The following is a 456,821-nucleotide window of genomic DNA, read 5'->3' as shown; positions in this document are numbered from 1 at the left end:
CACGCGCACGGACACACCCTCGTCCGAGAGCAGTTCGGCGGCTTCGAGCGCCTGAGCGACCGTGGTGCCGTGTGTGAACAGCGTCACATCGGATCCCTCGCGCGCGACGATGCCCTTCCCGATGCGCACATCGTGCTCGCCGGGTGCGTAGAGCACCTTGTCCTTCTTGCCGACCGCGAGCCGGATGTAGATCGGCCCGTCCATCTCCATCGACTGGCGGATGACCTCGCCGACCATGCCGGGGTCGCCGATGGAGGTGACCGTCATGTTCGTCAGCGAGCACATGAGGCTGAGATCCTCGACGGCGTAGTGCGTGGATCCGCCGTTGCCGACGAGTCCGCCGTGCGTGCCGATGATCTTGACAGGAAGATTCGGATAGCAGATGTCGGAGCGGACCTGCTCGAGCGCGCGCATCGACAGGAACGGCAGCATGCCGGATACGACGGGGATGTTGCCGTCGTAGGCGAGGCCCGCCGCGACGCCCACGCACGCCTGCTCCGCGAGCCCGACGTCGACGAAGCGGTCGGGGAAGGTGTCGCGGAACTCGACGAGCGTCGCGCCGATGTCGGGCGTCAGCACCCACAGATTGTCGTGTGTCTGACCGAGCTCGGCGAGCGTGGATCCGATGACGGAGCGCGCCGAGAGCATCTCTCCGAATGTGAACGTCTGAGGCATCAGACCGTCTCCTTCTCTCGCGATGCCTCGAGCGACGCGAGCGCGCGCTCGAGGTCCTCTTTGCCGAGCGATCCCGCGTGCCATGCGAGATTGCGCTCCATGAAGTCGACGCCCTTGCCCTTGACCGTCTCGCAGATGATGACCGTCGGGGTGTCGCTGTCGGGCGCGGGGAGGGCGTCGATCGCGCCCACGAGCTGCGACATGTCGTGGCCGTCGATCTCGATGACGTTCCAGCCGAAGGCTCGCCACTTGTCCGGGTAGGGCTCGAACGCGACGCGCTCCTCCGCGAAGCTCGTCATGAGCTGTCGATTGCGGTCGACGAAGGCCACCAGATTGCCGAGCTTGTTGCTGCGCCCGGCCATCACGGCCTCCCACACGGATCCTTCGCCGGTTTCGCCGTCGCCGAGAAGCGTGACCACGCGGTGGTCCTCGCGGCGATGCCGGGCGCCGAGCGCCATGCCGACGGCGAGAGGGAGTCCGTGGCCGAGGGAACCGGTCGACGCCTCGACGCCCGGCAGCTGCACCTTGCAGGGGTGCATGCCATAGGCGCTGTCGAGCTGCCCGTAGGTGGCGACGATGTCGTCGTAGTCGAAGAATCCGCGCATGGCCATCGCGATGTACATGCAGACCGCGGCGTGTCCCTTGCTGAGGACGAAGCGGTCGCGAGCGGGATTCCGGATGTCGTCGGGATCGATCCTCAGGCCGTGGTGGAACAGGGCCGTGAGGATGTCGGCCACTGACATGTCACCGCCGATGTGCACGGCACCCTCGTAGGTGCCGCAGAGCTCGAGCAGCTTCCTGCGCAGCTCGTACGCGAGATCCTCGAGCTCGGCGACGTCGTGTCGCGGCCCGGAATCGAGGGACGTCTGGGTCATCTTCGTGCCTCCTCATCTTTGAGGTCGACGTGACATGCGCGGATGTCGTCGTCGACGGTCGCACTGGGTCGGTCGCCTCCGTCGGCGGCCGATGTTCAGGACCGTAGCAGGATCTGGTTTAGGTGTAAACAAGAATGTGATTAAACAGGTTCAACGGTGATGCAGACGTGGGGAAGCGGCCCGTGCCTGACACAATGAGCGCACGGCGACCGTCGTCGCCGTCGAGGGGAGAGTGAGATGACCGACGCAGCGGACGAGGCGATCGGGGCGCGCCGCAAGGTGCCAGCGGGGGCCCGGACGGAGCCTCTCGACGACGCCCTCGCGACCGACGAGTTCACGCCGCGCCTGCTGGCGCTCCTCTCGAACGCGCTCGTCTGGCGAGAGTCGCAGGAGCTACGTCGTGAGGTGGGGCTTGGCACGAATGACTGGCGCATCGTCTCGGCGCTCGCCATTCGGCCGGGTGCATCCGCGAGCGAGGTGTCGGAGTTCCTCGGCGTGAACAAGGCGGTCATCTCGAAGAGCGTGAGCACGCTCGCCGATCGCCGTCTGATCCTGCTCGGGGAGGGGCCACGTGGATCCCGACCGATGTTCCTGACCGAGGCCGGGGTCGAGATGCATCACGTGATGAAGCCGATCTCACAACGCGGCGAAGATCTCATCCTCGAGGGGATGGCGCCGGACGAAACCCGCGAGCTCAATGCTCTGCTGCGGCGGATGCTGGAGAGAGTCCGCGCCGACGACGTGCGGTGACCAAGGAGCGGGAGTCAGGCTGATTCAGCTCGGCTCGCGCCAGCGCAGCAGTCGGTCTTCGACGTAGCCGTATCCGGTACTGAGCAGGTATCCGAGGAGGCCGAGGAGGATCACGCCAGACCACATGTCCGCTGTGCGGAACATCAGCTGCGACTGCAGTACGTACGCGCCGATGCCATTGATTGCACCATAGAACTCACTGCCGATCATGAGGACGAGCGCGATCGAGAGGCTCAGGCGGATGCCGAGCGAGATCTGAGGGAAGCTGCCCGGGAGGAGGACTCGGAAGTAGGTGTTCGCGCGCGTGAACCGATACGACCGGGTTGCCTGGCGCACACCGGGATGGATGGATGTGATTCCGTCGGTCGTGTTGAGAAGAATCGGCCAGATTGCGCCGTAGGCGATGAGCGCAACCCTCGCCTCCATGCCGGTTCCGAAGAGGACGAGTGCGACGGGGAGGAGCGCGATGCTCGGCATCGCGCGGAGGAACTGGAGGAAGGGGTTCGCGAGGAGGGCCGCGGTCGGCATCAGAGCGAGAAGGCTCCCGGCAGCGATCCCGATGACCAGGGCGATCGCGAAGCCGATCGCGAGGTTCAGCAAGCTGGGGAGGACATGCTCGACGAAGCCCTCGCCCAGCCAGACGGTCCAGAATCGCTCCAGGATGATCCGCAAGGGTGGGAAGAACGGTGACGGGGCGGCGGTGCTGCCGACCGCCCAGACGGCCACCAACGACAGCGGAAGCCACGCCTTGATGAGGGCAGCCGTGATTCTGTTTGTGGTCTTGGTCTCGCTCATTGCGTCTTCACCTCGTGACGGTGCCATGCGAGCGCGCGGTGCTCGATGAGATTCAGGATTCCGTTGATCGCGACCCCGATGAGTCCGACGATGGCGATGGTGACGTACATCTCGCCGACGAGAGTCGCCTGCTGGTACCAGCCGACGAGAAACCCGAGACCTGAGCCAGTCGCAAGGAGCTCGGTTCCGACCGCGAGCAGCAGGCACATGGTTGCGGAGAGTCGCACTGCAGTCGCGAATGAGGGTGCGATCGCTGGAGCGACGATGAATAGGATGCGGCGGATCGGCGAGATGTTGTACGAGCGTGCGGTTTCGAGCAGTCTCGGATCGATGTTCCGCACGCCGAAGTAGACCTGGATGATGACGGGCCACACCGCCGACGCGACGATCAGCGTGACTTCCATGCGAACGGTCGGGCCGAGCAGGAGCAGACCGACGGGGATGAAGGCGAGCGGGGGCACCGTCCGCATGAAATCCAGCACGAACTGAGCCGACCGATAGGCGTTTCTATGCAGCGAGAGGACGACGCCGATCACGCTGCCGGCGATCAATGAGATCAGCAACCCGAGGCCTGCTGCCTGCAACGTCACACCTGCCGCGGACCAGAAACTCGTGCTCGTCATGACGTGTGCGGCCGCGACCGCCAGGTCGGTGACGGTGGGGAAGCTTCGCTGAAGTGAGGGTGCCGCAGTGGTGATTCCTGCGTAGACCGCAACGATGATCGCGAGCACGCCGAGCTGCGCCGAAGCGCGCAGCGGCAGGCTGCGTTCGAGTGCGGCGGCCGCACCCTGGCTGCTGATCCTGCCCGCCCGTGCCGGCGCCCGGAATCGGAGATTCGCACTCATCATTGGGCACCTGCGTCGAGGCGTGCGCTGCGGATGCAGGCGAGGATCTCTGATCGGTACCGGGTGAACTCGGGCAGCGCCTTCGTAGCGAGATGGTCGCGCGAATCTCCGAGCTCGATGTCGAGTTCCGTATGAACAGTTGCAGGGGACCCTCCGAGGACGACGACTCGGTCGGCCAAGTAGACCGACTCATCGATGTCGTGCGTGACGAGGAGGACAGTCATCCCATTCTCGGACTGAAGGGTGCGCATCAGATCCTCGAGTTCCGCTCGGGTCTGAGCGTCCACCGAAGCGAACGGCTCGTCCAACACCATGACTTCTGGTCCATACGCGAGTGCGCGGGCGATCGCTGCACGCTGCTGCATCCCGCCCGAGAGTTGCCAGGGATACGCCCTGGCAGCGTTCGTGAGGTTGACGGCACTGAGCGCCGAGGCCACTCTCCTGTCGATCTCGTGCCTCTTGATGCCTTTCCCCCGCAGCGGCAACGCGACATTGTCATCGATTCGAAGCCAGGGCATGAGGGAGCGGCTGTAATCCTGAGAGACCAGCGCGAGGTTCACCGGCGGGCCGGAGACCGTCTGCTCGTCGAGTTCGACGGAGCCGGCGGTCGTCGACATCAGGCCGGCGATGCAGCGGATCAGCGTCGTCTTGCCGGTCCCCGATGGGCCGACGATGCAGACGAACTCCCCCTGTCTCACGTCGAGGTTGATGGCGCTGAGGACTTCCTTGGAGCCGGCTGGGGTTCGATAGGTGACGCCCACATCGCGCATGCGCAGCGTGACCGACGCATGCTTCTCAGGTGCCGTGATCTGATCCATCTGGGGCCTCCTCATCGAGTGCGAACGACAGGTGGCGGGGATCCGAAGCATCTTCGCGGAGGGCCCGCCAACCTCTCTCAGTATCCGGTAGATGACAAAAAAGTCAAAGCTCGAATCATCTGACATGTAACAATTAGTGGAGAGAGGAGGACGAAGTTAGGGGTGAGATGATTCGAATCTTGACAATCATCCTCGTCGGTGGGAGCATCTGCCGACGGACGACAGTCTGATCTGCGAGATCTCAATGAGGAGAAGCACATGAAGCGAATCAAGACACGAGCACTGACCGCGTCAGCTGCCGGGGCGGCGATGCTGTTGACGGGGTGTGCGGGCGGTGCCCCTGCGCCCGAGAGCGCACCTGGTGCGCCCACGAGCATCTCGATCCCGGTCTTCCCGATCGCTGACTTCGCTCCGGTGTGGGTTGCGATCGAGCAGGGCTACTTCGAAGAGAACCTGCTCGACGTCGCCCTGGAACCAGCCCCGCCGACGTCCGCGCAATCCGCGGCGTTGATTGCTAGCGGCGAGTTCCAGTTCGGTGTGTCGAGCGTGATCAACGTGGCCCAGGGGCAAAGCCAGGGCATCGAACTGGTCGTCGTCGCTGGGAGCACCGATACCGATGGTCCCGACGACCAGTACCTCGGAACCATCGTCAGGGAGGACGGGCCTGAGAACCTGGCGGAGCTGGCTCGCTCCGGGAACGTGATCGGTGTGAACGGCGTCGGCAACGTCACCGACATTCTCACCAGGAACGCCATGGCGGAATCCGGGGGCGACGTGGACGCCCCCGACTACCAGAACGTTCCCTACCCGCAGGGTGCAGAGCTCGTCCTCAACGGAAGCGTGACGAGCTCTACCCTGATCGAGCCGTTTCTGACCACCGCGCTCCAGGCGGGAGGTGTGAGGGCGATTGGCTTTCCCGGCGCCTCGGTGACCGAGGGGAGCCCCAATCTTTCGTTCGTCACCTCACGGGACTACGCGGAGACGAATGCGCAGACGGTGGAGGCGTTCCGCACGTCGATCGCCTCCGCAATCGAGTGGATCAACGACCCCGCGAATGAGGAGGCCCTGCTCGAGACGCTGGTGGAGAACACTGGCGTGCCGGAGAGCGCGTTGGCGGCAGGCGCGCTGCCTTCCTACTCGATGGACATGGTCGCTGCGGTCGTCGAGGAATACCTCCAGATCTTCGAGACGTACGGTGGGCTCGACGCTATGCCTGAGAGTGTCTCGGACCTTTTCGCGGATGGGGCGCTGGGCTGAGATGTCGAGCACGACCTCGGCAACGAATACAGGCGCGCGAGAGCAAGTACCGCTGGCAGCAGGTCCTCAGCCCGTCGAGGACTGGCTGGGTGCAACGGTCGAATCCCAGACCCGGGGCGAGGCGATACTTGTTGCGAAAGCCGAACGACGCCATCTGAACGCCGCCGGATTCGTGCACGGGGGTGTTCTCTTCGCGATCGCAGATTGTGCGCTCGCGCGAGCGGCGATACTGCCGCAGGCCGGGGCGACGACGTGGGCGCACATCTCCTTCATATCCCCGGCGCGGCTGGGTGAGGAGCTCGTGGCGGTGGCCCGCGCGACCACCGAATGGGGCGCGAATGCTCTGGTCGACGTCACAGTCCGAGTCGGAGAATCAGTGGTTGCTGAGTTTCGCGGCCAGGCACGCCAGCTCACGCAGTGATCGCACTCGATGACGGCTGAACTCTGCCCCGGCAAGTGAGCGGGGGCGGAACGAAGCCCGTTCTTCCGCCTGGTACAGGAACGTCCCGGGTCGGCCCTCGTGGCCGACCCGGGACGTTCCTGTGGATCACGATGACGGCCTCATCACCGTCCGCTCCCTGACTCCCGCAGGAGATGCCGCGGTGCTGTGGCGTCCACTACTGCTGCGTCGCGTCCCGCTTCGCCGCCCCGAACACCTCGCGGGCGATGATGAGCTTCTGAATCTGCGGGGTGCCGTCGCCGATCTCCAGCCCCTCGAGATCCAGGAGCATCTGCTGCAGCGGAAGCAGGTCGGAGTAGCCGCGGTGGCCGTGCAGGATCACTGCCTCCCGAACCGCGTCGAACGCGGTTCGAGGGCCGAGCCACTTCACCATCGCTGCTTCTTTCGTGTGAGGGAGCCCGGCGTCTCGGAGCGCGAGCGCGCGATAGGCGAGCCAGCGCACCGCTTCAAGGCGCGCGAGCTCCTCGGCGACCACGAAAGAGACGCCCTGGTGATGGTAGAGCGGCTGTCCGAAGGTCTTTCGCTCGACTGCGAAGTCAGTGGCCATCCGCAGCGCGGTTGTCGCGACGCCGTAGCCGAGAAGTCCCAGCAGTGATCGCGTGTAGTCGAATGTCTTTGCGATCATCGAGAAGCCGGTGCCGATCTCACCCAGGAGATGATCCTCCGGGACCACCACATCCTCCATCTCCACGGTTCCACGACCGATCGGCTTCCCGCCGCGGCTCGGAATGCGGCCGGGAGTGACTCCCCGAGCGTCGAACGGGACGAGGAACACGGAGATATCGTTCGGACCATCGCCTGTGCGGGCGAACACGATGCTGGCATCGCCGATCGCAGCGAGACCGGATGAGGTCTTGCTTCCGTTCAGCCTCCAGCCATCCGCGGTGCGCTCGGCTCGTGTTTGGATCCCGCGAGCGTCCGAACCTGCGCCCGGTTCGGTGAGGGCGAATCCTACGAGGCGTTCACCCGACAGGACGGCCGGCAGCCATTCGTCGCGCACGCGCTCCGTCGCGAACTGCCCCAGGAGCCCGGAATTGCAGATCCCCGCGAAGATCGAGAGGCCGACGTTGAAGTCGGCGCTGCCGATGTTCTCCATCAGCAGACCGGCGGTGACAGCCGGCTCACCCATCCCGCCGAGTTCTCGCGGAAGCGTGACGCCGAGCCAGCCACGTGACGCGATCTCGCGGTGAATCTCCCAGAAGAACTCCTCGGATACGGCTCGTTCGGCGTATCCGGGGGCGATCGAATCTGCGAATGCGCGAACATCCGTGGCGAATCGCTGTTGGTGCTCGGTGAAGGTGAACGGCGCCGTCGTCAGGTCGTCCTGCGCGGTGTCGGGGTGAGTCATGGTCTTCTCCTGTTGTTGGTGCATTGATGTTGGGCTGTTACTGCCACACGTACACGGGTTGGCGCTTCTCGGACATGGCGGCGAGTCCCTCGCCGCCGTCCGTGGTGCGGAGATGGCGGTCGTTCTCGGCGAGGGCAGCCGACATGTGTTCCTCTCGTGTGGCATCGAGTGCGCCATTGGCCAATCGCTTCATCGCCGCAAGGGCGAGCGGTGAGCGGGAACTGAGCATGTCGACGAGGCCGACCGTTCGAGTCTCAAGCTGATCGGCGGGTGTGACCTCGTTCACGAAGCCTGCGACGTACATGTCTTCTGAGGAGTAGATGTCTCCCGAATACATCATCTGCTTGGCCCAGGCGAGCCCGACTCGGCGCACCAGGCGCCATACCCCGCCCGCACCGGGGATGAGTCCGACCGTCGAGTGGATGTCGGCGAACGCCGCGCGGTCGGAGGCGACGATGAGGTCGCACGCCAAGAGCAGCTCGACGCCGCCGGCGCAGGCGAGCCCCTGAACCATCGCCACCACGGGCTGGGGGAAGTCCTCGATGCGGTTCATCAAGGCGGTCGAGCGCTCGAGCAGCGCGGAGTCCGGGAGGGCCTCGGCGTCGCCGAGGTCGGCTCCCGCACAGAAGACCGATCCGGATGCGGCGAACACGAGAACTCGTACGGATCGGTCCTGCTCGGCCGCCCGTACGGCCTGATCGATCTCATCGAGCATCACCGGTGAGATCGCATTCCTCCGTTCGGGTCTATCGAGAGTGATCCACCGCGCATCGCCGCGTTGTTCGACGCTGATCTCGGTCATGCTGTCCGCTCGCATCGCTGCTCCTTGCCCTTGTGTGTGTCCATAGTAGATGATCTAAGCTATGATCATTCGATCTGGAACAACATACCTCAGCTCGCGATCTCAGGCGAGGTTGAGGCTCTCGTTTTATCGGCAAAGAGGCCGTCAGGCCGGGAAGGCAAGGACATGACCGACATCGTGGATCTCAAGGGGAGGACGGCGTTCATCACCGGAGCGGGCCGGGGAGTGGGGCGGCAAGTCGCACTTCATTTCGCCGAGCACGGGGCGGGCGCCATCGTCGTCAACGACTTCAACCTGGAGCGCGCTGAAGCCGTGGCCGCGGAGGTGGAAGCACTCGGCGTCACGGCGCTGGCACTGCAAGGAGACGTGAGTGACTATGACGGCGTTGCCGGCCTCTTCGCTCAGGCCTCGGACGCACTCGGCGGCATCGACATCCTGGTGAACAACGCGGGCAACGCGGGGCCGAGCGGTGGCCCCGGCTTCGATCCGCCCTTCTGGACGCAGGACCGGAGTGACTGGGACAAGTACCTTCAGGTGAACCTGTACGGCGTGCTCAACTGCACGCGCCACGCTCTTCCCGGGATGGTTGAGCGAGGATACGGCCGGATCGTCACTGTCATCTCCGACGCCGGCCGTGTCGGCGAGCCCGCCCTCGAGATCTATTCCGGGGCAAAAGCAGGCGCTGCCGGATTCATGCGCGGCATCGCCCGGAGCGTCGGCCGCTACAACATCACGGCGAACAATATCGCGATTGCCGCGACCCGAACCCCGTTCGTTGCTGAGGCATTGGCCGACGAAGAAGCAGCCAAGCAGCAGCTCAAGAGGTACGTCATTCGTCGATTCGGCGAGCCGGAGGACGCGGCCAACATGATCCTGTTCCTCTCGTCGGACGCCGCGTCGTGGGTCACCGGGCAGACCTACCCGGTGAACGGCGGCTATTCCCTGAACCAGTAGGAGTCTGAGGTGACTGAACACGAAGAGAGCCCCGCGGCTCTCCTGACCGTCTCGTCCGCTGACGGGAACCTCGACCTCAGGACCGGACTGTGCGGACAGGATGGCCGCCGCTCGTTCCCGCGGGAGGAGTTCGGGTGCCAGTCCTGCGGCGCGCACGGCGACGATGTTCTTCCGGTTCTGACACCCGCCGAGGGGACAGTCATCGACACTGTTGTCGTGGCCAGACATCGAGGTCCGGGGATCAGCGCCCCGTTCTGCATCGGATCCATCGACCTCGGCGGCGGCCTTACTATACGGGCGCTCGTCGACGAGGATGTCCGACACGGGGTTGCGGTGCGGGGACGACTCACGACCACCGCCGAAGGCGGCGAATGGGTGGTCTTCGGACCGCGGAAGGTAAGCGAATGAACACCATGAACGTGAGCGGAGTCCGCGTCGTCGGCGTCGGGATTCATCCCTACCAGAGTCCGACCAGCACCCCCTACACCAGCTTGGGCCTCGCGGCGGTGCGGCAGGCGCTCGGCGACGCGGGTATCACCTGGGCCGACGTCGACTCCGCATACGTGGGGACCGCTTTGATCGGAGCCGCCGTCGGCCGCCCCATGCTGAGGCATCTCGGCGCGACCGGCATCCCGATCGCTCAGGTGGAGAACGCGTCGGCGTCCGGTTCTCAGGCGGTGCGTCAGGCGTATCTGGATGTCCTGTCCGGGAACGCGGAGATCAGCATCGCGATCGGGGTGGACAAGCCTGCGATGCGATCCGACGGATTCCGGGAATCGGGGCACGTCGATCTCGTTGATGGGCTGGTGGCCCCGATCTCGCACTTCGCCCTTCTTGCGGCGCGCTATCTCCGGGAGAACGGAGTCGGTTCCGAAGCGCTCGCCCGGGTGTCTGCGAAGAATCACGCGAACGGACTTCGCAACGCGGCTGCTCAGCGGCACGATTCCATCACCGCTGAGGAGATCCTCGCGGAAGCGCCGATATCGGGACCCCTCACCAAGCACCAGTGCTGCCCGGTCGGGGAAGGCGCTGCGGCGGTCATCGTGGCTTCTGAAGCGGCGATCGAAAGGCTGAACCTGGACCGCTCTCGGGCGATCAGGATCGCCGCCTCGGTTTCGCGAAGCGAGAGGGTCTATCCCGACGGTTCCTTCCCTGACGCGGAACTGACGCGTGAGACCACGGAACTCGCTCTCGACGCGGCGGGCATATCCGTGGCGGACCTCGACGTGGTCGAGGTTCACGACGCATTCTCGATCGAGGAGCTCGTGTATATCGAAGCCATCGGGCTTTCCGCACCCGGGCGAGCAGCCGCCGATGTCATCGATGGACAGTACGACATCGGTGGCCGATGTGCCGTCAGCGCCTCCGGTGGCCTGCAGTCTATGGGGCACCCGGTCGGGCCGACCGGAGTCGGCCAGATCGTCGAGATCACTCGACAGCTCCGGGGAGAGGCCGACGGCAGGCAGCAGCCGGGCGCGCGAGTGGGGCTTGCACACATGCTCGGCGTCGGGTCGGTGTGCATCGAGCATGTCTTGGTCGACGATCATGCGTGAGTCCGGAGAGCGCGAAGAGTCGGCCATGGAGCGTCTGCTCCGCGGCGCATACCGCGTGAACGCCGATCGACCTGCTCTGACCGATGCGCGGAGGACCGTCACCTTCGCCCAGGTGGAGACGGAGGTCGATGAGGTGATCCGCGGTCTCGCCGCGCTCGGGGCGAGCCCCGGCGATTGCGTCGCCATCATCTGTTCGGGTCGAATCGAAGCGGCGGTCCTCGACCAGGCTGCGTATCTTGGGGGCTTCATCCGCCTTGCCGTCAATCGGCGGCTGCATCCCAGAGAGGCAGTCGAGATCCTCCGACGTGCTCGCGCCAAGGTTGTCGTCGTCGACAAGGAGTGGGCGACGCGAATCGAATCGGAGCTGGATAAGACCCGGGTTGAGCACCTGATTCTGCTGGATGGTGGAGCAGAGCCGGGCGGCCGCGCCGTTGCCTACGAGCAGGTCCGCGTCGGTGGACGCCGATGGATCGGAGCGGTCCCACAGCCCGTCTCAGAGCTCGCACCTGCCCAACTGGGATTCACGTCTGGGACCACGGGTTCTCCGAAAGGTGCGGTGCACAGCCTGCGTGCGATCGCCGCTTCCCTTCGGAACACGATCATGGAATGCGACGCCCGTCATACCGACGTCGTGCACACGGCGATGCCGCTGAGCCATGTCGGTGGCATCCTCACGATGGCGTACTTCGTCCGCGGCGCCCACCAGTTCCTCGCGGAGAAGTTCGATACAGGCTCCACCGTCGATGCTGTGCGGACGCACGGGGCGACAGTGCTCTTCGTCGTGCCGGCCATGCTGACCGAACTGAACCCGCTGATGGTGGGCGTCGAGTCGAAGCTGCGCCGGATCATCTACGGCGGGTCTCCCATGCCTGTTTCAGAGATCGTTCGGACACGCGCGGTCTTTGGATCGGTGCTTCTGCAGATGTACGGCCAGACCGAATCGGGGCTTCCGATCTCGACGCTCGGACCGGAAGACCACGATTGGGATGGTGAGCCGCCGCCCCACCTGGCCTCGGTCGGCCGCCCGACGCCCTACGCCGATGTGAGAGTTGTCCGAACCGACGGAACAGCGGCCGATATCGGTGAACTGGGCGAGGTGACAGTGCGAAGCGACTCGGTCATGACCGAGTACTTCGAGGATCCCGAGGCAACGGCCGCCGCGTTGTCCGGCGGGTGGCTGCGTACGGGGGATATCGGCCGCTTCGACCTGGATGGTCGGCTCTACCTCGTCGGGCGCTCCAAGGAAGTGATCATCAGCGGCGGGTTCAACGTGTATCCCGCCGAAGTGGAGGACGTCATCATGTCGATCGAGGACGTCCGAGAGGTCGCCGTGCTGGGAACCCCTCATCCCAAATGGGGCGAAACGGTCGCAGCCGTGGTGGTTTCGCGCAGCGGGAAACCGCTCGATCCGGTGGGAATCGAACGGCTCTGTCGTGAGCATCTCGCGGGATTCAAGATCCCTCGCGTGATCACGCAGGTGACCGAGCTGCCACGCAACAGCGGAGGAAAAGTCATGAAGAAGGAACTTGCACGGCTGCTGACTGCAGAAGAGGAGGTGGCCGAGCGATGACATCCTCGATGCCACTGGAAGGCATGCTCGTCGCAGACCACACCATCTTCGGCCCGGGCCCCTACGCGACCGAACTCCTGTCGCGGCTCGGCGCACGGGTCGTGAAGTTCGAGCCGCCTGGCGGGGATCCGGCTCGCCGAATCCCGGGGCTCTGGCGTGCCTTCAACGGGGTCAAGGAGAGCGTGGAATGCGATCTGAGGACCGACGAGGGGCTGAGCCTGGCCACAGTCGTCGCGAGCAGAGCGGACGTCTTCGTCAACTCGTGGCGCCCAGGAGTGGCCGAACGCCTCGGTCTCGGTGCCGATGCACTCTTCGAACTGAACCCGCGGCTCGTGCATTGCACCCTCACCGGGTTCGGATCCACAGGACCCTTGAGAGATCGACCGGGGCACGAAATCAACTATCTGGCGGCCTCCGGGGCCCTCCGCGGCATCATGCAGGATCTGCCGGGCCATCCGGGAATGCCGATCGGGGACACTGCCGCGGGAATGTATGCGGCGTTCCGCATCGTCTCCGCGGTATGGGACGCGAAAGCGCGGGGAAAGGGGAGCGAGATCGAGGTCGCCGTGGCGGGCGTGCTCGCCGAGTTCGCCCATATCGGGGCGGGCGCCGACGGCAGCGTGCTCGCTGCGAGCAATCAGGCTGCGGCCTATGGGGTGTTCAGCACAGCGGACGGACATCGCATCGTGCTCGGCATCGTCGATGAGGAGCCGTTCTGGCGGGCGCTTTGCGAAGCACTTGAACTTCCGCACCTGGCCGATCTGTCTGCCGCTGAACTGTTCGAGCGAGGCGCGGAGCTCAGGGCGATCCTCGAGCAGGAGATCGGCGCGCGCGCGTTGGGTGAGATCGAGCTCACATTCGGCCCTCGGCGAGACATCCCGTGGAACGTGGTGGAGGAAGCCGATGCACTAGAGTTCAGGAACGGTGTTCCCCCTGCCCGTGGGCTTCCCTCAGCGCTCGATGAGCACGGTGAACTGATCCGGCGTGAGTTCGGATCCGTGGTCGACCGAGGAGCCGGCGTGGATCGTGCATCGTGCACATGACACGAAGGCGCTCCGGGGAATCCTTGAGACATGAGACCGCAGAGTCCGAGAATCATCGAAAGCACGCGTGGGAGATCATGGCGAAGTCATCTGGAGGGGAGACGTCGTTCATCGACGTCGTTCGAAGGCGCATCAACGATGAATCGCCCGAGTTGGACGCCGAGGCAACGGGTGTCCTTTTCAACCTCGCCCGCGCTTCGAATATCGCGATCGCCGACCTCGACTCCACGGTCTGGCGGAGTTTCGGGGTCAGCTACGCCGGTTATCGTGTGCTCTTCGTCGTGTGGGCGGCCGGCCCGCTCGAACCTCGCACGATCGCACGGTTGTCGAGCGTCAGCCGAGCCAGTATCTCGAGTGTGATCAACACCCTGGAACGGGATGGGTACGTCGAACGCCGACGAGAATCCGAGGACCGCCGACTTGTCACAGTCGACCTCACAGATAAGGGTCGTCAGCTCTGGCACGATTCCTTCGCGCTGCACAATGCGCGGGAACGCGAATGGCTCTCAAGCCTGACCGGAGACGAGCGTGAGCAGCTGACGACCTTGCTGGAGAAGCTCATCCAGGGCCGCCCTCGCGATCACGAGCAGTAATACGTCGCACGTCAGACCAGACGGCATCGCTCGAGCATGCCTGACGGTCGATGATGCTCTCCTGCACCGGCATCCCTTCAACATTCCCAACCGCCGCCACCCATCGTCGTCGAGCACGCCGTAGCGTCGGGAGTACGAACATTCGGCGTGCGCGGGAGTGCGCCGGGGAAGGAAGAAGCGATGCAGACAACAGCCGCTGTCGTCCGGGAGAAGGGCGGGTCGTTCGCGATCGAGCCTGTTGAGCTCGACGATCTGCGCCCCTCCGAGGTGCGCGTGCGACTCGTCGCGACGGGCGTGTGTCACACCGATGCCGTCGTGCGCGACCAGATCTATCCGACGCCGCTTCCGGCCGTCCTCGGGCACGAGGGCGCGGGCGTGGTCGAGGAGATCGGATCCGCCGTGACGACCGTCGCCCCCGGCGATCACGTCGTGCTCTCCGTCAGTTCGTGTGGCACGTGCCGACACTGCCTGACGGGCGGATCCACGTACTGCGAGAATCTCTACGATCGCAACTTCGGAGGCTCGCGCGCCGACGGTTCCCGGGCCTTCACCGATGCATCGGGCGAGTCACTCTCGTCGCACTTCTTCGGGCAGTCGTCGTTCGCCGCGCACACGAACGCCGACGAGCGCTCGGTCGTCAAGGTTGATGACGATGTGCCGCTCGACGTGCTCGGCCCGCTCGGCTGTGGGATCCAGACGGGCGCGGGCGCGGTCATCACGGCGCTGCGTCCCGAGGCGGGATCCACGCTCGCGGTGTTCGGCGCTGGTGCTGTCGGGCTTGCGGGCGTGCTCGGCGCCGTCGCCGTCGGCGTCGGGCAGATCATCGCGGTCGATGTGAATCCCGACCGGCTCGCCCTGGCAGCCGAGCTCGGAGCGACGCACACCGTGAACGCGAAGGAAGAGGACGTCCCCGCACGCATCAAAGAGATCACGGGCGTTGGCGTCGACTACGCGCTCGAGACCTCCGGAGTCTCGCCCGTTCTGCGGCAGGCGGTCGACTCGTTGGGCGTGCGTGGCACGGTCGGCGTCGTCGGCGCGCAGGCCCCCGGAACCGAGACGGCTTTCGAGACGGGCCTGTCGATGACGCGCGGCTGGTCGCTGAAGATGATCATCGAGGGCGATTCGGTGCCGCAGGTGTTCATTCCGCGCCTCATCGAGCTCTGGCGCCAGGGGCGGTTCCCCTTCGACAAGCTCGTGAAGTACTACGACATTGCTGACATCGACGACGCCTTCGCCGACTCGGCGAGCGGAGAGGTCATCAAGCCCATCGTGCGGTTCTGAGACCCGCGAGCAAGCATTCCTCTGGCGAGAGGGCACCGAAGAGGTGCTCTCTCGCCAGAGTCATGAGGGATCAGCCGAACGATTCGGCGGTGTCGTATCCCGCCCCGTTGTACTTCTGAACGACGAGGCTCGAGACGGCGGGCTGGCCGTCCTGCGTCGTGTCGACGGACGTGCCGTCGAGCATGAGCGGGGCCTCGAGGTTCGAGATGCCGCGGAGCGATTCCATGAACGCGTCGCGGGTCGGCTCCTCCATGTCGGCGAACGCCTCCTCGAGCGTCGCGCCGATCATGTAGCTCCACATGCAGTGGGGGAAGTCGGGCGTCGTCGTGTACTCGCCCGCGTACTCCTCAAGCGAGGACAGGAACGTCTGCACGTCCTCGTCCTCCGCATACGCCGGCGACTGCGGTGCCTTCGCGAACGACACGGAATAGAACCCGTCATCGGGGTTCGCCTCCGCCGGGCCGAGAATGGCGGCGGGGCTGGACGTGTTCGAGGGCAGGAACCAGCTGGGAGCCCAGCCGAGCTCCTTCGTCTTCTCGATCGACGAGATGACGAGCGGCGTGATCGACATGGCGTTGAAGAAGACATCGGCATCAGTGCCGGCGAGCTCCGTCAGCTGGGCGTCGACGGACGTGTCGGTGGCCTCGTAGGTGAGCTCCTCGACGATCTCGACGTTCGTGCCCTCGACGGCCTCCTGGAAGCCCTCGAAATAGCCTTCGCCGTAGTCGTCGTTCTGATAAAGCGCGGCGACAGTGATGTCCTCGCCGGAGGCGGCGAGAAGTTCGCCGAAGGCGGCGCCCTCATTGAGATAGGTCGGGACGAAGCCGATCTGCCAGGGGCTCTCGGACTGATCCGAGAAGAGCGGGTCGCCGGTCTGGATGAGAACCTGCGGCACCTCCTCATCGATGGCCGCCTCGCGATAGGCACGGTTGGTCGGCGTGCCGAGACCGGAGGTGAAGGCGAACACATCGGTGCTGTTCTGCTGGAAGTTCTGCAGCGCCTTCTGGGGGTCGTATGCGTCGTCCCACGCCTCGATCTCGACCGTGCGGGTGTTCCCGTCGCCAAACTCGATGCCGCCTTCGTCGTTGCGCTCGCCCATGTAGGCGACCAGGCCCGCGACGGTGCACGTTCCGGGGCCTGCGGTGGCGCCCGAGAGGGGGGTGGTGATGCCGAGCGTGATCGAGTCGTCGGTGATGCCGGGGCTCGAGGCGTCTCCGCCGTCTTCGCCCCCGCCGCCCGCGTCATCGCGGCCGCAGCCGGACAGCGCGAGGGCGAGCGCGGATCCCAGCGCGACGGCGCCGAGCGCTCGCGTGGATCGGGTGTGAAGGATCATGAGGAACCTCTCTGTTCGACACTCTTGTTGGGGGAATCGGATCCGTCGTCGCGGGACGCGCGGCGGCGGACGAATCGGCGGACGCGGTGCGGGAGGCTCGCGAGCCCCCCGGGAAGGACGATGAGAACGGCGAGGAGGATTGCGCCTTGGATGAGAGCCGTGAGCGTTGGCGCGATCTCGTTCGTGACGCTCGGCACGAACACGTAGTAAGCACCACCGAGGAGCGATCCGACGATGCTGCCCGCGCCGCCGACGACCATCGAGGCGAGCAGATTGATCGAGTGATGGAAAGCGAGCGTCTCGGGGCTCGTGTACTGCACCACGACCATGTAAAGGAATCCCGCGATGCCGCCGATCATGGCGGCGATCGTGAACGCCATCACCTTGTGGCGGTACGGCGAGATGCCCATCGACTTCGCGACGTTCTCGTTCTCCTTGACGATCGCGAGCGCACGGCCGAACTTCCCGCGCGTGAGATTCGCGACGAGCACGAAGCACGCGGCGGTGATGACGAGGACGACGTAGTACTGCCACTGGTCGTCGGCGAGCCCTGTCCACGCGGGCGCATCCGAGAATCGCGCCGATGTGCCCTGGGATCCGCCGGTGAGCTCCGTGAGCCTCTTGGCGAGCGGGACCCCGATAATCGGCAGCGCGATGGTCACCATCGCGATCGCGAGGCCTCCGAGGCGCGCTGCCGCGAAGGCGACGATGAGGCCCGCGATACCGGGGAGGATCACCGCGGCGAGGAACGTGACGACGACGGGCCAGTCGTGGTTCACACCGTAGGCGGTGGCGTAGGCGCCGAATCCGACGAAGAAGATCTGCCCGAGCGATACCTGCCCCGTATATCCCATGATCACGTTGAGGCCGAGGACGGCGACGGCGAAGACGCCGACGCGGGCGAGCATCTGATTCGTCGAGATCGACATCACGAGGGGCGCGACGACGAGGAGGATCGCGAGCGCGACACCGATCGCGATCGTCCACCACCGCTGCCTCCGAGGCGCGTGAGGTGTCGTGATGGGCGCCGTGAGGTCGCCTGCGGGGGAAGAGATCGGCATGGGGCTCACACTCGCACGACGGTCTTGCGCCCGAACAGGCCCTGCGGCCTGACGAGCAGCACGATGAACAGGAAGACGAAGGGCACCGCGATCTTGAGATCGTGTCCGACGAACGGGACGTACACGGCGGCCAGATTCTCGATGACGCCGATCGCCCAGGCCGCGACGACCACGCCGATCGGGCTCGACAGGCCCCCGAGGATGACGGCGGCGAGAGCGTAGACGAGGACCGTGTCGAGCATGCCCGGCGTCAGCGACAGGCGCGGCGCGATGAGGGCGCCGGCGACGGCGCCGAGGGCCGCCGCGAGGCCCCATCCGACCATGAGCAGACGGCCGACGGGAACGCCCGCGAGCGCGGCGGCAGCCGGATTGTCGGCGACGGCGCGCAGGGCGAGACCCAGCTTCGTGCCGCGGAAGAGCACCTGGATCAGGATCATGCACGCGAGGATCACGAGGAACGTCCCGAGGGAGCGCCAGCTGACCGACGCGCCGAGGACGGAGAACGACTCCGGCGGGAAGAGCCACGGCAGGTGCAGATTGTTGTACGACCAGATCGCGCCGCACACGCCCGTGATGAGCGTGAGAAGACCGACTGTGACGACGATCGCCGTATCGGGATCCCCGCCCTCGAAGCGGCGGATCAGCACGCGCTCGAGGAAGGCGCCGAGCAGGAACGCCGCGACGATCGCGAGGAGGATCGCGACGATGAGGGGAAGGCCGACGCCGACGAGGGCGAAGACGAAGTAGGCCGAGAGCACGGCCATCCCGCCCTGGGCGAAGTTGATCATTCCCGTCGACTGGTTGACGATCACGATCGCGAGTCCGAGGGCCGCGTACACGGATCCCATGCCGAGGCCGTCGACGACGAGCTGGATGAAGGTTCCCATATCAGCCTCCGAGGTACGCCTTCCGGATCTCGTCGCGACCGCGGAGCTCCTCCGTCGTGCCGCTGATCGTGCTGCGCCCCGTCTCGAGGATCGTGGCCGCCTCGACGACGCGGAACGCGAGATTGGCGTTCTGTTCGACGACGAGCATCGCGATCCCCGATTCCTTCCGCAGTCGCTCGATGGCCTCGTAGACGTCCTGCGCCGTGGACGGCGCGAGCCCGAGCGACGGTTCGTCGAGGACGAGCAGGCGCGGCTTCGCCATGAAGGCACGCCCCACGGCGAGCATCTGCTGCTCGCCGCCGGAGAGGGCGGAGGCGTTCTGCGAGATGCGCCGGGCGAGGTGCGGGAAGAGATCGAGCAGGAAGTCGATATCGGCGCGGATCTCGGCGCGATCGCGCCGGAGATACGCGCCGACGAGGAGGTTCTCGCGAACCGAGAGATTGGGAAGGGTCCCGCGGCCCTCGGGCACGTGGGCGATGCCGAGGGCCGCCGTCTTCTCGGGCCCGACGGACGTGATGTCCTGCCCGTCGAACGTGATCCGCCCGCCGACGTTCACCGTGCCGCTGATCGCGCGCAGCGTGGTCGTCTTCCCCGCTCCGTTGGATCCGAGGATCCCCACGGCGCCGCCGTCGGGGACCGACAGCGAGACGCCCTCGAGGACGCGCACCCGTCCGTACGCAGCCGTGACGTCTTCGAGCTCAAGCAGCGCCATCGGTCGCCTCCTTCCCGAGGTACGCCTCGATGACCCGGGGATCGGCCTGCGCCTCGGCGGCCGTGCCCTCCATGAGCTTGCTGCCGTGGTCGAGCACCACGACGCGGTCGGTGAGCTGCGAGATCAGCGTCATGTTGTGCTCGACGACGATGATCGTCATGTCGTCGGTCTCCTGCAGGCGACGCACGGTCGTGATCAGCTGCTCGACCTCGCCCTGAGACAGACCAGCCGCCGGCTCGTCGAGGAGGAGCAGCGACGGGTGCGAGAGGCGGGCGCGGCAGAGCTCGATGCTCTTGTGCAGACCGTGGGAAAGCTCGTCGGCACGGGACGTCGCCGCCCAGCCGAGATCCTGCTCCTCAAGGAGGTGCATCGCCTCGTCTCGGATCTGTCGCTCGCGACGTCCGGTCGGCGGTAGCCGGAGGGCCCAGGCGAGAGGCCCGCCCGGGAGGCGGGTGTGCCCGCCGAGCATGACGTTCTCGAGGACGGTGTGGTTGAGCTGGAGGGCGGGGTGCTGGAACGTCCGCGCGAGCCCACGACGGTTCAGCGTCGACGGCTGCGAGCCGGCGATCTCCTGGCCGTCGAGCCGGATGGATCCGGAGCTCGGACGGTAGTGCCCGCTGATGCAGTTGAACAGCGACGTCTTCCCGGCACCGTTCGGGCCCACCAGCCCGAGGATCTGCCCGGGATCGACGTCGAATGCGACGTCGGTCAGGACGGTCACGCCTCCGAAACGGAGGTTGACGTCTGTCAGCGTCAGTTGTGCGGCCATGCAGCTTCCTCGGTTCACGCCGGCGTGATTCGGGTTGGACGGCGAGGCGTCCACTTTCGGACAGTACACGCCGTGGCGCCGGAAATGTCACCAATTATGTTGCGAATCGCAAACGTCTCGGTCGACGTTCGAAGCGCGGTCGTCGATGACCGCGATTCGAAGGTAGATCGGGCGTGTACTCTCGTGGAGATCGGTTCCATTGATGTGAATGATCGGCGCGTGTCGATCTGGAGCGGAGGGCGGCGATGGCGCACAAATCCGCGGGCACCTCAGCGCTCGCGCGGCACCTTCGGGTGCTCGACGCGTTCGATCCGCTGCATCCGTTCCTCACCCTCACCGAGATCTGCCGTGCCGCCGGCCTCGCGCCGTCGACGGCGCACCGGCTGGTGGGCGAGCTCGTGCGCGAAGGACTTCTCGAGCGTCAGGACGACCGCACCTACCGGCTCGGAGTGCGGCTGTGGGAGTACGCCTCGCGCACGCCCGGCGCGATCGGACTGCGCGAGGCGGCGCGCCCCTGGATCGACGCGGTGCATCGTCGTGTGCGGCAGCACACGCAGCTCGGGATCCTGCAGGGGACGGACGTACTCTTCCTCGAGCGCGTGTCGTGGCCCGATGCGGTCGTGAACGCGACGATCATCGGCGGACGCGTTCCCGCCCACGTCTCCTCGGCGGGGCTCGCGCTGCTCGCGCACGCGCCCGAGGGCGTCGTCGACGCCGTCGTCGCAAAGCCGATGCGGAAGATCACACCGCGGACCATCTCATCACCGGACGCCCTGCGGCGGATTCTCGAGGAGATTCGGCGAGACGGTTTCGTCGTCGCGGACGGTTTCATCCACGAGCAGACCCGCGGCATCGCCGTCCCGCTGCGCGGCGCCGCAGGGGAGGTGGTTGCGGCGCTCGGGGTGGTCGTCCCGAACGACGACAGCCCCTCGCGGCCGCTCGCCGACCTGCTGACGGCGGCCGCCGTGGGCGCGGCCCGCGACGTCTCCCGCGTCACGGGTCACGCGCACGACGTCGCGCCGGAGGCGCTCGGCGTCTCGCCGCGATCGCTCGCGTACATCGCCGAGCTCGAACGCGAGGCGCGTGCCGACGGGCGGTGACCCTTCCCCCTGCGCGAGGGCATCCCTCGCGCGCGTGAGCGTCCCCGCGGATGCCCATTCGCGCGAGGGATGCTCGCTCGCGGAAGGGGTCAGAGCTGACCGGTCGAGCGCCAGCCTCCCTGGTAGGTCTCGCGGGCGACCGTGGCGTAGGGGACGGGGCTCACGACGGCTCGGACCTTCATCTGGCGGTGCGGCTCGACCGTCGTCTTCTTCGATCCGCCGTCGGGCTCGCCCCAGACGACCGTGACCTCGGCACCCTCCGGCACGTCGCGGTCGACCGTCGCGAGAGACAGTCCGCGCTTCTCATTCGCCGTGACGCCCGTGAACAGCGACAGGCCGATGTTCTTCCCGTCGGCGTCGAGCACGGCGTCGAAGTTGCTTGATCCGTAGTTGGCGTTCGGCAGATCGAAGAACTGGTATCCGTCGCCGTCGCGGTCGAGCACCGAGGTGAGGATCCGGCCCAGGTCCTCGTCGTTCCACGCGAGCGTGACCTTGCGGCGCTGGCGCTCGGGGTCGATCTTCTCGAGCGCGTCGCGGCCGATGAAGTCGTGGTCGAACTTCACGAACGAGCCGTAGCCGAGCTCCCACGGGTTGAGGTAGTAGTCCTCGATGTTGTCCGACACGAACGATCCGGCGACGGCGTTGATCGCCTCGTAGCTGTTCGCCGGCAGCCACTCGCGGTAGGCGCGCTCGGCCTCGCTCGAGTAGATCGCGGGCAGCGGGGAGGGGATCCAGCCCGATTCGAGGGTGTTCGACGAGTACGCGCGGGATCCGCACGGCTCGATGCCGAACTCGGCGCCCGCGGTGAGGATCGCGTCGCGGATCCGCCCGTGATCCTCGTACGGGCCCCACAGCTCGAGGCCGGGCGCGCCCGCCATGCCGTGGCGGAGGGTCTTCACGACCGTGCCGTCGATCTCGAGCTCTCCCAAGCGGAAGAACTTCACCTTCTCGAGGGTGCCGCCGTTGAGCTTCTCGATGATGTCCCACGCGCGCGGGCCCTGGATCTGGAAGCGCCAGTATTCGCGGGTGACGGCGTGGCCGTAGGGACGGGAGGGGGAGCGATCGTCGTAGCGCCATTCGACGTCGTAGCCGCCCGTCTCGGCGTGGAACTGCAGCCAGTTGGCGCCCGGCGCGCGCCCGACGTAGACGTAGTGTCCCTCCGTCTCGTGGAAGAGGATCCCGTCGCCGATGACGCCGCCGTTCGACGCCGTCGGCACGAACTGCTTCGCCATACCGACGGGGAAGTTCGCGAAGCTGTTGATGCCGGTGTCGCTGAGCAGCTTCAGCGCGTCGGGGCCGGAGACGAAGAAGTTCACCATGTGATGGGTCTGGTCGTAGAGGACGGCCGTGTCGCGCCAGGCCTTCTGCTCTCGGCGCCAATTGGTGAACTCCGTCGGGACGACGGGGTAGATGTAGGTGCCGAGCTGCGAGTTGCGCAGCAGATCCACCGTGTTACCGCCGCGATCGAGCAGTTGCTGCAGGTTTTCGGCCATGAAGGGCTCCTTGCGTGTCGACGTCGTTGTCCGATGACGAGCGGAGCGCTCGATCACCTACGGGGAGAGGTATTCAGTTCGTCACCAGAATTGTAGACAATATCTTGACCAATGCAAGAGGGGGCTGATTTACTCGAAGCATGTCCGATCCCTCCCTCCTGGTCATCAGCGCCCACGCCGGCGACTTCGTGTGGCGCGCCGGCGGCGCGATCGCCTCCGCGACGATGCGCGGCGAGAAGGCCACGATCGTCTGTCTGTCGTACGGCGAACGCGGCGAGTCCGCGAGTCAGTGGCTCGTCGGAAAGTCGCTCGACGAGATCAAGGCGGTACGCCGCGAGGAAGCCTCCGCGGCGGCCGACGCCCTCGGCGCGGACATCGAGTTCTTCGATGCCGGTGACTATCCGCTCGTCGAGTCGCACGAGACCGTGCAGAAGCTCGTCGACGTCATGCGTCGCACGCAGCCGAGCGTCGTCCTCACCCACCCCCTCGCGGATCCCTACAACGGCGATCACCCGGCCGCCGCCCGCATGGCGCTGCAGGCCCGCGTGCTCGCGCAGGCGATCGGCGTCGCGAACTCCGACGGCACCACTCCCGGCAAGGAAGACATCATCGGCGCCCCGCCCGTGTTCTTCTTCGAGCCGCACCAGCCTGAGCAGTGCGACTTCACGCCGAACGTGCTGCTCGACATCACCGACGCCTTTCCCCAGAAGCGCCAGGCGATGGAGTGCCTGCCCGCACAGACCCACATGTGGGAGTACTACACGCAGCTCGCGATCCGCCGCGGCGTGCAGCTGCGGCGCAACGCTGGGCCGAATCTCGGCCTGCCCCACGACACGATGGGCGAAGCGTACGAGCGGTACTACCCGCAGGTGACGACGGAGCTGGTCTGATGCTCGGCGCGCGCGGCGTCGTCGTCACCGATATCCGGCGCCCCGATCCCGCTTCGATCGACCGCCTCGCCGCGTTCGGCGTCGCGACGGCGCACGAGGCGATGGGGCGGCGCGGCCTCGCGGATCCTGGGATCCGCCCCGTGCAGCAGGGTGCGCGCGTCGCCGGATCCGCCGTCACGGTTCTCGCCTGGCCCGGCGACAACCTCATGATCCATGCCGCGATCGAGCAGTGCCGCGCGGGCGACCTTCTCGTCGTGGCCACGACATCCCCCTCGACCGACGGCGCTTTCGGCGACCTCTTCGCGACGGCCCTGAAACAGCGCGGCGTCCGCGGTGTGGTGACGACGACGGGCGTGCGCGACACTGCCGATCTTCGCGAGATGGGGTTTCCCGCGTGGTCATCCGCCGTGCACGCGCAGGGCACGGTGAAGGCGACGGCGGGATCCGTGAACGTGCCCGTCGTCGCTGGCGGCATGCTCGTGCGTCCGGGTGATGTCGTGATCGCCGACGACGACGGCGTCTGCTGCGTGCCGATCGACGAGGTCGACGCCGTGATTGCCGCCTCCGACGCGCGCGAGCGGAAGGAAGCGGCCGATCGCGAGGCGTACGGGTCCGGCGCCGAGCTGAGCCTCGACCGCAAGGGCCTCCGCCCGCTGCTCGACGAGCTCGGCGTGCGATACATGACGCAGTCAGAATTCGAGGCGCACCGTGCGTGAGGGCCGAATCCCGGGTGCGGTCGAGCAGATCGACTGCATTGTGTTGGGGGAGGTGTCGTGAACGGCATCCCGTGCATGCTCATGCGCGGCGGCACCTCGAAGGGCGCATACTTCCTCGCCTCCGATCTGCCCGCCGACGCCTCCGAACGCGATGAGCTGCTGCTGCGCGTGATGGGCACGCCGGATCCGCGCCAGATCGACGGGCTCGGCGGCGCGCACCCACTGACCTCGAAGGTCGCGATCATCGCGCCATCGGAGGAAGACGACACCGACGTTGACTACCTGTTCCTGCAGATCGGCGTCGACGAGCCGCTCGTCACCGACCGGCAAAACTGCGGGAACATCCTCGCGGGCGTCGCCCCCTTCGCGATCGAACGCGGCCTTGTCCCCGCGACCGGAGGCGAGACGCGGGTACGGATCCGGATGCGCAACACGGGATCCGTGTGCACCGCGACCGTCGCGACTCCGGGCGGCGTGGTCGCCTACGACGGCCACCTCGCGATCGACGGCGTCCCGGGCACCTCAGGGGTGATCCCGCTGGACTTCGACGACCTCGCCGGATCGACGACGGGTGCGCTCTTTCCCACCGGCGCGACCATCGACGAGATCGACGGCCTCGCGGCGACCTGCGTCGACAACGGAATGCCCAGCGTGCTGATGCGCGCTGCCGACCTCGGCGTCGCGGGGGACGAAGAACCTTCCGATCTCGAGGGGCGCGCCGATCTCGTCGAACGAATCGAGCGGATCCGTCTCGCCGCGGGCGAGCGCATGGGGCTCGGGGATGTGTCGGACGCCACCGTCCCGAAGATGGTTCTCGTGTCCGAGCCCACCGCGGGTGGGGCGCTGTCGACCCGCAGCTTCATCCCGCACCGGGTGCACACCTCGATCGGCGTGCTCGGCGCGCTGACCGTCGCCGCCGGCGCGCTCCCCGAGGGATCCGCCGTGCACGATCTCGCCCGCCTTCCCGCCGCCGGTGAGCCGTTCGCGATCGAGCATCCCACGGGGCGCTTCGTCGTCGACGTCGCCGTCTCGAGCGACGGCGGAGTCTGGCGCACCACGCGGTCCGCCGCACTGCGCACGGCCCGAAAGGTCTTCGACGGGACAGTGTTCCCGCGCCCCCGAATCTGAGTCAGAGAGGACTACGACATGACCGACTACACCTCCTTCGACGTCGCCCATCTCGGAAACGTCGAGCTGTTCACCCCGAAGTTCGAGGAGAGCCTGTTCTTCTTCCGCGATCTGCTCGCCATGCGGGTCGTCGCGGAGCACGGCGACAGCGTCTTCCTGCGCACGTGGGACGAATACGAGCTCTATACGATCAAGCTCACCGCGCGCGACGCGGCGGGCGTAGGGCGCACCCATCTGCGCGCCTCAAGCCAGGACGCGCTCGAGCGGCGCGTCGCCGCGATCGAGAAGACCGGGCTCGGCATCGGGTGGACCGACGGTGAGGTCGGAACGGGCCCCACCTACCTCTTCCGCGACCCCGACGGGCACGAGCTCGGCATCTACTACGAGACCGAGCGCTACGTCGCGGGGGAGGCGGATCGGCCCGCGCTGAAGAACCAGGCGTCCGCCTTCCCGGGCCGCGGTGTCAACGCGCGGCGCCTCGACCACATCAACTACCTCGGCAAAGACGTCGAAGCGAATGGCGAGTTCCTCCGCGACGCCCTCGGTATGCGCGAGAGCGAGCGGATCCGCCTCGACAACGGCAAGTTCGCCGCCTGGTGGTTCCACTTCGGCCTAAAGTCGTACGACATCGTCTACAGCGACGACTGGAAGAAGCACGGCAACCGCCTGCACCACATCGCCTTCGCGCCCGACACCCGCGAGGACATCCTCAAGGCCGCCGACATCTTCCTCGAGAACGGCATCCACATTGAGTCGGGCCCGCACAAGCACGCCATCAACCAGACGTTCTTCCTGTACGTCTGGGAGCCGGGCGGCAACCGCATCGAGTTCGCCAACGCCGGCGCGCGCCTGCTGCTCGACCCCGACCAGCCCGTCGTGGAGTGGTCCGAGGAAGAGCGCAAGAAGGGCCAGGCGTGGGGCATGAAGACGATCGAGACGTTCCACACCCACGGCACGCCGGTCGTCTGACGTCCCCCAACACAACGCAGTCAATTCGGGCGAGATCGGCGCAGGGGCTGCTCTGGCCGGCAGGTCGGCCGAGGATTGACTGTGTTGTGTTGGCGTGCGGATGCGGCGTGCGGTCTCAGCGCAGCTCGGAGATGAGGACGGCGCTCGTGCCGTCCTCGTGCGCGTCGAAGACGTGCGGCACGTCGCCGGGATAGGAGAGGTAGTCGCCGGGGCTCAGATCGACGGGAGAGTCGACGGGGCCGACGGATGCGCGTCCCGTCATGAGGATCATGTGCTCGGTCGTGCCCGGGTGGTGGGGGTCCGAACGGCGTGGCTGGCCGGGGTCCGCCTGGATGATGTAGATGTCGCGGCGGGCACCGGGCGGGCTCGCCGACAGCAGTGTCGCCGCGTAGTCCGCCGCGGAGGAGGGGACGCCGCCCCGTTCGGACGCGCGTACGAGGGTCGGCGCGCTGGCCGGTTCGTCGACGAGGACGGCGAACGGCACCCCGAGGGCGACGCCGAGTGCCCAGAGCGTCTCGACGCTGGGATTGCCCGCGCCGGTCTCGAGCTGCGACACGGTCGCCTTCGATACGTTCGCGCGGCGCGCGAGCTCGGAAACGGAGATCCCCGCCGATTCGCGTTCGCGTCGGAGTGTGCGCGCGATTCGTGTTCCGAGGTCCTCCATACGTTCAGTATGGCAAACGCTCGTTCATGTTGACGGACACCGTGCCAGTGGTCAGAATGTTGGACGTGTGTTCAGCAGAGCGAACGGCCGGCGAGGCGCGGTCGATGTCCCCGGCAGACCGCCGCGCGTGGCAGGACGGGACCGCCGTGGCGCTCGCGACGAGCGCGTACGGCGTCTCCTTCGGTGCGCTCGCCGTCGCGGCGGGCCTGGACGTGTGGCAGGCGTGCGCGCTCAGCCTGCTGATGTTCACGGGCGGATCCCAGTTCGCCTTCATCGGCGTGATCGCGTCGGGAGGTCTCGCCGCGGCGCCCTCGGCGATCGCGTCGGCCGCGCTGCTCGGCGTGCGCAACGTCGCCTACGCCGTGCGCATGAACCCGATCATCGGTCGAACCTGGCGCCACAGGATCGCGGGAGCGCACGTCACGGTCGACGAATCGACGGCCGTCGCGCTCGCGCAGAAGGATCCGCGCGCGCAGCGAATCGGGTTCTGGGTGACGGGGCTCGGGATCTTCCTGGGCTGGAACGCGGCGACGCTCGCCGGCGCCCTCCTGGGGGACGTGCTGGGCGATGTACGAGCGTACGGACTCGACGCCGCCGCGGCCGCCGCGTTCCTCGCGCTGCTGTGGCCGCGCCTTCGGTCGCGGCAGGCGATCGCAACCGGCGTGGCGTCCGCGGTCGTGGCGGCCGCCGCGACTCCGTGGCTGATGCCGGGGATCCCCGTGCTCCTGGCCGCAGCCGTCGCGATCCTCGTCGGCTGGTTCAACTGGTTCGCCGGAGCGAAAACGGAGGCGACACGATGACGATGTGGCTCGCGGTCCTCGTCGCCGCGCTCGCCTGCACCTCCCTCAAGCAGATCGGCTATCTCGTGCCCGCGAGGTGGCTCGAGGGCGTGCGCACGGCGCGCACCACCGACCTGCTCACGGTCGCGATGCTCGGTGCGCTCGTCGCGGTGCAGACCGTCGGATCCGGCATGTCGATCGTCGTCGACGCGCGGCTCGCAGGTCTCGCCGCCGCGGGCGTGCTGCTGAGCGTGCGCGCGCCGTTCCTCGTGGTGGTGATAGCCGCGGCCGTCGTCGCAGGCGTCCTTCGCGCTCTCGGTTTCGCGGCATAGCGGGCGGCGCCGATCACCTTCCGCAGATCGACCCGCATCGTGATGCTCTGATCGATCAGGGATGCCCCGCCCGCATGCCGCCGATCGCGGACGACGTCGACGGGCCGCGTGGCAGCACGCGGAAACCCGCTACACGAGCAGCTGGTGCTGCGCGAGCTCGCGGTAGAGGGGAGTGCTCTCGACGAGTTCCGTGTGCGTCCCCTGGCCGATGACGTTTCCGTGGTCGAGGACGATGATCCGGTCGCTGTCGACGACCGTCGACAGGCGGTGGGCGATGACGATGAGCGTGCGGCCCGCGGCGACGGCGTCGATCGCCTCGCGCATACGCCGCTCGTTCACACCGTCGAGCGACGACGTCGACTCATCGAGGAGGAGGATCGGCGGCGCCGAGAGCAGAGCACGCGCGATCGCGAGTCGCTGGCGCTCGCCGCCGGACAGCATGACGCCGTCCTCGCCGACGGGGGTATCGATCCCCGCCGGGGAGCGGTCGACGACGTGGCCGAGGTTCACGGCGCGCAGCGCCCGGTCGCAGTCCTCGTCGGAGGCGTCGGGAGAGGCGAGGCGCAGATTGTCGGCGAGGGAACCCGCGAGGGTCGGCGCATCCTGCTCGACGTAGCCGAACTGCGCGCGCAGAGCGTCGCGGGGGAGGTCGCGGATATCCCGGCCGTGCAGGCGGATCGCGCCGTCCGTCGCGTCGTAGAAGCGCTCGATGAGGGAGAGGATCGTCGACTTTCCCGCGCCCGACGGGCCGACGAGGGCGACGCGGGAGCCGACAGGAACCTCGAAGTTCACCCCCTTCAGAACGTCTTCGGAACTCGACGCATCGTCGATCTCGGCGTCCAGGTGGGCATCGCCCGCCGACTCACGCACCTCCCGGCTGGCCTTCTGGCGGGCCTCGACGACGTTCTCGGGGTACCGGAATCGCACGTTCTCGAACGCGATGGCGGGGGTACCCGAACACAACGCAGTCGATTTCGGGTCGGGCGAGTCCGACACGCTGCCTTCGGGCGCGTCCGGCACGCGGATCGACTGCGTTGTGTTGCCGCGGGCCGTGTCTTCCGCGTCTTCCTCGGGCAGGTCGAGGATCTCCTGGATCCGTCCGAGTGCGCCGAGCGCCTGCCCGACGCTTGTGAGGGCCCCGAATGCGGAGGCGAGCGGCATGATCATGAGGAACAGGAACATCGCAAACGTCACGAGCGATGCGACCGACACGGCGTCCGTCGCGACGCGCATGCCGCCGACGCCGAGCACGACGAGCAGCGACACCTGCACCGCGACCCCCGCGACCGGCACGACGAGCGCCGATGCCCGGGCGACGTCGAGACCCGCGCGGAAGGCGTCGCCGGCTTTGCCTGCGACCTCCCGCTCTTCCCGATCCGTCGCTCCGGCGGCGCGCACGGTGCGGATGGATCCGATCACGCGTTCGACGCCGCTCGCGAGCTCACCGACGCGCGTCTGCTGGCGGGCAGTCGCGGAGCGGATCCGTCCCGAGAGCGCGAGGACGGCGACGACGGCGAGTGCGAGGACGCCGATGATCGTCAGGAGCAGGATCGGATCGATGACGAGCATCGCGATGAGGGCGCCGAGGAAGATCAGGACGTTGCCGACGCTGTCCGCGAGGCCCTGGGTGAGAACGGCGTACAGCATCGTCGTGTCGGTGCCGACGCGGCTGACGAGGTCGCCCGTGCGGCGCGCATCGAACTCGCTGATCGGCAGATGCAGGATCCGGCGGATCAGCTGCCGCCGGCTGGAATAGACGACGGCCGTGCCCGTGCGCTGGAGCAGGTAGTGCTGGTAGGCGCTCACGATCGACGAGATGACGACGAACGCGACGAGCCCCCAGACGAGCCAGCCGAGCGGATCCTGCGCCTGCACGCGTTCGATCACCTGGCCGATCACGAGCGGCTGGACGAGCGTGAATAGGGCGCCGACGACCGACAGGATCGCGACGAGCACGATCACGCCGCGATTCTCGAAGATGTACGGCAGCAGCTGGCGGAACGAGGCGCGTGGGCCATCGTCGTTCCGGGGGCGCGCGAAGGGGGAGCGGCGGCGTGAATCGGACATCGTCTCTATTCTTCCCCCGTTCCCCGAGAACGCGCGCAGACAACTCGGCGCCCGACCTCGCATGAGGTCGGGCGCCGAGTATCGCGCGTCACTCGGCGTCGATGTCGGTGTCCTTCGTCTCCGAGCTGAGGGCCAGCGCGACGAGCGTGAGCACCCCCGCGCCTGCGAGATAGAGGCCGACGAGCCACGGGCTGCCGTTGCCGAGGTCCCACAGCCACACGGCGATGATCGGTGCGAGAGCTGCGCCGAGGATCGACGAGACGTTGTACGACACCGCCGATCCGGTGTAGCGCACATTGGTCGGGAACAGCTCGGGCAGCAGGGCCCCCATCGGCCCGAACGACAGGCCCATGAGCAGGAAGCCGAACACGAGGAACGCCTGCACGAGCGCACCCGTGAACATCTCGCTGTCGCGCGGCGTGAGGAACACGGTGTAGATCACGCCGAAGACGATGATCGCGCTCGTGACCCAGATGAGCAGCCGGCGACGCCCGATCGCGTCGGCAAGGGGCCCCGAGATGAGCGTGAAGATGCCGAAGAACACGACGCCGATGATCTGCATGAGCACGAAGTCGGTGCGGCCGAAGCCCAGGCCGGGCGTGTCGGCGTCGGCAGGCGTCGTGCTGAATGACAGGGCGAAGCTCGTCATCAGGTAGAACAGCACGTACGTCGCGAGCATGATGAACGTGCCGAGGATCAGCCGGCGCCAGTGCTTCTGGAAAACGAAGCCGATCGGAGCCTTCTTGATGTCGCCGCGGCGTTCCGCCTTCTGGAAGGCGTCGGACTCAACGAGCTTGAGGCGCACCCACAGGCCGATGATCACCATGACGGCAGAGAACAGGAACGGGATCCGCCACCCCCACGAGAGGAACGCCTCGCTGGCCGCGCCGTCCTCGCCGGGCAGGCCGAAGTTGATGACGAGGAAGAGCGCGTTCGCGATGATGAACCCGATGGGGGCGCCCAGCTGCGGGAAGGTGCCGTACAGCGCACGCTTGCCTTCCGGCGCGTTCTCGGTGGCGACGAGCGCCGCGCCCGACCATTCCCCACCCAGGGCGAAGCCCTGAGCCAGTCGGCAGATGAGCAGCAGCAGGGCCGCCCAGGCGCCGATCTCGTTGTGCGTCGGCAGGAGTCCGATGACGAATGTCGCGATGCCCATCGTGAGCAGCGATGCGACGAGGGTTCCCTTGCGGCCGAACTTGTCGCCGAAGTGGCCGAAGACGACGGCCCCGATGGGGCGGGCGACCATAGCGGCGCCGAAGACGCCGAACGAGGCGAGGAGCGAGGTCGTGTCGTTGCCGGTCGGGAAGAACAGCACCGGGAAGACGAGCGCCGCCGCGGTCGCATACGCGTAGAAGTCGTAGAACTCGATCGTCGTGCCGACGAGGCTCGCGGTGATGACGCGGGAGCGTGAGTTGAGGGGGGCCTGGCGCGCCTGTGGCGCAGCCGGAGTCGTCGTGGTCGTCATGCCATACCTGTGTCGTGTCGCGGGGAGATCGGCCTGTCAGGGCCGAGGAAGGGGCGATGCGGTCGAGAGGCCGCAGAATCGCCGAACGCGCCGACGAGAGCATCGGCGCGCGAACGACAACGATACCGCACAGATTGCGCAGAACGCCCACGGCGCCCCACCTCGCACGCGATCGTGCGTTGAGGAAGGGCGCCGTGGGATGCTGCAGCTGAGCAGTCTGATCAGCGCATGGCTTCTTCAGTCATCGTCACCACAGGACGGCGATGCTCGCGTTGAGCAGTGTGAGGACCCCGATGGGCCAGAAGATCGCGCCCGGCGCGGAACCCTTGCGCTTCTGGCGACCCGCGCCGATGCCGAGCAGTGCGCCGACCGCGATGACCACGATGAGCTTCACGCTGATCTTCGCGTAGTTCAGCTCGCCGTCGATGCCCCACGGTGCCGCGAGCGCGACCCCCGCCACGAGGGCGATCGCAAGGCCCCAGTTCATCAGCTTGGTGATCTCTCGGCGACCGCTCGTCGCCTCGACGAGCCAGGCACCGAACAGGGTGGCGAATCCGATGAGGTGGATGACGAGGACGATGCTGCGCAGGATCTCCATAACTTCTACTCTACGTAGAAAGATCGCGGAGCGCGAGTACCGCTCGCACTGCGGCGTCGGCCGCCTCGAAGCCCTTGTCTTCCTTCGATCCTTCGAGTCCTGCGCGGTCGAGGCCCTGCTGCTCGTCATCGATCGTGAGCACGCCGAACCCGACCGGCTTGCCGGCGTCGAGGGCGACGCGCGTGAGCCCATCCGTCGTCGCGGACGCGATGTACTCGAAGTGCGGCGTGCCGCCGCGGATGATGACGCCCAGCGTCACGACCGCATCGGCCCCCTCGGCGAGGGCGCGCTGCGCCACGACCGCGAGCTCGAAGGCGCCCGCCACGCGCACGACGCGGTAGTCGGCGTTCGCCTCCTCGAGCATGCGCTCGGATCCCGCGAGCAGCGCATCGGAGATGCGCGCGTGCCACGTTCCCGCCACAACGACGACGCGGATCCCCGTCGCATCGATTCCGCCCTGCTGGGGCTGTCCCGTACCGGCCACGTTCTACGCTCCCTCGTGCATACGCGCGACGGCATCCTGCAGCTCGGTCTCGCCGATGATGTGCCCCATGCGGTCGCGCTTGGTCTCCAGATACTGGTGGTTGTTCGGGCCGACGCCCACGATCAGCGGCACCTGCTCGGCGACGTCGATCCCGAATCCGCGCAGCTGCGCGACCTTGTCGGTGTTGTTCGTCAGCAGGCGCAGCTGATCGACGCCGAGATCCGCGAGGATCGAAGCCGCCGCCGCGTAGTCGCGGGCATCCGCGGGAAGGCCGAGCTCGGTGTTCGCGTCGAGCGTGTCGAAACCGCGTTCCTGCAGCGCGTAGGCGCGCAGCTTGTTGATGAGGCCGATTCCACGGCCCTCGTGACCGCGCATGTAGATCACGATGCCTCCGCGCTGCGCGATCGTCTCGAGCGCCGCATCGAGCTGCGGGCCGCACTCGCACTTCAGAGATCCGAGGGCTTCGCCCGTCAGGCATTCCGAGTGCACGCGCACGAGCGGTGCGTCATCGGAGAGATCCCCCGAGACGATCGCCAGGTGGTCGGTTCCCGTGACGCGGTCGCGGTAGGCGAGGAAACGCATATCGCCGTGCCGCGTCGGAACGGTGGTGTCGGCGCGCAGACTCACCGCGCGCGTCGCCGGCGCCTGCGGGGAAGGCGCCTGCGGATCTGCCGCATCCAGGTGCGCGGCGAGCTGCTCGATCGTCACGACGGGCACGTTCTCGTCGCGGCCCATCTCGAGAAGACCGGGAAGCCGCATCATGTCGCCGTCGGCGGCGATGACCTCGCCGATGACGCCGACCGGCGCGAGCCCGGCGAGGCGCATGAGATCGACGGCGGCCTCGGTGTGGCCGGCGCGCTCGCGCACGCCGCCCGGCATCGCCCGCAGCGGGAGGATGTGACCGGGTCGGATCACGCTCGCGGCCGTGGCATCAGGATCCGCGAGCACGTTGAGGGTGCGCGCTCGATCGTGCGCGCTGATCCCGGTCGTCACGCCGTCGGCCGCGTCGACCGAGACCGTGTACGCGGTGCCTCGCGCGTCCTCGTTCCGCGCCACCATGGGCGGCAGATCGAGGCGATCGGCCCACTCGTGGGGCATCGGCGCGCACAGGTAGCCGGAGGTGTATCGCACCATCCAAGCGATCTGTTCGGGCGTCGCGAGCTGAGCCGAGAGGATCACGTCGCCCTCGTTCTCGCGGTTCTCGTCGTCCGCGACGAGCACGGGGCGTCCGGCGCGCAGCGCGGCGATCGCCTCGTCGATCGTCGACAGGGGGGAGAGGGCGGGGTCGGTCATCGCGTGGATCCTTCGGAAGCGGGGACAGCGGCGAACGCCGTCAGGCGCTCGACGTGGCGGGCGAGGATGTCGGTCTCGACGTTGAGGCGGTCGCCGACGCGGCGGTCGCCGAACGTCGTCGCCCGCAGGGTCTCGGGGATGAGGGAGACCTCGAGCCAGGAGGTCTCGGCGGCAGGCGCGCTCACCGCGCTCACCGTGAGGGAGGTTCCGTCGAGTGTGACGGATCCCTTGTCGACGACGAGCCGGGCGAGATGCGCGGGGATCTCCACGCGTACGACCTGCCATTCGTCGCCCGGGCGCACGTCGATCACGGTGCCCGTGCCGTCGATGTGTCCCTGCACAATGTGGCCGCCGAGGCGCCCGCCCGATGCGAGCGCGCGCTCGACGTTCACCCGTGTCCCCGGTTCGGCGCCGGACAGCGTCGACATGTCGAGCGTCTGCTTCATCACATCCGCGGTGAAGCCGTCGTCCGTCCAATCGACGACGGTGAGGCACACGCCGCCGATCGAGATCGAGTCACCGTGTCCCACTCCCTCGACGGCCGTCGGCGCGTGGATGGTGAGGCGCACGCCGTCGCCCGACGGCTCGACGGCCGTGATCAGGCCGATCTCCTCGATGATTCCCGTGAACATCAGCTGCTTGCTCCTTCTGCGGACGTGTGGTGCGCGGCGCGCATACGGGCGATTCCGTCGTGCGCCGCGGAGGGCTGGCCGGGGGTGTGGGCGCCGCCGCGCTCGCTTGGTTGCTGGGGTGGATGGTGGGCGGCGTGTTCTTCGCGGGGTGGCTGGGCACGAGTGCGCGCCGCGTGTTCGTCGTTCGGTGCCTGGGCCGTGTCGTGGGTGGTGTGTCCGTTGCTCGGTGCCTGGGTCGAGTCGAGGGCGGCGTGTTCGTCGTTCGGTGCCTGGGCCGAGTCGTGGGTCGTGTGCGCGCCGCGGGGTGCCTGGGTCGAGTCGTGGGTGTGCAGTCCCGTGGCTTCGGCGGACGCCGAGGGAAGGGACGAACCGGCTGTCCGCGGCACCGCGATCAGGAGGAGATCGTCGCCGAGACGCTCGACAGCCTCGAGGGAAAGGAGTCGTTGGTCTGCGATCGTGTCGACGCCGATCTCGGTCAGCGCCGTGCGGGGGCCACCGAGCAGCGTGGGCGCGACGTAGGCGAGCACGCGATCGGCGAGCCCGCGCGCGATGAACGCGCTCGCGAGAGTCGGACCGCCCTCGACGAACACTCGATGCAGGCCGCGCTCGGTGAGATCGTCGAGCACGGCGTCGAGATCGCGGGTCGGATACGCGAGCGGAGCGTGCGGGTGGCGGCGGATCCGGGCGTCGTCGGGAACCTCCCGCGCGCCGATGACGACGGGGACGGGCTGGTTCGGGAACAGCGCGTCGCCGTCGCGCGCAGTAAGAGCCGGATCGTCGGCGTGGAGCGTGCCGGTGCCGACGACGATCGCGTCAGCCTCGGAACGGCGACGATGCACGTCGGCGCGCGCAGCGGATCCTGTGATCCACTGGCTCGTTCCGTCAGCCGCGGCGGCGCGGCCGTCGAGGCTCTGCGCCCACTTGACCGTGACGTGCGGGCGCCCCAGCCGTCGGGTCGTGAGCCAGGTGTCCAGGAACGCGCGGGCGTCGTCCTGGAGGACGCCGCCTTCGACGTCGATCCCGGCCGCGCGCAGGCGCGATGCCCCGCCACCCTCGTGCTCGCCGGGGTCGTCCATCGCGTAGACGACGCGCGCGACTCCCGCCGAGATGAGCGCCTCGGCGCACGGTCCGGTGCGACCGCGGTGATTGCACGGCTCGAGCGTTACGACGGCCGTCGCGCCGCGCGCCCCGTCGGCGCCGAGGTGGGAGAGTGCGTCGACCTCGGCGTGGGCGGTACCGGCTCCGTGGTGCCAGCCCTCGGCGATGACGCGACCCGTCGGGGCGAGGATGACGGCCCCGACCTGCGGATTGCGGCTGCGGCGGCCTCGCGCGGCGAGCTCCAGAGCGTGGCGCATCGCGGCGATCTCGGCGTCCGTGGCCATCCGGATCCCTTCGGTCAGGGCGCCGGGGATCACGGAACAGGCCCATCGGGCCTGCCGTGCTGCCTTCCATCCGGACTCGCAGGCAGAACCTGCATCACCGTCGGTTCCGGAATCTCACCGGATCAACCCCTCATCGGAGGGGGTCGCGGACTCTACCGCCGGTTCGGATTCTCACCGACCCCGGAGCACGTGTGGCACACAGTCTAACGCCGAGACCGCGGGCTTATTCCCGGCAATCCGAGGCTGCGCCGCCGAGGCCTGACTTCTGCCCGCCACCGCGCGGGGCGAAATGCACAACGACGCCAATTCTGTGCGGAAGTGCGCAGAATCCGGTTTCTGCAGGGGTGCAGGTCGAGAATTGGCGTCGTTGTGCATTCGGGGACGCCGTGACTTGGGCTGGCGGGGCCGACCCGGCGGAGGCCGATGGGCGTAGGGCGGTCGATCAGCGTGCTCACAATCGCCGATCGGCCGAGTTTTTCCACAGCAGCCCCGGGATTCCGCGGGCGCGTGGCGGCGCCGGATCCACGGATTCGGCAGGGTCACCTCATGGCGACAACCAGTGACGATTTTCGAGTCGCGTCCTACAGGGAACTGCGCGCGGAAGGCATGACGCGAGATGCCATTCGGCGCGCCGTGACAGACGGACACCTCTTCCACGCAAGGCGGGACAACTATGTGCTGGGATCGGCGAGCGACGCCGTCAAGTCTGCCGTGCGCGTTGGCGGACGCGTCGACTGTGTTTCGTGCATGCGCGAGCTCAGCGTCTTCGTCCTACGAGACGACGGGCGAACGCATGTGCAGATCGAACGGGGACGTCACTGGCTGCGCTCGCCGCGGTCCCGGTCGGTCCGTCTCTCTGTCGACGGCCGTCGCGTCGTCACGCACTGGCGGTTCGACGGCGCAGAGGCCGACTCGGCGATCGCGAGCATCCCGGCTGCGGTCGCGCAGGCCGTGCTCTGCCAGGATCCTCGTGCAGCGATCGCGACGCTCGACAGCGCGCTGAACAAGCGGGTGCTCGCTCCCGAGGAGATCGGTGAGGTGTTCGAGCTCCTGCCGCGCCGGCTGCAGCGGCTGCGACGGTTCATCGATCCGCGCGCAGAGGCCGGTGCCGAGACCTTCGCGCGGCTGGCGGCGCGCACCCTGGGCGTGACGGTCGAGCTGCAGGTCGAGATCGAAGGGGTCGGACGAGTGGATCTGCTGCTCGACGGCTGGATCATCGTCGAGTGCGATAGCCGAGAGTTCCACGGCGGGTGGGAGATGCAGCAGCGTGATCGGGAGCGGGATCTCGCGGCCGCCGCGCGCGGGTACGCCACGCTTCGTCCGACCGCGAAGATGATGTTCGACCGACCCTCGGTGTTCGTGGAGGCCGCGCGCGGGCTGCTCCGCCGGTGAACTGAACCTGCACAACGACGCCAATTCTGTGCGAGCTTGGCCGACACGCCGGTGCGAGCGGGTGGCCTGCGCAGAATTGGCGTCGTTATGCATCCGGCCCGCACCCATACGCTGGACGCATGACGCTCGACCGCCGGACCCCGCTCGACACCGCTCGCCTGCGATTCCGCGAGATGGGGGAGGGCGACCTCGACGACATGGCGGCGCTGCTGGGTGATGCCGACGTGATGCGGTTCTATCCGGCGCCGAAGTCTCGGGACGAGGCTGCCGAGTGGATCCGCCGTATGCAGGAGCGCTACGAGACGCACGGCTTTGGTCTCTGGATCATCGAGACCCATGACGGCGAGTTCGTCGGCGACTGCGGCCTGACGTGGCAGAGGTCGAACGGCCGGGCCGTGCTCGAGGTCGGCTACCACGTGCGCGCGGATCTGCAGGGGCGCGGATACGCCACGGAGGCGGCTCGGGCGTGCGTCGAGGAGGCGCGACGCCGTTTCGCCCCGACCGAGCTGACGGCGATCATCCACCCTGAGAACATCGCTTCCCGACGCGTCGCCGAGAAGCTGGGCATGACCCACACCGAGGATGACCACGGCCACGACTGGATCGTCCGCACCGTCATGTCGATGCAGCTGATCTGACGCTCCGACACAACGACGCCAATTCTGCGCCGAGCAGGCGCCGGTACCGGCGCGTCGGGCAGGTCTGCACAGAATTGGCGTCGTTGTGCAGGGGGGGATCCGCGGAACCCGCCCTACAGCCCCCAGCTGACCTCGGTGCGAGGGTCGGTTGACAGCAGGCCGGCGATCCAGCCGTCGGCGCGCTGGCCGCCGTCGTCGAGCCCCTTCCGACGCACGCCCTCCAGCTGGAAGCCGAGCTTCTGCGCGACGCGGGCCGATGCGTGGTTGCCCACGACGGCGTGCCACTCCAGGCGTTCGAGCCGCATGGGGCCGAACGCGAAGTTCACGGCCGCGCGGGCCGCTTCCGTCGTATAGCCCTGTCCGCGCCCGGACGGCGCGGTCCAGTAGCCGAGCTCGGCCGCACCGTCTTTGATGCGGTGCAGCCCGACGACGCCGACGAGGTCGTCGCCGGCCCGCATGGCCCAGACGTGCTCCGTCCCCGACTCCCACCACTCCGCGACGAGCCCGACGAACGACTCGGCGTCCTCCCGCGTGTACGGGGAAGGGACGGTCGTGTATCGCTGGATCAGCGGATCCTGGCAGGCGTCGAAGATCGCGTCGACATCGTCGGAACCCGGAAGAGAAAGGAACAGGCGGGGCGTCGTGAGGGACGCCGGTTCACCCACGGCGCAGAAGTCCGACCCGCTCGTACACGGCCGACAGCGTCTCCTCGGCGGCCTCCGACGCGCGATCCGCGTTCGCGGACAGCACCCGGTCGAGCTCGGCCGTGTCTTCGAGCAGCTCGAGTGCACGCGCACGCACGGGCTCGAACTCGGCGACGATCACGTCGCGCAGGCCCTTCTTGAAGTCGCCGTAGCCACGGCCCGCGTACTCGTCCTCGATCGACGAGATCTCGCGGCCGGAGAGGGCCGCGTAGATCGTCAGCAGGTTCGAGACGCCGGGCTTCTCGGCGCGGTCGTAGCGGACGACGCCCTCGCTGTCGGTCACGGCGCGCATGACCTTCTTCGCCGTCACGTTGATGTCGTCGAGCAGATACAGCACGCCAGCCTGCGAGTCGGCGGACTTCGACATCTTCGCCGTCGGCTCCTGCAGATCGTAGATCCGCGCCGTCTCGCCCTGGATCACGGGCTTGGGCACCGTGAACGTCTCGCCGAAGCGCGAGTTGAAGCGCTCGGCGAGGTTTCGGGTGAGTTCCACGTGCTGCTTCTGGTCGTCGCCGACCGGGACGGCCTCGGCCTGGAAGAGCAGGATGTCGGCCGCCATCAGCACCGGATAGGTGAACAGCCCGACGCTCGTCTGGTCAGAGCCGTAGCGCTGCGACTTGTCCTTGAACTGCGTCATGCGGCTGGCTTCGCCGAAGCCGGTGATCGTGGAGAGGATCCACGCCAGCTCGGCGTGTGCCGGGACCTGCGACTGCACGTACAGCGTCGAACGCGACGGTTCGACACCGGCCGCAATGTATTGCGCGGCCGTGCGCCGGGTCTTCTCGCGCAGCCGCGCGGGATCCTGCGGCACGGTGATGGCGTGCAGATCGACGACCGTGAAGAACGCGTCGTAGTCATCCTGCATGCCGCGCCACTGCATGAGGGCCCCGATGTAGTTGCCGATCTGAAGAGAGTCGGCCGAGGGCTGCATACCGGAGAAGAGGCGTGGCTTTGTCACCGAACCATCCTACGGTGCGCCGGCCGCGTCACTTCGCCGGGGCGCGCTCGTCGAGCGGTGAATGGGTTTCGATCGCGACGACGCCCTCGTCGTTCCGTCCGCGACGGACGTGCACGATGGTGAAGGATCCGGTGCGCAGCGACGACGCATTGCGCAGCTCGCGCGATGATGGCGTTCCGGTCGCCTGCGCGACCGCCTCCATGATGGCCGGGAGCACGGGAGAGTGGGAGCAGATCACGGCTCCCTTCTCCTTGCGGATCCGCTTGTCGACGACGGGCGCCACGTCATCGTCGCCGGTCTCCCACGTCGCCTGACTGAGCGCGTCGACCGCGTATGCGCGCCTTCCCAGCTTCTGCGAGAGCGGCAGCACGGTCTCCTGGCAGCGCACGGCCGTCGACGTGACGACCTTCTGGATGCCGAAGGCGCGCAGCGGGCTGACCGCGGCGCGGGCCTGCTCTGTGCCGCGCGGTGTGAGCGGGCGCGCGCTGTCGGGTCCGTCGATCGACGAGCCAGGCACGGCTTGGCCGTGGCGCATGAGCGCGATCGCGAAGGTTCCGAGGCCGTCGACGGCGACGAGCTGCTCGAAGGCGCGGAGCACGTCGTGGTCGACGGGGTAGCTGAGCTCCTGACGTGCCGCGTCGATCGTCAGCCATTCGAGCGCCGCGATCTCCTTGTTCGGGCGGAAGGTCGATGCGCTCACGGCCTCGGGCGTCGCCTCGACGGCCCAGTAACGCACGAGCTTCTCCCGTCCCGACGGCAGGTGGTATTGCACGTCGCCCAGGGAAGGTCCGAGGATCCCGCGGATCCCCGTTTCCTCTTCGAGCTCGCGCACGGCCGTCTCGGGGAGCGTTTCTCCCGGGTCGACCTTCCCCTTCGGGAACGACCAGTCGCGGAACTTCTCGCGGTGCACGAGGAGAACTTGCAGCTCGCCTTCGACGTACCGCCACATCACCCCGCCGGCGGCGAGGACGACCGGCTTCGAACGGGGGCGGTTGCGGGCGCGGGCGAACGACGCCCCGGTCTTCGCCGCCACCCTCAGCGCCTCGTCTGCCGCGACCGGCGTCGACGCTGGATCAACGACATGGTCTTGTCCTGCACGTCGACGAGGGGCTTGCCCTCGGCGTCGACGTGATGCCTGGTCCAGGTGCCGTTCTCGCCGAGGTGCCACGTCGCCGAGGCGTCGTCCATCGCGAGGTCGAAGAACTCCACGAGTTCGGTGACGTGCTGCGGCTTCGTGATCTCGACGAGGGCCTCGACGCGTCGGTCGAGGTTGCGGTGCATCATGTCGGCGCTGCCGATGAACACCTCGGGGGATCCGCCGTTCTCGAACGCGAAGATCCGGGAGTGCTCGAGATAGCGGCCGAGCACGCTTCGCACGCGGATGTTGTCGCTGACGCCCGGGAGATCGACGCGCAGACTGCAGATGCCGCGCACCCAGACATCGACCTGGGCGCCCGCCATCGAGGCGCGGTAGAGGGCGTCGATGATCTCTTCGTCGACCATCGAATTGACCTTGATGCGCACGTGCGCGGGGCGCCCCGCTGCGGCGTGTTCCCGCTCCCGGTCGATCATGCGCAGCAGTCCCTTGCGCAGGTGCAGGGGCGCCGTGAGAAGACGCGAGAACTTCTTCTCGATCGCGTAGCCGCTGAGCTCGTTGAACAGGCGCGTCACGTCGCGCCCGATGACGGGATCGCACGTGAAAAGGCCCATGTCCTCGTACAGCCGGCTCGTCTTCGGGTTGTAGTTGCCGGTGCCGACGTGCGTGTAGTGGCGCAGCTGGCCCTGCTCCTCGCGCACGACCGATGCGATCTTGCAGTGCGTCTTCAGACCGACGAGTCCGTACACGACGTGCACGCCCGACTTCTCGAGGATCCGCGCCCATTCGATGTTGTTCGCCTCGTCGAAGCGGGCCTTCACCTCGACGAGTGCGAGCACCTGCTTGCCGTTCTCGGCCGCGTCGATGAGCGCTTGAACAACGGGGCTGTCGCCCGAGGTGCGATAGAGCGTCTGCTTGATCGCGAGCACCTGGGGATCGCGTGCCGCCTGTTCGAGGAACGCCTGGACGCTCGTCGCAAACGACTCGTACGGGTGATGCACGAGCACGTCGCCCTGGCGGATCGCTGCGAACACGTCGGCCTTCGCGTGCTTCGAGTCGGTGTCGGTCGGCTGGAAGGCGAGCGCGGTGACGGGCACATGCTTCTTGTAGCGCAGGTCCGGCCGGTCGATCTTGCCGAGCTGGAACAGTGCCCGCAGATCGAGCGGAGCGGGGAGGCGGTAGACCTCCTGCTCCGAGATGTCGAGCTCGTCGAGCAGCAGGCCGAGCGTCACCTCGTCCATGTCCTCGGTGATCTCGAGGCGGATCGGCGGCCCGAATCGGCGCCGGAGAAGCTCCTGTTCGAGCGCCTGGATGAGGTTCTCCGACTCATCCTCTTCGATCACCATGTCCTCGTTCCGGGTGAGGCGGAACGCGTGGTGTTCGATGATCTCCATCCCGGGGAAGAGCTCGCCCAGGTTCTCCGAAAGGAGGCGCTCGAGCGTGAGGTAGCGAACACGGTCGCTCTCGGGATCCTTCTCGGGCACCCGGACGGCGCGCGGGAGCATGGGAGGCACCTTGATGCGCGCGAACTCCTCGCGGCCCGTCCGAGAGTGGCGGATGCGCACGGCGAGGTTGAGCGAGAGCCCCGAGATATAGGGGAACGGGTGGGCCGGATCCACGGCAAGAGGCATGAGCACGGGGAAGACGTGCTGCTGGAAGTACTCGTACAGGCCCGCGCGCTCGAGGTCGGTGAGGTCGTCCCAGCTGACGAACTCGATCCCTTCTTCGGCAAGGGCCGGACGCAGCTTCTCCTGCCAGGCGGACGCGTGGCGTGTCTGCAGCTCATGCGCTTCGCGGCTGATGCCCTCGAGTACGCGGTGGGGCGTCGTGCCGATGTTCGTCGGCACCGCCAGACCGGTGAGGATGCGTCGTTTGAGGCCCGCGACGCGCACCATGAAGAACTCGTCGAGGTTGCTCGCGAAGATCGCCAGGAAGTTCGCTCGCTCGAGCAGCGGCACGTTCGGATCCTCGGCGAGTTCGAGCACGCGCTGGTTGAACGCGAGCCAGCTGAGCTCGCGGTCGGAGAACCGGTGGTCGGGGAGGTCGGATTCGTCGACCTCGATGAGGTCGTCGAAGTCGTCGTCCTCCGCGTCGCCCAGGCCAGTGTCGACGATCGTGGAGTCGGTCATGGTCTCCATCCTGACAGCGTCATGCGACGCGGAGGTGAACGGTCAGCAGAGGCTCAGGACGTCTGCCGCGTGCCCGGGGTGGGCGAGGAGGTCTCCGCGCGGGTCGATGCCTTGCTCTCGTCGGCGACGTTGAACCGGTAGCCGACGTTGCGCACCGTGCCGATGAGGTGGTCCAGGTCTCCGAGCTTCGCGCGCAGGCGCCGCACGTGCACGTCGACCGTGCGGGTGCCGCCGAAGTAGTCGTAGCCCCAGACCTCGCTGAGCAGCTGCTCGCGCGTGAACACGCGCGAGGGGTGGGTCGCGAAGAAGTGCAGGAGCTGGAACTCTTTGTAGGTGAGGTCGAGCGGTTTGCCGCGCACCTTCGCCGAGTAAGATGCCTCGTCGATCGAGATGCCCGAGGTCTGCACGCGCGTCGTCTCGGGCTCTTCGTCCTTTCGCCCGAGGGCGAGACGAAGACGGGCGTCGACCTCTGCAGGGCCAGCGCCCGTGAGGACGACGTCGTCGATGCCCCATTCGGGGGACACAGCCGTCAGGCCGCCCTCCGTCGTCACGAGGATCAGGGGGGCGTCGAGACCCGTCGTCGTGAGGATCCGACACAGAGACTTCGCGTTGGCGAGATCGCCGCGGGCGTCGACGAGGATCACATCGGCGCTCGGAGCGTTCACGAGCTGCGCTGGCGCGGCGGGGATCTGCTTCACGCGGTGGCTGAGAAGCTCCAAGGCGGGCAGGACGGGCCCGGAATCGGGGGATGAACTGAGTACGAGCAGCTGGGCCACGGGGCACTTCCTCTCGGGCCGATATGGGGGCGCCGACCCTTGTGGTGTGACCCAATGATAGAGGAAGCTGAGAGCGTGCTGTGCGGTGCCGTGATCACGCCGCGGGCTGCGAGGGATCCGCGAGCATCGGGCAGAATGGACGCGTCGGCCCGGAATGCCGGGCTCATCGCAGAGAGGGAGCCGCATGTCGCAACCGGGGCAGACGGCGCCGAGATCCGGGATCATCGGCCGGATCGCAGGCAGCCAGGGACTCCTCCTGCCGTGGAGCCTGGCCTTCGTGTTCGCTGTCGTCGTGATGATGTTCACGCCGATCGACCAGCGTTGGGGATGGGTCTCGTCGACGGCTGGGGTGTGCGTCATCCTCACCTTCGTGGCGCAGATCATCATCGGCCGTGTCGATGGCTTCATCCTGCGCACCGCGACGGCCGCACTCGGGTCTGTGCTGATCGTCGGAATCGTCTCACTCCTCGGTGCCCTGTTCACGGCGGTCGCCGCGGGCATGTCCGTCTTCCCGGCGGACGGGTTCCCGGCGACGTGACGTCGCGGCCCTGCGCCGCTGCGCGGTAGAGTGGGGTCATGCTCGAATTCCTCGCCGACGTCGACGTTTTCGCCCTCGAGATGTTCTTCGTGGGTCTTCTGGGCCTCGCGAGCCTGGCGATCGCGTTCGTCTCGGGCGCCGTCCTGGTGAATCTGTTCCGCGGCCAGAAGTGACGCGCGACGCCGAGGGCGGCTCCTGAAGAGCGCCCGACGCGTCCACCCTGTCCGCGAGCCGGATACGCTGTGGGGACCATGATCGAGATCCCCACAGACATCCCCGCCGACCTGGTCCCTCTCTCGTGGCTCGTCGGCGTCTGGGAAGGCACCGGCGTGATCGACTACCGCGTGGGCGAGACCCACTTCGCGGGCGAGTTCACGCATCGAGTGAGCTTCAGTCATGACGGCGGGCCCTTCCTGAACTACTCGGCGACGGCGACGCTGCTCGCGACCGACGAACGCCCCGCACAGAAGCTCGTGTCCGAGACCGGCTTCTGGCGGCTGGCGCGCCCTTCGTCCGAAGCTCTGCCCGGTCCCGGCCTGCTTCCCGCCCTCGGCACAGAGCCTGCGCGCACCGCGGAGGACGTCGAGAATCTGCGCACGAAGGACGACGGCGGCTTCCCGGTCGAGGTCGTGCTGTCGCACTCCGACGGCGTGCAGGAGCTGTATGTCGGCGAGGTGAATGGCCCGCGCATCGACCTCGGAACCGACGCGGTCGTCCGCTCGGCGGGCGCGAAGCCATACGCCGCCGCGACGCGCATGTACGGACTCGTCGACGGTCACCTCCTGTGGGCCTGGGACATCGCGGCGCTCGGGCGGGAGCTCGCCTCGCACGCGTCGGCGCGACTTGCGAAGGTGCAGTGATGACGGATCCTCTTGCCGCCCGCCCGGGGATCGTCGTCGACGACGACGGCGTGATCCTGCACGCCGGCGCCCCCGCCATCGAGCAGCGCCGCCTCGCCGAGGGCGCGGCCATCGCGCCGCGCGGCGATCGCGCCGTCCTGGCTCTCTCGGGCGAGGAGCGTCGCTCCTGGCTCGACTCGATCACGTCGCAGGCGATCGGATCCCTGCAGCCGGGCGAGAGCTCCGAGCTTCTCGTCCTCGACCCGCAGGGGCATGTCGAGCACGTCGCCGCCGTCGTTGAGGACGGGAGTACGCTGTGGCTCCTCGTCGATCAGGGCGACGCTGAGCCCCTCGCGAAGTGGCTCACGATGATGCGCTTCCGGGCGAAGGTCGAGATCTCGGTGCGCAACGATCTGCGGGTCGTCGGAGCGATGCGCGGTGCCGATGCGGCGGAGCGTCTCGTGTCGGCGGCGATCGCGCCCGAGGGGGCGCCGGTCGTGTGGACTGACCCCTGGCCGGACGTCACGGCGGGCGGATGGCAGTACGCCGTCGCCCCCGAGCACCCGGGCGCCGAGTATCACTGGGTCGAGGCGGTCGTCGATGCCGCGGGCGCGGAGAAGCTTGCAGACGCGGACATCGCGGGATCCCTCGCCGTCGAGGCGCTGCGCATCGCCGCCTGGCGCCCGCGCTGGTCGGCTGAAGTCGATGGCCGGCTGATTCCGCACGAGGCCGATTGGCTGCGGACGGCTGTGCACCTCAACAAGGGCTGCTACCGCGGGCAGGAGACCGTCGCGAAGGTGCACAATCTCGGGCACCCGCCGCGCCGCCTCGTGATGCTGCACCTCGACGGATCCGATTCGGTGCTTCCCGAGCGGGGTGACGTCGTCCTCGCCGACGACGCCGAGGCGGGCGTCGTGACCTCCGCGGCGCGACACCACGAGCTCGGGCCGATCGCGCTCGCGATCGTCGCGCGCCGCACGCCCGGCGACCAGGATCTCGTCGTCGCGCACGGCGAGTCGCGCATCGCGGCGGCGCAGGAGATCATCGTCCCGGCCGACGCGGGGCGCACGGCCGAGGTGCCGCGTTTGACGCGCCTGTCGCGCCGGAAGCAGGCGCAGCCGCCGGCCTGATCCGGCTAGCCTCGAAGCGTGCCCGACACCGATCCGCTCACCTCCGTCGTCCCGACGCGCTGGCACGCCGGATACCGCCCGCGCGCGGGCCTGCTGCGCCTGCGCGATTCGTGGGTTGCGCTCGTGCAGATCGTGCTGGCGGCGTCGGCCTCTTTCGGGATCGCCCACATCCTGATCGGGCATGCGATGCCGCTGCTCGCCGTCACCGTGACGATCTCGAGCCTCGGCCTCTCGCGCGATGCGCGCCCCTCGCATGTCGCGCAGACCGTCGGGGGCATGCTCACGGGGATCGCGATCTCCGAACTCGCTCTGCTGTTCCTCGTGCCCGGGTGGTGGGAGCTCGCGGTCGTACTCGCCCTCACCCTCGCCATCGCGCGCTTCCTCTCGCCGTCGCCGCAGTTCCCGATCGCGGCGGCGATCCAGACGGCGATCGCGTTCATGCTGCCGCTCGGGCAGTTCACAGGCATGCGGATCCTCGATGGAGCGATCGGCGGTGTGATGGCGATCCTCGTGACGGCCCTCCTTCCGCGCAACCCGATGGGGGCGATCCTGCGCGACGCGCGCGCCGTCTTCGGCGACGTCGACCGCGCGATGGCGCGCCTCGTGCGCGGCCTGCGCCGCGGCGATCGGCTGCGCTCGGAGCGTGCCCTGCAGAAGGCGCGTGAGCTGCAGGGGCCGCTGTCGGCCTGGGCGACCTCGCTCGATTCGGGGCAGGCGATCTCGAGCGTGTCGCCGTTCCTGCGTTCGCGGCGACTCGAGCTGGCGCGTCTGCGCCGGATCCACGATGCGATGGATCTCGCGACTCGGAACCTTCGCGTCGTCGCGCGACGCGCGCACTATGCGGTCGAGGACGGCGAGCCGCGCGAGGAGGTCGCGGCTGTCGTCGAGGAGATCCGACGGGCGACGGAGATCCTTGCGGTTGCCGTCGACGACGTGTCTCAGGAACAGGCGGCGCAGGCGGCGCTGCGGGGGATCGCGACGAGGCTGGATCCGGCGGCCCTCGCCCCGAACGGCCGGATCGGCGACCAGAGCGTTCTCGCCTCGCTGCGCCCGCTCGTCGTCGACCTCCTCGTCGCCGCGGGAGAGCCGCGGGCAGACGCGTCTCACGAGGTACCGCGAGTGTGAGGCCGGGTGCGCGCCCAGTAGGCTGGGAGCCATGACGCACACCCTGATCCTGCTCCGCCACGGGCAGAGCGACTGGAACGAAAAGAACCTGTTCACCGGCTGGGTCGATGTGCGGCTCACCGAGAAGGGGCGCGGCGAGGCGCAGCGCGGCGGAGAGCTGCTGCGCGAGCAGGGCGTGCTGCCCGACGTGCTCCACACGTCGCTGCTGAGCCGTGCGATCCAGACGGCCAACATCGCCCTCGAGGCAGCCGACCGCCTGTGGACCCCGACGAAGCGCTCCTGGCGCCTCAACGAGCGCCACTACGGCGCGCTGCAGGGCAAGGACAAGGCGCAGACCCTCGAGGAGTTCGGCGAGGAGAAGTTCATGGAGTGGCGCCGCTCGTTCGACGTGCCGCCGCCCGAGATTGCCGACGACGACGAGTTCGCGCAGACGGACGACCCCCGCTACATCGGGATGGACGGCGAGATGCCGCGCACCGAGTCGCTCAAGCTCGTCATCGATCGCATGCTGCCGTACTGGGAAGGCGAGATCGTCCCCGACCTGAAGGCCGGCAAGACGGTCCTCGTCGCGGCGCACGGAAACTCGCTGCGCGCGCTCGTGAAGCACCTCGACGGCATCAGCGATGACGACATCTCCGGTCTCAACATCCCGACCGGCATCCCGCTCGTCTACGAGCTCGATGACGAGATGCGCCCGACGGGGCCCGGTCGCTACCTCGACCCCGAGGCTGCGGCTGCGGGCGCGGCAGCGGTCGCTTCGCAGGGCAAGAAGTAGCCAGAAACACCGAAGGGGCTCGAAGGATCCGCGGATCCTCCGAGCCCCTTCGGCGTTCGTCGTTCAGTCGACCGGGCGTCGGTCCACGATCTCGACCGACGGGTCTTCCTCCTCGCCCGACCAGTCGCCGGTGGCGAGGTAGACGACCTTCTTCGCGACCGACACTGCGTGGTCGGCGAACCGCTCGTGGTAGCGGCTCGCGAGCGTCGCGTCGATGACGGCGGGGATCTCGCCGGAGAACGACTCGCCGAGCACCCGCTCGTACACGGACGCGTGGAGCTCGTCGATGTCGTCGTCGGTGTCGCGGATCTTCGTCGCATACGCGAGGTCCTGCGTGCGCAGGAGGTTCGTGAGAGTGCGCGCGACTTCGACGTCGAGCTCGCCCATCCGGGTGAAGGTGCTGCGCAGGCCCTTCGGAATCGCACGCTCGGGGTAGCGGGCGCGGACGAGCTGCGCGATGTGCTCGGCGAGGTCGCCCATGCGCTCAAGCGACGCGCTCGCGCGCAGAGCGGTGACGATGACGCGCAGATCGTGTGCGACGGGCTGCTGCATCGCGAGCGTCTCGATCGCGATCTCGTCGGTCGTGAGGACGAGCTCGTCGATCCTCTCGTCGTTCGCGATCACCTCTTCGGCGAGCGCGACGTCGCCCGTCGCGAAGGCCTTCGTCGCCTTCTCGATCGCCTCGGCGACGAGCTCGGAGATCTCGGCGAGGCGGTTCTGGATGTCTTCGAGGGTGTCGTGGAACACTTCCCGCATGATGGGAGGCCTTTCCGGTCGTGGTGAGTCCTGCGGAGCTGAGCGAGGTCGGGCCCAGCGTCGCGCACGGCGGCGGCGATTGTGTCGAGCGAAGGTTAACGGCTGGTGGAACCCTCGTGAACACTCGCGCTCCGGCCCCGCCGTGCTGTGGGGCCGTTCACACGCGAGTGTGGGATGACTTTACCCTGTAGTCATGCCCGAAGCACTGCTCGCCCTCCTTGTCGGGGTGCTCATCGGAGCCGGTGCGACCGTCGTGATCTTCGCCGCGATGCGTTCTCGCGCCCGCGCCGAGGAAGCGGCGCACCCCCGCGTCCCCGACGCCGTGACGGCGATCCTCGACGTCCTCGAGGATGCTGCGATCATCACCGATCCGTCCGGGACGGTCGTCGCCACGTCGCCGTCGTCGACGTGGGTGGGCTCGGTCGTGGGCGAGCGCCTCGATCAAGACGAGCTCCGCGAGCTCATGAAGGAGGCCCGACACGCCGGGATCTCCGAGTCTCAGACGATGCGGATCCGCGCCGGTCGGCTCTCTCGCGAGGCGCGCCTTGTCGTCGCCCGTGCCGCGCAGATCGGCGGGGGATTCATCCTCGTGTTCGTGCGCGATATCTCCGAGCAGGAACGCCTGCAGCAGATGCGGCAGGACTTCATCCAGAACACGAGCCACGAGCTGAAGACCCCCGTCGGGGCGATCGCCCTGCTTGCCGAGGCGCTCGAGATGGCGGCCGACGATCCGGTGCAGGTGCGGCGCTTCACTGAGCGGATGTCGGCGGAGGCCGACCGGCTCGGGCAGCTCACGGGGCGCATCATGAATCTCTCGCGGCTGCAGGCCGCTGACGAACTCATCGACGTCGGGGACGTCGCGATCGACGAGGTCGTTCAGGCCGCCGTCGAGGCGCAGCAGGTGACGGCGACGGCGGCCGAGGTGGATCTCGTCGCTGGCGGAGACCGCGGCTGTTACGTGCACGGAGATGGGCGCGTGCTCATCGAGGCCGTCAGCAACCTCGTGTCGAACGCGATCGCATACTCCTCGAAGGGATCCCGGGTCGGCATCGGCGTGCGCGAGGGCGACGGTGCCGTGGAGATCGCCGTGACCGATCAGGGCATCGGCATCGCCGAGAACGATCAGAATCGCATCTTCGAGCGTTTCTTCCGCGCCGATCAGGCGCGGTCGCGCCACACGGGCGGAACGGGCCTCGGCCTGTCGATCGTGAAGCACGCGATCCAGCGCCACGGCGGGGAGGTGCGCCTGTGGTCGCGAGAAGGCCAAGGGTCTACGTTCACGATCCGGTTGCCCCTCGCGGAGCCCCCGGCGGACGCCGCCCGGGATAAGAAGCAGAGCAAACGCGCGGCGAAACGAGCCGCGCAGAGGAAGGAAGAGAACGCATGACGCGTGTGCTGCTCGTGGAAGACGAACCCGATCTCGCGGATCCGCTCGCGTACCTGCTGCAGCGAGAGGGCTACGAGGTCGAGATCGCCGACGACGGCGAGAAGGCGCTGCGCGTGTACCGCGAGCACGGCGCCGACGTCATCCTTCTCGACCTGATGCTCCCGGGGATCCCGGGAACAGAGGTCTGTCGTCAGGTGCGAACGACATCGCAGGTGCCGATCGTGATGCTGACGGCGAAGGACAGCGAGGTCGACATCGTCGTGGGGCTCGAGCTGGGCGCCGACGACTACGTCACGAAGCCCTACTCGTCGCGCGAGCTGCTCGCGCGGATGCGCGCTGTGCTGCGGCGCTCGGCCACGGCTGACGAGGATCTCGATGAGCACGTTCTCGAGGGCGGCCGCGTCACGCTCGACATCGACCGCCACACGGTCGCCGTCGATGGCGAGCAGATCAACATGCCTCTGAAGGAATTCGAGCTGCTCGAGCTGCTCATGCGGAACACGGGCCGCGTGCTCACGCGCGGCCAGCTGATCGACCGCGTGTGGGGATCCGACTACTTCGGAGACACGAAGACGCTCGATGTCCACATCAAGCGGATCCGCTCGCGCATCGAGGAGACGCCGTCGAAGCCGCGCATGCTCGTGACCGTGCGCGGGCTCGGCTATCGATTCGAGGGGTGATCTCGGCGCTCTACGCAGAAGTCCCCCGGTCGCCGAGAGGCGCCGGGGGACTTCTCCGTGTCGGGCGGGATCAGTGGCCGCCGGACTCGTCGCTCGTCGAGAAGTCGTAGTGCGAGCAGTGCTCGGTGTCGGCAGCCGTGTCGTTCGGCGCGAGGTCGGCATACTCGGTGAGGCAGTTGTTGAGGATGGGAACCTCGATCTCGACGCCCTGAGCGTCGCCAGCCTGCAGGTACATGCCGAGTGTCGATCCGGGGATCGTGTCGAGGTCGGCGATCAGCTCGGGGTCGGCGTCGATGCCGAGACTCACGGTCTCGCCGGCGGGGACGTCGATCGAGGTGTCGCCCGTGCCCCAGTCGAGCGCGAGGCTCTGCGCGCTGTCGGTGTCGTTGATGAGCACCGCGACGAAGTTGCCTTCGGCGCCGTCGTGATCGGCCACGACGAAGGCGTTGCGAACATCAAGGCTCGGGCCGTCGACCGCGGGGAGGTTGACCCCGTCAGAAGCCGTGTACTCGAACGTCGTGGCCTGCGTCGTCATCGCACCACAACCGGTGGCGGTGAGAAGCACGATGCCGGTGGCGGCGAGGGACGCGATGGTGCGCGATTTCACGGATCCTCCAGGTGGTGCGGACGCCGCGCATGCTGCGGGCTGCGATCCATCCTAGACGGTGCGTCCGAGTGCTCACGCGCGCGGGGGTGAGAGGGGCGGACGAATGCGAGGCGCGGATCCTAGCGCATATGTCGCTGTGGTAAACTCTCCGAGGCTGGGAAGGACGTAATCCATATGCTTTTTGAGGTTGGCGAGACTGTCGTTTACCCCCATCACGGGGCCGCAACCATCACCGAAGTCAAGACACGAGTCATCAAGGGTGAGGAGAAGACCTACCTCAAGCTCAACGTCACGCAGGGAGACCTGGTGATCGAGGTTCCTGCCGACAACGTCGATCTCGTCGGCGTCCGCGACGTCATCGACGAGGGGGGCCTCAACGAGGTTCTCGACGTCCTGAAGGCCGCGTTCACCGAGGAGCCCACGAACTGGTCCCGCCGGTACAAGGCCAACCTCGAGAAGCTCGCCTCGGGCGACGTCATCAAGGTCAGCGAGGTCGTTCGCGATCTGTGGCGTCGTGACCAGGACCGCGGGCTGTCCGCGGGCGAGAAGCGCATGCTCGCGAAGGCGCGCCAGGTTCTCGAATCCGAGCTGGCGCTCGCCAAGAAGGTCAGCGAAGAAGAAGCGGCGAAGATCCTCGACGAGGCGCTCTCGAGCACCTGAGCGACGAGAGAGCTCGCACCGCCCCGCACCCGCAACAGGGTGCGGGGCGGTTAGTTTTGTAGACGTGACCACTACGCGCATCGACACTGCGATCATCGTCGTCGCGGCCGGCAGCGGCACGCGTCTCGGCGCGGGGAGCCCCAAGGCCTTCGTCGGCATCGACGAGCACACGATTCTGCGCCACTGCCTGCGCGGAGTCTTCGACGCGGCCCCGGCCCAGGTGGTGGTCGTGGTGCCCGCGGACCGCGTGGGAGAGGCGCTCGCCGAGGCGCACGAACAGGCGGGGGAGCGGCGCGATCTTGTCACCGTCGTCGCGGGCGGCGAGACGCGACAGGGATCCGTCTCGGCCGGACTCAGCCGTGTCTGGGCCGATGTCGACATCGTCCTCGTGCACGACGCGGCGCGTGCGCTTACGCCGTCCGGCGTCATCGACCGCGTGATCGGGGCGGTCCGCGAGACGGGGCACGGCGTGGTTCCCGCACTCGACGTCATCGACACGATCAAGCGCGTCGAGGGGGAGGCGATCACGGGCGCGGTCGACCGGTCTGAGCTCGCGGCTGCGCAGACCCCGCAGGGCTTCCGCCGCGACATCCTCGTCGCCGCATACGAGCGCGCGGCGCAGGAGTTCACGGACGATGCGGCTCTCGTCGCCGACGCCGGACACCACATCATGCGGATCGAGGGGTCGTCACTCTCTTTCAAGATCACGACGCCCGCCGACCTCGCGCAGGCGCGGCGGATCGTCGCCGACGCGCCGATCGCTCCCGTGCGTCCGGCGCTCGCCCACCGCGTTCCGCGCGTCGGCGTCGGCACCGATGTGCACGCATTCGGCGGGGAGGGTGCACTGTGGCTCGCGGGCCTCGAGTGGCCCGGCGAGCCGGCCCTTTCCGGGCACTCAGATGGTGACGCCGTCGCGCACGCGATCGTCGACGCCCTGCTGAACGCGGCCGGCCTCGGCGATATCGGGACGCACTTCGGCACGGCCCGCCCGGAATTCGCGGGGGCACACGCTGAAGCCTTCCTCGCCGAGACCGAGCGCATCCTCGCCGCGGCGGGGTGGCGGATCGGCAACGTCTCGGTGCAGGTCCAGGCGCAGCGACCGAAGTTCTCGCCGCGACGCGACGAGGCCGAGGCTGTCCTCGCTGCCGCGCTCGGCGGCGCGGCCGTGTCGGTGTCGGCGACGACGACCGACGGCCTGGGCTTCCCCGGCCGCGCTGAAGGCGTGCAGGCATTCGCGGTAGCCCTGGTGATCCCGGCCTGAGGCGCGCCACGATTCGCGAGCGTCCGCGCGGGCGACGCGGATAGGCTGGGATCCGTGACTCTGAGGCTGTACGACACACGCGCGCAGGCGCTTCGCGACTTCGTCCCGATCGACGAGCGGAACGTCACGATGTACGTGTGCGGACCGACCGTGCAGTCGGGGCCGCACATCGGCCACCTGCAGAGCGCGCTCGCGTTCGACCTGCTGCGCCGGTGGCTCGAGCACCGCTTCGGGCGTGTGACCTTCGTGCGGAACGTGACCGACATCGACGACAAGGTGCTCGCGAACGCAACACCAGACGAGCCGTGGTGGGCGCTCGCCTACCGGATGGAGCGTGAGTTCACGTCCGCGTATGAGGCGATCGGGATCCTCGCTCCGAGCTACGAGCCGCGGGCGACGGCGTCGATCGCGCAGATGCAGGAGCATATCCAGCGTCTCATCGACGCGGGCCACGCGTACGAGTCGGGCGGCGATGTCTACTTCGATGTGCGGTCTTGGCCCGGTTATGGGGAGCTTACGCGGCAGTCGCTCGACGCCATGGAGCCTGCAGGTGATGCGGATCCGCGTGGAAAGCGCGACCCGCACGACTTCGCGCTCTGGAAGGCGCACAAGGACGGCGAGCCCGACAGCGCGACGTGGGCTTCGCCCTGGGGCACTGGGCGCCCGGGCTGGCACATCGAGTGCTCGGCCATGAGCCGGCGGTATCTCGGGGCCGAGTTCGACATCCACGGCGGCGGGCGCGATCTGCGCTTCCCTCACCACGAGAACGAGCTCGCCCAGTCGACCGCCGCGGGCGACGGCTATGCCCGCTACTGGGTGCACAACGGCCTCGTGACGGTCGATGGCCAGAAGATGGCGAAGTCGCTCGGAAACTTCACCCTCGCGCACGACCTGCTCGCCGAGCGCCCCGCGCGCGTCGTGCGGTACGCGCTCGCGGCGGCGCACTACCGCTCGAATCTCGATGTGTCGGAGCGCGGCTTCGATGAGGCCGCCGCGGCGCTCGACCGCATCGACGGCTTCCTCGAACGGGCGGAGCGCGTCGCAGGCGATGCCCCCAGCGAGATTCCCGAGGCATTCGCCACGGCGATGGACGACGACCTCGGCGTCCCGCAGGCGCTTGCCGTCGTGCACGAGACGGTCCGCGCGGGCAACACAGCGCTCGGATCGGGTGACGAGGAGGGGGCACGCGCCGCGTTCTCAGCGGTTTCGGGCATGATGGACCTTCTCGGCTTCGCTCGCGAAGGAGACGGTTCCCGGGGCGCGGCGGAGGAACGGGCGCTCGATACCCTCGTGCGCAGCCTCATCGCACAGCGCGCCGACGCGCGAGCCGAGAAAGACTGGGCGACGGCCGACCGGATCCGCGATCTCTTCGCGGACGCCGGCGTCGCCCTCGAAGACACACCCGATGGAACGGTTTGGAGCATCGATGGCTAAGCCAGGACGGCCCGGCGCAGGCAAGGGCAAGAAGGGCGCGACCAAGGGGTCGGGCGGCAAGGGGAAGAAGTCCCTCGCAGGGCGCGGACCGACGCCGAAGGCGGAGGATCGCGTCTACCACAAGGCCCACAAGCGCAAGCAGCTCGCCGACCGCTCGGCGGCGAAGCGGCCGCAGCAGAAGTCCGCGCCGCGCCGTCGTCCGAACGACGACAACGAGTACGTCACCGGCCGCAACAGCGTTCTCGAGGCGCTGCGCACGCGGATCCCGGCGGCGACGCTCTACATCGCGCAGCGCGTCGAGATGGACGATCGCGTCAAGGAGATGCTCGCGATCGCACACAAGCGCGAGCTGCCGATCCTCGAGGTCACGCGCCCCGAGCTCGACCGGATGGCGGGATTCGACGGGGTGCACCAGGGCGTCGCCCTGAAGGTGCCGCCGTACGAGTACGCGCACCCGCAGGATCTCCTCGAGGAGATCATCGGTCGGGGTGAGACGCCGCTGCTCGTCGCGCTCGACGGTGTGACGGATCCTCGCAATCTGGGAGCGATCATCCGTTCGACGGCGGCGTTCGGCGGACAGGGCCTCATCATTCCGCAGCGTCGCTCCGCCGGCGTGAACTCCGCGGCGTGGAAGACGAGCGCGGGCGCCGCGGCGAGGATCCCCGTCGCGATGGCGCCGAATCTCACGAACGTGCTGAAGGACCTGAAGAAGCAGGGCGTGTTCGTGCTCGGTCTCGACGGCGGCGGCGAGGTGTCGATGCCGAAGGTCGAGCTCGCCGATCGTCCGCTCGTGATCGTCGTCGGCAGCGAGGGTGACGGGCTCTCCCGCCTCGTCACCGAGACGTGCGACCAGATCGTCTCGATCCCGATCTCGCAGCAGGCCGAGTCGCTCAACGCGGGCATCGCGGCGAGCGTCGCGCTGTATCAGGTGTCGACGATCCGCGGCCAGCTCGCGGAGTAGTCCGCTCACGCACGAAGAAGGCGCCCCGTCCGAGGACGGGGCGCCTTGTTCGTACAGCTCGGGCGTCAGGCGCCGGAGACGATCGCCTTCTCGATGAGACGCTCACCCGTCTCGACGTCGAACACGTGCACGTGGTCGGCAGTCGGCGCGAGGGTGACGACGTCGCCGGCCACCGGGTGGTCGCGGCCGTCGACGCGCGTGACGAACTCGACGCTCTCGCCGTCGATCTCGGTGCTGCCGTAGAGGTAGCCGTCGGCGCCGAGCTCCTCGACGAGGTCGACCTTCACCTGGATGCCGCCGTCCGCGTCGGGGACGACCGTGAAGTCCTCGGGGCGCACACCGATCGTGACGCGGCCGCCGTGCGCGCGGTCGATGGCCTGGCGCTCGATCGGGACGACCCGCGTGCCCACCTGCACGCCGCCCTCGACGATCTCTGCGGGGAAGAGGTTCATGGCCGGCGAGCCGATGAAGCCTGCGACGAAGTGGTTCTGCGGGCGCTCGTAGAGGTCGCGCGGCGTACCGACCTGCTGCAGGAGGCCGTCCTTGAGCACCGCGATGCGGTCACCCATGGTGAGGGCCTCGGTCTGGTCGTGCGTCACGTAGACCGTCGTGACGCCGAGGCGGCGCTGCAGCGACGCGATCTGCGTACGCGTCTGCACGCGGAGCTTCGCGTCGAGGTTCGACAGGGGCTCGTCCATGAGGAACACCTGCGGCTCGCGGACGATCGCGCGGCCCATGGCGACGCGCTGACGCTGACCACCCGAGAGGGCCTTCGGCTTGCGGTCGAGGTAGGGCATGAGGTCGAGCAGCTTGGCTGCCTCCTCGACGCGCTTGCGACGCTCTTCCTTGTTGATGCCCGCGATCTTGAGCGCGAAGCCCATGTTGTCGGCGACCGTCATGTGCGGGTACAGCGCGTAGTTCTGGAACACCATCGCGATGTCGCGATCCTTCGGCGGAACGTCGGTGACGTCGCGGTCGCCGATGCGGATGGCGCCGTCGTTGACCTCTTCGAGGCCGGCGAGCATGCGCAGCGAGGTGGACTTTCCGCAACCCGAGGGGCCGACGAGGACGAGGAATTCACCGTCGCCGATCTCGAGGTTGAGCTTGTCGACCGCGGGGCGCGTGCCGCCCGGGTAGACGCGGGTGGCGTTGTCGAACGTCACAGTTGCCATGACTTTTCTCCTTCACCGGCAGGTACGTGCCGGACGATCCGTTGTGAATGAGCGATGCGCTCCCGCGCTCCGCACGCCCACCATTGGGCGCAGAGACAGTATTGCATGAGTCCGCGATTCGTGTCGGCGGCCCTCGTGCGGCACCGCACGGAAATCGGTCGATGCCTGGCCGTTTCTCAGCGCTTCTCACTATGATCGGCGGGTTGCAGTCCGCACCTGACGGACTCGAGGAGGCGCAGCCGATGACGAACGACGACCCGTCGACGACGGAAGCCGACCAGGCACGCCGCGAGGCCGTGCGCGAGAAGGCCAAGAGCGTCAAGGCGCGGATCCGGCGACGCAAGCACGCGCGTCGCGCCGTGATCACGATCGCCATCGTCGCCGCGGTCGTCGCAGCCGGGTGGTGGGTGTGGCGTTCGGTCGGGCCCGAGCTCGAGCGCACGGTCGTCACGCCGAACAACCTCACGGGTGACGCGATCGACGTGGTGTCGCTGCTTCCCGAAGACGAACGGCCTGAGCGGGTGGCGGATCCGATTGCGATCGATGTGTACGTCGACTACATGTCGCCCGAGGCGGGCACGATCGAGGCGTCGCTGGCCCCGCAGATGTACGAGCTCGTGGCCGACGGTGTCGTCACGCTCGCCTACCACCCCGTCTCGCTGCTGTCCGGCGAGTCGAACGGTACCCAGTACTCGACGCGGGCCGCCGGCGCCGTGGTGTGCGTCGCCTCCGAGTCGCCCGCCGCGTTCCGTGACGTCAACACCGAGCTGCTCACGAACCAGCCAGAGGAATCGAGCGACGGGTTCACCGACCTCGAACTCGCGGAGAAGGTCGAAGCGGCGGGGGCCGAGGGCGTCTCCGACTGCATCGAGAATCGCACCTTCGCACCGTGGGTGAGCGCGGCGACCGCGAGGACCCTCGACGGGGATCTCGTCGGAGCCGAGGGCGTCCAGCTGACGTCCGACGCGATGATCGTCGTGGATGGCCAACCCTATGAGGGCGCCTACGACGACCCCGCCGAGTTCAGCCAGTTCCTGCTCACGGTGCAGAGCGAGCAGTACTACGGCGATACGGATTCGGGCAGTTCGGACGAGTCCGAGTAGGCTGGATCCCGGCCCGAGAGGGCCACGCCGGCTTAGCTCAGTTGGTAGAGCACCTGTCTTGTAAACAGGGGGTCGTGGGTTCGAGCCCCGCAGCCGGCACCATCATCCCCTCGCCGGTCATTCCGGTTGGGCGGCGGGTCGCAGCTTGCGCAGCCAGACTTCGGTCTGCGTCACGTGCGCGGCCGCTGCCGCCGCCGCGGCGACAGGATCCTGAGCCTCGATTCCGCGGAGGATCGCGCGGTGCCCCGCGTCGGACAGGCGCTTGATCTCGTCTGCGGAATCGGATGTGAACAGCTTGTAGGCGCGGGAGCGCGAGCGCAGCACGGACACGAGCGCTCCGAGGGCGTCGTTTCCGCCGACGCGCGCGATGCGCATGTGAAACTCGTGGTCGAGCTGTGGTTGGCGTTCGTCGTTTCCGGCCCGTTCGCGGACCTCGTCACCGTCCGCGGCGCTCCCGCGGTGCTCAGATCCGACAACGGCCCGGAGTTCGTCAGCGATGCGATGGCCGACTGGGCCGGCACCCGCACCGGCCTGTTCTTCATTCCGCCCGGTTCGCCCTGGCACAACGGGTACGTCGAGTCGTTCAACAGCAGGCTCCGCGACGAATGCCTAAACATGAGCAGCTTCCACTCGCTGCTGCACGCCCAGGTCGTGATCGCCGACTGGAAGACTGAGTACAACCACGACCGCCGGCACTCATCGCTCGGGTACCTCGCACCGATCGACTACGCTCGGCAATGCACCCATCAACTAGAAACCGACGACTCGCACAGCGACCGGACCTAATGAAGGGGGCGGCCCAAGGGCTCTTACCGGAGACACCATCACCGTGAATCTGGGGATGGTCGCCAACGGCAGTTCGGGGCTGTCGAGGTGACGGCGAGATGCAAGCCCGGAGGTGTCGAGGCCAGTGACAAGACGGGCTACTCGCAGGATGTTTCGAAGCCGACTCTCACAGTCGTGCAGGGCGGCGCATCCGAGAAGCACGATCTGTCCTGGATCAAGGTCTCGAGCCTGTCGACGACGTTCCAGGTGACGTTCACCGCTGCTCACGACACGGGCGTCACCTCAGTCTCTTCCACGAAGGCCCTGAAGCAGACCGTGACGCACCCGCGAGGTTCGACCTATGGCAATGCGGTCACCTATCGAGTGGAGGCTACGGCCGGCGACGGGAGCGCCTCCAGCGGCACGAAGAAGACCACCACGAAGTGGCCGCATCCTCCGAAGGCGCGGAACATCACCTACACCGCCGACAAGCAGACTTCGGTGGCGGGGACGATCACCTGGAACATCACGACGACCGCGGGACGGTGCACGGATGGCACCTTCCGTCAGTCGCGCGTGATTGAGAATCGCGCCGGCCAGTCGAACGGATCGATGAAGACGGGTGTCACGCACCGAGGTTCGTGGGGGAAGGGGTCGACGAGCTACCGCTGGAACCCGTCCGGTGCGAAGCACGGATATGCCTACGGAGTGAGTGTGGAGACGCGCTGCGTATCGACGACCACAGGTCTCGTGAGCTCCGTCGATGCCGTTCAGAGCGTCGACTTTGTCACGCCGTTGCCGAAGCCGAAGGCGCCGGTCTGGACGACCTACAATCTCAAGGACAAAATCGTCGGCAAGAACCGGACGTGGAGCACGTGCTTCTACGGGACGGAGCTCCCTGACTTCGGCAACGAGTCGACGTTCTGCCAGTGCCCGACGATGAAGGTCGACTACCGGACGTTCTGCACCTCGGGGGCGAAGGTGAGCTGGTCGAGCTTCGAGTCGCAGATGCACGATCCGGGCACCCCGCAGACCTACAGCCATTCGTTCGGGTGGCGTGACTACTGGATGCTCGGGGGCTACGAGCGCGCGCGTCACCTACGGCAACGCTCACTACCGGTGCGCAACACCGTGGTGTGAAGTCCAGAGCGCGACGGCCGGAACGACAGACATCTGGGTCTACTCGAAGAAGTAGTGGTGATCTCGTGAAGGTCAAGTCCGTGGTCATCGGTGTCTCGGGTCTCGCCGTCGCGGGGCTTGTCGTCGGGGCAGCATTACTGTTGACCTCAGGAAGACAGCCGTTGCCTGAGCAGATCAAGCACGGCACGACACCAGATCACTCCGGCCCGAAGATCGCGTTGGAGCATCCGGCTGTCCCGGCCCCGGAGGGGGATCACCCCCTTCCGGGCGCAGCTGACGTACCCACGGGCGAGGAGTCGTCTGGTGGCGCGGCTGTGGGGTCATTTGGTGGCGCAGCTGAACAGGTCGCAGGTGAAGACGGGAGCGGCATCTTCGTCCCGGGGGCGGACCCCGACGCTCCGTTCGCGGCTTGGAACGGCACCATCGCATCTGATGGGTCTGCGATCGACCCTGCGCGCGGCGAGGTGACCGCCCAGTACGTTCAGCCATTCGCCGGGAATCTCGCTGACATTCGCCAGAGCAACGGAGGAAGCGGGGAGGCGGAGGGGAGTGGCGAGATGCAGGCACAGCGCGTCCCGCAGTCTTCACTGACCGCTGTCTCGCCGGATGGGCGGTCGAAGAGTTCGCCGAGCTCACCGCGCGAGGTGTCTACGAGCTCGCGGACGTCTGCGGCCGCGAGGCGCTGATCCTCGCCGGGCCCGCCGGCGTCGATGCGAATGTGCTCACCTATGCGAGCCTCGAAGAGTTTGCGCCCGAGGGTGCAGCCGAGCTGCTTCGAACCGACACCGACACCTTCGCGTTGGTCGCGTTGCGTTCGGCAGACGGTGAGGCGCAGCTGCTGGCGGCCATGCCCCTCGACAAGCGCGATGTCGCCACGACCCTGACTGGCGAGCTCAACACCGTCGAGCACGATGTGGAGCCGGCAGGAGAGGAGACCGCGGAGCCGTGAGCCAGCGACAGTCGTCGCGCTACTCTGCATGAGACCTTTCTGCGCACGATCCGGGCGAGCTCGTGCTTGAAACCTTCCATTGGATCTACTTGTTCTGCTAACTTCTAGAACATGTTGATCCGGGTCGACGACGCGAGCTCGGTCCCCTTGGGGATCCAGATCGCGGTGCAGATCCGCCGGAGCATCGCCACGGGCGAACTGGATGCCGGTGAGCGACTTCCGCCTGCGCGCGAGGTTGCGTCTGATCTGGACGTCAATCTCCACACCGTCCTGCGTGCCTACGGCATGTTGCGCGATGAAGGGTTGATTGAGATGCGGCGGGGCCGGGGGACGCGTGTATGTGCGGAGCCGTCGCCGGCCTTCGTCGAGTTGTCTGCGCTGATCGATCAGACGGTGCAGAAGGCGGCGACGCTGGGTCTCAGTCGTCAACAGATCATGGACATTATGGCTTCGCACCATTCGCAGCTGGGTGGAGTTGTCCAACACACATGACGCGATAGCGGCCGGAGGCCGGTCATCGCGGGGGTAAAAATGGGGGGAAATAGGGACGATGATCGATGCTGGTCACCGACGTGCAGTGAGACGCTTCGTCGTCGCAGGGATCGCTGTACCGCTCGGTATTGGAGCGATTGCGGTTGCTGCGCAACTCTTCATACTCCCGGACGTGCCAACGCAGGTGGCAGTGAACTGGGGAGCGGACGGGCCAGACGGCTTCGGGCCCGCGTGGATCCTCCCGGCCCTGACCGGCGGACTCGTGGCCGGATTCACCGCGTTGATCAGCGTACCCATCACCGTGTCGTTCGCCCGCTCAGCAGAGGGTGTCCCTCCCACGAATCTGCGATTTATCGTAGCGATTCTGTGGGCGACCATCGGCTTCTTCGCCACGTGCCTGACCGCGGCGCTGTACCTGCAGCGCGGCCTGGAGCCCGGCGACCCGATCGTGGGGATGGGGGCGTGGGCCGGCGTTGGCGCCGGCGTCGCGGCACTGCTGGCCGTCGCCGGGGTCGTCGTCGCGCCTCGGCCTGATGCGAACTCCGTCTCTGCATCACCGACAGAGGATGCGACCGCGCGCCTCGAGGTTGCGTCTGGTGAACGTCTTGTCTGGTCCCGCACTGTGCCGCTGAAGACGGAAGCCCGCCTCGTTCTCTGGTTCATCGCGACCGCATCGCTCGCCTGTGGCGCATACCTGGTCGCGACAAGGCCTTCGAGCTGGTGGACCTGGATCCTCGCGACCGTTGCGGTGCTGGCTGTCTTGACGGCTTTCACGCTCCGACGCATCCGCGTGACCGCGAGTGCTCGCGGTGTCCGGGTCCGCACTGGATTGGGGACGACGTTGTGTCGGATCGATGCCGACCGGATCACCGCGATCAGCACCGGCACACCGCCGACCGGAGCCGGCCGAGGGTTCCGGTTGCTCAATGATGGCAGTCGCGCGATCCTCATGAACTCCGGCCCAGTGCTGCGTGTGCAAACGCAGAAGCCGGACGCCGATCTCATTGTGTCGCTACCTAACGCTGACGATGCCGCGGCTGTGCTTCGCGCATCCGTTCCTAAGCTCCCTACGACCTGACGAAGACTGCCTTCCACGAGCCTCTCCTAGGTGGAGGGCGCGAGTCGGCGTGCCTAATCGAGCTTGATAGAGCTTCTTCCCTGAGATACAGCGGAGGAGATTGGAGAAGAACGAATGAAGGTTCGAAACAAACTGGCGACAATAGCGGCTGCTGCAGTGGTGCTCGTCGGGGGCGGCGGCATCACTGCGGCAACCGCCAACACCACAGAGCCCACTGACCGGGAAGTTGTCCAGGGACTTCTCTTCGGCAACGGCGAGTTTGCGAGCGAGGTGAACAACGAGGTCGTCATCGAAGACTCGGCGGTACGCGCTGAATACGAACAGGGGATCGAAGAAGCGCTCGATGAGTTCCTCGACGCAGAGAGCGACGCCGTCGCCGGATACGCGAACGACATCCGCAGCGGCGACATCAATCGCGTGGACGCTGGTCTCGATGGTCTCGCTGAGACCTATATGGCGCATGCGGAAGAGACTGTCGGCGAGGAGGCGCTGGCCGCTGTAGCTGAGGAACAGGGCGTGACCCCCCAGGCGTGCGGTGTTGCAGTCGTCTGCGTCGCCTATGCAGCGGTTGCAGTCCACAACACGGTCGCCCTCACGGCACTCGCGGGCGCCGTCGTAGGCGCCGCGGTCGCCTGTGGTGCCTGGTGGGTCGATTGCACTGCGAACTCCGCGGCTGTGACAACCCAGAACTCGCGTGCTGCACAGGAGCAGTTCGTGGCCGAGGTCACAGTCGCGGCACGCGACTGACATCTGCGTGCGCACCATGGGCGGGGAGAACGACGAATTGAGCAACGCCACCAATGACGAGACCGTCGACAACTCGGCGCCTCAGCAAGCTGCCGAGGGTTCGGCAATGATCAGGAACACCGTACTGGTGGCAACACTTCTCATCGTTGCAGTCATCGCGGTGACGTCGCTGCCCGCCCAAGTGCATACGCCTCGCTCGTGGAACGGCGGGCTGGCAGTAGTTCAGTCCGTCGTTCCGCAAGGGTGGGGGTTCTTTACGCGAGACCCGCGCGAACCTTCGGTGACGCCCTACACAGAGGGGGTCAACAATGAATGGGTGAACGCGAAACGCGGCCCAAATGTGCAGCCGCAGTATGCGTTCGGGGCGAACCGCGAAGGCCGCCTCACCGAGTTCGATGTCGAAGGGGTTGTATCTGGAGCGGAGGGGACACCGGAGTGGGTCTCGTGCGGCACAGTCTCCGAGCTCGATTGTATTGCTCAGACACTTGAGTCTGGCCCGATCCTTGCTTCGAACGTGGCCGGGTATGACCTTCGACTTTGCGAGCGTATCGCGCTTATCAGGGAAGATCCTGTGCCGCTTTCCTACGCCAGGTTTGGAGGGAAACCCGAATTGTCCGGTATGATTCTTGACGTTGATTGCGAGCTACTGTCGTGACTTCTCTGACGCAGAAACTCGATCGCTACATCGCGAGAACGTCTCCGTTCACCCCAGTCGTCGGCACTGCGCGAACGATCCTGGCTTTATCCACGGCCATCACCTTGACATTCACCCCGAGCAGCCAGCTGTTCTTTCGAAGCGAGAACTATCCGGACGGGGTGACGTGTAGCACTGAAGCGACCAGCCTGTCCTTCTTCTGCCTCACTGCGGACCAAGGTGTACCCACTTGGTCTGTGATCGTTGCCATCGGCGTGTTGTTCATCGCCGCCATCGGGGTGCTGCCGCGGTGGACCTGCATTCCTCATTGGTATCTCACCTGGAGTCTCGCAGCGGGTAGCCCGCTGCCCGATGGCGGTGATCACCTTGCATCCAACCTCACCCTGATCCTCATCCCATTCTGCTTGTTTGATGGTCGGTTGACCCACTGGCGACGAGACGACCAATATCGGTCAACGAGCCTCGTGGCTAAGTACATTGCCTACGCATGCCTCGGATTGTGGATAGTTCAGCTGATGGGCGTCTACCTGCAGGCATCGATCGCGAAGATGGCTGTCACTGAATGGGCCGACGGTTCCGCCCTTTGGTATTGGTTGCAGAATCCCACCTTCGGGCCTGCTGAACCGATACGCTCACTCACGCTACTAGTGTTCCAGTTTCCTGTCATATCAATCATCGCCAGCTATGGAACGCTTGTTCTTCAACTGGCGTTGGTCGCCGGACCATTCATGCGTCGACGAGCTCGACAGGTACTGCTGATTCTAGGCATTGCGTTTCATGGAGCGATTGCGATCGTCATGGGACTGTGGTCGTTCTCGGCCGTGATGATCGCCGCCGATATCCTACTGCTTCTTCGACCGGATGAGCAGCGGGGCCTGTCGTTCGGGAAAAGAATCTCGCACCCCATACGACCGTCGGCGGCTGACAGCGCTTTGCGTCAGACTTCGCCATCGCCCACCTCACCATCATGATCTCGAGTTGCTACGAACCCTACTGCGCCCCTACTGACGATCGGGTTGCGGACACGATCTAGACCATCGCCACGAAACGAAGAACCCCGCAGCACCGTGTGGTGCTGCGGGGTTCTCCCCTGATTGACGGATCGTCAGCGCCTTGGGTCACCTCGGGGTTTCGCTATGCGGGATCCCATCAGGATCGCTGAAGGACCAGCGAGTCGTACGGGTCGGCGCCGCCGAACATCGGGAGAAAGCTCCAGTCCTCTCGCACAGCACCGGCGAGGTACGAACGCACCTCCGAAAGAGTCTCGTAGCCGATCCCGAGCGGGCGAGTGGACCCATCGGGCATCTCGACCTCGATGGGGCGTGAGGAACGGATCGGTGACGATTGATCGTTAGTGCTGGGAGGCGTTGGCGGGGAGGATGTCATCATGCCTGGTCCATACCCCAAGGAGTTCCGCGAGGACGTTGTCGCGGTTGCTCGTAGCCGTGAGAGCGGCGTCACTATCAAACAGATCGCGACCGACTTCGGGATCAGCGAAGCGACGTTGCAGAACTGGCTCCGCCAAGCTGATGTCGAGAACGGTAACCGTCCAGGCCAGACCGCGGCCGACGCCGCGGAGGCCCGAGAACTCAAGAAGCGGATTCGGTTGCTCGATCAGGATCACGAGGTGCTCAGGAGGGCTGCGGCGTATCTGTCGCAAGCGAACCTCAAGCTCGGTGGCTCCCCAAAATGACATACCCGCTCGTTGCTGAGCTCGCCGTCGCGGGGATCACCGTGACGGTGTCGTGCCGGGTGCTCAAGCTCGCAAGGCAGCCCTACTACCGGTGGCGGAATGACCCGATCCGCGAGGCGGACCTGGTCCGCGCGTATCGGATCAACGCGCTCCACGATGCTCATGCGGACGACCCGACGTTCGGCTACCGATACCTGACCGACGAGGCGCGGCGGGCAGGGTGGCGGATGAGTCGGCGGACGGCGTGGAAGCTGTGTTCGCAGTCCGGGATTCTCTCGTCCGCGCAGCGCCGTCGGCGTGGCAAGGGCAAGAAGGTGGGCCCGCCCGTGTTCGACGATCACGTCCAACGTGTGTTCCGTGCCGATGCTCCGAACCGTCTCTGGCTCACGGACATCACGGAGCATTGGACGGGCGAAGGCAAGCTCTACTGCTGCGCGATCAAAGACGTGTTCTCCAACCGCATCGTCGGCTACTCGATCTCGGACCGGATGACCGCGAAGCTCGCCGTCGACGCCGTCCGAAACGCCGTCGTTCGCCGCGGTGATATCGCCGGATGCACCCTGCATGCCGATCGCGGCAGTCAATTTCGAAGTCGAGCGGTTGCCCGCGAGCTTCGCCGCCACGACATGGTCGGATCGATGGGCCGCGTCGGCGCTGCAGGAGACAACGCGGCCATGGAGTCGTTCTGGTCGTTGCTGCAGACAAACGTGCTCAACCAGCAACGGTGGTCGACGCGGCATGAGCTGCGGCTTGCCATCGTCGTCTGGATCGAGCGGAAGTACCACCGCCAACGATCTCAGGACACCCTCGGCGGGTTGACGCCCTTCGAGTTCGAAGCCAAGCTAGCCGAGCCGCTCACACTCGCGGCCTAGACCGAACCTGTCACCAGTTCGTTTCTCACGCCCTTCGTCCTAGCGCTCGTCGGGGTTGTCCCGCTTGAGAGGTGCCGGTGGCCTTTTCGATTCGAACGACGTCTGGTGGGTTGGCTTCGGTTTGTTGCTCGTTGGCTTCGTGCGGATGAGATTCTTCATCCTGTCCGCGGCTGACTCGTCGCTCATTGCCTTCTCCTCTAGCTGTCCAGAACCAGTCCAACGTTGACGAGCGCGACGAGACCAATGAGGGACGTCCCTGCGATGAACCACCGAAGTGAGTCGTGGACATGCTTCGCCATCTTGTCGAGCTCATTCTCATGATCCCAGTATTCTCGGTTGAGTTGGCCGAGGATCTCGATTCGTGCGTCTCGTTCGCTGGCGTGCGCTGCCCTGGACACAATGAACTCAGGGTCGGTCGTCTCGACAGGAACGACTAACATCGACTTCACGGCATAGATCACTGCACATATGAACGCAGGGATCGGTACGAAGTAGCCGGGATTAATGCTGACCGTGCCCGCAATGGTGGCTGCGATGCCTGCAGCGGCGACGATGCTCGATGCACGCGCCCTATGACTGGATATGCGCGCTGCCTGTTGCTCTCGGAGGCGGACGACCTCGGCATGTCCGAGAGCCAATCCGTCATCTGACGCGCCGGAAGCGACTGGTGGTCTCGCTAGCCCACGGAGTGCGTGTGGGCGAGTAGGTGATAGGCGAGATGGCATGATCCGATTCTGGCAGTGATGTGGCGACGTCGATGGACTCGGCCAGAGCGCTACACCTCGCGCGCTGACGGCCTGCCATCCTCGAGCACGCACGTGTCGAGCTCGAGCGAGGCGAGGTCAGCTGACGAAGGTATACGTCTCCTCAGACGCGTAGCGTGCGCGCTTGGGGTGGGGCGTCCATCGGCTGAGCAGCTTCTCGAGCTTGAACGGGACGCCGTCTCGAACCTGCTCCGGCGGGAAGGTCCCGTTGATTATGTCGACGCGACCGCTGCCGATGAGGTGTCCACCCTGGAAGAACTCGGCATATCCGAGGTCGTCTGAGCACGGGGAGCACTCAGGTGTGAGGTCGGGGATTTCGTCGAGGGCGGGGAGGTCGTGCGGACTGGTTTCGCCGCAGGAGACGCAGTGCAGGTCGGGCATGTTGGTTCCTTTCGATAGCACACGGGGAGAACATCTCCCTATAACATTTTAACAGAGGTATGTCAAGTGCCTTTAACTGGGAAAATCCTGATCAAACATCCAAAGGCTCGTTCGGTAGCGACGGATCCGCCCGGTATGTCTCGAGCGCCCCGATCAACTCGTCGACGCTGTCGCATGCGGCGAGGTCGAGGAGGTCACGCACCTCAGACCAGACCAGACGACGAGGCTGCGCGGGATTGAGATCATCCATGGGGAGACGGTGGACCCGTCTCATATTCGTCTCACATGTCGATGTTCGCGGGCGATATTCGATGTGTGCCGATGTGGCTTCGCGTTGTGGTTAATTGCCTGATCAGCGGGTGCAACTGCAGTCAGATGTGGTTCCTTGTCGGCGCGTGTGCTTCAGCCCGAAGTCGTCAGGGGGTCGTGGGTTCGAGCCCCGCAGCCGGCACCATCATCCCCTCGCCGGTCATTCCGGTTGGGCGGCGGGCCGCAGCTTGCGCAGCCAGACTTCGGTCTGCGTCACGTGCGCGGCCGCTGCCGCCGCCGCGGCGACAGGATCCTGAGCCTCGATTCCGCGGAGGATCGCGCGGTGCCCCGCGTCGGACAGGCGCTTGATCTCGTCTGCGGAATCGGATGTGAACAGCTTGTAGGCGCGGGAGCGCGAGCGCAGCACGGACACGAGCGCTCCGAGGGCGTCGTTTCCGCCGACGCGCGCGATGCGCATGTGAAACTCGTGGTCGAGCTGTGATTGGCGTTCGTCGTTTCCGGCCCGTTCAAGGTCGTCGAGGGTCTGTGCGAGCGCGGCGAGATCTTCCGGGGCGGCGCGTGCTGCCGCGAGAGATGCGGCGTGGGATTCGAGCACGCGCCGCAGCTCGTACAGCTCGAGCACCGACTCGAGCGGCAGCAGGCCGACGGTGAGGGACAGGCTTTCGATCACGTCGGCGGCCCGGAGCTCCGCGACGAAACTGCCGGATCCGTGGCGTGTGTCGACGACGCCGAGTGCGGCGAGCATACGGATCGCCTCGCGGATCGAACCACGCGAGACGCCGAGCTGCTCGCTGAGCACGCCCTCGCTCGGGAGCCGGTCTCCGGTGCGCAGCGTTCCGTCGGCGATCAGTGCGCGCACGCGTTGCAGTGCCACGTCGACTGCGGTTGTGCCGTCCATGCAGAAAGTCTCCCATCGTCGGCCGTGTTCGCGTGTCGATCGTGTTTCAGTTGTCCGACGAATTTGCCAAGTTTGCCAGAAAAGGGTGGTGATTTCGCGTCGCTGCTGGCACTCTTGTCCGACAAGAAGCCGAGAGGAACCTGAATGTCTCACGATGTCGCCACTCCGTTCGCACCCGTGACGCTCGCCGACGGGCGGCACGCGCGCGACGCCTGGCCGCTGGATCCCGACATCGTCCATCTGAATCACGGTTCGTTCGGGGCGGTCCCATCGGAGGTCGTCCGCGCCCAGGAAGAGCTGCGCGCTCTCGCGGATCTCAGCCCCGTCTCGTGGTTTCCGCGTGTCGCGGAGCGTGTGGCGCAGGCGCGTGAGGAGGTTGCTCCGTTCGTCGGGGCGTCGGCGGACGACCTCGTGTTCGTTCCGAACGCCTCGGCCGCCGCGACCGTCGTCTACAACGCGCTGCGGCTCCGCCCCGGTGACGAGGTCGTCGTCACCGATCACGGCTACGGTGCCGTGTCCATGGGGGCGCGCCGCCTTGCCCGACGTTTCGGTGCGGATCTGCGCACCGTGCGGATCCCCCTTTCCGCCACCGACGACGAGGTCGTCGACTGCTTCCGGGAACAGCTCACGGATCGTGCCCGCCTCGTCGTCGTCGATCAGATCACTTCGCCGACCGCGCGCTTGCTCCCCACAGAGCGGATCGCGCACGTCGCTCGCGAGCGTGGGGCCCGCGTGCTCGTCGACGGCGCCCACGGTCCTGGCCTCGTTCCCGATGCGGCACGCGGGACCGGCGGTGACTGGTGGTTCGGGAACCTGCACAAGTGGCCCTGCGCGCCACGCGGGTCTGCCGTGCTCGTCACCTCCGCTTCCGATCGCGACGATCTGTGGCCGCTCATCGACTCATGGGCTGCGGATGACCCGTACCCGACCCGCTTCGATACGCAGGGGACTCTGGACGCCACGAGCTACATCGCCGCGCCACGCGCGATCGAGTTCGTCGAGCGGGAGTACGGCTGGAGCCGCGCTCGGGAGGCGATGCGCGCGGCGGCAGACGAAGGCGCCCGTGCCATCGCGGCGGCGATGCAGCCCTACGTCTCGGACGAAGCGCTCCACGCGTCTCCCTCACCGGTGCCGTCCATGCGCCTTGTGCGTCTTCCTGACGGTCTCGGCCGTGCACGTGAAGACGCCGACGAGCTGCGAATGCGCCTGCTCGATCTGACGGGTATCGAAGCGGCGTTCACGAGCTTCGCCGGCGTCGGCTACCTGCGCCTGTCGGTGCACCTCTACACCGAAGCGCGCGACTTCGAGGCGTTCATCGATCACGCCATCCCTCAGATCGTCCGACTCGCCGGCGAGCGCAGGCCCGCGCACTGACCGTCCCCACTCCACCAAGATCGCGAAACAGAAAGGCGTGACATGACCCCCACGCGAAAGACTCTCGGCACCGTCGCCGTCGGAACCGCCGCCATCCTCACGCTGTCCGGATGCTCGGGCGGCACGGGAGCCTCCGGTTCAGCCGACGGCGAGGTGACGCTGCAGATGGTCGAGAGCCTCACGAATCCGGCGCGGACGGATCTCATCCGCGGGCTCCTCGACGACTTCGAGGCGGAGAATCCCGGTGTGCAGGTCGATCTGGTCTCGCCGCCGACGGACCAGGCGGATCAGAAGCTCCAGCAGATGCTGCAATCGGGCACCGGGATCGACGTGCTCGAGGTGCGCGATCTCACGGTTGGGCCATTCACGAACAACGGTTGGTTGTACGACATGTCGGATGATCTTTCCGGCTGGGACGGCTGGGACGCGCTGACCGACAACGCGCGAGCAGCGGCCGAACAGGCTGACGGCACCTACTTCGTGCCCTACGGCTTCTACGGGCTGTCGCTCTTCTACCGCACTGACCTCGTCGAGCAGGCCGGATTCGACGGTCCTCCCGAGACGTGGGAGGAACTGCTCGAACAGGCGTCCGCGATCCAGGACCCGTCGAACAACACATACGGATATGCGTTCCGTGGAGGCGTGAACGGGTACTCGAACGTCGTTGTGGCGATCGAAGCGTACGTGATGGACGATCTCGACGTCTCGAACGCGTTTCTTCTCGAAGACGGATCGACGATCTTCTCGGCGCCCGAGGCGCAGGAAGCGCTCGATACATACTTCGCGTTGTTCGAGGAAGCGGCCCCGCCCTCGGCGGTCTCGTGGGGATACCCCGAGATGGTTGAAGGCTTCACCAACGGGACGACGGCGTTCCTGCTGCAGGACCCCGAGGTGATCGCGACGGTGCAGCAGTCGACGACGATCGCTGACGATCAGTGGGCGACGGCCCCGCTGCTGCAGGGGCCGTCCGGCCAGGCCGCGCAGCCGCTCGCGACAGCGGGATGGGGCGTCGCGGAGTCGAGCGAGCACACCGATGAGGCCGTGGCCCTCGTGGAGTTCCTCTCGAGCGCCGGACCGGCGACGGAATTCGCACAGACGAACAGCCTCGTGCCGATCATCGCCGAGGCGAGCGACGACGACTTCTACTCTGAGGGTCCGTGGCAGAGCTACGTGGCGATGACCGAGGATCCCGAGACCTATGTGAACGTCGAACAGCCGCGCGGCGAGAGCTGGTGGACCGAATGGGGACAGAAGGCCGACCAGGACGTGCAGAACGTGCTGCTCGGGAACATGACGACGTCCGAGCTCCTCACGGACTGGGATGCGTACTGGACCGAGAAGTACGCGGGGGAGTGATCGGGTGACCGTCACAGCTCTTCGCACCGCGGCTGAGCCGCGAGGAACGGCAGGGGAATCGCCCCCTCGGCGCGCGACGGGACCCAGACGGCGCGCCTTCGGCGCACGGCAGGCGTTCACGATCCTCGCGTTCCTCTCACCCGCGATCGTGTTCGTCGGCTGGTTCACTTACTGGCCGATGCTGCAGGGCTCCCGGATGGCATTCCACGACTGGAACCTCTGGGATCTCACCGCGACTCCGTGGGTTGGTCTGCAGAACTTCGCGACGATCGTGTCGGATCCCGTGTTCTCGACCGTCGCGGGGAACACCGTCCTCTGGGTCGTGGGATCCCTCGTGCCTCAATTCACGATCGGCTTCCTCATCGCGCTCGCACTGCGCCGGCGGTTCCGATTCCGTGGCGTCTACCAGGCGCTTGTGTTCTTCCCCTGGGCGGTCTCGGGCTTTCTCATCGGCATGCTGTTCCGCTGGATGTTCAATGCCGAGTTCGGCGTCGTCAACGACCTGTTGATGAAGGCAGGTCTCGTCGAGGCGCCGCTCCCGTGGCTCGCGGACCCGAAGCTCGCGATGATCGCGGTTCTCGTCGCGAACATCTGGTACGGGGTGACGTTCTTCGCGATCATGATCCTCGCGGCGCTGCAGTCGGTTCCCGAGGAGGTGCTCGAAGCGGCCAGCCTCGACGGTGCGGGGCGGTTCCGGCAGCTGTTCTCGATCATCATTCCGTACATTGCGACGACCCTGTTCCTCACGGTCCTGCTTCGGGTGATCTGGATCTTCAACTTCCCGGACATCATCTACGCGATGACGGGCGGCGGACCCGCGAACCAGACGCACATCATCACGACGTGGATGATCAACTACACCCAGCAGGGGTCGTACGGCCTCGCGAGCGCGATCGGGCTCATCGTCATGGCCATGCTGCTGATCTTCTGCGCGTTCTATCTCATGGCGATGAAGAGGGCGACGAGATCATGACTGCTACCCAGGTGCTCACGACCGGATCCGCCGCGCCGTCGCGCCCGCAGGGATCCCCCTCCCGGAAGGTCTCCATCGGAGGCGCCGTCAAGATCGCTTTCCTTGCGCTGTGGCTCGTCTTGACGCTGTTCCCGCTGTACTGGATCGCGATCACATCGTTCAAATCCCCGGGATCGATCAATCGATTTCCGCTCGAGTACTGGCCGACCGAACCATCCCTCGAGAACTACACGGGACTGTTCGAGACATCGGACTTCGGTGTGTTCCTCGCCAACTCGGCGGGCATCGCGCTGACTGCCGGGGCGCTGGCGACCCTGATCGCGCTCCTGAGCGCGTACGTTCTCGCGCGATTCGAGTTCCGCAGCAAGGGCGCGGTCCTCGTGGCGTTCCTGGTCACGCAGATGATCCCGACATTCATCGCGCTCGGGCCGTTGTACTCGATGATGGCGGACCTCGGGATCGTGGATTCGAAGTTCGGACTCGTGCTCGTGTACATCGCGATCTGCATCCCCTTCTCGACGGTGATGCTGCGGGGGTTCTTCGAGAACGTCCCGGATGCGCTCGAGGAGGCCGCCATGATCGACGGCTGTTCGCGCCTCGGGGCGCTGTTCCGTGTGCTCGTTCCCGTCATGACGCCTGGCATCGTCGCGGCGTTCATCTTCAACTTCGTCAACTGCTGGAACGAGCTGTTCCTCTCGGTGATCCTCATCAACTCCGACGAGAACCGCACGGTGCCGTCGGCGCTCAACGGGTTTATCTCGACGTTCAATATCGCGTGGGGCCCGATGGCGGCCGCGGCCGTTCTCACGATCCTGCCGACGATGGTGCTGTTCGCCCTCGCGAGCCGCTGGATCGTGGAGGGCCTCACCGCAGGATCCGTCAAGGAGTAGGCGGGCCCCGCCCCAACTGTTACGCGCCATGACTGTCTCAGGGCGTCACATTGGGGCGGCCCCGTCGTCGCGTCCTTAGGCTCGTACTCACATCCGAGCAGGGAGTGGGGTGGCCATGAGCGTCGACAACAGCCAGACGGCGAACCGCGGAGCGCGCACGCGCGCCGCACGTGGGGCGAAGAAGCCGCACGGGCAGTGGAAGATCGACGGCACCGAGCCGCTCAACGCCAACGAGGAGTTCAAGCTCGCCGACGGCGGTCTCAATGTGCGCGAGCGCATCGAGAACGTCTACGCGAAGGGTGGCTTCGCGTCGATCGATCCGACCGATCTGCACGGCCGATTCCGCTGGTGGGGGCTGTACACGCAGCGCAAGCCCGGGATCGACGGCGGCAAGACGGCGACCCTCGAGCCGCATGAGCTCGAGGACGAGTACTTCATGCTCCGCGTGCGCATCGACGGCGGCCAGCTCACGACCGAGCAGCTGCGCGTGATTGGCGAGATCTCGACCGAATTCGCCCGGGGTACCGCCGATCTCACCGACCGGCAGAACATCCAGCTGCACTGGATCGAGGTCGAGTCGATGCCCGAGATCTGGCGTCGGCTCGAGGCCGTCGGGCTGGGGACGACGGAGGCGTGCGGCGACGTGCCGCGCGTCGTGCTCGGCTCGCCCGTCGCCGGGATCTCGGTCGATGAGCTTATCGACCCGACCCCGCAGATCGACGAGATCACCGATCGCTTCATCGGGGATCCCGAGCTGGCCAACCTCCCGCGCAAGTTCAAGACGGCGATCACGGGCCACCCGAGCCAGGACGTCGTGCACGAGATCAACGACGTCTCGTTCGTCGCGATCGATCACCCGGAGCACGGCATCGGCTACGACGTGTGGGTCGGCGGCGCGCTCTCGACTGTCCCCCGGCTGGGCGAGCGCCTCGGCGCATGGGCGGCTCCTGATCAGGTGGCCGAGGTCTGGCACGGCGTCGTGCGAATCTTCCGCGACTACGGATACCGACGCCTGCGCAACAAGGCGCGCCTCAAGTTCCTCCTCGCCGATTGGGGCCCCGAGAAGTTCCGCGAGGTGCTCGAGACGGAGTACCTCGGCTACGCGCTCGCGGACGGCCCGGCCCCGACGCGTCCGACAGGTCCCGGTGACCACGTCGGCGTGCACAAGCAGAAGGATGGCCGTAACTACGTCGGCGCGACGCCGATCGTGGGCCGGATCTCGGGCGAGCAGCTGACGCGCCTCGCCGACCTCATCGAGGAGAACGGGTCCACCCGCCTGCGGACGACGCCCCATCAGAAGCTCGTCATCCTCGACGTTCCGGAAGACCGCACCGAGTCGCTCATTGCGGGGCTCGACGAGGTGGGCCTCAACGCTCGCCCGAGCCTCATCCGCCGCGGCACGATCGCCTGCACGGGGATCGAGTTCTGCAAGCTCGCGATCGTCGAGACGAAGGAGACGGCGAAGAACGCGGTTCTCGACCTCGAGAAGCGCTTCGAGGAGACGGATCTGCCGGCGCCGCTGAGCCTGAACATCAACGGCTGCCCCAACTCGTGCGCCCGCATCCAGACCGCCGACGTCGGCCTCAAGGGGCAGATGATCACGGACGACGAGGGGAACAAGGTTCCTGGTTTCCAGGTGCACCTCGGCGGCGGGCTCGCCTCACACGACCGCGAGGAGGCCGGCCTCGGCCGGACGGTGCGCGGTCTCAAGGTCACGGCCGACGGCATCGCCGACTACGTCGAGCGCGTCGCTCGCCGCTACGCCGATCAGCACGACGGTGACGAGACGTTCGCTCAGTGGGCGCACCGCGTCGACGAGGAGGCTCTCCTGTGACCGTCAGCCTGGCGCCCCGCGCCGGGGCGCGCCGCACGGCGGAAGAGCTCGAGGAGGTCGCCCGGCAGGGCATCGCCGAGCTCGGCAGCGGCACCGACCGGGAGGTAGACGCGCGCGCGGCGATCGAGTGGGTCGCGCGCACCTTCGATCCCGGGGCGGTCTCTGTCGCCTCGTCGATGGCCAACACCGTGCTCCCGCATTTCGTGTCGCAGAGCATCCCCGGCGTCGATGTGCTGTTCCTCGACACCGGATACCATTTCGTCGAGACGCTCGCGACACGTGACGAGGCCCAACGGCAGCTCGACATCCGCGTCGTCGACGTGACGCCCGAGCTGAGCGTCGCCGAGCAGGACGCCGCCTATGGCAAAGAGCTCTTCTCGCGCAATGCCGAGTACTGCTGCGCGATGCGCAAGGTCGAGCCGCTGCGCGACTCACTGCGAGGCTACGAGGTGTGGATCTCTGGTGTGCGCCGCGACGAATCGCCGACGCGGGCGTTCGCTCCGCTCGTGACCTTCGACGCGAAGAACGGCCTCGTGAAGGTGAACCCGTTCGTGCAGTGGACGAGTGACGAGCTGTACGGCTATGCCGCGGACCACGGCGTGCCGATGAACCTGCTGCTCAGCGCCGGGTACCCGTCGATCGGCTGTGAGCCCTGCACGCAGCCCGTCGAAGAGGGGGCCGATCCGCGATCGGGCCGCTGGGCCGGAAGCACGAAGGTCGAGTGCGGGATCCACGTGATCTGATCGCGCAGAACGTCGCCGACGAATTCGCGGGTCCCGTCAGTCTTCCTGGGGCGTGAAGTTCAGCGAGAGCGAGTTCATGCAGTAGCGGTCGCCCGTGGGGGTGCCGAAGCCGTCGGGGAACACGTGGCCGAGGTGCCCGCCACACCGTGCGCATCGCACCTCTGTCCGCTGCATCCCGTGGCTGCTGTCGTCGAGCAGCTCGACCGCGTCGGGGCGAACCGACTCGTAGAAGCTCGGCCATCCGCAGTGCGAGTCGAACTTCGTGCCGCTGACGAACAGCTCGGCTCCGCACGCCGCGCATGTGTACAGTCCCGACCGCTCCTCGTCGAGCAGCTCGCCCGTCCAGGCGCGCTCGGTGCCCGCTTCGCGCAGGACTGCGAACTGCTCGGGAGTCAGCTCTGCGCGCCACTCATCATCGGTCTTCTCGACGTCGTAACCCATGCCTCCAGGGTACGTCGCGTGGCGCGGCGCGGCTCCGGCATCCGTGTGTCGGCCCGGGCGCGAAGAAGCGGGCGATCCGTGCGGAGGGAGCTGCGTCTGCGCCGCCCGGGTGCGCGAGACTGGGACGATGGATCTCGACGACGTCCGTGCGCGATACGAACGATTTGCGCGGGAGGAAGCGCCCGGCCGCAGCGAGCTGTACGCGGAGTGGGCGGCCGGCGTCGCGGACGACGATTCGATCGCGCGGATCCTCGCTCCGTTGCCGTCTCCTCATCGTCAGCCTCCCGTCGTCTTCGCGGTCACGCGCATGCTCGGCGCACCCCTCGCGGGCTACGCGGAATGGGCGCGCTTCGTGCGCGAGAACGCGGATCGGGTTGTCGCCGAATGTGCGGCCCGGACAACCCAGACGAACGAGCCGCTGCGCTGTGCCCCGCTCGTCCTCGCGCTTGAGCGCGTGCGCGGCCCCATCGCGCTGATCGAGATCGGCGCATCGGCAGGTCTCTGCCTATACCCCGATCGCTACGCGTACCGATTCCGCGGCGAGGACGGCGAAGCGGCGCGGGGGAGCGGGCCCGTACGTCTCGACTGCGAGATGCGGGGAGGGATCCGCGCGCCGGAGCGGCTTCCGGACATCGCCTGGCGGGCGGGAATCGACGTGCAGCCGCGGGACGCGCGGGATCCCGACGACCGCGCGTGGATCGCGGGACTGGTGTGGCCAGGCGAGACCCAGCGCGAGCAGCGGATCGGCGCGGCGCTCGACGTCGTGGCAGCGGATCCGCCGCTGCTCGTCGCCGGCGATGCGGCTGAGCCCGGCGTTCTCGCGGACCTCGTTGCGCGGGCACCGGAGGACGCGACGGTCGTGATCACGACGCCGGGCGTCCTTCCCCACGTTCCGCGGGCGGCGCGCACGTGGCTGATCGACGAGATCCGCCGCCTTCCCGCCCGGTGGATCACGATCGACAGCCCTGCCCTGCATGACGCGTGGGATCCGCCGATCGCGGCGGACAGGTGGGACGGCTTCGTCCTCGCCCTCGACAGCCGCCCGCTCGCCGCCGTCGACCCGCTCGGCGGCTGGGCCCATGCCGTGCCGGAGGGCCGCCCCAACGCGTAGTCGAGTCGCCATCCTGTCTGCGACGATTTCGTGTCTTGACGGGAAAGTGCACTTCGGTCATACTTCTGCCAAGACGTTTTGCCAAAACGTATTGGCAACGTAACCGGATCGACGGAGATTGGGGACGAAGTAATGATGCTTCACAGGACGACGCGAGGGTCGCGCCGGAGGTTCGTGTTCGCCGCGGGCGCGGCTGCCGCTGGGCTCGCGCTCACCGGATGCGGAGTGGGAGGCGACCCCGCAGGCGGCGGCGACGCCGAGGGGATCACGGTCGTGGTCGAGGGTGGCGGCAAGGCCGAGCTCGAGCCGATTGCGACGCAGTACGAGGAAGAGACCGGCACGAGTGTGACGTTCGTTGAGCTGCCGTACGACGGCCTCTATGACCGGGTCTCCTCGGAGCTCCAGGCAGGGACACCGTCGTTCGACGTGGCGGCGCTCGATGCGATCTGGCTTCCCGCCTTCGCCGACGCGCTCGCCCCGCTCGATGACCTCTTCACGCCCGAGCTGCAGGCCGACCTATTCGACGGCCTGCTGGCCGAGGCCCAGGTCGAGGGACGATTCGTGGGCATGCCCGTGTGGACGAACGCCGAGGTGCTGTTCTATCGCACCGACCTCTTCGAGGATCCGCAGAACCAGGAAGACTTCGCGGCCGAGTACGGCTATGCCCTCGCCCCGCCGACGACGTGGGAGGAGTACCGCGACGCGGCGGAGTTCTTCACGCGCGACACCGATGGTGACGGATCCGTCGACCTCTACGGCACTGACGTCAAGGGTGCGGTCGAGACGGAGTGGTTGGCGACCGTGTCGCAGGCCGGCGCGGACCAGATGGTGCTCGACGCGGAATCCGGCGAGGCGACCATCGCCAGCGAGGAGCACCGCGACGCTCTCGACTTCTACGTGAGCCTGCTCGACTTCGCGCCAGCCGGGGCATCCCAGCTGGACTGGGCCGGCGCACAGAATCTGTTCTACCAGGGCGAGCTTGCAATGATGCGGTTCTGGGGACATGCCTACCGACAGACTCCAGCCGACTCCCCGGTCGCGGACTCGATCGGCGTCGCACCGATGATCTCCGGGGCCGGTGGGGTCGGGGCGGTCCCGGGTGCGTGGTATCTCGCGGCGCCGTCCGCAGGCGACCAGCAGGAGGCCGCGTCCGACTTCATCGCGTACGCCATCGAGCACAACGCGCTCTCGGCCGACACCTCGCTCGGCCTCGTTGCCCGCAAGAGCGCGTTCGAAGCGCGCGCTGGTGAGGAGGGATTCGAGAACTACGGTGCGCTGCTCGAGACGCTCGAGGCGCCGCAGTCGCTGCCACGCCCGCAGTCGGAGAGCTGGCAGGAGATTACAGACAGCGTCCTCATCCCGCTCGTGCAGAAAGCTGTCGAGCCCGGAGCGGACACGGCCGCGCTGCTGTCCGACGCCGAGACGCAGATCGAAGACATCGTCCGATAGGGCGCGAGGAGATGGAGACGACGACGATACGCAGCGTCGCGCGAACCGCGCCCCCGCTGAGGCCGTACGCCCGCGCGCCGCGCCGGCGCCATACGCTGACCGACGCTCGGTTCGCCCTGCTGCTGATGGTTCCCGCTGCGGTATTCCTGCTGGTGTTCGTCCTGGTTCCGCTGGGGAAGTTCATCGCCGACAGTTTCTTCGAGATCTCCCCGTTCGCGGGAGGAGAACGCACGTTCGTCGGATTCGACAACTATGTGCGCGCGTTCGCGTCGGAGTCCTTCCAGAACGCCTCGATCCGCACGATCGCATACACGGCCATCGTCGTATTCTGCGAGTTCTCCTTCGGCCTCGCGGTCGCGCTGCTCTTCGCGGCGCTGGGGCAGCGGTCGTCGGTGTTCCGGACGCTGTTCATGTACCCGCTGATGATCGCCCCCGTCGTCGCCGGGCTGCTGTGGCGCTTCCTGCTGATCGACAACTTCGGCATCGTCAACGAGCTGCTCGTGCGGCTCGGCGTGCTGTCGTCCAGCGGGCAGATCCCGTGGCTCAGCGACCCCGACATCGCCCTTTTCGCGGTGGCGATTCCGGACATCTGGCTCACGACCTCATTCATCACGCTCGTGCTGTTCGCGGGGCTGCAGAACATCCCGGGCGACGTCATCGAGGCCGCGCGACTCGACGGTGCGCGATACCCGCGGATGCTCGTCAGCGTGATCCTGCCGCTGCTGCGCCCCGTCATCGCGGTTGCCCTCATCGTCCGCGGCATTGATGCGGCGCGGGCCTTCGACATCATCCTCATCCAGACGGATGGCGGGCCTCAGGAGTCGACAACGACGCTCAGCCTGCTCGTCTACCGCACCATGACCCGGTTCGGCGACCCAGGGCTCGCCAGCGCCATGGGCACCGTCTACCTGATCGCGATGCTCGCCGTGGCGATCGTCGCGATCCTCACGATCTGGCGACCAGGGAGCACAGCACGATGAATCCTCTCGAAACCCGGGGTCGGAGCCGGATCCTCCTCTGGCTGATCCTCGCCGCTGTCGTCGTCCTGTACGGCTTCCCGTTCGTTTACTTGTTGATGACGTCGTTCAAGACGCCGCTCGACACCATCGCCGTGCCGCCCACGATCCTCCCGGACCCGTGGACACTGGAGAACTACGTCGCGGCCCTGAGCCGCGACGGGGTGATCGCGTCTCTCGTGAACAGCGTCGTCACGGCGGTGGTCTCCACGGGTCTCTCCCTCGTGCTCGCTGTGCCGGCCGCCTACGCGATCACGCGATTTCGCACTCCGAGTGGACGAGTGTTCGTCATCGCCGCCCTCGTCACTCGCATGGTGCCGCTCATCGCGGTGGGTGCGCCGCTCATCGAAGTGATGCGCGCGTTGGGGCTCACAGACACGTCGTTCGGGCTCGCGATCGCACACACCACGGTGTCACTGCCCCTGTCGATCTGGCTCATGACGAGCTTTTTCGAGGCGGTCCCCGACGAGCTCGACGAGGCCGCGAAGATCGACGGGGCCGGGCGACTGCGCGCGTTGTGGAGCGTCGTCCTTCCGGTCGTGAGCGGCGGGCTGTCCGTGACGGCGATCTTCGCCTTCCTCGCAAGCTGGAACGAGTTCCTCTTCGCCCTTTTGTTGACGTCCGTACGAGCGCAGACGACTCCCGTGGTCATCGCGAATTTCCAGAGTCAGTTCGGGCTTGACTGGGGCGGGATGACCGCGTTGGCGGCCCTCTACTCGATCCCCGTCATTCTCCTCACGCTCTTCCTGCAGAGGCACATCGTCGCCGGCCTCACCCTCGGCGCTGTGAAGGGCTGAGCACGTGCCACGCGAACGGAGAACCATGACCCGCAGCAGCAATCGATACGACGTGACGACGTGGCCGCACGGCGACCCGCATGACGACATCGGTGAGGTCATCAACAGCATCATCGCCGACGTCAAGGCACGCCAGAACCAGGCCGATGTCAACGACGGTGGGAAGCCGGGCGCCGTCATCGAGATCCCGCCCGGGGACTACCGGCTGCGCACGCAGGTCCTCGTCGATATCAGCTTCCTCAGAATCCAGGGGGCAGGCCACGGGTTCAGCTCGTCGAGCATCCGCTTCAACGTGCCGGAGGATGAGCTTCCCGGACTACACGAGCTGTGGCCCGGGGGAAGTCGCGTCCTCGTTGACCTCCCGCCCGGTGATGACCCGGCCGACGGGGCGGCATTCCGCGTGGCACGGGAGGGCAGCCCGCGGATCAGCTCGGTCGAGTTCGTCGACTTCTGCATCGACGGGATGCGATTCACCGGTGAGGGGGGTGGCGCGCCCGAGAACTCGTACGTCAACGGGAAGACCGGCGTCTGCGTCGAGGACGCGAACGACTCGTTCCGGATCACGGGGATGGGGTTTGTCTATCTCGAGCACGCGCTCACGATCCACCGAGCCGATGCCCTGTCGGTCCATGACAACTTCATCGCCGAATGCGGCAGCTGCATCGAGCTGCTCGGCTGGGGGCAGGCGTCGAAGGTCACCGACAACCTGATCGGAGCCGGCCCGTTCGGGTCGTCCATCTACGCCGAGAACCACGGCGGGCTGCTGATCGCCTCGAACAACGTGTTTCCGCGAGGGGCGAGCTGCGTCCACCTCGACGGCGTCGTGCGCTCGAACGTGACGGGCAATCGCCTGCACTCGTTCTATCCGGGGACCGTCGTCTTGTCGGGGAACAGCTCGGAGAACCTCGTCGCGTCGAACCACCTCCTGCGCGACCATGAGCCGTGGACTCCGTTCCTCGGCGTCGACAACGGTCGCGATGACACGTACGGCCTGCTCCGAATCATCGGCAGCGGCAACTCCGTGGTCGGCAATCACTTCTCCGAGATCGTCGACGCGCGGCGCGTCCGGCCCGCCGGTGAGCCTCCCGTCATCATCCGGCTTGTCGACGGCAGTGACAATCATCTGTCGGCCAATCACATTGTGGCGCGGGATGTCAGCGCGTCGGCCGGAGATTCGTGCTTCGAGGCGCAGGTGGGGGCACTTCTAGCGGCGCGCGACGCGCGCGACCTTCACGTCGTCGCCGTGAAGGTCGATGCGGCGGCGACGCGAAACACGGTCCTCGACTCCGGCACCGATGCGCAGGTTGTCGGCGACCGCGCGGCGAATGCGGTCCGCCCGACGCCGGCCGTCGCGCTCTGATAACAATGACGAGGGAAGACAGAGATGGGGAATCAAGTGGCTCGGAGCAAAGCCGGGATCCGCGACGTGGCGAAGCACGCAGGGGTGTCCGTTACGACGGTCTCGCACGTCCTCAACGAGACCCCCCATACGCGGGTCAAGGAGGAGACGGTTGACCGTGTGCGAGCGGCTGCCGAGGAGCTCGGCTATCGACCGAACCGACTCGCACGCGGTCTCCGCACGCACGCCTCCGAGATGATCGGCCTCGTCGCCGAGGAGATCGCCGCCACCCCGCACGCAGGGCGGATCATCCTCGGTGCGCAGAAGCGCGCTGACGCGGACGGTCTCGCTCTCGCCATCATCAACTCGGATCTCCAGCGTGAGCCGACCGTCCCGCCTCGCTCAGTTCACGCGTTCCTCGATCGTCAGGTCGACGGCATCGTCTACGCCACGGTCTATCACGACGAGGTCGTCGTGCCGCCGGCGCTGCAGGGCATCCCCGCGGTGCTGATCGGCGCGCGTGATCGGGACGAGCGACTCCCGTCAGTCCTGCCAGACGAGCGGACGGGGGCCGCGGACGTCGTGGGCATGCTTGTCGAGTACGGACATCGCAGCATCGCCTTCATCGACAGTGCCGAGGACATCCCCGCGACGCGCGGTCGCGTGCGCGGCTATCGCGACGGCATGGAGGCCGTGGGGTTCTCACCGGACGCGCGCATCGTCGCGGGGACGCCGGACGCCGCCGGTGGATATCGGGCTGCCGCACAGCTACTCGATCAGCACGACCCGCCGACGGCGCTGTTCTGCTTCGATGACCGCATGGCGATGGGTGCGTACCGGGCGGCGGCCGAGCGTGGTCTGAGGATTCCCGAGGACGTATCGGTCGTCGGATTCGACGATCAGGATCCATTGCCCACGAGCATGCACCCGACCCTGACCACGGTCGCGCTGCCGCACTACGAGATGGGCGAGTGGGCGGTAGCGACGCTGACGGCGCGCATCCGCGCAGGTTCGCCGGGCGACGAACCGGCGATGTCGTGCCTGCTGCCGTGTCCGGTCGTCGTGCGCGAATCCGTGGCAGCGCCCGCCCGTCGATAGCGCTGGTGCCGGACTGCGTCAACGTGGCACGACAACGGCATGTCTCGGCCGCCGTCCAGCGCGCGAGGCTTACTCTCGTGGCATGTCGAACGTGCACGTCGAGGGCTCCCGAGCCGACTCCGAGACGGTCGTCCTCGACGATCTGTCGCGCGCGATCCTGTCCTTCGAATCCGAGTGGCCGAAGCACACGGGCGAGAAGGAGGAAGCGATGCGGGCGCGTCTCGTGCTGGAGCCCGCGCGTTACTACCAGCTTCTCGCTCGTCTCGTCGATGAACCGGCCGCGCAGGCGCATGCGCCCCTGCTGATCGGGCGGCTGCGGAGACTCCGCGAGGCCCGCAGCGCGCGCCGCGCGCGGCTGCTCGGATAACCGCGCCCACTACGATGAGCCGAATGCCGCAGCACACCTTCCCGCGCGACCGTTTCGACGAGATCCCGAACGACTCTGCGCGCGTAGGCGCCCACAGGGCGCCGCGGCCGCGACTGCGTTGGCTCGTTGTCTTGCTGTGGTGGCTCCTGTCCGTCGCGGTTCTGACGGGGGCGGGGATCCTTGCATTCCTCGCCCTGTCGAACACGAACGCGCTGGACCTGCCGACTCCCGCGAGCTCGTCGCAGCAGTCGGTCGAGGAGGAAGCGGTCGTCGACACCGACTACGTCGTGCTCGTTCTCAACGGCACCCCCGACGGGGCGGCGGCCGAGGCCGTGAGCGAAGCCGTGACGGGGGCGGGGTGGCCGGAGGAGTCGGTCGCCGTGCTGGACGCCGATCGCGCCGACGTCGAGGAGTCGACCGTGGTCTACATCGACGAGGGTGACGCGGCGGCTGCGCGAGGGCTCGCGGCCGAGCTGGGGATCGAACGGGTCGAGCAGAACGCCGAGTTCGCGGAGGTGAGCGGCGGCGGTCTGACGGTCGTGGTCGGGCTCGATCGCGTCGACGCCTCCTAACGGCACTCCGCACGCAAGGGGTTTGCACTCGCCGGGGGCGAGTGCCAGAATGCTGTTAGCACTCAGCATGATTGAGTGCTAATGACCACACGCCTACGTCCGGGAGGGACGACAACACATGGCAAAGATGATCGCTTTCGACGAGGAGGCCCGCCGCGGCCTCGAGCGCGGCCTCAACCAGCTGGCCGACGCCGTCAAGGTGACGCTCGGCCCGCGTGGCCGCAACGTCGTGCTTGAGAAGAAGTGGGGCGCTCCCACCATCACGAACGACGGTGTGTCGATCGCCAAGGAGATCGAACTCGACGACCCGTACGAGAAGATCGGCGCGGAGCTCGTCAAGGAGGTCGCCAAGAAGACCGACGACGTCGCCGGTGACGGCACGACGACCGCCACGGTCCTCGCCCAGGCGCTGGTCCGCGAGGGCCTCCGCAACGTCGCGGCGGGTGCCGACCCGGTCGGCCTGAAGCGCGGCATCGAGAAGGCCGTTGCGGCCGTCACGGCCGAGCTCCTCGTGAACTCCAAGGAGATCGAGACGAAGGACCAGATCGCCGCCACGGCGTCGATCTCGGCCGCCGACACTGAGATCGGCGAGCTCATCGCCGAGGCCATCGACAAGGTCGGCAAGGAGGGCGTCGTCACGGTCGAGGAGGCTCAGGCCTTCGGCACCGAGCTCGAGCTCACCGAGGGTATGCGCTTCGACAAGGGCTACCTCAACCCGTACTTCGTCACGGACGCCGACCGCCAGGAGGCGGTCTTCGAAGACCCGTACATCCTCCTCGCGAACCAGAAGATCTCGAACATCAAGGATCTGCTCCCGGTCGTCGAGAAGGTCATGCAGGCGGGCAAGGAGCTCGTCATCATCGCCGAGGACGTCGAGGGCGAGGCTCTCGCGACGCTCGTGCTCAACAAGATCCGTGGCATCTTCAAGGCCGTCGCCATCAAGGCGCCCGGCTTCGGTGACCGCCGCAAGGCCCAGCTGCAGGACATCGCGATCCTCACGGGTGGCCAGGTCATCACGGAAGAGGTCGGCCTCAAGCTCGAGAACACCGATCTCGACCTGCTCGGCCGTGCGCGCAAGGTCATCGTCACGAAGGACGAGACGACGATCGTCGAGGGTGCCGGTGAGGCCGAGCAGATCGAGGGTCGCGTGACCCAGATCCGCCGCGAGATCGACGCAACCGACAGCGACTACGACCGCGAGAAGCTCCAGGAGCGCCTCGCGAAGCTCGCCGGCGGCGTGGCGGTCATCAAGGCCGGTGCGGCGACGGAGGTCGAGCTCAAGGAGCGCAAGCACCGCATCGAGGACGCCGTGCGCAACGCGAAGGCGGCCGTCGAGGAGGGCATTGTCCCCGGTGGTGGCGTGGCCCTCATCCAGGCTGGCGCGACCGCGTTCGAGAAGCTCGAGCTGACGGGCGACGAGGCGACCGGTGCGCGTATCGTGCGCGTCGGCATCGAGGCACCGCTCAAGCAGATCGCGCTCAACGCTGGCCTCGAGCCCGGCGTCGTCTCGGCCAAGGTCGCCGAGCTCCCCGCGGGCCAGGGCCTCAACGCCGCCACGGGTGAGTACGTCGACATGCTGGCCGCCGGCATCATCGACCCGGCCAAGGTGACGCGTTCGGCTCTGCAGAACGCTGCGTCGATCGCCGGTCTGTTCCTCACGACCGAGGCCGTCGTTGCCGAGAAGCCCGAGCCGGCCGGTGCGGCCCCCGCGGGTCCCGAGGCCGGCGGAATGGACTTCTGATCCACTCCGGCTGACGCCTGAACGAAGCGGCCCCTTCTCCCGTGCGGAGGAGGGGCCGCTTCGTGCATCAGCGGAACATGTTCGCAACGTCCGCTTCGACCTGCTGATAGCCGGCGCCCGCTATCTCGAGGCGATGTGCGAGATTCTGCAGAGACTCCTCGACCTGCAGGTGAAGCATCTGCCACTCGGCCGCGATGCCCTGAAACGCCTGCGAGGCGCTGCCCTGCCAAGCGGCTTCGAGCTGCTGCACGCGGCCCATGATGAAGGTGACCTCGCTGCGCAGGCGCTCGGAGCCCGCCTGCACCTCGGCCTTCGTGCTGATGAGTGATTCGCTGTCGACGGTGAACTGTGCCATCTGGATTCCTTTCGCGTAGGTGAGGCCACGCTAGGGAACGGGGAAGGCCCTCGCCGGTCCTGGCAACCGGGATCGTCAGATAACTCCGTGAGATCGGTGCCTGTGGACACGCTGACCCGGTCGCGGCGCGGTCAGCCTGTCGACTTCGCGAGAGGGAAGGCCACCTGGAAGGTCGATCCACCGCCGGGCGTCTCGAACACCGCCACTGATCCGTCGAGCCGTTCGACGATCGACGCGACGATCGCGAGGCCGAGACCGCTCCCGCCCGTCTCGCGGGTGCGCGACGTGTCGGCCCGCCAGAACCTCTCGAAGATCTTTTCGCGGATCTCCGCGGGGATCCCCTCCCCGTGGTCAACGACCGAGATCCATCCCATATCGGTGTCGACGTCGACGCCGACCTCGATCTCGATGGGGGAGTCGGGGGAACTGTAGCGGCGAGCGTTGCCGAGAAGATTGGCGACGACCTGCTGGATCTTCTCCTCCGCACCGCGAACGATGGGAGGCACGTCGACGGGCTTGCCTTCCTCGGGCTCCGAGAAGTCGAGGGGGGCGATCGCGTCGCCACCGTCGTCGTTCGACGCCGTGTCCTGCGCGGAACGGCGTCGCCAGAATCCGCGCGTGGACTGCTGGGCGCGTGTGAAAGCGGCCGACCCAGCGGTGAGGGCGCCGAGGATCCCCGTCGGCGGCGCGGGGTCCTCACGTGGCGCGGGCGGCTCCTCAGTGGGAGCCCTGTCGGAGCCGGACGGTTCGATCTGGTCGCGCGCTCCCTCGGACAGGATCGTGATCGGGCCCGTGAGGGCTTCGAACGTCGTGTCATTGACGGCAACCTGACGCGTCGGGTCCGCGGCGCGGACGTCGAGCGCGGCATCGTGGGCGATCCGACGCAGATCGACGTCGACGATCTCGAGCTCGCGCCGTTCGTCGAGCCGGGCCAGCGAGAGAAGGTCCTCGACGAGGGAGGTCATGCGCTGCGCTTCCTTCTCGATGCGCTCCATCGCCCGAGCAGTATCCTCGGGCGTCTGCATGGCGCCCATCCGGTACAGCTCGGCGTATCCGCGGACGCTCACGAGGGGCGTGCGCAGCTCGTGGCTCGCGTCGCCGATGAAGCGTCGCATCTTCTCGACAGTCGCGTCGCGCTCCGCGAACGATTCGTCGAGGCGGTCGAGCATCGTGTTGATCGCGATCTTGAGGCGTCCGACCTCGGTCGTCGGCTCGATATCGGTCATGCGCTGCGCAAAGTCGCCGTCGGCGATGCTCATAGCGGTGGACTCGACCTGTCCGAGCCGGCGGAACGCGAGCGTGACGAGCCAGCGAGTGCCGAGGGCGCCGACGATGAGCGTGAGTACGGTCATCGTGGTGAACACGCCGATGTACGTCGTGACGAATGAGTCGACGTCGTTCAGCGGCATCGCGACGAGCTGGGCGTAAAGAGTGCTCGACTCGGATCCGCTCACCTGGATGGGCATGACGGCCGCGCGGTACTCCGAGCCCGTGAGAGCCTCGAGCGTGAACGGCCTGTCCTGATTCAGGAAGGCATCCTGCACCGTGAGCTCGGTGGGAAAGAGCGGATCGCGCCCGGCGCCCTCTGCGCCGCCTGCGACATCGGTGAGCTCGCCCGACGCGTCGTAGACGGCGACGACGTACTCTGTGCGCGGCTCAGGCGACTTTGGCGAGAGAGAGATCTCGCCGGTCTCGGGATGCTCGATGACATCGAAGACGGTCTCGTAGACGTCGGTGCCCACGAGCTGCAGCACAGAGGTGTCGACATAGCCGCGCAGCATCGACTGCAGGACGGGCATCGCGCCGAGTCCTGCCGAAATGAGCCCGGCCGCGAGGACGCCGACCGTGACACCCGTGATCTTGGCGCGCAGGCTCGTGCGGCGCCACCAGCGGGTGAAGGCGTCGGAGCGGGCGGCCAGGGCGGTGCGTCCCTTCGGGAGCGGGTGGATCAGATCTTGTCGACCTTGAGCATGTAGCCGAAGCCGCGCTTGGTCTGGATGAGCGACTCAGCCGCGTGCGGATCGATCTTGCGGCGCAGGTACGAGATGTAGCTCTCGACGATGCCCGCGTCGCCGTTGAAGTCGTATTCCCAGACGTGATCGAGGATCTGGGCCTTCGAGAGCACACGGTTCGGGTTCAGCATGAGGTACCGAAGCAGCTTGAACTCGGTCGGGCTGAGATCGATCGCGGTGTCGCCGACGTAGACGTCGTGCGTGTCCTGATCCATCGTGAGCTCGCCCGTGCGGATCACCGACTCCTCGTCTTCGGACTGCATCGTGCGACGCAGCACCGCCTGGATGCGGGCGACGATCTCGTCGAGGCTGAACGGCTTCGTGACGTAGTCGTCTCCGCCGACGTTGAGGCCCTTGATCTTGTCGTCGGTCTCGTCTTTCGCGGTGAGGAAGATGATCGGTGCGGTGTATCCCGCGTCACGCAGGCGCTTGGTGACGCTGAAGCCGTTCATGTCGGGGAGCATGACGTCGAGCACGATCAGATCGGGCTCCTCTTCGAGCACGGCCGAGATCGTCTGTGCGCCGTTGATGACGGTCCTCACCTGGAAACCGGCGAATCGCAGGCTCTGCGAGAGCAGGTCGCGGATATTGGGCTCGTCGTCGACTACGAGGATGCGCGGTGCGGTCATGCCCCCATTATGTCGATGATACGGCCGTTTCGGGCGAGGGACGCTCGAATCGGGGTCAGGACGGTGGGGCGGAGGTGCCTCCGGGGACGAACTCGACGGGCAGCAGGACGTGCCCTGGGTCGCGGCCGGAGAGCAGATCACCGACGAGCCGGCCCGCCTCGCGACCTCGCTCGCGGAGGGGCTGTCGGACGGTCGTGAGCGGCAGATCGAGCCACGGGATGTCGATGCCGTCGAAGCCCGTGACGGTGAGCTCTTCGGGAACGCGGATCCCCAGATCCCTGGCCGCGGAGATGGCGCCGGCCGCGAGGATGTCGTTCTGCGCGAGGATCGCCGTGGGCCGGTCGGGGCGGGAGAGGAGGACGTGCGCCGCCTGGGCGCCCGCCGCGGCGTCGCGTCCGCCGGCCTCGACGCGGACGGCCTGCGGAAAGACCTGCGCGACAGCGGCGAGCCGTCTGCGGATCGTGCGATTCGCGATGTCGTCGAGGCCGGAGCCGATCTCCTCGATCGGTCCCGGGGGGCGCGCGGATCCGAGGTCGGTCGTGCGCATGAGGACGCCGACGCGAGAGTGGCCGAGATCGGCAACGTGCTTCGCGACACGCGTCATCCCGCTGTGATCGTCGATCTCGACGAGGGCGACATCGTCTGCGAACGGCCCCTCGATCCCGATCATCGGAACGCCTCGTGCGCGCACTGTCGCGAGAAGGGAGTCGAACTGCTCTCCGCGCGTGGCGAAGACGACCGCATCGACGGGGAGGGAGGCGAGGGCCTCGGGGCGCTCGCGCGTCGGCGCCCTGCCGGGGACGAGCAGCTGTCCGTACCCGAGTTCATCCAGGCGATCGGAGAGGCCGTCCATCGTCGCGAGCGCCACAGGGTTCTGGAAGGCGAGGCCGACGCGCTCCGCGATGACGATCCCGACGATGCCGCTGCGCCCTTGGCGCAGGGACCGCGCGACGGGGTGGGGGCCGTCGTAGCCCAGCGCGGTCGCCGCGGCGAAGATGCGCTCCCGCGTCCCGTCGCGCACGCGATCCGATCCGCGGAACGCCAGGGAGGCGGTCGATGTCGAGACGCCGGCGCGCTCCGCGACATCGGCGATCGTCGGGCGTCCCGCGCGTCCGCGCCCCGTGAAGGGATCCGCTGGTGCGTTGTTGCTCACGGTGACACCGTATCGGGTGATCACAACGTTTCGATACGTTCTCCTTGCGACCGATATTCCTTCGCTGTGCGTTCATCGTTCGGCTACCCGTCGTGCGGATCATCGAAACGGTGCGATGGTCGTCGCACCGCTCCCCGACAGAAGGAAACGTGCACAGTGAATACCAAACGCGCACTCTCGACCGCGGCGATCGGTCTCTGCGCCGTCGGCGCTCTGGCCGCGTGCGGCCCCGTCTCCGCCACAGGCACGTCCGGTGACTCCTCGACGGAGGACGGCACGAACCTCACGGTCTTCATCTCCGGCGACACGAATATCGAGACGCTGTGGGAGAAGGGCATCATCCCCGCGTACGAGGAAGAGAACCCCGGCACGTCGGTCAGCACCACGATCGACCTCCACGGCGAACACGATCAGCAGACGGTGGCGAAGCTGACGACCGCGACCGAGGCCGGCGAATCACCGGGATACGATCTCGTCGATGCCGGTTTCGTCGTGTCGAGCGCCGCGGAAGCGGGCACTCTGCTCGACGTCGACGCTGCCTCGGTCAGCGGGCTCGAGACGGTTCCCCAGGGAACGATCGAAGCGGGCAAGGGCGTCGGGATCCCCTATCGGGCGTCGTCCGTCCTTCTCGCCTATGACACCGCGAAGATCGCCGATCCCCCGAAGACCCTCGACGACCTTCTCGCGTGGATCGAGGAGAATCCGGGCGAGTTCGCGTACAACTCGCCGTCGACCGGCGGATCGGGCGGCGCGTTCGTGACGACGGTGCTCGACAGCTATCTCTCGACCGAGGACCAGCAGGCGATGCGCAGCGGATACGCGAAGGAGCTCGAGGCGGGGTGGGAGCCGGGCTTCGAGAAGCTCGTGGAGCTCGGGGAGTTCGTCTACCAGGGCGGGGTGTACCCGAACGGGAACAATCAGGTGCTCGAGCTGCTCGCCAGCGGCGAGATCTCGATGGCTCCGGTCTGGAGCGACCAGTTCATCACGGGGCAGGCCACCGGCATGATCCCCGACACGGTCGCGTACACCCAGATCAGCGACCCGAGCTTCAACGGGAGCGCCTCGTATCTCGGGATCCCGAAGACGAGCGCGAACACGGAGGCCGCGATCGATCTGGCAAACTTCGTGCTGAGCGACGAGGGGCAGCAGATCATCGCCGAGCAGATCTCGGGCTACCCCGTCGTGTCGCTCGACACGCTGCCGAGCGAGGTCGCCGATCGGTTCGTCGACGCCGATCCGTCCGCGCTGCGCCCCGGGTACTTCAGCGAGATCTCCGCCGATATGGCCAACGAGTGGGATCAGCGCGTCCCGTGAGTGGCGCAGTTCTGACCGCGGCGGCGGGCGAGGCGCGAGGGGAGACCAGCACGCGTCACGCCCGCTCCGCCGCCCGCCGAGCGGAGCACCGTCGACGGGCCGTGGGTTTCTCGATGGCATTGCCGCCCACTCTCCTCATCGCGCTCTTCGTGGGACTGCCCGTCATCCTGTCGATCGGCTTCAGCTTCGGAATGACGGGCGGGCTCAACAGCACGGCAGCGGCTATCGGACAGAACGTCTACGAGGCCGATGGGCTCGTCACGTTCGACGCCTACGCACAGCTGTTCGCGGACGTCCGATTCGGCCGCGACCTCGTGGCGACCGTTTTCGTCACTCTCGTCACGACCACGCTGACGCTCGCACTCGCCATCGGGATCGCCGTGCTTCTGCGGTTGCGGGGCGGGTGGTCTGCGAGTCTCCTGGCCGGTCTCGGGGTCGTGCCCCTGTTCATCCCGGTCGTGATCGCCTCCTGGGCGATCCTGACCTTCTACTCGGGAGATGGATTCGTGCGCAGCGTCTTCGCGCAGTTCGGGGGAGAGGGGCCCGTTCTCGGGTTCACGCTCACTGGTGTGATCATCGCCTCCGTCTGGGTGAACCTCCCGTTCGCTCTTCTCATGGCGGCCTCCGGCATGCAGGCGGTGCCTGACGCGCTGATCGATGCGGCGCGCGATGCGGGTGCATCGACCGCGGCCGTCATCCGGGATGTGCTCGTGCCGATCGCCGGGATCCCGCTCGTGATCGCGGCGACGTTCACGGCGATCGGCGTGCTCGGCCAGTTCACCGTGCCCTACTTCACGGGGCCGAACGCGCCGCAGCAGCTCGGAGTCGACATCAGCAAGTACTTCCAGTCGTTCAACCAGCCGCAGCAGGCGGCCGCGATCGCGGTCATCGTGTTCCTCATCGCGTCCGGCGTCGCGGCGCTCTACGTCTGGGCGAACTTCCGCAGTGCCGCGAAGGAGGGGCGAGTCTGATGCCGCTGCTCATGCGCCGCATCGGCGGCCGCGTCCTCGTCGCCGCGCTCGTGATCGTCGTGGCCGGGTTCATCCTCGGCCCCCTCCTCTGGCTCGCGGCGCACGCGTTCGCGACGGAATGGACGTATCCGTCGCTGCTGCCGGACGGGCTCACGTTCGACTGGTGGCGAGTCGTGCTCTCGGACCCGGGGCTTTTCAGCGCGATCCAGAACTCCCTGTTCTTCGCACCCGTCACGGTCTTGGTGTCGGCCGTCGTCTGCCTTCCCGCCGCCTACGCGTTCTCCCGCTTCGAGTTTCCCGGACGACGGATCTTTCTCATCGGGCTCTTCGCGACGAACGCCTTCCCCAAGATGGGCCTCTTCGTCTCGATGGCGACGGTGTTCTACGGTCTGCGCCTCATGGAGACCGCGCTCGGCATCATCATCGTGCACGTCATCGGCACGGTCGTGTTCATGACGTGGATCCCCGCGGCCGCGTTCTCCGCCGTTCCTCGATCGCTCGAGGAGGCGGCGCGAGACGCGGGCGCCGGACGGCTGCGTGTCTTCCTCACTGTGACGCTTCCGATGGCGCTGCCGGGGATCCTCGTCGCCGCCGTGATGTCCTACCTCGCCTCGTTCGACGAGTCGCAGGGGACGTACCTCGTCGGTGCGCCGTCGTTCATGACCATGCCGACCGAGATGTACTCGCTCGTCCTGAACTATCCCAAGCAGGTCGCCGCCGTCTTCGCGCTCCTGCTGTCCATCCCCTCCGTCGTCCTCCTGCTGCTGACCCGCCGATACATCATGGGCGGGCAGCTCGCCGACGGCTTCCAGATCCGCTAGGAGAACCGTGCCCGACATGACAGACTCGACCGCCCCCGGCTTGCGACTCGCCGGATTGACGAAGGTCCTCGGCGGACGGACGATCGTCGACGACCTCTCGCTCTCGATCGCGCCGGGAGAGCTCGTCTCTCTCCTCGGCCCATCGGGGTGCGGCAAGACGACGACGCTGCGCATGATCGCCGGGTTCCTCGCCCCCGAGAGCGGAAGCGTCGAGGTCGCGGGACGCGACGTCACGCCGCTCGGCCCGGAGCGGCGGCCGAGCGCCATGGTGTTCCAGAACTATGCGCTGTGGCCGCATATGACGGTCGCCAAGAACGTCGCGTACCCGCTGCGGGTCGCGCGGAGACCGCGCCGTGAGATCGCCGAACGCGTCGCCGAGGTGCTCGAACTCGTCGGCCTCTCGCATCATGCCGAGAGCCGCCCGGCTCGGATCTCGGGCGGAGAGCAGCAGCGGGCGTCGCTCGCGCGTGCGCTCGTGCAGCGACCGCAGCTGCTTCTCCTCGACGAGCCCCTGTCGAACCTCGATGCGAAGCTGCGCGTGCGCGTGCGAGAGGAGATCCGCGATATCCAGCAGCGGCTCGGCATCACGACCGTGCTCGTCACGCACGACCAGGACGAGGCGATGGCGGTGTCGGATCGTGTCGCGGTCATGAACCACGGGAGGATCGAGCAGGTCTCGACTCCCGGTGAGCTGTATCGCGCCCCGGCGACCGGTTTCGTTGCGGGATTCGTCGGCGCGAGCAACCGGATCGCGACGCTCGACCTCGGAGACGGGGCGGACGGCGTGGAGTATGTCGTTCGGCCGGAGGACATCGCCTTCGCGGCGGACGGAATTCCGGCTCGGGTGACGCGAGTGCTGCCGCACGGCCACTTCGCCGAGGTCGCCGTGTCGGTGCGCGGACACGAGCTGCGTGCCTACCTCAGCGGATCAGCCCCCGCGGTGGGAGACGAGGTGCGGATCCGCATCGAACGCGCCCTCCGATATGTGGACGGACGGCTCGACGGCGTCCACGGCGCCGCCGTCGAGGAGGTCGCCGCGTGACGGGGCCGCGTCTCGTCGCGCATCGCGGTCGCCACGGCGTCGGCATGGCGAGGGAGAACACGCTGGCCTCGATCCGAGACGCGATCGAGTGGGGCGCGGATGCGGTCGAGATCGACGTCCGGCTCACGTCGGACGCGGCCGTCGTCCTGCTCCACGATCCGACTCTCGAGAGGCTGTGGGGGGATCCGCGGGCGATCGCGGAGGTGAGCCTCGATGAGGTCGGCGAGATCGGAGGCGGCGAACGGCGGATCCCCACCCTCGAAGCCGCGCTGGATGTCGTCCGCGGAACGGGCGCACGCCTCCTCATCGACATGGAGGACGCGGAGTTCGCGCGGCCGGCGGCGCGCATCGTGCGCGCGTGTGCTGCGGAGGAGTTCACGGAGTGGTGCGGGGCGGGGAACGCCATGCACGCGATCCGTGAGACGCTCCCGGACGCCGTGATCCACCAGCCGTGGCATTCGTCCACTCCTCCCACCGCCGAGGATCTGACCGGACTGCGTCCTGCGTTCGTGAACCTGCCTCATCTGCTCGCAGGCCCGGCTCTCGTCGACGCCGTACATGAGCTTGGTGCTCGAGTGTCGTGCTGGACGGTCGACGACGGTGCGCAGGTCGCTCATCTCGGGGAGATCGGCGTCGACTCGATCACGTCGAACGATCTCGATGGCGCGCGAGAGGCGGCGCCGGATGAGACCGGCAGGCGTCTTGCGATCGTCGGCGAGCTCGCCGGTCACGCCGCCGACGCCGTCCGGCGTGCGAGACGTGACGGGGTCGGGGTCGTCGACACGAAGCGCGATCCCGCCGATCACGTGACGGAGGTGGACCGCGCGGTCGAACGCTGGGTGCGGAGCGTCCTCGGCGCGCAGTTTCCCGAGCACGACGTCGTCGGCGAGGAATACGGTGGCGTGGCCGACGGGGCAACGCCCTGCTGGTACCTCGATCCTGTCGACGGGACCGCCAACCTGGCGAACGGGATGCCGTGGACGAGCTTCTCGCTCGCGCTCGTCGAGGAGGGAGAGCCCGTCGTCGGCGCGATCATCGACCCGGTGGAGGGAGAACCCATCGTCGCCGCCCGCGGGCGCGGGGTGTGGCGCGCGGGGGAGCCGGTCGTTGCGCCGACTCATCAGGGCGACCCCCTCACGGGGCGCATGGTCGCGACGGAACTCGCTGGCGCCGTGCCGTGGGAGGGATTCGTCCCGCTGCTCGAGCGGCTCGCAGAGAAGCACTGCACGCTCCGGGTGATGGGCTCGGGCACGGCGACGCTCGCGGGCCCCGCCCTCGGGCGAGGAATCGCGGCGCTCGTCCATCGATACAGTGCCATCGACCATGCCGCGAGCTTCGTCATCGCGCGCGAATCGGGGGGTGTCGCTCGCGTGCTGCCCTCGGGGATCGCGCTGACGGGCGCAAACGAGGAGGTGGCGTCTCGTCTCGAGGCCCTGCTGGAGTGACGACGGACGTGCCGATCAGGCGGCGATGTCCTGCGTGTCGAGGATCGTGTAGCTGTAGCCCTGCTCGGCGAGGAAGCGCTGCCGGTTCTGGGCGAACTCCTGGTCGACCGTGTCGCGGGCGATGAGCGTGTAGAAGCTGGCCGTGTGGTCGCTCTCCTTGGGGCGCAGGAGGCGGCCGAGGCGCTGCGCCTCCTCCTGGCGCGAGCCGAAGGATCCCGAGACCTGGATCGCGACCGATGCCTCCGGCAGATCGACGGAGAAGTTCGCGACCTTCGAGACGACGAGGAGATTCAGGGATCCGTCGCGGAATGCCTGGAAGAGTCTCTCGCGCTCGTCGACGGGCGTGGACCCCGTGATCTGCGGAGCATCGAGCGCGTCCGAGAGCTCTTCGAGCTGATCAAGATACTGGCCGATCACGAGGATCTGCTCGCCGGGGTGCCGCGCGACGATGTCTCGCACGGCGTCGATCTTCGCAGGGGCCGTCGCCGCGAGACGGTAGCGCTGATCGTCGGCTGCGGCCGCGTACTCGAGGCGCTCGGACGCGGGCAGGTCGACGCGCACCTCGTAGCACGCGGCGGGAGAGATGTACCCCTGCTGCTCGATCTCCTTCCACGGAGCGTCGAACCTCTTGGGGCCGATGAGGCTGAACACATCGCCCTCGCGGCCGTCCTCGCGCACGAGTGTGGCCGTGAGGCCGAGGCGTCGCCTGGCCTGCAGATCGGCCGTCAGCTTGAACACGGGTGCCGGAAGCAGATGCACCTCGTCGTACACGATGAGGCCCCAGTCGAGCGCGTCGAGCACGTCGAGGTGCGCATACTGGCCCTTCCTCTTGGACGTGAGGATCTGATATGTCGCGATCGTGACGGGCTTGATCTCCTTGACCTGACCCGAGTACTCGCCGATCTCGTCTTCCGTGAGTGAGGTGCGCTTCAGCAGTTCATCGCGCCACTGCCGGGCCGACACGGTGTTGGTGACGAGGATGAGTGTCGTCGTCTTCGTCTGCGCCATCGCGCCCGCCCCCACGAGCGTCTTGCCCGCGCCGCACGGCAGCACGACGACGCCGGATCCGTCGTGCGAAAAGGTCTCGACGGCCTGCTGCTGGTACGGACGCAGGTGCCAATCGCTCTCGTCGAGCGCGATCTCGTGCGGGGTGCCGGGCGTGTAGCCGGCGAGGTCCTCGGCGGGCCACCCGATCTTCAGCAGCTCCTGCTTGATCTGACCGCGCGCCCACGCGTCGATGACGAACGTGTCGGGATCCGGGTGCCCGATCAGAAGATTCTGGATCCGCTTGTTGCGGGCCACCTCAGCGATGACCGCGCGGTCGGTCGTCCGCAGGAGAAGCTCTCCGTCGTCTCCGCGCTCGATCGTGAGTCGGCCATATCGATCGACCGTTTCACGCAGATCGGTCGAGACCGAGGGCGGGACGGGAAACCGCGTGTACTTCTCGAGCGTGCCGAGCATGTCGTCGGCCGTATGCCCGGCGGCGCGCGCGTTCCACAGCCCGAGCCGCGTGATGCGGTAGGTGTGGATGTGTTCGGGCGCACGTTCGAGTTCGGCGAACACAGCGAGATCGTGACGTGCGGTCTCGGCATCGGGGTGGGCGACCTCGAGCAGAACCGTGCGGTCACTTTGGACGATCAGCGGGCCATCAGCCATAGCGGTCCAGTTTACGCCGGATCTGCGTCATACGCGCCGCACGCCCGAGATGAGCGAGACGGGGAGGGTGCGCTCGACGTCCGCAGCGGCGTCGCGGCCGCGCAGTCGTCCCCCGCCGAGGCCCGTCGGTTCGAGCGTGAGCTCGCGGACGCCGCCGTCGGGCATGTCCACCGAGACGATGAGCGTCGTGCGCTCCTTGATGGCGCTCTCCAGCTCGCGCTCGAGCCACGCGGCGTCGGCGTCGGATCCCTGCGCGGCACGCAGCCTCTCGAGGAGCTCTGCGTAATCCTGCTGCGGCGAGGGGTCGTCGGCCACGCGATGCCGGTCGGGCGATACGATCGCGCCGTCATCGTCGAGCACAACGGCGGGGTAGCGCGCGTCGGCGAGCGCCCAGTATGCGGTGTCGCGCGGCGCCCGCGTGCGCAGGAGGGCTCCATCGAGGACGAGCCCGAGCGGTCGGAGCGCCTGGTCGACCGACAGCGTGCGGAGCAGGTCGTGGTCCGGGCTCGAGACGATCGTGTGCCCCGTCGAGAGGTCGCGGGAGACGCGGACGAGGCCGTGGCGGTCTGCTGTGCGCTCGATCAGGTAGGCGAGAGGCTGGGGGAGGCCCGTCAGGGACAGTTCGGCGAGGAACGCGTGCAGGCTCTGCGCCGTCTCTCCTGCGCTCAGAGCCTGAGAGAGCGTCGCCTCCGTGAACCGGTAGGTCGACGCCTGCGCGTGGGACTCGCGTGAGGCCATCCGGCGCAGCCGCACATCGAGCGTCGGCACGAGCGGGCCGGGGCTGATCGCCGTGAGGTCGTTCTGCAGATAGACCCGGTCGACCTCGTGCGGCAGCAACGCGACGAGGGGCTCGGGATCGGGAGCCGAACCCTCGCGGGCGGGACGAGCCCATGCCGGCTCAGTAGGAGGATCGCCGTCGGCGACGAGGCCGGCGAGACGGGCGAACTCCAGCCAACCTCGCGCCTTGTCGGGCCAGGCGGTGTCGCGGGGATAGGCGCCGTCCCAGAGTGCCGGGTCGATCCATCCGCCGTCCGCCGACCGCAGCCCAGGCGGGAGAGCGGAGCGGAGAAGATCGGCGAGGGTCGCCCATCGCTCGGGCGTCGACATTCGCACCCATTCGGCGCCCGTGCGGGTGGTGCTGATCCGCCGATCCCGTCCGCGCATCAATCCGGTTGCCGCCGCGAGCCGCACGAGCGCGTCGGCCTCTTCGGCACTCTCGACGACCTGCTGCTCGACGAGCCGGCGACGGTCGGTCTTGCCGAGCGCCCCCGTCCCGATGCGCGCGAGCGGCGTCTGCAGGGCCGCGATCATGATGTCGGCGAGCGAGGTGATGGTCGTGAACGCGCGTTCTGCCGCGTGCCCTGCCGCGACAGGGTCTGCGGGGGCCGGCGTTGAGGTCGGCGTCGGCTGGATCGTGGCCTCTCCGAGCGCCCTCCGCACAGACGGCAGGGCAAGGCCGTCGTCGTCGGTGAGGGCGAGCGTGCGGCGGGGGACGCCGGACGTGAGCGCTGCGAGATCGTCGCGGGGGAGACCGGAGAGAGCAGACGTGACGGCATCTGGATGCAACAGTGTCTCGGCAACGTCGAAGAAGTCGTGCCAGCCGGCGGCGGGATTCGCCGAGGGAGACAGTCGGCGTTCGGCGAACAGCTCCGTCAGCGCGTGATCGTCGGCGGCCGCGAGCCGTTCGGCGATCATCCGTGCGACGGTGCTGTCCGCGGATGTCACTGCCGGTTCGCCCTGCTCCGTCGGACGAAGCTCATGATGAGGAGCGCGAGCAGGAGCAGGAACGAGATGATCGGCCCGATCGTCTGGACGAGGAAGACGGCCGGCCAGACGCCGTCGTACTCTTCGACGCCGTTGACGCCAGCGATGATCACCGCGGCGAAGCAGCCGATCGAGAGGACGAGGATCCCGAGCGACATCGCCGCGAGGATCTTGTCGATGCGCCGCACTGCGGGGGCGTCGTCGGACTTGCTGCTCACACCTCCACACTACGGCACGTCTCGCGAGCCGAGCCCGCGCTAATCTGGAGGTGGGGGAAGCGCGAGCTCCCCTTTTCTCGATCCACGGCAGTTTTCAGCGAGGTCACGATGCCCACCGGCAAGGTCAGGTTCTACGACGAGGAGAAGGGCTTCGGCTTCATCACGTCCGATGACGGTCAGGATGTCTTCCTGCACGCAAGTGCGGTGCCCGCCGACACGGCCGTGCGCAGCGGCATGCGACTCGAGTTCGGTGTCGCGGACGGCCGTCGCGGTCCTTCCGCCCTGTCGGTGCGCGTCCTCGACGCGCCCCGCAAGGCCACGAAGACGCAGCGGAAGAAGCCCGACGACATGGCCGTGATCGTCGAGGACCTCGTGCGGCTTCTCGACGACATCGGCGCGGATCTGCGCCGGGGTCACTATCCCCCGAACTCCCACGCGCGGAAGGTCGCGGCCGTGCTGAGAAAGGTCGCTGATGACATCGACAGCTGACACCGACGAGCGACTGCTCGCCTCGCGAGACCTCGCGCTCGCGGCATTGCGTGAGATCACGCCCGAGGAGACGATCGGCGGGCCCGCGGGTCACACGGTCGTCGACGGGGTCGTCTCGCTGCGTTTCCGCACGACCTTGCTCGGGTATCCGGGCTGGTTCTGGACGGTGTCACTCGCGGCGGTCGAGGGTGAGGATCCGACGGTCCTTGAAGCGGAGCTGCTTCCCGGCGATGACGCGCTTCTCGCACCCGATTGGATCCCGTGGTCCCAGCGGCTCGAGGAGTACAAGGCGCAGCAGGCCGCGGCGAAAGCCGAGGAGGCCGCGCGCGATGAGGACGACGACGAGCTCGACGATGACGTGCACGAAGACGGATCCGCTTTCCTGCACGCGGGAGACGTCGACGGGGTCGACATCGACGAGTTGGACGATGAGTCCGACGACGAGGACGACGAGGACTGAGACGCGCGCGGCGGGGCCATAGGATGGCACCATGACGCTCCAGATCCCCGCCGACCTGCTGCCCGCCGACGGACGATTCGGGTGCGGCCCGTCGAAGGTGCGCGCCGAGCAGATCTCGGCGCTCGCGTCGGCCGGATCCGCGATCCTGGGCACCTCGCACCGCCAGGCCGCGGTCAAGGGGCTCGTCGGCAGCGTGCGCGAGCGCCTCGCGCAACTGTTCCGCGTGCCCGAGGGCTACGAGATCATCCTGGGCAACGGTGGCTCGACCGCCTTCTGGGACGCCGCTGCGTTCGGGCTGGTCGAGAAGCGCAGCCAGAACCTCACGTTCGGTGAGTTCGGCGGGAAGTTCGCGAAGGCAGCCGGTGCGCCGTGGCTCGAGGCGCCCGACGTGCGCCAGGCCGAGCCGGGGACGATCGCGCTCCCGGAGCCGGTCGCGGGCGTCGACGTCTACGCGTGGCCGCACAACGAGACGTCGACGGGCGCTGCCGCACCCGTGACGCGCGTCTCGGGCGATGAGGGGGCGCTGACCGTCATCGACGCGACGAGCGCTGCTGGCGGCATCGACTTCGACGCCTCGCAGGCCGACGTCTACTACTTCGCACCGCAGAAGAACCTCGGCTCGGACGGCGGGCTGTGGCTCGCCGCTGTCTCGCCGGCCGCGATCGAGCGGATCGAGAAGATCGCGGCGTCCGGCCGCTACATCCCCGCGTCGCTCGACCTCAAGACGGCGCTCGACAACTCGCGCAAGAATCAGACCTACAACACGCCGGCGGTTGCGACGCTTCACCTGCTCGACAGCCAGCTCGCATGGATTCTCGAGAACGGCGGGCTCGCGTGGGCCGATGCCCGGACGCGAGAGTCGTCGAGCGTGCTCTACGACTGGGCCGAGGCATCCGCCGTTGCGACGCCTTTCGTGCAGGATCCGGCGCACCGTTCGCCCGTCGTCGCAACCATCGACTTCTCGGACGATGTGGACGCCGCCGCGATCGCGGCGACGCTGCGTGCCAACGGCATCGTCGACACCGAGCCGTACCGCAAGCTCGGCCGCAACCAGCTGCGTATGTCGACGTTCGTGTCGATCGAGCCCGACGACGTGCGCCGCCTCGTGCAGAGCATCGAGTACGTCCTCGAGAACAGCTGACACCTCCCATCCGTCGCTCGGCTCCGTGGGGCGCCGAGGGGATTAGGATTGCCTTACCCCGTTCTGGTGACGAAAGCGCAGCGATGACCGATCTGATCGACACGACCGAGATGTATCTCCGTACCGTCCTCGAGCTCGAAGAAGAGGGGATCGTGCCTCTGCGCGCTCGCATCTCCGAGAGGCTCGGACACTCGGGTCCGACCGTGTCGCAGACGGTCGGGCGCATGGATCGCGATGGACTCATCCGCGTGGGCGACGATCGGCGGCTCGAACTCACGGCCGAGGGGCGTCGCAAGGCGATCGAGGTGATGCGCAAGCACCGTCTCGCGGAGCGCCTGCTCAGTGACGTGATCGGGCTCGACTGGGCCTACGTCCACGAAGAGGCCTGCCGGTGGGAGCATGTGATGAGCGAGCTCGTCGAGCGTCGTCTCGTCGAACTGCTCGGACATCCGGACGAGTCTCCGTACGGAAACCCGATTCCTGGTCTGGGCGAGATCGGCGAGTCGGGGGAGGCCCGCCGGTTCGACGAGGGCGTCGTGTGCGTTGTCAAGAAGCTCGAGGCCGAGGGGGTGCCCGTGACGGGAACCGTGCGCCGTCTCGCCGAGCCGGTTCAGGTCGATCCGGAGCTGCTGCGGCAGCTGCGCGATGCGGGCGTCGTGCCCGGTGCGCGGGGCAACTTCCGCTTCAACGAGGGCTATGTCCTCGCGCAGATGGAGGGCGTCGACGAGGCGCTCGAACTACCCGTGGAGCTGGCTTCCCACGTGTTCCTCGTCGCGGAAGAACCCGCGCCGGCAGAGACGTGAGGAAGATTTTCTCGTCGCCAACGTGACAAAGTCGTTATCTTTCGTTACCGTATGGTGACACCCGGCAACCGAGTCGGGTGCTCCCTGTGGGAATCGCCTCGAGTGGTTCGCTCTTCTCGCAGGGTCACACTGTGCCCCCCAACCCAGTGCTGCGAACCTGCACGGCCCGACGTGCGAGGCGACGGAGGAACCTGATCTTGACAGAGAACGATTCGGCTCGGAACGAGCTCACTCCCACGGATGCCCCGAACCCTGCCGAGCGTCCCCTGAGCAGTCGTCAGGTGGTGGCGGCCGCGCGGAAGGACATGCGCCGCGCAGAGCGCGCCGCACGGCGAACCGCGACCGCACCCGCGCCCCGTCGTCTCCGACCCGCCAGGGCCGCCGGCACTTTGGCGGCTGTGTGTGCCCTGATCGCCGGTGTGGCGATTCCCGCCTACGCGGCGACTCAGCAGGACGAGACCACGAACGCGAGCGTGCGCGACGAGGCTGCGGCCGACGCGCAGCTCTTCGAGGCCGACTCCGATGTGGCGACGGCCGATCTCGCCTCCACGAGCTACGCGGCTCGCACGGCCGAGGAGATCGAGCAGATCGAGGCCGAGCGCGAAGCCCTTGAGCGCGCTCGCGAGGCGAAGCGCCAGGCGGAGGAGGAAGCACGCCTTCAGGCGGAGCAGCAGGCTGCAGCGGGCGCTCCGGCGGCAGTTGCAGAGTCTCCTGCGACTTCCGATGCTCCCGCCGCGCCGGCTGCGCCGGCGACGTCCGGCGGTGCGACGGCACCCCTCCCCGGTGGGTACACGATCGGCCAGAGCCTCGGTTCCGGCCGCGGTCACGAGGGCCTCGACCTGCTGGTCGCGACCGGAACTCCCATCTACGCCGTGCATGGGTGCGTGGTCACCTACGCCGGCTACTCCGGCGCCTACGGCAACCTCGTCACGCTGAACTGCACCGTCAACGGGAACAGCGTCGAGGTGCGCAATGCGCACATGAGTGCGATCAACGTCAGCACGGGCCAGACGGTCTCCGCGGGGCAGCAGATCGGCGCTGTCGGATCCACGGGTCGCTCGACGGCACCGCACCTTCACATCGAGATCCGCGTCAACGGCGGGCTTGTCGACCCCCTGTACTACCTCCCGGTGTGACCCTTCGCTCAGCGCCATCGCCCGCCTCGCTTCCGCGAGGCGGGCGATTCGCGTTTCGGGTGGGGGCGTGCGGAAAGAATTCACCGTCGCGTCGCCGTTCGGGCGTGTCGCATGCGTTACTCTGTTCGCGTCGCCCGCAGACAAAAGTGCGAGAGGAATGGCCATGGACATCTGCCCGAGCATTCGAACCACGGATGCGCTCGGTCGCTATGTCCTCAGGCATCGTGTGCATGCGGGCCACGAGACGATCGTGGCTCACTCACAGGCGCTGTCCGTGCGACAGCGCCTTTTTTCGTCTTCACGTGGCTCCGCGGCGTCATTCGACTGGACCCGGAAGCCATCCGGGAAGTGAAGAAAGGTAGCCGCCCGTGCGTACCCTCGTTCTGAATGCGGGATATGAACCCCTCGCCGTGGTCTCGTTCAAACGAGCCCTCGTGCTCGTCATGAATGACAAGGCGAATGTCATCGAACACGATGAGAATTCGCCTGTCTGGGCCGCGACGGATGCGTACGACAGACCGGCCGTCATCGTTCTGACGAGATATGTGCGCGTGCCGCATGTGCGACGGGTGCCCGTCACTCGTCGCGGAGTGCTGCGACGCGACGCGCACCGCTGTGCGTACTGTGGGCGCAACGCGACGACGATCGATCACGTGCAGCCGCGCTCCCGGGGAGGCGCGGATTCGTGGGAGAACCTTGTCGCCGCCTGCGTGCGATGCAATAACGTCAAAAGCGATCGCACTCCTCAGGAAATGGGGTGGACGCTGAGAATTCGTCCTGAACCGCCTCGAGGGGCGACGTGGGTGGTGCGAGGTTCCGAGCGAGCAGAGCCCTCGTGGGGCCCCTACTTGGAAATGGCGGCGTGACGAAGAACTGCAAAAGAACGTCGATTGATCGAACTCGTCCCGCGAATGCTTTACTGTGGGGGACATGGCACGGAAGATCATTCACCAGCTCGTCGACGATATCGACGGTACAGTTCTCGAGATCGGTCAGGGAGAGAGTGTTCATTTCTCGCTCGACGGCAAGAGCTATGAGATCGACCTCACGGATGAGCACGCGAACGAGATCCGCGAGGCCCTCGCTCCCTTCATCAAGGCGGGACGCCGGGCGACCGGTGGCACGCGAGGAACGCGCGGGCGCAGCACGAGCGGTGCGGCCTCCGCGAAGTACGATCTGGCCGCGGTGCGCGCATGGGCTCGTGAGAACGGGCACGAGGTGAGCGACCGCGGGCGCATCCCCGCCGCCATCCTCGAAGCGTACGACGCCGCACACTGACGCGACACGCCGATAGCGCCCGCCCCAGTAATATGGGGCGGGCGCTTCGTGCACGCCCCCGTAGCTCAGTGGATAGAGCGTCGGTTTCCTAAACCGTGCGTCGCAGGTTCGAGTCCTGTCGGGGGCACCAGAGCGTCGTCGGGATGACTGTCTCAGTTCGTCCAGACGCCGCTCGTGCCGCGGCGATGGCTTCCGATCAGGTGTGTGTCGATGATCCCGATGGCCTCCATCAACGCGAACATCGTCGTGGGGCCGACCCAGCGGAAGCCACGACGCTTGAGCTCCTTCGAGAGAGCGACGGACTCGTCGCTCGTCGACGGAACCTCCGCGGCCGTGACCGGCGCAGGAGTCTCGTCCGGTTGGTAGCTCCACACCAGCTCTGCGAGGTCGGTGCCCTGCTCACGGAGGGCGACGGTCGCCCGCGCGTTATCGATCGTGGCGAGGATCTTCGCGCGATTGCGGATGATCCCTGCGTCGCCGATAAGCCGGTCCACGTCGTCATCCCCGAACTCCGCCACGGCATCGGGGTCGAATCCCGCGAACGCATGTCGGAAGGCGGGACGTTTCGCGAGCACGGTGGCCCAGCTGAGCCCGGATTGGAAAGCCTCGAGGCTGAGCCGTTCGAAGACGCCCTGTTCGTCGCGGACGGGCATGCCCCACTCGGTGTCGTAGTACTCGCGCAGGAGGTCGCTCAGCTCGGCCCAGGTCGGTCGGGTCAGCCCGTCGGCGCCCGTGATGACCCCAGTCGTGGATGTCTCGTCATCGCTCATGCTCCCCATCCTCGCCGCTCTCGTCGTCGAGCGCGGGGCCCGCGGGGAGGGCGTTGTGGAGAGAGCGGCGAGATCCGTCGATGTGTGCACGCTGACCCCGGATGCGCGGGGACCTGAATTCGGGCGCTCAATCGCGGGAACCGCGGCGATCCGACGCAAGAATCGGCGAGGCCGCGCGTAGCCTTGCGCGTGTGTGGCGTATCAAGGGCTCTGCGGCGCTGTCCGGATCGGAGGACGGCGTGAATCCGAGCGATCTCCAGGTGGCCGAGCCCGGCGTGCCGATCGCGCACGTCGCGGATGAAGAGCGCGAGCGGTTGCGCGAGTGCGCCGGGGGACTGGGTGGCGAGTCCGCGCTCCTGCGATACCGGGAGGAGCCGGGATCCTTCGTCGAGATCACGACCGCGCACCCCGGCAGCCTGCCGCAGTTCATCACGGGGCGCTCGACGCTGCTGTCGAACCTGTTCCGCGACGAGGTCGCGCTGCGCGGAGCGCGCCTGGCTGCCGAGCGGATCGCCGCAAAGAACGTCGAGCTGCGCACAGCCCGCGGAATCGACGCCGTACGCCTCGCTGTCGGACTCGCATCCTGGCGCGTCGGGACCGAGCGCTTCACAGCGCCCGTCCTGCTTCGTCCGCTCGGCCTTCGCCGCCACCATGCCGACTTCGAGCTCAAGCTGCGCGGGGGCTTCGTCGTCAATCCCGAACTGCTGCGTGCCGCACGCGACCACTTCGGCATCGAACTCGACGGTGAGGCGCTCGCCTCGCTCGCCTACCAGGATGGCCTGTTCCAGCCGCAGCCCGTCATCGACCGTCTGCGCGCGCTGACGTCGCACGTCGAGACGTTCTCGGTCAAGGCGCGCCTCGTCGTGTCGACGTTCGCCGACGTCGCAGGGCCGATGTCTCGAGATCTCGCCCGCGTCGACCACGTGCTCCTCAACGCGCTCGGCGGACATGAGGACGATCTGCGGGCAGTGCGGGAACCTCGTCCGGTTGCCATGCCCACGGCGCCCGACGACCGCGCACCAGCCTCCGACACTCTGCTTCTCGACGCGGACGCCGAGCAGGAGACAGTCCTCGCCCGGATCATGGCCGGTCAGTCGCTCGCCGTGCACACCCTCCCGGGGACGGGGGGCACGCAGACCGTCATCAACGCCGTCGGAGAGCTCGTCCGCGCGGGCAAGCGCGTGCTCGTCGTGAGCGCTCGCCGCTCGACCCTCGACGGTGTCGCGCACCGGCTCCGAGGGATCCATCTCGACGGACTCGCCGTTTCGCCGACGTCTCTGCGGTCCGATCTCATCCGGGCGATCGGGCGCAACGAGAAGGCTGCCCAGCCCAGCGTTTCGGACGTCGACGATGCGCTCGTGCGGCTGCGTTCGGTGCTCCGCGACTACAGGGACGCGCTCGTGCGCACGCGCGAAGATCTCGGAGTGTCCGTCCTCGACATCACGCGCGAGCTGACGCGGCTCGCGAGCCTCCCGGTTCCGCCGTCATCCACCGCTCGGCTCAGCGCCTCCGCCCTGACGAAGCTCGCGGGAGATCGGAGCGATGCCGCTCGTACACTGGCGCTCGCCGCCCGCCTGGGCGAGTTCCGCGTCGGTCCCGACGACTCGCCCTGGTACGGAGTGAGCTTCGAGACGACGGAAGCTGCGCGCGACGCCCACGCGCTCGCCGGGCGCCTGCACCGCACCGGCGTTCCCGAACTGCTCGAACGCGGCTACGAGCTCATCTCCCAGACGCGCATGCGGCCTTTCGCGACGCTCGACGAGCTCGGCGAGTATCTGCGTCTCCTGCACGGGATTCGCGATTCGCTCGACAGATTCCAGCCGGTGGCGTTCGAGCGCCCCCTGTCCGACATGATCAAGGCGCACGGATCCCGTCGCGATGCCGTCGGTATGTCCGGCGCCCAGCGTCGCCGGCTCAAGCGCCTCTCGCGCGAGCTCGTGCGACCGGGCGTGCACGTCGCTGACATGCATGCCGCGCTCACGCGGATCCAGCATCAGCGCTCCCAGTGGCAGCATCTCGTCGAGAGCGTCAGCGCTCCGGAGATCCCCCTCGGGCTCGCCGATGTGCAGGTCGAATGGCAGCGGATCGAGGACGATCTGGGGAAGCTCGACGAGGCGCTCGGGCGCGGCACGCGGCTCGCGGCCCTCCCCGTCACACGTCTCATCCGCACGCTCGCGGGCCTCGCGGCCGAATCCGATGTGTTCGAGAACATCGTGGAACGCGCCGAACTCCGCGCGACGCTTGACGAGCTCGGCCTGTCGCCCCTTCTCACGGAGCTCTCGGTGCGCCACGTCGACGAGGCGCGTGTCGGGGAGGAGCTCGAGTTCGCGTGGTGGCAGTCGGCCCTCGAACACCTGCTCCGGACCGACACCTCGCTCCTCGGCGCGTCGACGAGCGTCGTCGACCGGCTGGAGAAGGACTTCCGGCTCGTCGACGAGGCCCACGCCGCAGCATCGGGACGTCTGCTTGCGTGGCAGCTCGCGGCGCAGTGGAAGATCGGCATCGTGGACGAGCCCGACGAATCGGATCGGCTGCGACGCGCGCTCATGCGCGGCGATGTGACACCCGCGCAGGTTCATGCGGACGCGCCGCGCCTGTTGCGCACACTCGCCCCGGTGTGGCTCGCGTCGCCGTACGATGTGCCTCAGCTGCCCGACGATGAGCGTTTCGACACCGTCATGCTCGTCGATTCGGCGGCGATCGGACTCGCCGAGGCGGCACCCGCGATCCGTCGGGCATCGCAGATCGTCGCATTCGGCGACCCCGTGACGCAGAAGCCGACGTGCTTCGAGGTCTCGACGGCATCGACGCGAGCGTCCGATGCAGCCGCGGTGCCGGCGGACGCCCGCAGCGCATTCGAGCGCGTTGCGGAGATCCTCCCGGTTGAGACGCTCACGCGCAGCTATCGCGCGGGGGGCGAAGACCTTGCGCATCTCGTCAATGACGCCTTCTATGGCGGTGAGATCCAGTCGCTGCCGTGGGCGGGCTCGTATCTCGGGCGGGGCAGCCTGTCCGTCGACTACGTCGAGGGTGGGAGCGGGGCGCCCGACCCCGTGACGGGCGCGGTCGAGAGCCCCGATGCCGAGGTTGCGCGCGTCGTCACGCTCGTCGTCGAGCATGCGATCAACCGCCCTCGCGAATCGCTCATGGTCGTCACCGCGAGCCGTCGCCACGCCGATCGGGTGCGCGCGGCCGTCACGGCGGCTTTCGCAGGGCGCGGAGACGTCGCCGACTTCGTCTCGCGCGAGACCGCCGAACCGCTCGCTGTGCTCACGCTCGAGGAGTCTGTCGCGGAGAGCCGTGATCGTGTCGTGTTCTCACTCGGATACGGCACGACACGTCACGGCCGCGTGCTGAGTGAGTTGGGCGACCTGTCCGGCGAAGACGGCGAGCGGCTGCTCACCGTCGGAATGACGCGCGCCCGGCGCTCGATGGTCATCGTCACCTGCGTGCGTCCTCCGGACATCGACGACGGACGCTTCTCGCACGGCGCCGCGATGCTCATGGACCTTCTGCGCAGCTACGAGGAGCGCGCGAAGGAGCTCCGTCAGGAGGTCGACGCCGATCCGCTCACCCGCGCTCTGGCGCGCGAGCTGCGTGCGATGGGAGCGGCCGTCGAAGTCGACTATCGCGGCCTCCTGCCCCTTGTCGCGCAGGCGAACGGCAAAGCCGTCGTGGTCGAGTCCGATCCCGAATCGCGTGAAGAGTCGCTGCGTGAGTCGCTTCGGCTGCGCCCGCAGGTGCTGCGCCGCCTCGGCTGGCACTACATCCGGGTGCACGCATTCGACATTTACAGCGAACCGCGAGCCGTCGCGGAGCGCGTCGCCGCCGTCCTCGGAATCCGCGCGGACATCTCCCGTGTCGGCGAAGAGACCGCGCCGCTGGACTGATCCGGTGGGCGACGACAAGCGTCAGCGGGTCGAGCGGGTGCGCGGATCCCGTCGCGCGCGGCTCACACCTGTCGAGGGCACGCTCGGTGACTCCGACGCCGAGGCGACGCTGCGAGACGACGAGCCGGAGCCGCAGGCGACGGGGGAGAAGGGCGCGAACGACGAGCGGCTGAGGCAGGACAAGCCGCCGCACTATTGAGTCGTGCGCGGGGCGCCGAATGCACAACGACGCCAGAATTCGCCGGAGCGGGCCGCGGAAGCGATTTCTGCGGCGTCGACCGTGAGTTCTGGCGTCGTTGTGTCCGGGCGTCCGGGGCTACTTCTTGGCGAGGAGGTCGCGGATCTCCGTCAGCAGCTCTTCCTGCGTCGGGGGGATCTCCTCGGCGGGTGCGCCGGCGGCACGGCGCGCGGCGAGCTTGTTCATCGGCATGACGAGCGCGAGGTAGACGACGAGCGCGATCGCGAGGAAGTTGATGATGGCCTGGATGATGCCGCCGATGCCGAGTTGGGCGGTCGCGAAGATCCCGGGGATCTCGATCACCCACTCGGACAGGTTCCCGGTCGGGACGAAGGCGCCGAGCAACGGGTTCACGATGAACTCGACGAAGGCGGTGACGATCGCGGTGAACGCCGTGCCGATGACGACCGCAACCGCCAGTTCGACGACGCTGCCTCGCATGATGAACTCTTTGAATCCCTGGAACATTTCTGCCTTCCCTCTGGGCGTGGGCCCTCGGACCGAGTTCGCCGTGCGACGGATCAGTCGCTCGACGCCGCGGCGCTCGCCGTCGCGGGTGACGACGTCGCCGAGGTCGATGATGCACTGCCGGAGGAGGAATCCGCGGTGGACGCGCTGGAGGAGGTGTTGTTCGTCGCGCGCGAGTCGGTGCGGTAGAAGCCCGAGCCGTTGAACGTGACGCCGATGGATCCGTACTGCTTGCGCAGGCGACCCTCGCAGGAGGGGCATGTTGTCAGCGAAGCCTCGCTGAACGACTGGACGGCGTCGAAGGCGTGACCGCAGTCGGTGCAGGCGTATGCATATGTGGGCATGAAGGTATGGGCCTCTCCGGTGGGCCGCCTGGCACGCCCGTGGGGCGCGCTTCAGCGTTCGAACGTGAGCGTGCGGGTCGGCGTCACGATTCCCCTCACCGACACGTCGTGCGTCTCGTGGGGAACGCGAGCGACCACCTCGGAATCATAGATCACCGCGTACACGGATCCCCGTGAGGGCAGCTTCGCGAGCGCACGGTCGTAGAACCCTCCGCCCCAGCCCAGGCGCATCCCCGATTCATCGGCCGCAGCCGCGGGAACGAGCACCAGATCGGCGTCGGCGAGAGCCTCGACGCCGAGCGGCCTTCCCGTCGTCTCGGGAACCCCCAGTGCGGCGATGCGTTCGCCGCCGGTGTGCTCGGCCCAGTCGAGCTCGCCGTGTGGGCGGATGATCGGCAGAATCACGCGGATCCCCTCGGCGGCGGCGTGAGCGAGCAATTGCCGGGTCGGAGGCTCAGTCGGAGACGACAGATAGCACGCGAGCGTGCGTGCGCCCGTGCGCGCGAGAAGCGCCGAAGCCTCGCGTGCGATCCCCTTTTCGGCGAGGCCCCGCTGCTCATCCGTCATCGCACGTCGTGATGCGCGGATCCGTTGACGCATCGCCGCTTTCGCGGCGCCGGTCGAAGTCGCCATACGCACCACGTTAGGGGGGCGCTCGGGCCCTCGAGTGCCGTGCCGTTCGCGGGCCTTGCGGGCGCGTCGCCTATGGTGAGTGTCATGGAACCTGCGCAGATCAAAGCTGTTATGCCGGTTGCGGGTCTCGGCACCCGTTTCCTCCCGGCGACGAAGGCGACGCCGAAGGAGATGCTCCCGGTCGTCGACAAGCCCGCGATCCAGTACGTCGTCGAAGAAGCGGTGGCCGCAGGCATCCGCGATGTGCTCATGATCATCGGCCGCAACAAGAACGCGATCGCCAACCACTTCGACTCGGTTCCCGAGCTGGAGGAGAAGCTCACGGCGAAGGGCGACGACAGCAAGCTCGGAAATGTGCGCAAGTCGAGCGATCTCGCCGATGTGCACCTGCTGCGCCAGGGTGAGCCGAAGGGGCTCGGACATGCGGTCGCTCGTGCGAAGCAGCATGTCGGGAACTCGCCGTTCGCGGTCATGCTCGGCGACGATCTCATCGACGAGCGAGACCCGCTGCTCCCGAAGATGATCGAGGTGAACGAGCAGCGCGGGGCGATGGTCGTCGCGCTCATGGAGGTCGACCCCGAGCACATCAGCATGTACGGATGCGCGTCAGTCGAGGCGACGGACGACCCCGACGTTGTCAAGGTGCTCGACCTCGTCGAGAAGCCGGCGAAGGAAGACGCGCCGAGCAACCTCGCGATCATCGGCCGTTACCTGCTGACCCCCGAGATCTTCCCGGTCCTCGAACGCACCGAGCCGGGCAAGGGCAACGAGATCCAGCTCACCGATGCGCTCAAGGACGTCGCGGCGGATGACGCGAACGTCGACGTGTATGGAGTCATCTTCCGCGGACGCCGGTACGACACGGGCGACAAGCTCGACTACATCAAGGCGATCATGCAGCTCGCGTCCGATCGAGAGGACCTCGGCCCCGAGCTGCGCCCCTGGATCAAGGAATTCGCGGCTACGCTTTAGCGAGAGGCGTACTCAGGCGGCGCCTCGGCGTCGTGACAGGAGAGCCGGATGGATGCGCTCGAGAGCTCGCACGGGGCGGTGTCCATTCGGCTCATCCGTCCCAAGGATGCGCGCGTCCTTCAGCATGAGCTCCTCACGAATCGGTCGTGGCTCCTTCCGTGGGAGGCGACGAATCCGGATGGTGCTGTCTCGTTCGATATGCGCGGCTCGATCCGGCGTCTTCTGCAGCAGTATCGCGACGGTGCGGGCGTGCCGTTCGTTATGGAGCACGCCGGAGAGGTCGCGGGCCAACTCAACGTGTGGGGAATTGCGCGCGGATCCTTGTCGTCCGCGACGGTCGGATACTGGGTATCCGAGCGCTTCGCAGGGCGGGGGATCACGCCCACGGCGGTCGCGCTCGCGACCGATCTGTGCTTCACACAGTTGCGTCTGCACCGGATGGAGATCTGCATCCGTCCCGAGAACGGGCCGAGTCTGCGCGTCGTCGAGAAGCTCGGGTTCCGATATGAGGGCTATCGTCCGCGCTACATTCACATCAATGGCGCCTGGCGGGATCACTACGCGTTCGCTCTCACCCGCGAGGAGGTCCCGCGGGGCGTCCTTCATCGATGGGTGACGGGCGGAGTTCCCGTCGGTGCGTCCCGCGTGCCAGATTCGGCCTAAGCGGGCTGTTCGGCTACTCGGGAGGCACGAACACGCCGCCGACACGCGAGGGCCTCCGTCGTTCGCGGGCGTGCGTCGCCTACGGTTTATCACATGGGTGGGCAGATTCTCGGAGGCGGTGCGATCGCGCTGGTGATCGCCGTGCTCTGGCTCGCCTATCTGCTGCCGTCGTGGCACGCCAGGATGCGTGACAACGCGGCCGAGCGCAACGCTGTTCGGCTCAACCAGGCGCTGCGCGTGCTTGCCGAGTCGAGCGAGACGCCGGACGAGGTGCGCGTCGAGCTGTCGCGTCGTGAGGCGGCGAAGCAGCATCGGCTCGTCAGGCGTCTTGAAGCCGAGGATGACCGATTGCGCCGATCGTACGAACGCGCTGAGGTCGAACGTAAGCGCCGCGAGGTCGAGGCGCGTGTCGAGCGGACGCGACGCGACGCGGAGGCCGAGAGGCTCGAACGCGCGATCACAGCAGAAGAGCAGCGTGCGCGAGTGGCGGCACTTCGGGCGGATCCTCGGGCACGGCAGGCGCGTGCCCGCCGCCGCCTGCGCCTCGCGGCGACGTCCCTCGCTATCGTCGGCCTCGCGGCACTCGGTCTCGGGGCGTGGCAGTTTGTCGTGGCGGGGCGATGGGCCTGGGTCGCGGTCGGCGCGGTTGCGATTCTTGCCGGATTCGCTTTGCTTCGGCGCATGGCCGATGTCGCGTCTCGCGCGCCGCAGGTGGCCGTGTCCGCAGCCCCCCGCCAGGCCGAAAGGGCACGTTCCCAGTCCCAGATCATCGATCCGGCCGACCGTGGGTGGACGCCGCGTCGCCTGCCCACGCCGCTGACGGCGACCTCCGGGTCGCGGGCGTCGAGCGAGGTAGAAGCGGCGAACGCGCGCAACAATCTGCAGAGGGCGGCGCGCGAGGAGGCGGCACGAGCCCGGCTCGTTGCCCGTCAACAGCCAGTCGCGCTACCGCCTCGGAGCGAGGACGACGCCGAAATCGAACAGCAGGTGCGCGAGCTGCTCGCGCGACGCGCCGCGGTCTGAGGATCGATTTCCCGCCTCTCGCGGGCTCTGGTAAAGTTGATCGGGTTGCAAGGGGCTATGGCGCAGTTGGTAGCGCGTCTCGTTCGCAATGAGAAGGTCAGGGGTTCGAATCCCCTTAGCTCCACAATGTGATGGTGTCGGGACGTAGTTCCTGACTCACCGAGAGAGATCTCACGAACCCCCAGGCCAGCGGCCTGGGGGTTTCTCATTTCGCGCTCGTGCGTGTGTCGCGGTGGCGGCATGAGGACCGTCGCTACGGCGTGCGATCTTCTCGCCGGCCTGCTGCTCCTCGGCGCGTGCGGTTCGTCCACGCTCGCGCCATCAACGGCACACCCTCATGCACTGCAGGCGACGGGCGCTCTTCGTCGCTCATCTAGGATCGCGGCATGCGCAAAGTAACCGGGACGGTAGCCCGAATCATCAGTTCGGCCGGGTTGGCTGGTGTGTCCGCACTCCACGTGGTGTGGGCGTCCGGTTCAGCGTGGCCGGCAAGGGATAAGAAGCGCCTTGCTGAGGCTGTGATCGGGTCGCACGGGCCGATGCCTGGCGTTGCTCCGACGTTGGTGGTCGCTGGCGGGACGGCCGGCGCAGCGTTTCTCGCGGCGGGAGGCGGGCGAGACGGTCGTGTACAACGGTTCGGCCTTCGGGCTCTAGGGACAGTTATGCTGATGCGCGCGCTGTTGGGCGGTGGCCCAGCTCTCGCCGCGATGGGTCTTCCTCCCGCGGGTGGCACGTTCCGGCGGCTTGACAGTCGCTTCTATCGCCCGCTCACTGCGCTCCTGGGTTTTGCGCTGTGGTTATCCTCGCGTGCCCCCAAGCGCTAGGACGCATTCGAAAGCCCTTGAGTCCAGGCGATGGCGGCGCGGATGAGGACGGCGGCGCGGTAGGCGATCGCGTGTTTTACGTAGCGGGTGGCGGGGCCGCGTCAATGCTCGGTGCGGCAGCATCGACTCAGTCAACGACCACTGGGCATCAGAGAGCAACTGGATACGCAGAGCGGCGACCAGGGGTCTGCTCGGTGGAGCAATCGGCGCGATGGCCGGTCTCTTGGTGATTATCGGAGTTTCACTCGCAAGGGGGTGGACGCCGGTATTCGGCCTCTGGATGTTCCTCCTCGCACCGCTCTTCGGGATGCTGCTGGGGGGGCATCGCGGGCCTGTACCCCGCCCTACGGGCTGCGCGAATCGAGCCTGTCGAGGCGTTCCGCCAGTAGTGCTCGTCGGTGTGGCGCGCCTTCGCGTTCCGGAAGCTGGGAGTGGCGGGCTCGTCACGGTGTGGATGACTCTCGAAACGGGACTGGCGTCTCTGCTCGCGGATCACATCGTGTTGTCTGGTTCGCCGCGGGTGAATGTGTCAGTGGGGTGCTACATTGTGTGTCACTTGATTGATACAAATTTGGAGGAGTCATGACGATTCTCTGGGCGATGATGCTCGGCCCCATCCTGGGCGGGGTCGTCCTCGCCGCCGGATGGTGGTCGATCCGTGGCAGCCGCGCCGGCCTCCACGGACGTGCGCCGCGCGCTGCCGCGATCCTCGTCGGAACGCTGCTCATCGTCGCAACTGCCGCGCAGCGCGTCGGCGAGACCGGCGGCATCCTGCTCCCCGTTCTGTCGACGGAGGCGTGGGAATTCGTGTCGGACGTGCGCTTCACCGCACCTCTGGTGCTCGGGATCGGTGCGCTCCTCGCTCTTGCCTTCCCCATTGAGCCCCGCCGGCGCGGCCGGACCGCGGACCTGGCGCCGCGCACGCCGATGAGCTTCGCGCGGGGAAGCTGGTTGGTCGTCCCGACGCTCGTGCTCGCCGTCATCGCATCGCTCACGGTCGTGGCCGGTCGTGCGTCCCGGCCCGATCCGCAGACTGGGCGGCACACGTTCTATTTCGTCGAGCCGGGTGGCGAGAATCTGCTCGGGACGACGATCTACGGCTGGTATCACTCCCTTCCGAGCCTCGTCCTCATCGCCGTGATGATCGTCGTCGTCGCGCTCGATCTCGTTCTTATCGCCCGTCCTGCGCTCGATGCGGATCGCGAACAGGACGCTCGGCAGCGCCGGATCCGGACGCGGAACGTGGTCTCCGTCGCGACCGGTGCGTTGCTTGTCCACCTCGGGAGTGTTCTGAGCTCGCTCGGCGACACGGCGTCGCTCAGAGGATCGTTCGCGACCTCCGAGGGCGGCGTGAGCGTCTGGACGCCGTTCGCGGCGCTCGAGCATGTCCTTCGCTGGGGCGCCATCGCCGCAGTCGCCCTGGGGATCGCATTCTGGGCGTCCGTCGCGCTCTCGGCGCTTCCCGCACGGCGGCGCACGCGCACGCGAGCGGTGTCATGATCATCACGCTCTCGGGGGCCGCCGCGCCGACCGATCAGATCCGGGATCAGATCCGTGGCCTCGTGTCGTCGGGACGACTCGCGGCGGACCAACGTCTGCCCTCGGTGCGGCAGCTCGCGAAGGACCTCGGCGTCGCGCCTGGAACGGTCGCGAAGGCGTATAAGGCGCTCGAGGCCGAGGAGATCGTCATCACCCGTACGGGAGGAGGCACGCGCGTCTCGCCCCGCGCGGCGACGACGCCTCGCGAGGTAATCGAAGCCGCGAGGTCGCTGACCGAGACGTGCGTCCAGACTGGCACCGATCTGGACGAGGCGATCCGCATCCTCCGCGCCGTCTGGCCCGCATGACTGCGAACGCCTCCCCGCGCGCAGTAGCAGTGGTGATGCACTGTGCAGCGGATCATGGATGTTGAGGGAAGACCTACGGCACTGTTCCGCACACGCCCGGCGATCGTGACGGGGCCAGCATCGATTCCGGAGGGTGGACCCTTGCCCTCCGGAGGAGGATTGCGTTCCGGAGGGTGAGGTCCTCGTATCCCTCCTCCTGTGTGTAGATCTCCTCCGGGGCGAGGGGCCTTCCCTTCCGGAGGAGGATTGCGTTCCGGAGGGTGAGGTCCTCGTATCTCTCCTCCTGTGTGCAGGTCTCCTCCGGGAGGAGGATCCTTGCCCTCCGGAAGGGCCTCACGGGGGGAGCGGTCAGCTCGCCCCCACCCGCCGCTTCACCGGCAGGCGACGGTCTCGGCCGGCACCTGCAGATCGAAGCCGACCATGATCTTCTCGGATTGGGTTGCGCCGTCGACCAAGGTGGACGAGCCGAGAACATTGTCGCCTTCTCCCGCCCATGTGATGCTCGCGATGTCGGAGCTCCCGAAGACTCCTTCGGGGCCTGACCAGGACACTTCGTTGCCGGCGGACCCAGCGACCATCTGCTTGTAGACATCGATCTGTATCGGCGTGCCTTCATGCTCGCCAAAGCCCTGAAGCTCCAGTTCGCGCTCGATGGTGCCGTCGTTCAGTGGCTCGCAGTTGCGAAGCTCCGTGATGGCGTAGGTGGTGAAGTCGTTGATCTTGACGACGCCGAGGACCTCGCCGAAATCGGCGTCTTCGGGGGAGTCGTCACCGGTCTCACCGGTCTCCGTCGAGTCTTCATCGGCGGCGACAGGCGGATCCTGATCGTTCTCAGAAGCGGCGGGGATCTCCGCGGCCGGCGCGCAGCCTGCGAGGAACAGGGCTGTCGCGGCGATGACGGCGAGCCCGTGGGGAATCTTCTTCATGCGTTCTCCTGGGGGTGTAGCGAGGAATCACTCAGTCTGGTCATGGGCAGGTCGCGGCGGCGATGAACTCGGCCTCCGCAGGGTCGGGTGCGAAAGGAACTCCGTCCAGGACGCCCATCGCGGTCGCCTCGTTGCCCACGACGCGGATCAAGGGGTGCGTGCCCGAACCGCGCACCCACTCCGGGGAGGTGCCCTGTTCGCGCTCGTGCTGCGCCATCGAATTGCTCATCCGGTCCTCGCCGCCCTCCGTGACCAACAGAGCCAATTGGACGTACTCATCTTCGAAGTGAAAGCCGATGTCTGTGCCGATCTCACGGCTGAGGTACATCGAGTGCCCGCTGCCAGTGGTCTCGCCGTTCGCAGCCGCGATGAACTGCCCGATATCGGGTTCATCAGCGAGCGTGCAGGTGAGGCTCTCGAACTCGAAGCGTTCGCCGGCGACCTCGATGTATGCGGTTCCCGGAGCTGCAGGTGCAACGCCCTCATGCAGGCTCTCGGAAGAGAGCTCGTCCAGATAGTCGGCGGATCCCTCGGGCGCGGCGCTTGGGGCGCTCTCGGATGAGGGTGCAGTGCCCGCCGATTGCGACGGTTCGCTCTCGTCGGCGGCGCCGGGGGCGCATCCGGAGAGAAGGATGATCCCGGCAATTGCTCCCATTGTGGCTGTTCGTCTTTTCATCGCGTGGTCTCCATTCCACGGCGTGTGCGGCGATTGGCGATGAGCAGCGACGATCCGAGGAGGAGCGACACTGCTCCGACGGCTCCTGCCCATGGGGTGAACTCCGCGCCCGTCGCGGCGAGAGCCTGACGTTCTGCGTTCTCAGAAGCGGCCGGTTCTGTGTCCTCGAGTGCCGCAGGCGTTGTGTCCTCGAGGACGGACGGTTCTTCTTCCTCGGGAGCGGACGGTTCATCCTCCTCGGAAGTAGCCGGTTCTTCCTCCGGGACGGTCGGCTCTGTGTCCTCGGGAACGGTCGGCTCTTCGTCTTCCGGAGTGGCGGGATCGTCCGGAGTGGCGGGATCGTCCGGAGTGGCGGGATCCTCCGGGGTCGCCGGATCCTCCGGGGTCGCCGGCTCCTCCTCGTCGGGGATGGTCGGGGGAGCAGGCCGTACCTCGATCTCGAGGGACACTCGGCGTTCAGTCCCCGTGTGCTCACCCGAGATCGTGAAGACGCCGACCTCGGCGAACGTGACCTGGTCGCCGTCGAATGTGATTGTGCTGTCGGCAGGATCGTCGAAGACGATCTCGTCGGTGATATCGCCCAGCGAGTCGCCGTGGGCGTTGAACGCCTCAGCGGTCAGAGTGACGGGCTCGCCCACGATCGCCTCGTCCGGTGCGGCAGTGAGAACGATGTTCTGCACCTGGGCCAGGTCGATCCAGCTGGCGTTCAAAGTGAGGTCGGCCGTGATCGGGTCGCCGGGAGCCCAGGGGACGCCGTATTCGTGCCAGAGGGCGAACTCGTGTCCAGGGCGCGTGGGCTCATCCGGCATGTCGCTGGCAGCGAGGGTGCCCCAGGGGCCTTCGGCCCCGTGCTGATCGAGCGGCGCAAATCGGGTAGTGGAAACATCGGATTCGCCCCCGGGGATGAATGTCACTTCCGCCAACGGCACGCTGTCGTATCCGTACCACTGGGGTGTGGTGAAGCCTCCGGAGCTTGCCTGAGCTTCGCCGTGGCGCCACAGGAATTCGATGCGGGGGTTGGACCATGTACCGGAGGCGATCGGATTCGTCTGCTCCGGCGGCTGACTCGTGTCGGGATTGACGAAGGCTGGTTCTGGCCCCAGGAAGCGCACGGTTTCCAGCGTCCGAATGCCGGTGAACACGCCGGGGCCCATCTCGATGAGCTCTTCAGGGAGCGTCACCTGCGTGAGGGGATTCTCCGCGAAAACGCTCTGTCGGATCTTCGTGACGTGCGCGGGAATATCGATCTGCGTCAGGGAGTTTCGCCGAAAGACTCCCGTCGCCAAGGTGTCCACCTGAGGCGGAATGATGATGTCGGTCAGTTTGTTCGACAAGAACGCCTGAGGGTGGATCACAGACAGCGAATCGGGGAGGGTGACCTCCGTCAGCGCGCCGTAGCTGAAAGCCTCCGTGCCGATGAGCTCGAGCCCCTCGGAGAGGTGGACGGACTCCAGGCCCGGGTTGCGCGAGAATGCGTGCCTTCTCAGCGTGACGACGGAATCCGGGACGGTCGCCGAAGCGATTCCGGCCTCTCGGAATGCCCCCTCTCCCACCTCGACCACGGGCGCCGTCTGCCCGTCGATCTCCACCACGGACGGGATCACCACCTCCGGGTGCCCCGGGTTGGCGGCGGGGTCATAAGCGTCGGCGGAGACTCCCTGCGACGGATCCTCCGGGTCGAAGAGCCCGTAGCTCACGCCGTCGACGACCAGTTCATCGGCCGCGTACGAGGGTGCGGAGGCACCGAGGGTGAGAAGGCCGAGCAGGGTGATCCCTGTCGCGAGCGCGGGGAAAGGGGATCCGGCATATCGATGTGTGGGCATGTGGAGCTTTCGTGGATGCTATGGACAGGACGAGCGATGCCAACGCTAAGATCTGCCTCAGACCGAAGCCATAGTGAGAAATTGGCTATACAGACGAGGGCCACAGAGCGTGACGTGACTTCTCGGGGCGGAGAGGACGTGTCGCGCGTGAATGGACGATCATCACGCCGTGCCACGGTGGATCACCTGGTGGAAGAGACAGCCGCTCGCGGTCGATCCACCGTGCTCACGGGCCCGGGCGGCATCGGCAAATCCCACACTCTGCGGCAGACGCACGCGGCGCTGATCTCTGTCGGCGAAGAGACGCATCTCGTGGTCGGAACCGCGACGGGATCGTCGGTGCCTCTGGGGGCGTTCGCGGGGATCGAGGATGCACCCACCGCGGCGTCGGAGTCTCCGGCAGCCGTCGTCGACGCCTTCGCGCGCTGCCCCCGACGGAGCGTGCTCTTGGTCGACAACGTGGATCTTCTGGACGACGCCTCGCTGTACGTCGTCACGCAGCTGATCGCGACGGCTCGGTACCCAGCGATCCTGACAGTCCGAGACCTGACCGCGGCACCACAGGGTGTCCACGAACTCTACGACGGAGGCCATCTCACCGAGACGGCGCTCACGGCGCTGTCGGACGACGAAGCTGCCAGGCTGGTTTCTGAGCTCGTCGGCGGAGAGGTCACGCCTCGGGCGCAGGCCGAGATCCTCGCGGCGGCGCGCGGGAACCCGCTGTATCTGCGTGAGATCGTTCGAGGTTCGCGAGATGACGGCCGCCTTGCGTACACGCCGCACGGGTGGGAGCTTCATGGGCAGCCTGCGACGACGCCGCGACTGGCGGGTCTCGTCGCGGAGCGTTTCGACCGACTGTCCGCCCGCACGATGGAAGTCGCCACCCTCATCGCGATGACCGGAGAATGTCCGTCCGAGGCGATCGACGTCGATGATCGGAACGCCCTGGCGGGTGCGGACGTCGTCGAGGCCACAGATTGCGGGTGGGTGAGACTGGCGCACCCGCTCGATGCGCCGTATCTCCTCGCGCGTGCCTCCTCCGCCTTTCAGCACGAGATCGCGCACCGTGCGATCGATGTCCTGCGGGGTCCCATCGCTGCCGCCCGCCCCCATGCGGTGCGTCAGGCGGACGTTCTGGCTTTGGATCACGGATGCGATTTCGAGACGGCCTCTCTGACGGCGCTCGCCGAGTACGCCCTCGGATCCTTCGATGCACGGCTCGCGCTTCGCGCGGCAACCGCTGTTCTGGAGATCGAACCGGAGCGCTCGGCGGCCCAACGGGTGGCCGGTCTTGCAGCCTCCCTGCTCGACCAGGTCGAGGTCGCGGACCGGCATCTCAGTGAGGCGCAGAGGCACGCGCGTACCGATGTTGAAATGACGTCTGCCGCACTCGCCCGCGCACAGCATCTCGGCATCCGGCGCCGTGACGCAGCATCGGCACTCCAGACGATTCGCGATGCGCTCGAAGTGGTGCACGACGACGCGTGCGTCTCGCACCTTCAGGGCGCGAGCGTACGTTGGGCCGCGGATGCCGGGCAAGCGCAGGGTCCGATTGCCGCACCGCAGGAGTCCCACAGCCCTGAGGGCGTGATGAGCCTGATCACGGCCGGGGTCTCGGGAGTGATCTCCGGTCCCCTGCACGAGACCACAGCACTGCTGCCCCGAATGCGGCAGCTTCCCCCGGAGGTCCTCGCGCTCGTTCCCGGTGGCGATTCACTGATCGAGCTCACCGAGATCATGGCCTTGTCTTACAGCGGAGACGCGTTCGCCACGCGCCGCCGATTGACGCAGGCCATTGCGCTTTCTCGAGAGAGCAGGCCGGAATCGCTCGGCATCTGGGAGTACGCCCTCGGGTTCCTCGAGTTCCTGTCTGCAGATGCCGAGGAAGCTTACTCGCTCGGCAGAGCCGCCGTCGTGCACCTCGGATGGCGAGACAGCACAGGCCTGCTTCCCGCCGCTCACGCCCTCACGGCCGCTGCCGCAATCGCGACGGGTCGAAGCATCGAGGCACACCGAGAACTCGACAGCATCCCCGCATCGGCGGCAGAGGATCCCAAGGTCGTCATGCTGCGTGCCTGGGCGGAGGCGTGGCAGGCGAATGCGGAACGGCGCGCTGATCAGAGCGCCGGTCTGCTGCTCGACGCGGCGCACCGTCTCCTGGCGGCCCAGCACACGTACTTCGCTGGAATGATCGCGCACTGCGTCGCGCGCACGGGGCGGAGGGCGGACGAAGTCGCCTCACTTCTGCGATCCGCGTCCGATCGGGCGGGCGGTGGGCTTCTGCAGCTCTTCGCGAACCATGCCGACGCGGTGGCGCGTGGCGATCTCTCGAAACTGGAGCAGGTCGCCGCGGACGCGGCTGATTGGGGCCTTGCGAGCACTGCGGCCGACTCTCGGCTGTGGCTGGCGGGCATCAAGGATCGACGGAGGGTGCCCGCGCTGGCGGCTCGGCGGTTCCTCCTCGCGGCGGATGAGATGCGTGTCCACCTGCCGACGATGGCGTTGTGGAACGCGGCGCCGGAACGTTCGAACCTGCTGACCGAGCGGGAGCATTGCGTCGTTCGGCTCGCCGCGGACAGATACTCCACGAAGGAGATCGCCGAGATGAACGAGGTCTCGGTCAATACGGTTGCGAACCAGCTTGCCTCCGCCTTTCGGAAGCTGGGAGTCGCGAGCCGATCCGAGCTCCGCGACCTCCTTCACCCGTCGGGCGAACGGCTATCCGGTGCGCAGCTCGCGGCGCCGGAATCCCAGCAGCGCGAGGGCGAAGAGACCGGCCGCCACCGCAGCGACGATGACAGGCGGCAGGACGCTCGCATCGTTGCGGAACGCATCGGCGATGCCGTGGAACGGTGAGATCCGGAGGAACCACTCGGGAAGGTCGAAGACCGCACCGAACATCCCGATGACGAAGACGGCGGCGAAGGCCGCCCACGAGACGCCCATCGCGCGGGGGAGCCACGCATACAGCGCCGCCGTCACCGCGAGGAACACGAGCACGCCGGGGGCGGAGAACGCGAGCACGCGCCCGAAGTCGGCGGGACCGGGATCCTCAATGCCGACCAGGAAGCCGCCCAGCCAGAGGGCGCCGACTGACACGGCGAGCACGAGGAGGGATCCGAGGGCGGCGACGAGCATCTGCGCGGTGAACCAGCCCCCTCGCGACACGGGTGCCGCCGCGACGATCTCGAGCCGTCCGGACGACTCCTCCTCACGCGCTCGCTGGCCGGCGACGATCGCGTACGCCGCCGCGCACAGCCCGACGAACAGCATGAGCATGCCGAGGAAGCTCACCGTGAACTCGGTGGGATCCGTGCCGAAGAGTGCCCCGAGCGCCGGGGTGGTCGCGACGAGGTCTCGCATCATGTCGTCGAGCGTCGACATCATCGTGCCGCTGGCGAACCACAGCAGCCCGAGCCCGAGCGCGGTCCATGCGAGGGCGGCCCGCTGCTGGCGCCAGGCGAGCGCGAACGGTGAGGCCAGGGCACGGCTCGCCCGGGCGCGGCCGCCGCGCGAACGCACCAGACCGGCGCCGAGGTCGCGCCGCGCCGCGATTGCGGCGGCGAGGGCGAGGAGTACCACCGTTGCCGCGAGAGACAGGGCGAGCGGCCACCAGCGCAGCTCGACGAAGGGCCGCATCTGCTGCGCCCACGCGATGGGGGAGAACCAAGAGAGCGCGGATCCGCCGAGCTCCTGCAGATCGCCCGCCGCGCGGATGGCGAAGAAGACGCCGAAGACCGCAAGCGCGAGCCCGCTCGCCGCGCGGGCAGACTCGGTGACCTGCGCCGTCACGAGCGCGACGGCGCCGAACACGAGAGCGGCGCCGGAGGATCCCAGCATGAGGGCGAACGCGTCGACGACGGCGACGTCCTCGCCGAGGGCGACGAGGGAGGCGGCTCCCAGCGCGGCGATGACGACGAGGTGCCCGGCGAGCGTCGCGAGGGCCGCGATCGCGGCGGCGTGGCGGCCGATGGGGGCCGCTCGGACAAGTTCGGCTCGCGCGCTCTCCTCCTCGGCCCGCGTGTGGCGGACGACGTGGACGATGCTCATGATCGCGAGGGCCAGCACGATCCACGTGATGCCCTCGTTGGCGATCGCGACGGGCGTGGTGTAGTCGTCGAGTCCGTAGCCGGGGCCGCCCATCACGATGCCGGTCGGCGTGCGCATCACGGCGGCGCGAGCCGCGAGGGCGGCGGCGTCGAAGACGGTCGAGAGCGCCAGCGTGAAGTAGGCGACGAACGCGGCGATCGACAGCGCCCACACCGTCAGGCGTACGCGGTCGCGCCGGACGATGTGCCGGATGACCCGTCCGGATCCTCTGAGTGCGCCGGGCCGTGCCACGGGGCCGCGCAGGGGAAGCGCGTTTGCCATGAGGCTCATGACGCGAACTCTCGCTCTGCGTCGAGCTCATCGCCGTAGTGGCGGAGGAACAGGTCCTCCAGCGACGGCGGCGTCGCAGTGAGCGAGACGATATCGTGCGCGGTGAGAGAGGTCACCACATCGCCCATCCGGTCGTCGTCGACCGTGAACGTCAGGCGGGTGCCATCCGCGGCGTCCGCCCGCACGAGACCGTGCACGCCGATGGCGTCGTCGAACCGGGGCGCGCGACGGGTCACGACGTCGACGCGAGTGCGCGTCAGGTGACGCAACTCGGCGAGGGTGCCCTGCTCTACCGTCGAACCCTGGCGGATGATCGTGACGGCGTCGCACAGCTTCTCGACCTCGCTGAGGATGTGGCTCGAGAGCAGAACCGATCCGCCGCGCTCCTTGAGGCGGCGCACCTCGTCGGCGAACACCGCCTCCATGAGGGGATCGAGGCCGCTCGTGGGCTCATCGAGGATGAACAGCTCAGCGTCGCTCGCGAGGGCCGCGACGAGCGCGACCTTCTGCCGATTGCCCTTCGAATAGGTGCGAGACTTCTTCGTAGGGTCGAGCTCGAATCGATCGAGCAGCTCGCGCCGCCGGGCCGGATCCACGCCGCCGCGCAGACGCGAGAGGTAGTCGATCACCTCACCGCCCGTGAGGTTCGGCCACAGCGAGACGTCTCCGGGGACGTAGGCGAGGCGCCGATGCAGGCTGACGGCGTCGCGCCACGGATCCCGGCCGAAGAGCCTCGTCGTGCCGCCGTCGGCGCGCAGCATTCCGAGAAGGATGCGGATCGTCGTCGACTTGCCCGCGCCGTTCGGCCCGAGGAATCCGCGGACCTCGCCGGGGGCGAGAGCGAGGTCGAGGCCCGACAGTGCACGGAAGGATCCGAAGCTCTTGTCGAGCCCCTGGATGTCGATCGGGTTCATGCTGTTTCCTCCGAAGCGTCGGTGTCTGCGCCGGAGCTGTGCCGCAGGTAGTCGTCGAGCACGGTCCGGCTCGTGAGCATGCCCTCCGTGTACAGCTCGAGCATGGGAAGCGTCGTCTCCTCCTGCAGACGCCGGGTCACAGCCGCGAGATCGCTCGTGTCGTCGACGGGCCGCAGCAGGAGCGAGAGGAGGAAGGTGCCGAGGCCGCTCATGACCAGATAGCGCACGCGCGCCTTCTCATCGCGGCTCGGGCGAACGATGCCGCGTGCGACGGCGTCGGCCGTATACTGCTCGGCGTCGTCGATCATGTGCTCGACGAACGCACGTCCGAGGTCGCCGCCGTCCATGACGGAGTGCAGAACGTAGACGAGCAGCGGCGCGTGTTCGTCGCTCGACGCGAGGGAAGCGAGCAGATGGCCGTCGGCGGCGGCCGCCATGTTCTCGGCCTTGACGCGACGGATCCACGCGAGCACGTACTCATCGCACGCGGTGCGTAGCCCCTCCTTGGACTCGAAGCGCTTCATGATGAGCGCGGCGCTGACGCCCGCGTCTGCGGCCACCTGACGCAGCGGCGCCGAGAAGCCGTCGCGGGCGAAGCGGTGCACCGCCGCGAGGACGATCGGATCCGGGGCTGTGGCCCCGCCGTCGGAAGAATCTGAACGCGTGTTCACATGTGAATGTAAACACGTGTTCACGGTTGGCGCAAGGGCCGCGATTCGACGACGCGCCGGCGCTCAGTCCAGCCCGAGCTCCTTGCGGATGCGCGCGACGTGGCCCGTCGCCTTGACGTTGTACTTCGCGAGGGCGATGTCGCCCTGCTCGTCGAGCACAAACGTCGAGCGGATGACGCCTTCGATGACCTTGCCGTAGTTCATCTTCTCGCCCCACACGCCCCAGGCCCGGTGCACGGCCGCGTCGGGGTCGCTCAGCAGGGGGTAGGTGAGCGCGTCGCGCTCGGCGAACTGCTTCAGCTTCGCCGGCTCGTCGCGCGAGATCCCGATGACCTCATATCCGGCACCCTGCAGCGACGCGAGCGAGTCACGGAAATCGCAGGCCTCGGTCGTGCAACCGGGCGTCATCGCGGCCGGGTAGAAGAAGACGACGAGCTTCTTTCCGCGGAAGTCGGCGAGCGAGACCGAGCCGCCGTCCTGGTCGAGGAGCGTGAAATCGGGGGCGGGGGATCCTGCTTCGAGGCGCGTGTCAGTCATGTCTCCAGGGTATCCGGGGGACAAGCGGCGCGACCCGGCGTGACTGCTCAAAGATCCTCCGGAAGGCGGAGGTCGCGCCTCCGGAGCGGCCGTAGAGTGAGGGGAATGACCGAGCTGTCGCATCAGGAAAACGGCGCCGAGATCGCCCCGCCCGTGCTCTCCCTGCGGGGTCTGCGCAAGAGATTCGGCGATTTCGTGGCCGTTGACGATCTGTCGCTCGACGTGCCCGCCGGGGCGATGCTCGGCCTGCTGGGTCCAAACGGTGCGGGGAAGACGACAACCCTGTCGATGGCGACCGGCGTCCTCCGTCCCGATGCCGGAACGGCCACTGTGCTCGGCCACGATGTGTGGAGCGATCCGGCGTCCGCGAAGGGGCGCATGGGAGTGCTGCCGGACGGCGCGCGCATGTTCGACCGGCTCACGGGTGCTGAGCTGCTGCGGTACACGGGGCTGCTGCACGGTATGTCCGACGCCGACGTCACGCAGCGTGCGGGTGAGCTGCTCGAGGCGCTGGGTCTCGCCGACGCGGGGCACACGCTCGTTGTCGACTACTCGGCGGGCATGCGGAAGAAGATCGGCCTCGCCTGCGCCCTCATCCACGGCCCCCGCCTGCTCATGCTCGACGAGCCTCTCGAGGCGGTCGATCCGGTCTCGGGCGAGACGATCCGCCAGATCCTGCGTGCATTCGCCGCGGGTGGCGGCACGGTCGTGATGTCCAGCCACGTCATGGAACTCGTCGAATCGCTGTGCGATCGTGTCGCGATCGTCGCGGCCGGGCGGATCCTCGCCGACGGCACCCTCGACGAGGTGCGGGCGGGCGCGTCGCTGCAGGACCGCTTCCTCGACCTCGTCGGCCGTTACGAGCTCGGGGAGGAGACGCTGGCATGGCTGCGCTCCTCGTAGGTCTGCGGCTGCGTCAACTGGGGCACCAGCTGGCGAGGAACCCGTGGATGATCGTGTCTCTCGTCATCGGTGGCCTGGCGGCGCTCGGCGTCCTCGCCGGACTCGCAGCGGGCCTCGTCGCGATGCGGATGTTCGCGCCCGAGGCCGCGCTCGCCGCGGTCGTGATCGCCGGATCGGTTCTCACGGCCGGATGGTGGCTCGGCGCGCTGATCGTCGGGGCCGATGACCTCATGGCGCCCGAGCGATTCTCGCTGCTTCCGGTGCGCGCGGGAAGCCTGATGCCGGGACTTGTCGTGGCGAGCGCCGTCGGCATCGGGGGCATCGCGACGGCGGTCGCCCTGCTCGTGATGCTCATCGGTTGGTCGGTGGATCCGCTCGCGCTCGTCGCGGCGGCGCTTCTGACACCGGCCGCTCTCGCGACGTGCATCCTCGGATCCCGCGTCGTCGGAGGTCTCACCGCGCGCTGGCTCGCCGGTCGGCGCTCCCGCGACCTCCTCGTCGTCGCCGGCACCCTCTTGCTGATCTGCTCGGGCCTTCTCATCAACCTCGGGCTGATGGCCGCGCTGTCGTTCGGAGGTTTCGGCGGTGCGGCAATGGTGGCCGAAGCCCTGGCGTGGACGCCGATCGGTGCCGTGTACGGCGTGCCCGCTGCGATCGCGGCGGGAGCCTGGGGAGCGGCAGCCCTGCGATTCGCGATCGCGGTCGCGACCCTCGCCGCGCTCTGGGCCGCGGCTCACGCGATGCTCGCCGCGCGCCTCGTCGCGCCGATCGCGCACCGTGGCGGCGGGCAGATCCGCGGCGGCGGAATGCTCGACCGCCTGCTTCCGTCGACGCCCGTCGGGGCGATCGCCGCACGCTCGCTGCGGTACCGGCGGCGGGATCCACGGCACATCACCAACGTCGTCGGCCTGATCCTCGTGCCCGTGATGCTGAGCCTGCTGCAGGTCATGCAGATCATGACTGGCGACATCGACGGCTTTGCTCCCGCGACGATCTTCCTCCCGGCGACGGCGGCGGCTATCGTCGCGACCATCGTGCAGATGGACGTCGCCTACGATCACGATGCCGTCACCCTGCACCTGACGGTAGGCGTGCGGGGCGTCGACGATCGCGCCGGCCGCGTGCTGGGGGTCGGGATCACCGCGGTGCCGGTCGTCGTCGCGCTCTGCGTCCTCGCCTGCTGGATGGTGGGAGACTGGTCGCTGCTTCCCGCGAGTCTCGGAGCGTCCCTCGGGCTCGTGCTCGCCGCACTGGGCGCGGGTGCGGTCGTGGGCGCGTGGCTCCCCGGACGGGCGCCCGCCCCCGAGGCGAATCCGCTTGGGCGCGGCTCGTCGGGCGGTATTCAGTCGCTCGTCGCCCTCGTGATCATGGTGCCGGCGGTTCTCGCCATCGGCGCCCCCGCGCTCGGATTCGGGATCGCGGGACTGTGGTTCCCGTGGGCCGGTTGGGTCAGTCTCGCCTGCGGCCTCGCGCTCGGCGGCGCGGCGGTCTGGGGAGGGATCGCCTGGGGCGGTCGCGTGCTCGATCGCCGCTGGCCCGAGGTGCTCGTCGCGGTCTCCAGCGAGACGTAGGACTCAGCTCGGCCGGACGGCGGAATCCTCTTGCCCCTTTGGCAAGAAGATTCAGTAATCCTCCCGCGCGGCGGCCGTGTCGAGCAGGCCCCGCAGCGAGGCGAGGCGCGCGGGGGAGATCCGCTCCTCCCGCGCCGCGTCATCGAGCGCGCAGTCGGGGGCGTCTTCGAGGTGCGTGCAGCCGCGCGGGCACGCGGCGGCCGCCTCGTCGAGGTCGGGGAACGCCGTGAGGATGTTCGCCGGATCGACGTGCCCGAGGCCGAACGAGCGCACACCCGGGGTGTCGATGACCCAGCCGGTGCCCTCGGGTCCGCGGTAGCGCAGCGAGATCGTCGACGACGATGTGTGGCGCCCGCGGCCCGTGACCTCGTTGACGTGGCCCGTCGCGCGATCGGCGTCGGGAACGAGCGCGTTGACGAGGGTCGACTTGCCGACGCCGGAGTGCCCGACGAACACGGTCGAGTGTCCTGCGAGAGCGGCCCCGATCTCGGCGAGCGGCGGGGCGTCCTGCGCCGAGCGGAACACGCGCAGATCGTCGAGCCCTTCGAAGTGTGAGAGAAACTCGGTCGGATCCGCGAGATCGGTCTTCGTCACCACCATGAGGGGGCGGATCCCCGCGTCGAGCGCCGCGACGAGATAGCGGTCGACGAGGCGCGGGCGGGGCGGGGGGTCCGCTGCCGCGACGACGACGAGCATCTGGTCGGCGTTCGCCACGATCACGCGCTCCACCTGATCCGTGTCGTCCGCGGAGCGGCGCAGCAGGCTCGTGCGCTCCTCGAAGCCGATGATGCGCCCGAGCGTTCCCTCGCGCCCGGAGGTGTCGCCGACGACGCGCGCGCGGTCGCCCGTGACGATCGACTTCCGCCGCAGCTCGCGGGCGCGCACGGCCGTGATCTCGTGCTCGCTCGAGGTGCCTTCGCCGATCAGGACGTGATAGCGCCCGCGGTCGACCCCGAGCACGCGACCCGTGACGGCGTCGTCGTGCGTCGGGCGACGCTTCGTGCGCGGACGATTCGCCTTCGGGTTCGGCCGCACGCGCACATCGGCCTCGTCGAAGAGGTCGTCCTCATCGTCGTCGACGTCGTCGTTCCACCAGCTCACACCAGGATCCGCATTCTCACGCGTCGAGCATGTGCTGCCAGAGCCAGGCGAACTGGGGCATCGTCTTGCCGGTCGTGCCGATGTCATCGATGACGACATCGGGTACGCGCAGGCCGACGAGCGCTCCCGTCGTGGCGATGCGGTGGTCGTGGAATGCCTTCCATGTGCCGCCGTGCATCCGGGCCGACGGGATCACGCGGATCCCGTCGGGCAGTTCCTCGGCGCCGCAGCCGAGCGCGCGAAGGTTCTCGACGAGAGCGGCGATGCGGTCGGTCTCGTGTTGGCGAATGTGCCCGATGCCCGTGAACGATGACGGCGAGTCGGCGAACGCCGCCAGCCCGACGAGCGTCGGAGTGAGCTCGCTCACGGCTGACAGGTCGAGGTCGACACCGTGGATCGTCTTTCCCGCCGTCACGGTCACGGCGCCGCCCCGACGCGTCACACGGCCGCCGAGCAGCGACAGGATCTCGGTGAGGTGGCCGCCCGGCTGCGTCGAGTGCGCGGGCCACGACGGGATCGTCACGGAGCCGCCCGCCACCATGGCGGCCGCGAGGAAGGGGGCCGCGTTCGACAGATCGGGCTCGATCGCGATCGTCTTCCCGCGCGGCAGCGTCGCCGGCACGATCCACTCGTTCGGGGACGGGCGCTCGACGTGGACGCCGCGATGCGAGAGGGCCTCGAGCGTCATCTCGATGTGCGGCATGCTCGGCAGGCGCTCGCCGACGTGCTTGAGGTGCAGCCCCACATCGAAGCGGGGGGCCGCGAGCAGGAGGCCCGAGACGAACTGGCTCGATCCGGACGCGTCGATCTCGAGCTCTCCGCCGCGGATGTGGCCGTGGCCGTGGACCGTGAACGGCAGGCTCCACGAACCGCCGTCGTCGATGTCGACGCCCAGATCGCGGAGTGCCTTGATCATCGTGCCCATCGGGCGGTGCAGCGCGTTCTCATCGGCCGTCATCCGCACATCGCCATCGGCGAGTCCGAGAAGCGGGGCGACGAAACGCATGACCGTGCCGGCCTGGCCGCTGTCGACCTCGCAGCCACCGCGCAGATCCCGCGACGGCGTGATCTCGACGTCATCGCCGAACGGACTCTCGCCGGATACGCGCTCGATCTTCACACCGAGCGCGCGCAGCGCGTCGCCCATGCGATGCGAATCGGCGGAATGCAACGGCGCCTCGATGCGGCCCGGCCCGTCGGCCAACGCCGCGAGGATGAGCTCTCGGTTGGTCAGCGACTTGCTGCCGGGCACCGTGACGGTCGCGCTCAGCGGATCCGTCGCCGTCGGCGCGTCGAACGGACCCCGGGGCGCATCGGTCGGGGCTGCGGACGTGGGGGAATACCCTCGCGTGGTCATCGCGTTCCACCCTAGTGAAGGATCGAGACGAGGTGACGGATGATTTCCACGGCGTGTGTTGCGGAAGCCCCGCGCGTGCACGATGCGCGCACCCGCGTAGGCTGGCCGGTGATGGACGAAGCCGACGAGACCTCCCCGCCCGCTGACCCTCGGACACAGTTCGAGGAGCAGGCGCTGCCGTACATGGACCAGCTGTACGGCGCGGCGATGCGCATGGCGCGCAATCCGCAGGATGCGTCGGACCTCGTGCAGGACACATTCGTCAAGGCGTACTCGTCGTGGCACACGTTCACGCAGGGCACGAACCTGAAGGCGTGGCTGTACCGGATCCTGACGAACACGTACATCAACGGGTATCGCAAGCGGCAGCGCGAGCCCTACCAGGGCGCGATCGACGACCTGGAGGACTGGCAGCTCGGCGGGGCGGAGTCGACGACCGCGTCGAGCCACCGCTCAGCCGAAGCCGAGGCGATCGATCACATGCCGGCATCGGCCGTGAAAGACGCGCTGCAGGACCTGCCCGAGGATTTCCGGATGGCGGTGTACCTCGCCGACGTCGAGGGATTCGCCTACCAGGAGATCGCCGACATCATGAAGACCCCGATCGGCACCGTCATGAGCCGTCTGCACCGCGGCCGGCGGCTGCTGCGCGAGCGCTTGCGGGGATACGCGGCAGAACGAGGAATCGCCGCGGCGAGAACAGGAGTGGAAAAGTGAGCGACTGCGGCTGTGAGAAGACGCGCGCCGACCTCGAGGCATTCGTGCGTGGCGAGATCGGCTGCTGCCAGACGGCGCATACCGAGATCCGGGAGCACATCGCGAACTGCCCCGGGTGCCAGGACGAGGCGACCGTCGCCCGTACCCTGACGGTCGCGGTGCACCGCGCCTGCAGCGAAGAGGCAGCCCCCGCTGATCTGCGCACCCAGGTCATCGCGAAGCTACGGGACGTGCAGGCGGAGCCTCACTGAATCTTCCCGCCAAAAGGGCGAGAAGATTCCGTCGCCTGATGGCGGATCCGGCTTCGCCGTCCGCGGGATCTTCCGGATTCCGTAGGCTGGTCGAGTGAGCCACATCGATGCCCGGACTGTTCCTGTTGACGAGACCTCCCGCGCCCGCCTCGCCGAAGGCGGCCTCGACTACCGCATCGTCTCGGGCGACGCGCTCGACGACTTCCTGCGTTCGTCGGCGCGCGGATTCCTCGGCGAGGAGCCGACGGACGCCGAGATCGCCGCCGAGCGTGAGCTCTTCGAGCAGACGCGCCGCGCCATCGCCGTCTACGACCCCACAGCCGCGCAGCCCTACCCCGTCGCGACCGAGGCATCCTGGGTCATGTCGCTCGCGATTCCCGGCGGCCGGATGCCGATGTGGGCGATCAGCGATGTGACGGTGTCGGCGACTCACCGCCGTCGCGGCATTGCCCGGGCGATGCTCGAGGGCGAGCTGCGGGCGGCGAGGGACGCGGGCCTCGCGATCGCGGGTCTGACCGTGAGCGAGGCGACGATCTACGGCAGGTACGGCTTCGCGCCTGCCGCTCCCGCCAGCGAGATCACGGTCGACACGCGCCGCGCGGGATGGGGCGCCACGGACCCCGCGGTCCGCGTGCTGTTCGTCGAGCGCGAGCAGGTCGCCGCCGATCTCGAGGAGTTGCACGAACGCACATTCGCAGAGCGGCCCGGCGATGTCAGGGCATGGACGAACCGCTGGCGCCAGCGGGCCGGCCTTGTCGAAGGCGTCGACAAGCCCCGTCAGATCCGCGGCGTTCGCGCCATCGACGAGTCCGGAGCCCTCGTCGGTGCGATGGCCTTCCGTGTCAATGACGGCGAGAGCTTCTCCTCCCACGTGCTCGAGATCAGCCATCTCGTCGCCGCAACCCCCGACGCGCACGCGGCACTCTGGCGCTTCGCGATCACCTACGACCTCGTCAGCACGGTCCGAGCCGATCTGCAGGCGACCGATGATCCCCTGCCGTGGCTGGTCGCCGACCCCCGCGGCGTCACGCTGCGGCCGCACGATCACGGCTGGCTGAGAATCCTCGACGTGCCCGCCGCACTGCGTGCGCGCTCGCTTTCGGGGGCCTTCGGCGTGCGGTTGCGCGTGACGGATCCGATCGGCCTCGCGGACGGCGCCTGGACCGTCGCGCAGATGGGCGCCGATGGTGTCCGTGTCGAGCCGCTCGCGGACGGCGAGCGCGCCGAAGTGACCCTCGATATCGGAGCCCTCTCGGCCGCCTACCTCGGATCCGTGCGCCTCGAGACTCTCCAGGCCGCAGGCCGGGTGGCGGGTGATCCGGAGAAGATCGCCGCGCTCTCGGACGCCCTCCGCGTCCGTACGGCGCCGCGGCTCTCGATCTGGTACTGACACCCATGGCCACCCTCCTCGCGGTCTGCGCGGTGCACCGGCTTCACGCGGATCCCGGATCCGTCGGCACGACCGCGATCGACAAGCGCCCCGTGCCGGGGCGCATGCGCGTCGGCCCGCTTGGTGTCTACGGCGATGTGCAGGCCGACCGGAAGCACCACGGCGGCGAAGACAAAGCGGTCTACGTATACGCGCAGGAGGACGCCGACTGGTGGGCGGCCGAGCTGGGTCGCGAGATCCCGCACGGCACGCTCTTCGGCGAGAACCTCCGCACGAAGGGCATCGACGTCTCGGGCGCGCGCGTGGGGGAGCGGTGGCGCATCGGCGACGTTGAGATCGAGGCGACGATGCCGCGCAGCCCGTGCATGACGTTCGCGCGCCGCATGGGGCTGGAGAACGAGGGCTGGGTCAGGCGCTTCGCCGAGGCGCGACGACTCGGCACCTACTTCCGCGTGGTCCGGAAGGGCACGCTCGCTGCGGGCGACGCGATCGAACGCGTGCACGTCCCGGACGACGCACCGACGGCGCGCGAGATCTTCCGCGCCGCCGGCTGACCCGCCGCCGCACTCGCTCGCGGGTGCGAGACGGTCGATTCGACGCGTGCGAACGGCCCCTTCGCACCCGCGACCCGGTCGGGCCCGCGTCAGCGCCGGCGGGACCGTTCCGTCGCGTCGTGGACTTCGCCGACGAGCTCCTCGATGATGTCCTCGAGGAACAGGACGGAGACCGTGCGTCCGTCATCGGCCCGCACACGCGCGAGGTGGCGGCCCTGCTGACGCATCAGGGCGAGCGCGTCCTCGAGTTCGGTCGCATGGCCGACGGGCACCATGTGATGAATCCGTTTCGACGGGATCGGCTCGCTCGCGTGCCGATCGCCGCTGTCGCCGGAGTTCCAGAGCACGTCCTTGAGGTGCACGTAGCCGATCGGCTCACTGGCCTCATCGACGATGACGTAGCGCGAGTAGCCGTGCGTGGCGACGGCACGCTCGAGGTCGGCGGGTGTCGCCGTCTCGGGGAGCGTGACGAGCTTCTCAAGCGGCACCGCGACATCGCCCGCGACCTTGTCGGTGAACTCGAGCGCCGCCGCCACCGTTCCGGAAGCATCATCGAGCACGCCTTCGCGCTGGGACTGGCTGACGATCGTGGCCACCTCGTCGAGCGTGAAGGTCGACGATGCCTCGTTCTTCGGCTCGACGCCGAACAGGCGCAGGGCCGCGTTCGCGACGCCGTTGAGCAGCCAGATGACCGGCGCGAAGACCTTCGACACCCACACGAGCGGCGGCGCGAGCAGCAGCACGGCCCGGTCGGGGATGCTGAAAGCGAGGTTCTTCGCGACCATTTCGCCGAAGACGACGTGCAGATATGACACGAAGATCAGGGCGATGAGGAACGCGACTGTATCGATCGCGGCCTCCGCCATTCCCGTGAGCTGGAGGGGCGCCAGCAGCAGATGGTGCAGCGCCGGCTCCGAGACGTTGAGGATCAGCAGCGAGCAGATCGTGATGCCGAGCTGGCTCGTCGCGAGCATCGCCGTCGCGTGCTCCATCGCATACAGGGCTGTCTTGGCGGCGCGCGAGCCCTTCTCGGCGCGCGGTTCGATCTGCGAGCGCTTGGCCGAGATGACGGCGAACTCGGCGCCGACGAAGAAGGCGTTGCCGAGCAGAAGCACGACGAGCCACGCGAGTCCTGCCCAGTCGCTCATCGGGCACCTCCATCGGTGTCGGCGGTCTCGGCGATCTCCGCGGGGAGCGGATCCGCGACGAATCGCACCCGGTCGACGCGGTGGCCGTCCATGCGGACGACCTCCAAGGATCCGTCGTCGAGGCGCACCGTGTCGCCCACAGAGGGGACGCGTTCGAGAACGCTCATGATGTATCCGCCGACCGTGTCGTAGTCGTCGGATTCGGGCACGTCGATGGCGGCGCGATCGCGCACCTCGTCGGGGCGGAGTCTTCCGGGGAAGGTGACGGAGTCGCGGTGCCGTACGACGTCGACGCGGCGGCGATCGTGCTCATCGGACACCTCTCCAACGATCTCCTCGACGAGATCCTCGAGCGTGACGACGCCCGCGGTCCCGCCGTACTCATCGACGACGACGGCCATCTGATAGCCGCGGCTGCGCAGCTCAGACAGCATCTGGTCGAGGTGCACCGTCTCCGGTACTCGCAACGGCTCGGTTCGCAGGGCCCCGACGGGCACCTCGCGTCGCTTCTCGCGCGGCACGCTAACCGCGGCCTTGAGATGCACGACACCGACGATGTCGTCGAGGTCGTCGTCGTACACGGGGAAGCGGCTGTGGCCGGTCTGACGGGCGAGGCGGAGGACCTCGTCGGCCGGTTCGCCGACCGCAATCGCGTGCATGCGCGGACGCGGTGTCATCACGTCGCCGGCCGTCAGGCGGGCGAAGGTGAGCGAGCGGTCCAGCAGCGTCGCGGTGTCCTCCTCGAGGACGCCAGCCAGGGCGCTGCGGCGCACGAGGCTCGACAGCTCCTCGGCCGTGCGCGCGCCCGAGAGCTCCTCCTTCGGCTCGACGCCCATCGCCCGAAGGATGGCGTTCGCGCTGCCGTTGAGCCCGGCGATCGCCGGGCGGAAGATCGTCGTGAACGCGATCTGAGCGGGCGCGACGAGGCGCGCGGTCGCCAGGGGGAGCGACAGCGCGAAGTTCTTCGGGATGAGCTCGCCAAGGATCATCGACAGGATCGTCGCGATCGTCATGCCGAGGACCGTCGAGATCGCCGCTGCACCCGCGTCAGGGATCCCCCACGACGAGAGCACGGGGTCGAGGAGCCGCGACATCGCGGGCTCCATCGTGTACCCAGTGAGGAGCGTCGTGAGAGTGATGCCGAGCTGCGCGGACGACAGATGAGTCGAGGTGTGGCGCAACGCGTTGATCGTGAGCGACAGGCGCGGTTCACCGCGGGCCTGCCGGGCCTCGAGGTCTGCGCGGTCGAGATTGACGAGTGCGAACTCGCTGGCGACGAATATGCCAGTGCCGACGATGAGGATGAGCCCCACGCCCAGCATGATCCAGTCCATCACGACCGCGTCACACCGTCCTCTCGGGCGGGGCGCGCGTGACGACGCGGATCCGGGGGCGTGGGTCTGCTACTTGGAGGGTCGTCCATGATCCCTCGATCATAGAGCACTGGAACGTCGCGTCGCCGGGAGAAACCTGCCTCGCGCTGGGATACGCTGGAGCGTGGAGTGCGCGGATCGTTCCGCCGCACGCGACGAGCATCATTCTTCGATGAAAGTGGGCGATCTGACCGTGTCGAGTCAGGTGACGGGTGTCGGTACGTCGAGCGAAGGAGAGTTCGGGGCCAATCAATGGCTCGTCGACGAGCTCTACCAGCAGTACAAGGTCGATAAGAACGCCGTCGACAAGGAATGGTGGCCTGTGATGGAGCAGTACGCCGCTCGGAACGGCGGGGCTGCAGCCGAGACTCCGGCCAAGCCCGCCGTCACGAAGCCTGCTCCGAGCGCCCCGCCGGTCGCGAAGACGACGGCCAAGCCCGCGGCGGCTGCGCCGATCCCGGCCGAGCCTGAGGCGAAGAGGGACGAGGCGCCCGAACAGGAGCCGGCCGAAGACAAGGTCACCGCCCTCAAGGGCATGCCCAAGACTCTCGCCAAGAACATGGACCAGTCGATCTCGGTCCCGACGGCGACATCGGTGCGAACGATCCCGGCGAAGCTGATGATCGACAACCGCATCGTCATCAACAACCACATGTCGCGCACGCGCGGCGGCAAGGTCTCCTTCACGCACATCATCGGCTGGGCGCTGATCCAGGCGCTCAAGGCGTTCCCGAGCCAGAACGTCTACTACGCCGAGATCGACGGCAAGCCGAGCGTCGTGGCGCCCGCGCACATCAACCTCGGCATCGCGATCGACCTGCCGAAGCCCGACGGCACGCGCGCCCTCATGGTCCCGAGCATCAAGAACGCCGAATCGCTGACGTTCCGCGAGTACCTGCAGTCGTATGAGGACCTCGTCGGCCGCGCCCGCGCGAACAAGCTCACGGCGGCCGACTTCGCTGACACGACCGTCTCGCTGACGAACCCCGGCGGCATCGGCACCGTGCACTCCGTGCCGCGCCTCATGAAGGGGCAGGGGTGCATCATCGGCGCCGGTGCGCTCGACTACCCGGCCGAGTTCGCCGGCGCGAGCCCGAAGACGCTCAACGAGATGGCGATCGGCAAGACGATCACCCTCACGAGCACCTACGATCACCGCGTCATCCAGGGTGCCGGATCGGGCGAGTTCCTCAAGATCGTCCACGAACTGCTCATCGGCAAGAACACCTTCTACGAGGACATCTTCGCCGCTCTGCGCATCCCGTACGCGCCGATCCACTGGAATTCCGACGTGTCGGTCGACCTCGCCGAGCGAGTCGACAAGACGGCGCGCGTGCAGGAGCTCATCAACGCCTACCGCGTGCGCGGCCACCTCATGGCCGACATCGATCCCCTCGCCTACACGCAGCGCGAGCATCACGATCTCGAGATCGAGTCGCACGGACTGACGTTCTGGGACCTTGAGCGCGAGTTCGTCACGGGGGGCTTCGGTGGCAAGCGCCAGGCGAAGCTGCGCGACATTCTCGGCGTTCTGCGCGACACGTACTGCCGCACGATCGGCATCGAGTACATGCACATCCCGGACCACGAGCAGCGCGAGTGGTTCCAGCAGCGACTCGAGCGTCCCTACGAGAAGCCCGATCACGACGAGCAGCTGCGCATCCTCGGCAAGCTCAACCAAGCCGAGGCGTTCGAGACGTTCCTGCAGACGAAGTACGTCGGCCAGAAGCGCTTCTCGCTCGAGGGCGGCGAATCGCTCATCCCGATGCTCGACCGCATCATCGACGGCGCGGCGGGCGAGGGCATGCAGGGCGCCGCGATCGGCATGGCGCACCGCGGTCGCCTCAACGTGCTGACGAACATCGCGGGCAAGACCTACGGCGACGTGTTCAGCGAGTTCGAGGGGGCGCTGCCGGGCAACAAGCGCGGATCCGGTGATGTGAAGTACCACATCGGCACCGAGGGCACGTTCCGGGGCACCGACGGCAACGAGATCGACGTTTATCTCGCCGCCAATCCGTCGCATCTCGAGACGGTCGACAGCGTGCTCGAGGGCATCGTGCGCGCGAAGCAGGATCGCTACGAGAAGGGCACCTTCCCGTGGCTGCCGATCCTCGTGCACGGTGACGCGGCCTTCGCTGGCCAGGGCGTCGTCGTCGAGACCCTCCAGATGTCGCAGCTGCGCGCCTACCGCACGGGCGGCACGGTGCACATCGTCGTCAACAACCAGGTCGGCTTCACGACCCTCCCGCAGGACGCGCGTTCGTCGCGGTACGCGACCGATGTCGCCAAGACGATCGCGGCGCCGATCCTGCACGTGAACGGCGACGATCCCGAGTCAGTCGTCCGGGCCGCCGAGCTCGCGTTCGACTTCCGGCAGAAGTTCCATCGCGACGTCGTCATCGATCTCGTCTGCTACCGCCGGCGTGGGCACAACGAGGGCGACGATCCGTCGATGACGCAGCCGCTGATGTACGGCCTCATCGAGGCGAAGCGATCGGTGCGACGCCTGTACACCGAGTCTCTCGTCGGTCGCGGTGACATCACCGAAGAGGAGTACGAGGCGGCCAAGGCCGACTTCCAGAACCGTCTCGAAGTGGCGTTCGCTGAGACGCATGCGGCCGAGACCGGCTCGATCCCCGTCGTGAGCCCCGAGCAGATGAAGCCCGAGATCGAGGGTGAGCCCGATGCCACGGGCGTCGGCGTCGATGTCGTGGCTCAGATCGGCGACGCGCACGCCAACAAGCCGAGCGGTTTCACGGTGCACAGCAAGCTGCAGCAGCTGCTCGACAAGCGCCTGCAGATGAGCCGCGAAGGCAAGGTCGACTGGGCTTTCGGCGAGTTGCTCGCATTCGGATCTCTGCTGCTCGAGGGAACGCCGGTGCGCCTCGTCGGTCAGGACTCGCGTCGCGGCACGTTCGTGCAGCGCCACGCTGTGTTCCACGACCGCGCCAACGGCCAGGAGTGGCTGCCGCTGTCGAACCTCTCCGAAAGCCAGGCACGCTTCAGCGTGTACGACTCGCTGCTCAGCGAGTACGCGGCGCTCGGCTTCGAATACGGATACTCCGTCGAGAAGAAGAACGCCCTCGTGCTCTGGGAGGCGCAGTTCGGCGACTTCGTCAACGGCGCGCAGTCGATCATCGACGAGTTCATCTCCGCGGCCGATCAGAAGTGGGGCCAGGAGTCGGCTGTCGTCATGCTGCTGCCGCACGGCTACGAGGGCCAGGGCCCCGACCACTCCTCGGCGCGCATCGAACGCTTCCTGCAGCTGTGCGCCCAGGACAACATGACGGTCGCGCGCCCCTCGACGCCCGCGTCGTACTTCCATCTGCTGCGCCGCCACGCCTACTCGCGGCCGCGTCGCCCGCTCGTCGTGTTCACGCCGAAGGCGATGCTGCGCCTGCGGGGCGCGACAAGCGAGGTTGCCGACTTCGCCGAGGGCGTGTTCGAGCCCGTGCTCGATGACGACCGCGGTCTCGACAAGACACAGGTGACTCGCGTGCTGCTGCACTCCGGAAAGATCCACTGGGATCTCGCCTCGGAGCTGCAGAAGAGCCCCGACGAGAAGACGGCCCTCGTGCGTCTCGAGCAGTTCTACCCGGCGCCGGCCGAGCAGCTGAAGCGCGTGCTCGTGCAGTACCCGAACGCGGAGATCGTGTGGGTGCAGGACGAGCCCGAGAACCAGGGTGCCTGGCCGTTCATTCAGCAGTGGCTCGGCAGCGCGATCGACCGCGACCTCACGGTCGTCTCGCGGCCGGCGGCGGCGGCGCCGTCGACGGGATCCTCGAAGGTCCACGCGATCGAGCACACCGAGCTGATGAAGCGCGCGCTCGGACGCTGACCCTCTGACGACGACGCGGCCGGACCGATTGGTCCGGCCGCGTCGTCGTGTGTCTCAGGAGCGGGCGAGCGCGGGGGCGCGGTAGCCGCGGATGTACTGCGGCGGCCAGATCGACTCCGGATCCTCGCCGAGCTCGCCTGCGGCACGGAGAGCGAAGTGCGGGTCGCGCAGCCACTCGCGGCCGGCGAAGACGACGTCCGACTGTCCGGCGGCGAGGATCTCCTCGGCCTGCGCTCCGCTCGTGATGATGCCGACGGATCCCGTCAGCGCGCCGGTCGCCTCGCGCACGCGGGCCGCGAACGGCACCTGGTAGCCGGGGCCGACCTCGATCTTCTGGTGGGCGACGAGCCCGCTGGACGAGATGTCGAAGAGATCGGCGCCGGCGTCGCGCGCCCACGCGGCGACCTGCGCGACGTCGTCGACCTCGAGGCCGCCGGGCGCGGAGTCCGTGGCCGAGAACCGCACGAAGACGGGGATGTCCTCGCCGACTTCGGCGCGCACGGCGCGGACGACGTCGAGAGTGAACCGCGCGCGGTTCGCGAGGGATCCGCCGTACTCGTCGGCTCGCCGATTCGTCAGCGGCGAGAGGAACTCGTGCAGCAGGTAGCCGTGCGCGGCGTGGACCTCGATCACCTCGAAGCCGGCGTCGACCGAGCGGCGCGCGGCGGCGCGGAAGGCGTCCACGACCTCGGCGATGCGCGGGGCGGTCATCTCCTCGGGCTCGGCGAAGCCCTCATAGGCGAGAGCGGACGGTGCCTCGGTCGTCCAGCCGCCCTCCTCGGCGGGGACGGATCCCTGTGCGTCGGCGAAGGGCGAGTGCGTCGATGCCTTGCGTCCGGCGTGGGCGAGCTGGATTCCGGCGACGGATCCGCGGTCGCGGATCGCGCGGACGATCCCGCGCCACGCATCGGCGTGGGCGTCGCTCCAGATTCCGGCGTCCTCGGGGGAGATGCGCCCCTCGGGGACGACCGCGGTGGCCTCCGCGACGACGAGCCCGGCGCCGCCCGTCGCGAACTGCGCCAGGTGCACGTGGTGCCAGTCGTTCACGAAGCCGTCCGTCGCGCTGTACATGCACATGGGCGACACCCAGAGTCGGTTGCGGAACGTGACCTCGCGGATGGCGAGAGGCGAGAAGAGCTGGCTCATGGTGACCTTTCCTCAGGACGACGGGCCGGGCGCACGGGATAGTCTTGCCGCATGCCCGGCGGACACGGATGGCACGACGACGAGTGGACTGCCCACGACGCCTCCTCCGTACTTCGCGTCCCAACGCGTGACGATCACAAGTATTCCCGCGGTTCCGTCGTGTTGCTGACGGGCAGCGCACGTTATCCGGGCGCAGCCGTGCTGTCCGCGGAGGGCGCGTGGCGTGCAGGCGCCGGGATGGTGCGGTGGATCGGCGATCCGGAGGTGGGTCGTCTCGTGCTGCAGCGGCGCCCCGAGACCGTTGTCGGCGGGGGCCGCATCGACGCGGGCGTCGTCGGAAGCGGCATCGACGGACGCACGCGCGGCGAGGACGTGACCGACATGATTCTGTCGATGCTCGCCTCGCCCGCCCCGCTCGTGATCGATGCCGGGGCTCTCGACCTTGCGGCGCGAGCGCACGGCCCGTTCATCGTCACGCCGCACGCGGGTGAGCTGCGGGAGGTGCGGATCCCCCTCGGTCTGGGCGTCGATGATATCGATGTGGATCCGCTTCAGGAGCGGCTGGCCGGCGGATTCCGGGAGCGTGTGCTGGTCGTGCGCGAGACGGCCGTCGCCCTGGGCGGCGTCGTGCTGTTGAAGGGAGCCGACACGATTGTCGCGACGCCGGGCGGCTGGTGGACCGTCGTGCGCGCCGGAACCCCGTGGCTTGCGGCGGGTGGCACGGGCGATGTGCTCGCCGGCGCGATGGGTGCCCTGCTCGCGGCTGCCGTCGCGTCGCGTCCGGCAGACGAGATCGACGTCGAAGAACTGGGTCCCGTCGCCGCGACGGCCGCCTGGCTGCACGGCACGGCGGGCCGGATCGCGTCCGGCCCCGGGCACCCCCTCACGGCGCTCGATGTCGCGACCGCCCTCCCGCAGGCCTTCGCGGAGGCCGCCGCGTGACGACGGTGCGTGCGGATCGACGGACGATCGTGCCCGTCGTCGCGGTGTGGGCCGCCTTTCTCCTCGCCCACGCCGCGTCGACGGCGCTCGGCTGGCTGTGGCCCAATCAGCCGATGGGTGACACCTACCTCGTCTACGAGCCGTGGAGCGAGCTCGCCCTGAGCGGCCAGGGCATCATGGGCGTCACCGAGGCGTGGGTGTATCCGCCTCTTGCGCTCGCCCCGATGGTCCTCGCGCAGACCCTCGTCTGGTTCTCGTCCTATTCGCTCGGGTGGGCCGTTCTCGTCACGATGCTCGACATCGTCGCCTTCGCACTGCTCGTCCGGAGGGGGACATCGCGTGGGCGGCTCGTCGCGGGGTGGTTCTGGGCCTCATTCGTGCTCCTGCTCGGTCCGATCGCCCTGTTCCGGCTCGACGCCGTCACGGTGCCGCTCGCGGTGGTCGGACTGCTGCTCGCGGGCGCACACCCGCGCGTCGCGGGGGCGCTCCTCGGCGCCGCGACGTGGATCAAGGTGTGGCCCGCGGCGCTCGTCGCGGCGCTCGTCGTGGCGCTCCGCAGCCGCGGGCACGTCGTCGTGGGCGGAGCCGTCGTCTCGGCCGTCATCGTCGGCGTCGTCGCCCTCGCCGGCGGGGCGGAGCACCTGCTCGGCTTTGTGACGACGCAGGGCGAGCGCGGATTGCAGATCGAGGCCGTCGCCGCGACGCCGTTCCTCTTCGGCCTGGGCGGGGCGGAGATCTACTACGACCAGCAGATGCTCACGTTCCAGGTGACGGGCGCGGGCGTCGAGCAGACGGCCGCGGTTCTCGGTCCTCTCATGGCGGCGAGCGTCATCGCCATCTGCGCGCTCGGCGTCTGGCGGGTGCACCGCGGATCCCCGCGGGCGCGGATCCTCCCGCCGCTCTCTCTCGCGCTCGTCGTCGCGCTGATCGTGTGCAACAAGGTCGGATCCCCGCAGTTCCAGACGTGGCTCATCGCGCCGCTGGTCGCGTGGTTCGTGTGGGATCGCGCCCGCGCCTCGGGACCGGCGCTGCTCGCGCTCGCGACCGCGCTCGTCACGCATCTCGTGTATCCGGTGCTCTATGACCTGATCCTCGTGACCGATACCGTGGCGATCACGGTCCTCGCGCTGCGCAACGCGCTCGTCGTGATGCTCGGGATCTGGGCCGTCGTGCGTCTCGCGCGCACGCCCACCACGCTGTCAGGAGGAATCTGATGCTCGTCGCCTTCTCCGTCGCCCCGTCCGGAACGGGGCGCGAGGACGGATCCGTGCACGATGCCGTCGCCGCCGCCGTGAAGGTCGTGCGCGAGTCGGGTCTGCCGAACCGTACCTCGTCGATGTTCACCGAGATCGAAGGCCCCGACTGGGACACCGTCATGGACGTCGTGAAGCGGGCGACCGAGGCCGTCGAGCCGTACGGATCCCGCATCTCGCTCGTGCTGAAGGCCGATATCCGCCCGGGATACGAAGGCGAGATCGACGGCAAGCTCGACCGCCTGGAACAGGCGATCGGGGAGTAGGGCCCGCTCGCCGGTGCCGGATGGTCATTCTGACGTGCCGAAACGACCGCCGCGCACCTCTGAACGATCGCGGATCCGCGAGCCCGTAGACTCTCGGGGTGACTTCCTCGACTTCTGAGTCGAGGGGTGCGGCGAAGATGGCGCTCCTCTCCATGGCCATCGGCGCATTCGGCATCGGCATGACCGAGTTCGTCTCGATGGGGCTGCTGCCCGCCATCGCGGGCGATCTGCTGCCCGCAGTGCACGAGGCGAGCCCCGAAGACGCGGTCGCGCGCGCCGGGATCCTCATCAGCGTCTACGCGCTGGGCGTCGTCGTCGGCGCTCCGACGATCGCGGCGATCGTCTCGCGTTTCCCTCGGAACCGCGTCATGATCGCACTCGTCGCGGCGCTGCTCGTCGGTGGGATCCTCACGGTCGCCGCGCCCACGTTCGAGTTCGTCGTTCTCGCGCGCTTCCTCGCGGGGTTGCCGCACGGCGCCTTCTTCGGCATGGCGGCGATCGTCGCGGGCGAGCTGCTGGGCCCGAGCCGGCGCGGCTGGGGCGTCGCGATGGTCATGACGGGGCTCACGGTCGCGAATCTCGTCGGCGTGCCGGGCGGCACCTTCCTCGGGCAGCACCTCGGCTGGCGCGCGGCCTACGTCGTCGTCGCCCTCGTGTTCACGCTCGCGCTCGTCATGTGCGCCGTGTTCATCCCCGCGCGGCCCGGGGATCCGAGCCGATCGTTCGCGCGCGAGCTCGGGGTGTTCCGGATCCCGCAGGTCTGGACGACGATCGCGATCGGCGCGATCGGTTTCGGGGCGTTCTTCGCCGTCTACAGCTACGTCTCGACACTCGTGACGGAGGCCGCCGGCGCCCCGGAGTGGGCCGTGCCCGTCGCCCTCGTCGCGCTCGGCCTCGGCATGGTCGTCGGCAACATCCTCGGCGGTCGGCTGGCCGACATCAGCGTGCCTCGGACGCTCGTGGCCGGCCTGGGCGCGATGGCCGCGGCCTCTCTTGTCGTCGGTGTCATGTCCAGCTGGTCGCTCGCTCTCATGCCCTCGCTGTTCGTCTTCGGCGTCGCCGGGCAGGCCGTCACGCCCGCGATCCAGCTGCGCCTGCTCGACGTCGCCGGCGACCACCAGGCGATAGGCGCCGCCCTCAACCACTCGGCGCTCAACATCGGCAACAGCGTTGGCGCCGCGCTGGGCGGCGTCGTGATCGCGGCGGGACTCGGGTACGTCGCCCCCGCGTGGCTCGCCGCGGTCCTCGCGACGGCGGGGCTCGTCATCGCGGGCATCGCTTTCGCGGCCGAACGGCGCCGCGTGGCGCTCGCCGCATAGCGCGCGATCCCGTCCCGCTATTCCGACAGCAGTGTGCGCAGGTGGTAGCCGAGCACGTCGGCCTCGATGAGGAAGCCATCGTGGCCGAAGTCGCTCGTGATGACGATGGCCTCGTCGCCGTGGATCGTCGAGCCGATGCCCTTCGCGATCCGGTGCTGGCCCTCGACGGGGAACAGCCGGTCGGTGTCGATGCCCACCACGAGGCTGCGGGCGGTCACGCGGCGAAGCGCGTCCTCGATGCCGCCGCGGTCGCGCCCCACATCGTGTGAGTCCATCGCCTCGACGAGCCGAATGTAGGTGTTCGCGTCGAAGCGCCGGGTGAACTTGTTGCCGTGGAAGTCGAGGTAAGACTCGACGGCGAAGCGCCCGCCGTGACCGAGCGGGCTCACATCCGACTGCCACGAGCGCTGGAAGCGCTTGTTGAGCTCGATGATGCCGCGGTAGTTGAGCATCGCCATGCGACGCGCGAGCGCGAGCCCGCGGTGCGGTCCCTCACCGGGGCCGGCCTCGTAGTATTCGCCGCCCGCGAAGCCCGGATCGATCTCGATCGCCTCGATCTGCGTCGAGTTGAGCGCGATCTGGTCGGCGGTGTTCGCCGGGGGCGCGGCGATGACGGCGAGCCGCGAGACGCGGCCCGGATGCGTGACGCCCCATTCGAGCGCGTGCATGCCCCCCATGGATCCGCCGATCACGGCGTGCCAGCGGTCGATGCCAAGGTGGTCGGCGAGCAGGCGCTGTGCGTCGACCTGGTCGCGCACCGTGAGGTACGGGAAGCGCGACGCCCACTGGTCGCCGTCGGGGTGGATGCTCGCGGGCCCCGTGGATCCCTGACAGCCGCCCAGCATGTTCGGCGCGACAACGAACAGCTCGTCGGTGTCGACGGGGCACCCCGGGCCGACGATGCCCTCCCACCAACCCGCGGTCGGGTGGCCCGGACCCGCCTCGCCGCGCACGTGGCTGTCGCCCGTGAAGGCGTGCAGCACGAGCACCGCGTTCGACCCGTCGGCGTTCAGCTCGCCCCACGTCTCGTACGCGAGGCGCATGTGGGGGAGGGTGGCGCCGCGCTCGGTCGTGAAGGGGCCCAGCCAGGCGAACAGGCGGTGTCCGGCGGGGTCGCCGTCCTGCCACGCGCCGGACGCCGGCGGCCGCCCCGCCATCGAGCGCGCGTCGGCCTCCGTCACAGGGGCCGACGGCACCGTGTCCTCGGAGATCTGCCAGTCCATAGACTCCCTATTCTGCCCGCTTACGCACCAACCCTTCATTTCTGGCACATCCCGCACGGTCTGCCGTGCAGGGATGTGCCAGAAATGAAGGGTTGGCGGGAGGGGCGAGCCTCAGCCGAGTGCGGCGGCGAAGGCCTGGTCGAGATCCGCCGTGAGGTCGTCGACGTTCTCGAGCCCAACCGACAGGCGCACGAGACCGGGCGTGACGCCCGCCGCGAGCTGCTCTTCGGGGGTGAGCTGCGAGTGGGTCGTCGAAGCGGGGTGGATCACGAGCGAGCGCACATCGCCGATGTTCGCCAGGTGGCTGAACAGCTCGAGCGAGTTCACGAAGGTCCGGCCCGCGTCGACGCCGCCCTTGAGCTCGAACGACAGCACGGCGCCGACGCCCTTCGGCGCGTACTGGGTCGCCCGCTCGTGCCACGGCGACGACGGGAGGCCCGAGTAGTTGACAGACGCCACATCGGAGTGCTGCTCGAGCCACTCGGCGATCGCCTGCGCGTTCTGGACGTGGCGCTCGATGCGAAGCGACAGCGTCTCGATGCCCTGGATGAGCTGCCACGCGTTGTTCGGGGCGACGGCAGATCCGAGGTCGCGCAGCAGCTGCACACGCGCCTTCGTGATGAACGCGACGGCGTCGCCCAGGACGCCCGTGTAGCTGACGCCGTGATACGAGGGATCGGGCTCGGTCAGACCGGGGAAGCGATCGGCGTGCTCGGACCACGGGAAGGAGCCGCCGTCGACGATGACGCCTGCCACGACGGTGCCGTGGCCGGAGAGGAACTTCGTCGCCGAGTGCACGACGATGTCGGCGCCGTGCTCGAACGGGCGGATGAGGTACGGCGTCGCGATCGTGTTGTCGGCGATCAGCGGCAGGCCGTTCTCGTGCGCGATGTCGGCGATGGTCCGAATGTCGAGGACGTTCGCCTGCGGGTTGCCGACGGTCTCGGCGAAGAACAGCTTCGTGTTCGGGCGGATCGCGCGGCGCCACTCGTCGGGGTCGTCCTGGTTCTCGACGAACGTCGTCTCGATGCCGAGCTTCGCGAGCGTGTACTTGAAGAGGTTGAACGTGCCGCCGTAGATCGAGCTCGACGAGACGATGTGATCGCCCGCCTCGGCGATGTTGAGCACGGCGAAGGTCTCGGCCGCCTGCCCGCTCGCGACGAGCAGCGCACCGGTGCCGCCCTCGAGCGCCGCGATGCGCTGCTCGGCGACGTCCTGCGTCGGGTTCATGATGCGGGTGTAGATGTTGCCGGGCTCGGCGAGCGAGAAGAGGTTCGCCGCGTGCTCGGCGTCTCGGAACACGTAGGCCGTGGTCTGGTAGAGCGGCGTCGCCCGCGCACCCGTCGTCGGGTCGGGCTGCGCGCCCGCGTGGATCTGCTGGGTCTCGAAGCGCCAATCGGACGTCTCGGTCATGATTCCCCCTGATGGGTCGTGGGCAGCGCGTCGGCTGGGAATAACTCGACAGTACGATGCCCGGACCGGCGCGCCAAGCATCGGGAAACCCTGCGTCACATCGGCGCAGTACTCTGGACGCATGACGAGACGCGCTGTGGTCACGGGGGCGAGTTCGGGCATCGGGCGGGCCAGCGTCGTCGCGCTGCGCGAGCGCGGCTGGGAAGTCGTCGGCGTTGCGCGGCGGGCCGATCGGCTCGAGGAGCTCGCGTTCGAGACCGGATGCGAGGTCTTCGCGGCGGATCTCACGGTTGCGGCCGACGTCGACGCGCTCGCCGCCTTCACGGGATCCGCGCCTCTCCACGCTCTCGTGCACGTCGCGGGTGGCGCGCGGGGAGTGGACCGGGTCGAAGACGGCGACAGCGACGACTGGCTGCGCATGTACGAGATGAACGCCCTGTCGGCGCAGCGGCTCGTGAAGGCGCTCCTGCCACAGCTGCGGCGCACCTCCCGCGCCGAGAGCACGCACGTCGACACCCTCTTCCTCACCTCGACGGCTGCGCAGACCGCCTATCCGGGCGGTGCCGGCTACAACGCCGCGAAGGCGGCGGAGTCGATGGTGCCGCAGGCTCTGCGCCACGAACTTGTCGGCGAGCCCATCCGCGTCATCGAGATCGCGCCCGGCATGGTGCGCACCGAGGAGTTCTCCCTCGTGCGCCTCGGCGACGCCGCCGCGGCCGATGCCGTCTACGAAGGGGTCGATGCTCCGCTCACGGCGGACGACGTCGCCGACGTCATCGTATACAGCCTCAGCGCACCCGGACATGTGAACCTGGATCTCGTGACGATGCGACCTGTCGCCCAGGCGGCGCAGCATCTCGTGCACCGCGGCCCGCTCGCGCCGCGCAGCTGATCCCCCTCCCACAGAAGGACCCCGATGTCAGACGAACACATCGAGCGCGAGACGCTCACCTGGGACGGCTTCGGCCGTGCGACCCGCGACCTCGCGCGAGAGATCGTCGCGGCCGGATTCGAGCCCGAGGTCGTCGTCGCGATCGCCCGCGGCGGGCTGCTGCCGGCCGGCGCGATCGCCTACGGGCTCGGCGCGAAGAACTGCGGCGCGATCAACATGGAGTTCTACACGGGGATCGGCACCGTGCTCGACGCCCCCGAGGTGCTGCCGCCCGAGCTCGACATGAACTACCTCGACGGGCGGCGGGTGCTGCTCGTCGACGATGTCGCCGACTCGGGTCGCACACTGAAGATGGCGGTCGAGATGCTGAGCGAGAAGGGCGCCGACGTGCGATCTGTCACGATCTACACGAAGCCCTCCACCATCATCCAGCCCGACTTCGCCTGGAAGGACACGGGGCTCTGGATCGACTTCCCGTGGTCGGCGGCCGGCTCCGTCGTCGAGGAAGACGCCGGCCTCGCCCCCAGCGCGTGATGCCGGGCCGTTCCCTTCCTGAGCTCGCAGAGGCGGGCCTCATCGACGCCGGGTGGGCGCGCGCGCTCGCGCCCGTCTCCGACGACATCGCGCGGCTCGGCGAACGCCTGCGCGCCGAGGGTCTTCCCTATCTGCCGGAGGGGCCGCGGGTTCTGCGCGCCTTCGAGCGTCCGCTCGACGAGGTGAAGGTCCTCATCGTCGGACAGGATCCGTACCCCACGCCGGGCCATCCGATCGGGCTGTCGTTCGCCACGAGCCGCGATGTGCGCCCGTTGCCGCGCAGCCTGGGCAACATCTACCGGGAGCTGCAGGCCGATCTCGGAATCGATCCGGCGCCGCACGGCGATCTGTCGAGCTGGGCGGATCAGGGCGTCATGCTCCTCAACCGCGTGCTCACCGTGTCGCCGGGCCAGCCGGCCTCGCATCATGGCTGGGGGTGGGAGGGCGTCACGGAGCACGCCATCCGGGCTCTCGTCGCGCGCGGAGGCCCGCTCGTCGCGATCCTTTGGGGCGCGCAGGCGCGCAGCCTCGTGCCCCTGCTCGGCGACACCCCGCGCATCGAGTCGCCGCACCCGTCGCCGCTCTCGGCGAGCCGGGGCTTCTTCGGATCCCGCCCGTTCTCGCGCGCGAACGATCTGCTCGCGCAGCAGGGAGCGGATCCCGTCGACTGGCAGGTGGTGTGAGCGCATGCTTCCCGAGGAATACCAGAAGCGCCGCCGCCTTCCGCGGCACCTGCGCAGGCGCCCCGCGCCTGAGCAGCCGTTCGCGTACGAGATCCGCGCCGCCGAGGAGCGCGACATCCCCGACATCCGGGAGATCTACAACTACTACGTGACCAACTCGGTCGTGACTTTCGACGAGAAGCGCTGGACGCACCGGCAGTGGGTCGAGAAGTTCGAGCATCTCCGCAAGCTCGGACTGCCGTTCCTCGTCGCCGAGTCGCCGTCGGGGCAGGTTCTCGGCTATGCGCTCGTCTCGCCCTGGTCGGGCAAGTCGTCGTATCGCTACACGGCCGAGAACTCGATCTATCTCGGCCCCGGCGCGACGGGCAAGGGACTCGGCGACGCGCTGCTCGGCGCCCTCGTCGAGGCGAGCGAGGAGTTCGGTCTGCGGCAGATCGTCGCGGTCATCAGCGACAAGGGCGCCGAAGGATCCGTCGCCCTGCATCGCAAGCACGGCTTCGAAGAGGTCGGGCGCATGGGCCGCGTCGGGTTCAAGTTCGGTCGGTGGCTCGGCGTCATCCACATGCAGAAGCAGCTGAAGCGCCGGCGCAAGGGCCTGTTCGGGCGGCGCTGAGACGGAAACGCCCGTCGCATGCCTGCGACGGGCGCTTCCGCTCCTGGCCTCAGTCGATGCGGACGGGATCCGACTCCGCAGCGACGCCAGCGCCCGTGACCTCGACCGTGATGTCGGCGCCCTTGTACGCGCCCGTGAGGTGGAAGCGCGGGCCGGTCGCGCCATCGATCGCGCGGCCGTCGGCGAGCCATCGGTAGGAGAACGTGGTGCCCTCCGGCCATGCGCCCTCGTCGACGGCGAGCCAGGCCCCCGGCTTGATGCCGAGGCGGTGCTCCGAGACGATCTCGGGCGTGCCGGCGATGACCTCGTCGGTCTCGCTCTCGACGAGCGGGTTCGGGATCGTCACCTGCCGCAGCTGCTCATCGCTCGCGAAGTCGTGCGCCGTGACGACGAGGCGATCGCCGTAAGCGTCGACCGTGAGTCCCTGATTGATGTCGCGCGTGACGACCTCGGTGATGTTCGAGGTGCTTTCGCCGCGGGCGTCCCACTCGACGTGCATTGCGAGCGTGTTGACGGCCCAGAAGCCGTCGGGGTGGCCGCCTGCCGTGCGACGCTGGACGGCCCAGTCGCCGAGCTCAGCCGGGTAGTGGGTGTGGCCCGACATCACGACCGCGTTCGGGTAGTTGCCGAGGATGCTCGTGAGCCGGTCGTTCATCTGGTGGTGGTTTGCGTAGTGGGGGATCCACGAGGCCGACACCGTGTCACCGAGCGGAAAGTGCGTGAGAACGAGAACCTGCGATCCCTGCTCCGTCCAGTGCGCGAGGCGCTCCTCCAGGAATCGCACCTGCTCCTCCGACATCGCCACGTCGGAGGGCCCGGCGAATTCCTGCCCGAGCGCGATCACGGGCAGATCCCCGGCGGGGCCTTCGACGACGTACTCGTCCCAGACGCTGTCTCGCTCGGCGAACGCGAGGAAGCGGTCGCGATTCGCGTCGAAGCCGCCGGGCGCGTAGCGCTCGTGATTGCCGATCGTCGCGATCGTCTGACGCGGGCGGATCTCTTCCGTCGCGTCCATGACGTCGAAGATCTCGTCCCACTCGGCCGCAGCGCCCGAGTTGACGACGTCTCCGACGATCGCCATCGCGTCGGCATCGGGCGCGATCTCGCTGTAGTCGCCGAGAGCGTGCTGCCAGTCGTGCGGGTGGCCCTGGATGTCGCTCATCACCCAGGCCTGCGTCGGCTCGCCCTCGGCGTCCGCGAGAACCTCGTGCACGGCGACCGAGTCGATGGCCCAGTAGCGCGACGATGCGTCGCCCGCGAGGTTCCACGTGAACACGGCCTCGGAGGCGCCCTCGGGCACGTCGACCGTGACGTCCTGCGCGCCGTTCATCTGCCGCGCGTCGTAGCCGTCGGTCACGCTCTCGCTGTCGAGGCGCAGGATCTCCGTCGTGTCGCCGTCGTCGAAGCGGACCGACACGGTCCCGGCCTGCTCCGCGGATCCGCGGTAATGACTGTCGAAGCTCAGGCGCACGGATCCGAGGCCCGCCACGTCGACGGGCGCGCTTTCGAGCGTCGCGTCGAAGGATCCGCCGAACTGCTGCGGGTCGGCGACGGCGATCGTGTCGTCCGCGCGGCCGAAGCGGGTGCGCATCTCGTCGACGTCGGCGGTCCACTCCTCCCGAGTGAGGAACTGCCAGCCGGAAGCCGACCAGCCCTCGGCGCCGTCCGCCGAGAACGCCTCGCGCGTGACGACCTCATCGGTGTTGCGCGTCGTGGTGACGGGGGAGATCTCGACCGGCGCCCCCGGGTCGCCGGGCTGCGGGGTGGACGCGACGGCGGGGAGCGCAGGGACGGCGAGCGTCGCGATGAGGAGAGCGCTGAGGGCGCAGGTGCGCGTGATCTTCATGGGTGTCTTCCTGTTGGGGGACGGGGACGTCCCGACTCCATCGGATCCACCTGTCGTGCGGGTGACGCCGCAGTGAACGCCGCGCGAGCTGTCTAGAGAAGCCCCGGCAGATCCGACACCCGGTCGAGGACGTGCGTCGCGCCGGCTGCCGTGAACTCCTCGTCCCCGTGCGTCCCCGTGCGCACGCCCGCGACGATCGAGGCGCCGGCGCGCAGCCCCGCCAGGATGTCCGACGCGGTGTCGCCCGCGACGGCGACCTCGCGCACATCGTCGATGCCGAGGCGCAGTACGGCGTGGAGATTCATATTCGGGAAAGGGCGGCCCCGACCAGCGTCGGCGGGCGAGAACGCGGCATCGGGAAGGCCCGTCCAACCGAGCGCGTCGAGCAGGGCGTCGCGGGTCTCGGGGGAGAAGCCCGTCGTGAGCGCGACGCGGATCCCCTGTTCCTGCAGTGCGCGGATCGTCTCCTCTGCGCCGGGCAGGGGACGGGCGGCGCCGCCGCGGATCAGATCGAGGTACGCGGCCTCGAACGCGCGATTCGCGACCTGCGCCCGCTCATCGGATCCGGTGATAGTGCGGAACACGTCGATCTTCGACTGCCCCATCGTGTCGATCGTGTGCTGCGTCGCCCGTTCGCGTTCGGGGGTGCCGTCGGCGATCTCGACCGCGTCCATCGCGCGCGCAAACGCATCCATGACCGCGCCGTCGTCCTGCACGGTCGTTCCCGCCATATCGAGGCATACCAGAGAGATGTTCATGTTCCTTCGTTTCCGTAGATCCCGTCGATGACCGATTCGCCGAAGCCCAGCCCCGTCGTCATGCCGATTCCGGTCGTGACGGCCGATGCCCAGACGCCGTCGGCGACCCGTTCGTGCAGGAAGTCCTCGGGCCCCTTCGCATAGACGCCCTGCCAACGCTGTCGCACATCGATGTGCGAGAGTCCGAAAAGGCGTCGCGCCTCGCGCAGGAGGAGGGAGAAGACCTGCTCGTCCTGGAAGGGCATAGCCGCCAGTTCCGTGCGGTGGCTGTCGCCGAGGATCAAGCCCGTGCCGGGGGCCTCGGCGTACATCTGATTGATGTCGAAGTCGATCATGTCGGGGCGGTCCCGCTGGAACCGGGCGAGGAGGTCCGCGTGCGTCGGCGTCTGCCGGAAGGCGGAGTAGCGCAGCATGGAGGAACCCGTGAGGACGGGGAACTCGAGGCCGATTCCCGTCGCGAGAACCATGTCGAGAGCGCACCTCTCGATGGAGTGGCGTTCAGCGAGCTCCGGGAAGACGTGGTCGACGTCGTGATTGACGCAGAACACGATATTCTCGGCGCGGATCGCCCCTCGGGACGTGTGCAGGACGCCCGTCTCGGCCCCGAGGGCGTTCGTGCGCCACCGGAACGCGACGCCCTCGTTCGCGAGCCACACGGCAAACGCGTTCGCGGCATCGCGTGGATCCACCTGCATATCGTCCTTGAGGAGGGCACCGCCGACCGCGCCGGAGACAGGAGCGAGATCGGTCACCTCCCGTTCATCCAGCAGGCGACCCTCCCCGACCTCGCGCAGCATCTGCATCTCGTCCTCGGCTGTCGCGACCATCAGCGTTCCCCGGCGCGCGAGCCAGAAGCCGGCGCGGGGCGCGTACGCGAGGAAGAGCTCGCGGGACCTCTCAGCGAGCTCGCGGGCCCGACCGGCCTGCATCGTCGTGCCGATGTGCCCGAAGTTGCGCACCGTGGACCCGCTGATCCGGTCGGCGCGATCGACGACGATGGTGCGGAGTCCCCGGGCGTGTGCCGCGGCGGCGTGGGCGAGACCGACGATGCCGGACCCCACGACAGCGACGTCGTAAATTTCCTTCACTCGATCACCGTATGCGGGCCGTGATGGCCACCCCCGGCCACTTCACCTCGCCGTCACCGAGCGTCCGATATCTGTTCATGATGCGTTTCTATCGTCCGAGATGTGGACCCTGTGCAGGAGATCGCCACCCATCTCCAGGAGGAGATCGCCGGACTGGCGCCGGGCGACCGCCTGCCGAGCGAACACGAGCTCATGCGAAGATTCGGCGCGACGCGCACGAGCGTCCGGCGCGCGATCGAGCGGCTCGAGGCCCGATTCCTCCTGCGTCGATCGCAGGGCGCCGGAACCTTCGTGAACCGCCGCATCGACTACCTCGTCTCCCAAGATGGGGCACCTTCTCTGCATCGCGCGGTCGAGCGCGCGGGCGCGACACCGCGCACCTTCCTCATCGACACTTCAGAGCGAGAGGCTCCCGAGGACATCCGCGACCTCCTCGGCCTTTCCGCGGGTGAACCGTGCACGCGCCTCGTTCGGCTTGCCTACATCGACGATCAGATCGCGACGTGCGCGGAGGAATGGATCGCGCCGGGCGTGCTCGAGAACGTCGCCGTCAGCCTGCGGGCCATCGAATCGCTCTCCGAGGTGCTGCGGGGCTCGGGGAGAGACCCCGTGCGTGCATGGTCGCGGGCCGCGACTGACTTCGCGCCAGCCGAGATGTCAGCGCGGCTCGAGCTGGACGAGACGACCCCGAGTTGGTGCCTCGAGACGTTCACGCGCGACAGCGAGAACGGGGCGGCGCTCATGTTCAGTCGATCCTGGCTGCGGCAGGACCGGGTGCGCGTCGTGATCCGATTCGGCGGCGGGTGACCGCGGGCGAGCTGAACTTGTCGCGCAAGTCGCACACCTGTTCACCTCGAGGATCCCGTCTGTTGGCCCGTGGGTGGGGAATCCGCCAGGAGACGGTCGCACGGTGTATTCGTCCCCGCGCCGGGTTTCCGGCGTGCACGCACGATCACATCAGGATGGAAGACACATGATCTCCACGCGCACGAAGCGTGCCTCCTTCGCCGCCGTCGCGGCGGCGGGCCTCATCGCCCTCGCGGGCTGCTCCAGCGCCTCGGGCGACGACAACGGCGACGGCGAGGCCGGCGCCGACTGGCCCGAGTCGCTCTCGTTCGCCGTCATCCCCGCCGAGTCGTCGTCGACGATCGCCCAGCAGCAGGGCGCGATCATCGACGCGCTCGAGCAGGAGCTCGGGCTCGAGATCGAGATGCAGGAGGCCACGAGCTACGCGGGCGTCATCGAGGCGCTCCGCGCCGGACAGGCCGACATCGCCGGCCTCGGTCCGTTCTCGTACGCGGTCGCCGTCGACAGCGGTGTCGAGATCACGCCGCTCGGCGCGGTCGTCGACGCGCCCGACCAGGAGCCCGGCTACCAGTCGTACGGCATCGTCAACCCCGACAGCGGTATCACCGACATCGCGGGCTTCGAGGGCAAGACGGTGTGCTTCGTCGACCCGACCTCGACCTCGGGCTACCTCTTCCCGTCGGCCGGTCTGCTCGACGCGGGCATCGACCCCGAGGAGGACGTCGAGGCGGTCGTCGCGGGAAGCCACGACGGCTCGGCCCTCTCGGTCGCCGACGGCACCTGCGACGCGGGCTTCGCCTACGACGCGATGGTTGAAGAGACGCTCATCGAGTCGGGTCAGATGGAGGACGGGGCCGTCGAGACCGTCTGGAAGTCCGAGGTCATCCCCGGAAGCCCCTACGTCTCGAACAACGCGCTTCCCGACGACCTCGAGGCCGAGCTGAAGCGCCTCTTCACGGAGGAGCTCAACATCCCGGCCCTCATCGAGGCGGGCGTCTGCTCGAGCGAGGACGACTGCCCGATGCCCGAGGAGTCGGAGTACGGCTTCGTCGAGGTCGAGGACTCGCTCTACGACGGCATCCGCGCGGTCTGCGAGATCACGCAGTCGGAGTCTTGCGTCTCCTGACGCATCCAGCCTGCGGCGGACGGGGCATCCACTCGGATCCCCCGTCCGCTTCGCACGTGAACAGAACCCCAAGGAGCAGAAGATGGCGAACGTTGCGGACATTCGACAGGCGATGACGACAGGGATCCCCGAGCTGACCCCGGATCAGGTGAAGGACGCCGTGCGCATGACCGGCGTCACGAAGCAGTTCGGTCAGGTGACGGCGCTCGACGACGTCACGGTCGACTTCTCTCCGGGGGAGATCAACGTCCTGCTCGGCCTGTCGGGTTCCGGTAAGTCGACGCTGCTCCGCCACATCAACGGCCTGCAGTCGCCGAGCTCCGGCGAGATCCACACGCTCGGGGTGCCCGTGCATCGCGCGAGTCCGCGTGAGCTGCGGATCCTGCGCTCGCGGGTCGGCATGATCTTCCAGCACTTCCACCTGGTCGGATCGATGTCGGTGATCGAGAACGTGTGCACGGGGCGCCTCGGCGCGCTGCGCGGTCCGCGGCTCGGACTGTTCAGCTATCCCCGCAAGGTCAAAGAGCAGGCGATGGCGCATCTCGCCCGTGTCGGCCTCGCCGACAAGGCCTTCCAACGCGCCGACACGCTCTCGGGTGGTCAGCAGCAGCGCGTCGCGATCGCACGTGCCCTGATCCAGGAGCCGGTCGTCCTTCTCGCCGACGAGCCGGTCGCGTCGCTCGACCCCGTGTCGTCGGCCGGTGTCATGGAGCTGCTGCGCGAGATCTCCACGGATCTCGGGCTCACGGTCATCTGCAGCCTGCATCAGGTCGAGCTCGCGATGGAGTTCGGCAGCCGCATCACGGGGCTGCAGGCCGGTCGCGTCGTGCTGGATCGGGCCGCGGATCGCCTCAGCAACGAAGACGTCTTCGAGATCTACCACGCCGTCTCGGCCCCGGAAGCGGTCGAGACTGGCGAGACGGTCGGGGTCTGACCCGTGACGACGATGGTCTCCGTCGACGCGGAGAGGAAAGCCGGGGAGGGTCTCCCCGTTCCGAAGCGCCCCGCGCCCGGAGCCCAGACGATCGCGGTGTGGGCCGTCATGCTCGGCCTTCTCGCGGCTTCGATCTGGTCGTTCATCGATCTCGACATCTCCTTCGCGACGATCGCCGCAGGCATTGACAACGCCGCCGACTTCGTCTCGCGAATGCTCCCGCTCGACTTCCCGTCGATCGGCGAGCTCGTCTCGCTCACGCTCCAGACCCTCGCGATCGTCACGGTCGCGACGGCCCTCTCGGTCGTGCTGAGCCTTCCGATCGCGATCTTCGCGGCGTCGGCGACGACGCCGAACCGGTGGCTCGGGGGAGCGAGCCGCACGCTCATCGTCGTGCTGCGCGCGATCCCGGATCTCGTTCTTGCGATCATCTTCTTTCGCATGTTCGGCCTCGGGGCGGTCCCCGGGATCCTCGCCATGGGCCTGCACTCGATCGGCATGGTCGGCAAGCTCTACGCCGACGCGATCGAGGAGCTCGACCGCGGCCCCGTCGAGGCGCTGCGCGCCGCGGGGGCCTCGCGGTGGCAGCAGATCCTCTCAGGGGTCATCCCGCCGCTCCTGCCGCAGATCATCGCGACGGCGCTGCACCGCTTCGACATCAATCTGCGCACCTCGGTGCTGCTCGGCTACGTGGGCGTCGGGGGAATCGGACTGGCCCTCGCCGATGCGCTGAACACCATGAACTACCAGCGCGGGATGGCGCTCGCCTTCGTCGTCCTCATCCTGTGCATCGCCGTCGAGCTCATCTCGGGGAGCATCCGCACGGCGCTCCTGGGCCGCGCGAACAGTCGGCGACGCGGCCTCCTCGGCGTGTTCGACCGCCTCTCGGACGGCTGGGTCACGAGGGGGAACGCGACGCACGAGCCGCAGCGCACGAAGAGCGGATCCATTCGCGTCGCCCCTCCGTGGGACGGCGACCGGATCCGTCGATTCCTCGGGCTCTCGGCCGTCGTCATCATCGTCGCCGCGGCGATCGTCGGCGCCGAGATCGACCCCGTCGCCTTCTTCCTCGGCATCGCCGACTTCCCGGCGACGATCGCGCACTTCTTCCCGCCGAGCGACGGCGATCTGGGGGACCTCCTGTTCGAGTCGATGCTCGTGACGGTGCAGATCGGCCTCGCGTCGACCCTCATCGGCGTCGTCATCGCGATCCCGATCGGCTCGCTTGCGGCGCGCAACGTCGCACCGAACGCGACCGTGGCGATGGCATTCCGGGTGCTCATCGTCTGCGTGCGCGCGTTCCCGGAGCTGATCCTCGCCATCATCTTCATCGTGATGATGGGCCTCGGTCCCGTTCCGGGCGCGCTGGCGCTCGGGATCGGATCCATCGGCCTGCTCGGCAAGCTCGTCGCCGACTCGCTCGAAGAGACCGATGTGCGCGTGCAGGACGCCGTGCGCGCGAACGGCGCGACGCGCCTGCAGATCTACGGCGCCGCGACACTGCGCCAGGTGCTGCCCGCGTTCGTCGCGCACGTCATGTACCAGCTCGACGTCAACATCCGCGCGGCGACGCTCCTCGGCATCGTCGGCGCCGGCGGCATCGGCTTCTACCTGCTGCAGGCGAATCGCGTGCTGCAGTTCGACGTCGTCACCTTCATCCTCCTGATGATCCTCGCCGTCGTCCTGACGCTCGAGGCGATCAGCGCGTGGGTGCGACGCGTCGTCATCTGAGCTACCCACTCATCCACAAGTCTTCGCCAAGTCCGGTGCAATTCGCTGCGGACTTGGCGAAGACTTGTGGACTTGCCGGCCCGCGCTCGACGCACACGCACGCGACAACTCGCGCGCGGTTTCCCGCGCGGTTCACCCGGCGTTCACGATCGCGGTGAGGGCGGGCCATATCGGGCGACGACGCTCGAGGCCATGGACACGAAGGATCGGACGCCCGCGGATCGCCAGCGCACGGCGCGCGTGCTCGCGGGAGCCACCCAGGCCGAGCTGGCCGATCTGTGGCGCGCGTGGGGAGACGGGCGCCCCGAGATCGAGTACCTGCGCGGGCCGGAGGCCGGCCTCGTCATGCTGCAGGCGCGCACGGGCGGAACGGGGGACAGGTTCCACCTCGGCGAGGCGACCGTCACCCGGGCGACCGTCGCCGTGCGCGGCGCCGGAGACGACGCGGTCGGGACGGCCTACGTCCTCGGAAGCCACCCCGAGCACGCGGCGCTCGCCGCCATCTTCGACGGGCTCCTCGGATCCGCGGACCGCGAGCGCGCGCTCGCCGAGGTGATCGAGCCGCTCGAGCACGCGCAGGCGGAGAGGGACCGGCGCCGCCGCGCCGATGCCCGAAGCACCGTCGTGGACTTCTTCACGGTCGCCCGCGAGAACGACGGCGCTGACGACGAGGACGACGAATGAGCATCGCGACGACGGCCATCCGAAACCCGGGTTTCGTCTCGCCGGCGCACGACGCCCAGCGGGTGTTCCGCGCGACGCTCGAGGCTCTCGCCCGCCCGACGACCGGGCAGCCCCTCCTCGCGCGCGTGACGCCGCCCGCTCCGCTCGGGCCCGAGGCCGGCGCCGTCGTGCTCGCGCTGTGCGATGAGCAGACGCCCGTCTGGCTCGATGCCGCGCTCCGCAAGAGCGGCGAGGTCGCGTCGTGGATCCGCTTCCACACGGGATCCCGCATCGTCGACGCGCCGGGAGACGCGCTGTTCTGCGTGGCCTCGTGCCCGTCGGCCATGCCCGCTCTCGACGCGCTGAAGACCGGATCCGACGAGGAGCCTCACCTCTCGGCGACCGTCCTCGTCGACGCGACCGCAGCGAAGCCCGTCGGCGCGTTTCTCGCGACGGGGCCCGGGATCCGCGGATCTGCGGAGTGGGACGGCGCGGGGTGCACGCGCGCGTTCCTCGACGCGTGGGCCGCGAACAACGCGATGTTCCCGCGCGGCGTCGACCTCCTCCTCGCGGGGGAGGGCGTCGTGCGGGGGATTCCCCGCACGACGGTGCTGACCGAGAAGACGGTGCTGACCGAGAAGGAGGGTGCCTGATGTACGTGGCCGTCAAGGGCGGGGAGAAGGCCATCGCGAACGCCCACGCGCTCCTCGCGAAGCGCGGCGCAGGCGAAGACGCCGCCCGCATCGACTTCGCTCAGCTGCGCGATCAGATGGGGGTCCTCGTCGCGCGCGTCATGAACGAGGGATCCCTCTACGACCCGGATCTCGCCGCAAAGGCGCTCCTGCAGGCGCAGGGCGACGTGCTCGAGGCGATCACCCTCCTGCGCTCGTACCGGACGACGCTCCCGCGTTTCGGAGTGGCGAGCCCGCTCGACACGGAGGGGCTTCCGAGCGAGCGTCGCGTGTCGGCGACGTTCAAGGACGTCCCCGGCGGGCAGCAGCTCGGCGCGACCTTCGACTACACGCACCGCCTGCTCGCAGACGAGCTCGAGACGCCCGAGGTGCCGGAACCCGATGTCGAGGGCGAGGAGCCGATGCCGCGCGTGACCGATCTGCTCGGCGAGAGCGCGCTCATCGAGCCCGATCGTCCCGAACAGTGGACGGATCCGGATCCCGGCGACCTCACGCGCGAGCCGACGACCTTCCCGATGACCCGCGCCGAGCGGCTGCAGGCCCTCGCCCGCGGCGATGAGGGCTTCCTCCTCTCGCTCGGCTACTCGACCCAGCGCGGATTCGGGAACACGCACCCTTTCGTGGGCGAGGTGCGCGTCGGCGAGGTCGAGGTCGTCTTCGAGCCCGGCGAGATCGGGCACGAGGTGCCGATCGGCCGCATCGAGGTCACCGAGTGCCAGATGGTGAACCAGTTCGCAGGAGGAGAGGATCGTCCCCCGCAGTTCACGCGCGGCTACGGCCTCGTGTTCGGACGCGCCGAACGCAAGGCGATGTCGATGTCGCTCGTCGATCGCGCACTGCGGAAGGACGAGTTCGGCGAGCGCGAGGTGAGCCCCGCCCAGGACGAGGAGTTCGTCATCGCGCACAGCGACAACGTGCAGGCGACGGGGTTCGTCGAGCACCTGAAGCTGCCGCACTACGTCGATTTTCAGGCCGAGCTCGGGCTCATCCGGCGGCTGAGGGAGGATCACGATGGCCGACCCTGATCTTTCCCCACACGTCGCATCCGCGACGCGCGGGCACCCGGCATCCATGGGCCCACCGCGCATCGTCTACAACGACGGGTACCTCGACGAGCAGACCAAGCGCGTCGTGCGACGCGCGCTCCTCAAAGCCGTCGCGATCCCCGGGTTCCAGGTGCCGTTTGCCTCGCGCGAGGTGCCGATGCCGCGCGGCTGGGGCACGGGCGGCGTGCAGGTGACGGCGTCGATCATCGGATCCGCTGACAGACTCAAGGTCATCGATCAGGGAGCCGACGACACGACGAACGCCGTCTCGATCCGCCGATTCTTCGAGCGGGTCGCGGGCGCGGCTTCGACGACGCGCACCGATCAGGCGACGATCATCCAGACCCGTCACCGCATCCCCGAGACGCCGCTCGCAGACGGCCAGACGATCGTGTATCAGGTGCCGATCCCCGAGCCGCTTCGCTTCCTCGAACCACGCGAGACCGAGACGCGGCGCCTGCACGCCCTCGAGGAGTACGGCCTCATGTACGTGAAGCTCTATGAGGACATCGCGCGCTACGGGCACATCGCCAAGACGTACGACTACCCCGTGATGGTGAACGGTCGCTATGTCATGGCCCCGTCGCCGACGCCGAGCTTCGACAATCCGAAGATGCACCAGAGCCCGGCGCTGCAGCTGTTCGGCGCCGGGCGCGAGAAGCGGATCTACGCGGTCCCGCCGTACACGGATGTCGAGTCCCTCGGGTTCGACGACTTCCCGTTCGAGCCGCAGCGATTCGACAGGCCCTGCGAGATCTGCGGATCCGAGGGTGTGTACCTCGACGAGGTCATCACCGACGACTCCGGCGGCGCGATGTTTGTCTGCAGCGACACGGATCATTGCGAACGCGTCGCCGAGCGGCGGGAGAGGGCGAGCGCATGACCCCCGATCTTCCCCTCCTGAGCGTGACCGGGGCCGGCCACGCATACGGCGAGCGGTTCGGCTGCCGCGATGTGTCGTTCGATCTCTGGCCCGGCGAAGTGCTCGCGGTCGTCGGCGAATCGGGATCCGGAAAGTCGACGCTTCTCGGCATGCTGTCGCAGCGGCTCCGGATCGACGAGGGCGACATCCGCTACCGCCTGCAGACGGGCGAGCTCGCCGACCTCTCGGCGCTGTCGGAGCGCGAAGTGCGCACGCTGTGGCGCACCGAGTGGGGCTTCGTGCACCAGAACGCCGCCGACGGCCTGCGTATGCACGTCTCGGCCGGCGGCAACGTCGGCGAGCCGCTGATGGCGAACGGCGCGCGGCACTACGGATCCATCCGGCGGCAGGCGGCCGAGTGGCTCGAACGCGTCGAGATCCCGGCGGACCGCATGGACGAGACGCCCGCGACGTTCTCGGGCGGCATGCGCCAGCGCGTGCAGATCGCCCGCAACCTCGTCTTCGGCCCGCGTCTCGTGTTCATGGACGAGCCGACGAGCGGCCTCGATGTCTCGGTGCAGGCGCGCCTGCTGGACCTCATCCGCTCGCTCGTCGCGGATCTCGGGCTCGCTGTCGTCATCGTCACGCATGACCTCGCCGTCGCGCGCCTCATCTCGCATCGCACGCTCGTGATGAAGGACGGCGGAGTCATCGAGCAGGGTCTCACCGATCGCGTGCTCGACGATCCGCAGGCCGCCTACACGCAGCTTCTCGTCTCCTCGATCCTCCAGGGCTGATCCATGACGCTTCACATGCCTCCGGGTACCGCGCTCTCTCTCGACGGCGTCGGGAAGACTTTCACGCTGCACATGCAGGGATCCCAGGTGCTGCCCGTGCTGCGGGACGTCACCTTCGACGTCCCGCAGGGGAGGTGCGTCGTCCTCGGCGGGGAATCCGGTGCGGGCAAGAGCACGATCATGAAGATGGTGTTCGGCAGCTACGGATCGAGTAGCGGTCGCATGCTGCTGCGGCACGACGGGGCGGTCCTCGACCTTTCGACCGCGTCGCCGCGCGAGGTGCTGGCCGTTCGCCGCGACACGATGGGCTACGTCAGCCAGTTCCTGCGCGCCGTGCCGCGCGTCGCGGCCCTCGATGTCGTCGCGGAACCTCTCGTGGAGCGCGGAGTCTCGCGCACGGCGGCGCGTGAGCGCGCGGGGGAGCTGTTGGATCGGCTGAACATCCCCGAGCGGCTCTGGAGCCTGCCGCCGGCGACCTTCTCGGGAGGCGAGCAGCAGCGCGTCAACATCGCGCGCGGCTTCGCGAGCGAGCGTCCGCTCATGCTTCTCGACGAGCCGACCGCTTCGCTCGACGCGCGCAATCGCGCCGTTGTCATCGAGATGATCCGGGAGCGACTCGCCGCCGGCACGGGCGTGCTCGCGATCTTCCACGATGCCGATGTGCGCGAATCGGTCGGCGACGAGATCGTCGACGTCCGGCGATTCGCCCCCGCGCGAGAGGAGGCGGCGGCATGACGGCGCACGCGGTCTGCGGGTCGGTGGAGCCGCTTCCGACACTCTTCTCGACACGAGAGGAGCCCACGCGATGACGCACGAGACGATCCTCACGAATGCCCGCCTCGTCCTCCCGGACGAGGTGATCCGCGGATCCGTCCGCGTCGCGGGCGGGCGTGTCACCGACATCGCGGAAGGCGCGATGCGGGTGGGTGAGGACATGCAGGGCGACTACCTTCTACCGGGCCTTGTCGAACTGCACACCGACCAGGTCGAGTCGCATTTCCAGCCCCGCCCGAAGCGGTACTGGGATCCGATTCCCGCCGTCATCGCCCACGACGCGCAGATGGCCGCCTCGGGCGTGACGACGGTGCTCGACGCGCTGCGCATCGGATCCGGCCCCGGAGAGAACCGCGTCTCGAGCCGCACGCCGACACTCATCGACGCCCTCGTGCACGCGGCGGGCAGCGGGATCCTGCGCGCCGAGCACTACGTGCACCTGCGCTGCGAGGTCGCGACCCCCGATGTCGTCGAGGTGTTCGACGAGGTCGGCGGGCACGAGCGGGTGCGCATGATCTCGCTCATGGATCACACACCGGGGCAGCGGCAGTACGCCGATGTCGAGGCGTTCCGCACGTACATGGTCGGCAAGCACAGCATGTCGAGCGTGCAGTTCGACGATCACGTCTCGCAGCTGCACGAGCTGGCCGCGCGGTTCTCCGACGTGCACCGCCGCGCCCTCGCGGAGCGGGCGGCGGCGCGCGGGATCCGGATGGCGGCGCACGACGACGCGACACAGGAGCACGTCGACGAGTCGGCGGCGCTTGGCGTGCACATCTCAGAGTTCCCGACGACCTCCGCGGCCGCCCACGCGGCGAATCGCGCCGGCCAGCTCGTCGTCATGGGGGCGCCGAACATCGTGCGCGGCGGTTCCCACTCCGGAAATGTCGCCGCAGCGGATCTCCTCGCGGAGGGGGTGCTCGACATCCTCTCGAGCGACTACGTTCCGGCGAGCCCCATGCAGGCCGTGTTCCGTCTCTTCGGAGAGGGCGCGATCACGCTTCCCGAGGCCGCGGCGCTCGTGAGCGCCCACCCCGCGGCGGCGGCGGGCCTCGACGACCGCGGCGCCATCGAGCCGGGGCGGCGCGCCGATCTCGTGCGCGTGCACGCCTACGAGGGCGCCCCGTCTGCCCATCACCCGCCGGGATCGCCCGTGCCGATCGTGCGCGGTGTGTGGCGCGAGGGGCAGCGGGTCGCTTAGCCGATCACTCCAGCACGAAGACCGCGATCTTCCGGTCGGTCTTCTTCCGGTACTCGTTGTAGTCGGGCCACACGGCGGCGGCGCGCTCCCACCACTCCGCGTACTCGGATCCGTCGACCTCGCGGGCCGTGTATTCGCGGGTGACCTCGCCGTCCTGGAGCTCGACGCGCGGGTTCTTCCGGATGTTCCAGTACCAGGCGGGCGGCGCAGGCGCTCCGCCCTTCGACGCGACGACGGCATAGCGGCCCTCGTGCTCGACACGCATGAGCGCCGTCTTGCGCAGCCCGCCGGTCTTCGCGCCGACCGTCGTCAGCACGATGATCGGTGCGCCGCGGAGCTCGGCCGCCTCGGCTCCCTGCGACTGCTCGTATGCCTCGGCCTGGGTGCGTGCCCATTCGGAGGTGCTCGGAAGGTATTCGCCCTGGAGTGCCATGTCAGCGACGATACCGGCGCCCCGCCCTCACAGGGTCGGGATGGCGGCGAGCAGGCGCTTGGTGTAGGCGTGATGGGGGTGCTGCAGCACGTCGCGCGTGGATCCCCGCTCCACGATGCGCCCCTCGGTCATCACGAGCGCCTCGTCGCAGAGGTTCTGCACCACTCCGAGGTCGTGGCTCACGAGGAGCAGCGTCATCCCGTCGTCGCGGACGAGCCCGCGCAGCACCTCGAGGATCTGGGCGCGCACCGTGACGTCGAGCGCCGACAGCGGCTCGTCTCCCACGAGAAGCGCGGGGCGATGCACGATCGCGCGCGCGAGCGCGATCCGCTGCCGCTGGCCGCCCGAGAACTCGTGCGGGAACCGATCCGCGGCCTCGGCTGAGAGACCGACCTGCACCAGCACCTCGCGCACGCGCGCTCGGCGATCGCCCGTGACGCCCAGCGCCCAGAGCGGTTCGCCGACGATGCGGCCCACGCTCATGCGCGGATCCAGAGATCCGTAGGGATCCTGCAGAACGATCCCGGTCATCCGGCGGAGCCAGTGCAGCCGCCGGGCGCGCGCGCTCGCGTCGACGTCGCGCCCCGCGACTTCGACGCTTCCCGTCGTCGGGGTGTCGAGACCCAGCAGCAGGCGCGCGAGCGTGGACTTGCCGGACCCGGACTCGCCGATGATCCCGACGGCGGATCCTCGTCGCACCTCGAGATCGGTCGGGTGGAGGGCCGTCGTGGTGCGTCGCCGCTCGAACAGGGCGCGTCGTGGCAGGCGGAACGCGCGGGAGAGGCCGCGTGCCTGGAGGATGTCGTCAGTCATCGGATCCCTCCGGTCGCCAGAGTGTCGCGGTCGCGTCGCGCAGAAGGCCACGCGTGACGGGATGCGAGGGCTTCGACAGCAGCTGCGGAACGGGCGCCTGCTCGACGACCCGTCCCCGCTCGAGCACGACGCCGCGCGTCGCGACCTGCGCGAGCACGGCGAGATCGTGCGTGATGAACACAAGCGACATGCCGCGCTCATCGGCGAGTCGGCCGAGCAGGTCGAGCACCTCGGCCTGGATCGTCACGTCGAGGGCCGTCGTCGGCTCGTCGGCGACGAGCAGATCCGGATCGCACGCGAGCGCCATCGCGATCGCGACCCGCTGGCGCTGCCCGCCCGACAGCTGATGCGGGTATCGGGAGACGATCTCCTCGGGATCCGGCAGCGCCACCTGGCGGGCGAGCTCGACCGCCAGGCGCGCCGCGTCGCGCCGGCCGAGCCGTCGGTGGATCCGCGCAGACTCGGCAATCTGTCGTCCGACGGGGCGGATCGGGTTGAGCGCCGTCCGCGGCTCCTGGAACACCATCCCGATCTCGTCGCCGCGCACGCGCGCGAGCTCCCGATCGGCGCGGCCGACGAGTTCGCGCCCCTTCCAGCGGATGGATCCCGTCACCTCGGCGCCGTCCGGCAGCAGGCCGAGAAGCGCGAGCGCCGTCAGGGATTTCCCGGATCCCGACTCGCCGATCAGTCCCAGCCGCTCGCCGTCGTCGACGGCGAAGGAAACGCCGTCGACGACGCGCGCGCCGCGGAACGAGATCGCGAGATCCGCCACCTCGAGGCTCATGCGACCACCTCCGGCGTGTGCGTCTGCGGGCGGCGTCCGCGGCGCGAGAGCACGGGATCCGTCGCCTCGCGCAGGGCGTCGCCCAGCAGATTGAGCGCGAACACGGTCGCAGTGATCGCGATCCCGGGCCAGAGCACGCTCCACGGATGGATCGAGACGTAGTCCTGCAGCTGGCTGAGGAGCAGCCCCCAGCTCGGCTCGGTCACGGGTGCACCGAAACCGAGGTACGACAGGCCCGCTTCCGCGAGGACGGCGGCCGCCATCGACCAGGACAGCTGCACGATGAACACGGGGGCGACGTTCGGCAGCAGGTGGCGCGTGAGGATCTGCCCGCGCGTGAGCCCCGCCGCGCGGGCGGCGAGCACGAAGTCGGCGCGGTTCACGCGGCGCAGCTCTCCGCGCGCCACGCGGGCGATGTTGACCCCGTATCCGATGCCGACGCTCCAGACCACGACCCAGAGGGATCCGCCCCAGACGGCCGAGATCATCATCGCGATCAGCAGGACGGGGAAGGCGATGAGGATGTCGACGAGAACGGCGATCGACTCGCGGATGGGCCGTGCCGTGAGCGCGCCGAGCGCCGCGAGCAGAATCCCGACGAGCGTCGCGACGAGCCCTGCGCCGACCGCGACGAGGACCGTCACGCGGGATCCCGCCATGAGCAGCGAGAGGATGTCCCGCCCCGCGTCGTCGGTGCCGAGGAGGTGCGGCCAGCCGGGCGGCAGCCAGCTCGCGTACGCGTCGGCGTGCCGCGGGTCGAAGGGCGTCCACACGAGGGCGACCGCCGCGACGGCGACGACGCCGGCGACGATGAGCGCGGCGGCCCGCCCGGTGGGGATCCGCCACAGGCGCGCGAGCCAGCCCGGCGACCTCATGTGCGCTCCCGCAGACGTGGATCGATCGCGTGGTGCGCGAGGTCGACGAGGAAGCCGATGACGAGCACGAAGCCCGTGAGGACGAGCAGCTCGCCCTGCACCTTGACGAGGTCGCGAGCGCCCACATCGGTGACGAGCATGCGCCCGATGCCGGGGAGGGTGAACACCTGCTCGATCACGACGGCGCCGACGAGGATCCCTGCGATCTGCAGGCCGAGAACCGTGACGACCGAGAGCCCGACGGTGGGGAGCCCGTGCCGCACGAGAGCGCGCGTGCGCGTGAGACCCTTGGCGGCCGCCGTGCGCACGAAGTCCTCGCCCGTCGCCTGCAGCGTCGCGCTGCGGACGAAGCGCATGAGCATCGCGCCCTCGACGACGCCGATCGTCACGGCGGGGAGGAGGAGGGCCCGCATGGCCGCCGCCGGATCCTGCCACCCGGCGCGCGGGAATCCCTGCGCAGGCAGCAGTCCGAGCCCGATCGCGAAGACGACGACGAGCATGAGGCCGGCCCAGACGACGGGGACGGCGGCGAGCAGCTGCGCGCCCACGCTGAGGGCCGTGCCCGAGGGGCGACCGCGGCGGACGGCGGCGAGCACGCCGAGCGGCACGGCGAGGACGAGGGCGATTGCGAGCGACATCGCCCCGAGCGGAATCGTGACCTGCGCCTTCGCGGCGATCTCGTCGATGACGGGCGCACCCGTCACGAGCGAGTGCCCGAAGTCGCCCGTCGCGACGGATCCGATCCAGTCGAAGTACTGCGCCGCGAGGGGGCGGTCGAGCCCGAGGTCCTGCCGGATCGCAGCCACCTGGGCGGGCGTTCCCTCCGTGCCGGCGATCATCTGCGCGACGTCGCCGGGAAGGATCCGGAGCGTCGAGAAGATCAGCGCGCTCGCGACGGCGAGACCCAGCGCGAGGAGCAGGATCCTCGTGACGGCGTAGCGGATCACGGGTGGCTTCGGATCAGGGAGCGGTCGCGGTCACGTCGGCCAGCGGCAGACGCGTGCTCGTGGAGGCGGTGGGGAAGCTCTCGATGCCGGGCGCGATCGCGACGATGTCGCTGCGCGTGAACAGCCAGTCGACGGGGTGCTGGTCCGCGACGACGCGGGCGGCCTCGGCGAGCAGCGCGGCGGATGCGTCGGCATCGGTCTCGCGCATCGCCTCCCCGTACAGGTCCTGCACCTGGGCGAGGGCATCCGCGTCGTTCAGCGCGTAGTAGTAGTCCGGGTCGGTCCACGTCGCGAAGTCGCGCGGCTCGACGTGGTTGACGTAGCTGAGCTCATAGTCGCGGTTCGTGTACACGTCCTGCAGCCAGGTCGAGAACTCGACGGGCTCCACCTCGAGCGTCACGCCGACGTCGTCGAACATCGACACCAGCAGCGTCGAGACGCGCGTGGCGTAGGCGGTCGGGATCGTCAGCTCGAGCGACAGATCGCTCGCCCCGGCCTCGTCGAGCAGCTCGCTCGCCCTTTCGGGATCGTACGAGAGGGTGTCCGAGTGATCCTCGTATCCGGGATCGAGGCGGGGGATCGGCCCGAACTGCGCCTGGCCGGCGCCGACGGCCTCGATGATCGCGTCGTGGTCGATCGCGCGGCGCAGTGCCTCGCGCACGCGGATGTCGTCGAGGGGTTCGGCGCGAGAGTTGAAGGCGAGGATGAACTTGTCGGTCGTCGCGCCCTCCGTGAGATCGAATGCGTCCTCGAGCTGCGGGGCGAGATCGGCCTCGACCGCCGTGAGCACGTCGAGGGATCCGTCGAGCCCGGCGTTCACGAGCGCGGTCGCCTCGGGGATGTAGGTGAGCACCACCTCTGCGAGCTGTGCGGGGTCTCCCCAGTAGCCGTCGAAGCGGGTGAGCTCGATGCTGTCGCCCTGGTTCCAGCGCGCGAGGGTGAACGGACCGGTGCCGTTCGCCGCCGTCTGCATATCGGTGTCGTCGTCTGCATCGAACACGAGACCGGCCGGACCCGTGAGCGTGAAGAGGAGGTTCTGGTTCGGCTCGGCGAGCGCGACCTCGACGGTGCGCTCGTCGACCGCTGTGACGGTGTCGACGACCTGCAGATCGTCGTATCCGGCCATCGCCTCGTCGGATCGGGTGCCGTCGAGAGAGGCGACGACATCGTCGGCCGAGAACTCGGATCCGTCGTGGAAGGTCACGTTCTCTTCGAGGGTGAAGGTGTAGAGGAGCCCGTCGTCAGAGACGCTCCAGGAACTCGCGAGGGCCGGGGCGATCTCCTCGCCCTCGCCGCGCGTCACGAGTCCCTCGTAGACGTTGTCGATGAGGGCTTGCTCGAGCGCCGCGCCCGTCGTGCGCCGGATGTCGAGATTCGTCGGCTCGAGGACGAGGCCGACGCGCAGCGTGGCCTCGAGGTTCGGCTCGCCTGCGGGACCGGGGGCGGCGTCGGGCGCGCACGCGGTGAGCGCGAGGGCGGCGGCGACGCTCGCGGCGGCCGCGGCCCACGGGCGGAACGACGAGGGGCGTGTCATCGACGGGGTCCTTCCGGGAGGTCAGGAGATCGGGGCGTGCGCGCGCACGAGGCGCGCGAGGCCGTCGTGGGCCGTCTCCTGCACATTGTGCGGAGCGTCGAGGATCGTGACGGGATCCCCGGGGCGCGCGTCGCGGAACGCGCGCAGATCGTCCTCCGTGAGGAATCCGCGGGAGCCGGCGACGAGTGCGACGTCGACGGTGAGGCCCGCGAGGGCGGCCCATCCGGCGTCGTGATCGATGTCGACGGGCGGCGCGTCAGGCGCCGATGGCGAGAGCAGGCGGGCCATGTGGTGCTTCCACTCGACGACGCCGTCCGCGCGCGTCCGCGTGTTGAGGAGGACCCCGCGCCGTGCCTGTTCGCGGGCACCGCCCAGGCCGAAGGCCGCCGCGTGATCGAGCACGTCGTCGACGGATCCGAATTCGAGGCGCTCGTAGAAGGGGCCGAGGCTCGCGACGCCGCCGCGGCCACCGCCCGGCACGATGTCGACGAGCGTGAGATGGCTCACGAGATCGGGGCGCTGAGCCGCGAGCTCGATGCCCGCGAATCCGCCGAGCGAGTGGCCGACGAGCGCGATCGGCGCGCTGATCCACTCTCCGAGGCCTTCGGCGAGGTCGGGTGCGAGCGTCGCGGGAACGTATGCCGCGTCCTCGCGCCAGGACGAGTCGCCGTGACCCGGGAGATCGATCGCGAGGGCGGGGAGGCCGAGGGCGATCGCGGTGCGGTCCCATGTGTGCGCGTTGAGTCCCGCGCCGTGCAGGAAGACGACGCGTGGCGCTTCGTTGCCGTATCGCACAGCCGACAGGGTGCGGCCATCGGGCAGGGTGAGCCGCTCGCGCCGCGCGCTCGGCGCCTCGACGCCCTGATATCGGGCCTCATCGGCGAGGAACGCGAACTCGTCGAGCTCGGCGTGCGGGGCAGTCACGATTCGGATCCTTGTGGGAGGGGCGCTCGGCGGTCGTCGAGATGTCTCCATTCTGGTGCGCTTCGCGAGGGTGGGAGAAATCGCGCGAATATATGATCAGTTAGATGTCTTTGTGTGGTGCAAGATGCTCAGAATATGAGGTAATTAGGTTGTCAGTCTGATCCCACTCCCTGAAACGCGCAGCGATCGATAGTGTGCAGACATGAGTGAGACGCGTGTGCACCTGTCCCGGTCGGCGATGAGCGCCTATCGCTCGCTCGAGGCCTTCTCGAAGGAAGTCGGCCGCATCGCGAGCGAGTATGGCGTCGACGATCGCCTCCGGGAGCTCGTGCAGCTGCACTGCTCGCAGCTGAACGGCTGCGCCTACTGCATGAGGGTGCATGTCGAGCGCGCGCAGCGCACAGGGGTGACGATGGACGAGCTCGGGCAGATCCCCGTCTGGCGTGATTCCGGCGTCTTCAGCGACCGCGAGCGCGCCGCGCTCGAGCTCGCCGAGGCGTACACGTTCATCCATCGCGACGGGGTCTCCGACGAGGTGTACGACCGTGTCGGCGGGATTCTCTCGGAGAAGGAGTACGTCGGAGTCAGCTGGATCGCGATCTCCATCAACTCCTTCAACCGCCTGGCGATCGCCGGTCGCTATCCGGTCCCGCCCCTCAAGGGTTAGGTAAGCCTTCCCTCTTGGCGTATGATGGGGGAATCATGACGGCCCGATCCCTCACCCCCGCCCACGACGACAGCGCCTGCCGCGCGCGGCGCCACGCCCGCGTGCAGCACCTCGTCGTCGCAGACGAGCACGCGCTCGCCGAGGCCGAGGCGATGCTCGCGACCCTCCCGCTGTGCGCGTCGGGCCGCGTGTTCCTCGAGGTTCCTGACGCGAGCTGGATTGGGCGGATTGCGGCCCCTGCTCGCATGACCGTCACCTGGCTCGACCGTTCGGTGCGCCGAGGCGCTCCCGGGACGGGCGAGCTCTGCAAGCCCGGCACGGCGATGACGCGCGCCGCGATCGCCTACGCCGACGAGGTTCTCTGCGACGAGAACGCGAACGACACGCACGTGACGCTGCTCGGCGGGTTCCTCGCCACGGCCGATGTCGTCGAGCACCTCACGTCAGCGAATGGCATCGACCGTGCGTCGATCACGGTGCGCGAGTCGCTTTCGGCCTACGTCTGATCAGTCCTTCGCAAGCGCCCCGACGAGGCGCAGGATCGCGCCCATGTCGTCGACCGCGGAGGCGGGGGATCGCGGGGCGAAACCCGTGATCGACGCGCCCGCGAGCGGGAGAAGCTCGCGGATCGTCGCGATCGCCGAGACGAGGGCGGACGGCTCGATGCCGAACGGCTGAGCATCCGCGACGCCCGACATGTGCGCCGGATCGAGCACGTCGAGGTCGATGTGCACGTAGACGCGACGGGCGCCGGTCGCGGTGATGGCTTCTGCGAGTCGTTCGGCGATGTCCGTCGCGGGGAGGTGGTGTGTGCCCGCGGTACGCATGTAGTCGGACTCCGCCGGATCGAGGTCCCGCGCGCCGGCGAGCACGACGCGTTCGGGGGAGATTCTGCCCGGTGCCAGGCCGAGCCCGTCGGGCGCACCTCCCAGGACGGCGCGCAGCGCCATGCCGGCGAACGCACCGGAGGGCGAGGTGTCGGGGGAGTGGAGGTCACCGTGCGCATCGAACCACACGACGGCGAGATCGTCGCCTGCGACGTGTCCGATCGCGGGCACGGCGACGCCACAATCTCCTCCGATCACGACCGTGCGCTCGTCGCGGAGGCCGTCCAACGTCTCGCGGACGTGCTCCGACACGCGCCGGAGGGTGCTCGCCCGAAGCACGGAGGTGTTGAGGCTCTCGCCGGCCTCGTACGGAACCTCGACCCGCACTGATGCGGAGCGGGGAAGATCTCCTGCGATCGCTTCCGCTCCGTCGATGAGCGCCATGGCGCGAGTGGACGGGGAGCCCTGCCACTGGGGGACGACGACGAACCGTGCCATATCCCGATCATCCTCCTTTTCGAGCGGGAACGGGAGGGCGCCGCCCCGATCGCCGGGAGGCGCCCTCCGCGCGTCAGCCCGCCGTGATCGAGCCGGAGGCGCCGCCCGACTTGAGAGCCGCGAGGCGCGCCTCGACCTCGGTGAGCTCGCCCACGTCCTCGAGCTCCTCGAACTGCGCATCGAGGCTCGACGCCGACAGCTCGGCCTTGCCCGTCGCGAGGGCCTCCTGGCGGCGCACCTTCTCTTCGAAGCGGCCGAGCTCGCTCGTCGGATCCATGACGTCGACCGACTTGACCGCGTCGTGCACCTTGTTCTGCGCCTCGGCGATCTTGGCGCGCGAGACGAGCTCGTTGCGCTTGCCCTTGAGCTGCTCCAGCTTCTGCTTCATGCCGTTCAGCCCATCCTTGAGCTTGTCGACAATGAGCTGCTGCTGCTGGATCTGCGGCTCGACGGCCTTGACCTCGTTCTCGGTCGACACCTGGCGCTGCAGGGCGATCTTCGCGAGGTTGTCGAACTTGTCGGCGCCCGCGGTGTCGCCGGCGGCGCGGAGCTCGTCGCCCTTGCGGCTCGCGGCGATCGCCTTGTTGCCCCACTCCTGCGCCGCCTTCTTGTCTTCGGCGTTGTCTCGCTCGAGGAGGCGGAGCTGCCCGATCGTCTCGGCGATCGCCGACTCGGCGTCGGCGATGTTGTTCGTGTAGTCGCGGACGAGCTGGTCGAGCATCTTCTGCGGGTCTTCGGCCTCGTCGATCAGCGAGTTGATGTTCGCTCGGATGAGCGTCGAGATGCGACCGAAGATGGACTGCTTGCTCATGTGATGTGCCTTTCGGTGGGTGTCGTGAGGGAGTGGTCTGAAGTCTTCCGGGCCTTCTTATGTGCCGGCTCTGGGGTGCGGCGCATCAGAATCGGCGCCCGCCGCTCCTGCGGCCCCCGCTCGAGCGGCCGAGTCCGCCCGCGCGCCCGCCGCCGAATCCGAGCCCGCCGAGGCCGCCGCGCGAGCTGCGTCCCCAGCCAGTTCCGTGGCGAGATCCCCCGGAGACGGCGGCGCCCACGAGCCCGCCGATGACCCCGCCGATGATGTCGCCGCTGAGGCCGCCCGACGAGCGGCGTCCGCGGGCACCGTATCCGGACGGCTGGTAGCCGCGCATATCAGCCTGGGCTGTCGACAGGGCCTGCTGCGCGGCGTCTCGCGCGCGGCGGGCCTGGGCGAGTGCTTCGACGGGATCCGCGTCGCGCGCGGCGAGCGCGTGATCGAGCGCTGCTCGGGCCTGGGCGAGCTGGGATCGCGCCGGCCCGCCGACGCCGCCGCGGCGCGTGTTCACGTAGCGCTCGGCCTGCGCGATCGAGCTCTGCGCCTGGGAAACGGTCTGGTCGATCTGCCGGAGGCGCTTCGTCTTCGCCTCTTCGGCGCGTCTCGCGGATTCCACGACGGCATCGATCTCGTCGTTCGCCGCGTCGAGCGCCTCGGCAGCGCGCAGGGGAGTGCGCTCGGACCCCGTGAGGGCGTCACGTGCGGCCGCGATGTGCGCGGTGGTCGAGGCGATCGCCTGAGCGACGCGGCCATCGGGATCGTCGATCGATCGCGCGCGGCGGATGTCGGTCTCGAGCTCGGCGATCGTCTCGCGCGCCTGCTCCTCGGCCTCGTCGAACTGCGCGGACAGGGCCAGCACGGCGTCGACGAGCTCGTCGAGCTGCCCGAGCCCCTGCTCGGCGTCGTGAAGATCGAGGGCGGCCTCGCCCGACTCGCCCGCGTCGAGGTGCGCGCGGGCTTCGGCGAGCTCGGCGTCGACGAAGCGCAGACGGGCTCGCGCCTCGTCGGCATTGTCCTCGATGTCGTCGATGGCAACCGACGCGTAGGTTTCGCGGAGGCGCGCGATCTCGGCATCGATCCGCTCGGGCGCACTGGCGCCGGCCGTGAGCCGGGCGGCGAGCCGCTCGAGCACGTCCGGCGCGTTCTGTTCCAGGGCGCGCAGGCGGACGAAGCTCTCGGCCTTCTCGTCGAGATCGGCGTCGGCCTGCGTGAGAAGCCGGATGATCTCGTCGTACTTCTCTCGCTCGTCCTGCGGCGATTCGGAGGGTGCGTCGTCGAGCGCGCGCTGGATGCCGAAGCACCGATCGAGAGACGCCCGGGCGCTCTTCAGCGCCGTCTCGTACTCGGCGACGGCCTCCGTGCCGAACTGCGCGACCGCGAAGCCGAGCTCCTGCTCAGCCGTGCGGATCGCGTCGTCCATCTCGACGAGGAGACCCGCTGCGCGGGTGCGGAGCTCGTCGAGCTCTGCCGCGAGCCGTTCCTCGGCCGCTCGTTCGGCGCGACGTTTCCGCGCTCGCCCGATGAGTGTGAGCGTCGCGATGATCAGGCCCGCGATCGCGAGGATCCCGCCGAGGACCCACCAGATTGTGTGGTTCGGCGCGGACTGGGCCGCGAGCTCGTCCGCCGCGGCGTCGACCGCGCCTGCCCAGTCGTCGTCGCGCAGAGCGTCCGCCGCATGCTCCTCCACGGTGATGGCGCCGGAGTCGTCGATGCCGCCGCTGACGGGCGTCGAGAGGAACAGTTGACGCGACTCGGTGGCGATCGCCAGCAGGTACTGATCGGTGCCGAGCCCGTTCATCTCGGCGGTCGCGTTCGCCCACTCGGCCGAGTCGCTCGGGGAGGTGAACTCGTCGACGTAGACGACCCACATCTCGACGTCGCTCTCGGCTTTGAGGCCTGCGAGCCGTTCGTTCGCGGTGGCCTCTTCCGATGCGCTGAGCGCGTCGACCTCGTCGTGGACGTACTCAGCGCCGAGCCCGGGCGGTTCGGCAGCGGACGCGGCGAACGGGGCGAAGGCCAGCGCAACACCCACACCCAAGGCCGCGATCGCGGTCGTACGTCGTGAGCCCATCCCGGATTCCCCCTTTGCGAGCGGAGATCGATCCGCCCTCCTCGATCCTAGGGATCACCACCGACAACGGAAGAGTGAATCCCGGGGCAGCGCGTCCAGACGTCGTACGCTCGTGGGGATGTTCGAAGACAGGTACGGATCCGATGTCCTCGCGTCAGGGTGGCGCGACAAGGGCAAGAAAGTGTCGAAGCCGGTCCCGGCCGAGCTCGATCTTGTGGTCGAGGTCGCTGGCGACGGCTGGTGCGGCGCGATCACGCGCGTCGAGGCGGGCAACGTCGAGCTCGAAGACTGGAAGGGCCGGAAACGATCCTTCCCGCTCGGGGGCGGGTTCCTCATCGAGGGCGAGCCCGTGATCCTCGAGAAGGCGCGCGCGAAGCCGCAGGGCCGCACACGAACAGCCTCCGGATCCTTCGTCGCCGCGGACGATCGCGCCCGCGTCGCGTTGCCGAGCCGGATCCTCGTCGAGGGCAAGCACGACGCCGAACTCGTCGAGAAGGTCTGGGGTGCCGATCTTCGGGCCGAGGGCGTCGCGGTCGAGTTCCTCGCGGGCCTCGATCTGCTGGACGAGCTGCTGCGCGACGAGCCGCCCACGGCGACGCGGCGATACGGCGTGCTCGTCGACCACCTCGTCGAGGGATCCAAGGAGCAGCGCATTGCGCGGCAGATCCTCCGCGGTCCGCACGGCAAGCACATGAAGATCGTCGGCCACCCGTTCGTCGACGTGTGGCAGTGCGTGAAGCCCGCCGCGCTCGGCATCGAGAAGTGGCCCGTCGTGCCGCGTGGCCAGGACTGGAAGACGGGGATCTGCCGCGGTCTCGGCTGGCCCGCCGAAACGAAGGAGGACCTCGGTCTCGCGTGGCAGCGGATCCTCTCGCGAGTCACGACGTTCCGCGATCTCGAGCCCGCCCTCCTCGGCCGCGTCGAGGAGCTCATCGACTTCGTGACCGTCGGGGAGCAGTGAGCCGGGCCCCGTAATCTGGTGGGCATGGCTGAACCCGGCACGCACCGCACGTCTCCCGTCTCGTTCGTCCGCCGCGGCGGACGGATGTCCGACGCGCAGGAGCGCGCGTGGGAGGAGCTGTCGCCCTTCTATCGATTCGACGTGCCGCGTGACGCTGCGTCGACTTCCGTGCACCCGGATGCGCGCTTCATTCCCGAAGAGGAATATGGGCGGAAAGCGCCGTTCATCGTCGAGATCGGATCGGGGCAGGGCCACGCGATCGTGAGCGCAGCGAGCTCGCGCCCCGACACCGACTTCCTCGCCGTCGAGGTGTACGTCGGCGGTCTCGCGCGCACGATGCTCGACGCGGAGCGGGAGGGCGCGAAGAACCTGCGTGTCGTCGAGGCGAACGCGCCCGAGGTGCTCGAGACGCTGCTGCCCGAGGGGTCCGCCGATGAGCTCTGGATCTTCTTCTCGGATCCCTGGCACAAGAAGCGCCACCACAAGCGCCGCATGATCAAGGACGGTTTCGGCGCGCTGGCCGGCCGCGCGCTGCGCGACGGCGGGGTGCTGCGCCTCGCGACCGATTGGGAGGACTACGCCCTGCAGATGCGTGATGTCATGGACGCCGCGCCCGAGTTCGAGCGGGACTTCGCGGGGGAGTGGGCCGAGCGCTTCGAGGGCCGGGTCATGACGGCGTTCGAGCGCAAGGGCATCGAGAAGGGCCGCGACATCCGCGACCTCGCTTACCGCCGCACGGCGCGCTGACGTGACCCGCCGCCAGAGGCTCGCGGCGCGCGGGGCGAGTGCCTCCGCGGTCGCGACGCTGCTGGCGGCGGTCTCGCACACGCTGGGCGGGGGCGCCGCGCCCGCCCCGACGATCGTCCTCGGGATGCTCGTCCTCCTCATCGGGCCCGCGGCCCTGCTCATGGGATCCCACCCGCGCCTGCCGCGCATCGCCGCCACGACCGCGGCCGCGCAGGCCGCGTTCCACGGCGTCTTCGCAATGCTCGGAGCGCCGCACGCGGGGTCGGTCGTCGACGGGGGACATCGCCATGGGGTGCCGATCTCCGTCGCCCCGACCACGGCCGGATCCGACGACGCGCCCATGCTCGCCGCTCACGTTGTCGCCGCGCTCGTCACAATCGCGATCCTCGGGTACGGCGAACGCGCGATCCGTCACGGTACCTCGTGGGTGCGGGCGGCTGCGCGAGCCCTCGTCCCCGACGGATCCTTCCCCACCGTTCCTCGGGTCCTCGCACTCCCGGCGCCGCGGATTCGTCGACTCACACGCGTGGTTGCGGCGAACGGTGTGCGCGGGCCGCCCCTCTTCTCCTGAGAATCACCCCCACGCCCGGCCGTCGCAGACGGCCGGTGCGTTCCGCATGCATTCGAAGGACGAGAACATGACCATCACTCACACGACTCGGAAGGGCGCCCTCGGGGCGCTCGGCGTCGCGCTCGCGGCGGGCCTCGTGCTCGCGCCGGCGGCAGCCCAGGCTCACGTCGGCATCTCGGCAGACGGCGACGCCGTCGCCGGAGGCGAGGCGACACTGACGTTCGGCTTCAACCACGGCTGCGACGATTCGCCGACGACGTCGCTCGCAATCATGGTGCCCGATGGGCTGTCGGGCGTGCACCCGGTCGCCGAGGCCGGCTGGACGATCGACGTCGAACGCGGCGGCGACGCCGGCCGGGTGTCGACCGTCACCTATACGGCCGTCGATCCCATCCCGGCGCAGCTGCGCGGTGAGGTCCAGATGCTCGTCGGCCTTGCCGACGATGCGGAAGGAACCCTGACATTCCCCGTCGAGCAGAACTGCGAGGACGGATCCACGTCGTGGACCGAAGTCGCGGCCGAGGGCGAGGACTCCCACGAGCTCGAGGCGCCCGCGCCGACGCTTGAGCTCGCAGTGGGCGGTTCCGGGGAAGGCCACAACGAGCATGCGGCTGATGCGGCTGATGCGGCTGATGCGGCTGATGCGGCTGATGCGGCTGACTCCGCTGGTGCGGCCGACTCGGCTGACTCCGCTGATGCGGCCAACTCGGCCGACTCGGCTAATGCGGCTGGTGCGGCTGGTGCGGGGGATGCGGATGGCTCGGCCGATGCGGCGCCGTCGCAGGCGTTGCCGATCACGCTCGGTGCCGCGGGTCTCATCGCGGGCCTCGGGGGCCTTGGCCTGGGGGCCGCCGCCTACCGGCGCCGGTCGTGACACGCGCGGGGCGTTGCGTGCGCCGCGCGGCGTGCGGAACGCCCCGCGTCCCCTGATAAGCTCATTCGGTCCGCCTCCGTAGCTCAGGGGATAGAGCGCCGGTTTCCGGTACCGAAGGTCGGGGGTTCGATTCCCTCCGGGGGCACCCAAGTATAGGTGGGGTCGACTGGCTAGAAATGGCCGGTTGGCCCCGCCTTTTTCGTTCCCCGGCGCTGCGGCATCGGGTTACCGGCCAGAAAGAGTGGTTGGGGTCTGGCGTGTCATCCGCGTCCCGCCCATCCCGCTCGGGACCAGAGCGCTTCGCCCGCGCCGAGGGCAGTCGTCGACGTGCTGAAGGTCACATGGAGCGAATATGGGGCATCCGGAGCTCACTGGCGACCAAACGCGATGACGTTCGAGGGGAGCCCTGCGGGCTCCTAGCGCGGCTATGGCGGCGCCGTGTGCGGATCCCGGACGTTCGTCGCGGCTGACTTTCGTGCGGAGGGCCGCGTACCGGTGTCGGAGGCCCGGCCCCGCCCCCGACCCGCCCCAACGGAGGGTCGCTTGCGTCCTGACGGAGGGCAATTGCACTTCGGAGGGTGCATGTAGCGGGGAGCTCCTCCCGAACGTGGTTCTCCTCCGAAACGCAATGTTCCGCGGGTCAGGGAACCTGTCTTTGGTGCGCTGTTCCATGGGTGAGGATCACTCCCGTCGTGCGGGTCCTGCCGGGCCCTCAGCGGAGGACCACCTGCGTCCTGACGGAGGGTGATTGCACTTTGGAGGGTGCGTGCTGCGGGAGGCTCCTCCCGAACGTGGTTCTCCTCCGAAGTGCAATGTGCTGCGGGCCGGAGCCTCTCTCTGGTGTGCTGTTCCACGGGCGAGGAGTACGTCGTCGCGTGAGTCCCGCAGCGGAGGACCACCTGCGTCCTTACGGAGGGCGATTGCACCTCGGAGGGCGCATTCCGCGGGAGGCTCCTCCGTAACGCGGATCCCCTCCGAAACGCAGTGCTTTGCGGAGCCGGATCCGCTCTTTGGTGTGGTGTTGCACGGGTGAGGAGTGCGTCGTCGCGTGGGTCCCGCAGCGGAGGACCACCTGCATCCTGACGGAGGGCAATTGCACTTCGGAGGGCGCATTCCGCAGGAGGCTCCTCCGTAACGCGGATCCCCTCCGAGACGCAGTGCTTTGCGGAGCCGGATCCGCTCTTTGGTGTGGTGTTGCACGGGTGAGGAGTACGTCGTCGCGAGGGGCCCTCAGCGGAGGACCACCTGCGTCCTGACGGACGGCAATTGCACTTTGGAGGGTGCGTGCTGCGGGAGGCTCCTCCCGAACGCGGATCCCCTCCGTTGTGTGGGGCTCCGGGGGGCCTCCCAAACGCAATGGCCTGCGAGGCGGACGCCCGCCTTCGTGGGATGTTCCGCGGGTGGGATCACCTCGGCGCGAGGACCCGCGGGGCCCTCACTTCACGAGGAAGATCGCGTCGAGCATGCCCGGGTTGTGGGCGTGGACGAGCACGGCGAACACCACGGCGTCGAACAGCAGGTGCACGGTCACGACGTAGGCGAGCGAGCGCGTGCGCAGGAAGATCACGCCCTGCAGCAGCGCGAAGGGGATGGTGAGGGCGGGGCCCCACGCGCGGTATCCGAGTTCCCAGAGGAAGGAGACGAACACGATCGTCTGCAGGAGGTTCGCGGCCCAGGCGGGGAAGTGGCGGCGCAGCAGCGCGAAGACGGTGCAGATGAAGAACAGCTCGTCCCAGATTCCGACCGCGCCGACGCCGACGAACAGGCGGGCGATGAGGTCGGGGGAGTCGACGACGGGCCAGTTTCGGTAGACACCGCTCGTGATGAAGTAGAACGGCAGGATCAGCCAGCCCAGCACGAGCACGGCCACGAGCCACGTCCACTGCGCGGGGTGCCAGCGTCCGCCCGCGCGCCACGGGAAGCGGATCGCGCGGTCGCGGAAGACGAACCGCGAGACGAGGTAGGGGGCCGCGACGGCCCCGCCAAGCGCAAGGGTGAACCGCGCCATCGCCGCGTTGTCCAGTTCGGCGGCGAGGGGGATGATGCTGACGATCATCAGGCCCAGCACGATGAGCGCCAGATCTCGCGTGAGGCCTGGGGCGCCGCCGGAATCCGCGTTCACGCCCGCGCGGTTCGCCCTCGATTCGAGGATCCATGCGAGCGCGAGGCCGACGGCCGAGAGGATCCAGCCGAGCCACGCGATTTCGAGCACGAAGAACGCGGGCGCCGCAAGGCACACGGTCAGTGCGGGTGCGAGCGCGGCGCGCGGAGAGACGGCTCCGCGCGGCACGGCACGTGCGTGTGCGGTCACGGACGGTCCCCTTCGTCGACGGCTCGCACACCATCATCGCGGGGAATCGGCCGCGACGCATCTTTCGCGGGGCTTCCTTCCGCCGGAAGCATCACGGATCGGGCGGCGTTCCGTCGCCGCGCCGACGCCTGACGGCGACGGGACCGTCCCGACGCCGGCAATGCCGCCGTCTCTTCGAGCGCGACCAGTGTGCGAGTTTCCGGTGTGGTCGGGGTACGTGGGGTCTGGTTCGGCGGACGATGCGAGGGGTATCGCTGCATGACCCGTTGAATCCGCGTTGGCCCCGCTCGGCGGGAGCCGCCGGCTCCTCGAACGCGGTCGATGCGCGAGTATCCGGCGGGGTCGAGTACGAGGGATTCGGGTCGACGGACGACGAGAGCGAGTACCGCTGCGTGACCGGCTGAATCCGTGTCAGCCCCGTTCCACGGGAGTCTCCGTCTCCTCGAGCGCGACGAGCGGCTCCTCGTGGATCGTGAGCTCGCCGAGCGCGTCGACGAGCCGCTCGGCGAGGTAGGCGTGGCCCGCATCCGACGGGTGGGCGTTTCCCTCGGGCGATGTGTCGATGACGGCGTCGTAGTTCGCGGTCGTGATCCACTCGTCGGCGAGAGGCGAGATATAGGGCAGGTGGTGATCGGCGGCCGCGGCGCGCAGCATCTCCTCGACCCGCAGGATCCCCGGCTCGACCGGCAGCGCGTGCGGCGCCGGTCCGAGTACCACGATGTCTGCGTCCGGGTAGTGCCGGGTGAAGGTGTTCCATGCTTCGTCGACCGCGGCGCGAAAGCGCGATAGGTCCTGCCGTCGGTCGTTGATGGATCCCTGCACGACCACGATGTCCGGATCCAGGACGGGATCGAGCTGGGCCGCGCGCGGGCCATATGTGCCGCCGTGCTGGCCGGTGCGCAGATACCCGCTGCCGTTCTCGCCGTCGACGGTCGTGTCCCAGCCGAGAAGCTCACCCGTGAGATACGCGTAGCCGCCACCCGGTCGTGAGGCGGCCAGGCCGTACGTCCACGAGTCGCCGAAGATGAGCAGGGACGGCTCGGCCTCGCGCACGTCCGACGCCTGCGGCAGCGAGAGGTCGCGGCCGTCGTCGGAGCGATCGGCGTCACCCGACGCGCTCGCGCAGGCCCCGAGCATCCCGGATCCGAGCGCGACGACGCCGACAGCGGCGAGGAAGCGACGTATGCGGGGCATGGACACAGAATATGTCCTCGTAAGATTGAAGGCCTATGAATCCCGACGCCCTCTCCTCCGTTCTGCTCGCCGCCCTCGACGCCGTCGCGGACAGGCGACGCCCGGGAGATCCTCTCGGTGCGACGGCCAGCGAGATCACGGTCGAGAGGCCCAAGAACCGCGACCACGGCGACTGGGCGACGAACACGGCGATGAAGTTCGCGAAGCGGATCGGGACGAACCCGCGCGAGCTCGCGCAGGAGATCGCCGACGAGCTCACGGGCGTCGACGGCATCGCTTCGGTCGAGATCGCGGGACCCGGGTTCATCAACATCCGACTCGACGCCGCCGCTGCCGGTCAGCTCGCCCGGACGATCGTCGAGGCGGGGGATGCGTACGGGCGCAACGACTCGCAGGCCGGCAACAGCATCAACCTCGAGTTCGTCAGCGGCAACCCCACCGGTCCCCTCCACATCGGGCACACGCGGTGGGCTGCGCTGGGTGACGCGACGGGGCGACTCCTCGAGGCGAGCGGTGCGCATGTCGCACGCGAGTACTACATCAACGATGCAGGCGCCCAGATGGACCGCTTCGGTGCGAGCGTTGCCGCGGCGCTGACGGGGGCGGAGGCGCCGGAGGACGGCTACAAGGGTGCCTACATCGACGCGCTCGCCGAGCGCGTGCGTGAGGAGCACCCCGAAGTTCTCGAGCTTCCCGAGTCCGAACGACAGGACGCGGTGCGCGACGCGGCGTACGCCCTGCAGCTCGCCGAGATCCAGGAGTCGCTGCGGAAGTTCAATGTCCACTTCGATGTGTGGTTCTCGGAGCGCGATCTGCACGCCGGATCCCCGAGCCTCATCGACCAGGCAGTCGACCGCCTGCGCGAGCAGGGGCACGTCTACGACGCCGACGACGCGGTCTGGGTGAAGACGACCGACTTCGGCGACGACAAGGATCGTGTGATCCGCCGGGGGAACGGCGTCTACACGTACTTCGCCGCGGACGCCGCCTACTACCTGAACAAGGGTGACCGCGGCTTCCAACACAAGATCTATCTGCTCGGTGCCGACCACCACGGCTACGTGCACCGGCTCAAGGCGCTCGCGGGCGCCGCGGGCGACGACCCCGAGAAGGACATCGAGATCCTCATCGGCCAGCTGGTGTCCGTCAACGGCGCGCGCCTGTCGAAGCGCGCGGGCAACATCATCGAGCTCGACGATCTGCGCGAGTGGATCGGCACCGACGCGCTGCGGTACTCGCTCGAGCGCTATCCGGCCGACTCGCCGCTGTCGCTCGATCCCGAGCTGCTCAAGAAGCGTACGAACGACAACCCCGTGTTCTACGTGCAGTACGCGCATGCCCGGACGGTCAACGTCGCCAAGAACGCCGTGGACGCGGGGGTCACGCGCGACGGGTTCCGGCCAGAGCTGCTCGCCCACGAGACCGAATCGGCGCTCCTCGGTGCCCTGCAGGAGTTCCCCCGCGTCGTCGGCTTCGCCGCCGAGGTGCGCGAGCCCCACCGGGTCGCCCGCTACCTCGAGGAGCTCGCGGGCCTCTACCACCGGTGGTACGACAACTGCCGCGTCACCCCCAAGGGCGACGAGCCGATCGCGAACGTCCATGGCACGCGGCTCTGGCTCAACGACGCGACGGGGCAGGTGCTGCGCAACGGGCTGGGGCTGCTCGGCGTCGGCGCGCCCGAGCGCATGTGACGCGACGTCTCGCGCGGATTCGGCGCCGCACCCCATCCCCGTAGACTGAGGTGATCCGCCGCGCCCGGCTCGAGCGGGCGCGCCTCCTGTCACCTCCGAATTCGTAAGGTCGATCCACTTCGATGGTCACTGCGCACGATCCCGCTCAGGCGCTCGCCCCCGACTGGCTCGCGGTGCCCGACGACGCGAACGACCTCGCGGATCTCGTCTGGCCCGCGTCCGCGCGCCGCGACGACGACGGCGTCCTCGTCGTGGGTGGCATGCGCGCGACCGACCTCGTCGAGCGATTCGGCACCCCGGTGCTTCTCCTCGACGAGCAGGACGTTCGCGACCGCGCCGAGCGCACCGAGCGGGCCTTCCGCGCGGCGACCGCACGTCACGGCGGCGAGGCACGCGTGTACTACGCCGGGAAGGCCTTCCTCACGTCCGACGTGGTTCGGTGGATGCTCGCAGCCGGCCTGAACGTCGACGTGTGCTCGCGAGGCGAGCTCGAGACCGCGCTCGCCGCAGGCGCACCCGCCGACCGCATCGGGTTCCACGGCAACAACAAGAGCGCCACCGAGCTCGAGCGTGCCATCGCCGCGGGCGTCGGCACGATCATCGTCGACTCCGAGATCGAGATCGAACGGATCGGCGCGATCGCCGAGCGGCTCGGCGCGCGGCAGCGGGTGCTCGTCCGCGTTCGCAGCGGCGTGCACGCCGACACGCACGAGTTCCTCGCGACCGCCCACGAGGATCAGAAGTTCGGATTCTCGCTCGACGAGGCCGAGCGTGCCGTCGCGCGGATCCGCCAGCTCGCGTCGATCGAGTTCGTCGGTCTGCACTGCCACATCGGTTCGCAGATCTTCGGGGTCGACGGCTTCCGCGAGTCGGCGTCGCGCGTCCTCGCCCTGCACGAGCGCCTGCTCGCGGGTGGCGACATCCCCCTGCTTAACCTCGGCGGCGGATTCGGCATCGCCTACACGCGCGCCGATGATCCGGCGCCGATCGAGGAGCTCGCAGACGGCATCGTCGACGCCGTCGCCGAGCAGTGCGCCGCGCGCGGCATCGCCGTGCCGACGCTCGCGTTCGAGCCCGGGCGCTCGATCGTCGGCCCCGCCGGCGTCACGCTGTACGAGGTCGGCACGACCAAGCCCGTCGCGGTAGAGACACCGACCGGATCCGCGGAGCGCCTCTACGTGTCCGTCGACGGCGGCATGAGCGACAACGTCCGTCCCGCGCTCTACGGCGCGCAGTATTCGGCGCGGCTCGCCTCGCGTCGGGGCGACGGAGCTCCCGCTCTCGTTCGGGTCGTCGGGATGCACTGCGAGTCGGGCGACGTCGTCGTGGATCACGAGTTCCTGCCGGGCGACGTCGCGCCGGGAGACCTCGTCGCGGTCGCGTCGACGGGGGCCTACTCGGCGGCCATGTCGAGCAACTACAACCACGTCCCGCGCCCGCCCGTCGTGGCGGTGCGCGATGGAGAGGCCCGCGTGATCCTGCGCGGCGAGACGATCGACGATCTCCTCGCCCGCGACACGGGCCTCGGGCGGGACGCATGAGTCCTGCCCTGCACCCTGTACACACCGAGGGAGAGAGATGATCGATCACCGAACTCTGCGCGTCGCGCTTCTGGGGGCCGGCTCCGTCGGCTCGCAGGTCGCGCGCTTGCTGCTCGACCACGCCGACGAGCTCGAGGAGCGTGCGGGAGCACGCCTGGAGCTCGCGGGGATCGCGGTGCGCGACGTCGACGCCGAGCGCGACGTCCCGTTGCCGCGCGAGCTGCTGACGTCGGACGCGCACGAGCTCATCGTCGGCAGCGACATCGTGATCGAGCTGATGGGCGGCATCGAGCCCGCGCGCACCCACATCCTCGACGCTCTCGGATCGGGCGCCGATGTCGTGACGGGAAACAAGGCCCTCCTCGCGACGCACGGCGCGGAGATCTTCGACACGGCGGATCAGGTCGGCGCATCGGTGTCGTACGAGGCGGCCGTCGCTGCCGCGATCCCGATCATCCGCCCGCTGAAGGACTCCCTCGCGGGAGACCGCGTCACGCGCATCTTCGGCATCGTCAACGGCACGACGAACTACATCCTCGACCGCATGGACAAAGAGGGCGCCGCCTTCGACGCCGTCCTCGCCGATGCGCAGGCGCTCGGCTACGCCGAGGCGGATCCGACGGCCGACGTCGGCGGGCACGACGCGGCGCAGAAGGCAGCGATTCTCGCGAGCCTCGCGTTCCACACGCACGTCCCGCTCGACCAGGTGCACCTCGAGGGCATCACCGAGATCGACGCCGCCGCGATCGACAACGCACGCAAGGCCGGGTTCGTCATCAAGCTGCTCGCGACGTGCGAGCGTCTCCCCGCCGAGGGCGACGATGGCGAAGCGATCTCGGTGCGCGTCTACCCGGCCCTCGTCGACCGGGAGCACCCTCTCGCGAGCGTGCACGGCGGGAACAACGCGGTCTATGTTGAGGCCGAGGCCGCGGGCCCGCTCATGTTCTACGGCGCCGGAGCAGGCGGCATCGAGACCGCCTCGGCGGTTCTCGGCGACGTCGTCTCCGCCGCGCGGCGTCACATCGCCGGTGGTGTCGGGGTCGGCGAATCCGCGCGAGGAGAGGCTCCCATCGCGCCGATCGGACGCATCACGACCCGCTACCAGATCACCCTCGACGTCACGGACGAGCAGGGCGTGCTCGCGACGGTCGCGAACATCCTCAGCGACGGGGGCGTCTCGCTCGCGACCGTCGAGCAGTCGGTGTCGGAGGACGAGAACGGCGTGAGCCGCGCGCGTCTGGTCATCGGTACGCACAAGGCGCGCGAGCAGGCGCTGAGCGACACCGTCGACCGTCTCGCCGCGAGCGACGTCGTCGAGCGCGTCGTGACGGTGCTGCGCGTGGAGGGCGACTGACCATGCAGGCGAGCGACGGCGCGCGCACCGTCGAGGTGCGAGTGCCCGCGACGAGTGCGAACCTCGGGCCCGGCTTCGACACCCTCGGGCTCGCGCTGAGCGTCTACGACGAGCTGACCGTCACGGCGCTTGAGGCGGGCGAACTCGAGATCTCCGTCGAAGGAACGGGGGCCGACGAGATCCCCACCGACGCATCGAATCTCATCGCCCGGACGATCCGATATGCGTACGAGTCGGTCGGGATCCCCGCGCCGGGCCTGCGCATCGCGGCGAACAACGGCATTCCGCATGGACGGGGCCTCGGATCCTCGGGCGCTGCCGTCGTCGCGGGGCTGCTCGCGGCGAAGGGGCTTCTCGCCGGTCGCGCCGAGCTGTCGGACACCGATCTGCTGCGTCTCGCGACCGAACTCGAGGGGCATCCCGACAACGTGGCGCCGGCCCTGTTCGGTGGGCTCACGATCGCGTGGACCGACGAGGAGAGCCCGCAGCACAAGAAGCTCCTCGTGCATCGCGGCGTCGCCCCCGTCGTCTTCGTGCCCCAGAGCACGATGTCGACGTCGACGGCGCGCAGCGTGCTGGATCCCGCGGTGTCGCGTGAGGACGCCGTCTTCAATGTCTCCCGTTCGGCGCTGCTCATCGCGGCGCTCACGCAGAGCCCGGATCTGCTGCTCGCGGCGACGGAGGACCGGCTGCATCAGGACCGTCGCGCCGAGGCGATGCCGGAGACCGACGCGCTCGTGCGCGCCCTGCGCGCCCGCGGCTTCGCGGCCGTCGTCTCGGGGGCAGGCCCCAGTGTTCTGGTCCTCGCGGACGGGCCCGGACGGCGTCTCGAAGCGGCCGCCGTCGCCGAGGAGCACACCCGCGGATCGTGGCAGGCGCTCATGCTCGCCGTCGACTTCATGGGTGGTACAGTGAGGGAACCAGCGGAGGGTGCCTGACGGGCACGAACTCTGAACCTCCGTCGCAATTCTGCGAAGCCCCGCACGGATCCTCGACTCCTCCTGCGCGAACCTCCCGTTCTCGCGGAGCAACGTAGGTGTCAGCGCGTAGGCGCGACTCTTCTCCGCGTGCGGATCGGCTCTGATACATCCCGAAGCAAGGAGCACTCGTGGCACCCTCCACCGAGAACACCGGCGGCGAAAGCGCCGCCGCAGACCAGACCCAGATCGACGAGGCCATCGCGGCCGCGGAGCAGGCGACGTCGGCGAAGAAGTCGACGACGACCCGCAAGCGCGCGCCCCGCCGGGCCAGCTCGTCCGGCGCAGCCGCGGCAACTGTTGAGGCCCCGGCGTCCGCGGAGGCTTCCTCCGCGGAGGCGCCGGCCGCCTCGGAGACCGCTGCGGAGGAGGCGCCGAAGGCACCCCGCAAGCGCGCGCCGCGGCGTACCAAGGCGCAGATCGAAGCCGACAAGGCGGCCGCGGAGGCCGCGGCCTCCGGCGATGGCGCCGAGACGGCCGAGGCACCGGCCGAGAAGCCCGCCCGCGCCACGCGCTCGCGTGCCAAGAAGGCCGCTCCGGCTGCCGATGAGGCCGCGTCGACGAGCGAGGCCGCCGAGAAGCCCGATGAGGGCGAGAAGGCTGCCGAAGCCGAGAAGAAGCCGGCGCGCGCCACGCGTTCGCGGGCGAAGAAGGCCGCTCCGGCGGACGAGACGGCAGGCGAGGCTCCGGCTTCCGAGCCGGCAGCGTCCGACTCGGCCGATGCCGCCGCGGCCGAGAAGCCCGCGCGCAAGGCTCCGCGACGCAGTACGGCCAAGGCCTCCACGGAAGCGCCCGCCGAGTCCGACGCCGTGGCGCCGGCCGTCGTGCCCGCTGAGGCCGAGGAGGCCCCGGCAGACGACGCCGCCGCGAAGAAGCCCGCGCGCGCCAGCCGCTCGCGCAAGAAGCCTGCCTCCGACGAAGCGGCTGCCGAGAAGGACGTCGCCGCGTCGGCTTCCGACGCGAAGCCCGAGGCCTCCGAGCCGGAGAAGAAGGCCGACGCGAAGGAGACCGAGAAGGGATCCGCGCAGGACAAGCGTGCCGACGACACGTCGGACGCGAGCGACGGCGACACCTCGTCCGACGGCTCCGAGAGCGGCGATCGCGCCGACGGAGGCGACGAGCAGGAGAGCTCGGGGCGTGGGCGCCGCGGGCGCGGCCGCAACCGCCGCAAGAAGAGCGGGTCCGAGCAGGACGGCGAGCAGGGCGACGACCGCCAGAAGCAGGGCGACGACCGCCAGAACGGCCAGAAGAACGGCGGCTCGCCGAAGGCTCAGGAGCAGCAGAAGCAGAACGGATCCGCACAGGGCCGCGGTCGCGGCAAGCGCGCTCGCGGTCGCGGGCAGGACGAGTTCGAGCCCGAGATCAACGACGACGATGTCCTCATCCCGATCGCGGGCATCCTCGACGTGCTCGACAACTACGCGTTCGTGCGCACGACGGGCTACCTCCCCGGACAGCAGGACGTCTACGTCTCGCTCGGCCAGGTGAAGAAGTACAACCTGCGCAAGGGCGACGCCGTGGTCGGCGCGATCAAGCAGCCGCGCGAGGGCGAACAGAACGGGCGCCAGAAGTACAACGCGCTCGTCAAGGTCGACTCCGTCAACGGCCTGTCGGTGGAGGACGCGGCCGGACGCGTCGAGTTCTCGAGCCTCACGCCGCTCTACCCGCAGGAGCGTCTGCGCCTCGAGACGGCGCCCGAGAAGCTCACGCAGCGGATCATCGATCTCGTCGCGCCGATCGGCAAGGGGCAGCGCGGCCTCATCGTTGCGCCCCCGAAGGCAGGAAAGACGATCGTCCTGCAGCAGATCGCGAACGCGATCGCGCAGAACAACCCCGAGTCGCACCTCATGGTCGTGCTGGTGGACGAGCGGCCCGAAGAGGTCACCGACATGCAGCGCTCGGTCAACGGCGAGGTCGTCGCCTCGACCTTCGACCGACCGGCCGAAGATCACACGACGGTCGCCGAGCTGGCGATCGAGCGCGCCAAGCGGCTCGTCGAGCTGGGCCGCGACGTCGTCGTTCTGCTCGATTCGATCACGCGCCTCGGCCGCGCCTACAACGTCTCGGCACCGGCCTCGGGTCGCGTGCTGTCGGGCGGTGTCGACGCATCGGCGCTCTACCCGCCGAAGAAGTTCTTCGGCGCGGCCCGCAACATCGAAAACGGCGGATCCCTCACGATCCTCGCGACCGCGCTGGTCGAGACCGGATCCAAGATGGACGATGTCATCTTCGAGGAGTTCAAGGGCACCGGCAACATGGAGCTGCGCCTCAGCCGCCAGCTCGCCGACAAGCGCATCTTCCCGGCGGTCGACGTCAACGCGTCGTCCACGCGCCGCGAGGAAATGCTGCTCAGCTCCGATGAGGTGAAGATCACGTGGAAGCTGCGCCGCGCCCTCGCGGGGCTCGACCAGCAGCACGCACTCGGCGTCATCCTCGACAAGCTCAGGGAGACCGACTCGAACGTCGAGTTCCTCGTGCAGATGCAGAAGAGCGCGCCGACGGGCGGGGGTCGCGGCCAGAGCCACGACACCGACATCCGCTGATCCGCTGAGCGACGTGTTCGAGTCCGTTCAGTCGTTGATCGACGAGCACCGCCGGGTGCAGGAGGAACTCTCCGACCCGGCGGTGCACGCCGACGCCTCGCGTGCCCGGCGAGTGAACCGGCGCTTCGCCGAACTGTCAAGGATCGTGCGCGCCCACGAGGAGTGGACGCGGGTCGCCGACGACCTCTCGGCGGCGCGCGAGCTCGCCGACGAGGACGCGGCCTTCGCCGAGGAGATCCCGGCCCTCGAGGAGCAGCTCGTCGAGGCGCAGGAACAGCTGCGGCGGCTTCTCATCCCACGCGATCCCGACGACGCTCGTGACGTGATCATGGAGATCAAGGCGGGCGAGGGGGGTGCCGAGAGCGCTCTGTTCGCGGCCGATCTGCTGCGGATGTACTCGCACTATGCGAGTGCGCAGGGATGGAAGACCGAGATCATCGACTCGGATCCGTCGGATCTCGGCGGCTACAAGAACGTGCAGATCGCGTTCAAGAGCTCGTCGAATGACCCCGCGCAGGGCGTGTGGGCGCACTTGAAGTATGAGGGCGGCGTGCACCGCGTGCAGCGCGTGCCGGCGACGGAGTCGCAGGGGCGCATCCATACCTCGACGACGGGCGTGCTCGTGTTCCCCGAGGTCGACGAGCCGGAAGAGCTCGCGATCGACCAGAACGACCTCAAGATCGACGTGTACCGCTCGTCCGGCCCGGGCGGGCAGTCGGTCAACACGACCGATTCCGCCGTGCGCATCACCCACGTGCCGACGGGCATCGTCGTGTCGATGCAGAACGAGAAGTCGCAGCTGCAGAACCGCGAGGCGGCGATGCGCGTGCTGCGCGCCCGCCTGCTCGCGAAGCAGCAGGAGGAGCTGGCGGCGCAGGCGGCTGATGCGCGCAAGAGCCAGATCCGCGGCATGGACCGCTCGGAGCGGATCCGCACGTACAACTTCCCCGAGAACCGCATCGCCGACCACCGCACGGGCTTCAAGGCGTACAACCTCGACGCGGTCATGGACGGAGCGCTCGATCCCGTGATCTCGAGCTGCGTCGCGGCCGACGAGGCCGAACGCCTCGAAAACCTGGGGGAGTGACCTCTGGCGGGGTGGCTCCGCTACGCGGGTATGCCCCCGCCGCCGCAGTCCCGGCTCGCAGAGCGAGCCCCGCCAAGCCCGATGCCAGCGGCGTCGGGGGCATACCCGCTTCGCTGATCATTCCGAGGCTCTGCCCGCGGAGGTGCGGAGGCGAGTGAAGGAACGGACCTGCGATAATGGAAACCCCGTGCCGTCCTGAGACTCTGGAGACCTGCGTGCGCTACATCTCGACCCGAGGCGGCGCGGAGCCGCTGTCGTACTGCGAGACCCTGCTCGAGGGGCTCGCCCCCGATGGGGGCCTGGCTGTCCCCGAGGTGATGCCGCAGGTCGACGGCGAGACGCTCGAGCGCTGGCGCGGGCTCAGCTACCCGGATCTCGCGACCGAGGTGCTGGGGCTGTTCGCGACGGACATCCCCCGCGACGACCTCGCGCGGATGACGGCCGCCGCGTACGCCGACTTCCCGGGAGACGTCGTTCCGCTGCGCTCGGTCGGCGATGTCACGCTGGTCGGCCTGTCGGAGGGCCCGACGCTCGCCTTCAAGGACATGGCGATGCAGTTCCTCGGCCAGGTCGTCGAGTACGCCCTCGAGCGCACGGGCGACGTCCTCAACGTGCTCGGTGCGACGTCGGGAGACACCGGATCCGCCGCGGAGCACGCCCTGCGCGGCAAGGAGCGCATCTCCGTCTTCATGCTGTCTCCGCAGGGGCGGATGAGCGCGTTCCAGCGGGCGCAGATGTTCTCACTCGACGACGAGAACGTGCACAACATCGCCGTCGACGGCGTGTTCGACGACTGCCAGAACCTCGTCAAACAGCTGGCCGGCGACCTCGACTTCAAGCGGGCGCAGCGCCTCGGCGCGGTCAACTCGATCAACCTCGCCCGCATCACGGCGCAGGTCGTCTACTACTTCTGGGCGTGGCTGCGCGCGACCGATGCCGGCGGCTGGGCCGAGGTGTCGTTCACGGTTCCGTCGGGCAACTTCGGCAACATCCTGTCGGGCTTCTACGCGCGGCAGATGGGTCTGCCCGTGCACCGGCTCGTGCTCGCGACGAACGAGAACAACGTGCTCGACGAGTTCTTCCGCACGGGCGTGTACCGGCCCCGGGCTGCCGCCGAGACGCTCGCGACATCGAGCCCGTCGATGGACATCTCGAAGGCGTCGAACCTCGAGCGCTTCATCTTCGAGCTGCTCGACCGCGATGCTCCGCGCGTCGCCGCCGCCTGGCGCGAGCTCGATGAGCAGGGCTTCTTCGACGTCGCGTCCGAGCGCCCCCGTTTCACTGAGGAGTTCGGCATCGTCAGCGGATCCTCGACCCACGCCGACCGCCTCGCGACGATCCGCGACGTGCACGAGTCCACGGGTGAGCTCATCGATCCGCACACGGCCGACGGCGTCAAGGTGGCGCGCGAGCACGTCGAGTCGGGCGTGCCGATGCTCGTTCTCGAGACGGCGAAGCCGCAGAAGTTCGCCGAGACGATCCGCGAGGCCATCGGCGTCGAGGTGGAGTACTCGCCCGAACTGCAGGCGATGCTCGACGCCCCGCAGCAGGTCACGGAGCTCCCCGACGACGCCGAGACCCTCCGCCGCTACATCGAGACGCACGCGCTGCGCTGAGCGCGTCGTGTGCTCCGCCCGACGGGAATGGAGCACATGACGCGATGAGCTTCAGGCCTGCGCTTCAGGGTGCATGTCGGCCGTGAGCGTGCGTCGTCGTTCGAGCTGGTGTCGGACCGTGCCATCCGCGATGACGACGAGCAGCCCGAGGGCGACGACAGCGGCGGCGTGCTGCGTAACCGCGGAGGACACAGCGAACGCCACGAACGTGATCCAAGCGACGACGATCGCGTCCGTGAGAACCGCGCGCACCACGCGATTCGACCACGGAATGAACGGCCTCCTGCGCCGGTGACTGACGAGAGAAGTGCCGATCAGTGCCGCTGTCAGAGCGACGAGCAGAGCGATCGTGCTGTCGCTCGCGCTGATTCCGATGTCATCCATGACGTCCCCCTCACTGATCGAACCACGTCACACGCAGCGTGCACGGGTCAAGACCTCGATCTCCTGGCCACAGCCCATGCTTGCACGGCCTGGTCGAAGGCGTAGGCGAACACAGCAGCGACGATGGCATAGTCGGAGGAGTCCACACGGTCGGACGTGTCCAGGGAAGTCGCCCGATCGTGTGTGCTTCTCCGACCCTGCGGGCACGGCAGGATGGGGGAGTGGAGTTCTTCGAGCAGAGTCTGGTCGGCCTCGCCACGGCGTTGCGCGGCGGGGAGGTATCTCCCGTCGACGTCGCCCGTCACTTCCTCGAACGGATAGACGCGGCGGGGGAACTCGGTGCATTCGTCGAGGTGATCTCCGAAAGAGCGCTCGCGCAGGCGGCTGATCTCGGGGATCCGCCCGTCGACGCGCCGCCCCTGTGGGGCGTCCCCCTTGCCGACAAGGATCTCGTCGCCCGCGCGGGCGTGCCGACGCGCTACGGTTCTCGTGCGTTCGCCGAGAACCTGTCCGCAGATTCGGATCCGCTCGCGCTCGCGCTCGACCGGCTCGGATCCGTCAGCCTCGGCAAGACGAACACTCCTGAGTTCGGGCTCACGGGTTACACGGAGAGCGCGATCGCCCCTCCTGCTCGCAATCCGTGGAATACCGATACGGGGGCGGGCGGATCGAGCGGCGGAGCGGCTACAGCAGTCGCCGCGGGGCTTCTCCCGGCAGCGCCCGCGTCAGACGGCGGCGGATCCATTCGGATCCCCGCCGCGACCGTCGGCGTCGTGGGGCTGAAGCCGTCGCGCGGTCGGCTGCCGTTCGCGAACGGGCTCGAGTCGCCCGGTGGTCTGTCGACGGCCGGCCCCATCGCGCGCTCGGTCGCGGACGTCGGGTACCTCCTCGACGCGCTCGCGGGATCCGCGCCACACAGCTACGCAACGCGGGCACCGGATCCCGAGGGAGGGGGCGCGAGTGCCGCGCTGCGCCGCGATCCGGGCCGACTCCGGATCGGCGCCACGCTCGTCACTCCCTGGGACGGGTGGACCGACACGAGTCTCGACCCGCGGGCGCGCGCCGCCTATGACGGTGCCGCCGCGATCCTCGTGTCTGCCGGGCACGCTGTCGACGAGGCGGACTGGCGCCCCGAGGGCTATCCCGAGATGTTTGCGACCCTCTGGCGTGCGTCGGCCGCACGGATTCCAGTCCCGGACGCGGACCTCGACGCGCTCACCGAGCCGCTGACCGCGTGGCTCGTGCGGGAGGGTCGCGCGATGAGCGCCGAGCGCGTGATCGGTGGGTACCAGGCCGCGGCTGCGTTCGAAAGGCGCACGATCGAGGCGTTCGCGCCCTTCGACGCCGTGCTCACGCCCGCGCTCGCGATGGAACCGCAGAAGGTTGGCTGGTTCTCGTCCGTGGACCCCGAGGAGAACTTCGCCCGGCAGTGCAGCTACGCGCCTCACACGAGCTTCGTGAACGTCTCGGGGCTGCCCGCGATCACGGTTCCCGTCACATCCGAGGAGGGCGAGCGTCCGTGGAGCGTGCAGCTCGTCGGCCGGCCCGGGGGAGAGGCCGCGATCCTGCAGCTCGCCGCCCAACTGGAGGCGGCGAGGGGCCCGCTGCCCTGGCCCACGCTGACGTACTGAGAGCGGCGCGAGGTGCTGACGGATCGGGCGATCTGGTCAGCATCTCGGCGTGGAGTCAGTATCTGAGCGCGTGCGGGACGCCATTCCGTGGCCGGCGCGACCCCGAGATCGGTGGGACGAGCTGGCGCGTGCCGTCAGATCAGGTACTCGGGCGCAGTGAGGATGTCGCGGACGCGGTCGTTGGATCGACGGGCGCGCGCCTTGGCGGGGACGCCGACCACGATGCTGTCGGACGGGGCGTCGCGCGTGACGACGGCGTTGGCGCCCACCGCGCTGTGCGCGCCGATCGTCACAGGACCGAGCACCTTGGCACCGGATCCGACGACAACGCCGTCGCCGAGAGTCGGGTGGCGCTTGCCCTTGTCGAGCGACGTGCCCCCGAGAGTCACGCCGTGGTACAGCATGACGTCGTCGCCGACCTCGGCGGTCTCGCCGATGACGACGCCCATGCCGTGGTCGATGAAGAATCGCCGCCCGATGGTGGCGCCGGGGTGGATCTCGATACCCGTGATCCACCTCATAAGCTGCGACAGCGCCCGCGCGGGGAAGCGGAGGCCGCGCCGCCACAGCGCGTGGCTGAGCCGGTGCCCCCAGATCGCGTGCAGGCCGGGGTAGAGGAGCGCGATCTCGAGCGCGCCGCGCGCGGCGGGATCCCTCCGACGCGCTGCGGAGATGTCCTCGCGGATGCCGATTCCCATGAAGTGCGAGCCAATCGATTCGGAGACGACGCGAGCGGCGCGGGATCCCGGACGGGACGCGGAGGATCCGCGCCGCCCGCCGAGAACCGCGCCGCTCGAGAGCGGTGCCGGGTCAGTCGTCGCGGAGGTGCTCCCAGAGGAACGTCGACACGTAGCGCTCGCCCGTGTCGGGCACGACGACGACGATCTTCTTGCCGGCGTTCTCCGGGCGCTTCGCGACCTCGACGGCAGCCCAGACGGCGGCGCCCGACGAGATACCGGCGAGGATGCCCTCCTTCGTCGCGAGATCGCGGGCCGTGTCGACCGCCTTGTCGAGCGGCGCGGGAAGGATCTCGTCGATCACCGAGCGGTCGAGGATGTCGGGAACGAAGTTCGCGCCGAGACCCTGGATCTTGTGGGGCGCTGCCGTGCCCTCGCTGAGAAGGGGCGAGTCTGCGGGCTCGACGGCGACGATCTGCACGCCGGGCTTCTTCTCCTTGAGCACCTGACCGACGCCCGAGATCGTGCCGCCCGTGCCGATGCCGGCGACGAAGATGTCGACGTCGCCGTCGGTGTCGGCGAGGATCTCCTCGGCCGTCGTCTCGCGGTGGATCTTGACGTTGGCCTCGTTCTCGAACTGACGGGCGAGGACCGCGCCGGGCGTCTCGGAGACGATGCGCTTGGCCTCCTCGACGGCGCCGTTCATGCCCTTCGCCGGGTCGGTGAGGACGAGCTCTGCGCCGAACGCCCGCAGGAGCACTCGGCGCTCCTTCGACATCGATGACGGCATCGTGAGGATCACCTTGTAGCCGCGAGCCGCTCCCACGAGGGCGAGGGCGATGCCCGTGTTGCCGGAGGTGCCCTCGACGATCGTGCCGCCGGCCGGCAGCTCGCCCGAGGCCTCCGCCGCGTCGACGATCGCGACGCCGAGGCGGTCCTTCACGCTCGAACCGGGGTTGAAGAACTCGAGCTTGCCGTAGACCTCGGCGCCGGCGCCGTCGGTCACGCGGTTGAGCTTGACGAGCGGCGTCTTGCCGAACGCGCTGGAGATGTCATTGTGGATCGCGGACATCGATATGCCTTTCAGATCGGGTCGACAGGCCGCCCCGGGAACCCCGGCGGCCCTGCCGATCAGCCTACGGGGCCGCGACGACACCGGGACAGGTCTGTGACGGAGGATTTCATCGGCGCGGCGCAATAGGGTCGTCTCGTGCCCGACGACTCCCCCCGGATCCCCTTCCGTGACGCCCTGCGCGGCGCGTCCGATGTGCTCGCCCAGGCGGGCGTGCCCGACCCCGCCGTCGACGCGGAGCTGCTGCTCGCCTGGATCCTCGGACCGGCGGCGAGCAGGGGAGAGGTGCAGGCAGCGCTCGTCCGCGGCGACGCGCTCGATCCCGCCGATCACGAGGCGTACCGCGGTCTCGTCGCCCGCCGCGCCGCGCGTGAGCCCCTGCAGCACATCACGGGCGTCGCCCCCTTCCGCCGGCTGGCGCTCCGCGTCGGCCCCGGCGTGTTCGTGCCCCGTCCCGAGACCGAGATGGTCGCCCAACTTGCGATCGACGCGCTCACCGCAGCCGCGGATCCCGCGCCCATCGCGGTCGACCTCGGCACCGGCAGCGGGGCCATCGCCCTCGCGATGGCGACCGAGGTGCCTCATGCGCGCGTGCACGCCGTCGAGCGGTCCGACGAGGCGATCGCCTGGACCCGGCGCAACGTCGAGGCGCTTGCGCCCGACATCGACCTGCGCCACGGCGATCTCTCTGATGCGTTCGACGATCTCGACGGGCGCGTCGCCGTCGTCGCCTCGAACCCGCCGTATGTCCCCGACGATGCGGTGCCGCGCGACGAAGAGGTGCGCAGGCACGATCCGGCGGTCGCGCTCTACGGCGGGGCCGACGGCCTCGACGTCGTGCGCGTCATCAGCCGCGTCGGGATGCGGCTCGCTCGTTCGGGTGGCACTCTCGTCCTCGAACACGGCGAATGGCAGGGCGAGTCGATCCGCGCGCTCCTGGCGGCCGACGGCTGGCTCGGGGCGTCGACGCACCCCGACCTCACGACGCGCGAGAGGGCGACGACCGCAATCCGGCCGTGATCGGCGCGCGCCGACAGGGGTCCCGGAGAACGGATCCCTACAATCGATGTCGTGATGCCACCCGTCTTCGACTGCCGCGAACGCGAGCAGATGCTCTCCGGAATGCGCCAAGCGCGCCAGGCGATCTCGCGCGGTGACGTCATCGTCACGCCCACCGACACGGTGTACGGCGTTGCGGCCGACGCGTTCAGCCCGGCCGCCGTGCAGAAGCTTCTCGACGCGAAGGGTCGCTCGCGCCAGCAGCCGCCGCCCGTGCTCGTCGGCTCGACCGACGCGCTGCACGCCCTCGTCGAGTCCGTCCCCGACGAAGTGACCCGGCTTGTCGAGGCATTCTGGCCGGGCGGCCTGACGATCGTGCTTCCCGCGCAGCCGTCGCTCACGTGGGACCTCGGCGAGACGCAGGGGACCGTTGCCGTGCGCCAGCCCGATCACCCGATCGCGCTGGAGCTGCTCGCCGAGACAGGGCCTCTCGCGGTGTCGAGCGCGAACCGCACGGGCGAAGCGGCGGCGATCGACGTCACATCCGCGCAGGCCATGCTCGGCGAGACGGTCGCCCTCTACCTGGACGATGGTCCGGTCCCGACGGGAGTCGCCTCGACGATCGTCGACGCGACCTCGCTCGCCGGCGGCCGAGGCGAGCCCGCCGTACGCGTGCTTCGCGAGGGCGCTATCAGCCGGGATCGGCTGCGCGAGGTTCTCGGGGACCTGCTCGAAGAGCCGCACGAAGAGGATCCGTCGGGGTGAGGCTCTACCTCCTCACGATCCTCATCACGGCGGCGATCACCTTCGTCCTGTCGTGGGCCATCTGGCGGATCGCACTGCGCTACCGCCTGCACCCGGCCGTGCGCGAACGGGACGTGCACACGCGGCCGACGCCCCGCCTCGGCGGGGTCGCGATGTTCCTCGGGATCGTCGTCGCCTTCCTCATCTCGCGCACTTTCGACTACTTCGACATCTTCTGGGTCGAACCGCGCGTCGTCTGGTCGATCCTCGGCGCGACTCTGCTGATCGCGCTCATCGGCATCGCAGACGATCTGTGGGATCTGGACTGGATGATCAAGCTCGGGGCGCAATTCCTCGCTGCGGGGATCATCGCCATCGGCGGCGGGGTGCAGATCTATGCGCTGCCGATCGGGGGGATCACGGTCTGGTCGGGCTGGGTGAGCATCATCCTGACGATGTTCTCGATCGTCATCGTGATGAACGCCGTGAACTTCATCGACGGCCTCGACGGCCTCGTCGCGGGTGTGTGCCTCATCGCGAACGGCGTGTTCTTCGTCTACTCGTACATCCTCGTCCGCGATATCGGCGCCACGAGCTATGCGAACCTCGGCACATTCATCGCCGCGGTCATCGTCGGCGCGTGCGCGGGCTTCCTTCCCATCAACTGGAATCCCGCGAAGATGTTCATGGGGGACACCGGGGCGCTCGTGCTCGGTCTTCTCATGGCGACGAGCGGCATCGCGATCACGGGGCAGCTCCCGCCCGCCGCGCTCGAACCCGATGTGACGGGTCGCTCGCAGATCCTGGGAACGTTGATCCCGGTTCTCCTGCCGATCATCGTCGTGATGCTGCCGCTGCTCGACTTCGGGCTCGCGGTGATCCGCCGGATGAGTCGCGGAAAGTCGCCCTTCTCACCCGACCGCGAGCACCTCCACCACCGCATGCTCGACATGGGGCACTCGGATCGCGACGCGACGCTCATCTTCTACGCATGGACGGCGATCGCGTCGCTCACGGTCCTCCTCATGTACCTCTTCACCCGAGCGAACTGGTTCGGCGGTCACTGGTTCGGTGAGTACTGGTTCGCCGTCGCCTACGGCGTCGTCGGCATCGCGGCGTGCCTTGTGCTGGCGCTCGTGCCGTCGAAGGCGCGTCGCGCTCGCGATCCAGAAGCCGAGAGATCCGAATCCTGAGGACCCTGCCGTGAGCCGACCGATGCCTCTTCTCGTCCCCACACTGGTGGGGGTCGCGCTCTGCGTCGTGGCGGCCGCCGTCGCAGCGCTCATCTCGGGAGGTGTCGTCGGGCCCGAGGGTGCCCGAACGGGCGCCGTCGCCGGCGCCGTGGGGCTCGTCTTTCCCGCGCTGACGGCCTGCCTCATCATGCTGCTGCGCCGGCGCGAGGGCATGGCCGCATACGCGGCGCTCGCCTTCGCGGGATTCCTCGCGCTCTTCCTCGTCAAGATCGCCGCATTCGCCACCGGCCTGTCGGTGGTGCTCGCGGCAGGGTGGACACACGCCGCGACCGCATACGGAACGCTCGCCGCGCTCGGGATCGCGTCGCTCGCCATCGACCTCATCGTCGTCAACGGGATCCGCGTCGACCCAGACAGCAGATGAGGATCCCCAGCCGGGGAGGATACGCTCGTCGGGTCCGCACGGGCCGCGGTGACCGCGCCCCCGCCCCGCGCCGAAACGGCGCGCGACCACAGGAGCCCCAGATGTCTCGCCCCGCCCTCTCGAGCACCCCGGTCCTGCGTACGGCCCTCGTCTGGGGGGCGATCGCGACGGCCGCGATCGCCGTCATCGGAGGGCTGATCGGGTACGCGGTCGCCGGATCCGACGGAGCGCTGAGCGCGCTCGCCGGGGCGGGCATCACCGCCGTGCTCATGCTGCTGACGGCGGCGAGCATCCTGATCGCCAATCGCTGGTTCGGTGACGATCTCTATGTGCCGATCTTCTTCGGGATCGTTCTCGGTGGTTGGATCGTCAAACTGATCCTCTTCATCGTCGCGATGCTCGTGCTGCGCGGTCAGCCGTGGATCGTGCCGATGGTCTTCTTCCTCGCGGTCGTCGCGAGCGTCGTCGCCTCGCTCGCGATCGATGCGATCGCGATGCTCCGCGCCCGTGTTCCCTACACGGACGTGACGCTGCCGGGGGAGGACGGCGCCGCAGACGACGGCGACGCGACCCCCGACGCGGAGCCGGGTGCGCGCAAGTTCGACGCGTAGTAGAAGCCGCCGATCTTTTGATAGGCTGAGTGTCGTTCCTGCCGATCCCCCCATTCGGATGCCGATGTTGACATCGGGCGTGGCAGGTGCGACTTCCTTCCACAGCCGGCCGACGTGCCGGAGCGACGAAGCCGGAGCCACACGTTGACACACGCCGTGACGCTGATCGCCTCTGCCGATAACAGCGAGGGTGCATTCCACCCTCCCTCGATCATCGACTTCTTCCCTCCCGCGATCTTCCAGTTCGGTCCGATCGAGTTCACGCGTATCAACCTCGCGCAGTTCATCGCGACGGCGATCCTTGTGATCCTCCTCCTCATCGGCACGCGCCGTATGCGGGTTATCCCCGGGCGGTTCCAGAGCATCGTCGAGATGGGCATGGACTTCGTGCGCGTCAGCATCGCGCACGACATTCTCGGCCGTAAGGACGGCGACCGCTTCGTGCCGCTGCTCATGACGATGTTCTTCATGATCCTGTTCATGAACATGACGGGCATCATCCCCGGCATCAACATCGCCGGTACGAGCGTCATCGCTGTCCCGCTGCTTCTCGCCGCGATCTCGTACGTGACGTTCATCTACGCGGGTATCAAGAAGAGCCCCTCCGGTTTCTTCAAGAACGCGCTGTTCCCGTCGGGCGTCCCGCCGGTTCTGTACCTCATCGTGACGCCGCTCGAGTTCCTCTCGACGTTCATCATCCGGCCCGTCACGCTCACGCTGCGACTGCTGATGAACATGATCGTCGGGCACCTCATGCTCGTGCTGTTCTTCTCGGCGACGCACTTCTTCTTCTTCGGCATCGGCGGGGGATGGATCCCCCTGGGTGCGGGCACGCTCGCATTCGGATTCGCCTTCACTCTGTTCGAGGTCCTGGTGGCCTTCCTCCAGGCCTACGTCTTCACGATCCTCACCGCGGTCTACATCCAGCTCGCGGTCGCGGAAGAGCACTGACGGCGCGTTCCTCGCGCGCCGCCCTACGAAAGGAAAAATCCAGTGGACGCTTCTATGGTTCTCGCTGAGGTCAACGGCTCGATCGCCACGGTCGGCTACGGTCTCGCCGCCATCGGCCCGGCCATCGGTGTGGGCATCGTCGTCGGCAAGACGATCGAGTCGGTCGCCCGCCAGCCCGAGCTCGCCGGCCGCCTCCAGGTGCTGATGTGGATCGGTATCGCCTTCACCGAGGCGCTCGCCTTCATCGGCATCGCCACGGGCTTCATCTTCGGATACTGATTCATTCGCAGCTGACACGTAAGGAGACAGGATGCTGAACGCTCTTGTCACGGTCGCCGCGGAAGAGGATCCGAATCCGCTGATCCCGGCCATCTACGACATCATCTGGTCGGCGGTGTGCTTCATCGTCATCCTCGTGGTGGTCTGGAAGGTCGCGCTGCCTCGTCTGACGACGATGCTCGACGCCCGTTCGGCGGCCATCGAAGGAAACATCGAGAAGGCCGACGAGGCGCAGCGCAAGGCCGAGGCCGCGCTCGCCGAGTACACGCAGCAGCTCGCTGATGCGCGCCGCGAGGCGGGCGAGATCCGCGAGGGCGCGCGCGCCGACGGCAAGAAGATCGTCGACGAGGCGAAGGCCGGCGCGCAGGTGGAGGCCGACCGCATCACGGCGGCCGCGCACGCGCAGATCGAGGCCGAGCGCCAGTCGGCGATGGTCTCGCTGCGCAGCGACGTGGGCACGCTCGCGCTCGATCTCGCAGGCAACGTCATCGGCGAGTCGGTGAACGACGACCAGAAGGCTCAGGGCGTCGTCGACCGTTTCCTCGCTGATCTCGAGGCATCCGAGAAGGCGGCGAAGTAATGGGCAGCGCGACGACTCAGGCGCTGAAGGCGAGCGCCGCGGCGCTCGCCTCGGCCCCGGTCGATCTCGACACCGCACGCGAGCTCTTCGAAGCGGCGCGTGTGGCGGGCGACTCGCCGGCGCTGAGCGGCGCGCTCGCGGATCATGCCGCCGAGGAATCTGCGCGGTCGGCGCTCGTGCACCGGGTCTTCGGGACTCTGTCCAGTGCGGCACAGCAGATCCTCGCAACGATCGCCGAGCAGCGCTGGTCGGAGGCCGCCGAGCTCGTCTCCGGGATCGAGGAAGTCGCGATCCGCGCGACGGCGAAGGCCGAGTCTGCCGATGTCGAGGGTGAGCTGTTCCAGGTCACCCGCATCGTCGCGACGAATCCCGAACTCGAACTGGCTCTGGGAGCTCGACTCGGCGACGCGTCGAAGAAGGGCGAGCTCATCGAGCGGATCCTCGGCACGTCGGTGAGCGCGGGCACCGTGCTCATCGTGAGCTCGCTCGTCCAGCAGCCGAACGGCCGTCGTGTGCGCTCGGCGCTGCATCACGCGATCGCCGTGGTGGCCGCAGAGCGCGGGCGCATCGTCGCGACAGTGCATGTCGCGAAGTCGCTCGCAGATGCGCAGCGGCAGCGCCTTGCCGACTCGCTCTCGCGCACGTACGGAGCCCCCGTCTCGATCAACGAGGTCGTCGACCCCGAGGTCGTGGGCGGTATCCGCGTGCAGATCGCCGACGACGTGATCGACGGCAGCATCTCGTCCCGCCTCGCCGATCTCCGGTCGAGGCTCGCAGGCTGAACGCTTCCCTGCGGAAGCAATTGGGGCCGTTGGGCCCGCACAACGAAGGAAGACAATGGCAGACATCACCATCAGCCCCGACGTCATCCGTGACGCGCTGAAGGACTTCGTCTCGGCCTACGAGCCCACCGGTTCTGGCGCGAACGAGGTCGGCACCGTCACGGATGCGGCCGACGGCATCGCCCACGTCGAGGGTCTCCCCGGCGTCATGGCGAACGAGCTCATCCGCTTCGAGGACGGCACGCTCGGCCTCGCTCAGAACCTCGACGAGCACGAGATCGGCACGGTCATCCTCGGCGAGTTCTCCGGCATCGAGGAGGGCCAGCCGGTCACGCGGACTGGCAAGGTCCTCTCCGTCCCGGTGGGCGAGGGCTACCTCGGACGCGTGGTCGACCCGCTCGGCCAGCCGATCGACGGCCTCGGCGAGATCGCCGACATCGAGGGCGACCGCGAGCTCGAGCTTCAGGCGGCGGGCGTCATGGACCGCAAGTCGGTTCACGAGCCGATGCAGACCGGCATCAAGGCCATCGACTCGATGATCCCCGTCGGCCGCGGACAGCGCCAGCTGATCATCGGCGACCGCCAGACGGGTAAGACGGCGATCGCGATCGACACGATCATCAACCAGAAGGACAACTGGGAGTCGGGCGACACCAACAAGCAGGTTCGCTGCATCTACGTCGCCGTCGGCCAGAAGGGCTCGACGATCGCGTCGGTCAAGGGCGCGCTCGAGGATGCGGGCGCGATGGAGTACACGACGATCGTCGCGGCTCCCGCCTCCGACCCCGCGGGCTTCAAGTACCTCGCGCCCTACACGGGATCGGCGATCGGTCAGCACTGGATGTACCAGGGCAAGCACGTGCTCATCGTCTTCGACGACCTCACGAAGCAGGCCGAGGCCTACCGTGCGGTGTCGCTTCTCCTGCGTCGTCCGCCGGGGCGCGAGGCGTACCCCGGTGACGTCTTCTACCTGCACTCGCGCCTGCTCGAGCGCTGCGCGAAGCTCTCGGACGCACTGGGCGCCGGTTCGATGACGGGTCTGCCCATCATCGAGACGAAGGCGAACGACGTCTCGGCCTACGTGCCGACGAACGTGATCTCGATCACCGACGGCCAGATCTTCCTGCAGTCCGACCTGTTCAACTCGAACCAGCGTCCGGCCGTCGATGTGGGTATCTCGGTGTCCCGCGTCGGTGGTGACGCGCAGCAGAAGCACGTCAAGAAGGTCTCGGGAACGCTCAAGCTCGAGCTCGCGCAGTACCGCTCGCTGCAGGCCTTCGCGATGTTCGCCTCCGACCTCGACCCGACCTCGCGTCGTCAGCTTGCGCGAGGCGCACGCCTGACCGAGCTGCTCAAGCAGCCGCAGTACTCGCCGTACTCGGCTGAGGAGCAGGTCGTCTCGATCTGGGCCGGTACGAACGGCAAGCTCGACGAGATCGAGGTCGAGGACGTCCTCCGCTTCGAGCGCGAGATGCTCGACTACATGCGTCGCAACACGCAGGTGCTCGACAAGCTCCGCGAGTCGGGCAAGCTCGAGGACGAGGTCCTCGCCGAGATGGAGCAGGGCATCGACAAGTTCGTCCTCGAGTTCCAGAAGGGCGAGGGACGCCACCTCACCGATCCGGGCCACGAGGAGCACGCGGCCGCGGACCACGACGAGATCGGCCAGGAGCGGATCGTCAAGGGCCGCAAGGCGTAACGCCCGCAAGGGAGTCGCATCATGGGCGCACAACTCAGGGAGTACAAGCAGAAGATCTCTTCTGCTCAGACCACGAAGAAGATCACGAAGGCGATGGAGCTCATCGCGGCTTCGCGGATCCAGAAGGCGATGGCGCGCGTGCGCGCGTCGTCGCCCTTCTCCCGCGCGGTCACGCGAGCTGTCTCGGCCGTCGCGACGCACACGACGATCGACCACCCGCTCACGCGTGAGCCCGAGACGGTCACACGATCGGCCGTCCTGCTGCTCACGAGCGATCGCGGTCTGGCCGGCGCGTTCAATTCGCAGGTCATCAAGGAAGCGCTGGAACTTGCGGAACTGCTCCGCGGGGAGGGCAAGGAGGTCGTCTTCTACCTCTTCGGGCGCAAGGCCGTCGGCTATTTCCAGTTCCGCCAGATGGTGGCCGCCGACGAGTGGACGGGCGAGGCTGACACGCCTTCGTTCGACACAGCGAAGGAGATCGCCGACGCGCTGATCGCGGCGTACGAGCTCGACGCATCGGAGGACGGGGTCGACGAGATCCACGTCGTCTACAACCGGTTCGTCAGCATGATGATCCAGGAGGCGGAGTCGGTGCGCCTGCTCCCGCTCGAGGTCGTCGACGCCGATGAGACGGCAGACGACAGCCAGAGCACCGAGGCGTACCCGCTCTACGAGTTCGAGCCCGAGGCTTCCGAGGTGCTCGACGCGCTTCTGCCGGTGTACATCCAGAGCCGCATCTTCAACGCTCTTCTGCAGTCGGCCGCCGCGAAGCAGGCCGCGACGCAGAAGGCGATGAAGGCGGCCAGCGACAACGCCGACAAGCTCATCACCGATTACACCCGCCTGCGCAACAACGCGCGCCAGGCCGAGATCACGCAGCAGATCGCCGAGATCGTCGGCGGCGCAGACGCTCTCGCGTCTTGAGAACCTCGCAGAAAGAGACGAAACACATGACCACCACGGTTGACACACCCACCGCGGTCGTCGGGCGCGTTGCCCGCGTCACGGGCCCCGTCGTCGACATCGAGTTCCCGCACGACTCGTTGCCCGGCATCTACAACGCGCTGAAGACGACGATCACGATGGGCGAGCAGTCCACCGAGATCACCCTCGAGGTCGCACAGCACCTCGGCGACGACATGGTTCGCGCCATCTCGCTGAAGCCCACTGATGGCATGGTCCGCGGCCAGGAGGTGCGCGACACCGGCGAGGCCATCTCGGTCCCCGTCGGCGACGAGACCAAGGGCAAGGTCTTCAACGTCACGGGCGACGTTCTCAACCTCGGCGAGGGCGAGACGTTCGAGGCCACCGAGCGCTGGCCGATCCACCGCAAGGCGCCGAACTTCGATCAGCTCGAGTCGAAGACGTCGATGTTCGAGACAGGCATCAAGTCGATCGACCTCCTGACGCCGTACGTGCAGGGTGGAAAGATCGGCCTCTTCGGCGGCGCGGGTGTGGGCAAGACGGTCCTCATCCAGGAGATGATCCAGCGCGTCGCACAGGACCACGGCGGCGTGTCGGTGTTCGCCGGCGTCGGTGAGCGCACCCGTGAGGGCAACGACCTCATCGACGAGATGGACGAGGCGGGTGTCTTCGACAAGACGGCCCTCGTCTTCGGTCAGATGGACGAGCCGCCGGGGACGCGTCTCCGCGTCGCCCTGTCGGCGCTGACGATGGCGGAGTACTTCCGCGACGTCAAGAAGCAGGACGTCCTCCTGTTCATCGACAACATCTTCCGCTTCACGCAGGCCGGTTCCGAGGTCTCGACCCTGCTGGGTCGCATGCCGTCGGCCGTGGGCTACCAGCCCAACCTCGCGGATGAGATGGGTGTTCTCCAGGAGCGCATCACGTCGACGCGCGGTCACTCGATCACCTCGATGCAGGCGATCTACGTGCCGGCTGACGACTACACCGACCCGGCACCCGCGACGACGTTCGCGCACCTCGACGCGACGACCGAGCTGTCGCGTGAGATCGCGTCGCGCGGTCTGTACCCCGCGATCGACCCGCTCACCTCGACGAGCCGCATCATGGATCCCCGCTACCTCGGTGAGGACCACTACCGCGTCGCGACGAGCGTGAAGCAGATCCTGCAGAAGAACAAGGAGCTGCAGGAGATCATCGCGATCCTCGGTATCGACGAGCTGTCGGAGGAAGACAAGATCGTCGTGTCGCGTGCGCGCCGTATCGAGCAGTTCCTCTCGCAGAACACCTACATGGCGAAGAAGTTCACGGGTGTCGAGGGATCGACGGTTCCGCTCAAGGAGACGATCGAGTCGTTCGACGCGATCGTCAAGGGCGACTTCGACCACGTCGCCGAGCAGGCGTTCTACAACGTCGGCGGCATCAGCGACGTCGAGGCGAACTGGGCGCGGATCCAGAAGGAGAACGGCTGATCATGGCGCTCCAGGTCAACCTCGTGTCTGCCGAGGCAGAGGTCTGGTCGGGCGAGGCGACGCTCGTCGTCGCCAAGACCGTCGAGGGTGAGATCGGTTTCATGGCCGGTCACGAGCCCACGCTCGCGGTCCTTGCCGACGGCCAGGTGCGCATCACCCAGGCCGATGGCACGAAGGTGATCGCCGATGCGAGCGACGGCTTCGTCTCGATGGAGGTCGGCGACGCGATCAACATCGTGGCGGGACAGGCGCAGCTCGCGGACTGACACGACCGAAGAGACGGGGCGGGGATCATCGTGATCCCCGCCCCTTCTCCTGTCTCACGAAGGATTCTCGATGCTCCTGCTCCTCCCGCCGTCTGAGACGAAGCGCCCCGGTGGCGAGGGCTCGCCCCTCGCGCTCTCCTCACTCGCTTTCGGTGACCTCACGACGCAGCGTGAGGCCGCGTTGGACGCGCTGACGGTGCTGGCCGCCGATGGGGATGCGATGGCCCGGGCATTGAAGCTCTCCGACCGCCAGCGCGGCGAGATCGGAGTCAACGCGGCCGTTCGTTCCGCGCCGACGATGCCGTCGATTGATCGCTTCACGGGGGTTCTCTACGACGCGCTGGACGCGGGCACGCTGACAGCAGAAGCGCGGGCATGGCTCGGGCGGCACGCCGCCATCCAGACGGCTCTGCTGGGGCCTGTCGGAGCGCTCGACGCGATCCCGGCATTCCGGCTCTCGGCGGGACAGCGTCTGCCGGGGATCCCGCCGCTGAAGAAGCACTGGTCGGTCCCGACGCGCGAGGCGCTCGCGACAGCGTCGGGCCCGATCGTGGACCTCCGTTCGGAGGCGTATCGCGCGCTGGGGCCCGTGCCGCTGGAGCTGCCGCAGGCGTATGTGCGGGTGGTGGAGGCGGGCGCCGACGGCACGGTGCGTGCGCTGAACCACTTCAATAAGAAGACCAAGGGGATCTTCACACGGGAGATTGCGAGCGCCGCGCCTTCGATCACCTCGCTCGACGAGCTCGTCGTCTGGAGCCGTTCCGCCGGTCTCGACATGCGCGCCGGCGAGACCGCGGGGGAGCTTCTGCTCGTCTCGCACGGGTGAGGGGAAGAACTGCCCGCGCGATCTGCCACGGCGAGGGGACGAGAGTCGCTACGCTGTGAGTCGGGCGGCCGACGCCGCACGACAACGGGTGGAGGGAAACACTTCTCATGTACGACGACTATTCCAGTTACGGCGACGTCGGCGGCTACGGCGCGTTCCTCGCGTTCATGGCCGTTTTCGGTGTCGTCATGTTCCTCTTGGCGATCGCCGGCTATGTCCTCTCGGCGTGGTTCATGATGAAGGTCTTCGACAAGGCCGGCGTCGAGGGCAAGTGGCGGGCATGGGTGCCGTTCTACAACACGATGGTGTTCATGAAGCTCGGCGATGTGAACCCGTGGCTGCTGTTCTTCGCCTTTGCCAGTGTGATCCCGTACGTGAACTTCATCGGTTGGCTCGGCGGGCTCTTCGCCAGCGTGATGGTCATCATCGCCGCGTACCGTGTGGGTCTCAAGCTGCAGAAGGAGGGCGCGTGGGTCGTCCTCTTCATCTTCCTTCCGATCGTCTGGCTCGGCATCTGCGCCTTCGACAGCTCGCGCTGGAACCGTCAGGTGCCTGCGCCGAGTTGGGCCGCGAACGGCTTCCTCGGTGACAAGCAGGTGTGGTCGGGGATTCCGGCGGGTGCGCCTGCCGGCTACGCGCAGCCCGGCTACGGCCAGGCGCCGTATGGTCAGCCTGGGTACCCGCAGCAGCCGGGTGCCGCCCCGCAGCCCCCGCAGCAGCCGGGTGCCGCTCCGCAGTCTCCGCAGCAGCCGGGAGCGGCTCCGCAGCCGCCTGCCGATCCGAACCAGCCCCCGCAGCCGCCGGCCGACCCGGATCAGCCGCGTCCGCCGCAGCCGCCGCAGGTCTGACGCCCGCGCCGATCAGACGCGATACCGGGCCTCGGACGAGTTCTTCGTCCGGGGCCCGGAGCGTTTCCCATAGACTGGTCGCCACGCGCGCCACCCAGTCTGCGGCGCAGAACGCCCGAAAGGCAGGTCGGCCTCGTGCCCGACGACACCACCCCCGCGACGACGCCGCGGCCCGAGACGCACAGTCGTGACGTCCCGCTGGCCGACGGCTCGACGCTCTCCCTGCGTTGGGCCGGCAGCACCGACCCCGGACGCAAGCGCGAGAACAACCAGGATTCCTTCCTCGCCGCTTACCCGCTGTTCGTCGTCGCCGACGGCATGGGCGGGCACATCGGCGGCGAGATCGCCAGCCAGAGCGTTGTGAATCGCCTCTCTGCGCTGGCCGACCGAGAGACGGTCACCCCGCACGATATCGATGACGCGCTGGCTCTCGCCGTCCGGGATATCTCCGACCATCCCGATACGACCGACGAGGGCACGGGTACGACGCTCACGGGCGTTTACTTCGACATGACCGACGACGGTCCTTCGATCGTCGCCATGAACATCGGTGATTCGCGGGTGTACCTTCAGCGGGGCGATCAGCTCATGCAGGTCACGACCGATCATTCGCTCGTGCAAGAGCTCGTCGCGGCCGGCCGCCTCAGCGAGGAGGAGGCCGAGACGCACCCGTACAGCAATGTGATCACCCGGGCCGTGGGGCCGACCGAGGCGGTGGCGCCCGACTACGTGCGCATCGAGGTGCAGTCGGGCGATCGCTACGTGATCTGCTCCGATGGGCTCACGAAGGAGCTCACCGACTACGGGATCCTTCACTTCCTGCATGCGAACGAGGATCCTGCCGATGCCACGGTGGCGATGATGGCTGCCGCGCTCGAGAACGGCGGGCGCGACAATGTGTCGATCGTCGTCGTCGACATCGTGGGCGACGAACCCGCAGCCGACGAGAAGTCCGCGGCGGCTGTCGACTGACGCGAGCCGCGCGGTGGATCAGCGTGTCCACAGCACCTGGATCCGCCGGATCTCTCCACATTCGGGCCCTTTCGACCGGCGCCGTGCGCGTCGATCGGCTTGCATGGCGGTATGACGTTCGCCCCTGCCGAGACCACCGCGGCTCCCGCCACCCGGCGGCTTGCTGAGCCCATCGACCTCCCCGAGCTTCCGGGAGCCCCCGCGCGGCGTCCCTTCCCGATTCTCGCCTCGATCGTGCCCGTCGTCGGCGCGGTCGTGATGTGGCAGCTGACAGGCTCCGCATTCATGCTCTGGTTCGCTGTGCTCGGGCCGCTCATGGCGGTCGCATCGATCCTCGACCGGGCTCGTGGCGCCCGGCGCGAGCGCAGGCGTGCGGAGCAGGAGCTGCGCGCGGCATGCGCCCGGCTGCGCGACGAGGTCGAGCGGCGACACGACGAGGAACGGGCCCTGCGCTGTGCGGCGGCGCCTGATGTTGTGGGGGTCCTCGCCCACGACGGATGGACCTGGCGGCGGCGCGGCGCGCTCGTCGTCGGCTCGGGGGAGACGGCGAGCGTCGTAAAGGTCGTCGGAGGCGAGGGCAACGAGGCAGATCGGCTCCGAACCGACGCCGAGGTGCTCGCGGACGCGCCCGTCACGGTCGACTGGGAGCGCGGGATCTGCGTGCGCGGTGATGACGTGACTGCGCGAGCTGTGGTCCGGGCTCTTGTGGCGCAGCTCGTGCTGCGGCATCCGCCGAGCGATGTGCGGCTGGTGGGAGCGCCGCTCGGTGAGGACTGGGCGGCGCGGATCCCGCACGCCGACACGAGCGTCGCTCCTGATGCGACGCTCGTGGCTGTCGTGCGCGCTTCCGACCCGATTCCGGAGCGGGCGCACGCCGTGATCGCGCTCGCGTTCGCAGGAGAGCCGATCCCGCATGAGTGTCAGACCCTCGTCGAGGTGGACGACGGTCTGCGCGGGCGTCTCGTCTCAGACGGAGGCGACGTCGAGCTCGTTCTCGAGGCCGTCTCCCTCCCACAGGCGTGCGCGATCGCGGACGGCATGGCGGTGCACGATCGGCAGCCGGGCGTCGTCCTTCCGGGCGGCCCTGTGCCGACCGGTCACGTGCTGCGCCGAGCGTCGTCCGAATGTGACGACGACCGCGTGCCGTCGGGCCTGCGGGCCGTCATCGGCGTCGGTCGGCACGGCCCGGACGATCCGGCGCCGCTCGTATTCCTGGATCTCGTGTCGGACGGCCCGCATGCTGTCGTCGTCGGCACGACCGGGGCGGGCAAGAGCGAGTTCCTCACGACCTGGATCGTGGCGCTCGCGGAGATGCACTCGCCGGCGGACGTCGTCTTCCTCCTCGGCGACTTCAAAGGCGGCACCGCCTTCGACCATCTGCGGGATCTGCCGCACGTGACGGGCGTGCTGACCGACCTCGACGGCGGTGGCGCGCGCCGTGCCGTCGAGGGCCTTCGCGCCGAGATCCATCGCCGCGAGCGGGCGATCGCAGGCGCGGGAGCGCGGGACGTCGGCGATCCGCGCGTCGGACTCGCGCGGCTCGTCATCGTGATCGACGAGTTTGCGGCCCTGCTGCAGGACCACCCCGATCTGCATGCTGTCTTCACGGACGTCGCGGCGCGCGGGCGCGCCCTCGGCATGCATCTCGTCCTCGGTACACAGCGGGCATCCGGGATCCTTCGGGATGCGCTGCTCGCCAACAGTCCGCTGCGCATCGCTCTTCGCGTTGCCGAGGAGCGTGAGAGCGCACAGCTGCTCGGCACCGACGCCGCTGCACGGATCCCGGGAGATGCGGCTCATCGCGGCGTCGGGTACGTGCGCCGCGCAAGCGATATGGATGCCGCGGAAGTGCGTTTCGCCCTCACGAGCGCGGCGGACACCTCCCACGCCGCGCTCGTTCACGCCGGTGTCCCGCCGGCACCTGGGCCGCTCCTGGAGCCACTTCCGACTGCGTGGGTCCCAGACGCGCCGGTCACGGACAGCGGAGACATCGTCCTCGGTCTTCGAGACCGCCCCGCCGAGCAGCGGCAGGATCCCGCCCTGTTGCGCCCCGGGGTCGACCGAGGCCTGCTCGTGATCGGCGGCGCCGGATCGGGAAAGACGACGCTCGCCCGGTGGGTGATCCGCGCGGCTCGGGCGGACGGACGCCGCGTCATCGAGGTGCCGCGCGAGAGCGAGGGGGCCTGGGATGCGCTCGCCGCCGCGGAGGCAGAGCCTCCGGAGGTCTTCGTCGTCGACGATGCCGATGCGTTGCTGGCCCGATTCCCCTCGGAGTATGCGCGAGAGGCGGGCGAGCGGCTCGAGGGGATCGTCCGTGATGCGGGCAGGACCGGCACGACCGTGGTGCTCACGTCCGCACGCCTCTCCGGTGCCCTCACGAAGATCGCCGATGTCCTGCCGCGGCGAGTGGTGCTCGCGGTCGCGACCGTGCACGATCACACAGCGGCTGGGGCCGAGCGTGCGCTCTTCGACGCGCGCCGTCCGCCGGGGCGAGCCGTGCTCGACGGGTTCGAGACCCAGCTCGCTCTCCCACCCGCGACCGCCGACGATATCCCCATGCCCCAGGCCGACGCGCTGTGGGCACCGCGCGGTGCGGTCACGGGATTCATCCTGCGCGCGGCCGCGCGCCGTGCGCAGTCCTTGAGCGAGTCGTGGGGAGACAGCGTGCGCGTCGTACTCGTCGACGACATCGCTCCGGGCACGTCCTTCGAAGCGCTCGCGGCCGGTGCTCGGTGCCTTGCGATCGTCGGCGAGGCCGACGCCTGGCAGCGCCAGTACGCGCTTCTCCAACGCACGCGCGCCGCGGGCGAGATGGTCGTCGGTGCCGATTGCGCGAGCGAGCTCCGCACGCTCCTCGGCGAACGGGAGCTGCCGCCCTATGCGCGGCCGCGCGCTGCGCGCGCCTGGGTCGTCTCGCCAGGCACGACACCCGAGCGCGTCGTTCTGCCGTGAGGCGTCACACCACCGAGCGGATGATCCCGACCGGCTCTCCGCCGCCCAGCACGCGCAGGCCAGGGCGCTCGGCGGCCGCCTCAGCGACCTCCTGCACCGATACCGCGCCCGCACGCGCGAGAAGCGCGAGGGCCACGAGGGATCCGGCACGGTTCGAGCCGTCGAGCATCTTGACGGCAACCGTTGTGCCGTCGGGTGCGACGATCACCTGCACGCCCTCCGCGCCCTTCTTCGAGAACACGCCGAAGCGTTCGATCGTCGCGGTGTCGTCGCCGCCCGGTCCCTCGACGACCCACGGATTCTCGCGCACGGCCCGCAGGAGCGAAGCGGCGACGCGGTGCAGAGCGAACGGCGACTGCTCGGACGAAGTGCCGGCGCGGTGCAGACCGCGAGCCAGCGACTCGAGCGACATGGCGTGGACCGGGGCCCCGCAGCCGTCCGTCACGGTTCCGGCGATCTTCGTCCCCGTCAGGCGCTCGACCACCTCGCGGATGTGCAGCTGCAGGGGATGCGACGGGTCGAGGTAGCTCGCCGTGTCCCACCCGTTCACGCGGCACGCCGTGAGCATGGCGGCGTGCTTGCCGGAACAGTTGTGCCGGATCCGAGCCTTCTCGGCCCTGTCCCGGACGAGTTCGTGCCGTGTCTCGGAGTTCCCGGGCCATGACGGCGGGCATAGCAGATCGTCTTCGCTCAGATCGATCTCGGTGAGCATGTCGCGCACGAGGTCGGCGTGGCGATCCGTGCCATCGTGGCTCGCCGTGGCGATCGCAAGCCGTTCGTGATCGAGGGTCGCGCCGGCGGTCACACAGGCGATCGCCTGGAGGGGCTTGAGCGACGATCTCGGCAGGATGAGCGCCGACGGGTCGCCGTGCGACTGCACGATCTCGCCGTCGGGCGAGATCGCGATCGCCGATCCGATATGACGGGACTCGATGAATCCGCCGCGCTCGACGACGGCGAGCTCGGCGGCCTGGGATGCGGGGAACGTCGCTGCGGTGGGCACCAGACAACCCTAAACTCATCCCCATGGCGAGCCACCGATACGCGCTGACGACGACCTGGACGGGCGATCGCGGCACCGGCACGAGCGGGTATCGCGACTACGCGCGCGATGTGACGATCCGCGTTGAGGGGAAGCCCGATCTCCTTGCCTCGGCCGACCGCCCCTTCCGCGGTGACCCGGCACGCTGGAATCCCGAGGACATGCTGCTCGCCGCATTGAGCGAGTGCCACCTGCTGTCGTATCTGCACGCCTGCACCTCGCGCGACGTGGTCGTGACGCAGTACGTCGACGCCGCGGAGGGGACGCTGCGGCTCGAGGGCAATGCGGGGCGGTTCGAGCGCGTGGTGCTGCACCCCCGGGTGACCGTCGCGGATGAGAGCATGATCGATCAGGCGATCGACGCGCATCACGATGCGCACGAGTGGTGCTTCATTGCGAACAGCGTGAACTTCCCGGTCGACGTCGATCCGATCGTCGAGGTCGGGTGACGCAGGCCTACTTGCGCTCGTGCGGGAGCGCGCGCTTGATCTTCTCGACGGCGCCCTGCGCAGGAAGCTCGTTGTAGGTTCCCGCGAGCTCCTGGCCCGACAACGCGTGGATCGCCGACATGATCTCGTCGGTCGCAGTACGGCGGGCGCGCCCGGACGTCGCCGGTCCGTGGTGGGAGAGATCGAGGGGTTCGCCGAACTTCACGACGACCCGCTCACGAAACGATGGCATCTTCGCGCCGACAGGCATGACCTTGTCGGTCCCGATGAGGCCGATCGGGACGACGGGGGCGCCCGTCTCTAGCGCGAGGTATGCGATGCCCGTGCGCCCCTTGTAGAGGCGGCCGTCGCGGGAGCGGGTTCCTTCAGGGTGCAGGGCGACGGCGGCACCGGAGGCGAGGATCTCCTTCTGCCGTTCGAGCGCGTCCATGGCCGCCTGGCCGGCCCCGCGACGGACGGGAACGGCACCGATGGCGGTGAAGAACGTCTTCGACAACCAGCCGCCGAATCCGGGGCCCTCGAAGTACTCCGACTTCGCCAGAAAGTGGACGGGCCGCGGAGCGGCCGCGATGGGGATCGCGAACGAGTCGATGACCGAGAGATGGTTGCTCGCGAAGATCACGGCACCGTCGCGCGGGATGTTGTTCTTGCCCTCCACGCGCGGACGGTAGACGGCACGGGCGAGGGGGGCGAGCGCCATGCGTCCGAAGGTGTACGCCCAGCTCGGGGAGTGCGGGCGCTCCGAGGCGGAATCGGTCATCGCTCCAGGATACGGGCCGTGCATGCCGTGACGGGAATCTCCGCTGAGCGGATCCCGTCACGCCCCGGGCGGATGAATCAGCCCATCCATAGCGGAGATGCGGCAGGATGGGCGGGTTCGGTCATCGAAGAGAGGTCCCCTCGTGCGTCAGCGCTCACTCGCGATCCTGTCCACCGCCGCCGTCGCGGCTCTCGCCCTCGCGGGATGCTCGTCGGAGGGATCTCCGGAGGACGCCGACGAGTCGACGAACGAAGCGGCGGTCGACCTCTGCGACGCGGCCGCTCCCTCGGGAGACGCGATCGACAGCGTCGAGGTGTCCGGTGACTTCGGATCTGAGGCCGAGGCGACGTTCGACGCTCCGCTCGAGGTGAGCGAGGTCGAGCGCAAGGTCGTCATCGAGGGCTCGGGCGACGCGATCGAATCCGGCGAGTACATCCGGTATGCAGCGACGGTGTTCGACGCCGAGTCGGGCGACAAGCTCGGCACAGAGGGATACGAGGAGGGGTCGACGCTTCCCGCCGCCGTCGAGGCCGAGAACCTCTTCGGCCAGTTCCTCGGCTGCGCGACGCCCGGCACACGCGTGGCCTTCACATACCCCGGGCAGACGCAGGAAGGCGCCGAGACGGCCTCGCAGATCTACGTGCTCGACTTCTTCGACACGACGCCGACGGCCGCATGGGGAGACGAACAGGACGCCCCCGAGGGCCTGCCGATCGTCGACGTTGCGGACGACGGTGCGCCGAGCGTCACGCTGCCCGACGATTTCTCTGCCCCTGAGGAGACCGAGGTCGCGACACTCAAGGAGGGCGACGGTGAAGTCGTCGAGGACGGCGACACCGTCTTCGTCCAGTACCTCGGCGTGAAGGGCTCGGACGGATCCGAATTCGACTCGAGCTGGTCCCGCGGCGCGCCGACGTCGTTCGCCACCGACGCCGTCATCCCCGGATTCACGAAGGCGCTCGTCGGGCAGAAGGTCGGCTCCCAGTCGATCGCGGTGATTCCGGCTGAAGAGGGCTACGGATCCTCCGAGGGGCACGAGCTGCAGGACGAGACGCTCGTCTTCGTGGTCGACATCCTCGCGACGATGCACGCCGCGAGCTGACGCCATGCGCAGGGTCATCGTCCTCGGATCGAGCGGGTCGATCGGGACCCAGGCGCTCGACGTGATTCGCCGGAACCGCGAGCGATTCGAACTCGTCGGCCTCGCCACAGGATCGAACGCCGCAGTCCTCGCGGAGCAGGCGGCCGAGTTCGGCGTTGCCGACACGGCGCTCGGGGCCGACGAAGCGGCGCAGCTCGTGCGCGATGTCGAGGCCGATGTGGTGCTCAACGGCATCACGGGATCCGTCGGGCTCGGTCCCACTCTCGCCGCGCTTGAGGCGGGGCGCACGCTCGCGCTCGCGAACAAGGAATCGCTCATCGTCGGCGGCGCGCTCGTGACGCGGCTGGCGCGACCGGGGCAGATCGTGCCGGTCGATTCCGAGCACTCCGCGATCGCCCAGGCGCTGCGATCCGGGCGGAGCGAAGAGGTCCGCCGTCTTGTTGTGACGGCGTCGGGGGGACCCTTCCGCGGGCGCTCGCGGGCCGAGCTCGCGCACGTGACGCCGGCCGATGCCCTGCGGCACCCCAACTTCTCGATGGGGCGGGTGATCACGACGAACTCCGCGACGCTCGTCAACAAGGGTCTCGAGGTCATCGAAGCGCACCTTCTGTTCGATGTCCCGTTCGATGCGATCGACGTCGTGGTGCACCCGCAGCAGATGATCCATTCGATGGTCGAGTTCCGCGACGGTTCGACGATCGCCCAGGCTGGTCCGCCGCGCATGCTGGTGCCGATCGCTCTCGGCCTCTCGTGGCCGGATCGGCTCGACGAGGTCGATGTGCCGATCGATTGGACCGCAGCGCAGTCGTGGGAGTTCGCGCCCCTCGACGACGACGCGTTCCCGGCCGTGCGCCTCGCGCGCCAGGTCGGCGAGGCGGGCGGCACCTTCCCTGCGGTGTACAACGCGGCGAACGAGCAGGCGGTCGACGCCTTCCACGACGGCGCGATCGGGTTCACGGGCATCGTCGACACGGTCGAGCGGGTCGTCGACCGCCACAGCGCGCCCGACGAGCTGAGCCTCGAGACCCTCGCAGACGCGGAGCGCTGGGCGCGCCAGACGGCGGATCAGCTGATCTCCGAACTCGGCTGAGAGAATCGACGACGTGACCGACGAGATCGACCTCACCCAGCTTCCGCGCGTGCGCCGGACGGCGCCCACGATGCTCCGCCCCCGCCGGCCCGAGTCGCGGCGTCTCGCCGACCTCGCGACGCATCTCGGCGGCGAGCTGCGAGGCGTCGACGTGGCGGTGAACGGCGTCACGCTGTCGTCGACGGACCTCGTGCCGGGCGAGGTCTTCGTGGGGATCCGCGGTGCCCACCGTCACGGCGCCGAGTTCGCGCCCGGGGCCGCGGCGAATGGCGCGGTTGCCGTCCTCACCGACGCGGAGGGCGCCGAGATCGCGGCCGACAGCGGCCTGCCGATCATCGTCGTCGCGGATCCGCGCCTCGCATTGCCCGCTGCAGCGGCGTGGGTCAACCGCACGCGGGCCGAGGACGACATTCCGCTTCTGCTCGGGACGACGGGGACGAACGGCAAGACGAGTGCCACCCATCTGCTGGAGGGGCTTCTCACACAGATCGGCGTGACCGCGGGTGCGTCGACCTCTGCCGAGCGGGTCGTCGCGGGCGAGAGGGTCGTCGCAGGGCTCACGAGCCCCGAGGCGACCGAGTTCCACGCCCAGCTCGCCCGCATGCGCGAGGCCGGTGTCGAGGCGGTCGGGATCGAGGTGAGCGCGCAGGCGGTGACCCGGCATCGTGTCGATGGCGTGGTCTTCGACGTCATGGCGTTCACGAACCTCAGCCACGACCACCTCGATGACTACGCCGACATGGAGGAGTACTACGCCGCGAAGGCGCCGCTGTTCTCCGCAGCGCACGCGAAGCGCGCTGTCGTCTCGCTCGATTCGCTCGCCGGATCCCGCGTCGTCGCCGACGCCGAGGTCCCCGTCACGACGATCGCGACGCCCGCCATCGCCGCCGATCGCGCCACCGCGGAGGCGGCCGACTGGATCGTCGAGATCACGGGGGAGGAGCAGCGCGGAACGTCCTTCCGACTCACCGGTCCGGAAGGGCGGGTGCTTGAGACGACCGTTCCCGTCATCGGTGCGCACATGGCCTCCAACGCGGGCCTCTGCGTCGTGATGCTTCTCGAGGCGGGGTACGCATGGGGGCGGATCCGCGACGCGCTCGCGCGTGACGGGGGTCTCGTGGCGTGGGTGCCTGGCCGCACGCAGCTCGTCTCAGGTCCCGAAGGTCCGGCCGTGTACGTCGACTTCGGACACACGCCCGACGCTTTCGAGAAGACTCTTGCCGCCGTGCGACGCGTCACGCCCGGCCGCGTGATCATGCTGTTCGGCGCCGACGGCGACCGCGATGCGACCAAGCGGCGGGACATGGCGCGCGCGGCCGTGGAAGGCAGTGACGTCGTCGTCATCACGGATCACCACCCGCGGCATGAGGACGCCGCGTCGATTCGCCGCACGCTCGTCGACGGCGCCGCGGACGCGGATCCCGATCACGAGGTGCACGAGGTGTCGCCGCCGGAGCGGGCGATCGTCCGCGCGGTCGGCCTCGCCGGTCCCGGTGACGCGATCCTCTGGGCAGGTCCGGGGCACCAGAACTACCGCGATATCGAGGGCGTCCAGTGGGGGTACTCGGCGCGTGAGCTGTCGCGCCGCGCCCTCATCGCTGCGGGATGGCCCGCTCCCGACCGGGTGTGGCCGAACCCCTACGCCGACGAGTGATCCGCGCATGACCGCCCTCGCGTTCCTCATCGGCGTGCTCGTCATGCTCGTCGGTCTCGCCGTGTCGATCGCCCTGCACGAGCTCGGGCACATCCTGCCCGCGAAGGCATTCGGTGTGCGCGTCGGCCAGTACATGATCGGCTTCGGCCCGACGCTGTGGTCGAAGCAGATCGGCGAGACCGAGTACGGGGTGAAGGCGCTGCCGCTCGGCGGGTTCATCTCGATCGCAGGTATGTATCCGCCCAGCCCCGAGACGGAAGGGCGGAAGAAGCGGATCTGGTCGACGCTCGTGCAGGACGCGCGCCTTGCGAACGACGAGACGATCACCGAGGCCGGCGATCGCACGCTCTACCGGCAGGCGACGTGGAAGCGTGTCGTCGTGATGCTCGGCGGGCCGTTCATGAACCTCGTGCTCGCGGTCCTCACCTTCTCGGTGCTGTTCAGCGGCATCGGCGTGCAGCAGCTGACCACGACGGTTGCGACGGTCTCGGAGTGCGTGCTGCCGGCGGGATCCACGCAGACGGAGTGCGAGCCCGGCGATCCGGCTTCGCCCGCCGCGGCGGCGGGGCTCGCCCCCGGCGACACGATCGTCGCCGTCGACGGCACGACGGTGTCGACGTTCGACGAGGCGTCGTCGATCATCCGTGCACACCCTGGCGACACGATCGACGTCGTCGTCGAGCGCGACGGCGGCGAGCAGACGCTGCGCGTCACGCCCGTGCTCGCGACGAACACGTACACCGACGACACGGGAGAGCAGGCCACCGACGAGGTGGGCTTCGTCGGTTTCGGTCCCACCTCCGAGCGCGTGCGCCAGCCGCTCTGGACCGGCACGGAGCAGGCACTCGACAACACGGCTGCGGTCGCGGGGATCATCGTCGAGCTTCCCGTGCGCCTGTACGACACGGCGGTCGATCTGTTCACGGGGGGTGAGCGCGACGCCGATGGTCCGATCAGCGTGATCGGCGTCGGCCGGATCGCGGGCGAGGTGGCGGCGATCGAGGCGCCCGTGATCGATCGCGTCGCCGTGATGCTGAGCCTCATCGGATCCCTCAACATCGCCCTCATGGTGTTCAACCTGATCCCGCTGCTGCCGCTCGACGGCGGGCATGTCGCCGTCGCACTGTGGGACGGGATCAAGCGCGCGTTCGCGAAGCTCACAGGGCGCGCGGCCCCGAAGCCGGCGGACGCCACCCGACTCGTGCCGCTCACCCTCGTCGTCGTCGTGCTCATGATCGGCATGGGCGCGCTGCTGTTCGCGGCCGACATCTTCAACCCCGTCGACCTCTTCGGGGGGTAGCGCGAGCGTCGGATCCGCCGGCTGGTCACCGCGCGGCCGTCGGAGCGATCCGCCGACCGGAGGAGACACGCCGGGGGAACACGTCGTGCGCAGTCGAGGATCCGACGTCCGCGCAGTGCCGCCGGCTTCGCTCCGACGCCCGCGTCAGCCGAGTCGGCGCAGCGCCGCCTGGGCGGCGAGACGCCCGGGCATGCCGTGCACGCCGGGTCCGGGAACGGTCGACGCCGAGCACAGGAAGATTCGGGGATCCGGCGTCGCCTGCGGCGTGAGGCTCAGCCGCGGGCGGGCGATGAGCTGCCGCAGATCGGGGACGCCGCCGTCGATTGCGCCGCCGATGAGGTTCGCGTTGTGGGCCTCGAGCTCCGCCGGTCCGCTGGCGTGGCGCGCGAGGATCCGCTCGCGGAATCCGGGAGCGAACGCCTCGATGCGCCGCTCGATCGTGTCGGTGAGATCGCCGTCGTAGCCGAACGGCACATGCGCGTATCCGCTGAACGCATACTTGCCCGCGGGAGCGCGCGAGGGATCCACGGTCGACGCCTGCGAAAGAAGCAGGAAGGGTTCGTCCGGCATCTGCCCGGCGGTCACGTCGCGCTCGGCCCGGATCACCTGCTCGGCCGTGCCGCCGAGGTGGATGAAACCGGCCTCGGTGAGCGCGGGATCCGCCCAGGGCACCGGAGCGTCGAGGGCCCAGTCGACCTTGTAGACGGCCGCGCCGTAGCGCATGCGGTGCAGGGCGTTCGCGTATGACGGTGTGAAGCGGTGGCCGGCGATTCGCAGCGCGTCGCGCGGCGACGTGTCGAGCAGCACGGCGCGTGCGCTCGGGAGGTCGTCGATGCTCGTCACCCGCGTGCCGGTGACGAGCTCGCCCCCGAGGGACGCGAGCCGAGCGAGGAGTGCGTCGGCGATCGACTGTGTGCCGCCAACTGCGGCCGGCCATCCGACGCCGTGCGCGAGCGCGCCGAGCGCAACGCCCACGAGGGCGGCGGCGGGGCGGCGCAGATCGACGATCGAGTGCGCCGCGAGGCCCGCCAGGACGCCGCGTGAGCGCTCGTCGCGGAGGGCTCGCAGGATCCAGGGGAGGGGCCAGACGCTCGTCGCACCGAGCGCGATGAGATCGGGCGTCGGCCGCAACGGGTCGCCGATCGCGCGGCCCAGCTGGCGCCACCGCGCGCCGAACGTTCCCATGACGGATCGCCAGAGGCGTTCGTCGTCGCCGAAGCCGGAGGCGGTCTCGTCGACGTCCCTGCGCAGGATCCCGGACTCTCCCGGCCGGATCGCGTGGCCGAGCGGGACGTCTGACTGCGCGAATGTGAGGCCCTCGTCTTCGAGGCGGAGCGCCCGGAACGCCGGGCTCGCCATCGCCATCGGGTGGTTCGAGGCGCAGAGGTCGTGCCGGAACCCGGGCAGAGTCGTCTCGGCAGAGCGCAGTCCGCCGCCCGCTGTCTCCTGCGCTTCGACGACGACGACGCGCCACCCTGCCTCCGCAAGGGTGACGGCGGCCACGAGGCCGTTGGGGCCGGATCCGACGATCACGGCGTCGACGTCGAAGGAGCTCACGGGTTCACGCTACCGCCGTTCCCCCAACACAATGCAGTCGATCCGGCGTCGCCTGGGCCCCGGGAGCCAGATTCCGGCAGTTGCCGTCCGGATTGACTGCGTTGTGTTGGGGAGGCGAGGGCATAGGTGGAGTGCAGCCCGCGGGGCGGTTCCCGTCGCGCGGCAACACAACGCAGTCGATCTGGCGTGGAATGGGGCGGTTGGGGCCGAAACCGGCAGTTGCCGCTCGGATTGACTGCGTTGTGTTGCGGCGGTCAGTCGAGGGCGTGCGTCACGAGCCGCTCGAGCGTGCGGATGCCGTCGCGCGACAGGATCGACTCGAGGTGGCCCTGCACGCTCGCGAATCCGGCGCCGCGCAGCGCGTACACGTCGCCCGTCTCCGATGCGGCGATCTCGACGTCGCCGACGGCGCCGCAACGGTTCTCGCTCGGCGTAAGCCGCCCGACGCCGGGCTGCACGCGCGCCGTGAACGTGTTGTAGAACCCGATCGCGGCAGGCTCTCCGTACACGTCGACCGTGAGCTGCAGCCCCTGGTGGGGGCTGTCGAGCGGCGAGATGGCGATGCCGAGGCGCGTCGCGAGCACCTGGTGGCTGAGGCAGACGGCGAGCAGCGGCGCGCGGACGTCGAGGCGTCGCGCGACGATCTCGCGGAGACGCCGCACGCGCGGGTTCGCGTCGTCGAGGGGATCCCCGGGGCCGGGGCCGGCCACGACGATCTCCGCCGCATCCACGTCGGAGTCGGAGGCCTCGTTCCAGAGTGCGATCTCGACGTCGAGGCCGAGCCGGCGCAGCTGGTGCGCGAGCATCGTCGTGAAGCGATCCTCCGCGTCGATCACGAGCGCACGGCGTCCGGCGAGCGACGCGGCGGGCGCGTGGTGCGACTGGTCGTCGAGCCAGAATCGCGCAAGCCGTGCATTCCGGGAGGCGAGCAGCTCGGCGATCTCGGGGTCGTCGGCGAGGCGCGCGGGGGCGGATCCGGGAGCGTCCTCGTCGACGCCCGCGACGCTCGTGACGGCCCGCGGGATCGCCCCGATGGCGCCGAGTACGCCCGCGGCCTTCCCGTGCGTCTCGCTGACTTCGCCGTACGGGTCGCTGTGCCGGACGAGAGTCGCGCCCGCGGGGACCCGGAGCCGTCCGTCCTCGATGTAGGCCGTGCGGATGAGGATCGGCGCGTCGAGGTCGTGCCCGCCGTCGCGAGGCGTGAACAGGGCGGCGACGCCCGAGTAGTAGCCGCGCGGCTTCTCCTCGTGTCGGCGGATGACAGCGCACGCGTTCTGCATGGGCGATCCGGTCACGGTCGGTGCGAACATCGTCTCGCGCAGGATGTCCCGTGGATCCAGGTGAGAGCGGCCGCGCAGCACGTACTCGGTATGGGTGAGTCGCGACATCTCCTTGAGATGGGGGCCCGTGATGCGGCCGCCGTCGCTGCAGACGGCGCTCATCATCTTGAGCTCCTCGTCGACGACCATGAACAGCTCCTCGGTCTCCTTCGTGTCGCGGAGGAAGGCGCTCAGAGTTTCGGGTGTCGCGCCGCCCGCGGGGTGCCGGAAGGTTCCCGAGATGGGGTTCATCTCGACCACGCGGCCGTCGGCGGATCCGTCGCTCGTCGCGGTGACGTGCGCCTCGGGACTCGCGCCGACGGCGACATGGTCGGGCGTGACGACCGCGAAGGTCCAGTACGCGCCGCGCTCGTGCTCGAGCAGGGCTCGGAACCACGTCAGCGCGGCGACGCGCGGATCCGCTTCGACGTCGGCGGTGTAGTCGCGTCGGATGACGAAGTTGGCGCCCTCGCCGCGGCCGATCTCGTCGCGGATCACGGTGCGCACGATCTCGGCGTAGCGGTCATCATCGATGTCGAATCCCGCGTCGCGGAGGGGGATCTCGTCGTGGGGGAGCGCGCGGAGGACATCCTCGGCGGGGAGCGTGCGGCGCTCGTCGACGATGAGGCAGCGCAAGGGCGCGTCGTCGTCGTGCGCCTCGAATCCGCGCTCAGCGACCTGACGGAACGGCACCATCGCGAGGACCTCGTGCGGGGTGCCGTCGGCGCCATTCAACGGGATATCGGCCAGTCGCTCGACGTCGGTGATGGGACCCGTCAGAACCTCGACCGTCGCCGCGCCGTCGCGGGCGATGAGCGCGAAAGACTGCCGCGGGTCGGCCGCGAGGGCCGCGAGAAAGTTGGCGGGATTGTCAGGCATGGGACTCACTTCGTAGGGCCGGGCGGCGGCCCCGCATACACGAAACGACCGCCGGAGGAGACGGTCGTTTGTCGATGGGTCGCGAAACGGTCCGCCTAGGAAGCGGGCCACCAGGAGACGTTCGCGAACACGCCTCTGACGCTACACAGTCCCTGAGGATCCCTGCAACTGCGCCTCCCGCGCGTGGTCGGGCGGCGTAGGCTGGGCGATGTGCCAGCAGTGAACCTCGGTATGCCCTCCGCGCCCCAGACGCTCGCCCCGCGCCGCAAGTCGCGCCAGATCGACGTGGGCAAGGTCAAGGTCGGCGGTGACGCGCCCGTCAGCGTGCAGTCGATGACCACGACGAAGACGCACGACATCAACGCGACGCTGCAGCAGATCGCCGAGCTGACGGCGTCAGGCTGCGAGATCGTCCGCGTCGCGTGTCCGACGGACAAAGACGCCGAGGCGCTGAAGATCATCGCGATGAAGAGCCAGATCCCCGTCATCGCCGACATCCACTTCCAGCCGAAGTACGTGTTCGAGGCGATCGACGCGGGCTGCGGCGCCGTGCGTGTGAACCCCGGCAACATCCGCAAGTTCGACGACCGCGTCGGCGAGATCGCGAAGGCGGCGAAAGACGCGGGCGTGAGCCTGCGCATCGGCGTGAACGCGGGATCCCTCGACCGCCGCCTGCTCGAGAAGTACGGCAAGGCGACGCCCGAGGCGCTCGCCGAGTCGGCCGTGTGGGAGGCGTCACTCTTCGAAGAGCACGACTTCCACGACTTCAAGATCTCGGTCAAGCACAATGACCCCGTCGTCATGGTGCAGGCATACCGCCTTCTCGCGGAGCGCGGTGACTGGCCGCTGCACCTCGGCGTGACCGAGGCGGGCCCCGCGTTCCAGGGAACGATCAAGTCGGCCACGGCGTTCGGCATCCTGCTCGCGGAGGGGATCGGCGACACGATCCGCGTCTCGCTTTCGGCCCCTCCTGCCGAGGAGGTCAAGGTCGGCCACCAGATCCTGCAGTCGCTGAACCTGCGCGAGCGCACGCTCGAGATCGTGTCGTGCCCGTCGTGCGGTCGTGCTCAGGTCGATGTCTACTCTCTCGCTGATCGCGTGACGGAGGGGCTGAAGGACATGACGGTTCCGCTGCGCGTGGCCGTCATGGGATGCGTTGTGAACGGGCCGGGCGAGGCGCGCGATGCCGATCTCGGTGTGGCGAGCGGAAACGGCAAGGGGCAGATCTTCGTCAAGGGCGAGGTCATCAAGACGGTTCCCGAGGAGGCGATCGTCGAGACGCTCATCGAGGAGGCGAACCGCCTCGCGGACGAGATGGGGGCGGACGCCGCCCCCGGGACCGCGCAGGTCATCACGGCCTGAGCGGCTCGAGGTGGCTCTCGAGCCAGGATGTCGACTGCTCGAGGCCGACCTCGCCGCTTGCGACGCCGATGACGTACTCGAACGCCTCGTCGGCCGTCATCGTATGCCGCACGCCGTTCCTCGAGAGAAACGCGAGCGTGAGCATCCACGCCGTTCGCTTGTTCCCGTCGTACAGGGGGGGGTTCCGCGCAAGCGACTCGAGCAGTGCGGCCGCCTTGGCGTGGAGCGTGGGGTAAACGTCTTCGCCGGCGAAGCCTGCCCGAGGGCGGGCGATCGCGGAGCTCAGCAGGCCCGCGTCGCGCACATGGAAGCCCAACCACTCGACGACGGCGAATGCGTCCTCATCGGTCAGGTGTTCGATCATGCGTCTTCGAGCCTTCGAAGCACCTCAGCTTCCTCATCGCGCAGGCGCTCGAAGTCGGCGCGGAGACGCGCCCGCTGTAGCCGTTGCCGCACGAGCTCCTCGATGCCGCTGAGCACGAGGGCGTGCTTCGACATGTGCTCGGCCGCGGCGATCGCGTCGAGGGCGGAGTCGAGCTCGGGCGGGAGGCGGAGTGTCATGGCCATGACGCGACGGTATCAAAGTGGTATCACGCTCACCAGGGGCTCCTCGCGCTTCCGTGTCAGGGGATCGCCGTAGGCTGAGAGCATGACCCTCACGACGACCGCTCCCGCCGTTCCGTGGGGCGACGCGCTGGGCCAGGATGACGCCGTCGCTGCGCTGCGGCGAGCCGCGACGGATCCGCAGCAGCTCGCGCACGGATGGCTGCTCACGGGGCCACCGGGATCCGGCCGATCGACGCTCGCGCTGGCCTTCGCTGCGGCCCTCATCGCGGAGGGCGAACACGATGTCGCGACGATGAAGCAGGTGCTCGCGGGAACCCACCCCGACCTCACCCAGCTGCGCACCGAGGGCGTGATCATCACGATCCGCCAGGCGCGCGACATCGTCGAGCGCTCGTACTATGCACCGAGTGTCGGCCGGTATCGCGTGATCGTCGTCGAAGATGCCGACCGCATGACGGAGCGCACGTCGAACGTGCTCCTCAAGGCACTCGAGGAGCCGCCCGAGCAGACCGTGTGGGTGCTGTGCGCCCCGAGCGAGGCCGACCTGCTGCCGACGATTCGCTCGCGGGTGCGCACACTGAGGTTGCGTGAGCTTGAGGTCGACGACGTCGCGCGGCTGCTTGTCGAACGCACAGGGGTCGACGCGGCCGTGGCGGAACAGTCGGCGCGTCATGCGCAGCGGCACATCGGCATGGCGCAGCGCCTCGCGACCGACGAGGCGTCGCGGGCGCGCCGAGAGGAGACCCTGCGGGACGTCCTGCGGGTGCGGGGAATCGGAGATGTCGTCGCGGTCGCCGGGCGCATTGTGCAGGCGGCGAACGACGACGCGAAGGCGCTGACGGCTGAGCGCGACGAGGCCGAGCGTGCGGAGCTGCTGCGCACGGTGGGCGTGGCCGACGGCGCCAAGGTCCCTCCGGCGGTCAGATCGCAGCTCAACGCACTGAAAGACGATCAGGAGAAACGGGCCAAGCGAAGCGTCCGCGACGGCCTCGATCGCGTGCTCACCGACATGCAATCGCTGTTCCGCGACATCGCGTTGCTGCAGCTCGGGCGCACGGAGGGGATCATCAACGCCGAGTACATCGACGAGATGCGCGAGACTGCCGAGCGGTGGGCCCCGGGGCGCGCCCTCACCGTGCTCGATCACCTTTCGGAGACGCGCGACGCTCTCGGGCACAACGTGCAGCCGACGCTGGCTCTCGAGAGCCTGCTCATCACGATCGTCAGCGGGAGGAAACCGTGAACGTCCGCACCCGAATCCGTCGTCTCATTGCGGCTTCCGCGGCCCTCGTTGCCGCGAGCCTCGCGGTGTCCTGCGCGAATCCGTTCTCCGTCGAGATTGCGGGAGAGGAATCCGGGCCCGTCCTTGACGGGGTGGCCGACGAACTGCTCCCGTTCTACGAGCAGACCCTCGCGTGGGAGGCCTGTGAGCGTCCGACGACGAGTGAGCCGGTCGAATGCGCGACGGTCACGGCGCCCCTCGACTGGCACGCCCCCGAAGCGGGCGAGATCGACCTGCGCATCGCGCGCGCGGCCGAGCGGCCGTTCGATCCGCAGGGCTCGCTTCTCCTCAACCCCGGCGGCCCGGGGGCTTCGGGCATCGATCTCCTGTTCTCTTCCCTCGAATACGGCGGCCTCGGCGAGCGACTCGCCGAGAACTTCGACCTCGTTGGTTTCGACCCCCGCGGCGTGGCGCGTTCGACGCCGGTGGAATGCCTCGACACGCGGGGGATGGACGCATTTCTCTACGACATCCCGGAGGGCGAACGCGGATCGTCGACGTGGGAGAAGAGTCAGGAGGCGGCAGCCGAAACTTTCGCCGACGCGTGCGCCGAGAATTCGGGAGATCTGCTCGAGTTCATCACGACCGAGCAGGCAGCGCGCGATATGGACCTGCTGCGCGCCGTGCTCGGAGACCGTGAGCTCACCTATCTCGGGTACTCGTATGGCACGTTCCTTGGAGCGACGTACGCGCAGCTGTTCCCCGAGAATGTCGGTCGCCTCGTGCTCGACGGCGCCCTGGATCCCTCGGTGCCCGGAAGCGAGGTCGGAGCGACGCAGGTCGAGGCATTCGAGCAGGCTCTGCGCACCTATCTCGCGAGCTGTCTCGAGGGAACGACGTGTCCTTTCCGTGGCACGGTCGAGCAGGCGCTTGACGAGATCTCGGCACTGCTCGCCTCCCTCGATCGTCAGCCGCTCGTATCGGCTGATGGCCGAGAGCTTGGTGGAGATGCGCTCATGACCGCCGTTGTCGCTGCCCTGTACAGCGAGGAGAACTGGCCGTACCTCACGGACGCCCTGGCAGGGGCATTGGACGGTGACCCGACCGGCGCGATGTTCCTCGCTGACTTCTACAACGGCCGCGAGGGCGGCGTGTACACCTCGAACTCGACGGAGGCGTTCCAGGCATACAACTGCATGGACTACCCGACCGAGGGCGAGATGACCGAAGCTCAGGAGCGCGAGCTGGAAGAGAAGGCGCCGGTCACCTGGCAGTACATGATGGGGGCCGATGTCTGCGAGTTCTGGGCCTTCCCGCCTACGGGCGAGCGCGAGGAGATTCACGCCGAGGGGGCCGCCCCCATCGTCGTCATCGGCACGACGGGAGACCCGGCGACGCCGTTCGCCTGGGCGGAGGCGCTCGCCGCACAGCTCTCGAGCGGCACGCTCGTCACCTACGAGGGCGAGGGACACACGGCCTATCAGGCGGGCAGTGACTGCGTCGACGACGCGGTCGAAGAGTACCTCGTCGAAGGCACGGTGCCGGAGGAAGGGCTTGTCTGTCAGCCGGGCTGAGCTGCGGCACGCCCGGGTCGTGCATTCGATTCGCGCCAGCACGAGGGGTCGAGTAATATAGACGATCGTGCCGCTCACGCGGCGCGAGACGCCGCCTTAGCTCAGTCGGCAGAGCGATTCACTCGTAATGAATAGGTCGTCGGTTCGATTCCGACAGGCGGCTCGGCGTCAGGCCCTCACCCTTCGGGGTGGGGGCCTTTGTCGTGTTTCGGCGCGGAAGGCGCGCTGCCGGAACGCTCCGCGCGCCGGTAGCGCTCGTAGACGATGCGCGAAGCGAACGTTCGTGTCTCGACGAGTTCGAGCGGGATCGGATCCGCGACATGTGGGAGGAGGGGCGTGCCGCCGCCCACGATGATCGGGCTGCGGAAGATCCGGAACTCATCGACGAGGCCGGTGACGATCGCCTGCGATGCCACGTCCGGTCCGCCGATCTCGACATCTCCGCCCACCTCGGCCATGAACGCCGCGATCTCTTCCTCGTAGTCGCCCGTCGCGATCCGCGCGAGCCCCTCGACGGCTCTCAGCGTGCGGCTGAAGACAAGCTTCGGGAGGGCCGTCCATGCCTCTGCGAAGGCGGATTCGTCCGGCGTGCTCGGGAAGGTGGGATCCGTCTCCCAGATCCGCATCGTCTCGTAGAGGCGGCGCCCGAGGATCAGTCCGCGCAACGCGCTGACCTCCCGGAGATGGAAGGCGAACTGCTCCGCGTCCGGGGTGCCCCAGTGGAAATCACCCGTGCGGTCGGAGATGTAGCCATCGACGGAGACGCCCATCGACAACAGCAGCATGTGTGTCAGCTCCCTCTCTCGGCGTCGACGGTCGCCGCGACTCTAACGCAGGCGGCCGGCTCAGGGTAGAGCCTCGCGCGTACGAGGCGCGGCACCTCGCGGCGACCTCAGCACGCCCCCTTGTGGGGCCGGCGCACGCGTGGTGTCCTGGCCATACGAGGGGGTGGTGGAGATGACCGGTGACGGTCTCTGGGCATCGACGCACGATGAGCGGAGCTCCCAGCTTTTCCTGGCACGGGTTCGCATGGACGTCGCGGACGAGCGTGCCCGCGCGCATCGTCGTCACGACCTGTGGAACGGCCTCTGGCGGCACCTCCGGCGGGCCCGCCTCTGACGGGCGGCGCCTCGCCGGACTCCGCGAACGCGGAGAGGTGCCGCGGTCGCGGGGACGACGAGTCGCTTTCCCTCGTCACGGGTCGTCAGCAGGATCCTTCACAGCTTCGACGTGACGCGCCGAGGCGACGCGGCGCCACGAGAATCTGACAGGCGCGAGGGCGCGGTCGTCACGTCGACGCTCCGAGATGAGCGAGGGCGCGAGCCCGCGCACGATGTCCCCAGATCTCGTCGGACAGGATCTGCACGATGGGCGCGAGCGCGATGATCACGAGGCTCACCACGAGAGGTGCGCCCAGACCGCCGAGGACGACGGCGCTCACGATGAGCGCGACCGACACGAGCATGGCGCCGATCTCGGCGCGCGCGTGCGCCCAGCCGATGAGGATGGCGCGCATGACCTCGAAGCCGACGAGGGCGATCATCAGCGGAACGGCGACGGCGAGGAGCGCGCCGACGGTGTCGACGTGCTCGGGATCCTCGATCGCGTAGGCGCCGACGTGGAGCCCGGCACCGATCGCCGCGATCGCCGCGAAGATCGCGATGTGTCCGTAGCCCCACGGGAAGGCGAGGGACGGTCGCGCGTGGAGCGCCTCCCCGGCGGGGAGCAGGAACCACAGCCACCAGAGCGAGAAAGCGATGCTGAGCCCCGCGAGGGCGAGGACCCCCAGATCGAGCGTCCACCCGGCGGTCTCGAGAACGGTGCTGACAGCGACCTCGGTGCCGACGACGCTCTCGCCGAGGGCGATGATGATGAGCAGGCCGTAACGCTCGGAGATGTGGTGCGCATGCCAGGGCGTCCGGCCTCGACGCTCCGCGATGACGGGACCGGACAGCTCGACGATGTAGAGCACGATGGATCCGACGAGCATGGCCAGGGGTGTCGTGTCGATGAACGCGAGCGTGACCCATCCGATCTGTGCCAGGGCGAGCGCCGTCGCGTATCGCAGGGCGGTCGGCCGATGCTCGGTGCTCTGCACGGCGACGCGCAGCCATTGGATGAGCATCGCGACGCGCATGATGACGTATCCGAGCACGATTCCCGTGTTGTCGAGTGTCGCGCCCGTCGGATCCTCCTCGAGCGAAGCGAAGAGGGCCGGGATCGAGATGGCGAGCACGACGACGCCGACCATCTGCAGCACGGTCGTCGAGCGGAACAGCCAATCGTCCGTATCGAAGGCGGACGAGAACCAGGTGTAGTTGATCCACGCCCAGATCGCGGCGAACATCGCGAAACCGAAACCGATCAGTCCACCGGCGGTGTTGTCGTGGTGGATCTGCGCGGCGAGGCCGTTCGCCGCCTGGGCGAACGAGATCACGAACACGAGGTCGAACAGGAGCTCGAGAGTGTTCGCGACGCGCCCGCGCTCGTGCGGATCGCGGCCGGTCATCCTGCGGAGGTGGTGGTGGAGCGGGTCGGCAGTCACGCTCCGCAGAGTACTTCGTGCGACGGCGAACGCGCAGAGGCGCCGCCGTCACGCGGATGCATCGACGTGGCCCGTGCCCGTATCAAGACTCGTGAGGAGCTCGTCAGCGAGATCCTTCACGACTCCGGTGCCGGCGGCCGCGCCGGTGGCGATCGCGCTCCAGACAGCCGACATCGGCGCTGGCGTGCCGCGGTTGTGCGCGATGTCGCCGGCCGCGTAAACGCCGGCGACGCTCGTGCGTCCGAGGGGATCCACGAGGACTCCGCCCGTTTCGGAGACCTCGACGCCGAGCTGTTCCGCGTGCGGGGCGGCCGGCGTCGAGTCGATCTTCACGAGGGCGCCGCCGAAGCGGAGGCGCGCGTTCTCGTGCGCCGCGGACCCGTCGTCGACGATGATGTCGATGCCGTCCGCGACATCTTCGAGACCGCGCACTGGATCCTCGACGATGTCGACGCGGAGCCGGTCGAGTCGGTGCGCGATGTCGGTATCGAGCTGGGCACCGTTCGGGAACGCCGTGAGCGACGATGCGATGGGCGACATCAGCGCGGACATGTGTTCGAGGAACGGGCCCGGGCCGATGAGCGCGAGCGGGCGGCCGGCGTATTCGTGACCGTGGCAGAAAGGGCAGTGGGCAGCGGCCGAGCCGAACACGGATCCGATCTGCGGGATGTCGGGGAGCGTGTCGCGCATGCTCGTCGCGAGGATCACGCGCCCCGCAAGGAATCTGCCGATCTCGGTCTCGATCTCGAAACGGCCGCGCTCGCCGCGGATCCGTTGCACGGTCGCATCGAGGAGGCGGACGGTGTCGTATCGGCCGACGTCGGCGCGTGCCGCGGTTCGGAGCTCGGCGGGCGAGTGACCGTCGTGTGCGATGAGGTTGTGCATCGCGTCTGCGGGGTCGTTGCGGTAAGAGCCGGAGTCGAACACGATCGCGGTGCGGTGCATTCGGCCCAGCGTGAGAGCGGCCTGCAAACCCGCGGGGCCGCCCCCGATGATGGCGACGTCTGTGATCTCGTTCATGGTTCGAGAGTGCGTCGGGATCGCGCAGATCGCCAGGGAAAGTTGCCAGAATGGCAAACATGACTGACGACGACGGCGTGACGGCCGCGCTGGGACGCCGGTTGCGGGCGATCCGCACGCAGCGGGGGCTGACCCTTGCGGAGCTCGAGCGGGATACGGGCATCTCCTCGAGCACGCTCTCACGCCTCGAGAGTGGGCAGCGGCGCGCGACGGTCGATCTGCTGCTTCCGCTCGCCCGCGCCTACGCCGTCACGCTCGACGAACTCGTCGGTGCCCCGGAGACGGGCGATCCGCGGGTGCACATCAAGCCGGTGGTGCGGCGAGGGATCACCTACATCCCGTTGACGCGACGCACCGGGGCGCTGCAGGCGTTCAAGGTGATCTATCCCGGTGTGCGCACGGATCACGGCGCGCCGGACGCGCCTCTCGTGCGCCACGACGGGTATGAGTGGCTCTATGTGCTGAGCGGGAATCTGCGCCTGCGACTCGGCGAGCAGACCATCGTCATGGGGCCGGGCGAGGCGGCCGAGTTCGACACGCACGTGCCGCATTCGATCGGATCGGCCGACGGTCGTCCCGTCGAGGTGCTGTCGCTGTTCGGGAAGCAGGGCGAGCGCGCACACCTTCGCGCATCGTCCGGATGATCAGTCCCAGATGCTCGGGGCGTGGCTGCGTGTGCTCGGGAGCGCCGATGCGGCGGCCCAGTCGTGGATCCACGGATCGACATTCGGCAGGTCAATGTCGATGCCGAGGGCAGCGAAGACTTCCTCATGGGAGACGGATCCGCCCGAGCGGCGCAGGACGCGGACGCGGACGATCGCGCGGGCGTACACCTCGCCGTCCACGGTCGCGCGGTGCTCGAGGTAGAGGGCCTTCTCGTCGTGGCCGACCCACCGGGTCTCGACGTCGAATCGCTGCCAGAGCTGAAGAGACTTCCGAAACGTGATCGTCTCGCTCGACACGACCGCGTACCAGCGGTTGCGGCGGAACGCCTCGGCGAGGCCCGTGCGCGTCGTCATGTCCCAGCGTCCGAGATCGAACAGCGACAGGTATCGGCCGTTGTTCATGTGCCGAAGCAGGTCGATGTCTGTGGGCAGCGTCGTGAGCGTCACGGAGGAGACTGCGTCGAGGGGGAGGAGGCCATCGCGGCGGCGGATCCGCTTCGCGCGCAGCAGGACGAGGAGTGTGCGCCAGAGAACATTCACGAGGCTCGATGCTATCGATGGACCGCGGGGCACAGGGAAGGTGTTGTCGGGAGTGGACAAGGCCGGCCCGCGGCCGAAGCGAAGAAGCTTCGACCGCGGGCCGTCGGTGCGGTTCTTCGCACGCGGTCCGGCGCGGGGAGGCGCCGGAGACGCAGAAGGCCGGTCAGCGGGTCGCGAGCACGTCGCGGACGAAGCGCTCGACGTTCGACCGGCAAGCTGCGATCCGGGACTGGCGGGCTGCCTCGACATCGAAGCCGACATATGCCGTCCGGGGCTTCCGACGTGCGTTGCGATTGCACTCGAACTGCGCGCACACGTAGGTGCCGATGGTGTCTCCGCGACGGCCCGCGGCCCCGGCGCGTTTGGTGCTGAACATGACGACGTCGTTCGGCAGGTGCACGTCGGCGCACCAGACGCACAGGGTGCGTCCACGCGGTGTCTGTTCCGCTTGCCGCATGAGGAGGCCGACCGGTTCGTCGTCGATCATCGTCACGATATAGCCGACGAGCGGTTGTTTCGGGTCTCGCCAGCCGAGGAAGTCGATGGACTCCCACTCGACGGCGTCGAGGTCGGGAAGGGGAAGTGCCTTGCGCTCGCGGACGGAGACGTTCGCGAAGGACGCCCGGATTCGGGCAGCGTCGATGACGCGCATGATGAGGTGAGCTTTCTGTTCAGAGAGGATGCGTGAGGGCCGCGGCGCGAAGAGCGCACGCGAAAGGGAAGAACCGGATCAGGTTCTCGATGCCGCCGACGCAGAGCGCGTCGACGACCTCCTCACTCCCCGAAGGGTCACTCGCTGGAACACGTGCCCGATGTTACACCTCGGATTTCGATTCGAGCTCAGCGCTTCCGACGTCGGCTCTCGAGGGCCTCTTGCCGCGGCCGGAGCGCGAACGCCGCTGCGCCGCCGCCGATCGCGCCGAACAGGTGCGCCTGCCACGAGACCCCGCTCGCGGCGCCGAAGATCCCGGTGAACACCGTGCCGCCGTACGCGATCGCGACGGCGACGGCAACGATCGCGTACAGGATCCCGTGTCCGAGCGACGGGGCGACGAACGCACGCATGAGGAGATAGCCGAGATAGCCGAACACGAGGCCGGATGCCCCGACCGTGACGGTGCCGGGGGAGTTGACGAGCCACGTGCCGAGACCGGCGACGACGGCGGCGATCGCGGTCACGGCCCAGAATCGCCGCACGCCGTCGAAGGAGACGAGGATCCCGAGGACCGCGAAGGGCACCGAATTGGCGATGAGGTGCGGCCATCCCGAATGCAACAGCGGCGAGGCGATCACGCCGAAGAGCCCGTCGAACTGCCAGGAGACGATGCCGAGCGCGCGGTTCCAGCTGCCCGGAAGGATCGTGTCGGCCACCCGGACCGCCCACATGATGGCGAGGAGGATCACTGGCTGCGCGGCGCGCTCGAGGAAACGTTCGCGAGGACTGGCCTGGGGCGACGAGCTCATGGCTCCAGTCTTGCACTCGCGGCGCACCAGCGGCGGCGGGGCGCGTGGCGGTTATAGGGGCGTCCCGCCCCGCGCGACTCAGGAGTTGTGCCGGGTGTGGGGTGTGGGGTGTGGGGTGCCTGTCCCGCGTGGTGCCGGCAAGTGGTGTTGTGTGCCGGTTGCGGAGGATCCGGCCCCGCACGGCGGAGGAGATCCCCGTTCGGGAGGATCGCATCTGTGTGATGCGACCTCCCGAACGGGGATCTCCTCCGGATGGGGCCGTGCGTCAGGGGCGCTCGACGAGGTGGTCTGCGTACGCCTTCATCGTGAGGAACGGCGCGAACGTGCTCGACAGCGCGACGTCTCGGAACACCGCGGCGGCGTCGTCGAAGCGGTCGCCGTCCGCGCGGTCGACCGTCTGCAGGACGTCGTCGACGAGGCCCGCCACGAACTCGTGGGTGATCGGCGTGCCCTCTTCGGTTGTGCGGTCCTGGCGGATCCACTGCCAGATCTGCGAGCGGGCGATCTCGGCCGTCGCCGCGTCCTCCATCAGGCCGCCGATCGCGACGGCGCCCTGCCCGCGCAGCCACGCCTCGATGTAGCGGATGGCGACGTCAACGTTGCCGCGCACGCCGGCGTCGGTGATGCCGCGGCCGATCGTGAGATCGAGCAGGTGCCGCTCGCGCACGTCGACGTCGTCGCGACGTCGGTCGAGCTGGTGCGGTCGATCGCCGAGCACCGCGTCGAACTCGGCCCGGGCGACGGGGATCAGGTCGGGGTGCGCCACCCAGGTGCCGTCGAAGCCGTCACCTGCCTCGCGCTTCTTGTCGGATGCGACCTTCGCGAGGGCGTTCGCGTTCGCCTCCGCGTCGCGCCTCGACGGGATGAACGCACTCATGCCGCCGATGGCATATGCGCCGCGCCGGTGGCACGTCTGCACGAGCAGCTCGGTGTAGGCCCGCATGAACCCGACCGTCATCGTCACCTCGTTGCGGTCGGGCAGCACGAACCGCGATCCGCGCCCGCGGTACGTCTTGATGATCGAGAAGATGTAGTCCCAGCGACCCGCGTTCAGCCCGGCGCAGTGGTCGCGCAGCTCGTACAGGATCTCCTCCATCTGGAACGCGGCCGGCAGCGTCTCGATGAGCACGGTCGCGCGGATCGTTCCGTGTGGCAGCGCGAGGTACTGCTCCGTGAAGGTGAACACCTGATCCCAGAGCCGCGCCTCCTCCGCCTGCTCGATCTTCGGCAGGTAGAAGTAGGGTCCGCGGCCGCGCGCGATGAGCTCGCGCGCGTTGTGGAAGGCGTAGAGACCGAAGTCGACGAGCGAGCCCGAGGCGGCCATCGTGCGTCCGCGGGCGTCGGTGAAGTGCAGGTGATGCTCTTCGAGGTGCCAGCCGCGCGGTCGCATGACGATCGTCGGCGTCTCCGCGCTCGTCACCGCGTAGTGCTTTCCGTTCGGCGCCGTGTATTCGAGCTCGCCGCGGATCGCGTCGAACAGCGACAGCTGCCCGCCGATGACGTTGCCCCATGTGGGGCTCGTCGCGTCTTCCTGATCGGCCAGCCACACCTTCGCGCCCGAGTTGAGCGCGTTGATCGTCATCCGCGGATCCGTGGGACCCGTGATCTCGACGCGGCGGTCCTCGAGGCCGGGGCCGGCGCCCGCGACGCGCCAGTCGCCGCGCTCGCGGATCCGCCGGGTGTCCTCGCGGAACCGCGGATCGCGTCCGTTGCCGATCTCGTATCCGTGGCGCAGGCGCGCCGCGAGCCGGTCGTAGCGCGGTCCCGCGAACAGCTCGTGCAGCTGCGCGAGGAAGGCGAGCGCGTCGGGCGTGAGGATCTGCTCGTATCGCTCCCGCATCGGCCCCGTGACGTCGATGGCGGGGAACGTGCGCTCGTTCACGCGGTCGGTGGGGCGGGTCGTGGTCGTGTCGATGAGAGTCATGATGTGTCTCCTGATTCCGTCAGAACTGCTCGGCTTCGGTGGACCCGGCGAGGGCGAGGGTCGACGCGTCGGGGTTGAGTGCCTGCGACACGTGGTCGAAGTAGCCGGTCCCGACTTCGCGCTGGTGCCTCGTGGCGGTGTATCCGGTGGCCTCGGCGGCGAACTCGGCGTTCTGCAGCTCGACGTACGCGGTCATCGCGTTCTCGGCGTAGCCGCGGGCGAGCTGGAACATCGAGTGGTTGAGGGCGTGGAAGCCGGCGAGGGTGATGAACTGGAATCGGTAGCCGAGATCGGCGAGCTCCTCCTGAAAGCTCGCGATCTGCCGATCGTCGAGCGCGGCCGACCAGTTGAAGCTCGGCGAGCAGTTGTAGGCGAGCATCTTGCCGGGATGCTCGGCGTGGACCGCGTTCGCGAACTCGCGGGCGAGCTCGATGTCGGGGGTGCCGGTCTCGACCCAGAGCAGATCGGCGTACGGGGCGTAGGCGAGCCCGCGCGAGACGACGGGCTCGATCCCGTTCCGCACGCGGTAGAAGCCCTCGCTCGAACGCTCGCCCGTGAGGAACGGCCGGTCTCTCTCATCGACGTCGCTCGTGAGCAGGTCTGCCGCGAGGGCATCGGTGCGCGCGATCTGGATCGTCGGAACCCCCGCGACGTCGGCGGCGAGCCGGGCGGCGTTGAGTGTACGGATGTGCTGACTCGTCGGCACGAGGACCTTCCCGCCGAGGTGCCCGCACTTCTTCTCGCTCGCGAGCTGGTCCTCCCAGTGGATCCCCGCGGCTCCCGCCTGGATCATCCCGTGCGCGAGCTCGTAGGCGTTGAGGGGGCCGCCGAAGCCGGCCTCCGCATCGGCGACGATCGGGGCGAGCCAGTCTCGCGAGAGGGATCCCTCGGCCGATTCGAGCTGGTCCTGGCGGAGGAGGGCGTTGTTGATGCGGCGCACGACGGCGGGCACGGAGTTCGCGGGATAGAGCGACTGGTCGGGGTAGGTCTGTCCCGAGAGGTTCGCGTCGGCGGCGACCTGCCAACCCGACAGGTAGATCGCATCGAGGCCCGCGCGCACCTGCTGCACGGCCTGGTTCCCCGTGAGGGCGCCGAGCGCACGGACGTATTCGCCCGTCGTGAGGCGGTCCCAGAGCCGCTCGGCGCCGCGGCGGGCGAGGGTGGCCTCCTCGCGGACGCTCCCGCGGATCCGGATGACGTCCTCGGCGGAGTAGTCGCGGGTGACCCCCGTCCAGCGGGGATCCGCGTCCCACTCGAGCTGGAGCTCCTCGGCGGTCTGCGTCTGCGAGCCGGGGCGGTGCGGTGTGGTGCTCATCGGTGAACTCCTGACGGATCGGCGGCGGTGCCGCGGTGGCTGATGACACCACGATGTGTGAAAAGCACGCCGAAGTGAGCGAGTTCGTAAGCAGAAATATGAAGAAAGTTCCGTCTAGCGGATGGGTGTGGGAGAATCTGCGGCATGACGACTCTCGACGACGAGATCGAAGACGGCTCGGACGCGATCGCCGTCGGACGACGGATCCGTGCCCTGCGCACGAGCCGGGGCATGCGCCTCGCGCAGCTCGCCGAAGCGGTCGGCCGTGCGCCGAGCCAGCTGTCCATGATCGAGAACGGGCATCGCGAACCGCGGCTGTCGATGCTGCGAGGGATCGCGCGTGCACTCGGCGTGACGCCCGACGAGCTGCTCGCCGCCGAGGAACTGGATCCGCGCAGCGAGCTCGAGGTCTCACTCGAGCGGAAGATGCGCTCGCCGCGGTTCCGTGAGCTGGGAATCGAGCCGTTCCGGATCCCGAAAGGGATGCCGGACGAGGCCCTGGCGGCCATGCTGCGGCTCTCGGGCGAGATCGACAGGCTGCGTGACGAGCGTCAGGCGACACCGGAGGAGGCGCGGCGCGCGAACCTCGAGCTGCGCCACCTCATGCGTGCGCAGGACAACTACTTTCCCGAGCTGGAGAAGACTGCGCAGGAGGTGCTCGGCGCGATCGACCACCCGGGCGGTCCCCTCACGCAGCGCGCGGCGGGCGATATCGCGGCGCACGTGGGCGTGAGCCTGCACTATGTGCCCGACCTTCCCGCGTCTACTCGGAGCGTTCTCGACCTGCGCCACGGGCGCCTTTACCTGCCGAATCGGGCTTCGACGGATCCGCGCGCCCCGATGCTGCAGGCCCTCGCGAGTCGCCTCCTGCACCACCAAGAGCCCAGCTCCTATGCCGAGTTCCTGCGGCAGCGCGTCGAGCAGAACTACCTCGCGGGGTCCCTTCTCATCCCGGAGAATCGGGCCGCCGCGGCGCTTCGGGAGGCGAAGCAGCGTCGTGCGATCTCGATCGAAGATCTGCGCGACGCGTACTCCGTGTCGTACGAGACGGCCGCGCATCGCTTCACGAATCTGGCGACTCGACATCTCGGGATTCGCGTGCACTTCCTGAAGGTGCACGAATCGGGCACGATCACGAAGGCGTACGAGAACGACGACGTGAACTTCCCGACCGACCGGCTCGGATCCATCGAAGGCCAGCTGTGCTGTCGCCGCTGGACGAGCCGCGCGGTCTTCGACGTCGACGACCGGTTCAATCCGTACTTCCAGTACACGGACACAGGCGGCGGCACCTTCTGGTGCACGGCCCGTGTCGAGCATTCGAGCCAGGGCGCGCATTCCGTGAGCGTGGGCGTGCGCTTCGACGACACGAAGTGGTTCGTGGGCCGAGACACTCCGAACCGCGGAGTCTCGCGCCACGCCGATGAGGTGTGCTGCAGGCGCCCTCCCGCCGAACTCGCGGAGCGGTGGCGGGACGGCGCCTGGCCGAACGTCGCGACGCCGCGCACCCTGCTCGCGACGCTGCCGACGGGATCCTTCCCCGGTGTCGACGCGACCGACGTCTACGAGTTCCTCGATCAGCACGCCCCGGCATGACCGGTTTCGACGAGGCGGATCCTCGCACTCCGCGAGCCGATAGCGTGGAGGAGGACCTCGAATCCCGACGCGAAAGGTGACGTCATGTCGCGCGTACTCATCATCGGTGGCCACGGCAAGGTGGCTCTTCGGCTTGCCCCTCTCCTCGTCGAGCGCGGCGACGACGTCACGAGCGTGATCCGCAACGCCGAGCACGAGGCTGACGTTGCGGCGACCGGCGCGGCCCCGAAGGTCGCCGATGTCGAGAAGCTCGACCGGTCGCAGCTCGCCGAGCTGATCGCGGGCCACGACGCCGTCGTGTGGACCGCGGGAGCCGGCGGCGGCAACCCCGAGCGCACGTACGCGGTCGACCGGGATGCCGCGATCCGTTCGATGGATGCCGCGTCCGATGCCGGCGCCTCGCGCTACGTGATGGTGTCGTACCTCCGCTCGGGCCCGGACCACGGTCTCACCGAGGCCGACGCGCTCTTCCACTACGCGGAGGCGAAGGCCGCGGCAGACGAGCACCTGCGCGGGACTGGTCTCGACTGGACCGTCCTCGGCCCCGGACCGCTGACCCTCGACGACCCGACGGGCCTCATCGAGACGCGCGAGCCGGGTCGCGGAGAGGTCACGCGCGCCGACGTCGCGGCGGTGATCGCGCAGACGCTGAGCGACTCGTCGACGATCCGCCGCACGATCCCGTTCGGGAACGGCACGGTGCCGATCGCGGAGGCCCTCGCCGACTGAAGCGGCGACACACATCGCCGCGGGGCATTCTGTCGCGGCGATCGAGCGCGTAGGCTCGGGCCATGGGACGTGCATTGCTGATCGTCGACGTTCAGAACGACTTCACCGAAGAAGGGGCGCTCGCCGTCACGGGCGGAGACGCCGTGGCGATCGGGGTGACTCGGTTGCTCGGCGCGCAGGCGCGCGACTACGCGTGCATCATCGCGTCGCGCGACTGGCATGACGCCGACAGCGACAACGGCGGTCACTTCTCCGAGGATCCTGACTTCGTCGACACGTGGCCCCGGCACTGTGTCGCGGGGACGCCGGGCGCCGAATACGACCCCTGGTTCGATCCCGCGGCCGTCACGCACCACGTGAAGAAGGGGCAGGGCGTTCCCGCGTACTCGCTCTTCGAGGGGAAGACCGACGACGGCGAGACGGCCGCCGAGATCCTCTCCGCGCACGACGTCGACGGCGTCGATGTCGTCGGGCTCGCGACCGATCACTGCGTGTTCGCCTCGTCGCGCGACGCTCTCGCGGAGGGGCTGCGCGTGCGGATCTTCACGGATCTCGTCGCGGGCGTCGCGACGGAGTCGAGCCACGCGGCGCTGGAGAAGCTCGTCGCCGGAGGCGCGGAGCTCGGATCCTCCGGCGTGCACTGAGCCCCCGCGCACCCGACTACCCTGGGGAGGTCTACAGGGGAGGCGCGCGATGGCGGAACTGCTCGGGATCACGTGGCTCGAGGCGGGCGCGGTCGCGCTTGCGACCCTCGGAATGTACGTCGCGCTGGTCGTGCTCGTGCGCGTGCTCGGGCAGCGCATGCTCTCCGGGATGTCGAGCTACGACCTCGCGGCGGTGATCGCGTTCGGCGGCATCATCGCGCGCGCCGCGCTCGGTGAGGCGCCGCGCCTGGGAGGCGGTGTCGTGGCTCTGCTCACGCTCGTCTCTCTGCAGGCGCTGTCGGGAGTCGTCCGGCGCACGAAGTTTGGGTCTCGGCTAGTCGTCAACCGTCCCGTGCTCATCATGGCGGGGTCGGACATCATCGAACGCCACATGAGCCGATGTCACGTGTCGTATCCCGAGCTGCACTCGCGCCTGCGCCAGGCCGGGATCGCTCATCTCGACCAGGTCGGAGCGGTCGTCTTCGAGCCCTCGGGCGTGCTCAGCGTGATCCGCGCGGGCCAGCCGATCGAGCCGAGCCTGTTCGAGGACGTGATCGGCGGCGAACTCCTGACGGCTGGTTCAGGTGCGGTCAAGTAGGCTTGATCCGCGCCTATAGCTCAGCTGGCAGAGCATCGGACTTTTAATCCGCGGGTCCCGGGTTCGAGCCCCGGTGGGCGCACGATGATCGCGGGAGGACCGGCGATGACCAGCACCGGCGCGGAGCCGCTCGACCCGCTCGGCGAGGGCTGGGCGAAGCTTCGTCCCGCAGTTTTCGGCGCGGCCTATCGGATCCTCGGCAGCGTCGCCGACGCCGAGGACGTCACACAGGACGTGTGGATCCGTGCTGCCGCGGCCGACCTCGCCGAGATCGATAATCTGCGCGCTTGGCTCGTCACGGTCGCGGCCCGACGGTCGTATGACATCCTCAGGAGCGCGCGCGTGCGTCGCGAGTCGTACGTGGGACCGTGGCTGCCGGAGCCTCTTATGACGGGCCCGGATGCATCCGAACAGGTCTTGGTCGATGAAACCGTTACGATGGCGATGCTGCTCGTCATGGAGGAGCTGACGCCGCCGGAACGCGTCGCGTTCGTGCTGCATGACGTGTTCGACATCGAATTCTCCCGGATCGCCGGGACGCTCGACGTATCGGCGGCGAGCGCTCGACAGCATGCTTCTCGCGCCCGACGTCGGCTTGCCCAGGCACGGCAACGGGAGCCGCAGATAACTCGCGAGGAACGGACGAGGATCCTCGCGGCCTTCCGCGCCGCATACGAAGCGGGCGATCTCGTAGCTCTCGTCGCGATGCTCCACCCCGACGCCGCGTACGTGACCGACGGCGGACGCGACGTCGCGGCGGCTCGTGTCCCCATCATCGGCGGCCGGCGCGTCGCCGAGGTGATGGTGCGGGTCGGACGTCGCTGGAAGCCCGAGCGGATCGACGTCGTCGAGGTCGGCGGCGAGCTCGCGCTTCGGTTCGTGCGCGATGGTCGGGTGTTCTCGGTCGACATCGTGCGAATCGTCGACGGGTTGATCGTCGGCTACCAGCGGGTCCTCAACCCGGACAAACTTCGTCGGGCGTAGGCGTCACACACGGAGCTGCTGTCTCGTCTCCCTTGCGAGCTCCCCGCCGGCGGGAGACGAATGACGGCGAATCCGAACGGAGACCTCTGAATGAACGCACGACGCATCGCCATCGGCGATCAGCACCCGGGCACGTACCGCGCGCTCCTGAGTCTGTCCAGCGAGGCCGAGAAGGGCGCGGCAGCCGCCGGGCTGGACCCGATCCTCGTCGAGCTGATCCGGATCCGGGCATCACAGATAAACGGCTGCGCGTTCTGCCTCCGCGCTCACACTCAAGACGCGATCGCGAAAGGTGCGGACCCGGATCGCATCGCCGTCCTGCCCGCATGGGGCGAGGTCGACTTCTTCTCCGAGATCGAGAGGGCGGCGCTCGGCTTGACGGAAGCGATCACCCTCGTGTCGCACGGTCACGTCGACGATGACGCCTACCGCGCGGCCGCCGCGATCCTGACCCCTCTCCAGCTCTCGGCCGTTGCGTGGCTGGCGACCGCGATGAATGCCCTCAATCGCGTCGCCATCACCAGTCGCTACCGGGTGGGGGAGTGAAGATGGTGCGGCGTCTGACGTCGCGTCACCGGGTTCGCTGGCTCACCGCGCGCAGGTGCTCGGGGCGGACGTCGACGACATGGTCGGCGTACTCTGGGTGTTTCGGCAGCCAGGCCTTCACGTACGGGCAGACCGGGACGATCGTCATTCCGCGCGCGATGATGTCGTCGACGACCGCCGAGACGAGGCGCGACGCGAGCCCCTGGCCGGCATATTCTTCCGAGACGAGCGTGTGGTACAGGACACGCTCCTCGTCGACGTCGACGTAGGCCTCCTCGCCGATGTCTGCCCCGTCGGACTCGCGATCCACGAGCACGTAGCGCCTTTCCGCGTCGCGGTGCTCGATGTCGAAGCGCTCGTCGGTCATGGCGGTTCTCCTCACTCGCGCGGACGCAGCCGCGCGTTCGGCAGGGTGGGGGCGGGAAGGGGAGCCGGCTGGCCGGCGGGAAAGGCACCGAAGAGGGCGTCTTCGTTGTCGCCGACAGGCTCGAAGCCGAGTTCGTTCTGGTACCGACGCCGGAACTCGACGATCTCGTCGTGCGAGCGTCCGACGAAGTTCCACCACATCACGATCTGCTCGCCGAGGGGAACGCCGCCGAGCAGGATGATGCGTGCGGGCGCGTCGCCCGCGTCGATGACGAGGGAATCGGATCCGACCGGCACATAGGCGAGCGCGCGATGCGGGACGCTCGTGCCGTTCACGCGCGTATCGCCGGACTCGGCGAGGACCGCGTGTTCGAAATCCGCTCGGACGTCGAGCACGACCGAGGCACCGGCCTCGAGGCTCAGCTCGGCGCCGAGCAGATCGGGGGTGCGCGTGTCGACGGGGGAGGCGGATCCGGCGAGGTCGCCGATGAACACGCTCGCCGAGACCCCGGGAGCGGGTGAGACCGGGGCGGGAACGTAGTGGCGGAAGGCGTTCTCGCTGAATCTCGTCTCGTCGGGCAGCGCATACCAGAGCTGCACGCCGTGCAGCGTGGTCGTCTCGGCCGTCGAGATCTCCTGATGCGTGATGCCGCGTCCCGCGATCATGAGGTTCAGCTCGCCGGGCACGACCCGGGCAGCGTTGCCGCCGGAGTCGAGGTGGTCGATCTCGCCCGAGAACAGCCACGACACCGTCGCCAGACCGGTGTGCGGATGGCGGGGCACGCGCATGCCGCCGGTCTCAGAGACGTCGTCGGGGCCGTAGTGATCGAGGAAGCACCAGGCGCCGACGAGCGAGCGCTTCCTCTGCGGCAGCGTGCGCGAGACGGGCATCGCGCGCGGTCCTCCGAGCGGCACCGCGCGCGGCAGCAGCACCTCGACATCGCGGCAGGGCTCGCCCGGGTCGAGCGTCTGGACCTGCGGGTCGCGCTCTTCGTTGCTCATCGCGGCGTCCCGATGTCGCTGTCCGATCCGGAGGTCATGACATCATCGTACGGCCGCAGCCCGGTTTCAGGGGCGGGGCACGGGAGGCCCGAGCCAGAGCAGGACCGTGAAGACGATCGCGACCCCCGCCACGGCGAGGATCGCCGCGGTGAGCGGGCGCCGAAGAACCCACGCCTGCACGTGCTCGACGAACCCCGCCGGCTCGTCCCGGCCCGGGGCGAGGCGCCAGTCTCCTGCAAGGAGGCCGCGCCGGTCGACGACGCGCTCGAACGGCAGCGTCGCGAACGGCACGACCGCGAGAACGAGCCCGACGACCCCTGTCGCGGGGCGCCACTTCCGATCGACCCACGTGAACACCGTCACGACACAGTAGGCAAGGAACACGAAGCCGTGGATCCCGCCGGCCGGCCCCACGGCTGCGTCGGTCACACCCGTCCCCCGAAGCACGAGGGCGGTGATGAGCCCGGCCCAGGTGACGAGCTCTGCGAAGGCGACGGTGCGGAAGAGGGTGCGGGGAGTCACGGCAATACGCTATCCGGGGAGATGAGGCGTCGGCTGGGAGCCCTGATCCTCGAGCCCCGCGACTGCTACCGTGAGCGGCATGACGAGGCAGCGGAGCTTCTCAGCGGAGTATGTCGAGGCGGCGCGCACGTGGTTCGAGGAGGTGCTGCAGGCTGCTCGGGACGTGCACGTGATGGGGGAGAGGCGAGCCGCCGAAGGGATCCTCCTCTCGCTCGATCGCTGGTTCATCGACCGGGACGTGGTGAGGCGCGGGCAGAGCCCTCTCACCGAGCTCGGGATGGTCGTCGGCGCGATCCTCGGCGACGGTGCCCTGCCTCGGCCAGACGGGGGTGAGTACGCCCCCGATATGTCGGTGCTCGGAAGCCCGGTCGGCGCGCACATCACCCTCACCTTCGACGACGCCGACCTGCTCGGGCACGCCGTTCTGGACGCGATTTCGGTCAGACGCTGATCCGCGGGCGGATCCGGCCCCCGCGTACGGGAGTGCGCGTAGCCTGGATCGCGATGACGAGCGACTTCTCCAAGCCCGTGTTCCGGCCGTCCGGGACTTTCGACCGCCTGTTCTCCTCCGAGGACCCGGCGGAGGTCTCGCGCGCCGCGCACTCGACCGCGACGACGCTGCTCGCGCGGGTGCGGCGCGAGGAGGATCCCGAGGTCGTCGAGCGGCTCATCTCGTTCACGGCCTCGCACGGGATCGACGACATCGCGCAGCTGTGGTCGCGCTCGCCGGCGAAGTCGCTGCCGGGCGCCCTCTGGCGTCTCTATCTCGTGCAGCTGAGCATCCACGACGATCCGCAGACCGCCTCGCTGCTCTACGAGCGGGGGAGGGGAGAGCTGCGCACGGGCGATCAGGTCGTCGCGGGCGCGCCCGCTCCGGCGACGCCAGCCGAGCTCGTCGCGCTGATCGACACGATCCTTCGCGGCGCGTTCACGGGAGACTTCGCCGTGGCTCTCGACCGCACGGCGGCGTTCTGCCGCGTGCAGGCGTCGGGCGCGACTCACCTCGCCGATGACTACGAGGCCACCGAACCCGAGCGCTCCTCGCAGCTCACCCGGCGCGCCCTGCGCCTGTCGAGCATCGCCGAGGATCTTGCGGTTGCCTCGCGCATGTGGCGCCGCGACGATCTCGGCTGACCGCGTTCCGGAGTGCGAGGACGCCCTTTTCCGCAGGCTTGAGGGCGCGACGGCACTCGATGGCGGGGAGCGGGTTCCGGGCACGGAAAAGCCGGGCCGCAGAAAACGCCTCTCGGCGGAAGGCCGCTCGAAGCGGCAAGTGTTGGAGCCCGGGGTTATGCTGCGGCCCGGCACATCAAGTCTAACGACTCGGATCCGGTACGCATTCCCCGGATCCTCAGATTTCAGCCGAATCGACCGGAGACGTAGTCCTCCGTCGCCTTCTCGGTCGGGGCCGTGAAGATCTTCGTCGTGTCGTCGTACTCGATGAGCTTGCCCGGCTTGCCCGTGCCGGCGATGTTGAAGAACGCCGTCTTGTCGCTCACGCGCGAAGCCTGCTGCATGTTGTGGGTGACGATGACGACCGTGTAGTCGTTCTTGATCTCGGCGATGAGCTCCTCGATCGCGAAGGTCGAGATCGGGTCGAGAGCCGAGCACGGCTCATCCATGAGGATCACATCGGGCGAGACGGCGATCGCGCGCGCGATGCACAGACGCTGCTGCTGACCACCGGAGAGGCCGGATCCCGGCTTCTCGAGACGGTCTTTGACCTCGTTCCAGAGGTTTGCGCCGCGCAGCGACCGCTCGACGAGGTCGTCCTGGTCGCTCTTCGACATGCGCGAGTTGTTGAGCTTGACGCCCGCGAGCACGTTGTCGCGGATCGACATCGTGGGGAACGGGTTGGGGCGCTGGAAGACCATGCCCACCTGGCGCCGGACGAGAACCGGATCGACGTCCGAACCGTAGAGGTTCTTTCCGTCGACAAGGACCTCTCCCTCGACGCGGGCGCCGGGGATGACCTCGTGCATGCGGTTGAGGGTGCGGAGGAAGGTGGACTTGCCGCAGCCGGACGGGCCGATGAAGGCGGTCACCGATCGCGGCTGGATGTCGATGTTGACGCCCTCCACGGCGAGGAAGTCGCCGTAGTAGACGTTGAGGTCGTTGACTTCGATGCTCTTGGACACCTGAGGGATCCTTCTGTTGGGTCTCGGAAGTTCGTATCGGCGGGACGCGTCAGCGACCGGTCATCTTGGGCGCGAAGATCTTCGCGATGAGGCGCGCGAGGATGTTCAGCACCATCACGATCAGGATCAGCGTGAGAGCGCCGGCCCAGGCACGGGCAACCGACGAATCGGGGTCGGCGGCGTTCGGGAACATGAACTGGTTGTACACGTACACGGGAAGCGTCATCATCTGCCCGTTGCTCTGCTCGAACGCGTTCAGCTGCAGGTTGTTCGTGAAGCCGGCTGTGAGCAGGAGCGGTGCCGTCTCGCCGATGACGCGAGCGATCGACAGCATGACCGAGGTCGTGATGCCGGCGATCGACGTCGGGAGGACGACCTTGACGATCGTGAGCCACTTCGGAACACCGAGCGCGTAGGAGGCCTCGCGCAGCTCGTTCGGGACGATGCGGAGCATCTCCTCGGATCCGCGGACGACGACGGGGATCATCAGGACGCACAGGGCGAGGGCACCCATGATTCCCATGCGCACCCCGGGACCGACGAGGAGTGCGAACACCGCATAGATGAACAGACCCGCGACGATCGAGGGGATGCCGGTCATGACGTCGACGAAGAACGTGATCGCCTTCGCGAGCTTCTTGCCCTCGCCGTACTCGACGAGGTAGATCGACGTCATCAGGCCGATTGGGACCGAGATGACGGTCGCGAGCGCCGTGATGATGAGCGTGCCCCAGATGGCGTGGACGGCGCCGCCGCCCTCGCCGACGATGTTGCGCATCGAGTAGGTGAAGAACGTGATGTCGAAGCGCTCGGCGCCCTCGACGACGACGGTCCAGAGGAGTGACGCGAGCGGGAGGCAGGCGAGGACGAACGCCGTCGAGATGAGGCCCGTCATGATGCGGTCCATCGCGTGGCGACGGCTCTCGGCGATGCTCGAGATCACGGCGATCGCGAGCAGGTAGAGGAGCATGCCGACGAACAGGGTTCCGGCGATGTTGAACCGCGCGAGATCGCCGCTCGTGTTCGCGAAGGCGAACACAACGGCCGAGACGAGGAACGCCCCGGCGAGGACGAACCAGGCGGTGCCGCGGGGAAGGTGTCCCGCGGTGATGGCCCTGCTCTGGGCGGCCTGCTGCTCGGAGCTGGCCATGGTCGTGGTTCCGGACATGTCAGTTCGCTCCCGAGAACTCGGCGCGGCGGTTCACGATCCAGCGCGCGACGGCGTTCACCGCGAAGGTGACGATGAAGAGGACGAGGCCCGTGGCGATGAGCGTGTTCACGCCCGTGCCGTGCGCCTCGGGGAAGTCGAGGGCGATGTTCGCCGCGATCGTCAGCGGGTTGCCCGACTGCAGCAGCTGCAGGATGACGATCGGCGACCCCGAGAGCACCATCGTCACGGCCATCGTCTCTCCGAGAGCGCGGCCGAGGCCGAGCATCGCGCCTGAGACCATGCCTCCGCGGGCGAAGGGGAGGACCGACATCGTGATCATCTCCCAGCGGGTGGCGCCCAGCGCGAGAGCCGCCTCCTCGTGGAGCTTCGGCGTCTGCAGGAAGACCTCACGGCAGATGGCCGTCATGATCGGCAGGATCATGACGGCGAGCACGAGGGCGGCGGTGAGGATGGTGCGGCCCGTGGGTGAGATGGGGCCCGAGAAGAGAACGTCGAGAACCGGCACCTGACCGACGGTGGCTCCGAGCCACTCGTAGAAGGGCTGCAGGAACTGAGAGAAGACGAGGGCGCCCCAGAGGCCGTAGACGACGGAGGGAACGGCGGCCAGCAGATCGATGATGTAGCCGAGCAGGGCCGCCAGCTTGCGGGGCGCGTAGTGCGAGATGAATAGGGCGATGCCGATCGCGATAGGCGTCGCGATCACGAGCGCCAGGATCGACGCCCAGAGCGTTCCGAAGAGGAACGGTCCGACGTAGCTCCAGAACGACTGGCCTGCGAGGAGGTGATTCTCCTCCGGATCTGTCGCGATCGCCGGAATCGACTGCACGATGAGGAAAACCGCTGTCGCGGCGAGAACCAGCAGGATGATGATCCCCGCGGCCAGCGCGGTGCCGGAGAAGGCGATGTCTCCCGGTCGCTTCTTCGCGCGGATCGATCCGTCGGAGGAGGGTGGCGGCGAGGCGGGGGCTGTCGCCTGCTCAGAGGTGCTCATGGGCTCCCAGTCTTCCAGGGTGTCGGGGATTCATGCAGGTGCCCCCGGGTGCCGCGTCGAGACGATCCTCGAAGCAGAACTCGCGGGGGCACCGACGCCGTGATCAGCCTAGAGGCTGATCATGGCGACGAGATCACTCGGTGACGATCGCGTCGATCGCGGTCATGACCTGATCGCGCAGGCCGTCCGAGATCGGGGCGCTGCCCGCGGCCTCGGCCGCGACCTCCTGGCCCTCGGCCGACGCCATGTACGTGAAGTACTCCTTCACGAGCGAGGCGACGCCTGCGTCCTCGTACTCGACGCAGCTGATCAGGTACGACACGAGCGCGATCGGGTACGCGCCGCCGGTCGCCGACGCGGGGTCGACGTCGAAGACGAGGTCCTGATCCTCACGGCCGTCCTCGAGCGGGGAGTTCTCGATGAGCGCCGACGCGGCCTCGGCCGAGTACGGAACGAACTCTCCGTCGACGCCCACGGCCACCTGGCCGGCACCGGCGGGGATCTGTGAGGCGTCGAGGTAGCCGATCGTGCCATCACCCGAGTCGATGGCGTTCGCCACACCCTGGGTGCCCTGGCCGCGCTCGGTGCCGTCGATCGGCCAGTTGCCGTCGGGCTCGTACGTCCAGACATCGGGAGCCGTGGCCGACATGTACGTCGTGAACGTCTCGGTCGTACCCGAGTCGTCGGAGCGGTTGACGGGCGTGATCCGGGTGTCGGGGAGCTCGACGCCGTCGTTCGTCGCCGCGATCGCGTCGTCATCCCACGAGGTGATCTCGCCGGCGAAGATGCCCGCGATCGTCTCGGCGTCGAGGTTCAGGGTGTCGATGCCCTCGAGGTTGAAGGCGAGTGCCACGGGCGAGATGTAGAGGGGGACCTCGACGATGCTCTCGGACGTGCAGCCCGCGAAGCCGTCGGCGAACTCGTCGATCTCGTAGGCGCGGTCGGAGCCGATGAAGTTCGACGCGCCCGACGTGAAGTTCTCGCGGCCCGTTCCCGATCCCGTGGGCTCGTAGTTGATGGTGGCCTCGGGGTTGGCCGTCTGGAAACCAGCGACCCAGGCTTCCTGGGCCGCGGTCTGCGACGACGCGCCCGTCGCGCCGATCGTGCCCGAGATGCCCGAGCCCTCGGCCGTGTCGCCGTTGTCGGCGTCTCCGGCGGAGGAGCCGCCTTCGTTCGCGGCGCAGCCGGCGAGAGTGAGTGCGGCGACGGCGCCGAGTGCGGCGACGCCGGAAAGTCGAGTGAGCTTCACTTCAGTATCCGATCCGTTGTGGAGGACAGAGTTGGTGCTGGGTGGGACGCCCAACGCTCAGTGACGCTAGGGGCGCTCTCTGTCCGGATCGCAGACTGAAGGTGAACGGAGAGTGAACGAGTCTTGGAGTTCGCTCACAGGGCGTAGTCGACCACGACCGGGGCGTGGTCGCTCCAGCGCGCGTCGTACGACGGATAGCGATCGACGCGGTACGACTCGACCCGCCCCGCGAGAGCGGGGCTCGCGAGGTGGTAGTCGATGCGCCAGCCCGTGTCGTTGTCGAATGCCTGACCACGATTGGACCACCACGTGTAGGGGCCGGCGACCTCGCCGGAGAAGGTGCGGCCCACGTCGGTCCAGCCGAGGCCCACCCGGCCCGCGCTGAAGGAGCGCGTGTCGCTCAGCTCGCCGACCTTGCCGCGCCCCACGCCCGGTTGCCCGGCCACGGGCTCGCCTGCGGCCCCGAGGAAGCGGTCGAAGTACGCGCGTTCGCGGGGGAGGTATCCGGACCGCGCGACGTTCCCCTTCCAGTTCTTGATGTCGAACTCGCGGTGGCCGACGTTCAGATCTCCGGTGATGAGGGCGAGGCCGCCCGAGAGCTGCGGCATCCGTCGCTCCATCGCGTCGAGGAACGCCCACTTCTGCTCTTGGCGGGGTGTGTCGACCTCGCCCGAGTGCACGTATGCGGAGACGACGGTGATCTCGCTGTCGCCGACACGGAAATCGGCCTCGAGCCAGCGCCCGTCCATGTCGTTGGGGTCGATGCCGAGGGCGTCGGTGCGGTGAGCGATGGCCTCCTCGCGGGAGGCGATGGCGACCCCGGCGCGCCCCTTCTGCGGGGATTCATGCAGGAGGATGTGCCAGCCGGGCAGCACCTGCTCGAGGTGCTCGCGCTGCCCGCGCACCTCCTGGATCGTGAGGATGTCGACGCCGGATGCGTCGATCCAGTCGGCCATTCCCTTGCGCGCGGCGGCGCGGATCCCGTTGACGTTCACGGAGGCGATGCGTGTCATGCACACAAGGGTATCGGCGACCCCTGACACGACAGCGCCGGACCCCGCAGAGGGGATCCGGCGCTGGAATGAGGGATCGGGTCAGCGACCGCCCGTGAGCACGGCCTGCTTCACCTCGGCGATCGCCTTGGTGATCTCGATGCCGCGCGGGCACGCCTCGGTGCAGTTGAAGGTCGTGCGGCAGCGCCACACGCCCTCGGCGTCGTTGAGGATGTCCAGACGCACCTGGGCCTCGTCGTCGCGCGAGTCGAAGATGAAGCGGTGCGCGTTGACGATGGCCGCGGGGCCGAAGTACTGACCGTCGGTCCAGAACACGGGGCACGACGAGGTGCACGCGGCGCAGAGGATGCACTTGGTCGTGTCATCGAAGCGCTCGCGGTCGTCGATCGACTGGTAGCGCTCCTTGCCCTTCTCGGGCTCGCTGCGCGACTGCAGGAACGGCTGCACCTCGCGGAACGCGGCGAAGAACGGTTCCATGTCGACGATGAGGTCCTTCTCGAGGGGAAGACCCTTGATCGCCTCGACGTAGACGGGCTTCGAGATGTCGAGGTCCTTGATGAGCGTCTTGCACGCGAGTCGGTTGCGGCCGTTGATGCGCATCGCATCGGATCCGCAGATGCCGTGCGCGCAGGAGCGGCGGAACGACAGCGAGCCGTCCACGTCCCACTTGATCTTGTGCAGGCCGTCGAGGACGCGATCGGTCGGGTACATCTCGACGTCGTAGTCGACCCACTTGGGCTCGCTGTCGACCTCGGGGTCGTACCGGCGCACCATGAACGTCACGAGGTACGACTGGATCACCTCGTCGGGAGCATCTGCCGTGGCGGTGTCGGCCATCAGTACTTCCTCTCCATAGGCGGGTACCGGAATTCGCCCGCATCATCCTTTGTGAACGTGACGGGTTTCCACTCGAGCGTGATGTGGTCGTCCGGATCGGGCGAGTGCGGGTCGCCCGTCAGATACGCCATCGTGTGCTGCATGTAGTTCTCGTCATCGCGATCCGGGTAGTCCTCGCGCATGTGCCCGCCGCGGCTCTCCTTGCGGTTGCGCGCGGCGTACGCGACGATCTCGGCGAGGTCGAGCAGGAAGCCGAGCTCGATGGCCTCCAGGAGGTCGGTGTTGAACCGCTTGCCCTTGTCGTCGATGCCGACGTTCATGTAGCGCTCGCGCAGCTCGTGGATCGTGCCCATGACGTTCGTCAGGGTCTCCTCGGTGCGGAACACCTGCGCGTTCTTGTCCATCTCGGCCTGGAGCGTGCGCCGCAGATCGGCGATGCGCTCGGTGCCGTTCGAGCTGCGGAGGCGTTCGACCATCTCGCGCACCTCCTTCGCCGGATCCTCGGGCAGGGGCACGAAATCGGCCTGCTGCGCGTACTTCACGGCGTTGATGCCCGAACGCTTGCCGAACACATTGATGTCGAGAAGCGAGTTCGTACCGAGGCGGTTGGAGCCGTGCACCGACACGCAGGCGCACTCGCCGGCCGCGAACAGGCCGGGCACGACCGTCTCGTTGTCGGCCAGCACCTCGCCGTCGGTGTTCGTCGGGATGCCGCCCATCGCGTAGTGCGCGGTCGGCATCACGGGAACCGGCTCGACGACGGGATCCACGCCGAGATAGGTGCGCGCGAACTCGGTGATGTCGGGCAGCTTCGTCTCGAGCACCTCGGCGCCCAGGTGGGTGCAGTCGAGGTAGACGTAGTCCTTGTCTGGTCCGGCGCCGCGGCCCTCGAGGACCTCCTTCACCATCGAACGCGCCACGATGTCGCGGGGTGCGAGGTCCTTGATGGTGGGGGCGTAGCGCTCCATGAAGCGCTCTCCGGAGGCGTTTCGCAGGATTGCTCCCTCGCCGCGCGCGCCCTCGGTGAGGAGGATGCCGAGGCCCGCGAGCCCCGTCGGGTGGAACTGGAAGAACTCGATGTCTTCGAGGGGGAGGCCCTTGCGCCAGACGATGCCGACGCCATCGCCCGTGAGGGTGTGGGCGTTCGACGTGGTCTTGAACATCTTGCCGAAGCCGCCCGAGGCGAAGACGACCGACTTCGCCTGGAACACGTGAAGATCGCCCGTCGCGAGCTCGAGCGCGACGATGCCCGCGATCTGCGTCTTGCCGTCGTCATCCTTCACCGTGATGAGGTCGAGGGCATAGAACTCGTTGAAGAAGTTGATGCCGAGCTTGACGCAGTTCTGGTAGAGCGTCTGCAGGATCATGTGGCCCGTGCGGTCGGCCGCGTAGCAGGCGCGGCGCACGGGGGACTTGCCGTGCTCGCGCGTGTGCCCGCCGAAGCGCCGCTGGTCGATCTTGCCGTCGGGCGTGCGGTTGAAGGGAAGGCCCATGTTCTCGAGGTCGATGACCGCGTCGATGGCTTCCTTCGCGAGGATCTCAGCCGCGTCCTGGTCGACGAGGTAGTCGCCGCCCTTGATCGTGTCGAAGGTGTGCCACTCCGGCGAGTCTTCTTCGACGTTCGCGAGCGCCGCGGCCATGCCGCCCTGCGCCGCGCCCGTGTGCGAGCGGGTGGGGTAGATCTTCGTGACGACGGCGGTCTTCGCGCCGGGCCCCGCCTCGATCGCGGCGCGCATCCCGGCGCCGCCGGCGCCGACGATCACGACGTCGAACTGGTGGTGGTAGACGCCGTCTCTGAGCTCTGCGTCGGGGTATGCGTTCGAAGTCATTCCTCTGTCAATCTCTTCCGTCAGCCTCAGGCGGCCTGGCAGGCGTCCCAGAGCGTGCTGCTCTCGGTGACGCCCAGGCACGCGTCGAACGTGAACACGACGAGCGTGCCGAGCAGGATCATGAGGGCGGCGGCGATGCCGATCACCCAGACGAGCACGGCGCGGGCCGTCTTGTTCAGCACGTAGTCGTTCACGATCGTGCGCATGCCGTTCGCGCCGTGGATGAAGGCGAGCCACAGCATCAGCACGTCCCACCACTGCCAGAACGGGCTCGCCAGCTTTCCGGCGACGAACGCGAAGTCGATCGCACTGATGCCGTCGCCGACCATGAGGTTGACGAAGAGGTGGCCGAAGATCAGCACGATGAGCAGGACGCCCGATGCGCGCATGTACAGCCAGCCCCACTTCTCGAGGTTCGATCCCCGACGGCGCTGCTGCGGGGTGCGCGGCGCGGCGATGGTCTGGGCGCTCATCAGTGGCCACCTCCGATGTGCGAGAGGACGTTCGGGATGTGACGCGCGCTGAAGCCGATCATCGTCACGGCCCAGATGCCGATGACGCCCCAGAACAGCTGGCGCTGGTACTTCGCGCCCTTCGACCAGAAGTCGATGAGGATCACGCGCAGGCCGTTGAACGCGTGATAGGCGATCCCTCCGACGAGCACGACCTCACCGAAGCCCATGATCGGGTGCTTGTAGGTGCCGATGACCGCGTCGTACGCCTCGGGCGACACGCGGATCAGCGCGGTGTCGAGCACGTGGACGAGGAGGAAGAAGAAGATGGCGACGCCGGTGATGCGGTGCAGCACCCACGACCACATGCCCTCGCGGCCGCGGTACAGGGTGCCACGCGGAACCTTCGACGTGGTCTGGGACACATCGGGTGTCAGTCGCGCGGATGCGGACACGATCGTCCTCTCTGATCGATGTTGATGCGCCGACGAGTGCGCGCCCATCGGACGCGCATCGGCCTGCTCGCCAGGATACTCCCCGGGCGCTCGTCGATCGATGTAGGTGAACCTAAGTATCTCGACATCGAGACAAACTCCCGAGACGCGCCGTCGCGTCCGGGGCGGCGGCATCCTCGACGTCGGATACCGTGGACGCCATGTCCGAGCCGATCGACGACTTCTTCGCTGTGATCCCCGCGGGCGGCATCGGCTCGCGATTGTGGCCCCTGTCGCGCGCCGAGTCGCCGAAGTTCCTGCACGATCTCACGGGATCCGGCGCCTCGCTGCTGCGGGCGACATGGGATCGCCTGCTGCCGCTCGCCGGTCGCGAGAACATCGGCGTCGTCACGGGGCGCGCGCACGGCGACAAGGTCGAGGAGTCGCTGCCCGACATCCTCGCGGAGAACGTCTTCATCGAGCAGGATCAGCGCGATTCGGCGGCAGCGATCTGCCTCGCCGCGGCGGTCCTGCGGCGCCGCGATCCCGACGCGATCATCGGATCGTTCGCCGCCGACCACGTGATCGGTCGCCAGCGCGTCTTCGAGTTCACGGTGCGTCAGGCGGTCGCGGCTGCGCGCGAGGGATACATCGCGACGATCGGCATCCAGCCGAGCGAACCCGCAGTGGGCTTCGGATACATCAAGACGGGCGACGAACTCGTCATCGACGACGCCCCGCTCGCGGCCCTCGTCGAGCGTTTCGTCGAGAAGCCCGATCTTCCGACGGCGCGCGCATACTTCGCAGACCGCTCCTATCTCTGGAACGCGGGCATGTTCATCGCGCGCGCCGATGTCCTCCTCGCAGAGCTGGCGGCGAATGAGCCCGAGCTCCACGACGGTCTCATCGAGATCGCCGATGCGTGGGACACCGAGGCGCGCGACGAGGTCCTCGGACGCGTCTGGCCGAACCTGAAGAAGATCGCGATCGACTACGCGGTGGCGGAGCCCGCGGCCGACAAGGGGCTCCTCGCGGTGATCCCCGGCCAGTTCGACTGGGACGACGTGGGCGACTTCGCCAGCCTGTGGAACCTCATCGCACCCGGTCACCACGACGAGGTGACCGTGATCGGCGACAACAACAATGTGCTCGACGACGCCGCCACGGGGCTTGTGGTCTCGCAGACGGATCGCGTCGTCGCGATGATCGGCGTCGAGAACGTGATCGTCGTCGACACGCCGGATGCGCTGCTCGTGACAACCCCCGAGCACGCGCAGCGCGTGAAGAGCGCGGTCAGCTCGCTGCACGATCGCGGCCGCGACAGCGTTCTCTGACGGAGGGCGGATCACCGCCCGCGGCGTCGCCTCTTCTGCTGCGTGCGGATCGTCGCGGTCGGGATCTTGCCCTCCCTGATGTGCGAGAGGATCTCGCTGCGCATCGTCGCGAACGCCGGCAGTGCGCGCGTGGCGATCTGATCGCGCGGAGACGGCAGGTCGACGTCGAGCACCTCTGTCACGACCGCGGGGCGGCTGCCGAGCACGACCACGCGATCGGAGAGATAGACGGCCTCGTCGATGTCGTGCGTGACGACGACGATCGTCATGCTGAACCGATCGCGGATGCGCAGGCACAGGTCCTCGAGCTCGAATCGCGTCTGCGCGTCGACCGAGGCGAAGGGCTCGTCCATGACGAGCACCTCTGGGCGATAGGCGAGCGAGCGGGCGATGGCCACGCGCTGCTGCATCCCGCCGGAGAGCTCCCACGGAAAGCTGTCGACGGCGTGCTCGAGCCCGACGGCCGTGATCGCCTCGTCGACGCGCTCATCGCGTTCGCGCGCGGACAGCCGCAGATGCTTCAGCGGCAGGGCGACGTTCTTGCGCACCGTCAGCCAGGGCATGAGCGAGCGCGTGTACTCCTGGAAGACGAGCGCCATCTCCTCGGGCGGCCCCTGGATGGGGACGCCGTCGATGTACGCGGCGCCGGAGGAGACCGGCTGCAGACCGGTGAGGCACTTCAGCAGCGTCGTCTTGCCGACGCCGGACGGGCCGACGATGCAGACGATCTCGCCCGCGGCCACGTCGAAGGTCAGATCCTCGATGATCCTGGTCGTGCTGGGGCCGGATCCGTAGGACTTGCCGAGCCCGCGAACGCTGAGCCGGGGCTGAACCCCGGCGTCCGAGGCGGGGGTGTTCTGGGAGGTCATCACATGGCCTTTCCGAGCTGCTGCGAACGCACGTACCAGCGGAGCACGCGGTCGCGGATGAGGGTGAAGACGAGATTGGTGGCGTAGCCGACGATGCCGAGCAGGACGATGCCCGCCCACATATCGGCGGTCGCGAACGATTGCTGGGCGAGGAGCGTCATCGCTCCGATCCCGTTCGACGAGCCGAGCATCTCGCTCGCGATCATGACGATGAAGGAGACCTGGAGGCTCACCTGCAGTCCGGAGGCGATGCGGGGGCTGGCGGCGGGCAGCCGCACGTCGAAGAGGCGCTCCCGCGCACCGAGCCGGTAGATCTGCGAGACATCGCGGAGCTGAGGGTCGACCGAGCGCATTCCGTCGATCGTCGAGATCAGCGTCGGGAACAGTGCGGCGATCGCGATCGTCAGGATCCGCGTCTCGTTTCCGAAACCCAGAAGCGAGACGACGATCGGCACGAGCGCGACCGGTGGGATCGCTCGCCAGAAGTCGATGACGGGAGCGAACAGCCAGCGCGCCAGGCGAAAGGTTCCGAGCACGGCGCCGAGTGCGATGCCGCAGGCGCCTCCGATGACGAAACCGGCGAGGAGGTTGCCGAGGCTCGGCAGGACGTCGCTGACGAGATGGTCGAAAAGCCACAGTTCTTGGAAGCGCTGGGCGATGGCCGACAGCGGAGGGAAGAACGGGTCTGCCGATTCCGCAGACGCGAACCACCACAGGGCGATGAGCGCGACGGGCACGGCGATCTCGATGCCGATGAGGGCGGGTTTCGTGATCGTCGGGATCCGACGGATCCGTTGGGTCGTGGATGCTGCGCTCATTACACGGCCTCCTTCCGGAAGGATGGGTGCCAGTGCAGAACGCGGCGCTCCGTCTCTTCGCTCACGGCCTGGAAGAGCAGGCCGAGCACGCCGAGGGCGATGACGTAGGCGAAAAGCTGGGTCTGGGACCCGCTGAGCTGCGCGCGCAGCAGGCTGTTTCCGAGCCCGGGTCCGCCCCCGAGCAGACCTGCGACGACTGCGATGATGAGCGATGCGGGAACGGTGATGCGCACGGCGGTGCCGATGTACGACATCGCGCTCGGCAGCACGATCCGCCAGAGCACCTCGAAGCGTCCCATGCTGAACGAGCGAGCCGTCGCGATCGTGACGGGGTCGACATCGAAGACACCCGATGCCGTCTGCATGATGATCGGAAGCGCGCACCCATAGAACACGAGGAACAGACCCATGTCCGTGGTCGGCCCGAGAACGAGGACGACGAGGGGGAGGAGCACGATCGGCGGGATCGGCTTGAGGAACTCGAGGATCGCCCGCGTCGCGTGCATGGTGAGGGGTGATGTCGCGACGGCGATGCCGATGACGACACCCGTGACCAGAGCGGCCGCGAAGCCGCCCAGCGCGACGAGAACGGTGGATCCCACGTCTGCCCAGAACTCGGGCGTCGGCAGAAGGGAGAACAGTTCGGCGAAGGTCGCCGTCGCGGTCGGCAACGCGGATCCCGCCATCGGCCCGGCTGCGATCAGCTGCCAGGCCAGGATCGCGAACGCGAAGCCTGCCATGCCGGAGACGAGTCTCAGGGGGCGCATGGGAGGGGCTCTGCGGATGCGGCCTCGGCCGTGCGACGGGGGAGGACGAAGTTCATGATGTGCTCCGTGAGGTTTCGGCGGCTCATGCACCGGGGAGGATGACGTCGGTCATGTCGACCGGAGCGTCAAGGAAGTCGAGCTCAACGAGGTTGTCGCCGATGACCTCGACGTCCTGCTGGGTGACTTCGAGCGGCCAGTAGATCTTCCCCGCGTCCTCGACGGCGACGTCGAGCCCTGCGATCTCGACGCCGGCGGCGATCGACTCGTCGAGATGCTCGTTCGCATAGGCGTTGGCCTTGTGGATCGCGGCCTGGAAGCTCGTCACGACCTCGGATTTCTCCTCGGCGATCTGCGAGCTCGTCAGCCAGAAGCTGCTCGCGCCGTCGCCGAAGAACTCCGGTGCCGGCGACGCGATGCGCTCCATACCGGCCTCTTCGGCCTGCAGGGTGAACGGATTCACCGGCACGGCGGCGTCGACCTGGCCCGACGTGAGCGATTCGATCATCGACGTGAAATCGAGGGCCACCCATTCGATCGTCGACAGGTCGACGCCGGCGTTTCGCAGCGCCTGGCTGGCAGTCGCCTCGAGATTGGCCTTGCGGGCGTTCACCGCGATCGTGGCCCCCTCGAGATCGGCCAGCGAGGTGAATCCGGACGACGGGTCGACGTAGACACCGGTGTCGTCGTAGAGGTCCAGCTCGGGTCCCGGGGGCACATCGGCGGGGAATCCGCTGGCTCCCGCGACGATGACGACGGGGATGTCCTGAGCGCGTGCGTTCGCGAAGACGACGCCCGGGGAGAAGGCGATGTCGACCTGGCCGCCCTGCAGCGCGGCGAGGCCCGCCGGTGGTGCGGCGACCTGGGAGATCTCGATCTCGATGCCCTCCTCGGCGAAGAAGCCCTGCTCTGTCGCGATGTCGAGGGTGACATCGGACATGATGCCGACGGCGGCGACCGTGACGGTGGTGGTTCCGTCCTCATCGGCACTGTCTGGGCCGCCTGCGGAACAGGCTGCGAGGGCGAGCGCCGCCAGCGCGGTGGACGTGACGGTGAGTGTGCGTGGGGTGTTCATGGTGATCGTGTCCTTTCGGATCAGTCGGCGAGTTCGGCGACGGCGGCGCCGATCTCGCGCAGAATCGTGGGGTCGTGCTCGGAGCGGCTTCCGGGTATGACGTGCGCCGAGCGCAGAGTCGCTCCGGTGAGGGGGAAGGATCGGTGGACCTCGTACATGTCCCAGTCCACGGGGCTCCCGAAGTCGTAGCCGACGCTGATTCCCGTGAAAGGCGCCATGCCGAGGATCATCGGCACGTTGTCGAGTCGACAGGCGAGCGCGCCATCGCTCACGACCGAGACGTCCCACCGGAGGCCGTCTCGTTCGTCGAACCGCCACGCCACCTCGTGCGCGCCCGGCGGCAGGGGAGAGGAGGACGCGCGGAGCATCGTGCCGTAGGCGTTGTAGGCGATGCGCCACGCGCCCTCTTCGATGCGGAGTGAGTATCCGCCGCCCTGGTCGCCGTGCGCCAGGAGGACGCCAGCAGATTCCGTGGTCGTGTCGATCTGGAAAACGACCCGGAACGATCTGAGCACCGTGAGGCGGGCGGATCGGAACCGCTCGAGCGGAGCGGAGAACGCCGGGATCCGGACGGCGCGCGAGAGCTCGTCGTCGGTCGAGGGGCGCACTCGGTGGAGCGTGCCGTCGTCGTCGAGGGGGAAGACGGTGTTGTGCCACGCGCCCTCGCGCCAGGCGGATGCGAGTGCGTCGGTGAGGTCGGGCCGGGCGTCCGCGAGATCGGCGGATTCCGTCGGGTCGGACCGCAGATCGTAGAGCTCCCATTCGCCTCCGGCTGCCCCCTGCTCGCGGGTGGGCGGCGACGGAGACACGGCCTTCCAGCCATCGCGGTACATTCCGCGGAGCCCGAAGCACTCGTAGAGCTGCTCCTTCCGGGCGGGGGCAGCGCGGTCGGTGAGCATCGCGGCGAAGCTGCGGCCGTCGATGTCCGCGGCGGGCGTACCGGCACGGTGATCCAGCGGAGGCACGCCCGTGAGGTCGAGGACCGTCGGGGCGACGTCGGCGACATACACGTACTGGTCTCGCATCCCGCCATGCGTTTTCTCGCGGGCGGGCCAGGAGACCACAAGGGGAGCGTGGACTCCGCCCTCGTAGACGCTGCCCTTGAACGAGCGGAAGGGCGTGTTCGACGCGCGCGCCCAACCAGCGGGGTAGTGGCTGTAGACACGCGGTCCGCCGATCAGGTCGAGGTCGCGCGGAACGTCGGGAACCCAGTCTTCGGGAAGCGCATGGCCGATGCCAAACTGGGCGAAGTAGCTTCGCGTCCCCGTCGATCGTCCCTCGGCCGTCCCGCCGTTGTCGCTCGCGAGGACGACGATCGTGTTCTCCCGCTCGCCGAGGGAGTCCAGGTGATCCAGCAGGCGGCCGACGCTCTGATCGACCTCGTCCACCGCCGCGGCGTACACCTCCATGTGGCGGGCGAACAGTTCGCGCTCGTCGTCGGTGAGATCGTCCCATGCGGGGATCGGCTCACCGTCGGTCGGAGCGTGCGGCGGGAGGGCGGCGTCGCCCGGCACGATCCCGAGTGCGCGCTGTCGTTCGAAACGCTGTCGCCGGATCTCATCCCATCCGCCGTCGTATGCGCCGCGGTACTTCGCGATGTCGTCGGGCTTCGCCTGGAGCGGACCGTGCACGGCCGTATGCGCGAAATACAGGAAGAACGGCTTGTCGGCATCGTTGACGCGCAGCTCATCGATCATCCGGATCGCACGATCCGTGAGCTCGTCCGTGAGGAAGAAGCCATCGGGGTACTCCCGCAGATCGACGGGTGAGTTGTCTTCGACGAGACGGTGGGGGTGGTGGAGCGCGGTGAAGCCGTCCATGCTCCCGAAGTAGCGGTCGAATCCGCGCTGCAGCGGCCAGGTTGATCTGTCGGCTCCGTCGTGCAGCTTGGACTCGAGAGTCAGATGCCACTTTCCGACCATGAAGGTCGCGTAGCCGCCGGCGCGCAGAGACTCGGCGAGCGTCGGAGCGTCAGAGGGGAGCTCGCAGCTGTATCCGGGGAAGCCGGGATCGACGTGCGCGACCGTCCCGAAACCCGCGCGATGGGGGTTCAGCCCCGTCATGAGCGAGGCGCGTGAGGGTGAGCACACGGGATTCGTGTGGTAATTCGTGAAGGTCCATCCCGCGCCGGCGAGCCGATCAATGTGCGGCGTGTCGATCTCGCCGCCGAACGGGCCCAGATCGCTGAAGCCGAGGTCGTCGACGAGCACGACGATCACGTTCGGGGCACCGGGTGACGCTCGGCGGGGCTGCGGCCACGCCGGATCGGAGTCCGACGTGAACTCGCCTGCCGTTCCTGGGAAGTCTGCGTAGCCTCGTGCGCCCGCCGCGGGAATCACCATGTCGACTCCTTCGTCGATCGTGAGCCGGGACCTTTTCGTCACCGGATGGTGATGAAAAGGCTAGCGCTTCTTCATCACGTTGTGGTCACTATTGCGTAACATTCATCACCATATGGAGATCTTCCATTCGAGGCTCGTGGAAGGATCGAGCGGACAAGAGGTGGTGAATTCGAATGCCGAAGATCGTCGACCACGATGAACGCCGAGAGCTGATCGTGGATGCCACATGGCGCCTGATTCAGCGCGGAGGCTTCGACCGTGCGACGATGCGCGAGATCGCCGAGGAGGCGGGATTCGCGCATGGCGCCCTCGCCCGATACTTCCCGGACAAGCAGAGCCTGATCTCGGCGGCTTTCGTGCGGGCGTACTCCGCGACGAACGCGAGACTCGACGAGGCGCTCGCCGGAGTGACGGGCCTCGCCGGACTGCGCGAGATGTGCCGGCAGATTCTCCCTTTCGGAGCATCGAGCCGGCCGTACGCGCGGGTCGTCGTCGCGTTCTGGGAACAGGCGATGCAGAACGATGATCTGAGCCAGCTCCATCGCAGCAACAACATGCGATGGAGAGGCCTCATGTGGACGTTCCTCGAGCAGGCGCGTTCGGAGGGCGAACTCGACGACGGCGTCGAGATCGGCGCCGTCGTGGACGAGGTCGCCGCGATGAACGCCGGGTGGCAGGTCATGTCGCTTCTGATGCCGGAGACCGCGATCGATGAGCGGATCACGGCCGCGCTCGATCAGTTCCTCGACCGGATCCGCGCGTAGCGGGGGCGGCGAGTCTCCGATCGCGGTGACGATCAGTGCACCCGTCGCCCCGCGAACCACGTCTCCTCGACACGAGCGTCGATGATCCGGTCCGGCTCGCCGCCGATCGCGTCGCGATCGAGCACGACGAAGTCCGCCGACTTCCCGGCCTCGAGCGAACCCGTCACGTCGTCGATCCCCATCGCGCGCGCCGCGTTGATCGTGAAGACCTCGAGCGACTCCTCGGCGGTCAGGGCCTGCTCGATCCACAGAGTGCCTGATGCCCGACCCAGCGGGTCGGCGCGCGTGACGAGGCCCTGAATCCCTTCGAGCGGGTTCGGCGACTCGCTGACAGGCCAATCGGATCCGCCCGCGACGAGACCGCCCGCGTCGATGAGCGAACGGTTCGGCTGAGACCTCTTTGCGCGCTCCTCGCCGAGGACCGCCGCGAGCGCATCGGGGATGACGCCCGGGTACCAGATGAAGGGGGAGATATCGGCGGTCACGCGCAGTCGCGCCATCCGCTCCACGTCTTCGGGGGCGAGGAACTGTCCGTGGGCGATGTGGAATCGGATGTCTGCGAAGCCCTCGCCGCGCAGCCGTTCGACGACGTCGAGGAACAGGCGTGCGGATCCGTCCCCCGTGCAATGGACCTTCGCGCCGAGTCCGCGTTCGCTCGTCGACCTCAGCGCGGTGGAGAGCTCTTCGGCATCCATCGTCGTCTCGCCGTGATGGTGCGCGCCGTGCACGTCATCGGGAAGGTACGGATCGAGGAACAGAGCGGTGCGTGCGGGAGGCACACCGTCGAGGAAGATCTTGACGAAGTCGGGGCGGTGGTGCTCGGTGCGGTACTGCTCGCCGAGTTCGATGAGCGGCTCGCCCACGGGGTCGTATCCGAAGATCTGGTCGTTGACAGTGAGGCTCGTCACGACCCATGCGTGCAGCTCACCCGCCTCGTCGAGCCCCGCGAGGGAGGCGAGGATCTCGGCCGAGGCCGCCGCGTCCTGGAAGGAGGTGACGCCGTACGCGTTCAGCATCTCGATGCCGCGCTGCGAGCTCCGGCGATGCTGCTCGGCCGTGAGACCTCCGCCGCGTTCGAGCGCCTCTTGGACCGGGATTCCCGCACCCTCCAGCAGCACGCCCGTCGGTTCGCCGTCGTCGGGGTCGAGAAGGGTCGTGCCCTCCGCGGGGATGCTCTCGCGCGTGATCCCGGCGAGTCGCAGGGCGGCGCTGTTCACCCAGCGATTGTGTCGGCTGTCCTCCATGAGCATCACGGGGCGCCCGCCCGCCGCATCGTCGAGGCGGCGGCGCACCGCCGAGCTGTTCAGCTCGTCCTCCATCGTGCTCGGGAAGGCGCCGCCGGAGATCCACGCATCCGCGGGAAGCGTTTCGGCGTGGGAACGCACGGCGTCGAGGATCCCCTCGAGGTTGAGCGCGGGGCTGAACGACAGCTCGAAGAGATCCGTTCGCCCGGCGAGGGCGTGGTGATTGTGCACATCGACGAAGCCTGGGTACACGGCGCGGCCCGCGAGCTCGCGCACCTCGGTCTCGCTCGTCGCGAGGGCGAGAACATCGTCGTCCGAGCCGATCCGGAGGATCCTGCCGCCGCCGATTGCGAGCGCCGACGCCGTCGGGTTCGCGCGATCGGCGGTACGGACGACGGCGCCCGTGAGGATGAGGTCGGGGGTCATCTCAGCGCTCCAGCGGACGGGCCGGGTCGTAGGCGTCGGGGTGCACGGTCGTCGAGATCAGCCTGCCGTGCGCGCCGAAGGTGAAGTGGGTGGCGCCCGCGCCCGCCTCGTCCGCGCCGAACAGGACGCCGTGCGACCGGATCGCGGTCGCATCGCGATGATCGGCGATCGTGACCGAGCCGCAGGGGATGACCTTCTCGCGCCACGCGAAGACGCAGATGCCGGGGCGGATCCGCCAGACGGAGTTCTCGTCCGTGTCGGCAAGCCCCCGCTCGGGGCCGGCGAGGCACTGCCAGGTGTACCAGTGGGGCGAGAGATACACGTGCTCGTAGGCGTGCTCGGACGAATACACCCACAGCACGCGACGCCCGATGAGTTCGGTCGTCGGCGCGGGCGCGGGGCCCGACTGCTCGATCCCCTCGATGCGTCCGGGAACGAAGACCTGCTGTACGGCGGTGCGGCCGGGGGAGGCCTCGCCGAGGACGCTGACGATCGAAAGCGCATGGCCGCCGCGCAGATCGAGCACGAGCGACACCGCTTCTGTCGGGTGATGCTGGTGGTGGAACTGCGCGTAGAAGAGCTCATCGTCGACCTCGAACACCTCGCACGGGTCTGTTCGCGCGTCGGCCGCGGTGGAATCGCCCGCACCCGGCGCATACTCCCAGGCGACCTTTCCGTCGTCGAAGGTGTGGGTCACTCGCGTTCCGCGCTCGTCGACGACGGTGATCGTGCGGCCGTCGAGCGCGTGGCTGGGTTCGGCCTTGCTGGCGTCGAATCCCGGGGCGAGCCCGTCGAGCGGAAGCCATGTGCGGGTGTCGGAGAGGGTGATCTGCTCGGTCATCTGTGCTCCTTGTCGAGGTGTTCTCTGGTCAGTCGCGGACGGTGAAGCGCTCGAGGTCTTCCGACAGGCCGCGGTAGACGTCGGGCCGGTTCCTGCGCAGGTGGGAACCGAACAGGATGCCTCCGATGATCGCGACGACGAGCAGCAGGGGCATGAGCTGGATCAGAAGGGCATCGGATCCTGCGACGATGTCGAAGTTCGCCACGGCGAGCACCACGATCGAGGCGATCCCGAGGAAGCCGATGCCCGGTGCGATCAGCGTGCTCCAGAGGCGCCCGTCCTTCTGGCGGCGGAAGTGCACGACGATCGACAGTGCGGCGAGCCCCTGCAGAACCAGAACGCTCAGGGTGCCGAAGCCGAGCATCGAGGGCACGAGCGAGACGATCGGATCCGCGCCTGCGACCGCGAACAGTGCGGCGACGATCGCCGCGAAGCCGGCCTGCACCATGCCCGCGAACTGCGGTGCCCCGTTGCTCCGGGTGCGGGCGAGGACGCTCGGCAGCACCTTCGCTCGGCCGAGCGAGAACAGATACCTGCTGGCCGAGTTGTGGAAGGCGAGCATGGCGGCGAAGAGGCTGACGAGCAGCAGGATCATCATCACGATCGTCAGCCCGCCGCCGAGGTACTTCTCGGACAGCGAGAAGATCAGGTCTCCGGCATCGAGATGATCGATTGCCGTCTGCTGAGCCTGCTCCACGCCGGTCGCGCTCACGACCGCCCAGGTCGTGACGCCGAGGATGATGCCGATCGCGACGATCGACGTATAGGTGGCCCGGGGAACGGTCTTCAGCGGGTTCTTCGACTCCTCGCTGAACAGCGAGGTCGCCTCGAAGCCGAGGAAGCCGGTGGCGGCCAGCAGCAATCCGATCGGCAGGGAGCCGGAGAGCACCGACTGCGGGCTGAACGCGCTGACGTCGTAGCCGGTCTGCACGAGAACTGAGACGTCGAAGATGACCAGCATCAGCACCTCGAGGACGAGGGCGACGCCGAGCACCTTCGAGCTGAAGTCGACGCCGGAGCGCGCCATGAAGAAGCTCACGACGATCGACAGCAGGCCCCACACATACCAGTGCAGGTTGAAGCCGGTGAGGTCGGCGATGATCGTCTGCATGAAGAAGCCACTCGTGCCGATCGTGCCGACGACGAAGAAGTTGTAGCCGAGCGTCGCGATGAAGCCGGCGATCAGGCCGCCCGTTCGGCCGAGTCCCTTGACGACGAACGCATAGAAGCCTCCGGCGTTGACCATCTGCTTCGACATCTGTGCGTATCCGATGGCGAACAGAAGGAGGACGACGGCCACGAGGAAGAACGACATCGGGGTTCCGCCGCCGTTGCCGAGGGCGATCGCGAGAGACGCGACGACGATGATGCCGGTCAGCGGCGCGACGGCCGCCAGCACCAGGAAGACGATGCCGGCGACGCCGAGGGCTCCTTGTCTGAGTTCGGTCGAGGGTGCTGTGCTCACGAAGGCTCCTTTGCCAGGCGTTCTGCGGCACTCGAGGACGTACGAGTGCGTGCCACCGATTCTGTGTCGCCGGGATGCGCTCGCGCTTGCGGGAGAGCGCACGCTTGTGTTGCGTCAGCGCAGAGGGCCGGTCGGACGGGCCAGGCACGTGCACGATCAGTGGGAGGACGCGCGCCGGATGTGCGTGTCATCGGACACAGGCACGAGGCGAGGAGGCTTCGGATGGATCTGGGGATCGCAGGCGCCGTCGCCCTCGTCACGGGCGCGTCGGGAGGGATCGGCCGCGCCGTCGCGGATGCGCTTGCTCGCGAGGGGTGTCGCCTCGTCCTCATTGACCGTGCGGCGCCCGAGCCGCCTGCATCCGCCGAGCCCGGTGCTGTGCTCGCCCTCGCGGCCGACGTGACTCGCGACGATGAGATGCGCGCGGCTGTGGCCGCCGCGGCCGAACGATTCGACGGTGTCGACCTCGCGGTGGCGTGCGCCGGGATCTCCGGCCCCGTGGGAACGACGGTCGACGAGGTGACGGTCGACGAGTGGCGGAGGGTGATGGACGTCAACGCGACCGGATCCTTCCTCCTGCTGCGCCACGTGTCCCCGCTGCTACGCCGGTCTCGGCTTGCCGCCGCGGTGCTCGTCGCGAGCGACTCGGCCCTCGTCGCCGCGCCAGGGATGGTTCCCTATTGCGCGTCGAAGGCCGCTGTCCTGCAGCTCGCGCGGGCCGCGTCTGTGGATCTCGCGCCCGAAGGGGTGCGGGTCGCGGCTCTCTGCCCGTCGGTCGTCGACACGGCGATGAGTCGGGGGGATCTGCACCTGCCCGACGGATTCTCGGGGCAGAGCTTCCCGGTCCTCACGCCGGACGAGATCGCAGGAACGGTCGCGTTCCTCTGTTCGCCATGGGCGCGCGCGATCAACGGCACCGCGCTCGTCAGCGACTTCGGGTACAGCGCCCGTTCTGCCTTCCCCGCGTAGCCGATCGGCCGCGGGATCGCACGCCCCGTCGAACAGAGAGGATCGAGATGGGATTCGCAGGAGAAGAAGTAGAAGGAAGGGTCGTCGCCGTCACGGGCGGAGGCACGGGGATCGGCGCGGCCGTCGCGGAGCGATTCGCGGCCGAGGGCGCGCACGTCGTCGTGATCGGTCGCCGGAAGGAACCGCTGGACCGGGTGGCTGAAGCCGTCGGCGGGACGGCGGTGGTCGCAGACGCGGCGGACGGTGCGTCCGCGGCGGAGGCGGTCCGCACCGTGCTCGACCGGTTCGGGCGCCTCGACGTTCTCGTGGCGAACGCGGGCGGGCACGGGTTCTCCGCGGTGGCCGACACCGACGACGACGCATGGCAGGCCGCGCTGAACGCCAATCTCACGACGGCGTTCACGATGGCGCGCGAGAGCCTCGCCGCGCTGATCGAGACGAAGGGCCAGATCGTCGTCGTCTCATCGCTCGCGGGGCTCTTCGCGGGGCCGAGCGTGGCGGGGTACACGGTCGGCAAGCACGCTCTGATCGGGCTGACTCGCTCGCTGGCGCGCGACTACGGTCGTCGGGGCGTTCGCGTGAACGCCGTGTGCCCCGGGTGGGTGCAGACGCCGATGGCCGACGCCGAGATGGATGAGTTCGCGTCGCACGCTCAGCTGTCTTCGCGCGGAGAGGCCTACGCCGCTGTCACCGGCGACGTTCCCCTCGGACGCCCTGCGCTGCCCGCCGAGATCGCGTCGATCGTGCGCTTCCTCGGATCGGGGGAGTCGTCGTATATGACCGGTTCCGTTCTCGTCGCCGACGGCGGTGCCCACATCGTCGACGTGCCGACGCTCGCCTTCGAGCACGCGGGGATGTAGCCGCTCGGATGGGCGCGCCATGCGCGCGCCCATCCGTCACCCTCCGAGATACGCGCGCTGCAGCAGCTCCGGTTCGTCCCGCAGCGGCGCGGATGGGCCCTGATAGGTGACCGAACCGCTCGCCACGACGATGGCGTTCTCTGCCAGCCCGAGGGCGAGCTGGGTGAACTGCTCGACGAGCAGCACTCCGACGCCGGAGCTCGCGATATCGGACACGATCGGCAGCAGCCGGTGGAAGACGACCGGGGCGAGGCCGAGCGACATCTCATCGATGAGCAGGAATCGGGGCTTCGCGGCGAATGAACGGGCGAGCACGACCATCTGCTGTTCGCCGCCCGAGAGCAGGCCCGCGGGCGAATCGAGGCGTCTGCTGAGCTCCGGGAAGCTCTCCAGCACTTCGTCGATGCCGCCGGGGCCGCGCGCCGTGATCGAGAGGTTCTCGCGGACCGTGAGCGAGCCGAACACGGCCCGTCCCTGCTCGATGTGCACGATCCCGCGACGCGCTCGCCCGACGCGGGAGACCTTGTCGATCGGCTCATCGTCGAGCAGGATCCGCCCCGCTGAATGCGGTGTCACCCCCGAGATCGCCTCGATCAGGCTCGTCTTGCCCGCGCCGTTGGGGCCGACGAGCGCGAGCACCTCGCCCGGGACGAGTGTTGTCGTGATCCCCGAGATCACTTCGCCCGCGCCCCTGCTGACCGCGACGTCTTCGAGCGTGAGCTCGCCATTCGCGTGTGCCATCACAGCATCTCCGTCTCTCCCATGTATGCCTTCACGACCGCCGGGTCCTCCAGCACCTCGGTCTGGGGGCCGCTCGCGATCACCCGACCGAAGTCGAGCACCGTCAGCCGGGGGCACACCGATCGCACGAGGTCGAGGTCGTGCTCGATGATCACGAGCGATACCCCGTAGCGATCCGGAACCTCGCGCAGCCGGGCGGCGAGCGCCAGATGCTCGTCGTGCGAGAGGCCCGCTGCGGGCTCGTCGAGAACGAGCACCCGCGGCGCGGCAAGCAGGTGGGCCGCGACCTCGACCAGACGACGCGTGCCGACATCGACGGTCGAGAGCCGGTCGGAGGCGGGCGGGCAGCCGAAGAAGTCGAGAGTGCGGTCGATCTCCGCACGGTCGAGGCGTCGCCGCGCCACGAAGCGAACGTACGCCTCGACGGTGAGCTGGGGCGGGACGCGATCCTGCTGGTAGGTGCGGCGGAGGCCGCGCCGAGCGCGTGCTGTCGGGCTGAGGGATCCGAGATCCTCTCCGTCCAGGAGGACGCGCCCGCCGTGGCCCGGGAGGAAGCCGCTGACGGCGTCGACGAAGGTCGACTTTCCGGCGCCGTTCGGGCCGATGAGGCCCATGATGGTTCCCGCGGGAACCTCGAACGAGACGCCGTCGAGAGCCTTCAGTGCACCGAACTCGACGGTGAGGCCCTCCACGGTCAGCACGGGAGCGTTGCTGTCAGCGGCGGGATCGATCGTCGCGACCGTCGTCGTCGTGACTGCGTCCTCCGCCGTTTCGTCGCGATCGAGAGACGCGTCGTCCTCGGGCGGCCGACGACGGCGATACAGCAAGTCGCGGATCGCCTGCCCCAGATTCGTGCCGCTCGTCAGAGCCTGCACGCCGAGCACTCCGAAGATGACGAAGGCCCAGTCCTGGGGGATGTCCCAGCGCTTGAGCAGCTCCGGGATGAGCACCCACAGGAGCCCCCCGAAGATCGCCATATCGATGAGGTGGGCGCCCGAGATGATCGCGAGCACATACAGTGCGAGCGAGAGGAGCGGGGTGAAGCTGGTGGCGAAGGGCAGCTGCACCTGACCGGCGATCAGCCCGCCGGAGACGCCTCCGAGCGCCGCGCTCACGGCGAAGGCTGTGAGCTTCGCGGTGCGCACGCTGTGCCCGGCCGACGCCGTGCCGCGCTCCGAGAAGGCGACGGACTTCCAGCTCGCCCCCCATCGGCCGCGTTGGAGGAAGAACACCGCGAGGGCGCAGACCGCGAGCACGATGACGCTGAAGAAGAAGTATGAGCGATCGTCGGAGAACAGCCCCGGCCGCTGCACCGCGATGCCGTCCGTCGAACCCGGAAACTGGATCTGCCCGAGCGTCACGGCCGCTGCGGCGGCGAAACCGAAGGTGACGACCGCGAGATTGACACCACGCAGGCGCAGAGCGGGAAGGCCGATGAGGATGCCGACGATACCGGCGCCGAGGGCGCCGAGCACGAGCCAGACGGCGAATCCGCCCGGGGCATCCGAGACGTTGAGCCACGCGACGATCCACGCACCGACGGCGGCGAACGTGAGCTGGCACAGCGCGATCATTCCGGCGGATCCCGTGACGATGCCGAGGCCCATGATCGCGATCGAGCTCGTGACGACGCTGATCGCGAGATAGACCGCGTATCCGGAGAGCCCGATGCTGAGCGCGTAGCCGGTGGCGACCGCGATGACTGCCACGGCGAACGGCCAGCCGTCGCGGAACCACTTTCTGTCAGCGAGCAGCATCCCAGACCTCCTTGCGCTGGGTCCAGAGCAGCAGGACCACGATGAACACGAATGGAAGGAAATTGCGCACCGCAGCCACCTCGTCGATCTGCGCGACGACACCCCCGAGGACGCCGAGGGCGAGCCCGCCGACAACGGCGAGATCGAGCCGTCGAAAGCCGCCCAGCAGCGCGGACGCCGCGGCGGGAACGACGAGCATCGACAGGCTCGTCGCGTCGTTGGACTGCGACGGAGCAACGATGATGATCGCGGTCGCGCTGATCACACCCGTGACGAACCAGACCGCGATCGACAGGGGGCGGGATCGGATCCCGAGCAGTTCAGCGGTCGTCGGTCGCTCCGACAGCGCGCGCAGCAGGATCCCCGTGCGGGTCCGCGTCAGGACGACATTCGCCGAGGCCGCGACGATGACCGCGAGCGACACCGTCGCCACGGCGACCCAGCTCACCACGACGCCGCCGATCGAGAACGCCGGACCGGCGATGATCGGTTCGAACGGCTGAGGCTTGTTGCCGAACAGGATGAACGACAGCGAGATGAGAAGCAGCAGCGGGCCGACGGTCATCGCCGAGCGCGTCGAGGTGTCGGCCTCTGACAGCCACGTCGCGGCGATTGCGCCGATCATCGCCGCGAGCAGCCCGCCGACGACGATGCCGATGAGCGTGCCGATCCAGATCGGCACGCCGATCTGCGTCACGAGCCAGACGGCGCAGAAGCCACCGAACATCCCGGTCCCCGCCTGCGCGAAGTTCACCACTCGCACGAGCCGCGACATCAGCGTCAGGCAGACGGCCAGCGCGGCGTACAGCCCGCCGGCGGCGAGGCCTGCGATCGCTCCCTGAATCATGTGAGGGCTGCCCGGATCACTCGGGGATGCGCAGCCAGTCGTCGGCCGCGCGCTCCCAGGTGTTCGTTCCGCTCTCCAGCACGATCGGCCAGCCCGATGTCGGCACCTCGCCGAACACGTACGGGTCACCGACCATCGGGTTCTCGATCGGCTCCATCCCACGCAGTGCCTCGGCGACGGAGTCGCGCGTGATGTCCCCCTCGATGCCCTCGAGCACCTCGACGAAGTACGTCGCGGCGAGGTACCCGCCCTGGCTGAAGGCGGTGAGCGGAATCTCGTTCTCCGACATGAGCTCGTGCCAGTCGGCGTTGATGTCGCTCTCCTCTGTGAAGGGATAGAACTCGGCCGGCACGTAGATCCCCGCGCCGGCGTCGTCGACGGCATCGGCGAAGTTCTCGCTGTAGACGCTCGTCAGGTAGAGCCACGTCACGTCATCCCACCCCTGTGCGTTCGCTGCCTTGACCTGCGCAATCGCATCCGGTTCGACGGGGTTGACCGCGACGGCCTCGCACCCTGCGTCACGGGCCTTGACGATGTACGGCGTGAAGTCGGACGCCCCGTACGGAACGGTGTCGTCGATGTAGGCCGGTTCCTGCCCTGTGATCTCGGTCCATCTGTCGATCGCAGCCTGATAGGTGGGCCGCGTGGAGCCGGCGATCTCGAGCAGAACGCAGATCTCGTCGAAGCCGAGGACTTCGGATCCGTACAGGAGCGTGAGCGTCATGTCGTTGAACGGGCCGACATTGGCGGGGGAGATGTTGTCGCTCTCGAAGCACCCCGTGTCGACGCCGATTCCCGGGACCGACAGGATGCCCTCCTGCGCGTAGTAGTCGGCGTTCAGCTCGCACTCGATGAGGCTTGCAGAGCCCACCATCGCGACGGCGCCGTCGCTGCCGACGAGCTCGCGCGCGGCCGACGTGGCGCTCGCCGGGTCGCCCTTGTCGTCGAGCGCTCGGTAGTCGACCATCCGCCCGTCGATGCCGCCCGCTTCGTTGACGGCGTCGAAGACGGCCTCGGCCGCTTCGGACGCCTCGGGGAAGGTCGCGGCGCCGCTGATCGTGTTGACAGAGCCGACGACGATCGGGTCGTCCCCGCCCTCCCCGGCGGCGCAGCCCGCGAGCGCGAGCCCTGTCGCGGCGATGGCCGCCGTGGCCGTGAGAATCCTGCTTCTGATCATGTGATCCACCTCTCGTATGCGCCGTCCGGCGCGGAAGAAATGCGATGACGGAGGGACTACGCGGATCCGCGCAGCGCCTTCTGCACCATCGCTGTGTCGGTGAACTGCTCGAATGCGGTGACGACGCCGTCCTTCAGGCGCCAGACATGCGCGACGCGCGCTTCGAAGAAGCGCCCGGTCAGGCGGTACGTGCCGGAGTACGTGCCGATCCCGACGACGGTGTCGCCGCCATCAATTACTTCGTCGACCGTGAGCCGGTACCCGTCCCAGTCCTCGGCGAGCCGCGCAAAGACGTTCCGTACGACCTCGTCGGGCCCGGAGTAGGTTCCCGCGTAGGGGAAGCCTGCGGCTTCGGTCCACGTCACCTGCGGTGACAGCGGCGCGACCATGCCGTCGATGTCGCCCGCGTCGGAAGCGGCGTAGTGCGCCCTGATCACGTCTGCGTTTGTCATGGCGTCTCACACCGGCTGGACGTCGGGGTATTCGACCGAGCCCAGCGGATAGATGTGTCCGCCGGCGGTCGAATGTTCGGCCTCGCCTTCGCCGTTGAGGCCGAGGAAGATGCCGGTTGTCATCAGCTGGTAGCCGAGGTCGTGAAGCCACACGCTCGCGACCGCGATGCGGAACTCCCGGAAGCAGAACAGGTAGAGGCCGTCGGCGAACTTCCACACGGTCGACATATCCATGTCTCCGTGGCCACGCTGCACGCCCTCGACACACTGCCACGCGTAGCGCTGGCTCGAGATGTACACATGCTCGTAGAGATGGTGCGGGCTGTAGCGGTAGACGTTGCGCTTGCCGATCAGATCGCGGCTCGGGGCGGGTACGTCGCCTGTTGGCTCACCTCCGTCGGTCACCCCGGCCCAGAAGTCCTGGTGCACGCGAGGCGTGCCGGGGATGTCCTGCTCTGCGATGCGTGACCGTGTCACCAGGGCACGATGAGTCGTGGAGGAGAACACGACGGTGATCGATTCTCGTTCCCTGCTCTCCAGCGGCAGATTCACGAACGTGACGTCGCGGCGGATGGGGACCGCGTCGTACGGATCGCTCGCGGGCTCGGACTGTGAGATCGCGCCCGTGGCCGTCCAGGTGACGGAGTCGGCGCCGAAGTCGAGATCGAGGCGAGTGCCATCCTCGAGCGACAGGATCAGGCGTGTGCCCTGGAGTGAGGCGTTCGGGAGCCGGTAGGCATCGATGCCGGCGGCGAACTCGTCGTAGGTTCGCCAGTCATCAGGATCGGGTGCGGAGATGTCGGACATGCGGAATCCTCCCTGGAGCCCGCGCCGGTGCGGGCTGCTCGGCCATCGTGTGGCCGCGGCCGGGAGGCCGACAAGGGCGGAAGGGGGATCGCGCGCGGTCAGTCAATCGGCGTGCCGGATGGGGCAATGCCGACGCGTATGGTCGCCTACGCGGACGCGCGCACTCTGCTCGGCGAGTCTCCGTACGCGGCCTTGAACGCACGGCTGAAGTGCGCCGCGTCTACGAAACCCCAGCGCGCCGCGATGGCCGCGACAGAGCGGTCGGCAAGGACAGGATCGATCAGATCGCGCCGGCAGCGATCGAGGCGCCGCTTCCGGATCCAGGTCGACACCGTCGTGCCGTCGGCCTGGAAGAGGCCGTGCAGGTGACGCGTCGAGATGAAGTGCGCGTTGGCGATGTGCGCCGGCGTGAGCTCGGTGGAGCCGAGGTTCCGGTCGATGTATCCGCGGATGCGCTGGAGGAGCCGGGTGTGCGGATCCGCCGTGTTGTCGAGACCGAGCTCCCGCGTGAAGACTGTGCCGACGAGATCGAGCGCGCTCTGCATCAGCTGGGACCCCGTCGGCCCGGACAGCTCTTCGAGGTGCGCGTCGATCTGCGTGAGGAAGGGGGCGACGACGGCACCCAGTCCCTCGGATCCGGAGATGCGCACGGCCGTGAGCTCGCCGATCGACTCGGAGGAGAGCGTCAGCATCTGACGGGGAAACATCACCACCATGGTGCGGAACTCCTGGCCGAACTCGAGCGAGTAGGGCCGGCTGGTGTCGTAGACCGCGAGGTCGCCCGGGCGCAGGATCGCTTCGCGACCGTCCTGGATCAGCAGCCCGGATCCGCTCAGCATGAGGCTCAGCTTGAAGAAGGCGCGATCGTCGCGGGCGATGAGATCCGGTGTGCGAACGACCTCATGGTCGGTCGCGTGCACGTGGGTGATGTGAACGTCGTCGATGTTGGCGGCGCGAATCACGCCGCGGAAGCGCTCGGGGTGAGCGCTTCCCACCTGGAGCGGGACGAACGAATCGGAGACGGCGGCGCGGAACTCGCTGATGTTGCGGGCAACGACAGTCGAGACCGCTTGGGTCTCCGTGGACTGATCTGGCACGGGAATCACCTCGGGTGTGATCGCGACGGCATTGTATACGATCTGCGGGTGAGCCTAGCAGGCTCCGGGCTGCTGGGCTCACCCGCCCTCGATCAGTGCGTGCAGGAGCAGGAATCGCCGGTGCAGCATCCTTCCTCGGTCCGATGCGCCTGCGATGATTCCGGCAGGTCGAGGGCCGGGTTCCGGTCGAGGAAGCCGTGCGGCTTGAACCAGAAGCCGGTGTAGTCAACCGGCATGATGGGCCAGTCCTCGGGGCGAGGTACGTGCGTGAAGCCGAAGGTGTGCCAGAGCACCATGTCCTCGCCGTCGATCGACGCGTCCTCCGCGCTGTAGGCGGGGACGCCCGATCCGCCCTGGTGTGCATTCGGGTAGCGACCCGACGGCCACGTCTCGCCGTCGCGGTGTCGGGTCGCCCACAGATGCTTCGTCGCGAAGGTGGCACGCGCGGCGACCGACGACTCGGGATCCGCCATGAGCAGAGCCGTCGGTTCCGGAATCAGGCGGTACGCGGTCTCGCGCCCGACGTGATTGCGGCGCGTCGTGCTGCGCACCTCCCACGTGCGGGCGACCGAGGTGTCGGCCACACGCTGCGCCTCTCGCTCGGTCGTGAGCGGCGTCTCGGTCCAGGTGAAGGCGTTGCCGAACGGGTTGTCCGCCCCCATCGGAATGCGCTTCGCGTCGATCTCGTGCAGAGTGCCCTCCTGGCCGTCGATCGCGACATCGAGCCGGGCGCAGAACAGGTGCTGGTGGACGGGAGCGAAGACGGAGGGCGCGACCTCGCTCATGTGGGGGTGCGAGGTGCCCGGCTCATCCGCGCCCGCGAACACGATGCCGGTCGCCTTCGCCTCGACCTGGATCGAGCCGTCCAGGTAGAAGTACCAGAAGAAGCCGTAGTCGTAGTTGCCGATCGTCGAGAAGTACGAGATCACCAATCGCCGCGATCGGCGCACCTCGGAACGCCCGTGAAGATCGGTGTGCTTCCACAGCACGCCGTAGTCTTCCTCGTGCATGCACACGGCGTTCGGGATCTTCACCCCATTGCCGCGATCGTCGGCGACGTGGCCGTCGAAGTAGTGGATCACTCCGAGACAGTCGCATCCGAGCTCGAGCGGATTCGCGTTCTTGCCGAGCAGGTACTCGCCGGCGTCGAAGTAGCTGATCCAGAATCGCGTGGGCGAGGTGTCGCCGTATGGCACGACCATCTCGGGCACGCTGGCGCGGTGGAGAACCGGGCGGTCGTCGAAGCGCACATCGTGCAGCACGAGGCCCTCGCGGGCGTTGAAGTCGACGCGCAGCGACCAGTTCTCCCAGTCGACTCGTGATCCCGCGACCCGGAAGCTCGGACCCTCGGGCTGCGTGATCTCGATCGGCTTGAGCGATGTGCGCGCGGGGCCGACCGCATCTGCCGAGTAGTTTCCGTTGCCGGACGGCACCGGGACATCGCCCTCGTCTTCGACGCGGATGACGCTTCCCTCGGTGAGGTCGATGTGCACGATGAGGCCCTCGACCGGGTGTGCCCAGGGGGAGTCGTCTTCGTGGTCGCGGAGGAAGGTGAGCGAGCGGATGACGCGGCGGCCGATCTCGTCGGAGCGGCCCGTGAAGCCGGGGGCCAGGGGAGCGCAGAAGGCGAGTTCCATCCGGTCCTCGAGTCCGCGGCGACGCATGGCGGCCTGCCATGCCTCCGACGCCTTGGCGATCTCGGCCGCGCGCTCGTACTCCTCGAACAGATACTGCGGCTGGCCGTACGGCTCGCGGTCGTTCTCGAGCACGCGGTGCTCGACGACCTCGCCGCGCGTGATCGACACGATCGCTTCGCTCGCGGATCCGGTTCGGGTATCGAGCAGCGTGACCTCGACGGATCTGTCGATCGGGTCGCCCTCCCGCCAAGCCGCGAGGGCGCCCTTCGCGGGCTCGTGGGGAAGGAGCATCGGCACGCGGACGCCCTCCTCCATCAGGCCGGCGCCCGCGAGAATGGCGCGCGCGGCATCGATCTCCTCGGCCGTCAGCGGGTCGAGCGGGTGCGGCTCCGCCACGGCAGGCGAGCAGGCGTGTGCGTGTGTGTCGGGCATCGTTGACCTCACTTTATTTCGAGCAATTGCTCAATAAACTTCAGGGGGAGCTTACGTGGCTTCTGCGTCGGTGCGCAATGGGAAAGTCCTCCGATGCCTCATTTCGCGACTCGCAATCCTCGACGTGGCGACGGCTGCGTCGGCGATCGCCATCGAGATGCCTGTCCGCTCCGGTGTCACGTGTGGAGGACGCGCCTCAGCCAGCTCTCCCGAGCGTCGTGCGCGGCGCACGAGACGGTGGCGTCCGGGGCGAGCCCCCCGAAGCCGTGGAAGCCGCCCGCCCAGACGTGGAGCTCAGCCCGTCCACCGGCCGCCCAGATGCCCGACGCGTACCGCACGGCCTCGTCACGGAACGTCTCGGCCGCCCCCACCTCGATGAACGCGGGCGGGAGGTCCGACAAATCGGTCGCGCGAGCGGGAGCCGTGTAAGGGGAGACGCGGTCGGTGAATCTGTCTGCCCCGGCGATCGCGTTCCAGGCTGTGTCGTTGCTGTGGCGGTCCCACGCTCCGATCCCGTCGTACTGACGGGCTGACACGGTGTCGTTGCGATCATCGAGCATCGGGTACCCGAGCAGCTGTCCGGCCAGCGCGGGACCGTCGCGGTCGCGGGCCATGAGTGCAACTGCCGCCGACAACCCGCCTCCGGCGCTCGCGCCGGAGGCGATGATCCGGTCGGGATCGATGCCGATCTCGGTAGCGTGCGCCGCCATCCATTCGAGGGCTGCGTAGCAGTCCTCGGCCTGGGCCGGCCCCGGATGCTCGGGCGCCAGGCGGTACTCGACGGCGACGCCCACGGTGCCGTGTCGCTCAGCGAGATCAATGATCTCGGCCGTACCGAAGAACCGCGTGCCGAGCACCATCCCGCCGCCATGGATGCTAAGCACGGCCGGCGCGCCGGGGCCCGCGGAACGAGGCCGGACGATCGTGATGTCGATTTCGGGCGCGCCCGCCGGCCCAGGGATCGTCCGGTCCTCCCAGTCAACGTCGCGACCGGCGACCTGCTGCTCGATCGGCGGGATGATCGTGGCGAAGTGCGTGCGGTTGACGGAGATCGTATCCGCGCGCAGCGGGATGATCTCTACGAGACCAACGAACTCCTCGAGGGCAGCGAGGAGCTCGGAATCGTACGGCACCGGCGCGGGACGCGTCATGCGACAACTCCCAGCGTCCGTCGCAGCCACGAGATCCGGCTGCGCACGGCGGCGCGCGAGATCTCGGCATCGGGCATGTACATGTCGAACCCGTGTGCACCTCCGGACCAGACGTGTAGCTCCGCCTGTCCGCCGGTCGCCCAGATGCGCGTGGCATACGCGACATCCTCGTCGCGGAACAGCTCGGCGGAACCGACCTCGACGAAGGCTGGGGGCAGGTCTGCGAGGCTCTCGGCTCGCGCCGGCGCCGCGTATGCGGGGGCGTCCTCGCTGACGGCCCGATCAGCGCCGAGCAGGCATGACCATCCGAGCAGGTTCGCCGCGCGCGTCCACGTACCGATCCCGTCGTACTGTCGGCTTGACACCGATGTGTGAGTGTTGTCGATCATGGGGCACAGCAGCATCTGGCCGGCCATGCGCGGGCCGCCGCGGTCGCGCGCCATGAGCGCGACCGCAGCGGCGAGGCCGCCTCCTGCGCTGCCGCCCATCACCACGATGCGCGCTGGGTCGACGCCGAGAGTAACGGCGTTTTCGACGAGCCAGCGGAATCCCGCATAGCAGTCGTCGACGCCCGCGGGATAGGGATTCTCCGGGGCCAGCCGGTATTCGACCGTGATTCCCACGACTCCGAGTTCGTGGACGAGCTCGACCACGCGTGCGTGCTCCCAGGAGCGGTGGCCGACGATCATACCGCCGCCGTGGATGTTGTACACGGCCGGTAGCGCCTCGCCCTCGTCTCTGCGCGGGCGGAAGACGGTGAGCGCAACTTCGCCGCCGGGGCCGTCGGCGACGTGCTCGCTCCACGCGATCGCGCGGCCGGCGATCACCTCGTCGTTGGAGGGGAACATCTTGTCGACACCCTCGCGCGGCAGGGTGTCGCGCGTGAGCGGGGGCTGGGGCGGCATGGCGTCGAGCGCCGCCCGGATCTCGGGGTCGAACGGAACCGGCTCGACGGTCGGACGTCCTGCGGCGGTGGTCATGGACTGATCCTTCCTCGTGGGCATCTCACGGGCCTTCCGGGTCGACTGCCTCGCGGTCGGCCCAGAACGGCTCGACGGCGGCGCGAAGCTCGTTGGTGCCGACGCGCTCGACGACATCGAGCGCGGCGACGTTGGCGCGCAGCTGCGCGAGGCTGGTCGCGCCGAACAGCGTCGTGGCGAGGGCCGGATGTGTGAGAGTGAAGGCGATCGCGAGCTGCGCGGGCGTCGTGCCGAGCTCGTCCGCGAGTGCGACGTAGGAGGGGGCGTCGGCGACGATGCGGTTGCGCACCCCGCCGGGATCGCGCCCGATCTGCCGGGACGGCGACGTGTTGCCCGCGAGGATCCCGCCCTCGAGCGCGTCGGACGCCTCGAGGCTCACGCCCCGGCGCCAGACGGACTCGAACGGCGCCCCGTCGGGGATCGACCGCCGTGCGACGGAGTACTTCAGCTGGGCCAGCTGCGGACCGGGCACCCGCTCGCGTTCCGCGATGTCGATCAGCCGCCCGACGGCGCTCGCCGACCAGTTGTTCACGCCCCAGGCGCGGATGAGCCCGCCGCGGCGCTGCGCGTCGAGATCGAGCACGAGGTCACGCAGCTCGACGTTGCTGTCCCGGAGATCGCCGAGGACGACGAGGTCGGCGTGGTCGGCGCCGACGCGAAACAGCGCGTTCTCGAGCTGCGGCCGGAATCCGTCATCACCGAAGCCCTCGACCCAGAGCTTGCTCGACAGCAGCCACTCGTCGCGGCGCAGTCCGCTCGCGCGCACGATGGCCGAGAAGAGGACGTCCGTGAACACCGGGGGCGCGCCCGGCGCCGCATACACGCCGACGTCGAAGAGGGTGATCCCGGTGTCGACAGCCTCGCGCACCATCCGGACGGCATCGACGAAGTCCATGCGGTCGTAGGTGTGCCAGGAACCGAGCGCGAAGAGTCCGGTGGTCAAATCGCTCGTGCCGATCCGGCGCTGGGGAAGCCGCGTCATGTTGTCACCTCCTCGACATCGAGGCGCGGATCGATGACCGCCTTCACCTCGTCGAGCCGCTCCATCGACGCGATGCGGTCGGAGGCCTTTCCGAGGCCGACGGGAGCGCTGAAGAGGGCTCCCCAGTCGAAGCGGCCGGCGAACGCGGCGAAGAAGTCGATCGCGCGCGCATAGTCGGCGATGTCGCCGTTGAGCGATCCCGTCACGGTGAGTTCCTTGCTCATCACGGCGCTGAGCGCGACGGGGTCGCCCGCCGGGCCCGTGGATCCGACGATGGTGACGGTGCCGCGCGTGGCCGCCATGCCGATCGCCTCGGGCCCGACTGAAGGCGCACCGGCGAAATCGAAGACGTGGTCGGCACCGGTACCGTCCGTGAGCTCCATGACGCGGGGAACGACGTCGCCGTCCGCGATGTCGACGACTTCGTCGGCGCCGAATCGCCGGGCGAGGTCCAACCTCGCACGTGGCGCTCCGATGGTGATGACCCGCCCCGCTCCAGAGGCGCGCGCGACGGCGGTCGCGAGGATGCCGAGGGCTCCGGATCCCTGGATCGCGACTGTCGCGCCAGGGCGCACGTGTCCCATCCTCTCGAACGCGCGCAGTACCGTCTTGCCTGCGCAGCCGGCCATCGCGGCCCAGGTGTCTTCGACGTCGTCGGACAGGAGCAGCTTCGCCGCCCCGGGCGTGACATAGGCGTAGTCGGCGAGACCCGCCGTGGCGTGCGGGGGTGCGTCGCTGCGCTGCAGGAATCCGTACCCGCGGTGCGCGCAGTGCACGGGCTCGCGCAGCACGACGCATCCGTGGCACCGGCCACAGGTCGACTCCGACCATCCGATGCGGTCTCCGGTCGTGAGACTGCGGCCGAGCGCGTCGCGGGCATCGGTGCCGGTGGCGACGATGTCGCCGACCATCTCGTGGCCGAGAACCATCGGCAGCATGCCGGGGAAGGACATCTTCCCCGACCAGATCTCGATGTCGGTGCCGCACAGAGAGGCGCACCGGAGCCGTACGAGCACCGCGCCCGGCTCGATCTCGGCGGGCAATGGGAGGGTCTGGATCTCGAGGGGTGCGCGATGCTCGGTGAGGACCGCCGCGCGTGTGTGCGTGGGGAATGTCATGGAACCTGCCTGGGTCGAGTGCGGGTGAATCAGACGAGAAGCTGGCCGCCGTCGGCGCTGAGGCTCACGCCCGTGAGATGGCCGGCTTCGTCGGACGCGAGGAACATCACGAGGGGTGCGATGTCGTCGACCTCCGCGATGCGGCCGAGGGGGATTCGAGATTCCCACGCACGACGAGCGTCAGGATCGGCGGTGAAGCCGGCAGTCAGAGGCGTCATCACGGGGCCCGGTGCGACGGCGTTGACGCGCACTCGGTTCTCGGCGAGTTCGAGTGCTGCCGTACGGGTGAGTGCATCGACGGCGGCCTTCGTTGCCTCGTAGTGGCCGAGGCCAGCGGTGGGCTGGCGAGCTCCGATCGACGAGATGTTGACGATCGCGCCGCCGGGGGCGATTCGATAGCCGAACTCGCGCAGCATGAGGAAGGTGCCGAGGACGTTCACGCGCCAGGCGGCGTCGAACACATCAATCGACACGTCCGCGAGGCTTCCGCCGCCGCCGACCACGCCTGCATTGTTCACGAGGATGTCGATGCCCGCGTCGTCGTCGGCCGCGGAGCGCACGGCGTCGGGGTTCGAGATGTCGAGTTGCAGCGCGGTGCCCGCGAGCTCGTCGGCGACATCGCGGACGTCGTCACTGATGTCGGCAGCGACGACGTGGTCTCCGCGAGCGGCGAAAGCGGCGGCGATGCCGCGTCCGAGTCCGCTCGCGGCCCCCGTGACGAGGACTCGTCGTGGTGTGGTGGTGATCATGTGGTTTATATTAAACGAGCGTAGACAAAAAACAAGGGTTGATCTCGAGGAGGAGAGCATGACCATGAACAGTGGGCGAGGGGTGCTGGTCTCAGGCGTGCGGCTGCCCGCGCTGGGGCTCGGGTCCTGGAACACGTGGGACCGCATGGCATCGGATGATGCCGTGGCGCTGATCCGTCGGGCCGTCGACTCGGGAGCTGGTCTCTTCGACGTCGCGCACTACGACATGGGGCCCCATGCAGAGGGGTCTCAGACCGATCGGATCTTCGGGCGGGCGTTCCGTGCGAGTGGTGTGAGGCGCGACGAGGTCTTCGTCTGCGGAAAGCTCTGGCTGTGGGACTGGCCGGAGACTGACGCGCGGGCCCAGGTTCTCGACAGTCTCAGGCGCGCGGGACTCGATCACTTCGACGCGATCGTCGTCGGTGACTACCGCGAGCATGTAGACCCCGCGGCTGTCTGCGATGCCGTGAATGACCTCGTTGACGAGGGACTGGTTGGCCGGTGGGGTGTCAACAACTGGGTTGTCGGTGACACGCTGGCGGCGATCGAACGCGCGCGCCGGGCGGGCCGCGTACCGCCGACGTTCGCCCAGCTCAAGTACAGCATTGCGCGCCGATCGATGGCGGAGGGTGAGCCGTACGGTGAGCTGTTCCGCTCGGGGGTGCTCGCGCTGCAGGCATCGGACGTGCTGGAGGGCGGGGTGCTCGCCGGACGCCTGTCGCCGGAGCGGAAGATCGGTGCGGATGTGGGTGGGATCCGGTCGGAGATCGCGGCGGCGCACGGCGCCATCGCCCGGATTGCCGATGGCTTCGGTGTGACGGCCGCGCAGCTTGCGATCGCGTTCTGTGTGACGCATCCGGCAACCGCGAACGTGCTGCTCGGTGTCTCGCGGATGACCCAGCTGGAGGAGGCGCTCGCCGCGGTTCAGCTCGGGAATGAGCGCGGCCGCGAGATTCGCGATGCAGTTGCCCAGTTCTGGCTCGATCGGGGGGTCGCGGCGGATGGATCTTGGTAGGCGGCTTGCAAGGGAGGCCTCAACGATCGTAGAAAAATAAGACTTCACCCTTGTTTTTCTTTTCCACGAGCGTAGACTAACGATTCGACGACACGATGACGTGGCGTTTCGTGCGGCAGATGCACTGGAGCCTGCCTCACCCGACCACCGAGAGAAGGACGTATGAACGGCACACGCATCGCGACGGCAGTCGCGTCGACGGCGATGATCGCCGTCACTCTCACGGCCTGCACTGGCACGCAGGGCGACGACAGCACGCCAGCAAGCGGGGAGGATGCTCTTGACATTGGTAACTTCCTCGACGTCACGAGCTGGGACCCGGCTCTCGCCGACATCGGATTCGACGGGCCGTACCTGTCCGCCGTGTACGACGCGCTGATCGCCCTCGACGAGAACGGGGACCCGATCCCGTCTCTCGCGACCGGCTGGACCGTCGCCGATGACGACCTCAGCATCGACCTCGACATCCGTACGGGCGTCGAGTTCAGCGACGGCGTACCGCTCGACGCGGACGCCGTGGTCGCGAACCTCGAGCATCTGAAGAATGGTGCGAGGTCGGGTGAGGGGTACCTCAGTGTTGATTCCTTCGAGGCGATCGATGACGACACGGTGCGCATCATCCTGACCGAGCGCGACGACACCATCCTCTACTTCATGGGACTCGGGCGCAGCTACATGGCCTCGCCCGAGGCGATAGAGGCCGGCATGCTGAGTCAACAACCCGTTGGTTCCGGCCCGTACACGCTCGACGACGTGGCGTCGGTGCCGGGCGCCGAGTACCACTTCGAGAAGGTGGCGGACCACTGGGATGCCGAGACCTATCCCTTCGCCGACCTTGCGATCTATCCGATCCAAGACCAGACGGCGCGCCACAACGCGATGCTGTCAGGGCAGATCAACGTCAACTACGCAGATGCGACCCAGATCGACCAGGCAGAGGAACAGGGATGGAACGTCAGTTCCGGTGTCTCGGGGTGGGTCGGCCTGCAGTTCACCGAGCATACGGGCGAGAAGAACCCCGCGCTCGGAGAGGTCGAGGTGCGGCAGGCGATCGCGCACGCCATCGATGGCGCGGCGATACTCGACTCGGTCGGGTCGGGTGCAGGCGTGGTCTCGAATCAGGTGTTTCCTGACGGCGGCGCGGCGAATGTCCCCGCTGTCGACGAGGAGTACGCATACAGCGTCGAAGAAGCGAAACGGCTCCTCGACGAGGCGGGATATCCGGACGGGTTCGAGGTGACCATGCCGATGTCGCCGATCTTCCAGCAATGGCAGCCGGCCGCACAGCAGGCGTTCGACGATATCGGGATCTCGGTGACGTGGGACGACATGCAGCAGCCCGACTATCAGCTGAACGCCGCGTCGTACCCGATGTTCATCGCGTTCCTCGCGATGGACGGCAATCCTGTCGCCACGCTCGCGCGCCAGGTCACCAGCCCGCAGTGGTTCAACCCTGAACCCGACTACGTCGAGTTCCCCGAGATCGGCGAACTCGTCGACGAGGCGCAGACGCTGCGCGGCGAGGCGCAGATCGCCGCGATCGCTGAGGTGAACGAGAAGCTCACCGAGATGGCCTGGTGGAACGTCTGGTACCAGGCCGAGAACATCTACTTCAGTGCCGACAGCATCGAGGTGCAGCCCGTCGTCGGGATGATGTTCCCGACCCTGCGCTACATCCAGCAGGGCTGACCCGGAGCATCGGAACGAGAAGATCCCATGCTCCTGTTCACGATGAAACGGATGCTCAGCGGCATCGTCCTCCTTGTAGTCGTCTCGATCGCGACGTTTTTCCTCGCGCACGCCGCGATCGCCGACCCCACTGCGTCGCTGCTCGGTTCGACCGCCAGCCCCGCGCAACAGGCGGCTCTGGCCGAGAAGATCGGGCTCGATCGCCCGCTCGTCGTGCAGTTCGGGGAGTGGTTCGCCGGGCTGATCACCCTCGACTTCGGGGAGTCCTGGCGCAACTTCCGTTCCGTTGGCGACCAGCTCGCGGTCAAGGTACCGGTGACGTTGTCGGTGATCAGTCTCGCGACGCTCATCACGGCGATCGTTGGCGTTGCCTTCGGGCTTGCGGCGGGCCTGCGACCGGGATCCTGGATCGATCGCGTCACCAAGGCCGCTTCCGTGGTGTTCTTCGCGCTTCCCGGGTTCTGGGTGAGCCTTGTGCTCGTGTTGTGGTTCGCGGTGCAGCTGTCGTGGTTCCCAGCCGTCGGGTACGTGCCGGCTGACCAGTCCGTCGGCGGGTGGCTCCGCTCCATCACGCTGCCCGCTGTTTCCCTCGCCCTCGCAGGCGTCGTCGCGGTCGCAGAGCAGCTGCGCAATGCTGTTCTCGAGACCCGGCGACAAGACTGGGTGCGCACACTGCGAAGCCGCGGTCTGTCGACCGCTCGTGTGACAGCGCACGTGCTGCGCAACTCTGCTCCGGCCGCGCTCACAGTCATCGCGCTGATGTTCGTCGGCCTGCTGTCCGGCGCCATCGTGGTCGAGGCGATCTTCTCCCTGCCGGGCATCGGACAGCTCACATACGCGTCGTCACAGAACGGAGACATCCCCATGCTCCTCGGCATCACGGTCGTATCGATCGTGTTCGTCGTCCTCGTCAATTTTCTGCTCGATCTCGCGCTCGGGTGGATCAATCCGAAGGTGCGCGTCTCATGACCACGACCGATGTCCGGATGTTCCGCGAACGCGACGAGCGCGCGCGACGCAGCAGGCTGCTGCGTCGCTTCCTCCGGCACCCGGGCGGTTTCATTCCCGCGTCCGTCTTCCTCTTCGTCGTGCTCGTCGCCGTCTTTGCTCCGTGGCTCTCCCCGCACGATCCGAACTTCGTCGACCTCGCCGCGACCAAGGCGCCGCCGAGCCCCGAGCACCTCCTCGGCGGCGATTCGACCGGGCGCGACATCTTGAGCCGACTCATCTTCGGTGCGCGCACCACGCTCTGGGGTGCGCTCGTGACGATCGCGACGGCTGTCGTCCTCGGAGTACCTGCGGGCGTCGTTGCGGGGTACAGGGGAGGGGTTTTCGATCGCGTCGCGTCGTGGGTCAGCGATGCGCTGCAATCGGTCCCGGGAATGATCATCCTGCTCGTGGTCGCTGCCGGAACCGGATCGAACTTCGTCATTCTCATGGCCACCGTCGGAGTGTTCATGGTGCCGGGGTATTTTCGCATCTCCCGCTCGACCGCGCTGTCTGTCGCTGGGGAACCGTTCGTCGCCGCCGCCGTCGTCGCAGGCCTTTCGGACACTCGGATCGTTTTCCGGCATATCGTCGCGACGGTGTATCCGCCCGTCATCATCCAAACGGCGCTGACTGCGGGCATGTCCATGGGCATTCAGGCGGGACTCCAGTTCCTCGGCATCGGCGATGCGAATACGCCGAGCTGGGGCGCGATGATGAACGAGGGGTTCCGGCTGATGCTCTCGGAGCCGCTGATCCTGCTGTGGCCGTCGCTCGCGCTTGGCGTCACGATCGCGGTGTTGGCGGTGATGGGGTCCACGCTCGCGGAGCTCGTGCGAGTGAAAGCGCCCGTCGCCGGCGGAGTCGATCGCCCGGACGACGAGGCGCACGCGGCGAGCGGAGAGCTCGCTCATGCCGACGGCGCGCAGGCCGTGGCCGTGCACGGCCTACGCGTGAGCTACGCGACCGCAGCGGGAGAGACCGAGGTGGTGCACGGCGTTTCTCTCGACGTCGCGCCAGGCGAGGTCGTCGGCATCGTCGGCGAGTCGGGGTCAGGCAAATCACAGACCGTGTTTTCGTTGCTCGACCTGCTGCCCGAGGGGGGAACGGCCCGCGCCGACCGGATGGTGATCGGTGGTCGGGACGTCTTGAGCATGCCGACGAAGCGGCGCCAGGAGCTGCTGGGACGAGAGATCGGGTACATCCCGCAGGAGCCGATGAGCAACCTCGATCCGTGCAGCTCTGTCGGACATCAGCTTGTCGAACCGCTGCGACGCGTGCACGGCCTGGGTCGTGCTGAGGCGATCGGTCGGGCGCTGCACATGCTGGCTCGCGTGGGGATCCCGGATCCGGAGCGAGTCATGCACAGCTACCCGCACGAGATCTCCGGCGGGATGGCGCAGCGCGTGCTCATCGCAGGTGCGCTCGCAGGCGATCCGTCGGTGCTCGTCGCGGATGAGCCGACGACCGCCCTCGACGTGACGGTGCAGGCGGAGGTCCTCGAGCTGCTGCGGGAGCTGCAGCGGGAGGCCGGTTCCGCCCTCCTCATCGTCACCCACGACTTCGGCGTCGTCGCGGATATCTGCGACCGCGTCGTCGTGATGCGCGGCGGGTCGGTGGTTGAGACGGGACCGGTCGCGGAGCTGTTCTCGAGGCCTTCCGAGGCGTACACGCGTGACCTCATCGCCGCGTCCCTGGACGATGCAGCGTCGCGGGCGGAACTTGACCGCGCGTGGAGGGAAAGCGGACGGGAGGTGGCGCGATGACCGCGGGACAGGCGCCCGATCCGCTGCTCCGCGTAAGCGACCTCATCGTCGAGTATGGCCACGGGCGGCGCGCCCATCGTGCGCTGCATGGTGTGGACCTCGACATTGCCGCTGGCGAGTGTGTCGGGCTCGTCGGCGAGTCGGGGTCGGGAAAGTCCACGCTCGGCAAAGCGGTTCTGGGTCTCGCGCCGGCATCGGCGGGCACGATCGCGTTCGACGGCGAAGACATCACCCGCGCCTCGAGGCGCCGTCGTCGAGCGCTCGCACAGGACATCCAGGTTGTGTTCCAGGATCCTTACGGCTCTCTGAACCCCCACCTGAGTGTTGGGGAGATCCTCGCGGAGCCGCTGACGGCCGGCGGGATCGCGGTGGCCGAAGCGCGGACGCGGGTCGCGGACATGCTCGACCGAGTGCGCCTCGACCCCTCGACCGCCGACCGCTATCCGAGCGAGTTCTCGGGAGGACAACGTCAGCGCATCGCCATCGCCCGCGCTCTCGTGCGTCGACCACGCCTGATCGTCTGTGACGAGCCCGTAAGCGCCCTCGACCTCACCACGCAGGACGTCGTGCTCGACCTGCTGCTGGATCTTCAGCGCGAGACGGGCGTGGCGTACCTCTTCGTCTCGCACGACCTCGGTGTCGTGCGTCGGATCTGTCACCGAGTCGCCGTCATGCGTCGCGGGGAGATCATCGAGATCGGCGACGGGGACCAGATCACGCGCGATCCGGTACACCCCTACTCACAGCGGTTGCGTCTGGCATCGCCTGTCGCCGACCCGGTCGAACAGCGCAGGCGCCGCGAGGCGTGGCTCGCCCTTCGGGAGGTGCCCGATGTGTATTCGGCGGGGTGATCGGTGGGGCGCAGGTCGAACCGGTACCGTCGACATGTCGCAGGAAACGGGGGAGCATCGTGCCCAAGGTGATCGATCACGACGAACGACGACGCGAGATCGTCGCGGTTGCGAAGAGGCTCATCCTGCGCGGCGGGTTCGAGGCCGCGACGATGCGGTCCATCGCAGCCGAGGCAGGATTCGCAAACGGGGCGCTGAAGCACTACTTCCCTGGGAAGGACAGTATCGTCGCCGCGACGTTCGAGAGCGTGCTCGACGAGATCACGACGGTCGTCGGGCAGGCGACGAAGGCGGAGGACCCGGGGGAGCGGCTGCGCGAGTTCGTCTTCGCCCTGCTTCCGCGCGACGCAGACAACATCGCGGCGGGACGAGTGCTGCTGGCGCTGTGGGAGTACGCAATGTCGAACGAGGACCTCGCCGATCTCTATCGTCGGCACCTCACGCAGTGGGAGGAGAGCTTCGTCGATCTTCTTCAGGCCGCGTACGACGCGGGAGAGATCGAGACTCCGCCGCCTTACGAGCGGCTGGCTGCCGAGCACATCGCCGTCACGATCGGCGCGACCGTCGTGAACCTGATGTTCCCCGGGGGCGAGCGCATTCCCGACTACGACGCCTATGTGAAGGGTTTCATCGCGCGCCTCGGGTGACTCCGTCGCGCGCAGCGCGAGAGGAGATCGTCCGATGACGCACCCCCTGCTTTCGATCGATCGTCACGTAGGCCGGGACGTCGCCGAGCGAGATCCCGTCGTGTTGCTCCACGGCTTCGGGTCGTCAGGGCGGGCAGACTGGCCGCACGACGAGTGGGTTGATCCATTCGTCGCCGCGGGGCGTGACGTGTTCGCCGTCGACTTGCCGGGACATGGGAGCGCGCCTCCGACGGGCGGACCGGTCGCGTTGTCGGCCGTGCTCGATGAGCTCGCTGATCTCGTGCGGTCAGCAGGGAGGCACGCCGTCATCGTCGGCTACTCGCTGGGTGCGCGCCTCGCGTGGGGGCTCGCCGCGCGAGCCGACGTACCCGTGTCACGACTCGCGCTCGGGGGGCTCAGCCCGGTCGAGCCTTTCGCTGCAGTGGACGTTCCCGCCGCCCGGGCAGCGCTTGCGGGGGGACCGGAACCGGCCGACGAGCTCTCCAGGATGATCCTGCGGATGGCGCGTTCGTCGGACGGCGACCCGGCGTCCCTCATCGACCTCGTCGACGGCTTCGCCGCTGATCCGTTCGATTCTTCGAGTTCCGCTCCGACTGTGCCCGTGCTCCTTATCGCGGGGGAGGAGGATCCGATGGCGACTGGGGGCGAGGCGCTTGTTCAGCGTCTCGAAGGCGGCGTGTTCCGGACGCTGCCGGGGGATCATCGGGGAGTGCTTCGATCAGCGGCGTTCCGTCACGCCGTGATGGAGTTCCTCGGCTGATCTGCCCTCTGGCAGGAGTGAACCATGCATTTTATTTTCAACATCAGGAGAAAGAAGGGTGAAACATGACCACGGTAGATGCCTCGCGGATCCTTGACGTCGCGACGGGCTACATGGCCTCGCAGCAGCTGTTCGAATCGAGCCGTATCGGCCTCTTCCGCGCGCTCGCGGATGGTCCGCGACCGGCGCAGGAGATTGCGGAACACCTGGGAGTGAGCGAACGGATCGTGCGTATCCTCGCGGATGCCATGTCGGCGAAGGGACTGTTGCGTCGCATGGGCGGCAAATATCAGCTTGAGCGGGACGCGGCGGCATTCCTGGCGGGGGGCGGGGGAGAAGTCGACCTCGCTCCGTTCCTCACGTTTCTCAGCGAGATCAGCTATTCGCACTGGATTCAGTTCCCTCACACGGTCGACACGGGGGAGCCCGGGGACCTTGGCATGGACGATGCGCGCTGGGCTACGTTCATGTCTGGGGTGATGACTTACAACGCTCTGCACGCGCGCGAGTTCGGTCGACTTGTCGACGTATCTTCCGCTCGGCGGGCGCTCGATTTCGGTGGTCTTGCGGCAGGATTCGCCATCGAGGCGATGCGCCGGAACCCGGATCTGACGACGACGTTCTTGTACGCCTCCGATTTCGAGGACGGCGTCCGCCGGGCTGTGGACGATGCCGGTCTGACAGATCGATCGGAGGTTCGGTCGGGGGACACGGCGACGACACGACCGGCGGGGACGTACGACCTCATCTTTGCCAATCATGTGATCCATCGCTTCTCGGAAGCCGAGAACAGGGGGATCTTTCGAAATCTCCGAGGTGCGGCCACCGCGGGGGCGAAGCTCACGCTGCTCGACTTCTTCTTGGATGAGGATGAGACCCCACGTGCCCTCGACGCGCAGCATGCCGGCGAGTATCTCGTGATCGACGGCACGGTCGTCTATCCGGAGTCGCAGGTTCGGGATTGGCTTGCTGCAACGGGGTGGCACGTGACCGATCGCATCACGCTCCCCGGGAGCCCGCGCGTGCTTGTCGCGGAGGCTGTCTGACGGTCCGTGCCCGCGTCGTGTTCGACGATCACGTGCGCGACGCGGGCACGGACCGACGAGTCGCGCGATCGAATACGACGCGGCCGTCCGTGATCGTCATCTCCACCGTGAGGTCAGTGAATGCCTTCCTTGACGCGACCGGATCGTCGTCGAGAACGCACACGTCGAGCACCTTGCCGACTTCCAGGGATCCTTTCCAATCGGCGGCTCCGTCCTGGATTGCGGGGGCACGCGTGACGCAGTCGAGGAGGCGGGATCGGGCGTCCGGTATCTCGTCGCCGATCATCTCCGCTCCTGCATCGAGTGCGATCCGCCAGTCTGGGGTCGTGATGGGCGCATCGGATGTGATTGTCGTGACGGTTCCTGCCTCGAGGAGTCGTGCCAGGGGCCAGGCGTCTTTGGCGCGGCCGGCACCGAGGGTCGTCGCAGCCCAGGTGCGGGTTTCACGGGCGATCACCGGTTGGATCGCCGCCGCGATGCCCGCATCGCGCATGCGAGCAGGGAGGTCGCCGAGCGCGAGGTCGGCGTGCACGGCGCAGTGTGGCCGGTTCTCGGGGGCCCCGCCGGCGCGCTCGATCGCGGTTGTGAGTGCGTCGATCGTGCGATCGCCGGTCGCATGGACGGCGACCTGCAACCCACGCGCGTGCGCAGCGCGAATCATCGCGCACAGTGCCTCCGCGGGACCGGACGGTCCCTGCGGGAGCGGCGCCCCCGACGAGCCATCGACATAGGGGGTGCGCAGCCAGGCCGTGCGCATGGGTGGAATGCCGTCTCCGAAGATCTTCACGCCAGGGATCTGGAGCCACCGCTCGTCCGTCGCAGGAACGGGGGAGTGGATCCCCGCCAGTACGTCCTCCAGATCGGAAGTGCCGTCGAGGGTTCCGAACAGGCGCAGCAGCGTCACCCGCGATTTCTGCTCTCGCTCTCGATGCAGCTGAAGATAGGTTTCGAGCATGTCGCTGCCGAAGCAGCCGGTCTCTCCGTCGTCCTCGCCCGGTCCGATCCCTGGCTCTGTATAGCTCGTGATGCCGAGCTCGGCGAGGAGGTTCCAGGCCTTCAGCAGTGCGCGCCGACGATCGTCCTCGGTCCTCGCGAGCGGACCGTCATGCTGGCTGTCGGCACCTTCGCCGAAGAAGAGGCGCGGCCATCGTGCTCCCAGCCATGCGGCGTGGAGATGGGCGTCGTTGATGCCGGGAATGGCCGCGCGCCCGTCGAGTTCGATGACGTGAGTGTGTTCGTCGCGGAGGGCCTCTGCCTCGTCATCGACGGCGACGATCGTGCCGTCGACCGCGGCGAGGGCGCGCGCCTCCGGGGCCGTTTCGCCCATGGTTCGGATCGGTCCCCCTCTCAAGAGGACGTCCGCGCGGGGAATCTGGTCATCGGTCACGAACACATCTCCTTTTATCCACGAATGTAGACATAAAATCACGCGGTCTCAAGGGGACGCACCCGCGGGAATGTAACTTTCCCGTTGCAGACGCACGTCGTACGTCGAATCGCGCAGGAGGTGCGGGGTAGCGTGTGCACATTGCCCCGGAAGGTGCCGGACACCTGGAGTTCGTGCGCGGCGGGGTCATTTCCCTCAGAAGGAGACAGCGTGACCAAGATCATGAAGCGTGCGGCCCTGAGCGGCATCGCAACGGCGAGCGCCGCGATCCTCCTCGCGGGCTGCGGTTCGGCACCCGAGGAGACGGGCGGATCGGGCGACGGCGAGGCGAGCAGCGACTTCCTGCCGTGCATCGTGTCGGACTTCGGTGGCTTCGACGACAAGTCGTTCAACCAGCTCTCCCTCGAGGGCGTCGAGATGGCCGCGGACGAGCTCGGTGTGGAGCCGAAGGCCGTCGAGTCGAACGCCGAGACCGACTACGCGCCGAACCTCCAGAATCTCGTCGACCAGGGCTGCGACGCGATCGCGGCCGTGGGCTTCGCGCTGTCCGCCGCGACGGTCGAGGTCGCGAACGCCAACCCCGACGTCGACTACATCCTCATCGATGACGCCGCCGACACCGACTTCGACGGTGAGAAGGACGCGGAGGCGGTCAAGCCCCTTCTGTACGACACCTCGCAGGCGGCGTTCCTCGCTGGCTACCTCGCGGCTGGCTACTCCGAGGCCGGCAAGGTCGGCACCTTCGGCGGCCAGGAGTTCCCGACGGTGACGATCTTCATGGACGGCTTCAAGCAGGGCGTCGACTACTACAACAGCGAGAAGGACACCGAGGTCGAGGTGGTCGGCTGGGACGGCGAGACGGGCTCGTTCACGGGTGGCTTCGAGGCTGGTCCCGGTGCGAAGAGCGTCGCCCAGAACATCATCGACCAGGGCGTCGACGTTCTCCTGCCGGTCGGCGGGCCGATCTACCAGTCGGCGCTGCAGGCGATCAAGGAGTCCAACAGCGACATCGCCCTCATCGGTACGGACGCCGACCTGTTCGTCTCCGACCCCGACACCGAGGACTACGTCCTCACGTCGATCCTGAAGGCGATGGACCTGTCGACCTCTGAGGCGATGCTGTCGAGCGCGAACGGTGAGTTCGACGCCGAGACGTACATCGGCACTCTCGAGAACGAGGGCGTCGGCCTCGCGGATCTGCACAACTTCGCCGACACGGTGGACGCCGAGCTCGTCAGCGAGGTGGAGGCGCTCAAGGAGGCCATCATCTCGGGCGACGTGACGGTCGAGTCGTACCTCAGCTAGTCGCGCAGAAGTCCTCGGGGGGAGGCTGGCCGGCGCCAGCCTCCCCTCATCTTCTGCGATCCATCCCGCCTGAATAGGATCAGTCCCATGAAGCTCGAACTGCGCGGCATCACGAAGAGGTTCGGCGCGCTGACGGCCAACGACCACATCGACCTCACGATAGAACCCGGCGAGATCCATTGCCTCCTCGGTGAGAACGGTGCGGGCAAGTCGACGCTGATGAACGTCCTCTACGGCCTCTACCAGGCCGACGAGGGTGAGATCGTCGTCGACGACGTCGAACAGCGGTTCTCCGGCCCCGGCGACGCAATGGCGGCCGGCATCGGCATGGTGCATCAGCACTTCATGCTCATCCCCGTGTTCACCGTCGCCGAGAATGTGATGCTGGGCCACGAGCAGACGCGGTTCGGAGGGCGGCTCGATCTCGCCGCCGCTCGCGCGAAGGTGCGCGAGATCTCCGATCGCTTCGGTTTCCATGTCGACCCGGACGCGATCGTCGAGGATCTCCCCGTCGGCGTGCAGCAGCGCGTCGAGATCATCAAAGCGCTCTCCCGCGACGCACAGGTGCTCGTCTTTGACGAGCCGACCGCCGTCCTCACGCCGCAGGAGACCGACGAGCTCATGGCCACGATGCGCCAGCTCCGGGAGGCCGGGACGTCGATCGTCTTCATCACCCACAAGCTGCGCGAGGTGCGCGAGGTGGCCGACCGGATCACGGTCATCCGCCTGGGAAAGGTCGTGGGTGAGGCCGAGCCGACCGCGACGAACGCCGAGCTGGCCTCCCTCATGGTGGGGCGCTCGGTCGAGCTCACGGTCCGGAAGGATCCGCCGAAGCTCGGCGACGAGGATCTCGTCGTCTCGGGGCTGACGGTCACGGACGAGGCGGGAACGGTCGTCGTCGACGACGTGTCGTTCTCCGTGCGCGGCGGCGAGGTGCTCGCGGTCGCGGGTGTGCAGGGCAATGGGCAGACCGAGCTCACCGAGGCGATGGTCGGATTGCAGGAACGCGTCGACGGAAGCGTCCGGCTGGGCGGATCCGAGCTCGTCGGACGATCGGTCCGCGACATCCTCGACCACGGCGTCGGCTTCGTCCCGGAGGACCGCAGCGTCGACGGGCTCGTCAAGGAGTTCTCGATCGCCGAGAACCTCATGCTCGACCGCAGCCACGGCGCACCCTTCGTGCGGAACGGCAATCTGCAGCTGCGCGAGCGCGATGCTTTCGCACACGAGAAGATCGACGAGTTCGACATCCGCACGCAGGGCCCCTCGCAGCCGGCGGGTCGGCTGTCCGGCGGCAACCAGCAGAAGGTCGTCCTCGCGCGCGAGCTGAGCCGCGATCTGTCGCTGCTCGTCGCGGCGCAGCCGACGCGCGGCGTCGACGTCGGATCCATCGAGTTCATCCACACGCGCATCATCGCCACACGCGATGCGGGGATCCCCGTGCTCGTGATCTCGACGGAGCTCGACGAGGCAGCCGCTCTCGCGGACAGGATCATGGTGATGTACCGAGGAAAGGTGGTCGGCATCGTGCCCGGTGACACGCCGCGCGAGCAGCTGGGCCTGATGATGGCCGGTATGTCTCCCGACGCCGCAGGCGCCGCATCCGGTGAGGAGGCGAGCGCATGAGCGCGGTCGAGACGCCGCAGGCGCCACCCGTCCCGTCGCGCTGGCATGAGGCGATGCGCCGCATCACGACGGGAAACGGTGTCATCGCCGTCCTCGCCGTCGCGCTCTCGCTCATCGCCGGATCGATCCTGATCGCGATCACGGACGATGGCGTGCAGGCGGCCGCCAGCTACTTCTTCGCGCGGCCCGGCGACACTCTCGCCGCGCTGTGGGATGCGGTGTCCGGCGCATACGTCGCGCTGTTCAACGGAGCCGTCTACAACCTCAACGCTGACAGCTTCGTCGGCGGCATCCGCCCCCTGACCGAGTCGCTGAAATTCGCCACGCCGCTCATCGTGGCGGGCCTCGGCGTCGGCCTGGCTTTCCGCGCCGGCCTGTTCAACATCGGCGGCCAGGGCCAGATGCTCATGGCTGCTGCCGCGGCGGGCTACGTCGGCGCGTACATGGACCTCCCGATCGGCCTGCACCTCGTCGTCGCCATCGTCGCCGGCATCATCGCGGGCGGAATCTGGGCGGGTATCGCCGGCCTCATCAAGGCGCGCACCGGTGCCCACGAGGTGATCCTCACGATCATGCTCAACCACATCGCGTTCTACCTGCTCGCCTGGATGCTCGCGACGCAGGGCGTGCTGCAGGCACCCGGATCCAACAATCCCAAGACGGCGCCGATGGCCGAGACCGCCCTCCTGCCCGAGCTTCTGGGGTCGAGGTACAACCTCCACGCCGGGTTCCTCCTGGCCCTCGTCGCGGTGGCCTTCACGTGGTGGGTGCTCGAGCGGTCGAGTCTCGGGTTCCGATTCCGAGCGGTCGGGGAGAACCCTCACGCCGCGAAGGTCGCGGGCATCAGCGTGAGCCGGATGTATGTCCTCGTGATGATCATCGCGGGCGGTCTCGTCGGTCTCGCGGGCGTCAGCCAGGTGCTCGGCACCGTCCCGACCGGCTTCGGTGGCGACATCGACGCGGGCATGGGCTTCGACGCGATCACGGTCGCGCTTCTCGGCCGCTCGTCGCCGCTCGGCATCCTCGCCGCGGGCATCTTGTTCGGCGCCTTCAAGGCCGGCGGATTCTCGATGCAGGCGGCCGAGGGAGTGCCGAACGAGGTCGTGCTCGTCGTGCAGTCGCTCATCGTGCTGTTCATCGCGGCCCCGCCGCTCGTGCGGGCGATCTTCCGCCTGCCGCAGCCGGGGGTCCGGACGGCACGAAAGCCGAAGCGCACGAAGAAGGAGGTGTCGGCATGACCTCCGTCGACCCGAAGCTCGTGAGCGACGAGAAGCGCCACGTCGCCGTCTCGTCGTGGAAGACGCCGATCATCTTCGCGGTGTTCACGGTGCTCTTCGCGCTGCTGCCGTTGTTCGGCCCCCGCGCCGGCGTGAGCACCTTCCGCCTCGCCAGCCCGTCCGCCGCGATCCCGCTGCCCGACCTCGTCCTCCCGGCAAACGAGACGGCCTGGGTCTGCGTCCTGCTGATGGCGGTCGTGACGCTCGTCGCCGTCGGGCGGACGCGGGCGCATCGTGCGCAGCCCCTCTGGATGATCGTCCTGTACGTGGCCTTCCTCATGATCGGCTTCCTGGCCTGGGCCTCGGCGGGTGGCACGCTGCCCATGATCGGCCTGCTCGGCGGTGCGCTCGCGCTCGCGACACCGCTGATCTTCGGCGCACTCGGCGGCGTCATCGGCGAGCGCGTCGGCGTGGTCAACATCGCTATCGAGGCGCAGCTGCTCGCGGGCGCGTTCAGCGCGGCCTTCGTCGGCTCCGTCACGGGCACGCCCTGGCTGGGGCTCATCGCCGCGATGGTCGCCGGGCTTCTCGTCGCGCTCGTGCTCGCGGTGTTCTCGATCACCTACTACGTCAATCAGCTCATCGTCGGTGTCGTGCTCAACGTGCTCGTGATCGGCCTGACGACGTTTTTCTACAGCACCGTGCTCAACCCGAACGCGTCAACGCTGAACTCACCCGAGCTGTTCCCCGAGATTCCGATCCCGCTGCTCAGCGAGATCCCGATCCTCGGGCCGGTGCTGTTCCGGCAGACCGTCATCGTGTACCTGATGTACGTCGTCGTGTTCATCGTCTGGTTCGGCCTGTACCGCACGCGGTGGGGGCTCCGGCTCCGCGCCGTCGGCGAGCACCCGCAGGCCGCCGACACCGTCGGCATCAAGGTGCGGGCGACGCGATACGGCAACGTCATGCTCGCCGGGGCGATCGCGGGCATGGGCGGCGCGTTCTACACGCTCGTGTCGAACCCGCAATTCGGCCGAGAGATGACGGCGGGGGCCGGCTTCATCGCGCTCGCCGCGCTCATCTTCGGTAAGTGGGATCCGATCCGCGCGACGCTCGCGGCGCTGCTGTTCGGCTTCGCGACGAATCTGCAGGGCGTGCTGAGCGTGATCGGATCGCCCGTTCCGAGCCAGTTCATGCTGATGCTGCCCTACGTCGTCACGATCTTCGCCGTCGCCGGGCTCGTCGGCAGGTCGCGGCCGCCGGCGGCGTCGGGTCAGCCGTACATCAAGAGCTGAGGAAGTCATGACGGACATCGACTGGCAGGGTCTGCGCGCCGCCGCGACCGAGGCCATGCGCAAGGCCTACGTGCCGTACTCGGAGTACCCGGTGGGCGCTGCGGCGTTCGTCGAGGACGGGCGCATCGTCGCCGGGTGCAATACCGAGAACGCTTCCTACGGCGTGGGCCTGTGCGCTGAGTGCGGCCTCATCTCGAACCTCGCGATGACGGGCGGAGGGCGCCTCGCCGCCTTCGTCTGCGTCAACGGTGCGGGCGAGACGATCATGCCGTGTGGCCGCTGCCGTCAGCTGCTGAACGAGCACGCTCTGCCGGACATGCTCTTCGAGACAGTTTCCGGGATCCGCACGATCGACGAGGTGCTGCCCGATGCGTTCGGGCCCCGCGACCTCGAGCACATGGCCGGCTGAGCAGCCGGACGACGCACACCACTTCAAGGAGACACATGACCGAGCCGTTCGACGCCGTCGACGTGATCCGCACCAAGCGCGACGGCGGTGCTGTGCCTGAGCCGGCCCTCCGCTGGATGATCGACGCCTACGCCCGCGAGTACGTCGCGGACGCCCAGATGTCGGCCTTCGCGATGGCCGTGCTGCTCAACGGCATGACCCGTGACGAGATCCGCGTGATGACGGACGCGATGATCGCCTCGGGCGAGCGCATGAGCTTCGCGGGCCTCGGCAAGCCGACCGCCGACAAGCACTCGACCGGGGGAGTGGGCGACAAGATCACCCTTCCGCTCGCACCCCTCGTGGCGTGCTTCGGCGTCGCCGTCCCGCAGCTGTCGGGACGCGGCCTCGGTCACACGGGCGGCACCCTCGACAAGCTCGAGTCGATCCCGGGCTGGCGGGCGGCGCTGTCGAATGACGAGATGTTCGCGCAGCTGCGCGGCGACGTCGGGGCCGTGATCTGCGCGGCCGGTTCGGGCCTCGCCCCAGCCGACAAACGCCTGTACGCGCTGCGGGATGTCACGGGTACCGTCGAGGCGATCCCGCTCATCGCGTCGAGCATCATGTCGAAGAAGATCGCCGAGGGCACGGAATCGCTCGTGCTCGACGTGAAGTTCGGATCCGGCGCCTTCATGAAGGACGAGGCGCGCGCCCGCGAGCTCGCCGAGACGATGGTCGCGCTCGGAACCGACTCGGGGGTGGCGACGACCGCCCTCCTCACCGACATGTCGACGCCCCTCGGGCTCACGGTCGGCAACGCGAACGAGGTGCGTGAATCTGTCGAGGTGCTCGCAGGCGGCGGCCCCGCAGACGTGGTCGAGCTGACGGTCGCGCTCGCGCGCGAGATGCTGCGCATGGCGGGCGTCGACGGGGACCCCGCCGAGGCGCTCGCCGACGGCCGCGCGATGGACACATGGCGGCGGATGATCCGGGCGCAGGACGGCGACCCGGACGCCCCGCTTCCGCGCCCGCGCGAGACCCACACCGTGACGGCGGACCGCGACGGCGTGCTGCGCTCGCTCGACGCATATGACGTCGGGCTCGCCGCCTGGCGCCTCGGCGCCGGCCGCGCGCGGGCGCAGGATCCCGTCGTCCACGCCGCCGGGATCGACCTGCACGCGAAGCCTGGCGACCGCGTGCGCGCGGGCGAGCCGCTGTTCACCCTCGCCGCGGACGACGCCGGCCGCTTCGACCGCGCCCTCGAGGCGCTGGCGGGCGCGTACGAGATCGGCGATACTGCTCACGAAGCCGCGCCGATCGTGCGCGACCGCATCGCGGCCGGATGACCGGCCGGCGCCGTCAGGAGAATCGCATGGCTCGTCCGCAGAAGTCACCGTCCACCCGTCGCGAGGCACACGTCGGCGGCGTGCCGATCCGCAGCCTTCCGAAGGTCTCTCTGCACGATCACCTCGACGGAGGCGTGCGCGCCTCGACGGTGTTCGAGCTCGCGGGCGAGGCCGGAATCTCGCTGCCCGTTCAGAGCGCCCGCGAGCTCGGCGAGTGGTTCGCCGAGCAGGCGGCCTCGGACTCACTCGTCGACTACCTGAAGACCTTCGAGCTGACGGTGTCGGTGATGCAGTCGGCCGATGCCCTCACCCGGATCGCGCGCGAGTTCGTCGAGGACCTCGCGAATGACGGCGTCGTCTACGGCGAGGTGCGCTGGGCTCCCGAACAGCACACCGACGCCGGTCTCACGCTCGAGGACGCGGTGCAGGCGGTGCAGGACGGCATCGACGAGGCCGAGGAAGCCTCCGATGCGTCGGGGCGCTCGATCCGCGTGAACCAGATTCTCTCAGCCCTGCGGCAGGGGGATCGCTCGTACGAGATCGCGCAGCTCGCCCTCGACTTCCGCGATGAGGGCGTCGTGGGCTTCGACCTCGCGGGGCCCGAGGACGGGTTCCCGCCGTCGCGTCATCGCGATGCACTCGACCTGCTCGCCGGCGAGTTCTTCCCCGTGACCCTCCACGCAGGCGAGGCGGCCGGGCCCGATTCGATTCGCGGGGCGCTTCTCGACGGACGCGCCCTGCGCCTCGGTCACGGCGTGCGGATCGCGGAGGACCTTGAACAGGTCGAGACAGAGGGCGACGAGGTGCATGTGCGCTTCGGCGATCTCGCGCGGTGGGTTCGCGACCGGGAGGTCGCGCTCGAGCTCTCGCCGACGTCGAATCTGGGCACGGGGGCGATCGCGGCCTGGGGAGACCGGATCGAGGACCATCCGTTCGATCTTCTGTATCAGCTGGGCTTCTGCGTCACGGTCAACACCGACAATCGCCTGATGAGCCGGACGACGCTCACGCGCGAGATCGCCCGTCTCGTCGAGGCTTTCGACTACGACATCGACGATGTGCTGCAGTTCCAGCTCAACGCGGCCGCGGCCACGTTCCTCCCGGTCGAGCAGCGGGAGGAGCTCATCGACCTCATCACCGACGGCTTCGACCGCTGACCCCAGGGCGGCGGTCGCCGTAGGCCGCGAGCAGCAGGATCGCGATGAGCTGTCCGGCGAGCATCGTCGTCCCCATCGCCACGAGGTTCACCCCGCCGGTCGCGACGATCGGCGGGATGATCGCGCCGATCGCGAACTGCAGCGTGCCGAGAACAGCGGACGCGGCACCGGCGCCGCGGGAGATGGGAGCGAGGGCGATCGCCGTGATGTTCGCGAGAAGCGAGCCGTGCACGAAGACGCCGACGAGCATCGCGAGGATGACGAGGGCGAGCGGCGCGTCGATGACGCCGCAGGCGACGAGCGCGGCGGATCCCGCGGATCCCAGCGCGATCGCGCCGATCGCGAGCCCGCGCAAGGGGAGGCGCCGCACGAGGCGCGCATTCAGCCTCGTGAGAGCGACCATCGCGAGCGCAATTCCGGCGAAGACGAGGGAGTATGCCTGGGGCGTGAGACCGTACTGATCCTGGAGCACGATCGCCCCCATCGGGATGTACGTGAACAGGGCCATGCCCGCGAACCCGAGCGCGAGGGCGGCGGGAAGGAAGCGCCTGTTCCCGACGACACGGCTCATCTCGGTGAGCTGTGCGCGCAGCGCCCCGCGCGAGCGGTGGTCCTCGGCGAGTGTGTCGGGAACCGCGATCGCGGCGACGACGAGGATCGCGGCGCCCAGGGCGGCCAGCGCGACGAACACACCGCGCCAATCGGTGACAAGGAGCGTCGCGCCGCCCGCGAGCGGCGCGACGACGGGGGCGATCCCGGTGATCGCGGCGAGCGTCGAGAACATCCGCGCCGACTCGGATCCCGAGGAGATATCCCGCACGACGGCGCGCGCGACGACGATGCCGGCCGCTCCGCCGGCTCCCTGCAGGAACCGGGCGGCGATGAGGATCTCGATCGTCGGAGCGGCCGCGCAGAGGAGCGAGAACACGGCGAAGGCGGCCACGCCCGACAGCAGCGGCAGCCGCCGCCCGAATCGGTCGCTGAGGGGGCCGATGAGCAGCTGACCGAAGGCGAGTCCGATCATGCAGGCGCTCATCGTCGCGTGGCCGAGCGCGTCGGTCGTGCCGAGATCCTCCACCATCTGCGGCATCGCGGGCAGGTAGACGTCGGTCGCCAGCGGCCCGAACGCGCTGAGCACGCCCAGCACGACGATGAGCCTGACACGCGATGGCACGGATCCTCCTCGAGCTTCGGATCGCGGGCGGATCACGTCCGCTCCCGCGGCGCGCGGACCCCCGCTCGTGAACCGGTCAGTACGATTCGCGTCGGCGGTCGTCGGCGTCCGGGATGAACGTCGACGCGAGCGCCTCCGCGCCGCGCGCGGCGAGCGAGACGTCCGCGCCGACGAGGAGGAAGGCGGCGCCGTCGTCCGCGTAGCCGCGGGCGACGGCCGGGTCGAACGCGTTGATGCCGACCGGAGTGTCTGCCGCGGCGACCTCATCGAACGCACGGGCGACGGCGGCGGCGACATCCGGGTGGGTCTGCTGCCCGATGAGGCCCATCGAAGCCGCGAGGTCGCTCGGCCCGACGAAGACGCCGTCCACGCCGGGAACCTCGGCGATCGCGCGGGCGTTCTCCACCCCTGCGAGCGTCTCGACCTGCACGATCACCGACACGTGTTCGGAGGCGTTCTGCAGATAGCCCTCGATGCGGTTCCAGCGGCCCGAGCGCGCGAGCGCGCTGCCGACGCCGCGGTGTCCGCGCGGCGGGTACGACGCATGCGCGACGGCGGTGTCCGCCTCGGCAGCGGTCTGCACCATCGGCACCATGATCGTCTGCGCGCCGAGATCGAGCACCTGCTTGATCCAGACGGCGTCGTTCGCGGGCACGCGCACCACGGTCGAGACGTCGTACGCCGCGGCGATCTGCAGCTGCAGCTGCACGCTCTCGAGCGAGTTCGGGCCGTGCTCCATGTCGATCATGAGCCAGTCGAGCCCGGATCCCGCCATGATCTCGGCCATGACGGGGGAGCCCGAGCAGATCCACCCCCCGAACAGGGGGCGGCCTGCGCCGGCGATCCGATCGCGGAGTGTGGGCTTCACTCGAAGCGGCATGTGATGGTTCCCATCGTCCCGTAGTCGGCGAACACGGTGTCGCCCCTCTCGACCCACATCGGCCGAGTGTAGCTGCCGGCGAGGATGAGCTCGCCCGCCTCGAGACGGGCGCCGTGCTCGTGGAACTTGTTCGCGAGCCACGCGACGCCCGTGGCGGGGTGGCCGAGGACACCGGCCGCGACGCCGGTCTCCTCGATCGTCTCGTTCCGGTACAGCAGGGTCGACACCCAGCGCAGATCGAGCTGTTCGGGGCGCATCGGGACGCCGCCCGTCACCATGGCGCCATATGCGGCGTTGTCGCTGATGGTGTCGACGATCGTGCGCCCCTCCAGCTCGATGTGCGAATTGAGCACCTCGAGGGCAGGGGTGACGTACTCGGTGGCGCGCAACACGTCGAAGAGCGTGCACCCCGGCCCCTCGAGGGGTTCCTTCAGCAGGAACGCGAGTTCGACCTCGATGCGCACATTGCTGAACCGGTCGAATGGGAGGACCGCGCCGGTCGACCAGACGGTGTCGTCGAACATGACGCCGTAGTCGGGCTCGGTGATACCGGTCGCCTGCTGCATCGCCTTCGAGGTCAGGCCGATCTTGCGCCCGACGAGGCGGCGGCCCGCGGCGAGCTGCGCATCGCGCCACACGCCCTGGATCGCGTACGCGTCTTCGACGGTCGCCTCGGGATGACGGGCGGTGATGCGGGGCATGATGCTGCGCGCGCGCTCGGCCTCCGCCAGCTCGGCCGCGAGGCTCTGTACGTTCTCCGAAGTGAGCATGGCCGTCAGAGCTGGTGTCCGAGCTTGTACTCGCCCTGCTTCCACTCGGGCATCTCCCGCTCGTCCTCCTCGCGCGTGTACGAGAAGCCATCGGCCCCGATCGTGACGGCCATCTCGCTGTCGTCCGTGCGGGCGACGACGGGCTGCGGGTTTCCGTCGAGATCGAGGACGAGCGACGCGTCGGTGTACCAGCTCGGCACAACGGGGTTCCCCCAGAAGTCGCGGCGCTGATTGTCGTGCACGTCCCACGTGATGACGGGGTTGTCGGGGTCGCCCGTGTAGTAGTCCTGCGTGTAGACCTCGACACGGTGCCCGTCGGGATCGCGCAGGTACAGGTAGAACGCGTTCGAGACGCCGTGGCGCCCCGGACCGCGCTCGATCGCGTCGCTGCGACGCAGCGCGCCGAGCTTGTCGCAGATCGCGAGGATGTTGTGCTTCTCGTGGGTGGCGAAGGCCACGTGGTGCATGCGGGGTCCGTCGCCGCCGGTCGCGGCCGTGTCGTGCACGGTGGGCTTGCGGCGCATCCACGCGGCGTACACCGTGCCCGCCTCGTCCTGGATGTCCTCCGTGACGCGGAAGCCGAGGTCCTGGTAGTGGCGGACGGCCCGCGGCACATCGGGGGTGACCTGGTTGAAGTGGTCGAGGCGCACGAGCTCACCGGGGCTCTGCAGGTCGTAGCGCCAGCTCAGGCGCTCGACGTGGCTCGTCGTGTAGAAGAACTCGTACGGGAAACCGAGCGGATCCTCGACACGCACCGAGTCGCCGATGCCCTTCGTGAACCCCTCCTCGCGGCGCTCGACGCGGCATCCGAGCTCGGAGTAGAAGGCGACTGCCTTGTCGAGATCCTCCGGCGTCCGCACGCGGTACGAGAAGGCCGCGACGGCGGCAACGGGGCCGGTGCGCAGCACCAGGTTGTGGTGGATGAACTCCTCCGTCGAGCGGAGGTAGACGGCGTCGTCGTCCTCCTCCGTGACGTGGAGGCCGAGGATGTCGACGTAGAACTCGCGGGATGCCGCGAGATCGGTGACGACGAGATCCATGTATGCGCAGCGGAGGATGTCGGGCGCGGGCGAGGTGGGCGTCGCCACGGCGTCGCGGGCCTCGATGGGGGCCTCCTGGGACACGAAGAAGCCTGAGGAGGTCTTCGTGCCGCGGCGGTCTGTCTGCGGGGTATCGGCGGTCATGATCAGCGTCCTTGCTCTCGTCGGGTGGTCTCAGGCCTTGCCGAAGCTCGGGTTGTGCACCTTCCCGAGGGTGATGTGCACGGCCTGCTGGTCGGTGTAGAAGTCGATCGAACGGTATCCGCCCTCGTGGCCGAGGCCCGAGGCCTTCACTCCGCCGAAGGGGGTGCGCAGATCGCGGACGTTGTTCGAGTTCAGCCACACCATGCCGGCCTCGATCGCCTGCGAGAAGTTGTGCGCGCGCTTGAGGTCGTTCGTCCACAGATAGGCGGCGAGCCCGTAGCGCGTGTTGTTCGCGAGCGCGAGCGCCTCCTCCTCCGTGTCGAAGGGCGTGATCGCGACGACGGGGCCGAAGATCTCCTCCTGGAAGATCCGGGCATCGGGCGAGACATCGGCGAACACCGTCGGGGCGACGAAGTTTCCCTCGGCGAAGCCCTCGGGGCGGCCACCGCCGGCGACGAGGCGCCCCTCGCCCTTGCCGACACGTACGTAGCTCATGACCTTCTCGAAGTGCTCGGGGTGCACGAGCGCGCCGACCTCGGTCGCGGGATCGTCGGGATAGCCGACCTTGACCCGCTTCGCCTGCGCGGCGTAGCGCTCGACGAACTCGTCGTACACGTTCCGGTGCACAAGGATCCGGGATCCGGCTGTGCAGCGTTCGCCGTTGAGCGAGAACACCCCGAAGATCGTCGCGTCGATCGCGGCGTCGAGATCGGCATCGTCGAACACGATGGCCGGCGACTTGCCGCCGAGTTCCATCGACAGCCCCTTGAGGTACGGTGCGGCGTTCGCGAAGATCAGCTCGCCCGTCTTCGACTCGCCCGTGAACGAGATCAGCGGCACGTCGGGGTGCTTCACGAGCGCGTCGCCCGCGTCTTCTCCGAGGCCGTTGACGAGGTTGAACACGCCTGCGGGCAGGCCCGCCTCCTCGAAGATCCCCGCCCACAGCTGCGCCGAGAGCGGCGTGAACTCGGCCGGCTTCAGGACGACAGTGTTGCCCGTCGCGATCGCCGGACCGAGCTTCCACGACTCGAGCATGAACGGCGTGTTCCACGGCGTGATGAGCCCGGCGACGCCGATCGGCTTCCGATTGACGTAGTTGATCTGCCGGCCCGGCACCTTGAAGGTGTCGTCGGCCTGCGCCACGATCAGATCGGCGAAGAAGCGGAAGTTCTCGGCGGCGCGGCGCGCCTGGCCCTTCGCCTGCGTGATCGGCAGACCCGAGTCGAACGACTCCATCTCGGCGAGCTGCTGGTCGCGGGACTCGACGATGTCGGCGATCCGGTGCAGCACGCGCGAGCGCTCGCGCGGCAGCATCCGCGGCCAGGGGCCGGAGTCGAACGCCTCCTTCGCGGCCGCGACGGCGGCGTCGACGTCGGCCTTCTTGCCGGCGGAGGCGTGGATGTAGGTGCGGTTCGTCACGGGGTCGAGCACCTCGAAGGTGTCGCCGTCGATCGAATCGACGAACTCGCCGCCGATGTAGTGGCGGATCCGCTCGGGCAGGTCCTGGGGCAGCGATCGCTGGTGGTCGGTCATCTGTCGTCTCCTCGTCATCGGGAAGGTGGGGGCGCGTCAGCGCGACGCGCGGTTGTCGAGATAAGCGTTCATGGTGCGCCAGCGGTGCTGCCTGGCGGTGTCTTCGATGTCGGCAGAGTCGGCGCCCTCGCGGACAAGCCGCAGGATGTCGTCGTGCTCTTCGACCGACTCGGCGGCGCGTCCCGGCACGAATGCGAAGGTGGAGTCTCGCACGTTGTTCAGGCGCGTCCACCCGCGCTCGACGAGATCGCGCAGATGCGGGTTCGGGCACTCCTCGAACAGGATCGTGTGGAACTGCTCGTTCAGGACCGTGAACTCGTGGGGATCGAAGTGGGTGAGCAGATCGCGCATCCGTCCGTTCAGCTCTTGAGCACGGTCGAGGTCGTCGGCCGTGATGTGCGTGGCTGCGAGCGCCATCGCGGCGCCCTCGAGCACGCCGAGCGTCTGCATCGCGTGCACGTACTCGTCTCGATCTGCGAGAGCTACGCGCGCTCCGACGTTGCGTTCGAACGTCACCAGGCCTTCGGCTTCGAGTCGGCGGATCGCCTCGCGCACGGGCACCACGCTCATGTCGAGCTGGCGGGCAATCTCGCCGAGCACCAGGCGGTATCCCGGCCCGTATTCGCGTGACGAGATGCGTTCGCCGATCCAGCCGTAGGCGCGCTCTGACTTGCTGAGGGCGGCGGTGCCGCTCATCGGCCCGTCTCCTTCTCATAGCGGGCGCGCCACTCGGCGTTCATGGGGAAGAGCCCATCGACGGCCGCACCGCTCCGTACCTGCTCGCCGATCCAGTCGTCCTCGTCCTCCTGCGCGAGGGCGGCGTCGACGGCTTCTTCGGCGATCCCCGGAGGAACGACGATGACGCCGTCGTCGTCGCCGACGAGGATGTCGCCCGGCTGCACGGTTGCGCCGCCGCAGGCGATCGTCACGTCGGACTCCCACGGCACGTGCTTGCGTCCGAGGACGGCGGGGTGGCCGCCGCGGGCGAACACGGGAATGTCGAAGCCCGCGACGAGATCAGAGTCGCGCACGCCGCCGTCGGTGACGATTCCGGCGGCGCCGCGCGCCTGCGCCCGGAGGGCGAGGATGTCGCCGAGAGTTCCGGACTGACGCTCGCCCCGGGCCTCGATCACGATGACCTCGCCGCTGCGCACCGTGTCGAAGCAGCGCTTCTGGGCGTTGTATCCGCCGCCGTGCGACGCGAAGAGATCCTCGCGGAGGGGGACGAAGCGCAGGGTCTTCGCGACGCCGACGAGCTTCGCGCCCTTCTCGAGCGGCTGCACGTCGTCGAGGAAGCACGAGAGGATCCCGCGCTTGCGGAGCTGCTGGGACAGGCCCGCGACGGGGCAGCGTTCGAGCTTCGCGCGGAGCTCGGGCTCGATCACGGGGGCATCGGTGATGCCTGCGGCCTCGCGGGAACCCCACGCCTCCTCGCGCTGGGTGTCGTCGACTGCGGGGAGCGAGCCGAGGGCGGGGTCGAAGCCGCCGGGGCCGTCGACGACTCGCGAGATGAGGCGTCCGGTCGACGGCGCGCCGTCGACCGAGGGGGCGTCGACCTCGACCTCGATCACGTCGCCGGGGTTCGCGACCGAGGAACCGGCCGGTGTCCCCGTGACGAGGATGTCGCCGGGCTCGAGCGTCACATGCTGCGAGATGTCGGCGATCAGCTGAGCGAAGGGGAAGAGCATGTTCTCGTCGGCGGTCTCGTCGCTCTGCACGAGGGTGCCGTTGCACCACGTGCGCACGCGCAGAGCGTCCGGGCGCACCGCACGGGCGTCGAGGAGCCCCGGGCCGATGGGGGTGTATCCATCGCGCCCCTTGTTGCGCAGATTGGAGCCCTTGTCGTTCGAACGCAGATCGTACAGTCCGAAGTCGTTCGCGGCGGTGACCCAGCCGATGTGGTCCCATGCGCGGTCGGGAGAGATGCGGGAACCCGCCGTGCCGACGATGAGCGCGATCTCGCCCTCGTAGGCGAGCAGCTCGGTTCCCTCCGGGCGCACCACTTCGGATCCGCTGGCCGCGAGCGAGCTCGTGGGCTTGAGGAAGTACGACGGATGCGCGGGGCGCCGGCCCCGCTGTGCGGCGCGCGAGACGTAGCTGAGGTGGACCGCGATGATCTTGCCGGGCGCGAGCGGGAGGGCTGCGTGCCGCGGATCGTCCGGGTGAGGGGTCGTCATGGCGCCTGTGCCTTCCGTGCGGATGTGTTCGTATTCGAAATCGTATATCATCGTCCGTGAGTGGACAAGACCTCGCTGCGCAGGACGCGGGCGGGGGCCATGGCGGCGGGCAATGCGGCCAGCCGACCGACATCCTCGACAAAGGAGTGAACGATGTCTTCATCGCCTCATCTCACACCCACCGGAACGATCGCCGGAACCCATGATCGACGCCGCGTCGCCTTCGCAACCGTCGCGGGCACGACGATCGAGTGGTACGACTACTTCATCTACGCGATGGCCGCCGGGCTCGTGTTCGGCGAGCTGTTCTTCCAGCCGGCCGGCGCGGGGGTCGCGACGATCCTGTCGTTCGCGACGGTCGGGATCAGCTTCCTGTTCCGCCCCCTGGGCGCGTTCCTCGCGGGTCACTTCGGCGACAAGATCGGCCGCAAGCCGGTTCTCGTCATGACGCTCATCTTGATGGGGTGTGCGACGGCGCTCGTCGGTGTGCTGCCGACCTATGCGTCCGCAGGCGTCATCGCCCCGATCCTCCTCATCTTCCTTCGCGTGATCCAGGGCATCTCCGCCGGCGGCGAGTGGGGCGGCGCCGTCCTTATGGCCGTCGAGCACGCGCCCGCGAAACGGCGCGGGATCTTCGGTGCAATGCCGCAGATCGGCGTACCGATCGGTCTGCTGCTTGCGAGCGGCATGATGCAGATCATGAACGTGCTCTTCCCGGGCGATGCGTTCCTCGAGTGGGGCTGGCGCATCCCGTTCCTGTTCAGCATCGTGCTCATCGCGATCGGGTACTGGATCCGCCGCGGCGTCGAGGAGAGCCCCGTTTTCGCAGAGATCGCCGAGCGGAAGGAACGGACCAAGGCTCCCGTCGTGAAGCTCTTCGCGCGCTTCACCCCGCTCGTCGTCCTCGCGGCGTTCGTGTTCGCCGGCAACAACGCCATCGGCTACATGACCACGGGCGGCTACATCCAGAACTACGGCACGGTCGAGCTCGGCCTCGAGCGCGGCCCCGTCCTCGCCGCCGTCACCTGGTCGGCCGTCAGCTGGCTCGTCTTCACGGCGCTGGGCGGATGGATCAGCGACATCATCGGTCGCCGGACGACCTACATCGTCGGCTACGTCCTGCTGGGCGCCGCCGCGATCTCGGCGTTCCCGCTCGTCAATGTCGGAACCGTCGCGTCGCTGACGACGGCGCTGCTCCTGCTCACGGTCGGGCTCGGGCTCACCTATGGCCCGCAGTCGGCCTGGTACGCCGAGCTGTTCCCCTCATCGGTGCGGTTCTCGGGCGTCTCGATCTCGTATGCCCTCGGATCGATCATCGGTGGCGCCTTCTCGCCGACGATCGCCGCGTGGATCTTCGAGTCCACGGGCGACGCGGTGAATATCGGGTACTACCTGCTCGGCATGGCGATCCTCGGGCTCGTCGCGACGATCCTGCTGCGCAGCCGCAACGGCATCAACCTGCGTCCGGGCGCCGAAAAGGAACAGCGCTCGGGCATCTACGTCTGGGAGAAGCCCGCCGCCTGACCCGGCGACAACCCGTCATTTCTGGCACATCCCTGCCGGGCTTCCCGGTAGGGATGTGCCAGAAATGTGGGGAAGGGAGTCAGTTGCGGGTGTTTACCCGGATGATCTCCTGCTGGTACGGCGCGATGACGCGGCCCGAGATCCGCAGATCGACCATGAGGAACGGGCGCTCGTCGGCCGGCCTGGCGACCCACTCGGCCACGCGATCGAGGTCGGCCAGCGATGTGACGACGAGGCCCTCGGCGCCCGCGGCCGCTCCGAGTGCGGCGAAGTCGACGCCGGGGATGAGCATGGGGCGATCGTTCAGCCCGAGCACGCCGTAGAGGTTCACCTCGGCGCCGTACGCTCCGTCGTTCCACACGACGCAGATGCCGCGCCCGCCCGCGGTGCGCACGGCGGTCTCGAGGTCGGCGAGCGCCATGAGTCCGCCGCCGTCGCCCGTCGTGAGCACAATCGTCGCCTCGGGATCCGCGGCGACGGCGCCCGCCACGCTCGGGAAGCCGAATCCGATCGACTGGTACGCCGTGCCGACCATGACCATCCGGCCCGGCGAGGCGACGGGCCAGAACATGTTCGCCCAGCCGATGAAGTGGCCGCCGTCGCTCACGACGACGCGATCCTCCGGAAGCAGATCGGCGAGTCGGGCGGCGGCGGCGCGCGGATCCAGTCGCCCGTCGTCCGCGAATTCCTCGCCGACTTCTTGGATCCGGAGGGCAGCCGCGTCGATGCTCTCGCGCCATCCAGATCCGGATCCCGCGCCGAGCTCGGCGACGAGCCGCTCCGTGACGAGGCGGGCGTCGCCGCGCAGATAGGTGCCGACCCGTGGGTGCGTCGCTGACGGTGCCGTGTCGATCTGCACGACGTGCGTCGTGGGGGAGAAGAGGTCGCCGAAGCGCATCGTGAACTGGTTGAGGGATGCCCCGACCACGACGGCGACATCGGCCGCGTGGATGAGGTCCATCGCTCCCGGCGCGCCGAAGCCGCCCGTCACGCCGAGATCGTAGCGCTCGTCGGGGAAGACGCCGCGTCCGAGCGTGGACGATGACGTCACGGCGCCCGTGCGCGCCGCGAGCGCGCCCAGCGCGTCGGACGCATCCGCGAGCCACGCGCCGCGCCCGCCGATGAGGATGGGACGTTCTGCGGCGTCGAGAAGCGCCGCGACCTGCGCGAGCGGCGCATCGGGTCCGGGCTCGATGCTCGGCGTCGGGGACAGCTCGGGGAGGACATCGGGGAGGGGGCCCGCCTCGCGGGTCGGGACATCGTAGGGGAGCGCGAGTACGACGGGGAGTCGCTTCGCGAGCGCCTGCTCGATCGCCAGTGTCACGGTCGCGACGGCGTCGAGGCGGCCGACGGTGTAGGTGCGTACGCCGACCCCGGCCGCGAGCGCGATCTGATCGACGTCCCACGGGCGCGCCCCCGATGTGGGTTCGTCGCCGACGACGAGGACGAGCGGGATCCGCGCCATGGCCGACTCGGCGAGCGCGGTGAGCGTGTTCGTGAAGCCGGCGCCGTAGGTCGTCGTCGCGGCGGCGATGCGGCGCGAGACGCGGAAGTGTGCGTCGGCCGCGACGACGGCGCCCTGCTCGTGGCGCACCGCCGTGTATGTGGCGTCGGTCGAGTTCAGGAGGGCATCGAGGAGGTACGCATTGCCGTTGCCCATGACACCGAAGACGTGGTCGACGTGGTGGGCGAGGGCATGGGCGACGTGCTGTGCGACGTTCGGCATGGAGATGGCCTTTCGGGAGACAGGAACGGAATGTGGGGAGTCCGTATGTGTCTCGCGGCTGCCGTGCGCGCTTCGTGCCCCTTTTTCGGGCACCGACCCTCGTCGTCGGGGGTCGGACGCATCGAGTGTAACCCGCCTCTCGTTGTGCGCGAGACGATGACCCCGTAGGATCTCTGTATCTATTAAAGAACTGAGTGTTCGATTATCGAACCGCTCGGGACGACGACGGCGTCGCGGATGGATGTAGATCCGGAACGCCCCCACACAGATGTGAGGAGCACGAAGCGCATGCAGTTCCACCACCACGGGTACGTATCCGGCGATCCGCGTGTGAAGCCCGCCGCGGGCATCGGCCTGAATCGGCCTGCCGAGCTTCCCGACGAGATGGATGTGCTGATCGTCGGCACGGGGCCCGCCGGGGTGATCGCGGCGGCGCAGCTCGCGGAGTTCCCGCACATCCACACGCGCATCATCGACAGCCGCCCGGGGCGCCTCGAGGTGGGGCAGGCCGACGGCATCCAGGCCCGCTCCGTCGAGACGTTCCAGGCCTTCGGCTTCGCGCCGCAGATCACCCAGGAGGCCTATCGCATCACCGAGATGGCCTTCTGGCGGCCGGACGCCGAGGATCCGCGCCGGATCGTCCGAGGCGGTCGCGCCGTCGACGACGAGCACGGCATCAGCGAGTTCCCGCACCTCATCGTCAACCAGGCGCGCGTGCTCGACTACTTCCTCGAGTCGATGCACAACGCGCCGACGCGCACGGCGCCCGACTACGGGTGGGAGTTCGTCTCGCAGCGGGCGGTCGATGGCGAGCACCCTGTCGAGGTGACGCTGCGCCGCAGCGCGGGCGCCGATGAGGGGGCCGAGCGCATCGTGCGCACGAAGTACCTCGTCGGCGCCGATGGCGCGCGCAGCCGTGTGCGCCGCTCGATCGGCCGCGAACTGCGCGGATCCCAGGCCTTCCACGCCTGGGGCGTCATGGACGTCCTCGCGGACACGGACTTCCCCGACATCCGCACGAAGTGCGCCATCCAGTCGCACGACGGCGGATCCATCCTGCTGATTCCGCGCGAGGGAAACCATCTCTTCCGCATGTACGTCGATCTCGGCGAGGTGAGCGAGAGCGACCACGGCAACGTACGCGAGACCACGCAGGAGCAGGTGGAGCGCCGCGCGAACGAGATCCTGCATCCGTACACGGTCGAGGTACGCGAGGTTGCGTGGCGCAGCGTGTACGAGGTCGGGCATCGCGTGACCGACAAGTTCGACGACGTCGACGAGGTCGGATCGCGCTGCCCGCGGGTGTTCATCCTCGGCGACGCGTGCCACACCCACTCGGCGAAGGCCGGGCAGGGGATGAACGTCTCGATGCAGGACGGCTGGAACCTCGCCTGGAAGCTCGCCCACGTGCTCGACGGACGCGCGGGCGACGAGCTTCTCGACACCTACTCGGGCGAGCGTCAGCAGATCGCCGTCGATCTGATCGAGTTCGACCGCGAGTGGTCGAGCCTCATGGCGAAGAAGCCCGAGGAGTTCGAGAATCCGGCCGAGCTCGAGGAGTTCTATGTGCGCACGGCCGAGTTCCCCGCGGGATTCATGACCCAGTACCAGCCGTCGATCGTCACGGGTGCTGCCGAGCATCAGGGCCTCGCCACGGGATTCCCGGTCGGCAAGCGCTTCAAGTCGCATATGGTCACGCGGGTGTGCGACGCGAACCCTGTCCACCTCGGGCACCACGCGACGGCCGACGGCCGGTGGCGCATCTACGTGTTCGCGGACGCCGCTTCCGCCGGGGCTCCGTCGCCGACGGCAGACCTCGCCGCGTGGCTCGTCGATGACCCGGCCTCGCCTCTCGTCCGGCACCGCCCCGAGGGCGCCGACATCGACGCCTGGTTCGACGTGAAGGTGATCTACCAGCAGCCCCACACCGAGGTCGAGATTCCCGCGGTTCCGGATGCGTTCTGGCCGCGTGTCGGTCCCTTCCAGGTTCGCGACTACGAGCGCGTCTACGCGACGCTGCCCGGCGAGGACATCTTCGAGGGGCGCGGCGTCTCGCGCGAGGGCGCGATCGTCGTCGTGCGACCCGACCAGTATGTCTCGCAGGTGCTGCCGCTGACGGCGACGACCGCGCTCGCGGGCTTCTTCGACGGCATCATGGGGGACTGACCCGCCCCAGGAAAGAGCCCCCTTCTCGCGGGGGAGCACGGGATCGTGTGCTCTCGCGAGAAGGGGGCTCTGTCGCGGATGGGGAAGCCGTGCGCGGGGAGGAAAGACGCGTGCGGTGACGGCCTACTCGCGTCGCATCGGAAAGCGGAGACTGGGCTCGATGGGCCTGTCGGCCCCTGTCGTGCGCCGTCGCGGCGCGACCGCTTTCCGAAGGAGACGAAGATGTCCGAGACCACCGCACTGCTCGACCGCATCCAGGCGGACCCCGAGACGGGACGGGCGATCCCCGATGCCGCAACGGGCGAGACGATCGGCTACGTGCCGAAGCAGACTGCGGATGACGTCGATGCCGCGGTCGCGCGCGCCCAGGCGGCGCAGCCCGCGTGGGACGCGCTCGGGCATGAGGGACGCCGTGCGGCGCTCCTCGCGGCCGCCGACGCGATCGACGCGCACGCCGAGGAGCTCGCGACGATCCTGTCCCGCGAGCAGGGCAAGCCCCTGAACGGCCCGAACGCCCGCTTCGAGGTCGGAGCCTGCAGCACATGGCTGCGCGATGCGGCGACGACCGAGCTCGAGACCGAGGTGCTGGTCGACGACGGCGAGACCTACGCCGAGATGAGCTACCAGGCGCTCGGTGTCGTCGCCGCGATCGGTCCGTGGAACTGGCCGATGATGATCGGGATGTGGCAGTTCGCGCCCTCGCTGCGGATGGGCAACACGGTCGTGGCGAAGCCCAGCTCGTCGACCCCGCTGAGTGTGCTGGCGCTCATCGAGGTGATGAACCAGGCTCTCCCCGCTGATGTGCTCATCCCGGTCGTGACGAACGGTGCCGGCGGCGGCCACCTCGCCGCGCACCCGGACGTCGCGAAGGTGATGTTCACCGGATCCACCGAGACCGGCCGACGGATCGCCGAGTCGGCGGGCGGGAACCTCGCGAGGCTCACGCTCGAGCTCGGCGGAAACGACGCCGGCATCGTGCTGCCCGATGTCGACCCGCAGGCGATCGCCGAGGATCTGTTCTGGGGAGCCTTCATCAACACGGGGCAGACGTGCGCCGCGCTGAAGCGACTGTACGTGCACGAGGACGTCTACGACGATGTCGTCGACGCGGTCGCCGCCGTTGCGCGGCAGGTTCCCATGGGCAACGGCCTCGACGAGGGCAATGTGCTCGGGCCGGTGCAGAACGCCGCGCAGTTCGAGATCGTGCAGGAACTGGTCGAAGACGCCAAGGCGCGCGGCGCGCGCATCGTCGTCGGCGGCGAGGCGGCCCCCGAACTGGGTGCGAACTTCTTCCAGACGACGATCGTCGCCGACGTGGCGGACGGATACCGCATCGTCGACGAGGAGCAGTTCGGACCGGCACTGCCGATCATCCGATACAGCGACGTCGACGAGGCGCTCGCGAGCGCGAATCGCCTCGATGTCGGACTGGGCGGATCCGTGTGGTCGGGCGACCGGGAGAGGGCCCGCGAGATCGCGAAGCGCCTCCGCGCGGGCACCGTGTGGATCAACCAGCACGGCACGCTGCATCCGAAGGTGCCCTTCGGCGGCGTCAAGCAGTCGGGTTACGGGCTGGAGTTCAGCGTCGCCGGGCTGAAGTCCGTCTCCGAGCCGCGCGTCATCAACGGCTGAGGGCGCGGGAGAACATCATGGCGAAGAGATCCGTGATCGTCGTCGGCGCCGGTTCCGCGGGATCGGTCGTCGCCCGTCGCCTCGTCGACGCGGGACACGACGTGACCCTGCTCGAAGCGGGCGGCGAGGACGTCAACCCGGCCATCCACGACCTGTCGCGCCTGGGCGAACTCTGGCACAGCCCGGACGACTGGGACTACTACACGGAGCCGAGCGGGCACACGGCGAACCGGCTCCTCCATCTTCCGCGCGGCCGGGTGCTCGGCGGATCGCACGCGCTGAACGCAACGATCTGGGTGCGCTGCGCGCCGAGCGACTACGACGGATGGGCCGAGAGCTGCGGGCCGGAGTGGGCGTGGGAGAACGTGCTTCCCGTCTACCGCGCCATCGAGGACTTCTCGGGCGGGGAGAGCGAGCTGCGCGGCGTGGGAGGCCTGATCCCGGTCGACGGCGATTACGAGCTCGACCCGATCCACCAGTCGATCGTCGAGGCGGCCATCGAAGCGGGCGTGCCGCACAATCCGGATTACAACGGAGAGCGGCTCGACGGTGTCTCGCAGGAGCAGGTGAACATCGTCGATGGCGAACGCATCAACACGTGGAAGGCGTATCTCAAACCCGTGCGGGATTGTCTGGAGATCCTGACGGGTGCGCACGTGCACTCCGTGATCATCGAGGAGGGGCGTGCAGTCGGCGTGCGCTACCGGATCGAGGGGGCGATGCACGAGCTGCGCGCGGACGAGATCGTTCTCTCGGGCGGCGCGCTCGATTCGCCGCAGGTTCTGCTGCGCTCGGGGATCGGGCCGGCCGAGGAGCTCGCCGCGATCGGGATCGACGTGGTGCACGACGCACCCGGCGTCGGCAAGAACCTGCACGATCACCTGCTCGCACCGGTGATCGGGGTCACCCGCGCACGCGACATCGATGCGCCCCGGGAGGGTGTCTCCGTCACGCAGACGCACCTGTTCGCGCGCAGCGACGAGAGTCTCGCCGTGCCCGACACACAGCCGATCTTCTTCGCCGTTCCGATGTACTCGGAGGGGATGGCGCCCGTCGACGGCACCGGCTTCACCCTGTACGCGGCCATCCTCGCTCCGCAGAGCCGCGGCGAGGTGACGCTGTCCGGACCCGGGCTCGACGACGCCGCGCGGATCGACCTCGGTGCTCTGAAGGATCCAGCCGATCTGGCGCCCTTCCTCTTCAGCATGCGACAGTGCCGCACGATCATGTCGCAGCCCGCTCTCGCCGAGGGATGGGGAGCGGAAGAGGTGTATCCGGGGCCGGAGGTGCAGACCGACGAAGAGCTCGAAGCCTATATCCGGGAGAACGTCGCGACCTATCACCACCAGGTCGGCACCTGCCGCATGGGGCTCGACGCCGAGGCGGTCGTCGATCCGCGCCTGCGCGTGCGGGGCGTCGACGGGCTTCGCGTGATCGATGCGTCCGTCATGCCGACGATCACCACGGGGAACACGAACGCGCCGGCGATCCTCATCGGCGAGAAGGGCGCTGAGTTCCTATTGGCCGATCTCGAGGGCTGACCGCTTCTCCGCGAACGAGCATCGGCACGGGGCACCCGTGCCGATGCTCGCCGGGCTCAGAAACCCTCGCGCGGCGGTCGGCGGGCGCCGAAGGACTCGGAGATCTGCCTCGCGGAACGGTCCAGGGCGGCCGCGATCTCGGGCGCAGGGCGAGGGAGGTTGATATGGATCGCGGAGAGAGACGCCGGTGGCTGGCCCGGCAGATCGAGCGGAACGGACACCGCGTGCAGCGACGAGACCACCTCGCTCTCGCTCAGTGCATACCCGCGCGCGCGGCTCTCGTCGATCTCGACGGCGACCTCGGAGGCAACATCTGCGGGCCACGACGCGCTCGGCAGGCCCATGAGGATCGCCTTGCCCGGCCCGCCGCGTGTGATCGGGTGGCGGTGGCCGGGGCGGTACGAGACGGCCACCTCGCTCCGTGGCGAGGCGCTCATGAGCGTGACCGCCTCGTCGCCGTCGATGAGCACGGCGATGAGGCAGGTCATCCTGAGCTCGTCGGCGAGTTCGACGAGCTGCGGGTAGGCGGCCTGCTGCAGATCGCGGGAGACGGCGTAGGCGAGCGTCGCAACGCCGGCCGCGAGGCGCGCGCGCCCCGCGTCGTCCCGCGCGACGAGACCGTGGTGCTCGAGGGTGCGCAGGAGCCGGTATGCGACCGAGCGATGCACGTCGAGCGCGCCCGCGAGCTCATCGATCGACAGGGCGCGATCGGATCCCGCGAGCGCCTCGAGGATGCGAATCCCCCTGCTGAGGGTCTGGGATCCGCCGGGAGGGGTCTGCGAGGCCATGCCTCGATCCTCGCACGCGAGTTCGTCCGCCTCGGGCAGGTTGTCGTTGTCAGCCGACATCTCGGGCGCCGCCGTCGAGGCGAGGTTCGTGAGGAGATACGGTGACGCCTCTGGAGATCCTCATGGCGGGCGCCGGAGTCGTCGCCGCGTCATCGTGCTGCGCGGCACCATCCCTGTGGCGCGCGCGTTTCGCCGCGATCCTCATGGCGCTCGCCTGCCTCCCGATCGCGGACGGCAGGTGGGCGTTGGGGGTCGGGGTCGCCCTGTTCGTGGCGTCGATCCTTCTCGCGGCGGGAGCACGCTCGCGGCCGTCGTCCGCGCGGTCGATGGATCTGCATCGCGCCCTCGGGGGAGCGCTCATGGGCGGCATGGTGCTGCTCGGCGAGCACACGGCGGACGTTTCCTCCGGCGCGCACGCGCATGGTGTTCCCGCTCATGCGATCCTTGCGGTCGCGAGCGTCGTGTACCTCGCCTGGACTTGCGCCCTCCTGGCCGATCGCGTTCGTCGACACCGAGTGGCCGAGCGCACGGAGCTCATCGCGATGGCCGTGATGTTCGGGGCGATGATCCTAGGTATGGGATCCGCGCTCGTCTGAGTGCGTCTCACACCGCCGACGTGCGTTCGTCGAGCCGCGCGGCGGAGCGACCGGCCTGCGTGAGCCAGGAACCGATCACCGTCTCGATGATCTGCCATTGACGGTTCGGCCGTGCGATGTCGGTCCCCATCACGTGCTCGACCTGCACGCCTGTGACGAGCGCAAGGAGCGCATCGGCGATCCTGTCGACCGGCGTGTCGCCGGTGAGCTCTCCGAGCTCGACCGCGCAGGAGAGGTGGCGACGGTACTGGTCGTGCCACTGGCGCTCGACCTCGGCCTGGACGGTGGACATGCTGTGCCGGAAGGGGATGCGCCCCCAGAAGCTCACGACGACCCCCGCCTCGTCGTTCGTGGTCTTGTCGAGGGGATGCACCTGCTCGATCATGGCGCAGAGAGCGTCGATCCCCGTGCGCCCCTCGACGGCCTCTGCGATGCGCCTGTTCGTCGCTTCGAAGATGCGCTCGAAGGCTCGCTGCAGGACTTCGTCGAAGCCGCGGAAGTAGTGCCAGAGCGACCCCGTCGCGACGCCGAGCTCCTGGGCGAGCGCTCGTGTCGTGACCGCACCGACGCCGACGCTGCTGACGAGACGGAGGTACGTGTCGACGATCTCGAGGCGGCGTGCGTCGCGGTCGACGATCTTCGGCATGGGTCCATTGTGCCCCGAGGCGCGATCGAACCGTCTCGACACGTTCGCTCGGAAGAGCACGGATCTCGCCGATGAGGCCGCACATTCAGCCGCGGCAGAATAGCGTTGTCGTATGACAAGCACCGAATCCTCCGAGACACCCACCGAGACGGAGGGCGAACCCGCCCCGACCTTCTCCGATCTGGGGTTCGGTGACGCAGTTCTCCGCACGCTGAAAGACGTCGGCTACGAGACGCCGTCCGCGATCCAGAACCAGACGATCCCGCTGCTGCTCGCGGGCCGCGACGTGCTCGGCGTCGCGCAGACGGGTACGGGGAAGACGGCGGCGTTCGCCCTGCCGATCCTCGACCGGCTCGAGCCGGGACGGAAGACGCCGCAGGCGCTCGTGCTCGCACCGACGCGCGAGCTCGCGCTGCAGGTGTGCGAGGCCTTCGAGAAGTACTCCGCGAGAATCAAGGGTGTGCACGTGCTCCCCGTGTACGGCGGGCAGGGCTACGGCACGCAGCTCTCGGCGCTCCGCCGCGGCGTCGACATCGTCGTGGGGACGCCGGGCCGCGTCATGGACCACCTCGACAAGGGCACGCTCGACCTCTCGGAGCTGCGCTTCCTCGTCCTCGACGAGGCTGACGAGATGCTGAAGATGGGCTTCGCGGAGGACGTCGAGACGATCCTCTCCGAGACCCCCGACACCAAGCAGACGGCGCTCTTCTCGGCGACGATGCCGGCGCAGATCCGCCGCATCTCTCAGCAGCACCTCAACGATCCCGAGGAGATCACGGTCGCGAGCCGGACGACGACCTCGGCGAACATCACGCAGCGCTACCTCATGGTGTCCTACCCCCAGAAGGTCGACGCCCTCACGCGGATCCTCGAGGTCGAGAACTTCGACGGGATGATCGTGTTCGTGCGCACGAAGAGCGAGACCGAGACGCTCGCCGAGAAGCTCCGCGCACGCGGATACACCGCCGCCGCGATCAGCGGCGACGTCGCGCAGGCGCAGCGTGAGCGCACCGTCGAGCAGCTCAAGAAGGGCAAGCTCGACATCCTCGTTGCGACCGACGTCGCGGCACGCGGCCTCGACGTCGAGCGAATCACGCACGTCGTCAACTACGACATCCCCGTCGACACGGAATCGTACGTCCACCGCATCGGCCGCACGGGCCGCGCCGGCCGCACGGGCGACGCCATCAGCTTCGTGACCCCTCGCGAGCGGCGACTGCTGAAGGCCATCGAGAAGGCGACGCGCCAGCCGCTCACCGAGATGCAGATCCCGACGGCCGAGGACGTCAACGTCACGCGTCTGACGCGCTTCGACGACGCCATCACAGCCGCGCTCGCCGAGCAGGGGCGGATCGCGGCGTTCCGCGACATCATCGCCCACTACGTGGCGCACCACGACGTCATCGAGACCGATGTCGCGGCCGCGCTCGCCGTCGTCGCACAGGGCGAGACGCCCCTGCTGCTGCCGCCGGATCCGGAGAAGCGCGAGCGCCCGGTTCGCGAGAGGCGAGAGGAGCGCGGGGATCGCGAGGAGCGCGGCCCGCGCGCGTCGCGCGGCGATCTCTCGCCGTACCGCATCGAGGTCGGCCGGCGCCAGCGTGTCGAACCGCGTCAGATCGTCGGGGCGCTCGCCAACGAAGGAGGGCTGCGCCGTGACGACTTCGGTCGCATCGACATCCGGCCGGACTTCTCGATCGTCGAGCTGCCGTCGACGCTGCCGCGCGACGTTCTCGATCGGCTGGAGAGCACGCGCATCGGCGGCAGGCTGATCGAGCTGAAGCCCGATCCTCGTCCGTTCCGCGCGACGGGTGGCCCGCGTGGTGGTCGCGGGCGCGACGACCGCGGACGGGATGATCGCGGCCGGGGTGGGCGCGGTGACCGCGACCGCGATCGCGGCGGTCGTGACGACCGCCGTCCTCCGCGCAAGCCCCGGCACTGATCGAGCGGGACTCGGTCGCGGTTTCCTACGGGAGGTCGTCGAGCGAGATGCCGCACACCTCGCCGAGCTCGGCAGCCGCGCGGTCGAGCTCGGCGGCGGCCTCCTGCACGTCGGACGGGTCGTCGATCTCGGTCAGATCCTCGTAGGCGTCGCTGAGGTCTTCGAGAGGCTCCCGCACCTCGTCGGTCGTCATCTGCTCGGCGAGCCGGTCGAGCAGATCGGCGACCGAGCCGGATCCGCCCATCGAACCGGGGTCCGACGAGATGAGCGTCTCGCAGTCGGCGCGGACGGCAGCACCGTGGGAGCTCTCGGGGGCGGTGAATCCCGAGTCGGGACGCTCGGGGATGAGATCGCCGTAATCGTCGACCATCGTCATCGTGAAGTTCATCACGCCGGCGATCGCGACGACGACGCCGGCGACGATGCCGAAGACGCCTCCGACGATCGAGATGATGAGCGCAGCGATGCTCATGCCCGTCGCCTGCGCCTTGCGCACGAGGGCGACGATCGAGAGCGTGAGCCCGGCGAGGAGGAAAAGCCAACCGGAGAACGACACGTACCCGAGGACGCGGCCGATCTCAGGGATGAACACGGCGAAGCCGAGGCAGACGAGGAGGGTGCCGACGATCGCGAAGACGAGGGCGAGGATGGCCATCATCCGGCCCGGCCGCTCGGCGGGCGTCTTCGGTGGTGTCGGCGCACCCTGCGGCGGAAGGGGTGCGGTCGGCGCGTGATCCGGCTGGCCGGGCGTTCCGGCGGGAGGCTGCGGGTAGCTCATAGGGCAATTGTCCCGTGCCGTGCCGGGGAATGCGAAGGAAATCGAGAACTGTCGGGTTGACCCGAATACTTTCCGAGGGATGACCCCGTCCCCCGAGAAGATCTCGGGGGACGAGGTGTGGTCCGGAAGTGCGGATTCCGGACCGGCGCGCTACGCCATGTGGCGTGCGACGATATCGCGCACCGGCGCGTACAGCGGGTGCGACGGATCCAGGCCAGTCACCTCGACCGTGAAGGCATCGGGGTCTCCGGCGGCGAGCTTCTCGCGCATTGCGACCGCCTGCTCGTCCTCGGGTGCCTCGAATGCGAGCGCCGCGTCGATCGCGCCGAGAAGCCCGAGGGTGCCGAGGCCGCGCTCGGCGGCCTCGGCCGCGGGGCCGATGAACCGCTCGTGTCGTGACAGTTTGCGCAGCGGCTGCCGGCCGACGCGCTGCACCGTGTCGGGCAGTGCCGGATTGCGGAAACGGCGGAGGATCGCGGAGCGGTACTCGGCCAGCTCGGCCTCCGAGAAACCGTGCTTCGCGGCGATGACTGCGCTCGTCTCGACGAGGGCGGCCTCGACGGCGCGCGCCACTCCGGCGTCGGCGAGCGCATCGGCGATCCTGTCGAATCCCGCCCGCGCGCCGAGGTATGCCGTGGCGGCGTGCCCCGTGTTGACGGTGAACAGCTTGCGCTCGATGTACGGCGCGAGCTCGTCGACGAAGTGCGCTCCCGGGATGTTCGGCAGCTCGTCGCCGAACGGTCGGCGTTCGATCGCCCACTCGTAGAACGGCTCGACCGTGACGTCGATCCCTGCGCCGTCGGGCTGGCCCGGCACGATCCGGTCGACGGCCGTGTTCGCGAACACGGCGCGTTCGGCCAGCTCGGGCCACTCGGATCCCGCGAGCTCCTCGATGTGCTCCCGCAGCTGGTCGGTCGCGCCGATCGCGTTCTCGCACGCCATCACCTGCAGGCGCGCGGCACCGGCGGCGCGGCGGCGGAGCCCGGCGAGCACGTGCGGCGCGATGAACTTCAGCACGGTCGGTCCGACGGCGCAGGTGACGACATCGGCCGTCGCGACGGCCTCGGCCACAGCCTCCGGATCCGCGGCGCTGTCGATCGCCGAGAAGCCCGTCACGACAACGTCGCGCCCGCCCTCGCCGACCTCGTGCACCGTGTAGCTGTCTGCCGCATCGATCGCCTCGACGAGGGGAGCGGCGACGTCCGAGAACACGATCTCGTACCCGCCTTCGGCGAGCAGCATGCCGACGAAACCGCGCCCGATGTTCCCGGCCCCGAAGTGGACGGCCTTCTTCTTCGTCATGTCAACCCCTCCGCAGAGCTGCACGACGACGCCAATTCTGTGCGGACTTGTGCGATACGCCGGTGCATCGGGGCCACGATCCCCGAATTGGCGTCGTTGTGTACGGGAGTCATGCGAGGCCCTCCTGCAGCAGATCGAACAGCTCGGCGGGCGTCGACGCCGCCGACAGCTTCGCGACGGTCTGCTCGTCGCCGAACTGGATTGCCACGGACTGCAGGATCTCGAGGTGCGCGCCGCCCTTGCCGGCGATGCCGACGACGAAGGTCGCCGTGTCGCCGTCGCCCCAGGGGGCGCCACCGTCGTAGCGGACCACAGACAGCGCGGATCCGAGCACGGCGTCCTTCGCCTCGTCGGTCCCATGGGGGATCGCGAGGCCGTTGCCCATGAACGTCGACACCTTCTCCTCGCGCGCCTTCATCGCGGCGAGGTAGTCGCCCGTGACGGCCCCGGCCGATTCGAGGATGCTGGCGGCCTCGGCGAGCGCCTCGTCGCGCGTGACGGATCCGGCGTGGATCCGCACGTACTCGGGCTTCAGCACGCCGCCGTCCGATGCGGGCGCCGCGGCCGCGGGCTGCGTCTCCGCAGACGCGGGCGCGTCGTCGCTGCGCTGCGCGCGGACCATCTCGACGACCTCGTCATATTCGGGGGCGTTCATGAACTGGCCCACCGAGACGTGGATCGCTTCGGGCTCGCCCTGCCGGGCACGGTCGGTCAGCTGCGCCTGCGTGACGACGAGATCGGCGGTGCCGTCGAGGTTCGCGATCGACTTGTTCGTGACGTTCACGCCGTCGATTCCCGCATCCTTGAACTTCTTGCGGAGGACACCGGCGCCCATGGCGGAGGATCCCATGCCCGCGTCGCAGGCGAAGATCACGTTCTCGATCGTCTTCGTTGCGGCGGCCGCACCCCCGGTTGCAAGCCCGCCGAGGACGGCGGAGGACTTGCCCTTGTTCGCCTGCGTCTTCGCGATCGCGCTCGCGAGACCGTCCTCTCCGGCCGCATCGGCGGCGAGGTCGCGTTTGCGGCTCCCCAACAGGAACAACGAGGAGATGGCGAAGCTGACAGCCGCAGAGATGAGCACGGAGGCGATGACTCCGAGGTGGCTGCCGGGAGCCGTCTGGATCAGAACCGCGAAGATCGACCCGGGCGACGCCGGAGCGACGAGACCCGACTGGAAGATGACGTTCGTAAGCACTCCGCTGGCACCGCCTACGATGAGCCCGACGATCAGGATCGGCTTGGCCAGGACGTACGGGAAGTACACCTCGTGGATGCCGCCGAGGAAGTGGATGATCCACGCGCCCGGTGCGGTGGCCCGAGCAGCGCCGACACCGAACACCATGAGTGCGAGCAGCATGCCGGCGCCGGGCCCGGGGTTCGCCTCGACGAGAAAGAGCAGGCTGCGGCCCGATTCCTGCACCTGTTCGGTCCCGAACGGAGTGAACACGCCATGATTGATCGCATTGTTGAGGAACAGCACCTTCGCGGGTTCGACGATGATGCTCGCGAGGGGGATGAGCCCCGTGTTCACCAGCCAACCGACGGCACCGCCGAGGAGGTCCGTCAGCCACTTCATGATCGGTGCGAGCCAGAAGAAGGCCGCGAGCGAGGTGAAGAACGCGACGAATCCCGCGGAGAAGTTGTTCGCGAGCATCTCGAAGCCCGACCGCACCTTGTCCTTCCACGGCTTCTCGAACCACTTTAGGAGCAGGGCGGAGAGGGGGCCCGCGATCATCGCGCCGAGGAACATCACGGTTCCCTCGGCGCCGATGATGACGCCGAACGCAGCGACCGCGCCGACGACGCCACCGCGGTGACCGTACACGACGTTCCCGCCCGTGAAGGCGATGAGCAGTGGAAGCAGGAAGGTGATGATGGGGCCGACAAGTCCGGTGTACTCGTTCCCGTCGGAGGCGATGCCTCCGCCGAGGAGAGCGGAATCGCCCCACTGCATCCATCCGACCGGTCCCTCGGCGCCGAGCCAGCCCGTCGGGATGAACAGCGCCGTGATGAGGCCCCAGGCGATGAATGCAGCGATGTTCGGCATGACCATTCCGGAAAGGAATGCGCCGAACTTCTGCACGCCCATGCGGATCCCGCCCGGGCCTTTCGATGTGGCTGTCTGCGTTGACATGTCTCTTCCTGCTTTCTTCAGGGAGCGGGTGTCACGCGGCGGCGCGCGCCGCGGACTTGGCGCCGTCGGCGTTCGCCGCGCCGAGCGCCGCCTGGGCGAGGCGCTTCGCGTCGTCCAGGGAGTGGTTCTTCAGCTCCGCGCGCACATCGGCGAGCGCGGAGGGCGACATCGAGAGGGTCTGCACGCCGAGGCCGACGAGCACGACCGCGAGCAGCGGATCGGCCGCGGCCTCGCCGCACACGCCCACGGGCTTGCCGTTCGCCGCGCCGCCGTCGGCCACCATCTTGATCAGCCGCAGCGCCGCGGGGTGCCACGGACTCTGCAGGTGCGCGACGGATCCGAGCAGCCGGTCGGCCGCCATCGTGTACTGCACGAGATCGTTCGTCCCGATCGACGCGAAGTCGGCGATCTTCAGGATGTCCTCGGCGAGAACGGCGCTCGACGGAACCTCGACCATGACGCCCGCCGTCTTCAGACCGAGCTCCTTCGCGAGCGTCGTGAAGTACTCCGTCTCGTCGACCGTCGCGACCATGGGCGCCATGACCCAGAGGTCTGCATCCGTCTCGGCGTCGGCCTGCGCGAGGGCCGTGAGCTGATCGCGCAGGATGTTCTCGCGGTGTGCGAGGGCGCGGATCCCGCGGCGCCCGAGCGCCGGATTCTCCTCCTCCGCATCGGTGAGGAAGGGAAGGGGCTTGTCGGCCCCCGCGTCGAGCACCCGCACGACGACCTTCTTGCCGGCGAAAGCGGCGAGCATCTGTCGATAGCTCTCGCGCTGGCTCTCGACGGACGGAGCCTCGTCGCTGGAGAGGAACAGGAACTCGGTGCGGAACAGGCCGACGCCCTCCGCTCCCAGCTCGACGGCCTCGGCGGCGCCGTCGGCGGATCCGAGATTGGCGAGCAGCGGGACGGCGGTGCCGTCGGCGAGCGCTCCGGGAGTGACCGGGGCGGCCGCCGCGGCCTTCCGCGCCTCCGCACGCTCGGCCGCCTCCCGGAGCTGCGCGTCGCTCGGATCCGCGATGACGAGATCCTGCGCCGCGTCGACGATCACGGTCTGCCCGTCGGAGAGGTCGAGATCCCCCGTGCCCACGACCGCGACGATGCCCTTCTCGCGAGCGAGAATCGCCGTGTGCGACGTTGGCCCGCCCTCCGTCGTGACGACGGCGAGAACCTGGTCGAGGTCGAGCAGGGCCGTGTCGGCCGGTGCGAGATCGGTCGCGAGGAGAACGAACGGATGCCCGGGCTCCGGAACGCCCGGGGCCGCCACGCCCCGCAGATGCGCGATGACACGCTGCGCGACGTCGGCGAGATCGGCCGCACGCTCGCCGAGGTACCCGCCAAGAGCCTGCAGCTGCTCGGCGAACTCCGCGAACGCCGTGTGCACAGCGTGCTCGCCGGTCGAGCCCGCGTCGATCTTCGCGTGGACCTTCTCCTCGAGCATCGGATCCTCGGCCATCATGGCCTGCGCCTCGAGGACGTCCTGAGCGGATCCGCCCGCGCGCTCGCCGCGTGCGTTCAGCTCGGCGGCGACGGCCGAGACGGCCTCCGCGACGCTCGCCTTCTCCTCGTCGGGCGTGCGCGTCGACGGGGCGTCGGACGGGGCCTCGAGACCGTCGGCCATGCGCGCGACGGGACCCTGGGCGACGCCCTGCCCGACGCCCGTTCCGTGGAACTCAGGCATCGAGCTCACTCCGCGTCCGTGTCGGTCTCGAGCATCGTCGTGAGCTGGTCGAGCACGCCCTCGGCGTTCTCGCCCTCGACGTTCAGCGTGACCTCGTCGCCCGTGTTGGCGCCGAGCGAGATCACCCCGAGGATGCTCGCCGCGTTGACGGGGGCTCCGTCGCCCTTGGCGATCGTCACGGTCTGGCCCGAGTTCTTGGCGGCCTCCGAGAACAGCTTCGCGGGGCGCGCGTGCAGACCGTGCGAGGAAGCGATGGTGACGGTGCGAGTGGCCATGGTGATTTCCTTTCAACGGGCGGATTCCGCGGGCGCGGATCCGGGGATCTCGTCGCGGACGAGCGCGAGGGTGCGGGAACCGTCGCGATCGCGGGCGATGTCGGCGGGGAGGGCGGACACGTGCACGTGATGCGCTTCGGCGACCGTGCGCACTTCGGCTTCAGCGGCACCCATGTGGGCGCCGAGCAGGATCGCGTCGGCGGATCCGACCTCGTGCGGGAGCGAGGCGAGCGGGCAGGCAGACACGTCGAGATCGACGCCGGCGGCGTCGGCGGCGCGCGCGAGGCGCGTGGCGACGAACGTGCTCGAAGCGCCGGCGCCGCAGATCACAATGATCCTCATCGATCTCACTTCTCCTTCTTCCCACCCATCCTGTTCTGCGGCAAGGGGTCTGGCAATGGAGTGTTCCTTCCGCCCCCTGCGGAAATCCCGCCGCCGGGCGCGGATGGTTGACTGGATCCATGACGAGGAAACGGCAGGCGCGGATGCTGGGAATCCTGATTCGCCGGGCCGATTGGGTCACCGCCGGAACCCTCGCCGACCAGCTGGGCGTCACTCCGCGCAGCGTGCGCTCCTACGTGACGGCGATCAACGAACGCGTGGCGGGCGCGGTGGAGTCGGGCTCGATGGGGTACCGGGCGACGCCGCGGGCCGAGAGCGTCGATCTGGCCGAGGCCGATCCCGAGCGCGGCACGCGCCACGATCGCATCCGCGCCCTCATCCGGGGGCTGCTCGACTCACCTGACGGCGGCGTCGACGTGTTCGAGGCGGCTCTTGAGATGCACGTGTCAAGCGACACCGTCGAGAGCGATCTGCGGCGCATCCGGGGCATGCTCGAGGGGACCGAACTGGTGTTCGCGCGCGACGCGGCCGTCGTGACGCTCGAGGGGACGGAGCTCGCGCGGCGACGTTTCCTCAGCCGCGTCGTGCACGACGAGCTCGACGAGGGCGTGTCCGGCGCGGAATCTCTGCGCAGATCCGCCGGGCAGCTCGGGATCGACGCGACGTCCTTCGCGACGATCGGTGGCGAGCTCGTCGACGGGCTCACCTCTGCTGGCTATGCGGTGAACGACCTCGCCGCCGGGGATGTCGTGCTGCACATCGCGATCGCCTCCGGGCGGGTCGCGCGGGGGCACGCTCTCCCACGGTCTGATGACTCGGTCGACGACGACCGGTCACGCGTCGCCGCCGTCATCGACGGCATCGCGAGCCGCCATCTGGGCACTCGCCTGGGAGAGGGGGACCTCGCTCATCTCGCGTCGCTCGTCATGCTGTCGATCGTGGATCCGGACGCGGCCGGAGCGCGTGCCGTGGATCCGGACATCGAATCGGCCGTGGCGGCCGCCGTCGCGCGCGCCTCGCGGACTTACGGCGTCGAGCTCGACGGGGCCGATCTGGTGCCGCGGCTGGCACGGCACGTGCAGAACCTCGTGCAGCGCGCGGCCGAGCAGCTCTCGGCGCGCAATCCGATGACGCGGTCGCTCAAGGCGGCGTCGCCCCTGGTGTTCGAGATGGCCGTGGCGGTCGCGGGCGATCTGTCCACGGCACTCGGCGTGATGATCCCCGACGACGAGATCACGGGCATCGCGATGCACCTCGGGACGGCACTCGAGGTCGATCAGCAGGAGATCCCGAAACTGACAGCCGCGATCGTCTGTCCGGGGCCGGACGAGATGCGCCGTCAGCTGCGCTCGAGCGTCACACGATCGCTGGGGCACGAGATCGACGTCACCGAGGTGCAGTCGCGCTACGAGCCCGATTGGGGCGGGTTCGAGACCGATCTCGTCCTCACGACGATCGATCCTCCGGTGCGCGTCGCAGGCGGCCCCGAGCGCGTGGTGCGCGTGACGCCGTTCCTCGCCAGCCGCGACGTCGCGCGCGTCGCGGAGGCTGCGAACCGTGTCCGTCGCCATCGTCGCCTCGGCAGCCTGCGTGCCGAGATGGAGCGCTGGTTCGTCCCCGAGGCTTACCTCCGTGGCGTCGGGGCGCTGACTCCCGAGGATGTGATCCGGCGGCTCGGGTCGGCGCTCATCGCGGACGGCACGATCGACCAGGCCTACGTCGACAGCGCGATCGAACGCGAGAGGCTCTCGTCGACGGCGTTCACCGAATCTTTGGCCGTGCCGCACGCGATGACGATGTCGGCGTCGCGCACGGCGATCGCCATCGCTGTGGATGAGCAGGCGATCGCGTGGGGCGATGAACGCGTGCACGTCGTCGCTCTCGTCGCGTTCAGCGAGTCGGACCGCGTCGCGTTCCAGACGGTTTTCGAGCAGTTCGTCGACGTGTTCGCCGACCCCGAGAACGCGCGCCGCATCGCGCGCCGCGGCGCCGATCTGCCGAGCTTCCTCACGGAGCTCGCGGCCCTCATCGACGAGGGGTGAAGGATCGCGCTGCTGCGCGAGAAGGCAGGAGCCGCTGACGCCGCGCTCGCATGCCCCGAACTGCTCGAAAGTCGGCGTCTATCGCGCAGTTCGGGGCATTCGAACGGCGGGGTCAGGCGCGATCTCGGCGCGGTGGGACGGCCTCGCGTCGACCGGCGCGCTCGGCGAAGCGATCCACCGCGGCGAGGACCTCATCAGCGCGCCAGAATGGGCCGAGCTGGTGCTCTGCCTTCGAACGCAGAATCCCCGCATCGACGAGTGCTCCGAGGGGCGGATACACGTTCGGTCGCTGCACGCCGAGTTCCTCCGCCGCGGACGCTGCGGTGAGGACGGGGCTTCGCGTGAGCACGTCGAGCAGTCTCCACGCGTTGCTGCTTCGGCGGGCGGTGAGAACGTTTCCCCAGCGTCGGCGGATCTCGTCGATCTCGTCCACGAGCATGCGTGCGTTCGCGACGGCACGGAGGGCGGCGTTCGCGAACTCCCGTACGATCGGCGTCGGATCGCCTTGTCTGTAGGCGGTGAGCGCCGAGTGGTACCCCTCGACGTCCGCGAGAAGCCCTGCTGACACGGGGACGGCGACGGAGCGCGTGATGCGCCGTCCGCGCAGCATCGACTGCGCGATCGCTCGGCCGGTGCGTCCGTTGCCGTCCGTGAATGGATGGATCGTCTCGAACTGCGCGTGTGCCACGGCGATGAGGGAGAGGGGAGCGAGATCGACACGGTGAGCGAACGCGACGAGATCATCGATCAGCTCCGGCACCCTCTCATGCCAGGGGGCGACGAACTCGGCCCCGACGGGGCTGTCGTTCCTCGTGCCGATCCAGACGGCTTCGCGGCGCCACTCGCCTGGCGTGTGCCGGGCGTGGTCGGCCATGAGCACCCGGTGCATCGTGAGGATCGACTCCGCCTCGACGTGCTCGGACAGGTCGATGGCCGCCTGCATCGCCCGCGTGTTGGCGGCGATCAGCTCGGCATTGCGGCTGCGCGTCGCCCCGAGCTCGGCAGTGAAGATCGCACGCGCCGATGCGGTGAGGTTCTCGATCTGCGATGACGACGCGGCCTCCGAGCGGAGCAGAACAGGCGCAAACGACCGGACTCGAGCGCCCTGCTCCGCGTCGAAGCGCGTCAGCTCCTGGGTCGCCTCGGCCGCAGCGTGGAGGACATCAGGGGGAAGGCCGAGCGGCTGATCCGCGATCATCGCGGGAACGGCGCTTCGATATCTGACCGAGAGCGGTGCTCGCTCGGCGTCGACGCCCCAGTGCGCGACAGACGACGGCGTGAAGCTGTGCTCTTCGTGACCGATCGCGGGCCACGTCGACGCGCTGGTCCCCATACCGCCTCCCGTCAGAATTATGACTTTCGTAGTTTCTCATAATTCATCGGAAGAGGTGTATGGGGAACCGGTCCTCTCGTCCCAGACTGCTCCGTGACGGCGGGCGAGCGGTCAGCACGGATCATTCGAACGCCGTTCTCACCCCAGGCGCGCCCGCACCGCCTCCTCCAAATCGGCCAGGCGATCCCGCGCCTCTTCGGCGGTCGCGCCGCGGGTGTCGAGGTAGGCCTTGAGCTTCGGCTCGGTGCCGCTCGGACGGAAGATCACCCGCGAGCCGCCCGCGAGCAGGTATCGCAGGATGTTCCCGCCCGTCTCGCCGTCTGCGGGCTCCAGCAGGTCGTCCGCGCGCTCGACCGCGAGGTCTCCGAAGGACGTCGGAGGATCCGCGCGCAGCGACGCCATCGTGCGGTCGATGATCGACAGATCGTCGACGCGGATCGACACTTGGCCGCTCGCGAAGTGCCCGATCTCGTTGGCGAGCTCGTCGAGGAGGTCGGCGATCGTCCGGCCTCGGCCGCGCGCCTCGGCGGCCAGCCCGAGCACCGCGACGGCGGCCGAGATCCCGTCCTTGTCGCGCACCGTCTCGGGGTTGACGAGGTATCCCAGGGCCTCCTCGAAACCGAAGACCATGCCGGGCGCGCGCGAGATCCACTTGAAGCCCGTGAGCGTCTCGTGCCAGTCGAGGCCGTGGCGCTCGGCGATCACGCCGAGGCCGGGGGAAGACACGAGCGAGCAGGCGAGCGCCGCCCCGGCGACGCCCTCGGCGGCGCGCGCCGCCCGCGCGCCGAGCAGGAGACCGATGTCGTTGCCCGTGAGGGGCCGCCAGCCTGTATCCGTCGGGACGGCGACGGCGACGCGGTCGGCGTCGGGGTCGTTCGCGATGACGAGCTCGGCGCCCGAGCGCGCGGCGGTCTCGAACGACAGATCCATCGCTCCCGGCTCCTCGGGATTCGGGAAGGCGACGGTGGGGAACCTGCCGTCGGGCTCGATCTGCTCGGCGACGACATCCGGCAGCGGGTACCCGGCGCGTTCGAGAACGGCGCGCATCGTCTCCCACCCGACGCCGTGCATGGCCGTGTACGTCCAGCGCATCCCCGCGGCGGTGTCGGGTGCGGGGGAGACGTCGGCTGTCCGCGCGACGTACGCCGCGACGACGTCCTCGTCCGCGATCGCATAGTCGTCGGAGCGCGGCAGCTCGGCGACGGATCCGCCGTCCGCGACCTCCTGGATGGCGGCGGCGATCTCCGCATCGGCTGGCGAGACGATCTGCGCGCCGTCGTCGGATCCGCCGAGGTAGACCTTGTAGCCGTTGTCATCCGGCGGATTGTGGCTCGCCGTCACCATGACGCCCGCGGCGGCGCCGAGGTGGCGCACGGCGAACGCGAGCACGGGAGTCGGGAGCATGCGGGGAAGCAGGATCGCCCGGAGCCCCGCCCCCTGGAACAGCTCGGCCGAGTCGCGCGCGAAGACATCGGAGTTTCGGCGGCCGTCGTATCCGATGACGACGCTCGGGACGGATCCCTCGGCGCGATCGCGCAGGAAGCGTGCGAAGCCCGCTGCCGCCTGCGCGACGAGAACGCGGTTCATGCGCATCGGCCCGGCACCGAGCGCCCCGCGAAGCCCCGCCGTGCCGAACTGCAGCCGGCCCGCGAACCGCTCGTCGAGATCCGTCGACGCGGACTCGTCGCCCGCTTCGGCGCGGTCGATCAGGTCCGCGAGCTCCTCGCGCGTGACGGGATCCGGATCCTGCGCGAGCCACGCCCGGGCGGCGGTGAGCGCCGTCATCGGATCCGGCCGATCACGTCCGCGAGCAGCTGGGAGATGCGGCCTTCGGCCGCCTGGCCGGCCTCGATGACCTCGCCGTGGCTGAGGGGCGTGGGGGAGATGCCGGCGGCGAGGTTCGTGATGAGCGAGAAACCGAGCACCTCCATGCCGGCCTGCCGGGCGGCGATCGCCTCGAGCGCGGTCGACATGCCGACGATGTGGCCGCCGATCGTCTTCGCCATCTGCACCTCGGCGGGCGTTTCATAGTGGGGCCCGCGGAACTGGCAGTACACGCCCTCGTCGAGCGCCGGATCCACCTCGCGCGCGATGTCGCGCAGCCGCGAGGAATAGAGATCGGTCAGGTCGATGAACGTCGCGCCCTCGAGCGGCGAGTCGCCCGTGAGGTTGATGTGATCGCTGATGAGCACAGGCTGACCGGCCGACCACGAGTCCTTGATCCCGCCCGCGCCGTTCGTGAGCACCATCGTCTTCGCTCCCGCGGCGGCGGCCGTGCGCACGCTGTGCACGACGCGGCGGACGCCGTGTCCTTCGTAGTAGTGCGTCCGGGCGCCGATCACGAGAACGTGGCGGCCATCGGGCGTGCGCACGCTGCGCAGGGTGCCGACGTGCCCTTCGAGGGCGGGCTTCGAGAATCCGGTCACCTCCGTCGCGGGGATCGTCGCGACCGTCTCTCCGAGGAGCTCGGCGGCGCGGCCCCAGCCGCTCCCGAGCGTGACGGCGATGTCGTGGGATTCCACCCCGGTCAGGCGCGCGATGTCGGCGGCGGCGGTCTGCGCGACCTCGAAGGGATCGGCGGGACGGTCGAGGGGATGGGCCTGGTTCGTCATGCAGTCACGATAACCGGGGCGAGCCTGCGAAGTCAGCGGCGGCGCGTTTCGGTGCTCGCGGCCGATGTGGGAGAGAATGGTCATCATGACGTTCGACTTCGCGCGCAAGCAGACGATCGCGATCATCGGCGGCGGTCCCGGAGGCTACGAGGCGGCCCTCGCGGGCGCGCAGCTCGGCGCCGACGTGACGCTTGTCGAGAGCACGGGCGTCGGGGGATCCGCCGTCCTCACCGATGTGGTCCCCTCCAAGACGCTCATCGCCACGGCCGACGCGGCCCGGGCGATCGACGACGCGGGCGAGCTCGGCGTGCAGTTCTTTGCGCGAGGCGACAGCGGCAAGCCGCTCAAGCCCGAGGTCGCGATCAACCTCCTCGCGATCAACAAGCGGATCCTCGCCCTCGCGGGTCAGCAGTCGGAGGACATGCGCGAACGCCTGATCGAGGCCGGTGTGAACATCATTTCCGGGCACGGCCGTCTCGAGGGGGACGACGCGATCGTCGTGTCGACGGGCCCAGACGGCACGGATTTCGATCGCATCGAGGCCGACACGATCATCGTCTCGGTTGGCGCGTCGCCGCGTGAGCTGCCGAGCGCGAAGCCCGACGGCGACCGCGTCCTCACGTGGAAGCAGATGTACAACATGTCGGCCGTGCCCGAGCACCTCATCGTGGTCGGATCCGGTGTGACCGGAGCCGAGTTCGCCTCGGCCTACATGAACCTCGGGGCGAAGGTCACGCTCGTGTCGAGCCGCGAGCAGGTGCTTCCGGGCGAGGACGCCGACGCCGCCCGGGTGCTCGAGAAGGTCTTCACGCGCGGCGGCATGACCCTCCTCGCGAAGTCGCGCGCCGAGTCCGTCGAGAACACCGGGCACGGCGTCACGGTCACGCTCTCCGACGGATCCACCGTCGAGGGTTCCCACTGCCTGATGGCCGTCGGTGGCGTGCCGAACACGCGGGATCTCGGGCTCGAGGATGCGGGCGTGCAGCTCGCCGACTCGGGGCACATCCAGGTGAACCGCGTCGGACGCACCTCAGTGCCGAACATCTACGCGGTCGGTGACTGCACGAACCTCGTGCCCCTCGCTTCAGTGTCGTCGATGCTCGGGCGCACGGCCGTCTTCCACGCGATGGGCGACGCCGTCATCCCGTTCGCCGAGCACAAGATCGCCTCGAACATCTTCACCTCGCCCGAGATCGCGACGGTCGGCTGGACGAACGACGCGAAGCACTCGGTCGAGCTCAAGCTCGACCTCGAAGAGAACCCGCGCGCCAAGATGATGGGCGTCAAGGACGGCTTCGTGAAGCTCTACGCACGCGACACTTCCGGGACGGTCGTCGGCGGAGTCGTCGTCGCCCCCAAGGCGAGCGAGCTGATCTACCCGATCGCGATGGCGGTCGAGCGCCGCCTCACGGTTGACCAGGTCGCCCGCGTGTTCACCGCGTACCCGTCGCTCGCGGGATCCATCACCGACGCGGCGCGCGCCATGCACGGCGTCGACGAGCGCAGCGGGAGCTGACGGGCTGCACAGACAGAGGGAGGGCCGCCCCACGGGGCGGCCCTCCCTCTGTCTGTGCGTCAGACGATCTGCAGCAGCTGGTGGCCCGAGCTGATCGTCTGGCCGAGCGGGGCATTGATCGACGTGATCTTCCCGTCCTTGTGTGCGTGGATCGGCTGCTCCATCTTCATCGCCTCGAGCACGAGCACCAGATCGCCTGTGACGACCTCCTGGCCCTCCTCGACCGCGAGCTTGACGACGGTCGCCTGCATGGGCGACTTCAGAACGTCGCCCGACGCACCGCTCGAGACGCCAGACGCCTGGTGGCTACGGCGCGACGGGGGCACGTTCGCGGGGCGACCCGTGGATCCCGAGGGCTGCGTGACGCGCACCGGGAGGCTGACCTCGACCCGCTTGCCGTTCACCTCGACGACGACGCTGTGGCGTTCTTCGGCCGGCGAGGCGTCCTGCGGCTCGCCATCCCACGGCGCGATGTCGTTCTGGAACTCGGTCTCGATCCAGCGAGTGAACACCCCGAACTCGCCCGATTCTGCCGTGAACGCGGGGTCGCTCACCACGGCGCGGTGGAAGGGGATGACGGTGGGAAGACCGGCAACCTCGAACTCGGCGAGGGCGCGGCGCGAGCGCTCGAGCGCCTCTGCGCGCGTGCGGCCCGTGACGATGAGCTTCGCGAGCATCGAGTCGAAGGCGCCGCCGATCTCGTCGCCCGTGGTCACACCGGAGTCGACGCGGATGCCGGGGCCGCCCGGGATCTTGAACGCGTGGACGGGGCCCGGCTGCGGCAGGAACCCGCGACCCGCATCTTCGCCGTTGATGCGGAACTCGAAGGAGTGGCCCTCCGGCGTCGGGTCGTCGTAGTCGAGCGAGCCACCCTCTGCGACGCGGAACTGCTCGCGCACGAGGTCGATGCCCGTGACCTCCTCGCTGACGGGGTGCTCGACCTGGAGGCGCGTATTCACCTCGAGGAACGAGATCGTGCCGTCGGCACCGACGAGGAACTCGCACGTTCCGGCACCGACGTAGCCGACCTCCTTCAGGATCGCCTTCGACGACTCGTACAGGATCCGGTTCTGCTCGTCCGTGAGGAACGGCGCCGGGGCCTCCTCGACGAGCTTCTGGTGCCGGCGCTGAAGCGAGCAGTCGCGCGTCGAGATGACGACGACGTTGCCGTGTGAGTCGGCCAAACACTGCGTCTCGACGTGGCGGGGCTTGTCGAGGTACTTCTCGACGAAGCACTCGCCCCGGCCGAAGGCCGCGACGGCCTCGCGCGTCGCCGATTCGAACATCTCGGCGACCTCGTCGAGCTCGCGCGCGACCTTGAGTCCGCGCCCGCCGCCGCCGTACGCGGCCTTGATGGCGAGGGGGAGGCCGTGCTCTTCAGCGAAGGCGACGACCTCGTCGGCGGTGTCGACGGGGCCGGGCGTGCCGGGAGCGAGCGGGGCGCCGACCTTCTCGGCGACGTGCCGCGCCGTGACCTTGTCGCCGAGCGAATCGATCGCCTCGGGGGAGGGGCCGATCCAGATGAGGCCGGCGTCGATGACGGCGCGCGCGAACTCGGCGTTCTCGGCGAGGAAGCCGTATCCCGGGTGGACGGCGTCGGCGCCGGAGCGGCGGGCGACCGAGAGGATCTTCTCGATGACGAGATATGTCTCAGCGCTCGTCGACCCGCCGAGGGCGTACGCCTCGTCGGCGCGGCGCGCGTGCAGCGCGTCACGGTCCTGGTCGGCGTAGACGGCGACGGAGGAGATTCCGGAGTCGCGGGCCGCACGGATGATGCGGACGGCGATCTCTCCACGGTTGGCGATGAGCACCTTGCGGATAGCGGGCATGGCTTCGAGCCTATCCAGCCGAGCGCCTCGTCTTTTGATTGACCTCCACAACATACGCCGCGTTTCGTGTGCGGATCACCACGATCCGTCAGTCGATGCGGTTCCAGAGATCCGTCCACTCGATGCCGAGTTCGCGCACGAGGCGGCGGACGGTCGACAGCGACATGCCCACGACCGTCGACGGATCCCCGTCGACGCGCTCGATGAAAGCTCCCCCGAGGCTGTCGACGGTGAAGGCGCCGGCGACCAGCAGCGGCTCGCCCGTCGCGACGTAGCGCTCGATCTCGCGCTCGGTCACGTCGGCGGCGAAGGTGACGTTCGCCTCTGCGACGTCGTGCGCCCACGACAGGGATCCGTCCGACACGCGGATCACGCAGTGGCCGGAGTGCAGAGTGCCGGTCCTGCCGCGCATCTCGCGCCAACGCTCGGTCGCGCGCTCGGGGGTGTGTGGCTTTCCGTAGATCGTGCCGTCGAGTTCGAACATCGAGTCGCCGCCGATGACGATCCCGTCGAAGCCCTCGTCGGCGAGTCGCCGGGCGACGTCCTCGGCCTTGCGCTGCGCGAGCAGCAGCACGTGCTCGGCGGGCGGGAGCGTGCGGCCCTCGGCGCGCTCGACGTCGGCGATCACCGCCTCTTCGTCGACCTCGGGTGCGGCGAGGCGCGGCTCTATGCCGACCTGGCGCATGAGCATGAGACGGGCGGGGGACGTCGAAGCGAGACACACCTGCATGTGCACCAGTCTCCCGTACCGACGTATTCGCCGGAGACGTGCGGGATCCTCGTGGAAGACTGGTTCGATGCAGACTGGCGACGTCCTCGAGCTCGAGATCACCGGAGTCGCGCACGGCGGGGTCTTCGTCGCGCGGCACGGCGCGACCGCCGATGCCCCTGGCTTCGTCGTCTTCGCGCCCGACGCGCTGCCCGGCGAGCGTGTGCGAGCGCGCGTAACGCAGGTGAAGAAGTCCTTCGCGCGCGCCGAGACGCTCGAGGTCATAGACGCGTCGCCGCACCGTCGCCCGCATGTGTGGCGTGAGGCCGACATCGACGTCGCTCCTGCCAGACGTCCGGGCGGCGCCGACTTCGGGCACATCGCCCTCGACCATCAGCGCGAGCTCAAGCGGCAGGTCGTGGCCGATGCGTTCGAGCGCTTCGCGGGCGGATCCGTCCCTGTCGAGATCGACGCGGCTCCGGGCGAGACCGACGACGGCACCCGCTGGCGCACGCGCGTCGGCCTGCACGTCGATGCAGACGGACGCGTCGGCCCGTATGCGGCGCGCAGCCATGAGGTCATCGAGGTCGGAGCGCACCCGCTCGCGACCGCCGGGATCGAACGGGCGACCCGCGGCCTTCGCGGCGAGGAGGGGCGCATCGACCTCGTCGAGCCCGAGGACGGCGAGGTGCGGATCCTGCGGCGCCCGGCCCGCAGCCGTGGGCGCGCCGACGGCGACGAGGTCGTCGTCGAACGCGTGGCGGGCCGGGAATTCCGCGTCGACGCAGGCGGCTTCTGGCAGGTGCATCGCTCAGCGGCGACGGCGCTCGACGCGGCGGTGCGTGACGCGCTCCGCGAGATCCCCGCCGAGGATCACCCCCATCACCTCGATCTGTACGGCGGCGTCGGACTGTTCGCCGCCGCGCTCGCCGATCACGGAGACGGCGCGCGCGTCACGACCGTCGAATCGGCGCCGCGGGCGACGCGCCACGCCCGAGCGAACCTTCGCGACCGGTCCGTCGAGGCCGTGACCGCACGCGTGGAGCGGTTCGTCGACGCGACCTCGCCGGATCCGTCTCTCGCCCACGGCGTGACGCTGCTGGATCCTCCGCGAGCGGGAGCGGGGGAGCGGGTCGTCCGGCGCATCGCCGCGCTGGATCCGCGTGCTGTCGTGTATGTGGCGTGCGATCCCGTCGCACTCGCGCGAGATGTCGGCACCTTCCGCCGTCTCGGATACGACCTCGACGGTGTGCGCGCGCTCGATCTCTTCCCCTCGTCGCACCACGTCGAGGCCGTCGCCGTCCTGCGGCGGGCAGACAAAGCGCGGGCGACTGCCCGATAGCCTGAGGGCATGACCACGGTCGCCCTCATCGATGATCACGAATCCGTACGGCTCGGGTTGCACTCTGCGCTCGACGCCCACGGCTTCGTCGTGATGTTCAGCGGCGCGACTGTCATGGCGTACGTGCGAGCCCGTCGCTCCCGAGGGCAGCGCCCCGCCGACGTGGTCCTCCTCGACCTCACTCTCGGCGACGGCACGACCGTCACGGAGAACGTCTCGCGCCTCGCGTGGGAGTCGAACGTCATCATCCACTCTGTGGCCGATCGCCCCGCCATCGTCCGCGAAGCGCTCGCCGCGGGCGCGGTCGGCGTCGTCAGCAAGGCGTCGCCGCTCGGCGACGTCGTCGCGTCTGTACGCACGGTCGCAAGCGGCGAGACGCTCGACAACGTCGAATGGGCGAGCGCAGTCGAAAGCGATGTCGAGTTCGCGAGTGCGCAGCTTTCGGGCCGTGAGCGCGACGTGCTTCGGTTGTACGCGGCGGGCCTGCCGATGAAGGCGGTTGCCGACCGGCTCGGCATCGCCTTCTCGACGGCGCGCGAGAACCTGCGCCGCGTGCGTGCGAAGTACGTCGAAGTCGGGCGTCCCGCCCCGACGAAGGTCGATCTGCTGCGGCGCGCGATCGAGGACGGAATCGTGGCGCCGTCCGAAGATGGGAGCGTCGACCAGGCGGGAACCGTCGATGCCGATTGAAGCCGACGCGAAGCGGTCCGCGCGACGCGCAGCCGCGACGATCGACCGGGCCTGGGAACAGATCTCCCGGCGTCCGGATGCTCCGCACGCTCCGCACGGCTACACGGGTGCCCTCATCGAGCGCGCGATCCAGATCATCGCTGCCATCGGTACGTCCGTGTCGGGAGTGCAGGCCGCGATCTTCACGATGCGCGACAGCACGGTCGGATGGGAGTGGGCGCCCGTCATCTTCGCGGTCTTCGCGTCGATGGGCGCCATGGTCATCGCGTGTCTCGTGGGGCGCGGCGTGCGGCTGGCGTGCGGCGTGTTCGCCTGTCTCTTCCCCGTCGCGCTCGTCATCTGGGTCGTGGGGACGGCTGATGCTGTGTCCCCCGAACGCGAACCGTGGCCGTACTTCATTCTCTCTCTCGCGACGATCGCGGCGATCGTCGCCTTCCCGCTCCCGTGGCAGCTGGTATCGGCGATCGGGATCCCGACCGTTTTCGCTGTCGGCCGGATCCTGCACGGACGCGGCGCGGCCGAGTACTGGATCCCCGTGCTCTACGACGTATCGATCGCCCTGCTGCTCGGCCTCGCTTTCGTGCTCATCGCCTGGATGCTGCGCGGCATCGCCGCGGGGGTCGACGATGCACGCAGCGAGGCGGTGTCTGCGTACACATCGGCCACCTCGATCGAATCGGCTGAGCGGGAGCGACTCGAGGTCGCGACGCTCATGCACGACAGCGTGCTCGCCGCGCTGATCGCCGTCTCCCGCGCAGAGGGCCAACGCGAGCGCGAGCTCGGCGTCTCCATGGCGCGCGACGCGCTTGGCCGCCTCGCGAACGCGGAGGACGAGATGGTCGTCGGCACGAACGAGCCCGTCCGCGCTGTGCGCGTGACACACGAGGTGCGGGAGGCCGTCGCCCAGCTCGGTGCGGACATCGACGTCGAGATGCCCCATGGCGCGAGTGTCGAGATCCCGGCTCGCGCTGCGCGGGCGCTCGTTCTCGCGACGACGCAGGCTGTCGCTAACGCGATCGAACATGCCGACGGGATCGGGCTCGCAGTCGAGATCGCGACGCTTGAGCGAGGGATTCGCATCACGGTGCGCGACGAGGGGCCCGGATTCGATCTCGCGGCCATTCCGATCGACCGCCTCGGGATCCGCGCCTCCATCTTTGCGCGCGTCGCGGCCGTGGGAGGGCAGGCTGCGATCGATTCGTCGTCCGCGGGCACGATCGTCACGCTGAGCTACGAAGGCAAGGAGGACTCGCAGTGAGGCTCCGCGTCGCGCTGTCGCTTCTGACGTCGGTTCTCGCGGTCTATTTCGCGACACGCGCGCTGATCCATCCCGTTCCCCACGAGACGCAACCTCTCCTCCTCGTCGCCGTGATCGTCTTCCTCGCGGCGGTCGCGTTGGCGCTTCTCGTTCCCTCAGGTCCCCCTCGCGATACGACCATCTCGACCCCCGGGCCGGGCAGGATGCCGCGGTGGTCCGCGATCCTCGTGAGTGCGGCCGCCGTGAGCCTTCCCTTTCTCGTGACCGCCGCAACGATCCCCGAGGAGCCCCTGGGGGCCCCGCACACGACCTGGTTCATCGGTGCGGGTGGAGTCGTGCTCACGATCGTGTGCGCACGACGGCGCCCGCTCTGCGCGGCGATCGGGACTCTCGGGCTCGCCATCGGCACCATGATCGTGCTCCAGAGCGTGGAGATGGCGTTCGTCGCCGGGATCCTCGGCTCGATGCTCTGGGTGCTCGTCGCGTGGCTCGTCGTCCTCTTCACCGATCGTGCGCACCGCGACACTGACCGGCTCGCGGTGATCCAGCATGAGTCGGCTGCGTGGCGTGCGGCGCAGGAGTCGCGGCGGCGGGAGCGGCGCTCGCGGGTGCAGCTCGCGATCGCCGAGGCCGGGCCCATCCTCATGCGCGCGATCGAGACCGAGGGACGATTGGAACCTGAGGAACGGGAAGAGGCCCTCGTGGCGGAGGCGACGCTGCGGGATGAGCTGCGCGGCGCGAAGCTGCTCGACGATGCCGTGCGCGGCGCGATCCGCGAGCGGCGGCGCGCCGGTTCGACGGTGACTCTCCTCGATGAGGGCGACCTCGATGACCTTGCCGAGGGCGAGCTGACGCGGGTACGCGGCGAACTCGCAGAGCTGCTGCGCGAGGCGCGGTCGCCGCAGATCATCGTGCGCACGGCGCGGCTCCCGGGCGTCGCGGCGACGGTCGTCGGACGCGGAGCCGGCGACGAGGTCGAGCTCTGGCACGAGATCCCACGCGCTGCCGCATGAGAGAGGCCCGGGGCGGCTGAGCCGCCCCGGGCCGTGAACGCAGAGCGGTTACCCGAAAACCGTCCGCTGTGGAGCCTGTCTCTCCGCCTACCCTGGAGCGGAGGAGACGGCGAGCGCGATGCGCTCAGAACACAGACTAGCCGGTGCGTGTCGCGTTCAGTTAGTCGGCATTTTGGGGGACAAATCCGCGGAGTTCCCGGGCCCGGCTGTGTGGGGTCGACACGGGAAGATCAGATCCGTTGTGTATGTCCGCCAAGGGGGTCGCGTTCCGCGCGATTAGGGTGGAACGCGTGACCGAACCTGACCTGTCGACCACTGCGGGCAAGATCCAGGATCTCCGCAACCGCTACAACGAGGCCGTCGTCGAACCCGAGAAGAAGGCACTCGAGAAGCAGCACGCCAAGGGCAAGCAGACGGCGCGCGAGCGCATCGAACAGCTCATGGATCCGGGCAGCTTCGTCGAGCTCGACGAGTACGTGCGTCACCGCACGACCTCATTCGGAATGGACCGCGCGCGACCATACGGCGATTCCGTCGTCACGGGAGTCGGTACGATCCACGGCCGTGTCGTCGCCGCGTATTCGCAGGACTTCTCGACGTTCGGCGGATCCCTCGGCGAGGTCGCGGGAGACAAGATCGTCAAGGTCATGAAGTACGCGCTGCAGGGAGGGATGCCGATCATCGGCATCCTCGATTCGGGAGGCGCGCGCATCCAGGAGGGCGTGCTCGCCCTCGGCAAGTACGCCGAGATCTTCCGCCTCAACACGCAGGCTTCCGGCGTGATCCCGCAGATCTCGATCGTCATGGGGCCGGCGGCCGGTGGTGCGGTGTACTCGCCCGCGCTCACCGACTTCGTCATCATGGTCGACAAGACCAGTCAGATGTTCGTGACCGGCCCTGATGTGATCAAGACGGTCACGGGCGAGGACGTCGGCATGGAGGAGCTGGGCGGTGCGCACACGCACAACACGCGCTCCGGCGTCGCGCACTACCTCGCCGACGACGAAGAGGACGCGCTCGACTACGCGCGTTCCATGCTCAGCTACCTGCCCGACAACAACATGGCCGATCTGCCCGACTACGCGTCGGACTTCGAGTTCGAGACGACCGATCTGGATCAGCGCCTCAACGGCATCATTCCCGACTCGCCGAACCAGCCGTACGACATCCACGAGGTGATCTCGTGCATCGTGGACGCTGGCGAATTCCTCGAGGTGCAGCCGCTGTTCGCGCCGAACATCGTCGTCGGTTTCGGGCGTGTCGAGGGACGCTCTGTCGGCATCATCGCGAACCAGCCGCAGCAGATGGCGGGAACGCTCAACATCGACGCGGGCGAGAAGGCGTCGCGGTTCATGCGCTTCTGCGACGCGTTCTCGATTCCGATCGTGACGCTCGTCGACGTGCCGGGTTATCTTCCGGGCACCGACCAGGAGTGGACGGGCGTCATCCGCCGTGGGGCGAAGCTGCTCTACGCCTACGCGGAGGCGACGGTTCCGCTGGTGACCGTCATCCTCCGCAAGGCCTACGGCGGGGCGTACATCGTCATGGGATCCAAGCAGCTCGGCGCCGATGTGAACCTCGCGTGGCCGACGGCTGAGATCGCCGTCATGGGCGGGCAGGGCGCCGTCAACATCCTCTACCGCGGTGAGATCAAGAAGGCCGAGGAAGCGGGGGAGGACGTCGCTGCGGTACGGGCGAAGCTCGCCGACGAGTACACCTACAACGTCGCCAGCCCGTTCCTCGCGGCCGAGCGCGGCGAGCTCGACGGTGTGATCGAGCCCGCGCAGACCCGTGTCATGATCGCGAAGGCGCTGCGTTCGCTGCGCCGGAAGCGCGCCGAGCTTCCTCCCAAGAAGCACGGCAACATCCCCCTGTGAGGTCGCGATGAACGCCGATCCCCCCATCGTCCGCGTCACGGGCGGCAACCCGACCGAGGAAGAGCTCGCGGCGGTCATCGCGGTCGTCTCCGAGCACTACGCACAGGAGGCCGAGACCGCCACGGTCGAGGAACGGCCCTCCCGCGACGCGTGGACGCGCTCCCGCCGCCTGCGCCGCTACTCCCGCCAGCCCTGGGGCCGCTTCACGGGGTGAGTGACGGCGCGGGATTCGTGCCGAGATGCTGACTTCGCACCGAGGTACTGGCGGATCCACTGATTCCGTCAGCATCTGGGGGCGTTGTCAGATCCTCAGCGCGGAGCGGTGCCAGCACTCCGGGATGCGGCGTCCAGCTTCCCCGCGGAGTGCACGGTCCCGAGCGCCTGAGTTCGCGGTGACGTACTGACGGAAACGTAGATTCCGTCAGTATCTGGGGGCATTGTCAGGCCCTCAGCGCACGTGCCCGGCCTGGAGCCTGCCGCCTCCAGTTCGCGTGTTGCGCACGCGGTCGCCGGCGAGTCGAAGCGGATCCATGGAGACACGGCAGCCGGGCTCTCGGTCGGATACGACGGAGAAGGCCCGCGGATCGATCGGGCCTCGTCGCGTATTACGCGGCCATGCCGCGAGCCATCGCGGCACGGAGCTCGCGTTCGATGCGCGGCCACTGATACATGACGTCCTGGTACGAGTAGCGCAGGACCGTGTATCCCATCGCGACGAGCTGGCGATCGTGCGCGATGTCGCGGCGACGCTGCGCCGCGTCGCTGTGGAACGCGAAGCCGTCAAGCTGCACGACGAGGCGCCTGCCGATGAGCGCGTCGACGGGCTTTCCTGCGATCCGCACCTGCTGTACGACGGGGATCCCCGCGCGCCGGCAGTTCCGGACGAACGTCGACTCGACGCCGGAGTCGGACAGCGCGCTGATCTCCGCGGCGAGGGCCTTCGCAGCGGACGAGCGCCAGGGGAGGGTGAGGACTTCCTCTGGTGTCATGAGCTCGCGCTTCACTGCCGATTCCCACACTGCGAACGCCTGCGCTGCGGGGAGCCGCGCCGCGACGCCCGCGAGCACGTTCTCGATCCGGTCGATGAGGTCGCGTGGCGAACGACCCACGATCGGCCTCGCTCGATAGCAGAGCGTGTTGTGGCCCGGCCGCACGTGCGCGTCTGGGCGCACGGCGATGTGCAGGATCGAGTCCTTCGCCATCTCAGGCGGCACCCACAGTCGGTACCGATCGAGTGCGCTCACGCTCGTGACGACCCCACCGATCCGTGCGGCCTCACGCACGTCCTCGGGGGCATTGGGGAGCACGAGCCATGTTCGTCGCAGCAGGTCGATGCCCTCGTCGCGTCGCGCCTCGAGGAGGCGGCGTGGCGTCCACCCCTCGTCAAGGAGCGCTCCGCGGTGGTACCACCCACCGTGCGCGCGGAGGAGTCGTGACAGGGTCATGCGCATGCTCCGTTCTGATCCCGAATCGAGGTGGGCCTCGTCTCGGACACAGCATGCCGAGTCCGCGGCACGCCCGCTCGGCGGCGAGAGGGGGCGTTGTGGACAACGGGCCGAAATCGGTGATTGTGAGCGCGCTGCCTCCCGGTCTTCGAGGCGTTCGGCGACCGGACGTGTGGGAGGCCGCGTGGCGGGTTCCTGTCGGTGGCGCGAGCCGAGATGCTGACTTCGCGCCGAGGTACTGGCGGATCCACTGATTCCGTCAGTACCTCGGGTGGTTCTCAGTACCTCGAGACGCTGCCCCGTAGGCTCGACGCCATGTGGTCTTTCGCCGAGGAAGTGTCGCCCCGCGTCGTCGAGGTCGCGCACACCGGATCCACCAACGCCGACCTCGTCGATCGGATTCGGGCGGGCGAGAGCTGGCCGCACCTCGGGGTGCTGCTCACGCGCGATCAGCGGGGCGGGCGCGGGCGACTCGATCGTCAGTGGACGACGCCCGCCGGTACCGCGCTCGCTGTGTCGGTCGTGCTCCGCGTGGGGCGGATTCCTGCTGAGCGGCGCGGGTGGATCCCGCTCGTCGCGGGTGTCGCGATGGCGGATGCAGCGGGCGCGCAGCTTTCGGGTCGCGTCGGGGTGAAGTGGCCGAACGACGTGCTCGCGGGGGAGCGCAAGCTATGTGGGATCCTCGCGGAGGTCGCGGACGCCGACACCGTCATCGTCGGCAGCGGCGTCAACACGCGGATGACCGCGTCGCAGCGTCCTGTCGACACGGCGACGTCCTTCGCGATCGAGGGGGTGGACGTCGACGAGGATCGCCTTCTCGCCGAGTACCTGCGGCGCCTCGGTGAGCTCGTCGCACAGCTGGAAGGCGGATCCGTGCACGAGGTCGTGCGCGACGCCTGCGTCACGATCGGGCGGGCGGTGACGGCTCATCTTCCGGGCGGCGTCACGCTTGTCGGGACGGCTGTCGACCTCGACGAGGACGGACGTCTCGTGATCGAGGCGGACACTCGCCACGCTCTCGCCGCGGCCGACGTCGTGCACCTGCGCCCGGCGTGAGTCGACTCGGGACAGGGAGAGATCGCGCGCTCACGGCGAGCGGCCTCGTGCATCGGCCCCGGTGCGTGCACACGCTGGCCGCGATTCACGGCCCTCGTGGGGCGCTGTCGCTCGGATGGCCCGACCCGCGCGAGAATGGATCCATGACCGATCCCGAACAGCAGGAGCTGCGCATCGCGACGTTCCGACGCAGCGCGGCCGCGCTCGGATGGTCGGCGCTCGTGCTGATCGCCGTCTCGGGCGCGACGGGGTACCTGTACTCGAATCTGCCGGCCCCGTTCGAAGACTGGATGCTTCTCGCCGCGGCAGGAGCGGTGGTGCTGCTCCTCGTGGTCGTTCCGTGGTGGCGCTGGGCTTCGGGGGCCTACGTCGTGACGACCCGGCGGATCATCGTCTCGCGCGGCCTCGTGATCCGCCGCCGCCACGAGCTCCTGCACGCAACGGGCTACGGTATCGAGCTCGTCCGCGGCCCGATGCAGAGCATGTTCGGCACGGGGACCCTGCGGCTCACCTCGGGCGGGACCGAGCTCGAGCTGCGCAACGTTCACAACCCGAAGCTCGTGCGGGAGACGCTCACCGACCAGATCGAGATCTGCCAGATCCTCGCCCATCGCGCGGCTCAGCAGGAAGCTGCCGATCCATACCTCGATCACGAGGATGAGCGCGATCCGCGGAACTGAGAAGATAGACGCATGACGAAGCGTGTCGGCGTGATCGGTGGTGGGCAGCTCGCCCGGATGATGATCGCTCCTGCGGTGGAGCTCGGGATCGAGATCCGGGTTCTCGCAGAGCAGGATGGGATGTCGGCGGGGCTCGCGGCGACCGCGACCGGCGACTATCGCGATGTTGAGACGGTGCGGGCGTTCGCGCGCGACGTCGACGTCATCACCTTCGATCATGAGCACGTTCCGCAGGATGTGCTTCGCGCCCTCGTCGACGACGGCGTCGCCGTGCAGCCCGGCCCCGACGCGCTGCAGTTCGCGCAGGACAAGCTCGTCATGCGCGCGAAGCTGGCCGAGATCGGGGCGCCTCAGCCCGATTGGGCCGCGGTTTCGGAACGGGCCGCGCTGCAGGCCTTCCTGGACGATCATGGCGGTCGTGCCGTCGTGAAGACGCCGCGCGGGGGCTACGACGGCAAGGGCGTACGCGTGGTGAGGGAGGCGAGCGAAGCAGACGACTGGTTCGAGGCCTTCGCGGGGGAGCCGATCCTCGTCGAGGAGCTGGTCGACTTCCGCCGAGAGCTCGCGCAGCAGGTCGCGCGGCGCCCGAGCGGCGGAATGGCGCCGTATCCCGTCGTCGAAACGGTGCAGAAGGACGGTGTGTGTGCGGAGGTCTTCGCGCCCGCACCGCAGGCGAGCGAGCGGACGGTCGAGGTCGCGGCGCGAATCGGCACCGAGATCGCAGCGGGGCTCGGCGTCACGGGCATGCTTGCGGTCGAGCTGTTCGAGACCTCGGACGAGCGGCTGCTCGTCAACGAGCTCGCGATGCGCCCGCACAACAGCGGGCACTGGACGCAGGATGGCGCCGTCACGAGCCAGTTCGAGCAGCACCTGCGTGCGGTCCTCGACCTGCCGCTCGGATCCGCAGAGCCGCTGGCCGAGGCGACGTGCATGATCAACATCCTCGGAGGCCCGCAGGGCGCCTCGATCGACGAGCGCTTCTCGGCGGTGATGCGCGCGCACCCCGAGGCGAAGATCCACACCTATGGGAAGGCTTCGCGCCCGGGCCGCAAGGTCGGTCACGTCAACGTCGTGAGCGACGACATCGACGACGCGGCGTACGTCGCGCGATCGGCGGCTGCGCACTTCGAGTGACGCGCGCCGCGCGCCGTTCTCAGTCGATCACAAGCGCGTCGCCTACTCTGTCATGGTGCTCCCCTCGACTGATACCCCCCTCGTCGGCGTCGTCATGGGCTCCGATTCCGACTGGCGCGTCATGCAGGACGCATCGACCGCTCTGACGGATTTCGGCATCGCCCACGAAGTCGAGGTCGTCTCGGCGCACCGCACGCCCGACAAGCTCATGAGCTACGGACGTGAGGCACGCGGTCGCGGGCTGAAGACGATCATCGCGGGCGCGGGCGGTGCAGCGCACCTGCCGGGCATGCTCGCCTCGCTCACCTCCGTGCCGGTCGTCGGCGTCCCGGTGCAGCTGAAGACGCTCGACGGGCTCGACTCGCTCCTGTCGATCGTGCAGATGCCGGCGGGGATCCCGGTGGCGACGGTGTCCATCAACGGGGCGAAGAACGCAGGGCTCCTGGCCGCACGCATCATCGGCGCGGGCGACGCAGCCGTCGCCGATCGCGTCGAGGCATACGCTCGTGAGCTCGAGGCGCAGGTCGAGGAGAAGAACCGGCGCCTCAAGGACTCGCTGTCGTGACGCTCGCCGCCGATCGCATGGCGGTGCGAGAGCCCCTCATCAACGCCACGCCTCTGCGCCGGCCCGATCTCGCCGACGCGAAGATGATGACGCGGCGCGGCTGGTGGCTCGTCGTGATGAACTTCCTGATCCCGGGATCCGCGCAGTCGCTCGCGGGCAATCGCCGGCTCGGCAAGCTGGGGCTGGGATCCACCCTCGTGATGTGGACGCTCGTCATCCTCGCGGCCCTTGGTGCCCTGCTGTGGCGTTCTGGCCTGACGACGATCCTGCTGCACCCGATCACGCTCTTCGCCCTCGCGGCGGTCGTCGTCCTCTATGCGGTGCTGTGGTTGATCCTCTCGATCGATACGCTGCGGATTGTGCGGCTCGTGAAGACCCGCGCCCCGCAGCGATTCCTCATCGCGCTTCTTGCGATCGCCCTCGCTGTCGTACAGGGCGCGACGGGCGCATTCGCCGCCCCGCGTCTGTTCGCGGCGGCCGGTGGAATCGGCTCGATCTTCAGCAGCTCCGCACCGGTCGTGGCCCCGAGCGACGGCTACTACAACGTGCTGCTGCTCGGTGCTGACTCCGGCGAAGGTCGCGATTCGGTGCGCTTCGACAGCATTTCGGTGGTCTCCGTGAACGCTGAGACGGGGGCCGTGACGATCACCGGCATCCCGCGTGATCTGCAGCACTTCCCGTTCAGCGACGGCAGCCCGATGCGGGAGCTCTACCCGAACTACTTCGAAGGCCACGCCGATCCGGCCTGCGGCTGGGGCAGCGGCATCAACCAGCTGACGAACGCCGTGGCGTTCTGTCGGGAGGATGGCGGCGAGAATCTGTATCCCGATGCGGCGAGGCATGGATCCGAGCCGGCGATCGAGGCGACGAAGGACGCCGCGGAGGGCCTCATGGGCATCGAGATCTCGTACTTCATCTCGATCGACATGCAGGGCTTCGAGGCGCTCATCGACGCGCTGGGCGGCGTCGACATCACGGTCACGGAGCGCCTGCCGGAGGGCCCGGGGCCGTCGTACGAGGGCCAGCCCGCGTCGGAGTGGGCGACGGGTTGGATCGAAGAGGGTGCGCAGCGCATGAACGGCGAGACCGCGCTCTGGTACGCCCGGTCGCGCTACACGACGAGCGACTGGGACCGCATGCAGCGTCAGCGCGAGCTGCAGGAAGCGGTCATCAGCCAGATGACCCCGCAGAACGTGCTCAACCGCTTCCAGGAGGTCGCCTCGGCGGGATCCGACGTGATCCGCACCGATGTGCCGCAGGGGCTTGTGTCGACGTTCGTCGACCTCGCGGTTCTCGCACGGGAGCAGGAGATGACCTCGATCGAGCTGAATCCGGACAGCGGCGTCGACCAGGAGTGGCCCGACGTCGCGGCGATCCGGTCGATGATCGACGAGGCGCTGCACCCCGCGGAAGAGGAGGGCGAGTGAATACGTCTGCGGTTCCCAGGAACGTTCGCCGCCGGGCGATAGGATCCAGTGTGACTTTCTGCGGACGACTTCTGCGAGGCGCGGGGCTGTGACGGCGATCGATCTGTCAGACTACGACGTTCCGGGCCGCGGGCGCGGTCTCGCCGACGTGGTGCGTTGGCGGTATCTGCTGTCGGTGCTCGTGCGCAAGGGGACGTCGACGCGCTATCGCAACTCGGCTCTCGGATGGACGTGGTCGTACGTCAAGCCGTTGATCCAGTTCTTCATCTACTTCGCTGTGATGGGGTTCATCTTCGGGATGGATCGCGGCGTCGAGAACTTCCCGCTGTATCTCTTTGCGGGGTTCATCACGGTGTCGTTCTTCAATGAGGCGTTCGGGAATGCGACGACCGCGGTCGTCGACAACAAGGCACTCGTCCAGAAGATCTACCTGCCGCGCGAGCTCTTCCCGATCTCGGCGATCATCGGGGCGTTCATCCACTTCCTTCCGCAGCTCGCGATCCTCGTCGTCGTCGCGCTCATCTACGGGTGGATTCCCTCCTTTGCAGGCGTCGGCGCGATGCTCGTCGCGCTGGCATACGTCGGCATGGTCTCGCTCGGGCTCGGGCTCTTCTTTGCCGGCCTCAACGTGCGGTTCCGCGACTCGCAGAACTTCGTCGATGTCCTGCGGCAGCTTGCGACGTGGGCATCCCCTGTGCTGTACACGTGGGAGCTCGTGCGGGATAAGACTCCGTCCTGGGTTCCCGACTGGATCTTCCACGTCTACATGAGCAACCCGATCACGATCGCGGTCGAGATGTTTCATTTCTCGTTCTGGCGCTCGACTGTCACTGGAGACGATTGGCACGGGTTCCCGCCCCACTTCGGTGCGTATATGGCGATCTCCGCGGGCCTCACGCTCGTCTTCCTCATCGTCGGGCAGCTCGTCTTCCGCCGCTTCGAACGCACATTCGCACAGGACCTCTGATGACTGGAACAATCGAGCAGATCACAACCGCGAGACCGTCGATCATCATCGACGGCGTCACGAAGACGTTCCTCAAACGAAACACGCATTCGTTCAAGGAAGCGTTCGTCAGCACCTTCAAAGGCAAGAAAGTGCGGGCCGACCATTTCACGGCTCTCAAGAACGTCAGCTTCCAGGTGGGTGAAGGGGAGTCGGTCGCTGTCCTGGGCTTCAACGGCTCCGGAAAGTCGACGACGCTGAAGCTCGTGTCGGGTGTCATGCGGCCGGACGAGGGCCGAGTTTTCACTCGTGGTCGGGTCGCTGGCCTCATCGAGGTGGGGGCGGGTTTCCACCCGGACCTCTCGGGGCGGGAGAACGTGTTCCTGAATGCCGCGATCCTCGGCATGACGAAGAAGGAGACCGAGGCGCGGTTCGACGACATCGTCGCGTTCAGCGAGATCGGCGACTTCATCGATCAAGAGGTCAAGCACTATTCGTCGGGCATGTTCATGCGTCTGGCGTTCTCCGTTGCGATCCACGTCGATCTCGATGTGCTGCTCGTCGACGAGGTGCTGTCGGTCGGTGATGCACCTTTCCGTAAGAAGTGCAACGAGAAGCTTGAGGAGCTTACGAAGAAGGGCGTGACGATGCTCGTCGTGAGTCACGACATGAGTACGGTACGTCGCCTGTGCCGCCGCGGCATCGTGATCCACGAGCACGAGGTGCTGTTCGACGGCGACATCGAGGAGGCCGTGCGCGTCATTCAGACGACGCCGCACTGATACGAGGCGAGGCGCCTCAGCGGCCGAACGTGCGTTTGAGAACGCGGAGCGCGCGCTCGGGGAAGCTGTACCGCTCGATCTCGCCGCGCAGTCGATCCTCCATTTCAGCGAGGCGTTGATCGAGGTACTTCGTCAGGTAGAGGGCGAGTCCTGGACCGTTCTCGCGAATGTAGGAGCGCAGGGCCTCATCGCGGATCTGTGCGTCGACGTGCCGGTGCTGTCGATCGCTTGAGATGACGCTGTTGCCGTCGGTCCCGGATTGTCCGGGGCGCTGATGCCAGTAGGCATAGGGCGTCGAGTCGTCGAGATACTCGAGCGGGCCACGCGTGAGCACGTCCAGTGCGAAGTTCCAGTCGCCGACGACGGGGAGAGTCTCGTCGTACAGCCCGAGTTCATCGTGCAGCGTCCGGCGATAGACGAAACCGATCGGCACGAAGCGATTGAACAGCAGCTCATCGCCGAGGGTCGGCATCGTGAGCTGCTGCTGGAAGATCTCTCGGCCAAGTTCGACGTATGCGCCGTCGCCGTCCGAGCGCTCCCACACGATCTCGATCTTCGACACGACACCGCCGCGGTTGGCGTTGCGCTCCGCAGCGAGGTAGCGAACGGCACGTTCGAGGAACTCCGGGTGCCACGAATCGTCGTCGTCGTGCAGCACGAGATACGGTGCGGTCGTCGTGAGGACTCCGGCGTTCGCGCTCGCCCAGCGTCCGTGCGACTCTTGGCGGTGCAGGGAGCGTACCTTCACGCGGTGCTCTTCAGGAACCTGAGCGACCACATCGTCGACCGCAGCCGGATCACCGCCGTCATTGACGATCACGCACTCCCAATCGGCGAACGTCTGCGCCGTGATGCTGCGGAGTGCGCGGTCAAGGAAACGTGGCCGGTCCTTTGTGCGGACGACGATCGCGACCCGCGGCTCGAGCGTCATTAGCGTCCCATGCCCGTGTACTCCCATCCGGCGGCGCGCCAGGCCTCGGGATCGAGGATGTTCCGGCCGTCGAAGACGACGGGGCGCGCGACCTTCTGAGCCGTGGCGACCGGGTCGAGGGCCTTGAACTGCTTCCACTCCGTCACGACGACGACGGCCTCGGCGCCGTCCAGGGCATCGTCGAGCGACGCGGCGTAGTCAAGTTGAGGATGGGCGCGACGCGCCGTCTCCATCGCCTGAGGATCGTACGAGACGACCTCAGCGCCCAGGCCTTTGAGGCGCACTGCGACGTCGAGGGCCGGGGAGTCGCGGATGTCGTCGCTGTCGGGCTTGAAGGCGAGGCCGAGGACGGCCACGCGGTGGCCGAATGGCTGTCCACCGAACGCGTCGACGACGAGGTCGACGACGCGCTGGCGGCGACGAAGGTTGATCTCGTCGACCTGCTTGAGGAAGCCGACCGACTCGCCTCGCCCGAGCTCCTCGGCGCGCGCCGTGAACGCTCGAATGTCCTTGGGGAGGCATCCTCCGCCGAAGCCGACGCCCGCATTGAGGAACTTGCGTCCGATGCGGACGTCATGGCCGATCGCGTCGGCCAGCTGCGTGACGTCGGCGCCCGTGACCTCGGCGATCTCGGCCATCGCGTTGATGAAGCTGATCTTCGTCGCAAGGAAGGAGTTGGCGGCGACCTTCACGAGCTCCGCGGTGGCGTAGTCGGTGACGAGCCGGGGCGTGTCGCGCTCGAGGATCGAAGCGTAGACGGCGTCGAGGGTCGCGACATCAGTGTCGCCGGTCTCGGGGGACACGCCGTACACGAGGCGGTCGGGGTCGACGGTGTCCTTGACGGCGAAGCCCTCGCGGAGGAACTCAGGGTTCCACATCAGATGCGCGCCGCGGGGGCGGACGATCTCGGCCAGTCGTGCGGCGGTGCCGACCGGAACGGTCGACTTGCCCGCGATGAGCGCCCCCTCCTTGAGATGCGGAAGGAGGCCCTGGATCGCCGAGTCCACGTAGGTGAGGTCGGCGCCACCGCCGTCGCGACGCTGAGGCGTCCCGACACCGATGAAGTGCACGTCTGCGGAGGCGACGTCGGCGTAGTCGGTCGAGAAGGTGAGATTGCCCGAGGCGAGGCCGGCCTTCAGGATGTCCTCGAATCCGGGCTCGTGGAACGGCGGCTCGCCAGCGGAGAGCTTTGCGATCTTCCCTTCGTCGACGTCGAGTCCGACCACCTGGTGGCCGAGGGACGCCATCGCGGCCGCGTGCACGGCACCGAGATAGCCGCAACCGATCACGCTCAACTGCATGTGGAGTTCTCCTTGATCTGAGCCGGTCGTTCACCCGCGATTGGGCACTCGTCATATCCTGCCACGACGAGCTGTCGCATATCCTGGTGCAGATATGCGAGGAACTGCGCGCCCCCATCCTGAGGACCTCTCGGCACCGTTGTTGACGGTTGTCATCCCCACTCACGATGTCGGTCCATGGCTGCGCCAGACGCTCGATTCAGTGCTCCGCCAGCTCGATCGTCTCGAGGTCATCGTCGTCGACGATCGTTCGACCGACGGCACGCTCGATCTGGCGCGCTCATACGCCGAACGAGACGCGCGCGTCGAGGTGATGTCGGCGCCGACGCCGGGCGGAGGGTCCGCGCGGAACGCGGGTGCGGAGCGTGCGCGCGGGCAGTACCTCGTCTTCGCCGACGGCGACGATCTGGTCCCCGACGGTGCCTACGCGGCTCTGGTTGACAGCCTCGAGGCTTCGGGGTCTGACATGGCGGTCGGCGACTACATCAAGTTCCGCGCTGTCGACACGTGGCGGCCGACGGCGGCGATGCCCGCGTTCGACCGGGCCGCGCAGCGTATCGCCCTCGAGGACGCACCCACCCTGCTCTACAGCCGTCCGTGCTGGAACCGCGCGTTCCGCACCGGGTTCTGGCGTGACAGCGGGATTCAGTTTCCTGACGTGCCGCGCTCGAACGACATCGTTCCGATGGTCTCGGCGCTGGTCGCGGCCGACTCCATCGACGTCGTGGAGGACGTCGTGTACGTCTACCGCGAGCGTCCCGGATCCGGTTCCATGACGGCGCGCGCGGGCGCCGCGACGTCGCTCGTGAGTTATCTCACGCAGGAGACCGTGTGTGCCCGGATCGTGCGTGAGCGGCGGAGCGCCGAGCTGGATCGCGTGTATTCGAACCTCGTGTGGGATCGCGACGGCTTCGTGGCGGTCTCCCGCTACGCTCTCGCGTGGCGGGAGCCGGGCGACGGTGACGCACTCGTTGCGCGACATCTCACGGAGCTCCTGGAGATCACGCCGCCACCCGCTCCGGAAGTCGGGCCCCTCCGCAGATTGACGCTGGAGCTCGCGGCTGCGGGCGACTTCGCCGCGGCGCACGCCGTTGCGCGAGTCGCGGCGGGGGCGCCGGAGGGCGACGACGAATCCGGGCGGCGCGCGGATCTCGTCGGGACGTGGCGGGCGCTGTTCGCGGCGATCCCGAAGCATCGTCCGCTCTCGAATGTCGAACGCGACGCGCTCGTCGAACGTCTCGCCCGGCAGGTCGCGCAGCCGCGCCCGGCAGATCCGGGGCCGTGGCGAACGCTTCTCATGGAGGCGGAGGACGCGCTGGGTCCTCGTGCCCGGCTCTTCGCCGCTGACGCCTGGCAATCGCCCGACGGCGACGAGGATCGCATCGCCGAGCGTGCGCGGACGGATGCGCGCGTCGAAGCAGTTGCGGGCGGGCACCTGCTGGCGATCGACGGCGTCGTCTCGGCCGAGAGCGGCGACGTGCGTCCCGCACTGCTCGACGGCGAGGCGAGCGCCGATGCCGGCGAGATGCGGCTTGTCGAGGCGGCGAGCGTCACATGGGCCACGTCCCGCGGTGGAGCGCGGGCCTACTCCTCGGCGTTTCCGGCGACGGGGCTGCCGATGCACCGGCCCTTGACGCCCGTCGTGGTGACAGCTGACGGAAAGGTGCTCGGCGTCGAGGCCGCTCTCGAGCTACCCCCGTACTCGCCGCGTGATGCCTTCCTTTACGACGCGATCGACGGTGTGCTGGTCGTGCGCCGGCGACGGCATTGGATCCCGCGTGCCGCGCGTCGCGCCCTCCACATCGTGATTGCCCGCCTGCGCCGACGGTGACATCTCGCTCGCGAGTGCCTCGTGGCCGTTCTGATTTCGCGAAACGGCCCTTCGGCACTCGTGGATCGCGACTTCAGGAGGTCAGCTGCTGGAGCAGCGCCGAGTACTGACGGGAGACGTCCCAGGGCGCGATCGGGGCGAGGAAGGTGTCGAAATCGGTCGCCTCGACGTCTGCGAACGGATCCTTGGCGAGGAGCGCAGCGATGGAGCGCTCCGGATCCTCGGGGTCGAAGAACGCGACCCAGCGCTGGTCGCCGAACTGCGCGACGAGCCCCGGATCCTTCGGGAGGATCACGGGGACGTGGAACGTCGCCGCGAGATGCACGCTGCCGGAGTTCAGGATCGCGCGGTACGGGAAGCACGCGACGTCCGCCGCTCGGAACCATCGGGCGATGTCGGCATCGTCGACGAAGTCGAGGTGGGTCACGGTCCGGACATCCTGGGGGAGCGAGGCCTCGAACTCGATCCGCGGCATCTCCTTGACGGCACCCGCAAGCATGAGCACGAGGTCGTCCGACCGTGACGCATTCGCGGCCGATGCGGCCGCAGCGAGAGCGTCGACGCCCTTGTAGGGGCGGATCTGTCCGAGGAACAGCACCGACGTGTCGGTGTCTCGAATTCCGAAAGACTCACGGGCCTCCGCGCGAGAGACGGAGGTGTCGTAGACGCCTTCGTAGCTCGGATGGGGAATCTGCCGAATCTTCTGCTGATCGACCCGGACCACGTCGGCGATGGCGTCGGGGGTATGCGGCGCCATGATGTGAACAGCGTCGGCATGTTCGCCGATGAGGCGCATGAGCTTCACCTCGAGGTCGTGGAAGGTGACCTCATGAGGAAGCCGATTGTGCACCGTCCAGACGATCTTCGCACCGCGGTTGTGCAGGCGGGCGAACAACGTAGCAATGCGCTGCACTCGGCGGTGCGCATCGCGTTCGGACTGCGCCTGTTGGACGATCGGCGTCGTCCAGTGCAGGTGCAGGACGTCGCCCGATCCGAGACTCGTCGCCTCTGACATGAGCTCGTCATACGTTCGGGCCGGGTCGACGCGGAAACCGTCAGCCGCAGCGGACAGCTGCAGCAGATTGAGGAAGGCGTTGTTCAGATACGCGGGGAAGACGAGTACGCGGGGGCCGGATCGCATCCCCTGATGGTATTCGTCGTCGCCTGATCGGCGGATCTCGGGTGTTGCAGGCAATTCACATCTGTCACACTGGTAATCGTGCGTCGCATCAAGAACCCCCTTCACCCTGCCCGCCGCGGCAGGGCTGTCTTCGGCATGGCGGTCATCGCAGCCCTGTGGGCGGCGATGCTCCCGAGTACCGCGCTGGGGCAGGCGGAGCCGGGTCCGACGCCAACGGCGACACCTGAGGCGACAATTGCCTCGACACCGACACCGACACCGACACCGACACCGAGCGTCGAGCCGACGCTTGAGCCCACGGCCGAGCCGACGCCGACGCCCACACCAAGCGCCGAGCCGACGCTCGATTCGACCGCTGCGCAGGTGTCCGGGATCCCGACGCCGGAGAACGGCGACTACATCGGCTCGAACACGGTGGACGAAGCGGATCCCGGGGACTACTCCGCGAGCGACACTTCGCTGCGGGCGATGAGTCTGTCGGGCTTCCGTCCGGGCAATCTCATCAGCGACGCGAAGATGTACACGTCGGGCACGATGACCGCGTCGCAGCTCCAGAGTTTCTTCGAGCAGAAGGTGAAGAACTGCCAGTCGGGGTACACCTGCCTCAAGGACTTCCGGATGGACACGGCCTCGAAGTCGCCGAATAGCTACTGCACGAATTCGTATCAGGGTGCGCGGAACGAGTCGGCGGCGCGGATCATCGCGAAGGTGTCGAAGGCGTGCAACGTGAGCGAGAAGGTGCTCGTCGTGATGCTCCAGAAGGAGCAGGGGCTCATCACGCACGTCTGGCCGAGCGACTGGCGCTACGACACGGCGATGGGCTACGCGTGCCCCGACACGGGGCCGGGAAACTCGGCCAATTGCGATTCGAAGTACTTCGGTTTCCAGAACCAGATGTACATGGCGGCGTACCAGCTGCAGCGGTACACGAAGGACTCGTATTTCAGCTGGTATCCCGTGGGGAAGAGCTCGCAGGTGCTCTGGCACCCGAACCAGAGCTGCGGCTCGGGCTCGGTGAAGATCGAGAACGCCGCGACCGCGGCCCTGTATTACTACACGCCGTACCAGCCGAACGCGGCGGCCCTGCGGGCAGGGTACGGTACTGGCGACTCGTGCTCGTCGTACGGAAACAGGAACTTCTACAATTACTACACCGATTGGTTCGGATCGACGCGAGGTGAGCCGAGAGCCGCGTGTGACTCGCGTCCCAGCTCGGACGCACGGCTCGTCTACACGGTCATCGACACGACCAAGGTGCGAGACGCGCCCGACGCGAGGTGTGGCTCGGGCGTCGAAGGGATCTCCGAGGGCACGACTGTTCAGGCGGTCTCCATCACGGAGACGCGTGACTGGCTCGAGGTCTGGACTGGGAATGGGCGCAAGTGGATCCCGCGCAATGCGGTGGACTACGCCACGAGTGAAGAAGAGCTCTGTATCCAGGCGAAGGGGAACGTGCGGGACGCCTCCTACGCGTTCGTCGTCACAGGATCGGGGACGACTGCCCGCACGGCACCCCGCGACGACTGCGCGGTGGAGTCAAGTGAGCTGGCCGGTGGATACGTCGTACAGGCGATCAAGGCGTCTGGCTCTGGCCTCTGGGTTCTCGTTCAGACCGGGGCCGGTCATCGCTGGGTGGCGCGGTCCGATCTGCGCTTGTCGACGTCGACTGAGAGGCAGTGTCTCGCCCCGAATGGTGGCGTCGGCCCCGCTGTCAAGCTGTATCGAGTGCTGACGACCGTTCCTGGCCTCGTCGGTCCGCGTGACAACTGCGCTGTTTCCGACGTTGAGCTTCGGAGGGGGGCGATTCTGCAGGCGACGGGGATCTCGGGATCGCGGCTCTGGCTCGAGGTCGAGACCAGCGCTGGCAATCGATGGGTGCGTCGAGCGGATGTCGTCAAGATCAACTGAGCGAGCGTGGACACGCTCCACCAGCAACTCTCCAGGGATGGTCGAGGCTCGCTGATAGGCTTCACGGGACTCAGCGGGACATCCCCGGTTCGTTCCGAAAGAAGCCTTTCATCGCATGCGACTTTTTGTCCAGGTCCCCTGCCTCAACGAGGAAGCGACGCTCCCGCTTGTTCTTGAGAGCATTCCGAAGGAAATCCCCGGGATCGACGAGATCCACGTTCTCATCATCGATGACGGTTCAAGTGATCGTACCGTCGAAGTGGCGAGAGAGCTTGGCGTCGAGCACTTCGTCTTCCACACTCGAAACATGGGGCTCGCCCGCTCCTTCCGGGACGGAGTCGACTACGCGCTGCAACATGGCGCGGACATCGTGGTGAATACGGATGGAGACAATCAGTATCCGCAGGACCGCATCGCGGATCTCGTCCAGCCGATTCTGACGAACGACGCCGACATCGTCATCGGCGATCGCCAGACGAAGACAATCGCCCATTTCTCCCCGTTCAAGAAGATCATGCAGACCATCGGGAGCAAGGTCGTCAACTTCGCCGCCGAGACTGACTTGCCTGATGCCGCGAGCGGCTTCCGTGCTTACTCGCGCGAGGCGCTGTATCGCCTCAACGTGGTGACTGAATTCTCCTACTGCATGGAGACGATCATCCAAGCGGGGCACAAACGGATGCGGATTGCGAGCGTTCCGGTCACGACGAACCCGAAGACGCGCGAGTCTCGCCTGTTCAAGAACATCTTTGAGCATATGGGGCGCTCGGGTGGCGCGATCATGCGCAGCTACATCATGTTCAAGCCGCATGTGGTCTTCTTGGGGCTCGCAGCACTTTTCTCGCTCGGAGCTGCAATTCCCTTTGTCCGATTTCTCGTCCTTTCGATTCTCAATGTTGCGGGTGACCACATTCAGTCACTCATATTCGGTGCGGCGATGCTCACCGGTGCGCTCCTGAGTCTGGCTCTCATTGTCATCAGCGACATGCTTCGAACGAACCGAACACTCGTGGAGGACCAGCTAGAGCGTTCCAAGGCATGGCAATATGCGCCGGAGCGACAGGTCGATCCGAATGCGGTGACCCTGGATGATGCAGTGCGCCATCCTTCCATGATGGTGAGTCCGCCGACGAGCCTCACCCGTGCGGTTCGCCAGAACGACGACCAAGCCTCGTGACGTGGCCTGAGAAAATTTTCGGAGCAGCGCTGTGTTGAACACCCTCAAGAGGATCGCGAAGGATCTGCTGGCAGTCACCTGGATCCGGCGGATATACGAAGCTGTCAACCGGATTTTCCTCGAGACATTCGGTTCGAGCAGAATATTCACGCATCTCTTTTTCTTCGTGAATTTCCTCACATTCAATCGCGAGCAAGGTGCCGTTCTTCGAGGACGTCGCGATTACTATCGGAATAAGAATCGCGACCGAGTCACGCACGTCGAGCTTCGGCGTAACATTCACCGACTCGAGAAGGCGCTCATCATGCGCCCTCGTCGGGAGATCTTCGCGCGCGATTACATCACTGAGACCGTCGAGTTCTATGAACAGGCCGCACGCCAGTGTCGCACCGCGCCCGCAACGATGGACCAGGCGGAGATGAGCTGGGCGCATGATGTGCTGAGTGAGTATTTCGCCGCTGTGACGGGGTCCGATCCTGCCATCGACCAGGCGCGCACGCGTTTTGCGACCGCTGGGTATGATGCGGAGCCCGGCAGTATGCTGCCCCATCCGAAACAGCAGCTCAGTGATGTCTCGTATGACGACCTCGAGAAGCTCATGCGGCAACGGCGCAGCGTTCGCTGGTTCACACAGGAACGCGTTGACCGCGACAAGATCGACAAGGCGCTGTTGCTCGCTCGTCAGGCCCCGACCGCCTGCAACCGTCTGCCCTACGAGTTCCGGATCTTCGACGACCCGGATCTCGCGAAGGAGATCGCGGGCATCCCGTTCGGTACGGCAGGGTACGCCGAGAACGTCCCCGCGATTGCCGTGTTGGTCGGCAAGCTCGAGTCGTATTTCAGCCCACGCGACCGACATGCGATCTACGTCGACAGCTCTCTCGCCGCGATGCAGTTCATGCTTGGGCTTGAGGCACAGGGGCTGAGCTCGTGCGTCATCAACTGGCCTGATTTCGAGCCGCTCGAAGCCAAGATGCAGAAGCGTCTGAGTCTCGGCCTCAGTGATCGCGTCGTCATGCTCATCGCATTCGGTGAAGCCGACCCCGATGGCAAGGTGCCGTTCTCGGCAAAGAAGGAACTCGATACCTTCCGTCGCTACAACTGATGTCAGGGTCCAATTCACCCGGCGGCGAGCCGCGGAAGCGAAGGGCCACAGTCCGGCGGATTCTCCGTTGGTCCGCGACAGTGGTGGTCATCGGTGTCGTCGCATGGCTGTTCAGCCGGGCGCTGATAGACAACTGGGACGCTCTGAAGGGCAAGGACCTGCGTCCCGATGTCTGGTGGCTGCTCGCTGTCATCGCTTTCGCGGCAGCGGTGCCCGTGACGGGGCTGTCATGGGGACGCATCGTGCGCGTGCTTGACAGGAACGTCACGGTGACGATGCGTGAAGCCGTAGCGGTCCAGTCGCTCTCCTGGGTTCTGAAATACGTGCCCGGCCAGGTTGGCTCCGTCGCCAACAAGGTGATCTGGGCGAAGAAGAAGGGCATCAGCCGGACGCTCATCGTCATCACGTTCATCTACGAGAATGTGTTCCTGCAACTTGCGTCCATCGTCCCGGCGGTCGTGATCCTGTTCCTCAGTCTCGGGCCGGATGTGCTCGGCGCAAACGCGACAGTCCTGCTCGCTCCGATCCTCGTACTCGTCCCGGTTGCTGCCGTGCTGTATGCGCCGTTGTTCCATCGGATTGTGGAGATTCCCGCCCGACGTGTCTTGAAACGGGACGTCCCCCGCGGGTACTTTCTCTCGAGCGGGCAGTCGCTGCGCTCGGCGGTCGGGTTTCTCGCACCTCGTGTCGTCAACGGCCTCGGTTTCGTCGTCATCGCTGTGTCCGTCAGCGGCATCGGGCCAGCCGAATGGCTGCCTTTCGCCGCTGCATACGCACTTGCTGGCGCAATTGGGATCCTCGCCATCTTCGTGCCCAGCGGACTGGGGGTGCGCGAGGCTGTTATCGTCGCGGTGCTCAGCCAGTACGTTCCGGTGGCTGAGGCGATCATCATCAGCTTGATCGCCCGTCTGCTTTCGACAATCGGCGACGCGCTCGTCGCGCTCATCTACGTCATCGTCCGTCGGACGATCCCGAAGGAGATCCGCCCATGACCACACCTCACGTGACGATCATCGGATCCGCGCTTTCCGGTAACAAGGGCGCGGCGGCGATGCTCGAGAGCGCCATCCAGACACTCGGTGAGCGACTCGAAGAGCCGCGCTTCACGCTGCTCAGCATGTATCCAGACGAAGATCGAGAGCAGAACCACTACGACAACCTCGAGGTCGTCGCGGCAAACCCGAAGCAGCTCGGTGTGTCGATCAACTCGCTTGCGTTGGCCTACAGACTTTTGCCGTTCCTGCGTCCGTTGCTGCGGCGGAAGTCGAAAGCGGTTGCCGCTCTGACATCAAGCGACGTCTTGCTCGACCAGGGTGGCATCACCTTCACAGACGGTCGCGAGAAGTTCCTGCTCTACAACATTGCGTCGATCCTTCCGGCGCTCAATACGGGGACTCCCGTCTTCAAATGCGCGCAAGCGGTCGGACCCTTCACGAACCCCATCAACCGCTGGGCGTCGAAGGCCTTCCTTCCCAAAGTGCGGACCCTCGTGACGCGCGGTCGAATTACGCACGAGTTCGCCGAGGGGCTGGGCCTGCGGAACCTCTACGCCGGGGCCGACTATGCCTTCTCTCTCGAGATGGATGGGACAGAGGCCGAACAAGTCGGCACGCACGTCGATCTTTCGTTCTTCGAGGGGGAAGAGGACGTCGTCGGCGTGTGCCCGAGCGTTGTCCTGCAGAAGAAGGTTGACGCCCGCGGCGGCGACTACGCGGGCCAGATCACGAGCTTCATCGAACGACTGCGTTCGGGCGGGAAGAAAGTCGCGCTCATCCCGCACAGCGTGCGTACGGGGACGGCGAAGACGCACAATAATGACCTTCCGCTCTGCCAGGACATTCACTCTCGACTCCGGCTCGGTGATGACCTCCTGTTCGTCGATCGGGAGCTCAGCTCCCAGCAGCTGCGATATCTGATCGGCCGGTGCGATCTCTTCGTCGCCAGTCGTTTCCACGCGATGGTCTCCTCGCTCGCGATGGCCGTTCCGACGCTCGTGATCGGGTGGAGTCACAAGTATCGCGAGGTGTTGGAGATGTTCGAGCTCGAGGAGTGGGCCTTCGGTCACGACAAGCTCGCGCCTGAGTACCTCATCGCACGCTTCACCGAGCTCGACGAGCGCCGCGAGGAAGTTCAGGGCAAGCTCGACACCCACCTTCCCGATGTCAAGCGGACCTCGGTCGCGCAAGCCGACCTCATCGCCGACATCGTTCGAGGCGGCTGATGTCGGAGGACCTGCCACTCGTCCGCAAGGAACGCCCTCAAAGGCGCGCCTATCTGTGGAGCATCGCGTTGATCACTCTCGCGACGTTCTTCGTGTCGCTTCTGTGGTCGCTCGTCTTGTTGCCGTTCACAGGACCTGATGAGCCGAGGCACTATAACTCCGTTGTCCGGCTCGTGGACGGAGGCGGTTGGCCGCGACCATACGATGCTGACGTGCTCCCTTCGACCTGGCAGGCGGTCATGGAGAGCGGTGGATCGATGCCGAACGGAGCGCAGCTCGACGACCTCCCGGCGCCCGAGGAACGGTCTGCGTTCGTCGTCGACAAGGACCTCCCGGGCCTCGTCCGCGACCAGATGGTGCAGCACCCGCCCGGGTACTACGTGATCGGCGCGGCGGTCGTCACTCTCGCGGGGGGCGCTGATATCCCCTGGGACCGGGCCTCCGCGCTGTTGCGTGGGCTCTCGGCATTCCTGACCGCGGCGGCGATCCCCTTTATTGCGGGCGCTGTGCGCTGGGCGACCGGCAGCCGATGGGCTGGCGTGCTGGGAGCACTCTTTCCGTTGCTGATTCCGTGGTATGCCGTCTCCGGATCGAGGATCTCAAATGACTCCCTCCTCATCCTGGCGTGCAGTGCGACCATCTATGCGCTCGTACGGGCGTGGCGGGATCCGCGGAGCGCGGCGTGGGCTCTCCCTGTTGCGGGTGCCGCGTACGGCATCGCGCTCGGCGCCAAAGGATATGCGCTGATCCTCGCTCCAGTCGTCGTCGTGCTCGCCGTGGGCGCAGCCTGGCGGTCGACCAGGAACGTATGGAAGACGGTCATCCGAATCCTCGTTCCAGGCGCGATAGCCTTCGCGATCGGGGGGTGGTGGTGGGTCCGGAACCTCCTCATCCTCGGGACGCTTCAGCCCAGCGTTCTCGGCGGACGAGAGCACCAGGACGTTGCCGCCGAAGGGTATTCGTTCGCGCTGTTCGTCGACACGTTTTTCACTCGCCTGAACGCGACGTTCTGGGGACGTGTGGGATATGTCTCGAACGCCCACCCGAGTGCGACCGTAATCGCGGGTGGAATCCTGTTGCTCGTTGTCATCATCGGGGCCCTCTTCTTCGCACGGTCGCGTTGGATGCTCGCGCTGCTGCTGAGCTACCCCTTCTTGATCGGCTTGACGATCTTCCAGAACGCGCACGGTATCTACTGGGACATCGGGAACCCGACTCGCGGTACACAGGGTCGATATCTCTATAGTGGGATCTCTGCTCTCGCGTTGTCGTTCGCGGCGCTCGTGCACGGATTCCTGGCGCGACGTTCTGGCTGGTTGCGATCGGCATCGGTGGTCGCGACGAGCGCTCTTGCGGTTTTGATCGTGATCGCGTCCCTGCTCTGGGTGATACCAGCAGCATGGGCGTCTCACGAGGAGTCCGCCCCGGTGGCGACGGGCGATCCTGTTGCATTCATGGGGATGAGCTGGTTCGGCTACGGGGCGATCGCACTCGCCGCTGTAGCGTGTCTTGTTGTCGCCACAGTCACCGGAGCACGAGTGGCATCGCGGGAAGATTACGATCGCGACCGGCTCGCAGCACGAGGGGTGGCTGGCGGATGAGAGCCACGGGGAGGGGAATCCTGGTATGTCCGAGATCGTAAGCTCCATCCGGACCGACACGCCGGTTCTTTCGGTCGTTGTTCCGACCCACAACGTCGGCGCGTGGGTGCGCGAGATGCTGCAGTCGGTGCTCTCTCAGAGCCTGGATGATCTCGAGGTGATCGTCGTCGACGATCACTCGGAGGATGACACTGTAGACGTCGTGAATCGACTCGCTGCGGCTGATCCGCGGATCCGACTCATGTCGGCGACTCACCGCGGTGGCGGCTCGGCGCGGAACGAGGGCGTGGCACATGCGCGCGGTCGCTTCCTGGCATTCGCCGACGGCGACGATCTCATTCCCGATGGCGCATATGCTGCGATGGTAGACAGCCTGCGCGAGACGGGTTCTGACATCGTGGTCGGTGACTATCTCAAGTTCAGCACGGTCGACACGTGGCGGCCAACCGACAGCATGCCCGCTTTCGATCAGCCTGCCGTCGGCACGACTCTCGCGGAGAACCCGACGCTCATCTATAGCCGCCCGTGCTGGAACAAGGTGTTCCGCCGAGACTGGTGGCGGAACAATGACCTCAGCTATCCGGATGTGCCGAGATCGAATGACATCGTGCCGATGGTCCGCGCGTACCTCTCGTCGGCGCGCATCGATGTCGTACCGGATGTTGTGTATCTGTACCGTGAACGACCCGGAACAGGGTCGATGACGGCGAAGGCCGACTCTGCGGCCTCCATCCTCAGTTACCTCGACCAGGAGACGGTCTGCGCCGCTCTCGTTGCCGAGAGCGGGGATCCGGGTCTCGCTCGCACCTACGCGAGGCTGATCTACGATCGCGACGGTTATCGACATGTTTCTCGCTATCTGGAGAGATGGACGAGACCGAGTGACGATGATATTGACGTGGCGTCAGCGACCAAGCGCCTCCTTGACGCGATCCCGACTGTGCCGAGAAATGTCCCAGCGGCGAAGAGGTTGGCGCTGCAGCTGGTAGCCGAGGGCGAGTTCGCCGCGGCTGTGGCAATGGTATCCGTGGGCTCCCTTACGGAGGACGATCTCAGCGGGGCGTTCGTTCCGTGGCGCCGAGCTCTCGTGTGCGCTGAGGAGCTCGGGCTCCTCCGTTCGGGGGACGGACGGACGCTGTCGGCACCGATAGTCGCGATGCTGACCGCCCCGAGGGGTTCCGAGGACGTCGAGGGATGGCGAGGAGTCGCACAAGCATCACGTACGCTTCTAGGGGACAGCCTGGCGTCGTTCGTGCCAGAGTCGACGCTTCTCGACGAGCGCCTGGACGAGGTGCTCCGCACCCGTGCGGATCTCGATGCGTGCGTCTCCGAGGTCTCGGGGGAGAAAACTGGAATCGTGATGACCGGGTCCGTGCTCTCCTCGTCTGCGGACGTGATGCCTGCGCTGTGGGACGCAGGAGGGCGGGAAGCATCCCTCATCGAGGCATCCGATGTATCGTGGCGGAGCCTCGACGAGGGGCGGCGAGAATGGCGCGCACGATTCAAGATCGATGCGCTCCCGCTGCACCGGCCACTTACTCTCGTGGTGGCCATCAAGGATGCGCCTGTCTCGACGCGATTCCTCGGTCTCCTCCCTGCCTATGACGCAGGAGACCCGTTTCTCTACGAAGTCGCCGGCACCGCGTTGATCGTGCGTCGACGTCGCCATTGGATTCTGCGTGCCGGGCGCCGCGCGATGATCATCGTCGCGGCAGGCGGGCGTCGGCTCGTCAGCCGTGCTGCGGGGCGCGGGTAAGGCTTACGGTCCGACACTTCAGGTGGCCCCGACGTGCTCCTCGAGAGCGGAGACGAGGTAAGGGCTCAGGGTGCGTGCCCACGTGCCCGTGATGTGACCGGCGGCGTCGCGATACACGATGACGTTCCCGATGATCCCGGGGCATCTCCCATCGAGACAGTACAGGTCCGTGAGGTCGACTATCTCGACTCCTGCGATGTCTGCGGCTGAGACGTTCGTGTCCTCCGAACCCATCGCCTGAGGCTCGGGTTCGGAACAGTCGCTCTCGGGGGTCACGCCGACCCGCGTCGTGCAGGTGATCGTCTCTTCCCCCAGGAGGGGGTTGTCGGTGATCACGACCACCTGCGTCCCGAGAGCTTCCAAGCGTGCCATCATGTTCGACTTCGTCGCGGCATCGACCTGGACCTTGCGTGTCGACGTGACCAAGACGGAATCGTAGTCGCCGGATAGCAGTCGCTCGTTGATCTCCGGTTGCGCGAGCGCGCAGTCGGACTCGACGACGTCGGCCTCAACGAGTCCACAACCACGCCCAACGTAGGTGTCCATCGACCAGTTCAGGTCCTCCAGACGTGGTCTGAGAGCGGGAAGGAGTGAGGCTGCGTGGCTGTCTCCGACGAGGGCGATTCGGGTCGCATCGTGTGACTCGGAGCCATAGTGGCACGTCTGCATCGTGCCGTCGGTCGAGTAGCAGGCGTAGGCGCCGGCGGTGTCGGTCTCCGCTTCGGTCGGCGAAGGAGCAAGCCCGACGAGTTCGACGTCGGCGCAGCGATCGGGGAATGCGAGCGAACCTGCTCCCCAGCAGGAGCTCTCTGGTGGCTCTTCCTCGGGCGACGCAAGGAGCTGCGGACCGGCAACGGCCGTCTCCGGTTGTCTCACCGTGGCGTGGCCGGCGGCACCGAGGACAGCGATGAGCGCGATCGCAGACCCAAGAGGGAGCCATGCGCGAGACGGGGTAAGTACGCGGCCGCGGCGGCGGAACCAGACGGCGCGCCTGGCTGGATTCTCGACGAAATGGTAGCTCGCCATGGACGCGACGAAGGTGAGCAGGAGGGCCAACGCGATATAGGCAACTGAGCCAGCCGGGATCAGCGCGACGAGCAGGATCGCGATGGGGAAATGCCACAGATAGAGGCTGTACGAGATGTCTCCGACGTAGGTCGCGATCCGGTTGCGAAGGATCCAGGGCGCGCCCTCCCCGTCGCGCGCGCCGACGCCGGCCAGGAGCACGAGTGCCGTGGAGAGGACGGGGAGCAGGGCGAGCGGCGCTGGCCAGAGCGGCGACGCGCTGGAGACGATGAACAAGGAGGCAACGATGCCGACGAGGCCGATCCAGGCGAGGATTCGCCGCATGAGTGCGGAGAGATCAAGGCGTGGAACGAACGCCAGAAGGGCCCCGATTCCGAGTTCCCACGCACGTGAGAAGGTCGAGAAGTAGGCGAAATCGTGATTGCTCGTCGTCTCGACCATCGCCCAGGCGAACGAAGCCGTCGTCAGTAGGAAGATCATCGCGGCGCCCGCGAGGCGGACCCGGCGGGGCGACCATTTCGTGAATCGAGCCGCCAACACGACGACGAGCAAGAGCACCCACGGCCAGACGAGATAGAACTGCTCTTCGACGCCGAGCGACCAGAAGTGCTGGAGCGGGGACGGTGCCGTTCCCTGCTGGAAGTAGTCGACGCCTTGCGCTGCAAACCGCCAATTGCCGAGGAAGAGCGCGCTGTAGAGCGCATCGAGCGCGACCGATTTCCCCTGGTCTCGTCCGAGGAGGACGAACGCTCCGACGACCGTGGCCGTGAGAACGACGGCGGCGGCGGGAAGGATGCGCTTCGCTCGCCGCACGTAGAAGCGCGTGAATGAGATGCGGTTCGTGAGTTCGACTTCACGGAGTAGGAGCCCGGTGATCAGGAACCCGGAGACAACGAAGAAGACGTCGACGCCGACGAAACCCCCGTCAGGGCTACCGAGAACGTGAGCGGCAATCACCGCGAGGACGGCGATGGCGCGAAGCCCCTGGATATCTTGACGCTGCACAGTCTTTCGGTGCGTGGCGGGCGCTGGGAAGAACACCCCGGAATCATACGGGGGCATCCTGGAACGTGACCCGAGCGCCATGCGTCGGCCGGCCTATGCGCCTGCCGAGAGCTCGTCGAGGAGCTGGGCGTATTGGCGGGAGACCGCCCACGGTGAGATCGGGTCCGTGAATGAACGGAAGTCGGCATCTGTGACGTTCGAGAAGAGCGTCGGATCGCTCAGCAGCTCGGCGATCGACTCGGCCGGACGCGCCGGATCGAAGAACTCCACCCAGGTCTGCTTGCCGAACTGCGAGCGGAGATGCGGTTCATCGGGGAAGATGACGGGCGTTCGGAAGCTTGCGGCAAGGTGCAGGCTGCCTGAGTTGAGGATCGCCCGATACGGGAACACAGCGACGTCTGCAGCGCGGAACCATCGAGAGATGTCACCGTCGTCGATGAACGACAAATCGGTGATCGTTCGGATCCCGTCCGGAAGAGAGGCTTGGAACTCGTCCAGTGGAATCTCTTTGACGGCGCCGGCCAGCATGAGGACGACGTTCCGGTCGTCGAGCGACGCGGTACCGCTCGCTTTGATGAGCGCGTCCACTCCCTTGTATGGGCGAATCTGCCCCAGAAAGAGCACAGCTCGATCTGAGCTGTCGAGATCGAAGCTTGCGCGGGCGGTGGAGCGGTCGATACCGGAGTCGTAGACGCCCTCATAGCTCGGATGAGGAATGAGCCTCACCTTGGCCGGATCGATTGTCACGACCTCTGCGACGACCTCGGACGTCGCCGGTGCCATGATGTGAATCGCGTCGGCGCGTTTCGCGATCGCGCGGATGAGGCGACGTTCTTCTTGGGGATACGAAAGCTCGTGAGGAAGCCGGTTGTGGACGGTCCAGACAAGGGAGATCCCCCGCGCGGCCAAGGAGTCGAGATCAGCGGTCAGCGCGCGTAGCCGCCCCTCCGCCTCGACTGGGGAGTCTGCCTTCTGCAGCAAGGGCTGGGTCCAGTGCAGGTGCACGGTGTCCCCGGCATGAAGGCGCTTGATCTGTTCGCGGAAACCCTCGTAGGTGGTCGAGCCCAGGAAGCGGCGCCCCTGAGATCGTGCCGCCAACGCGAGCAAATTGAGGAACGGGTTGTCCCGCCAACTGGGGAAGACGAGAACCTGAGGACCCTGATGCATCATTACGATTCTACTGCTCCGCAACGGCGGCCTGGTGCCGATGCTCCGACTCAGAGCCCTGACCGGCCATACTGGGCAGGGGGCTTGGATGATGGCAGACGGGTGACGAGTGGTATTCGACGGTGATGATCTCGATGGCGTGAGGATTCCGCGTTGGCGTCCCGACGTCGCCGGTGGAGCGAATTTCGGGGATGAACTCGGCCCGCTCATCGTCCGCGCGATCCGTGGCTTCGGAAAGGATCCCGACTCGGCAGGCCCGGTTCGCCGACGCGGACGCCTCCTGTCCGTCGGGAGCGTATTGCACTTCGGGCAACCCAAGGATGTCGTGTGGGGGTCGGGTGTTAACGGGAAGACCAGACAGCGTTTGGACATCACGCTCGATGTTCGTGCTGTCCGCGGTCCGTACACACGGGCCGTGCTTCTCGGACATGGCGTGGAGACTCCGGAAGTGTACGGCGACCCCGCCTTGCTGCTCCCGCGAGTCTGCCCGGAAATCGCCGTCGGCGATTGCGCAGGGGGTGAACTGGTCGTTCCGAATCTGAACGATCTGAAGGAGACGCAGCTGCCCGGAGCCCTCGATCCTCGGGGGGACGCGATCGAGATCACCGGACGCATCGCGCGCGCGAGCTTCGTGATCGCGAGCTCTCTTCACGCTCTCATCGTCGCGGATGCCTTCGGGATTCCCTCGAGGCCGCTGCGGTCGGCGCTCGAACACCCGTTCAAGTACATCGACTACTACGCGGGAACCGGACGCCACGGCGTGCGTTTCGCTGCATCCGTTGAGGAAGCTCGTGACTTGGGGCCGGTGGCGCCACCTGAGTTTGACGCGGATGCTCTCCTCGAATCATTTCCGCACGATCTCTGGCAGAATGCTTCGACGAACGCGAAGCGTGCACGACCGCAGTGGCAACTTCGAGACGCGTCAGCAGACGCCCTCGCAGAGATCTCGCGCGGTGTTCAGCGCGAGGAGACGGTCGAGGAAGCGCGAAGCATCTCGCGTGCATTGGCGTTCGTCGGCGACCAGGACCGACTTGCGATGCAGACGATCATGTACTCGCGGGGAACCGGCGCGACGGCTGAAGCCGCGCGTGCTTTGTTCTGGTTTCTCCGCAAGGGTTCGGTCGACGACCTGCTCGATCGGCGTGTGATGATCGCTATTGGCGAAGGTGGTCATGGGCAGGTCCCCACGCGTCGCGACGAGGTTCTGTGGCTCCTTGTGGGTGCGCGGGAGATCCACCTGGCGAGAGCCATCGCACGCGAACACGCCGGACTATCCGAAGGGGTTGCGCGGGCGAGTGCGCTCGGCCTGCTCGTCGAGGATGAGCCGACGCGCTCCGAAGCGTTGTAGTGATCTCGTCAGGCGGAGGTGAAGAGACCGAGCGCGGAGATCCGAGGCATCGTCACGCCCGAGAAGCTGAGATCCGGGCCGGACTTCTCCATCCGCCAGAGAGCGTTCTTGTAGATATCAAGGTATGCCGTGCGAAGGGCTGCGGTCGGCAGTGCATCGATCGCGGCGTCCGCGTGTTCCGAGGCGATGTGCGGCGTCAGCGCGCCGACGAAGCCCGCAGCGCGTGCGACCGACAGGGAGAACTGCGATGCCCCGGCGACGACGTCGTCTGGGTGACCGAATACGGCTCTGGCCTCCGTCGGTGCCAGAGTGCCACCGAGTTCGCGTGCGCGATGGCGCAGGCTCGACAGAGCGCGATTGCGCGTCGGAGAGTCGTAAGGATGCGACGCAACATCAGGCGACAGCAACGCCGCCATGTCCATGATGATGTCGTCAGCTCCTGCGTATCGTGGGGCGCCTCTGACCGTGCGTGCCGTATGGCCGACGCGAGCCAGGCCGAATTGCATGATCGGGCTGATGCCCGTCATATGGAGACGCGCGAAAGAGGCCGAGCTGTGCAGCGCGTTGCGGTAGCCGAGGTAGTAGACCTCGCTCGCGTTGCCGTCTTCGGGATCGGCACCCAGGCTGTGTAGTGAGGCGGTCAACTGGGCCTTCACCGGGTCGACGAAGTCGTCGGGGGCCCGGACCCGATCGAGGAGAGGGGTCAGGGATGTCCAGCCCCAGGCGCCTTTGACGGCGCCCGCCCCCAGGCCATCCAGCGAAAAGGTTCTGGTCGACGAGGGAGAGTCCCGGATCGGGCCGTAGCCATCGTAGATGCCCAGCAGACTCGCGGCCCACGCTGTGAGCTCGCCGTCCTCGGGCTCATGCGATTGCGGCCGCAGATCTCGAATCTGGAGATTGAGATCGAGCGCGCGTGCGACGTCGACCGCCGCCTGAACGTCTTCGGCGAGCTCGGGGCGTCCCGTGTCGCCGACCTCGATGAGAAGGTCCCGCGCAACGCCTGACGCCACGGCGCCAGCGAGAACAAGGCGCGAATCATATCCGCCTGAAAGTCGCAGGCCGGCCCGCCAGCCATCGATCTGCGTGAGAGTACGGACCGTGCGTGCGATATCCATGGCGCCGTTGCGGACGCCCTCAGCGTATGATTCGACCGATGGCTCGAGGCGACGCCCGATCGGCTCGCCCGTGGTGCGCCATGCGCAGTTCCAGCCGGATAGCCGGAGGCCCCGGCCCGGTGGGATGAACTCGATCTCGGAGACAATCGTATCCGGGGAGATCTGCTGGCCGACGATCTCGTTTCGGGGGACGCGAGCCAAGAGGGCCTCCTCGTGAGGTGAGACCGCGTCCCCCATGGCGCGCCGCAGCGCCGCGAGCACGAGCAGTGAATCCGACGCTGCCGCGTAGCCGCGACCCGAGGTCGTGAGGAGGCGCCCGGAACCGAAGACGTCTCGATCGATCCGAAGTCCGTTGCCCCAGGTGGCGGCGATGTATATACCGTTGTGGTCTCCCGCCCGTTCTCGGATCCGCTGCGGAGCCGACGACCAGCCGGGCGCGCCGAACACGATCGCATTCTCGTCCGGCGCGATGAGTGTGCCGCGAAAGAAGGTGGTGCCGGTGACGCTACGAGCGACGTCGCGACTGATGATCGTCAGTGTGCGCCCGAGGCTCAGGGGCACCGTGAAGACCTCGGACTGCGGTGCGTGGGCCTGAACCCAGGAACGGATGGCGCCGCGGCGAGAGGGGCCGTGCACGACGAAGCTGTAGTTGGACACGCCCTCAGCCTATGACGCACCAATAGTGCGGCTGCGGGATGGGACGATGGTCGGTGTGATCCCGCCATCCGCCGTCCTTTCGGCCCGTGAACTCGGTGCACAACGCGCGCCGGGCTACTCGTGACGTGGTTCCAGGCGATTCCGGCCTTGTTGGCATCCGGCGTCGTCGTCCTCGGTCCAGGCCTCGTCGCGACGGCGCCACTCGCCATGGGAACCGCCATGCGGATCGCCCTGTCGGGCCTTGCGAGCGTGCTCAGCTGGGGCATCGCCGGGAGCGTTTTCGGCGCAGTCGATGTGCCGTTCGCCGCGTGGCAGGCACTTCTTCCGGCGGTTGTGCTCGCCGTCGCATCCTGGGCGATCCGGTGGCACGCCCCCACGGTTGACTCACCGCGCGCCGGACGCTGGCTCTTCGCCGCGGCGTGGGCGACGGGCGCGATCCTCATCACGACTGTGGCGTTCTGGAATGTCTCGGGCCCCGAGCGCATCTCGCAGACCTACGACAACGTCTTCCATCTCTCGGCCGTCGCCGCGATCCTCGACGGCTTCTCTGCCTCGCCCCTGACATTGCGATCGCTGATCGAGACGGAGGCGCCGGGGATCGCGTACTACCCGTCGGGATGGCACATCCTCGTCGCCGCGACCGCGCAGATGTCCGGTGCCGATGTCGCCGTGTCGGTCAACGCGGTGTGGATTGCCGTCGCGGTGCTCGTCTGGCTCCCGGGGATCGCGTGGCTCGCACAGACGATCCTCCCCGGGCGGGCGCGCGAGGCGGGCGTTCTTGCACTCCTGCTTGGCGCTGGGTTCGGTGCGTTCCCGTATGCCCTGCTCGCCTGGGGCACGGTCTATCCGTCCTACCTCGCTCATGCGCTCCTCCCTGCGGCTGTCGGGGTCGCGGTCCTCTCCGTCCGCGGTGTGTGTGCGGCCCGCCGCGTCGACAGAGCGCGCTTCGTGGTTACCGGCGCTTTCGGAGTCGTCCTCGCGGTGGGCGCGCTCGGCGTGGCACATCCACGCGTGCTGGCGACGTGGGCGCTGATCGGCCTGCCATTCGTCGCCTGGGAGCTGACGATCGCCTTTCGTCGTGGATGGCGAGCTGGCGGACGATCGCGCCGTCGCGCGGTCGGGTGGCTCGTGAGTGCGGGCGTGAGCGTCCTTGTCGTCGCTGGGGTCGGATTCGCGTACGCAGTTGTCGGGCTCGGCCTCTTCGACGAGCCGCTTGCAGACCGACTCGACGGTCCGCAGGCCGCGGCGGTGCAGACCGTATGGGACGGACTCATCCAAGTCGTCGCGCAGATGCCGATGACGGGTCTCGGTAACGTCGTAGCTGCGCCGGCGGTGCTGCTCGCGGCCGCGGTGCTCGTGGGTGTCGGCGTCGCACTGCGCCGCCCGCGCACGCGTTGGATCGTCGTGTCGTTCGCGCTCGTCGCGGTTCTCTTCGCGCTCGCGGCGGGATCCGACGGGGCGCTGGCGAAGCTCACGACGGGTGTCTGGTACAAGGACCGATTCCGGCTCGCGGCTGCGTTGCCGGTGCTCGCGGTTCCGCTTGCGGCGCTCGGCGTTCTGACGGTCGCGCGCGCGGTGCCGTGGTTTCGTGCGTTCCCTGCACGCGCGGGTGCGGGGCTCGCGGCTGTCGTTGCGGTGGTGTCCGCGGTCGTGCTCGGGACGACAGGCGGGACCGCCGCGATCGGATCGGTTTTCGCCCAGCCGGCTGCGCGCGCGACGGACGCTGTCGTCTCAACCGCCCAAGCGGAGTTCTACGCCGATGTCGTGCGGCGCGAAGTGCCTTCAGGCCAGCGGGTTCTCGGGGATCCGTGGGACGGGGCCGCCCTGACGGGGCTGTTCGCGGGGCGTGAACCTGTGTTCCCGCACGTCAACGGTCAGTGGGATCCTGACCGCCTCGAGCTCGCCTGGAACCTCGAGTGGATTGAGAAAGGCCCCGCGATCTGTGACGCTCTCGACGCTCTTCGTGTGCGCTATGTCGTTTACGATCCGCACGAGTTCGGTGGGGGAGACCCTTCTGGGAACCACTTCCCCGGGCCCCACGAGGCGGTCGAACGGGGGTTGTTCACACTCGTCGCCACGGACGGCGACTCGTCCCTCTACCGCATCGACCAGTGCGGGGAGTTGCCGTGAACCACCACGCCCTCGCCGAGACGCGAATCTGCCGCGTCCCGCGCCGAACCTTGTGACTTTCCTGGGGCAACGGATCGCGCTGGCCAGAAACCCCCCTCGCTCGATGAAACAATGTCGTTCATGGACACCGATCTTCTTGTCGTCGGCTCTGGCTTTTTCGGGCTGACCATCGCCGAGCGTGCGGCGAACGCGGGCCGCAAGGTCACCGTGATCGATCGACGCAATCACATCGGCGGCAACGCGTACAGCGAGGCCGAGCCCGAGACGGGGATCGAGGTGCACCGCTACGGTGCGCACCTCTTTCACACGTCGAACGAATCGGTGTGGGAATACGTCAACCGGTTCACGACGTTCACGAGCTATGTGCACCGCGTGTACACGAACCACAAGAACGTCGTGTACCCGATGCCCGTCACACTCGGAACGATCAACCAGTTCTTCCAGGCCGCGTACTCGCCCGACGAAGCACGCGCGCTTGTGAAGGATCAGGCGGGCGAGTTCGACGTGAAGACGGCGCAGAACTTTGAGGAGAAGGGCATCGCCCTCGTCGGGCGTCCTCTCTTCGAGGCGTTCTTCCGTGACTACACGGCGAAGCAGTGGCAGACGGATCCCAAGAAGCTGTCGGGCGACATCGTCAGCCGCCTCCCCGTGCGCTACACGTACGACAACCGATATTTCAACGACAGGTACGAGGGACTCCCGACGGACGGATACACGACCTGGCTCGAGCGCATGGCCGATCATCCGAACATCACCGTGGAGCTCGACACCGACTTCTTCGACGCCTCGCAGCCGTTCCACAAGGAGGCGGTCGTCGGTCAGATCCCCGTCGTGTACACAGGGCCGGTCGATCGCTACTTCGACTACTCCGAGGGCGCCCTCAGCTGGCGCACGCTCGACTTCGAGCAGGAGGTCCTGCAGACCGGCGACTTCCAGGGCACGCCCGTCATGAACTATCCGGACGCTGACATCCCGTACACGCGCATCCACGAGTTCAAGCACTTCCACCCGGAGCGGGCCGAGCAGTACCCGACCGACAAGACGGTCATCATGCGCGAGTTCTCACGCTTCGCCGAGCGCGACGACGAGCCGTACTACCCGGTGAACACCTCCGAAGACCGCACGGGTCTACTCGCCTACCGCGATCTGCAGAAGGGCGAGAAGGACGTGCACTTCGGCGGACGCCTCGGCACCTACCAGTACCTCGACATGCACATGGCCATCGGGTCAGCCCTGTCCATGTGGAACAACAGGCTGGCCTGAACCAGGGTGCGCAGTGGCAAGAGCCGCTGTGAGCCGAAGCTGCGCGTTTCAGTTCACGCGGCTCTTCTGCCGTGGGGTGGGCCGGAACCGCGTATCGTCGTCGCACCGCCCCTGCAGCGAGTACTGCGCATCGCGTCGGTGATCGACGTCACGCGTGCTTCTCAGCGTGGCGTGGCGGCGGGACTCACTGTGAGCTCTTGACGAGACCATGTTTCGCGGGATGACCGGAAAGCGGCTCCTCGAGAGCGTATGAGAGCACTCCCTGCTTGGCAAGTCCCTGATGTACCTCGTCACCGTTGGCGATCTTCGAGAACGGATCCGTCTTCAGGTCCTGCCGATTGAACCGCTCGGCCTCAGGTGCGGAAGGTGCGGAGACGTCGATTCCTTCGAAGCGCAGTGTCGTGACCAGATTGCGCATCAGTTCTGACTTAGGGACATCTACATCCGCACTGTAGCTGAGGATCCTAAAACTTCGACCGTGTCTGTCCAGGGAATCGGTGATCTGTCGATACCAATCATCGTTCGCCTTCGACCACTCCAAGAATTCATGGGTTTCGATTCTTGGTTTCAGATCGCTGGTATCTGAGTGGCGCCATGATTTCGAGATTCGCGCCTTCTGCAGGGACACGTATACGTCCAATCGTCTGCGTGTCAACACGATCGGATAGCGGTGCTTCGCAGATAAAAATTCCTCGAGTGAGGGATTGCTCACGTGTCCCGGGAATATCTTGTACGAAACGAATTTCTTGTCGATCTGTCGAGCAGTTTCAGAAAGCGCTTCTACTGCTTCAATGGGTCGATCTCGAAAGAAGTTGATGAGTTGTTCGGATCTCAGTGAGGATGCGTTGAGTCCGGTAACCTCGTTGAGGATGGAAAGCTTGCGATCGGAGTCGACGCCGAAGACTCCATCCTTGTTGAATATCTCGTGCATTCCCATGACCTCAGGTAGATCAGCAAGGCACTCGCAGAAGAAGTTCGTTCCGCTTCGAGGGGCCGACAATACGGCGATCTCAGAGATCTTTACTTTGGAATTCTGTCTACGCTTCTTTGGGTGCCAGAACTTCATCTCTTCTCCCCGCTGTGAAAACTGATCGCGCCATAGTGCGACAAGGGGGAACCAACCTCCGTGCGCATGTCCGGCACCGGTCTGCGTCGTGGGTCCACTGGTATCAGTTCCGGTGGATTGATCGGCAAGTCGAAGCGGCGATCAACGTGGCAAGTGTACACGACGGGGGAGGTTCAACCGGGGACTCCTGACTGAACACATGTACGGCGTCGTAGGGTGGTGTATTGGGATGCAGCATGCCGCGCTGCCACTTGTCGAAGTGGCGTACACCCCTTATGTTTCAGTGGGGCGTACTGGTTGGTGATCCGTAGAATGAGATCGTTGAGTTGCTGTTTGCGGTGGTCGGCGGCTGAGGGCCGTGGTGACGAGATCGGCAAATGTGTTGAAATCCGTTTGGGTCACTATTCCTCGAGACCGGATCATAATGCAAAGTGCGCGTGGCGATGCGCGCTCGAGAAAGCGCACGGTTGTTTACCGGTGAAGGCGCCTGACGATCTTTGCGGGAACGCCCGCGACGAGAACGTCGTCCGGCACATCCGCCGTCACGATCGCGCCGGCGGCGACGATGGATCCCGCACCGATCGTCACACCGCCGAGGATCGTCGCCGACGCGCCGACCCATGAGCCATCGCCGATCGAAATGGGATCGTGGCGCACCGCGCCCGCGCGCTTGTCATGCGACCCGATGTCGTGTGTATCGGTCACGATCCGGACGAACGGTCCGATACTCACTCGGTCGCCGATAGTGGTTTGTGGGCGGATATAGGCGTCGCGGTTGATGAAGACGTCGTCACCGATCGTCACCGATCCCATGATCTCGGTGCCGCGATAGATCTTTGCCCGCATGCCGATGCGGATCTCGCTCGAGTCGTTGTGAAGGAATCGAACCTCTTTGTGGATGTGGGAGCCCTCGCCTGTCGTCAGCACCATCTCACTCTCACTTCGCGGTCGCCAGCGGCGGCATGACCCCGTAGTCCCTGTCGCGCGCGATCGCGAGCCCGTCGCGCATGCCGCGCCAAAGGTTCCCCCAGCCCTTCTTCGTGATCTTGCGTTCGACGAAAGCCAGTCGGATGAGTTCCTTCGCGAATGTCGCCGCTGTCCCGATGGCGAACGGAACGGGGCGATAGTCGCCGTTGGCGGCGTAGTAGTGCGCCATGATGCCGCGGTTGCGCATGATGTAGTACCGGTACATATCGCTCGACGCGTTGAGGTGGCGGGTTCCCATGTCCCACTGCTTGATCTCGCGCGTGCGCTGCAACACGAATTCGTCGACGATCGCGCACGGAGTGTGCAGCGAGGCGAGGTATCCGTAGACGGTGTCGTCCCAGTAGATGAAGAACCGCGGATCCGGCAGGCCGAGCTTCGCGACGAGGTCTCGGTGGATGAACATCCCCTCGAAGCAGCCCGAGTTCATCTCGCGGTAGCCCGAGTCGTCGAAGCCGGCCGGTGCGAACGGGATCGGGATTCCGAGCGCCGTCGACACGCGATACTGCCAGTAGAACTCGGATCCGTCGTAGTCGTATCGGCGCCCCTGGATGTGGCGGAACCGCGGGGTCCAGTGCCCCATGCGGGCGAGGCCGTCGGGGAGCACCTCGACATCGTCGTCCATCAGCCAGATCCACTCGGAGCCCAGCTCATACGCGGTCTGCATTCCGGCGCTGAACCCGCCCGCACCACCGGTGTTCTCGTCGAGTCGTCGGTACACGATCTCGGTGCCGGCCTGCTCTCGCAGTCGCTCGACGACCTCGGTGGTGTCATCGGTCGACGCGTTGTCGATGACGACGACGTGGCCCGGCTTCGGATCCATGCGTCCGACGGACTCGAGATGGCGGGCGAGGAGCGCCGCACGGTTGTAGGTGACGACGACGATCGTCGCCGTTGCGGGGTCGAAGGCGGATGTCGTCACGTCGGTGGCTTTCTGGGAGGGGAGGGTCATGCGTCGGCCTCGAAGCTCGCGTTCCATTCTTCCTGAGCGACGAGCCGGGGGAGCGCTTCACGGTATTCGCGCGCCAGCCGGGGCCACTCGCGCTTCAAGCGACGGTGCAGGCGGATCGAATCGAGGAGCATGCCGCGGAACTTCCCGCGGTCACGCGTGTACACCTGTTTGCCGGATCCGTCGGCGGCGCTCACGAGCGCGGAGTCGAAGGCGGGGACGCGCCACCAGTGCGCATCCTCCTTGCCGAACTCGACCTCCGGCATCTCGACGTTCTCGGGCGCCGGGCGGCGCAGGAGGTGGCTCAGCAGGGCCTTTGCCGTGAAGAGGCGCAGCTGCAGGCCCGTCGGATTGTCGAGATCGTGCCGACCGCGTAGCTCGAAGACCTGGCGACCTCGTCGGGAGTGCAATACCTCTTTCGGATCCCGGTGCACGACGGTCTCGGGGAATCGCTTCGCCAGCTGACGTGCCTCGGGCATGCGCGTGCTCAGGGTACGGCGCATGTGCTCGGGGCCCGACAGGATGTCGCGCAGCGCCCGATTGCGGAGGGCGACGGGGTAGTACTGCATCATCATCAGGTGCTTGAGGTCGACGCGACGACTGTGGCGGAGGAGCCGCCCGCCTTCGGGTGCACCCGAATGAAGCAACGCCGTCACGATGCGGTTGCGGGCGTGGAAGTATGCCTGCCAGTCGGTCGAGTCGTCTTTGCCGACCCAGGACACGTGCCAGAGCGCCGCGCCCGGAAGCGTCACCGTCGGGACACCCGCCTCGTCCGCGCGAAGACAGAATTCCGCGTCGTCCCACTTGATGAAGGCGGGGATCGGGAGCCCGATCTCCTTGATCACGGACTTCGGGATGAGACACATCCACCATCCGTTGTAGTCGGCGTCCATGCGCATGTGCAGCAACCGCGACTGGCGGAGGTTCTGCTCGCGGAAGTCGTGCGGCATCTGCTCCTGGTAGAGCGTGCGCCACATGAACGGCTCCTCGTCGACGACCTCGGCCCACGCATGCAGGCGCGGCCTGTCGAGCAGATCGAACATGTGGGCGCCGACGATGACCGGTTTCGAGGCGTAGCGGCCGAAGATCACGGAGCGGCGGATCGACTCGGGCTCGATGCGCACATCGTCGTCGAGCAGCTGCACGAAGTCGCTCTCCTCGCGGCGCATCGTCTCGGTCATGGCGCGCGCGAAGCCACCCGATCCGCCGAGGTTCGGCTGCGTGATGACGTGCAGCTGCTCGCCGAGGGCGTGGGCGACCTCCGGGTACTCGTCCCGCTGATCCACCCGCTCGGTGCCCTGGTCGACGAGGAAGATCCGATCGACGACGGCGAGCACATCGGGGCTGTCGGCAAGGGACTGGAGCGTCTCGACGCAGTAGCCGGGCTTGTTGTAGGTCGTGATCCCGAGAGATGCCTTGCCCGTGCGGACCGGTTCGGCGTCGGTCGACCACTCCGCGCCGGCGAGCACGACGGGCTCGCGATCGGCGACGACGTCGAACCAGATCCAACCGCCGTCTGAGAACTGCGTGAGCGCGATGTCGAACGACGTCTCTGCCGTGCCGGTCACCTCGGCGGTGTAGAGGCGCTGCTGCACACCTGAGCCGTTCGAGCGGTACACGAGGATCGTGCCGGGCCCCTCGGTGCGCACGGTGAGCGAAATCGCGCGGACGCTCGTCCAGTGCTGCCAATACGACGCCGGGAAGGCGTTGAAGTAGCTGGCGAACGAGGTGCGGCTTCCGGCGCGCACGCGGATGCTGTTTCGGCCGAGCACGTCGCCGATATGGGCGTGGTTCGTGACGCGCACGGGTTTCTCGTCGATCGTCGACCAGGTGTCGGCATCGAGATACAGCGACAGCAGGTCGGGGTCGCGGTCAGCGGGGAAGACCACGTTCTGAAGGACGAACGGCATGTGTGGCAGCTCCGGCAGGTTCATGTGGCGGGGGCCTGCGTGCGGGACGCGTACGGCCGTCACGAGCCTACCCGCCGGAACCTCGGCGGTCCTGAGGTGAGGCGGGGGCGGCTGATGGCGGCGGGATCGGCGCCGTCGGATCGATACGCGTGCGCCATGATCGCTCTCGACCGGCGCGCACCGCGCACACGACGAGGAGCATCCAGCCGAGGTCGCTGAAGGTATAGCTCTCGAACGCCGACTCGACGAGGAGGGCGACGAGAGTCAGCGGCAGCCAGGCGTATACGACAGAGCGCCGGTCGGCGGCCGCGAGCCAGGCGCGTGCGAGAGCGATCGTGGAGAACGCGGCGAAGAGGAGCAGTCCGACCCAGCCGAGCTGGAGGACGACGTCGAGGTACGCGTTGAGCGCCGAGGCGTTCGGTACGCCGAGGGTGTTGTTGATGATGTTCGTCGGGAACGGCTGGTCCTCCCACGTGCCGAACAGTCCCCAGCCGTTGATGGGGCGATGCCGAACCCACGAGATGGTCTCGCTCCAGAGCTCGGCGCGTGATGCGAAGCCCGAGCGCGCCGAGAAGAAGTCGATGATCGGGCGGTGCATCGCAAGGGCCGCGACGAAACCGAAGGCGGTGAGGGAGGCGACCGCGATATCGACGCGCCGCCGCCGATCACGCGGCGTGCGGCGCGCGATCGCGAGAGCGAGTTCCGCGAACAGCAGCATCACGACGAGGACGAGGGCCGTCGGGGATCCGGACAGCACGACGAGCACGCTGGCGATCGCGAGCGAATAGACGGCTACGTGTCGGGGAACGGCCCGCGCGCGCCACTCGACGACGAACGTGATGAGGGCGAGCACGGCGACGAATCCGAGCAGGTTCCGGGATCCGAAAAGTCCCTGCACGGGGCCGCCGAAGCTGATGAGGCCCTCGACGCCGAGGGTCGGAAACGGGACGTCGAGGATGATCCCCGAGAGGATCTCGACGACGAGTGACACCGTCAGGAGCCAGCGCAGCACATCGCCCATTGCACGTGCGATCTGCAGTGTGTCGCGCACGTGCGCGATCGTGATGGCGACGACGGCCCAGCCGGCGAGGGAGAGCCATGCGGCGATCGTGCGCCCCTGGGCGCCGTCGAGCGTCCACGCGAGGCTTGCGAGCGCCCAGAGGACGAAGAGCGCGAGGCTCGTGGGGGCGAAGCCGACGAACGAGAGCTCGTCGCGGCGGAGCAGGAGGATCGCGATGCCGACGGCCGCGAGCCCCGCGACGATCGAGGAGAGAGTGACGATGCCGTTGACGCTGTGGATCGCGGGCGTGAGGAATGCAGCGGAGAGGGCCGTGAGCGTGAACGCTCGCGCGAAGGCCGCGGATCGCAGGAGATCGGCGATCGCAGCGGCTGCGGCGCGGCGCATCGACGTCACGGCGCGCCTCAGCTCTCTGCGCGGACGGCGGGGTCGGCGGTGCGCAGAATTCCGCGCCGCGGGGACCGGGTGCCGATCTCGGCGTCACGGTCGGGGTGGGTGAGCTCGGGAGTCACCTTGACCTTGCTGACGAACAGCACCGTGAGCATCCAGCCCCACAGCATGATCGGGTTCGACTCGGTGAGACCCTGTGCGAGGAGGGCCCAGAGAACCAGGATCGGCACGAGCGTGAGGGGAGAGTAGGCGCGGTCGTCGTGCGCGTCCCAGCGCGGACGGTCGACCGCGAAGAACCACGTGCGCCACACGGCGGATCCGTACACGCCGGCGATGAGCACGACCCCGAGTGCACCGAGCTGGAGGAAGGCGTCGAGCCACATGCTGTGCGCCTGGAAAACCGAGATGTGGTGGTCGACGATCCACCCGTCGAAGGCCGGATCCCACGGCACCCAGGGCGAGGAGAAGCCGTTGCCGATGACGGGATGCGCGAGAGCGCGGTCGATCACGGTTGCCCAGATGTCGGCGCGCCCCGTCAGGTCACCGTCGCGTCCGAGGAGCCCGAGGATCCGGTCGTATCCGAGCCAGCAGATCGCGCCGAGGGCGAGCGCGAGGCCCGTGGAGACGGCGTAGACGCGCGTGCGGCCGCCGGGCGTCGCCTGTCGTCGCATTGCGAGGGCCACGAGCAGCACGGCGCCCGCGACGGCGCCCGCGACCGCGCTCGTCGCGGATCCGGCCCGCACGAGCAGCCAGACCGCGAGCAGGATCCACACCGCGCGGGAGATGACGACCTCTCGCGAGAGACGGTCGACGATCGCAATGCGCATCCGCACGCCGAAGACGATGAGCGCGAGCACGCACAGCATTCCCAGGAGATTCGAGTTGCCGACGATGCCCTGCACTCGATCGCCGACGAGAAACGAGTCGAAGAGATTGCCGCGCACCCAATACCAGTGCGGATCCGGTTCGCCCGACACGGGGAAGAAGTTCGGCAGGATCGGATGCTCGACGACGAGCGCGACCCACGCCTCGAACACGAGGGAGCCGCCGATGATCCAGCGCAGGGCCACCTCGAGACCGCGGACGATCTCGCCCCACGTGAGCATGTCGGCGAGGAAAAGCGCCTGCAGTGTGACGCCGGCGAGCACTGCCCAGGTCATGGCCGTTGCGGCGGGCCACTGGGACCAGATCACCGACGTGATCGCGAACGCGACGTAGACCAGCGCGATCCAGGGCAGGCGACGCCACGCGTACGCCTGGGCGCCGCGGCGCCTCGAAAGGTTGGGAACCCAGATGGCGAGCGTTGCCACGACCGTCGCGCTGAGCAGCGCGACCGCGGCGATCGGGCCGAGCAGGTTGTACCACCATGAATAGGCGAGCGCCGAGAACAGCACGAACGTCGCGTACGCGCGCAGCGCGAGATGCGCGGTGGCCTCGCGCTCGGGCGCGCGATGCGGGGGCGCGACGGGGAAGCGAGAGAGCTGCGCCATGCCCTTCAGACTACGGTGCGCGTCGGGAATGGTGCGCGCGGCGCATAGGCTGGGCGCATGCTGGCACGCCTGACCAACGCCCCGCGCACTTTCGACTGGGGATCGCGTTCGCTCATCGCCGCGCTCGAAGGCCGCGAGGAGGCACCCGGTCCCGAGGCCGAGGTGTGGTTCGGCGACCATCCCGCCGATCCGTCCGACGTCGACGATGGCACTGGGCGCACGCTCGACGAGTGGATTCGCGACGAGGACATCGAGGTGGGGCCCGCAGGGCGCCTGCCGTACCTGCTCAAGATCCTCGCGGCCTCCCGTTCGCTGTCGATTCAGGCGCACCCGACCAAGGAACAGGCCGAGGCCGGTTTCGAAGCCGAGCGTGACATCGCGGAGGGCACCCCGCGAAACTACATCGACGACAATCACAAGCCTGAGATGGTCGTGGCGCTGAGCGATCGTTTCGTCGCGCTGTGCGGCCTCCGCGAGGTCTCTGCGACGCGCGAGCTCCTCGCCGAGATCGGCGCCGCTGCGGCGCCGCTGCGTGAGCGGATCCGCGATGACGACGCGCTCGCGGATGCCGTCGGGTGGCTCCTGTCGGGCAATTCGCAGCACGTTGTCGACGAGATCATCGCGGCGCTCGCCGACGCGAGGTCGACGAGGTTTGCGGCCGAGCTCGCGAACGCGCGCCGCAACGCCGCCGAGTTTCCGGGAGACCCCGGCGTCATCGTGGGGCTGCTGATGAACCTCGTCACGCTGGGGCGCGGTGAGGCGCTCTTCCTGCGCGCCGGCCAGCTCCACGCCTACCAGTCGGGACTCGGCATCGAGATCATGGCGGCGAGCGACAACGTGATGCGCGGGGGGCTCACGCCGAAGCACATCGACGTCGAGGAGCTCATGCGCGTGCTCGAGCGCCGCTCGGGGCCTGTGCCGCTCGTCCTCCCCATCGCGGCCTCATCGGGTCGTACGGGATTCGAGGAGTATCCCGTCGACATCGCCGACTTCCGGCTGCTGCACGCGATCGTGGCCGGCGGCGAACGGGCCGATGTTGCGCTGAGCGGGCCGACGATCGCGCTCTGCGTTGCAGGGGAGGTGACGATCTCGGCAGGGGGCGGCAGTGAGCGCCTCGTTCCCGGGCGTGCCGCCTTCCTCGCGGACGAAGAAGGCGAGATGTCGGTGACGGGCGCAGGGGAGGTCTTCGTCGCTCAGCCGGGTTTGTGACACGCCGAGAGCGGTCAAACCTTCAATCCGCGGATGAACCGCTCTACGATCTGCGACTTGAATTTCTCGAATCACACGGGTGTAATTACCCAGGGAAGGTACCCATCACGAGGGACTGCCCAAGGGGGAGAGCACCATGACCGCACCGTTTTACCGTTCCGAGGCACCGGCGGACTGGTTCGTCGACCCCGTTGACCTCGGCGTCCCCGGTGCGCATCCCCCCGCAGAAGACGACGGCGCGCTCTCCTGGCAGAGCGAGGCTCTGTGCGCGCAGACCGATCCCGAGGCATTCTTCCCCGAGAAGGGCGGCTCGACGCGCGACGCCAAGCGCATCTGCGAGTCGTGTGAGGTGCGCTCTGAGTGCCTCGAGTACGCGCTGCAGAACGACGAGCGCTTCGGCATCTGGGGAGGCCTGAGCGAGCGCGAGCGTCGCCGTCTCAAGCGGGCGCAGCAGGAGCAGCGCGCTTCCTGAGACCTGCCCGAGCGGCGGGCGTGTCAGTGAAGGTCTTGTGCACAGCCCCGCCGTAGGCTTGCCGGGTCATGCCCGCCCCAGTTCACGTTGTGCTCGTCGCACGGTCGACCCCCGCGGCTTCGTCGCGATTCGAGCGCGCGGTCACCGCGTTGCGCTCTCAGACCGTACCCATCGCCGGCCTTTCGGTCGTCGTCTGCGGTGATGCTGCGCCGCTTCACGCGGTTGTCGACGCGTCGGGTGCAGATATCGCAGTGCATGCGCCCGAACGGATCCCCTTCGCGGGCGCCGTCGAGCTTGCGCTCGAACGTATTCCCGACGGACGCGCCGCATGGCTGCTCGACGCCGATGCGGCACCGGAGCCTCAGGCTCTCGAGCGGCTGCTGGCCGCGCTCGAGCGCCAGCCGTCGGTCGCTCTCGCTGCGCCGAAGCTCGTCCGAGCGCGGGACGAACGCCGCATCGAGTCGTTCGGCGTGACGATGACGCGCTCGGGTCGCGCGATCGAACTCGCGCACGGAGAGTACGACCAGGGACAGCACGACACCGACGACGACGTGCTCGGGGCCGACATTCGCGGCATGCTCGTGCGCGCGGACGTCCTGCGCGATCTTGTTCCTGATCCCGCACTTCTCGGCGTCGACGAGGGCCTCGACCTGGGGGTGCGCGCACGCCTCGGCGGTCGACGTGTCGCTCTTGCGCCGGAGGCGAGGGTCGCGGTCGTGCCTTCCTCTCAGCACGTTCTCGCCCGCGCCTACACGGTGCGAGTCGCGCGTCTGCACCGACGCCTCGCCTACGCGCCCCTCATCGCTCTGCCCGCGCAGTGGCTTCTGCTTCTGCCTCTCGCGCTCTGGGCGACGATCCTCGCGCTCCTCGCGAAGCGGCCCGGGAGAGTGGCGCCCGAGTGGATGGCGGCTGTCACGACGATGGTGCGGTTCGGCTCGATCGTCCGGTCGCGCAGGCGCCTGCGGCGTTTCCGCACGGGTTCGTGGCGTCAGGTGGATCCTCTCCGATTGAGCCGGGCGGGCCTGCGCGAGCATCAGCATGCCGCCGACGACACAGGACAGACGGTGCGCGCGCCGCTGCGCTTCTTCTCGAGCGGCGGTGCCTGGACGGTGCTCGGCGCGCTCGTCGTGAGCGTCACCGCTTTCGTCGCTCTGCTCACCTGGCCCGCGATGGCAGGCGGAGCGCTCCTGCCGCTGCGTCGCACGGTGCAGGGCCTCTGGTCGGATGCGATGTACGGCCTGCGGCCGGAGGGCATCGCGGAGGTCGGCGCCGCGGATCCGTTCGCGGCGGTCGTCGCACTGCTCGGAACGCTGTCGCCCGCGGCGCCATCGGCCGCACTCGTGCTGCTCTGGCTCCTTGCGCTGCCGCTCGCCGTCGCCGGCGGGTGGTTCGCGGCGACGCGCGTAGCCTCCTCGGGCGCGGCGCGCATCGGACTCGCCCTGCTGTGGGGAGCTGCGCCCCCGTTCTGGGACGCGCTGATGCAGGGCCGGCCGACGGCCGTGCTCGTGCACGTGCTCCTCCCGTGGCTCGTCTTCGCCGTCGCGGCCGCACATCGGTCCTGGACGACGGCCGGCGCCGCATCCCTGCTCCTTGCGGGTGTGCTCGCGTGCGCGCCTTCGCTCGTGCCCGCCGGCATCGTCCTCTGGACCGTAGGTCTCGTCTTCGCGATCGTCCGCGCGCGCCGGGGGATCGGGCGCGTCGTCTGGCTCATCTTCCCCTCCCTCGCGCTGTTCGCTCCGCTCGTGTGGCAGCAGCTGGCGCGGGGAACCGGATGGGCGATCTTCGCCGACCCCGGGGCGACCGTGCCGTTCGCGACCGAGGGCGTACGCGTCGTCGCCTCGGGATTCGTCGACGGCGTCGCCGCGTGGTCCCGCGCCTTCGCCGATCTCGGCATCGGATCCGCGGATGCGCCGGTGGCGACGTGGTGGGTCCCGCTTCTCCTCGCACCGGCGGCGCTCCTCGCCCTGCTCGCTCCGGCCACGCGTCGTCTCGATGTCGCACTGTTCGCGCTGGCGGCCGTTCCCCTCGGTGTCGTGACAGCGATCGTGGCCGTCCATGCGCAGCTGATTGCGAACGACGGGGTGCTGGTCGCTGTCTGGCCCGGAAGTGCCCTGAGCCTTGCGTGGATGGGGATCGCGATCTCGGCGGCCATCGCGCTCGAGACGCTGTCTTCGCACCGCTGGGGTCCGGCCGCCGCAGTCGTGGCCGTCGCCTGTGTCGTCGTCGCCGTCGTCCCGCAGATGACGGCCCTGCATCGTGGAGCGACGCCGCTGCACTCCGGAGATGCGACGACCCTTCCCGCGTACGTGACGGCCGAGGCGCGTGATGACGACGCGGTGGGCACGCTCATCCTCACGCCGATCGCAGACGGATCCGTCGGGGCCGATGTCGTGTGGGGCGCCAGCGAGACGCTCAGCGGCGCCTCGACATACGCGCGATCGGCTGTCGTCCCCACGGCGACGGACGAGCGCCTCGCCGAAGTCGCGGGCGACATCATCTCGGGAAGTGCAGAACCCGTGACCGAACCGCTCAGCGACGCAGGCGTGACGTTCGTCCTCCTGCGGCTGCAGGTCGCCGAACCGAACGCGGAGCAGCGCATGATGGCGCTCACCGCGCAGGCATCGATGGATCAGCGCAGCGGCTTCGTGCGCGTCGGCGAGACTCCCCGCGGCGTGCTGTGGCGTCTCGGATCCGACCCGTCCGAGCGCGCGCAGCTCACGACCGCGGAAGCGGCGGCTGCGTGGGCCATCACGGTCGGCCAGGCCGCGATCCTTGTCTCCGCGCTGCTGCTTGCGATCCCGACGCGGCGCACGCGTGAGCAGGCTCGTCTCGTGCCGCGGGCGCTCGGGCCTCAGGGGAGGGACACGGTATGAGTGATCGACGCCTCTTGGCGCGACGCATCGGAGGGTCGACCGCCGGGATCCTTCTCGCGGCAGCAGCGGTTGCCGCGGCCGTGCAGCCGTGGCCATTCGTGACGGCGACGGGTCTCTCCGACGAAGCGGGCTCGGGCCCGCGCGTCGAGGTCACCCCCATCGCCGCAGAGACGGTGCTTGCGTGCGACGGGCCCATTCTCGCGCTCGGCCGCGACGCGAGCGATGCTCGGGGAATCGAAGCAGTCGCCGACATGTCCGTCACGATGCGCAATGGGGATGATGCCGATCCGGTGTCCGAGCGGACGATCGATCTTCCGGACGTCGCCTCATCCCTCGCCGTCTCGCAGATGCCGCAGGAGGGCGAGCCGATCTCGGTCGCCGCGGCGGGATCCGTCGCTGTTGCGGAAGCCGATCTGACGGGATACGCCGCGTCGGCCTGCCGCACGGCGAGCCCCGAGTCGTGGATCGTGGGGGCCACAGTCGCGACCGGAACGACAGACATCCTGACGATCGCGAACCCGTCCGACGTCGCGGCGACGGTCTCACTGTCGGTGTACGGTGTCGACGGCCGAAGCGTGCCGGCGAACGGCGAGATCGCTCTTCCTCCGCACACCCAGCGCGCCATCCCCGTCGCGAGCATCGCGGCGGGGGAGCAGAGCCCCGTCATCCGAGTGCTGGCCGAGGGCGCACCCGTCCGCACGACGCTGCAGTCGAGTCGGATCGTGACTCTGGACCCGCGCGGACTCGATCTGCAGCCGGGAATCCTGCCCCGGACTGACAGCGTGATCCCGCGCGTTGTCGTGACCGAATCCGCCGCCCGCACGGGTGAGGAGCCGACGGAACTCCGCCTTCTCGGAACGGCAGGGGAGGAAGGCACTGTCGACGTGTCGATCGTCGACGTATCCACGGGCGAGGAGGTCGTGTCCACGACCGCAGACCTCACGCCCGATGCTCCGATGAGCCTCGGCTTCGATTCTCTCGAACCCGGGAGCTATTCCGTGCGGATGGCAGGGGACACTCCGTTCGTCGGCGCCGTGCGGCAAGTCGCTGGTGACGACTACGCATGGTTCGTTCCCGGGGAAGAGCTCTCGCAGGATGGCCTCGTGAGCATCCCCTCCGGACCGGACGACGCCTTCGCACTGAGCTTCGCGAACGTCGGGGAGGAGACCGCTGAGATCGCGGTCGAGCCTGTATCCGGCGGCGACGCGCAGACACTCGAGATCGCACCGGGGCGCTCGGTCACGAGCGTCGTCGACGACGCGCAGACCTATCGCCTGTCGGTTGCGGCCGGCCGCATCGTCGGATCAGCCAGCGTCGCCGCGGACGGCGCGATCGCGTCGTTCCCAATCGAGCCGGATCCCGCCGCGCCGGAGAGCATCCGCGTCGCACCGTGATCGGTGGCGTTCGTCAGTGGAACGGATCCGCTCCGAGATCCCAGGGATCCTTGCCGAGGAACTCGCCCGCGGCGCGGAAGACGGCCCCCTCGACGAGCACACGCCGATGGAACTCGTCGGCGCGATGCATGGGGACGCCGTGCGCCTTCGAGAGGCGCTCGACTGCGACCCGGTAGATGATGATGAGGCCGCGCTCTCGATCGATGGACCAGCGCGGAACCGTCCCATCGCCCTCGTGAATCGGCATGCTGCCGACCTCGAAGCGAACGTCCTTCAACTCGGGCCACGTGGCCCGGAGGAAGTCGGCCGTCGAGGTCACGGCGACGTCGAAGCGGTCGAACCGTGATCCCACCGACGGCAGCGGGGGCTTCGTGACGGGGCTGCGCCCGACGCGGCCGTGCCGTCCGTGCCGTGCAGGGCGCGGGGCCGGGGCCGACGGATCTTGACGATCGCGGCGCGCACGATCGAACCACCTCATGCCGTCAGCATATGCTCTTCCGTGTGAGTGAACGAATCTGCTCGAAGGTTGCCTGTCGCCGGGAGGCGGTGTCGACGCTCACGTTCGACTACGAGGGACGGATGGCCGCCCTCGGGCCGCTCGGGGCCGGCAACGATCCGCACGCGCACGACCTCTGCGCACTGCACACCGACCGGCTGTCGGTTCCCCAGGGATGGGTGGTCCTGCGCCACGAGGCCTTCCGCGAGTGAGCTGAGCGCGCCGGCCGCGACGACGCGGTCTGGGGCGCCCCTCGTCGCATACGGGAGGGGATCTGCGTAGCGGAGGGTGATTCTGCGGCCTGGCCCCTCCGGGCGGCGTTTCTCCTCCGGTGTGTGGGGTGGGGTGGGGGGGCTCTTCGGGTGTGGGGTGGTGCGCGTGGTGTTTCGGCGGGGTGCGCTGTTGTGTGGGAGGAGATCCGCATAGGGGAGGGTGTTGCTGCGGCCTGACCCCCTCCCGAGCGTCATGTTCCTCCGCTGTGCGGCCAGGTGGGGCGGTATCGGGGAGGTGCGGATTGTCGCGTGGGAAGTGGTTCGCGCCGTGCTGGGGTTCCTCGTGTGTGGTTGGCCTCCTGGTGTGCGGGGCGCGTGGCGTTCCGGGGAGGGGATGTGTCGACATTTGGGAGGGGATTCGCGTAGGGGAGGGAGATCCCGGCGTGTGGGGCCTCCCGCGTGCAACTCTCCTCCGGTGTGCGGGGCGGTGTCGAGGAGGTGTGGAGTATCACGCGGGAGGTGGCTCGCGTCGTGTCGGGGTTCCTCGTGTGTGGTTGTCCTCCTGCGTTGCGGGGCGCGTGGTGTGCCCGGGAGGGGGCCCGATGTTTGGGAGGGGATTCGCATGGCGGAGGGGGTTCTCGGAGCCTTGGGCCCTCCCGGGGGTATTTTTCCTCCAGTGTGGGGCGGGTTTCCTCTGGTGTGTGCGCGGCGCTTGGCGTGGCGTGGCGTTCCGGGGAGAGGGTGTGCCGTCGTACGGGAGGGGATTCGCATGGCGGAGGGGGATCTTGGAGCCCTGGGTCCTCCCGGGGGTGTTTCTCCTCCGGTGTGCGCCGGGCGTGTGGCGTTCTGGGGAGGGGGCGCTATGGGAGGGGATTCGCATGGCGGAGGGGGATCCTCGACCCCTGGGTCCTCCCGAGCGTGCTTCTCCTCCCGTGGGGCGCGAGTGTGGGAGAGGAGGAAAACTCAGCGCTGGCGGGCGAGGGGAGCGCCGGTCATAGGATCCTCGCCGCCCAGGACGGCCGCGCGCTCGCGCTCGGTGCGCAAGGCCGCCCGATCCCGTTCGCGACGCACGGCCGCCACGCCCTCGAGGAGCAGCTCGGGCGCCACATTCGGAACGGGGGAGACGAACGGCCGCACGTCACCCGCGAGCTCGGCCGCGATCCGCGCCCGAGAGTTCGGATCCATGCGCGACGCCCCGGCGGCGAAGCGCGTGACCTGCGCGTCGAGTCGATCGGGCAGTCGTGCGACGTCGGCAATCTCAGCCCACGCTGCGAGCGGTTCGGGGACTCCGGGCGCGGGCGGCGGAAGCGCCGGGCGCCGCGCCCGTTCGCTGTAGGTTCCCGCGACCAGGTCGCCGAGCCGCTGCGCACGTGGCGTGAAGACGCCGACGAGAAGCGCGATGCCGCCGAAGCTCATGTACACCTCGAGCACGCCGACGAGGCCGCGGATGAACGCGTGGCGGAAGCCGATCGCACCCCCGTCGGTGCGGACGATCCGTCCGCCCGCGGCGAGCTTGCCGAGGCTGCGGCCGCGTGTGAGGGTCTCGACCGTGATCGGGAGCACCGCGAAGCACACCACGAGGAGCACGATCGCGACGATCTGGAACGTCTCCTGGCCGAGGATCCCGGCATCGATGAGGGACGTGACGCCCCACAGCAGCACCGCGAGGTAGAGGGCCCAGGCGAGGACGGCGTCGATGAAGCCGCCGAGAACGCGCATGCCGAGGCCGATCGGCTGCAGGTCGAGGGCGACCGCCTCGCCCGTGAGGACCTCGTCTTCGGAGACGAGCGCGCGCGGGCCGCGCGGCCCCGTGGTCACCGGCATTGACATATGCCCAGTCAATCACCTCGATGCTTCCCGAGTGCATGCCAGTCGTTTTCGGCGCGTTCGGGGGCACGAAGGCACTCGGCAGTGGCCGGGCGACGACCTCCGACGGGTCGTAGGCTGGACGGGTGAACCTCGATGCGATGATCGACGAGCGACGCTCGGAATGGGACCGCCTCGACGAGCTCGCGCGCCGCCGTCGGCTCACAGGCGCCGAGACCGACGAGTTCGTGCACCTGTATCGTGCGGCGTCGGCGGATCTCGCCGATATCAAGACCTCGGTCGGGCGGACGCCGACGGGCGACTACGTCTCGAACATCCTCGCGCGGGCGCGCCTGAAGATCACGGGCGCACCAGAGAACGTCATGCGACAGGTGCCGCGCTTCTTCGCGCGCCAGCTGCCGGCGGCGCTGTTCCGGATCCGCTGGGACGTGCTGATCGTCGCGCTCGCCTTCGTCGGGATCACGGCGCTCGTCGGCTGGTGGGCGCAGCAGGATCCCGCGTACATGGCCTCCCTCGGCGACGAAGCGCAGCTGGAGCAGTACGCCGAAGAGGACTTCGTCGCGTACTACAGCGAGCACGCCGAGGGCGTGTTCGCGGGCATGGTGTGGACGAACAACGCGTGGATCGCGGCGCAGTGCATCATGTTCGGCATCACCGGCATCTGGCCCGTGTACGTGCTCATGCAGAACGCCGTCGGGCTCGGCACTTCGGCAGCCGTGATGAACTGGTTCGGCCACGGCGACGACTTCCTGCTGTTCATCCTTCCGCATGGTCTGCTCGAGATGACGTGCATCTTCGTCGCCGGTGCAGCGGGACTTCGGATCTTCTGGGCCTGGATCGCGCCGGGTGCGCGATCGCGGGGGGCCGCGCTCGCTGCCGAGGGGCGTGCCCTCGCCACCGTCGTCATCGGACTCATCATCTTCCTGGGGCTCTCGGGCCTCGTGGAGGGATTCGTCACGCGCCAAGACTGGCCGCACGCGATCAAGATCGGTATCGGAGCCGCGGCGCTCGGCGTCTTCCTCGCCTACATGCTCGTGGTCGGCCGCCGCGCGGCCGCGGCGGGGGAGACGGGCGACCTCACGGAGTACGAGGCAGGCACCCAGCGCCTCGTGGCGGGCTGAGGTGACTCTGAACGAGCGGCCGGCAATCGTCATCTGAACGAAGCCGGGTGCCGTCCTTCGGTCCGTAGAGTATCGTTTATCGATAGATATCTGTGGATAAACGATAGGAGTGGTGATGCGTGATGCGACGATCCTGACGGCGAAGGGGCTGATCGCGCTGCTGTTCGCGGGGCTGCTGTTCGTTCAGGCGTGGTTCATCCCGATGGTGTCGAACGCGATGGCCGACGACGCTCCCGAGTTCGAGCCGCTGCGGGTCCCCGGCATCGTGCTGCCGATCCTGCTCATCCTCTGTGTTGAGGTCGTGCTCGTCTGCGTCTGGCGGCTACTCTCCATGGTCCGTACCGACAGCATCTTCCGCGAATCTGCGTTCGCATGGGTGAGCGTGGTCCTCGGGTCGATCGTCGCCGCGACGGCGCTCGTCACGATCGGCGTCGCGGTCATCTGGTGGGGCGGGGCCGGATCGCCGATGGTCGCGATCGCCGGTGTCATGACGGTCCTCGTCGGGATCGGGCTCTCGCTCCTCGTCGCCGTGATGCAGGGACTGCTGCGCAAGGCTTCGCGGCTCGAGCGCGAGCTGTCCGAGGTCGTCTGATGGCGATCGTCATCAACCTCGACGTCGAGCTCGCCCGCGCGAAGATCGGCGTCGGCGAGCTCGCGGATGCGATCGGGATCACTCCGGCGAATATCTCGGTGCTCAAGAACGGCCGTGCGAAGGCCGTGCGCTTCACGACCCTCGACGCAATCTGCCGCACGCTCGGATGCCAGCCCGGCGACATCCTGACGTGGGTGCCGGACGAGGAGGCGGGGTGACGCGGGGAGCCGTGACCCGGCGCGTCGCGTCGGGCGTGGCGATCGCGTGCGTGCTCGTCGCGGCGTTGCTCGCGTGCAGCGTCGTCGTGCTCGGATCGATGCTGTCCGGCGGGTACCGAGAGCCGGGCGCGCTCACTCCTTCGCGCGCGGTGGACCTCGTCGCACAGACGGCGCATGAGCACATGCAGATGATGGTCGGCGGCGGGATCCTGCTCCTCATCGGCGTCTCGGTCCTCGTCTTCGCGGCGCTGCTTCGCAACCTCGCGTGGTCCCTCACCGGCGCCGCGGTCACGCTCATGGCGGCCGCCGCGCTGATCGGATCGTCGGCGCTCTCGGTATACGGCATGAACCTCGCCGCTACGATCGCCGAGGACACGTTCCAGCGCTACGAGCAGGCGGAGTAGGTGGGAGGGGGCACACGGGGCGGACGGTGCGCCGGGTGACGGTGAGCAACCCTCTCCGGTCGGCGGGTCGCCGTCGGTGGACGGCGTGCGCGCCGAGATCCGCGACGTGCAGGATTGCACGGTCGAGGCCGGGGCCGTCCCGGTGGCGACCGATGGCGGCGAGCCCTTCGAATCGTCGGCCGTCGAGATCTCGGAGGCGTCCGGCGAAGGTGGATCGCGCCGCCGTCACGACCGGGGACGACGCCACACCCCTGCCCAGACGGCGGCCGGCTATCTCGACAGCATCGCGATGCAGAAGTACATCCTGGCCGGCGACACCCTTTCCCTCAAGCGGGCGACCCTCCACGAACGGACGACAATAGACGGCCTGATCCACCCCACGATCGAGAGCCGGCGTGTGTCACCCGTGATTCACTGATCCTCCAGGCGATCCTGTTCCGAGATGAGGCGGATTCGCCGACATAAGGCCGATCCGCGTGCGGAAGTCGCTTCCTCGACGATGTCGCCTCGCGCCGGGACGCGCCTCAGCTGTCGCAGCTCGAGCAGACCCCGCGGAAGGTGATCGCAGCCTCGAGGATGCGCATGTCGTGGGTCTGTGACGGCGCAAGGCACGGGGCTTCGCCGACGACGCACTCGACGTCTTCGACCCGGCCGCACACCACGCACTGCACGTGGTGGTGGTTGTCGGCACGTGCGAGCTCGTAGAGGGCGCTCGCCGCGCCCGGCAGGCTCACGCGCTGCGCGATGCCCGCCGCCGTGAGGTCGTTGACGATGCCGTGCACGGTCTGCAGGGCGATGCCCGGGATCCGCTCCTGCACGTACTCGTGTAGCTCGTCGACGGCTGCGTGCGGGGTTCCCGAGAGCGCATCGAGTACCGCCGCGCGCTGCGCTGTCACACGCAGGCCGGCGCGGCGCAGCATGTCTGGCGCGGCCGGCTCGCGCGTCGCGGGAATGGTCATCCCACGATTCTAGCTTGTTCTGAATGATTCGGTTCTGTGGGATCCGGGCGGTCCCTACAACCGCCCCGCCTTCTTCAGTGCGAGGTAGCGGTCGGCGATGCGGGGCGGGAGCTTCTCGGGGGTGTCGGCGAGGGCCTCCGCGCCGGCGCGCGATATGGCGCGGGCGACGAGCTCGGCGTCGCGCTGCGTCGCCTCTGCGGCTGCCGCGCGGTAGAGGTCGGTGACGGATCCGCCCTCGCGCGCCGCGCCCTCGAGCGATGCATCGGTGACCGTGCCGACGAGGACCGTCGTGGATCCGCCCGCCAGGGTCTGCAGGCGCGTGAGGAAGTTGCGCGACGACGACAGCGACTCCTGCGCTGTGAGGATCACGACGAGGCTTGGGCGGCGCGCAAGGCGCCCCGCTTCGCGCAGCGCGTGATCCCAGTCGGTGTCGATCAGCTGCGCCTCGACGGGCGCGAGAGCGTCGGTGATCTCGGGCAGCAGCCGCGGTCCGTCGACACCCGTGACGCGCGCGCGGACGACGCGGTCATAGGCGAGCAGGTGCACGTGGTCGCCGGCCCGGTTCGCGAGCGCGGCGAGCAGCAGCGCCGCTTCGAAGTTCGCGTCGAGGCGGGTCTCGTCTCCCACGCGGGCTGCCGAGGTGCGCCCCGTGTCGAGGATGATCGTGACGTGACGGTCTCGCTCGGGCCGCCAGGTGCGCAGCATCGTCGTCGTCGCGCGGGCCGTCGCGCGCCAGTCGATGGAGCGCACGTCGTCGCCGCGCACGTATTCGCGAAGCGAATCGAACTCAGTGCCCTCGCCACGCACCTGCAGCGATGTGGATCCGTCGAGCTCGCGGAGGCGCTGCACGCGGCTCGCGAGGTGCCGGCGGGCGCGGAACGGCGGCAGGATCCGGATCGTGCCGACGGAGGAGAGGGACTTCTGGCGCCCCGCGAACCCGAACGGACCGAGGATCCGCACCGCGACGAACTCGCTGCGCAGCTCGCCACGTCGGCGCGGCGCGAGCGGCACGTCGACTGTTCGCGACTCGCGCGGCGGGATCGCGACCCGTGCGCGCTCGTCGGGCGCGCCGGCCGTCGGCTGCCACGCATCGCGCACCCGCGCACGGATCGTGCGGGTGCCCGTGTTGATGAACTGGACCCGCGTGCGCACCTCATCGCCGAGTTTCGCGCGCGCAGGGATGTCGCGGGCGATACGCAGGCTCGCGGGGTTCTGCGCGCTCAGCACATCGACCGCAGCGATCGCGATGACGAAGAGAAGCCAGCCCGCGAGCACGATCCACGCGTTCGCGCCGGCCGCCGTGAGCAGCACGATCGGCACGACGCCCGCGGCGACGAGGAGCGGAAAGCGGCCAGAGAGGAACACCGTCGGTCAGCGGGGGACGGCGGTCTGGCGCAGCACGGAGGCAAGGATGGCGTCCACCGAGACACCCTCGATCTCGGCGTCTGGCCGCAGCTGGATGCGGTGCCGCCACACGGGGGTGAGCATGGCCTGCACGTGGTCGGGGGTGATCGCCGGATAGCCGCCGAGCCATGCCCACGCCTTCGCCGCGGCGAGAAGCGCGGTCGCGGCGCGCGGACTCGCGCCGACCGCGACCGAGGCCGCCTCGCGAGTCGCGCGGGCGAGGTCGACGATGTAAGCGAGCACGTCATCGGTCGCCTCCACGCGGTCGACCGACCGCTGCGCCTCGAGAATCTCCTCGGGCGTGACGGCGGCCTCGACGGCGCCGAGATCGCGCGGCGTGAAGCCCGTGGCGTGGCGGCGCAGCACGTCGATCTCGGCGTCGCGCTCGGGAACGCGGATCGACAGCTTCAGGAGGAAGCGGTCGAGCTGCGCCTCGGGCAGCGTGTAGGTGCCCTCGTGCTCGATGGGGTTCTGCGTTGCGGCCGCGAGGAACGGCTCGGGCAGAGGCCGCGTGACGCCATCGCTCGACACCTGCCGCTCTTCCATGGCTTCGAGCAGGGCCGACTGCGTCTTCGGCGGGGTGCGATTGATCTCGTCGGCGAGGAGCACGTTGGTGAAGACGGGCCCTTCGCGGAACTCGAACTCGCCCGTCTTCGCGTCATAGACGAGCGATCCCGACACATCGCCCGGCATGAGGTCGGGCGTGAACTGCACGCGCTTGGTGTCGAGGCCGAGCGCGCGGCTGAAGCTGCGCACGAGGAGCGTCTTCGCGACGCCGGGCACGCCCTCGAGGAGCGCGTGTCCGCGGGCGAGCAGGGCGATGAGCAGCCCGCTGACGGCGCCGTCCTGTCCGACGACGGCCTTGCCCACCTCCGTGCGCACGCGCGCGACGGCCTGTCGCAGGCGCTCGGCATCGGGATCCAGCCTCGGCGCGGGCTGCTGCGCAGGCGCAGGAGTCGGCGGGGAGGGGTGGAGGGGTGCGGCGTCGGTCATCGTGAGCGTCCTTCCCAGGGATCTGCGGCTTCCAGGGCATCTTCGATCTCGCGCAGGCGGGCGCCCGCGTCGGCGAATGCGGCGTCGTCCTGCGGCGTCGCGGTGAGCGCGGCATAGACGTCGCGCGGATCGCGGTTCAGCACGCCGGCGATCGCGCGCGCGAGCTGTTCGGCGTCGGCATCGGGCGGAAGCCCGAGCCGCCCGGCCATGCGCGCCGACGCGCCCCGGAGCAGCGCCGCCATCGCGTGCGTCGGATCGCCGCCCGCCCGGTAGAGGCGAGCGCGTCCCTCGAGCGTCTCGCCCGCGCGCACGGTGACCGGCAGGGTCTCCGCGACGAGGGGGCCGAATCTGCGGCCGCGCCAGACGGCGGCGGCCCCGGCGGCGAAAGCGCCGAGGACGATGAGAGGCGTAACCCAGGTGGGCACGAAATCGCCGATCACAGGAGTGCTGTCGGCGGCCTCCGCATCGGAACGCGAGGGGGTGTACCAGAGGAGCTCGTCCGACTGCCCCAGGAGGGCGAGGGCGAGGGCCGCATGGCCTTCTTCTGCGAGCGCGTCATTGACGATGACGGCCTCGCCGTCGAGCAGCGTGACGGTCGAGTCAGCATCGACGTCGGCCTGCAGAAGGGCGAATCCGTCCTGTGCCGGGTAGCAGCCCACGACACCGGGAGCGTCGACCGAGAACAGGGTGCCGGGACGGATCGCCCCGGCGTTCACGGCGGCAGGAATCGCACAGTCGGGCGCGACAGCGGCGGACCCGTGGCCGCCGTATCCGATGCCGGGGAAGAGCGCGTCGGCGCTCGCGAAGTCCGCGTCCAGGATCACGGTGCGTGATGCGGTCGACGCGAGTTCGCGAAGGATGTCGACGTCGAGGATCGAGGTGTCGGTGATCACGAGCGTGGTGTCGGATCCGATCTGGTCGCGGACATCGTCCACGCGATCCACGGCGTCTACGGCGATGCCTTCTTCCGACAGGAGGGTGACGATCGCGCGCGCGCCGTCGTAACGGGGGCTCTCGATCCCGAAGCGGTCGGGTGCCGACCAGTTGCGCTCGAACACGGCGAGGAGCGAGCCGATGACGACGATGGCGGCGATGGCGGCGACCCATCCCCATGCGCGCCGAGCGCGCGTGCCTCGCCGGGTCCCTGCGGCACCGCTCTCGGTTGTCGCGATCAGGCTCATGCGAACGCCGCCTCGGGGGCCTTCGCGGGACGAGCTCCCGCGACGGCATCATCGAGGGCGGCGACGCGCTCCGCCGCCTCGGCGGATCCGGGCTCCCGGAGGTAGCGCACGTCGTCGAAGGCGTCTGCGGCCGACCGGAGCTCCGCGGCGTGCGGCGGGAAGTACTCGGCGGCGACACGCGAGAACGTTCGCGCCGTCATGCCGGGCGGGCCGTGCAGGATTCCGCGTTCATCAAGCCCGCGGGCGATTGCGCGATAGCGGAGGACGATCGCCTCTTCCCAGTCCTCGCGGCCCCGGGCGGCGGAGGCGGCCTGCCGAAGTTCGGCAGCCGTCCGCTCATCCGCGTCGAACAGTCTGGCGGAGGAGCGCGAGCGTGTGCGGCCCTCACCGCGGGGCATCCCCCAGATCACGAACGCGACGACGATGGCGCCGACGAGGACGGCGACGATGATCGCCGTCCACACGGGGCTCCACGCGGCGCCGCCGAGCTGAGGATTGAAGAGCGACTGGAAGAACTCGCCGATCTGCTGCGCGACGCGGTCGAACAGCGTGGGCTCTGCTTCCCGGTAGACGGCCTTGTCGAGCTCACGCTCGGCCCATTCGCGCGCCTCATCGCGGTCCGGGAGCACGGCGGTCGGCCGCGTGATCATACGGGCGGGGCCGGCGGCTGCGGTGAGGCAGGGCGCTCGGGCGACGGGGTCGGCGGGACGGGGCCGGGGAGCGGTGTGTGGGGCGACGCGGCCGGCGGGGGCGCGTATCCGGGCGTCGGCGCGCCGTATCCAGGAGCGGGGGCGGCGAACGGCGACGGTCCGGCCCCAGGCACGAAGGTGTAGGGATCGTCTTCGTTGCCTCCGGCGTCGACGTAGCGGCGCATACGCAGATCGATGCCCTCGTCGCGCATACGGGCGTCGATGTAGGTGAGGGCGCCGCCTGCCGACAGCACGATCGTCATGATCGCGGCGATCGCGAACGAGATGATCGATGTCAGCACGAGGACGACGATGCTGAGCGTCGTGGCGGCGCCCGCCGTCGGTGCGCCCATGCCGAGCGGGATGAGCGTCCCTGTGATGAGAGGAGTCACCAGCGAGAAGACGCCCGAGACGATGCTCGAGGCGACGTTCGTGATGACGTAAAGAAGCGCCACGACGCCGAACGTCGGCCAGAACCGCCCGCGTGTCAGCTGCCACGAGCGCCGGATGGCGCGGAACGGGCCGACGCGCTCGAGCACGATCGTCGACGGCGCGAGGAACAGCTTGGTCCCGAGCCACGCGGCCAGGACGAGGCCGCCCAGCAGGGCGATGAGGAGCCCGAACACGAACAAGATCCATCCGCTCGTCGTATCGAGGAGCGCGAAGAAGACGAGCGGGGCGGCGAGCGCCGCCATCGCGAGCATCGTCATGAGTCCGATGAGCAGCGAGTAGCCGACGAGCGGCCAGAAGGCGGGCCCCACGCGGCGCCAGAGCCGCCCCAGCGAGGCCTTCTCAGAGAGTGAGGCGTGCGCGACCTCTGCCACGACGACGCCCTGCGCGATCGTGGTGACCGCCACCAGCCCGAGGGCGAGAACGAGCGAGGAGATGAGCACGATCGCGCCCGATCCCCACATCAGCTGGTCGAATTCGGGCGAGGTCTCGGGAACGGTCTCAGCGCGCGAGAACACCGCGAAGCTGATGCCGCCGATCGCGACGAGGTAGATCGTCATCGCGAGCGTCTGCACGCCGACGACGAAGAGAAGCAGAACTTTCGGATTCCCCTTGAGGACGGCAAACGCCTTCCCGAGGATCGTTCCGAAGCCGTATGGATACAGGGGGACGAGCCCCTGACGCGGCGCGGGGGTCCACCCCGGGAACGTGCGATCAGTCACTTTGTCTCCTCCCGTGCCCATCGTTCCACATCGCGGTGACACTCGGCGCAGGCGGTGTCGGAGCGCCAATCCGGCGCCTCGCCGATTAGGCTGTTGACCCATGACTGGTCACATTCTCGTGGTCGACGACGACACCGCACTCGCCGAGATGATCGGCATCGTGCTGAAGAGCGATGGCTTCGGAGCCGCCTTCTGCGCGGATGGTGAGGCGGCGCTCGACGTGTGGCGAGCCGAGAAGCCCGATCTCGTGCTGCTCGATCTCATGCTTCCGGGCAAGGACGGCATCGAGATCTGCCGCGAGATCCGCGCCGAATCGGGCGTGCCGATCATCATGCTCACGGCCCGCTCCGATACGACCGACGTTGTCTCGGGGCTCGAAGCCGGCGCCGACGACTACATCGTCAAGCCCTTCAACCCGAAGGAGCTCGTCGCGCGGATCCGCACGCGGCTGCGCCCTACCCTGCCAGAGGAGGGCGAGGCGCTGCGTGTCGGCGATGTGTCGATCGACGTCTCCGCGCACGAGGTTCGTCGCGGCGACGAGCTCATCTCGCTCACACCGCTCGAGTTCGAGCTGCTCGTCGCCCTTGCCTCGAAGCCGCAGCAGGTGTTCACGCGCGAGCAGCTGCTCGAGCAGGTGTGGGGCTACCACTACAAGGCGGATACGCGCCTTGTGAACGTGCACGTGCAGCGACTGCGCTCGAAGATCGAGCTCGACCCCGACAACCCGCGCATCGTCATGACGGTGCGCGGCGTGGGGTATCGCGCCGGCGCCAGTTCCTGACTCTCCGATGTCCGAGGCGCGGATGACCCCGCTCGCCGCGATCGCGCGTCGGATCCGGCGCCGTCCGCTCGTGGCGTGGAAGGGGTCTCTGCGCTTTCGGGCGACTCTCATCACGACTGTCGCGACGACGGTCGCGATCCTGATCGCGATGGCCTGGGTGGCGCTCGCGATTCAGTCGGACCTCTTCGACTCGCGCCGCGAGCAGGTTCTCGAGGAGACCAATCGCGCGGTCGATTTCGCACAGGCGTCGGCCGCCGCCGAGCCGGCCGCGACCGACCGCGCCGCGATCCAGGCGCTTCGCAACGACATGCTCGGCGACCTTGCGACCGCGGCGACGACCGACCTCATCGTCGGCATGCCGATCGCCGAGCAATCGCCCGACGACGTTCCCGCGGCCTTCATGCTCAAGAACACGGTCTTCGAGGAGTCGATGCTCTCGGAGGGCCTGCGGGAGCAGGTGCGTGCGCGCCCCGAGAACCAGTGGTGGCAGTCGATCGCCCTCCCGTCTGACTCGGGAGCGCCCGTACCCGCGATCGTCGTGGGGCGGCAGCTCGACCTGCCCAGCGTCGGCGTCTACGAGGTCTATCTCGCCTACCCGCTCTCCGACGTCGCCCGCACCCTTGCGTACGTGCAGATCACGCTGTGGATCGCCGGACTGTCGCTCATCGTCATCGTCGCGGGCATCATGTGGCTTGTGATGCGTTCGGTCACGGCCCCGATCGTCGATGTCTCTCGCACGAGCGCGAGGTTCGCGTCGGGGGATCTGGCGGCGCGCCTCGAGCCGAGAGGTGAGGACGAGCTCGCGACGCTCGCACGATCGTTCAACCAGATGGCCGACTCGATCGAGTCGCAGATCCGCGAGCTCGCGGAGCTCTCGCTCGTGCAGCAGCGGTTCGTCTCGGACGTGTCGCATGAGCTGCGCACCCCGCTGACGACGATCCGTCTCGCCGCCGGGGTGCTGCACGGCGACCGTGAGTCGTTCGATCCCGTCACCGCGCGATCTGCCGAGCTTCTCTACGACCAGGTCGCGCGCTTCGAACAGCTGCTGACCGATCTGCTCGAGATCAGCCGACACGATGCGGGATCCGTGCACCTTGAGCTCGAGGAAGTCAGCCTGAGCGATGTCGTTGAGGGCGTGTGCGAGTCGATGCGGCAGATCGCCTGGCAGCACGACACGGAGGTGAGATTCCGCGGTGCCGACGGCGACGACGTCGCGTCGATGGATCCGCGCCGAGTGCGTCGGATCCTGCGCAACCTCGTGGGCAACGCGATCGAACACGGGGAGAAGAGACCGGTCGAGGTGACGGTCGCGCAGAACGAGACCGCCGTCGCGGTCGGCGTCCGGGACCACGGCCTCGGCATGCGGGCCGAGCACGTCTCGCGCGTCTTCGACCGCTTCTGGCGTGCGGATCCGTCGCGCAAGCGCACGCTGGGCGGGACGGGTCTCGGTCTGTCGATCGCGCTCGGCGACGCGACGCTGCACGGCGGCACGATCGATGTCTGGTCGCATCTCGGGCGGGGAACGCACTTCGTCGTCACGCTGCCCCGCGGTGAGGGCGCGGAGGTTGTCGCGCCGATCACCGTCGAGCCCGCCGATGAGCTGACTCCGGGCGATCTGCGGGCAGGAAACGGCCCGGAGACCGAGACGCTCGTCGTCCGGAAGACGAGCGAGGAGGACGCATGAAGCTGAGGCGCGGCGTCGTCGCGGGGGTCCTCGTGGGGATCCTCGCACTCGGAGGGTGCGCGGGACTTCCGACGGACGGGACTCTCCAGCCGGGGAACAAGGTGGGGGAGACCACCCCGGACGCGCGGTGGCAGTTCACTCCACCCGGTCCGTCCGAGGGCGCCAATCCGGCGGACATCGTCTACGGCTTCCTCGACGCCGGCGAGAGCACAGCCGACGACTGGGAGATCGCCCGCGAGTTTCTTACGGACGAGGCTTCGCTCGCGTGGGATCCGGACACGCGCATCACGATCGACGATGTGAACTCGCGCGAGATCGGCGATTTCACCGAGGGCGACGACGGTGACAGCGGCGAGACGCGGGTGCGGGTGACACCGACCGCGACGGTCGACGAAGACGGCGGATTCCACCTTGCTGCGGGCGGCGTGCGAAGCCTCGACTTCGAACTCGTCCTCGTCGAGGGCGAGTGGCGCATCTCCTCGGTCCCCGACGGCGTCGTCGTCCAGAGCGGCACCTTCGAGAGCATCTTCACATCGCAATCTCTCTTCTTCTCTGCGCCGGGAGACCGGCTTGTGCCCGATCTGCGATGGTTCCCCGACACGGGAGATCTGTTCGAGCGCCTCGTCACGGAGCTCGTCGACGGCGGACCGTCGCCGTGGCTCGAGGGAGCCGTGAGCTCGGCTTTCGACGGGATCGATCTGCGGGGCGTGACCATCGACGAAGATCTCACGGCGACGGTTGCGCTCTCCGAAGCGGCCGCGGACGTCGACCTCGAGATACGTGCGCGTATGCAGACGCAGCTCGAGCGAACCCTCCTGCCGATCGGTGTCTCGGCGGTGCGGATGTCGGTCGTCGGCGACCGCTTGGCGACCGCGAACGACGAGGTCGTGTCGACCGAGCCCGATCCGCGAGCGATCGTGCTCACCGAGGATGCCTTCGGCTACCTCACCGCGGGCGACATCACGCCGATCGAAGGTCTCTCGGATCCGATCGCTGAACAGTTCGCCCCCGGCGGGGTGCAAGAGGATCCCGCCATGTCCATCGCGGTCGCTCCGGATCTCAGCCACGCGATCGTGCAGACCGAATCGGGAACGATCTGGCGCGTGCACGCGGAGGACGAGACATCGGAGGTGCACAGCTTCGAGTCCGGTTGGGTCGAGCCATCGCTCGACGCGTTCGGATACGCGTGGTCGGCGCGCCCCGACGAACCCGGTCAGCTGCGGGCGTGGGGCGACGGCGCAACGGATCCGATCTCGATCGCCGGCATCGACGAGCTCACGGAGATCTCGGGCCTCGAGGTCTCGCGCGACGGAGCCCGCATCGCGATCACAGGGCGTCGCGACAATCAGCCAGCGCTCGTCGTCGCGGGTATTCGTCGTGACGGGGAGGGGGCTCCGATCGGGCTGTCCGGGGTGCAGGATGTGGCCCCGCTTCCGGAGGACGCGGACGAGGTTGCGTGGGTGTCGGATACCGTCGTCGCCTCGATGATCCCGGGGGACGGACGCACCCTCATCCGGGAGCAGCAGGTCGGAGGAACCTCTGAACGCGTCACCGCCGCGCTCGTCGCGACCGAGCTCACCTACGGCAATCCGCAGTCACGCGAGCGCCTTCTCGGAGACGACGGGGTCATCTACGTGCGCAACACCACGCGATGGCAGCAGGCCGGAAGCGGAATCCTCGTCCTCGCCACCCAGACGGGAGCCCCGCCTCTGACGGAGTGACTCCGCCGCGCAGCGTGTCCACAGCGGGGGAGGCGCGGGCGGATTCTCCACAGGGCCGATTCGCACCGTCGCGTGCGACGACGATGGAGCCATGACCGAATCTCTCGTCGCGCGTCTCGCGGGGGCGGGGGCGGAGGCGTTCGCGCTGCTGCTTCCCGTCGTGTGCGCGGGCTGCGCCGGATCCGCCGTCGCGCTCTGCGACCGCTGCCGCGATGCTCTGCGGCCGGAGGTGCGGCGGGTGGTGACGAAGGACGACGGAGAGTCGCTGATCGTGCACGCGTCGCTCGCATACGTGGGGCCGACGGCGGGCGTGATCCGCGCGCTGAAGGAGGACGGACGCACGGATCTGCGGCGCGTGCTGGGCGCGGCGCTCCGGCCCGCCCTCGCAGAAGCCGCGAGCGGCGGACGCGACGTTCTCGCTGTTCCGGTGCCCTCTCGCCCACGCTCCGCGCGTTCGCGAGGATATCGCGTCGTGGAGATGCTCCTGACATCCGCAGGCATCGCTCCGACGCGGGCGCTGCGCTGGTCGCGTCGTGCCGACGACCAGAGGGGCCTCGGGCGTCAGGAGCGCGCGGTGAATGTCTCCGGCGCGCTCGTCGCTCGCGGCATCGCTCCGGAAGAGCGAGTGGTCGTCGTCGACGACGTCGTGACGACGGGGGCGACGCTGCGGGAGGCGCGGCGTGCGCTCGAACGGGCGGGCGCCGTCGTCTGGGGTGCGGCAGCGCTCGCGCACACCCCGGCATGGGGCGATGCACAGACAGATGAACGACATACGACGCGCCGATGATCTTCAGAGAAGAAAAGAGTGACACGGAGGCGATCTGGGAATACGGTGGGAAGCCAGGAAGCGACCGTGGTTCGCTCACTCCGGGCGAACCGGAATGGGAGGCACAAGATGGACACGAGCATCGTCGGTGTGGGCGTCAGCGTCACCGAGAGGTTCCGAACCGTTGTCGATGAGAAGCTCCCGCGCGTTGAGACTCTCGCGCCCCGCGCAGACAGTTTCGACGTGAAGGTCACGCAGTCGGCTCACCACCGAGGCCGCGTGGAAGAAGCCAAGGTCGAGCTCACGGTCACCGGCAAGGGCAAGGTCGCCCGAGCCGAGGCCCGAGCCGAGGACAAGTTCGCGGCTCTCGAGATGGCGCTCGACAAGCTGACGACCCAGCTGCGTCGTGCGAAGGACAAGCGGGTCACGGGCCGTCAGCGCCCGCACGGCGCCCACCTCGAGAAGGGCACAGGCTCTCTCGAGGGGATCGACATCACCCCCGTCGACGCCGAAACGCTGCACGCCGTCGCGACGGGCGCGATCCCCGTCGGAGAGCAGGAGGCAGCGGAAGAGTACTCGCCCGTCGTCATCCGGACGAAGACGTTCGAACCCGAGTGGATGACGGTTGAGGAGGCCGTCGACCGCATGGAGCTCGTCGGGCACGACTTCTTCCTCTTCATCGACGTCCGCACCGATCGGCCGAGCGTCGTGTACCGCCGCCGCGGATGGGACTACGGCGTGATCGAACTCGAAACCGAGGCGCCCCCGATGCGGGAGGAGCTGGCGAGCTGAGCCAGCTCAGGGAAGCCGCGGAACGGCGCTCATGAGGCGCTTCGTATAGGCGTCGCGGGGCGCGCCGAGCACATCGCTCGTCGTGCCCCGTTCGACGACACGTCCACTCTCGAGCACGAGCGTCTCGTCGCACAGCTCGGCGACGACGCCGATGTCGTGGGAGACCATGACGAGGGTCATGTCTCCGTCGGCGAGGAGCTCGTGCAGGAGATCGACGACCCGGACGCGCGTCGTCACGTCAAGGGCGCTGACGGGCTCGTCGGCGAGCAGAACTCGCGGCTCGCTCACGATCGCGCGCGCGATCGCGATCCGCTGGCGCTGGCCGCCGGAGAACTCGTGCGGGAATCGGCTGGCGGCGTCGGAGGGCAGATCGACGCGGGCGAGGGCGCCTGCGACTCGCTCCGCGCGTTCGGCGCGACCGGCGAGCCCCAACGAACGCAGCGGCTCGCCGACGATTGCCCCGACGCGACGGCGCGGATCCAGTGACGCATACGGGTCCTGGAACACGCACTGCACGTCGCGGCGGAAAGCGCCAAGGAGGGCGCGGTCGCGCAGGTCAAGGGCGCGTCCGTCATAGCGCACGAGACCCGCGCTCGGCGATCGCAACCCGAGGAGCAGGCTGAGGATCGACGACTTTCCGGCCCCGGACTCGCCGACGATCGCCAGATTGCGACCGCGCTCGACCGCGAACGAGACCTCGTCGACGGCAGGGCGCTCGCCACGGTGGTACGCGAGGCTCGCGGCCTCGAGCGACAGCAGGGGAGTGGTCACGGGCGCATCCTCCTTTCGAGGGCGTCCTCGAAGCGCCGGGCGCTCGCGATGAGGCCGGCGGTGTACGTGTGCTCGGGTGCGGCGAGGATCCGGGAGATCTCACCGCGTTCGACGACGCGGCCGTGCCGCATGACGAGCCCGCGCGGCGCGATCTGCGAGACGACGGCGAGGTCGTGGCTCACGAAAAGCACGCTCATCTCGCGCTCGCGGGCGACGCGATCGATGAGCGCGAGGATGTCGGCCTGCACCGAGACGTCGAGCGCTGTCGTGGGCTCATCGGCGAGGAGGATCCGCGGCTCGCCGGCGAGGGCGATCGCGAGGGCGACGCGCTGGCGCTGTCCGCCCGAGAGCTCGTGCGGGAAGGCGCGCACGACACGGTCGGCGTCGTCGAGGGAGACCTGCGAGACCAGTTCTCGCACGCCGCCCTGCAGTGCGCGGCCGGAGACGCCACGGCGTCGCATGGGGAGCGCGATCTGTCGGCCCACCCGCATGAGCGGATCGAGGGCGGTCCGGGGCTCCTGGAAGACGGGCGCGGCGGCGCGTCCGCGCAGGCCGACGAGAGTGCGCTCGCGTGCTCCGACGACTTCCGTCCCGTCGAGCCGGATGGATCCCGTGACCGTCAGGCCGTCCGGCAGGAGGCCGAGGATCGCGAGAGTCGTGAGCGACTTCCCGGATCCTGACTCGCCGATGAGGCCGAGGCGCTCGCCGGGGGCGAGATCGAATGAGAGGCCGTCGACGAGCGCCGCGCCGTTCGCGCGCACCGTGAGTTGATCCACCTGGAGCGCGGGCGCGGTCACGAAGCGACCTCCTGACGTACGCTGCGGCGTGCCGTCGGATCGAGCACGTCGCGGAGCCCGTCGGCGACGAGATTGACGCCGATGACGAGCACGATGAGGAGCACGCCCGGGACGATCGCCCCCATCGGCGCGACGAGGACCGTCTGCTGCGCCTCTTGGAGCAGGCGACCCCATGAAGCATTGGGCGGTGGCGCACCGAGGCCGAGATACGACAGGCTCGCCTCGGCCAGAACGGCGAGGCCGAACTGCAGTGCGAGGCTCACGACGAGCGTCGTCCAGATATTGGGCAGGACGTGTCCGAAGACGATGCCCGTCCACGACGTGCCCGACGTGCGTGCGGCCGTCACGAAGCTCGTCTGCAGGACACGCTTCACGAGGATCCGCGTGAGCCGTGCGACGATCGCGCTCTGCGCGAGCCCGATCGCGAGGATCGCCGTCCAGAGGGTCGCCGGCTGAGCGGCGACGATGAGCATCGCGAGCAGCAGGGTCGGGAAGGCGATGAGAATATCGAGAAGTGCGGCGAGGGTGTCGTCGATCCATCCCTGGGCGAATGCCGCGATGATGCCGCACGTGACGCCGACGACACCCGCGATCACGACGGCGCCGATCCCCGACAGCATGGCGATGCGCGCGCCGATCATGAACTGCGTCGCGAGGTCGCGACCGAGCCGGTCGGTGCCGAAAAGGTGTCCCTCTGTGCCGGGTGGATCGAGACGACCGCCCGAGGTATCCGAGATCTCGTGCGGCAGCCACACGAGGGAGAGAACGGCGATCGCGGCGATGAAGGATACGAGCGCGAGCCCGATCCAGAGGGTGGCGACGCGGCGGTTCATGTGCTCGCCTCGGAGAGTCGTTCGCGCAGGCGCGGATCGATGAGGCGCTGCGCGATGTCGGCGGCGAATCCGATGAGAAGCACCGCGAGTGTCGAGACGAACAGCACCCCCTGGATGACGGGGTAGTCGTGCTCGGCGATACCGGTGACGAGCATGGAGCCGAGGCCGGGCAGGGCGAAGACCTGCTCGACCACGACCGCGCCGAGCAGCGTCGAGGCGAGCTCCATGCCGAGCACGGCGACGACGGGAACGGCCGCGCTGCGCATGCCGTGTCTCCTCATCGCCTCGCCGAACGTCGCGCCCATCGCGCGCGCGGTGCGCACGAAGTCGCTGCCGGCCACGTCGAGGACCGCCGAGCGGACGTAGCGGGTGAGCGAGGCGCTCATGATGATCGCGACGGTCACGACGGGCAGGACGAGGGCGACCGCGGCGGTGGCCGGATCCGCCCAGCCGTTGATCGGGAATCCGCCCGCAGGGAGCACGCGCAGCTGCAGCGCGAAGACGACGACGAGGATCATGCCGAGCCAGAACACGGGGACGGCGATGCCGAGCTGTGCGACGGCATTGAGCAGACCGCCGTACCAGGTTCGGGAACGCGTCGCCGCGATGTACCCGGCAGGGATGGCGAGTGCGATCGCGACGAGGAAGGCCGCGAACGTGAGGGGAAGGGTCACGCGCAGGCGCTGGACGACTTCATCGGAGACCGACAATCCGCTCACGAACGACTCGCCGAGGTCTCCCCGCCACGCGGACCCGATCCAGTCGAGGAACTGCTGGTGCAGCGGCAGATCGGATCCGATCTGCGCGCGCGCCGCCTCGATCTGCTCCTCGGTCGCGCCGACGGCCGTCAGCGCGTTCGCCGGGTCGCCCGGCAGCACGCGCAGGAGCAGAAAGAGGACGACGCTCGCGAGGACGAGCGAGACGGCCAGGAAGACTGCCCGTCGCAGCAGATACCGCGTCACGACGCGGCCGCCCGGCGCCCGCCGATCACACCGACTTCTCGATGTCGTAGGCGAAGAACTGCGAGTTCAGGCCGTTCAGCGGGTAGCCCGACACCGACGTCGACGCGACGACGATCTGCGGGTAGAGGTACAGCCACTCGCTCGCGGCCTCCTCGGCGGTCGTGCGTGCGACGAGCTTCAGCAGCTCGGTCTGTTCGGCCTCGCTCGCGACGAGCTCGGACTGCTGCACCCACTCCTGGACATCGGGGTTGTCGTAGCCCCAGTAGAAACCGGGGTCGCCGTACCAGACGAGGTCGCGGTCGTTGACGTGCTCCTGCATCGTCGCGTCGAAGTCACGGTTCTGGTACACCTTCGTGTACCACTCATCTGCCGTGATCGAGTTGATCTCGACCGTGATGCCGACCTCAGCGAGCTGCGACTGGATGAAGGTCGCGGCCGTGGGGTGCGGGTCGTAGTTCGGGGTATCGAGCGAGAAGGTGAAGCCGTCCGCGAAGCCGGCCTCGTCGAGCAGTTCCTGCGCGCGCTCCGGGTCGTACGGGTCGAGGTCGGTGAGGTCCTCGTACCAGGGGTCGGTCGGCGGCACCATCGAGCCGATGAGGGTGCCGTAGTCGCCCCAGACCGATTCGAGAAGCTTCTCGTCGTCGATCGCGTAGGACACGGCCTGGCGCACGCGCACATCGTCGAACGGCGCCGCGGCGTCGTTGAACGCGAGCAGCAGCTTCGTCGTCGAGTCGCCGTCGTTGATCACGAAGTCGTCCGTCGCCTCGAACTGCGTGAGTGCGTCGGGCGACTGCTGGCTCGTCGCGATGTCGACCGCTCCCGTCAGCAGAGCGTTGCCCAGGGCGGTCGCGTCGCCGAAGTAGTGGAACACGACGCCGGCGTTCGCCGCCTGCTCGCCCCAGTAATCGGGATGACGCTCGAGGCTCAGCGCGGATCCGCGGGTCCACTGCCCGAGGCTGTACGGGCCGGTGCCGTCGGCGGCGGCCTTGCGGTCGCCGTCGAACTCGCTGTTGACGATCCACACATACGTGAGGTTGTAGATGAACGAGATCGACGGCTCGGACAGCGTGACCTGCACCGTCGCGTCGTCGAGGGCCGTGACGGTGTCGACGACCTCGAGCTGGCTCTTGCGGGCCGATTGCGAATCGTCGGCGATGACCTTCTCGATCGAGAACACGACGTCGTCGGCGGTGAGGGCCTTTCCGCTCTGGAACGCGACGCCGTCCTGCAGCGTGAACGTATACGTGAGCCCGTCGTCGCTCATCTCGTGCGAGGCGGCGAGAAGGGGCTCGACCTCACCCGAGTCGGCGAGGCGGAACAGCCCCTCGTAGACGTTTCCCGAGAGCGCCTCGGTGACGCCCTGGCCGCCGCCGGACGTGTTGTCGAGATTCTGCGGCTCGTACATCGATCCGATGTTGATCGTTGCGTCGGGGTCGACGGCGGCGCCGGGCGGCACCTCCGGGCCCCCGGTCGCGTCCGGCTCGGCGGGCGAGCAGGACGCGAGGGCGAGTGCGGTCGTGAGGGCGACGGCGATCGTCGCGGGCGTCGAGAGGCGCATGGGAGGTCCTTCTGCTGTGCGCGGGGCGGGGTGCCCGCCCTGTGCGGATCGGGGAGGGGTCAGTCGCGGAAGCGGGCGGTCTTCTCGCCCGCACGGACGGCGACCGCAATGCGATTCTGCGGCGGGGGCATGGGGCAGTTGTACTGGTCGCTGAAGCCGCAGGGCGGGATGAAGGCCCGGTTGAAGTCGAGCGTCACCCGGCCGTCGACCGGCTCGTCGACGAAGAGGAAGCGCCCGGCCCCGTATGTCTCGTCGCCGTTCGTCGGATCGCCGAAGACGAGGAGGAGCTGTCCGTCGTCGTCGAACGCGCTCAGCTCATACGTCTTGTCAGCGATCGTCGCGGTGATCGTTCCGGGCACGACCTTCTCGCGCGAGCCGCCGTTGTCGCGCATGTGCTCGAAAGCCACCGTGTGGCCGTCTGCCGCCTGCTCGTATGCGGCCTCGATGACCCATTCGGGGTCGTAGGGGAAGACGTCGACGGTCTCGAAACGCGCGATCGCGTCGCTCGCGACGTCCCAGAACCGCAGGCCGTGCTCGGGAGCACCCGTGTCGATGTTCTCGCGGGTGAGCGCCGACACCGACATGGTGGGGGCGAGATCGGCGCGCGCGGCGGCGAGGTCGGGCTCTTCGCCCGACGGCAGCCAGCGGGTCTCGACGAGCGCGAGGTTGCCCTGCGGCCCGACGAGGCTCGCCATGCGCGCGATGTGCCAAGACTGCCAGTGCGCGCGGTCTGTGGAATCACTCATCTGCACGATTCTACGGTGCGCGGCGAGTCCGCACCCCGCTGCGCCTCGGATGGCCAGCGGTCCGCCAGCTGCCGGCGGGCTGGGCCGCGCTCAGTCGAAGATATCGCCGATGAGCCCACCGAGGAGCGCACCGCCGATGAGCCCGCCGATCATGTTTCCGCCGCCCATGCCACCACCCATGCCGCCGCCGTATCCGCCCCGTGGGCCGTAGCCGCCGCCCCAGTCACTCTGGCGGCGGGTGTCGATGTCGCGCTGGGCGAGCTGCATGGCCTCGTTCGCGAGCTGTGCGCCGCGGCGTGCGAGCTCCTGCGCGCGCTCGCGGGTGTCCTCATCGGCGACGAGCGTGCCGGCGTCGATCCGCACCCGCTCGGCCTCGGCGAGGCGCGTGCGCGCATCGGCGCCGATCAGCTCGCGGTGGCTCTGGATGAGGCTGCGCGCGTGGGAGATCGCGCGATCGGCGGCGTCGACGTCGTGGCGCACGTGCTCGATCGTCGGGATGTGGCGCGCCGCACGCTCCCGCGCGTGGTCGAGAGCGGCGTTCTTCTCGCTGAGGTGCGCGAGCTCGGCGAAGGGGTCGGCCGGGGTCCCGGGCGCGCTGACGCCCGCGAGGGCCGCCTCGAGCTCGGCGATGGCCGTCTTCACGCCCGTCGTCTGCCGATCCGCGCGCGCCTCGGCGAGGTCGCCGCGCGAGTCGGCGACGACGTCGGAGAGAGTCGTCTGCGCGCGCATCGCCTCGATCTCGAAGTCGTCGACGGCGTCCAGGATCGCCGTCGCGCGGCGGACGGCCTCGGTGGCCGTCTCGAGCGCGACCATCGCGTCGTCGCGGCGCCCGGCCTCTCGCCGGCGCCCGGCGACATCGGCCGAGTGGCGGGCGAAGTCGATGAGCTGGCGCGCCTCCTCCGGATTGGCGCCGATCCGCTGCATCGCCTCGGGGGAGTAGCGTCCGCGCAGGCGAGCGACCGTCTGATCGGCGGCGGGCAGGCGCTCGGCGAGAGCTTCGGCCTGCTGGCGAACCCGTTCGAGGGTCTGCGGTGCCTCTCGCACCTTCTCGATGCGCTCGCGCAGCACCTCGGTGCGCTCGTCGAGCACGTCTTCGGCCCAGTCGCACAGCTGCACGATCCGCGCATTGCGGGTGCGCAGCTCTTCGGGGGTGTCGGGGAGGTGGTCGTGGTTGAGCTGATGCAGCTCGAAGGCTTCGCGCATGTGGCGCGACACGGCGTCGAGCCCGTCGCGGAGATCCTTTGTCGCGCTCTCGCCGAGCTCGGCCGACGCGAAGTCGAGCTCGTCTCGCGTCGTGCGGATCCGCTCGTCCGTCGCGACGAGCGATTTCTGTGCCCGCACCGCTAGATCCGCGTCCGCGGCGTCCTGCTGCTCCTGCTGCTCGCGTTTCCTCTTGCCCCAGAACACCATGGCTCGATCTTACGTGGCTCTCGGACGCACGGCCCGCGCCTCCCCACAGGCGCGGACCGTGCGGGTCTATGCGATCGCGGTGCGGCGGGTGAGATCGGGCTGGCGGAGGGGAACCAGCCAGCTCACGAGCGCGATCGCGACGGGGAGCGCGAACGCGAGCAGCGCCCAGAAGCCCCACGGCGCCTCGGCGACGGTCAGACCGCCTCCCGTCGTCCCGGCGAGGATCCCGACGACGCCGAGCACGGGCATGAGTCCGGCGATCGTCCCGGTCACGCAGCCGAAGCCCGCGATGACGAGCGCCTGCCAGGCCGAGATCGATCGCCGCACGCCGGGCTGCGCTCCGACCGCCGCGAGCGTCGCGTCGTCGGGGCGCCTCTCGACTCGGGACAGTCCGAGCGCGACGGCGCTCGCCGAGACGACGAGCACGCTCACGGCGCCGAGGATCAGCCAGAGCCAGCCTCCGGACTCGGGCGGTTCGGCGCCCGCAGAGGCAGAGAAGTAGCTCGGAACGTCGTCGGAGCGGTGCGCCGTCGTGAGCTCCTCGGTGTCTGCCATGACCGCGTCGAGCTGCGCCGTTGTGGGCCCGCCGTCGTATGCGCCGACGACGCGATCGGGAGCGTGGTCGATGCCGAGGGCATCCGCGGCCTCGGGTGACAGATACACCTGACTCCCTGACGCGAACGGCCAGCTCGTCTCGACGAGCACGGTCTCGGCCTCGCGCGTCGATACGGCGTCCGGCAGATCTTCGAGGGGCGCGTCCGCGCTGTACACGTCGCTTGCGCGCCACTCGTTGAAGAGGATCGTCTCGTCGTCCGTCAGCCACTGCGGGTCGGTGACGAGCACGTCGCCGCCGGCGAACGCCGCGCGATCCGCCGCGGAGACGGGGGTGCCGAGGGCGACGTCGAGCTCGTCGGGTGAGACGACGACCGGATCCGCGCCCTGCCCGGTGGTGTCCGAGACCGACGGCTCGCACACGTCATGTGCCGCGCACCACGCGGGCGACTGGATCTGCGGGGCGAGCACCGTCTGCGCGTCTTCGTCTACGACGTCGCCGGTGGTGGGATCGATGACGAGGCCGGGCGGCCGCTCGAGGACCGCCGTCGCGGTCGCGCCGTTCTTTGCGAGCAGCTTCGTCGCGGTCTCGGCCGCCTCCTCGGCGACACCGAACGCGTCGCGGGGGTTCCCGCCGGCGGCCAGCGTGTCGGCGCCGACGTACACGACGATGCTGTCGACGGGATCGTACGCCGCGAACGAGTCGACGCGCACCTCGGTGTACGCGGCGACTCCGCCGAACGATGCCGTGGCGAGGAAAGCGCAGGCCGCAATCGCGCCGAAGGAGGGGACGGAACGGCCAGGGTTCGCGACGGCGTCCCGGCCAGCGAGGCGCGCGCCGAGGCCGAGGCGCGACAGAGTGCGCGCCGCGAGCGACAGCATCCAGTGGCCCGCCAGGACCACGCCGATCTGCAGCAGCAGCGGGCCGACGATCATGCCGATCATGAAGACGACATAGATCGGATCGGCGGCGGGTGTGCCGTGCAGCGGCGAGTTGTAGGTCGCGATGAGCGCGATGACGCTCACGCCCGTGAGGGCGAGCCCGAGCACCATCAGGACCGCGCCGAGCCGCGGGCGCGAGGCCGATACGCGCACCGGGCGGCGCGCGCCGCGCAGCGCCGCGAGAGTGTCGCCGGCGGTCGCGCGGCGGGCGGGCACGAACGCGGCGAGCGTTCCGACGAGGCCGGCGAGTACGACGAGGCCCGCGAGCGCGAGCCACGGGACGCGGAGTCCCCACGAGTACAGCAGCGTGTCGTCCGTCGCGAGCGTGGCGAGCGCCGCCGCGCCGAGGCCGATTCCCGTCACAGCGCCGAGCAGGCCGCCCGCGAGACCGAGGATCGTTCCCTGGAACAGCACGACCCGGAACACGTCGCGGCGGGAGGCGCCGACGCTCGCGGCGACGGCGAGAGACCTCTGCTGCCGCTTCGCGCTGACGGAGAATGCGGCACCCGCGAGCAGGGCCACGAGGTAGATGCTGAAGGCGAGGGCCGCGATCGCCCCCGAGAACAGCGCCCACGCGGCGCCGCTCGTGGAATCGAACGCGGTCCCGCCATCTTCCGCGTCGAGGGCGAGCTCGCGATCGAAGACGACGATGCCCTCGCCGTTGAGCTCGTATACCTCGGCGGCTGACGCGTGCCAGCCTTCCGCGTACCACGTGGCGCTCCACCCGCCGTCCGCGGCCTCGAAAGGCCCCGCCTCCGGAGCGAACAGCACGGCGGACGCCGCGGGTTCGAGCGCGCTCGACATCGTTCCCACGATCGTGGGCGAAGCGCCGAGCTCTGTGGCAGTGACCTCGTCGCCGATTCGGGCCCCGAGGCGTTCGAGCGCCTGCGGAGTGACGAGGATCTCGTCGGCGGACGCGGGAGCGCGTCCGTCGATCAGCGTGTAGCGCCCCTCCAGGAGTGGATCCCACGCGTCTCCGATCGTGACCCGCAGTGCCGCGATGCCCTCCGCAGTCTCGACGACGGCGTCCCCGTGGGAGATCTTCACCAGGCGCTCGGCGTCGATGTACGGCGTGACGTCGTCGGGCGGCTCGACGCCCTCGTCCGACGTGGTCCCTGTGGAGTATGAGGTCGTCGGTTCGTCGAGGTACTGGCGCATGCCCTCGCCCATCGGGAGCGCCTGCACCCACGCGTCGGCGTTCCCGAGTTCCGCGTCCACCCGCTGCTCCGGCGTCGGGCCGATGCTCGTGGCGAGCGTTGCCGCGCCCCCGACGCCCGCCATCGGCAGCAGCACGAGCAGCACCACGAGAAGCGACGAAGGCCACGAGCGCAGAATCTGGCGGAGAGCCATCTTCAGCGCGATGCGCCAGCGGGAGAAGCCGCGCCGCTCGGGCGTCTCGGGCGGGAGCGGATCCGGCCAGCTGCGGCGCGCGACGCGCGGGCCGTCGAGCGTGGAGGTCATCGCGCCGGCCCCAGCAGCGTGTCCGCGCTCTCGCGGCGCGACTCGTCGACGACGCGGCCATCACGGAGGAACACGATCCGATCCGCCCAGGCCGCGTGGCGAGCCTCGTGCGTGACGAGCAGGCCGGCAGCCCCCTCGTCGACTCGTGTGCGCAGCATGCGCAGCACCGCCTCGCCCGTGACCGAGTCGAGCGCGCCCGTCGGCTCATCGGCCAGGATCAGGCGCCGGCCGCCGACGACGGCCCGCGCGATCGCGATCCGCTGCTGCTGGCCGCCCGAGAGATCGTCGGGGTAGGCGTCGTGCTTCTCGTCGAGCCCGACGGCGTCGAGCGCGACCTGCGCCATTCGCCTCGCCTCGCGGGCGGCGTCGCCGTCGAGCTCGAGCGGCAGGGTGACGTTCTCGATCGCCGTGAGCGTCGGGATGAGATTGAAGTCCTGGAACACGAAGCCGAGCGATCGGCGACGCAGCCTCGCCATCTCGCGCGCGTCGAGCGACGACAGGGCCCGCCCCTCGACGATGACCTCGCCCGCGGTCGGCTCCTGCAGTCCGCCGGCGATCGACAGGAGCGTCGACTTGCCGGATCCGGACGCGCCCATGATCGCGACCAGCTCGCCCGGAGACACCTCGAGGTCCACGCCCGCGAGGGCGGTGACGGTCTGTTCGCCGCTTCCGTAGACGCGCGAGACACCGACGAGCCGGAGGATCGCGTCGGGGGTATCGCCGGCCGGTGCGGGGGCGGAGGCGGCGCGTGCGGCGTCGTCGATCCGCTGCTCGATGTCTCGCCGGTCGCGGCGGAGTCCGTCGCTCATGCGGTCGCTCCTTCGTCGGCGGTGCGGTCCGCGGACGCGCGGCCGCGGGCGGGGCGCTCGGAGACGAGCGGCAGGGGAGTGACCGGCTGCATCGCGAGGCGCTGCTCGGTGTGGTCGAGCCACCGCACCTCCGCCTCGGTCTGGAAGATCATCGAGTCGACGACCAGCGACCAGGCGAGCTCCTCGGCGCTGTCCGGGTGCTTCCCGGCGTACTTCGCGCGGTTCAGCTCGCCGAGGTGGGCGAGCGACGCGCGACGCTGAGTCTGGATGACGCCCGTCACGTCGACTCCCGGCAGGGTCGCCGCGAGCGCCAGCTTGATCGCGAGCTCGTCGCGCGTGCCCTTGGTGGAGGGCACGGGCGAGCCGAGCCACTGCGCGACGGCGGCGCGCCCCGCGTCGGTGATGGACCAGAACACGTGGCCCTCGTCGTCGGTCTCTCCCCGCTCGGCGAGCCCGTCGCGCTCGAGTCGTTCGAGGGTGTTGTAGATCTGTCCGACGTTCAGCGGCCAGGTGCCGCCCGTGCGGCGGTCGAACTCCGCGCGTAGCTGGTATCCGTAGCAGGCGCCCTGATCCAGGATCGCCAGCAGGCTCTGCTTGACCGACATCGCATCTCCTCACCCGTGATGTACATACCGAGTATATGCATACCGAGTATGTATGCATTGATCGGGCTCGCGGTTGCCGCGTGGTCGATATCTCGGGTCTGGGTGACCGTTCGGCACCCGTGAAGCGCCGTCACGCGGGTGGATAGGGTCGGAGGATGGCGGAGGACGAAGAGCGCGAGCTCGCCGCGCTGCGGCGGCGGGTGTACGGGGCCGATGCTGATCTCGCCGGGGATTCGGCCGCCGTCGCGAGGCTCGCGGAGCTCGAGCGCGCCGGACGCGCGGGCGCCGTGGAGGACAGGAGTCACGGCGGGGCCGCCGCTCGGGCCGATCCCGATGCGACGGATCCCGCGGCGGGGGAGCGAGACGGCCCGAGCGGCGTGGACGCCGCAACATGGTGGGACGACGTGAGCGAGCCCGCGGAGTCGGGGCACGGCGCGAGCGGCTCGGCGTTCGAAGGTGCACCTCTCCCGCACTCGAACGCTCGATCGGGCGTCGAGGCCGCCGCGGCCGGATCCGAGGATCTCGCCGCGCGGGCCGCGCGCTCGCGCGCACCGGAGGAAGAGGATCCCGCGCCCGACCCCGAGCGCACCCGCCCGCGCTGGCTCTCCCCGGCGCTCGTGGCGACCTCCGCGATCGTCGCCATCGTCATCATGCTCGTCGCAGGCGGTGCAGGCTGGGGCGGTGGTTTCCTCGCGGGCTGGGCGCGCGCTTCGGCGCCCGCCGAAGAGGTGGAGCTCGTGACGGTGCTCGAGGAGAAGGAGATGACGGAGGGCGTCATCGAGAGCCTCGGGGACATGGCCTGGCTCATCACGGAGACCGACCCGGAGACCGGCGAGCCGATCAACGGCGCCGGCGACGGCGAGACGGGAGCCTACTTCGGAACCATCGGAGAGAGCGCCCACGTCTTCATGCCGGGTGATGCGGTCTCCGGTCAGGATCGCGTCGAGGGCACCGCCTGTATTCAGATCGTCCAGGTGCGGGAGGACGAATCGACCGCAGCAACCTCGGGGTATGGCGGCGCGTGCGGCTCCGCCCGTCTGGGCGTGACGGTGGACGTTCATGTCGTGGAAGAGGTCTCGATGATGTTCGGCCCCGGCATCGTCGCAGACGATTTCCCCCCTGGAACCATGCTCCGCCTCATCTACGACCGCGACTCGCATGCCGTCGCGGTCTGGTCGCTCCCGCCGGAGCCCACATCCGATCCGGGGGCTTGAGCGCGTCCATAGAGTGCGCCGGATAGCATGGGTGGGTATGCCTCGCGCCGCCTGGCGCGAGGGGTCCGACGGGTCGCCGACGCGCCCGCCGCATTCGACCTGGGAGTGACACGTGGCAAATCCGTTCGAGAAGATTCTCCGCGCGGGCGAGGGGCGCGTGCGGCGCCGTCTCCAGCGCGTCGTCAACGCGGTGAATCACCTCGAGGAGAGCTACGCGCAGCTCACCGACGATGAGCTCCGCGGTGAGACGACCGAGCTGCGCGCGCGATTCGAGAAGGGCGAGACGCTCGACGACCTCATGCCCGAGGCGTTCGCGGCCGTCCGAGAGGCTGCCTCGCGCACGCTCGGTATGCGCCCCTACGACGTGCAGGTCATGGGTGGAGCGGCCCTGCACCTCGGCAACATCGCCGAGATGAAGACCGGTGAGGGAAAGACGCTCGTCGCGACGCTCCCCGCGTACCTGGGCGCGATCGCAGGCAAGGGCGTGCACGTCATCACGGTGAACGACTACCTCGCGAGCTACCAGTCGGAGCTCATGGGGCGCGTCTTCCGCGCGCTCGGCATGACGACGGGCGTCATCGTCTCCGGGCAGACCCCCGCGCAGCGCCGCGAGCAGTACGCGGCCGACATCACCTATGGCACGAACAACGAGTTCGGCTTCGACTACCTGCGCGACAACATGGCGTGGCGCAAGGAAGATCTCGTCCAGCGTGAGCACTTCTTCGCGATCGTCGACGAGGTCGACTCGATCCTCATCGACGAGGCGCGCACGCCCCTCATCATCTCGGGTCCGTCGGCGGGCGAGGCGAATCGCTGGTTCGCGGAGTTCGCGAAGATCGCGCGCACGCTGGAGGAGGGCGTCGACTACGAGGTCGACCTCAAGAAGCGCACGGTCGGTGTCCTCGAACCCGGCATCGAGAAAATCGAGGATCACCTCGGCGTCGACAACCTCTACGAGTCGGCCAACACGCCCCTGATCTCGTTCCTCAACAACTCGATCAAGGCCGTGGCTCTCTTCAACCGCGACCAGGACTACGTCGTCATCGACGACGAGGTGCAGATCGTCGATGAGCACACGGGGCGCATCCTTGCCGGCCGTCGCTACAGCGAGGGCATGCACCAGGCCATCGAGGCGAAGGAGGGCGTCCCGGTCAAGGCCGAGAACCAGACCCTCGCGACGGTCACGCTGCAGAACTACTTCCGTCTCTACGACAAGCTCGCGGGCATGACGGGCACAGCCGAGACCGAGGCGGCCGAGTTCATGTCGACCTACCAACTCGGCGTCATCCCGATCCCGACGAACAAGCCGATGATCCGCCGCGATGAGCAGGACCTCATCTACCGCACGGAGGAGGGCAAGTTCACGCAGGTCGCCGACGACATCGCCGAGCGTCACGAGAAGGGGCAGCCGGTTCTCGTCGGCACGGTGAGCGTCGAGAAGAGCGAGCGTCTCTCGACGCTTCTGTCGAAGCGCGGCATCCGCCACGAGGTGCTCAACGCGAAGAACCACGCGCGCGAGGCCGAGGTCGTCGCCCTCGCGGGTCGTCTCGGGGCCGTCACGGTGGCCACGAACATGGCGGGTCGCGGAACCGACATCATGCTCGGCGGCAATGCCGAGTTCATGGCCGTGCAGGAGATGCGATCGCGCGGCCTCGATCCCGAAGAGACCCCGGAAGAGTACGAGGAGGCCTGGGACGAGGTCTTCGACGATGCCAAGAAGCGCGCCGAGGAAGAGGGCGACAAGGTCCGCGAGGTCGGCGGGCTCTACGTCCTCGGCACCGAGCGGCACGAGTCGCGACGCATCGACAACCAGCTGCGCGGGCGCTCGGGACGACAGGGCGACCCCGGAGAGAGCCGCTTCTACCTGTCGCTCGAGGACGAGCTCATGCGCCGGTTCCGCTCGCCGCTCGCCGACGCGATGCTCGCGCGCACCGACTTCGACGACTCGCAGGTCATCACCGGGCGCGCCATCACGGGCCTCATCAAGAACGCGCAGGCGCAGATCGAGACGCGCAACGCCGAATCGCGCAAGAACGTCCTCAAGTACGACGACGTGCTCAACCGCCAGCGTCTCGCGATCTACTCGGATCGCCGCATCATCCTCGAGGGCGACGACATCGCCGAGCGCGTCGAGCACTTCATGGAGGACACGATCACGCAGGTGATCGCGGAGCACACGGCGACGGGTCACATCGAGAGCTGGGACTTCGACGCGCTCTGGACCGAGCTGAAGTCGCTGTACCCCGTCGGCGTCACGATCGAAGAGGTCGCCGCCGAGGCGCGCGGTCGCAAGGGCGGCATCGACCAGGCTGGCCTCACGCGCGAGATCCTCAGCGACGCGAAGATCGCCTACGGGAAGCGCGAGGAGGCTCTGGGAAGCGACGCAATGCGCGAGCTGGAGCGTCGCGTCGTGCTGCAGGTGCTCGACCGTCGCTGGCGTGATCACCTCTACGAGATGGACTACCTCAAGGACGGCATCGGCCTGCGCGCCATGGCGCAGCGCGACCCGCTGATCGAGTACCAGCGCGAGGGTCACGCGATGTACGCGACCATGATGTCGCAGGTCAAGGAAGAGACGATCGGCTACCTGTTCAACCTTGAGGTGAAGGTGAACGAGTCGGCCGACGGATCCGCGCAGCAGGTCGAGGCGAAGGGCCTCACCGAGGAGCCTGCCGGGCAGCAGAAGCTCGCCTACTCGGCGCCCGACGAGGACGGCGACGTCGAGGTGCGCGACGACCGTGGCCGCGTGCAGCGCGGTGAATCGGAGAGGGCCGCGGCGCCGGCGGCCGGATCCGCCTCGAAGCGCTCCGCGGGGCAGAAAGCTCCGATGAACCGCGAGGAGCGCCGGAAGCAGGCGAAGAAGAAGCAGTGACTCACCTCTGACGAGGGGTCGTCGGCGGCACGCCGACGACCCCTCGCCTGTGTGCGTGGGAGCCCCGCCGGGGCATATCCTGTCGTGATGAACGCCCCTCGCCCTCTCGACCAGTCTTCGAAGCTCCGCAACGTGCTCTACGAGATCCGCGGGGCCGCCCTCGCCGAGGCGCAGACGCTCGAGGCCGATGGGCACACGATCCTCAAGCTCAACACGGGAAACCCCGCGATCTTCGGCTTCGAGGCCCCGTACCAGATCGTGCGCGACATGCTGCAGGCGGTGCCGACGGCGCACGGCTACAGCGACAGCCGCGGCATCGTCGAGGCGCGACGTGCGATCGTCAGCCGGTACGAGAACGAGCCCGGGTTCCCCCGCTTCGACGTCGACGACGTCTACCTCGGCAACGGCGTGTCCGAGCTCATCACGATGACGATGCAGGCCCTGCTCAACGAGGGCGACGAGGTGCTGATCCCCGCACCCGACTACCCTCTGTGGACCGCGATGACGAGCCTGTCCGGCGGGACGCCCGTGCACTATCTCACCGACGAACAGAACGGGTGGCAGCCCGATCTCGACGACATCCGGGCGAAGGTCACGCCGAACACGAAGGCGATCGTCGTCATCAACCCCAACAACCCGACGGGAGCCGTGTACTCCCGAGAGGTGCTCGAGGGGATCGTGCAGATCGCGCGCGAGAACTCGCTGCTGCTGCTGAGCGACGAGATCTACGACCGGATCCTCTTCGACGATGCGAAGCACATCCCCACGGCGACGCTCGCGCCGGATCTGCTCTGCCTCACGTTCAACGGCTTGTCGAAGACGTACCGAGTCGCTGGATATCGCTCGGGATGGCTCGTCATCACCGGGCCGTCTCAGCACGCGAGTGGCTTCCTCGAGGGCATCCAGGTACTGGCGTCGACGCGCCTGTGCCCCAACGTGCCGTCCCAGCACGCCGTGCTCGCAGCTCTGACGGGGACGCAGTCGATCGATGCCCTCATCGCGCCGGACGGGCGCCTGCATGAGCAGAGGGATGTCGCCTGGGAGACCCTCAACGAGATCCCCGGTGTGACGTGCGTCAAGCCCGAGGGGGCGCTGTACGCCTTCCCCCGACTCGACCCCGAGGTGCACGAGATCCACGACGACAAGAAGCTCATCTACGACCTGCTGGTCGCCGAGCACATCCTCCTCGTCGAGGGAACCGGCTTCAACTGGCCGACGCCCGATCATCTGCGCGTCGTCACGCTCCCGGAGACGCGAGTGCTGTCTGATGCGATCGAACGTCTCGGGAACTTCCTCGCCTCGTATCGACAGTGACCGTTCGCGTCAGAGGACGGTGAGCGACGACGCCCGCCAGCGCCCGTCGATGCCCTCGAGGCGCATCGCGACCGCGCGAGTGCGGACAGGCATCGTGACGATTGCGGTGGCCTCGACGATGCCGTCGGCCGGTGATGAGGAGATCAGCCGGCGCAGGTGGTAGATCGGCTGCTTCGCCGTCTGCGAGCGCGCGCTGCGCGCGCGGGCGGCGAGGTTTGCCCGCAGCACGAGCCTGCTGTAGGGCTCCTCGGCCAGCCAGCGGGCGAGCTGATCGACGTCGCGCACACCGGCGATCACCTCGAGGGCTCCGCCTGCGAGCGTCGCGAGGAGCGGCGTCGGATTCGGGAGGTTCGCGCTGCTCGTGCGCTGCGGCGCGAACATGTCCTGGATCTCGTACGTGCGATGTCGGGGCGTGGCGGAGGAGGGCATGGCGTTCTTTGCTTTTGTGACCTTCGAAGGAGGTGGCCCGGGACAACCGGATTACTCCACATCAGCATGCGGCGGTCGACAGCAGTGAGGGGGAAATATGCCTGTGGAATCCTTCGGGGCCCGCTGATTGACGACTGTACGCTCGGCTCCATGTCCGATACGCGGTGGGATCCGCTCTTCGAGGATCTCGAGCAGCAGTTCACCGCCGAGCGCGAAGCCCGGCACGGGCAGCTCTCGGCCGAGACGGAGCGGGTGCGCGTCTCGCGCCTCTCTCTGCGCGACCGGCTTGTCGCCGTCGGCAGTGGCGCGCGCGTCGTCGTCGACGACTGTGCGGGCGGCACCCATCGGCTGTCCGTCGAGGCTGTGGGGGCCGACTGGATGGCCGGTGCGGAGGAGGGTGTGCCGGGACTCCTCGTGCTCCGGCTCGGAGCGATCGACGGACTCGTTTTCGAGGCCGACGATCGTCGGCGCTCGCTCGGTGAGCACACCGAGGATCCGCTGCGCGCGCGGATGGGCATCGGATTCGTGCTGCGCGCCCTCGCCCGACGACGGGCAGCGGTCACCCTCGGGCTCCTCCGCGGCGGCCGGGTGGCGGGCACGCCCACGTGCGCGGGCGCGGACCACGTGGATATCGCCATTCACGACGCGGGTGCCGCGCCTCGCGGATCCGATGTGGATCGAGTGCGCACGATCACCTTCGGCGCGATCTCCTGGGTGCGTACGACGAGTCGCCGCGACGTCGGGACGCTCTGAGGCCGTCAGAGTGGGTTGTGGCTGCCCCAGACCTCGGGCATGCTCGCGACGTTCGACTGGTGCCAGAGAGCATGCCGTCGGCTCTGCTCGTTCTGGTCGTCCAGATAGTCGCGAACGCTCGCACGCTCGACCCGCCACGCTGCGGGGCAGCCCAGCTGCGTTCCACGCAGGGCGCCATCGTGGACGAGGGAGACGACCTCCTCAGGCGTGATGCTGAGGAGCTCGGCCACCTGAGCGGTCGTGTAGAACAGCGCCTCCGGATCCGTCGACATGGTCCCATTATGGCGAACCGAAAGATTTCCTGCGCTGCTCGGCCCGAGCTGTGGACAGTTTTCGAGGCCCGTCTGCGAAATCTGCCAACATCTCGTGCATGTCCTCTTCACCCCGCCCTGCCGGCCGTGCCCGGTCCTCCTGGGCTGACCCACGTTTCCTCATCGGGGTCGCTCTCGTTCTCGCCTCGATCGCCGGCGTGTGGGGTGTCGTCCACGCCGCGCGCGAGACGGCACCCGTCCTGGTCGCGGCGCACGCCATCGTCCCGGGGCAGGCGGTCACGGTCGCCGACGTCGTCGAGCTCGAAACGCAGCTGGGCGACGCGACCGACGACTACCTGGTTGCATCGGATCTCACTGAGGGGCTCGTCTCCACCCGGACGATCGCCGAGGGCGAGCTGCTGCCTGCTGCGGCCGTCGGATCCTCCTCCGATGCCGACGTGACGACTGTCGTCGTGCGCAGCGCTCTCGACGTTCCGGGGGACATCGCGTCCGGCTCGACGGTCGAGCTCTGGGCGGCTCCTCTCGTGGCGCCCGGCGAGCACGGCGAACCGCAGGTGATCGTCGCCGACGCCGTTGTCGGACAGGTCCGCGCCGACGACGGCGTCGTCGCGCGTGCGGGCGCTGTGCTGGAACTCGTCGTCTCTCGCGATGACGTTCCGGGTGTGCTCGCGCATGTCTCCGGCGGCTCGGCGATCTCGGCCGTGCCCGTGCTCGTCCCAGAGGAGGACGAGGCGGCCTCCTCGTCGCCAGAGGCGGACGACGGCTCGACCGGGGCCGACGGGTGAGCGCGATCGTCGCGGTCGACGAGCCGCACGGTTCGCGAATTGCGGCCGCTGTCGCCGAAGAGGGCATCGAGGTCGCCGCTCTCGTACGTCCGAAGGAGATCGTCGCTGCCGTGGCGGATGCGTCCTCGCGCGTCTGGGAGGCGCTTCGCGAAGCCGACACGATCATCCTGCACGCGACACGGGTCGTGCTCGTCCCCGAGGTCGTCGCGATATGTGATCGCAGCGGGGTGCGCATCGTCGCCCTCGCCGATCGCGGGGCCGAGCGTCGCGCGGTCGCGTCTTTCGGACTCTCAGACGCACTCCCTCTCGCCGCCGACGGTGCTGAGATCCGCACGGCCGTCGAGTCGCGGCAGATGCGAGTGACCGAGAAGCTGCCGGGCGAGAACCGGCGGGGGAAGGTCACGGTCGTGTGGGGACCGCACGGGGCGCCGGGGCGCACGACGATCGCCCTCGCGGTCTCGGCTGCTCTCGCCCTCCGCGGAGAGCGGGTCGCGATCGTCGACGCAGACACGCACGCCCCGTCGATCGCGCAGCGACTTGACCTGCCGGACGAGGCGCCGGGATTTCCCGCGGCCTGCCGCCAGACCGACTATGGCGTCCTCGACCCGCACGAGCTCACGCGACTCAGTGCGCCGGTCGCCTTCGGCGAGCACCCGATCGAGGTGCTTACGGGCATCAACCGACCGTCACGGTGGCCCGAGATGTCGGCGCAGCGCGTCGCTTCCGCGCTGGACGTCGCCCGCGACTGGGCCGATCACATCATCGTCGATATCGGTGCTTCACTGGAGGCCGACGAAGAGATCGTGAGCGACATCGACGCGCCACGGCGCAACGCGGCCGCCCTTGCCGCGGTGTCTGCGGCAGACTCCCTCATCGCGGTCGCGGCAGCAGAGCCGGTCGGCATCGCGCGATTCATCCGAGGAATGGCCCGTGTGGACGAGATCGCGCCGCGCGCTCCGCGCAGAGCGGTCGTCAACCGAATGCGCAGCGCCCCATTCGGCGTCGACGGCACCCGGCAGGTACGGCGTTCGCTCGCACAGTATGCCGGGGTCGACGATGCGTGGTTCGTGCCAGACGATCCGCGGGCCGCCGACGCTGCGCTGCTCGCGGCACGTCCTGTGCTGCCACGCCGACGGGCGCCGCTCGCACACGCGGTGGGGCGCCTCACGACTACGCTGTGAAGCGTGTCGACACTCAGCGATCTCCTCACGTCCCAGGACCGTTTGAGCGAGAAGGACATCGAATGGATCCATCGCGTCCACGGCGATGGGCAGCTCCTCGCCGACCTCGCGTCAGCAGACATCGTGATCTGGGGGCAGACCTCTGACGATTCGTTCCGCGCTGTCGGGCACATCCGGCCGAGCGGATCGGCGACGCTCTTCTACCGCGACATCGTCGGCGAGAAGGTGCGCCCGCAGTGGCAGAGCCAGGTGCGCGAGGCGTTCCGTACGGGCGAGATCGTGGACTCGTCGAGCCCCGAGTGGTTCGAGGAGACGCCGACGCGCGTCAAAGCCGTGCCGATCGTTCGTCGTGACGACGACGGCACCTCGGTCATCGGCGTGCTCACGCGGCACACGAACCTCAGCGAGGTGCGTGCACCGTCGCGTCAGCAGTTGACCTTCGACGAGTGCGCCAACGCGATCTTCGGCATGATCGCCACGGGTGACTATCCCGATATGACCGCGCCCATGGGGCCCCGTCGGGGGGCGCCTCGCGCGGCAGACGGCATGATCCGGCTCGACGTCGACGGTGTCGTGACCTTTGCGAGCCCCAACGGACTGAGTGCCTTTAATCGCATCGGGTTCGTCGACGAGCTCGAGGGAGAGACGCTGTCCGATGTGGCGCGGCAGATCATGCCGCCCGAGCGCGACGCATCGGCCGACGAGGCGTCGCTGCCCGTTCTGCTCACCGGGCGCACGCCGTGGCGCAGCGACATCCAGGCGCGGGGCGTGACGGTCGCGCTTCGCATCATCCCGATGCGAGATCATGGCGAGCGACTCGGCGCCGTGGTGCTGTGCCGCGATGTCAGCGAGCTGCGCAACCAGGAGCAGGAGCTCCTCACGAAGGACGCGACGATCCGCGAGATCCATCACCGCGTCAAGAACAATCTTCAGACGGTCGCGTCGCTTCTGCGTATTCAGGCGCGCCGCACCGCGAGCGACGAAGCGCGCGAATCGCTTCTGCAAGCGATGCAGCGGGTCGCCGCGATCGCGGTCGTGCACGACACGCTGTCCGAAGGACTGAGTCAGAAGGTCGACTTCGACGCGGTCTTCGCGCGGGTGCTGCGGCTCGTCGCGGAGGTGGCTGCCGCGCAGAACACGGTCGCCCACACGCGTACGACGGGAACGTTCGGGACACTCCCGAGCGAGTATGCGACGCCGCTCGCCCTCGCTCTGACGGAGATCGTCACGAACGCCGTCGAACACGGGCTCGCGGGACGCGAGGGCGAGGTCGAGATCGTGGCGGAGCGCGGGGACGAGGAACTCCTCGTGCGCGTGCGCGACACAGGTGGCGGTCTGCCGGAGGGGCAGGTCGGGCGAGGACTCGGCACACAGATCGTGCGCACGCTCATTCAGGGCGAGCTGAGTGGTTCGATCGAGTGGCGCCAGATCAGCGGATCCGACTCGGTCTTCGACGGGGGAACCGAGGTGGCGATCGACATTCCACTGCGGTGGGTCAAGCCCTGAGTCGCTGACCCTGGACGCACAGCGCGCCCCCTCGCGAGGAGGGGGCGCGCTGTGGAAGGGTCAGCTGGCGCGACGGGCGCGAGCGGCGCGGCGCTTGAGCGCGCGGCGCTCGTCTTCGCTGAGCCCGCCCCAGACACCCGAGTCCTGCCCGGACTCGAGGGCGTACTGCAGGCACACCTCTGTGACAGTGCAGCGCGCGCAGACGGACTTCGCCTTCTCGATCTGGTCAACTGCGGGGCCGGTGTTGCCGACCGGGAAGAACAGTTCGGGGTCGACTGTCAGGCACGCGGCCTTGTCACGCCAATCCATGCGGGGGAGCTCCTTGCGAGGTGGTGGGGTCTGTCTGGTCGTCAGCGGATCGGATCGGGTCGATTACGCTGGATGTGCGACGGGGCTCCTGACCCCGCACCCCACCACGCTGTGGGAAACACACCGTTAACAATTGTCGTACAGGTGATGCCCTCGATCAAGGGTTTCTGGAAATCTCCAGGAATCCGCCCGCCGATACCGGCGGGCGGAGACGGTCGGACGGATCATCGAGAAGGGCCCCATGACGCCTTCCGCCGCCTTCCGCGCACCCGCTGCGAGAGCCGCTGCCGTGCTGCTTGCGCTTGAAGCGATCGCGCTGCTCCTGCTCACCGGCGTACAGTTCGTCGAGCTCATCCAGGGGGATCTCGCATCGGTCGCGACGTCGGTGGCGCTCGTCGTGATGTCCCTCGCGGCGACGATCGCGCTCGCGGCGTTTGCGGTGGCCGTCTGGTCCGGGCGCTCGTGGGGCAGGTCCGGGGGCGTCGTCGCCCAGGTGCTCATCTTCGCCGTCGCGGTCGGATCTGTGCAGGGCGGGGCGGCTCACTGGGGTGTGGCTGCCGCACTCGCCGTGCCCGCGATCGTCACCTTCATCGCGCTGATCCTTGCGGCACGACAGTCGCGCCCGCCGTCTCCACGCGACTGATCGCCGCGATGCACGAAGAAGCGCCCGGAAGACCCGGGCGCTTCTTTGTGCGCGCGGGCGTCGAACGGGAGGGAATACACGTCCCGCCATGGCGTTGAACTTGACAAGGATGGACTCAAGTCATGAAACTTGAGTCGCATCAGGTCAAGTTCTATGAGGAGGAGGGTCATGCCCGACACGGAGTTTCCCGTCGGCGCGGGGTCGTTCGACGAGTTCCTGGCGCGGTATCTGCAGGGGCAGCGGGCGCGTGAGGCGCGATCGATCGACATTCGGCGCCTACTCAGCGCTCGCACGCACGAAGTCATCCAGAAGGCGGGCGCCTACGCGCTCGAGCGCGGACAGGCCGAGCTCGACGCGCTGCACCTGCTCCGGGTGCTCCCCGGCGACGAGACGGTCGCTCCCGCGCTTTCGGCGATCGGCGTCGATGCCGATGCGCTCGCGTCGGCGGCTGAATCCTCATTGCCGCAGGCGACGGCCCCCACCGGTGCCGATGCCGCGCAGATGACGGCCTCGGCCCAGCGGGCCCTCTATCACGCCGTCCAGATTGCGCGCTCTTCGGGATCGACCTACGTCGACCCCGAGCACCTCTTCTTCGCGCTCGTGCTGTCGCAGGACACGCCGGCGGGTCGGATCCTCGCTGCGCAGGGCGTCACGCCCGACGCGCTTCTGCACGGTGCTCGCGAGCAGGCCGTCCCGCAGGGAGCGGGGGAGCAGCAGACGTCGCAGGAGTCGATGCTCGACACCTACGGCGTCGATCTCACGGCCCGTGCTCGCGAAGGGCGGATCGACCCTGTCATCGGGCGCGAGGACGAGATCGAGCAGACGATCGAGATCCTCTCGCGCCGCACGAAGAACAACCCTGTTCTCGTCGGCGAGGCCGGTGTCGGCAAGACGGCGATCGCCGAGGGGCTCGCCCGCGCGATCGTCGCCGATGAGGTGCCTCAGCAGCTGTCCGGCAAGCGCGTCGTGAGCGTCGATATGGCGGGGATGCTGTCGGGGGCGCGCTACCGCGGCGACTTCGAGGAGCGGCTGACGAAGACGCTGGAGGAGGTCGCGGCGCAGGAGGGGGAGATCATCCTCTTCGTCGACGAGCTGCACACGATCGTCGGCGCCGGAGGCGGCGACGGCGGTGCAATGGACGCGGGGAACATCCTCAAGCCGCGCCTTGCGCGTGGTGAGCTGCACCTGGTCGGCGCCACGACCCTCGACGAGTTCCGACGGATCGAGAAGGACGGCGCGCTCGCGCGGCGGTTCCAGCCCGTGCGCGTGGGCGAGCCGAGCGTCGAGGATGCCGTTCTCATCCTGCACGGATTGCGCGAGGCGTACGAGGCGCACCACGAGGTGACGTATACAGAAGACGCGCTTCGTGCGGCCGTCGAGCTCAGCGATCGCTACATCGCCGATCGCGTGCTGCCCGACAAGGCGATCGACCTCATCGACCAGGCCGGTGCCCGTTTGCGCCTGCGGCTCGGGGAGGGCACCTCCACCGACGACCTGCGCGCGCGGCTCGCCGAGCTGGAGGCCGACAAGAACCAGGCTGTCTCGGCCGAGCGCTATGAGGAGGCTTCGCGGATCCGTGATGAGATCGCGCGCGTGAACGAGCGCCTCGATCAGGTGGTGGCGAATCCCGCCCGCGATGCCGTCGTCGACGAGGAGCAGATCGCCGCCGTCGTGAGCCGCGCCACGGGGATCCCTGCGAGCCGTCTCACGGAGGGCGAGCGCGCGCGCCTCGGCCGCCTCGAGCAGGAGCTCCACGCGAGGGTCGTCGGCCAGGACGACGCCGTGACTGCCGTGGCGAAGGCGGTGCGCCGCAGTCGCACCGGTATGGGCGACGCCCACCGGCCCGTCGGCTCGTTCCTCTTCCTCGGGCCGACAGGAGTCGGCAAGACCGAGCTCGCGAAGGCACTCGCCGAGAGCCTGTTCGACGACGAGGAGCGCGTCGTGCGCTTCGACATGAGTGAGTACGGCGAGCGCCACACCGTCAGCCGGCTCGTCGGTGCGCCTCCCGGATACGTCGGTTACGACGAGGCCGGGCAGCTCACCGAACGCGTGCGCCGCAACCCCTACTCGGTCGTGCTCTTCGACGAGATCGAGAAGGCGCACCCCGACGTGTTCAACCTGCTGCTGCAGGTGCTTGACGACGGTCGCCTGACCGACGGGCAGGGGCGCACGGTCGATTTCCGTCACACGGTGATCATCATGACGTCGAACCTCGGCAGCGAGTTCCTTGCCTCCCGGGCAGGGGCGATCGGGTTCTCGGCCACCGGACGCGACTTCGATGAGAAGGATCTGCATGACCGCGTCATGGGGCGTCTGCGCGAGCAGATGCGCCCGGAGTTCCTCAACCGCATCGATGAGATCGTGCTGTTCCGCAAGCTCGAGCGCGAGCAGCTGCGCGAGATCGTCGACCTCGTGCTCGGCGCGACGCGCAAGCGGCTCGACGCCCGAGGGGTCGATCTCGAGGTCACGGACGCGGCATTCGCCTGGCTCGCTGACGCCGGGTACCAGCCCGAGTACGGGGCGCGTCCCCTGCGCCGCGTGATTCAGCGTGAGATCGATGATCGCATCGCCGAACTGTTCGTGTCGGGCGAGTTGGCGGACGGCGGATCCGTTCACGTCGACGCCGCGGACGGCGCCCTCGTCGTCCGGGCGAGGGAGCGGGCACCGCTCGCTGCATGATCACTGGTCACGACACGCCCTGCGCTGCGCGCGCGGTCAGGCGTGTCGTGACCAGCATGATGCTTCGTCAGAGGGCGAGGGGCGGGTCGCGCCGCCCGCCCCTTACCTCAGAACAGCAGGTACACGGATCCGACGACCGTGAGCACGATGACGATCGCGTCGAACACCCGCTGCGAGAGATGCGCGAGGACGACGCGGCCGATCACGGCGCCGATCAGCACGGGGACGACGAGGATCAGGTCCATCCAGACCGTTTCGAGCGTGATCAGGCCGAGGCCGATCGAGAACGGCAGCTTCGTGAGATTGACGACCGCGAAGAACCACGCCGCGGTCCCGAGGAACGCCTTCATCTCGAAGCGCGAGGCGAGGAAGTACATCGACATGACGGGTCCGCCGGCATTGGCGACCATCGTCGTGAAGCCGCCGAGGGATCCGTAGGCGAAGGCCGTGCCACGGCCCGCCTGCTCGGCGACCTCCGCGGCGGGCCGGCGCCGGCGCCAGAGCGTGAGGGCGATGAGGGCGAGCAGGACGATCGCGATCGATCGCTTCACCCATTCGTCGCCCACGAGGGCGAGGAACACGACGCCCACAGCGAGCCCGACGAGCACTGAGGGGATGAGGCGCACCAGCGCGCGAAGATCCGCGTGCCGCCGGTACAGGAGGAGAGCGAGCACGTCGCCCACCATGAGCAGGAGCAGCATCGCCCCCGTCGATTCGCGAGCCGGGAGTACGGCGGCGAACAGGGCGATGCCGAGGGTGTTTGCCCCGGGCAGTCCCGTCTTCGAGACCCCGATCGTCATCGCGCCGATGACGAGCGCGATCCATGCGAGGGGAGCGAGTTCGGGAACGGCCACGAGGGACAACGCTACGCGCTCGCGGCCCTGAAGATCACAGCGTGTCGAGCGCGTGGCGCAGGTCGTCGATGAGGTCGCGGGGATCCTCGAGTCCGACCGACAGGCGCAGCGTCGCCCAGGAGATTCCGGCGGCCTCGAGCTGCGCGGGCGTCATGTGATTGTGCGTCATCGATGCCGGGTGGCAGATGAGGCTGCGCGCGTCGCCGATGTTCGCGACGAGCTTGACGACCTCGAGGCGTTCGATGAATCGTGCGGCTCGGTCGAAAGCGGCTTCGTCATCCTCGTCGTCGGCGCCGGCGAGCTCGAACGCGTAGACCGACGGAATTCCCTGCGGATAGAGAGCGTGAGCCGCGTCGTGGTAGCGATTGCCCGGGAGCCCGGGGTGGTGCACGACGCGCACGGCAGGGTGGGCGTCGAGAGCGCGAGCGACCTCAAGGCCCGAGGCTGCGTGGCGCGCCATGCGCAGGTCCAGCGTCTCGAGCCCCTCGATGAGCTGGAAGGCGTTGAAGGGGCTGAGCGCGGGGCCGAGGTCAGCGACGAACCGGCTCTTGAGCAGGGTCGTGAAGGCGCCCTCGCGCCCGAAGGCGTCCCACAGGGCGACGTCCCCGTAGCGCCAGTGCGGGGTGAACAGGCTCGGCCACTTCTCGCGATCAGCGGTGAAATCGAACGTGCCGAGATCGACGACGACGCCGCCGAGCGACGTGCCGTGCCCGCCGATGAACTTCGTCGCCGAGTGCACGACGATGTCGGCACCGTGGTCCTTCACGCGGATGAGCGAGGGCGTTCCGACCGTGTTGTCGACGACGAGGGGGACGCCTGCCTCGTGCGCGATGTCGGCGACGGCGCGGATGTCGAGCACCTGCGCGACGGGATTCGCCACCGACTCGGCGAAGAGCAGCCGGGTCGACGGCCGCACGGCCGCGCGCCACGCGTCGAGGTCGTCCTGATCGACGAAGGTGACCTCGATGCCGAGGTCACGGTAGGTGTCGTCGAACAGATCGATCGTGCCGCCGTAGAGCGAGCTCGAGGCGACGATGTGACCGCCTCGCCCCGCGAGCGCGAGGCTTGCGATCGTCGTGGCCGCCTGCCCAGAGGCGACGGCAGCCGCGGCGACGCCGCCCTCGAGCGCGGCGACGCGCTGCTCGAACACGGCCTGCGTCGGCGTGCCGTTCCGGCTGTAGATGTTGCCGGACTTGCGCAGCGCGAACAGCTCGCGCGCGTCGGAGAGCGAGGCGAACTCGTACGCGGACGACTGGTAGATCGGCGTCGCGACAGGGTTCTGCGGCGTGCCCGGGACGTAGCCCGCATGCAGCTGCGTCGTGGCGGGCGAGAGCGTGCGAGCGTCGGGCATCGTCATGCCGTCATTCTCGCCCCCCGAGGGTGGGTGCCGCCAAGGCCGGTGACGGAATGTGTCAGGGGGCGATGAGCAGCTTCCCCGGGGCGCCGGAATCGTTCGCGGTCTGCGCGGCGCCGGCCTCGTCGAGCGAGAACTGTGCGCCGAGCTCGACGTCGAAGTAGCCCGCCGCCATGAGCGCGAGTGCGACGGGCATCGCTTCGGCGCGCCACGCGAGCTGCTGCGGAGTGAGGGGCTTCGCGGATCCGCCCGCGAAGGCACGCAGGCCGAGCTCGTCGGCCTTCGCGCCGATGACGATCGTCGCGATCCGGCTCTTGTCGTCGAGGAGCTCGATCGATGTCTCGAGAACGCCGTCGGCGCCGGCGCAGTCGAGGATCGCCGAGACGCCGTCCGGTGCGGCGTCGAGGACGCGCCCGGTCAGGCCATCTCCGTAGCGGACGGGCTCGGCGCCCAGATCGCGCACGCGATCCGCACGCGCATCGCTCGTCGTCGCGATGACGTGCGCGCCGAACAGCACGGCGAACTGGATGGCCGCCTGGCCGACGGCGCCGGAGCCGCCATGAATGAGGAGCGTGTCGTCCTCGCGGATCCCGAGCGAGCGGAGCGCCTGATAGGCCGTTCCGGCGGGGATGCCGAGGGCAGCGCCCTGAGCGGCCGAAACGCCGGCGGGACGCAGGAAGACGCGGTCGGCGTCGAGGACGACATCGGTCGCGTAAGCGCCGACCGCGCCGAAGAATGCGACGGGGTCGCCCTCGCGGAATCCGTCGACGCCCTCGCCGACGGCCAAGACGATGCCCGCTCCATCGGATCCTGTGCGCCACGGTCCGTCGCCGGGGAGCGGACGGATGCCCGATCGCAGCTTGCGGTCGACGGGGTTCACACCCGCGGCCTCGACGGAAACCGCGAGCTGTCCGGGACCGGGAGTGGGAGCGTCGACCTCGACGACCTCGAGAACTTCGGGCCCGCCGACCTGCTGGAACTGCACAACCTTCGCCATGCGCCCCAGGCTACCGCCGCGCGGGGCTCGTCGGCGCGCCCCCGGAAACTCGCCGAGTCCACAAGTCTTCACCGAGTCCGCGGGGAATTGCACCGGACTTGGCGAAGACTTGTGGACTTTGCGAGAAAGTGCGGATCCGTCAGGGGAGGCGGGCGCGGTAGGCGTCGCGGACAGCGGGGGCGGGGGCGGGCGGGAGCGTCGCCAGGGGCGTCGGGCGCCAGGACGGGCGGGCGCCCGTCAGCGCCCACGCCGCCTGGGTGGATGCGCCGAGCGCGACGTACTCGCCCGGGTCAGGGACGACGACCTCGATGCCGAACACCTCGGCGGCGATCCGTTGCACAGCCGGGTTCTGCGCTGCGCCGCCGGTGAGCAGCACGCGCTTTGCCTCGACGCCGAGCGTGCGCATGGCGTCGAGCCCCTCGGCGAGGCTGCACAGCACCCCTTCGATCGCCGCGCGCGCGAGATTCTCGCGCGTCGTCGAGGCGAGCGTCATGCCGAAAAGCGTTGCCGTCGCGTCGGGTCGGTTGGGCGTGCGCTCGCCCTCGAACCAGGGCTGCAGGACGAGTCCTGCGGATCCCGTGTCCGTCGCGAGCGCGAGCTCGGCGAGGCCCGCGTGATCGACGTCGAGCAGACCCGCCACCGCGTCGAGCACGCGCGCGGCGTTCAGCGTCGTCACGATCGGAAGGTGGGCGCCCGAGGCGTCCGCGAAGCCGGCGACCGTGCCGCTCGAGTCGCGGATCGGATCCCGCGCGATCGCGAACACGGTGCCGCTCGTACCGATCGATACGCCGACGTCGCCGGGGCGCGCGTCCATCCCCAGGGCGGCGCCCGCATTGTCGCCGCACCCCGCGCCAACCGTGCGCCCCGCGCCGTCCTTGACGTTCTCGGCCGGGCCGAGCACGCGCGGCAGCACGATGTCTCCGGCGTCCCGCCGCAGCGCAAGCGACAGAAGCTCACGATCGTACGCTCCGCGCGAGGCGTCGTAGTAGCCGGTTCCGCTGGCATCGGATCGGTCGGTCACGAGCTCGTCGAGCTGCGGACCCCGCTCCGACTCGCCCTCGGGGCCGAAGCCGCGCAGGCGCCACGTCAGCCAGTCGTGGGGGAGGGCGACCGCCGCGATGCGGGCTGCGTTGTCGGGCTCGGCGTCGGCGAGCCAGCGCAGCTTCGTGATCGTGAAGGAAGCGACGGGGACGAGCCCCGTTCGCGCAGCGAACTCGGTGGCCCCGACCTCCTCCGTCAGCTCGGCCGCGGCGTCTGCCGATCGGGTGTCGTTCCAGAGGAGGGCGTCGCGGATGACGCGGCCGTCGGCGTCGAGCGCGACAAGCCCGTGCTGCTGGCCGGCGATGCTCCACGCGGCGACGTCGTCGAGACCGCCTGCGCCGGCGATCGCCTCGCGGAGCGCGCGCCACCAGTGCGCGGGATCGACTTCGGATCCGCCCGGGTGCGGCGCGCGACCAGAGCGCGCGATGGCGCCCGTGTCGGCATCGCGCACAATGATCTTGCAGCTCTGCGTCGACGAATCGACGCCGGCGACCAGCGTCACGCGGCCCCCTCCTTACGAACGCGCGCCGAGCAGGTGCTCGGTCGCGAGCTGCTGCAGGCGGACGAAGCCGAATCCCTTGCCGCCCAGGTAGGCGTTCGCATCGAAGTCCTCGAACGCCGAGCGGTCGGCGAGCAGGTCGTCGTAGCTCTCGCCCGCGCCGAGGGTCGGAGTCCGCAGCTCGGCGACCTGCGCGGCCGCGAGCGCCTCCTGCACCTCGGGGTCTGCGCGGAAGGCCTGCGCGCGCTCCTTGAGCAGGAGGTAGGTGCGCATGTTCGCGGCGGCCGAATCCCACACGCCCGTCTCGTCCTCGGTGCGGCTGGGCTTGTAGTCGAAGTGGCGCGGGCCGGTGTAGGCCTGGCCGCCGCCCGGCGCTCCGTGCTCGAGCAGGTCGACGAGCGAGAACGCGTTGTGCAGATCGCCGTGCCCGAACACGAGATCCTGGTCGTACTTGATGCCGCGCTGGCCGTTGAGATCGATGTGGTAGAGCTTGCCGTGGTACAGCGCCTGCGCGATGCCCGCCGTGAAGTTCAGGCCCGCCATCTGCTCGTGGCCCGTCTCGGGGTTGAGGCCCACGAGCTCGGGGCGCTCGAGCGAGTCGATGAAGGCGAGCGCGTGGCCGAGCGTCGGCAGGAGGATGTCTCCGCGCGGCTCATTCGGCTTCGGCTCGATCGCGAAGCGGATGTCGTAGCCCTTGTCGGTGACGTAGTCGCCGAGGAGGTTCACGGCCTCGCGGTAGCGCTCGAGCGCGGCCTGGATGTCCTTCGCGCTGTCGTACTCGGCGCCCTCGCGGCCGCCCCACATCACGAAGGTCTTCGCACCGAGCTCAGCGGCGAGATCGATGTTGCGCAGCACCTTGCGGAGGGCGAAGCGGCGCACGTCGCGGTCGTTCGAGGTGAAGCCGCCGTCCTTGAAGACGGGCGCGCTGAAGAGGTTCGTCGTGACCATCGGGACGACGAGGCCGGTGTCGGCGAGGGCGCCCTTCAGGCGATCGATCTGCTTCTGGCGCTCGTCATCGGTGGATCCGAACGCGAACAGGTCGTCGTCGTGGAAGGTCAGTCCGTAGGCGCCGAGCTCCGTGAGCTTCTCGACGGCGTGCACGACATCGAGTGCGGGCCGGGTCGGTCCGCCGAACGGATCGGTGCCGTTGTAGCCGATGGTCCAGAGGCCGAAGGAGAACTTGTCGTCCTTGGTGGGGGTGAGGGTCATGAGGGTGCCTTTCCACAGCGTTGGAGAAATGTTGTGAGTGAGAACATAACAGGTGAAGGGCGCGGGCGCAATCGCTGTCCGGGGCGTGGCGGTGCCAAGAAAGAGATGCTTGCGCGGTCGGCGCAGGGCGATGTACTGTCGTGCCGGCGATCATCGAAGCGCTTAAACAATCCTGCGAGACGACGAGGTACGACGTGGTGACCATCAACGACGTGGCGAAGGCCGCCGGCGTCTCGATCAGCTCGGTCTCCTACGCGCTGTCGGGCAAGCGCACCATCTCGGCCGACACAAAGCGGCGCATAGAGCGTGCGATTCGCGAGCTGGGGTATCGCCCGCACGCTGCGGCACGCATGCTCGCGGGGGCGAAGACGAACATCCTTGCGCTCAGTGCGCCCTTGCACGACGACGGTCACCTTCCCACGCACATGCGCTTCATGAGTGCGGTGGTCCAGAGTGCCCGAGAGTACGACTACGACGTGCTGCTGCTCGCGACCGATGATGAGGTCAGCGGCATCCAGCGCGTGGCGACGAGTTCGCTCGTCGACGGCGTCGTCGCCATGAGCGTGTCTGATGACGATGATCGCGTAGGTCTCGTCAGGGATCTCGGTATTCCCGCTTCCTTCATCGGGGTGACGGCGGGCGCTGAGGGCTTGGCCTGTGTCGACCTCGACTTCGTGCAGACCGGATCTCTGGTGATCGATCGGCTGGCCGAGGACGGTCACAGGACGATCGGGATCATTGGGCATCCGCACAGCTATGTGGAGCGCAAGCAGGGCTTCATGACGCGATTTGAAGAGGGGATCGCGGCCGCGACGAGCGCCCGCGGCGTGCGTGTCGTCCGCGAGTGGGCCGATCCCGGGCGTGGAGCAGGGGCGCGGGCCGTCGATGCCCTGATGGACGGACCCGAGAAGATCTCGGCGATCGTGTTCCACAGCAGTGAGCCGGTTGTGGAGGACGCACTCCGTCGGCTCGCTGAGCGTGGCATCGAGGTGCCTCGCGACATGTCTCTCGTCGCCGCGGCCGCCAGCTATGACCCGTCTGGTTTCGACATCCCTCTCAGCGGTGTGACGCTCCCGATCGAGCGCGTGTGCCGCGTCGCCGTGGAATCCGCGCTTGCTGCGCATCGCGGAGAGGGAGCGGAGGATCCGCTGCTGATCGATCCGACCTACGTGGATCGGGGGTCGACGGTGAACGTGAGTGCGTGATGATCGGGCGCCTTGCCGCGCCCATCGTCGAAGCGCTTCGACATTGTCTGTGCGACAACCGAGCGCGCGCAGCATGCGGCAGTCGAGCCGCACCATCTCGGGGCAGGAGCCCCGCTACAAGGAGGTAGAAGATGAACATCCGACGCATCACCGCCGCGACGGCGATCGCGGCCCTCGGCGCCGCCGCGCTCTCCGGCTGCGGTCCGCAGGCGCAAGAATCCGATGGCGTGCTCACGATGTGGCACTACGAGGGATCCAACTCGGCGATGGGAATCGCCTGGGATCGCGCGATCGAGGTCTTCGAGGAAGAGACGGGAGCGACAGTCGAATTCGAAGAACGCAGCTTCGAGCAGATCCGGCAGACCGCGAGCCAGGTGCTCAACTCGGACGAGGCGCCCGATCTGCTCGAATACAACAAGGGGAACGCGACCGCGGGTCTGCTCGCCAGTCAGGGTCTGCTCGCGCCGCTCGACGATGCGGTCGCGGAGCGCGGATGGGACGAGATGCTTGCGCCGTCGCTGCAGACGACCGCCCGCTATGACGACAACGGCGTGATGGGGTCGGGCAGCTGGTTCGGAGTTCCGACCTACGGCGAGTACGTCCAGTTCTACTACAACGAAGAGATGTTCGAGGAGTATGGTCTCGAGGTCCCGACAACGCTCGGCGAGCTCGAGCAGGTGATGCAGGCGTTCCTCGACGAGGGAATCACACCACTTGCCGAAGCCGCCGCCGAATACCCGCTCGGGCAGCTCTGGTATCAGCTCGCGCTGTCGCAGGCCGATCGCCAGTGGGTGAACGATTACCAGATCTACGAGAACCCCGTCGACTTCTCGGGTGCCGAGATCGCGTACGCGACGGATACTCTCGCCGAATGGGTCGATGAGGGCTACGTGTCATCAGACGCGACCGGCCTCACTGCAGAGGACGCCGGCACGGGCTTCATTGGCGGGACATACCCGATGTTCTACTCGGGCAGCTGGTGGTACGGCCGCTTCCTTGACGAGGCCCAGCACGACTGGTCGACCTTCCTGTTCCCGGGTTCGGACATGGCCCCCGGGTCGTCCGGCAATCTCTGGGTCGTGCCGACCGCCTCGGATGACCCTGAGCTGGCGCAGGAGTTCATCGACATCACGCTGCGTCCCGAGATCCAGGCGATCATGGGCGACAACGGCGGTGTTCCCGTCGCAGCCGACGCCGCGGATCTCTCGAACGATTCGAGCGTCGAGCTGATCGAGAACTTCAACACGCTTCTCGACAGGGACGGGCTCGCCTTCTATCCCGACTGGCCCACTCCCACGTTCTATGACGAGCTCAACGCAGGCCTCCAAGGCCTGCTCAACGGCACGCTGTCGCCTACCGAGATGAACGAACAGATCGGCTCCGACTATGAGGCGGGTCTGCCCGCCGGCGTGCGCTGAACGGTCGGTCCCCTATGAGTAGCCCACACGGCGGGTCCTTGGTCCCGTTTCTCTCGGGGCGCAGCTACTGGTGGTATCTGCTGCCCGGAGCGGCACTTCTGACGCTCATCATCCTGGTGCCCCTCGTCTGGAACGTCTATCTGAGCTTCACGGACTACCGCGGGATCATCGCCCCATCATGGGTGGGGCTCGACAACTGGATTGCTCTTGCAGCAGACGAGCGATTCTGGCTGTCGTTCCGCAACAGCATCGCAATGATCCTCGCGATGGTGATCGCGCCGACGGTCTTAGGACTCGTCGTCGCGGCGGCCCTGTTTGACGTCATCGGGAGGAAGTTCGGCGGGCGGATCGCGTCCTTCCTCCGGGCGACGTACTACCTCCCGCAGATCCTGCCGTCCGTGATCGCCGCGATCGTGATCGGCTGGATCCTGCGTCCCGAGAACGGCGCACTCAACACGATCCTCGAAGCCGTCGGCCTCGGGCACCTCGCGAGCAATTGGCTGGGGTCGCCGGACACGGCGCTCATCAGCATCATGGTCGTGCTCGTCTGGATTCAGATCGGCTATCCGGTCGTCATCTTCATGGCGGCGCTTCAGCGGGTCGACCCTGAGCTGTACGAGGCGGCCGAGATCGATGGTGCGGGTTGGCTTCGACGGTTCGCCGCGATCACGATGCCCATGATCCGGCCCGAGGTCTTCGTCGTCGCCCTGACCTGCACGATCGCTGCGCTCAAGGTCTTCGGCCCGGTGTACGCGCTGACGGGCGGTGGGCCGAACTTCGCGACGATCGTGCCGAGTTATTACACCTACAGCCAGTTCTTCCAGAATCAGCAGGTCGGATACGGTGCGGCGATCGCGACGGCCCTCACGATCGTGATCATGCTCGTCTCGATCGTCTTCGTCTGGGCGCAGAACCGCGTCGAGCGGAAGGAGGCCGCGCGATGAGCGCGACGACAGCCATCATCACGGGATCTCCCGCGCGCCGGAATCGGAAGCGGCGCACGATCGGCGACTGGGTCATCCTGGGCGTCGTCGTGCTCGCGGCGGCCGCGGTTGTGTTCCCGTTCTTCGTGATCCTCATCAACGCCTTCAAATCGCCCGCAGACTACGCGTCGGGTGGCCCCCTGCAGCTGCCTTCGGCCATCCACCTCGACGGGGTCGCCGCCTTCTGGGAACGCGTGAATTTCCCACAGAAGCTGTGGAACAGCTTTTTCATCTCAGGCGTTGTCGCCGTCCTGGCGGTCATCGTGTCGGTCATGAACGCCTATGCGATCGGGATCGGTCGTGTCCGGGGCCGGATCCCGCTGATCCTCGTGTTCCTCCTCGCGAACATGCTGCCCCAGGAGGTTCTCCTTTACCCGCTCTACACGATGTTCCGAGCCATCGGGCTCTACGACAATCTCTGGTCGGTCATCATCACGTTCGTCGTGATTCAGAGCGCGTTCGGCACATACCTGCTCGCGAGCGTGTTCGGAACCTTCCCCAAGGAGATCATCGAGGCGGCGGCGCTCGATGGTGCGGGGCGCTGGCGCACTCTGTGGCAGGTCATCGTGCCCGTGAGTCGTCCGACGCTCGGCGTGTTGATGGTGTTCTTCTTCATCTGGACGTGGAACGAGTTCCTGATCCCGCTGACGTTCCTCATCAGCAACGCGAACCAGACGGTTCCCGTCGCGATCAGCGTTCTGCAGGGCGATCGGCTGATGGACGTCACGACGACGAGCGCCTCCGCGCTCCTCGGTCTCCTCCCCACCCTCATCTTCTTCCTCATCTTCCAGCGCACCCTCTCGCGCGGCATCACGGCAGGAGCAGTCAAGTAATGAGATTCACCGATGGATTCTGGCAGATGCGGCCCGGCGTCGAGGCCCTCTACGGTCGGCAGACGCACGACGTCCGCGTCGATGGGCGCACGTTGGTCGCGACGGTGCCCACGAAGTTCATCGAGGGGCGCGGGGACACCCTCAATCGGCCCACGTTGACCGTCACGATCCACTCGCCTCACGAGGGCGTCATCGGCGTGCGCGTCGCCCACCACATGGGGGCGCGGGAGCCGCAGGGCTTCGAGCTGGTCGGTGCGGCGGACTGCGGTGAGGCCACGCTCGACGGTGACGAGGCGCGGCTCACGAGCGGCGCGATCACAGCGGTCGTCCGCCGTGGAGCCGCATGGCGCCTTGAGTTCCGGGAGACCGAGACGGGGCGCCTGCTGACGTCGAGCGGGGACAGGTCGCTCGGATACATGCGTCTCGACGACGATGCCGAGGTGGATACGGGGATCGTCGGCAATGCTCGCGCGGGCACCCCGCGCCCACGCCACGACACGTACCTCCACGAGCAGCTCGAGCTCGGTGTCGGAGAACTGGTCTATGGCCTCGGCGAGCGATTCGGCCCGTTCGTGAAGAACGGCCAGTCGGTTGAGATCTGGAACGCCGACGGCGGTACCTCGAGTGAGCAGGCGTACAAGAACGTGCCCTTTTATCTCACCAATCACGGCTACGGCGTGCTCGTCAACGACACGGGGCACGTGTCGTACGAGATCGGCTCGGAGGCGGTGGAGCGCGTGCAGTTCTCGGTGCCGGGGGAGAAGCTCGAGTACTTCGTCGTCGCGGGGCCCACGCCGGCCGAGGTGCTGGGCCGCTACACCTCGCTGACGGGTCGCCCTCCGGAGGTGCCTGCGTGGTCGTACGGCCTCTGGCTGTCGACGAGCTTCACGACCGATTACGACGAGCAGACCGTGAACTCGTTCATCGACGGAATGCGCGATCGCGAGATCCCGCTCGATGTGTTCCACTTCGACTGCTTCTGGATGCGCGAGTTCCACTGGTGCGACTTCGAATGGGATCCGCGCGTCTTCCCGGATCCGGAGGGGATGCTTGCCCGGCTGCACGACCGGGGCCTGCGCGTGAGCGCGTGGGTCAACCCGTACATCGGGCAGAGCTCGAAGCTGTTCCGCGAGGGGGCCGACGCCGGGTACTTCGTCACGCGCGCCGACGGGTCGGTCTGGCAGTGGGACATGTGGCAGGCGGGCATGGCGCTCGTCGACTTCACGAACCCCGACGCAACCCGCTGGTATCAGGATCACCTGCGGCGACTCATCGGACAGGGCGTCGACTGCTTCAAGACCGACTTCGGCGAGCGGATCCCCACCGACGTCGTGTACTTCGACGGCAGCGATCCGCACGCGATGCACAACCGCTACGCGCAGCTGTACAACGAGGCTGTATTCGAGGTGCTCGAGGAGGCGCACGGCGAAGGAGGCGCCGTCGTGTTCGCCCGCTCGGCGACGGCGGGCGGGCAGCGGATGCCGGTGCACTGGGGCGGCGACAACACGTCGTCGTTCGAGTCGATGGCTGAGACGCTGCGCGGCGGACTCTCGCTCGCGATGAGCGGTTTCGGCTTCTGGAGCCATGACATCGGCGGCTTCGAGGGGATGCCGGACGCGACGGTCTTCACACGCTGGCTCGCGTTCGGGCTGCTCTCGAGCCACAGTCGCCTGCACGGCTCGAGCAGCTATCGCGTGCCGTGGCTGTTCGACGAGGCCGAAGGCCGCGATGAGCGGGATCCCGAGAGCGCCGTCTCGGTCGCGCGCCGATTCGCTCAGCTGAAGGCATCGCTCATGCCCTATCTGTTCGCGGCGGGGCGCGAGGCGCACGAGACGGGCATCCCCGTGATGCGGCCGATGCCGCTCGCCTTCCCCGAGGATCCCACCTGCCGCCATCTCGATCGCCAGTACCTGCTCGGCCCGGATCTGCTCGTCGCGCCCGTGTTCTCGGCCGACGGCGAGGTCGAACTCTATCTGCCTGCCGGGCGCTGGACATCGCTGCTCACGGGGGAGACCGTCGACGGCGGCGCCTGGCGTCTGGAGCGCCACGGCCTCGACAGCCTCCCGCTCTATGTGCGGGAGGGGGCGGTCATCCCGCTCGGCTCGCGCGACGACACGGCCGAGTACGACTACTTCGACGGGCTGCGGCTCCTCGTCGCGCCGGGGAACGAGGAACGGAAGGTCGCGGTCACCTCGCCAGACGGGCGCACGGCACGGATCCGCGTAGCGCAGGATGGCGGAGGGATCACCGCCGAAAGCGACGACCTCGATACGTTCGTGGTCGAGACCTTCGACGGCCGGAGCGCGCTCGCGACGGGCGGACGGGCCGAACTCGGCGGGACAGAACACGGATGATGAAGACGTACACCACGCAGAAGGGCATTCCCATGACCGACGATCGAAACAGCGTGCCGCAGTTCCCGGCCGGATTCGTCATCGGATCCGCGACGGCCTCCTATCAGGTCGAGGGCGCGGCCGCCGAGGGCGGCCGGACGCCGTCGATCTGGGACACCTTCAGCCACACCCCGGGGCGCACGTGGAACGGCGACACGGGCGACATCGCCTGCGACCACTACCACCTGCTCGAGAACGATCTGGACCTCATGGCGCGCCTCGGTCTCGAGGCGTACCGCTTCTCGATCTCGTGGTCGCGGATATTGCCGAACGCGGGATCCGGTGTGAACCCCGAGGGTGTCGACTTCTATTCGCGTCTCGTCGACGGTCTTCTCGCACGCGGCATTCGTCCGATCGCGACGCTCTATCACTGGGACCTTCCCCAGGAGCTCGAGGACGCGGGCGGCTGGCCGAATCGCGACACCGCGCAGCGGTTCGCGGAGTACGCGGGGCGAACGGCCGAGGCGCTCGGCGACCGCGTGCACACGTGGACGACGCTCAACGAGCCGTGGTGCGCCGCCTACCTCGGCTACGGATCCGGGGCGCATGCGCCCGGTCGCACGGACGGCGCCGATGCGCTCGCCGCCGTGCACCACCTGAACCTCGCCCACGGTCTGGCGGTGCCGGAGATCCGACGCGCGGCGACGAACGATCCCGATGTGTCGGTCACGCTGAACTTCCACGTCGCACGAGGAGAGGCCGAGGCCGTGCGAGGTGTCGACGCCCTCGCGAATCGTGCCTTCACGAGCCCGATGCTCCGCGGCCGCTACGACGACGACCTGCTCGCACTGACGGCGGGCGTCACGGACTGGTCGTTCGTCGAGGACGGCGACCTCGAGCGCATCCACCAGCCGCTCGACGTGCTTGGCGTCAACTACTACTCGACCGTGACGGTGCGCACCTGGGACGGGTCGGCGGAGAAGGTTCGAAACGACGGACACAAGGACGTCGGGGGATCCCCGTGGCCGGGCCTCGACGACGTCGAGTTTCTGCCGCAGGACGGGCCGTTCACCGACATGGGATGGAACATCGCGCCCGACGGTCTCGAGGATCTCCTCGTCTCGCTGTCGGAGCAGTTCCCCGAGCAGCCGCTCATGATCACCGAGAACGGGGCGGCGTTCCCCGACACGGTGACAGACACGGCCGATGGCCCTCGGGTGCACGATCCTGACCGCACCGACTATCTCGCGCGGCATTTCGCCGCCGCTCGCCGGGCGATGGATCGTGGCGTCGACCTGCGCGGTTACCTCGTCTGGTCGCTCCTCGACAACTTCGAGTGGGGATACGGGTTCTCGAAGAGGTTCGGGATCGTGCGCGTCGACTACGACTCGCGTGAGCGCATCGTCAAGGACAGCGCGCTCTGGCTGTCGGATGTGATCGCTCGCCAGGAGGCCTGAGCCCGGGGGCGGTGCCTCAGCCGCGCGGCGGCGCCGTCGATCCGCGCACGACGAGGTCGGCCGACATGCGGATGTGCGTCGGCTCGGCCTCGCCCTCGATCATCCGCACGAGCAGATCGACGGCGGAACGGCCCATTGCCGCGAGCGGCTGGCGCACCGTCGTGAGGGGTGGCGTCGTCGCGGCCGCCTCGGGAACGTCGTCGAAGCCGACGAGCGAGAGATCCTCGGGCACCCTGATTCCGCGTTCGTCCGCCACCTGCATCGTGCCGATTGCCGACAGGTCGTTCGCGGCGAAGATCGCGGTCGGCGGCGTCTCGAGATTGAGCAGCGCGGCGGCGCCCGCGGCCGCCTCCGCGGGGCGGTACCCGCCCTCGGCGACGAGCGAGGGATCCTCCTCGATACCCGCCGCGCGCAGGGCCTCGCGATATCCCTGCTCCCGGAGGCGCGCCGATTCGAGGTCGTCGCGCCCGCGCAGGTGCGCGATGCGGCGATGCCCGAGCGAGATGAGGTGCTCCGTCGCCTCGCGTGCGCCGCGGAGATTGTCGGTGTCGACGGTCGCGGGGCTCGCGGGGCCCGTATGAGGGTCGATCGCGACGATCGGCATGCTCGTCTCGGGCAGCCGGACGGTCGGCGTCACGACGACGGCCCCGTCGATGAGCGTGCCGCCGAGGCGCGAGAGCGATCGGCTCTCCCATCCGAGATGGGATCCGCTCGACACAGCGCCGGCATAGGCGAGGACGTCGTATTCGGTGTCGGTCAGCGCCTCCGAGACGCCGTGCAGAAGCTGCAGGGCGAATGGCTCGAACTCGGCGACGAGCACGCCGATGACGTGAGTGCGACTGCGGCGCATCGACGTCGCGACGAGCGAACTGGCGTACCCGAGCTGGTTGACGATCTCGAGAACGTGCTCGCTCGTGGAAGCGGCGACGCCGTCGCGGCCGTTGATGACCTTCGACACGGTCGCGACGGAGACGCCGGCGGCGCGCGCGACATCGGTGATGGTCGTGCGGCCGCGTGCGGCCGTGGGCGTTCTGCTCATGGTGCTCCTACGGTATCCCCGCCTCAGGCCGGATCCTGTCGATCGTCTTCGGCGGTGTCGCGTCGTGGAACGAAAACGTTATCGATAACGTTTGACATCCGTTCAGGATCCTGCCAGAGTCGGTGTCGCGCCGGGCAGAACACGCCCGGAGAAGAGGCGAGAGCCACTCAATGAGGAGAGACGCCATGACGTTGCGTAAGACATGGGCAGCCGCTGCGACCGTCGCCGCCGCGAGCCTCGCGCTCGCGGGGTGCTCGGACGGATCCGGAGGATCGGACGAGAACACGCTCGAGTTCTGGCAGAACTCGACCACGGGTGCCGGGGTGGAGTACTGGGACGAGGTCGCGGCCGCCTTCGAGGAAGAGACCGGAACGGCCGTCGCCGTCACCTCGATCCAGAACGAGGACATGGACGGCAAGCTGCAGACCGCCGCGAACTCGGGCGACATGCCCGACGTCTTCATGGCGCGCGGCGGCGGCAAGCTCGCCGACATGGTCGATGCGGGCGTCGTCAAGGACATCGGCGACCTCATCTCCGACGACGTCAAGGCGTCGTACGGCGAGGCGCCGTTCAGCGCCTTCACGATCGAGGGATCCGTGTACGGACTTCCCATCTCCGTTCTGCCGGAGGGGATCTTCTACAGTCAGGATCTCTTCGCCGAGGCGGGCATCGACGAAACTCCGACGACGTTCGACGAGCTGAACGAAGCGGTGGATGCCCTCAAGGCGGCCGAGATCCAGCCGATCGCCCTCGGCGCCAAGGCCGCGTGGCCCGCCGCGCACTGGTACTACTCGTTCGCGCTCCGCGCCTGCGGCCAGGAGACGCTCGAGAACGTCGCCGCGAACGTCGACTTCAGCGACGGCTGCTGGCTCGAGGCCGCCGAAGACCTGCAGGAGTTCTCCGCGACCGAGCCCTTCAACGAGGGATTCCTCACGACCGACGCGCAGGAGGGAGCCGGATCCTCGGCGGGCCTCCTCGCCAATCACAAGGCCGCGATGGAGCTCATGGGCGGCTGGAACGTCGGCGTCATCGCCGACCTGACGCCGGAGGGCGAGCCCCTCGCCGACCTGGGGTGGTTCCCGCTCCCCGCGACCGACTCGGGTGAAGGCGAACCGACGGCGATGATGGGCGGCGTCGACGGCTTCTCCTGCTCGCAGGATTCGCCCGATGCCTGCGTGGACTTCCTCAACTTCATCGCGCAGCCGGAATGGCAGAAGAAGTACGTCGATGCGTTCAACGCGATCCCCGTCGCGCAGGAGGCGCAGGAGGCCGTGACCGACCCCGTTCTCACGTCGATCATGGAGTCGTACAACGAAGCCGCATACATCGTGCTGTGGCTCGACACCTCGCTCGGGCAGAACGTTGGCAACGCGCTCAACACGGCCGTCGTCGAGATGCTGGCCGGCAGCGGAACGCCCGAGAATCTCGTCGAGTCTGCGACGCAGGCCGCGGCTCGCGGCTGAGGAGGCCGAGAGTGACCTCCCCCGCAACCTACGCGGTGCGCACATCGGAGGAACCCGCCGGGGTCGACGCCGTGTCGTCGGCCCCGGCGCCCCCGCGGCGACGCCGCCCCGACTGGCGTAAGCGCGGCGAGATCGCGCTGATGGCGGGCCCCGCCATCGTCGTCTTCGTGACCTTCGTCATCTTCCCCGTGGCGATGGCGGCGTTCTACGGGTTCTTCCGTTGGAAGGGCTTCGGCTTCCCCGACGACTTCGTCGGACTCGAGAACTACCTCCTGATCCTGCAGGATCAGACGTTCCGTGACGCCGTGCTCCACAACTTCTTCATCGTCATCGCCTCGCTCATCCTGCAGGGGCCGCTCGCGATCCTCTTCGCGCTGCTGATGAATCAGAAGATGCGCGGACGCACCCTCATCCGCGTTCTCATCTTCGTGCCGTACGTGATCTCGGAGGTCGTCGTCGGCACCGGATGGTCGCTCATGCTGCAGGACGCGGGCGCCGTGAACTCGATGCTCGAGAAGCTCGGGCTCGAGTGGATGCAGCAGTCGTGGCTCGCCGATCCGAGCGTGGCGATGGGCACGCTGATGGTCATCATCACGTGGAAGTACATCGGCTTCGCCGTGATCCTGATGCTCGCGGGACTGCAGTCGATTCCCGACGAGCTCTACGAGGCGGCGGCGATCGACGGCGCGGGCTTCTGGAAGACGCAGCTGCACATCACCCTGCCGCTGCTCGGCCCGACGATCCGCATCTGGGCGTTCCTGTCGATGATCGGCGCCCTGCAGCTGTTCGACCTCGTCAACATCATCTGGGGGCAGTACATCGCCGCCACCGCAGGCACCTCGACGATGGCGACCTATATGTATCAGAACGGCCACCTCGCCGGGAACTACGGCTTCGGCAACGCGGTCGCCGTGCTGCTGTTCCTCATCTCGCTCGTCATCGCGCTCGTCTACCAGCGCTACGTCCTGCGACGGGACACGGCCGGCGCCGTCACGGGCCCGAGCGGAAGGAAGACGAAATGACCGCCACCTCGGTCGCCATCCGCGCCGTGAAGCGCGATGGCACGCCCCGCCGCCCGAAGCGCGCGTGGGGGAACCCCTGGACCTATCTGCTCGCGACGATCCTCGTCGCCATCTGCATCGGTCCCGTCCTGTACATCATCATCGGCGGATTCCGGTCGAACGCGCAGATCACGGAGGACCCCTCCGGGTTCCCGTCCCCGTGGGTTCTCACCAACTATGCCGAGGTGCTCGCGAGCAGCGAGTTCTGGGTCGCCATGGGCAATTCGACGATCTCGGCCGTCGGCACGACGGCGGGCGCCGTCGTGCTCGGTGTCATGGCGAGCTATGTCATCGCCCGCTACGACTTCATCGGCAAGGGGGCGATGTACTCCCTGTTCGCGGCCGGACTCATGTTCCCCGTCACGGTCGCGATCACGCCGCTGTACCTGCTCGTGCGCAATCTCGGGCTCGTGAACAACCTCGCGGGCATCATCCTGCCGCAGATCGCCTTCGCGCTCCCCACGACGATCATCATCCTCGTGCCGTTCCTCCGGGCCATTCCGAAGGAGCTCGAGGAGGCGGCGTCGATCGACGGCACGGGCCGCCTCGGCTTCTTCTGGCGCATGGTCGTGCCGCTGAGCCTCCCGGGCGTCGTCACGGTGGGGATCCTGGCGTTCGTCACGACATGGAACGCGTACATGCTGCCGCTGTTCATCCTCAACGACTCGCACCTGTTCACCCTGCCGCTCGGAGTGCAGAGCTTCGCCTCGCAGTATTCGGTCGACACTGCTCGCGTGCTCGCGTACACCTCGCTGTCGATGGTGCCCGCGCTGATCTTCTTCAGCCTCTTCGAGAAGCGAATCGTCGGCGGACTGCAGGGAGCGGTGAAGGGATGACGACGGTGGCGAGCCCGAGACCTATCAGAGAGAAGGACCAGACGATGACGAGCCTCGAGACGGTCGACGTGGCCGCGATGCCGATGGTGTCCGAGCGCGTGCGGGGGATCCTGGATGCGATGAGCCTGGAGGAGAAGGCCGCACAGATCGTCGGATACTGGCTGGATCAGGGCGGAGAGGTCGTCGCCCCGATGGCCGACGAGATGGCCACGAGCGACGCCCGCCATACCCTCACCGAGATCACACGGCACGGAATTGGTCACTACACGCGCGTATACGGCACGCGTCCCGTCGAGCCGGCGCAGCGCGCGGAGTGGCTGCGCGACGAGCAGCGGCGTCTCGTGCGCGAGACGCGTCTCGGGATCCCCGCGCTCGTGCACGAGGAGTGCCTGACGGGACTCGCGGCGTGGAAGGCGGCGACCTTCCCGACACCTCTCGCGTGGGGCGCCTCGTTCGATCCCGAGCTCGTCGAGGAGATGGCGGCCTCGATCGGCGACTCGATGCGAGAGCTCGGCGTCCACCAGGGCCTCGCGCCCGTGCTCGACGTGGCCCGTGATCCTCGTTGGGGGCGTGTCGACGAGTGCATCGCAGAGGATCCGTACGTCGTCGGCACGATCGGCACCGCCTTCGTCCGCGGCATGCAGAGCTCAGGCGTCCACGCGACGCTCAAGCACTTCCTCGGATACTCCGGATCGCAGGCCGGGCGCAATCATGCGCCCGTGCATGCGGGGCCGCGCGAGATCGCCGACGTCTACGTACCGCCCTTCGAGATGGCGATCCGAGACGGTGGCGCGCGCAGCGTCATGAACAGCTACACCGAGATCGACGGCCTCCCCGTTGCTTCACAGCCCGAGCTGATGACGAAGCTCCTGCGGGAGGATCTCGGTTTCGAGGGCGTCGTCGTCGCCGACTACTTCGCCGTCGCGTTCCTCGAGGTCATGCACCGGATCGCCGCCGACCGTGGCGAGGCCGCGCAGTGGGCGCTCGAAGCGGGCATCGACGTCGAGCTCCCGTCGGGAGACGCCTATCTCGCGCCCCTCATCGAGCGGGTGCGCGCGGGGCATCTCGACGAGGCGTTCGTCGATCGGGCGGTTCTGCGCGTGCTCGCGCAGAAGGAGGATCTCGGCTTGCTGGAGCCAGGGGCGTTCGATTCCCCCGCGCCGAGCGAGATCGACCTCGACACGCCTCGCCACCGCGACATCGCTCGCCGCCTCGCGACAGAATCCGTCGTTCTGCTGTCGAACGACGGGGCGCTGCCGCTGGGCTCGACAGCACGTCGCATCGCCGTCATCGGGCCCAACGCCGACCGGCGGGAGGCTCTGCAGGGCTGCTACTCGTTCGCGAACCACGTGCTCGCGCACCACACTGGCCACGAGATCGGCATCGAGATCCCGACGGTCGCGGAGGCGCTCGCCGCGGAGATCCGGGATGCCGAGATCGTCTCCGCGCGCGGCTGCGAAGTCGAGGGCGACGACCGATCCGGGATCGAGGAGGCCGTCCGGGCCGCCTCCGGCGCGGATGTCGCGGTCGTCGTGGTGGGTGACCAGGCGGGCCTGTTCGGGCGCGGATCCGTCGGAGAAGGGAACGACACGGCGTCGCTCGAACTGCCGGGCGTCCAGCGCGAGCTCGTCGAGCGGGTGGCGGCGACGGGGACACCCGTCGTCATGGTGCTGCTCACAGGCCGGCCCTACGCGATCGAATGGGCGCTCGACGGCCCCGCGCCGCGCCCCGATGCGGTGCTGCAGTCGTTCTTCCCGGGCGAGGAGGGCGGGACGGCGATCGCACAGATCCTCGTCGGATCCGCGTCGCCTTCTGGCCGACTGCCCATCAGCCTGCCGCGCGCGGCGGGGGCGCAGCCGTATTCGTACCTGCGTCCGGTCTTGGGCGGGCCCTCGAGCGTCACCTCGACGGATCCCAGCCCCGTGCGGCCCTTCGGCTTCGGGCTCGGGTATGCGACGTTCGCCTATGACGACTTCGCGTGCGACGAGGTCGCCGCCACCGAAGGCGCGTTCGCGGCGTCGGTGACGGTGACGAACACCTCCGAGGTCGCGGGCACGGACGTCGTGCAGCTCTATGCGCGCGACATCGTCGCGTCCGTCACGCGCCCCGTCTCCCAGCTGCTCGGATACGCGCGCGTCGATCTCGCGCCGGGCCAGTCGCGGCGCGTGAGCTTCGATGTGCCGAGCGGGCGACTCGCGTTCTCGGACCGTCGCATGGTGCGCGTCGTCGAGCCGGGCGACGTGGAGGTGTGGATCGGGTCCCACTCCGAGGCGGGCGCGGCGGCTGTCGACGCCGATGAGGCATCAGGCGGCGTCATCAGCAACGAGAAGGCGTCCGAGCGGACGGCGATCGTCGGATCCGCGACTCCTCGTCGTACCGTGCGCCTGACGGGACCGGTTCACGAGGTGCTCGCCGACGATCGTCGCCTCGTCGACGTCCGCATGGCGTGATCCGGACGGACGAGCGGCGCGGATCCCGTCGGCCGACGCGATCCGCGCCGGCCGACGGGCGCATCGTGTGGCGCCGGCGCGCCGCTGAATCCGTGTGACCGGTCGATAGGCTGGACGCTATGCCGATGCGCGGATCCAATGTCGAGGGCGTCAGACGCGCCAATCTCGGAACCGTGCTGCGGCTCGTGCACCACGCGGGGGCGATCTCGCGCGCGGCGCTCACGCAGCAGACGGGGCTGAACCGCTCGACGATCGCGGATCTCGTCGTCACGCTCGCGAGCAACGACCTCGTCTCGGAGCGCGAGCCGGATCCCACACGGCGGGTCGGTCGGCCCTCGCCCGTCGTCGTGCCGTCGCCCGACATCGTCGCACTCGCGGTGAACCCCGAGGTCGACGCGCTCGAGATCGGCGCCGTCTCGCTCGGCGGATCCGTGCGCCTGCGGGTGCGCGAGGAGGTCACGCGACTGCTCACGCCCGACGAAACCGCGTCGCGAGTCGCCGCGGTCGTCGACGAATGGCGATCCGGCCCGCTGCGCGGGGCGCGCATCGTCGGTGTGGGCGCCGCCGTCCCCGGTCTCGTCCGGGCGTCCGACGGAATCGTGCGGAACGCGCCCCACCTCCGGTGGCACGACGTCGATTTTGCCCGTGCGCTCGCGGACGCGACCGGGCTCGACGCGACGGTCGGCAACGACGCCTCGCTCGGCGCGATCGCGGAGTGGCTGTTCGGGGCGGCGAACGAGCACCAGGACGTCGTCTACCTCAACGGCGGTGCGAGCGGGATCGGCGGCGGCGTGATCCTCCGAGGCGTGAGCGTCTCGGGAGCAGGCGGCTATGCGGGGGAGTGGGGGCAGAACCAGCCGAGCCTCGGCGTCGACGGCGATCGGCGCGTGCCGGGCGGCGTGCTCGAGGACGAGGTCAACCGCGGCCGAC

423 protein-coding genes, 6 tRNA genes, 3 pseudogenes and 1 riboswitch (2 of these 433 running past the window's edge) are annotated in these 456,821 nt (G+C 68.4%); of the genes and pseudogenes, 243 read left to right on the top strand and 189 right to left on the bottom strand.

All coding sequences use genetic code 11. The features are described 5' to 3' along the window. A protein-coding gene (locus C0012_RS03415; protein ID WP_162621774.1) for a transketolase family protein crosses the window boundary here: on the bottom strand, positions 1-675 show its 5' portion. The gene continues 297 nt to the left of window position 1, outside the view; only the first 675 of its 972 coding nucleotides appear in the window; the start codon lies at positions 673-675; its stop codon lies beyond the left edge, outside the window. After that, a complete protein-coding gene (locus C0012_RS03410) occupies positions 675-1,550 on the bottom strand; it encodes a transketolase (protein WP_110588193.1) in 876 nt (291 codons plus the stop codon). The genes C0012_RS03415 and C0012_RS03410 overlap by 1 nt, the downstream gene beginning before the upstream one ends. A gap of 237 nt (positions 1,551-1,787) precedes the next feature. Here C0012_RS03410 and C0012_RS03405 point away from each other — a divergent pair, with 237 nt between their 5' ends. After that, positions 1,788-2,300 (top strand): MarR family winged helix-turn-helix transcriptional regulator, encoded by a 513-nt coding sequence (locus C0012_RS03405; RefSeq protein WP_110588194.1) that lies wholly within the window; start codon positions 1,788-1,790, stop codon positions 2,298-2,300. Between the two features lie 24 nt (positions 2,301-2,324). Here the strand turns inward: C0012_RS03405 and C0012_RS03400 are convergent, their stop codons facing one another. The 3 genes from C0012_RS03400 to C0012_RS03390 are packed head-to-tail and all read right to left on the bottom strand — an operon-like array spanning position 2,325 to position 4,758. Beyond that, a complete protein-coding gene (locus C0012_RS03400) occupies positions 2,325-3,095 on the bottom strand; it encodes an ABC transporter permease (RefSeq protein ID WP_110588195.1) in 771 nt (256 codons plus the stop codon). After that, the gene (locus C0012_RS03395; protein WP_162621775.1) at positions 3,092-3,940 is read right to left on the bottom strand and encodes an ABC transporter permease; all 849 of its coding nucleotides are present in this window, start codon (positions 3,938-3,940) and stop codon (positions 3,092-3,094) included. Before C0012_RS03395 ends, C0012_RS03400 begins: the two co-directional genes overlap by 4 nt. Beyond that, entirely contained in the window at positions 3,940-4,758 is an 819-nt protein-coding gene (locus C0012_RS03390; protein ID WP_198411049.1) for an ABC transporter ATP-binding protein, read from the bottom strand. The genes C0012_RS03395 and C0012_RS03390 overlap by 1 nt, the downstream gene beginning before the upstream one ends. 258 nt (positions 4,759-5,016) lie before the next feature. On the opposite strand from C0012_RS03390, the gene C0012_RS03385 reads away from it, so the two are divergent. Together C0012_RS03385 and C0012_RS15360 are read left to right on the top strand one after the other, a co-directional pair. Next, complete coding sequence (locus tag C0012_RS03385) at positions 5,017-6,015, top strand: ABC transporter substrate-binding protein (RefSeq protein ID WP_110588197.1); 999 nt, start codon at positions 5,017-5,019, stop codon at positions 6,013-6,015. 1 nt (position 6,016) lies between these two features. Continuing rightward, complete coding sequence (locus C0012_RS15360) at positions 6,017-6,436, top strand: PaaI family thioesterase (RefSeq protein ID WP_162621776.1); 420 nt, start codon at positions 6,017-6,019, stop codon at positions 6,434-6,436. 196 nt (positions 6,437-6,632) lie between these two features. On the opposite strand, the gene C0012_RS03375 is transcribed toward C0012_RS15360, so the two are convergent. Further along, positions 6,633-7,823 (bottom strand): acyl-CoA dehydrogenase family protein, encoded by a 1,191-nt coding sequence (locus C0012_RS03375; RefSeq protein WP_162621777.1) that lies wholly within the window; start codon positions 7,821-7,823, stop codon positions 6,633-6,635. 37 nt (positions 7,824-7,860) lie between these two features. Further along, positions 7,861-8,640 carry an enoyl-CoA hydratase/isomerase family protein gene (locus C0012_RS03370; protein ID WP_110588199.1) on the bottom strand — a complete coding sequence of 260 codons (780 nt, stop codon included), beginning with the start codon at positions 8,638-8,640 and terminating at the stop codon, positions 7,861-7,863. A 150-nt stretch (positions 8,641-8,790) separates the two neighbouring features. Here C0012_RS03370 and C0012_RS03365 point away from each other — a divergent pair, with 150 nt between their 5' ends. The 7 genes from C0012_RS03365 to C0012_RS03335 all read left to right on the top strand — a co-directional run bounded on the left by C0012_RS03365 (position 8,791) and on the right by C0012_RS03335 (position 15,619). After that, positions 8,791-9,579: an SDR family NAD(P)-dependent oxidoreductase gene (locus C0012_RS03365; protein WP_110588200.1), complete on the top strand. Its 789-nt coding sequence runs from the start codon at positions 8,791-8,793 to the stop codon at positions 9,577-9,579. A gap of 9 nt (positions 9,580-9,588) precedes the next feature. Further along, the gene (locus C0012_RS03360; RefSeq protein WP_110588201.1) at positions 9,589-9,987 is read left to right on the top strand and encodes a PhlB family protein; all 399 of its coding nucleotides are present in this window, start codon (positions 9,589-9,591) and stop codon (positions 9,985-9,987) included. After that, positions 9,984-11,132: a thiolase family protein gene (locus C0012_RS15645; protein WP_110588202.1), complete on the top strand. Its 1,149-nt coding sequence runs from the start codon at positions 9,984-9,986 to the stop codon at positions 11,130-11,132. The genes C0012_RS03360 and C0012_RS15645 overlap by 4 nt, the downstream gene beginning before the upstream one ends. Further along, positions 11,107-12,702 (top strand): class I adenylate-forming enzyme family protein, encoded by a 1,596-nt coding sequence (locus C0012_RS03350; protein WP_110588203.1) that lies wholly within the window; start codon positions 11,107-11,109, stop codon positions 12,700-12,702. Before C0012_RS15645 ends, C0012_RS03350 begins: the two co-directional genes overlap by 26 nt. Continuing rightward, entirely contained in the window at positions 12,699-13,745 is a 1,047-nt protein-coding gene (locus C0012_RS03345; RefSeq protein WP_110588204.1) for a CaiB/BaiF CoA transferase family protein, read from the top strand. Before C0012_RS03350 ends, C0012_RS03345 begins: the two co-directional genes overlap by 4 nt. A gap of 77 nt (positions 13,746-13,822) precedes the next feature. After that, the gene (locus C0012_RS03340) at positions 13,823-14,338 is read left to right on the top strand and encodes a MarR family winged helix-turn-helix transcriptional regulator (protein WP_162621779.1); all 516 of its coding nucleotides are present in this window, start codon (positions 13,823-13,825) and stop codon (positions 14,336-14,338) included. A gap of 180 nt (positions 14,339-14,518) precedes the next feature. After that, positions 14,519-15,619 carry an NAD(P)-dependent alcohol dehydrogenase gene (locus tag C0012_RS03335; RefSeq protein ID WP_110588206.1) on the top strand — a complete coding sequence of 367 codons (1,101 nt, stop codon included), beginning with the start codon at positions 14,519-14,521 and terminating at the stop codon, positions 15,617-15,619. 70 nt (positions 15,620-15,689) lie between these two features. Here the strand turns inward: C0012_RS03335 and C0012_RS03330 are convergent, their stop codons facing one another. Genes C0012_RS03330 through C0012_RS03310 form a run of 5 tightly spaced genes read right to left on the bottom strand, consistent with a single transcriptional unit; the run spans position 15,690 to position 20,381 of the window. Beyond that, positions 15,690-16,952, bottom strand: coding sequence for an ABC transporter substrate-binding protein (locus tag C0012_RS03330; RefSeq protein WP_110588207.1), 1,263 nt, complete (start codon positions 16,950-16,952; stop codon positions 15,690-15,692). Continuing rightward, positions 16,949-18,013: a branched-chain amino acid ABC transporter permease gene (locus tag C0012_RS03325; protein WP_110588208.1), complete on the bottom strand. Its 1,065-nt coding sequence runs from the start codon at positions 18,011-18,013 to the stop codon at positions 16,949-16,951. Before C0012_RS03325 ends, C0012_RS03330 begins: the two co-directional genes overlap by 4 nt. A 5-nt stretch (positions 18,014-18,018) precedes the next feature. Further along, a complete protein-coding gene (locus tag C0012_RS03320; protein WP_110588209.1) occupies positions 18,019-18,900 on the bottom strand; it encodes a branched-chain amino acid ABC transporter permease in 882 nt (293 codons plus the stop codon). A gap of 1 nt (position 18,901) precedes the next feature. Further along, positions 18,902-19,612, bottom strand: a complete 711-nt coding sequence (locus C0012_RS03315) for an ABC transporter ATP-binding protein (RefSeq protein ID WP_110588210.1) — start codon at positions 19,610-19,612, stop codon at positions 18,902-18,904. Then, positions 19,599-20,381, bottom strand: coding sequence for an ABC transporter ATP-binding protein (locus C0012_RS03310; RefSeq protein WP_110588211.1), 783 nt, complete (start codon positions 20,379-20,381; stop codon positions 19,599-19,601). The genes C0012_RS03315 and C0012_RS03310 overlap by 14 nt, the downstream gene beginning before the upstream one ends. A 245-nt stretch (positions 20,382-20,626) precedes the next feature. On the opposite strand from C0012_RS03310, the gene C0012_RS03305 reads away from it, so the two are divergent. Beyond that, a complete protein-coding gene (locus C0012_RS03305) occupies positions 20,627-21,481 on the top strand; it encodes an IclR family transcriptional regulator (RefSeq protein ID WP_110588212.1) in 855 nt (284 codons plus the stop codon). 89 nt (positions 21,482-21,570) lie between these two features. Here C0012_RS03305 and ligM read toward each other — a convergent pair whose 3' ends face one another. Beyond that, positions 21,571-22,974 carry a vanillate/3-O-methylgallate O-demethylase gene (gene ligM / locus C0012_RS03300; protein WP_110588213.1) on the bottom strand — a complete coding sequence of 468 codons (1,404 nt, stop codon included), beginning with the start codon at positions 22,972-22,974 and terminating at the stop codon, positions 21,571-21,573. Positions 22,975-23,114: 140 nt separating this feature from the next. On the opposite strand from ligM, the gene C0012_RS03295 reads away from it, so the two are divergent. Genes C0012_RS03295 through C0012_RS03280 form a run of 4 tightly spaced genes read left to right on the top strand, consistent with a single transcriptional unit; the run spans position 23,115 to position 26,677 of the window. Next, complete coding sequence (locus C0012_RS03295; protein WP_110588214.1) at positions 23,115-23,864, top strand: PIG-L deacetylase family protein; 750 nt, start codon at positions 23,115-23,117, stop codon at positions 23,862-23,864. Beyond that, positions 23,864-24,580 carry a 4-carboxy-4-hydroxy-2-oxoadipate aldolase/oxaloacetate decarboxylase gene (locus tag C0012_RS03290; RefSeq protein WP_110588215.1) on the top strand — a complete coding sequence of 239 codons (717 nt, stop codon included), beginning with the start codon at positions 23,864-23,866 and terminating at the stop codon, positions 24,578-24,580. The genes C0012_RS03295 and C0012_RS03290 overlap by 1 nt, the downstream gene beginning before the upstream one ends. 57 nt (positions 24,581-24,637) lie before the next feature. After that, entirely contained in the window at positions 24,638-25,708 is a 1,071-nt protein-coding gene (locus C0012_RS03285; protein ID WP_232527759.1) for a 4-oxalomesaconate tautomerase, read from the top strand. A gap of 18 nt (positions 25,709-25,726) precedes the next feature. After that, positions 25,727-26,677, top strand: a complete 951-nt coding sequence (locus tag C0012_RS03280) for a VOC family protein (RefSeq protein ID WP_110588216.1) — start codon at positions 25,727-25,729, stop codon at positions 26,675-26,677. Positions 26,678-26,792: 115 nt separating this feature from the next. On the opposite strand, the gene C0012_RS03275 is transcribed toward C0012_RS03280, so the two are convergent. Beyond that, entirely contained in the window at positions 26,793-27,341 is a 549-nt protein-coding gene (locus C0012_RS03275) for a helix-turn-helix domain-containing protein (RefSeq protein ID WP_110588217.1), read from the bottom strand. Positions 27,342-27,445: 104 nt separating this feature from the next. On the opposite strand from C0012_RS03275, the gene C0012_RS03270 reads away from it, so the two are divergent. Together C0012_RS03270 and C0012_RS03265 are read left to right on the top strand one after the other, a co-directional pair. Then, entirely contained in the window at positions 27,446-28,141 is a 696-nt protein-coding gene (locus C0012_RS03270; protein ID WP_110588218.1) for an AzlC family ABC transporter permease, read from the top strand. Then, a complete protein-coding gene (locus C0012_RS03265; protein ID WP_110588219.1) occupies positions 28,138-28,452 on the top strand; it encodes an AzlD domain-containing protein in 315 nt (104 codons plus the stop codon). Before C0012_RS03270 ends, C0012_RS03265 begins: the two co-directional genes overlap by 4 nt. A 129-nt stretch (positions 28,453-28,581) precedes the next feature. Here C0012_RS03265 and C0012_RS03260 read toward each other — a convergent pair whose 3' ends face one another. From C0012_RS03260 to ribD, 7 genes and pseudogenes are all read right to left on the bottom strand, one after another. Then, the gene (locus C0012_RS03260; protein ID WP_198411048.1) at positions 28,582-30,519 is read right to left on the bottom strand and encodes an ABC transporter ATP-binding protein; all 1,938 of its coding nucleotides are present in this window, start codon (positions 30,517-30,519) and stop codon (positions 28,582-28,584) included. Positions 30,520-30,607: 88 nt separating this feature from the next. Beyond that, complete coding sequence (locus C0012_RS03255) at positions 30,608-31,984, bottom strand: MFS transporter (RefSeq protein ID WP_110588220.1); 1,377 nt, start codon at positions 31,982-31,984, stop codon at positions 30,608-30,610. A 247-nt stretch (positions 31,985-32,231) separates the two neighbouring features. After that, a complete protein-coding gene (locus C0012_RS03250) occupies positions 32,232-32,582 on the bottom strand; it encodes a Fe-S protein (protein WP_110588221.1) in 351 nt (116 codons plus the stop codon). Between the two features lie 10 nt (positions 32,583-32,592). Further along, a complete protein-coding gene (ribH, locus tag C0012_RS03245) occupies positions 32,593-33,066 on the bottom strand; it encodes a 6,7-dimethyl-8-ribityllumazine synthase (RefSeq protein ID WP_110588222.1) in 474 nt (157 codons plus the stop codon). Between the two features lie 3 nt (positions 33,067-33,069). Beyond that, on the bottom strand, positions 33,070-34,359 hold the full coding sequence (gene ribA, locus C0012_RS03240; RefSeq protein ID WP_110588223.1) for a GTP cyclohydrolase II: 1,290 nt from the start codon (positions 34,357-34,359) through the stop codon (positions 33,070-33,072). After that, positions 34,356-34,991 carry a riboflavin synthase gene (locus C0012_RS03235; protein ID WP_110588224.1) on the bottom strand — a complete coding sequence of 212 codons (636 nt, stop codon included), beginning with the start codon at positions 34,989-34,991 and terminating at the stop codon, positions 34,356-34,358. The genes ribA and C0012_RS03235 overlap by 4 nt, the downstream gene beginning before the upstream one ends. 377 nt (positions 34,992-35,368) lie before the next feature. Beyond that, positions 35,369-36,373: pseudogene (gene ribD / locus C0012_RS03230) on the bottom strand (bifunctional diaminohydroxyphosphoribosylaminopyrimidine deaminase/5-amino-6-(5-phosphoribosylamino)uracil reductase RibD); the annotation flags it as partial. A gap of 52 nt (positions 36,374-36,425) precedes the next feature. Continuing rightward, a riboswitch (FMN riboswitch) is annotated at positions 36,426-36,566 on the bottom strand. A gap of 554 nt (positions 36,567-37,120) precedes the next feature. Here ribD and C0012_RS03225 point away from each other — a divergent pair. Then, on the top strand, positions 37,121-37,765 hold the full coding sequence (locus tag C0012_RS03225; RefSeq protein WP_162621780.1) for a hypothetical protein: 645 nt from the start codon (positions 37,121-37,123) through the stop codon (positions 37,763-37,765). 119 nt (positions 37,766-37,884) lie between these two features. Then, entirely contained in the window at positions 37,885-38,403 is a 519-nt protein-coding gene (locus C0012_RS03220; RefSeq protein ID WP_110588226.1) for a GNAT family N-acetyltransferase, read from the top strand. A 113-nt stretch (positions 38,404-38,516) separates the two neighbouring features. Here the strand turns inward: C0012_RS03220 and C0012_RS03215 are convergent, their stop codons facing one another. The 5 genes from C0012_RS03215 to C0012_RS03195 are packed head-to-tail and all read right to left on the bottom strand — an operon-like array spanning position 38,517 to position 44,066. Then, entirely contained in the window at positions 38,517-39,068 is a 552-nt protein-coding gene (locus C0012_RS03215) for a GNAT family N-acetyltransferase (protein ID WP_110588227.1), read from the bottom strand. Then, positions 39,061-40,065 carry a tryptophan--tRNA ligase gene (trpS, locus tag C0012_RS03210; protein WP_110588228.1) on the bottom strand — a complete coding sequence of 335 codons (1,005 nt, stop codon included), beginning with the start codon at positions 40,063-40,065 and terminating at the stop codon, positions 39,061-39,063. Before trpS ends, C0012_RS03215 begins: the two co-directional genes overlap by 8 nt. Before the next feature lie 28 nt (positions 40,066-40,093). Further along, positions 40,094-41,098, bottom strand: coding sequence for an NUDIX hydrolase (locus tag C0012_RS03205; protein WP_232527758.1), 1,005 nt, complete (start codon positions 41,096-41,098; stop codon positions 40,094-40,096). A gap of 2 nt (positions 41,099-41,100) precedes the next feature. Next, a complete protein-coding gene (locus C0012_RS03200; protein WP_110588229.1) occupies positions 41,101-43,290 on the bottom strand; it encodes an RNA degradosome polyphosphate kinase in 2,190 nt (729 codons plus the stop codon). A 53-nt stretch (positions 43,291-43,343) separates the two neighbouring features. After that, complete coding sequence (locus C0012_RS03195) at positions 43,344-44,066, bottom strand: winged helix-turn-helix domain-containing protein (protein ID WP_110588230.1); 723 nt, start codon at positions 44,064-44,066, stop codon at positions 43,344-43,346. Between the two features lie 184 nt (positions 44,067-44,250). On the opposite strand from C0012_RS03195, the gene C0012_RS03190 reads away from it, so the two are divergent. The 6 genes from C0012_RS03190 (at position 44,251) to C0012_RS03170 (ending at position 48,473) form a co-directional block, all read left to right on the top strand. Further along, the gene (locus C0012_RS03190; RefSeq protein ID WP_110588231.1) at positions 44,251-44,604 is read left to right on the top strand and encodes a hypothetical protein; all 354 of its coding nucleotides are present in this window, start codon (positions 44,251-44,253) and stop codon (positions 44,602-44,604) included. Positions 44,605-44,642: 38 nt separating this feature from the next. Further along, on the top strand, positions 44,643-44,777 hold the full coding sequence (locus tag C0012_RS15785) for a hypothetical protein (RefSeq protein ID WP_269777914.1): 135 nt from the start codon (positions 44,643-44,645) through the stop codon (positions 44,775-44,777). A 78-nt stretch (positions 44,778-44,855) separates the two neighbouring features. Then, positions 44,856-45,464 carry a nitrobindin family protein gene (locus C0012_RS03185; protein ID WP_110588232.1) on the top strand — a complete coding sequence of 203 codons (609 nt, stop codon included), beginning with the start codon at positions 44,856-44,858 and terminating at the stop codon, positions 45,462-45,464. Continuing rightward, entirely contained in the window at positions 45,464-46,573 is a 1,110-nt protein-coding gene (ygfZ, locus tag C0012_RS03180; protein WP_110588233.1) for a CAF17-like 4Fe-4S cluster assembly/insertion protein YgfZ, read from the top strand. Before C0012_RS03185 ends, ygfZ begins: the two co-directional genes overlap by 1 nt. An 18-nt stretch (positions 46,574-46,591) precedes the next feature. Next, the gene (locus C0012_RS03175; RefSeq protein ID WP_110588234.1) at positions 46,592-47,698 is read left to right on the top strand and encodes an FUSC family protein; all 1,107 of its coding nucleotides are present in this window, start codon (positions 46,592-46,594) and stop codon (positions 47,696-47,698) included. A 31-nt stretch (positions 47,699-47,729) separates the two neighbouring features. Further along, positions 47,730-48,473 (top strand): phosphoglyceromutase, encoded by a 744-nt coding sequence (locus tag C0012_RS03170; protein ID WP_110588235.1) that lies wholly within the window; start codon positions 47,730-47,732, stop codon positions 48,471-48,473. Positions 48,474-48,536: 63 nt separating this feature from the next. On the opposite strand, the gene phoU is transcribed toward C0012_RS03170, so the two are convergent. Beyond that, complete coding sequence (gene phoU / locus C0012_RS03165; RefSeq protein WP_110588236.1) at positions 48,537-49,229, bottom strand: phosphate signaling complex protein PhoU; 693 nt, start codon at positions 49,227-49,229, stop codon at positions 48,537-48,539. 193 nt (positions 49,230-49,422) lie between these two features. On the opposite strand from phoU, the gene C0012_RS03160 reads away from it, so the two are divergent. Beyond that, entirely contained in the window at positions 49,423-50,616 is a 1,194-nt protein-coding gene (locus tag C0012_RS03160; protein ID WP_110588237.1) for a sensor histidine kinase, read from the top strand. Next, a complete protein-coding gene (locus C0012_RS03155) occupies positions 50,613-51,296 on the top strand; it encodes a response regulator transcription factor (protein ID WP_110588238.1) in 684 nt (227 codons plus the stop codon). The genes C0012_RS03160 and C0012_RS03155 overlap by 4 nt, the downstream gene beginning before the upstream one ends. Positions 51,297-51,366: 70 nt before the next feature. Here C0012_RS03155 and C0012_RS03150 read toward each other — a convergent pair whose 3' ends face one another. Beyond that, positions 51,367-51,903: a DNA modification methylase gene (locus C0012_RS03150; RefSeq protein ID WP_198411047.1), complete on the bottom strand. Its 537-nt coding sequence runs from the start codon at positions 51,901-51,903 to the stop codon at positions 51,367-51,369. Between the two features lie 174 nt (positions 51,904-52,077). Between C0012_RS03150 and C0012_RS03145 the strand changes: the two genes are divergently transcribed. The 4 genes from C0012_RS03145 (at position 52,078) to rlmB (ending at position 56,219) form a co-directional block, all read left to right on the top strand. Further along, on the top strand, positions 52,078-52,563 hold the full coding sequence (locus C0012_RS03145) for a CarD family transcriptional regulator (protein WP_110588239.1): 486 nt from the start codon (positions 52,078-52,080) through the stop codon (positions 52,561-52,563). Between the two features lie 64 nt (positions 52,564-52,627). Then, positions 52,628-53,824, top strand: a complete 1,197-nt coding sequence (gene ispD / locus C0012_RS03140) for a 2-C-methyl-D-erythritol 4-phosphate cytidylyltransferase (RefSeq protein ID WP_110588240.1) — start codon at positions 52,628-52,630, stop codon at positions 53,822-53,824. Between the two features lie 54 nt (positions 53,825-53,878). Then, entirely contained in the window at positions 53,879-55,258 is a 1,380-nt protein-coding gene (gene cysS / locus C0012_RS03135; RefSeq protein ID WP_110588241.1) for a cysteine--tRNA ligase, read from the top strand. Beyond that, positions 55,251-56,219 carry a 23S rRNA (guanosine(2251)-2'-O)-methyltransferase RlmB gene (gene rlmB / locus C0012_RS03130; RefSeq protein ID WP_110588242.1) on the top strand — a complete coding sequence of 323 codons (969 nt, stop codon included), beginning with the start codon at positions 55,251-55,253 and terminating at the stop codon, positions 56,217-56,219. Before cysS ends, rlmB begins: the two co-directional genes overlap by 8 nt. Positions 56,220-56,284: 65 nt before the next feature. Here rlmB and C0012_RS03125 read toward each other — a convergent pair whose 3' ends face one another. After that, complete coding sequence (locus tag C0012_RS03125) at positions 56,285-57,391, bottom strand: ABC transporter ATP-binding protein (RefSeq protein WP_110588243.1); 1,107 nt, start codon at positions 57,389-57,391, stop codon at positions 56,285-56,287. 203 nt (positions 57,392-57,594) lie between these two features. On the opposite strand from C0012_RS03125, the gene C0012_RS03120 reads away from it, so the two are divergent. Next, a complete protein-coding gene (locus tag C0012_RS03120) occupies positions 57,595-58,494 on the top strand; it encodes a DsbA family protein (RefSeq protein WP_162621781.1) in 900 nt (299 codons plus the stop codon). Between the two features lie 26 nt (positions 58,495-58,520). After that, positions 58,521-58,596: transfer RNA gene (locus tag C0012_RS03115), tRNA-Thr, on the top strand. 15 nt (positions 58,597-58,611) lie between these two features. On the opposite strand, the gene C0012_RS03110 is transcribed toward C0012_RS03115, so the two are convergent. After that, positions 58,612-58,869, bottom strand: coding sequence for an FCD domain-containing protein (locus C0012_RS03110; protein WP_332835667.1), 258 nt, complete (start codon positions 58,867-58,869; stop codon positions 58,612-58,614). A gap of 57 nt (positions 58,870-58,926) precedes the next feature. On the opposite strand from C0012_RS03110, the pseudogene C0012_RS03105 reads away from it, so the two are divergent. From C0012_RS03105 to C0012_RS03070, 8 genes and pseudogenes are all read left to right on the top strand, one after another. Next, positions 58,927-59,280, top strand: a pseudogene (locus C0012_RS03105) (integrase core domain-containing protein); the annotation flags it as partial. An 87-nt stretch (positions 59,281-59,367) separates the two neighbouring features. Then, positions 59,368-60,399 carry a hypothetical protein gene (locus C0012_RS03100; protein ID WP_110588245.1) on the top strand — a complete coding sequence of 344 codons (1,032 nt, stop codon included), beginning with the start codon at positions 59,368-59,370 and terminating at the stop codon, positions 60,397-60,399. A gap of 718 nt (positions 60,400-61,117) precedes the next feature. Further along, complete coding sequence (locus tag C0012_RS03095; RefSeq protein WP_110588247.1) at positions 61,118-61,348, top strand: hypothetical protein; 231 nt, start codon at positions 61,118-61,120, stop codon at positions 61,346-61,348. Positions 61,349-61,459: 111 nt separating this feature from the next. Next, positions 61,460-61,840: a GntR family transcriptional regulator gene (locus tag C0012_RS03090; protein ID WP_110588248.1), complete on the top strand. Its 381-nt coding sequence runs from the start codon at positions 61,460-61,462 to the stop codon at positions 61,838-61,840. A 172-nt stretch (positions 61,841-62,012) separates the two neighbouring features. After that, positions 62,013-62,918: a hypothetical protein gene (locus tag C0012_RS03085; RefSeq protein WP_162621782.1), complete on the top strand. Its 906-nt coding sequence runs from the start codon at positions 62,013-62,015 to the stop codon at positions 62,916-62,918. A gap of 114 nt (positions 62,919-63,032) precedes the next feature. Continuing rightward, entirely contained in the window at positions 63,033-63,665 is a 633-nt protein-coding gene (locus tag C0012_RS03080) for a hypothetical protein (protein WP_162621783.1), read from the top strand. 16 nt (positions 63,666-63,681) lie between these two features. Continuing rightward, positions 63,682-64,320 carry an SdpA family antimicrobial peptide system protein gene (locus C0012_RS03075; protein ID WP_162621784.1) on the top strand — a complete coding sequence of 213 codons (639 nt, stop codon included), beginning with the start codon at positions 63,682-63,684 and terminating at the stop codon, positions 64,318-64,320. Then, positions 64,317-65,291: a sporulation-delaying protein SdpB family protein gene (locus C0012_RS03070; protein WP_162621785.1), complete on the top strand. Its 975-nt coding sequence runs from the start codon at positions 64,317-64,319 to the stop codon at positions 65,289-65,291. Before C0012_RS03075 ends, C0012_RS03070 begins: the two co-directional genes overlap by 4 nt. A 178-nt stretch (positions 65,292-65,469) precedes the next feature. On the opposite strand, the gene C0012_RS15355 is transcribed toward C0012_RS03070, so the two are convergent. Continuing rightward, positions 65,470-65,625 carry a hypothetical protein gene (locus C0012_RS15355; RefSeq protein ID WP_162621786.1) on the bottom strand — a complete coding sequence of 52 codons (156 nt, stop codon included), beginning with the start codon at positions 65,623-65,625 and terminating at the stop codon, positions 65,470-65,472. A gap of 82 nt (positions 65,626-65,707) precedes the next feature. On the opposite strand from C0012_RS15355, the gene C0012_RS03065 reads away from it, so the two are divergent. Continuing rightward, positions 65,708-66,885, top strand: a protein-coding gene (locus C0012_RS03065) for an IS3 family transposase (protein ID WP_408631130.1) whose coding sequence is annotated in 2 segments (ribosomal slippage) — positions 65,708-65,974 and positions 65,977-66,885 — 1,176 coding nt in all. Because the reading frame shifts where the segments join, the coding sequence is not laid out codon by codon here. A gap of 197 nt (positions 66,886-67,082) precedes the next feature. Here C0012_RS03065 and C0012_RS15350 read toward each other — a convergent pair. From C0012_RS15350 to C0012_RS03050, 4 genes are all read right to left on the bottom strand, one after another. Further along, positions 67,083-67,523, bottom strand: coding sequence for a hypothetical protein (locus tag C0012_RS15350; protein ID WP_162621787.1), 441 nt, complete (start codon positions 67,521-67,523; stop codon positions 67,083-67,085). Positions 67,524-67,727: 204 nt separating this feature from the next. After that, positions 67,728-68,030 (bottom strand): hypothetical protein, encoded by a 303-nt coding sequence (locus tag C0012_RS03055; RefSeq protein WP_110588254.1) that lies wholly within the window; start codon positions 68,028-68,030, stop codon positions 67,728-67,730. A gap of 91 nt (positions 68,031-68,121) precedes the next feature. Then, the gene (locus C0012_RS15345) at positions 68,122-68,280 is read right to left on the bottom strand and encodes a hypothetical protein (protein WP_162621788.1); all 159 of its coding nucleotides are present in this window, start codon (positions 68,278-68,280) and stop codon (positions 68,122-68,124) included. 219 nt (positions 68,281-68,499) lie between these two features. Next, positions 68,500-69,198 carry a FadR/GntR family transcriptional regulator gene (locus tag C0012_RS03050; RefSeq protein WP_110588255.1) on the bottom strand — a complete coding sequence of 233 codons (699 nt, stop codon included), beginning with the start codon at positions 69,196-69,198 and terminating at the stop codon, positions 68,500-68,502. Between the two features lie 144 nt (positions 69,199-69,342). Here C0012_RS03050 and C0012_RS03045 point away from each other — a divergent pair, with 144 nt between their 5' ends. The 6 genes from C0012_RS03045 (at position 69,343) to C0012_RS03020 (ending at position 76,368) form a co-directional block, all read left to right on the top strand. Then, entirely contained in the window at positions 69,343-70,572 is a 1,230-nt protein-coding gene (locus C0012_RS03045; protein WP_110588256.1) for an aminotransferase class V-fold PLP-dependent enzyme, read from the top strand. A gap of 42 nt (positions 70,573-70,614) precedes the next feature. Then, positions 70,615-71,928 carry an ABC transporter substrate-binding protein gene (locus C0012_RS03040; RefSeq protein WP_110588257.1) on the top strand — a complete coding sequence of 438 codons (1,314 nt, stop codon included), beginning with the start codon at positions 70,615-70,617 and terminating at the stop codon, positions 71,926-71,928. Positions 71,929-71,932: 4 nt separating this feature from the next. Next, complete coding sequence (locus C0012_RS03035) at positions 71,933-72,901, top strand: carbohydrate ABC transporter permease (protein ID WP_232527757.1); 969 nt, start codon at positions 71,933-71,935, stop codon at positions 72,899-72,901. Next, the gene (locus tag C0012_RS03030) at positions 72,898-73,791 is read left to right on the top strand and encodes a carbohydrate ABC transporter permease (protein ID WP_110588259.1); all 894 of its coding nucleotides are present in this window, start codon (positions 72,898-72,900) and stop codon (positions 73,789-73,791) included. Before C0012_RS03035 ends, C0012_RS03030 begins: the two co-directional genes overlap by 4 nt. A gap of 115 nt (positions 73,792-73,906) precedes the next feature. Beyond that, positions 73,907-75,625 (top strand): nitrite/sulfite reductase, encoded by a 1,719-nt coding sequence (locus C0012_RS03025; RefSeq protein ID WP_110588260.1) that lies wholly within the window; start codon positions 73,907-73,909, stop codon positions 75,623-75,625. Next, positions 75,622-76,368: a phosphoadenylyl-sulfate reductase gene (locus tag C0012_RS03020; RefSeq protein ID WP_110588261.1), complete on the top strand. Its 747-nt coding sequence runs from the start codon at positions 75,622-75,624 to the stop codon at positions 76,366-76,368. The genes C0012_RS03025 and C0012_RS03020 overlap by 4 nt, the downstream gene beginning before the upstream one ends. A gap of 36 nt (positions 76,369-76,404) precedes the next feature. On the opposite strand, the gene msrB is transcribed toward C0012_RS03020, so the two are convergent. Further along, positions 76,405-76,809 carry a peptide-methionine (R)-S-oxide reductase MsrB gene (msrB, locus tag C0012_RS03015; protein WP_110588262.1) on the bottom strand — a complete coding sequence of 135 codons (405 nt, stop codon included), beginning with the start codon at positions 76,807-76,809 and terminating at the stop codon, positions 76,405-76,407. Positions 76,810-76,936: 127 nt separating this feature from the next. Here msrB and C0012_RS03010 point away from each other — a divergent pair, with 127 nt between their 5' ends. The 9 genes from C0012_RS03010 to groL all read left to right on the top strand — a co-directional run bounded on the left by C0012_RS03010 (position 76,937) and on the right by groL (position 86,299). Beyond that, complete coding sequence (locus tag C0012_RS03010; protein ID WP_110588263.1) at positions 76,937-77,920, top strand: DUF2332 domain-containing protein; 984 nt, start codon at positions 76,937-76,939, stop codon at positions 77,918-77,920. 132 nt (positions 77,921-78,052) lie between these two features. Further along, the gene (locus C0012_RS03005) at positions 78,053-79,369 is read left to right on the top strand and encodes an extracellular solute-binding protein (protein ID WP_232527756.1); all 1,317 of its coding nucleotides are present in this window, start codon (positions 78,053-78,055) and stop codon (positions 79,367-79,369) included. A gap of 125 nt (positions 79,370-79,494) precedes the next feature. Further along, on the top strand, positions 79,495-80,349 hold the full coding sequence (locus tag C0012_RS03000; RefSeq protein WP_162621829.1) for a carbohydrate ABC transporter permease: 855 nt from the start codon (positions 79,495-79,497) through the stop codon (positions 80,347-80,349). Next, a complete protein-coding gene (locus tag C0012_RS02995; RefSeq protein WP_110588265.1) occupies positions 80,346-81,182 on the top strand; it encodes a carbohydrate ABC transporter permease in 837 nt (278 codons plus the stop codon). Before C0012_RS03000 ends, C0012_RS02995 begins: the two co-directional genes overlap by 4 nt. 25 nt (positions 81,183-81,207) lie before the next feature. Further along, positions 81,208-82,542 (top strand): NosD domain-containing protein, encoded by a 1,335-nt coding sequence (locus C0012_RS02990; protein WP_110588266.1) that lies wholly within the window; start codon positions 81,208-81,210, stop codon positions 82,540-82,542. A gap of 66 nt (positions 82,543-82,608) precedes the next feature. Then, positions 82,609-83,619 (top strand): LacI family DNA-binding transcriptional regulator, encoded by a 1,011-nt coding sequence (locus tag C0012_RS02985; protein ID WP_232527755.1) that lies wholly within the window; start codon positions 82,609-82,611, stop codon positions 83,617-83,619. An 82-nt stretch (positions 83,620-83,701) separates the two neighbouring features. Then, positions 83,702-83,986, top strand: coding sequence for a DUF3263 domain-containing protein (locus tag C0012_RS02980; RefSeq protein ID WP_110588268.1), 285 nt, complete (start codon positions 83,702-83,704; stop codon positions 83,984-83,986). 23 nt (positions 83,987-84,009) lie between these two features. Next, positions 84,010-84,558, top strand: coding sequence for a LytR C-terminal domain-containing protein (locus C0012_RS02975; RefSeq protein WP_162621789.1), 549 nt, complete (start codon positions 84,010-84,012; stop codon positions 84,556-84,558). A gap of 118 nt (positions 84,559-84,676) precedes the next feature. Next, positions 84,677-86,299, top strand: coding sequence for a chaperonin GroEL (groL, locus tag C0012_RS02970; protein WP_110588270.1), 1,623 nt, complete (start codon positions 84,677-84,679; stop codon positions 86,297-86,299). A gap of 67 nt (positions 86,300-86,366) precedes the next feature. Here the strand turns inward: groL and C0012_RS02965 are convergent, their stop codons facing one another. From C0012_RS02965 to C0012_RS02950, 4 genes are all read right to left on the bottom strand, one after another. Next, a complete protein-coding gene (locus C0012_RS02965) occupies positions 86,367-86,654 on the bottom strand; it encodes a WXG100 family type VII secretion target (protein WP_110588271.1) in 288 nt (95 codons plus the stop codon). 131 nt (positions 86,655-86,785) lie between these two features. Then, positions 86,786-88,453, bottom strand: a complete 1,668-nt coding sequence (locus tag C0012_RS02960; RefSeq protein ID WP_110588272.1) for a HAMP domain-containing sensor histidine kinase — start codon at positions 88,451-88,453, stop codon at positions 86,786-86,788. Between the two features lie 149 nt (positions 88,454-88,602). Beyond that, positions 88,603-89,295 carry a response regulator transcription factor gene (locus C0012_RS02955; protein ID WP_110588273.1) on the bottom strand — a complete coding sequence of 231 codons (693 nt, stop codon included), beginning with the start codon at positions 89,293-89,295 and terminating at the stop codon, positions 88,603-88,605. Positions 89,296-89,350: 55 nt separating this feature from the next. Further along, positions 89,351-90,448 (bottom strand): LacI family DNA-binding transcriptional regulator, encoded by a 1,098-nt coding sequence (locus C0012_RS02950; protein ID WP_110588791.1) that lies wholly within the window; start codon positions 90,446-90,448, stop codon positions 89,351-89,353. 156 nt (positions 90,449-90,604) lie between these two features. Here C0012_RS02950 and C0012_RS02945 point away from each other — a divergent pair, with 156 nt between their 5' ends. From C0012_RS02945 to C0012_RS02925, 5 genes are all read left to right on the top strand, one after another. After that, on the top strand, positions 90,605-91,762 hold the full coding sequence (locus C0012_RS02945; protein ID WP_232527754.1) for an extracellular solute-binding protein: 1,158 nt from the start codon (positions 90,605-90,607) through the stop codon (positions 91,760-91,762). Between the two features lie 113 nt (positions 91,763-91,875). Next, positions 91,876-92,733, top strand: coding sequence for an ABC transporter permease (locus tag C0012_RS02940; RefSeq protein WP_110588274.1), 858 nt, complete (start codon positions 91,876-91,878; stop codon positions 92,731-92,733). After that, positions 92,733-93,554 (top strand): ABC transporter permease, encoded by an 822-nt coding sequence (locus C0012_RS02935; RefSeq protein ID WP_110588275.1) that lies wholly within the window; start codon positions 92,733-92,735, stop codon positions 93,552-93,554. Before C0012_RS02940 ends, C0012_RS02935 begins: the two co-directional genes overlap by 1 nt. A 16-nt stretch (positions 93,555-93,570) precedes the next feature. Beyond that, positions 93,571-94,596 carry an ABC transporter ATP-binding protein gene (locus C0012_RS02930; RefSeq protein ID WP_110588276.1) on the top strand — a complete coding sequence of 342 codons (1,026 nt, stop codon included), beginning with the start codon at positions 93,571-93,573 and terminating at the stop codon, positions 94,594-94,596. Then, the gene (locus C0012_RS02925; protein ID WP_110588277.1) at positions 94,593-96,041 is read left to right on the top strand and encodes an inositol monophosphatase family protein; all 1,449 of its coding nucleotides are present in this window, start codon (positions 94,593-94,595) and stop codon (positions 96,039-96,041) included. The genes C0012_RS02930 and C0012_RS02925 overlap by 4 nt, the downstream gene beginning before the upstream one ends. A gap of 15 nt (positions 96,042-96,056) precedes the next feature. Here the strand turns inward: C0012_RS02925 and C0012_RS02920 are convergent, their stop codons facing one another. Genes C0012_RS02920 through C0012_RS02910 form a run of 3 tightly spaced genes read right to left on the bottom strand, consistent with a single transcriptional unit; the run spans position 96,057 to position 99,679 of the window. After that, positions 96,057-97,697 carry a DNA repair helicase XPB gene (locus tag C0012_RS02920; RefSeq protein ID WP_110588278.1) on the bottom strand — a complete coding sequence of 547 codons (1,641 nt, stop codon included), beginning with the start codon at positions 97,695-97,697 and terminating at the stop codon, positions 96,057-96,059. A gap of 27 nt (positions 97,698-97,724) precedes the next feature. After that, the gene (locus C0012_RS02915) at positions 97,725-99,392 is read right to left on the bottom strand and encodes a helicase-associated domain-containing protein (RefSeq protein ID WP_232527753.1); all 1,668 of its coding nucleotides are present in this window, start codon (positions 99,390-99,392) and stop codon (positions 97,725-97,727) included. A gap of 26 nt (positions 99,393-99,418) precedes the next feature. Next, positions 99,419-99,679 (bottom strand): multidrug ABC transporter ATPase, encoded by a 261-nt coding sequence (locus C0012_RS02910; RefSeq protein ID WP_110588280.1) that lies wholly within the window; start codon positions 99,677-99,679, stop codon positions 99,419-99,421. Between the two features lie 108 nt (positions 99,680-99,787). Between C0012_RS02910 and C0012_RS02905 the strand changes: the two genes are divergently transcribed. The 8 genes from C0012_RS02905 to C0012_RS02870 all read left to right on the top strand — a co-directional run bounded on the left by C0012_RS02905 (position 99,788) and on the right by C0012_RS02870 (position 105,116). Next, the gene (locus C0012_RS02905) at positions 99,788-100,168 is read left to right on the top strand and encodes a cold-shock protein (RefSeq protein WP_110588281.1); all 381 of its coding nucleotides are present in this window, start codon (positions 99,788-99,790) and stop codon (positions 100,166-100,168) included. Further along, positions 100,152-100,628: a DUF3027 domain-containing protein gene (locus C0012_RS02900; RefSeq protein ID WP_110588282.1), complete on the top strand. Its 477-nt coding sequence runs from the start codon at positions 100,152-100,154 to the stop codon at positions 100,626-100,628. The genes C0012_RS02905 and C0012_RS02900 overlap by 17 nt, the downstream gene beginning before the upstream one ends. Before the next feature lie 31 nt (positions 100,629-100,659). Next, positions 100,660-101,769: a phosphoserine transaminase gene (gene serC, locus C0012_RS02895; RefSeq protein WP_110588283.1), complete on the top strand. Its 1,110-nt coding sequence runs from the start codon at positions 100,660-100,662 to the stop codon at positions 101,767-101,769. Between the two features lie 83 nt (positions 101,770-101,852). Then, positions 101,853-102,572 (top strand): iron dependent repressor, metal binding and dimerization domain protein, encoded by a 720-nt coding sequence (locus tag C0012_RS02890; RefSeq protein ID WP_110588284.1) that lies wholly within the window; start codon positions 101,853-101,855, stop codon positions 102,570-102,572. A gap of 419 nt (positions 102,573-102,991) precedes the next feature. After that, positions 102,992-103,708, top strand: a complete 717-nt coding sequence (locus C0012_RS02885; RefSeq protein WP_110588285.1) for a M23 family metallopeptidase — start codon at positions 102,992-102,994, stop codon at positions 103,706-103,708. Positions 103,709-104,076: 368 nt separating this feature from the next. Beyond that, a complete protein-coding gene (locus tag C0012_RS02880; protein WP_110588286.1) occupies positions 104,077-104,574 on the top strand; it encodes an HNH endonuclease in 498 nt (165 codons plus the stop codon). 64 nt (positions 104,575-104,638) lie between these two features. Continuing rightward, on the top strand, positions 104,639-104,986 hold the full coding sequence (locus C0012_RS02875) for a histone-like nucleoid-structuring protein Lsr2 (protein WP_110588287.1): 348 nt from the start codon (positions 104,639-104,641) through the stop codon (positions 104,984-104,986). Positions 104,987-105,040: 54 nt separating this feature from the next. Then, positions 105,041-105,116, top strand: a tRNA-Arg gene (locus C0012_RS02870). A gap of 22 nt (positions 105,117-105,138) precedes the next feature. Here the strand turns inward: C0012_RS02870 and C0012_RS02865 are convergent. After that, entirely contained in the window at positions 105,139-105,765 is a 627-nt protein-coding gene (locus tag C0012_RS02865) for a DNA-3-methyladenine glycosylase I (protein ID WP_408631125.1), read from the bottom strand. Positions 105,766-105,947: 182 nt separating this feature from the next. Here C0012_RS02865 and C0012_RS02855 point away from each other — a divergent pair, with 182 nt between their 5' ends. Continuing rightward, complete coding sequence (locus C0012_RS02855; protein WP_232527752.1) at positions 105,948-109,646, top strand: AAA family ATPase; 3,699 nt, start codon at positions 105,948-105,950, stop codon at positions 109,644-109,646. A 4-nt stretch (positions 109,647-109,650) separates the two neighbouring features. Continuing rightward, positions 109,651-109,845 (top strand): hypothetical protein, encoded by a 195-nt coding sequence (locus C0012_RS02850; RefSeq protein ID WP_110588290.1) that lies wholly within the window; start codon positions 109,651-109,653, stop codon positions 109,843-109,845. Positions 109,846-109,962: 117 nt separating this feature from the next. On the opposite strand, the gene mscL is transcribed toward C0012_RS02850, so the two are convergent. Genes mscL through C0012_RS02835 form a run of 3 tightly spaced genes read right to left on the bottom strand, consistent with a single transcriptional unit; the run spans position 109,963 to position 111,329 of the window. Beyond that, positions 109,963-110,352, bottom strand: coding sequence for a large conductance mechanosensitive channel protein MscL (gene mscL, locus C0012_RS02845; RefSeq protein ID WP_110588291.1), 390 nt, complete (start codon positions 110,350-110,352; stop codon positions 109,963-109,965). 53 nt (positions 110,353-110,405) lie between these two features. After that, positions 110,406-110,696, bottom strand: coding sequence for an FmdB family zinc ribbon protein (locus tag C0012_RS02840; RefSeq protein WP_110588292.1), 291 nt, complete (start codon positions 110,694-110,696; stop codon positions 110,406-110,408). 51 nt (positions 110,697-110,747) lie between these two features. Next, entirely contained in the window at positions 110,748-111,329 is a 582-nt protein-coding gene (locus C0012_RS02835; RefSeq protein WP_110588293.1) for a 5-formyltetrahydrofolate cyclo-ligase, read from the bottom strand. 84 nt (positions 111,330-111,413) lie between these two features. On the opposite strand from C0012_RS02835, the gene galU reads away from it, so the two are divergent. From galU to C0012_RS02800, 7 genes are all read left to right on the top strand, one after another. Next, on the top strand, positions 111,414-112,301 hold the full coding sequence (gene galU / locus C0012_RS02830; protein ID WP_110588294.1) for a UTP--glucose-1-phosphate uridylyltransferase GalU: 888 nt from the start codon (positions 111,414-111,416) through the stop codon (positions 112,299-112,301). A 48-nt stretch (positions 112,302-112,349) separates the two neighbouring features. Then, complete coding sequence (locus tag C0012_RS02825; protein ID WP_110588295.1) at positions 112,350-112,964, top strand: GNAT family N-acetyltransferase; 615 nt, start codon at positions 112,350-112,352, stop codon at positions 112,962-112,964. 93 nt (positions 112,965-113,057) lie between these two features. Continuing rightward, positions 113,058-113,987: a large exoprotein gene (locus C0012_RS02820; RefSeq protein ID WP_110588296.1), complete on the top strand. Its 930-nt coding sequence runs from the start codon at positions 113,058-113,060 to the stop codon at positions 113,985-113,987. Positions 113,988-114,038: 51 nt separating this feature from the next. Then, positions 114,039-114,111, top strand: a tRNA-Ala gene (locus C0012_RS02815). A gap of 262 nt (positions 114,112-114,373) precedes the next feature. After that, a complete protein-coding gene (locus C0012_RS15850) occupies positions 114,374-114,811 on the top strand; it encodes a DUF3995 domain-containing protein (protein ID WP_110588297.1) in 438 nt (145 codons plus the stop codon). Between the two features lie 582 nt (positions 114,812-115,393). Beyond that, positions 115,394-116,311, top strand: coding sequence for a hypothetical protein (locus tag C0012_RS02805; RefSeq protein WP_110588298.1), 918 nt, complete (start codon positions 115,394-115,396; stop codon positions 116,309-116,311). Next, positions 116,308-116,658 carry a GntR family transcriptional regulator gene (locus C0012_RS02800; RefSeq protein ID WP_110588299.1) on the top strand — a complete coding sequence of 117 codons (351 nt, stop codon included), beginning with the start codon at positions 116,308-116,310 and terminating at the stop codon, positions 116,656-116,658. The genes C0012_RS02805 and C0012_RS02800 overlap by 4 nt, the downstream gene beginning before the upstream one ends. 73 nt (positions 116,659-116,731) lie before the next feature. On the opposite strand, the gene C0012_RS02795 is transcribed toward C0012_RS02800, so the two are convergent. The 4 genes from C0012_RS02795 to C0012_RS02780 are packed head-to-tail and all read right to left on the bottom strand — an operon-like array spanning position 116,732 to position 120,083. Continuing rightward, positions 116,732-116,995, bottom strand: coding sequence for a hypothetical protein (locus tag C0012_RS02795; RefSeq protein WP_110588300.1), 264 nt, complete (start codon positions 116,993-116,995; stop codon positions 116,732-116,734). A 34-nt stretch (positions 116,996-117,029) separates the two neighbouring features. Continuing rightward, positions 117,030-117,584 (bottom strand): hypothetical protein, encoded by a 555-nt coding sequence (locus C0012_RS02790; RefSeq protein WP_110588301.1) that lies wholly within the window; start codon positions 117,582-117,584, stop codon positions 117,030-117,032. A gap of 40 nt (positions 117,585-117,624) precedes the next feature. Further along, complete coding sequence (locus tag C0012_RS02785; RefSeq protein ID WP_110588302.1) at positions 117,625-118,239, bottom strand: hypothetical protein; 615 nt, start codon at positions 118,237-118,239, stop codon at positions 117,625-117,627. A 17-nt stretch (positions 118,240-118,256) separates the two neighbouring features. Further along, positions 118,257-120,083 (bottom strand): leucine-rich repeat domain-containing protein, encoded by a 1,827-nt coding sequence (locus C0012_RS02780; protein WP_110588303.1) that lies wholly within the window; start codon positions 120,081-120,083, stop codon positions 118,257-118,259. On the opposite strand from C0012_RS02780, the pseudogene C0012_RS15835 reads away from it, so the two are divergent. Next, positions 120,072-122,762, top strand: a pseudogene (locus C0012_RS15835) (LuxR C-terminal-related transcriptional regulator); the annotation flags it as partial. The gene C0012_RS02780 and the pseudogene C0012_RS15835 sit on opposite strands and share 12 nt — an antisense overlap. 39 nt (positions 122,763-122,801) lie before the next feature. Here the strand turns inward: C0012_RS15835 and C0012_RS15630 are convergent. The 4 genes from C0012_RS15630 to bcp all read right to left on the bottom strand — a co-directional run bounded on the left by C0012_RS15630 (position 122,802) and on the right by bcp (position 126,585). After that, positions 122,802-124,463, bottom strand: a complete 1,662-nt coding sequence (locus C0012_RS15630) for an ABC transporter permease (protein ID WP_232527751.1) — start codon at positions 124,461-124,463, stop codon at positions 122,802-122,804. Then, positions 124,460-125,377, bottom strand: coding sequence for an ABC transporter ATP-binding protein (locus C0012_RS02770; RefSeq protein ID WP_110588305.1), 918 nt, complete (start codon positions 125,375-125,377; stop codon positions 124,460-124,462). Before C0012_RS02770 ends, C0012_RS15630 begins: the two co-directional genes overlap by 4 nt. Next, positions 125,374-126,048: a TetR/AcrR family transcriptional regulator gene (locus C0012_RS02765; protein ID WP_232527750.1), complete on the bottom strand. Its 675-nt coding sequence runs from the start codon at positions 126,046-126,048 to the stop codon at positions 125,374-125,376. Before C0012_RS02765 ends, C0012_RS02770 begins: the two co-directional genes overlap by 4 nt. 63 nt (positions 126,049-126,111) lie before the next feature. Further along, positions 126,112-126,585, bottom strand: a complete 474-nt coding sequence (gene bcp, locus C0012_RS02760; RefSeq protein ID WP_110588306.1) for a thioredoxin-dependent thiol peroxidase — start codon at positions 126,583-126,585, stop codon at positions 126,112-126,114. Between the two features lie 105 nt (positions 126,586-126,690). Here bcp and C0012_RS02755 point away from each other — a divergent pair, with 105 nt between their 5' ends. Both C0012_RS02755 and C0012_RS02750 read left to right on the top strand, forming a co-directional pair. Further along, positions 126,691-127,488 (top strand): ABC transporter ATP-binding protein, encoded by a 798-nt coding sequence (locus C0012_RS02755; protein WP_110588307.1) that lies wholly within the window; start codon positions 126,691-126,693, stop codon positions 127,486-127,488. Continuing rightward, the gene (locus C0012_RS02750; RefSeq protein WP_110588308.1) at positions 127,470-129,059 is read left to right on the top strand and encodes a hypothetical protein; all 1,590 of its coding nucleotides are present in this window, start codon (positions 127,470-127,472) and stop codon (positions 129,057-129,059) included. Before C0012_RS02755 ends, C0012_RS02750 begins: the two co-directional genes overlap by 19 nt. Before the next feature lie 51 nt (positions 129,060-129,110). On the opposite strand, the gene rsgA is transcribed toward C0012_RS02750, so the two are convergent. Both rsgA and aroA read right to left on the bottom strand, forming a co-directional pair. Next, complete coding sequence (rsgA, locus tag C0012_RS02745) at positions 129,111-130,160, bottom strand: ribosome small subunit-dependent GTPase A (protein WP_110588309.1); 1,050 nt, start codon at positions 130,158-130,160, stop codon at positions 129,111-129,113. A gap of 16 nt (positions 130,161-130,176) precedes the next feature. Beyond that, positions 130,177-131,517, bottom strand: coding sequence for a 3-phosphoshikimate 1-carboxyvinyltransferase (gene aroA, locus C0012_RS02740; protein ID WP_110588310.1), 1,341 nt, complete (start codon positions 131,515-131,517; stop codon positions 130,177-130,179). A 111-nt stretch (positions 131,518-131,628) separates the two neighbouring features. On the opposite strand from aroA, the gene C0012_RS02735 reads away from it, so the two are divergent. The 4 genes from C0012_RS02735 to C0012_RS02720 all read left to right on the top strand — a co-directional run bounded on the left by C0012_RS02735 (position 131,629) and on the right by C0012_RS02720 (position 134,429). Beyond that, on the top strand, positions 131,629-132,234 hold the full coding sequence (locus C0012_RS02735) for a sigma-70 family RNA polymerase sigma factor (RefSeq protein WP_198411045.1): 606 nt from the start codon (positions 131,629-131,631) through the stop codon (positions 132,232-132,234). Beyond that, positions 132,231-132,485 carry a zf-HC2 domain-containing protein gene (locus C0012_RS02730; protein WP_110588312.1) on the top strand — a complete coding sequence of 85 codons (255 nt, stop codon included), beginning with the start codon at positions 132,231-132,233 and terminating at the stop codon, positions 132,483-132,485. Before C0012_RS02735 ends, C0012_RS02730 begins: the two co-directional genes overlap by 4 nt. Before the next feature lie 94 nt (positions 132,486-132,579). Further along, a complete protein-coding gene (locus C0012_RS02725) occupies positions 132,580-133,875 on the top strand; it encodes a GNAT family N-acetyltransferase (RefSeq protein ID WP_110588313.1) in 1,296 nt (431 codons plus the stop codon). A gap of 5 nt (positions 133,876-133,880) precedes the next feature. Next, the gene (locus C0012_RS02720; protein ID WP_110588314.1) at positions 133,881-134,429 is read left to right on the top strand and encodes an MOSC domain-containing protein; all 549 of its coding nucleotides are present in this window, start codon (positions 133,881-133,883) and stop codon (positions 134,427-134,429) included. 89 nt (positions 134,430-134,518) lie between these two features. On the opposite strand, the gene C0012_RS02715 is transcribed toward C0012_RS02720, so the two are convergent. Both C0012_RS02715 and C0012_RS02710 read right to left on the bottom strand, forming a co-directional pair. Next, entirely contained in the window at positions 134,519-135,577 is a 1,059-nt protein-coding gene (locus C0012_RS02715) for a hemolysin family protein (RefSeq protein WP_110588315.1), read from the bottom strand. Continuing rightward, the gene (locus C0012_RS02710) at positions 135,574-136,911 is read right to left on the bottom strand and encodes a hemolysin family protein (protein ID WP_110588316.1); all 1,338 of its coding nucleotides are present in this window, start codon (positions 136,909-136,911) and stop codon (positions 135,574-135,576) included. Before C0012_RS02710 ends, C0012_RS02715 begins: the two co-directional genes overlap by 4 nt. A gap of 232 nt (positions 136,912-137,143) precedes the next feature. Between C0012_RS02710 and C0012_RS02705 the strand changes: the two genes are divergently transcribed. Next, positions 137,144-140,791, top strand: coding sequence for a multifunctional oxoglutarate decarboxylase/oxoglutarate dehydrogenase thiamine pyrophosphate-binding subunit/dihydrolipoyllysine-residue succinyltransferase subunit (locus C0012_RS02705; RefSeq protein ID WP_232527797.1), 3,648 nt, complete (start codon positions 137,144-137,146; stop codon positions 140,789-140,791). Between the two features lie 54 nt (positions 140,792-140,845). Here C0012_RS02705 and C0012_RS02700 read toward each other — a convergent pair whose 3' ends face one another. Beyond that, on the bottom strand, positions 140,846-141,937 hold the full coding sequence (locus tag C0012_RS02700; protein ID WP_110588317.1) for an NADH:flavin oxidoreductase/NADH oxidase: 1,092 nt from the start codon (positions 141,935-141,937) through the stop codon (positions 140,846-140,848). Positions 141,938-141,988: 51 nt separating this feature from the next. On the opposite strand from C0012_RS02700, the gene C0012_RS02695 reads away from it, so the two are divergent. The 4 genes from C0012_RS02695 (at position 141,989) to C0012_RS02680 (ending at position 145,717) form a co-directional block, all read left to right on the top strand. Next, positions 141,989-142,879, top strand: coding sequence for an ADP-dependent NAD(P)H-hydrate dehydratase (locus tag C0012_RS02695; protein ID WP_110588318.1), 891 nt, complete (start codon positions 141,989-141,991; stop codon positions 142,877-142,879). Beyond that, positions 142,876-144,093, top strand: a complete 1,218-nt coding sequence (locus C0012_RS02690; RefSeq protein ID WP_232527749.1) for a glycosyltransferase 87 family protein — start codon at positions 142,876-142,878, stop codon at positions 144,091-144,093. The genes C0012_RS02695 and C0012_RS02690 overlap by 4 nt, the downstream gene beginning before the upstream one ends. After that, complete coding sequence (locus tag C0012_RS02685) at positions 144,093-144,398, top strand: thiamine-binding protein (RefSeq protein ID WP_110588319.1); 306 nt, start codon at positions 144,093-144,095, stop codon at positions 144,396-144,398. The genes C0012_RS02690 and C0012_RS02685 overlap by 1 nt, the downstream gene beginning before the upstream one ends. Positions 144,399-144,496: 98 nt before the next feature. Then, a complete protein-coding gene (locus C0012_RS02680; protein WP_232527748.1) occupies positions 144,497-145,717 on the top strand; it encodes an MFS transporter in 1,221 nt (406 codons plus the stop codon). Positions 145,718-145,734: 17 nt separating this feature from the next. Here the strand turns inward: C0012_RS02680 and metX are convergent, their stop codons facing one another. Beyond that, positions 145,735-146,940: a homoserine O-acetyltransferase MetX gene (metX, locus tag C0012_RS02675; RefSeq protein ID WP_110588321.1), complete on the bottom strand. Its 1,206-nt coding sequence runs from the start codon at positions 146,938-146,940 to the stop codon at positions 145,735-145,737. A 111-nt stretch (positions 146,941-147,051) separates the two neighbouring features. After that, entirely contained in the window at positions 147,052-148,353 is a 1,302-nt protein-coding gene (locus C0012_RS02670) for a bifunctional o-acetylhomoserine/o-acetylserine sulfhydrylase (RefSeq protein ID WP_110588322.1), read from the bottom strand. Positions 148,354-148,474: 121 nt separating this feature from the next. Here C0012_RS02670 and C0012_RS02665 point away from each other — a divergent pair, with 121 nt between their 5' ends. From C0012_RS02665 to C0012_RS02650, 4 genes are read left to right on the top strand one after another with little or no spacing between them, the layout of a single operon-like run. Beyond that, positions 148,475-149,245, top strand: coding sequence for an SDR family NAD(P)-dependent oxidoreductase (locus tag C0012_RS02665; protein ID WP_110588323.1), 771 nt, complete (start codon positions 148,475-148,477; stop codon positions 149,243-149,245). Positions 149,246-149,269: 24 nt separating this feature from the next. Then, positions 149,270-149,779, top strand: a complete 510-nt coding sequence (locus C0012_RS02660) for a phosphoribosyltransferase (protein ID WP_110588324.1) — start codon at positions 149,270-149,272, stop codon at positions 149,777-149,779. Further along, positions 149,779-150,462, top strand: coding sequence for a uracil-DNA glycosylase (locus C0012_RS02655; protein ID WP_110588325.1), 684 nt, complete (start codon positions 149,779-149,781; stop codon positions 150,460-150,462). The genes C0012_RS02660 and C0012_RS02655 overlap by 1 nt, the downstream gene beginning before the upstream one ends. A 4-nt stretch (positions 150,463-150,466) precedes the next feature. After that, entirely contained in the window at positions 150,467-151,075 is a 609-nt protein-coding gene (locus C0012_RS02650; protein ID WP_110588326.1) for a GNAT family N-acetyltransferase, read from the top strand. A gap of 49 nt (positions 151,076-151,124) precedes the next feature. Here C0012_RS02650 and C0012_RS02645 read toward each other — a convergent pair whose 3' ends face one another. From C0012_RS02645 to C0012_RS02635, 3 genes are all read right to left on the bottom strand, one after another. Further along, complete coding sequence (locus C0012_RS02645) at positions 151,125-152,921, bottom strand: DUF4073 domain-containing protein (protein ID WP_232527747.1); 1,797 nt, start codon at positions 152,919-152,921, stop codon at positions 151,125-151,127. 92 nt (positions 152,922-153,013) lie between these two features. Beyond that, a complete protein-coding gene (locus C0012_RS02640; protein ID WP_110588327.1) occupies positions 153,014-153,679 on the bottom strand; it encodes a phosphonatase-like hydrolase in 666 nt (221 codons plus the stop codon). Next, on the bottom strand, positions 153,676-154,767 hold the full coding sequence (locus tag C0012_RS02635) for a TIGR03364 family FAD-dependent oxidoreductase (protein WP_110588328.1): 1,092 nt from the start codon (positions 154,765-154,767) through the stop codon (positions 153,676-153,678). The genes C0012_RS02640 and C0012_RS02635 overlap by 4 nt, the downstream gene beginning before the upstream one ends. 102 nt (positions 154,768-154,869) lie before the next feature. Here C0012_RS02635 and C0012_RS02630 point away from each other — a divergent pair, with 102 nt between their 5' ends. From C0012_RS02630 to C0012_RS02580, 11 genes are all read left to right on the top strand, one after another. Next, positions 154,870-155,574, top strand: a complete 705-nt coding sequence (locus C0012_RS02630; protein WP_110588329.1) for a GntR family transcriptional regulator — start codon at positions 154,870-154,872, stop codon at positions 155,572-155,574. Between the two features lie 166 nt (positions 155,575-155,740). Next, on the top strand, positions 155,741-156,700 hold the full coding sequence (locus C0012_RS02625; protein ID WP_110588330.1) for a phosphate/phosphite/phosphonate ABC transporter substrate-binding protein: 960 nt from the start codon (positions 155,741-155,743) through the stop codon (positions 156,698-156,700). 82 nt (positions 156,701-156,782) lie between these two features. Continuing rightward, a complete protein-coding gene (gene phnC, locus C0012_RS02620; protein WP_408631124.1) occupies positions 156,783-157,634 on the top strand; it encodes a phosphonate ABC transporter ATP-binding protein in 852 nt (283 codons plus the stop codon). A gap of 12 nt (positions 157,635-157,646) precedes the next feature. Then, positions 157,647-159,365, top strand: coding sequence for a phosphonate ABC transporter, permease protein PhnE (gene phnE / locus C0012_RS02615; protein WP_110588799.1), 1,719 nt, complete (start codon positions 157,647-157,649; stop codon positions 159,363-159,365). A gap of 192 nt (positions 159,366-159,557) precedes the next feature. Further along, complete coding sequence (gene phnG / locus C0012_RS02610) at positions 159,558-160,049, top strand: phosphonate C-P lyase system protein PhnG (protein ID WP_110588331.1); 492 nt, start codon at positions 159,558-159,560, stop codon at positions 160,047-160,049. Continuing rightward, positions 160,046-160,681 (top strand): phosphonate C-P lyase system protein PhnH, encoded by a 636-nt coding sequence (gene phnH, locus C0012_RS02605; RefSeq protein WP_110588332.1) that lies wholly within the window; start codon positions 160,046-160,048, stop codon positions 160,679-160,681. Before phnG ends, phnH begins: the two co-directional genes overlap by 4 nt. Next, the gene (locus C0012_RS02600; protein ID WP_110588333.1) at positions 160,681-161,745 is read left to right on the top strand and encodes a carbon-phosphorus lyase complex subunit PhnI; all 1,065 of its coding nucleotides are present in this window, start codon (positions 160,681-160,683) and stop codon (positions 161,743-161,745) included. Before phnH ends, C0012_RS02600 begins: the two co-directional genes overlap by 1 nt. Then, positions 161,732-162,649 carry an alpha-D-ribose 1-methylphosphonate 5-phosphate C-P-lyase PhnJ gene (locus tag C0012_RS02595; protein WP_269777913.1) on the top strand — a complete coding sequence of 306 codons (918 nt, stop codon included), beginning with the start codon at positions 161,732-161,734 and terminating at the stop codon, positions 162,647-162,649. Before C0012_RS02600 ends, C0012_RS02595 begins: the two co-directional genes overlap by 14 nt. Beyond that, positions 162,646-163,425: a phosphonate C-P lyase system protein PhnK gene (gene phnK, locus C0012_RS02590; protein WP_110588334.1), complete on the top strand. Its 780-nt coding sequence runs from the start codon at positions 162,646-162,648 to the stop codon at positions 163,423-163,425. The genes C0012_RS02595 and phnK overlap by 4 nt, the downstream gene beginning before the upstream one ends. Positions 163,426-163,428: 3 nt before the next feature. Beyond that, on the top strand, positions 163,429-164,160 hold the full coding sequence (gene phnL, locus C0012_RS02585; protein WP_162621791.1) for a phosphonate C-P lyase system protein PhnL: 732 nt from the start codon (positions 163,429-163,431) through the stop codon (positions 164,158-164,160). 70 nt (positions 164,161-164,230) lie between these two features. Beyond that, entirely contained in the window at positions 164,231-165,400 is a 1,170-nt protein-coding gene (locus tag C0012_RS02580) for an alpha-D-ribose 1-methylphosphonate 5-triphosphate diphosphatase (protein ID WP_110588335.1), read from the top strand. Between the two features lie 4 nt (positions 165,401-165,404). On the opposite strand, the gene C0012_RS02575 is transcribed toward C0012_RS02580, so the two are convergent. Genes C0012_RS02575 through C0012_RS02545 form a run of 7 tightly spaced genes read right to left on the bottom strand, consistent with a single transcriptional unit; the run spans position 165,405 to position 171,710 of the window. Continuing rightward, a complete protein-coding gene (locus C0012_RS02575) occupies positions 165,405-165,833 on the bottom strand; it encodes a nitroreductase family deazaflavin-dependent oxidoreductase (RefSeq protein WP_110588336.1) in 429 nt (142 codons plus the stop codon). A 27-nt stretch (positions 165,834-165,860) separates the two neighbouring features. Then, entirely contained in the window at positions 165,861-166,646 is a 786-nt protein-coding gene (locus C0012_RS02570; RefSeq protein ID WP_110588337.1) for an ABC transporter ATP-binding protein, read from the bottom strand. Further along, complete coding sequence (locus tag C0012_RS02565; RefSeq protein ID WP_110588338.1) at positions 166,639-167,430, bottom strand: ABC transporter ATP-binding protein; 792 nt, start codon at positions 167,428-167,430, stop codon at positions 166,639-166,641. The genes C0012_RS02570 and C0012_RS02565 overlap by 8 nt, the downstream gene beginning before the upstream one ends. Then, positions 167,427-168,305, bottom strand: coding sequence for an ABC transporter permease (locus C0012_RS02560; RefSeq protein ID WP_110588339.1), 879 nt, complete (start codon positions 168,303-168,305; stop codon positions 167,427-167,429). Before C0012_RS02560 ends, C0012_RS02565 begins: the two co-directional genes overlap by 4 nt. Continuing rightward, positions 168,302-169,252: an ABC transporter permease gene (locus tag C0012_RS02555; RefSeq protein ID WP_110588340.1), complete on the bottom strand. Its 951-nt coding sequence runs from the start codon at positions 169,250-169,252 to the stop codon at positions 168,302-168,304. The genes C0012_RS02560 and C0012_RS02555 overlap by 4 nt, the downstream gene beginning before the upstream one ends. 13 nt (positions 169,253-169,265) lie before the next feature. Further along, the gene (locus C0012_RS02550) at positions 169,266-170,786 is read right to left on the bottom strand and encodes an ABC transporter substrate-binding protein (protein WP_110588341.1); all 1,521 of its coding nucleotides are present in this window, start codon (positions 170,784-170,786) and stop codon (positions 169,266-169,268) included. Between the two features lie 21 nt (positions 170,787-170,807). Next, positions 170,808-171,710, bottom strand: a complete 903-nt coding sequence (locus C0012_RS02545; RefSeq protein ID WP_162621792.1) for an alpha/beta fold hydrolase — start codon at positions 171,708-171,710, stop codon at positions 170,808-170,810. 202 nt (positions 171,711-171,912) lie between these two features. Between C0012_RS02545 and C0012_RS02540 the strand changes: the two genes are divergently transcribed. After that, positions 171,913-172,377 (top strand): carboxymuconolactone decarboxylase family protein, encoded by a 465-nt coding sequence (locus C0012_RS02540; RefSeq protein ID WP_110588343.1) that lies wholly within the window; start codon positions 171,913-171,915, stop codon positions 172,375-172,377. A 35-nt stretch (positions 172,378-172,412) separates the two neighbouring features. After that, complete coding sequence (locus C0012_RS02535) at positions 172,413-172,883, top strand: SIP domain-containing protein (RefSeq protein ID WP_110588344.1); 471 nt, start codon at positions 172,413-172,415, stop codon at positions 172,881-172,883. On the opposite strand, the gene C0012_RS02530 is transcribed toward C0012_RS02535, so the two are convergent. The 3 genes from C0012_RS02530 to C0012_RS02520 all read right to left on the bottom strand — a co-directional run bounded on the left by C0012_RS02530 (position 172,884) and on the right by C0012_RS02520 (position 176,581). Further along, a complete protein-coding gene (locus C0012_RS02530) occupies positions 172,884-173,702 on the bottom strand; it encodes an arginase family protein (protein ID WP_110588345.1) in 819 nt (272 codons plus the stop codon). Between the two features lie 73 nt (positions 173,703-173,775). Next, positions 173,776-174,513 (bottom strand): PspA/IM30 family protein, encoded by a 738-nt coding sequence (locus tag C0012_RS02525; protein WP_110588346.1) that lies wholly within the window; start codon positions 174,511-174,513, stop codon positions 173,776-173,778. Positions 174,514-174,598: 85 nt separating this feature from the next. Beyond that, positions 174,599-176,581 (bottom strand): TPM domain-containing protein, encoded by a 1,983-nt coding sequence (locus tag C0012_RS02520; protein ID WP_110588347.1) that lies wholly within the window; start codon positions 176,579-176,581, stop codon positions 174,599-174,601. A 118-nt stretch (positions 176,582-176,699) separates the two neighbouring features. Between C0012_RS02520 and C0012_RS02515 the strand changes: the two genes are divergently transcribed. From C0012_RS02515 to C0012_RS02500, 5 genes are all read left to right on the top strand, one after another. After that, entirely contained in the window at positions 176,700-177,542 is an 843-nt protein-coding gene (locus tag C0012_RS02515) for a DUF3097 family protein (protein WP_110588348.1), read from the top strand. Between the two features lie 24 nt (positions 177,543-177,566). Beyond that, positions 177,567-178,289, top strand: a complete 723-nt coding sequence (gene trmB, locus C0012_RS02510) for a tRNA (guanosine(46)-N7)-methyltransferase TrmB (protein WP_110588349.1) — start codon at positions 177,567-177,569, stop codon at positions 178,287-178,289. A gap of 1 nt (position 178,290) precedes the next feature. Next, on the top strand, positions 178,291-178,860 hold the full coding sequence (locus C0012_RS15340; RefSeq protein ID WP_162621793.1) for a hypothetical protein: 570 nt from the start codon (positions 178,291-178,293) through the stop codon (positions 178,858-178,860). 67 nt (positions 178,861-178,927) lie between these two features. Further along, positions 178,928-179,734: a YcnI family copper-binding membrane protein gene (locus tag C0012_RS02505; RefSeq protein ID WP_162621794.1), complete on the top strand. Its 807-nt coding sequence runs from the start codon at positions 178,928-178,930 to the stop codon at positions 179,732-179,734. Between the two features lie 72 nt (positions 179,735-179,806). Beyond that, a tRNA-Arg gene (locus C0012_RS02500) sits at positions 179,807-179,879 on the top strand. Positions 179,880-181,169: 1,290 nt separating this feature from the next. Here C0012_RS02500 and C0012_RS02495 read toward each other — a convergent pair. Both C0012_RS02495 and C0012_RS02490 read right to left on the bottom strand, forming a co-directional pair. Next, a complete protein-coding gene (locus tag C0012_RS02495; protein ID WP_198411044.1) occupies positions 181,170-182,045 on the bottom strand; it encodes a CPBP family intramembrane glutamic endopeptidase in 876 nt (291 codons plus the stop codon). Between the two features lie 411 nt (positions 182,046-182,456). Then, positions 182,457-183,239 carry an SGNH/GDSL hydrolase family protein gene (locus tag C0012_RS02490; RefSeq protein WP_110588351.1) on the bottom strand — a complete coding sequence of 261 codons (783 nt, stop codon included), beginning with the start codon at positions 183,237-183,239 and terminating at the stop codon, positions 182,457-182,459. A gap of 35 nt (positions 183,240-183,274) precedes the next feature. On the opposite strand from C0012_RS02490, the gene argS reads away from it, so the two are divergent. The 7 genes from argS (at position 183,275) to thrC (ending at position 194,048) form a co-directional block, all read left to right on the top strand. Continuing rightward, positions 183,275-184,930: an arginine--tRNA ligase gene (gene argS / locus C0012_RS02485; RefSeq protein WP_110588352.1), complete on the top strand. Its 1,656-nt coding sequence runs from the start codon at positions 183,275-183,277 to the stop codon at positions 184,928-184,930. A gap of 122 nt (positions 184,931-185,052) precedes the next feature. Beyond that, positions 185,053-186,471, top strand: coding sequence for a diaminopimelate decarboxylase (lysA, locus tag C0012_RS02480; RefSeq protein WP_110588353.1), 1,419 nt, complete (start codon positions 185,053-185,055; stop codon positions 186,469-186,471). A 37-nt stretch (positions 186,472-186,508) separates the two neighbouring features. Beyond that, on the top strand, positions 186,509-187,825 hold the full coding sequence (locus C0012_RS02475; RefSeq protein WP_110588354.1) for a homoserine dehydrogenase: 1,317 nt from the start codon (positions 186,509-186,511) through the stop codon (positions 187,823-187,825). A 2-nt stretch (positions 187,826-187,827) separates the two neighbouring features. Then, on the top strand, positions 187,828-188,763 hold the full coding sequence (thrB, locus tag C0012_RS02470) for a homoserine kinase (RefSeq protein ID WP_110588355.1): 936 nt from the start codon (positions 187,828-187,830) through the stop codon (positions 188,761-188,763). 170 nt (positions 188,764-188,933) lie between these two features. Further along, positions 188,934-191,345 carry a transcription termination factor Rho gene (gene rho / locus C0012_RS02465; protein ID WP_232527746.1) on the top strand — a complete coding sequence of 804 codons (2,412 nt, stop codon included), beginning with the start codon at positions 188,934-188,936 and terminating at the stop codon, positions 191,343-191,345. 13 nt (positions 191,346-191,358) lie between these two features. After that, on the top strand, positions 191,359-192,432 hold the full coding sequence (prfA, locus tag C0012_RS02460; protein ID WP_110588356.1) for a peptide chain release factor 1: 1,074 nt from the start codon (positions 191,359-191,361) through the stop codon (positions 192,430-192,432). Positions 192,433-192,647: 215 nt separating this feature from the next. Beyond that, positions 192,648-194,048 carry a threonine synthase gene (gene thrC / locus C0012_RS02455; RefSeq protein ID WP_110588357.1) on the top strand — a complete coding sequence of 467 codons (1,401 nt, stop codon included), beginning with the start codon at positions 192,648-192,650 and terminating at the stop codon, positions 194,046-194,048. Between the two features lie 51 nt (positions 194,049-194,099). Here thrC and C0012_RS02450 read toward each other — a convergent pair whose 3' ends face one another. Beyond that, positions 194,100-194,432 carry a hypothetical protein gene (locus C0012_RS02450; RefSeq protein WP_110588358.1) on the bottom strand — a complete coding sequence of 111 codons (333 nt, stop codon included), beginning with the start codon at positions 194,430-194,432 and terminating at the stop codon, positions 194,100-194,102. A 221-nt stretch (positions 194,433-194,653) separates the two neighbouring features. On the opposite strand from C0012_RS02450, the gene C0012_RS02445 reads away from it, so the two are divergent. Continuing rightward, positions 194,654-196,063 carry an amidase gene (locus C0012_RS02445; RefSeq protein WP_110588359.1) on the top strand — a complete coding sequence of 470 codons (1,410 nt, stop codon included), beginning with the start codon at positions 194,654-194,656 and terminating at the stop codon, positions 196,061-196,063. A gap of 134 nt (positions 196,064-196,197) precedes the next feature. Here the strand turns inward: C0012_RS02445 and epsC are convergent, their stop codons facing one another. Continuing rightward, on the bottom strand, positions 196,198-196,761 hold the full coding sequence (epsC, locus tag C0012_RS02440) for a serine O-acetyltransferase EpsC (protein WP_110588360.1): 564 nt from the start codon (positions 196,759-196,761) through the stop codon (positions 196,198-196,200). 112 nt (positions 196,762-196,873) lie between these two features. Then, complete coding sequence (gene cysK / locus C0012_RS02435) at positions 196,874-197,812, bottom strand: cysteine synthase A (RefSeq protein ID WP_110588361.1); 939 nt, start codon at positions 197,810-197,812, stop codon at positions 196,874-196,876. Between the two features lie 138 nt (positions 197,813-197,950). On the opposite strand from cysK, the gene prmC reads away from it, so the two are divergent. The 17 genes from prmC (at position 197,951) to C0012_RS02350 (ending at position 214,334) form a co-directional block, all read left to right on the top strand. Beyond that, a complete protein-coding gene (gene prmC, locus C0012_RS02430) occupies positions 197,951-198,832 on the top strand; it encodes a peptide chain release factor N(5)-glutamine methyltransferase (RefSeq protein WP_110588362.1) in 882 nt (293 codons plus the stop codon). 54 nt (positions 198,833-198,886) lie between these two features. Further along, a complete protein-coding gene (locus C0012_RS02425) occupies positions 198,887-199,576 on the top strand; it encodes an L-threonylcarbamoyladenylate synthase (protein ID WP_110588363.1) in 690 nt (229 codons plus the stop codon). After that, positions 199,573-200,748 carry an MraY family glycosyltransferase gene (locus C0012_RS02420; protein ID WP_110588364.1) on the top strand — a complete coding sequence of 392 codons (1,176 nt, stop codon included), beginning with the start codon at positions 199,573-199,575 and terminating at the stop codon, positions 200,746-200,748. The genes C0012_RS02425 and C0012_RS02420 overlap by 4 nt, the downstream gene beginning before the upstream one ends. Before the next feature lie 10 nt (positions 200,749-200,758). Further along, a complete protein-coding gene (locus C0012_RS02415) occupies positions 200,759-201,172 on the top strand; it encodes a hypothetical protein (RefSeq protein WP_162621795.1) in 414 nt (137 codons plus the stop codon). A gap of 101 nt (positions 201,173-201,273) precedes the next feature. Beyond that, a complete protein-coding gene (locus C0012_RS02410; RefSeq protein WP_110588366.1) occupies positions 201,274-201,783 on the top strand; it encodes a hypothetical protein in 510 nt (169 codons plus the stop codon). A gap of 156 nt (positions 201,784-201,939) precedes the next feature. Continuing rightward, complete coding sequence (gene atpB, locus C0012_RS02405; RefSeq protein ID WP_232527745.1) at positions 201,940-202,734, top strand: F0F1 ATP synthase subunit A; 795 nt, start codon at positions 201,940-201,942, stop codon at positions 202,732-202,734. 42 nt (positions 202,735-202,776) lie between these two features. Further along, the gene (atpE, locus tag C0012_RS02400) at positions 202,777-203,013 is read left to right on the top strand and encodes an ATP synthase F0 subunit C (RefSeq protein ID WP_110588367.1); all 237 of its coding nucleotides are present in this window, start codon (positions 202,777-202,779) and stop codon (positions 203,011-203,013) included. 31 nt (positions 203,014-203,044) lie between these two features. Beyond that, on the top strand, positions 203,045-203,593 hold the full coding sequence (locus C0012_RS02395; protein ID WP_110588368.1) for a F0F1 ATP synthase subunit B: 549 nt from the start codon (positions 203,045-203,047) through the stop codon (positions 203,591-203,593). Beyond that, positions 203,593-204,375 (top strand): F0F1 ATP synthase subunit delta, encoded by a 783-nt coding sequence (locus C0012_RS02390; protein ID WP_110588369.1) that lies wholly within the window; start codon positions 203,593-203,595, stop codon positions 204,373-204,375. The genes C0012_RS02395 and C0012_RS02390 overlap by 1 nt, the downstream gene beginning before the upstream one ends. A gap of 55 nt (positions 204,376-204,430) precedes the next feature. Next, the gene (gene atpA / locus C0012_RS02385; protein ID WP_110588370.1) at positions 204,431-206,074 is read left to right on the top strand and encodes a F0F1 ATP synthase subunit alpha; all 1,644 of its coding nucleotides are present in this window, start codon (positions 204,431-204,433) and stop codon (positions 206,072-206,074) included. Between the two features lie 21 nt (positions 206,075-206,095). Beyond that, a complete protein-coding gene (locus tag C0012_RS02380) occupies positions 206,096-206,998 on the top strand; it encodes a F0F1 ATP synthase subunit gamma (protein WP_110588371.1) in 903 nt (300 codons plus the stop codon). A gap of 26 nt (positions 206,999-207,024) precedes the next feature. Continuing rightward, complete coding sequence (gene atpD, locus C0012_RS02375) at positions 207,025-208,470, top strand: F0F1 ATP synthase subunit beta (RefSeq protein ID WP_110588372.1); 1,446 nt, start codon at positions 207,025-207,027, stop codon at positions 208,468-208,470. 2 nt (positions 208,471-208,472) lie between these two features. Beyond that, a complete protein-coding gene (locus C0012_RS02370) occupies positions 208,473-208,736 on the top strand; it encodes a F0F1 ATP synthase subunit epsilon (RefSeq protein ID WP_110588373.1) in 264 nt (87 codons plus the stop codon). 70 nt (positions 208,737-208,806) lie between these two features. Continuing rightward, positions 208,807-209,562: a YaaA family protein gene (locus tag C0012_RS02365; protein WP_110588374.1), complete on the top strand. Its 756-nt coding sequence runs from the start codon at positions 208,807-208,809 to the stop codon at positions 209,560-209,562. Between the two features lie 107 nt (positions 209,563-209,669). Beyond that, positions 209,670-210,410 (top strand): DUF5684 domain-containing protein, encoded by a 741-nt coding sequence (locus C0012_RS02360; RefSeq protein ID WP_110588375.1) that lies wholly within the window; start codon positions 209,670-209,672, stop codon positions 210,408-210,410. 135 nt (positions 210,411-210,545) lie between these two features. Continuing rightward, positions 210,546-211,382, top strand: a complete 837-nt coding sequence (locus tag C0012_RS02355; protein ID WP_198411043.1) for a PP2C family protein-serine/threonine phosphatase — start codon at positions 210,546-210,548, stop codon at positions 211,380-211,382. 111 nt (positions 211,383-211,493) lie between these two features. After that, positions 211,494-214,334: an FtsK/SpoIIIE domain-containing protein gene (locus tag C0012_RS02350; RefSeq protein ID WP_110588376.1), complete on the top strand. Its 2,841-nt coding sequence runs from the start codon at positions 211,494-211,496 to the stop codon at positions 214,332-214,334. A 4-nt stretch (positions 214,335-214,338) separates the two neighbouring features. Here C0012_RS02350 and C0012_RS02345 read toward each other — a convergent pair whose 3' ends face one another. Beyond that, on the bottom strand, positions 214,339-215,340 hold the full coding sequence (locus C0012_RS02345) for an asparaginase (RefSeq protein WP_110588377.1): 1,002 nt from the start codon (positions 215,338-215,340) through the stop codon (positions 214,339-214,341). A 20-nt stretch (positions 215,341-215,360) separates the two neighbouring features. Between C0012_RS02345 and C0012_RS02340 the strand changes: the two genes are divergently transcribed. Continuing rightward, positions 215,361-215,825 carry an OsmC family protein gene (locus tag C0012_RS02340; protein WP_110588378.1) on the top strand — a complete coding sequence of 155 codons (465 nt, stop codon included), beginning with the start codon at positions 215,361-215,363 and terminating at the stop codon, positions 215,823-215,825. Positions 215,826-215,832: 7 nt separating this feature from the next. Here C0012_RS02340 and C0012_RS02335 read toward each other — a convergent pair whose 3' ends face one another. Next, positions 215,833-216,585 (bottom strand): lysophospholipid acyltransferase family protein, encoded by a 753-nt coding sequence (locus C0012_RS02335; protein ID WP_232527744.1) that lies wholly within the window; start codon positions 216,583-216,585, stop codon positions 215,833-215,835. Positions 216,586-216,727: 142 nt separating this feature from the next. Here C0012_RS02335 and C0012_RS02330 point away from each other — a divergent pair, with 142 nt between their 5' ends. The 4 genes from C0012_RS02330 to C0012_RS02315 all read left to right on the top strand — a co-directional run bounded on the left by C0012_RS02330 (position 216,728) and on the right by C0012_RS02315 (position 221,731). Continuing rightward, entirely contained in the window at positions 216,728-217,687 is a 960-nt protein-coding gene (locus tag C0012_RS02330; RefSeq protein WP_162621796.1) for an FKBP-type peptidyl-prolyl cis-trans isomerase, read from the top strand. A gap of 4 nt (positions 217,688-217,691) precedes the next feature. Further along, a complete protein-coding gene (gene dxr / locus C0012_RS02325) occupies positions 217,692-218,777 on the top strand; it encodes a 1-deoxy-D-xylulose-5-phosphate reductoisomerase (protein ID WP_110588381.1) in 1,086 nt (361 codons plus the stop codon). 70 nt (positions 218,778-218,847) lie between these two features. Beyond that, positions 218,848-220,431 (top strand): Mur ligase family protein, encoded by a 1,584-nt coding sequence (locus C0012_RS02320; protein WP_110588806.1) that lies wholly within the window; start codon positions 218,848-218,850, stop codon positions 220,429-220,431. A 7-nt stretch (positions 220,432-220,438) separates the two neighbouring features. Next, the gene (locus C0012_RS02315; RefSeq protein WP_110588382.1) at positions 220,439-221,731 is read left to right on the top strand and encodes a M50 family metallopeptidase; all 1,293 of its coding nucleotides are present in this window, start codon (positions 220,439-220,441) and stop codon (positions 221,729-221,731) included. 144 nt (positions 221,732-221,875) lie between these two features. Here the strand turns inward: C0012_RS02315 and C0012_RS02310 are convergent, their stop codons facing one another. Together C0012_RS02310 and C0012_RS02305 are read right to left on the bottom strand one after the other, a co-directional pair. Further along, positions 221,876-223,288, bottom strand: a complete 1,413-nt coding sequence (locus C0012_RS02310) for a phytoene desaturase family protein (protein WP_110588383.1) — start codon at positions 223,286-223,288, stop codon at positions 221,876-221,878. Between the two features lie 254 nt (positions 223,289-223,542). Next, complete coding sequence (locus tag C0012_RS02305) at positions 223,543-225,486, bottom strand: chorismate-binding protein (protein ID WP_110588384.1); 1,944 nt, start codon at positions 225,484-225,486, stop codon at positions 223,543-223,545. A 231-nt stretch (positions 225,487-225,717) separates the two neighbouring features. Between C0012_RS02305 and ispG the strand changes: the two genes are divergently transcribed. Then, on the top strand, positions 225,718-226,848 hold the full coding sequence (gene ispG, locus C0012_RS02300) for a flavodoxin-dependent (E)-4-hydroxy-3-methylbut-2-enyl-diphosphate synthase (protein ID WP_110588807.1): 1,131 nt from the start codon (positions 225,718-225,720) through the stop codon (positions 226,846-226,848). On the opposite strand, the gene C0012_RS02295 is transcribed toward ispG, so the two are convergent. After that, positions 226,838-227,212 carry a type II toxin-antitoxin system death-on-curing family toxin gene (locus tag C0012_RS02295; protein WP_110588385.1) on the bottom strand — a complete coding sequence of 125 codons (375 nt, stop codon included), beginning with the start codon at positions 227,210-227,212 and terminating at the stop codon, positions 226,838-226,840. The genes ispG and C0012_RS02295 overlap by 11 nt on opposite strands. After that, the gene (locus C0012_RS02290) at positions 227,209-227,415 is read right to left on the bottom strand and encodes a ribbon-helix-helix protein, CopG family (protein ID WP_110588386.1); all 207 of its coding nucleotides are present in this window, start codon (positions 227,413-227,415) and stop codon (positions 227,209-227,211) included. The genes C0012_RS02295 and C0012_RS02290 overlap by 4 nt, the downstream gene beginning before the upstream one ends. Before the next feature lie 82 nt (positions 227,416-227,497). Here C0012_RS02290 and C0012_RS02285 point away from each other — a divergent pair, with 82 nt between their 5' ends. The 3 genes from C0012_RS02285 (at position 227,498) to C0012_RS02275 (ending at position 230,374) form a co-directional block, all read left to right on the top strand. Next, positions 227,498-228,658 carry a DNA polymerase III subunit delta' gene (locus C0012_RS02285; RefSeq protein ID WP_110588387.1) on the top strand — a complete coding sequence of 387 codons (1,161 nt, stop codon included), beginning with the start codon at positions 227,498-227,500 and terminating at the stop codon, positions 228,656-228,658. Beyond that, on the top strand, positions 228,655-230,211 hold the full coding sequence (locus C0012_RS02280; protein WP_110588388.1) for an alpha/beta hydrolase: 1,557 nt from the start codon (positions 228,655-228,657) through the stop codon (positions 230,209-230,211). Before C0012_RS02285 ends, C0012_RS02280 begins: the two co-directional genes overlap by 4 nt. Before the next feature lie 90 nt (positions 230,212-230,301). After that, positions 230,302-230,374, top strand: a tRNA-Thr gene (locus C0012_RS02275). A 13-nt stretch (positions 230,375-230,387) separates the two neighbouring features. On the opposite strand, the gene C0012_RS02270 is transcribed toward C0012_RS02275, so the two are convergent. The 3 genes from C0012_RS02270 to C0012_RS02260 all read right to left on the bottom strand — a co-directional run bounded on the left by C0012_RS02270 (position 230,388) and on the right by C0012_RS02260 (position 233,776). Further along, complete coding sequence (locus tag C0012_RS02270; protein WP_110588389.1) at positions 230,388-230,996, bottom strand: dihydrofolate reductase family protein; 609 nt, start codon at positions 230,994-230,996, stop codon at positions 230,388-230,390. Between the two features lie 503 nt (positions 230,997-231,499). Next, the gene (locus C0012_RS02265) at positions 231,500-232,756 is read right to left on the bottom strand and encodes a low temperature requirement protein A (RefSeq protein ID WP_198411041.1); all 1,257 of its coding nucleotides are present in this window, start codon (positions 232,754-232,756) and stop codon (positions 231,500-231,502) included. 48 nt (positions 232,757-232,804) lie between these two features. Beyond that, a complete protein-coding gene (locus tag C0012_RS02260; protein ID WP_110588391.1) occupies positions 232,805-233,776 on the bottom strand; it encodes an NAD(P)/FAD-dependent oxidoreductase in 972 nt (323 codons plus the stop codon). 59 nt (positions 233,777-233,835) lie between these two features. Here C0012_RS02260 and C0012_RS02255 point away from each other — a divergent pair, with 59 nt between their 5' ends. Next, complete coding sequence (locus tag C0012_RS02255; RefSeq protein ID WP_110588808.1) at positions 233,836-234,420, top strand: helix-turn-helix domain-containing protein; 585 nt, start codon at positions 233,836-233,838, stop codon at positions 234,418-234,420. Here C0012_RS02255 and C0012_RS02250 read toward each other — a convergent pair whose 3' ends face one another. The 5 genes from C0012_RS02250 to aceA form a co-directional block, all read right to left on the bottom strand. Further along, on the bottom strand, positions 234,421-234,981 hold the full coding sequence (locus C0012_RS02250; protein WP_110588392.1) for a thioesterase family protein: 561 nt from the start codon (positions 234,979-234,981) through the stop codon (positions 234,421-234,423). A gap of 163 nt (positions 234,982-235,144) precedes the next feature. Continuing rightward, positions 235,145-235,633, bottom strand: a complete 489-nt coding sequence (locus tag C0012_RS02245) for an FBP domain-containing protein (RefSeq protein ID WP_110588393.1) — start codon at positions 235,631-235,633, stop codon at positions 235,145-235,147. Between the two features lie 188 nt (positions 235,634-235,821). Beyond that, positions 235,822-236,445, bottom strand: a complete 624-nt coding sequence (locus C0012_RS02240) for a rhomboid family intramembrane serine protease (protein WP_110588394.1) — start codon at positions 236,443-236,445, stop codon at positions 235,822-235,824. A gap of 265 nt (positions 236,446-236,710) precedes the next feature. Then, positions 236,711-238,369 (bottom strand): malate synthase A, encoded by a 1,659-nt coding sequence (gene aceB, locus C0012_RS02235; RefSeq protein ID WP_110588395.1) that lies wholly within the window; start codon positions 238,367-238,369, stop codon positions 236,711-236,713. A gap of 19 nt (positions 238,370-238,388) precedes the next feature. Continuing rightward, positions 238,389-239,684: an isocitrate lyase gene (gene aceA, locus C0012_RS02230; RefSeq protein ID WP_110588396.1), complete on the bottom strand. Its 1,296-nt coding sequence runs from the start codon at positions 239,682-239,684 to the stop codon at positions 238,389-238,391. 144 nt (positions 239,685-239,828) lie between these two features. Here aceA and C0012_RS02225 point away from each other — a divergent pair, with 144 nt between their 5' ends. The 7 genes from C0012_RS02225 (at position 239,829) to C0012_RS02195 (ending at position 244,781) form a co-directional block, all read left to right on the top strand. Next, the gene (locus C0012_RS02225) at positions 239,829-241,280 is read left to right on the top strand and encodes an XRE family transcriptional regulator (RefSeq protein WP_110588397.1); all 1,452 of its coding nucleotides are present in this window, start codon (positions 239,829-239,831) and stop codon (positions 241,278-241,280) included. Positions 241,281-241,364: 84 nt separating this feature from the next. Next, positions 241,365-242,009: an SDR family oxidoreductase gene (locus C0012_RS02220; protein ID WP_110588398.1), complete on the top strand. Its 645-nt coding sequence runs from the start codon at positions 241,365-241,367 to the stop codon at positions 242,007-242,009. A gap of 62 nt (positions 242,010-242,071) precedes the next feature. Beyond that, positions 242,072-242,653, top strand: a complete 582-nt coding sequence (locus C0012_RS02215) for an isochorismatase family protein (RefSeq protein ID WP_110588399.1) — start codon at positions 242,072-242,074, stop codon at positions 242,651-242,653. Positions 242,654-242,702: 49 nt separating this feature from the next. Then, on the top strand, positions 242,703-243,251 hold the full coding sequence (locus C0012_RS02210) for a DUF421 domain-containing protein (RefSeq protein WP_110588400.1): 549 nt from the start codon (positions 242,703-242,705) through the stop codon (positions 243,249-243,251). Between the two features lie 9 nt (positions 243,252-243,260). Beyond that, a tRNA-Lys gene (locus tag C0012_RS02205) sits at positions 243,261-243,333 on the top strand. Between the two features lie 23 nt (positions 243,334-243,356). Continuing rightward, complete coding sequence (gene sigJ, locus C0012_RS02200) at positions 243,357-244,235, top strand: RNA polymerase sigma factor SigJ (RefSeq protein WP_162621797.1); 879 nt, start codon at positions 243,357-243,359, stop codon at positions 244,233-244,235. Positions 244,236-244,325: 90 nt separating this feature from the next. Beyond that, entirely contained in the window at positions 244,326-244,781 is a 456-nt protein-coding gene (locus C0012_RS02195) for a carboxymuconolactone decarboxylase family protein (protein WP_110588402.1), read from the top strand. Between the two features lie 25 nt (positions 244,782-244,806). Here the strand turns inward: C0012_RS02195 and C0012_RS02190 are convergent, their stop codons facing one another. From C0012_RS02190 to C0012_RS02180, 3 genes are all read right to left on the bottom strand, one after another. Then, the gene (locus C0012_RS02190) at positions 244,807-245,148 is read right to left on the bottom strand and encodes a GNAT family N-acetyltransferase (protein ID WP_110588403.1); all 342 of its coding nucleotides are present in this window, start codon (positions 245,146-245,148) and stop codon (positions 244,807-244,809) included. An 11-nt stretch (positions 245,149-245,159) separates the two neighbouring features. Next, complete coding sequence (locus C0012_RS02185; RefSeq protein ID WP_110588404.1) at positions 245,160-246,149, bottom strand: pirin family protein; 990 nt, start codon at positions 246,147-246,149, stop codon at positions 245,160-245,162. Positions 246,150-246,215: 66 nt separating this feature from the next. After that, a complete protein-coding gene (locus tag C0012_RS02180) occupies positions 246,216-246,671 on the bottom strand; it encodes a DUF3817 domain-containing protein (protein ID WP_110588405.1) in 456 nt (151 codons plus the stop codon). 79 nt (positions 246,672-246,750) lie between these two features. Here C0012_RS02180 and C0012_RS02175 point away from each other — a divergent pair, with 79 nt between their 5' ends. Then, the gene (locus tag C0012_RS02175; RefSeq protein ID WP_110588406.1) at positions 246,751-247,122 is read left to right on the top strand and encodes a hypothetical protein; all 372 of its coding nucleotides are present in this window, start codon (positions 246,751-246,753) and stop codon (positions 247,120-247,122) included. A 53-nt stretch (positions 247,123-247,175) separates the two neighbouring features. Beyond that, complete coding sequence (locus tag C0012_RS02170; protein WP_110588407.1) at positions 247,176-247,805, top strand: DNA-directed RNA polymerase subunit beta; 630 nt, start codon at positions 247,176-247,178, stop codon at positions 247,803-247,805. Positions 247,806-248,029: 224 nt separating this feature from the next. On the opposite strand, the gene pstB is transcribed toward C0012_RS02170, so the two are convergent. The 9 genes from pstB to sdhC form a co-directional block, all read right to left on the bottom strand. Then, complete coding sequence (pstB, locus tag C0012_RS02165; RefSeq protein WP_110588408.1) at positions 248,030-248,809, bottom strand: phosphate ABC transporter ATP-binding protein PstB; 780 nt, start codon at positions 248,807-248,809, stop codon at positions 248,030-248,032. A 49-nt stretch (positions 248,810-248,858) separates the two neighbouring features. Further along, complete coding sequence (gene pstA, locus C0012_RS02160) at positions 248,859-249,977, bottom strand: phosphate ABC transporter permease PstA (RefSeq protein ID WP_198411040.1); 1,119 nt, start codon at positions 249,975-249,977, stop codon at positions 248,859-248,861. A gap of 1 nt (position 249,978) precedes the next feature. Next, positions 249,979-250,971 (bottom strand): phosphate ABC transporter permease subunit PstC, encoded by a 993-nt coding sequence (gene pstC, locus C0012_RS02155; protein ID WP_110588409.1) that lies wholly within the window; start codon positions 250,969-250,971, stop codon positions 249,979-249,981. A 133-nt stretch (positions 250,972-251,104) separates the two neighbouring features. Next, a complete protein-coding gene (locus C0012_RS02150; RefSeq protein WP_110588410.1) occupies positions 251,105-252,220 on the bottom strand; it encodes a phosphate ABC transporter substrate-binding protein PstS in 1,116 nt (371 codons plus the stop codon). A 134-nt stretch (positions 252,221-252,354) separates the two neighbouring features. Next, complete coding sequence (locus C0012_RS02145) at positions 252,355-253,233, bottom strand: exodeoxyribonuclease III (protein WP_110588411.1); 879 nt, start codon at positions 253,231-253,233, stop codon at positions 252,355-252,357. An 81-nt stretch (positions 253,234-253,314) separates the two neighbouring features. Next, positions 253,315-254,070 carry a succinate dehydrogenase iron-sulfur subunit gene (locus C0012_RS02140; RefSeq protein WP_110588412.1) on the bottom strand — a complete coding sequence of 252 codons (756 nt, stop codon included), beginning with the start codon at positions 254,068-254,070 and terminating at the stop codon, positions 253,315-253,317. Beyond that, complete coding sequence (gene sdhA / locus C0012_RS02135; protein ID WP_110588413.1) at positions 254,070-255,899, bottom strand: succinate dehydrogenase flavoprotein subunit; 1,830 nt, start codon at positions 255,897-255,899, stop codon at positions 254,070-254,072. The genes C0012_RS02140 and sdhA overlap by 1 nt, the downstream gene beginning before the upstream one ends. 26 nt (positions 255,900-255,925) lie before the next feature. Beyond that, the gene (locus tag C0012_RS02130) at positions 255,926-256,372 is read right to left on the bottom strand and encodes a succinate dehydrogenase hydrophobic membrane anchor subunit (protein ID WP_110588414.1); all 447 of its coding nucleotides are present in this window, start codon (positions 256,370-256,372) and stop codon (positions 255,926-255,928) included. Beyond that, on the bottom strand, positions 256,372-256,806 hold the full coding sequence (gene sdhC / locus C0012_RS02125; RefSeq protein ID WP_232527743.1) for a succinate dehydrogenase, cytochrome b556 subunit: 435 nt from the start codon (positions 256,804-256,806) through the stop codon (positions 256,372-256,374). The genes C0012_RS02130 and sdhC overlap by 1 nt, the downstream gene beginning before the upstream one ends. 200 nt (positions 256,807-257,006) lie before the next feature. Here sdhC and C0012_RS02120 point away from each other — a divergent pair, with 200 nt between their 5' ends. Continuing rightward, on the top strand, positions 257,007-258,119 hold the full coding sequence (locus tag C0012_RS02120) for a mannose-1-phosphate guanylyltransferase (protein ID WP_110588416.1): 1,113 nt from the start codon (positions 257,007-257,009) through the stop codon (positions 258,117-258,119). An 11-nt stretch (positions 258,120-258,130) separates the two neighbouring features. On the opposite strand, the gene C0012_RS02115 is transcribed toward C0012_RS02120, so the two are convergent. The 5 genes from C0012_RS02115 to C0012_RS02095 form a co-directional block, all read right to left on the bottom strand. Continuing rightward, positions 258,131-258,988, bottom strand: a complete 858-nt coding sequence (locus C0012_RS02115) for an ABC transporter ATP-binding protein (RefSeq protein WP_110588417.1) — start codon at positions 258,986-258,988, stop codon at positions 258,131-258,133. Then, a complete protein-coding gene (locus C0012_RS02110; protein WP_110588418.1) occupies positions 258,988-259,806 on the bottom strand; it encodes an ABC transporter permease in 819 nt (272 codons plus the stop codon). The genes C0012_RS02115 and C0012_RS02110 overlap by 1 nt, the downstream gene beginning before the upstream one ends. Further along, positions 259,806-260,546, bottom strand: a complete 741-nt coding sequence (locus C0012_RS02105; protein WP_232527742.1) for an ABC transporter permease — start codon at positions 260,544-260,546, stop codon at positions 259,806-259,808. The genes C0012_RS02110 and C0012_RS02105 overlap by 1 nt, the downstream gene beginning before the upstream one ends. Before the next feature lie 109 nt (positions 260,547-260,655). Continuing rightward, the gene (locus C0012_RS02100) at positions 260,656-261,645 is read right to left on the bottom strand and encodes an ABC transporter substrate-binding protein (protein ID WP_110588420.1); all 990 of its coding nucleotides are present in this window, start codon (positions 261,643-261,645) and stop codon (positions 260,656-260,658) included. 20 nt (positions 261,646-261,665) lie between these two features. Further along, positions 261,666-263,987 carry an arylsulfatase gene (locus tag C0012_RS02095; RefSeq protein WP_110588421.1) on the bottom strand — a complete coding sequence of 774 codons (2,322 nt, stop codon included), beginning with the start codon at positions 263,985-263,987 and terminating at the stop codon, positions 261,666-261,668. A 173-nt stretch (positions 263,988-264,160) separates the two neighbouring features. Between C0012_RS02095 and C0012_RS02090 the strand changes: the two genes are divergently transcribed. Beyond that, positions 264,161-264,751 carry a TetR/AcrR family transcriptional regulator gene (locus C0012_RS02090; RefSeq protein ID WP_110588422.1) on the top strand — a complete coding sequence of 197 codons (591 nt, stop codon included), beginning with the start codon at positions 264,161-264,163 and terminating at the stop codon, positions 264,749-264,751. Positions 264,752-264,783: 32 nt separating this feature from the next. On the opposite strand, the gene C0012_RS02085 is transcribed toward C0012_RS02090, so the two are convergent. The 3 genes from C0012_RS02085 to C0012_RS02075 are packed head-to-tail and all read right to left on the bottom strand — an operon-like array spanning position 264,784 to position 268,727. Next, positions 264,784-266,421: an amidohydrolase gene (locus C0012_RS02085; protein WP_110588423.1), complete on the bottom strand. Its 1,638-nt coding sequence runs from the start codon at positions 266,419-266,421 to the stop codon at positions 264,784-264,786. A gap of 1 nt (position 266,422) precedes the next feature. After that, on the bottom strand, positions 266,423-267,262 hold the full coding sequence (locus tag C0012_RS02080; RefSeq protein ID WP_110588424.1) for a molybdenum cofactor biosynthesis F family protein: 840 nt from the start codon (positions 267,260-267,262) through the stop codon (positions 266,423-266,425). Positions 267,263-267,290: 28 nt separating this feature from the next. Continuing rightward, a complete protein-coding gene (locus C0012_RS02075) occupies positions 267,291-268,727 on the bottom strand; it encodes an APC family permease (RefSeq protein ID WP_110588425.1) in 1,437 nt (478 codons plus the stop codon). A gap of 222 nt (positions 268,728-268,949) precedes the next feature. Between C0012_RS02075 and C0012_RS02070 the strand changes: the two genes are divergently transcribed. Together C0012_RS02070 and C0012_RS02065 are read left to right on the top strand one after the other, a co-directional pair. Continuing rightward, positions 268,950-269,696 (top strand): SDR family NAD(P)-dependent oxidoreductase, encoded by a 747-nt coding sequence (locus tag C0012_RS02070; RefSeq protein WP_110588426.1) that lies wholly within the window; start codon positions 268,950-268,952, stop codon positions 269,694-269,696. A 47-nt stretch (positions 269,697-269,743) separates the two neighbouring features. Further along, positions 269,744-270,556, top strand: a complete 813-nt coding sequence (locus C0012_RS02065; protein ID WP_110588427.1) for an SDR family NAD(P)-dependent oxidoreductase — start codon at positions 269,744-269,746, stop codon at positions 270,554-270,556. A 36-nt stretch (positions 270,557-270,592) separates the two neighbouring features. Here C0012_RS02065 and C0012_RS02060 read toward each other — a convergent pair whose 3' ends face one another. The 13 genes from C0012_RS02060 to C0012_RS02000 all read right to left on the bottom strand — a co-directional run bounded on the left by C0012_RS02060 (position 270,593) and on the right by C0012_RS02000 (position 284,483). After that, the gene (locus tag C0012_RS02060; RefSeq protein WP_110588428.1) at positions 270,593-271,297 is read right to left on the bottom strand and encodes an ABC transporter ATP-binding protein; all 705 of its coding nucleotides are present in this window, start codon (positions 271,295-271,297) and stop codon (positions 270,593-270,595) included. After that, the gene (locus C0012_RS02055) at positions 271,297-273,054 is read right to left on the bottom strand and encodes a branched-chain amino acid ABC transporter ATP-binding protein/permease (protein WP_110588429.1); all 1,758 of its coding nucleotides are present in this window, start codon (positions 273,052-273,054) and stop codon (positions 271,297-271,299) included. The genes C0012_RS02060 and C0012_RS02055 overlap by 1 nt, the downstream gene beginning before the upstream one ends. Then, a complete protein-coding gene (locus C0012_RS02050; RefSeq protein ID WP_110588430.1) occupies positions 273,041-273,901 on the bottom strand; it encodes a branched-chain amino acid ABC transporter permease in 861 nt (286 codons plus the stop codon). Before C0012_RS02050 ends, C0012_RS02055 begins: the two co-directional genes overlap by 14 nt. 16 nt (positions 273,902-273,917) lie before the next feature. After that, positions 273,918-275,078, bottom strand: coding sequence for an ABC transporter substrate-binding protein (locus tag C0012_RS02045; RefSeq protein ID WP_110588431.1), 1,161 nt, complete (start codon positions 275,076-275,078; stop codon positions 273,918-273,920). A 56-nt stretch (positions 275,079-275,134) separates the two neighbouring features. Continuing rightward, positions 275,135-275,530 (bottom strand): nuclear transport factor 2 family protein, encoded by a 396-nt coding sequence (locus C0012_RS02040; RefSeq protein WP_110588432.1) that lies wholly within the window; start codon positions 275,528-275,530, stop codon positions 275,135-275,137. Between the two features lie 6 nt (positions 275,531-275,536). Next, positions 275,537-276,337, bottom strand: a complete 801-nt coding sequence (locus C0012_RS02035) for a MoaF C-terminal domain-containing protein (RefSeq protein ID WP_110588433.1) — start codon at positions 276,335-276,337, stop codon at positions 275,537-275,539. A 146-nt stretch (positions 276,338-276,483) separates the two neighbouring features. Continuing rightward, positions 276,484-277,440, bottom strand: coding sequence for an AraC-like ligand-binding domain-containing protein (locus tag C0012_RS02030; RefSeq protein ID WP_198411082.1), 957 nt, complete (start codon positions 277,438-277,440; stop codon positions 276,484-276,486). A gap of 86 nt (positions 277,441-277,526) precedes the next feature. Beyond that, on the bottom strand, positions 277,527-279,503 hold the full coding sequence (locus tag C0012_RS02025) for a primary-amine oxidase (RefSeq protein WP_198411039.1): 1,977 nt from the start codon (positions 279,501-279,503) through the stop codon (positions 277,527-277,529). A 176-nt stretch (positions 279,504-279,679) separates the two neighbouring features. Continuing rightward, positions 279,680-280,654 carry an alpha/beta hydrolase gene (locus C0012_RS02020; RefSeq protein ID WP_110588435.1) on the bottom strand — a complete coding sequence of 325 codons (975 nt, stop codon included), beginning with the start codon at positions 280,652-280,654 and terminating at the stop codon, positions 279,680-279,682. Further along, positions 280,651-281,634: an alpha/beta hydrolase gene (locus C0012_RS02015; protein ID WP_110588436.1), complete on the bottom strand. Its 984-nt coding sequence runs from the start codon at positions 281,632-281,634 to the stop codon at positions 280,651-280,653. Before C0012_RS02015 ends, C0012_RS02020 begins: the two co-directional genes overlap by 4 nt. A 25-nt stretch (positions 281,635-281,659) precedes the next feature. Beyond that, complete coding sequence (locus tag C0012_RS02010; protein WP_110588437.1) at positions 281,660-282,616, bottom strand: aldo/keto reductase; 957 nt, start codon at positions 282,614-282,616, stop codon at positions 281,660-281,662. Further along, the gene (locus C0012_RS02005; protein ID WP_110588438.1) at positions 282,613-283,734 is read right to left on the bottom strand and encodes a zinc-binding dehydrogenase; all 1,122 of its coding nucleotides are present in this window, start codon (positions 283,732-283,734) and stop codon (positions 282,613-282,615) included. The genes C0012_RS02010 and C0012_RS02005 overlap by 4 nt, the downstream gene beginning before the upstream one ends. Before the next feature lie 29 nt (positions 283,735-283,763). Next, positions 283,764-284,483 (bottom strand): SDR family NAD(P)-dependent oxidoreductase, encoded by a 720-nt coding sequence (locus C0012_RS02000; protein ID WP_232527741.1) that lies wholly within the window; start codon positions 284,481-284,483, stop codon positions 283,764-283,766. 58 nt (positions 284,484-284,541) lie between these two features. Between C0012_RS02000 and C0012_RS01995 the strand changes: the two genes are divergently transcribed. From C0012_RS01995 to C0012_RS01960, 8 genes are all read left to right on the top strand, one after another. Continuing rightward, positions 284,542-285,498: an aldo/keto reductase gene (locus tag C0012_RS01995; RefSeq protein ID WP_110588439.1), complete on the top strand. Its 957-nt coding sequence runs from the start codon at positions 284,542-284,544 to the stop codon at positions 285,496-285,498. A 162-nt stretch (positions 285,499-285,660) separates the two neighbouring features. Continuing rightward, entirely contained in the window at positions 285,661-287,187 is a 1,527-nt protein-coding gene (locus C0012_RS01990; RefSeq protein WP_110588440.1) for an ABC transporter substrate-binding protein, read from the top strand. Between the two features lie 27 nt (positions 287,188-287,214). Further along, positions 287,215-288,156: an ABC transporter permease gene (locus tag C0012_RS01985; protein ID WP_110588441.1), complete on the top strand. Its 942-nt coding sequence runs from the start codon at positions 287,215-287,217 to the stop codon at positions 288,154-288,156. Further along, complete coding sequence (locus C0012_RS01980; protein ID WP_110588442.1) at positions 288,153-289,940, top strand: dipeptide/oligopeptide/nickel ABC transporter permease/ATP-binding protein; 1,788 nt, start codon at positions 288,153-288,155, stop codon at positions 289,938-289,940. The genes C0012_RS01985 and C0012_RS01980 overlap by 4 nt, the downstream gene beginning before the upstream one ends. Continuing rightward, positions 289,937-290,791 (top strand): ATP-binding cassette domain-containing protein, encoded by an 855-nt coding sequence (locus tag C0012_RS01975; protein WP_110588812.1) that lies wholly within the window; start codon positions 289,937-289,939, stop codon positions 290,789-290,791. Before C0012_RS01980 ends, C0012_RS01975 begins: the two co-directional genes overlap by 4 nt. 59 nt (positions 290,792-290,850) lie before the next feature. Then, complete coding sequence (locus C0012_RS01970) at positions 290,851-291,438, top strand: TetR/AcrR family transcriptional regulator (protein ID WP_110588443.1); 588 nt, start codon at positions 290,851-290,853, stop codon at positions 291,436-291,438. Between the two features lie 34 nt (positions 291,439-291,472). Further along, entirely contained in the window at positions 291,473-292,198 is a 726-nt protein-coding gene (locus tag C0012_RS01965) for an alpha/beta fold hydrolase (RefSeq protein ID WP_110588444.1), read from the top strand. Positions 292,199-292,263: 65 nt separating this feature from the next. After that, complete coding sequence (locus tag C0012_RS01960; protein ID WP_110588445.1) at positions 292,264-293,244, top strand: methyltransferase family protein; 981 nt, start codon at positions 292,264-292,266, stop codon at positions 293,242-293,244. 28 nt (positions 293,245-293,272) lie between these two features. On the opposite strand, the gene C0012_RS01955 is transcribed toward C0012_RS01960, so the two are convergent. Next, on the bottom strand, positions 293,273-294,631 hold the full coding sequence (locus C0012_RS01955; protein WP_232527740.1) for an amidohydrolase: 1,359 nt from the start codon (positions 294,629-294,631) through the stop codon (positions 293,273-293,275). 210 nt (positions 294,632-294,841) lie between these two features. On the opposite strand from C0012_RS01955, the gene C0012_RS01950 reads away from it, so the two are divergent. The 7 genes from C0012_RS01950 (at position 294,842) to C0012_RS01920 (ending at position 302,965) form a co-directional block, all read left to right on the top strand. After that, on the top strand, positions 294,842-295,936 hold the full coding sequence (locus C0012_RS01950) for a BMP family lipoprotein (RefSeq protein WP_110588446.1): 1,095 nt from the start codon (positions 294,842-294,844) through the stop codon (positions 295,934-295,936). 87 nt (positions 295,937-296,023) lie between these two features. Continuing rightward, positions 296,024-297,562, top strand: coding sequence for an ABC transporter ATP-binding protein (locus tag C0012_RS01945; protein ID WP_110588447.1), 1,539 nt, complete (start codon positions 296,024-296,026; stop codon positions 297,560-297,562). Then, positions 297,559-298,800 carry an ABC transporter permease gene (locus C0012_RS01940; RefSeq protein WP_110588448.1) on the top strand — a complete coding sequence of 414 codons (1,242 nt, stop codon included), beginning with the start codon at positions 297,559-297,561 and terminating at the stop codon, positions 298,798-298,800. Before C0012_RS01945 ends, C0012_RS01940 begins: the two co-directional genes overlap by 4 nt. Continuing rightward, positions 298,797-300,074, top strand: coding sequence for an ABC transporter permease (locus tag C0012_RS01935; protein WP_110588449.1), 1,278 nt, complete (start codon positions 298,797-298,799; stop codon positions 300,072-300,074). The genes C0012_RS01940 and C0012_RS01935 overlap by 4 nt, the downstream gene beginning before the upstream one ends. A 7-nt stretch (positions 300,075-300,081) precedes the next feature. After that, entirely contained in the window at positions 300,082-300,483 is a 402-nt protein-coding gene (locus tag C0012_RS01930) for a cytidine deaminase (protein WP_110588450.1), read from the top strand. A 35-nt stretch (positions 300,484-300,518) separates the two neighbouring features. Further along, on the top strand, positions 300,519-301,808 hold the full coding sequence (locus C0012_RS01925; RefSeq protein WP_110588451.1) for a thymidine phosphorylase: 1,290 nt from the start codon (positions 300,519-300,521) through the stop codon (positions 301,806-301,808). A gap of 26 nt (positions 301,809-301,834) precedes the next feature. Then, a complete protein-coding gene (locus C0012_RS01920) occupies positions 301,835-302,965 on the top strand; it encodes an adenosine deaminase (RefSeq protein WP_110588452.1) in 1,131 nt (376 codons plus the stop codon). Here C0012_RS01920 and C0012_RS01915 read toward each other — a convergent pair. The 7 genes from C0012_RS01915 to C0012_RS01885 all read right to left on the bottom strand — a co-directional run bounded on the left by C0012_RS01915 (position 302,943) and on the right by C0012_RS01885 (position 310,683). Next, complete coding sequence (locus C0012_RS01915; RefSeq protein ID WP_162621798.1) at positions 302,943-304,139, bottom strand: multidrug effflux MFS transporter; 1,197 nt, start codon at positions 304,137-304,139, stop codon at positions 302,943-302,945. The genes C0012_RS01920 and C0012_RS01915 overlap by 23 nt on opposite strands. A gap of 76 nt (positions 304,140-304,215) precedes the next feature. Beyond that, positions 304,216-305,019: an HpcH/HpaI aldolase family protein gene (locus C0012_RS01910; protein WP_110588454.1), complete on the bottom strand. Its 804-nt coding sequence runs from the start codon at positions 305,017-305,019 to the stop codon at positions 304,216-304,218. Beyond that, positions 305,004-305,789, bottom strand: coding sequence for a 2-oxo-hept-4-ene-1,7-dioate hydratase (gene hpaH, locus C0012_RS01905; RefSeq protein WP_110588455.1), 786 nt, complete (start codon positions 305,787-305,789; stop codon positions 305,004-305,006). Before hpaH ends, C0012_RS01910 begins: the two co-directional genes overlap by 16 nt. Positions 305,790-305,794: 5 nt before the next feature. Beyond that, complete coding sequence (hpaD, locus tag C0012_RS01900) at positions 305,795-306,973, bottom strand: 3,4-dihydroxyphenylacetate 2,3-dioxygenase (RefSeq protein ID WP_110588456.1); 1,179 nt, start codon at positions 306,971-306,973, stop codon at positions 305,795-305,797. A 30-nt stretch (positions 306,974-307,003) separates the two neighbouring features. Continuing rightward, on the bottom strand, positions 307,004-308,506 hold the full coding sequence (gene hpaE, locus C0012_RS01895; protein WP_110588457.1) for a 5-carboxymethyl-2-hydroxymuconate semialdehyde dehydrogenase: 1,503 nt from the start codon (positions 308,504-308,506) through the stop codon (positions 307,004-307,006). Positions 308,507-308,542: 36 nt separating this feature from the next. Continuing rightward, positions 308,543-309,202, bottom strand: a complete 660-nt coding sequence (locus C0012_RS01890; RefSeq protein ID WP_110588458.1) for a GntR family transcriptional regulator — start codon at positions 309,200-309,202, stop codon at positions 308,543-308,545. Further along, positions 309,199-310,683: a fumarylacetoacetate hydrolase family protein gene (locus C0012_RS01885; RefSeq protein ID WP_110588814.1), complete on the bottom strand. Its 1,485-nt coding sequence runs from the start codon at positions 310,681-310,683 to the stop codon at positions 309,199-309,201. Before C0012_RS01885 ends, C0012_RS01890 begins: the two co-directional genes overlap by 4 nt. Positions 310,684-310,836: 153 nt before the next feature. On the opposite strand from C0012_RS01885, the gene C0012_RS01880 reads away from it, so the two are divergent. Continuing rightward, positions 310,837-312,207 carry an MFS transporter gene (locus tag C0012_RS01880; protein ID WP_110588459.1) on the top strand — a complete coding sequence of 457 codons (1,371 nt, stop codon included), beginning with the start codon at positions 310,837-310,839 and terminating at the stop codon, positions 312,205-312,207. A gap of 79 nt (positions 312,208-312,286) precedes the next feature. On the opposite strand, the gene C0012_RS01875 is transcribed toward C0012_RS01880, so the two are convergent. Continuing rightward, positions 312,287-313,933, bottom strand: coding sequence for a thiamine pyrophosphate-binding protein (locus tag C0012_RS01875; protein WP_110588460.1), 1,647 nt, complete (start codon positions 313,931-313,933; stop codon positions 312,287-312,289). A gap of 288 nt (positions 313,934-314,221) precedes the next feature. Between C0012_RS01875 and C0012_RS01870 the strand changes: the two genes are divergently transcribed. The 3 genes from C0012_RS01870 to C0012_RS01860 all read left to right on the top strand — a co-directional run bounded on the left by C0012_RS01870 (position 314,222) and on the right by C0012_RS01860 (position 319,272). After that, a complete protein-coding gene (locus C0012_RS01870; protein WP_110588461.1) occupies positions 314,222-316,099 on the top strand; it encodes an FAD-binding monooxygenase in 1,878 nt (625 codons plus the stop codon). A 222-nt stretch (positions 316,100-316,321) separates the two neighbouring features. Continuing rightward, positions 316,322-317,731 carry an aldehyde dehydrogenase family protein gene (locus tag C0012_RS01865; RefSeq protein WP_110588462.1) on the top strand — a complete coding sequence of 470 codons (1,410 nt, stop codon included), beginning with the start codon at positions 316,322-316,324 and terminating at the stop codon, positions 317,729-317,731. Positions 317,732-317,748: 17 nt separating this feature from the next. Beyond that, positions 317,749-319,272 (top strand): GMC family oxidoreductase, encoded by a 1,524-nt coding sequence (locus tag C0012_RS01860; protein WP_110588463.1) that lies wholly within the window; start codon positions 317,749-317,751, stop codon positions 319,270-319,272. A gap of 56 nt (positions 319,273-319,328) precedes the next feature. Here C0012_RS01860 and C0012_RS01855 read toward each other — a convergent pair whose 3' ends face one another. After that, a complete protein-coding gene (locus tag C0012_RS01855) occupies positions 319,329-320,060 on the bottom strand; it encodes an IclR family transcriptional regulator (RefSeq protein ID WP_110588815.1) in 732 nt (243 codons plus the stop codon). A gap of 101 nt (positions 320,061-320,161) precedes the next feature. Between C0012_RS01855 and C0012_RS01850 the strand changes: the two genes are divergently transcribed. Next, positions 320,162-320,656 (top strand): hypothetical protein, encoded by a 495-nt coding sequence (locus C0012_RS01850; RefSeq protein WP_110588464.1) that lies wholly within the window; start codon positions 320,162-320,164, stop codon positions 320,654-320,656. 7 nt (positions 320,657-320,663) lie between these two features. On the opposite strand, the gene C0012_RS01845 is transcribed toward C0012_RS01850, so the two are convergent. After that, a complete protein-coding gene (locus C0012_RS01845; RefSeq protein ID WP_110588465.1) occupies positions 320,664-321,302 on the bottom strand; it encodes a TetR/AcrR family transcriptional regulator in 639 nt (212 codons plus the stop codon). Between the two features lie 112 nt (positions 321,303-321,414). Here C0012_RS01845 and C0012_RS01840 point away from each other — a divergent pair, with 112 nt between their 5' ends. Further along, positions 321,415-323,241: a DEAD/DEAH box helicase gene (locus C0012_RS01840; protein ID WP_110588466.1), complete on the top strand. Its 1,827-nt coding sequence runs from the start codon at positions 321,415-321,417 to the stop codon at positions 323,239-323,241. Between the two features lie 25 nt (positions 323,242-323,266). Here C0012_RS01840 and C0012_RS01835 read toward each other — a convergent pair whose 3' ends face one another. The 6 genes from C0012_RS01835 to C0012_RS01810 form a co-directional block, all read right to left on the bottom strand. Continuing rightward, the gene (locus C0012_RS01835) at positions 323,267-324,019 is read right to left on the bottom strand and encodes a hypothetical protein (RefSeq protein WP_162621799.1); all 753 of its coding nucleotides are present in this window, start codon (positions 324,017-324,019) and stop codon (positions 323,267-323,269) included. A gap of 150 nt (positions 324,020-324,169) precedes the next feature. Then, on the bottom strand, positions 324,170-325,321 hold the full coding sequence (locus C0012_RS01830; protein ID WP_110588468.1) for a mannitol-1-phosphate 5-dehydrogenase: 1,152 nt from the start codon (positions 325,319-325,321) through the stop codon (positions 324,170-324,172). A 109-nt stretch (positions 325,322-325,430) separates the two neighbouring features. After that, on the bottom strand, positions 325,431-327,455 hold the full coding sequence (locus C0012_RS01825) for a PTS mannitol transporter subunit IICBA (RefSeq protein WP_110588469.1): 2,025 nt from the start codon (positions 327,453-327,455) through the stop codon (positions 325,431-325,433). Positions 327,456-327,486: 31 nt separating this feature from the next. After that, positions 327,487-329,133 (bottom strand): phosphoenolpyruvate--protein phosphotransferase, encoded by a 1,647-nt coding sequence (ptsP, locus tag C0012_RS01820; protein WP_110588816.1) that lies wholly within the window; start codon positions 329,131-329,133, stop codon positions 327,487-327,489. A gap of 5 nt (positions 329,134-329,138) precedes the next feature. Next, the gene (locus tag C0012_RS01815; protein ID WP_110588470.1) at positions 329,139-329,408 is read right to left on the bottom strand and encodes an HPr family phosphocarrier protein; all 270 of its coding nucleotides are present in this window, start codon (positions 329,406-329,408) and stop codon (positions 329,139-329,141) included. A gap of 12 nt (positions 329,409-329,420) precedes the next feature. Then, positions 329,421-329,750 (bottom strand): PTS sugar transporter subunit IIB, encoded by a 330-nt coding sequence (locus C0012_RS01810; protein WP_110588471.1) that lies wholly within the window; start codon positions 329,748-329,750, stop codon positions 329,421-329,423. A 119-nt stretch (positions 329,751-329,869) separates the two neighbouring features. Between C0012_RS01810 and C0012_RS01805 the strand changes: the two genes are divergently transcribed. Beyond that, on the top strand, positions 329,870-331,792 hold the full coding sequence (locus tag C0012_RS01805) for a BglG family transcription antiterminator (protein WP_232527739.1): 1,923 nt from the start codon (positions 329,870-329,872) through the stop codon (positions 331,790-331,792). A 112-nt stretch (positions 331,793-331,904) separates the two neighbouring features. Here the strand turns inward: C0012_RS01805 and C0012_RS01800 are convergent, their stop codons facing one another. The 3 genes from C0012_RS01800 to C0012_RS01790 form a co-directional block, all read right to left on the bottom strand. Further along, positions 331,905-333,125, bottom strand: a complete 1,221-nt coding sequence (locus C0012_RS01800; protein WP_110588472.1) for a Fic family protein — start codon at positions 333,123-333,125, stop codon at positions 331,905-331,907. A 138-nt stretch (positions 333,126-333,263) separates the two neighbouring features. Further along, positions 333,264-334,910, bottom strand: a complete 1,647-nt coding sequence (locus tag C0012_RS01795; protein ID WP_110588473.1) for a phospho-sugar mutase — start codon at positions 334,908-334,910, stop codon at positions 333,264-333,266. Then, entirely contained in the window at positions 334,907-335,737 is an 831-nt protein-coding gene (locus tag C0012_RS01790; protein WP_110588818.1) for a purine-nucleoside phosphorylase, read from the bottom strand. The genes C0012_RS01795 and C0012_RS01790 overlap by 4 nt, the downstream gene beginning before the upstream one ends. A gap of 85 nt (positions 335,738-335,822) precedes the next feature. Between C0012_RS01790 and C0012_RS01785 the strand changes: the two genes are divergently transcribed. Beyond that, a complete protein-coding gene (locus C0012_RS01785; protein ID WP_110588474.1) occupies positions 335,823-337,253 on the top strand; it encodes an NAD(P)H-quinone dehydrogenase in 1,431 nt (476 codons plus the stop codon). Positions 337,254-337,312: 59 nt separating this feature from the next. On the opposite strand, the gene C0012_RS01780 is transcribed toward C0012_RS01785, so the two are convergent. Then, positions 337,313-339,082 carry an acetyl/propionyl/methylcrotonyl-CoA carboxylase subunit alpha gene (locus tag C0012_RS01780; RefSeq protein ID WP_110588475.1) on the bottom strand — a complete coding sequence of 590 codons (1,770 nt, stop codon included), beginning with the start codon at positions 339,080-339,082 and terminating at the stop codon, positions 337,313-337,315. A gap of 88 nt (positions 339,083-339,170) precedes the next feature. Next, on the bottom strand, positions 339,171-339,812 hold the full coding sequence (locus C0012_RS01775) for a Maf family protein (RefSeq protein WP_110588476.1): 642 nt from the start codon (positions 339,810-339,812) through the stop codon (positions 339,171-339,173). 67 nt (positions 339,813-339,879) lie between these two features. Here C0012_RS01775 and C0012_RS01770 point away from each other — a divergent pair, with 67 nt between their 5' ends. The 6 genes from C0012_RS01770 (at position 339,880) to C0012_RS01745 (ending at position 346,185) form a co-directional block, all read left to right on the top strand. Continuing rightward, positions 339,880-341,133, top strand: coding sequence for a class I SAM-dependent RNA methyltransferase (locus C0012_RS01770; RefSeq protein WP_110588477.1), 1,254 nt, complete (start codon positions 339,880-339,882; stop codon positions 341,131-341,133). 9 nt (positions 341,134-341,142) lie between these two features. After that, positions 341,143-341,823, top strand: coding sequence for a response regulator transcription factor (locus tag C0012_RS01765; RefSeq protein WP_110588478.1), 681 nt, complete (start codon positions 341,143-341,145; stop codon positions 341,821-341,823). Beyond that, the gene (locus C0012_RS01760) at positions 341,813-343,081 is read left to right on the top strand and encodes a sensor histidine kinase (RefSeq protein WP_110588479.1); all 1,269 of its coding nucleotides are present in this window, start codon (positions 341,813-341,815) and stop codon (positions 343,079-343,081) included. Before C0012_RS01765 ends, C0012_RS01760 begins: the two co-directional genes overlap by 11 nt. Next, positions 343,078-344,094, top strand: coding sequence for a hypothetical protein (locus tag C0012_RS01755; RefSeq protein ID WP_110588480.1), 1,017 nt, complete (start codon positions 343,078-343,080; stop codon positions 344,092-344,094). The genes C0012_RS01760 and C0012_RS01755 overlap by 4 nt, the downstream gene beginning before the upstream one ends. Before the next feature lie 245 nt (positions 344,095-344,339). Further along, positions 344,340-345,971, top strand: a complete 1,632-nt coding sequence (locus C0012_RS01750; protein WP_110588481.1) for an acyl-CoA carboxylase subunit beta — start codon at positions 344,340-344,342, stop codon at positions 345,969-345,971. A 7-nt stretch (positions 345,972-345,978) separates the two neighbouring features. Continuing rightward, complete coding sequence (locus tag C0012_RS01745; protein ID WP_110588482.1) at positions 345,979-346,185, top strand: acyl-CoA carboxylase subunit epsilon; 207 nt, start codon at positions 345,979-345,981, stop codon at positions 346,183-346,185. A gap of 391 nt (positions 346,186-346,576) precedes the next feature. Here C0012_RS01745 and C0012_RS01740 read toward each other — a convergent pair whose 3' ends face one another. Next, the gene (locus tag C0012_RS01740; protein ID WP_162621800.1) at positions 346,577-347,416 is read right to left on the bottom strand and encodes an endonuclease domain-containing protein; all 840 of its coding nucleotides are present in this window, start codon (positions 347,414-347,416) and stop codon (positions 346,577-346,579) included. A 315-nt stretch (positions 347,417-347,731) separates the two neighbouring features. Here C0012_RS01740 and C0012_RS01735 point away from each other — a divergent pair, with 315 nt between their 5' ends. The 7 genes from C0012_RS01735 to C0012_RS01705 all read left to right on the top strand — a co-directional run bounded on the left by C0012_RS01735 (position 347,732) and on the right by C0012_RS01705 (position 354,006). Next, positions 347,732-348,472 (top strand): biotin--[acetyl-CoA-carboxylase] ligase, encoded by a 741-nt coding sequence (locus tag C0012_RS01735; protein WP_110588484.1) that lies wholly within the window; start codon positions 347,732-347,734, stop codon positions 348,470-348,472. A gap of 143 nt (positions 348,473-348,615) precedes the next feature. Next, a complete protein-coding gene (locus C0012_RS01730) occupies positions 348,616-349,152 on the top strand; it encodes a PH domain-containing protein (RefSeq protein ID WP_110588485.1) in 537 nt (178 codons plus the stop codon). Between the two features lie 12 nt (positions 349,153-349,164). After that, the gene (locus C0012_RS01725; RefSeq protein ID WP_110588486.1) at positions 349,165-350,286 is read left to right on the top strand and encodes a 5-(carboxyamino)imidazole ribonucleotide synthase; all 1,122 of its coding nucleotides are present in this window, start codon (positions 349,165-349,167) and stop codon (positions 350,284-350,286) included. Positions 350,287-350,380: 94 nt separating this feature from the next. After that, a complete protein-coding gene (purE, locus tag C0012_RS01720; RefSeq protein ID WP_110588819.1) occupies positions 350,381-350,851 on the top strand; it encodes a 5-(carboxyamino)imidazole ribonucleotide mutase in 471 nt (156 codons plus the stop codon). Continuing rightward, positions 350,848-352,278 carry an LCP family protein gene (locus C0012_RS01715; RefSeq protein ID WP_232527738.1) on the top strand — a complete coding sequence of 477 codons (1,431 nt, stop codon included), beginning with the start codon at positions 350,848-350,850 and terminating at the stop codon, positions 352,276-352,278. Before purE ends, C0012_RS01715 begins: the two co-directional genes overlap by 4 nt. A gap of 88 nt (positions 352,279-352,366) precedes the next feature. After that, positions 352,367-353,245, top strand: a complete 879-nt coding sequence (locus tag C0012_RS01710) for an ABC transporter permease (RefSeq protein WP_232527737.1) — start codon at positions 352,367-352,369, stop codon at positions 353,243-353,245. Then, the gene (locus C0012_RS01705; protein ID WP_110588488.1) at positions 353,245-354,006 is read left to right on the top strand and encodes an ABC transporter ATP-binding protein; all 762 of its coding nucleotides are present in this window, start codon (positions 353,245-353,247) and stop codon (positions 354,004-354,006) included. Before C0012_RS01710 ends, C0012_RS01705 begins: the two co-directional genes overlap by 1 nt. Positions 354,007-354,022: 16 nt before the next feature. Here C0012_RS01705 and C0012_RS01700 read toward each other — a convergent pair whose 3' ends face one another. Beyond that, positions 354,023-354,937, bottom strand: coding sequence for a glycosyltransferase family 2 protein (locus C0012_RS01700; protein WP_162621801.1), 915 nt, complete (start codon positions 354,935-354,937; stop codon positions 354,023-354,025). Further along, a complete protein-coding gene (locus C0012_RS01695; protein WP_110588490.1) occupies positions 354,937-356,238 on the bottom strand; it encodes a UDP-glucose dehydrogenase family protein in 1,302 nt (433 codons plus the stop codon). The genes C0012_RS01700 and C0012_RS01695 overlap by 1 nt, the downstream gene beginning before the upstream one ends. Before the next feature lie 94 nt (positions 356,239-356,332). Between C0012_RS01695 and C0012_RS01690 the strand changes: the two genes are divergently transcribed. After that, positions 356,333-358,069, top strand: a complete 1,737-nt coding sequence (locus C0012_RS01690; RefSeq protein WP_110588491.1) for a glycosyltransferase family 2 protein — start codon at positions 356,333-356,335, stop codon at positions 358,067-358,069. Positions 358,070-358,142: 73 nt separating this feature from the next. Here the strand turns inward: C0012_RS01690 and C0012_RS01685 are convergent, their stop codons facing one another. Continuing rightward, positions 358,143-359,210, bottom strand: a complete 1,068-nt coding sequence (locus tag C0012_RS01685; RefSeq protein WP_110588492.1) for a glycosyltransferase — start codon at positions 359,208-359,210, stop codon at positions 358,143-358,145. A gap of 78 nt (positions 359,211-359,288) precedes the next feature. On the opposite strand from C0012_RS01685, the gene C0012_RS15625 reads away from it, so the two are divergent. The 7 genes from C0012_RS15625 (at position 359,289) to C0012_RS01650 (ending at position 368,978) form a co-directional block, all read left to right on the top strand. Beyond that, positions 359,289-361,118: a hypothetical protein gene (locus C0012_RS15625; protein ID WP_232527735.1), complete on the top strand. Its 1,830-nt coding sequence runs from the start codon at positions 359,289-359,291 to the stop codon at positions 361,116-361,118. Positions 361,119-361,233: 115 nt separating this feature from the next. Next, positions 361,234-362,295: a glycosyltransferase family 2 protein gene (locus C0012_RS01675; protein WP_110588494.1), complete on the top strand. Its 1,062-nt coding sequence runs from the start codon at positions 361,234-361,236 to the stop codon at positions 362,293-362,295. Positions 362,296-362,326: 31 nt separating this feature from the next. After that, a complete protein-coding gene (locus C0012_RS01670; protein WP_110588495.1) occupies positions 362,327-363,400 on the top strand; it encodes a nitroreductase family protein in 1,074 nt (357 codons plus the stop codon). Positions 363,401-363,480: 80 nt separating this feature from the next. Continuing rightward, positions 363,481-364,392 carry a lysylphosphatidylglycerol synthase domain-containing protein gene (locus C0012_RS01665; protein WP_162621802.1) on the top strand — a complete coding sequence of 304 codons (912 nt, stop codon included), beginning with the start codon at positions 363,481-363,483 and terminating at the stop codon, positions 364,390-364,392. After that, entirely contained in the window at positions 364,389-365,621 is a 1,233-nt protein-coding gene (locus C0012_RS01660; RefSeq protein WP_110588497.1) for a polysaccharide pyruvyl transferase family protein, read from the top strand. Before C0012_RS01665 ends, C0012_RS01660 begins: the two co-directional genes overlap by 4 nt. A 212-nt stretch (positions 365,622-365,833) precedes the next feature. After that, complete coding sequence (locus C0012_RS01655; protein WP_162621803.1) at positions 365,834-367,222, top strand: ArnT family glycosyltransferase; 1,389 nt, start codon at positions 365,834-365,836, stop codon at positions 367,220-367,222. A gap of 25 nt (positions 367,223-367,247) precedes the next feature. Next, on the top strand, positions 367,248-368,978 hold the full coding sequence (locus tag C0012_RS01650) for a glycosyltransferase family 2 protein (protein ID WP_110588499.1): 1,731 nt from the start codon (positions 367,248-367,250) through the stop codon (positions 368,976-368,978). Between the two features lie 18 nt (positions 368,979-368,996). Here C0012_RS01650 and C0012_RS01645 read toward each other — a convergent pair whose 3' ends face one another. Then, positions 368,997-371,009 (bottom strand): acyltransferase family protein, encoded by a 2,013-nt coding sequence (locus C0012_RS01645; RefSeq protein WP_162621804.1) that lies wholly within the window; start codon positions 371,007-371,009, stop codon positions 368,997-368,999. Positions 371,010-371,102: 93 nt separating this feature from the next. After that, on the bottom strand, positions 371,103-372,176 hold the full coding sequence (locus tag C0012_RS01640) for a glycosyltransferase (RefSeq protein ID WP_162621805.1): 1,074 nt from the start codon (positions 372,174-372,176) through the stop codon (positions 371,103-371,105). A gap of 109 nt (positions 372,177-372,285) precedes the next feature. On the opposite strand from C0012_RS01640, the gene C0012_RS01635 reads away from it, so the two are divergent. Further along, complete coding sequence (locus tag C0012_RS01635) at positions 372,286-373,524, top strand: polysaccharide pyruvyl transferase family protein (RefSeq protein WP_110588501.1); 1,239 nt, start codon at positions 372,286-372,288, stop codon at positions 373,522-373,524. A gap of 8 nt (positions 373,525-373,532) precedes the next feature. Here C0012_RS01635 and C0012_RS01630 read toward each other — a convergent pair whose 3' ends face one another. Further along, the gene (locus C0012_RS01630; RefSeq protein ID WP_110588502.1) at positions 373,533-375,296 is read right to left on the bottom strand and encodes a hypothetical protein; all 1,764 of its coding nucleotides are present in this window, start codon (positions 375,294-375,296) and stop codon (positions 373,533-373,535) included. Between the two features lie 120 nt (positions 375,297-375,416). Between C0012_RS01630 and C0012_RS01625 the strand changes: the two genes are divergently transcribed. Continuing rightward, positions 375,417-377,426, top strand: a complete 2,010-nt coding sequence (locus C0012_RS01625) for a DUF6541 family protein (protein WP_110588503.1) — start codon at positions 375,417-375,419, stop codon at positions 377,424-377,426. A 120-nt stretch (positions 377,427-377,546) separates the two neighbouring features. Beyond that, complete coding sequence (gene glf / locus C0012_RS01620) at positions 377,547-378,689, top strand: UDP-galactopyranose mutase (protein ID WP_110588822.1); 1,143 nt, start codon at positions 377,547-377,549, stop codon at positions 378,687-378,689. Positions 378,690-378,873: 184 nt separating this feature from the next. On the opposite strand, the gene C0012_RS15330 is transcribed toward glf, so the two are convergent. The 6 genes from C0012_RS15330 to C0012_RS01590 all read right to left on the bottom strand — a co-directional run bounded on the left by C0012_RS15330 (position 378,874) and on the right by C0012_RS01590 (position 386,496). Beyond that, positions 378,874-379,755: a hypothetical protein gene (locus tag C0012_RS15330; protein WP_162621807.1), complete on the bottom strand. Its 882-nt coding sequence runs from the start codon at positions 379,753-379,755 to the stop codon at positions 378,874-378,876. A gap of 471 nt (positions 379,756-380,226) precedes the next feature. Beyond that, positions 380,227-380,685 carry an acyltransferase gene (locus C0012_RS01610; protein WP_110588505.1) on the bottom strand — a complete coding sequence of 153 codons (459 nt, stop codon included), beginning with the start codon at positions 380,683-380,685 and terminating at the stop codon, positions 380,227-380,229. Positions 380,686-380,692: 7 nt separating this feature from the next. Further along, positions 380,693-381,691: a glycosyltransferase family 2 protein gene (locus tag C0012_RS01605; RefSeq protein ID WP_110588823.1), complete on the bottom strand. Its 999-nt coding sequence runs from the start codon at positions 381,689-381,691 to the stop codon at positions 380,693-380,695. Further along, positions 381,688-383,598 (bottom strand): glycosyltransferase, encoded by a 1,911-nt coding sequence (locus C0012_RS01600; RefSeq protein WP_110588506.1) that lies wholly within the window; start codon positions 383,596-383,598, stop codon positions 381,688-381,690. Before C0012_RS01600 ends, C0012_RS01605 begins: the two co-directional genes overlap by 4 nt. A gap of 67 nt (positions 383,599-383,665) precedes the next feature. Beyond that, the gene (locus tag C0012_RS01595) at positions 383,666-385,003 is read right to left on the bottom strand and encodes an O-antigen ligase family protein (protein WP_110588824.1); all 1,338 of its coding nucleotides are present in this window, start codon (positions 385,001-385,003) and stop codon (positions 383,666-383,668) included. 17 nt (positions 385,004-385,020) lie between these two features. Next, positions 385,021-386,496 (bottom strand): O-antigen ligase family protein, encoded by a 1,476-nt coding sequence (locus C0012_RS01590; RefSeq protein ID WP_110588507.1) that lies wholly within the window; start codon positions 386,494-386,496, stop codon positions 385,021-385,023. A gap of 57 nt (positions 386,497-386,553) precedes the next feature. Between C0012_RS01590 and manA the strand changes: the two genes are divergently transcribed. The 4 genes from manA (at position 386,554) to C0012_RS01570 (ending at position 392,444) form a co-directional block, all read left to right on the top strand. After that, on the top strand, positions 386,554-387,705 hold the full coding sequence (gene manA, locus C0012_RS01585) for a mannose-6-phosphate isomerase, class I (RefSeq protein WP_110588508.1): 1,152 nt from the start codon (positions 386,554-386,556) through the stop codon (positions 387,703-387,705). 136 nt (positions 387,706-387,841) lie between these two features. Continuing rightward, positions 387,842-388,177 (top strand): WhiB family transcriptional regulator, encoded by a 336-nt coding sequence (locus C0012_RS01580; RefSeq protein ID WP_110588509.1) that lies wholly within the window; start codon positions 387,842-387,844, stop codon positions 388,175-388,177. Positions 388,178-388,245: 68 nt separating this feature from the next. Continuing rightward, the gene (locus tag C0012_RS01575; protein WP_110588510.1) at positions 388,246-391,050 is read left to right on the top strand and encodes a glycosyltransferase; all 2,805 of its coding nucleotides are present in this window, start codon (positions 388,246-388,248) and stop codon (positions 391,048-391,050) included. Continuing rightward, positions 391,047-392,444 (top strand): DUF5719 family protein, encoded by a 1,398-nt coding sequence (locus tag C0012_RS01570; protein WP_110588511.1) that lies wholly within the window; start codon positions 391,047-391,049, stop codon positions 392,442-392,444. Before C0012_RS01575 ends, C0012_RS01570 begins: the two co-directional genes overlap by 4 nt. A gap of 13 nt (positions 392,445-392,457) precedes the next feature. Here the strand turns inward: C0012_RS01570 and C0012_RS01565 are convergent, their stop codons facing one another. After that, positions 392,458-392,922, bottom strand: a complete 465-nt coding sequence (locus C0012_RS01565; RefSeq protein ID WP_110588512.1) for a hypothetical protein — start codon at positions 392,920-392,922, stop codon at positions 392,458-392,460. Positions 392,923-392,945: 23 nt separating this feature from the next. Here C0012_RS01565 and C0012_RS01560 point away from each other — a divergent pair, with 23 nt between their 5' ends. Then, a complete protein-coding gene (locus C0012_RS01560) occupies positions 392,946-393,152 on the top strand; it encodes a DUF3499 family protein (RefSeq protein ID WP_110588825.1) in 207 nt (68 codons plus the stop codon). A 963-nt stretch (positions 393,153-394,115) separates the two neighbouring features. Here C0012_RS01560 and C0012_RS01555 read toward each other — a convergent pair. Next, positions 394,116-394,982, bottom strand: coding sequence for an RDD family protein (locus C0012_RS01555; protein WP_232527734.1), 867 nt, complete (start codon positions 394,980-394,982; stop codon positions 394,116-394,118). A gap of 122 nt (positions 394,983-395,104) precedes the next feature. Here C0012_RS01555 and C0012_RS01550 point away from each other — a divergent pair, with 122 nt between their 5' ends. The 5 genes from C0012_RS01550 (at position 395,105) to C0012_RS01530 (ending at position 397,732) form a co-directional block, all read left to right on the top strand. Then, a complete protein-coding gene (locus C0012_RS01550) occupies positions 395,105-396,100 on the top strand; it encodes a stage II sporulation protein M (RefSeq protein ID WP_110588514.1) in 996 nt (331 codons plus the stop codon). 115 nt (positions 396,101-396,215) lie between these two features. After that, positions 396,216-396,692 carry a DUF2975 domain-containing protein gene (locus C0012_RS01545; protein WP_162621809.1) on the top strand — a complete coding sequence of 159 codons (477 nt, stop codon included), beginning with the start codon at positions 396,216-396,218 and terminating at the stop codon, positions 396,690-396,692. Beyond that, positions 396,692-396,910 (top strand): helix-turn-helix domain-containing protein, encoded by a 219-nt coding sequence (locus tag C0012_RS01540; RefSeq protein ID WP_110588516.1) that lies wholly within the window; start codon positions 396,692-396,694, stop codon positions 396,908-396,910. Before C0012_RS01545 ends, C0012_RS01540 begins: the two co-directional genes overlap by 1 nt. Next, complete coding sequence (locus C0012_RS01535) at positions 396,907-397,314, top strand: hypothetical protein (RefSeq protein ID WP_110588517.1); 408 nt, start codon at positions 396,907-396,909, stop codon at positions 397,312-397,314. Before C0012_RS01540 ends, C0012_RS01535 begins: the two co-directional genes overlap by 4 nt. Positions 397,315-397,399: 85 nt before the next feature. After that, the gene (locus C0012_RS01530) at positions 397,400-397,732 is read left to right on the top strand and encodes a hypothetical protein (protein ID WP_162622931.1); all 333 of its coding nucleotides are present in this window, start codon (positions 397,400-397,402) and stop codon (positions 397,730-397,732) included. A 106-nt stretch (positions 397,733-397,838) separates the two neighbouring features. Here C0012_RS01530 and C0012_RS01525 read toward each other — a convergent pair whose 3' ends face one another. The 6 genes from C0012_RS01525 to C0012_RS01500 are packed head-to-tail and all read right to left on the bottom strand — an operon-like array spanning position 397,839 to position 403,712. Continuing rightward, positions 397,839-398,273 carry a Fur family transcriptional regulator gene (locus tag C0012_RS01525; RefSeq protein WP_110588519.1) on the bottom strand — a complete coding sequence of 145 codons (435 nt, stop codon included), beginning with the start codon at positions 398,271-398,273 and terminating at the stop codon, positions 397,839-397,841. 54 nt (positions 398,274-398,327) lie between these two features. Next, entirely contained in the window at positions 398,328-399,638 is a 1,311-nt protein-coding gene (locus C0012_RS01520; protein ID WP_110588520.1) for a DUF58 domain-containing protein, read from the bottom strand. A 6-nt stretch (positions 399,639-399,644) separates the two neighbouring features. Continuing rightward, positions 399,645-400,670, bottom strand: a complete 1,026-nt coding sequence (locus C0012_RS01515; RefSeq protein ID WP_110588521.1) for an AAA family ATPase — start codon at positions 400,668-400,670, stop codon at positions 399,645-399,647. After that, positions 400,667-401,851 (bottom strand): DUF4350 domain-containing protein, encoded by a 1,185-nt coding sequence (locus C0012_RS01510; protein ID WP_110588522.1) that lies wholly within the window; start codon positions 401,849-401,851, stop codon positions 400,667-400,669. Before C0012_RS01510 ends, C0012_RS01515 begins: the two co-directional genes overlap by 4 nt. Beyond that, positions 401,848-402,501, bottom strand: coding sequence for a DUF4129 domain-containing protein (locus C0012_RS01505; protein ID WP_110588523.1), 654 nt, complete (start codon positions 402,499-402,501; stop codon positions 401,848-401,850). The genes C0012_RS01510 and C0012_RS01505 overlap by 4 nt, the downstream gene beginning before the upstream one ends. After that, positions 402,498-403,712, bottom strand: coding sequence for a DUF7544 domain-containing protein (locus tag C0012_RS01500; protein ID WP_162621810.1), 1,215 nt, complete (start codon positions 403,710-403,712; stop codon positions 402,498-402,500). The genes C0012_RS01505 and C0012_RS01500 overlap by 4 nt, the downstream gene beginning before the upstream one ends. Positions 403,713-403,812: 100 nt before the next feature. Here C0012_RS01500 and mtrA point away from each other — a divergent pair, with 100 nt between their 5' ends. The 5 genes from mtrA to hpf all read left to right on the top strand — a co-directional run bounded on the left by mtrA (position 403,813) and on the right by hpf (position 409,456). Further along, positions 403,813-404,493: an MtrAB system response regulator MtrA gene (gene mtrA / locus C0012_RS01495; protein ID WP_110588525.1), complete on the top strand. Its 681-nt coding sequence runs from the start codon at positions 403,813-403,815 to the stop codon at positions 404,491-404,493. A 22-nt stretch (positions 404,494-404,515) separates the two neighbouring features. Beyond that, positions 404,516-406,177 carry an MtrAB system histidine kinase MtrB gene (gene mtrB, locus C0012_RS01490; RefSeq protein WP_232527733.1) on the top strand — a complete coding sequence of 554 codons (1,662 nt, stop codon included), beginning with the start codon at positions 404,516-404,518 and terminating at the stop codon, positions 406,175-406,177. After that, on the top strand, positions 406,174-407,898 hold the full coding sequence (locus C0012_RS01485; protein ID WP_110588527.1) for an LpqB family beta-propeller domain-containing protein: 1,725 nt from the start codon (positions 406,174-406,176) through the stop codon (positions 407,896-407,898). Before mtrB ends, C0012_RS01485 begins: the two co-directional genes overlap by 4 nt. A gap of 91 nt (positions 407,899-407,989) precedes the next feature. Beyond that, a complete protein-coding gene (locus C0012_RS01480; RefSeq protein WP_110588528.1) occupies positions 407,990-408,685 on the top strand; it encodes a ComF family protein in 696 nt (231 codons plus the stop codon). Positions 408,686-408,793: 108 nt separating this feature from the next. Continuing rightward, a complete protein-coding gene (gene hpf / locus C0012_RS01475) occupies positions 408,794-409,456 on the top strand; it encodes a ribosome hibernation-promoting factor, HPF/YfiA family (RefSeq protein ID WP_110588529.1) in 663 nt (220 codons plus the stop codon). A 6-nt stretch (positions 409,457-409,462) separates the two neighbouring features. On the opposite strand, the gene C0012_RS01470 is transcribed toward hpf, so the two are convergent. From C0012_RS01470 to C0012_RS01425, 10 genes are all read right to left on the bottom strand, one after another. Beyond that, a complete protein-coding gene (locus tag C0012_RS01470; protein ID WP_110588530.1) occupies positions 409,463-410,227 on the bottom strand; it encodes an ABC transporter ATP-binding protein in 765 nt (254 codons plus the stop codon). After that, entirely contained in the window at positions 410,224-411,024 is an 801-nt protein-coding gene (locus C0012_RS01465) for an ATP-binding cassette domain-containing protein (RefSeq protein ID WP_198411038.1), read from the bottom strand. The genes C0012_RS01470 and C0012_RS01465 overlap by 4 nt, the downstream gene beginning before the upstream one ends. Further along, positions 411,021-411,857 carry an ABC transporter permease gene (locus tag C0012_RS01460; protein WP_110588531.1) on the bottom strand — a complete coding sequence of 279 codons (837 nt, stop codon included), beginning with the start codon at positions 411,855-411,857 and terminating at the stop codon, positions 411,021-411,023. The genes C0012_RS01465 and C0012_RS01460 overlap by 4 nt, the downstream gene beginning before the upstream one ends. Continuing rightward, a complete protein-coding gene (locus C0012_RS01455; protein ID WP_110588532.1) occupies positions 411,854-412,819 on the bottom strand; it encodes an ABC transporter permease in 966 nt (321 codons plus the stop codon). The genes C0012_RS01460 and C0012_RS01455 overlap by 4 nt, the downstream gene beginning before the upstream one ends. Positions 412,820-412,844: 25 nt before the next feature. Then, positions 412,845-414,377, bottom strand: a complete 1,533-nt coding sequence (locus C0012_RS01450) for an ABC transporter substrate-binding protein (protein WP_110588533.1) — start codon at positions 414,375-414,377, stop codon at positions 412,845-412,847. Between the two features lie 59 nt (positions 414,378-414,436). Continuing rightward, positions 414,437-415,123, bottom strand: a complete 687-nt coding sequence (locus tag C0012_RS01445; protein ID WP_110588534.1) for a DUF1684 domain-containing protein — start codon at positions 415,121-415,123, stop codon at positions 414,437-414,439. 90 nt (positions 415,124-415,213) lie between these two features. Then, on the bottom strand, positions 415,214-416,533 hold the full coding sequence (locus tag C0012_RS01440) for a coiled-coil domain-containing protein (protein ID WP_110588535.1): 1,320 nt from the start codon (positions 416,531-416,533) through the stop codon (positions 415,214-415,216). A 66-nt stretch (positions 416,534-416,599) separates the two neighbouring features. After that, positions 416,600-419,488 (bottom strand): ABC transporter permease, encoded by a 2,889-nt coding sequence (locus tag C0012_RS01435; protein WP_110588536.1) that lies wholly within the window; start codon positions 419,486-419,488, stop codon positions 416,600-416,602. Beyond that, positions 419,485-420,297: an ABC transporter ATP-binding protein gene (locus C0012_RS01430; RefSeq protein ID WP_110588537.1), complete on the bottom strand. Its 813-nt coding sequence runs from the start codon at positions 420,295-420,297 to the stop codon at positions 419,485-419,487. The genes C0012_RS01435 and C0012_RS01430 overlap by 4 nt, the downstream gene beginning before the upstream one ends. Beyond that, positions 420,294-420,902 carry a PadR family transcriptional regulator gene (locus tag C0012_RS01425; protein ID WP_110588538.1) on the bottom strand — a complete coding sequence of 203 codons (609 nt, stop codon included), beginning with the start codon at positions 420,900-420,902 and terminating at the stop codon, positions 420,294-420,296. Before C0012_RS01425 ends, C0012_RS01430 begins: the two co-directional genes overlap by 4 nt. A 155-nt stretch (positions 420,903-421,057) precedes the next feature. Between C0012_RS01425 and C0012_RS01420 the strand changes: the two genes are divergently transcribed. The 3 genes from C0012_RS01420 to C0012_RS01410 all read left to right on the top strand — a co-directional run bounded on the left by C0012_RS01420 (position 421,058) and on the right by C0012_RS01410 (position 426,302). Next, a complete protein-coding gene (locus C0012_RS01420; protein ID WP_110588539.1) occupies positions 421,058-422,116 on the top strand; it encodes a hypothetical protein in 1,059 nt (352 codons plus the stop codon). 112 nt (positions 422,117-422,228) lie between these two features. Further along, complete coding sequence (gene secA, locus C0012_RS01415; RefSeq protein WP_110588540.1) at positions 422,229-424,988, top strand: preprotein translocase subunit SecA; 2,760 nt, start codon at positions 422,229-422,231, stop codon at positions 424,986-424,988. Between the two features lie 87 nt (positions 424,989-425,075). Further along, positions 425,076-426,302 carry a pyridoxal phosphate-dependent aminotransferase gene (locus C0012_RS01410; RefSeq protein WP_110588541.1) on the top strand — a complete coding sequence of 409 codons (1,227 nt, stop codon included), beginning with the start codon at positions 425,076-425,078 and terminating at the stop codon, positions 426,300-426,302. A gap of 9 nt (positions 426,303-426,311) precedes the next feature. On the opposite strand, the gene C0012_RS01405 is transcribed toward C0012_RS01410, so the two are convergent. Beyond that, the gene (locus C0012_RS01405) at positions 426,312-426,731 is read right to left on the bottom strand and encodes an Rv3235 family protein (protein ID WP_110588542.1); all 420 of its coding nucleotides are present in this window, start codon (positions 426,729-426,731) and stop codon (positions 426,312-426,314) included. 150 nt (positions 426,732-426,881) lie between these two features. Between C0012_RS01405 and C0012_RS01400 the strand changes: the two genes are divergently transcribed. Next, the gene (locus tag C0012_RS01400; protein WP_110588543.1) at positions 426,882-427,484 is read left to right on the top strand and encodes a hypothetical protein; all 603 of its coding nucleotides are present in this window, start codon (positions 426,882-426,884) and stop codon (positions 427,482-427,484) included. Between the two features lie 5 nt (positions 427,485-427,489). Here C0012_RS01400 and C0012_RS01395 read toward each other — a convergent pair whose 3' ends face one another. Continuing rightward, the gene (locus C0012_RS01395; protein ID WP_110588544.1) at positions 427,490-427,756 is read right to left on the bottom strand and encodes a helix-turn-helix domain-containing protein; all 267 of its coding nucleotides are present in this window, start codon (positions 427,754-427,756) and stop codon (positions 427,490-427,492) included. A 98-nt stretch (positions 427,757-427,854) separates the two neighbouring features. On the opposite strand from C0012_RS01395, the gene C0012_RS01390 reads away from it, so the two are divergent. Genes C0012_RS01390 through C0012_RS01380 form a run of 3 tightly spaced genes read left to right on the top strand, consistent with a single transcriptional unit; the run spans position 427,855 to position 431,228 of the window. After that, positions 427,855-428,541, top strand: coding sequence for an SAF domain-containing protein (locus C0012_RS01390; RefSeq protein ID WP_162621811.1), 687 nt, complete (start codon positions 427,855-427,857; stop codon positions 428,539-428,541). After that, positions 428,538-429,722: an AAA family ATPase gene (locus tag C0012_RS01385; RefSeq protein ID WP_110588546.1), complete on the top strand. Its 1,185-nt coding sequence runs from the start codon at positions 428,538-428,540 to the stop codon at positions 429,720-429,722. The genes C0012_RS01390 and C0012_RS01385 overlap by 4 nt, the downstream gene beginning before the upstream one ends. Positions 429,723-429,725: 3 nt before the next feature. Further along, complete coding sequence (locus C0012_RS01380) at positions 429,726-431,228, top strand: sensor histidine kinase (protein WP_110588547.1); 1,503 nt, start codon at positions 429,726-429,728, stop codon at positions 431,226-431,228. A 60-nt stretch (positions 431,229-431,288) separates the two neighbouring features. Here the strand turns inward: C0012_RS01380 and C0012_RS01375 are convergent, their stop codons facing one another. After that, complete coding sequence (locus C0012_RS01375; RefSeq protein WP_013583608.1) at positions 431,289-431,537, bottom strand: WhiB family transcriptional regulator; 249 nt, start codon at positions 431,535-431,537, stop codon at positions 431,289-431,291. Positions 431,538-431,778: 241 nt separating this feature from the next. Between C0012_RS01375 and C0012_RS01370 the strand changes: the two genes are divergently transcribed. Then, the gene (locus C0012_RS01370) at positions 431,779-432,180 is read left to right on the top strand and encodes a histidine kinase (RefSeq protein WP_110588548.1); all 402 of its coding nucleotides are present in this window, start codon (positions 431,779-431,781) and stop codon (positions 432,178-432,180) included. Between the two features lie 168 nt (positions 432,181-432,348). Continuing rightward, entirely contained in the window at positions 432,349-434,859 is a 2,511-nt protein-coding gene (locus C0012_RS01365; RefSeq protein WP_110588549.1) for an ATP-dependent Clp protease ATP-binding subunit, read from the top strand. Positions 434,860-434,966: 107 nt separating this feature from the next. Here C0012_RS01365 and C0012_RS01360 read toward each other — a convergent pair whose 3' ends face one another. The 5 genes from C0012_RS01360 to xylA form a co-directional block, all read right to left on the bottom strand. Further along, positions 434,967-435,659 (bottom strand): sulfite exporter TauE/SafE family protein, encoded by a 693-nt coding sequence (locus tag C0012_RS01360; RefSeq protein ID WP_110588827.1) that lies wholly within the window; start codon positions 435,657-435,659, stop codon positions 434,967-434,969. An 88-nt stretch (positions 435,660-435,747) separates the two neighbouring features. Further along, positions 435,748-437,070, bottom strand: a complete 1,323-nt coding sequence (locus C0012_RS01355; RefSeq protein WP_198411037.1) for an O-acetylhomoserine aminocarboxypropyltransferase/cysteine synthase family protein — start codon at positions 437,068-437,070, stop codon at positions 435,748-435,750. A 55-nt stretch (positions 437,071-437,125) separates the two neighbouring features. After that, on the bottom strand, positions 437,126-438,064 hold the full coding sequence (locus tag C0012_RS01350; RefSeq protein ID WP_110588550.1) for a quinone oxidoreductase family protein: 939 nt from the start codon (positions 438,062-438,064) through the stop codon (positions 437,126-437,128). Between the two features lie 139 nt (positions 438,065-438,203). Further along, positions 438,204-439,607, bottom strand: a complete 1,404-nt coding sequence (locus C0012_RS01345; protein ID WP_110588551.1) for a xylulokinase — start codon at positions 439,605-439,607, stop codon at positions 438,204-438,206. Positions 439,608-439,619: 12 nt separating this feature from the next. Beyond that, positions 439,620-440,813, bottom strand: a complete 1,194-nt coding sequence (gene xylA / locus C0012_RS01340; protein ID WP_110588552.1) for a xylose isomerase — start codon at positions 440,811-440,813, stop codon at positions 439,620-439,622. Positions 440,814-441,010: 197 nt separating this feature from the next. On the opposite strand from xylA, the gene C0012_RS01335 reads away from it, so the two are divergent. The 6 genes from C0012_RS01335 (at position 441,011) to C0012_RS01310 (ending at position 449,042) form a co-directional block, all read left to right on the top strand. Continuing rightward, complete coding sequence (locus C0012_RS01335; RefSeq protein WP_162621812.1) at positions 441,011-442,018, top strand: LacI family DNA-binding transcriptional regulator; 1,008 nt, start codon at positions 441,011-441,013, stop codon at positions 442,016-442,018. A gap of 131 nt (positions 442,019-442,149) precedes the next feature. After that, positions 442,150-443,436: an ABC transporter substrate-binding protein gene (locus C0012_RS01330; RefSeq protein ID WP_110588554.1), complete on the top strand. Its 1,287-nt coding sequence runs from the start codon at positions 442,150-442,152 to the stop codon at positions 443,434-443,436. Positions 443,437-443,450: 14 nt separating this feature from the next. After that, entirely contained in the window at positions 443,451-444,380 is a 930-nt protein-coding gene (locus C0012_RS01325; protein ID WP_110588555.1) for a carbohydrate ABC transporter permease, read from the top strand. Beyond that, positions 444,377-445,252 carry a carbohydrate ABC transporter permease gene (locus tag C0012_RS01320; protein ID WP_110588556.1) on the top strand — a complete coding sequence of 292 codons (876 nt, stop codon included), beginning with the start codon at positions 444,377-444,379 and terminating at the stop codon, positions 445,250-445,252. Before C0012_RS01325 ends, C0012_RS01320 begins: the two co-directional genes overlap by 4 nt. After that, positions 445,252-447,606: an alpha-xylosidase gene (yicI, locus tag C0012_RS01315; protein WP_110588557.1), complete on the top strand. Its 2,355-nt coding sequence runs from the start codon at positions 445,252-445,254 to the stop codon at positions 447,604-447,606. Before C0012_RS01320 ends, yicI begins: the two co-directional genes overlap by 1 nt. Then, on the top strand, positions 447,606-449,042 hold the full coding sequence (locus C0012_RS01310) for a GH1 family beta-glucosidase (RefSeq protein WP_232527731.1): 1,437 nt from the start codon (positions 447,606-447,608) through the stop codon (positions 449,040-449,042). Before yicI ends, C0012_RS01310 begins: the two co-directional genes overlap by 1 nt. Before the next feature lie 16 nt (positions 449,043-449,058). Here C0012_RS01310 and C0012_RS01305 read toward each other — a convergent pair whose 3' ends face one another. Then, on the bottom strand, positions 449,059-450,081 hold the full coding sequence (locus C0012_RS01305; protein ID WP_110588558.1) for a LacI family DNA-binding transcriptional regulator: 1,023 nt from the start codon (positions 450,079-450,081) through the stop codon (positions 449,059-449,061). A gap of 185 nt (positions 450,082-450,266) precedes the next feature. Here C0012_RS01305 and C0012_RS01300 point away from each other — a divergent pair, with 185 nt between their 5' ends. The 5 genes from C0012_RS01300 to C0012_RS01280 all read left to right on the top strand — a co-directional run. Continuing rightward, a complete protein-coding gene (locus C0012_RS01300) occupies positions 450,267-451,544 on the top strand; it encodes an extracellular solute-binding protein (protein WP_110588559.1) in 1,278 nt (425 codons plus the stop codon). Positions 451,545-451,555: 11 nt separating this feature from the next. Next, positions 451,556-452,566 (top strand): carbohydrate ABC transporter permease, encoded by a 1,011-nt coding sequence (locus tag C0012_RS01295; protein ID WP_408631123.1) that lies wholly within the window; start codon positions 451,556-451,558, stop codon positions 452,564-452,566. Beyond that, entirely contained in the window at positions 452,563-453,441 is an 879-nt protein-coding gene (locus C0012_RS01290; RefSeq protein WP_110588560.1) for a carbohydrate ABC transporter permease, read from the top strand. The genes C0012_RS01295 and C0012_RS01290 overlap by 4 nt, the downstream gene beginning before the upstream one ends. Before the next feature lie 44 nt (positions 453,442-453,485). Beyond that, positions 453,486-455,891 carry a beta-xylosidase/alpha-l-arabinosidase gene (locus tag C0012_RS01285; RefSeq protein WP_110588561.1) on the top strand — a complete coding sequence of 802 codons (2,406 nt, stop codon included), beginning with the start codon at positions 453,486-453,488 and terminating at the stop codon, positions 455,889-455,891. Positions 455,892-456,010: 119 nt separating this feature from the next. Beyond that, positions 456,011-456,821, top strand: the 5' portion of a protein-coding gene (locus C0012_RS01280) for an ROK family protein (protein ID WP_110588562.1). 353 nt of this gene lie beyond the right edge of the window; only the first 811 of its 1,164 coding nucleotides appear in the window; it begins with the start codon at positions 456,011-456,013; its stop codon lies beyond the right edge, outside the window.

This window comes from Microbacterium suaedae (assembly GCF_003254645.1).
Classification (GTDB): domain Bacteria; phylum Actinomycetota; class Actinomycetes; order Actinomycetales; family Microbacteriaceae; genus Microbacterium; species Microbacterium suaedae.
The sequence above is the reverse complement of the archived record's forward strand: the minus strand, read 5'-3'. Positions and strand labels throughout refer to the sequence as shown.

Bases quoted from the DNA above. Each gene is read 5' to 3' on its own strand.
- C0012_RS15850 (WP_110588297.1), top strand. From the start codon at position 114,374: ATGCGCAAAGTAACCGGGACGGTAGCCCGAATCATCAGTTCGGCCGGG.
- galU (WP_110588294.1), top strand. From the start codon at position 111,414: ATGGAACCTGCGCAGATCAAAGCTGTTATGCCGGTTGCGGGTCTCGGC.
- C0012_RS02490 (WP_110588351.1), bottom strand. From the start codon at position 183,239: ATGCCCCGCATACGTCGCTTCCTCGCCGCTGTCGGCGTCGTCGCGCTC.
- C0012_RS02995 (WP_110588265.1), top strand. From the start codon at position 80,346: ATGAATCCTCTCGAAACCCGGGGTCGGAGCCGGATCCTCCTCTGGCTG.
- C0012_RS01480 (WP_110588528.1), top strand. From the start codon at position 407,990: ATGACCGAATCTCTCGTCGCGCGTCTCGCGGGGGCGGGGGCGGAGGCG.
- C0012_RS03160 (WP_110588237.1), top strand. From the start codon at position 49,423: ATGCCCGAAGCACTGCTCGCCCTCCTTGTCGGGGTGCTCATCGGAGCC.
- msrB (WP_110588262.1), bottom strand. From the start codon at position 76,809: ATGGGTTACGACGTCGAGAAGACCGATGATGAGTGGCGCGCAGAGCTG.
- sdhA (WP_110588413.1), bottom strand. From the start codon at position 255,899: ATGACTTCGAACGCATACCCCGACGCAGAGCTCAGAGACGGCGTCTAC.
- C0012_RS02350 (WP_110588376.1), top strand. From the start codon at position 211,494: ATGACGTTCGCCCCTGCCGAGACCACCGCGGCTCCCGCCACCCGGCGG.
- C0012_RS02255 (WP_110588808.1), top strand. From the start codon at position 233,836: ATGACTGACGACGACGGCGTGACGGCCGCGCTGGGACGCCGGTTGCGG.
- C0012_RS02600 (WP_110588333.1), top strand. From the start codon at position 160,681: ATGTACGTGGCCGTCAAGGGCGGGGAGAAGGCCATCGCGAACGCCCAC.
- C0012_RS02305 (WP_110588384.1), bottom strand. From the start codon at position 225,486: ATGCCTGACAATCCCGCCAACTTTCTCGCGGCCCTCGCGGCCGACCCG.
- C0012_RS03200 (WP_110588229.1), bottom strand. From the start codon at position 43,290: ATGACCGACTCCACGATCGTCGACACTGGCCTGGGCGACGCGGAGGAC.
- phnC (WP_408631124.1), top strand. From the start codon at position 156,783: ATGGCGAACGTTGCGGACATTCGACAGGCGATGACGACAGGGATCCCC.
- thrB (WP_110588355.1), top strand. From the start codon at position 187,828: ATGCAGGCGAGCGACGGCGCGCGCACCGTCGAGGTGCGAGTGCCCGCG.
- C0012_RS01440 (WP_110588535.1), bottom strand. From the start codon at position 416,533: ATGGTGTTCTGGGGCAAGAGGAAACGCGAGCAGCAGGAGCAGCAGGAC.
- C0012_RS02645 (WP_232527747.1), bottom strand. From the start codon at position 152,921: ATGAAGATCACGCGCACCTGCGCCCTCAGCGCTCTCCTCATCGCGACG.
- C0012_RS02710 (WP_110588316.1), bottom strand. From the start codon at position 136,911: ATGGACTGGATCATGCTGGGCGTGGGGCTCATCCTCATCGTCGGCACT.
- C0012_RS02565 (WP_110588338.1), bottom strand. From the start codon at position 167,430: ATGAGCCTCGAGGTGGCGGATCTCGCGATCTCGTTCCGCGGCGCGCGC.
- C0012_RS01825 (WP_110588469.1), bottom strand. From the start codon at position 327,455: ATGTCAACGCAGACAGCCACATCGAAAGGCCCGGGCGGGATCCGCATG.
- C0012_RS02140 (WP_110588412.1), bottom strand. From the start codon at position 254,070: ATGGCCGACACCGCCACGGCAGATGCTCCCGACGAGGTGATCCAGTCG.
- C0012_RS02915 (WP_232527753.1), bottom strand. From the start codon at position 99,392: ATGATCGCCGAACGGCTCGCGGCCGCCGACGATCACGCGCTGACGGAG.
- lysA (WP_110588353.1), top strand. From the start codon at position 185,053: ATGGTCACTGCGCACGATCCCGCTCAGGCGCTCGCCCCCGACTGGCTC.
- C0012_RS03025 (WP_110588260.1), top strand. From the start codon at position 73,907: ATGAGCGTCGACAACAGCCAGACGGCGAACCGCGGAGCGCGCACGCGC.
- C0012_RS01870 (WP_110588461.1), top strand. From the start codon at position 314,222: ATGCAGTTCCACCACCACGGGTACGTATCCGGCGATCCGCGTGTGAAG.
- C0012_RS03080 (WP_162621783.1), top strand. From the start codon at position 63,033: ATGAAGGTTCGAAACAAACTGGCGACAATAGCGGCTGCTGCAGTGGTG.
- C0012_RS03310 (WP_110588211.1), bottom strand. From the start codon at position 20,381: ATGGCCGCACAACTGACGCTGACAGACGTCAACCTCCGTTTCGGAGGC.
- C0012_RS02285 (WP_110588387.1), top strand. From the start codon at position 227,498: ATGACCCTCACGACGACCGCTCCCGCCGTTCCGTGGGGCGACGCGCTG.
- C0012_RS02840 (WP_110588292.1), bottom strand. From the start codon at position 110,696: ATGCCCACATATGCATACGCCTGCACCGACTGCGGTCACGCCTTCGAC.
- C0012_RS03305 (WP_110588212.1), top strand. From the start codon at position 20,627: ATGGCGCACAAATCCGCGGGCACCTCAGCGCTCGCGCGGCACCTTCGG.
- C0012_RS02735 (WP_198411045.1), top strand. From the start codon at position 131,629: ATGGACGAAGCCGACGAGACCTCCCCGCCCGCTGACCCTCGGACACAG.
- atpA (WP_110588370.1), top strand. From the start codon at position 204,431: ATGGCAGACATCACCATCAGCCCCGACGTCATCCGTGACGCGCTGAAG.
- C0012_RS01975 (WP_110588812.1), top strand. From the start codon at position 289,937: ATGACCGCGGGACAGGCGCCCGATCCGCTGCTCCGCGTAAGCGACCTC.
- C0012_RS01555 (WP_232527734.1), bottom strand. From the start codon at position 394,982: ATGTCAATGCCGGTGACCACGGGGCCGCGCGGCCCGCGCGCGCTCGTC.
- C0012_RS01400 (WP_110588543.1), top strand. From the start codon at position 426,882: ATGTCCGATACGCGGTGGGATCCGCTCTTCGAGGATCTCGAGCAGCAG.
- C0012_RS02100 (WP_110588420.1), bottom strand. From the start codon at position 261,645: ATGAACACCCCACGCACACTCACCGTCACGTCCACCGCGCTGGCGGCG.
- C0012_RS01910 (WP_110588454.1), bottom strand. From the start codon at position 305,019: ATGCCGCTTCGAGTGAAGCCCACACTCCGCGATCGGATCGCCGGCGCA.
- C0012_RS02380 (WP_110588371.1), top strand. From the start codon at position 206,096: ATGGGCGCACAACTCAGGGAGTACAAGCAGAAGATCTCTTCTGCTCAG.
- C0012_RS01675 (WP_110588494.1), top strand. From the start codon at position 361,234: ATGCGACTTTTTGTCCAGGTCCCCTGCCTCAACGAGGAAGCGACGCTC.
- C0012_RS01800 (WP_110588472.1), bottom strand. From the start codon at position 333,125: ATGGGGACCAGCGCGTCGACGTGGCCCGCGATCGGTCACGAAGAGCAC.
- C0012_RS01685 (WP_110588492.1), bottom strand. From the start codon at position 359,210: ATGCGATCCGGCCCCCGCGTACTCGTCTTCCCCGCGTATCTGAACAAC.
- C0012_RS01540 (WP_110588516.1), top strand. From the start codon at position 396,692: ATGGCGATCGTCATCAACCTCGACGTCGAGCTCGCCCGCGCGAAGATC.
- C0012_RS01395 (WP_110588544.1), bottom strand. From the start codon at position 427,756: ATGTCGACGGATCCGGAGGCGCTGTTCTACACGACCGCTCAGGTGGCC.
- ispG (WP_110588807.1), top strand. From the start codon at position 225,718: ATGCCCTCCGCGCCCCAGACGCTCGCCCCGCGCCGCAAGTCGCGCCAG.
- C0012_RS02625 (WP_110588330.1), top strand. From the start codon at position 155,741: ATGATCTCCACGCGCACGAAGCGTGCCTCCTTCGCCGCCGTCGCGGCG.
- C0012_RS01930 (WP_110588450.1), top strand. From the start codon at position 300,082: ATGACGGACATCGACTGGCAGGGTCTGCGCGCCGCCGCGACCGAGGCC.
- C0012_RS02210 (WP_110588400.1), top strand. From the start codon at position 242,703: ATGGCGGAACTGCTCGGGATCACGTGGCTCGAGGCGGGCGCGGTCGCG.
- C0012_RS03315 (WP_110588210.1), bottom strand. From the start codon at position 19,612: ATGGCGCTGCTTGAGCTCGAAGACGTCACGGCTGCGTACGGACGGGTG.
- C0012_RS01765 (WP_110588478.1), top strand. From the start codon at position 341,143: ATGACCACGGTCGCCCTCATCGATGATCACGAATCCGTACGGCTCGGG.
- C0012_RS01830 (WP_110588468.1), bottom strand. From the start codon at position 325,321: ATGACGAAGAAGAAGGCCGTCCACTTCGGGGCCGGGAACATCGGGCGC.
- C0012_RS01845 (WP_110588465.1), bottom strand. From the start codon at position 321,302: ATGCCGAAGATCGTCGACCGCGACGCACGCCGCCTCGAGATCGTCGAC.
- C0012_RS02195 (WP_110588402.1), top strand. From the start codon at position 244,326: ATGAACGCACGACGCATCGCCATCGGCGATCAGCACCCGGGCACGTAC.
- ptsP (WP_110588816.1), bottom strand. From the start codon at position 329,133: ATGCCTGAGTTCCACGGAACGGGCGTCGGGCAGGGCGTCGCCCAGGGT.
- C0012_RS02825 (WP_110588295.1), top strand. From the start codon at position 112,350: ATGGATGCGCTCGAGAGCTCGCACGGGGCGGTGTCCATTCGGCTCATC.
- C0012_RS01445 (WP_110588534.1), bottom strand. From the start codon at position 415,123: ATGAGTGATTCCACAGACCGCGCGCACTGGCAGTCTTGGCACATCGCG.
- C0012_RS02360 (WP_110588375.1), top strand. From the start codon at position 209,670: ATGTACGACGACTATTCCAGTTACGGCGACGTCGGCGGCTACGGCGCG.
- C0012_RS03185 (WP_110588232.1), top strand. From the start codon at position 44,856: ATGATCGAGATCCCCACAGACATCCCCGCCGACCTGGTCCCTCTCTCG.
- cysK (WP_110588361.1), bottom strand. From the start codon at position 197,812: ATGTCCGCGATCCACAATGACATCTCCAGCGCGTTCGGCAAGACGCCG.
- C0012_RS02660 (WP_110588324.1), top strand. From the start codon at position 149,270: ATGTCAGACGAACACATCGAGCGCGAGACGCTCACCTGGGACGGCTTC.
- C0012_RS03045 (WP_110588256.1), top strand. From the start codon at position 69,343: ATGTCTCACGATGTCGCCACTCCGTTCGCACCCGTGACGCTCGCCGAC.
- C0012_RS01990 (WP_110588440.1), top strand. From the start codon at position 285,661: ATGAACGGCACACGCATCGCGACGGCAGTCGCGTCGACGGCGATGATC.
- C0012_RS01600 (WP_110588506.1), bottom strand. From the start codon at position 383,598: ATGCCGTTCGTCCTTCAGAACGTGGTCTTCCCCGCTGACCGCGACCCC.
- C0012_RS01780 (WP_110588475.1), bottom strand. From the start codon at position 339,082: ATGCCCGCTATCCGCAAGGTGCTCATCGCCAACCGTGGAGAGATCGCC.
- C0012_RS03235 (WP_110588224.1), bottom strand. From the start codon at position 34,991: ATGTTCACGGGAATCATCGAGGAGATCGGCCTGATCACGGCCGTCGAG.
- C0012_RS02410 (WP_110588366.1), top strand. From the start codon at position 201,274: ATGTCTCGCCCCGCCCTCTCGAGCACCCCGGTCCTGCGTACGGCCCTC.
- C0012_RS03325 (WP_110588208.1), bottom strand. From the start codon at position 18,013: ATGCCGATCTCTTCCCCCGCAGGCGACCTCACGGCGCCCATCACGACA.
- C0012_RS02390 (WP_110588369.1), top strand. From the start codon at position 203,593: ATGGGCAGCGCGACGACTCAGGCGCTGAAGGCGAGCGCCGCGGCGCTC.
- C0012_RS03395 (WP_162621775.1), bottom strand. From the start codon at position 3,940: ATGAGTGCGAATCTCCGATTCCGGGCGCCGGCACGGGCGGGCAGGATC.
- C0012_RS03145 (WP_110588239.1), top strand. From the start codon at position 52,078: ATGCTTTTTGAGGTTGGCGAGACTGTCGTTTACCCCCATCACGGGGCC.
- C0012_RS02750 (WP_110588308.1), top strand. From the start codon at position 127,470: ATGGCTGCGCTCCTCGTAGGTCTGCGGCTGCGTCAACTGGGGCACCAG.
- C0012_RS02425 (WP_110588363.1), top strand. From the start codon at position 198,887: ATGCCACCCGTCTTCGACTGCCGCGAACGCGAGCAGATGCTCTCCGGA.
- C0012_RS02060 (WP_110588428.1), bottom strand. From the start codon at position 271,297: ATGGCACACGCGAATGGCGAGCTCACGCTCGAAGACGTCGCGGTCAGC.
- C0012_RS02835 (WP_110588293.1), bottom strand. From the start codon at position 111,329: ATGGCGACTTCGACCGGCGCCGCGAAAGCGGCGATGCGTCAACGGATC.
- C0012_RS03190 (WP_110588231.1), top strand. From the start codon at position 44,251: ATGTCGCAACCGGGGCAGACGGCGCCGAGATCCGGGATCATCGGCCGG.
- C0012_RS02905 (WP_110588281.1), top strand. From the start codon at position 99,788: ATGCCCACCGGCAAGGTCAGGTTCTACGACGAGGAGAAGGGCTTCGGC.
- C0012_RS02695 (WP_110588318.1), top strand. From the start codon at position 141,989: ATGCCCGGCGGACACGGATGGCACGACGACGAGTGGACTGCCCACGAC.
- C0012_RS02015 (WP_110588436.1), bottom strand. From the start codon at position 281,634: ATGACCACCGCCGCAGGACGTCCGACCGTCGAGCCGGTTCCGTTCGAC.
- C0012_RS02185 (WP_110588404.1), bottom strand. From the start codon at position 246,149: ATGAGCAACGAAGAGCGCGACCCGCAGGTCCAGACGCTCGACCCGGGC.
- C0012_RS03270 (WP_110588218.1), top strand. From the start codon at position 27,446: ATGTCCCCGGCAGACCGCCGCGCGTGGCAGGACGGGACCGCCGTGGCG.
- C0012_RS01320 (WP_110588556.1), top strand. From the start codon at position 444,377: ATGAGCGCGACGACAGCCATCATCACGGGATCTCCCGCGCGCCGGAAT.
- C0012_RS01435 (WP_110588536.1), bottom strand. From the start codon at position 419,488: ATGACCTCCACGCTCGACGGCCCGCGCGTCGCGCGCCGCAGCTGGCCG.
- C0012_RS02340 (WP_110588378.1), top strand. From the start codon at position 215,361: ATGGCGAGCCACCGATACGCGCTGACGACGACCTGGACGGGCGATCGC.
- C0012_RS02960 (WP_110588272.1), bottom strand. From the start codon at position 88,453: ATGCCCGTCCTGCAGTCGATGCTGCGCGGCTATGTCGACACCTCTGTG.
- C0012_RS01840 (WP_110588466.1), top strand. From the start codon at position 321,415: ATGACAAGCACCGAATCCTCCGAGACACCCACCGAGACGGAGGGCGAA.
- C0012_RS02530 (WP_110588345.1), bottom strand. From the start codon at position 173,702: ATGGCACGGTTCGTCGTCGTCCCCCAGTGGCAGGGCTCCCCGTCCACT.
- ligM (WP_110588213.1), bottom strand. From the start codon at position 22,974: ATGGCCGAAAACCTGCAGCAACTGCTCGATCGCGGCGGTAACACGGTG.
- C0012_RS01700 (WP_162621801.1), bottom strand. From the start codon at position 354,937: ATGACGCTCGAGCCGCGGGTCGCGATCGTCGTCCGCACAAAGGACCGG.
- C0012_RS03075 (WP_162621784.1), top strand. From the start codon at position 63,682: ATGGGCGGGGAGAACGACGAATTGAGCAACGCCACCAATGACGAGACC.
- C0012_RS03155 (WP_110588238.1), top strand. From the start codon at position 50,613: ATGACGCGTGTGCTGCTCGTGGAAGACGAACCCGATCTCGCGGATCCG.
- C0012_RS01575 (WP_110588510.1), top strand. From the start codon at position 388,246: ATGCCCGCCCCAGTTCACGTTGTGCTCGTCGCACGGTCGACCCCCGCG.
- C0012_RS02865 (WP_408631125.1), bottom strand. From the start codon at position 105,765: ATGGGGAGCATGAGCGATGACGAGACATCCACGACTGGGGTCATCACG.
- C0012_RS03000 (WP_162621829.1), top strand. From the start codon at position 79,495: ATGGTTCCCGCTGCGGTATTCCTGCTGGTGTTCGTCCTGGTTCCGCTG.
- C0012_RS01785 (WP_110588474.1), top strand. From the start codon at position 335,823: ATGACGTTCGACTTCGCGCGCAAGCAGACGATCGCGATCATCGGCGGC.
- C0012_RS02930 (WP_110588276.1), top strand. From the start codon at position 93,571: ATGACAGACTCGACCGCCCCCGGCTTGCGACTCGCCGGATTGACGAAG.
- C0012_RS01835 (WP_162621799.1), bottom strand. From the start codon at position 324,019: ATGAGCTACCCGCAGCCTCCCGCCGGAACGCCCGGCCAGCCGGATCAC.
- C0012_RS01305 (WP_110588558.1), bottom strand. From the start codon at position 450,081: ATGAGCAGAACGCCCACGGCCGCACGCGGCCGCACGACCATCACCGAT.
- C0012_RS03390 (WP_198411049.1), bottom strand. From the start codon at position 4,758: ATGGATCAGATCACGGCACCTGAGAAGCATGCGTCGGTCACGCTGCGC.
- C0012_RS02295 (WP_110588385.1), bottom strand. From the start codon at position 227,212: ATGATCGAACACCTGACCGATGAGGACGCATTCGCCGTCGTCGAGTGG.
- C0012_RS15630 (WP_232527751.1), bottom strand. From the start codon at position 124,463: ATGAGCCTCATGGCAAACGCGCTTCCCCTGCGCGGCCCCGTGGCACGG.
- C0012_RS01330 (WP_110588554.1), top strand. From the start codon at position 442,150: ATGAACATCCGACGCATCACCGCCGCGACGGCGATCGCGGCCCTCGGC.
- C0012_RS03110 (WP_332835667.1), bottom strand. From the start codon at position 58,869: ATGCGCATCGCGCGCGTCGGCGGAAACGACGCCCTCGGAGCGCTCGTG.
- ribA (WP_110588223.1), bottom strand. From the start codon at position 34,359: ATGACCGACCCCGCCCTCTCCCCCCTGTCGACGATCGACGAGGCGATC.
- C0012_RS03005 (WP_232527756.1), top strand. From the start codon at position 78,053: ATGATGCTTCACAGGACGACGCGAGGGTCGCGCCGGAGGTTCGTGTTC.
- C0012_RS15355 (WP_162621786.1), bottom strand. From the start codon at position 65,625: ATGCCCGATGGGTCCACTCGCCCGCTCGGGATCGGCTACGAGACTCTT.
- C0012_RS01795 (WP_110588473.1), bottom strand. From the start codon at position 334,910: ATGACGGCGCTCACCGCCGCCCGGGCGTGGCTCGCGCAGGATCCGGAT.
- C0012_RS02115 (WP_110588417.1), bottom strand. From the start codon at position 258,988: ATGACCTCCCAGAACACCCCCGCCTCGGACGCCGGGGTTCAGCCCCGG.
- serC (WP_110588283.1), top strand. From the start codon at position 100,660: ATGACGCTCCAGATCCCCGCCGACCTGCTGCCCGCCGACGGACGATTC.
- C0012_RS02220 (WP_110588398.1), top strand. From the start codon at position 241,365: ATGTCGCGCGTACTCATCATCGGTGGCCACGGCAAGGTGGCTCTTCGG.
- C0012_RS02315 (WP_110588382.1), top strand. From the start codon at position 220,439: ATGACCGCCCTCGCGTTCCTCATCGGCGTGCTCGTCATGCTCGTCGGT.
- C0012_RS02070 (WP_110588426.1), top strand. From the start codon at position 268,950: ATGGATCTGGGGATCGCAGGCGCCGTCGCCCTCGTCACGGGCGCGTCG.
- pstC (WP_110588409.1), bottom strand. From the start codon at position 250,971: ATGAGCACCTCTGAGCAGGCGACAGCCCCCGCCTCGCCGCCACCCTCC.
- C0012_RS02990 (WP_110588266.1), top strand. From the start codon at position 81,208: ATGACCCGCAGCAGCAATCGATACGACGTGACGACGTGGCCGCACGGC.
- C0012_RS02095 (WP_110588421.1), bottom strand. From the start codon at position 263,987: ATGGTGATTCCCGCGGCGGGCGCACGAGGCTACGCAGACTTCCCAGGA.
- hpf (WP_110588529.1), top strand. From the start codon at position 408,794: ATGGACACGAGCATCGTCGGTGTGGGCGTCAGCGTCACCGAGAGGTTC.
- C0012_RS03335 (WP_110588206.1), top strand. From the start codon at position 14,519: ATGCAGACAACAGCCGCTGTCGTCCGGGAGAAGGGCGGGTCGTTCGCG.
- C0012_RS01285 (WP_110588561.1), top strand. From the start codon at position 453,486: ATGACGAGCCTCGAGACGGTCGACGTGGCCGCGATGCCGATGGTGTCC.
- C0012_RS01920 (WP_110588452.1), top strand. From the start codon at position 301,835: ATGGCTCGTCCGCAGAAGTCACCGTCCACCCGTCGCGAGGCACACGTC.
- C0012_RS02475 (WP_110588354.1), top strand. From the start codon at position 186,509: ATGATCGATCACCGAACTCTGCGCGTCGCGCTTCTGGGGGCCGGCTCC.
- phnG (WP_110588331.1), top strand. From the start codon at position 159,558: ATGGACACGAAGGATCGGACGCCCGCGGATCGCCAGCGCACGGCGCGC.
- C0012_RS02965 (WP_110588271.1), bottom strand. From the start codon at position 86,654: ATGGCACAGTTCACCGTCGACAGCGAATCACTCATCAGCACGAAGGCC.
- C0012_RS02785 (WP_110588302.1), bottom strand. From the start codon at position 118,239: ATGGGAGCAATTGCCGGGATCATCCTTCTCTCCGGATGCGCCCCCGGC.
- C0012_RS02975 (WP_162621789.1), top strand. From the start codon at position 84,010: ATGCCGCAGCACACCTTCCCGCGCGACCGTTTCGACGAGATCCCGAAC.
- C0012_RS01660 (WP_110588497.1), top strand. From the start codon at position 364,389: ATGACCACACCTCACGTGACGATCATCGGATCCGCGCTTTCCGGTAAC.
- C0012_RS02595 (WP_269777913.1), top strand. From the start codon at position 161,732: ATGGCCGACCCTGATCTTTCCCCACACGTCGCATCCGCGACGCGCGGG.
- C0012_RS01300 (WP_110588559.1), top strand. From the start codon at position 450,267: ATGACGTTGCGTAAGACATGGGCAGCCGCTGCGACCGTCGCCGCCGCG.
- mtrB (WP_232527733.1), top strand. From the start codon at position 404,516: ATGACCCCGCTCGCCGCGATCGCGCGTCGGATCCGGCGCCGTCCGCTC.
- C0012_RS01485 (WP_110588527.1), top strand. From the start codon at position 406,174: ATGAAGCTGAGGCGCGGCGTCGTCGCGGGGGTCCTCGTGGGGATCCTC.
- C0012_RS01980 (WP_110588442.1), top strand. From the start codon at position 288,153: ATGACCACGACCGATGTCCGGATGTTCCGCGAACGCGACGAGCGCGCG.
- C0012_RS15645 (WP_110588202.1), top strand. From the start codon at position 9,984: ATGAACACCATGAACGTGAGCGGAGTCCGCGTCGTCGGCGTCGGGATT.
- phoU (WP_110588236.1), bottom strand. From the start codon at position 49,229: ATGCGGGAAGTGTTCCACGACACCCTCGAAGACATCCAGAACCGCCTC.
- C0012_RS01940 (WP_110588448.1), top strand. From the start codon at position 297,559: ATGAGCGCGGTCGAGACGCCGCAGGCGCCACCCGTCCCGTCGCGCTGG.
- C0012_RS02540 (WP_110588343.1), top strand. From the start codon at position 171,913: ATGAGTGAGACGCGTGTGCACCTGTCCCGGTCGGCGATGAGCGCCTAT.
- phnH (WP_110588332.1), top strand. From the start codon at position 160,046: ATGAGCATCGCGACGACGGCCATCCGAAACCCGGGTTTCGTCTCGCCG.
- phnK (WP_110588334.1), top strand. From the start codon at position 162,646: ATGACCCCCGATCTTCCCCTCCTGAGCGTGACCGGGGCCGGCCACGCA.
- C0012_RS01450 (WP_110588533.1), bottom strand. From the start codon at position 414,377: ATGCGCCTCTCGACGCCCGCGACGATCGCCGTCGCCCTCACGACCGCA.
- C0012_RS03090 (WP_110588248.1), top strand. From the start codon at position 61,460: ATGTTGATCCGGGTCGACGACGCGAGCTCGGTCCCCTTGGGGATCCAG.
- C0012_RS03225 (WP_162621780.1), top strand. From the start codon at position 37,121: ATGCGCGAGCTCAGCGTCTTCGTCCTACGAGACGACGGGCGAACGCAT.
- metX (WP_110588321.1), bottom strand. From the start codon at position 146,940: ATGGACTGGCAGATCTCCGAGGACACGGTGCCGTCGGCCCCTGTGACG.
- C0012_RS02580 (WP_110588335.1), top strand. From the start codon at position 164,231: ATGACGCACGAGACGATCCTCACGAATGCCCGCCTCGTCCTCCCGGAC.
- aroA (WP_110588310.1), bottom strand. From the start codon at position 131,517: ATGACCACGCGAGGGTATTCCCCCACGTCCGCAGCCCCGACCGATGCG.
- C0012_RS02640 (WP_110588327.1), bottom strand. From the start codon at position 153,679: ATGAACATCTCTCTGGTATGCCTCGATATGGCGGGAACGACCGTGCAG.
- C0012_RS02570 (WP_110588337.1), bottom strand. From the start codon at position 166,646: ATGACTGACGACATCCTCCAGGCACGCGGCCTCTCCCGCGCGTTCCGC.
- C0012_RS01290 (WP_110588560.1), top strand. From the start codon at position 452,563: ATGACCGCCACCTCGGTCGCCATCCGCGCCGTGAAGCGCGATGGCACG.
- C0012_RS01505 (WP_110588523.1), bottom strand. From the start codon at position 402,501: ATGATCACGCGGCCGACCGCCGTGCTCCCGGACCGCGATGAGGCGCGC.
- C0012_RS01695 (WP_110588490.1), bottom strand. From the start codon at position 356,238: ATGCAGTTGAGCGTGATCGGTTGCGGCTATCTCGGTGCCGTGCACGCG.
- C0012_RS02670 (WP_110588322.1), bottom strand. From the start codon at position 148,353: ATGACCGAGACGTCCGATTGGCGCTTCGAGACCCAGCAGATCCACGCG.
- C0012_RS02080 (WP_110588424.1), bottom strand. From the start codon at position 267,262: ATGACCGAGCAGATCACCCTCTCCGACACCCGCACATGGCTTCCGCTC.
- C0012_RS02560 (WP_110588339.1), bottom strand. From the start codon at position 168,305: ATGAGGTCGCCGGGCTGGCTCGCGCGCCTGTGGCGGATCCCCACCGGG.
- C0012_RS02110 (WP_110588418.1), bottom strand. From the start codon at position 259,806: ATGAGCGCAGCATCCACGACCCAACGGATCCGTCGGATCCCGACGATC.
- C0012_RS01375 (WP_013583608.1), bottom strand. From the start codon at position 431,537: ATGGATTGGCGTGACAAGGCCGCGTGCCTGACAGTCGACCCCGAACTG.
- C0012_RS03255 (WP_110588220.1), bottom strand. From the start codon at position 31,984: ATGACGACCACGACGACTCCGGCTGCGCCACAGGCGCGCCAGGCCCCC.
- C0012_RS01760 (WP_110588479.1), top strand. From the start codon at position 341,813: ATGCCGATTGAAGCCGACGCGAAGCGGTCCGCGCGACGCGCAGCCGCG.
- C0012_RS03365 (WP_110588200.1), top strand. From the start codon at position 8,791: ATGACCGACATCGTGGATCTCAAGGGGAGGACGGCGTTCATCACCGGA.
- C0012_RS02040 (WP_110588432.1), bottom strand. From the start codon at position 275,530: ATGACAAACGCAGACGTGATCAGGGCGCACTACGCCGCTTCCGACGCG.
- C0012_RS01350 (WP_110588550.1), bottom strand. From the start codon at position 438,064: ATGGCGAAGGTTGTGCAGTTCCAGCAGGTCGGCGGGCCCGAAGTTCTC.
- groL (WP_110588270.1), top strand. From the start codon at position 84,677: ATGGCAAAGATGATCGCTTTCGACGAGGAGGCCCGCCGCGGCCTCGAG.
- C0012_RS02935 (WP_110588275.1), top strand. From the start codon at position 92,733: ATGCCGCTGCTCATGCGCCGCATCGGCGGCCGCGTCCTCGTCGCCGCG.
- C0012_RS01855 (WP_110588815.1), bottom strand. From the start codon at position 320,060: ATGGCCTCGCAGACCCCTCCCGGCGGATCCCAGACCCTCAGCAGGGGG.
- C0012_RS01750 (WP_110588481.1), top strand. From the start codon at position 344,340: ATGTCCGCCAAGGGGGTCGCGTTCCGCGCGATTAGGGTGGAACGCGTG.
- C0012_RS01690 (WP_110588491.1), top strand. From the start codon at position 356,333: ATGCGAGGAACTGCGCGCCCCCATCCTGAGGACCTCTCGGCACCGTTG.
- C0012_RS01525 (WP_110588519.1), bottom strand. From the start codon at position 398,273: ATGACCATTCCCGCGACGCGCGAGCCGGCCGCGCCAGACATGCTGCGC.
- C0012_RS02035 (WP_110588433.1), bottom strand. From the start codon at position 276,337: ATGTCCGACATCTCCGCACCCGATCCTGATGACTGGCGAACCTACGAC.
- C0012_RS02105 (WP_232527742.1), bottom strand. From the start codon at position 260,546: ATGGCAGGCTTCGCGTTCGCGATCCTGGCCTGGCAGCTGATCGCAGCC.
- C0012_RS01885 (WP_110588814.1), bottom strand. From the start codon at position 310,683: ATGACGACCCCTCACCCGGACGATCCGCGGCACGCAGCCCTCCCGCTC.
- C0012_RS02790 (WP_110588301.1), bottom strand. From the start codon at position 117,584: ATGAAGAAGATTCCCCACGGGCTCGCCGTCATCGCCGCGACAGCCCTG.
- C0012_RS03340 (WP_162621779.1), top strand. From the start codon at position 13,823: ATGGCGAAGTCATCTGGAGGGGAGACGTCGTTCATCGACGTCGTTCGA.
- C0012_RS02800 (WP_110588299.1), top strand. From the start codon at position 116,308: ATGATCATCACGCTCTCGGGGGCCGCCGCGCCGACCGATCAGATCCGG.
- C0012_RS01405 (WP_110588542.1), bottom strand. From the start codon at position 426,731: ATGCCCTCCTCCGCCACGCCCCGACATCGCACGTACGAGATCCAGGAC.
- C0012_RS03405 (WP_110588194.1), top strand. From the start codon at position 1,788: ATGACCGACGCAGCGGACGAGGCGATCGGGGCGCGCCGCAAGGTGCCA.
- C0012_RS02365 (WP_110588374.1), top strand. From the start codon at position 208,807: ATGCTCCTGCTCCTCCCGCCGTCTGAGACGAAGCGCCCCGGTGGCGAG.
- C0012_RS02245 (WP_110588393.1), bottom strand. From the start codon at position 235,633: ATGCGCGTCATCGACGCTGCCCGAATCCGGGCGTCCTTCGCGAACGTC.
- C0012_RS02395 (WP_110588368.1), top strand. From the start codon at position 203,045: ATGCTGAACGCTCTTGTCACGGTCGCCGCGGAAGAGGATCCGAATCCG.
- dxr (WP_110588381.1), top strand. From the start codon at position 217,692: ATGCGCAGGGTCATCGTCCTCGGATCGAGCGGGTCGATCGGGACCCAG.
- C0012_RS03410 (WP_110588193.1), bottom strand. From the start codon at position 1,550: ATGACCCAGACGTCCCTCGATTCCGGGCCGCGACACGACGTCGCCGAG.
- C0012_RS02065 (WP_110588427.1), top strand. From the start codon at position 269,744: ATGGGATTCGCAGGAGAAGAAGTAGAAGGAAGGGTCGTCGCCGTCACG.
- C0012_RS01810 (WP_110588471.1), bottom strand. From the start codon at position 329,750: ATGAGGATCATTGTGATCTGCGGCGCCGGCGCTTCGAGCACGTTCGTC.
- C0012_RS02890 (WP_110588284.1), top strand. From the start codon at position 101,853: ATGACCGATCTGATCGACACGACCGAGATGTATCTCCGTACCGTCCTC.
- bcp (WP_110588306.1), bottom strand. From the start codon at position 126,585: ATGACTGACACGCGCCTCGAAGCAGGATCCCCCGCCCCCGATTTCACG.
- C0012_RS02535 (WP_110588344.1), top strand. From the start codon at position 172,413: ATGACGGCCCGATCCCTCACCCCCGCCCACGACGACAGCGCCTGCCGC.
- C0012_RS02655 (WP_110588325.1), top strand. From the start codon at position 149,779: ATGCCGGGCCGTTCCCTTCCTGAGCTCGCAGAGGCGGGCCTCATCGAC.
- C0012_RS01745 (WP_110588482.1), top strand. From the start codon at position 345,979: ATGAACGCCGATCCCCCCATCGTCCGCGTCACGGGCGGCAACCCGACC.
- phnL (WP_162621791.1), top strand. From the start codon at position 163,429: ATGACGCTTCACATGCCTCCGGGTACCGCGCTCTCTCTCGACGGCGTC.
- C0012_RS01725 (WP_110588486.1), top strand. From the start codon at position 349,165: ATGACGAAGCGTGTCGGCGTGATCGGTGGTGGGCAGCTCGCCCGGATG.
- C0012_RS01790 (WP_110588818.1), bottom strand. From the start codon at position 335,737: ATGACGAACCAGGCCCATCCCCTCGACCGTCCCGCCGATCCCTTCGAG.
- C0012_RS03260 (WP_198411048.1), bottom strand. From the start codon at position 30,519: ATGTCCGATTCACGCCGCCGCTCCCCCTTCGCGCGCCCCCGGAACGAC.
- C0012_RS02170 (WP_110588407.1), top strand. From the start codon at position 247,176: ATGACGAGCGACTTCTCCAAGCCCGTGTTCCGGCCGTCCGGGACTTTC.
- C0012_RS02665 (WP_110588323.1), top strand. From the start codon at position 148,475: ATGACGAGACGCGCTGTGGTCACGGGGGCGAGTTCGGGCATCGGGCGG.
- C0012_RS01515 (WP_110588521.1), bottom strand. From the start codon at position 400,670: ATGACCGACGCCGCACCCCTCCACCCCTCCCCGCCGACTCCTGCGCCT.
- hpaE (WP_110588457.1), bottom strand. From the start codon at position 308,506: ATGACCGACCACCAGCGATCGCTGCCCCAGGACCTGCCCGAGCGGATC.
- C0012_RS01460 (WP_110588531.1), bottom strand. From the start codon at position 411,857: ATGAACCGCCGCGTCGCCACCCTCTGGATCGGGCTCGCGCTCGTATCC.
- C0012_RS03400 (WP_110588195.1), bottom strand. From the start codon at position 3,095: ATGAGCGAGACCAAGACCACAAACAGAATCACGGCTGCCCTCATCAAG.
- hpaD (WP_110588456.1), bottom strand. From the start codon at position 306,973: ATGACCGCCGATACCCCGCAGACAGACCGCCGCGGCACGAAGACCTCC.
- C0012_RS02980 (WP_110588268.1), top strand. From the start codon at position 83,702: ATGTCGAACGTGCACGTCGAGGGCTCCCGAGCCGACTCCGAGACGGTC.
- C0012_RS01875 (WP_110588460.1), bottom strand. From the start codon at position 313,933: ATGCCGAACGTCGCACAGCACGTCGCCCATGCCCTCGCCCACCACGTC.
- C0012_RS03385 (WP_110588197.1), top strand. From the start codon at position 5,017: ATGAAGCGAATCAAGACACGAGCACTGACCGCGTCAGCTGCCGGGGCG.
- C0012_RS01995 (WP_110588439.1), top strand. From the start codon at position 284,542: ATGACCATGAACAGTGGGCGAGGGGTGCTGGTCTCAGGCGTGCGGCTG.
- C0012_RS02955 (WP_110588273.1), bottom strand. From the start codon at position 89,295: ATGACCGCACCGCGCATCCTCGTAGTCGACGACGAGCCCAATATCCGC.
- C0012_RS01740 (WP_162621800.1), bottom strand. From the start codon at position 347,416: ATGACCCTGTCACGACTCCTCCGCGCGCACGGTGGGTGGTACCACCGC.
- C0012_RS03350 (WP_110588203.1), top strand. From the start codon at position 11,107: ATGTCTTGGTCGACGATCATGCGTGAGTCCGGAGAGCGCGAAGAGTCG.
- C0012_RS02515 (WP_110588348.1), top strand. From the start codon at position 176,700: ATGTTCGAAGACAGGTACGGATCCGATGTCCTCGCGTCAGGGTGGCGC.
- C0012_RS02025 (WP_198411039.1), bottom strand. From the start codon at position 279,503: ATGCCCGACACACACGCACACGCCTGCTCGCCTGCCGTGGCGGAGCCG.
- yicI (WP_110588557.1), top strand. From the start codon at position 445,252: ATGAGATTCACCGATGGATTCTGGCAGATGCGGCCCGGCGTCGAGGCC.
- C0012_RS15330 (WP_162621807.1), bottom strand. From the start codon at position 379,755: ATGAAGTTCTGGCACCCAAAGAAGCGTAGACAGAATTCCAAAGTAAAG.
- purE (WP_110588819.1), top strand. From the start codon at position 350,381: ATGGGCTCCGATTCCGACTGGCGCGTCATGCAGGACGCATCGACCGCT.
- C0012_RS02000 (WP_232527741.1), bottom strand. From the start codon at position 284,483: ATGATCACCACCACACCACGACGAGTCCTCGTCACGGGGGCCGCGAGC.
- C0012_RS02050 (WP_110588430.1), bottom strand. From the start codon at position 273,901: ATGATTCAGGGAGCGATCGCAGGCCTCGCCGCCGGCGGGCTGTACGCC.
- C0012_RS01420 (WP_110588539.1), top strand. From the start codon at position 421,058: ATGGCGGAGGACGAAGAGCGCGAGCTCGCCGCGCTGCGGCGGCGGGTG.
- C0012_RS02650 (WP_110588326.1), top strand. From the start codon at position 150,467: ATGCTTCCCGAGGAATACCAGAAGCGCCGCCGCCTTCCGCGGCACCTG.
- C0012_RS02685 (WP_110588319.1), top strand. From the start codon at position 144,093: ATGCTCGTCGCCTTCTCCGTCGCCCCGTCCGGAACGGGGCGCGAGGAC.
- C0012_RS03375 (WP_162621777.1), bottom strand. From the start codon at position 7,823: ATGACTCACCCCGACACCGCGCAGGACGACCTGACGACGGCGCCGTTC.
- C0012_RS01565 (WP_110588512.1), bottom strand. From the start codon at position 392,922: ATGAGGTGGTTCGATCGTGCGCGCCGCGATCGTCAAGATCCGTCGGCC.
- C0012_RS01390 (WP_162621811.1), top strand. From the start codon at position 427,855: ATGTCCTCTTCACCCCGCCCTGCCGGCCGTGCCCGGTCCTCCTGGGCT.
- C0012_RS01890 (WP_110588458.1), bottom strand. From the start codon at position 309,202: ATGAGCGGCACCGCCGCCCTCAGCAAGTCAGAGCGCGCCTACGGCTGG.
- C0012_RS02370 (WP_110588373.1), top strand. From the start codon at position 208,473: ATGGCGCTCCAGGTCAACCTCGTGTCTGCCGAGGCAGAGGTCTGGTCG.
- C0012_RS02700 (WP_110588317.1), bottom strand. From the start codon at position 141,937: ATGAGCCAGCTCTTCTCGCCTCTCGCCATCCGCGAGGTCACGTTCCGC.
- C0012_RS02505 (WP_162621794.1), top strand. From the start codon at position 178,928: ATGACCATCACTCACACGACTCGGAAGGGCGCCCTCGGGGCGCTCGGC.
- C0012_RS03055 (WP_110588254.1), bottom strand. From the start codon at position 68,030: ATGCCCGACCTGCACTGCGTCTCCTGCGGCGAAACCAGTCCGCACGAC.
- glf (WP_110588822.1), top strand. From the start codon at position 377,547: ATGGACACCGATCTTCTTGTCGTCGGCTCTGGCTTTTTCGGGCTGACC.
- C0012_RS03030 (WP_110588259.1), top strand. From the start codon at position 72,898: ATGACTGCTACCCAGGTGCTCACGACCGGATCCGCCGCGCCGTCGCGC.
- C0012_RS02805 (WP_110588298.1), top strand. From the start codon at position 115,394: ATGACGATTCTCTGGGCGATGATGCTCGGCCCCATCCTGGGCGGGGTC.
- C0012_RS03265 (WP_110588219.1), top strand. From the start codon at position 28,138: ATGACGATGTGGCTCGCGGTCCTCGTCGCCGCGCTCGCCTGCACCTCC.
- C0012_RS01410 (WP_110588541.1), top strand. From the start codon at position 425,076: ATGAACGCCCCTCGCCCTCTCGACCAGTCTTCGAAGCTCCGCAACGTG.
- C0012_RS01865 (WP_110588462.1), top strand. From the start codon at position 316,322: ATGTCCGAGACCACCGCACTGCTCGACCGCATCCAGGCGGACCCCGAG.
- C0012_RS02130 (WP_110588414.1), bottom strand. From the start codon at position 256,372: ATGAGCGCCCAGACCATCGCCGCGCCGCGCACCCCGCAGCAGCGCCGT.
- C0012_RS15360 (WP_162621776.1), top strand. From the start codon at position 6,017: ATGTCGAGCACGACCTCGGCAACGAATACAGGCGCGCGAGAGCAAGTA.
- ygfZ (WP_110588233.1), top strand. From the start codon at position 45,464: ATGACGGATCCTCTTGCCGCCCGCCCGGGGATCGTCGTCGACGACGAC.
- C0012_RS01510 (WP_110588522.1), bottom strand. From the start codon at position 401,851: ATGAGCCTGATCGCGACAACCGAGAGCGGTGCCGCAGGGACCCGGCGA.
- rlmB (WP_110588242.1), top strand. From the start codon at position 55,251: ATGGCTAAGCCAGGACGGCCCGGCGCAGGCAAGGGCAAGAAGGGCGCG.
- C0012_RS01880 (WP_110588459.1), top strand. From the start codon at position 310,837: ATGTCTTCATCGCCTCATCTCACACCCACCGGAACGATCGCCGGAACC.
- C0012_RS03040 (WP_110588257.1), top strand. From the start codon at position 70,615: ATGACCCCCACGCGAAAGACTCTCGGCACCGTCGCCGTCGGAACCGCC.
- C0012_RS01735 (WP_110588484.1), top strand. From the start codon at position 347,732: ATGTGGTCTTTCGCCGAGGAAGTGTCGCCCCGCGTCGTCGAGGTCGCG.
- C0012_RS02270 (WP_110588389.1), bottom strand. From the start codon at position 230,996: ATGCTGCTGTTGTCGATGGGCGTCTCCGTCGATGGCTACATCTCCGAC.
- C0012_RS01605 (WP_110588823.1), bottom strand. From the start codon at position 381,691: ATGACCCTCCCCTCCCAGAAAGCCACCGACGTGACGACATCCGCCTTC.
- C0012_RS01365 (WP_110588549.1), top strand. From the start codon at position 432,349: ATGCCCGACACGGAGTTTCCCGTCGGCGCGGGGTCGTTCGACGAGTTC.
- phnE (WP_110588799.1), top strand. From the start codon at position 157,647: ATGGTCTCCGTCGACGCGGAGAGGAAAGCCGGGGAGGGTCTCCCCGTT.
- C0012_RS02335 (WP_232527744.1), bottom strand. From the start codon at position 216,585: ATGACCGATTCCGCCTCGGAGCGCCCGCACTCCCCGAGCTGGGCGTAC.
- C0012_RS01985 (WP_110588441.1), top strand. From the start codon at position 287,215: ATGCTCCTGTTCACGATGAAACGGATGCTCAGCGGCATCGTCCTCCTT.
- C0012_RS01570 (WP_110588511.1), top strand. From the start codon at position 391,047: ATGAGTGATCGACGCCTCTTGGCGCGACGCATCGGAGGGTCGACCGCC.
- C0012_RS02520 (WP_110588347.1), bottom strand. From the start codon at position 176,581: ATGGGCTCACGACGTACGACCGCGATCGCGGCCTTGGGTGTGGGTGTT.
- C0012_RS03170 (WP_110588235.1), top strand. From the start codon at position 47,730: ATGACGCACACCCTGATCCTGCTCCGCCACGGGCAGAGCGACTGGAAC.
- C0012_RS03295 (WP_110588214.1), top strand. From the start codon at position 23,115: ATGTCCGATCCCTCCCTCCTGGTCATCAGCGCCCACGCCGGCGACTTC.
- C0012_RS02120 (WP_110588416.1), top strand. From the start codon at position 257,007: ATGTCCGAGCCGATCGACGACTTCTTCGCTGTGATCCCCGCGGGCGGC.
- C0012_RS01590 (WP_110588507.1), bottom strand. From the start codon at position 386,496: ATGGCGCAGCTCTCTCGCTTCCCCGTCGCGCCCCCGCATCGCGCGCCC.
- C0012_RS01640 (WP_162621805.1), bottom strand. From the start codon at position 372,176: ATGCATCAGGGTCCTCAGGTTCTCGTCTTCCCCAGTTGGCGGGACAAC.
- C0012_RS02755 (WP_110588307.1), top strand. From the start codon at position 126,691: ATGACCGAGCTGTCGCATCAGGAAAACGGCGCCGAGATCGCCCCGCCC.
- C0012_RS02770 (WP_110588305.1), bottom strand. From the start codon at position 125,377: ATGAACCCGATCGACATCCAGGGGCTCGACAAGAGCTTCGGATCCTTC.
- C0012_RS01370 (WP_110588548.1), top strand. From the start codon at position 431,779: ATGACGCCTTCCGCCGCCTTCCGCGCACCCGCTGCGAGAGCCGCTGCC.
- C0012_RS01705 (WP_110588488.1), top strand. From the start codon at position 353,245: ATGACTGGAACAATCGAGCAGATCACAACCGCGAGACCGTCGATCATC.
- C0012_RS01945 (WP_110588447.1), top strand. From the start codon at position 296,024: ATGAAGCTCGAACTGCGCGGCATCACGAAGAGGTTCGGCGCGCTGACG.
- C0012_RS01610 (WP_110588505.1), bottom strand. From the start codon at position 380,685: ATGGTGCTGACGACAGGCGAGGGCTCCCACATCCACAAAGAGGTTCGA.
- C0012_RS03275 (WP_110588217.1), bottom strand. From the start codon at position 27,341: ATGGAGGACCTCGGAACACGAATCGCGCGCACACTCCGACGCGAACGC.
- C0012_RS02715 (WP_110588315.1), bottom strand. From the start codon at position 135,577: ATGAGCGACTGGGCAGGACTCGCGTGGCTCGTCGTGCTTCTGCTCGGC.
- C0012_RS01730 (WP_110588485.1), top strand. From the start codon at position 348,616: ATGACCGATCCCGAACAGCAGGAGCTGCGCATCGCGACGTTCCGACGC.
- C0012_RS02215 (WP_110588399.1), top strand. From the start codon at position 242,072: ATGGGACGTGCATTGCTGATCGTCGACGTTCAGAACGACTTCACCGAA.
- C0012_RS01935 (WP_110588449.1), top strand. From the start codon at position 298,797: ATGACCTCCGTCGACCCGAAGCTCGTGAGCGACGAGAAGCGCCACGTC.
- C0012_RS01775 (WP_110588476.1), bottom strand. From the start codon at position 339,812: ATGCAGGTGTGTCTCGCTTCGACGTCCCCCGCCCGTCTCATGCTCATG.
- C0012_RS01770 (WP_110588477.1), top strand. From the start codon at position 339,880: ATGCAGACTGGCGACGTCCTCGAGCTCGAGATCACCGGAGTCGCGCAC.
- mtrA (WP_110588525.1), top strand. From the start codon at position 403,813: ATGACTGGTCACATTCTCGTGGTCGACGACGACACCGCACTCGCCGAG.
- C0012_RS01860 (WP_110588463.1), top strand. From the start codon at position 317,749: ATGGCGAAGAGATCCGTGATCGTCGTCGGCGCCGGTTCCGCGGGATCG.
- C0012_RS01310 (WP_232527731.1), top strand. From the start codon at position 447,606: ATGAAGACGTACACCACGCAGAAGGGCATTCCCATGACCGACGATCGA.
- epsC (WP_110588360.1), bottom strand. From the start codon at position 196,761: ATGGGAATCGGCATCCGCGAGGACATCTCCGCAGCGCGTCGGAGGGAT.
- C0012_RS01595 (WP_110588824.1), bottom strand. From the start codon at position 385,003: ATGCGCCGCGCCGCAGCCGCTGCGATCGCCGATCTCCTGCGATCCGCG.
- C0012_RS02940 (WP_110588274.1), top strand. From the start codon at position 91,876: ATGGCATTGCCGCCCACTCTCCTCATCGCGCTCTTCGTGGGACTGCCC.
- C0012_RS01325 (WP_110588555.1), top strand. From the start codon at position 443,451: ATGAGTAGCCCACACGGCGGGTCCTTGGTCCCGTTTCTCTCGGGGCGC.
- C0012_RS02780 (WP_110588303.1), bottom strand. From the start codon at position 120,083: ATGCCCACACATCGATATGCCGGATCCCCTTTCCCCGCGCTCGCGACA.
- aceB (WP_110588395.1), bottom strand. From the start codon at position 238,369: ATGACTCTCATCGACACGACCACGACCCGCCCCACCGACCGCGTGAAC.
- C0012_RS01545 (WP_162621809.1), top strand. From the start codon at position 396,216: ATGCGTGATGCGACGATCCTGACGGCGAAGGGGCTGATCGCGCTGCTG.
- trmB (WP_110588349.1), top strand. From the start codon at position 177,567: ATGGCTGAACCCGGCACGCACCGCACGTCTCCCGTCTCGTTCGTCCGC.
- atpD (WP_110588372.1), top strand. From the start codon at position 207,025: ATGACCACCACGGTTGACACACCCACCGCGGTCGTCGGGCGCGTTGCC.
- C0012_RS01425 (WP_110588538.1), bottom strand. From the start codon at position 420,902: ATGTCGGTCAAGCAGAGCCTGCTGGCGATCCTGGATCAGGGCGCCTGC.
- C0012_RS02055 (WP_110588429.1), bottom strand. From the start codon at position 273,054: ATGCTGCTCGCTGACAGAAAGTGGTTCCGCGACGGCTGGCCGTTCGCC.
- C0012_RS03370 (WP_110588199.1), bottom strand. From the start codon at position 8,640: ATGCGAGCGGACAGCATGACCGAGATCAGCGTCGAACAACGCGGCGAT.
- mscL (WP_110588291.1), bottom strand. From the start codon at position 110,352: ATGTTCCAGGGATTCAAAGAGTTCATCATGCGAGGCAGCGTCGTCGAA.
- C0012_RS02290 (WP_110588386.1), bottom strand. From the start codon at position 227,415: ATGGCCATGACACTCCGCCTCCCGCCCGAGCTCGACTCCGCCCTCGAC.
- xylA (WP_110588552.1), bottom strand. From the start codon at position 440,813: ATGACCCTCACCCCCACCAAGGACGACAAGTTCTCCTTCGGCCTCTGG.
- C0012_RS02145 (WP_110588411.1), bottom strand. From the start codon at position 253,233: ATGACACGCATCGCCTCCGTGAACGTCAACGGGATCCGCGCCGCCGCG.
- C0012_RS03220 (WP_110588226.1), top strand. From the start codon at position 37,885: ATGACGCTCGACCGCCGGACCCCGCTCGACACCGCTCGCCTGCGATTC.
- C0012_RS01360 (WP_110588827.1), bottom strand. From the start codon at position 435,659: ATGACGATCGGGGTCTCGAAGACGGGACTGCCCGGGGCAAACACCCTC.
- C0012_RS02920 (WP_110588278.1), bottom strand. From the start codon at position 97,697: ATGGCTGATGGCCCGCTGATCGTCCAAAGTGACCGCACGGTTCTGCTC.
- C0012_RS02085 (WP_110588423.1), bottom strand. From the start codon at position 266,421: ATGACCCCCGACCTCATCCTCACGGGCGCCGTCGTCCGTACCGCCGAT.
- C0012_RS02090 (WP_110588422.1), top strand. From the start codon at position 264,161: ATGCCGAAGATCGTCGACCACGATGAACGCCGAGAGCTGATCGTGGAT.
- C0012_RS03125 (WP_110588243.1), bottom strand. From the start codon at position 57,391: ATGGCAACTGTGACGTTCGACAACGCCACCCGCGTCTACCCGGGCGGC.
- C0012_RS01650 (WP_110588499.1), top strand. From the start codon at position 367,248: ATGTCCGAGATCGTAAGCTCCATCCGGACCGACACGCCGGTTCTTTCG.
- C0012_RS02045 (WP_110588431.1), bottom strand. From the start codon at position 275,078: ATGATCAGAAGCAGGATTCTCACGGCCACGGCGGCCATCGCCGCGACA.
- C0012_RS03320 (WP_110588209.1), bottom strand. From the start codon at position 18,900: ATGGGAACCTTCATCCAGCTCGTCGTCGACGGCCTCGGCATGGGATCC.
- C0012_RS01965 (WP_110588444.1), top strand. From the start codon at position 291,473: ATGACGCACCCCCTGCTTTCGATCGATCGTCACGTAGGCCGGGACGTC.
- C0012_RS03280 (WP_110588216.1), top strand. From the start codon at position 25,727: ATGACCGACTACACCTCCTTCGACGTCGCCCATCTCGGAAACGTCGAG.
- C0012_RS01355 (WP_198411037.1), bottom strand. From the start codon at position 437,070: ATGACGATGCCCGACGCTCGCACGCTCTCGCCCGCCACGACGCAGCTG.
- C0012_RS02020 (WP_110588435.1), bottom strand. From the start codon at position 280,654: ATGACGCGTCCCGCGCCGGTGCCGTACGATTCCGAGCTCCTCGCTGCC.
- C0012_RS02575 (WP_110588336.1), bottom strand. From the start codon at position 165,833: ATGGCACTCCAGGGCGAATACCTTCCGAGCACCTCCGAATGGGCACGC.
- C0012_RS02550 (WP_110588341.1), bottom strand. From the start codon at position 170,786: ATGACACGCCCCTCGTCGTTCCGCCCGTGGGCCGCGGCCGCCGCGAGC.
- C0012_RS02225 (WP_110588397.1), top strand. From the start codon at position 239,829: ATGACGACTCTCGACGACGAGATCGAAGACGGCTCGGACGCGATCGCC.
- C0012_RS03290 (WP_110588215.1), top strand. From the start codon at position 23,864: ATGCTCGGCGCGCGCGGCGTCGTCGTCACCGATATCCGGCGCCCCGAT.
- C0012_RS02260 (WP_110588391.1), bottom strand. From the start codon at position 233,776: ATGAACGAGATCACAGACGTCGCCATCATCGGGGGCGGCCCCGCGGGT.
- C0012_RS03250 (WP_110588221.1), bottom strand. From the start codon at position 32,582: ATGGAGATCCTGCGCAGCATCGTCCTCGTCATCCACCTCATCGGATTC.
- C0012_RS02190 (WP_110588403.1), bottom strand. From the start codon at position 245,148: ATGACCGACGAGCGCTTCGACATCGAGCACCGCGACGCGGAAAGGCGC.
- C0012_RS15785 (WP_269777914.1), top strand. From the start codon at position 44,643: ATGCTCGAATTCCTCGCCGACGTCGACGTTTTCGCCCTCGAGATGTTC.
- C0012_RS02820 (WP_110588296.1), top strand. From the start codon at position 113,058: ATGGGTGGGCAGATTCTCGGAGGCGGTGCGATCGCGCTGGTGATCGCC.
- C0012_RS02875 (WP_110588287.1), top strand. From the start codon at position 104,639: ATGGCACGGAAGATCATTCACCAGCTCGTCGACGATATCGACGGTACA.
- C0012_RS02720 (WP_110588314.1), top strand. From the start codon at position 133,881: ATGGCCACCCTCCTCGCGGTCTGCGCGGTGCACCGGCTTCACGCGGAT.
- C0012_RS01430 (WP_110588537.1), bottom strand. From the start codon at position 420,297: ATGAGCGACGGACTCCGCCGCGACCGGCGAGACATCGAGCAGCGGATC.
- C0012_RS03050 (WP_110588255.1), bottom strand. From the start codon at position 69,198: ATGGACGGCACAACCGCAGTCGACGTGGCACTGCAACGCGTGCGCGCA.
- pstA (WP_198411040.1), bottom strand. From the start codon at position 249,977: ATGTCCGGAACCACGACCATGGCCAGCTCCGAGCAGCAGGCCGCCCAG.
- sigJ (WP_162621797.1), top strand. From the start codon at position 243,357: ATGACCAGCACCGGCGCGGAGCCGCTCGACCCGCTCGGCGAGGGCTGG.
- C0012_RS03330 (WP_110588207.1), bottom strand. From the start codon at position 16,952: ATGATCCTTCACACCCGATCCACGCGAGCGCTCGGCGCCGTCGCGCTG.
- argS (WP_110588352.1), top strand. From the start codon at position 183,275: ATGAATCCCGACGCCCTCTCCTCCGTTCTGCTCGCCGCCCTCGACGCC.
- C0012_RS02005 (WP_110588438.1), bottom strand. From the start codon at position 283,734: ATGACATTCCCCACGCACACACGCGCGGCGGTCCTCACCGAGCATCGC.
- C0012_RS01960 (WP_110588445.1), top strand. From the start codon at position 292,264: ATGACCACGGTAGATGCCTCGCGGATCCTTGACGTCGCGACGGGCTAC.
- C0012_RS02320 (WP_110588806.1), top strand. From the start codon at position 218,848: ATGCTCCGCCCCCGCCGGCCCGAGTCGCGGCGTCTCGCCGACCTCGCG.
- hpaH (WP_110588455.1), bottom strand. From the start codon at position 305,789: ATGCTCACTTCGGAGAACGTACAGAGCCTCGCGGCCGAGCTGGCGGAG.
- C0012_RS01815 (WP_110588470.1), bottom strand. From the start codon at position 329,408: ATGGCCACTCGCACCGTCACCATCGCTTCCTCGCACGGTCTGCACGCG.
- C0012_RS02900 (WP_110588282.1), top strand. From the start codon at position 100,152: ATGACATCGACAGCTGACACCGACGAGCGACTGCTCGCCTCGCGAGAC.
- C0012_RS03345 (WP_110588204.1), top strand. From the start codon at position 12,699: ATGACATCCTCGATGCCACTGGAAGGCATGCTCGTCGCAGACCACACC.
- C0012_RS02175 (WP_110588406.1), top strand. From the start codon at position 246,751: ATGACGAGGCAGCGGAGCTTCTCAGCGGAGTATGTCGAGGCGGCGCGC.
- manA (WP_110588508.1), top strand. From the start codon at position 386,554: ATGCTGGCACGCCTGACCAACGCCCCGCGCACTTTCGACTGGGGATCG.
- C0012_RS01580 (WP_110588509.1), top strand. From the start codon at position 387,842: ATGACCGCACCGTTTTACCGTTCCGAGGCACCGGCGGACTGGTTCGTC.
- C0012_RS03010 (WP_110588263.1), top strand. From the start codon at position 76,937: ATGGATCTCGACGACGTCCGTGCGCGATACGAACGATTTGCGCGGGAG.
- C0012_RS01925 (WP_110588451.1), top strand. From the start codon at position 300,519: ATGACCGAGCCGTTCGACGCCGTCGACGTGATCCGCACCAAGCGCGAC.
- C0012_RS01805 (WP_232527739.1), top strand. From the start codon at position 329,870: ATGACGAGGAAACGGCAGGCGCGGATGCTGGGAATCCTGATTCGCCGG.
- C0012_RS02240 (WP_110588394.1), bottom strand. From the start codon at position 236,445: ATGAGCTCGTCGCCCCAGGCCAGTCCTCGCGAACGTTTCCTCGAGCGC.
- C0012_RS02450 (WP_110588358.1), bottom strand. From the start codon at position 194,432: ATGGATGACATCGGAATCAGCGCGAGCGACAGCACGATCGCTCTGCTC.
- C0012_RS15345 (WP_162621788.1), bottom strand. From the start codon at position 68,280: ATGGATGATCTCAATCCCGCGCAGCCTCGTCGTCTGGTCTGGTCTGAG.
- aceA (WP_110588396.1), bottom strand. From the start codon at position 239,684: ATGAGCACCACACCGCACCGCCCCGGCTCGCAGACGCAGACCGCCGAG.
- C0012_RS02010 (WP_110588437.1), bottom strand. From the start codon at position 282,616: ATGACGCGGCTTCCCCAGCGCCGGATCGGCACGAGCGATTTGACCACC.
- C0012_RS02525 (WP_110588346.1), bottom strand. From the start codon at position 174,513: ATGAGCAAGCAGTCCATCTTCGGTCGCATCTCGACGCTCATCCGAGCG.